A 455547-nucleotide genomic window follows, 5' to 3' on the forward strand; every position below is an offset into this window, starting at 1 on the left:
TGTACTTCTGCCACCAGAAATTCATGACCATCGACCTGCGCGCCGACAAGCCCGACACTTGAGCCCAAGGTGTTACCCATGTCCTGGCACACCCGTTACCCATGTGTCCGGTCTGAACACGCGACAAGAAAGGACCTCGCCGGCCGGGCGAGACCGGCGGGCTGTCACGAAAAATGGGCGACACACCGCAAATCGGAAACTCCGCCGCATCAGTGTTGGTGATGCCCCCCGGGCTTGCGGATCTGCACCTCGGTAGCTGCCGCTCCCGTAGTTCCAGCTCCAGCTGGTGAAGCAGCGCCAGCCGGCGCCGCCGGCGCCTCCGGCAACGCCCCCGTCCACTCATACGCCCGCGTGCCAGAAGGCGCTTCGTACCAGCCGGGATCGCTGTAGTCCCCCGCCTTCTGCCCCCGCCGCACCTTCAGCACGCTGAACATGCCCCCCATGCCCACGGCGCCGAACGGCCCGGTGCCGGTCATCATCGGTGCGGTGTTCTCGGGCAGCGGCATCTCCATCTCGGCCATCTCGTGCATGCCGTGCTCGCCCATGGCCATGTAGTCGGGGATCAGCTTGCCCAGGCGCTGGGCCAGGTCGCGCTGGTTCACGCCGATCATCGTCGGCACGTTGTGGCCCATGGCGTTCATCGTGTGGTGGCTCTTGTGGCAGTGGAAGGCCCAGTCGCCCTCGGCATCGGCCACGAAGTCCATCTGCCGCATCTGGCCCACGCCGATGTCCACCGTCACCTCGGGCCAGCGCGCGGTGCGCGGCACCGGGCCGCCGTCGGTGCCGGTCACCATGAACTCGTGGCCGTGCAGGTGGATCGGGTGGTTGGTCATCGTCAGGTTGCCCACGCGCAGGCGCACGCGGTCGCCCAGGCGCACGTTCAGGCTGTCGATGCCGGGAAACACGCGGCTGTTCCAGGCCCACAGGTTGAAGTCCAGCATGGTCATCACCTTGGGCGTGGCGCTGCCGGGCTCGATGTCGAAGGCGTTCAGCAGGAAGCAGAAGTCGCGGTCCACCGGGTCGATCAGCGGGTGCCTGCCCTTGGGATGCGTGATCCACAGGCCGTGCAGGCCCATGGCCATCTGCACCATCTCGTCGGCATGCGGGTGGTACATGAAGGTGCCGGGCCGCTGCGCCACGAACTCGTAGACGAAGGTCTTGCCCGGCGGGATGGCCGGCTGCGTGAGGCCGGCCACGCCGTCCATGCCATTGGGCAGGCGCTGGCCATGCCAGTGCACCGCCGTCACCTCGGGCAGGCGGTTGGTGACGAAGATGCGCACGCGGTCGCCCTCCACCACCTCGATGGTGGGGCCGGGGCTCTGGCCGTTGTAGCCCCACAGCCGGGCGGTGAAGCCGGGCGCCATCTCGCGCTTGACCGGTTCGGCCACCAGGTGGAACTCCTTGACGCCGTGGTTCATGCGCCAGGGCAGGGTCCAGCCGTTGAGCGTGACCACCGGGTTGTAGGGGCGCCCGTCAGGCGGCAGCAGCGGCGGCTGCGTGGCCGCGCTGGGCTGGTGATGGGCTTCGGGCAGCGCGGCCAGGGCCACGCGGCTGACGGCGGCGGCGCTGACGGCAGCGGTGGCCGCTGTGGCGCGGCCGAGAAAGAGGCGTCGGGAGACCATGGGGGACTCGCTTCGATGAAAGGGGTGGAGGCGTGGGCGACGGACGGGCCGGCTCAATGGCCGCCGTTGTCGGGCGTGGCGTTGGCCGCGGCAGCGCCTGTGGTGCCGAGCGGCGCCAGCGCCGGCCGGCCCACGCGGGCCGCGTCCAGGTCGGCATCGGCCAGCCAGAAGTCGCGCTGGGCGTCGAGTGCGGCGCTCACGCCGGCGATCTGCGCGCGCGCGTCGGCCAGCAGCTCGAACACGCCCACCAGCATGCCGTTGTAGCGCAGCAGCATCTCCTGGCCGATGCGCGTCTTCAGCGGCACCAGCGCGTCGCGGTGGTGGCGGGCGATGTCCCAGGCGCTGCGGTAGCTGGTCCAGGCTTCGCGCAGCTCGCTCTGCGCGTCCTGCGCCGTGGCGGCCACGCGCAGCAGGGCCTGGCGGTGGCGGTGCTCGGCGGCGGCCAGGCGGGCGTCGCCACTGTCGAAGATCGGCAGCTCCAGCCGCAGCTCCAGGCCGCGCTGCGTGGGCGCCTCGTTGCTGCTGTTGCGCAGCACGCCCAGCTCCAGCACGTTGACCCAGCGCGTGGCCTGGGTCAGGCCTTGTTCCTGCGCCGTGGTCCTGGCGGCGGCGCGCGCGGCCTGGATGTCCAGCCGGTCGTCCAGCGCGGCCTGGGCGATGTCGGGCAGCGTGCGCGCCTGGGCCGGCAGCGGGGGCAGGCGCTCGGGCAGCTTCAGCACGTCGCGCTGCGTGGCGTCGAGTGCCAGCAGGCGCACCAGGCGCTCGCGGCTGGCGTCGCGCTGCTGCTGTGCGCGCGCCAGGCCCAGCTGGGCGTCGGCGTGGAAGGCCTGCTCGCGCGCCTGCTGCAGCGCCGACCAGTTGCCGGCCGCGCGCATGCGGCGCGCCAGCTCGGCACCGGCGTCGGCGGCGTCCAGCACCTGGCTGGCGTAGCGCAGCTGCTCCTCGGCGGCCACCGCGCGCACCCAGGCGCGGCGGGTGTCGGCGGCGTGCGCCAGCAGGTCGGCCGCCACCTGGGCCTGCAGCTCGGCCTGGCGCTGGCGGCCGGCCTCGCGCAGCCAGGGCTGGGTGAGCCAGCGCGCCAGGTCCACGTGCAGGCCGCGCTCGAACTCGCGCTCGTCGCCACGCACCAGGCGCGCAAAGCCGAAGCCCGGGTTGGGCAGGCGGCCGGCCTGCACCGCCTGGGCGTCGGCGATGGCCAGGTCGTGCAGGCGGGCGCGCAGGCCGCGGTGCTGAACCAGGGCCAGCTGCACCGCGGCGTCGGGGGTCAGCGGCTGGGACAGCAGGGCCTGGGCGCGGCGCGCGATGTCGGCGTCGCTGGCGTCCAGCGCGGGCAGCTCGGTGCCGGCGTGTCGGCGCACGGCGCCGGCCACCGGGCCCAGGCCGGCATCGGGCGCCAGGGTGGTGCAGCCGCCGAGCAGCAGGACGGCGAGGCCCAGCGCGGGCAAGGCGCGGGCGGCAGGGTAGGGTGGGCGCATCAAGGCCTCCGGAAATTCACGGGCGGATCGCAGCGCGGGCGGCTGCGGCCGTACGGCAGGGGCTGGCGGACCGGGCGGGCGGAGCGGGCGGACCGGGCGGAAGGGGCCGCGGATCGGGCCGCGCCGGCCACAGGTGCCAGCGGGTGTCAGCCGCGCGGCGGCCGCTCGATGCCCTCAGCCGTCCAGGGTGCGATGCGCGGTGCGGCGACCGCCGCCGGGGCATCGGCCACCGCGGCCGGCGGCGGCGCCACGGACCACAGGGCGGGCGGCGCGCTGCCATGGCCGCAGCAGCTGGCACAGGCGCTGCAGCCCGCATGCGGGGCCGGGCTGGCGTTTTCGGGCGCCGGGGTCGTGGTCGTGTCGGCCGTGCTGGCCATGGCCTGGTCGGCTGCCGGCGCGTGGCCGTGGCACGGCGGCATGGCGTCGTCTGCATCAGGCAAGGTCGCCTGGGCCATCGGGCCATGCCCGGGCGAGCCGTGCAGCCACGCCACCGCCGCCAGGCCCTGCAGGGGCAGGGCCAGCACCAGCAGGCACAGGCAGCACAGACGCAGCAGACGGCGCGACATGGCGGCCACTCTAGCGCAGGCCGGCCGCGCCGGCTTGGCTGCCGTCAAACCGCGCCCAGGCGACAGGGATGGCGCCGGGCGCCATCCACAATCGCACGATGCCCGACACCCCCGACGACGCGTTGCGCCTGAGCGGCGCCAGCAACTTCCGCGACCTGGCAGCCTCGCCCGGCACCGTGGGCCACGGCGGCCGGCCGCTGCGCCGCGGCCAGGTCTTCCGCTCCGACCACCTGGCCGGCCTGACCGAGGCCGACCGCGCCGCCATCGCCGCGCTGGGCCTGGGCCGCGCGCTCGACTTCCGCGGCGTGGCCGAGCGCGCCGCCGCCGCCTACGACCTGCCCGGCGTGACCCAGCATGCGCTGAGCATCGAGCCCACCGTGGTGCAGCACATGCAGGCCCTGGTGGCCTCGGGCCAGGCGCTCACGGTGCCCACCGTCACGGGGCTGATGCACGACCTGTACCGCGGCCTGGTGAACGACCAGTCGCACCGCTTCGCCGAGCTGTTCGCGCACCTGCTGGACGAGGCCGACACGCGGCCGCTGGTGTTCCACTGCACCGCCGGCAAGGACCGCACCGGCCTGGCCGCCGCGCTGATCCTGCTGGCGCTGGGCGTGCCGCGCGATGCCGTGCTGCACGATTACCTGCTGACCAACGAGCGCTACAGCTTCATGCCCGGCGAGCACCCCGAGATCCCGCGCGACGCGCTGATGGTGCTGTGGCGCGTGCAGCAGGGCTTTCTGGACGAGGCGCTGCTGGCCATCGACCGCGACCACGGCGGCCTCGACCGCTACCTGCCGCAGCGCCTGGGCCTCACGCCTGCGGCGCTACAGGCCCTGGCGGCGCGCTACCTCGCCGAAGGCTGACGCGCGGCCGTTCAGTCCCAGGCGCGCGGGTCCACGCCGTACAGACCGGCCAGCTCGCGGTAGGCCGCCGGCGCCTCGTGGGCCAGCGCCAGCGGCTGCTCGAAGAACAGCTCGGTCAGCACGGCAAACAACTCGGCCATGTCGCTGGCGGCATAGCTGCCGATCAGCGCCGAGGGCTGCACCTGCAGCCGCGCGAACAGCCCGCCCATCACCGCGTCCCAACGTTCGCGTGCGGCGCTGCCTGGCCGCCACGGCCGGCCGTCGGCGCCGCCGTGGTGCTGGTCGATCTGGTGCGCGAACTCGTGCAGCACCACGTTGCGGCCGTCGTCGGGCAGCGCCGCGCCGTCGCGCACGTCGGCCCAGCTGAGGATCACCTGGCCCTGCTGCCAGCTCTCGCCGGCCAGCACCTGGCGCTGGTCCTGCACCACGCCGCCAGGGGCCGGGCGCACGCGGTCGACGACGAAGGCGCCGGGGTACACCAGCACCTGGCGCAGCGCCGGAAAGCAGGCCGGCTGCGCCTCGCCCAGCAGCAGCAGGCAGGCCTGGGCGGCGATGGTCACGCGCACCTCGTCGTCCACCGGCTGGCCCTGGCTGCCGATGAAGGCCTTGTCGGCCACGAAGACCTGGATGTGCCCTTCCAGCCGCCGCCGCAGTGGCCACGGCAGCCGCGCCACCGCCGGCACGCGCCGGCGCAGGATGCGCCGCCACGCCGCCGGAAACGGCGCGGCGCGCAGCCGCGCTTGGCGCCGCGCCGCCCAGCGCGGCGGCAGCAGCACGGCGGCGCCGGCCACCCCGCCCAGCGCCAGCAGGGTGGCCAGGGAGAACATCAGGGCTGTGTCCATGCGCGGCAGATGCGGCATGCCGCGCCGGCTTCAATCCCCCCAGAACAGGGCCGGCCGGCTGCGGCGCTGGCTAAGATGCGCCCGCCATGCGCCACCCCGTCCGCCTCGTCCGTCTCCTGCTGGTGCCCACCGCCGCCGCGCTGCTGGCGGCCTGTGCCGCGCCGCCCATGCTGAGCCCGGCGCCACCGCCGCCCACCTTCGCCAGCGAGCGCTTCGACAGCAGCGCGCCCTATGCGCGCCGCTTTGCCGCCCAGCCCGAGGCGCTGTGCGAGGCCGCGCGCCGTGCGCTGCTGAGCCAGGGCTACATGATCACCGGCCATGAGCGCCTGGGCCTGAGCGGGCGCAAGTTCTTCCAGCCGCAGCGCGAGGCGCATGTGCAGCTGGCGATCAGCGTCTCGTGCGCCGACGATGCCGGCGATGCGCAGCGCGGCACGGTCTATGTCACCGCCTGGCAGGACCAGTTCGTCATCAAGCGCAACCCCAGCAATGCCAGCGTGGGCGTCAGCGCCTTCGGCTCGATCTCGCTGCCGCTGTCGTCCAGCGAGGATTCGCTGGTCAAGGTGGGCATCGAGACGATCAGCGACGCGGCGTTCTACGAGCGCTTCTACGGCCTGCTGGGCGCGGTGCTGGCCCAACCGGCCCCGCGCTGAACCGGGCGCGGCCAGCGCGCCACGGCCTCACTTCGCGGCCACCAGCCCCGGCCGCATCAAATCCAGCGACTGCATCGTCAGCCGCAGCGCCTGCGGCTGGGCCTCGGCACCCAGGCCGGCGGCGGCGGCGGCCAGGTCGCCCACCACCACGGCGCGCAGGCGCTCGGGCGTCCAGTGCGTGCGGGCGAAGGCGGCCACCTGCTCGGGCGTGACGGCCAGGATCTCGGGCACGGTGCGCTGCAGGTCGGCCAGCGGCCGGCCCTGGCTCCACTGCGCGGCGGCCAGCGCGGCCAGGCCGCCGGTGGTGTCCAGCCGCCGCGCGAAGCCGCCCACCAGCGTGGCCTGGCGCGCCACCAGCTCGACCGGCGTGGGCGGCTCGGCGGCCAGGCGGGTGATCTCGCCGCGCAGCAGGGCCAGGGCCTCGGCGGCGGTCTTGTGGTCGGTCTGGGTGCGTGCGGCGAACATGCCGCCGCCGGGCTGGGTCTCGCCATCGGCGAAGGCGCCGTAGCTCAGGCCGCGCTTGATGCGCACCTCCTGGTTCAGCCGTGCCGAGTAGCCGCCGCCCAGCACCGCGCTGGCCACCTGGGCGGCACGGCGGTCGGTGGCGCCATTCGCCACGAAGGGCGCGGCCACGGCCACGCCGCTCTGGCCGGCGCCGGGCATGTCCAGCAGCACCAGCGGCGCGGCCAGCGGCTGCGGCGCGGCGGCGGCCGGCAGTGGCGGCGCCGCATGGTCGGCGGCCCGCCAGTCGCCCAGCAGGCGCTGGGCCAGCGCGCGCGCTTCGTCGGGCGACACATCGCCGGCCAGCACCAGCGCGGCCTGCTCGGGCCGGTACCAGCGGGTGTGGAAGGCGCGCACGGCGTCCAGCTTCAGTTGCTGCAGCGCCGCCGGGGCGGTGACGGCGCCATAGGGCGAATCGCCCCACCAGGCGCGCCGCAGCAGCAGGCCCGACAGCGCGGCGGGGTCCTTGAAGGTGACGCGCAGGCCGTCGAGCGCCTGGGCGCGGGCGCGCTCCAGTTCGTCGGCGGCCAGCAGCGGGTGGCGCAGCGCATCGGCCATCAGCGCCAGCGCGGCGTCGAGCTTGGGCCGCATCACGGTCATCGCCAGGCTGCTGCTGCGCCAGCCGCTGGCGGTGTCGAGCGCGCTGCCCAGCGATTCGGCCTGCCGCGCCAGCGCGGTGGCATCCACCGGCTTGCCCCCGCGGCGAGCGCCCTTGGCCAGCAGCGTGGCGGTCATGGCGGCCACGCCGGGCTGGCCGGGGGCATCGGCCTCGGCGCCCACGCGCAGCAGCAGCAGCGCGCTGACCACCGGCAGCTCGTGCAGCGGCGCGGTGATGACGGTCAGCCCATTGGCCAGCTGCGCCTGGTGCAGCGGCGGCACCACCACCGGGCGCGGCGGCAGCGGCTCGGGCGGGGCGTCCACGCCCGGCATGGCGGCACGGGCGCCCAGCGGCAGCCACAGGCCGGCACACAGGCCCGCATTGCCCAGGGCCAGCGGCAGGCCCAAGCCCGCGCGCAGCAGCGCGCGGCGGGTGTTCGTCGGAGACTGGCGGCCGTTCACTGGGCGGCTCCCTGCACATAGTCGATGGTCACACGCCGCTGGCTGAGCACATGCTGACGCAGCACGCGCTGCACATCGGCGGCGCCCACGGCCTGCAGTCGGGCCAGCGTGCGGTCGGCCTCGCGCGCATCGCCGCGCAGCATCACGGCCTGGCCGATGGCGCCGGCCAGGCCCTGCGGCGTCTGCCGACCCAGCAGCGCGCCGGTGACCAACTGGGTGCGCACCTTGTCCAGCTCGGCCGGCGCAATGGGGCCGCTGGCCAGCCGCTGGATCTGCGCCAGCAGTGCCTTCTCCAGCGTGCGCAGCGATTGCCCGCTGGCCGCAATGGCATAGGCCGCCAGCAGGCCGGCATCGGCATGCAGCTCGGCGGCGAAGCCGGCCGCCTGTGCCGATTGCGCGCGGTACACCAGGGCCTCGTTCAGCCGCGACGAATCGCCGGCCGACAGCAGGGCCGAGGCGATCTCCAGCGCCGCGGCGTCGGGATGGTCGGCGCGCGGGCCCTTCCACAGCAGGGCCACGGCGGGCAGCGGCACGTTGGGGGCAGTGACCGTCACGCGCGCATCGCGCTGGCGCGGCGGCTCCTGCGCGGCCACGCGCGGCACCGGCATGGCCGGCGCGGTCAGCGGGCCGAAGTACTTGTCGATCCAGGCATCCAGCTGCGGCGCGTCGAAGTCGCCGGCCACGATCAGCAGCGCGTTGTCGGGCCGGTAGTAGGTGGCGTGGAAGCGGCGCACGTCGTCCAGCGTGGCGGCGTTCAGGTCGGCCTCGCTGCCGATGACCGGGCGCTTGTACGGGTGCTGCTCGTAGGCGTAGGCCGGCAGCGCGTTGAACAGCCGGCCGTAGGGATCGGCCAGCACGCGCTGGCGCAGCTCCTCGATCACCACCTTGCGCTCGCTGTCGAAGTTGGCCTGGTCGACGTTGAGGTGAGCCATGCGCTCGGCCTCGGCCCACAGCAGGCGTTCGAGGTGGTTGCTGGGCACCTCGCTCTGGTAGGCCGTCATGTCCTCGGCGGTGAAGGCGTTGTTCTGGCCGCCCACGTCCTCGGTCAGGCGGTCGAACATCTCGTTGGGCATGTGGCGCGTGCTCTTGAACATCATGTGCTCGAAGAGGTGCGCGAAGCCCGAGCGGCCGGCCGGATCGTCCTTGCCACCCACGCGGTACCAGACCTGCACGCTGACCACCGCGCCGGCGTGCGGCACGCTCACCACCTGCAGGCCGTTGGCCAGGCGGCGCTGGCGCAGCGGCAGCGGGGGCAAGGTGATCGGTTCCGGGGCGGCGGGGGCCGCGGCCCACAGCGGCGTGGCGGGTAGGGCGCCCAGCGTGAGCAGTGCGGTGCTGCGGGCCAGCCAGTGGCGGCGGGTGGTGCCGGCGGGATCGGGGGTCGGGACAGGCATGCGCAGATCATCGCCGATTGCCCCAGGCCTTGGCCGCCTTGCGGGCTCGGCGTCAGCGCCTGTGCAACTTCTGCACCGCCGCCCAGTAGGCCGAGAACGAGCGCTGCGGCTTCGCCGGTTCGGGCAGCCAGGCCGGTGGCGTGCGGCGCCAGCCCAGGGCCTCGGGCAGCGGCCAGGGCGTGCCCGGTGTGGCCGCGCATTCGGCCAGGTGCGGATCGTCCCAGCCGGCGATTTCGGCGGGCCAGTCGGCGAGGGCCTGCGCCAGCGTGTGCGCATCGTCCACCGCCACCACCGCCTCGGCCACCGCCGCGAAGCGCTGGCCGACGAAGCCGATGCGGCGTGCGCTCCAGGGCCAGCGGCGCAGGAACGCGCCGGGCCACAGGCCCAGCACGCACCAGGCGCGACCATCGGCGCGCGGCGGCGGTGCGGCCAGGGCCCAGGGGTGCATCAGCCACAGCGGGCGCAGGGCGGCGCGGGCGGCCTGCAGCACGGCTTGCGCATCGGCGTCGGACGACAGCGCGGCCTCGGCCGGCAGCGTGTGTCGCAGCGCCGGCTCGGCCACACCCGCCATGGCCGGTGCCGATGGCGCCGGCCATGGCGCGCGGCCATGGGCCCAGTCGCCCAGCAGTTCGTAGGCGGTGTCGATCACCGAGCCTTCGCTGCGCCAGGCGGCCAGCGCCGGCACGCCGGCCGTGTGGCGGGCGATGTTCTCGGCGTTGGCCAGGTAGGGCTGGTGGCTGCCGGTGCCGGCCACCCATTGCCATGAGAGGTGGTTGCTGGCCAGGTCACCATCCAGCAGGTGGCCGTACAGCCAGTCGGCGCCGGCGCGCCAGTGCACGCCGCGCACATGCACCACGTAGCTGGCCAGCCACAGCCGCGCATGGTTGTGCAGCCAGCCGGTGGCATGCAGCTGGCGCACGGCCTGGTCGATGGCGGGCACGCCGCTGCGGGCCTCGCGCACATCGGCCGGCAGGGTGGCGGCGTAGTCGCTGTCGGGCCGCGGTCCGGCGTGCAGCGATTCGAAGATCGCCGCGCCCAGGTGCTGCCAGCGGTGGTGGAAGAATGCACGCCAGCCCAGCTCCATGCGCAGCTTGTGGTTCGCCGGCAGCGCGAAGCGGGCCTGCAGATCGTCAGCCACCTGGGGCGGTGTCAGCAGGCCGTGGGTGAGGTAGGGCGAGAGCCGTGTGACGGCGCCCGCCAGGTGGTTGCGCGTGCGTGCGTAGGCCGACGGGCGCACCGCCGTCAGCCGGGCCTGCGCGGCGGCGGGTGTGGGCTCGAAGAACGTGTCGTCGGGGTGCAGGTCCAGGCCATCGTCCGGGCCGGTGTCGAACAGGTCGCGGCTCATCGCGGCGCCCCGCTCACAACACCTGCCCGGCGCGGATGGCGTCGGCGCGGGCGCGCACCGCGGTGCGCTCGGCCTCGCTGCGCCGCGCCAGGTTCTTCACCTGCAGCGCCATGCGCGGGTTGGCGGCCAGCGCGGCCTCGTGGCGTTCCAGAAAATCCCAGTACAGCGTGGTGAACGGGCAGGCGTCGTCACCGCTGGCGCGGTCGGGGCGGAAGCGGCAGTCCTGGCAGTGGTTGCCCATGCGCTGGAGGTACTTGCCGGTGGCCGCATAGGGCTTGCTGGCCATCAGGCCCTGGCCCAGGGCCAGGCCGCCGTCCGGGCCGCCATCGGCAAACTGGCTCATGCCCAGGGTGTTGGGCAGTTCCACCCATTCCACGGCATCCACGTACACGCCCAGGTACCAGGCATGCACGGCCTGCGGCCGCACGCCCAGCAGCAGCGCGAACAGGCCGGTGACCATCAGGCGCTGGATGTGGTGGGCATAGCCCAGGCGCAGCGTCTGGCCGATGGCGTCGCGCAGGCAGGCGGCGGGGGTGTCGCCGGTCCAGTAGAAGGCGGGCAGCGGCTGCTCGGCGCCCAGCGCGTTGCGGTCGAGGTAGCCGGGCATCTGCGTCCAGTAGATGCCGCGCACGTACTCGCGCCAGCCCAGGATCTGGCGCACGAAGCCTTCCACGCCGGCCAGCGGCGCCTGGCCCGCGTGGTACGCGGCCACGGCGGCATCCACCACCTCGCGCGGGTTCAGCAGCTTGAGGTTCAGCGCGGCTGACAGGTGGGCATGGAACAGCCAGGGCTCGCCGGCCCACAGCGCGTCCTGCCAGCGGCCGAAGTGCGGCAAGCGGTGGGCGATGAAGTCCTGCAGCGCGGCCAGCGCATCGGCGCGCGTCACCGGCCAGCCGAAGGGCTCGGCCTGGCCGGGATGGTGGCCGAAGCGCTGCTGCACCAGCGCGATCACCTCGCGCGTGACGGCGTCGGGTTCGAAGCGCAACGGCGCACGCAGCTCGGGCGGCGGGCCTTGCGTGCCGAAGGATTCCCGGTTCTCGGCGTCGAAGTTCCAGCGGCCGCCTTCGGGCTGGCCGTCGGCATCCAGCAGCACGCCGTGGCGCTGGCGCATCTCGCGGTAGAACCATTCCATGCGCAGCGCCTTGCGCTTGGCGGCATGGGCGGCGAAGTCGCGCACGGTGGCGTAGAAGTGGCGGTCGTCGCGCAGGTCCAGCGCCAGGCCGTGGGTGCGCGCCACGGCGCGCAGCGCCTGCAGCACGCGCCAGTCGCCCGGCGCGGTCATCACCAGGGCCTGAGGCTGCCACTGCGCGATGGCGCGAGCCAGCTCGCCGGCCAGCGTGCCGGTGTTGGCCGCATCGTCCAGCGTGGCGTAGTGCAGCGGCAGGCCTTCGCTGCGCAGCGCCTGGGCGAAATGGCGCATCGCCGCCAGGAACAGCACCGTGCGCTGCTGGGCCGAGACCACGTGCGTGGATTCCTCGGCCGCCTCGGCCATCCACACGCGGTCGTGTGCGGGGTCGAAGCCGTCGAAGGCGCTGGCGGCGCGGTCGAGCTGGTCGCCCAGCACCAGCACCAGGTGGCGTGTCGGCTGCGCTGGCCGCGTCGGCTGCGACGGGGCGGCGGGGCTCATGGCGTGGCCCCGCCCGTGCCCGCCGGCTTGCGCTGGCGCCGGCAGGCGTCGGAGCAGTGCTTCACCTCGTCCCAGCAGCGCGCCCAGACGCGGCGCCAGGCCATCGGCCGGCCGCAGGTGGCACACGGCTTGGTGGGCAGGTGCTGCTTGAAGCCCTTGGCGCCCTTGGCCAGTCGCGTGGGCGCGCCCGGCGTGGCGTCGGAACGGAGCGGTGTGGGGCGGCGCGGCATGGCGCGGATTGTCATCAAGCCTCCCGGCTGCTGACGCCATGCTGTCAGCAGCACCCCGGCAGCATCCGGGTCATGCCGCGGCGCCTGCCATCGCGCCGGCCTGCGGCACCCGGCCCGGTGGCGCGTAGCATGGCTGCCACCGGCGCCACCACCCACACCCACCGGGAGCCCCGCATGCAATTCGGCTACACCATCGTCTACGTGCGCGACGTCAACGCGTCGCTCAGCTTCTTCGAGCAGGCCTTCGGGCTGCAGCGCGGCTTCGTGTCGGAGGGCGGCGAGTTCGGCACACTGGCCACCGGGGCCACGGCACTGTCGTTCTGCCGGCATGACGTGGCGCGCGACAGCGTGGGCCACGATTACGTGGCGGCCGAGGATTCGGCCCGCCCACTGGGCATGGAGGTGGGCCTGGTGACGGCCGACGTGCCAGCCGCCTGCGAGCGCGCCGTGGCCGCCGGCGCCACGCTGCTGAACCCGCCCCAGACCAAGCCCTGGGGCCAGACCGTGGCCTATGTGCGCTGCCCCGACGGCACGCTGGTGGAACTGTGCACGCCGATGGCCTGAAGACGCCCCCGCGTCGCTGACCGGCATGCGCCGCGCCGACCGTCTCTTCGCCCTGGTGCAGCTGATCCGTGGCCGGCGCCTGTCCACTGCCGCGTGGCTGGCGCAGCGCCTGGAGGTGTCGCTGCGCACGGTGTACCGCGATGTGGCCGACCTGCAGCACCAGGGCGTGCCCATCGACGGCGAGGCCGGCGTGGGCTATCGCATGCGCGCCGGCTTCGACCTGCCGCCGCTGATGTTCAGCACCGACGAGGCCCGCGCCCTGGTGGCCGCCGTGCGCCTGGCCCAGCCGCGGCTGGACGCCGAACTGGGCGCGGCCGCCGACACCGCGCTCAGCAAGATCCTGGGCGTGCTGCCCGCCGCCACGCGCGCGGCCGCCGAGGCGCTGGCGCTGTACGCGCCCGACCTGGCGCCCGACGACGGCACGCGCGCCCGGCTCACCGTGCTGCGCGGCGCCATCGAGGGCCGGCACCTGCTGCGCCTGGCCTACCGCGACCTGAAGGAGGTGGACAGCCAGCGCACCGTGCGCCCGCTGGGCTGCTTCTTCTGGGGCGAGGTGTGGACGCTGGCCGCCTGGTGCGAGACGCGGCAGGACTTCCGCAGCTTCCGCGTCGACCGCATCGGCGAGCTCACCGTGATGGCGGAACGCTTCCGCGACGAGCCCGGCCGCAGCCTGGCCGACCTGCAGCGGCGCTACGCCGCCGACGCGGCCTGAGCCCCACGCCGCCCGGCGGGAGCCCGTCACGCCGGGGCGTTATGCTGGCCCGACCCGCACATGCGACGAGGGCAGGGAGGCCCGGGATGAAGCACCGCCACATCGGCCGGCACGCCGGTCGTCATTTCGGCCGTCACCTGGGCTGGCGCGCGCGTGGGGCAGCCACGGCGCTGGGGCTGGCGCTGGCCTGGGGCGCCGCCCTGGCGCAAGGCAACCCCGCTGCGGTGGGCGCAACATCCGCAGCGTCTGCGGCATCTGCGGCATCTGCGGCAGCGCTGGGGTCGGCGGCCCGGGCGCTGCCGGCCGAGCGCTTCTTCCTGCCGTTGGCGATCGGCTCGGCGCGCCTGTCGCCGTCGGGGCGGCAACTGGCCTTCACGCGTGCGGTCGGTGACGACGCGGTGCAGCTGCAGGTGATGGACCTGGCTGGCGACGAGCCGCCGCGGCGCGTGGCCGGCTACCGCGACGCCGACATCACCCACGTGGTCTGGGCCAGCGACGACCGGCTGCTCTACAGCGTGGTGGACCTGCGCTCGGGCAGCGGGCTGGACCAGCGTGTCGGCCATGGCCTGTTCTCGGTGCGGGCGGACGGGCGCGACACCCAGATGCTGATCCGCCGCCAGGCCGGCCCGGTGTCCAGCCTGGCCGACGTGCGCCGCGCCCGCGCGCTGTCACCCGACCACCGGCTGCTGTGGGTGCCGGCCGTCCAGCCCGAGGCGGGCCGCACCCAGGTGGTGGTGGGCAGCGTCGAGCGCGGGGACGAGGGCCTCTACACCTGGGTGCCGCAGTGGCTGGACGTGCGCTCGGGGCACACGACCGACATGGACCTGGGCGGCGCCCCGAAGGCGGTGCTGCGTTGGTGGTTCGACCGGCGCGGCACGCCCCGCGCGGCCGTCACCGAGGCACGCGGGCTGCGCACGCTGCACTGGCGCGGGCCCGGCGATGCGGCCTGGCAGGCGCTGGTCACGGCGCCGGCGCTGCGCATGCCGTTCGAGCCGGTGGCCGTGGCCGACGATGGCACGCTGTACGTGCGCCATGCCGCAGGTCCGGTGGGCGAAGAGGTGCTGTCCCGCCTCGACGTCGCGCGCGGCCAGCCGGCCACGCCGCCGCTGCTGCAGTTTCCCGGCTTCGATGTCCGGGCCCAGGTGCTCACCGACCTGCACAGCGGTGAGGTGATCGGTGTGCGGGGCGAGGCCGAGCGCGAGCGCACGCAATGGTTCGCACCGGCCGCGCAGCAGCTGCAGCAGGCCATCGACGCGCTGCTGCCGGACCGCGTCAACCGCGTCGACTGCCGCCGCTGCACCGACGACGACGCCATCGCCCTGGTCACCAGCCACAGCGACCGAGATCCCGGCCAGCTGTACGCCTACCACGGTGCCACGCGGCAGCTGCAGCGCCTGGGCGCCGTGCACCCCGACCTCGACCCGGCCACCATGGCGCGGGTGCAGTTGCGCCGCATCCGCGCCCGCGACGGCCTGTCGCTGCCGGTGTGGCTGACCGTGCCGGCCGGCGCCGTGCCCGGCCAGCCGCTGCCGGCCGTGGTGCTGGCGCATGGCGGGCCCTGGCTGCGCGGCAGCCACTGGCGGTGGGAGCCGATGGCGCAGTTCCTGGCCTCGCGCGGCTGGCTGGTGATCAGCCCCGAGTTCCGCGGCTCCGCCGGCTATGGCGACGCGCACCTGCGCGCCGGCTTCCGCCAATGGGGCCTGGCCATGCAGGACGACCTGGCCGACGCGCTGCGCTGGGCCCAGCACCAGGGCCTGGCCGGCGAGCGCGCCTGCATCGCCGGTGGCAGCTACGGCGGCTATGCGGCGCTGATGGGCCTGGTGCGCGCGCCCGGGCTCTACCACTGTGCGGCCGCCTGGTCGGCGGTCACCGACCCGATGCTGCTGCTGCAAAGCCCCTGGTGGCTGGCCGACGACGGCATCGAGGCCGTGCGCCGCCACCGCCTGCCCGAGATGATCGGCGACCCCGACCAGGACGCCGACAGGCTGGCCGACGCCACGCCGTGGCGGCAGGTGCATCGCATGCGCGCGCCCGTGCTGCTGGTGCATGGCGGCATGGACCGCCGCGTGCCGCCCCTCCATGCCGACCGCCTGCGCGACGCGCTGACCGCCGCCGGCCGGCCGCCGGAGTGGGTGTACTACGGCGACGAGGGCCATGCCTTTCGCCGGCTGGACCACCGCGTGGACTTCGCGCAGCGGCTCGAGGCCTTCCTGCGCCGGCACCTGGACGGTGCCGCGCCGTGAGGGCGCGGCCTCAGCCCGCCGCCTGCGGGTGCTTGGCCACGCGGAAGTGCCACCACGGCAGCGCCTGCGTCAGCGACAGCACCTCGCCGCCGTGCCAGGGGGCGTAGCCGGGCAGGGTGCTCAGCGTGTCGTGCCAGGCGCGGCTGGCCAGGGTCTCGCGCAGCTTCAGCACGGCGGGATGGTCCAGCGCATCCTTCAGGCACACGAGGAAGTAGTCCTCCTCGACCAGTGGCACGAAGTCCAGCCCGAACTGCCGCGCCGCGGCGGCCAGGCCGGGGCCCACGTCGGCCTGACCGCTGGCCACGGCGGCGGCCACGGCCACATGGCTGTCTTCCGGTGCGTCGTTCCAGCCCCGGATGCTGCCGGCCTCGATGCCGGCCTCGTCCACCAGGTGATCGAGCAGCAGCCGCGTGCCCGAGCCCGGTTGGCGGTTGACGAAGCGCGCCGTGCTGCCGCTGATGTCGGCCAGGCCGCGCAGGCCCAGCGGGTTGCCCGGCGCCACCATCAGGCCCTGCATGCGGCGCACGCAGCCGATCAGCTTGTGCACGCCGGGCTGCAGCAGCGGCTTCATGACCTTGGCGAACACCGGCGAGCCGGCCGGCAGTGGCGGCACGTGGAAGCCGGCCACCAGGCAGCGGCCCTGGGCCAGCGCGGTGAGGGCGTCCACGCTGCCGGCGAAGCGCAGCTCGATGTGCAGGCGCTCGGCGCTGCTGGCCCGGTCGCGCAGCAGTGGCAGCGCCAGGTCATGGCTGGCCAGGATGGGCAGCACATGCTGGTCGCCATCGAGCGCCTCGTCGAGCACGCGTTCCAGCTCGGCGCGCAGTGCCTCGATGTGCGGCGTCAGCCGGGTGCGGGCGCGCGTCTCGGCCCACAGCAGGCGGTCGGCAAAGGGCGTCAGCCGCGCCGGCTGGCCCTGCACCCAGGTCAGCAGCGGCTCGCCCAGCGTCTCCTCCCAGCGCTTGAGCGCGCCCCACACATGGCGGTAGCTGGCGCCCAGGGCCTTGGCGGCATGCTGGATGGAGCCATGCTCGCGCACCGCGCTGAGCAGGTCGAACAAGGGGTTGTGCAGCACCGCGCCACGCTGGTCGGTGGCCTCGAAGCTGTATTGCAGGTGGACGCCGCGGGTCTTCATCGGCGGTCATTGTTGCAGCCGGCGCCGCACCAGCTGGATGTGGCTGCGCAGCGCGTACAGCGCGTCGGTGTGCGACAGCGGCACGGTCACGTCGCTGACGCGGCGCTCGATCTCGTCCAGCTCGGCCAGCAGCTCGGCGGCCGGGCGCCGGCCCTGGGCCGCCTCCACCGCGCGCAGCCGCGCATACCAGCGGAACACGCGCGAGCGGATGCGGAAGTCGTACAGCGGCGGCAGCACGCGCGACAGCGGGATCAGCACCGCCACGATGGCCAGCACCACCACCCACATGCGGTCGGCCAGGTTGGCCAGCCAGAACGGCAGCCAGCGCTGCAGCCAGGGCGGGCCGCTGCGGTAGAAGCGCTGGGCCTCGGGCGCCAGCGGGCGCTCGGTGTCGCCGGCGTTCGGGAACTCGCCCTTGCGCTGGAACCAGCCGGCGCCGCCGTGCACCTGCTGCGCCGCCTGCATGAACAGCTGCACCAGCGCCGGGTGCAGGCCCTCGCGCGCCACCAGCGACGCGGTGGGCGCCACCAGGTGCGCATCGGCGGCCGGCAGGTCGGCGGCCAGGTCGGCCACGCCGCGCGGCAGCACCACCGGGCTCAGGAAGGGCAGGCGCCGCGCATGGGCCTCGCTGTGCGCCAGGCTCATCAGCCCGATGCCCGGCGTGCGCAGCAGCATCTGCACCATCGGTGATTCGGGCGCCGAGGCCAGCGCCAGCGCGTCGAGCCGGCCTTCCAGCAGCTCCACCACGGCCGGTGTGGTGGGCAGGTTCGACAGCGTCAGCGCCGCGGGCGCCACGCCGTTGAGCGCCAGCAGCCGCGCCATCAGTGGCGGCACGCCGCTGCCGGGCGCGCCCACGTTGAGCTTCCAGCCGGCCAGCTGCGACAGGCGGTCGAAGGCCGGCGGCGCGCCGGCGGGCGCGGCCGGCTGGCGGGGTGGCGGAGCCAGCAGGCGCCGGGCGCTGTCGTGGCGGTAGAACAGCCACACCGGCTCGTAGAACATGCGGCCCAGCGACAGCAGGCCGTCGCCGTCCTCGTCGCCGGTGCTGCCGGGGGACACACGCTGCGCCGCCAGCTCGTCGGCGCCGCCCTGCACGAAGGCGATGTCCACGCCCGAGCCGGGCTCGCGCAGCAGGGCCAGGTTCTCGGCCGCGCCCTGGGTGGCGCGCAGCTCGACCCGGATGCCGTGGCGCGCCAGCTGCTCGGCGTAGCGCTTGCCGAACTCGGCATACGCGCCCTGCGCGATGCCGGTGGCCAGCACCACACGGCGCGGTGGCGAGGGGTCCAGCCAGCGGTAGGCCAGCGCCAGCAGCAGCAGCCCGGCCAGCAGGAAGGGCCCGGCGGTCAGCGCCAGGCCGCGCAGCGCCGACAGCGTGGTGGGCATGCGCACCACGCTGTCGGCGCGGGGGCGGGGTAAGGTCATGCGGCCATGCTAGCCGCGGATGTGGCGCGAGCGAGCCGCGGTGGCCGCGGCCGACGATTCGGCCGCCGCCGCGATGGCCTGCTGGCCGATCACCGCCGGCACCGGCCAGACGCGCTGAGCCACGGTGTCGAAGGGTGAGCGGTGGCGTGCCTCGGCTTGCCACTCGGCGCGGGTGATGCCGAACTCCTCCAGCATCACCTTGTGGCCGGCCTCGTGGTCGCGCAGCACCAGGTCCAGCGGGCGCAGGCCGCACAGGCGCATCAGCTGGCACGAGGGCTTGTTCTCGGGGGCGGCGGCGCCCACCAGCATGTCCACGTTGCTCAGCGCGAAGGCCGCCGACACGCACAGCCGCCCCAGCTCCAGGCTGTAGCGGCCGTGCCAGAAGCGGTCATGGGTCCAGATGCCCATCTCCACCGCGCCGGGGCGGGTGGCATGCGGCAGGAAACGGAACAGCGAGATCCAGTCTCCAGTTTCCTTGACCACGGCCGATATGCCTGCAAGGCGACCCTTGCGGGCCGCCTCGACGATCACGGACATGCGATCCAGCACATCGTGCTCGGCCTCGGGCCGGGACCACAGCAGATGCTGGTTGAACAGGGGGTTGCGGCTGGCCTGGTAGAGGGGCCAGGCATCGCTCAGGGCCACAGGCCGCAGGGCGATGCGACGGCTGTGGGCGCGCTCGAGCTCGAGCGTCAGCTGGTGGAAGTCGAAGTTCATGGGCCGGCTTGTTTCGTTCAGCGGCGGGGCGCGAAGCCCCGCGTGAAGGAATGGCCGGCAGCAGTTGGGTCATCACGAAGTAGGTACTGCATGCGTCGCGACGAGATGGGTTTGATGTTGGAATCTGTCGACGCCATGGCGCTTGACCACCTGATCGGACAGGCTGGCGAGGCGGTGATCCATGTCGATGACCAGTGGATCGTAAGGTTCTGTAACCGCGTCTATCTCGAAAATATCGGGCTGCAACGCCACGAAGTTCTCGGACGGACGCCGTTCGAATACCAGCCGGGGTTTGAACGTTCGATCTTTTTCAGCTGCATCGAGACCTGCCGGCGCGAACGCAAGCCCGCAGCGCGCATCGGCTACTCGACGATCCTCAAGCGCTGGCTGATGGTGCGGGTGTTCCCCTGCGACGGCGGCACCATGATGCTGGCCAACGACGCCTCCGAGGGTGTGGTGCGCCAGTACCAGCTGGCCCAGCGCGCCGCCCAGGACGAGCTGACCGGCCTGCCCAACAAGCTGCAGCTGCTGGAGGTGCTGGAGTCGCGCCCGCCCGAGGCCGCGCCGCTGCGCCTGGCCGTGCTGGGGCTCGACCGCTTCCGCCAGGTGATCGACGCGCGAGGCTATGCCGGCGGCGACATGGCCATCCTGGAGATCGCCTCGCGCCTGCAGTCGGCCACGCTGCCCGACGAGCAGCTGTTCCGGCTGACCGGTGACGAGTTCGCGCTGCTGCTTCCCGACGGCGCTGCGGCCGACGAGCGGCTGGACGTGCTGGTGGCGCGCTGCAGCCTGCCGGTGGTGCTGGAGGGCACGATGTTCGTGCTGGGCGCCACCGCCGGCTGTGTGCCGGCGGTGGCCGGCGCGGGGGTGTCGGCCGAGCAGCTGATCAAGCAGGCCGCGCTGGCGCTGCGCCATGCCAAGAAGGTGCGGCGCGGCGGCACGCTGGCCTACCAGCCGGCGCTGGAGGTGGCCTCGCAGCAGCGCGCCGGACTCGAGTCGCAGCTGCGCGCGGCCATCGAGCAGCAGCAGTTCACGCTGGTGCTGCAGCCCAAGGGCCGGCTTGACAGCGGCCATGTGGTGGGCGCCGAGGCCCTGATCCGCTGGCAGCATCCCGAGCGCGGCATGGTGTCGCCGGCCGAGTTTCTGCCGCTGGCCGAGGAATGCGGACTGATGCTGCGCATCGACCAGCTGGTGCTGGAGATGGCGGTGCAGCAGGTGGCGGCGCTGCGTGCACTGGACCTGGCCATGCCGGTGAGCATCAACCTGGGTGTGGACTCGCTGGCCGACCCCACGCTGGCCAGCCGCGTGCAGACCGCGCTGGACGCCGCGGGCGTGCCGCCGGTGCTGCTGGAGGTGGAGGTGCCCGAGGGCGCGGTGATGAAGGACGTGGACACCAGCGCCCAGGTGCTGGCGGCACTCGGCGCCATGGGCGTGGCCATCAGCATCGACGACTTCGGTACCGGCTACTCCTCGTTCGCGTACCTGGCGCGCTTTCCGGTGCATGCGCTGAAGATCGACCGCTCCTTCGTGGCCGACATGCAGCGCAACGGCGCCAGCCTGAAGATCGTGCGCGCCATGGTGCGCCTGGCGCACTCGCTGCAGATGCAGGTGGTGGCCGAGGGCGCCGAGACCGAGTCCGAGATCGAGCAGTTGCGCCGCATGCGCTGCGACCAGGTGCAGGGCTACGGCTACGGCCGGCCGATGCCGCTGGACCGCTTCATCGACTTTGCGCGGGGCCACCGGCCGCAGGCGCTGGCGCCGGCGATGCCCGATCCGATGATCGTCTGAGCCGGACCGGTCAGGCCGCCGTGGCCAGCGGCCGCGGCGCCGGGGCCCAGCGCGGCAGCAGCCAGGCCACGGCCAGCGCCAGCGCCGCGAACAGCGCATGGCTGGCGGCGCCGGCGCGTGCCAGGTCGGCCGCGGCCGGCTCGCCGTGCGTGGCCGTCAGCGTGAAGTACAGCGTGCCCACCGCGGCCACGCCCAGCGCATTGCCGAACCACTGCACGCTGCCCACCAGGCCGGCGGCCAGGCTCAGCTGACCGGCGGGCGCGGCGGCCACCGCACGGGCGATCAGCGGGCCCATCACCAGACCCATGCCCAGGCCGGTGAGCACCATCGGCGCCAGCAGCAGGCCCAGGGGCTTCTGCGTGGCCAGTGCCAGCGCCAGCAGGCCATGGCCGCTGGCCAGCACCAGCGCGCCGGCGGCCAGCAGGTCGCCCCGCCAGCGCGCGGCCAGTGGCCGCGCCCCGAAGTTGGTGGCCAGGAAGCCCGCCACCATGGCGCTGAACACCACGCCGGCCCAGTGCGGCGGCAGCTGGTAGAGGCTTTGCAGCGTCAGCGAGAAGATCAGCATGAACGAGGCCACGCTGGCGTAGAAGGCCAGCACCGTGCCCAGCGCGCCGACGAAGCGTGGCTCGAACACCGCCAGCGCCACCAGCGGCGCCTGGCCCGAGGCGGCCAGTGCCTGCTGGCGCCGGCCGAACAGCGCCAGCCCCAGCACGCCCAGCAGGGCCGGCAGCAGCAGCCAGGCCGGCCAGTGCAGGCGGCGGCCCTCGATCAGCGGCAGCATCAGTGCCACCACCGAGCCGGCCAGCAGCAGCACGCTGGCCAGGTCGATGCGGCGCGGCAATCCGTCCGGGCCGCGGTGCCGCCGCAGGCGCCAGGCCACCGTGGCGGCAAAGCCGGCGCTCAGCAGGAACTCGGCCCGCCAGCCCAGGCGGGCGGGGTTCAGTGCAATCAGCGCGCCGCCCACCAGCTGGCCCAGGCCCGAGCCCAGGCCCAGTGCCGCGCCATAGCCGGCGAAGGCGCGCTCGCGCGCGGGGGCGTCGGGCAAGCGGCCGATCAGCGCCAGCACCTGCGGCGACAGCAGCGCCGCGCCCAGGCCCTGCAGCGCACGCGCCGCGATCAGCTGCCAGGGGGCCTGCGCCGCGGCGCAGCCCAGCGCGGCCAGACCGAACAACGCCATGCCGGCGCGGAAGCCGCGCAGCGGCCCCAGCCGCTCGCCGAGGCGGGCCCCGGCCACCAGCGTGGCGCCGAACATCAGGCCGAACACCGCCACGCACCATTGCAGTTCGCTGGGGCTGGCCTGCAGCGCCGCGCGGATCGACGGCAGGGCGACGCTGATCGCGAAGAAGTCGAACGTGATCAGAAAGGTTCCGGCTAGCAGCAGGGCGGTCATCGGCGGTACGGCTCAGGTGCAGATGCCAGCCGCAGCGGCCGGGCGCCGGGGCAGTGTAGCGGCCGGGGCCGGCTGTCGCCGGGGCGCACAGCCCGCCCTTGCCCCTACGCGCAAGACCGCATGGTGGGCATGGCAAGCTTGTGTTTTGATGACGCATTGCCCGGTCGATCCGCGCCCGGGCCCCGTCAGACGCAGGAACCATGGACAACGTCGATCTCAACGTGCTGCGCCAGATCACCCAGTGGGTGGCGGCCGGCCACCGCGTGGTGCTGGGCACCATCACCCGCACCTGGGGCTCCGCCCCGCGGCCGCCCGGCTCCACCGTGGCGGTGCGCGATGACGGCCTGATCGCCGGCAGCGTGTCGGGCGGCTGCATCGAGGACGACCTGATCGACAAGGCGCGCGGCGGCGTGCTGGCGGCCGGCGTGCCCAAGGTCATCCGCTACGGCATCGATGCCGATGCCGCGCACCGCTTCGGCCTGCCCTGCGGCGGCCTGATCGAGCTGGTGCTCGAGCCCGTGCTGCCGCGCACCCGGCTCGACGAGCTGCTGGCCCGCCTGGCCGACGGCCAGCGCGTGCGCCGCGTGCTGACGCTGGCCACCGGCGAGGTGAGCCTGCAGCCCGCCACCGATACCGACGAGCTCGCGCTCAGCGACACCACGCTCACCACCCACCACGGCCCGCACTGGCGGCTGCTGCTGATCGGCGCCGGCCAGATGACGCAGTACCTGGCGCAGATGGGCACGGCGCTCGGCTACCAGGTGATCGTGTGCGACCCGCGCGAGGAATACGCCGAGGGCTTTGCCATCGAGGGTGCCACGCTGCTGCGCACCATGCCCGACGACACCGTGCGCGACCTGCGCGTGGACGGGCACACCGCGGTGATCGCCCTCACGCACGACCCGAAGCTGGACGACCTGGCGCTGATGGAGGCGCTGACCAGCGAGGCCTTCTACGTCGGCGCCATCGGCTCGCGTGCCAACCAGGCCAAGCGGCGCGAGCGGCTGAAGGAGCACTTCGGCATCACCGACGCCCAGCTCGACCGCCTGCACGGCCCGGTGGGACTGAAGAACGGCGCGCGCACGCCGCCCGAGATCGCGGTGAGCATCCTGGCCGAGGTGACGGCCGTGCGCTACGGCTTCCGCGTGCCCGAGCCGGTGGCGGTCAAGGCGCAGGCCGCGGTGGAAGCCGGCTGCGTGACCTGATCACCCGGCCGCCGGCGGCATCACGACCGAGGCCGTCAGCGGCAGCACCTCGTCCAGCGGCTCGCCGCTGGCGATCAGCACGGCGCGGCCCTGCGGGTCATCCGCCAGATCGGCCAGCGCCTCGAACAGGTGATCCACCGAGGCCGCGTCCAGCCCCGCCGTGGGTTCGTCCAGCAGCGTCAGCGGGCATCGCGCGGCCAGCGCCGCCGCCAGCCACAGCTTGTGCCGCGTGCCGGTGGACAGCGCCAGCAGCGGCTTGCCCAGGTGCTCGGCCAGCGCGAAGGCCTGCACATGGCGGGTGAACGTGGCCTCGTCCCAGCGCGCATGGCGCTGGCGCAGCGCGGCCACCAGGTCGGGTGCCGGCATCGGGTCGTCGCGGCCGGCGCGGTGGTCGAACGCGAAGACGGCGGTGCGCCAGGTGGCCGAGCCCGGCGCGCCGTGCACACCGTGCAGCGTGATGCGGCCGCGCTGCGGCGTCAGCGCACCGGCCACCAGGGCCAGCAGCGTGGTCTTGCCGCAGCCCATGTCGCCCCCCAGCGCCGTGACGCCGGCCGGCACCGCGGCGCTGAAGCCGCGCAGCAGGGCGGGCTGGCCGGGGTAGGCAAAGTGCAGGTCGTCCAGGTGCAACAGCGCTGCGGGCGGGGGGCGGTGATCGGCGTGCATGGGGCGGCATTCTGGCCGGCGATGCGGCCCGCCTGCCGGCCCCGCGACAATCCGCGGCGATGAGCCAAGACGACTACCAGATCCCCATCCCGCCCTCGTTCGAGGCGGTGTACCGCGACCCGCGCGGCCGCCTCACCGTGCCGCTGGCCGAGTTCCGCGCCCGCTACGAGCTGTGCGAGGACATGGCCCAGCTGCTGGTCGAGCGCAGCCAGGAGGTGCACCACGGCCAGGGCGTGTCGGAGGACATCATCCTGCAGCGCACCGAGGACGGCCTGGCCAGCGACGGCGCCGGTTTCAGCGCCGCCGAGGCGCGCTGGGTGGTCACGCGCCTAGCCGAACTGCTGAACTGGCCGTGGGCCCACCGGCCGATGCCCGAAGACGCGGCGCCGGAGTCGACCGACGAGGACCGGGAACACCGGCGTCATCCCCGGTTCTGAGCACGCTGCTCGGGCAGCCGCGATGGCTTAGCATGCGGCCATCCCTCCATTGACCCCCCTTTCGCGGGAGCCCTCGCCATGATGCAGCCCCAGCTCGCCACCAAGAACGACAAGACCGCCGACGCCGAACGTGCCGGCGGCGACCGCCTGGAAGACCAGCTCAGCTTCAAGAGCCGCTTCGTGCTGGTGTTCGGCGAGATCAACGACAAGCTGGCGCAAGCCACCTGCCGCCGCCTGCTGGCCCTGGCCGCCGACAGCGACGCACCGATCACCATGCTGATCAGCAGCCCCGGCGGCCATGTGGAATCGGGCGACGCCATCCACGACATGATCCGCTTCGTCAAGGCGCCGGTCACCACGGTGGGCACCGGCTGGGTGGCCAGCGCCGGCGTGCACATCTTCCTGTCGCCCCCCAAGGAGCGCCGGCTGTGCCTGCCCAACACGCGCTTCATGATCCACCAGCCGGCCGGCGGCGCCGGCGGTCAGGCCAGCGACATCGCCATCCAGGCCCGCGAGATCCTGCGCACCCGCGAGCGCATCGCCAAGGTCATCGCCACGCAGACCGGCAAGCCGCTGGACACCGTGCGCGCCGACATGGAGCGCGACTTCTGGATGAGCGCCGACGAGGCGATCAGCTACGGCATCGTGTCCAAGGTCATCGAGCGTCAAGACCAGCTTTGAGCCGGTGATGTGAACGCCCGCCGCGCGGCCTCCACCCGCGCGCGGGTGATGCAGCCCTCGGCGTGGTCGTTCACCAGGCCCATGGCCTGCATGAAGGCATAGACCGTGGTCGGGCCCACAAAGGCCCAGCCGCGTTTCTTCAGCGCCTTGCTCAGCGCCACCGATTCCGGCGAGGTCGCCGCACCCACATCGGGTGACGGCCGCTCGGGCGGCGGCCGGTGGCGCCACACGAAGGCGGCCAGCGAGCCGGCCTCCTGCACCAGCGCCTGCGCGCACTGCGCGTTGTGGATCACCGCCTCGATCTTGCCGCGGTGGCGCACGATGCCGGCATCGGCCAGCAGCCGCGCCACATCCTGCTCGCCAAAGCGCGCCACGCGATCGAACTCGAAGTTGGCGAAGGCCGCGCGGAAGTTCTCGCGCTTGGCCAGGATGGTGCGCCAGCTCAGACCCGACTGGAACGCCTCCAGACTCAGCTTCTCGAACAGCCGCCGGTCATCGGCCACCGGGTAGCCCCATTCCTCGTCGTGATAGGCCAGGTACTCGGGCGTGGCCAGGCACCAGCGGCAACGCGGCTGGCCGTCGGGGGCGGGGAGGGTGAAGGTCATGACTGCAAGCCTTGTTGGACGGGGGTATCACCGGCGCGGGCTACACATCGCGCAGCACGCTGAACTCCTGAAACAGGTGGACCGGCAGGGCCGTAGCGAGTTTCCAGGTGATGCTCATGGGCCGCTCGCCTTCACTTCTGACCAGGGTGACTGGACCGCAGGCGCGATAGGGCATGGACCGGCTCGCCCGGACAAAGAGCTGGAAGCGCCAGCCGTTGCCCGGGCTGCCCAGATAGCGTCGGCCGGCCACGGTTTGCGGACCTGCCGTGTTCTGGCTCTGCCAGTGAAACAGGTCGGGACTGATGGCGTAGTCCTGATAGGCGATGCCGTCGTGATAACCCTCGCGCTTGTCGAGGGTGACGAATAGCAGCTCTGTCTTGCGCTGCTGCAGGGCCAGCACGCCCGCCTGGAAGGGGGCACGCGCCGTTGCAGTCAACCAGCCCACGGCCGTCAGCACCTCGCGCACCTGGTAGGCAGCATGCAGGCACAGCGGCGTGTCTTCCAGGCCTGAAACTGGTTGGTGCAACACTGTGCTGCGCGCCTGCAGCACGTCGGCCAACTCGCCCAGTTCTTCGGTGACCGGCCGATGGGCGGCCAGGCGCGCCAGAAAGGCAGCTGCGTCGCCGACCTGACCGTGCAGACCATCTACCTGATAGGCCAGCATCTGCAACAGCTGGACCGCCTGGGTCTCGCGGACCGGGGCGGCGGCCGAGGCACCGATGCGGGCCATCAAGCCCAGGCGCAAGGGATCGTCCACATGCCGCAGTGCCGCCATGCGGCGGCCGAAATAGGCCTCTTCCGGTCCGGGCTCGCTGGCGAGCAGGCCGGCATCGCGGCGCAGCAGGGTCCAACTGCTGCGGCCCGCATCACGATAGATCTCGTCCAACGACACCAGTTGGTCATGCATGAACTCGGCCAGCGCGGGCGTACGGCCGCCGCGCAGCGCCGAACTGGCCAGCAACTCCGCGCGCAGCCGCGACCAACTCTGCTGGGTGAGCGTGCGCAGACTGCGCAGCACCTGGTCGCGGGTCTGGCGCTGAAGGTGGATGTGACAGCCCGGTGGCAGGTGCCCGAAGCCCTGCTCCACGTTGGCCAGAAGCTCCCTGCGTGACTGGCCGGTCAATCCCGATAGCAACCGATCGAAGCGGAAGTCGCTGCGGTGTTGGCCCACGAAGTCGAGCACCAGGCAGGCCGCTTTGCCCGCATCCAGCCGCAGCCCGCGGCCAACCTGCTGCTGAAAGACCACGGGGCTTTGCGTCGGGCGCAGCAGCAGCAGCGTGTCCACGAAGGGCAGGTCCACACCCTCGTTGTACAGGTCGACCGTGACCAGGGCGCACAGTTCGCCCGACGCCAGCCGCTGTGGTGCACGCCGACGCTCGTCGTCGGGGGTCTCGCTTGTAATGCAGGCGGCAGGCAGGCCGGCCCGATTGAACTGTTCCGCCATGAACCGGGCGTGCGCCATCGACACGCAGAACACCAGAGCCCGGCATTGCCGCGCATCGCTGGCCAAGCGCTGCCACTCGCGCAACACCAGCCGTGCCCGCAGTTGGTTGGCATCCACCACCTGGGCGATGGCATGCTGCTCACTGGCCCCGCGGCCCCACGGCACGGCCGAAAAGTCGGTGTCGTCGTCGCAGGCGTAGTACTCGAAGGGCGCCAGAAGTTGCAGATCCAGCGCACGCCACAGCCGCAGTTCCACGGCTGGGCGCCCATCGGGGCGCATGTCGAAGAATTGCGTGATGGGCAGGCCGTCGCCGCGCTCGGGTGTGGCGGTGAGGCCGAGCAGCAACGCCGGCTGGATGGCGCTGGCCAGGTCCGTGAAGCGATGCGCTGCGATGCGGTGGCATTCGTCGATCACCACGCTGTGCCAGTAGCCGGAACCGACACTGGCCACGACGCCACGGCTTGCCAGGCTGTCGATCGTGGCAAACAGGTGATCGTGCTGCGCAGGCTGCCGCCCACCGGCCAGCATTTCCCCGAACGTGCCATCGCGCAGCACCTCGCGGTAAGTGCGCAAGGCCTGGCGCAGGATCTCCTCGCGGTGCGCCACAAACAGCAGACGTGGCCGGCCGCCCTGCTGTTGACATGTGCGGCGGTAGTCGAGTGCCGCGACCACAGTCTTGCCGGTGCCAGTGGCGGCCACCAGCAGGTTGCGATGCCGACCATGAGCGCGCTCGGTCGCCAGTTGTTCCAGCATGTCCTGCTGATGCGGCGCCGGAACAATGTCGAAAAAGCCAGTGATCAGCGATGCGTCGGGCCGCGCATCGTCGCTCGCGCTACCGCTTCCAAACGCCTGGCGTGCGCGGCGCAAGGCTTCGTCCAGTGCCGCGCGGTGGGTCGGGACACCCGGCAGGTAGCGCTGGAACTCCGCGTCGTGCCACAGCGTCTCGAACGTGGCCTCAGCGCGTTGGAAGAGCGCCGCCTGCGCGCGCTGCGTCAGCTTGACCGTCCACTCTAGGCCACCGGTCAGCGCCGCGCCAGACAGGTTGGCGCTGCCGACATAGGCCGAGCCGAAGCCGCTGTTGCGATGGAAGACCCAGGCCTTGGCATGCAGCCGGGTGCGACGGCCGTCGAGCGAGACCTTCAGTTCGCAACCGGGCAACCCGGCCAGCATGTCGAGCGCTTCGGCCTGGGTGGCGCCGGTGTAGGTGGTGGTCAGCACGCGCAGGCGCACACGGGGCTGACCCTCTGCATTCAGCGCCGTGATCTGCTGCAGCACATCGGCCAGCTTGCGCACGCCCTCCTTGCGAATGAAGCTCACCAGGATGTCAACCCGATCGGCAGAGGCCAGTTCGTGCCGCAACTCCTGCAGCAGCGAGGGCGTGCCCTTCCCGGCGGTAAAGAGCCATGGCGCCGCCAGGCCGAGGCTTGGCGGCGCTGGAAACTGTCGGTCGCCGCGCCACGCCGTCAGCTGGCGCGGCGGCGCGGCAATCATGTCCACGATGTCCGCCAGATCCTGACCGCGTTGCAGTGCGCTGGCGCGCCGCCGCAGCTCGGCCAACAGCCCGTTGACCAGCGTTAGTTGGCGCTCCCGGCGCTCTTCGCCTTCACCGCCGACCTCTTCGAGGATCAGCGTCAGTTGCCGCGCCAGTGCCTCGGCCAGGGTCTGTGGCAGGTCGTCGACCAACGCCTCGGTGCGTGTGATGCCGGCCGGCAGCGTAGCGGCCAGCCGCTCAGTGACCAGCAACTCATAGAGCCCATCGGGCCAGCTTCTGGGGAGGTCAGCGCGCGACGCCATGCCGCGTATTCTGGCCGATGGGTCGCCTCACCCTCCCCCCCGCTGCATGTACAGATCGAAGTAGCGCATGAAGGCCTCGCGATCAGCCTCGGGTGTGGCGGGCGCGAAGCGGTAGTGGATCTGCATGCGCGGCATGCGGATCAGCGCGATCTGGCGCGGCGGCAGGGTCTGCCAGTCGATCGTCAGCGGGCCGCCAGGCAGGTCAACCGTGGCCTGGCCGGGGGCGCTCAGGCGCCAGGCCTGGTCGCGCACGGCGCCGGGCAGCCAGCCCAGCCATTCGGCCTCGGTGCAGCCTTGTTCGCGGCTGAACTCGGCGGCGTAGTGCGCTTGCATGGTGGGGCGGCGGGTCAGCGGGCCTGCACGGCGCGGCAGCCGGGGCCGGGCGGGATCAGCCGCCGGCCACCGGCGGCCAGATGGCCAGCACGTCGCCGTCGACCAGCGCACGCGTGGCGCGCTCCTCGGGCGGCACGAAGACGCCATTGATCAGCACCAGGTGCACCAGCTTCATCGGCAGGCCATAGGGCTCGATCAGCTGGAGGATGGTGCTGCCCTCGGGCACGGTGTCGAGTTGCAGCACATTGCCCTGGCGGCGGTCGGCGGGCAGGTACTCGGACAGGCTGGCGTAGAGCTTGAAGGTGATGCGCATGGTGGGCGGGGGCCAGCGGTCGGGTGAGGTGGGCGGGATCGGGCCGCGATGCTGCCCGATCCGGCCATCACTTCGCGTGCGCGGGGTCTTGCTGGGCCTGCGCGCTGGCCAGGTAGGCGGCCATCAGCTGCGTGGGGTCTTCCAGCAGGCGGGTCTTCCACTCGGGCTTCAGGCGCACGCCGCCTTCCACCAGGCCGCGCATCACGCCCACATGCTCGATGAAGCCGATGGCGTTGCAGCCGACCAGGTAGTCGTCCTTGAACTGCAGGCTGATGTGCTTGTCGGCGGCGCGGTCGGTCAGCTCGACATGCTGGCCGCCTTGCACGCCCTGCCAGTTGCCGAAGCTGCACGAGATCAGGCCCAGCGTGTCCAGCACGTTGATCTGGGTGACGCCCTTCAGTTCGGCCTTCTGGCCCACCATGTTCAGCGCGGCCACGCGCGCCTGCTCGGCGGCATTGGGCTGGATGGCGCTGACGATGGTGGTGCCGCTGACCTTGTCGAAGGCCTCGGCGCAGTCGCCCGCGGCGTAGATGCCTTCCACGTTGGTCTGCAGGTGCTCGTCGGTCAGCACGCCCACCAGGCAGCGGATGCCCGAGTGCTCGAGGAAGCCGATGTTGGGCTTGACGCCGGTGGCGCTGATGACCAGGTCGGCCTCGAGGCGCTGGCCGGTGGACAGGCGCACGGTCATCGGTGCGGCGGCCTTGGCGGGGGCGGCCGCAGCCGGGGCAGCGGCCGGCGCCGGGGCCGGCGCAGGCGCGGGCGCAAGGCCCACGGCCTGGGCCAGGCGGCTCAGCAGGCCGGGCTGGGGCGTGTGGCTGGGTGGTGGCACCAGGGCGGCGGCAGGCTCGTGCGCGGGCAGCGGGCGCTCGATGGCCTCGACGCGGGCGCCGGTGTAGACGGCCACGCCCTTCTTCTCGCACCAGTCCTTGATCATGCCGCCGGCGGTGGGGCCCATCATGCGCGGCACCATGCGGTCGCCCATCTCGACGACGCTGAGCTGCACGCCGCGCTGCTGCAGCGCTTCCATGATGATGCAGCCGATGAAGCCGGCGCCCATCTGCAGCACGCGGGCGCCGGGCTTGGCCAGCGCGGCGATGGCGCGTGCATCCTTCAGCGTCCAGCAGGTGTGCACGCCGGGGCCATGGATGCCGGGCACCGGCGGGCTGGCCGGGCTGGAGCCGGTGGCGATCAGCAGCTTGTCGAAGGATTCGGTGCTGCCGTCGCTGAGCGTCACGCTGCGCGCGGCGGCGTCGACCTTCGTGGCCTTGACGCCGCGGCGCAGCGTGATGCGCAGATCCTGGTAGTGGCTGACGCCGTGGCGCAGGTGCGTGCCGTCCTCACCCACCTTGCCGATCAGCAGGTAGGGAATGGCCATGCGCGAATAGGGCGCCTCGGGCTCGTCGCCGATGATGACGATCTCGTCGCGCGGGGCGTGCTTGCGGATGGTTTCGGCGGCGATCACGCCGGCCGGGCCAGCGCCCAGGATCACGTGTTTCATGTGAGGGACTTTCCAACGAAAAAGGGCGCGGGGCAGGCCCGCGCCCTGTGTGGTCTGCAAGCCGTGGCGGCCGATCAGAGGCCCAGACGCTCGCGGGTCTCGGGCTTGAGCGTGCCGTCGGCGTTCCAGCCGCGGGCGGCGTAGTACTTCGGCAGCATCTCGGGCAGCTTGTTCACCAGGCCCTTGGCCGGGCCGGTCTTGGCCGGCTCTTCCAGCAGGCGCTTGGGCAGCGTGTCGTCGGCGGCGGTGAAGCCGGCGGCGTTGTTGAATTCACGCTCCATGTTCCAGATGCGCTCACCGATCTTGGCCATGTTCTCAAGCGTGAACTCGGGGCCGCAAGCGGCAGCCACCTGCGGCGCCACGTCGGCCAGGCCCCAGGCGAAGCTGGTGAAGATGCAGATGCCGGCCGAGTCGAAGGCGGCGGTGGCGTCCTGGAAGGCGATGACCAGTTCGGGCTTGCCTTCGGCGGTCAGCGGATCGGTCTTGACCGGGATGCCCAGCACTTCCGATGCCACGGTGTAGCTGCGCAGGTGGCAGGCGCCGCGGTTGCTGGTGGCGTAGGTCAGGCCCATGCCCTGGATGCCGCGCGAGTCGTAGGCCGGGAATTCCTGGCCCTTGACGCTCATGCTCAACTCGGGGTGGCCGTACTTCTTGCACAGGCGTGCCGAGCCCTCGCCGATCTCCTTGCCGAAGCCTTCGCCCTTGGCGGTCATGTCGGCCAGCTGGCACAGCGCCTGGGCGCTGCCGAACGGGGCCTCGATGCCCAGCACTTCCTTGGTGATGACGCCCATCTCGTAGAGCTCCATCACCGCACCGATGGTGGCGCCGAAGGAGATCGGGTCCATGCCCTGCTCGTTGCAGATCAGGTTGGCGTACTGCAGCGCTTCCAGGTCGTTGACGCCGTTGGCGGCGCCCAGGGCCCAGGCCGCTTCGTATTCCAGGCCGCCCGAGGCACCCCAGTACTGCGGCTTGTTCTGCACGCTGAAGTGGTTCTGGTCGATCTTGGAGATGCGGCCGCAGGCGATGGTGCAGCCGAAGCAGGCCTGGTTGGTCACCAGGTGCTTCTTGCCGTCGGTGGCGCGCGGCGTGGCCATGGCTTCAGCCGAGATGTCCTTGGCGCCTTCGAACTGGATGTCGCGGTGGTTGCGGGTGGGCAGCGCACCGATCTCGTTGATGACGTTCATCAGCACCTGGGTGCCGTAGGTCGGCAGGCCCTGGCCGGTGACGGCGTTCTCGGCGAGGATCTTCTTCTTCTCGAAGGTGACCTGCATGAACTCCTTGGGGTTGGCCACGTTGCCCACGCCCTTGGTGCCGCGCGCGGCGATCGCCTTGAGGTTCTTGCTGCCCATCACGGCGCCCACGCCCGAGCGGCCGGCCGCTCGGTGCAGGTCGTTCACGACGGCGGCGTAAAGCACCTTGTTCTCACCGGCCAGGCCGATGCTGGACACGCGGGTCAGCGGGTCCTGGTGCTGCTTCTTGATGATCTCTTCGGTTTCCCAGACGCTCTTGCCCCACAGGTGCGAGGCGTCGCGCAGCTCGGCCTTGTCGTCCTCGATGGCCAGGTACACGGGCTTCGGGCTCGCGCCTTCGAAGATCACCATGTCCCAGCCGGCCATCTTCAGCTCGGCGCCGAAGTAGCCGCCCGAGTTGGAGCAGGCGATGGCGCCGGTCAGCGGGCCCTTGGTGACGACGGTGTAGCGGCCGCCGGTGGAGGCCATGGTGCCGGTCAGCGGGCCGGTGGCCCAGATGATCTTGTTGGCGGCGGACAGCGGGTCGACCTTGGGGTCGATCTCCTCGACCAGGTACTTGCTGGCCAGGCCGCGCGAACCGAGGTAGGCCTTCGCCCACTCCATGTTCAGCGGTTCGCTGGCCACCGTGCCGGTGGTGAGGTTGACGCGGAGGATTTTTCCAGCCCAGGACATGTGTCGGTGCTCCGGTGGGGGTCGGGGAATCAGGCGGCGGGCTGGTTGCCCAGCTTGTCGGCCCAGGCTTGCATCTTGTTGATGCCGGTCCAGTTGGCGTCGATGTAGGTGATGGCGCCGGTGGGGCAGGCGGTGGCGCAGGCCGGGTCGCCGCCGCACAGGTCGCACTTCTGCACCTTGCCGGTTTCCTGCACGTAGTTCACGGTGCCGAACGGGCAGCTGATCGTGCAGACCTTGCAGCCGACGCAGGTGGTCTCGTTGACGACCTTGGCGCCGGTGGCCTTGTCGACGGTGATGGCCTCCACCGGGCAGGCGTGCAGGCACCAGGCCTCATCGCACTGCGTGCAGGTGTAGGGCACCTTGCGGCCGGTGTGGTGGAAGTCGAACACCTTGATGCGCGACTTGGCCGTGGCGTAGGTGCCGTAGTTCTCGAACGAGCAGGCCATTTCGCATTGCAGGCACCCGGTGCACTTGTCCGGGTTGATGTGCAGGCTCTTCTGCATGGTGTTCTCTTCTCCGCGTTGGATCTTCGAAGGGGGGGAGCCGTGCCCGGTGCAAGCCTATGCACCAACGGTCCTATGCAATGATCTGCATAGCCGGTGACGGCGAGAACCTAGGCTTAACCCTGAAAACGTCCCGGTTTCGTGCGTGCCTGTTCCAGGCTGTGACGTTTGCCGGAGGTGGCGTCGATGCCGTTGCGAACGACTCGCATTCACCTGCGTGAGCAGGTGTCGGACGGGTTCAGCGCCAGGGCAGTTCGGCGTGCAGAAACTGCACCGCTTCGGCCGGCAGGCCGGCACCGTCGGCGCGGAAGAACTCGGCCACCGGGCGGTCGGCCAGCAGCCGGCCCTGGTCGAGGAACAGCACACGATCGGCCAGACGCTTGACCTGCCCCAGGTTGTGGCTGCTCATCACCAGTGCCATGCCGGCAGCGCCGAAGTCCTCGATCAGCTGCTCCACCTCGCGCTTGGCCGAGGGATCGAGGCTCGCGGTGGGTTCGTCGAGGAACAGGATATCGGGCCGCACGGCCCAGGCCCGCGCCAGCGCCAGGCGCTGCTGCTGGCCGCCCGACAGCGCACGTGCCGGCTGCGCGGCCAGGGCCTGCAGGCCCACGCGGGCCAGGGCCTCGCCGCAGCGGCCGGGGCGCTCGGCGGCCGGCACGCCGGCCAGCCACAGCGCCAGCGCCAGGTTGCGGCGCACCGACAGGTGCAGCAGAAAGGGCCGCTGGAAAAGCATCGCCGTGACCGGCCGGTGCTGCGTGGAGGCGCCTTCGGGTGAGAGCACGCGCTCACCTCGGTGGGGTGCCAGCAGGCCGTTGAGCAGGCGCAGCAGCGTGGTCTTGCCGGCGCCGTTGGCGCCCACCAGGGCGATGCGCTCGCCCTGCCGGATGTCCAGCGACAGGCCGTGCAGCGCCGGCGTGGCGCCGAACTGCACCGAGGCCTCGTGCAGGCGGATGAGCACAGGCGCCGGGCCCGTCGACACCCGCGGCCGGGCCTGCGACGGTGCGGCGCCGGCCATCGGCGCGCCAAGTTCGGCGGCGCTCATGCGGCTCCCGCCACGGCCAGCCCGGTGCCGGCCGTGCCGCGCCGGCTCAGGCCCACGGCCAGGTTCAGCAGGCCCACCACGCCCAGCAGCACCAGGCCCAGCGCCAGGGCCAGTGGCAGGTCGCCCTTGCTGGTCTCCAGCGCGATGGCGGTGGTCATCACGCGCGTGACGCCCTGGATGTTGCCGCCGACGATCATCACCGCGCCCACCTCGGCGATGGCACGGCCGAAGGCGGTGAGCAGCACGGTGGCCACGGCCCGCCGCGCGTGCAGCAGCAGCAGCGCGGCGCTGAGCAGGCGGCCGGCGCCCATGGCCTGCAGCTCGTCGCCGCCCTCGCGCAGCGCGTCCACCACCAGCTGGCGCGCCAGTGCGGCGATCAGCGGCACCACCAGCACCGTTTGCGCCACCACCATGGCCGCGGGCGTGAACAGGATGCCCCACGACCCCAGCGGGCCCGAGCGCGACAGCAGCAGGTAGACCACCAGGCCCACCACCACCGAGGGCAGGGCCAGCAGCGTGTTGAGCAGGCCGACCAGCAGCGCATGCCCCGGAAAGCGCGCCACCGCCAGCCACGCGCCCAGCAGCAGGCCCAGGCCGGCGCCCAGCGCCACCGCCGTGGCGCTGACGCGCAGCGACAGGCCCACCACCTGCCACAGTGCCGCATCGCCCGCGGCAATCAGCGCCAGCGCCAGCTGCACGCTCTCGGCCATTGATCCCATCGACTCGTTCGTTCCAGTTCGTCTGCAGGTCGGCCGGCGGGCGGCCGCCACGGGGCGCGATTCTCGTCGTCATGCCGGCCGGCCGCGATATGCACCGGCGTGCATAGCCCGCCACGCAGCGGCCATCCGGCATCATGGCCCCCCCTGCCTGTTCCCCCCCGCACCCGACGGACGCCGCGATGCTCGAACTGCACTACTACCCCAGCAATGCCAGCCTGGCGCCGCACCTGGTGCTGCTGGAGCTCGGCCTGCCTTTCACCAAGGTGCTGGTCGACCGCACGGTGCAGGCGCACAAGGCGCCCGCCTACCTGGCGCTGAACCCCAACGGCCTGATCCCGGTGCTGCGCGATGGCGAGCTGGTGCTGTTTGAGGCCGCGGCGATCTGCCTGCACCTGGTCGACCGGCCCGGCGCGCCCGACTCGGCGCCGCCGCTGATGCCGCCGCCGGGCACGGCCGAACGCGCGCAGGCCACCAAGTGGCTGGTCTGGCTGACCAACACGCTGCAGGCCAACCTGATCGTCTACTTCTACCCCGAGCGCCTGGTGGACGAGGGCAACACCGAGGGCGCGGCGCAGGTCAAGGCCCATGCCCAGGCCATGGTGGGCCGGCAGCTCGACATCCTGGTGGCCGAGTTCGAGCGCCACGGCGGCCCCTGGCTGCTGGGCGGGCAGTACAGCCTGTGCGACGCCTATGCCTTCATGTTGTGCCGCTGGACGCGCGGCTTCAGCGGGCCGGCCTCGGCGCCGGCGCGCGAGCGGCCGGTGCTGGCGGCCTGGCTGCAGCGCATGCTGGCGCGCCCGGCCGTGCAGCGTTTGATCGCCGACGAAGGCCTGGTGCCGCCGCTGGTGTGAAATCCGCGCCATGACCGTGCTGCCCGACCCCGCGCGCCTGCGCGCCCACCTCGACCGCCTGAACCAGGGCCTGCTGGAACGCGAAACCGCCGTGCGCCTGGCGCTGCTGGCGGCGCTGGCCGGCGAGCATGTGCTGCTGATCGGCCCGCCCGGCACGGCCAAGAGCGAGCTGGCGCGGCGCCTGCACCGCGCCTTCGACGGCGCGCGCTACTTCGAGCGCCTGCTGACGCGCTTTTCCACGCCCGAGGAGCTGTTCGGCCCGCTGTCGCTGCAGGCGCTGGAGGCCGACCGCTACGAGCGCCTGGTCGACGGCTACCTGCCCACCGCCGGCATCGCCTTCCTCGACGAGGTGTTCAAGGCCAACTCGGCCATCCTGAACGCGCTGCTGACCCTGCTCAACGAGCGCCAGTTCGACAACGGCGCACAGCGCCTGGCGGTGCCGCTGGTCAGCGTGATCGGGGCGTCCAACGAGCCGCCGGCCGATGAATCGCTGCAGGCCTTCCACGACCGCTTCCTGCTGCGCGTGCCGGTGGCGCCGGTCAGCGATGCGGGCTTCGCGGCGCTGCTGCAGCTGGACGCCGCGCCCGCCGACGAGGCCGCGCCACCGCCACCCATCACCACCGATGAGCGGGCGGCCGTGCGCGCCGCCGCTGCCCGAGTGACGCTGGGCGACGAGGCCCTGGCCGCACTGGCTGCGCTGCGCACGCAGGCCGCGGCGCTGTCGCTGCCGGTGTCCGACCGCCGCTGGCGCCAGCTGCTGGGCCTGATGCGCTGCGCCGCCGCCACCGAGGGCCGCGACACGCTGGACGCCATCGACCTGTGGCTGGCGCCCTATGCCGTGGCGCATGACGCCGACAGCGTGCCGCGCCTGCAGCAGTGGGTGGACGACGCCCTGCTGCGCCTGCCGCCGCCGGCCGATGCGCAGGACGGCCCGCTGCCCTGGCTGGGCCATGCGGTCACGGCCTTCGAGAAGCAGCTGGAACTGGAGCAGCGCATGCCCGCCGAGGGCGAGGACGATGCCGCCGGCAAGCTGGCGCTGGCGCGCTCGCTGGGCGGGCAGGACGGCGGCGAGGGCATGCACCGCATCGTCTCGGCCACGCTGGAGGCCCGGCTGGCGCGGCGCTGGAGTCCGGTGCACGTGGCCGCGCGCGTGGCCCAGGTGGACGAACTGCAGGCCCAGGTGCAGGCCGCGCAGGCCGAGCTGCAGGCCGCGCACGACGGCCTGGCCGCGCGCCTGGCCGGCCGGCTGTGGCTGCCGCCGGGCCTGGCCGCGCGCTGGCTGGGCCGCCACGGCGCCCACCTGCAGGCGCTGGCCGGCTATGCCGCCCGGCTGGCCGCCACGCGCGCGGGCTTCGCCGCCCAGCCGCAGGACGCCGGCCTGCCGGCCACCCCGCCCGAGCCGGTGGACCTGACACCGGCGCCGGCGCTGGCATGAACCCGTCGCAGCGCGCGGCGGTGGCCGAGGCGCTGGCGGCCCCGGACGGTCCCGCCACGCCCCGCACCCCCGCTGCGCCCTGCGAGGCGCCGTTCGACCGCCTGGCCGTGCTGCCCCGCACGCTGTGGCTGCCCACGCTGACCACCAGCGCCGGCCACAGCGCCGCGCGCCTGGCCGACGTGGCCACCTGGCGCGCCGCGCTGCTGGCCGGCGAGATGCCGCCGGTGGCGGCCGACTTCGGCGATGCCCAGGCCACGGCGCCACTGCGCCAGGCGGTGGGCGAACTGGGTCTGGCCGGTCTGGCGCAAGGCGCCGAGCCGCTGGCCGAGCAGGTACTGCGTACGCTGCTGTGGCACCTGGACCGCATCGCCGACCTGCAACCGCGCCTGAGCCGCGACGACGCCATCGCCAGCGTGGCGCGCGACTTCACCGAGGCCTGGACGCTCGAGCGCGCCGGCTGGGAGGAGTTGCTGACGCTGATGCAGGGCCTGGGCGACCTGGCGCGCCTGCGCTGGGACGAGATGACCGGCCTGCTGGCGCGCCGCGAGTGGCAGGAGGCGCTGCGCATTGCCGAGACGCTCAAGCATCTGCCCGAGCTGGCCGCGCTGATCCGCCGCCTGGGCCGCGCCGAGCGCGCCACCCAGCCGCTGCTGCCGCCGCCGTCACCACCGCCCACGCCCAGCGAGCGCGCGCGCCGCCTGCTGGGCCTGCGCGTGGTGCACACCACGCTGCCCGATGCGCCAGGCGAGCTGCGCGGCATCCGCCACACCGGGCGCATCGCGCAGATGCTGCCGGCCGAGGCGGCGATGCTGCGCCATCCGGTGCTGCACAAGCTGTGGCATGCGCGCTTTGCCGAGGCGCGGCTGCTGGGCTACGACAGCCAAGCCGTGCTGCACGACCTGCGGCCCGACCCGTCCCAGCGCCCGCGTGCCGACCTGGCACCGCCGCAGCCCGAGCCGCTGGAGCGCGGCCCGCTGATCCTGTGCCTGGACACCTCGGGCTCGATGCACGGCGCGCCCGAGGCCATCGCCAAGGCGGTGGCGCTGCAGGCCTTGCGCACCGCGCACGCCGAGCGCCGCGGCTGCGTGGTGATCGCCTTCGGCGGCCCGGGCGAGCTGCTGGAGCGCGAGCTGGCCCACACGCCGGCCGGCCTGGCGGCGCTGCTCGACCTGATGGGCCAGGGCTTCGACGGCGGCACCGACGTGCAGGCGCCGATCGAGCGCGCCATCGAGCGCGTGCACCAGGCGCGCTGGTCCAGCGCCGACCTGCTGATCGTCAGCGACGGCGAGTTCGGCTGCACGCCGGCCACGCTGGCGCGCGTGGATGAGGCGCGCGAGCGCCTGGGCCTGCGCGTGCAGGGCGTGCTGGTGGGCGACCGCGAGACGCTGGGCCTGATGGAGGTGGCCGACGACATCTTCTGGGTGCGCGACTGGCGCCGCCATGGCCCGGTGGACGCCACGCGCGGCGGCGGCACCGCCTTCAGCCCGGTGCACAGCAAGAGCCTGACCGCGCTGTACTTTCCCAACGCGCTGTCGCAGCGCGCGGCGCGCCACAAGCCGACCTAGCGGCGCGGGGCGCCGCCGGCGGGTGCCGTCACTTCTGCAGCACGGTCAGCAGCTCGGCGCGGCCCGGCTGCGTGCGCCGCACCCAGTCGTCGAACTGCTGGCGCGCCTGCTCGCCGTAGCGGCGGTGCACCCACAGCCCCACGGCGGCCACCAGGCCGATGACGAACAGCGTGCGCAGCGCCTTGGCCCAGGCCACCAGCACCGCGATGCCCATGCCCAGGGCCACCCACTTCACCCACCAGTGGCCGGGCGAGGTCAGGGCGTTGATCGCGAAGCACAGGCCCACCACGAACAGCGCCTTGAACGGCAGCAGCACCGCGCGGGCCAGGTCACGGACCGGACTGAACAGGTGGCGGAAGAGGCGCATGGCAGGCTCCGGGCAGCGGGGGTGTCGATGCCGCCAATCTAGGCCCGGGCCGGGCGGTCGGCCAGCGCGGCGCGACGAAACGGCCGCAGGCGGCGCGGAACGCCACGGGGCGGCGACGGCCTGCCGCTCAGCCCGGCAGCGGGGCCGGGGTCTTCAGGGCCTCGGCCAGGCCGTCGAGCACCTCGTGCAGCGCGGCCTCGAAGGCCGGCAGGGCCGTCGGGCGCGTGCTGGCGGGGCTGTGCCCGGCAGCCATGGCGGCCAGCTCGGCCTCCAGCGCCGCGGCGGTGGTGAACAGCGTGCGCGCGCCCAGCGTGCCCGCTTCGCCCTTGACCATGTGCACCAGCTTGGCCATCGCGGCATGGCCGCCCTCGGCCAGGCCCTGCTGCAGCGTGTCGCGCGTGTCGGCGCGGCTGCGCACGAACAGCTGCAGCATGCGCAGGTACAGCGCCGGCTTGCCGTCGCAATGGCGCAGCCCTTCCGCGAGCGTGAGGCCGGGCACGTGGCGCGGCAGGGCGCCGGGCAGCGCGGCAGGCGCTGCGTTCGGTGCTGCGTTCGGTGCTGCGGTCGGCGCTGTGGCGGCGGCGGACACGGCCGTCGGCGTGCCGGTGCTGCGGCCCGGCGGCGCCCAGCGCGCCAGCGTGGCGCACAGGTCGGCCGGGTCGAAGGGCTTGCTGATGAAGTCGTTCATGCCGGCGGCCATGCACTGCTCGCGGTCGCGGGCCATGGCATGGGCGGTGATGGCGATCACCGGCAGGCTGCGCCATTCGGCGCGGGCGCGGATGCAGCGGGTGGCCTCCAGCCCGTCCATGCCGGGCATCTGCACGTCCATCAGCACCAGCTCGAACGGGGCGTCGGCCGGCTGCTCGTCGAGCCGGCGCAGCGCCTCCAGGCCGTTGTCGGCGCAGGTCAGGCGCACGCCCATCTCGGCCAGCAGGGCCACGGCCACCTCGCGGTTGATCGGGTTGTCCTCGGCCAGCAGCACGCGCAGGCCGTCGAGCTGGCGCAGGTTGCCGGGTGGCAGCGGCACCGGCGCACTGACCGGCCGTGTGCCGCGGCGCAGCGGCACGAAGCCGCGGCCGGCGAACTGCTCGCACAGCAGCGCCAGCAGCGTGGCGGCGGTGACCGGCCGGCTGAGCACGCCGTCGAAGGCCGCGCGCGCGGCCGGCGGGATCAGCGCCTCCTGGCCGGCAGGCACCAGCACCACCACGCGCGGTGGCTGGCGCAGCGGCAGGCCGCGCACGCGGCGCGCGGCGGCATAGGCGGCGTCCAGCGTGGCCGCCTGCGCGGCGTCGCCGCTGCCTGCATCCAGCAGCAGCAGGTCGACCGGGGCGTCGGCCGCGGCGCTGCGCAACCGGGCGCAGGCCTCGTCCAGCGTGGCGGCCTGGGCGCTGCGGCAACCCAGCGCGTCGGCCGTGGCGCACACCACGGCCGCGGCGCGTGCGCGGCTGTCGAGCACCAGCACCTGCGGCACCAGGCGTGGGGTGGCGGGCGGGCCGGCGTCCGGCAGCGGCGGTGGCGGCAGGGCCGTCGGCGCATCGGGCAGGGTGTCGGCCGCCGCCGGTGCAAAGCGCGCGGTGAAGCTGAACTCGCTGCCCTCGCCCGGGGCGCTGTCCACCGCGATGTCGCCGCCCATCAGCTGCACCAGCTGGCGGCTGATCGCCAGGCCCAGGCCGGTGCCGCCGTGGCGCCGGCTGCTGGAGGCATCCACCTGCGTGAAGGGGCGGAACAGCTGGGCCGTCTGCGCCGCCGACATGCCGATGCCGCTGTCGATGATGGCGAAGCGCAGCGTCACGCGGTCGTCCAGCGGCAGGGTGTCGTCCGGGCGCGCGGGGCCCGGGCGCACCAGGCGCGTGGCCACCACCACCTCGCCTCGGTCGGTGAACTTGACCGCGTTGTTGCACAGGTTGGTGAGCACCTGGGCCAGGCGCAGCGCATCGCCCACCAGGCGCGGCGGCACGTCGGGCGCGGTGTCGACCAGGAAGGCCAGGCCCTTGGCCTGGGCCTGCAGCGCCACCAGCGACGTGACCTGCTCCAGCACGTCGTCCACCGCGAACTCGGCCTGCGCCAGCTCGAGCTTGCCGGCCTCGATCTTGGAGAAGTCGAGGATGTCGTTGATCAGCGCCAGCAGCGATCGTGCGGCGGCGTGGATCTTGTGCAGGTAGTCGCGCTGCTGCGGCGACAGCGCCGTGCGCAGCGACAGGTGCAGCATGCCCAGGATGGCGTTCATGGGCGTGCGGATCTCGTGGCTCATGTTGGCCAGGAACTCGCTCTTGGCGCGCGTGGCGGCCAGCGCGGCCTCGCGCGCGGCGATCAGGTTGCGCTCGGTCTCCAGGCGCACGCTGACGTCGCGCAGCACCAGCTGGATGCGCTGCGGCCGGCCCTCGGCGCCGCGCTCCACCACCGAGAAGCTGGCCTCCACCGGCACCTCGCGGCCATCGGCCCGGCGCACGCCGATGGTGGTGACGGCCTGCGCCTCGCGGCCCTGCAGCAGCGCCAGCAGGTGGTTCCAGCCCGGCCGCGCCAGCCAGCGCGTGGCGGGCCAGCCTTCCAGTGCCTCGCCCTCGGCCAGGCCCATGATGCGGCCCCAGGCCGGGTTGGCCACGGTGATCGTGCCCAGCGCGTCGACCACGCCAGCGCCGTCGGCCATGTGCAGCAGCACCTCGTCGAGCTGGCGCGTCTGGCGCGCGATCAGCGCATTGAGCTGGTCGCGCCGCTGCTGCAGCGCCTGGGCGTTGGCGTCGCGGTGGGCCAGCTGGTCACGCAGCGCGGCCTGCAGGCGGGCGATGCCCTCGGCCAGCGCATGCACCTCGTGCGGCGGGCCGCGGCCGGGCCGGGGCACCGGCACATCCAGGCGGTCGAAGCGTCCGGCGGTCAGGCCGCTGACATGCCGCGACAGCTCGGTGAGCGGCTGCGACACGGTGCGCAGCACGATCCCGTACAGCAGCGCGCTCAGCAGCAGCAGCTCGGCCGCGGTGGCCGCGACGAAGGCCGCGACGTCGCGCCACACCTGGCGCGTCAGCAGTTCGCGGTCCAGGCGCAGCAGCAGGAAGGCCGCCACCTGGTGGCCGTCGGCCGCCAGCAGCGGGTGGCTGGTGGCCTCGCCGGGCTGGTCGAGGTTGGCGCCCAGCTTGGCATAGCGGTGGTGCAGCTGCGGCCCCACCAGTTCGGCCGTCAGCACCGCTGGAAAGTGGGTCAGCCCCGACATCTGCAGGCGCAGCGATTCGTCGTCGCGCTGCGACACCGCGCGGGCCAGGCCCGGGCTGTAGGCCACCAGCGCGGCCTGCAACTGGTCTTGCTGGCGCTGCTGTTCGGTGTTCCAGCTGAGCCAGGCGTTGAGCAGCGAGGCCGCCAGCGTGACCAGCAGGCTGAAACCCACCACGCGCAGCAGCAGCTGGCGCGACAACGGCACCTGGCGCTGCGGGCGGGCGTTCATGCGGGCGCTTCTCCTTGCCGACGCTGGCCCTGGCGTCGGGCCCGGGCGATCACGTGGGTGACACGGCCCGGGACAGCGGCCTCCGCTCGCGACCGGGTGGCCCCGTGCCGCACTGTTGGTTTTGCCACCGAGCAGACCACAGCAGCGGCCGGCCCGTCAAGCCGGAGACCTTGCTGGAGCAGCGTCGCAGGCCCCCCGGAGGTGCGGGGCCCGTCGCGGGCCTAACCCGGCTGGCCGCTGGCGCGCATGCGCGCCACGGTGTCGCGGATCAGGTGGCCGGCGATGGACAGCGGCTGCGGGATGGTGGGCAGCGCGTCCAGCGGGAACCAGCGCGCGTCGGCGATCTCGCCTTCCTGCGGCACGATGTCGCCGCCCGTCCAGCGGGCGGTGTAGGCCACCATCAGGCTGTGCGGGAAGGGCCAGCTCTGGCTGCCGAAGTAGCGCAGGTCGGTGACGGTGACGCCCACCTCCTCGGCCACCTCGCGGTGCAGGCAGTCTTCCAGCGATTCGCCGGCCTCGACGAAGCCGGCCAGCGCGCTGTACATGTTGCCCTGATAGTGCGGGGCGCGCGCCAGCAGCAGCCCGCCCGGGCGCCACACCAGGGCCATCATGGCCGGGCTCAGGCGCGGGTAGGCCGTGTGGCCGCAGGCCGGGCAGCGGCGCGCGCGCTCGCCCGGTTGCAACTCGGTGGGCGTAGCGCACACGCCGCAGAAGCGGTGGCTGCGGTCCCATTCCAGCAGCTGCGCGGCGCGACCGGCCAGCGCGGCCAGCGGCGCGCGCTCGTTGGCGCCCAGGGCCACCAGCGCGGCGCGCAGCGGCGTGGCACGCCAGCCGGGCGGCGCCTCGGGCAGGGCCAGCACCCAGGCGTCACGCCCGCCCAGCCGGCCCAGGTAATGCCGGGCCTGCGCGGCGCCCTGCAGTGCGCGCAGCAGAAAGCCGCCGGTGGGCGCCAGCGCATCCTCGTCGGGCAGCAGCAGGTCGCGCTGCACGAAGGCGAAGCACCAGGCCTCGGGGGTCTCGTCGCCGGGGTGGGCGATGCCGGGGATGTAGTCCATCTGTCTGCCTCGGGGTGTGCGGCGGGTTCAGGCCATCGGCCAGGCCGGCATGGGCGGGCGCAGGCGCTCCAGCTGCGCGGCCAGGCGCAGCACGCCCAGGTCGTCGTGGCGGTGGCCGGCGATCTGCACGCCGAGGGGCAAGCCACCGGCGGTGAAGCCCCAGTTCACGCTGACGGCCGGCTGCTCGCTCATGTTGTAGGGCACGGTGAAGGCGATGTGCTCGAAGGGCCGCGCCGGGTCGTTGATCGGGCTGGCCCATTCGGCCGGGAAGCTGGGCACCGGGCTGGTGGGCGAGACGATGAAGTCCAGGCCCTGGATGGCGGCCACCGCGGCCTCGCGGAAGGCGGCGATCTGGCTGTAGCCGTGGAACACGTCGGCGCCGCTCATGCCCGCGCCCGATTCGATCCAGCGCACGATGTAGGGCAGCACCTTGGCGCGGCGCTCGGGCGGCAGTGCGCTGTAATCCAGCCAGCTGCGGGTGCGCCAGAAGCGGTCGAGCCCGTCGATCATCTCGCGCGTGCTGAAGGCCGGCACCTCGACCACGCTGGCGCCGGCGGCGGCCAGTGCATGGGCCGCGGCGGTGAGGGCGGCGCGGGTCTCGGGCTCGACATCCAGGCCCCAGCCGGCGTCCAGCTGCAAACCGATGCGCAGGCCCTTCAGCACCTCGGACGGGTCACGGTCGTCATGCAGGTCCAGCCAGTCGATGTCGGCCGGCGGCAGGGCCGTGGTGTCGCGCCAGTCGGGGCGGGCCAGCAAGTGCATCAGCCAGGCGCAGTCGCGCACGGTGCGTGTCATCGGCCCCGCCACGCGGCCGGCATAGGGCGGCTTGATCGGCAGGCGGCCGTTGCTGGGCTTCAGGCCCACCAGGCCGCACCAGCCGGCCGGCAGGCGCACCGAGCCGCCGATGTCGGTGCCCAGGTGCAGCGGGCCGTAGCCGGCGGCGGCTGCCGTGCCCGCACCGGCGCTGCTGCCGCCGGGGTTGAAGCGGGTGTCCCAGGGGTTGCGCGCGAGCTTGTGGAAACTGGACAGGCCCGAGGACAGCATGCCCCAGTCGGGCATGGTGGTCTTGCCCAGCAGCACCAGGCCGGCTTCCTGCCAGCGCGCGGCGGGCGGGGCGTCCCAGTCCAGCGGCTTCAGTTCCGTGGCGGCGCAGCCCGAGGGCATGGCGCAGCCGCGGGTGGCGATGTTCTCCTTCAGCGTGCCGGGCACGCCGTCCAGCGGGCTGAGCGGCGCCCCGGCCTGCCAGCGCGCGGTGCTGGCGCGGGCCTGGGCCCGCGCGGCCTCGGGATCGAAGGCGTACAGCGCGTTGAGCTGCGGCTCGCGCCGGCCGATCTGCGCCAGCACGGCCTCGGTGGCCTCCAGCGGCGAGAAGGCACCGCTGGCGTAGCCGTCGGCCAGTTGCTGGGCGGAGAGAGTGTGCAGCGCGCTCATGCAGCGCCGCCGATCAAGAGGTTCCCTCGTCGGCGCCTGCCGCCTCGGTGCCTTGATGGAACACCATCAGCCAGCGGCCATCGCGCTTTTGCCAGACCGAACTGCGCAACGTCTCGCGGCCATCGCTGCGCGTGACGCGGCAGGTGGTCAGCGCCATGTCGGGGCCCAGGGCGCGCAGGCGGAACTGGCGCATGCGCCGGGTCAGCGGCGTGCCCTCGGCGGCCAGCACGGCCACCGCGGCGGCGCGGTCGAGCACCGTGCCCGAGGCGCCGAACTCGACGAACTCGGGGGCCAGCAGCGGTGCCACGCGGTCGGGGTTGGCCCGCACCTTGTGGTCCATCAGCGTCTCTTCCAGCGCCTTCAGCTCGGCGGTCAGTTCGGGGTGCAGGTCGTTCATGTGGCGCGCTCCATCAAGTGGACCGGGGGCTCACTGCCAGCTCAGCAGCGACAGGTCGTTGGCGAAGATCGGCGAGTTCAGCCACAGGCCCTTCAGGCCCTTGCGCGCGACGGTGACTTGCGCGGGGTTGAAGATCCAGGCGTTCACCGCGTCGTGCGTCAGCAGGCGCTGGATGTCGCCGTACAGCTGGTTCTGCGGCCGGCCGCGCGGGGCCTCGGCGCGCTTTTTCACCAGCTCGTCGAAGGCCTTGTTCTTGTAGCCCCAGTAGTAGTCGGGGTTGGCGTACTGCACGTAATCGAGCGGCTCGACGTGGTTGATGATCGTCAGGTCGAAGTTGCCCTTGAACGCGCCGCTGAGCCATTGCGCCCATTCCACGTTCTCGATCTTGGCGTTGATGCCCACCTTGGCCAGCATCGCGGCGATCACCTCGCCGCCCTTGCGCGCGTAGCTGGGCGGCGGCAGCGTCAGCGTCAGGTTCAGCGGCGTGGTCACGCCGGCTTCCTTCAGCAGCGCCTTGGCCTTGTCCACGCTGTACGGGTAGGCGCCGGTCAGGTCGACATAGCCCACGTCGGTGGGTGCGGCATGGCTGCCGATGGGCTTGCCCAGGCCCTGCAGCACGCCGTCGATGAAGGCCTGGCGGTCGATGGCGTGGGCGATGGCGCGGCGCACGCGCACGTCGTCCAGCGGCTTGCGCTTGTTGTTCAGCGCCAGCAGGCCCTTGCCGGCGGTGGTGCCCACCTCCACCGTGAAGCGCTTGTCGGCCTTGAACTGCGCCAGCGCGTCCACCGCGCCGAAGCGCGGCATGCCGTCGATGTCGCCGGCCATCAGCGCGGCCACCTGCGCGGCGTTGTCGTTGATGAAGCGGAAGGTGGCGCGCTTGATCTTGATCGCGCCGGGGTCGCGGTAGCCGTCCCAGGCGGTGAGCGTGACGGCCGTGCCCTTCTGCCAGTTCTCCAGCTTGTAGGGGCCGGTGCCCACCGGGTTGGTGGCGGTGGTGGCGGCGCTCTTGGGGCTGAGGATCACGGCCGTGTTCTCGCCCAGGCGGAACGGCAGGTTGGGATCGGCGTTGTTCAGCGTCAGGATCACCGTCTGCGCGTCGGGCGTGGCGATCGACGAGATGTTGTCGAACACCGCCTTCTTGGCCTTGTTGGTGCTGCCCTCGGCCTTGGCGCGCTCGAAGCTGAACTTCACCGCCGCCGAATCGAACGGCGTGCCGTCCTGGAACTTGATGCCGCTGCGCAGCTTGAAGCTGTAGACCTTGCCGTCGGGGTCGCTGCTCCAGTCCTGCGCCAGCAGCGGCGTGATGCTGCCGCTGGGGCCCACCTTGGTCAGGCCTTCGAGGATGTTGTAGTGCACGATCTCGCCGATGGCGGCGGCCGGGGCGGTGGTGGGGTCGAGGCCGGGCGGCTCGAGCACCATGCCCAGCACCACGGCGTCCTTGCGACGCTGGGCCAGGGCCTCGTGGGCGGACAGCGGCAGCGCCAGCAGGGCGGCGGCCTGGGCCAGGGTGCGGCGGCGAAGGGTCATGTGCAGGCTCCTGAAGGATCGTCGGTGACGGGGCGTCAGCGAGGGGGCAGCGAGAGGATCAACTGGATTCGGATGCTACGGCCTCGGCCAGCACCGCCTCGGCCTGGTGGCAGGCGGCCTGGTGCGCCAGGCCGTCGCCCACCGGGCGCAGCAGCGGCTGGCGGCTCAGGCAGTCGGGCTGGCGGTGGCGGCAGCGGGGCGCGAAGGCGCAGCCGGCGCCGGTGGCACCGGCCGGCAAAGGTGGCAAGGGCGGCACGGGCGCCAGCGGCACACGGCGCCGGCCCGGCTGCAGCCGCGGCACGGCGGCCATCAGCGCGCGGGTGTAGGGGTGGGCGGCGGCGCTGAACAGCCGGTCGGGGCTGCCCTGCTCGACGGCGCGGCCCTGGTACAGCACGATGACCTCGTCGCACACCAGATCCACCACCGCCAGGTCGTGGCTGATGAACAGGTAGGTGACGCCCAGGCGGTCCTGCAGGTCCTGCATCAGGTTCAGCACCTGGGCCTGCACGCTGACGTCCAGCGCACTGACCGGCTCGTCGGCGACGATCAGCTTCGGGTGCGTGACCAGCGCGCGGGCGATGGCGATGCGCTGGCGTTGGCCGCCGGAGAACTCGTGCGGGTACTTGTCCACGTCGCTGGCGCGCAGGCCCACGGCGTCCAGCATGGCCTGGGCACGGCTGCGCTGCTCGGCGCGGTCGGTGCCGCCCTGGGCCACCAGCGGCTCGGCCACGATGCGTCCCACCGCCTGGCGCGGATCGAGCGAGCCGAACGGGTCCTGGAACACCATCTGGAAACCGGCGCGCGCGCGGCGCAGCGCGGCGGCGTCCAGCGCGTTCAGGTCCTGGCCGTCGAAGACCACCTGGCCGCTGCTGGGGGCTTCCAGCGCCATCACCTGGCGCGCCAGCGTGCTCTTGCCCGAGCCCGATTCGCCCACCACGCCCAGGCTGCGCCCGGCCTGCAGCGTGAAGCTGACGCCGCGCAGCGCCTGCACCACCGGCGGCGCGGCCAGCAGGCGCTCGCGCGGCAGGGTGTAGTGCTTGACGAGGTCCTTCACCTCCAGCAGTGGCGCGGTCATGCCGTGGCCTCCTGCCAGCGCAGACAGCGCACGGCGTGGCCCGGCGACACGGCGTCCAGCGGCGGTGGCGCGGCGCGGCAGGCGTCCTGCGCCAGCGCGCAGCGCTCGGCAAAGCCGCAGCCGGCGGGCAGGTCGGCCAGCTCGGGCACACGGCCGGGGATGGTGGCCAGGCGGTGGCCGCGCCGGCCGTTCAGGGCGGCGCTTGCAGCCCGCAGGCCCAGCCGCGGCCGCGCCGCGAACAGGCCGCGCGTGTAGGGGTGGGCCAGGCGCTCGAACACCTCGGCGGTGGCGCCGCTTTCCACCACCTGCCCGCCATACATCACCAGCATGCGCTGCACCGCCTCGGCCATCACGCCCAGATCATGGCTGATCAGCAGCAGGGCCATGCCGTCCTCAGCCACCAGCTGGCCGATCAGGTCGAGCACCTCGCGCTGGATGGTGACGTCGAGCGCGGTGGTGGGCTCGTCGGCCACCAGCAGATCCGGTCCGCAGGCCAGCGCGATGGCGATCACCACGCGCTGGCGCTGGCCGCCCGACAGCTGGTGCGGGTAGGCATCGAGCCGGCGGGCGGCGTCGGGCAGCTGCACCCGCTCCAGCAGGCGCAGCGCCTCGGCGCGCGCGGCGGTGCCGGTCAGACCCTTGTGCAGGCGCAGCGATTCGCCGATCTGCCGGCCGATGGGATGCAGCGGGTTCAGCGCCGTCATCGGCTCCTGGAACACCATGGCCACGCGGTTGCCGCGCAGCGTGCACCAGTCGGCCTCGGGCAGGCCCACCAACTGCTGGCCGTGCAGCTGCATCGAGCCGCGCACCTGTGCGCCTTCGGGCAGCAGGCCCATCAGCGCCAGCGCGGTGAGGCTCTTGCCGCAGCCCGATTCACCGATCAGGCCCACGGTGTCGCCGCGGTCGAGGTCGAAGTTCAGGCCGCGCAGCGCCTCGGCCGGGCCGCGCGGGGTGTTGAGCGTGACGCGCAGGTCGCGCACCGACAGCAGCGGCGCGCCGGTGGCCTGGGAACTCATGCGGCGGAGGGGGCGGCGGCGGTGGCGCGCAGCAGGTCGAGGTAGGCACCGCTGACCAGGGCCTCGGGGCCCACGCCCAGGCTGGCCATCAGCGCGCGGGCCTCGGCCTGGCCGTCGGCCTCGCTCTGGCCGGGCTGCAGCACCACCTCGATCTCGAGGAACTCGCCCAGGCCTTCCACCCGGTCGAGGTGGATGCGGGTGGCCCCCACCAGCACCAGCAGCCGGTGCTTGCGCACCCGGCCCAGCAGGCCACAAGAGCGCGTCAGCACCTCGCGCAGGCTCTCGGGCTCGGAAACCGGCGAGATCTCGTAGTCCGAGACCTTGGGCCCCTCGGCATCGGGCCGCTGGTAGGCAATCAGCTCGCCCGAACCGTCCCCGAAGACACGCAGCTTCAGCCGGCCGTGCGGCACGCTGAAGAAGGTGTCGTCCTGGTGGATCAGCTGCGGGTGCTCGTCGTCGCCCAGGGCCGTGGCCAGGGGCAGCAACGCGTCGACACTGGGGATACGGGCCTTGATCTCGACATTGGCGGGCATGGCTTGATTGTGGGGGATTCCTGCCGGCTCAAACCAGGCTGCGGCAACTGGAGGTGGCCAGTCAGTCGGATCACGAAGCCAACTGGGTGGCAGCCGGCGGGGCTGCCGGATCCTGAAGGAGCCAGAGGATGCGCAGTCCCGACCACATGGCGGCTGCCACGAGCGCTGCGCCAGACCCCGCGCGCAGAGCGGCAACCACCTCATGCAGGCGGATCGATCGGTCCCGTGCAGCGCGCCCGACGATGCCCAGGACTAGGTAGCCCGCGAAAGCAAACGCAATGCAGAACATCGTCTTGCCAAGAAACAAGAAAATGCAATGCATGGCGAGCCACAGGCCTGCCACTGCGCCATGTCGCCCCACGGAAAGAACGAGCAAGGCAAAGCGCTGATTCAAAAAGCGAACAAACCGCTGTACCTGCCTTGCGAGCAACCACGACAGGCCCAACGCCAACAGCAATACCGCGATCAACAACAGCAGCCGAGCCATGATCACCGCTTGGTCGATAGAAACGCTGAAGCGGTCATGTCACTTCCGGAGCAGTGCATCAGTGAATTTGCGCAGGAGTGCCGAGCCGCCAGGGATTGGCAACTTGCCGCCCAGCTCGGCCATCACATCGGGAAGATGCGCGACCATCATTTCCATCACCTTTCGTGGCACCCCAATGCGCTGCATCAGATCCCAGGCCGACTCATTGACCTGGCTGCGCCATTTGGCTGGTAGGCCGAAAACGTCAACAGCATCGTTCCATAGCCGGAACAAGACGGACTTCATGGTGGAGGCGGAAGACTGACCGTACAGGAGGTACGGGGCAGGAAGCGCGACCGCTGCGATCGCGCCCAGCAGGTCGCTGCGGCTTGCCGACCGCAGCGCGGCGTAGTGCGATTCGAGCGCACCGCCCGACGCGAAGCATGTAGGCACCTTGGCTTGGTAGCCGAACCGGGCAAACGCTGAGCCGTGCCGATCAAGCCACGATGACATAGGGTCGTCGTTCTCGCAGCCCGTGATCGCCAGGATGACGGGCACCTGCCGCTGAGTCAGCTTCTCTACGAAAAACGTGTGATCCTGGTCGTGGTGCTCGGTGATTCGCCCAGCCTTTGTGACATGAATGAGGACGTTGTAGCCGTCCTTCGACTTGCAAAGCAGATCCAGCAACTGCTGCATAGCTTGCTCCGGAGGGATCGTGCCGTGAACGCTTTCATGCAGTCCGACGGTGTCGATCAGTTCGATCGAGTGACTGCCATGCTGGAATGGCCGATACAGATGTGCCTTGCTGGTCACCCCCAACGGGCCGTTGTCGGCCGGACGAGCATTTGACCCCGTGAGCACGTTGCAAAGGCTGGTCTTTCCTGTGCCGGTGGTTCCGAATACAAGCGCTCGAATCCTCACTGCGAGCCTCCCCGTTGTCTACTTCAGCGAATCATCGCACCCCGGCGAGCCGTGGTCTGTCGTCAGCCTTGCACCCATCCGCCACAGACAGGGAAAACCTGGCCAACAAAGCATGCCGCTGCCGGGCTGCACAGGTAGGCGGCAAACAGCGCGTCCTCGTGCGGCGCCACCAGGCGGCCCAGCGGCACCTCGCGCTTCAGGCGCTCCTGGAAGCGCGGGTTGGCCTGCACCTCGGGGCCGAAGTAGGTGGGGTTGTCGACGAAGTTCTGCGCGATGGCGTTCACCCGCACGCCCAGCGGCGCCAGCTCCAGCCCCACCGAGCGCACCCAGGCCAGTTGCGCGCCCCGCGCCGCGCTGTAGCTGGCGGTGCGCTTCTGGCCACGCAGCGCACCGGCGCTGCCGATCACCAGCACGTTTCCTGATCCACGCTCGCGCATCTGCGGCAGCACGGCGGCCAGCAGGCGCGGCATCGGGTCGACCATGGCCGCGAACACGGCGCGCCATTCGTCGTCGGTCACATCACCCGCCAGCGTGGACGGCGCCGGCAGCGCCAGGTGGATCACCAGCGCATCCACGTGGCCGGCCTCGGCCACCATCGCGGCCGGGGCTTGCGGGTCATCGGCCAGCGCACGCGTGTCGGCGATCACCTCGGCGCCGCAGGCGGCAAAGCCCTCGCAGAAGGCTGGGCCCATGAATGTGTCGGCCTGCGTGATCAGCACGCGGTGGCCGTCGAGGCGGGTGGCGGTGTGCAGCTTGCTCATGCGGGCCTCACTTGGGCAGCGCCGCCAGGCGGCGGCCGAACCACGCGGCCTGGTTCTCCACCAGCCGCTCGGTGATGTCGTCGAAGCTTTGCCATTCGGACGCGTCGATGATCGACACGTTGGAGTAGGCCTCGGGCAGCTTGCCCATCAGGTAGGGCAGGCGGAACTGGGGCTGGCTCTGGTCGCGCACGAAGAAGCGGCAGGGCAGGCCGCGCGCCAGGGCGAAGCCGGCCTCGAACAGCGCGCTGGTGGCCAGGCGCTCGGGGTAGATCAGCACCAGGTTGGCGCTGTCGGCCAGGGCCGCCAGGTCCTGTTGCGCCGCCGTGCCGCCGGTCTCGAACTTCTGGGTGCTGGCGATCTTCTCCAGCGCGCAATAGACGCGCAGGCCGCAGCGCTGGCGCAGGCCTTCCACCACCCTCAGTGCATCGGTGCGGAACGCCTGGTACTGGGCGTCGCTGGCAAAGGCGGCCATCGGCACCGACAGGAACACGTCGTACTTCGGCTCGGCGCGCAGCGCCGTGTCCACGGCCTTCTTCAGCGTCTTCCACTGCTTGCGCAGCAGCTCGCGCACGGCTTCGTCGGTGAGCGGCGAGCCGACATGCAGGTTGATCGATTCGAACAGCCGGCGCATGCCGGCCTCGTTGAAGGCCGTGCCGTTGAAGCGCTTGAGCGGGTCGACCAGGTCGTTGGTGTCGCCTTCCAGCAGCACTGGCACCACCTTGGCCTTGTCGCGGAAGGTGCCGGCCACCGCGCCGGTCTCGAACATCACCCAGCCCGAGATCAGGTTGCGCCGCGTCAGGCACACGATGGCAAAGCGCGATTCGGCCAGCGCGCCGGTGAGCTTGCCGAACCATTCCTCGCCGAGCTTGATGTCCTCGCTGGACACCCAGGCCTCGACGCCATTGAACACCGCCTCGATGGCCTTCTTCAGCGCCTTGGCCGCCCCTTCGCTGGACGGGCCCGACCAGCTGACGAAGACCTTGGGCTTGGCGGGTGCGCTCGGTGCGGCGGATGTCCTGCGCGTGGCCATGGCGTCCTCCTGTTCTGTGGCTCGGCGTGCCGGCCGATTGTGCGTGCCTGGCCAGGACCCTGACCTCAGGTCTGCCCCAGGGCGACGCCGAAGGCGCCGGCGGTATCGAGCAGGCGGCCGGCGCCGCGCGCCGATGCCAGCGCCGTGGCCTCGGGCCTTGCCTGCAGTGCCGCATCGGTCCGCGCGCGCACGCGCAGCTCGGCGGGCTCCTCGGCGTCGACGCCGCTGGCGCGCCGGGCCGACTCTCCATAACCCATCAGCCGGGCGGCGCTGAACCAGCGCTGCTCGGCCGCGGCCAGTCCGGCGGCGGTGGCGGCGTAGCGGAAGCCCAGGTCGTAGCGCACGATCAGCGGCGCGGCGCGCGCCAGTGCCGCGCGCGCGGCGGCGGTGTCGCCGCGCAGCAGCAGGGCCGTGGCCAGGCTGCCCAGCGCGAAGGCCAGGAAGATGCCGCGCACCGGCTGCGCGTCCAGTCGGTCGGCGGTCTGGCGCAGCGTGTCGACGGCGAAGTCCAGGTCGTCCAGCGTCATCGCGATGCCGGCCATGGTCCAGGCCAGCACGCCGGCCCATTGCACGGCGCCGCAGCCGTCCAGCAGTTCACGCGCCTGGCCGTACAGCTGCAGGGCTTCGTCATAGCGACCCGCGCCCATGGCCAGGCGCGCGCTGGCGCTGAGCAGCTGCACGCGCACGCGAGGCGCGGCCTGCGGGCTGTGCAGGCGCTGCAGCTCGGCCAGCGCCGCCTCCTGCGTGGCATCGGGCCGGGTGGTGCCGGGGATCAGCAGCAGCAGCGTCATGCCCAGCGTGGCGGTGTCGGGCGTGCCACGCAGCAGCTCGGCGGCGCGCAGCGCGACGCTGCGTGCGCGCCGCTGCTGCGACCAGATCAGCATCCAGGCCTGGGTGTGCAGCAGGCGGCCATGGTCCAGCGCCGGCGTGTCGGCTCGCACGCAGGCCAGGGCCGCCTCGCAATAACGCGCGCCCTCGGGTTGCTGCGACAGGGCTTCGCGCCACAGCGGGCCGGCGTCGCCCACCAGGCGTACGGCCAGGGCCGGGTCGTGCGCGAGCGCCCACGCGATGGCCACATGCAGGTTGTCGTGGTCGGGCTCGCAGCGCGCGCGCATCTCGGCATCGCCGATCGCCCAGTAGTCCTGGGCCATTGCCGCCACCTGGGCGGCGATGGCCTGGGCATGGCGGGCCTGCACGGCGGCGGTCTCGCCGGCCTCGGCCAGGCAGTGCAAGGCATGGGCGCGGGTGGTCTCCAGCAGGCGAAGGCGGGGTGTGTCGCCCGGCGCCAGCAGCAGCATGGACTTGTCGACCAGCGCGGCCAGGTGGTCCAGCACGGCCCAGGCGTCGACCTGCGCATCGGCCGCCACGGCCTGGGCGGCGGCGGAGGAGAAGCTGCCGGCGAACACGCCCAGTCGCCGGTACACGGCCTGCTCGTCGGGCGAGAGCAGGCCGTGGCTGAAGGCCAGCGCCGCCTGCAGTGTGTCGTGGCGGCTGAGACCGCGGCGGCCATGGCCGCGCAGCAGCTGCAGGCGCTGGTCGAGCCGTTCGGCCAGGCCGCCCAGGCCCAGCAGCGGCACGCGCGCGGCCGCCAGCTCCAGCGCCAGCGGGATGCCGTCCAGCCGCCGGCACAGCTGGGCCACGGCCGCGGCATTGCCGGCGTCCAGCGCGAAGCCGGGCTGCAGCGCCTGCACGCGCTGCACGAACAGCTGGACGGCGGTGCTGCGCGCCACGAGTGGCAGCGCGTCACCGTGCGGCAGCGGCAGGGTGTCCAGGCGGTAGACCCACTCGTCGGCAGTCTTCAGCGCTTGCTGGCTGGTGATCAGCAGGCGCAGCCGCGGTGCGGCGGCGCGCACCTGCTCGACCAGTCGCACCACGGCGGGCAGCAGGTGCTCGCAGTTGTCGAGCAGCAGCAGGCCGTCCTGGTCGCGCAGGGCGTCGGCCACCGTCTGCTCCGGGGTGTGGCCGGCGGCCTCCTGCACGCCCAGCGCGCGCGCCAGGGTGGGGGCTACCAGCGCCGGATGGCGCAGTGCGGCCAGGTCCACCCACCACACGGCGCGCTCGCCGCTGCGCCACTGTGCCGCCACGGCCCGCGCCAGGTGCGTCTTGCCCACGCCGCCGGTGGCAACGATGGACACCGTGACCTGCGCCTGCAGTGCCTGCGCCAGCATCCGCTGTTCGGCCTCGCGGCCAATGATGGGGGGCAGTGCCGCCGGCAAATTGCCAGGTGCAGCGCGCTGCGCAGGCAGCCCTGCGGGCGTCGGCGGGGCGGTCGCCGCGTCCGTGAGTGGCAGCGTGAAGCGGTAGCCGCGTCGCGGGATGGTGGCGATGGCGCGCTCGCCCAGCAGCTTGCGCAGTGTGCTGATCTGCACCTGCAGGTTGTTCTCCTCGACCACCGCGCCGGGCCACACGCGGTCCAGCAGTTCCGCCTTGGTGACCACGCGGTCGGCGTGGCTCAGCAGCACCAGCAGCACGTCGAAGGCCCTGGCCCCCAGATGCAGCGGCTGGCCATCCCGCCGCAGTTCGCGGCGCGGCTCCAGCAGTTCGTAGCGGTCGAATCGGTAATGCATCGGCGGCAGTTCGACGGTCCCGCGATTGAGGGGGCGCCGCTTCAGGAATTTTCAGGCTTCTCAAGGACGCCCCGGACGCTGCGCCGCGAGCATGTGGACCCAGTGCGGCGCCCGCACGGGGCGTGGCCGATTGTGTGGTGACTGGGAGAGGTGCGAGATGAAGTGCGTGAATGGAATGCGCGCGGCCGCTGCCGTGGCGGCGGCGCTGGTGGTGTCGACGGCGGCGCAGGCCTCGCTGATCGGCGACAGCGTGAACGGCAGACTGAACTCGCCGATCTGGGGCGATGTGCCGCAGGCCTTCAGCCCGGCGGCGGTGACCGTGGGCGCGGGCGTCGAGTTCAATGGTCGGTGGCGCTTTGCCCCCTGGGCCGCCTCCACCGAGACCTGGGACATCTCGGTCGACATCGGCGCCTCGTCGGTGCGCGTCTCGGCCTACGAGAACACGCCGGCCACGAACAATGTCTACGCCTACAACACGGTGCTGTTCCAGATCGTCCTGAGCGGCCTGGACCTGGGCCAGCCAATCAGCGCGGTGCAGCTGAGTTCCGGCATCGGCCATGTCGGCGATCCGAACGCCGGATGGAGCACGGTCGACTGGGCCTTCACGGCCGACAGCCTCACGCTGTCGTTTTACAACCTGCCGTTCGGCTCGGCCAACAACCCACCCAATGGCGGTGAGTGGGTGTTCGACCTGAACCCGCAGACGCAGGGCGGTGGCACGGGTTCGACGCCCACCACCGGCCAGGTGCCCGAGCCGGCGGCGTTGTCGCTGGCCGTGCTGGCACTGGCCGGAGCGGGCTTGGCCGGCGCACGTCGGCGCCGCGGCTGACGCGCCGGCAGGCAGGCCGGCCGGCCGACGGGCGCGCCGGGCCCTGTCAAGCCGCCGTGGTCTGCCGCACCGCCTGCTCCCACTGCGCCATGCGCTCGGCCGCGCGCTCGCGCGACAGCGTGGGGTGGAAGCGGCGTTCGGCCTGCCACAGCGCGGCCAGCTCGTCGGTGTTGCGCCACACGCCGGTGGCCAAGCCGGCCAGGTACGCGGCACCGAGTGCCGTGGTCTCGATGACCTGCGGTCGCACCACCGGGATGCCCAGCAGGTCGGCCTGGAACTGCATCAGCAGGTCGTTGACGCAGGCGCCGCCGTCCACGCGCAGCTCGCTCACGGCGGCACCGCCGGCGGCCACCGCGTCCTTGCTCATGGCCTGCAGCAGCGCGGCGCTCTGGAACGCGATGCTCTCCAGCGCGGCGCGGGCGATGTGGGCCACGGTGCTGCCGCGCGTCAGGCCGACGATGGCGCCGCGGCAGTTGGCGTCCCAGTAGGGCGCACCCAGGCCGGTGAAGGCGGGCACGAACATCACGCCGCCGGCGTCGGGCACGCTCTCGGCCAGGGCCTGCACCTCGCCACTGCCCTGGATGGCCTTGAGCCCGTCGCGCAGCCACTGCACCACGGCACCGCCGATGAACACGCTGCCTTCCAGCGCGTATTGAGCGGTCGTGTTCGGCTGGGCGGCGCTGGTGGTGATCAGGCCGTTGGCCGACAGCTGGAACTTCGGGCCGGTGTGCATCAACATGAAGCAGCCGGTGCCGTAGGTGTTCTTGGCCAGTCCGGCCGAGAAGCAGGCCTGGCCGAACAGCGCGCTCTGCTGGTCGCCGGCCATGCCGGCAATCGGGATGGCGGCGCCCAGCAGGCCGGGCAGGCTCTCGCCGAACACATGCGACGACGGATGCACCTGCGGCAGCAGGCTGTCGGGCACGTGCAGCAGCTTCAGCAGCTCGTGGTCCCAGGTGTTGTGGCGCACGTCGAACAGCATGGTGCGCGCGGCGTTGCTGACGTCGGTGGCGTGCACATGGCCGCCGGTCAGCTTCCACAGCAGCCAGCTGTCGATGGTGCCGAAGGCCAGGTCGCCGTGTGCGGCGTCGATGTGGGCCGTGGGCACATGGTCCAGGATCCAGCGGATCTTGCTGGCCGAGAAGTAGGCGTCCACCACCAGGCCGGTGCTGGCGCGGATGGCCTCGGCATGGCCGTGCTCGCGCAGTTGCGCGCACAGCGGCTCGCCGCGGCGGTCCTGCCAGACGATGGCGTTGTGGATGGCCTGGCCGGTGCGGCGGTTCCACACCACGGTGGTCTCGCGCTGGTTGGTGATGCCTATTGCCGCGATGTCGGCGGCGGTCAGCCCGGCCTTGGCCAGCGCCTCGCGCGCGGTGTCGAGCTGGCTCTGCCAGATCTCCTCGGGGTCGTGCTCCACCCAGCCGGGCTGCGGGTAGATCTGGCGGAACTCGCGCTGCGCCATGGCCACGATGCGGCCCTGGCCGTCGAACACGATGCTGCGCGAGCTGCTGGTGCCCTGGTCGAGGGCGAGCACATGGGTCTTCGTCGTCATGGGTTGTCTCCTGCCACGGTGCACTGCACGTCGGCTTCGGCCAGCAGGGCCTCGAAGGGCGGCGGCGGCGGGGCGTCGGTGAACAGCTGGTCCACCTGGTCCAGCCGGCCCACCTCCACCATCGCCGGGCGGTTGAACTTGCTGTGGTCGGCGGCCAGCCACACCTGGCGGCTGGCGCGGATGATGGCCTGCGCCACCTTCACCTCGCGGTAGTCGTAGTCGCGCAGCGTGCCGTCGGCCTCGATGCCCGAGATGCCGATCAGGCCGATGTCGACACGGAACTGGCCGATGAACTCCACCGTGGCCTCGCCGACGATGCCGCGGTCGCGGTGGCGCACCACGCCGCCGGCCACGATCACCTCGCAGTCGGGGTTGTCGCTCAGGATGGCCGCCACGTTCAGGTTGTTGGTGATGACGCGCAGGCCACGCCGGCCCACCAGCTCGCGCGCGATGGCCTCGGTGGTGGTGCCGATGTTCAGGATCAGGCTGCAGCCGTCGGGCACCTGGGCCGCGATGGCGCGCGCGATGCGCTGCTTGCCCTCGTCGTGCAGGGCCTGGCGCTGGCGGTAGGCGATGTTCTCGGTGGTGCTGCTGGGCAGGCGCACGCCGCCGTGGAAGCGCGCCACCAGGCCGGCATCGGCCAGCAGCTTCACATCGCGGCGCACGGTCTGCAGCGTGACGCCGAAGCGCTCGGCCAGGGCCTCCACGCTGGCGGTGCCGAGTTCGCGCACGGCGGCCAGCATGGCTTCCTGACGAGGGTGATTCAGCATCGACGACAGCAGGGGGATGGAGGGGATGGGGCAGCGTGGCGGCACCACCGTCCGCCAGCGGCAGCGAGCGTAAGCGATCTTCGCTTCGGGTTCTCCCGGGGCGAACCCGCTTGCATTCGATCATCCGATCGGCTAAAAAAGAAAAAGAACGAACACAAACGAATGCGCGTTTGGGGTTCGAACGAACACAAGACCGAGCCCACCGAGCCCACCGAGGCATCACACCGCGCTGTCCCTGCCCGCGGATCCGAGGAGACCCGATTGACCGAGCCCCAGGCCGGCGCCATGGCGCCGGATTCGCCGCGAGCGTCTGCCGGCGCCCTGCCCACGCACTGCGATGTGCTGGTGGTGGGCGGCGGCATCAACGGCGCCGGCATCGCGCGTGACCTGGCCGGCCGTGGCCTGAAGGTGCTGCTGGCCGAGCGCGACGACCTGGCGCGCCACACCTCGTCGTCGAGCACCAAGCTGATCCACGGCGGCCTGCGCTACCTCGAGTACTACGAGTTCAACCTGGTGCGCAAGGCGCTGGCCGAGCGCGAGGTGCTGCTGAAAAGCGCGCCGCACATCATGTGGCCGCTGCGCTTCGTGATGCCGCACGACCCCTCGATGCGGCCGGTGTGGATGATCCGCGCCGGCCTGTTCCTGTACGACCACCTGGCCAAGCGCGAGTGGCTGCCCGGCAGCACCACGGTGAACCTGCACCGCCATGCCGCCGGTGCGCCGCTGAAGCCCGGCTTCACGCGCGGCTTCGTGTACAGCGACGGCTGGGTGGACGACGCCCGCCTGGTGGTGCTGAACGCCATCGACGCCGTCGAGCGCGGCGCCACGGTGCTGACCCGCTGCACGGTGGTGGATGCGCAGCGCAGCGGCACCGGCTGGCGCGCCACGCTGCAGCCCGCCGGCGGTGCGCCGGTGCAGGTGCAGGCGCGGGCCCTGGTGAATGCCGCCGGGCCGTGGGCCGGCGAGTTCCTGCGTGACCGGGCGCGCCAGGCCAGCGCGCGCTCGCTGCGTCTGGTCAAGGGCAGCCACATCGTGGTGCCGAAGATGTTCGACCACGACCACGCCTACATCTTCCAGAACCCCGACCGCCGCATCATCTTCGCCATCCCCTACGAGGGCAACTTCACGCTGATCGGCACCACCGACGTCGAGATCCAGGGCGACCCTGGCACCGCGCAGATCGACGGCAACGAGACCGCCTACCTGTGCGAGCAGGCCAGCCGCTACTTCGCCAAGCCGGTGCGCCCGGCCGACGTGGTGTGGACCTATGCCGGCGTGCGCCCGCTGCTCGACGACGAATCGGGCGATGCCTCGGCCGTCACGCGCGACTACCTGCTGGAGTTCGACGGCGAGGGCGCCAGCGGCCCGCTGCTCACCGTGTGGGGCGGCAAGATCACCACCTTCCGCAAGCTGGCCGAGGAGGCCGCCGACGAACTGGTGCGCCGCCTGGGTGGGCCCGCGACGGCCCGGCTGGCCTGGACGCGCGGCGCGTCGCTGCCCGGCGGCGACCTGCGCGGCTGGATCGGTGCCGCGCAGCGGCCCGATGCCGACATCGCCCGCTTCATCGAGGTGATGGCGCAGCGCCATCCGCTGCTGCCGGCCGCGGTGCGTGCGCGCTGGGCGCGGGCCTATGGCAGCCGCGTCGATCGCGTGCTGGCACTGGGCGCCGCGCCGGGTGCCGAGGTGGCGCCGGGCCTGTACGAATGCGAGCTGCGCTACCTGCAGCAGCACGAGTGGGCGCGCAGCGCCGACGACGTGCTGTGGCGGCGCAGCAAGCTCGGGTTGCACCTGAGTGCGCCGCAGCGCGAGGCGGTGGCGCAATGGTGGGCCACGCATTTCCCTGAAGAAGACAGCAAGGCCACCGGCCAGGAGACTCCGTGCAACTGACGTTAGACGGCATCGAACACCGCGTCGATGCCGCCACCCATCTCTACCGACTGAACCTGGCGCTGCAGCCCGGCACGGTGACCGTGCTGCTGGGCGCCACCCAGGCCGGCAAGACCACGCTGATGCGCCTGATGGCCGGGCTGGACGTGCCCACCGAGGGCCAGGTGCGGGTCGATGGCCGCGATGTCACCGGCATGCCGGTGCGCGACCGCAACGTGGCCATGGTGTACCAGCAGTTCATCAACTACCCGTCGATGACGGTGGCCGACAACATCGCCTCGCCGCTCAAGCTGCGCGGGGGCATGGACAAGGCGGCCATCGCGGCCCGCGTGCAGGCCCTGGCCGCGCAGCTGCACATCGAGCCCTTCCTGAAGCGCCTGCCGGCCGAGCTGTCGGGCGGCCAGCAGCAGCGCGTGGCCCTGGCCCGCGCGCTGGCCAAGAACGCACCGCTGATGCTGCTGGACGAGCCGCTGGTCAACCTGGACTACAAGCTGCGCGAGGAACTGCGCGACGAGCTCTCGGCGCTGTTTGCCGCCGGTGATTCCACCGTGGTGTACGCCACCACCGAGCCCACCGAGGCGCTGCTGCTGGGCGGCTACACCGCCGTGATGGATGCCGGCGAGCTGCTGCAGTACGGCCCCACGGCCGAGGTCTTCCACCGCCCGGCCAGCCTGCGCGTGGCGCGCGCCTTCAGCGATCCGCCGATGAACCTGATCACCGGCGGCGCGCAGGCCCTGGGTCCGCACCTGTCCGACAGCCTGGCCGCGGCCACCCCCGACACCACGCTGGGCGTGCGTGCCGGCGCGCTGCGCGTGCAGCAGCGCCCGGGCGACATCGCACTGCCCGGCACGGTGGAGCTGGCCGAGATCTCGGGCTCCGACACCTTCGTGCATGCCGACACGCCCGCCGGCGAGCTGGTGGTGCAGCTGACCGGCGTGCACTACTTCGAGCTGGGCGCGCGCATCACGCTGTACCTGGATCCGCAGCAGGTCTACGTGTTCGCGGCCGACGGTGCGCTCAAGCGCGCCCCGGCGATCGAGCGGCTGATGGCGGGGGTGAACTGACATGGCCCGCATCGACCTCGACCTGGCGCACAGCTACAAGCCCGATCCGCAGCAGGACAGCGACTACGCGCTGCTGCCGCTGAAGATGACGTTCGACGACGGTGGCGCCTATGCGCTGCTGGGCCCCTCGGGCTGCGGCAAAACCACCATGCTGAACATCATCTCCGGCCTGGTGCAGCCCTCGCACGGCACGGTGCGCTTCGGCAGCGACGACGTCACGCGCAAGTCGCCGCAGCAGCGCAACATCGCCCAGGTGTTCCAGTTCCCGGTGATCTACGACACCATGACGGTGGCCGAGAACCTGGCCTTCCCGTTGAAGAACCGCGGCGTCGCGCCCGAGCGCATCAAGGCCCGCGTGGGCCAGATCGCCGAGATGCTGGAGCTCTCGGGCCAGCTGAACACCCGCGCCGCGGGCCTGGCCGCCGATGCCAAGCAGAAGATCAGCCTGGGCCGCGGCCTGGTGCGCGAGGATGTCTCGGCCGTGCTGTTCGACGAGCCGCTGACCGTGATCGACCCGCACCTGAAGTGGCAGCTGCGGCGCAAGCTCAAGCAGATCCACCATGAGCTCAAGCTCACGCTGATCTACGTCACGCACGACCAGGTGGAGGCGCTGACCTTCGCCGACCAGGTGGTGGTGATGACGCGGGGCCGCGCGGTGCAGGTGGGCACGCCCGATGCGTTGTTCGAGCGCCCGGCACACCGCTTCGTGGGCCACTTCATCGGCTCGCCGGGCATGAACTTCCTGCCCGCCACGCTGCTGGCCGGCGCCCAGGCGCCGGCCGGTGCGCAGACGCTGGGCGTGCGCCCCGAGTACGTGACGCTGGCCGCGGCCGGCGCCGCCGGCGCGCTGCCGGCCACGGTGGAGCGTGTGCAGGACATCGGCACCTATCGCCTGCTCACCGCCCGGGTCGGTGCCAACGGCGAGCACGCGGTGCGCGCCCGCCTGGCGCCCGAGCTGAGCGTGCCCACCGTCGGCAGCACCGCCTGGCTGGGCCTGCTGGGCACGCACAGCTGCTGGTACGGCGCCGACGAGCGGCTGCTCGACACCCAACCCAACACGATGGAGGCGGGCGCATGAAGCCGGTCAACCAGAAGGCCTGGTGGCTGGTGCTGCCGGTCTTTCTCTGTGTGGCCTTCTCGGCCATCCTGCCGCTGATGACGGTGGTGAACTACTCGGTGCAGGACATCATCAGCCCCGAGCGCCGCGTGTTCGTGGGCACCGAATGGTTCGCCCAGGTGATGCGCGACCCCGATCTGCACGAGGCCCTGCTGCGCCAGATCGGCTTCTCGCTGGCGGTGCTGGCGGTGGAGATTCCGCTGGGCATCGCGCTGGCGCTCAGCATGCCGGCCAGTGGCTGGAAGAGCAGCGCGGTGCTGGTGGTGGTGGCGCTGAGCCTGCTGATCCCCTGGAACGTGGTCGGTACCATCTGGCAGATCTTCGGCCGCGCCGACATCGGCCTGCTGGGCGCCGCGCTGCAGAAGCTGGGCATCGAGTACAGCTACACCGGCAATTCCACCCATGCCTGGCTGACGGTGCTGATCATGGACGTGTGGCACTGGACGCCGCTGGTGGCGCTGCTGTGCTTCGCGGGCCTGCGCAGCATTCCCGACGCCTACTACCAGGCCGCGCGCATCGACGGCGCCAGCAAGCTGGCGGTGTTCCGCTACATCCAGCTGCCCAAGATGCGCGGCGTGCTGATGATCGCGGTGCTGCTGCGCTTCATGGACAGCTTCATGATCTACACCGAGCCCTTCGTGCTCACCGGTGGCGGCCCCGGCAATGCCACCACCTTCCTCAGCCAGTACCTCACGCAGAAGGCGGTCGGCCAGTTCGACCTGGGACCGGCCGCGGCCTTCTCGCTGATCTACTTCCTCATCATCCTGCTGCTGTGCTTCATCCTCTACAACTGGATGCAGCGCGTGGGCACCACCGCCACGGAAGGAGCCGGCCATGAGTGAACCGCGCTCGCCGCTGCGCAGCCTGGTGCTGGCGCTGTACCTCGTGTTCGCCGTGCTCCCCATCTACTGGATGGTGAACATGAGCTTCAAGACCAACGAGGAGATCCTGGCCAGCTTCTCGCTGTTTCCGCAGCACTTCACCTGGGCCAACTACCAGACCATCTTCACCGATGCCAGCTGGTACTCGGGCTACATCAACAGCCTGATCTACGTGGCCATCAACACGGTGATCTCGCTCACCGTGGCGCTGCCGGCGGCCTACGCCTTCAGCCGCTACAGCTTCCTGGGCGACAAGCATGTGTTCTTCTGGCTGCTGACCAACCGCATGACGCCGCCGGCGGTGTTCCTGCTGCCGTTCTTCCAGCTCTACACCACGGTGGGGCTGATGGACACGCACATCGCCGTGGCGCTGGCGCACCTGCTGTTCAACGTGCCGCTGGCGGTGTGGATCCTGGAAGGCTTCATGAGCGGCATCCCGCGCGAGATCGACGAGACCGCCTACATCGATGGCTACAGCTTCCCGCGCTTCTTCCTCACCGTGTTCATCCCGCTGATCAAGGCCGGCATCGGCGTGGCCGCGTTCTTCTGCTTCATGTTCAGCTGGGTGGAGCTGCTGCTGGCGCGCACGCTGACCAGCGTGAACGCCAAGCCCATCGTGGCCACGATGACGCGCACGGTCAGTGCCAGCGGCATGGACTGGGCCACGCTGGCCGCGGCCGGCACGCTGACCATCGTGCCCGGCGCGATCGTGATCTGGTTTGTCCGCCACTACATCGCAAAAGGCTTTGCGATGGGCCGCGTCTGAGGAGCCGCCGAGATGTTCGACTGGATGGTTTGGACGACGCCGATCGCGGTGTTCTTCAGCTGCATCGTGCTGATGCTGATCGGCATGACGGTGTGGCAGGTCAAGTCGCCCACGGTGATGCGCAAGGGCTTCCTGCCCATCGCCACCACGCGCGGCGACCGTCTGTTCATCGGCCTGCTCACGGCCGCCTACATCAACCTGGCCTTCGTGGGCCTGGCGGGCAAGTTCGCTGCCATGTTCTCGCTGGAGAACGAGCCCAGCGTGTGGATCAGCTTCGTGCTGAGCATGGCCGTGCTGGCGCTGGTGATGAAGAAGGGCTGAACAGCGTTCTGGCGTATCCGGCCCGGCGTCTCCCCGGGGCCGTGGTGAGCCTTCACTGCAACGCGGGGAGACATTTTTGTTTGACACCCACAGAGGAGAGAGAGACATGAAGCTGCGCTACACCGCGCTGGGCCTGGCCGCCATGCTGGCGGTGGTGAGCCCGTCCTGGGCCGACGAGGCCGCCGCCAAGAAGTGGATCGACAGTGAGTTCCAGCCCAGCACGCTGAACAAGGACCAGCAGCTGGCCGAGATGAAGTGGTTCATCGACGCCGCCGCCAAGCTCAAGGCCAAGGGCGTGAAGGAGATCTCGGTGGTGTCCGAGACCATCACCACGCACGAGTACGAGGCCAAGACCCTGGCCAAGGCCTTCACCGAGATCACCGGCATCACCGTCAAGCACGACCTGATCCAGGAAGGCGACGTGGTCGAGAAGCTGCAAACCTCGATGCAGAGCGGCAAGTCGATCTACGACGGCTGGATCTCGGATTCGGACCTGATCGGCACGCACTACCGCTACGGCAAGATCATGAACCTGTCCGACTACATGTCGGGCGCCGGCAAGGAGTTCACCAACCCCGGCCTGGACCTGAAGGACTTCATCGGCACCAGCTTCACCACCGCGCCCGATGGCAAGCTGTACCAGCTGCCCGACCAGCAGTTCGCCAACCTGTACTGGTTCCGTGCCGACCTGTTCGCGCGCAAGGACCTGAAGGACAAGTTCAAGGCCAAGTACGGCTACGACCTGGGCGTGCCGCTGAACTGGAGCGCCTACGAGGACATCGCCGAGTTCTTCACCAACGACGTGAAGAACATCGACGGCAAGCCCATCTACGGCCACATGGACTACGGCAAGAAGGACCCCAGCCTGGGCTGGCGCTTCACCGACGCCTGGCTGTCGATGGCCGGCACCGCCGACAAGGGCATCCCGAACGGCATGCCGGTCGATGAGTGGGGCATCCGCGTGGCCGACGACAAGTGCACCCCGGTGGGCGCCAGCGTCTCGCGCGGCGGTGCCACCAACTCGCCGGCCGCCGTCTACGCGCTGACCAAGTACGTCGACTGGATGAAGAAGTACGCTCCGAAGGAAGCCACCGGCATGACCTTCGGCGAAGCCGGCCCGGTGCCCGCCCAGGGCCAGATCGCGCAGCAGATTTTCTGGTACACGGCCTTCACCGCCGACATGACCAAGAAGGGCCTGCCGGTGGTCAACGACGACGGCACGCCGAAGTGGCGCATGGCCCCCGGCCCCAACGGCCCGTACTGGAAGCAGGGCATGCAGAACGGCTACCAGGACGTGGGCTCGTGGACCTTCTTCAAGGACCATGACGCCAACAAGACCGCCGCGGCCTGGCTGTACGCCCAGTTCGTCACCGCCAAGACCACCAGCCTGAAGAAGACCATCGTCGGCCTGACGCCGATCCGCGAGTCGGACATCCAGAGCAAGGCCATGACCGACATGGCGCCCAAGCTGGGTGGCCTGGTGGAGTTCTACCGCAGCCCGGCCCGCGTGGCCTGGACGCCCACCGGCACCAACGTGCCCGACTACCCGAAGCTGGCCCAGCTGTGGTGGAAGAACGTGGCCCAGGCCGTGACCGGCGAGAAGACCCCGCAAGGCGCGATGGACAACCTGGCCGAGGAGATGGACCAGGTGCTGGGCCGCCTGGAGCGTGCCGGCATGGCCAAGTGCGCACCCAAGCTGAACAAGAAGGAAGACGCCAAGAAGTGGCTGAGCGACAAGGGCGCGCCGTGGGCCAAGCTGGCGAACGAGAAGCCCAAGGGTGAAACCATCGCCTACGACACCCTGCTGAACGCCTGGAAGGCCGGCAAGGTCCGCTGACTGTCAGCCCCCAGCCGCGCCGCGGCTCGCCCCCCACGGGGGCTGGCCCAGCCGCCTTGGGGCGGCCCGGCGCCGGCTGGGCTCGCTTCGATCCTGTCCCCCATGGCCGGCATCTGCCGGCCTGTCTCCAGGAGTTCGCCGCCGCTGCGCGTTCGTCGCGCCGGCGGCGCTTTTTCTGGCGCGGCGGCGGGCGGGGTTCAGGCGGCCGGGCGGGTGCGCTCGGCGGCGGTCCAGTCGGCGATCTGCGTGCTCAGCACGTCCAGCGGCAGCGCGCCCTGGTCGATCACCGCGTTGTTGAAGCGGCGCAGGTCGAAGCCAGCGCCCAGCGCCTGGCGCGCCTGGTCGCGCAGCGCCAGGATGTGCAGCTGGCCCACCATGTAGGCCAGGGCCTGGCCGGGCTGCGACAGGTAGCGGTCGACCTCGGCGGTCATGAACACCGGGCTCTCGCCCACGTGGTCCACCATGTAGGCGATGGCCTGCTCGCGGCTCCAGCCGAAGGCGTGCAGGCCGGTGTCCACCACCAGGCGCGCGGCACGGAAGGCCTGGGCCTGCAGAAAGCCCCAGCGCTGCTGCGGCGTGGTGTAGAAGCCCGTCTCGTCCATCAGGCGCTCGGCATACAGGCCCCAGCCCTCGACGAAAGCGGTGTAGCCGCCCTGGCGGCGAAAGGCCGGCAGGCCGTCCAGCTCACGCGCGCGGGCCACCTGCAGGTGGTGGCCGGGCACGGTCTCGTGCGCCACCAGCGTGGGCAGGGCCCAGCGCGGCCGGCGGGCGAAGGCCAGCACGTTGGCGTTGTACCAGCCGGGGCCGCTGCCATCGGCCGGCGGGCCGGTGTAGTTGTCGGCCGCACCGGGGCCCAGGTGATCGGGCATGGCGCGGATGCCGTAGGGCGTGCGCGGCAGCTCGGCAAACAGGCGCGGCATCTCCGGGTCCAGCCGCTTGGCCACGGCGCGGTAGCCCTCCAGCATGGCCTCGGGGCTGGCGAAGAACTGGTCCGGCGCGTTCAGCGCCGCCACGGCCTCGGCAAAGCTGCCCTTCAGGTCCATCTGGGCCATCAGTTGGCGGAACTGCGCGTGCAGCCGCGCCATCTCGGCCAGGCCGGTGTCGTGGATCTGCTGCGGTGTCAGCGCGGTGGTGGTGGCCTGGCGCACCAGATCGGCATACACCGGCGCGCCGCCGGCCTGGCGTGCCAGCCCGCCCGCGGCGGGCGCGGCGGCCAGGTAGGGCCCGGCCACGAAGTCGCGCAGCCGGCGCATGGCCGGCAGCACATGGGCGGTGATGGCCACCTCGCCGGCCGCCTGGAAGACCTGGGCCTGGCCCTCCGACAGCACCGGCGTGCGGCGCGAGAAGGGCTCGAAGAACGGGCCCTGGCGCAGCGGCGTGCCGATCTGGCGGTCCAGCTGGGCCAGCACACGCTCCAGCACCGGCCGCGGCGACACCCAGCCCAGCGCGATGCCGCGCTCCAGCCGGGCGATCTCCTGCGCCATGCGCTGCGGCCAGGCCGCCAGCCGCGCCAGCAGCTGCGCGCGCTGCTCGGGCGTGTCGATGGGCATCTGCTGCAGCACCGAGGCCAGCAGCTGCTGCAGGCCGAACAGCGCGCCCAGCGACAGCGTGCGCCAGCCCTCGAAGGCGGCGATGCGCTGCTGCGCCTCGAGGTTGTGGATGAACATCGCCCGCGACGTGCGGTCGGTGGCGCTCAGCGCCTCGGGCGCGATGGCCCGGGCCTCGGCCAGCCAGGCGGCGTTGCGGGCCTGGCGGGCGGCGTCGGCCGCGGGCGACACATCGGCCCAGCGGTCGTTGAAGCGGTGGTCACCGCGGTAGGTGGCCGACTCGGGAGACTGGCGCGCGGTCTCGTCCCAATGCCGCGCGAACAGGGTGTGAAGGGCCTGCGCACCGGGGGTGGCGCGGGTGGCGCCGCCGGTGGCAGGAAGGGCGGCCTGGGCCTGTGTGAGGCCCGGGGCCAGCGCCGGCAGGGTGCCCAGCGCCAGCGCATCGGCCAGCCAATGACGTCGGGTCAACTTCATTGGGGCGCGATGCTAGGGGCAGCCGGTACCGCAGCGAACCGCGCCGACCCGGCGATGCGCCGAACGGCGGATTGCGGGGGCTGAACGGCGGCCCTGCGCCCCGGTGGCGGCCCTCAGCCCAGCGCCGCCTGCGCCGCCGCCAGCCGCGCGATCGGCACGCGGAAGGGCGAGCAGCTCACGTAGTCCAGCCCGGCGCGGTGGAAGAAGGCCACCGAGGCCGGGTCGCCGCCATGCTCGCCGCACACGCCGGTGGCGATGCCGGGGCGCACGCTGCGGCCCTTGGCCACGGCCATCTGCACCAGCTGGCCCACGCCCTTCTGGTCGATGCTGCGGAAGGGGTCGTGCTCGTACATCCCCTGCGCCAGGTAGGTGGGCAGGAAGCGGCCGGCGTCGTCGCGGCTGAAGCCCAGTGTCATCTGCGTCAGGTCGTTCGTGCCGAACGAGAAGAACTCGGCCTGGGCGCCGATGCTCTCGGCCACCAGGGCCGCGCGCGGCGTCTCGATCATCGTGCCGATCTGGTAGGCGATGCGCGCGCCGCGCTCGGCGAACACGGCCTCGGCGGTGCGGCGGATCACCGCGGCCTGGGCGTTGAACTCGCGCACCGTGCCCACCAGCGGCACCATGATCTCGGGGTGCACGGCGATGCCGCGCGCCTGGGCGTTGAGCGCCGCCTCGAACACCGCGCGCGCCTGCATCTCGGTGATCTCGGGGTGGCTGATGCCCAGCCGGCAGCCGCGGTGGCCCATCATCGGGTTGGCCTCGTGCAAGGCTTCCACGCGCGCCTGGATGCGCGCCAGGCTGACGCCGGTCTCGCGTGCCAGCGCGCGCTGGCCGGCCTCGTCGTGCGGCACGAACTCGTGCAGCGGCGGATCGAGCAGGCGGATCGTGACCGGCAGGCCGCTCATCTCGCGGAACAGGCCCTCGAAGTCGCTGCGCTGCATCGGCAGCAGCTTGGCCAGCGCGGCCTGGCGGCCGGCGCGGCTGTCGGCCAGGATCATCTCGCGCATGGCCACGATGCGCTGGCCCTCGAAGAACATGTGCTCGGTGCGGCACAGGCCGATGCCGGTGGCGCCGAAACGGCGGGCGATGGCCGCCTCTTCGGGCGTGTCGGCGTTGGTGCGCACCTCCAGGCGCTTGTGGGCATCGGCCAGCGCCATCAGGCGGCCGAAGTCGCCCGACAGTTCGGCCTCGCGCGTGGCCAGGCGGCCGGCAAACACCTCGCCGGTGGAGCCGTTCAGCGACAGCCAGTCGCCCTCGTGGAAGGTGGCGTCGCCCACGGTCATGGTGCGGGCGTGCATGTCCACGCGCACCGCGCCGGCGCCCGACACGCAGCACTTGCCCATGCCGCGCGCCACCACGGCGGCGTGGCTGGTCATGCCGCCGCGCGCAGTGAGGATGCCTTGCGCCACGCTCATGCCGCGCAGATCCTCCGGCGAGGTTTCCTGGCGCACCAGGATCACCGCCTGGCCCTGCCTGGCCAGCGCGTCGGCCTCGTCGGCGAAGAACACGATCTGCCCGCTGGCCGCGCCGGGCGAGGCGGGCAGGCCGCGCGCGATGACCTGGGCGCCGGCCAGGGCCTGGCGGTCGAACACCGGGTGCAGCAGCTCGTTCAGGCGCTCGGGGTCCACGCGCTTGAGCGCCGTGGCCTCGTCGATCAGGCCCTGGTCCAGCATCTCGATGGCGATGCGCACCATGGCCGCGCCGGTGCGCTTGCCGTTGCGCGTCTGCAGCATCCACAGCCGGCCCTGCTGGATCGTGAACTCCAGGTCCTGCATGTCCTTGAAGTGGTTCTCCAGCGTGGTCTCGGCCTGCAGCAGCTGGCGGTACAGATCCGGCATCAGCTCTTCCAGCGACGGGTACCTGGCGCGCCGCGTGTCCTCGTCGACACAGGCCAGCGCGGCCCAGCGGCGCGAGCCTTCCAAAGTGACCTGCTGCGGCGTGCGGATGCCGGCCACCACGTCCTCGCCCTGGGCGTTGACCAGGAACTCGCCGTTGAACAGGTCTTCGCCGGTGCCGGCATCGCGCGTGAAGGCCACGCCGGTGGCGCTGCTGTCGCCCAGGTTGCCGAAGACCATGGCCTGCACGTTCACCGCCGTGCCCCAGCTGGCGGGAATGTCGTTGAGCTCACGGTAAACGCGGGCGCGCTCGTTGTTCCAGCTCTCGAACACGGCCACCACGGCGCCCCACAGCTGCTCCCACGGGTCAGTGGGAAAGTCGTGTCCGATGCGCGCGCGGATCAGCGCCTTGAAGCGCGCCACCAGCTCCTGCAGATCGGCGGCATCGAGCTCGGTGTCCAGCGTGACGCCCTTCTTCTCCTTGACCATGTCGATGATCACCTCGAAGGGGTCGTGGTCCTCCTTGCGCGCGGGCTTCAGGCCCATCACCACGTCGCCGTACATCTGGATGAAGCGGCGGTAGCTGTCCCAGGCGAAGCGCGGGTTGCCGCTGCGCGCGGCCAGGCCCTGCACGGCCTCGTCGTTCAGGCCCAGGTTCAGGATGGTGTCCATCATGCCGGGCATCGATGCGCGCGCGCCCGAGCGCACCGACAGCAGCAACGGGTCGGCCGCGTTGCCGAAGCGCTTGCCCATCTCCTGCTCGACGAAGGCCACGCCTTCGAGCACCTCGCCGCGTATCAGCGCCAGCACGGCCTCGCGGCCCTGCTCGGTGTAGGCGGTGCAGGCCTCGGTGCTGATCGTGAAGCCGCCGGGCACCGGAATGCCCAGCCGGCACATCTCGGCCAGGTTGGCGCCCTTGCCGCCGAGCAGGTTCTTCATCGAGGCATCGCCCTCGGTGCGGGCGCTGCCGAAGCGGTAGACGTACGGACGACGGGGGTTGCTGGCCATGGATCCACTCCCTGCCCGGCGACGCGCCGGTGTGCAAACGCGTAGCGTCGGTCTGCGGCGGGGCGCCGTGTTTGACGCGGCGCAAGCGTTACCCTCGCGCCCCATGTGGATCGGAACCCTGTTTGCGCTGGCCGCCGGCCTGATGTGGGGCCTGGTGTTTGCCGGGCCGCAGCTGCTGCCCGACTACCCGGCGGCGATGCAGTCCTTCGGGCGCTACATCGCCTTCGGCCTGATCGCGATGCCGCTGGCCTGGATCGACCGCGCCCGCATGCGCGAGCTGACGCGCGCCGACTGGATCGAGGCCGCCAAGCTGGGCCTGGTGGGCAACATCGTGTACTACCTGTTCCTGGCCAGCGCCATCCAGCGCGCCGGCGGGCCGCTGCCCACGATGATCATCGGCACGCTGCCGGTGGTCATCGCCATCACCAGCAACCTGCGCGATGCGGCGCGTGACGGCCGCCTGCCCTGGCTGAAGCTGCTGCCCTCGCTGGGGCTCATCGCCACCGGCATCGGCTGCGTCAACCAGGTGGAGTTGCAGGCCCTGCGCGCCGACCCGGCGGCCGATTTCGGTGCCTATGCGCTGGGTGGCGCGCTGGCCGTGGGCGCGGTGGCCTGCTGGACCTGGTACCCGATCCGCAATGCCGACTGGCTGCGCGCCCATGCCGACCGCTCGCCGCGCGCCTGGGCCACGGCGCAGGGCCTGGCCACGCTGCCGCTGGCGGCGCTGGGCTTCGCGCTGTTCTGGGCCTGGAGCGCGGCCAGCGGCAGCGCCTTCGCCATGCCCTTCGGCCCGCGGCCGGGCCTGTACATCGGGCTGATGCTGGCCATCGGCCTGCTGGCCTCGTGGGCCGGCACGCTGTGCTGGAACGAGGCCAGCCAGCGCCTGCCCACCACGCTGGTGGGCCAGCTGATCGTGTTCGAGACGCTCAGTGCGCTGGCCTATGCCTTCGTGCTGCGCGGGCGCGCACCCGATGCGCTGACGCTGACCGGCGTGGCCCTGCTGGTGGCCGGCGTGATGTGGGCGCTGCGCGTGCGGCCCGAGCCGGTGGCCGAGGCCACCGTGCACGGTGCCTGAGCGGGTTCAGCCCACGCGCGCGCCGGCCGCGTCGGCCGCGAACAGGTGCACCCGGTCGGGCCGCCAGCCCAGGCCCACGGCCTCGCCGTCGGCCACCGCCACCTTGCCGGGCACGCGCGCGGTCAGCACGCCCAGCGGCGTGCTGATCTTCAGGTAGGTCTCGGGGCCGGTGGGCTCGCGCATCAGCACCTGGCCGCGCAGCAGGGCTTGGGGGCCGTCGGGGGCTTGCAATTGCAGGTCTTCGGGGCGCAGGCCGTAGTGCCAGGCGCTGCCGGGCGCCGTGCCCTGCATGGACCCGGCGGCCAGTGCGGCCTGGGTGGCCGGCGGCAGCGGCATGGCCAGGCCGGCGGTCTGCACCGTGCCGGCGGCGCTTGCGGTCTGCACGTCCAGCAGGTTCATCGGTGGCGAGCCGATGAACTCGGCCACGAAGCGCGTGGCCGGCCGGTCGTAGATGTCGTCGGGCGTGCCCCACTGCTGCACGGCGCCGTCCTTCATCACCGCGATGCGGTCGCCCAGGGTCATGGCCTCCACCTGGTCGTGCGTGACATAGACCGTGGTGGTGCGCGTGCGCTGGTGCAGCAGCTTGATCTCGGCGCGCATCTCCACGCGCAGCTTGGCGTCCAGGTTGCTGAGCGGCTCGTCGAACAGGAACAGCCGCGGCTCGCGCGCCAGCGCCCGGCCCATGGCCACGCGCTGGCGCTGGCCGCCCGACAGCTGGCCCGGCTTGCGCTGCAGCAGGTGGCCGATCTGCAGCATCTCGGCCACGCGCTGCACGGCGGCCTGTCGCGCAGCGCGCGGCACGCCGCGCATCTCCAGCGCGAAGGCGATGTTGTCGGTCACGTTCATGTTTGGGTAGAGCGCATAGCTCTGGAACACCATGGCGATGTCGCGGTCCTTGGCCGGGGCGCGGGTGATGTCGCGCCCGCCCAGGCGCAGCGTGCCGGCGCTGGGCGCCTCCAGCCCGGCAATGATGTTGAGCAGCGTGCTCTTGCCGCAGCCCGAGGGGCCCACCAGGATCAGGAAGCCGCCGGGCGGCACGTCCAGGTCGATGCCCTTCAGGATCTCGTGGCCGCCGAAGGTCTTGCGCACGCCCTCGATGGCCAGCGCGGCCTGCGGGCTGGCCGGCGCGGCCGCGGTGGGGGCGTGGGGGGCATGCGGTGCGGCAGCCATCGCGGCGCTCATCCTTTCACGGCGCCGGCGGTCAGCCCGCGCACGAAGTGGCGGCCGGCCAGCAGGTACACGGCCAGCGTGGGCAGCGCGGCGATCAGCGCGGCAGCCATGTCCACGTTGTATTCCTTCACCGTGCTGCTGGTGTTGGCCAGGTTGTTCAGGCCCACGGTGACCGGCTTGCTGTCGGCGCCCGAGAACACCACGCCGTACAGGAAGTCGTTCCAGATGTTGGTGAACTGCCAGATCAGCGTGACCACGACGATGGGCGCCGACAGCGGCAGCACCACGCGCCGGAAGATCTGCCAGAACGAGGCGCCGTCCAGCGTGGCGGCCTTGATCAGCTCGTCGGGCAGGCCGACGAAGTAGTTGCGGAAGAACAGCGTGGTGCTGGGGATGCCGGCGATCACGTGCACCGCCACCAGGCCGCCCAGCGAGCTGGCCAAACCCAGCCAGCCCAGCACCTGGCTCATCGGCAGCAGCACCACCTGCATGGGCATGAACACGCCGAACAGCATCAGCGCGAACAGCGTCTCGCTGCCCGGAAAGCGCCACTTGGACAGCACATAGCCGTTGACCGCGCCGATGGCGGTGGACAGGGCCACCGCCGGCACCACCATGGCCACCGAGTTCAGGAAGTAGGGGCGCAGGCCGCTGCAGTCGGCCCCGGTGCAGGCCGTGCCCCAGGCCTTGGCCCAGGCCGCCAGCGTGGGCGCGGCCGGCAGGCTCAGCAGCGTGCCGCTGCGCAGCTCGTCGGGGCTTTTCAGCGAGGTGAGCAGCATCACCACCAGCGGCGCCAGGAAGAACAGCGCCGCCACGCCCAGGCCGCACCACAGCGCCACCCGTGCCAGGGTGACGGGCGGGCGTTCGCCGCTGCTGCCGCCGCCGCTCATCGCCGCGGCCCCCGCAGCTCGCTGTACAGGAAGGGCACCACGATGGCCGCCACGGTGGCCAGCATCACCATCGCGCTGGCCGCGCCCAGGCCGATCTGCCCGCGCGTGAAGGCCATGGTGTACATGAAGGTGGCCGGCACATCGGTGGCATAGCCGGGGCCGCCGCCGGTCAGCGCCATCACCAGGTCGAAGCTCTTGATCGCCAGGTGGCTGACCACCATCAGCGTGCTGAACACCACCGGCCGCAGGCTGGGGATGACGATGCGCCAGTAGATGCGTGGCAGGCTGGCGCCGTCGACCTGGGCGGCGCGCAGGATGGCGTCGTCGATGCCGCGCAGCCCCGCCAGGAACAGCGCCATCACGAAGCCCGCGCTCTGCCAGATGCCGGCGATGGCCACGCAGTAGAGGGCCCGCTCGGGCTGCACCAGCCAGTCGAAGCTGAAGCCGCTGAAGCCCCACTGGTGCATCAGGTGTTCCAGCCCCAGGCCGGGGTTGAGCATCCACTTCCAGGCCGTGCCGGTGACGATGAAGCTCAGCGCCATCGGGTACAGGAAGACCGTGCGCAGCACGCCCTCGGCGCGCAGCTTCTGGTCCAGCGCGATGGCCAGCAGCAGGCCCAGCGCCATGCTGCCGCCGACGAACAGGCCGCCGAACACGGCCAGGTTGCGCAGCGCCACGCCCCAGCGCTCGCTCTCCCACAGCGCCTCGTACTGGGCCAGGCCGGCCCACTCGTAGTTGGGCAGCAGGCGCGATTCGCTCAGCGACAGCCAGCCGTTCCAGGCCATCAGGCCGTAGATGAACAGCAGCGACACCGCGAACGACGGCGCCACCACCAGCCGCGGCAGCCAGCCGGCGTGGGGCAGGGCGGGGGCGGCCACGCGCGCCGGACCGGGGGCGGCTCAGCGCGCCTTGGCGGCGGCCACCAGGCGGTCCATGGCCTGCGCCGGCGTCATCGCGTCGGTGTTCCAGAACTGGCTCACCACGTCCTTGATGGCGCCCTCGGCCGCCGCTGGCACGGCCATGCCGTGGGCGATGCTGGGCACCAGCGTGCCGGCCTTGGCGGTGGCCACGAAGTCGGCGCTGCTCTGCCTGGCGCAGGCGTCGAACTTGTCCATCGGCAGGTTCAGCCGCACCGGGATCGAGCCCTTGTTCAGGCTGAAGGTCTCCTGGAAGGCCGGCGACAGGATGGCCGAGGCGAGGTCCTTCTGCGCCTTCACGCCGGCCTCGTTCTTCAGCTTGAACATCGCGAACGAGTCGACGTTGAAGGTGAAGGCCTTGGCCGTGTCGGGCGCCGGGGCGCAGGCGAAGTCCTTGCCCGGCTGCTTGCCGGCGGCGACGAACTCGCCCTTGGCCCAGTCGCCCATGATCTGCATGCCGGCCTCGCCCTTGATGACCATGGCGGTGGCCAGGTTCCAGTCGCGGCCGGCCGCGTTCTTGTCGGTGTAGGGCTTCAGGCGCTTGAAGGTGGCCAGCACCTTGTCCATCGTCGGGCCCTTCAGCGCCGCCGGGTCCAGCTGCACCAGGGCCTTGCGGTAGAACTCGGCCCCGCCCACGCCCAGGGCCACGGCCTCGAAGGTGGTGAAGTCCTGCCAGGGCTGGCCGCCGTGGGCCAGCGGCACGACGCCGGCCTTCTTCAGCGCCTCGGCGGCGGTGAAGAACTCGTCCCAGGTGCCGGGCAGCTTGGCGCCGGCCTTCTTCAGCACCTCGGTGTTGGCCCACAGCCAGTTCACGCGGTGCACGTTGACCGGCACGGCGATGTAGCTGCCCTTGTACTTCATGATGTCGCTCACCGCCTTGGGCAGCAGCGCATCCCATTGCTCGGCCTTGGCCACATCGTCCACCGGGGCCAGCACGCCCTCGCGCGCCCAGTCCTGCAGCGAGGGGCCCTTGATCTGCGCGGCGGCCGGGGCGTTGCCCGAGACCACGCGGCTCTTCAGCACGGTCATCGCGGCGTCGCCGCCGCCGCCGGCCACGGCGAAGTCCTTCCACTGGTGGCCCTTGGCCTGCAGCGAGGCCTTCAGCGCCTGGGCGGCCTTGGCCTCGCCACCGCTGGTCCACCAGTGCAGCACCTCGATCTCGCCGGCCTGGGCGGCGGTGGGCGCCAGCAGCGGCATGGCCAGCGCCAGGGCGGTCAGCGCCAGGCGTTGCCGGCGGCAGGGCAGGGGCAGGGCGGCGGGCATGCGGTGGTCTCCGTGGCAAGGGTGGCCGCGGAGTATTAAAGAAAAATTAACAGTCGCCGGGCGGGACTAACCCTCGGCCGCCGGCAGCGTCACCCGCGCCAGCAGGCCGTGCGGGCGGGCCGGCAGCAGCTGCACGCGGCCGTCGTGGCGCTGCACGATCTCGCGCACGATGGCCAGACCCAGGCCGCAGCCGGCGCCGTCGTGCGTGGCGCGCACGAAGCGCTCGAACACGCGCTCGCGGTCGGCCTCGGGCAGGCCGGGGCCGTTGTCCTCCACCTCCAGCAGCACGCTGGCGCCGTCGCGGCGCACGCGCACCGTGGCCGCCGCGCCGCGGCCGGCGTAGTGCGTGGCGTTGTCGACCAGGTTCACCAGCGCCTCGCGCAGCAGCAGCGCGATGCCGTTCACCACGGCCGGCGGCGCGCCGGCGGTGGCCGGGCTGCCGGGCGCGTCCTCGGGCGCCGCGTCGGGGGCCTCGAAGCCCAGGTCCACGCCGGCGGCCAGCGCCCGCGGCACCAGCTCGGCCGTCACCTCCTGGGCCAGGCGCTGCAGGTCCACGCGGCTGCGTGGCTGCTGGCGCGCCGATTCGGGCTCGGCACGGGCCAGCGTCAGCAGCTGCGCCACCAGGTGGGCGCTGCGCGTGGCGCTCTCGTGCACGCGCTGCAGGCGCGCGCGCAGCGCGGCATCGGCGCCGGCCTCGCGCAGCGCCAGCTCGGTCTGGCTCTTCAGGCCGGCCAGCGGCGTGCGCAGCTGGTGCGCGGCGTCGCTGATGAAGCGCTTTTGCACCTGCACCTGCTGGCCCACCTCGCCCAGCAGGGTGTTGATGGCCTGGGCCAGCGCGCGCACCTCGGGCGGCGCGGCGTCCAGGCGGATCGGCGCCAGCGAGTTGGCGGCGCGCCCCTCCACCTGGCGCTGCAGCAGGGCCAGCGGCTGCAGGCCGGCGCGGATGCCGGCCCACACGATCAGCGTCATCAGCACCATCACCCCCGACAGCGGCAGCGCGGTGTCCAGCACGATGCGCCGCGCCAGCAGCTCGCGGTTGGCGCGCGAGCGGGCCACCTGCACCAGCATCGTGCCGCTGGTGGCGCCCTCGTCGGCCAGGCGCAGGTACAGCGCCACCACGCGCACCGGCTCCGGCCCGCCGGGCCGGCCGTCGGCCTGCGGTTCGCGCAGCTGGCTGTCGTAGAAGTGCGGCTCGCCCAGCACCGGCGCCTGCGCCACGGCCGGCGGCGGGGCCGGCAGGTGGCGGTGCCCCAGGATCAGCTGGCCCGGCGGCATGCTGACGGTGTAGAGCACGCGGTCGGTGGGGTCGCTCTCCAGGATGTCCTGGGCCGAGCGCGGGAAGTCGATGTACAGGCCGCTGGAGATCGGCTTGACCTGCCGCGCCAGCGCCCGGCTGGCCTGCAGCAGGCTGGCGTCGATGGCCTCGTTGGCGTAACGCTGCGCCAGCTGGTAGGTGAAGATGGCCGCGGCGATCCACAGCACGCCCTGCGGCAGCAGCAGCCACAGCAGCAGCTGGCGGTGCAGCGAGCGGGCACTGCCTGTGGACGGGGGGCTCACGCTTCCAGTTCGAGCAGGTAGCCCAGGCCGCGCACGGTGCGGATCACCAGGCCCGACTGTTCCAGCTTGCGCCGCAGGCGGTGGATGTAGACCTCGATCGAGCCGCCGGCCACGGCCTCGCCGCCGTCCAGCGCCCAGGCCTGGCCGATCTGGTCCTTGGTGACGACGCGGTCGCGCTGGCCGAGCAGCAGGTCCAGCAGCTGCCATTCGCGCGGGCTTAGCTCCAGCGGCTCACCGCGCACCGTGGCGCGGCGGGTGTCGCGGTCGAACACCAGCCGGCCCAGCGTGGTGGCCGCGCCCGGGCCGCCCGCCGCGCCGGCCGTGGCGCCGCCCGCACCGGCGCGGCTGCGCCGCAGCAGCGCGTGCAGACGCGCCTCCAGCTCCGGAAAGTCGAAGGGCTTGGTCAGGTAGTCGTCGGCGCCGGCGTTCAGCGTGGCCACGCGGTCGTCCAGGCTGTCTAGCGCGGTGAGCACCAGCACCGGCATCGTTCGGCCGGCCGCGCGCACGCGCTTGAGCACGGTGAGCCCGTCCACCATCGGCAGGCCCAGGTCCAGCACCACCAGGTCGAAGCCGTGCTTGAGCAGCAGGTACTCGGCCACCGCGCCGTTGGGCGCGTGCTCCACCGCGAAGCCGGCGGTGCGCAGCTCGGCCGACAGGGCATCGGCCAGCAGGGCGTCGTCTTCGGCCAGCAGCAGGTTCATGCGTCCGGACTGTAGCGCCGGCCCGCTGTGCCGGCGGCACCACACCAAGGGTTAACAAGGTGTTAATAAATTAATGCCGACGTTAATGTTTCGTTCGACACGCACCGAGGGTGCCCAGACACCCACCGTGCGCCCGGCCCGTCCGGATCACGCCCACCGACCCGAGGAGACAGCCCATGACCCCCCGCCGCACCGCTGCGCCTGCGCCGCGCGCACCCGCCCTGCACCCCGTGGCCGCCGCCTGCGGCGCGCTGCTGGCCCTGATCGCCGCCGCGCCGCTGCAGGCGCTGGCCCAGGCCGCCAGCAGCGACAACACGGTGGTCATCACCGGCATCCGCCGCGGCATCGAGAGCTCGCTGGCCACCAAGCGCAACAGCGACAGCATCGTCGAGGCGGTGTCGGCCGAGGACATCGGCAAGCTGCCCGACATCAGCATCGCCGAGTCGCTGGCGCGCCTGCCCGGCCTGGCCGCGCAGCGCGTGGACGGCCGCGCCCAGGCCATCCAGATCCGCGGCCTGTCGGGCAACTACGCCGGCACGCTGCTCAACGGCCGCGAGATCGTCAGCACCAGCGACAACCGCGCTGCCGAGTTCGACCAGTTCCCCAGCGAGCTGCTGGGCAGTGTGGTGGTCTACAAGACGCCCGACGCCGCCGTGGTGGCCGCCGGCCTGTCGGGCACGGCCGACATGCGCACCGTGCGCCCGCTGGACTTCCGCGGCCGGCAGCTGGCCTTCAACCTGCGTGGTGAGCACAACGGCAACGGCCAGGTGACCGACGGCGCCAGCGCCAACGGCAAGCGCTTCTCGGTGAGCTACATCGACCAGTTCGCCAACAACACCGTGGGCGTGGCCCTCGGCCTGGCGCACCTCGATCTGCCCGGCCAGGAAAGGGCCTACAAGAGCTGGTGGTGGGCCAACACCGGCAACTGGGGCCGCCCGGTGGCCGGCGCGCCGGCCGGCGCCATCACGCTCAACGGCTTCGAGGCCCTGGCCACGGCCAGCACGCAAAAGCGCACCGGCCTGATGGGCGTGTTCGAGTACAAGCCCCACAAGGACCTGCACAGCACGCTGGACCTGTACTACTCCAAGTTCGACCAGCGCCGCACCATGCGCGGCATCATGACCAACCTGGGCCCGACCTGGAACGACGCCACCGAGCCCACGGTGAGCGATGCGCGCGTCACCACGGTCAACGGCGATCCCATCCTCACCCACGCCGTGGTGGGCAACCTGAAGCCCGTGGTGCGCAACGACTACAACACGCGCGACGACACCATCGCCGCCATCGGCTGGAACACCGAGGTCAAGGCCGCCGGCTGGACGGCCGTGGCCGACCTCAGCTACTCGCGCGCCAAGCGCAACGAGCAGATCCTGGAGGTGTACGCCGGCCCCGCCACGCCCAGCAGCCTGACCATCGACGTTGCCACCGGCAGCGGCGTGTCGCAGATCACCCCGGCGCTGAACTACAGCAGCCCCACGCAGATGCTGCTGAGCGACCCGGCGGGCTGGGGCCACGACGGCCTGATCAAGTACCCGCATGTCACCGACGAGGTGAAGTCGCTGCGACTGTCGGCCAAGCGTGACCTGGGCGGCCTGGCCGGGCTGCTGAGCACGGTCGAGACCGGGCTGAACTACACCCAGCGCACCAAGGACGTGAACAAGACCGAGGTCAACCTGAACCTCAAGAACGGCCGCACGCCCGTGGCCGTGGGCAGCGACCTGCTGCGCCCGGCCACCGACCTGGGTTTTGCCGGCATGCCCGGCGGCACGCTGTCCTACGACATCATGCCCAGCATCGGCCGCTACTACGACAGCAGCCCCACGGCACTCGATCAGGTGTCGGCCCGCCACTACGACGTGAAGGAGGACGTCACCACGCTGTACGGCCGCCTGGGCCTGGACACCACGGTGATGAGCGTGCCGGTGCGCGGCAACCTGGGCCTGCAGGTGGTGCATGCCTCGCAGCATTCCAACGGCTTCATGTGGACCGGCGCCACGGCCGTGCCGGTGGCAGGCGGCACCAGCTACACCGACATCCTGCCCAGCCTGAACCTGGTGGCCGAGCTGAGCGGCAACCGCTACCTGCGCTCCGGCCTGGCGCGCACCGTGGCCCGCCCGCGCATGGAGGACATGCGCGCCGGCATCACCGGCGTGGGCGTCAGCAACACCACCTTCCTGTGGAGCGGCAGCGGCGGCAATGCCAAGCTGGAGCCCTGGCGCGCCGACTCGCTGGACCTGGCCTTCGAGCAGTACATCGGCAAGCGCAGCTATGTGTCGGCCGCCACCTTCTACAAGAAGCTGCGCAGCTTCATCTACAACAAGGACATCGTCTACGACTTCAGCGGCATCCCCAACCCCACCGCCAACACGCCGATCAGCAACATCGGCGTCATCAACGCGCCGGCCAACGGCCAGGGCGGCATGGTGGCGGGCTTCGAGCTGGCGGCGTCGGTGGATCTGGGCGTGTGGAGCAAGGCGCTGGACGGCATCGGCTTCACCGCCAGCTATGCCGACACGCGCAGCAACCTGCACGAGGGCAATGACGTGAGCAAGCCGCTCGACGGCCTGTCGGGCCGCGTCAACAGCCTGGGCGCCTACTACGAGCGCGACGGCTTCTCGGCGCGCGTGTCGCAGCGCTACCGCTCGGCCTTCGTCACCACCACGCGCGGCGTGTTCCTGGATGGCGTGACCAGCCGCATCGAGCCCGAGCAGCAGGTCGACATCCAGCTGGGCTATGCCTTCGAGCAGGGGCCGTACAAGGGCTTGTCGCTGCTGCTGCAGGTGAACAACCTGACCAACGAGCCCTACCGCACCCGCAAGGGCATCGACAGCGGCAGCGCCACCGCCGGCGCCACGCTGCCCGAGCGCTACACCACCTGGGGCCGCCAGGTGCTGTTCGGCGTGAACTACAAGATGTGAGCGGCCCGGCCCGCCTGATCTGCCGATGACGCGACCGCAGCGTTTGCCATCCGCCGCCCGCACGCTGGCCGTGCTGGGGGTGGTGCTGGCCTGCGCCGCTTCGGGCCTGGCGCAGCCAGTGGCGCCTGCCGCACTCGCCACCGGCCCGGCCCTGCCCGAGGCGCCGTGGGCGCGGCCGCTGAGCCCGTTCTCGCCCGTCACGCCGCAGCAGCAGGCCGACGAGGCGCGCATCGAACGCATCCTGGCCAGCATGACGCTGGCGCAGAAGGTCGGGCAGATGACCCAGCCCGACATCCGCCATGTCACGCCGGCCCAGGTGCGGCAGTACGCCATCGGCTCGGTGCTCAACGGCGGCGGCGCCTGGCCGGGCGATGCCAAGCATGCGGCGGTGGGCGACTGGCTGGCGCTGGCGCGCGCCTATCACGATGCATCGATGGCCACCGGCCTGCCCGATCCGGTGCCGGTGGTGTGGGGCACCGATGCCGTGCACGGCCATGGCAACGTGTTCGGCGCCACGCTGTTCCCGCACCACATCGGCCAGGGCGCGGCAGGGGACGAACAGCTGGTGCACGACATCGCCCGCGCCACCGCGCAGCAGGTGCGGGCGACCGGCATTCGCTGGGTGTTCGCGCCCACGCTGGCCGTGGCGCAGGACGACCGCTGGGGCCGCACCTATGAAAGCTTCTCCGAAGATCCGGCCATCGTGCGCCGCCTGGGCGCCGCCGCCGTGCGCGGCTACCAGGGCGACACGCCGGCCGATCTGCGCCAGCGCGACGACACGGTGATCGCCAATGCCAAACACTACCTGGGCGACGGCGGCACGCACGAGGGCGCCGACCAGGGCCTGAACCGCGCCAGCGCGGCCGAGCTGCAGCGCATCCACGCCGCGGGGCACGAGTCGGCCCTGGACGCTGGCGTGCAGACCGTGATGGCCTCGTTCCACAGCTGGCAGCTGCCGGATGGGGCCGATGGCACGCCGGGCACCGACTTCGGCAAGGTGCATGGCAGCCATGCGCTGCTGACCCAGTTGTTGAAGCAGCGCATGGGCTTCGACGGCCTGGTGGTGTCGGACTGGAACGGCATCGGCCAGGTGCGTGGCTGCCAGGATGACCGCTGCGCCCAGGCCATCAACGCCGGCATTGACCTGGTGATGGTGCCGGAGGACTGGCCAAGCTTCATCGCCAACACCATCGCCCAGGTGCAAGCCGGCGAGATTCCCATGGCGCGCATCGACGACGCGGTGCGCCGGATCCTGCGTGTGAAGCTGCGCGCGGGTGTGTTCGAGCGCCCACCCGGCGCCGGCCGGCATGACGGCGATGCCCAGGCCCTGGTGCACCGCGATCTGGCGCGGCGCGCGGTGCGGCAATCGCTGGTGCTGCTGAAGAACAAGGCGCAGGTGCTGCCGCTGGCGCGCGGCCAGCGCGTGCTGGTGGTGGGGCGTGGCGCCGACAGCGTGGCGATGCAGGCCGGCGGCTGGTCACTCACCTGGCAGGGCACCGGCAACACCGCGGCCGACTTTCCCAACGGCCAGAGTGTGCTGGGCGCGCTGCGCGAGGCGCTGGGCACAGAGCGCGTGCTGCACAGCGCCGATGGCCGCGGTGTGGACCCGGCCGCCTACGACGCGGTGATCGCGGTGGTGGGCGAGCAGCCTTATGCCGAAGGCAACGGCGACATCCCGCCCAGCGGCACGCTGCACCATGCCACGCGCCATCCCGAAGACCTGGCCGCGCTGCAGGCCGTGGCCGGGCGCGGCAAGCCGGTGGTGACGGTGCTGCTGTCGGGCCGGCCGCTGTACGTGAACGACCTGATCAACCTCAGCGACGCCTTCGTCGCCGCCTGGCTGCCCGGCACCGAGGGCGGCGGCATCGTCGATGTGCTGCTGCGCGACGCCCAGGGCGGCATCGCCCACCCACCCGGCGGCCGCCTGCCTTTCAGCTGGCCGCGCAGCGCCTGCCAGACGCCGCTGAACGTTGGCGACGGCCAGCAGCCGCTGTTTGCGCTGGGCCACGGCCTGCGCTACGGCCAGCCGGGCGATGTGCCGATGCTGGATGCGCCCGTGCCCAGCGGCGGCTGCGGCGCCAGCCAGGTGCTGCCGATCTTCCGCGCCGGCCAGGCCCAGGGCCGCCACGGGCTGGAGCTGATGGGCCTGGTGCCGGCGCTGCAGCGCACGCGGCCGATGGCGCTGGCCGACGACCCGAATGCCGTGCAGCAACTGCGCGACCCCGCCCGCCCGGCCGATGCCGAGCCGCTGCTGACCGCGCGCACCACGCAGCTGCTCACCCAGCACGATGCGCGCGAGCTGCGCTGGCGCGGCCCGGCCGCCTTCCTGGCCTGGGCGCCGCAGCCGATGGCGCTGGGCGTGTACCCCGAGGCGGCGCTGGTGTTCGCGCTGCGCGTGACCGAGCCGCCCGCCGCGCCGGTGCGCCTGGGCATGCGCTGCGGCAGCGATTGCGGTGCCGACGTGGACCTGGCGCCCTGGCTGCGCCGCCAGCCGGTGGGCGAGCGCCTGCGCGTGGTGCTGCCGCTGGCCTGCCTGGCCGCGCGCGGGCTGGACCTGGGCCGCGTGAGCCTGCCCTTCCACCTGGCCACCGAGGGCACGTTCACCGCCACCGTGGCCGACATCCGCATCGAGGCCGGCGCCGCGCGCTGGCCCGAGGCCCTGGCCTGCGACACACTGCCGCGCTGAGAAGTCCCGCCTCGCGTTTCAACCGATTCTGAAACCGCTTTCAAACGTGCATCATCCGGTGATGAACTTCTCCATCGACCCCTCTTTGCCCACCGTGCGCCGCGGCGACTTTCCGGCCGACTTCCGCTGGGGCTGCGCCACGGCCTCGTTCCAGATCGAAGGCGGCGCGCACGAAGGCGGCCGCGGCGAATCGATCTGGGACCGCTTCAGCCACACGCCCGGCAAGGTGAAGAACGGCGACAACGGCGACGTGGCCTGCGACCACTACCACCGCTGGCCGCAGGACCTGGATCTGCTGCAAAGCCTGGGCGCCAACGCCTACCGCTTCTCGATCGCCTGGCCGCGCATCCAGCCCACGGGCCGCGGCGCGGCGGTGCAGGCGGGGCTCGATTTCTACTCGCGCCTGGTGGACGGCCTGCTGGAACGCGGCCTGCAGCCCTGGGTGACGCTGTACCACTGGGACCTGCCGCAGGCCCTGCAAGATGAAGGCGGCTGGATGTCGCGCGACAGCGTGGCGCGCTTTGCCGACTACACCGACATCGTCACCCGCGCGCTGGGCGACCGGGTGAAGCACTGGATCACCCACAACGAGCCCTTCTGCACCGCCTTTCTGGGCCACCAGCATGGCGTGCACGCGCCGGGCGTGAAGGACCTGGGCCTGGCCATGCAGGTGCACCACCACCTGCTGCTGAGCCACGGCCGCGCGCTGCCGGTGATCCGCGCCAACGTGCCCGGCGCCCAGGCCGGCATCACGCTGAGCCTGCACCCGATCAGCCCGGCCAGCGACAGCCCGGCCGACGTGGCCGCCGCGCACCGCCACGACGGCGGACGCAACCGCCTGTTCCTCGACCCGCTGCATGGCCGCGGCTACCCGGCCGACGTCATCGAGCGCCTGGGCCCGTTCGCGCCGCGCGTGGTGGCCGGCGACCTGGACGAGATCGCACGGCCTTGCGACTTCCTGGGCATCAACTACTACTTCCCCGAGGTGGTGGCCGATGCCACGCACGACGCGGGGCATGACCCGCTGAAGGACCCGCTGGCCACCCGCGTGGTGGAGGTGCATGGCGTGGAGCGCACGGCTTTCGGCTGGCCGGTGGTGCCCGAGGGCCTGACCGCGCTGCTGACCCGCGTGGCCCGCGACTACGCACCGCCGCCGATCTACATCACCGAGAACGGCTCCACCTTCGACGACGTGATGCTGCCCGACGGCACGGTGAACGACAGCCAGCGCCTGAGCTACCTGATCCGGCACCTGGCCGCCGCGCGCGATGCGCTGGCTGCCGGCGTGCCACTGAAGGGCTACTTCGCCTGGAGCCTGCTCGACAACTTCGAGTGGGCCGAGGGCTACCTGCGCCGCTTCGGCATCACGTACGTCGACTTCCAGACCCAGCAGCGCACGCTGAAGGCCAGCGGCCACTGGTACCGCCAGTTCTGCCAAGACACCCTGCCGCCCCAGGCCTGAGCGCCGTGCCCGAGACCCGCCCCATGCCCTTGCGCCAATCCGCCCTGTATCCATCGTTCCTTCGCCGCGCGCTGTGCGTGCCCGTGCTGCTGGCCGCCTGCGCCACGGCGGCCCAGGCCCAGGGCACCAAGCCGGCCGCCGCGGCCACCGCTGCCAGCCCGGCCAAGCCCGGCCCGCGTGCCGAGGTCATCCACTGGTGGACCTCGGGCGGTGAATCGGCGGCTGTGCGCACGCTGGCCGAGGCGTACCGCGCCGCCGGCGGCACCTGGGTGGACATGGCGGTGGCGCTGGGCGAGCAGGCGCGCTCGGTGGCCATCAACCGCATCGCCGGCGGCAACCCGCCCACGGCCGCGCAGTTCAACACCACGCGGCAGTTCTTCGACATCATCGACCAGGGCCTGCTGAACCCGATGGACGAGGTGGCCCAGCGCGACGGCTGGAAGCAGTTTCTGCCCGAGACGGTGCAGGGTGTGATCCAGCGCAACGGCCACACCTGGGCCGTGCCGGTGAGCATCCACATGCCCACCTGGATCTTCTATTCCAAGGCCGCGTTCAAGCAGGCCGGCATCGCCGCCGAGCCGAAGAACGTGGATGAACTGTTCGCCGCGCTCGACAAGCTCAAGGCCGCCGGCCTGGTGCCGCTGGCCCATGGCGGCCAGGCCTGGCAGGAGAGCATCGTGTTCACCGCCATGCTCACCAACGTGGGTGGCCGCGAGCTGTATTTGAAGGTGCTGCGCGACCGCGACCCGGCGGCCATCCAGGGCGAGGCGATGAAGAAGGTGCTGCTGGCCTTCAAGCGCCTGCAGGGCTATGTGGACAAGGGTTCGCCCGGCCGGAACTGGAACGACGCCACGGCCATGCTGATCAGCGGCCGCGCCGGCGTGCAGTTCATGGGCGATTGGGCCAAGGGCGAGTTCGCGATGGCCGGCCAGCAGGCCGGGCGCGACTTCGGCTGCATCCCCGGCTTCGGCCCGGCCGCGCCCTACATCATCCAGGGCGATGTGCTGGTGTTCCCGAAGACGGCGCAGCCCGATGCCTTGAAGGCGCAGCAGCTGCTGGCGACCGTGATCACGCAGCCGGCGACGCAGGTGGCGTTCGCGATCCGCAAGGGCTCGATCCCGATCCGTACCGACGTGGACGCCAGCCGCATGGACATCTGCGCTCAGCAGGGCCTGGCCATCATGAAGGACAAGAGCCGCCATCTGGCCAATGGCGAGGTGTACCTGACGCCGGATCAGAACGGGGCGCTGAACGACATCCTGACGGCGTACTGGAACCGCAATATTGCGGTGGAGAAGGTGCAGAAGGACATGGCTTCGGCGTTGAAGTGAGTGGCTTTGCTGTGTTTGCCGACTTGCCTGTTGTCTTCGTTGCTCGTGGCACCGCGCCGGGAGTTCGCCCCGGCGGGCGACCCCCTTTCTTTTTCGCGAAAAAGAAAGGGGGGAAAGAAAAGCGCTTCCAAACTTTCCGACAACGCACAGCTGCTCTTCAAGCATCGAGGCGGGCGCCTCGCCCGCCCGGCGGGCTCGAACAGGCTGCCGGACGAGGGCTTGGCTCGGGATGCATTGCCGCCGATGGCATGGCCGTCGCATGGTGGGGCTCTGGCAGCTTCGTGCGCTGCGGCGGTCCTGACGCAAGTCTTGACCGGGGGGGCTTGGCCGTGGAGTGGCCCATTCCGTTTCCGGCTGGCTATGTTCGAGCCCGCCGGGCGGGCGAGGCGCCCGCCTCGATGCACCGAGCAGGATGCTCGGTGGTGTCGGAAAGTTTGGAAGGCGCTTCTCTTTGCCTACTTTCTCTTTCGCCGGAAAGAGAAAGTAGGTCGCCCGCCGGGGCGAAATCCCGGCGCGCTGCTGCAAGCCCAACAGGCCTTTGGAGAAGCGGGACATGACCGCGCCCACGGCACGAAAGCCCCGCCTGCGCACCATGGCCGCGTGGCTCGCCCTCATCCCCATGGCCGCCACCGTGCTGGTCGCCTACCTCGGCAGCACCCTCTGGACATTGCGCATGTCCGTCTCCGGCTCGCGCACTTTCCCGCAACAAGACTTCGTCGGCCTGGCGCAATACGAGCGCCTGTTCGACAACGCCCGCTGGCAACACGCCGCCGACAACCTGGTGCTCTACGGCCTGCTGTTCACGGCAACCGTCATCGCACTCGGCACGCTGCTGGCCATCGCCATCGACCAGCGCGTGCGCGCCGAGAGTCTGTGGCGCACGGTGTTCCTCTACCCGTACGCGCTGAGCTTCGTGGCCACCGGCCTGGTGTGGCAGTGGGTGCTGAACCCCGGTGACGGCCTGCAACGCGCCTTGCAGGAAGCCGGCTGGAAGAGCTTCAGCTTCGACTGGATCACCGACCCCGATCGCGTCATCTACTGCGTGGTGATCGCCGGCGTGTGGCAGGCCTCGGGCCTGGTGATGGCGCTGGTGCTGGCGGGGCTGCGGGGCATCGACGAAGACCAGTGGAAGGCCGCGCGGCTGGATGGCATTCCGGCCTGGCGGGTGTATGCGTCCATCGTGCTGCCGCAGCTGACGCCCACGCTGGCCACCGTGGGCGTGCTGCTGTCCACCACGGTGATCAAGCTGTTCGACACCGTGGTGGCCATGACCCAGGGCGGCCCCGGCACGGCCAGCGACGTGCCGGCCAAATTCATCATGGACCACCTGTTCGGCCGCGCCAACCTGGCCCTGGCCTCGGCCGGCGCCATCGTGCTGCTGCTCACCGTGCTGGCCATCGTGGCGCCGCTGCTGTACTGGCGTGCCCGTGGCCAGCGTCTGGCGGCGGGGGGGCATGCATGAGCGCCGTGATGGCCACGCCAAGACCAAGCCAAGTCAACGCGGGCAAGTGGGCGTCCTACGCCTTCCTGGCCAGCTGCGCGCTGTTCTTCGCGATGCCGCTGTACGTGATGCTGGTGACCTCGTTCAAGACCATGGACGAGATCCGGCTGGGCCAGCTGTTCGCCTGGCCCGCGGCACCCACGCTGCAGGCCTGGGCCGATGCCTGGGGAACGGTGTGCACCGGCCTGGCCTGCGAAGGCGTGCGCGCGGGCTTCTGGAACTCGGTGGCAATCACCGTGCCGGGCACGGTGATCCCCATCCTGCTGGGCGCGTTGAACGGTTATGCGCTGGCCTTCTGGCGGCCGCGCGGCGGGCAGTTCCTGTTCGGGCTGCTGATGCTGGGCGCCTTCATCCCGGTGCAGGTGATGGTGTGGCCGCTGGTCAAGATCGTCTCGGCGCTGGGCCTGTTCGGCTCGCTGCCGGGGCTGCTGCTGGTGCACACCGTGTTCGCCATGCCGGTGATGACGCTGCTGTTCCGCAACTACTACGCCGGCGTGCCGGTGGAGCTGTTCAAGGCCGCGCGCATCGATGGCGGCGGCTTCTGGCGCATCTTCGTGCAGCTGATGCTGCCGATGTCCACGCCGATGCTGATCGTGGCCGCCATCATGCAGATCACCGGCGTGTGGAACGACTACCTGCTGGGCCTGGTGTTCGGCGGGCGTGACCTGCTGCCGATGACGGTGCAGCTCAACAACGTGATCAACACCACCACCGGCGAGCGGCTCTACAACGTGAACATGGCCGCCACGCTGCTGACCTCGGCGGTGCCGCTGCTGGTCTATCTGGTGTCGGGGCGCTGGTTCGTGCGCGGCATCGCCGCCGGTGCGGTGAAGGGTTAGGTCTTGCAGATGTCTTCCGTCTCCTCTTCCACCACCTCGGCCGGCGTCAGCGTGCGTGGCCTGCGCATCCGCTTCGGCGCCAACGAGGTCATCCCCGGCCTCGACCTCGAGATCGAACCGGGTGAGTTCCTGGTGCTGCTGGGCCCCTCGGGCTGCGGCAAGAGCACGCTGCTGCACGCCATCGCCGGGCTGCAGGAGGTGGCCGACGGCCAACTGCTGATCGGCGGGCGCGACATGACCTGGGCCGACCCCAAGGACCGCGGCGTGGGCATGGTGTTCCAGAGCTATGCGCTCTATCCCACGATGAGCGTGGAGCGCAACATGAGCTTCGGCCTGCGCGTGGCCGGCCTGCCCAAGGCCGAGATCGAGCGCCGCGTGCAGCGCGCCGCGCAGATGCTGCAGCTGGGCCCGCTGCTGGCGCGCAAGCCGGCGCAGCTGTCGGGCGGCCAGCGCCAGCGCGTGGCCATCGGCCGGGCGCTGGTGCGCGAGGCCGGGGTGTTCCTTTTCGACGAGCCGCTGTCCAACCTCGATGCCCAGCTGCGCACCGAGCTGCGCCGCGAGCTGAAGTTGCTGCACCGCACGCTGGGCTCGACCATGGTCTACGTCACGCACGACCAGGTGGAGGCCATGACCCTGGCCGACCGCATCGTGGTGATGCGCGGCGGCCGCATCCAGCAGGTGGGCGCGCCGGGCGAGGTGTACGAGCGCCCGGCCAACCGCTTCGTCGCCGGCTTCCTGGGCGCGCCGGGCATGAACTTCGTGCCCGGCGTGTTCAATGCCAGCGCGCCGGGTGCGCAGTTCGAGGCGCCGGGCTGGCGCGTGGACCTGCAGGGCTACCGCTTTGCCGCCGCCGCACCGGGCGCCGGCGCGCCGATGGTGATGGGCGTGCGGCCCGAGCAGCTGCGCATCGCGGCCGACGGGCCGGTGGCGGGCAAGGTGCAGCTGATCGAGCCCATGGGCAACCACCAGGTGGTGTGGGTGGACGTGGCCGGCCAGGCCGTGGCCGTGCTGGACCACGCCGCGCTGCCGCTGGCCACCGACCAGCCGCTGCGCCTGGCGCTGGCGGCCGATCGCCTGAGCCTGTTCGATCCCGACACGGGGGCACGGCTGTGAACGGCGCGCCGATCCAATCCATCGTCATCGTCGGCGGCGGCACGGCCGGCTGGATGGCCGCCGCCGCGCTGGCCCAGGTGCTGCTGCGCGGGCGCGATGCCACGCTGCCGCCGCTGGGCATCCGCGTGGTCGAGTCCGATGAAATCGGCACCATCGGCGTCGGCGAGGCCACGATCCCGCACCTGCGCACCTTCAACCAGGCGCTGGGCATCGACGAGGACGCCTTCCTGCGCGCCACGCAGGGCACGTTCAAGCTGGGCATCGAGTTCGTCGACTGGGGCGGCCTGGGCCAGCGCTACATCCACGGCTTCGGCAAGGTGGGGCGCGACGAGGCCGTGGCCTTCCACCACCACTGGCTGCGCGCCCGTGCGCTGGGCCAGGCCGGGCCGTTGGGCGACTACTCGATCAACACCGCGGCGGCGCCGGCCGGGCGCTTTCTGCGGGCGCGGCCCGATCTGCCCGATTCACCGCTGGCCGACATCGCCCACGCCTTCCACTTCGACGCCGGGCTGTACGCGCGCTTCCTGCGCCAGCGGGCAGAAGGCCTGGGTGTGCAACGCACCGAAGGTCGCATCGTGCAGGTGCTGCAGCGTGCCGGCGGCGGCGTGGAAGAGGGCTTCATCGAGGCGCTGCAACTGGCCAGCGGCGAGCGCGTGGCCGGCGACCTGTTCATCGATTGCTCGGGCCTGCGCGGCCTGCTGATCGCCCAGACCCTGGGCGTGGGCTTCGACGACTGGGCACACTGGCTGCCCTGCGACCGCGCCGTGGCCGTGCCCAGTGCGCACCCGGCGGATGCGCCCCTGCTGCCGATGACGCGCTCGACGGCCCAGGCAGCAGGCTGGCAATGGCGCATCCCGCTGCAGCACCGCGTGGGCAACGGCCATGTCTACAGCAGCGCGCATGTCAGTGACGACGAAGCCGCCGCGCAGTTGCTGGCTGGGCTGGACGGCCCGGCGCTGGCCGAGCCCCGTTTCATCCGCTTTGCCGCCGGCAAGCGCCAGGCCGGCTGGACGCACAACGTGGTGGCGCTGGGCCTGGCCAGCGGCTTTCTCGAGCCGCTGGAATCCACCAGCATCCACCTGATCCAGACCGGCATCACGCGGCTGCTGAGCCTGTTTCCCGACCGCGGCTTCGAGCCGGCCGACGTGGCCGAGTTCAACGCCCAGATGGCGGCCGAGTACGAAGGCATCCGCGACTTCCTGATCCTGCACTACCACCTGACCCAGCGCGACGACAGCGCCTTCTGGCGCCATTGCCGCACGATGGACGTGCCGGCCAGCCTGCGCCGCAAGATGGCGCTGTTTGCCGGCCATGGCCGGCTGCAACGCGATGGGCAGGAGCTGTTCGCCGAGCTGAGCTGGCTGCAGGTGATGGTGGGCCAGGGCCTGCTGCCGCGCGGCCACCACCCGCTGGCCGACACGCTGCCGGCCGCCGAGAGCGTGGCCCTGGTGCAGGACACCGCGGCCGTGATCCGCAAGTGCGTGGCGGTGATGCCCACGCAGGCCGACTTCATCGCCGCGCACTGCGCGGCGCCCCGGGCCGATGCGGCGATGGCCGCGAAGCCCCTGCTGCAGGACATCCGATGACGCTGGCTTCTTGGCGCACCGTGGCGCTGTGCACCCCCGTGGCGCTGGTCGCCGCCCTGGCCGGCTGCGCGGCCACGCCGCCGGCCGTCACGCCCACCGCTGCGGTGTGGATCACCACCGGCGACAAGACCCAGCTGCTGGCGCGCAACGCCGATGTGCCGATCCGACGCGACGGTGTGGCCGATGCGGCCGATGCGGCGGGAACGCTGCAGATCAGCGTGGACGCCACGCAGCGCCACCAGCGCATGGCCGGCTTCGGCGCGTCGATGACCGATGCCTCGGCCTGGCTGATCCAGCACCGCATGAGCGCACCGCAGCGCGAGGCCCTGCTGCGCGAACTGTTCGGCCGCGCAGACAGCCGCGCAGACAGCGGCGCGGGCCAGCCCGGCGTGGGCTTCGACCTCACCCGCCTGACCATCGGCGCGTCCGACTTCTCGCGCCACCACTACAGCCTGAACGATCTGCCGCCGGGCGTGTCGAGCGACCCCGGGCTGACCCATTTCTCGCTGGCCCCCAACCGCGACGATGTGCTGCCGGTGATGCGCCAGGCGCTGGCCATCAACCCGGCCCTGCAGGTGATGGCCTCGCCCTGGAGCGCGCCGGCCTGGATGAAGACCAGCGGCAGCCTGATCAAGGGCACGCTGCGCGACGACGCCTACGGCCCCTTTGCCCGCTACCTGCTGAAGTACGTGGACGCCATGCGCGCCGAGGGCGTGCCGATCTTCGCGCTGACCGTGCAGAACGAGCCGCACTTCGAGCCCGACGACTACCCCGGCATGCGCTTGATGCCGCCGCAGCGCATCCGCCTGCTGGCCGATCAACTGGGCCCGCTGCTGAAGGCGCGCACTGAGGCACGCGTCGTCTCCCCGCAGATCATCGACTGGGACCACAACTGGGACGAGCCGCAATCGCCGCGCGCGGTACTCAGCGACCCCGCCGCGCGTGCCGTGGTCAGCGGCATCGGCTGGCACTGCTATGCCGGCGACGTGGCGGTGCAGGCCCAGTTGCAGGCCGAGTTCCCCGACAAGGACGGCTGGTTCACCGAATGCTCGGGCGGCGAGTGGAAGCCGCACTGGCCCGAAACCCTGCCCTGGCTGGCGCGCCATCTGGTGGTGGGCGCGGTGCGCGGCGGCGCCCGCGGCGTGCTGATGTGGAACCTGGCGCTCGACGAGCAGTTCGGCCCGCACAAAGGCGGCTGCAAGGACTGCCGCGGCGTGGTCACGATCGACAGCCGCAGCGGCGCCGTCACGCGCAACATGGAGTACTACGTGCTGGCCCATGCCAGCCGCTTCGTGCGGCCGGGCGCGCAGCGCATCGCCTCCACCGATGCCGCCGGCCCGGTGGATGCGGCCAGCGGCCCGGCGCTGCGCAGTGTGGCCTTCCGCAACGCCGACGACGGCTCGCGCGTGCTGGTACTCGTCAACTCGTCCGCTCAGGCCCAGGCCGTGGCGGTGCGCGATGAGGCCGGCCGGCGCTTCACCCAGGCCGTGCCACCGGCCAGCCTGGTGACGCTGACCTGGGCCGGCGAATAGCCGGCGCCTGGTCAACGCCGGCGCGGCGGGGTCAGGCCATGCGGCGCTGGCGCAGCGCGCGGCGCGCCGCCAGCAGCAGGCCGCCGCCGGCCAGCAGCAGCGCGCTGGCGGGCTCGGGCACCGGGGCCGTGGCGCGCAGTTCCAGGCGGGTGGCGTTCTCGCCGTTGAAGGCCAGGACGCTGCCCAGGCCGGTGAAGCTCGGGCTCAGCAAGGCACCGCTGGCGTCCGCGAAGTTGTAGCTGCCCGAGATCAGGCTGCCGCCCGGCGTACCGTGCGCCAGCGACAGCACCAGCTGCGCGGCGTTGGCCACCGGCGCGAGCGCGACCGTGGCGATGGGGGTGATGCTGCCCAGCGCGAAGTCCTGCTTGCGCAGTTGCAGCCAGGTGCCCTGGCCGTCGCGGAACACCGACAGCTCGGCATAGTCGTTGTTGTTCGAGAAGCCGTCGGTGAAGCGCAGGCCGAAGCTCTGGCCCACACCCGGCAGGCTGTCCAGCGACAGCCGGATCGACGCCGCGAAGCTGCGCGACTGCACGAAACCCTGCTGCCACTCGGCGTTGCTGGTGCCCAGCACCAGGCGCACCGAACGGCCCTGCTGGCCCAGCGCGTTGGTGGACAGCGCGGCGTGCGTCGCGTCCAGGTGCAGGGCGCTGTCGGCCTCCCAGGCCAGCGTCGCCGGGTCGATGCCCGCATCGGTGCCGCGCAACTGGTACAGCGCCGCGGTGGTGGTGCCGGTGTAGGCCGGGCCCACCAGGGCGTTGCCGTTGTCGAAGCCGTCGGCCAGCCAGCGGCTGTTGCCCAGCAGCCAGTCGGCGGACGTGCCGTCACGGTAGACGTTGAGCTGGGTGACGGTCATCACTGGCGTGGCCGCGGTGGCGGCGCTGCCGGCCAGCAGGCTGGTGGCCAGGGTCGCGGCCTGCACGGCGCGCGACAGCAGGTGCCGCGGCATGGCGCGGCCCGAACGAATGCACATGGTGCCTCCCTCTTGTGGAACAACACCGCGGCACTCCCCTGCCGCGGCGGGCGGATGCTACGCAGACTTGGCAGGCTCGCCGTAACCAGCCGTGTCCCCGCTTCAGGGGGCATGGCGCGTGACGGGCAGCCGGGGTGCCCTGTCGCAGGTCCGCCATCCGCGTGGATTCCCTCAGCCCGGGCCGTGCGGCGGGCCGCTACGCTGCGCCACTGCCCCGTCACGCTGGAGTCCTGACATGCCCGATGACATCGCCTTCCCGACGCCGCGCCGCACCTGGCTGGCCACCGGCGCCGCCGCCGCCAGCGGCGCGCTGCTGGGCTGCGCCACGCCGGTCACCGGCCAAGACCGGCCGGCCATGCCCTTCCAGGTGGCGCAGCCGGTGCTGCCCATCGTGGGCAGCGCGATGGTGTTTCCGGTGCGGCGCATCTACTGCATCGGCCGCAACTACGCCGCCCATGCGCGCGAGATGGGCAGCGACCCCACGCGCGAGCCGCCGTTCTTCTTCCAGAAGCCGTCCGACGCGATCCAGCTGCTGGTGCCCGGCACGGTGGCCGATCACCCCTATCCGTCGCTGACCAAGAACTACCACTACGAGGTGGAGCTGGTGGTGGCGCTCGGCAAGGGCGGGCGCAACATCCCGGCGGCCAGCGCGCTGGAGCATGTGTTCGGCTACAGCCTGGGCCTGGACATGACCCGGCGTGACCTGCAGCGCGCCATGGGCGACGAGAAGAAACCGTGGGAGATCGGCAAGAGCTTCGACCGCTCGGCGCCCATCGGCGCCATCCACCCGGTGGCCCAGGTGGGGCACTACACCGATGGCGCGATCTGGCTCAGGGTCAACGGCGTGACCAAGCAGAACGCCACGCTGCGCCACATGATCTGGAGCGTGGCCGAGCAGATCGCCAAGCTGTCCGAGGCCAACGAGCTGTTCCCCGGCGACATCATCTACTCGGGCACGCCCGAGAACGTGGGCCCGGTGGTGCGCGGCGACCTGATCGAGATCCACATCGATCGCCTGCCCGGACTGAGCATGCGCATCACCTGAGGACCGGCCGCCCGGTATGCTGGCCGGGATGCCTGAACCCTTTTCCGGCCCGGCCACCGATCCGGCCGGCCTGTGCACCGACGAGGCCGTGCGCCGCCTGGCCACCCAAGGCCCCAACGAGCTGCCGGCGCCACCGCGCCGCGGGGCTGCCGGCTTGCTGCGCGAGGTGCTGCTGGAGCCGATGTTCCTGCTGCTGGCGGCCTGCGGCGCGATCTACCTGGCGCTGGGCGACCGCCACGAGGCGCTGATGCTGCTGGGCTTCGTGGCCGTGGTGGTGGGCATCACGGTGGTGCAGAAGCGGCGCAGCGAGCGCTCGCTGGAGGTGCTGCGCGAGCTGTCCAGCCCGCGCGCGCTGGTGCTGCGCGACGGCCGGCCGCAGCGCGTGGCCGCACGCGAGCTGGTCACCGGCGACCTGGTGCTGCTGGCCGAGGGCGACCGCGTGCCGGCCGACCTGCGCCTGCGCGCGGCCTCGAACCTGGCCATCGACGAATCGCTGCTCACCGGCGAGAGCCTGCCGGTGGCCAAGCCAGTGGCGGGCGCCACGGCGCCGGTGCTGGCCTTTGCCGGCACCCTGGTCACGCAGGGCAGCGGGCAGGGCGAGGTGTGCGCCACCGGTCCGCGCAGCGCGCTGGGGCGCATCGGCGCCTCGCTGCGCGCCCAGCCGGCCGAGCCCACGCCGGTGCAGCGCGAGACGCAGCGCATCGTCACCTGGGTGGCCGCCGGGGGCCTGGCACTGGCGGCCGCGCTGGCCGGTGCCTGGGGCCTGACCCGCGGCGACTGGCTGCACGGCCTGCTGGCCGGGCTGACGCTGGCCATGGCCATCCTGCCCGAGGAACTGCCGGTGGTGCTGACCATCTTCCTCGGCCTGGGCGCCTGGCGCCTGGCGCGCGAGCAGGTGCTGGCCCGCCGCATGCCGGCGGTGGAGTTGCTGGGCGCCACCACCGTGCTGTGCGTGGACAAGACCGGCACGCTGACGCGCAACCACATGGCCGTGCGCCAGCTGTGGGCCGACGGCGCCGCTCGGCCCCAGGCCGCCGATGGCCCGCCCGGCCTGCCCGAGGCGGTGCATGCGCTGCTGGAGTACGCCGTGCTGGCCAGCCACCGCCGTGCCTTCGACCCGATGGAGCAGGCCATCGGCGAGGCCGGGCAGCACCACCTGGCCCGCACCGAGCACCTGCATGCCGACTGGACCCTGGTGGACGACTACGCGCTGTCGCCGCAGCTGCTGGCCATGTCGCGCGTGTGGCGCTCGCCCGACCGGCAGGACCTGCTGGTGGCGGCCAAGGGCGCGCCCGAGGCCATCGTCGACCTGTGCCACCTGCCGGATGCGCAGCGCGCCCACATCGCTGCCCAGGTGGCGCGCCTGGCCGCCGAGGGCCTGCGCGTGCTGGGCGTGGCGCGGGCCATCGCCCGGGCGGGCGCGCTGCCGCCGGGCCAGCACGACTTCGACTTCGCCTTCGTCGGCCTGGTGGGCCTGGCCGACCCGCTGCGCCCCGAGGTGCCGGCGGCCATTGCCGAGTGCCGGGCCGCCGGCATTCGCGTGGTGATGATCACCGGCGACCACCCGCACACCGCGCTGGCCATTGCGCGCCAGGCCGGACTGGACGGCGGCGCGCCACCGCTCACCGGCCCCGAGCTCGACCGCCTGGACGATGCCGCGCTGGCCGCGCGCCTGGCCGATACCTGCGTGTTCTGCCGCGTGCAGCCCGAGCAGAAGCTGCGGCTGGTGCAGGCCTTCCGCGCCCGCGGCGACACCGTGGCGATGACCGGCGACGGGGTCAACGACGCGCCGGCCCTGCAGGCGGCCCACATCGGCGTGGCCATGGGCGCGCGCGGCACCGATGTGGCGCGCGAGGCCGCCGCGCTGGTGCTGCTGGCCGACGACTTCGGCGCGCTGCTCACCGCGGTGCGGCATGGCCGGCGCGTGTTCGCCAACCTGCGCAAGGCCATCGCCTTCGTGCTGGCGGTGCATGTGCCCATCGTCGGGCTGTCGGTGGTGCCGCTGCTGCTGGGCTGGCCGATGGTGCTGATGCCGGTGCACATCCTCAGCCTGCAGCTGATCATCGACCCGGCCTGCGCCATCGTCTTCGAGGCCGAGCCGCTGGAGCCCGCGGCCATGCGCGCGCCGCCGCGCCCCGCCGAGGCCCGGCTGTTCGATGCGGCGCTGCTGTGGCGCGGGGGCGTGCAGGGCGCGGGCCTGCTGGGCCTGGTGCTGCTGGCCTACCTGCACGGCCGCACGGCCACCGGGCAGGACGAGGTGGCCCGTGCGCTGGCCTTCACGGTGCTGGTGCTGGGCAACCTGGCGCTGATCCAGGCCAACCGGCGCTGGGCGCCGGGCGGCGGCGCGGGCCAGCCCTGGAACCGCGCCTTCGGCTGGATCAGCGCCGGCACCGCGCTGCTGCTGGCCGTGGTGCTGTGCGTGCCGGCGGTGGGCCGGCTGTTCGCGTTCAGCACGCCGCCGTGGCCGCTGCTGCTGGCCGGCGCCGGCTATGCGCTGGCGGCGCTGGGCTGGTTCGCGATCAGCGGCCGCTGGGCGGCCCGCCGGGCGCTCAGGCCAGCGCCTCGTCCAGCCATTCCACCCAGTGCTTGACCGGCGTGGCCGTGCCGCTTTGCAGGTGCTGGATGCAGCCGATGTTGCCGCTGAGGATCACCGCCGGCTTCAGCTCGGCCAGGTGGCCCAGCTTGTCGTCGCGCAGCTGGTGGCTCAGCTCGGGCTGCAGCACGCTGTAGGTGCCGGCCGAGCCGCAGCACAGGTGGCTGTCCTGTGTGGTGGCGATGTTCAGGCCCAGGTCGCGGAAGGCGGCCTCCACGCCGCCCTTGAGCTTCTGCCCGTGCTGCAGCGTGCACGGGGGGTGGTAGCCCAGCGTGACGCCCTGGGCGGCGCTGACGCGCCGTTGCCCCAGCTTGCTCTTCAGCGTGGGCAGCAGGTCGGGCAGCAGCTCGCTCACATCGCGCGTCAGGGCGCTGATCCGCGCGGCCTTGTCGGCATAGTCGGGGTCGTGGGCCAGCGCGTGGCCGTAGTCCTTGACCGTCACGCCGCAGCCGCTGGCGTTCATCACGATGGCTTCCACGGCGCCGTGGCCGCTCAGGCCGGCCACATGCGGCCACCAGGCGTCGATGTTGCGCTTCATGTCGGCCAGGCCGCCGGCATGGTCGTTCAGGTGCTCGCGGATGGCGCCGCAGCAGCCGGCCTCGTCGGCCACCAGGGTCTGGATGCCGCAGGCGTCCAGCACGCGGGCGGTGGCCGAGTTGATGTTCGGCAGCATGGCCGGCTGCACGCAGCCCATCAGCATCAGCACCTTGCGCGGGTGCTCGCGCTGCGGCCACTGGCTGGCGCGCGGGTGCTTGGCGCCGGGCACCTTGTCCTTCAGCGTGCCGGGCAGCAGCGGGCGCACGGCGCGGCCCAGCGCCATGGCGGTGCCGAACAGCGGCGAGTTCAGGCCTTCCTTCAGCAGCCAGCGCACGGCGCGTTCCTTGGCCGGGCGCTCGACCTTCTCTTCCACGATGCGCCGGCCGATGTCGACCAGGTGGCCGTACTGCACGCCGCTGGGGCAGGTGCTCTCGCAGTTGCGGCAGGTCAGGCAGCGGTCCAGGTGCTGCTGGGTGGCGCGCGTGGGCGTGGCGCCTTCAAGCACCTGCTTGATCAGGTAGATGCGTCCACGCGGGCCGTCGAGCTCGTCGCCCAGCAGCTGGTAGGTGGGGCAGGTGGCGGTGCAGAAGCCGCAGTGCACGCACTTGCGCAGGATGGCCTCGGCGGCCTGCCCGTCGGGGCTGGCCTGGAATTCGGCGGCGAGATGGGTTTGCATGGGCTCAGGCCAGGGTGTAGGCCAGGATCCAGTAGTGGGTGTGGGCGATCCACTGCGCGTCGCGCGCACGCGGGCCCAACTGGGCGATGGCCTCGTCGGCGCTCGGGAAGTTCTTCAGCACCTCGTGCACCGAGCCATCGTCGAGCGTGCGGTCCTGGTAGGTGTTGCCCTCGGCATCGCGGCGGCTGATCGGCGTGCTGCTGGTCTGCACGTAGCTGTTGTCGAGGAACACCACGCGCGCGCCGGGCTTGAGCCGGGCGTGCAGGGCTTCGAGCCAGCCGCCCAGGCGCTCCAGCGGCACGTGGCTCCACCAGCAGCCGGCGAAGGCGCCGTCGAAGGTCTGGCCCTCGACCTGGGCGAAGCTGTAGGCATCCACCTCGGCGAACTGCACACTGGCCGGCAGGGCCTTGCTGCGTGCCACGGCCATGGTCTCGGGGTTCAGGTCGGTGGCCAGCCACAGCGCGGCGTCGCGCGCGCCGTGCGGCGTCCACCAGCCAGTGCCGCAGGCGATCTCCAGCACGCTGCGGCCGGCGAACTGCGTGGGCAGCCAGGCCTCCATCGCACGCAGGTCGTCCTGGCGTTCGGGCTTGAAGTACACGCGTTCGTAGTACGCCGCCCGCTCGCGGTAATACGTCGCCATGTCCAGCGTGATGTCGCGCATTGGGCGTGTCACTCCTCGGCGAACAGCCGGCCGCGGTTGAACAGCCGGTCGGGATCGAAGGCGTCCTTCAGGCGGCGGTGGATGGCCGCTACGGCCGGTGCCAGCGGCGTGAAGGCGCCGGCCGACTTGTCGCCCCCGGCAAAGGCCGTGGCATGGCCGCCCACGCGGGCTGCCGCCTCGTGCATCTTGGCCGCCGGCGTGGTGGTGGCCACCCAGCGCTGGGCGCCGCCCCATTCCACCAGGTGCTCGCCCGAGAACGGGATCACCGGCGCGGTCTGCGGCACCGACAGCCGCCACAGCGTGGCGCCGCCGGCCACGGCCTTGTGCGCGCCGACGAAGAACTCGTCCGCCTGGTCGCGCAAGCCCTGCCAGAACGGCGCGGCCAGGGCCTCGTCCACCACCTCGCCGCCCAGGCGTTGGCGGGCCGACTGCACGGCCGCCGCGGCACCACTCAGGCGCAGCACCAGCATGCCGCTCCACCAGGCGCTGGCGTTGATCGGCAGCGGCTGGCCGCCCCATTCATTGAGCTTCTTCAGCGCCGTGGCCTCGTCCCACTCGAAGCGCAGCGTGATGCTGGCCGGCAGCACCGGCAGCACCTTCAGGCTGACCTCGCAGATCACGCCCAGCGTGCCCATCGAGCCGGCCAGCAGCCGGCTGACGTCGTAGCCGGCCACGTTCTTCATCACCTGGCCGCCGAAGCTCATCAACTCGCCGCGGCCGTTCAGCAGCGTGGCACCCAGCACGTAGTCGCGCACGCTGCCCACGGCGGCACGGCTGGGGCCGGCCAGGCCGGCGGCGACCATGCCGCCCACGGTGCCCTGTGTGGCGCCGGACACCGTGAAGCGCGGCGGCTCGAAGGGCAGGCACTGGCCACGCTCGGCCAGCGCGGCCTCCAGCTCGGCCAGCGGCGTGCCGGCGCGTGCGGTGACCACCAGCTCGCTGGGCTCGTAGGCGCTGATGCCGGCCAGCGGTTTGACGTCCAGCGCCATGCCGCTCACCGGCCCGCCGTAGAAAGCCTTGGTGTTGCCGCCGGTGATGTTGAGCGCCAGGCGGTCGCTGCGCGCGCCGCGCACCTGGTCGATCAGGCGGTTCAGCGCCTTGTCGCGCTGCGCTTGCTCACTCATCAGAACCGCTCCAGTTCAGGGAAGGGCAGCAGGCCCTTCTTCACGTGCATCTTTCCGTACTCGGCACAGCGGTGCAGCGTGGGGATCACCTTGCCGGGGTTCAGCGTGCCGGCGGGATCGAAGGCGGCTTTCAGCGCCAGCATCTGCCCGCGTTCCTCGGGGCTGAACTGCACGCACATGCTGGCCAGCTTCTCCACGCCCACGCCGTGCTCACCCGTCACCGTGCCGCCCATGGCCACGCTGGTCTCCAGGATGTCGGCACCGAACAGCTCGCAGCGGTGCATCTGGTCGGGGTCGTTGGCATCGAACAGGATCAGCGGGTGCAGGTTGCCGTCGCCTGCATGGAACACGTTGCAGCAGCGCAGCTGGTACTTCTTCTCCATCTCGGCAATGGCGATCAGGATGTCGGCCAGGCGCTTGCGCGGGATGGTGCTGTCCATGCACATGTAGTCGGGGCTGATGCGGCCGCTGGCGGGGAAGGCGTTCTTGCGCCCGCTCCAGAACCGCATGCGCTGGGCCTCGTTCTCGCTGACGGTCAGCTGCGTGGCGCCGCAGCCTTTCAGCACCGCCAGCATGCGGCCGATCTCTTCTTCCACCTCTTCGGGCGTGCCGTCGCTCTCGCACAGCAGGATGGCCTCGGCCGTCAGGTCGTAGCCGGCGTGGACGAAGTCTTCCACCGCGGCGGTCATCGGCTTGTCCATCATCTCCAGACCGGCCGGGATGATGCCGGCGGCGATCACCGCGGCCACCGCGTCGCCGGCTTTGCGGATGTCGTCGAAGCTGGCCATGATGCAGCGCGCCACCTGCGGCTTGGGCGTGAGCTTGACCGTGACCTCGGTGATCACCGCCAGCATGCCCTCGCTGCCCACCACCACGGCCAGCAGGTCGAGGCCGGGTGCGTCCAGCGCATCGCCGCCGAACTCGATGGCCTCGCCCTCGACCGTGTAGCCGCGCACCTTCAGCACGTTGTGCACCGTGAGGCCGTACTTCAGGCAGTGCACGCCGCCGGAGTTCTCGGCCACGTTGCCGCCGATGGTGCAGGCGATCTGGCTGCTGGGGTCGGGCGCGTAGTACAGGCCGTAGCGCGCGGCCGCCTCGCTGATGGCCAGGTTGCGCACGCCGCACTGCACCACGGCCGTGCGGCTGACGGGGTCGACCTGGACGATCTTGTTGAACTTGGCGAGCGCCAGCGTCACGCCCAGCGCGTGCGGCATGGCGCCGCCCGAGAGACCCGTGCCGGCGCCGCGCGCCACCACCGGCACCTGCAGTGCGTGGCAGGCCTTCAGCACCGCGGCCACCTGGTCTTCGGTCTCGGGCAGGGCCACCACCAGCGGCCGCTCGCGGTAGGCGGTGAGGCCGTCGCACTCGTAGGGCACGGTGTCCTCGCTCTGCCACAGCAGGGCGTGGGTCGGCAGGTGCTTCGACAGGGCGGCCACCACCTCGCGTTGACGTTCTGCACGCGCGGCGCGGTCGACGGGTGCGGTGTCGGCGGCGGTCGCGGGCGTCAGGGCCGTGGCGGGCGTCGGGGCGTTCATCTCGGGTCTCCAGGGGTCAGGCGGGGGTGGCCTGACGGGTGGCGCAACTGTACGCACGGATTGCGGCCGTGTTGGCCGCCTGGGTGCAAAGCGGTTTTGCCTTTGGTGTGGGCAATGGGGTTCGTTGGCGCTGCGCGGCTTGGCTTTCCCATTTCTCGGTGCAGCCCGCCGGTCTCGCCCGGCTGGCGAGGTCCTTTCTTGTCGCGACAAGAAAGGACCCAAAGAAACGCTTCCAAACTTTCCGGCCACGCCCTGCTGCCCGTCCACCACCGAGGCGGGCGCCTCGCCCGCCCGGCGGGCTCGAACAGGCTGCCGGACAAGGGCTTGAACGAGGATGCGCGGCCGCCGATGGCAAGGCCGTCGGATCGCACCGCTCTGGCAGCCCCCGTGCCCTGCGGCGTTCCGCGCGCAAGTCTTGACCGGGGGGGCTTGGCCTGGGAATGGCCCAATTCGCTTCCGGCTGGCTATGTTCGAGCCCGCCGGGCGGGCGAGGCGCCCGCCTCGATGCCCGAAGAACAGCAGTGCGGTGTCGGAAAGTTTGGAGAGCGCTTTCTTTGCCCACTTTCTTTTCGCGAAAAGAAAGTGGGTCGCCCGCCGGGGCGAAATCCCGGCGCGCTGCAAGGAGCCATGGGAAGACCAGACCAGCGAAGCAGCACGCTCAAGACATCATGAAGGTCAGTGGATCACCATCAACGTGAACGGCCACACATACGCCTGCAGCGTCACGAACAAGCCCACCAGACAGGCCAGCGCGATCGAGTGGAAGAACACATAGCGCAGGATGTCGCCTTCATGGTTGAACCAGCGCGTGGCGGTGGAGGCCACCACGATCGACTGCGCATCGATCATCTTGCCCATCACACCGCCCGACGAGTTGGCCGCCCCCATCAGGTTGCCGCTCAAGCCCAGTTGCTCGGCCGCCACCTTCTGCATGCCCCCGAACAGCACGTTCGACGCCGTGTCCGAGCCGGTCATCGCCACCCCGATCCAGCCCATCAGCGTGCCGAAGAACGGATACAGCACGCCGGTGCCGGCAAAGGCCAGGCCCAGCGTGGTGTCGGTGCCCGAGAAGCGCGTGAGCGTGCCGAGTGCCAGCATCAGCACGATGGTCAGCAGCGAGGTGCGCACCAGCCACAGCGTGCGGAAGAAGGTGCGCACGATCTCCACCAGGCTGTAGCCCATCACCAGCGCGCCGACGATGGCCGACAGCAGGATGCCGGTGCCGGTGGCCGACAGGCCGTTCAGCACGTACACCGCGGCTTCCTTGTGCGGCTTGGTCACCACCGGCGGCACCTTCTCGATCAGGTTGTGCAGGCCGCCGATCGGGAACTTGGGCGCCCAGAGGTCGTTGAGCGCCGTCTTCACCGCCGGCAGGCCCCACACGAACACCGCCACGGTCAGGATCAGCCAGGGCGTCCAGGCGCGCAGCAGGGCCTGCGGGCTGTGCTTGACGATCACCGTGGCCGGCTTGGCCGTGCCGCCATCGGTCTCGTGGCCCTTCAGGCTGGGCGAGGTCCAGATCTTCTTGGGCTGCCAGAACTTCAGGAAGCCCACCAGGCACACCATGCTGACCAGGGCCGCGATGATGTCCACCAACTCGGGGCCGATGAAGTTGCTGACCAGGTACTGCGGGATCGCGAAGGAGAGGCCCGTCACCAGGATGGCCGGCCAGATCTCCCACATCGCCTTGCGGCCGGCAAAGGCCCAGATCAGCCAGAACGGCACCAGCAGGCTGAAGAAGGGCAGCTGGCGGCCGATCATGGCCGTCACCGCCATCAGGTCGTAGCCATGCACCTTGGCCAGCGTGATCACCGGCGTGCCGAGCGCGCCGAAGGCCACCGGCGCGGTGTTGGCGATGAGTGACAGGCCCGAGGCCGCCAGCGGGCTGAAGCCCAGGCCGATCAGGATGCCGGCGGTCACTGCCACCGGCGTGCCGAAGCCCGCCGCGCCCTCGAAGAACGCGCCAAAGCAGAAGGCGATCAGCAGCAGCTGCAGGCGGCGGTCTTCGGTGATGCCCGACAGCGAGTCCTGCAGGATCTTGAAGCTGCCGTTGCCTTCGGCCAGCTGCTGCAGGAAGATGATGTTCAGCACGATCCAGCCGATCGGCAGCAGGCCGGTCAGGCCGCCGAAGAAGGCCGCGTTGCCCGCCAGGCCCACCGGCATGCCGTAGCCGAACACCGCCACGCCGAAGGCCGCCACCAGGCCCAGGCCCGCGGCGATGTGCGCCTTGATATGCAGAAAGCCCAGCGCCACCAGCATCACCACCACGGGGATGGCCGCCAGCGCGGTCGAGATCCACATGTTGTGGAAGGGGTCGTACACCTGCTGCCAGATCATGGCCGTGTCTCCTCGCAAATCGGTTGGAATGGAGCGAGACGACACACCACCACGGCCGGCCCGCGGCGCACCGTGGTGCCCGCCCTGCCCGTGCGGCAGGGGGGCGGGGTCAAATCCGGCCGCGCCGGGGCGAGATGGTGCGTGGCAGCCCCATGTCGGGGCGTGAAATCTGGGCCGGTGCGGCGTGAAGCTTTTTCACGCGTTCAGCCGCTGTTCAGCTGCCGGCCAGCGCCCGTGTCAGCCAGTCGGCAAAGGCCTGGCACTCCCAGCGCGCCAGCGTGCCGGGCTTCCAGCACAGCCAGTGGTGGAAGGGCGAGTCCACCGCCCGGGGCGACAGGCGCACCAGGCGGCCGCTGTCCAGCCAGTCGGCGGCCAGTTTCAGGCGCGTCAGCGCCACGCCGAAGCCGGCGGCCGCGGCGTCCAGCATCAGGCCCACGTCGTTGAACTGCGCGCCTTCGCGCGGCTCGGGCAGCGCGATGCCGCAGGCCTGGAACCACGGGCCCCAGGGCACCAGCGGGCTGCGGATCAGGCGCACGCGCGCCACATCGTCGGCGGTCTCGAAGTGGCCGTCGAACGGGCCCACCTCGGCCTCGTAGGCCGGGCTGCACACGGGCGTGACCTGGTCGCTGAGGATGCGCACCTGCTCCACGCCGCTGTAGGGCCCGGTGCCGAAGCGGATCTCCAGGTCGGCCTCCTCGGCCTTCATGTCGGCCAGCGGAATGGCCACCTGCATCACCAGGTCCACCTCGGGGTAGGCATGGCGGAAGGCGGCCAGGCGCGGCAGCAGGATCTGGCGCGAGAAGGTGGGCGTCACCGCCAGGCGCAGCCGCGCCACCGCCGGGGCCGGCGCCTCGCGGCCGGGCAATTGGGCCAGCGCCTGCAGGCCCACGCGCACCTGGGCCAGGTAGGCCGCGCCGTCGGGGCTGAGGCTGTAGTCGCTGCGCGCGAACAGCCGCCGGCCCAGCTGCGATTCGAGCTGGCGGATGCGGTGGCTCACCGCGCTGGGCGTCACCGCCAGCTCGTCGGCCGCGCCGCTCACGCTGCGCAGCCGCGCCACGGCCTCGAAGGCCTGCAGGTTGGCGATGGGCGGGATGCGCGGGGCGGGCATGGCCGCACTGTAGCGGCAGCCGCATGCTGCCCTGCTGCCCCACGAACGGGGGGCCGGCACCGCCGCCTTTGAGACGGTGGGGAGACGGCGGCTGGCCAGCATGGTGGCATTCCAATCCCACGGCCTGAACGGCCCTCACGGCATGCGCCCCAACTCAACCGGCTTCCGCAGCCCCGCCCTGCTCACCGCTGCCCTGGCCATGGCGGCCGCCACCTCTGCCCAGGCGGCCGCACCGGTGTTCTTCGGCCCTACGGCCTACCTCTCGGCGGCCGACGTCCCGGCCGGCTTCTACGCCGGTGGGGTCGCCACCCTGCTGGAGACGCTGGAAGACCGCAGCCTCGATGCCAGCCTGGCCGCCAGCCGCGGCCTGCTGCTGGACGTTGGCTTTGCCGGCGCGCGCGATGCCGTGGATGCCGATGACGGCGTCATCGACGGCACCTGCGGGCCGCAGACCGCCGGCCGTTGCGTCAGCTGGTTCGATGGCGCCGGCAGCTTCGGCCTCACCTTCACCTACCAGGGCGCCGGCCCGCTGCCCACGGCCTTCGGCCTGGTGTGGACCGATGGCGGCGGCACCATCACCTTCAGCGCCGTGGGTGCCGATGGCCAGAGCCTGGGCAGCATCTCGGCCACGGGCATCGCGGACAACTCCTTCGGCGCCACCACGGGCGAAGACCGCTTCTTCGGCGTGCAGTTCGACGGCGGCATCCGCTCGATCCGCATCGCCAACAGCTCGGGTGGCATCGAGGTCGATCACATCCAGTACGGCACGGCGGCCGCCGTGCCCGAGCCCGGCAGCTGGGCGCTGATGCTGGGTGGCGGCCTGCTGCTGGCGCGCCGCCTGGCCCGGCGCGGGCGCTGAGCGGCCTGTCGCGCACGCCGGCGGCCGGCTCCGGGCTTGGGCGACACTGCGGCCCCATGCTGCGCCTGCTGCACGACGACCCCGCCTGGCTGGTGCCGGGCCAGCCCGCCCGGCCGCTGCCGCTGACGCTGCCGGCCGCGCTGCTGCTGGTGCTGGCCACGCAGCCCGGCTGGATGTCGCGCGAGCGCCTGGCCCTGGTGTTCTGGCCCGACGCCGCGCCGGCCGATGCGCTGCACCACCTGCGCATCAACCTGCACCGCGCCAAGCGCCTGCTGGCCGACTGGGGCCAGGACAGCGCCTTGCAGACCGAGCGCGCGCGCCTGCGGCTCGACCTGCCCACCGATCTGGACCCGCTGCGCCAGGCCCAGCAGCAGGGTGATGCGGCCGCGCTGGCCCGGCTGCAGCCCGAGCGCTGGCTGCCGCTGTGGCGCCTGCCGGGCTATGGCGGCTTCGGCCAGTGGTGCGACGAGCAGGCTGCGCAGTTGCAGGCTGACTGGCTGGCCGCCAGCGCCAAGGCCCGCCCGGTGGCGCCCGGCAGCCCGGCCGTTGCGGCCAGCGCCGCCGCCCCCCAGGCCGCCCCCCAGGCCGATGCCAGCCTGCCCGGCCGCGCCGCGCAACTGCACCGCCTGCGTGCCAGCCCCAGCCCGGCGCTGCTGCTGCTGGGCGAGCCCGGCGTGGGCAAGACCACGCTGCTGCGCCAGGTGTGGCCGCAGGCGCCCTGTCTGCAGGGGCTGGAAGGCCTGCAGGCCATGCCGTACCGGCCGCTGCTGGACGCGCTGCGCCCGCACATCCCGCTGCTGGAGCGTGCGCTGCGCCAGGGCAGCCACCCGCTGCGCCCGTACCGGCTCGACCTGGCCCGCGTGCTGCCCGAGCTGGCGCCCGACGAGGCCCTGCCGCCGCTGGACGCGCTGACCGCCCAGACCCGCCTGGCCGAGGCGCTGATCCGTGCCTTCGAGGCCATCACGCCGCTGCTGCTGGTCGACGACCTGCAGTGGTGCGACGCCGCCACCGTCGACTGGCTGCTGATGCTGGCCCACGGCGGCCGCCTGCGCTGGCGTGCCGCGGCGCGGCCGCACGAGATCGGCCCCTCGCTGGCCCAGGCGCTGGATGGCCTGCGTGCCGCCGTGCGGCTGGAAGACCTGGCCGTGCCGCCACTGGCGCCCGAGGCCCTGGCCGAGGCCTGCCGCGGCCGCTGGGACGCCGGCGCGCTGGACGCCGGGCAGCTGGCCCGGCTGCATGCGCTGAGTGGCGGCAACCCCTTCCTGGCCGGCCAGCTGGTGGCGGCCGGGCTGCCCTTGGCGGATGCAGCGGATGCAGCGGATGCGGCCGACGCGGCCGCGGCCACCGATGTCCTCGCCACCGCCTTGCCCGAGCGCGTGCACCAGGTGCTGCAGCACCAGCTGCGCCGCCTGGCGCCTGCGGCGCGCCACCTGGTGGAAGCCGCTGCCGTGGCCGTGCAGCCGCTGCCGCTGGCGGCGCTGCGCCCGCCGGCCACGGCCGCGCAGCGGGGCGCCGATGGCCGCTGCGATCCGGCCTGGGCCGCCGCCTGGGACCAGGCCGCGCGCCAGGCCGTGGACGCCGGCCTGCTGCGCCGCGACGGCGACGCGCTGGCCTGCCGGCACGACCTGATCCGCCAGTCGGTGGCGGCGCACCTGGACGACGCGCCGCGCGCCGCGCTGCACCGCCAGGCCGCGCTGTGGCTGGCCGAGCAGCCCGAGGCCGATGCGCTGACCATCGCGCTGCACTGGCAGGCCGCTGGCGAGCCGCAGACGGCGCTGGCCTGGCGCCACCGCGGCGCCGAGCAGCTGAAGGCGCGCGGCGGCTTCGAGGCCGCGCGTGCGCTGTGGCAGCAGGTGGCCGACGACTCGGTGGACGCCGCCCAGGCCCTGCGCGCGCGGCTGGAGCTGGCGGCGCTGGACCTGTTCGACGACCTGGCCAAGGGCCACCGCGCGCTGCAGGCCCTGCTGGCCCAGCTGCCGGCGGTGGCCGATGCCGCGCAGCGCCTGCAGATCGAAGGCCGCGTGCGCTCGGCGCTGGTGGACAACCGCGTCTTCTCGGGCGACCTGCCCGGCGCGCGCGAGCAGGCCCGCGTGCTGCGCGGCCTGCTGCCCACGCTGCCGGTGCGCGAGCGCATCGATGCGGTGGAGGTGCTGATCGAGCTGGCCATGCGCGAGCCCGACATCCCCGGCGCCTGGGCCCTGCTGGCGCGGCTGCGCGAGGACGCGCCGCGCCGTCCGGCGCTGCTGAGCTGGGAGGGCCAGATCCACTGGTTCGGCGGTCAGGCCCAGGCCGCGCACGACGCGCTGGCCCGCCTGCTCGACCGCCACCCCGAGTACTGCCGCGGCCTGACCATCGAGAACGACCTGGCCGTGATGCTGCAGGCCCTGGGCCGGCTGGACGAGGCCGAGGCCATGGTGCGCCGCAGCCTGGACAGCTGGCGCGGCGTGCCGCACACCGAGGCCCTGTCGCTGCTGGTGCTGGGCAGCATCCACACCAGCGCCGGCCGCCATGCCGCGGCGCGCCAGGCGCTGCAGCAGTCGCTGGCGCTGGCCCGCGCCCAGGCCAGCGCCGCCTTCGAGGCCGAGGCCCTGGTGCGCCTGGCGCGCAGCCTGCTGCGCGAGGCCGACCCGGCCGGCGCCCTCAGCGCGGCCGATGCGCTGGCCGCGGCCGCGCCGCTGGTGGCGCATGGCGCCGAGCCGATGCGCGTGTCGCAGCTCGTGCTGCTGCGGGTGCTGCTGCAACTGCGGCCAGGCGCGCCCGCCACCGATCTGGCCGCCGATCTGGCCGCCGACCTGCAAGGCCTGGACGCGGCCGTGGCGCGCAGCCCGCATCCGCTGGTGCACACCCGCGCCTGGCGCGTGCGCGGCGAGCTGGCGCTGGCCGGGGGGGATGCAGCCGCGGCCGAGGCCGCCGCCCTGCGCCAGGCCGAGCTGGCCAGCGAGGCCGGCCTGCCCGAGCCGCGCGTGGAGGCCTGGCTGCTGCTGCTGCGCGCCCGCCAGGCGCAGGGGGCCGACGCCACGGCGCTGTGGGCGCTGGCCCGCCAGGCCGAGGCCCTGGCGCGTGCGCATGGCCTGGTCGATCTGGCCGCCGATGCGGCCGCCTGGCTGGGCGAGGCCTGATCCGGGCGGCGGTCAGTCGGCGGTGAACACCGTCAGCACGCCGGTGTAGCCGTAGACATGGTGGCGGGCGATCTCGCCGCCGGCGAAGAAGCCCACCAGCGGCACATCGCCCAGCGCGTGCTGCACGATCTGCGCCTCGGCCGAAGGCCCGCCGAAATGCGGCCCGCCGCGGCCCGAGCACGACACGTAGACCGCCGCGGCTATGCGGCGTCCGGGCGCCTCACCCTGCGGTGTGGCGGGGGCTGCACCGGGCAGGGCCGGCACCGGCGCGTCGGCCTCCAGCTCGTCGCGGATCTCGGCGCAGATGCGCACCAGGTCGCGCCGCGCGGCGGCCACGTCGCGGCGGCAGAAGGCCAGCTGCTGGCCGGGCTGCACCACATCGGCGATGGCCACGCCCTGGCGCGCCGGGTCGATGCCGATCAGGTGGCGCACGCGGGTGTCGGCGCCGAACTGGCCGCCGCGCGACAGCATCGCGTCGTCGGCATCGCTGAGGCCGGCCAGCGTGGCGCGCAGCGCGGCCATGGCCTGCTGCGGATGTTCGAGGTCGACGCCCAGGTCGGCCAGCAGCAGCGGCAGCGCCGGCTGGCCGTCCAGCGCCAGCACCAGGTTGCGCTCGGCCGCGGTGACGCGCCGCGTCGGCCCGGCCGGCTGGCAGCCCTGGGTGACGCGCGACAGCAGCGGCACCCCGGCGGCAAAGGCCACGCCCGACAGCCCGCCCTCGAACACGCCGTCGGCGATGTGCAGGTTGCGCGAGCGTGACGCGGCCAGGCCGCCGAACAGGTAGCCGGCGCCGGTGCGCTCGGCCAGCTCGGTGATCAGCTCCTCCAGCTCGGGGGTGGCCGGATCGGCATGCACCAGGGCCGTGTCGGCGCGGGCCGCATCGAGTGGCTGGCGGCCGTTGAACAGGCTGAACTGCGCGGCCGGCAGGTCCAGCAGCATCAGCACCAGGGCCGGCTCGTCGAAGTACTCCACGCCGCTGGCCATCACGCCCACGCCCACGCCGCCGGCCCAGTGCACGCCGGGCCAGCGCCCGCGGGCATCGTCGAGCAGGGCCTCGGCCTGTGCGGCGTAGCGGTCGCTCAGGTACAGCAGGCCCAGCGTGGGCGTGAAGCCGCCAGGCCGCGCGGCGCGCTGCGCATCGGCCTGCGCGGCGGCCAGCGCCAGGGCCATGCGCGCGTCAGGGTGCGTGGCGTGGGCGGTGATGGCGGCTTGCATGGCGCGGGCCGGGGTGAGCCGGGTGGTTGGGGTGGCTGTGGCGGCGGCCTCAGCGCGGGCTGCGCTTGGTGGCGGCCTGGCGGGGTGCAGCCGCCTTCTTGGCCGCCGTGGGCTTGGCGCGGGGGGCCGCGGCGCTCTGGCGCACGGCCTTGGCCGGGGCCGTGGCGGCGCCGGCCACCGTGCCGGCCACCGAGGCCGCCTTCTGCGCCACGCTGGCGGCGGTCTTGACCATGGTGCCGGGCATGGCGGCGGCCTTCTTCAGCGTCTCGCCAGCGGCGTCGAAGCTTTGCTTGACCATCGCGCCGGCCAGGTTCTTGGCGGCATCGGTGGCGGTCTCGTTCATGGCCGAGGCGGCCAGGTCGGTGAACTGCTTGGTCAGCGCGCCCCACCACTGCATCGGGTCGATCACGCCGGGCGGCACCGCCGGCGCCGCGGCGGGCGCCTCGGCTTCGGCCTGCGGTTCGGGCTCGGGGGCCGGCGCGGCGGCGCGCGGGCGGGGGGCCGGGGCGGGGGGCGCCGCCGCGGTGTCGGGCGTGCGGATCTTCAGCGATTCGGTCAGGTCGCCCAGCGAGACGTTCATCGTCTTCAGCGTCGACAGCGTCATGCGCTGCACCTCCAGCGCCTGGATGGTGGCGCCCAGCATGCGCGCGTTCTGCTCCAGCCAGAACTGCACGGTGCGCAGTTCCTCGATGCGCTTTTCCAGCTCCTCGGGGTCGAGCGTGGGCGCGATCCAGTGGCCCACATTGGGCAGGGCGGCGCCGGCGTTCTTCACCAGGCCCTGCAGGAAGTCGAAGCCGGGAACCATCTTGGTGAACGACAGGGGATCGGTCATGCGCGTCTCCGTGGCTGGGGTTTGGGTGCATGGTAGCCCGGCGGATGGACCGCGGGCTTGCGCGCCGGCATCCCGGCGGTGGCCGCAGCGGCGAGGTCGTGGGGGCGCGGTGTGCTCAGGGGCGTGACAGCCGCAGCACGCCGTCGGTCTGCGTGAAGTGCAGCTTGGACAGCACGTCCATGCCCAGCAGCGGCGCGCCCAGCTGCGGCAGCACGGTGACCGGCAGGCGCTCGGCGCGCACGCCGCCGTCCAGCACCAGGTCGGCGCGGGTCTGCCAGCCCTGCACCACGCCCCCGGCGGTGGCGCTGCTCACGCGCGCCTCGGGCTGCAGGCCCAGGCGCTCGGCCAGCGCCAGCGGCAGCGCGGTGCGCGTGGCGCCGGTGTCGACCAGGAACTGCACCGCCTGGCCGTTGACCGAGCCGGTCCAGTGGAAGTGGCCGTCCGCGCCGCGCCGCAGCTCGATGCTGCGGCCATCGATGCGCACCTGGCTGGCCTGCTGCTGCGCCTGCCAGGCCTGCACGCCGAGGAACACCGCCGTGCCCAGCACCAGCCAGACGGTGACGTGCTTCAGGGAGCGGGGGAATTCGGTCATCGGCAACAGAGGGGAATCCGGGGGCCAACGATGCCACAGCCTGCCCGGTGGCGCGTCCGGTGGCGCGCCCGGCCTCGGGCATCATCCCCGCCCATCACACAAGGGCGGCGCCAGGCCCGGCCAGGCAGGCCGGCGCGGCAGCCGGTCAGGGAGGTCTGCCAGGATGTCGAATGCCGTTGCGTGCCCCGCGCGCGCCACACCTGCCGCGGGCATTGCGCGGCGGGCCGGCTGGCTGCTGGCGGCCTGTCTGGCCCTGCACGGCGGGGGCTTGCGTGCCCAGCCGGCGGCCACCACAGCCACCACCACCGCCAATGCCGCGGCGCCGCTGCCGGTGGAGGTGTTCTACCGCCATGCCGAGCTGGGCGACGTGGCGCTGTCGCCCTCGGGCCGCCGGCTCGGCGCCATCGTCAACGTGCAGGGCCGGCGTGCGCTGGCGGTGCTGCCGGTGGATGGCCAGGGCGCCCCCACCGTGGTGGCCGCGCTGTCCGATGCCGATGTGCGCAACTTCCACTGGCTGGGCGACGAGCGCCTGGTCTACCAGCTGATCGACCTGAACCGCGGCTCGGGCGCGCAGGGCGGCTGGGAAGGCCTGTTCAGCGTGCAGGCCGATGGCCAGGACACGCGCATGCTGGTGCGCACCCGCTGGGACTTCCTGGTGGCCCGCCCGGCGATGGGGCGGCAGCCGCTGGAGCCGTACCACGAGCTGCTGGCCGTGCCGCACGGCAGCACGGACGAGGTGGTCGTCGGCCGCATGGTCTGGGATGGCCACGGCGAGCTGCGCGAGGTGGTGCCGCTGCGCCTGAACGTGGCCACGCAGACCACGCGCTCGCTCGCCCAGGGCATGCCGGACCGCGTGACCGACTGGGTCTTCGATCCCCGCGGCGAGCCGCGCGTCGGCCTGTCGGCGCAGGGCGGCCAGTCCATCGTGCACTGGCGCGGGCCGGGCGACACGGCCTGGCGCGAGATTGCGCGCCGGCCCAGCACGCGCGTGGGCTGGCGGCCACATTCGGTGGACGGGCAGGGCGTGCTGTACGTCACCGTGCCGGGCGGCGCCGACGGCAGCGTGGCCCTGCACCGCTTCGACTTCGCTGCCGGCAGGCCGGAGCCCGAGGCGCTGGTGCGCGCGCCCGGCTTCGATTTCGACGGCCGGCTGATCACCGCGGCCGACAGCGGCACCGTGCTGGGCGTGCGCACCGAGACCGACGCCGAGGTCACGCGCTGGTTCCATGCCGGCCTGGCTTCCTGGCAGATCGAGGCCGACGAGTTGCTGCGCGGCCGCGTCAACCGGCTGCAATGCCGGCGCTGCGACAGCGACGACCCGGTGGTGCTGGTGCGGTCCTGGTCCGACCAGCACCCGGGCGAGCTGTGGCTGCTGCGTCCGCGCCGCAGCGAGGGGCGCTGGCAACCGCTGGGGCCGGTGCGCAAGGACGTCGATCCGCGCCGCATGGCCACCCTGGACTTCCACCGTGTGCCCACCCGCGACGGACTGCAGATGCCGCTGTGGCTGACGCTGCCCGCCGGCGCGGCCCGGGATCGGCGGCCGCGGCCGGCCGTGGTGTGGGTGCATGGCGGGCCCTGGGTGCGTGGCGGACGCTGGGCCTGGGACGAGGATGCGCAATTCCTCGCGTCGCGCGGCTACGTGGTGCTGGCACCCGAGTACCGCGGCAGCACCGGCTACGGTGCGCGCTGGTTCGAGGCCGGGCGCAAGCAGTGGGGCCGTGCCATGCAGGACGACCTGGTCGACGCGCTGAACTGGGCGGTGGGCCAGGGCCATGTCGACCCGAAGCGCGTGTGCATCGCTGGCGCCAGCTACGGCGGTTATGCCGCGCTGATGGCGCCGCTGCGGCATCCCGGCGTGTTCCGCTGCAGCGTCTCATGGGTTGGCGTGACCGACCCGCGCGCGCTGATGAACCGCTGGGACGCCTGGCAGGACTTCAGCGACGAGGTGCGCCGCTACAACTGGCCACAACTGGTGGGCGACCCGGTGGCCGATGCGGCCCTGCTCGACGAGGCCACGCCGGTGCTGCACGCCGCGCGCTGGCAGATCCCGCTGCTGATGGCCTACGGCGCGAAGGACCACCGCGTGCCGCTGGCCCAGGGCGAGGCCTTCGTCGACGCGCTGCGCCGCGCCGGCAAGCCCGAGCCCGAGTGGATCGTCTACCCCGACGAGGGCCACGGCTGGCTCAAGCCCGAGAACCGCTACGACTTCGCGCGGCGCATGGCAGCGTTCCTGGCGCGGCACCTCGACTGACCGGGCCCCCGGGCCAGGGGGGGCGCGACGGCGAAGCGTGGGATGGCGGGCCGCGCTGGGCGTGGCGCTGCCGGCTGCAGCCACCATCGTCAGTGGCACGGTGATCACCGGCGGCGCAGGCGCCACGTTCGTGAAGCTGTCCGTGCCGTTCACCACGTCGTCGCCGATCAACACCGTGGGCAACGACACCTTCCAGACGCCGAACCTCTACGGTTTCGACGAAGACCAGAACATCGTGCTGTCCGCGCCACTGACCGTGGATACGGTGGCCTCGGGCTCGACCACACTCGTCGCGGGCACCACGGTGGCCAGCCACTACATCTTCTTCGATCCGCGCCAGGGCAGCATCAAAGGCACGGTCGACTTCGACAGCGATGTGGTGGCCATCATCTTCGGCACCGCCAACCTGCAGGCCAGCGACTTCCTGGCCAACACGGGCGTCAACTACCTCAACCCCGCCCTGCGCGGGTTGGAGGCCGGTGACTCGGTGACGATCAGCGGCGCGCGCCAGATCCTGTTCGACACCACCGCCAGCACACCCGGCGACTATGTGCGCGTGCTCACCGCCTACTCGCCGGGCGCCGTGCCCGAGCCCGGCGCGCTGGGCCTGGTGGCCGCCGCGCTCGGCGGGCTGATGCTCAGCCGCCGTCGCGCGCGGGGCTGACGGTTCAGGCGTCGGCGCCCGGGGCTGAGTCGGTCGACGGGACGCCGGCTGGGGCGGCGTCGCCAGCCTCGACGGAGTCGGTGCCAGCATCGGCGTCGCGCTCCTCGGCGGCCATGCCCGGCCCGGTCACGCGCTGGGCCAGCGGGCCGAACACGGTCTCGCCGTCGCGGCCCTTCATCTCCAGCTTCACGGTGTCGCCCAGCTGCAGCCAGGGGCTGCGCGGCTCGCCGTGCTGGGTGGCTTCCAGCGCGCGCTTCTCGGCCAGGCAGGCCACGCCGTGGCGGGTGTCGGGGTCGCTCAGCGGGCCGGCGCCCAGCACGCAGCCGGCGCGCAGGTTGCGCGTCTTGGCGGCCTGGGCGATCAGCTGGCCGAAGTGCCAGGCCATGCCGGCGCCGGCCTCGCACACACCCAGCTTGCGCCCGGCCGCGGTGACCGACAGCGGCAGCTGCACCCGGCCGCCGGCCCAGGCCTCGCCCAGTTCATCGGGCGTCACGGCCACCGGGGCGAAGGCTGCGGCCGGCAGCGCATGGGCCAGCGGCGCCAGGCCGCGCAGCCGCCACAGGTTGGCCAGCATCAGCAGGCGCACGCCGTCCAGGCCCTGCTCGGCGCTGGCGCCCATGCCCACGTCGCCGGTGATGGCCGCCAGGCCGGCGCCGAAGTCGATCTGCCAGGCGGCCGAGCCGAACCAGGCGTCGTCGCAGGGGCCCAGGAAGTCGTCGCTGGCACCCTGCAGCAGCACGGGCTCGGCCGGCGCCTCGGCGCCCTGCACCCGCTGCGCCAGCGTGGGCCAGGCCTCGGCCTGCAGCCAGCCGTAGGCGCGCGGCAGCGGCGCCATGCACTTGGCCGGCTCGAACGCGAAGGCGTGGCGCGCCTTGCCCTGGTTCAGCGTGGTGTACAGGTCCTGCAGCTGTGGCGACAGGAAGTTCCAGTCGTCCAGCACCAGCTGCAGCCGGCCGGCGATGCCGTTGGCGAAGTGCGCGGTGCTCAGGTCGCGCGAGACGACGACCAGCTGGCCGTCGCGCGAGCCGTCCTTGTAGGTGGCGAGTTTCATCGTGGGGGCTGTCGGGGGAACGGCGGCCGCGGGCGCGGCCCGCCGGTCCCTGGGAATTTGGCACCATTGTCCGATGTCCCGGCCTTCGCCATCGCCCATGCGCCACGCCGCCGCACCCCAGCCCGGGCGGCGGTTGGCGGGCCTGGCCGTCGCGGTGCTGGCGGTGCATGCGCTGCTGATCGCGTGGTGGGCGCCCGGTGCACGCCAGGTCGGCAGCGGGCATGGCCCGTCGCCGCGGCCGATGCTGCTGGTGCCACCGCCGGCCGTGGCCCCCGGCGCGCCGGGCCAGCCCCCGGCGCCTGCCACGCCGACCCTGCCCGCCGAACCCGCCGCACCGGCCGTGGCCACCGCGCAGCCAGTGCCCGCACCGCAGCCCCTGGGTGATGCCCCCGGCGCCGCGCCGGCCGACACCGCCGTGCCGGGCGAGGCGGTGGCCGCCACGCTGCCGCTGCGCCCGGCGGCGCCCGCCTCGCAAGCGGCCGCCGATGTGGATCCCGAGGCCGAACTGGGCGCGCCGCCTCCGCCGGCCGAGGGCGCGCCGCCGCCGGTGTACGCCACGCGCATCCCGCTGCCGGCGCTGCTGCGCTACCGTGTGCTCAGCACGCCGGGCGGCGCGGCGGCCTCTCTGGCGCCCCCATCGCCGCAGGTGGGCGAGGCGCGCCTGCTGCTGCGCCACGACGGCCAGCGCTACACGCTGGCGCTGGACGCCCAGGCCGGCGGCCGGCCGCTGATCGAGCAACTGAGCACCGGCGGCTTCGACAGCGCCGGCTTCGCGCCCGATCGCTTCACCGACCGGCGCCGCGGTCGCGGCTGGCGCGCCGCCAACTTCCGCCGCGACACCGGGCGCATCGGCTTCTCGGGCCCGCGCATCGACTACCCGCTGCTGCCGGGCACGCAGGACCGGCTGAGCGCCGTGGCCCAGCTGGCGGCCATCGTCGCGGCGGCGCCCGACACCGCGGCCGCCGGCGAGTTGCGCGTGTTCGTGGCCGATGCGCGCGGTTGGGCCGAGCTGTGGCGCTGGCGGGCCGAGGGCAGCGAGACGGTGGACACGCCGCTGGGCCCGCTGGCGCTGGCGCGCTGGCGCCGCGAGCCCGAACGCCCCGAGGGCCTGCGCGTGGAGGCCTGGCTGGACCCGGCGCGCGGCCACTGGCCGGCGCGGCTGCGCTACACGCTGCTGCGCAACGGCCAGGTGCTGGACCTGCTGCTGGCCGCCGAGCCGTCCCCGCCGCCGTGATGTCCTGCCGCGGCGCGGCGCCTGCGGGGGGTGCCCCCCCGGTTCAGGCGGGTGGCGCGGGCCGGGCGCTGGCTTGAAAGTGGGGCCAACGGCGCCATGTGCGCAGCAAAGGAGTTCCACACCATGCAGATGCTCTACAACTCGGATCATTTCGTCGTCGTGGCCTTCGACCTGACCGCCGGCACGCAGCTGACGATCGGCAACGACGCGGCCGAGGCAGCCGCGCCGGCCGGCGCCGAAGCCGAGGCCAGCCCGCCGGTGGTCGAGCAGGCCAAGGTGCCGGCCGCGCCGCGCCTGGGCGGCTACGAGATCGTCGACAAGCAGGCGCGCAAGGAGATCTTCATCCAGGGTGCCGTGGCCGCGTCGTTCCAGCAGGGCGTGCAGGCCCTGGTCGAGGCCGGCCCCGACGCCGAGGCGCTGGACGCCTACATCGGCAGCTTCACCACGCTGGCCCAGCATCCGGTGGTGGTGCACTGAGCGGCTGACACGCCGGGCCCCGGCTTGCCCTCGGCGCCGGCCTGGGCCAAGATGCCCCCGCCCGGTGCCGCTTGGCGCCGTGTTGCGGCGGGGCGCACGGCACACACCTCCCCGGTCTGGCCGGGAGATGGATGTGGCCCGAGGGCACGGTGCATCGTCGCAGTGGATCCTGTCGCCCGGCATGGCGGAATCGCCGGTGCTCGACCGGCTGTGCGCGCATTTCGTGTTGGCGCTCACCGTGCGCCATGGCGGCCAGTTCAACCTGCGGCGCGACGGCGCCAGCCTGCTCACGCTGGTGGGCCGCCACCTGGCCTGGCCGCCGGCGGTGCTGGGCCGGCTGCGCGCCTACCTGGCGCGGCGCTGCGAGGGCCATGCGCTGTGGCGCGGCCACCAGGCGCTCGATGACGCCGCCTTCATCCGCCGCCACGGCCCCTGGCGCGGGCCGTACGAGGAAGGCACGCTGTTCTTCTACCTCGACGAGTACCTGAAGGACGCACCGAAGGACTTTGCCGCCGTGCTGGCCGCCAGCTGCGATTGGCTGGCGCGTGACCTGAAGAAGCAGCACACCCAGGTGCAGCGCAACATCGACGCACTGGCGCAGCTGCTGCAGCTCAACGCCGCCGAGCGCGCGGTGCTGCTGTACGGCACGCTGGCGCGCTACCAGCGTGAACTGCGCGGCCTGCTGGTGGAGTTCAAGGTCAGCAATGCGCACGAGGCCTATGCGGCCATCGCCGCGGTGGCGGGGGTCGATCAGCGCGAGGTGGCCGAGGCGCTGCGCGCCGGCAGCCGGCTCGAGCGCATCGGCATGGTCGAGAACCTGATCTCCGAGCACAACATCACCGACCTGGCCGACCTGATGAAGGTCAGCGACCAGCTGCCACCGGTGCTGATGCGCGAGTACCAGGGCCCCGAGGAACTGATGGCGGTGTTCACCCGCCCGGCCACGCGCAGCACGCTGACGCCGGCCGACTTCGCCTACGTGGCCGACGATGTGCAGGTGCTCACCCGGCTGCTGGCCAATGCCGCGGCCCAGGGCGTGGCCGGCGTCAACGTGCTGATGTACGGCCCGCCCGGCACCGGCAAGACCGAACTGGCCAAGGTGGCCGCCCAGGCTGCCGGCCTGGCGCTGTACGAGGTGGAGTACGCCGACCGCGACGGCCATGCGCTGAGCGGCCGCGACCGCTACCGCTCGCTGCAGGTCAGCCAGGTGGTGCTGGCCGGCGACCGGCGCGGCGCCGAATCTGCCCTGCGCGATGGCAGCCCCGGCGTGGCCCTGCTGTTCGACGAGGTGGAGGACGTGTTCCCGCCGCTGGCCGCCGATGCCGCGCAGTTCATGGCCCGCTTCGACGCCAGTGGCGGCTTTGGCGGCGAGGGGCCGTCGGCCAGCGTGTCGGGCAAGGCCTGGGTCAACCAGGTGCTCGAGACCAACCCGGTGCCGGTGATCTGGATCACCAACCGCATCGAGCAGATCGACCCGGCCTTCCGCCGCCGCTTCCAGTACCACCTGGAGCTCAAGAGCCCGCCGCCCGGCGCGCGCGATGCGCTGGTGCGCCGTGCGCTGGATGGCGCGCGGGTCAGCGACGCGCTGGTGGCGCGCCTGACCGAACGCCGCGCGCTCACCCCCGCGCAGATCCGCACCGCCGTGCGCTTTGCCCGGCTGGCGGCGCTGGACGAGGCTGCGGGCGGCGCCCCTGGGCAGGGCCTGGAAGCCCTGATCGAGCGCCAGCTGGCCCAGGCCGACCGCGCGCTGGGCATCGACGCCGCGCGCCGCGCACGGCCGGTGGTGACGCGCTATGACCTGTCGCTGCTGAACCTGGAATGCCGCTACGAGGTGGCGCGCATCGTCGACGCCCTGCGCCTGCGCGGCCACGGCACGCTGTGCCTGCATGGCGCACCCGGCACCGGCAAGACGGCGCTGGCCGAGCACATCGCCGAGCGCCTGGGCCGCCCGCTGATGGTGCGCCTGGCGTCCGACCTGATGAGCAAGTTCGTCGGCGAGACTGAAGCAGCCATGGCCCGCATGTTCGCCGAGGCCGAAGCCGAGCAGGCCGTGCTGCTGCTGGACGAGGCCGACAGCTTCCTGCGCAGCCGCCAGCGCGCCGAGCGCAGCTACGAAGTCACCGAGGTCAACCAGATGCTGGCCGGCATGGAGCGCTTTGCCGGCATCTTCATCGCCACCACCAACCTGTTCGACCAGCTCGACGAGGCGGCGCTGCGGCGCTTCAGCTTCAAGATCCGCTTCCTGCCGCTGGACGCGGCGCAGCGCGAGCGCATGTTCGTGGCCGAGGCGCTGGGGGGCGAGGCCACGGCGCTGAGCGGCGACCAGCGCGCCCGGCTGGCGGCGCTGGAGGTTCTGACGCCGGGCGACTTCGCCGCCGTGCGCCGCCAGGCCGAGGTGCTGGCCGCCACGCTGGACGCCGACGAGTTCCTGTCCCAGCTGGAGGCCGAGCACCGGGTCAAGCCCGAGGTGCGGCAGCGGCGCGGCATCGGCTTCACACGGCCCTGATCGGCGTGGCCCGAGCAAGGGCCAGGGCCGGCTTCCTACAATCGGGCCCATGAGCTTCGTTCCCCGCCCCTACACCCGCGCCGCCGCGCTGCCCGAAACGCTGAAGCAGCGCATCGTCATCATCGACGGCGCCATGGGCACCATGATCCAGCGCTACAAGCTGGGCGAGGCCGATTTCCGCGGCGAGCGCTTTGCCGACCACGCCAAGGACCTGAAGGGCAACAACGACCTGCTGGTGCTGACCCGCCCGGACGTGATCGCCGAGATCCACGAGCAGTACCTGGCCGCCGGTGCCGACCTGATCGAGACCAACACCTTCGGCACCACGAGCATCGCCCAGGAAGACTACGGCCTGGGCCACCTGGCGCGCGAGATGAACGTGGCCGCCGCCCGCCTGGCGCGCGCCGCCTGCGACAAGCACAGCACCCCGGACAAGCCGCGCTACGTGGCCGGCGCGCTGGGCCCCACGCCGCGCACCGCCAGCATCAGCCCCGATGTCAACGACCCCGGCGCGCGCAACGTCAGCTTCGACGAGTTGCGCGCCGCCTACCGCGAGCAGGCCGAGGGGCTGCTGGAAGGCGGCTGCGACCTGTTCCTGGTGGAAACCATCTTCGACACGCTGAACGCCAAGGCCGCGCTGTTCGCGCTGGACGAGCTGATGGACGAGACCGGCGAGCGCCTGCCGGTGATCATCAGCGGCACGGTGACGGACGCCTCGGGCCGCATCCTCAGCGGCCAGACCGTGCCGGCCTTCTGGCACAGCGTGCGCCACGCCCGCCCGCTGGCCGTGGGCCTGAACTGCGCGCTGGGCGCCGCCGTGATGCGGCCCTATATCGAGGAGCTGAGCAAGGTGGCCGGTGACACCTTCATCAGCTGCTACCCGAACGCCGGCCTGCCCAACCCGATGAGCGACACCGGCTTTGACGAGACGCCGACCGTCACCGCCGGCATGCTGGCCGAGTTCGCCCAGGCCGGTTTCGTCAACATCGTTGGCGGCTGCTGCGGCACCACGCCCGAGCACATCGCGGCCATCGCGCAGAAGGTGTCCAGCTACCGGCCGCGCAGCAAGGCCGATCCGCTGTTCAGCGGCCTGCTGGCCGCCTGACGCGCGGCCGCCGCGCCGCGATGGCTGTGCCCCCGCCCCCCGGGCCGGACCTGTTCGGCGGCTCGGGCCAGATGACGGCCGACGCCGCCGCCGCGATCGACCGCGCCACCGTGCTCGACGCGCTGTGCCTGGCCGGTGCGCCGCGCGGCAAGACCTGGCTGATGCAGTTCCTGCGCGCGATGGAGTGGCGCCATGCCGGCGGCAGCCGCGCGATGTCGCCCGACGACGTCACGCAGGCCTGCCAGCAGCTCACCGCGCGGGGCGAGGCCCATGTGGTGGACGGCATCGGCTGGCGCGCGGACCCGGTGGCGCGCCAGCAGCGCTGGCCGGCGCTGTGGCGCCATCCCCAGGCCGCGCAGTTCTGGCTGGCCTGGGCCTGGGCCACCGGCGGCGGCATCGGCACGCTGGGGCGCGAGCCTGCCTGGGTGACGCTGCGCACGCCGGACGATGGCGAGGCCGTCACGCGCCTGGCGCTGCTGGCGCGGCCCGGCCCCGATGAGTTCAACCGCCTGCTGCACGGCCCGCTGAACCGTGCCATCACGCCCGAGGCCTTGCTGCTGGCGCTGGCCGAGCCCTTCGACGCCGAGTTCCTGGCCGCGCTGCCGGCTGCGCTGCTGTGGGGCCTGATCGAGCGCCTGGTCGTGCAGCTGCCTGGCGCGATGGCGGCCTTTCCGGCGCTGCGCGACTGGGTGGATGCGCAGCTGGTCGAATCCGGCGCGCCGCTGGACCCTGTGCCGCCGGGCCTGTGGCTGCACCTGGCCGAACAGCGCCTGCTGGCCTTGCAGCCCGGGGGCTGCCGCGACGCGCTGAATCATCTGGCCGAAGGCACCCCGGTGCGCGCCCTGTTCGATGCGCTGATGGCCGTGCAGGCGGGGCGTTGGGCGGACGGCACGGCCGCGGCCACCGAGCAGCTCAAAGCCCTGGCCAAGCTGGTGGGCAAGCGCAACCGCCTGGTGCCGGACCGGCTGCTGCGCTGGGTGGCACTGGCCTGGCTGGCCCAGGGCCAGGTGGAGGCCTGGACGGCGGCACGCAAGCTGGCGCTGGCCGAATCGGGCAGCCGCACGCCGGCGCCGGTGGAGGGCTGGGGCCGCATCGCCCATGCCGCGGCCGTGCGCCTGGGCGACGAGCGCATCAGCCCGCTGGCCTTCGATGCGCCCAACCCGCGCTGGGGCGGCCGCCTGGTGGCCGACGACGACGCCATGCGCCTGGTGCTGGCCGCCTGGCTGGGCCACACGCCGGAAGGCTGGGATGCGGCGCGCGTGCAGGCCGTCAGCAGCAGCCTGCAGCGCCAGGGCGAGTGGTGGCTGGCCGATCTGCTGGGCCAGGCCTGCACGCGCCTGGGCTGGCCGGTGCCGGCGCGCGATGCCGCGCCGGCCGGCAGCACTGCGCCCGCCGCCTGGACGGTGCCGTTCTACCCGCCGCCGGTGGAGCCCTGGCGCGAGGCGCTTGCGGCGATTGCCGCGCTCGACATGCCGGCCGACGCCACCGCCACCGGCGTGGCCGCGCCGCTGCACTGGCGGATCACGCTGGATGCCGTGGGCCGTCCGCACGACCTGCAGGCCTTCGAGCGCACGGCCGGCAAGGGCGCGCGCGGCGCCGCCGCCAAACCCAAGGCCGTGTCGCTCAGCGCGCTGAAGAAGTCCACCCGGCTCGACCCGCGCGATGCCGCCGTGGCGCGCTGCCTGCGCGTGGCCGACTGGAACCGCCGCGTGCAGTGGCTGGACCTGTCGTCCGCCGTCGTGGCCCTGGTGGGCCACCCCGACGTGGCCTTGGCCGATGTGCCCGAGCAGCCGGTGCAGCTGGAAGAGGGCCGGCCGACCGTGGAGATGCGCCGCGAGCGCGCCGCCGATGGCAGCGAGGCCTACCGTCTGCAGGTGCTGGAGATCGGCGGCGGCGCGGGCGTGGCCGAGGAGCCGCCGCATCTCGAACACCACTGGGAAGGCCTGAAGGACGACGAGGAGATGGCGCGCCGCGACGCCGTGCGCATCGTGCGCGACGGCCCCGACCGCGCGCGCCTGCTGCGCCTGAGCGCCGCGCACCGCCGCGTGCTGGAACTCTCGCGCCAGCCCTGGGCCGCGCCGGCCACGGCCCAGGCCGAGTTGACGGCCGCGCTGCGTGCGCTGGCCGGCCACTTCACCGTGCACAGCGAGGCCACGGCCGGCCAGGCGGTGGCGGCCGAGCCGCGTCTGATCGCCCAGCTGACGCCGCGCGGCGGCACGCTGCAGGTGCGGCTGGCGGTGCGGCCCTTCCATGCCCTGGGTGACGACGTGGGCCCGCTGCTGCCGCCGGGCGACGGCCGGCTGCGCTGGGTGGCCCAGCACGGCGGTGAGACATACGCCGCCACGCGCGACCTGGTGGCCGAAAGCGCCCACCTGGCCGCGCTGGCCGAGGCGCTGCCCTTCCTCGACGACCCGCAGGCCACGCCCGGCCTGGTGGGTTGGGCCATCGACGATCCGCAGCAGGCGCTGCAGGCCATCGAGACGCTGGGCCGCCATGTGAGCGTGGTGGCGCTGGAATGGCCGCAGGGCCAGCCGCTGCGCGTCATCGCGCCGGCCGAGCCCCAGTTGCAGGCGGTGGTGAAGACCGGCGGGCGCGATTGGCTGGGCCTGGACGCCACGCTGAAGGTGGACGACCGCACCGTGCTCAACCTGCGCCAGCTGCTGACGCTGGTGAACGAATCGCGCGGCAGCCGCTACCTGCCGCTGGCCGAGAACGCCTGGCTGGCACTGACCGACCGCCTGCGCCAGCAGCTGGCCGACCTGGCGGCGCTGGCCGATGCGGCGCCGGCTGCCAAGACGGGCAAGGGCCGCAAGGGCGATGACGACGGTGGCGTGCAACTGCCCGCCGCCGCCGCCGGCTGGCTGGCCGATGCGCTGGCCGCCGACGACGGCAGCGCGCCGGCGGGCGACCGCGCCTGGCAGCAGCGCGTGCAGGCACTCAACGCTGCCGCCGCGCTGACGCCCGCGGTGCCGCCGGCGCTGCATGCGTCGCTGCGGCCCTACCAGGCCGATGGCTTCACCTGGCTGGTGCGGCGCACGGCGGCGGGCTTTGGCGTGGTGCTGGCCGACGACATGGGCCTGGGCAAGACGCTGCAGACGCTGGCGCTGCTGCTGCACCGTCTCGATGAAGGTCCGGCGCTGGTGGTGGCGCCCACCTCGGTGGTGGCCAACTGGGCCGCCGAGGCCGCGCGCTTCGCGCCCGGCCTGCGCGTGCGCGACCACGCCACCGAGCGCGAGGCGGCGCTCACCGATCTGGCGCCCGGCGACGTGGTGCTCACCAGCTACGGCCTGCTGCTGCGCGACATCGAGGCCTTCACGCCCACCGCCTGGGGCACGCTGGTGCTCGATGAAGCCCAGGCGCTGAAGAACGCCGCCACCCAACGCGCGAAAGCCGTGGCCGAGCTGCAGGCCGGCGCGCGCCTGGCACTCAGCGGCACGCCGGTGGAGAACCGCCTGGCCGACCTGTGGTCGCTGATGAACCTGCTGAACCCGGGCCTGCTGGGCACGGCGCAGCGTTTCACCGAGCGCTTTGCCAACCTGATCGAGCGCCAGCGCGATGCCGCGGCCCAGGCGCGCCTGAAGCGCCTGGTGGCGCCCTTCATCCTGCGCCGCACCAAGGCGCAGGTACTCGACGACCTGCCGCCGCGCACCGAGATCGTCCACCGCATCGAGGCCGGCGATGCCGAGCGCGCGCTCACCGAGGCGCTGCGGCGCGACGCGGTGGACCGCGTCAGCCAGGCCGCCAAGAGTGCCGGCCACGCCGCCGTGCAGGTGCTGGCCGAACTCACCCGCCTGCGCCGCGCCGCGTGCGATCCGCGCCTGGTGCTGCCCGAGCTGGCGGACGAAGGCCTGCAGCAGGGCGGCGCCAAGCTGCAGGCCATCGAATCGCTGGTGCTGGAGCTGGTGGAGGGCCGCCACCAGGCCCTGCTGTTCAGCCAGTTCACCGATTTTCTCGACCGCATCGGCGAGCGCCTGACCGCCGCCGGCGTGCCCTTCCAGCGCCTGGATGGCAGCACCCCGGCGCCGCAGCGGGCACAGCGTGTGGCCGCCTTCCAGCGCGGCGAGGGTGCGGTGTTCCTGATCAGCCTGAAGGCCGGCGGCTTCGGCCTGAACCTGACCGCGGCCGACTACGTGATCATTGCCGACCCGTGGTGGAACCCGGCCGCCGAAGACCAGGCCACCGGCCGCGCCCACCGCATGGGCCAGCAGCGGCCGGTCACGGTGTACCGCCTGGTGCTGGCCGGCTCGGTGGAAGAGCGCATCGTGGCCCTGCACCACGACAAGCGCGCACTGGCCGACGGCCTGCTGGAAGGCAACGACGATGTGGGCGCCGTGATCGATGCGCAGGCGATGATGGACCTGCTGCGCGGCTGAGTCGCGCTGGCGCGTCACACCAACCGGAGGACGAGCATGTGGAACGAACGCTTCGCAGGTGACGGCTACTACTACGGCACCGAGCCGAATGACTTTCTGGTGAGCCAGGCCGCGCGCTGGCAGCCGGGCCAGCGCGTGCTGTGCCTGGCCGAGGGCGAGGGCCGCAACGCCGTGTGGCTGGCCCAGCGCGGGCTGGCCGTGACGGCGGTGGATTTGTCGGACGTGGGCCTGGACAAGACGCGGCGGCTGGCCGCAGCGCGTGGTGTGAGCGTGGCCACCGTGCATGCCGACCTCGACCACTTCGACATGGGCCGCGACGCCTGGGACGGCATCGTGGCCATCTTCGCGCACCTGCCGTCGGAGCTGCGCGGGCGCGTGTGGCCGCGCATCGCGCCGGCGCTGCGGCCGGGCGGCTGCTTCGTGGCCGAGTCGTATGCGCCGGGCCAGCAGCTGCGCAGCACCGGCGGCCCGCGCGACGTGGACATGCTGCCCTCGGCCGACACCATGACTGCCGCCTTCGGCCAGGTGCTGGTCACCGAGCACCTGTGGAGCGGCGAGCGCGATGTGCGCGAAGGCCAGGGCCACCGCGGCCTGGCGCTGGTGACGCAGTACGTGGGGCGGCGCGGCGGCTGAGGCCGCATCGGCGCCGGCCGCTCCGGCGGTCAGTCCCTCAGTTCGGCGCCGCCTGTGCCGCCCGCACGGGCGGTGCGCGCAGCTCGAAGCGCACCTCGTCCAGCAGCGCGCCATTGGCGTCCAGCAGTTGCAGCCGGTGGTGACCGGCGGGCAGCGTGGCCAGCGGCACGCGGGCGCGCACGCCGCTGTCGGGCAAGGCCTGGTCGTCCAGCCGCCACAGCCAGCCCTGCGCCGCGTCGGGCGTGCCGGTCAGGCCATCGGCCACGGCCAGCAGACCGTGCAGGGCGGGCGGGATGTCGGGGTCCCAGGCGATCAGGCTGCCATCGGGCGGCTGGGTGATGCGCGGGCGGCCCGGCGGCGGCGCGAGCGTGACCGTGATCGCAGCACCCGCCGCGCCCGTGGCGGCCGGCGGCACGGTGCCGGGCAGGAACCACTCGGTGCGCCCGGCCTCGGCCACGCCGGCCTCGAACACCACGCGCCGCGCCACCAGGCCCGCGGGTGGCGCCGGCTGGCGACTGGGCAGGGTGCGGTGCAGGCCGCGCAGGATCTCGGCCCAGGCCGGTGCCGCGCCGGACACGCCCGACACCGCGCGCATCGGCGTGCCGGCGGCATTGCCCACCCACACGCCCACGGTGTAGCGCTGGCTGAAGCCGATGCACCAGTTGTCGCGCATGTCCTTGCTGGTGCCGGTCTTCACCGCGGCCCACACCGGCGTGGCCAGCACGCTGTCGTGGCCGAAGGTGGCGGCACGGGCGCGGTTGTCGGACAGGATGTCGGCCACCAGCCAGGCGCTGGACGCGTCGATCACGCGTTGGGACTGGACCGTGGCGCCGGCCGGGTGGGCGGTGTCGGGCGGCGACCAGCGCACCGGGCTGGCCAGGCCGCCGTTGGCCAGCGTGCGGTAGGCGTTGGTCAGCTGCAGCAGCGTGACATCGGCCGCACCCAGCGCCAGCGCCGGGCCGTAGCGCTCGGACGGGCCGTCCAGCGTGTCCAGGCCCAGGCGGCGCAACCGCTGCAGCAGATCGGGCACGCCGGTGAGCAGCACGGTGCGCACGGCCGGCACGTTCATCGAGCTGGCCAGTGCGCGCCGCGCGCTCACCGGCCCGGCATGCTGCAGGTCGTAGTTGCGCGGGGTGTACAGGCCGGCGTCGGTGGCCAGCGCCAGTGGGCTGTCGTCCAGCAGCGTGGCGGCGGTCAGGTGCTGCTGCTCGAAAGCCAGCGCGTACAGAAACGGCTTCAGCGTGGAGCCGGCCTGGCGCGGCGCCGATGCGGCATCCACCAGCGCCGCGCGGCTGAAGGCCGGGCCGCTGCTGCCCACATAGGCCAGCACCTCGCCGCTGGCGTTGTCCAGCACCACGGCGGCGGCGTCCTCGGCGCCCTGGCCGGCCAGCGTGGCCAGCTGGGCGCTCAGCGCGTCGCGCGCCAGGCGCTGCACATCGGCGTCCAGGCTGCTGTGCACGCGCGGCGCGGCATCGGCCGTGAGCAGGCGCTGCGCGGCGTGCGGGGCCAGCGCGGGCACGGGCGCGCGCGCGGCGGGTTGCTGCAGCGCCAGCGTCAAGCCATCGGCATCGCAGTGGCCGGTGTCGGGCAGGCGGGCGGCCAGCGCGCAGGCGCGGCGGGCGGCCAGCGCCGGTGCGGCGTTGGGCTGGCGGATCAGCACGGCCAGCAATGCGGCCTCGAAACGGTCCAGCCCGCTGGGCGCCTTGCCGAAGAGGCCCCAGCTGGCCGCGCCAATGCCCTGCAGCTCGCCGCGGAAGCCCACCCGGTTGAGGTAGGCCTCCAGCATCTGCGGCGCGCTCCAGCGCGCGGCCAGGGCCTGGGCGGCCTGCATCTGCCGCCACTTGGCCGCCACGCTGCGCGGGCCGCCGTCGCGCGCCAGATCGGGCTGCAGCAGGGCGGCCAGCTGCATCGGGATGGAGCTGGCGCCGCGCACCGGGCCGGCGCTCGCCAGTGACGGCGCCACGGCGCGCAGACCGGCCTGTGCGGCGGCGCCGGCGGCGGACAGCCAGTCGACGCCGCCGTGCGAGAAGAAGCGCTGGTCTTCGGCGGCCAGCACGGCGCTCACCAGCGCCGGCGACACCTCGTCCAGCGCCACCCAGTCCAGGCGCCGGCCCTGCGCATCCAGCCGGCGCATGGCCAGCACGCGGCCCTGGCGGTCGAGCAGCGTGGCGTCGCTGGGGCGCCAGGCGGCACGCACCTGGGTGAAGGTGGGCAGCGCGGCGGCATCGCCCGATGCGGCGGGGTGGGCTGCCGATGCAGATGCCGCCGGTGCAACGGCTGCCGCCGGGGCACGCGAGGCGCCCTGGCCCGCGCCGGCCTGCGCCGCGCACGCGCCGGCCAGCAGCAGCGCGGCCGGCCAGCGGCGCGGCGGCCAGCGGCTCACTTCACCTCCAGCGGCGGCTGCGGCAGCACGGCGCGCTGGTCGGGCTCGTACATGGCCTCGAAGCGCGTGGGTGGCAGCGCGAACTGGCCGGCGTTGTTCAGCCGCAGCTGGTAGCGCAGCGTGCCGGCCTCGCCCCACAGATAGCGGTAGTAGGCGCGCAGGTGGCTGCTGCCGCGCTCCAGGTAGGCCGGCGGGATCTGCCAGCTGCCGTCGGGCAGTTGCCAGCCGCGCTGGGCATCGCGCGTCAGGTTCAGCTCGGCCTGGCCGCCCAGGCCGCTGCCCAGCACGGTGGCGCCGGGTGGGATGGCATCGCTCAGCACCAGCCAGCCGCTTTGGCGCGGCGCGGTGAAGCGCAGCGTGACCTCGGCCACGTCGCCCGCCGTCCACTGGCCTGGCACGGCCTGCTTCACCGGCGCCACGCTGCGCGTGACCGTCACGCCGCGCGCCTGCGGCTGCGTGACCGGCACCAGGGCCAGGCCGGCGGCGCTGGCCACGGGCTGGCCGCGTCCTTCGTGCGTCAGGCGCAGGGCGGGCAGCGCGGCGCTGGCGGACGAGGCGGCGGGGGGCACGGCCGGGGCCGCGCCGGGCGCAGCATCCTTGGGCGTGGCGGGCACCGCCAGCCGCAGCGTCGCGCCCTGCGGCTGGGCCTGCCAGTCGTGCGTGAGGGTCTGCGTGCCCCATTGCACGCGGGTGGTGCCGGCGATGCGGCCGACCGCCTGCGCGGCGCGCTGGTCCAGCAGCAGGCTGCCCCAGACATTGGCCTGGGTGGTGGCCCAGTGGCCGCCGCCGGCCTGCAGGTGCTCGGCGCCCAGCGCCAGCGCGTCGGTACGCTCGGCCAGGGCCGGCCAGCGCAGCGCCAGCGCGGCCAGGCGCACCTGGGCCACGTCGGCGCTGTACATCCACCACCAGCGCTGGTCGTCGTCGCGCGCGCGCAGGCGCAGGCCGCCGCGGCCGTCGTCCACCAGGCGGCGGTTCAGCTCGGCCAGCGCGGGCTGCTGGCGTGCGTCGCGCTGCGGCCAGTGGCTGGCGCGCTGCAGCAGGTCCAGCCATTGAACCAATGCGCGGTGGCCCAGGCGCGGCAGCGTGTCGGCATCGAGCTTCAGGCTGTCGGCCAGGGTGGCCGGGGGCTGGCCGTGGCGGGCCAGGGCTTCCAGCGCCAGCAGCTTGCGCTCGGTGAGCGCCAGCGCGTCGGCCGGTGCCCAGGGCTCGTCGGCCGCCAGCTTGCCCTCGGCGAACTGGCGCAGCGCCTGCAGCATGCGCTGGCGCGGCGCATCGGGCAGGGTGTAGCCGGCCTCGTGCGCGGCCGACAGCACGAAGGCGGTGAGCACCAGGCTGCCGTCCTCGCGCGCATCGCCCTGCGGGTAGTAGGCGGCCAGGCCGCGGCTGTCGAGGTACTGGTCCAGGCTGTCGGTGATGCGGCGCCACAGCGCCGGGTCCTTCAGCGCCACGGCCTTGCTGGTGCGCTGCTCCAGGCAGACGAACGGGTAGTCGCGCATGTAGGCGCGCACCGGGCCGGGGTCGGCCACCACGGTGGGGGCCAGGCTCAGCAGCAGCTCACCGCGGCCGGGCACGGCGCCGGCCGGCGGCTGCACCGGCAGGCTCAGGCCCGCCGTGCCCAGGCGCTGCGCGGTGGCCACGGTGTAGGCCACCTTGTCCAGCGGCGTGTCCACCGGCACCTGCACGGCCAGCGCATCGCGGCGCGGGCCGGCCGGCGTGTCGGCGCTGGCCTCCACCTGCCAGGCCTGGGTGCGTGCGCCGGCGGCCACCGGCACGCGCCACACCACGCGCTGGCTGGCCTGCGGCGCCAGGCTCAGGCGCTGCGGCGGCAGTGGCTGGCCATCCACGCGGGCCGTCACGCTGGCCTGCAGCGGCGCGTCGGTGGCATTGCGCAGCGTGAAGCCGGCGGCGAAGCTGTCGCCCTCGCGCAGCAGCAGCGGCAGGCCCGAGCTCAGCTGCAGGTCGCGCGTGACCGTGAAGCTGGCGCTGCCGGTGCCGAAGCGGTCACCCCCGGCCTCGGCCACCGCCACCACGCGAAAGCGCGTCAGGCTGTCATTGATCGGCACCTTCAATTCCGCGCGGCCCTGGGCATCGAGCGCCACGCTGCCGTGCCAGGCCAGCAGGGTGTCGAACAGTTCGCGCGTGGGGCTGCGGCCGCCGCCGCCGCCGGGCGGCAGGGCCTTGCGGCCGTAGTGGCGGCGGCCGATCACCTGCATGGCGGCGCTGGCGGTCTCGAAACCGTAGCCGTGGCGGCGCAGCATGCTGGGCAGCAGGGCCCAGCTGTCGTTGGGCAGCAACTCGAGCAGGGCCTCGTCGATGACGAACACGGTGGCCGAGCGCCCGGCGGGCAGCGGGCCGTCGGGCGCCGCCACCTGCAGGCGCACGGTGGCGGTGTCGCGGGTCTGGTAGCGCGGCCGGTCGGTGGCCACGCTCACGGCCAGCGCCTGGGCGCTGCTGTCCACGTCCAGGTGCGCCAGGCCCAGCTTGTAGGCCGGGCGGGCCAGGTCCACCAGCGCGGTGGCGGGTGGCTCGGCCACGCGGCCGCGCACCGCCAGCACGTTGACGAAGACGTTGGGCGCATACGCCGGCTTGATCGGCAGCGCGATCGTCGGCTGGCTGCCGTGCATCGGCAGCACCAGGGTGTCGATGACGCGGCCGGCGCGCATCAGGTTGACCCAGGCGCGGCCCTCGCGGAACGGCGAGCGCACCTGCAGCGTGGCCACTTCGCCGGGGCGCCAGCGCTTGGCCTCCACCAGCACATCCATGCGGTCGTGGTCGGACTGGGCGGTCCAGACCTCGCCGCCGTTGTAGAGCCACAGCGTGCTGCCCGCGCGGCTGGCGCGGCCGGCGCGGTCGCTGGCCTCGGCCTCGACGCGGAACTCGCCGCTGTCGATCTCGGCCGCCGCCGCGGGCAGGGCGCAGACGAAGCGGCCATCGGCACCGCTGCGGCCCTCGCACAGCGGCTTCATCTCGCCGCTCATGCGCTCGCTGACCCAGCTGTAGAGCCCGCCGATGGCGCGGCGGCGGTGCACCAGCCAGCCGTCGAAGCCGCCCTTCACGCGCAGCGGCACGCCGGCTTGCGGCTGGCCCTGGGGATCGAGCGCCAGCAGTTCCACCTGGCGCACCGGGCCGTCCTGCCAGCCGGGCGTCTTGATCCCCAGTACCACGGCGCTGGGCCAAACCACGCTGCGCCCCTGGGCGCGGTAGGTCTCGCCATTGGGGTCGCGGTACTCCATCTCGGTGACCAGCCACTGCGGTCCGGGCAGTGCGGCGGGCAGCGGCGTGTCGATGCGCGCCGTGCCATCGGCGGCGATGCGCAGGGTCTGCTCGGGCGAGGGGGCGGGCAGGCTGTCCTGCGCGTCGGCCAGGCCGAACTGCCAGCCGGGCCAGGCCTCGAACTGCGGCACATGGCGCTGCAGGCTTTGCGACACGCGCACGCTCTCGCCGGCCGCCGGGCCGCCCGACAGGTAGTCGAGCCGCAGGCCCACAGGGGCCTGGCTGCCGGCCGCATCCACCATCAGGGGTCCGGGCGGCGACAGCACCTGCGCCTTCAGCACCGGCAGGCGGAACTCCTCGACCCGGAACTGGCCGCCGGTGACCGACGGCCCGGCCTCGATCTGCCAGGCGCCGCGCTTGAAGCCCTCGGGCAGCGGCCACACGATCTCGGCCGTGCCGCGGGCGTCCCAGCGCAGCGGCAGGCTGCGCCGCTCGCCGCTGCCCAGGTGCACCAGCGAGGCCTGGGCCGGCAGCACGCCGGCCGGCGGCAGGGCCAGTGCGCCGCGCGCGTCGAGCTGGCGCCAGAACAGGCGCGCATGCAGCGTCTCGCCCGGGCGCAGCAGGTTGCGCGCCAGCACCGCGTGCACGCGCGCGCTGCCGCCGTCGCCCCACATCAGCGAGGCCAGCTGCTCGAAGCGCCAGCTCTCGATGCCGCGCTGCCAGCGGCTGCTGGCCAGGCCCAGGTCGTCGCCCTCGCGGGCAAAGGCGTACAGCGGACAGCTCCAGTCCTCGGCATCGGCGTTGGGCAGGTTCAGCGTGACCCAGCCATCGGCGTTGCTGCGGCCCTGGGCCTGCACCTGGCCGCGGCAGTTGCGCAGCGTGATCGCGGCATCGGTCACCACGCGTGCGTTGGTCAGCCGCGTGACCCACACCGCCACCTGGCGCGGGCCGGCGTGCTCGCCGCGCTGACCGAGATGCAGGTGCACGGCCAGATCCGTCACCAAAGCGCCGGCACGCACCTGCATCGGCTGCGCGCCGTCGAGCAGGCCGCGGCCGAGCAGGCGGCTTTCCACTTCCAGCAGGTGCAGGCCCGGCTGGCCCAGCGGAATGCCCAGCACCTCGAACTGCGCCGCGCCCTCGCGCCGCGGCAGCGGTTGCTGGCGGTGGCCGGGCAACTGGCGCAGCCAGGACACGGCGCGGGTGTCGATGGCGCTGCCGTCGGCACCGTCGCGCGGCTGGGGCAGCTTGAACGGGAAGCGTGCCGGGGCCGTGCGCGGGCTGGCGTCGGCAGCAGGGGCGGCGTCGCCCTCGAACTCGCCATTCATCTGCGCGTGGCTGTCGTCGGCCTGCTGCAGGCGGCCCAGCGTCTGCAGCGCCTCGACGATGGCCGCCTCGTCGGCGATGCGCAGCGTGCGCAGCAGCACCTGGCTGCCTTGCGGCTTGCCTTCCACGCCGCGCACCGTGATGGGCACCACGCCGCCCAGTGCGCGCTCGGCGATGCCGAAGTCGGCGCCGAACTTGGCCAGCGGCGGCAGCGGGCCCATCTGCACGGCCAGCACATCAGCGGGGCGGCTGCGCACGCCGGCCAGCAGGTCGTCGCCCTGGCCGCCGCGCAGCCGCGCCGGCCACTGCACGGTGTAGCGCTGGTTGGCCTTCAGGTCGGGGAACTCGATCTGGTCCAGCACCTCGGCGGCCAGCGCGTCGTTGCCGGCGGGCGTCAACGTGGGGCGCACCGTGCGTCCGTCAGCGCCGCGCAGCCGCAGGCCGGCCAGATCGCCACGCTGCACCGGCTGGGTGAACTGCAGGCGCACCGGCTCCAGCGGGTTGCAGCCGCTGGCGGCGTTGCTGCGGTTGCACAGCACGGCCAGCGGCCAGCGCCCGCGCACCGTGTAGTCGAAGCGCTGGCCCTGCCAGGTGTCGATGCCCGGCGTGGGCAGCTCGGGTGTGCGCACGGGGTTCAGCCAGCGCAGCGATGCGGCGGTGCCGTCGGGCAGGCGCGTCTGGCAGCGCAGCGTGATCCAGCCTTCGGCATCGCCCTGGGCGATGCCCAGGCTGCGCAAGGCCTCACGCCGCTCGGCGCCGGTGACCACCTGCACCGGCACTTCCGAGCGCACGCCCCAGACATCGCACACCGCGCGCGGCGGGCCGGACAGCGCAGCGGCCGGCCGCAGCGCGAACACCGGCCGCTCGCCCACCGCTGTGTCCGCAAAGGGGCGGACTTCGGCGATGCGTGGCTGGCGCGCGGGGGCGGCCTGGGCGGGCGCCACGCACAGCATGGACAGCGCGCCCAGCCATGCCAGTCCCAGCCCCAGCCGCACCCGCAGATGGCCCGGCGCCTGCCGATGCACTGGTGTGGCAAGCCTGCTCATGCGTTCCCTCTCGTGTGCTGTGGCATCCGCTCGTGCCCCGGCCCGGCAGCCGCCGGACGCGGCCATTGTGCGCAAAGGCGATGACGCACCGACGGCGGCCGGGCCGGTCACCCGCTTGCAACGGGAGGCGAGTGCAGGCCGCCCGAGGACTGCGGCCCGGTCAGGGGGGGGCTCAGGGCGGCGGCGGGGCGGCAGGCGCGGCGGCCGGCTCCAGATCGGCCCACATCGCCTCGGGTGGCACGGTGAGATCGACGCTGGCCAGGTGCACGGCCTGGCCGGCCTCGCTGGGATGCAGCACCCACAGGCCATCGGCGCCCTTGCGGAACAGGTCGCAGCGCAGGCGGTCCACATCCACCAGCAGGTACTCGCGCAGGCTGGGCAGCTGGCGGTAGGCGGCGAACTTGTCGCCGCGGTCGAAGGCGCCGGTGGAGGGGGAGAGCACTTCGGCCACCAGCACCGGCTCGCGCTTGATCAGGCGGTCGGACAGATCAGACGCGCTGCAGGTGACCATCAGGTCGGGGTAGAAGAAGCAGTCGGCGGCCTCGACGCGCAGCTTCAGGTCATGGGCATAGACGCGGCAAGGGCTGCCCGCGAGGTGCTGACGCAGCGCCATCACCAGGTTCAGCGCGACGGTGTTGTTGCGGTCTTCACCTCCCGCCATCGCGAACACCTCACCCGCGATGAACTCGGTCTTTTCCGTCTGGCCGGCATCCCAGGCGAGGTATTCCTCGGCCGTCATGCGCGGCTTTTGCAAGGCGTATCCCACGGCGCGCTCCGATGCGATGAGGCTCATGCGGGGCACTTTACTAGCCCACACTCTAGAATGCGACCCCTCCCGAGGAGCGTTGCGACGGCGGTTCTGTGCACCAGATACCCGCCGCCAGGCTCGGGACCGCGGACCGCTTGAGCGTCCGCGACGGCAACGGCGCTCACCCCACGCTGTATCCATCAGGCGTCCCGGGTGAGCCGGGCGCTACTCCTGTTGCCCGAGCCCGCTGCCATGACGACCGCTTCTTCCAACACCACTGTCGCCCCGATGCGCCTCTCAGGCCTGGAGCCGGTCTCCATCGGCCAGGGCACGCTGTTCCTCAACATCGGCGAGCGCACCAACGTCACCGGCAGCCGCGTGTTCGCGAAGATGATCCTCGAAGGCCGCTTCGAGGATGCGCTGAGCGTGGCGCGCCAGCAGGTGGAGAACGGCGCCCAGGTCATCGACATCAACATGGACGAGGCCATGCTGGACAGCCAGGCGGCGATGGTGCGCTTCCTGAACCTGATCGCCAGCGAGCCCGAGATCGCGCGCGTGCCGATCATGATCGACAGCTCGAAGTGGAGCGTGATCGAGGCCGGCCTGAAGTGCATCCAGGGCAAGGGCATCGTCAACTCGATCAGCCTGAAGGAGGGCGAGGCCGAGTTCAAGCGCCAGGCCACGCTGGTGCGCCGCTACGGCGCCGCCACCGTGGTGATGGCCTTCGACGAGCAGGGCCAGGCCGACACCTACCAGCGCAAGATCGAGATCTGCCGGCGCGCGTACACGATCCTGGTCGACGAGGTGGGCTTCCCGCCCGAGGACATCATCTTCGACCCCAACATCTTCGCGATCGCCACCGGCATCGAGGAGCATGCCAACTACGCGGTCGACTTCATCGAGGCCACGCGCTGGATCAAGGCCAACCTGCCGGGCGCCAAGGTGTCGGGCGGTGTGTCGAACGTGAGCTTCAGCTTCCGCGGCAATGAGCCGGTGCGCGAGGCCATCCACACCGTGTTCCTGTACCACGCCATCCAGGCGGGCATGGACATGGGCATCGTCAATGCCGGCATGGTGGGCGTGTACGACGACATCCCGGCCGATCTGCGCGAGCGCGTGGAAGACGTGGTGCTGAATCGCCGCGAAGACGCCACCGAACGTTTGCTGGAAGTGGCCGAGAGCGTGAAGGGCGCGGCCAAGGACGACACGGCCAAGCTGGCCTGGCGCGCGGGTGACGTGAACGCGCGCCTGAGCCACGCGCTGGTGCACGGCATCACCGACTTCATCACCACCGACACCGAGGAATGCTGGCAGGCCATCCGCGCCGGCGGCGGCCGCCCGCTGCATGTGATCGAAGGCCCGCTGATGGCCGGCATGAACGTGGTGGGCGACCTGTTCGGCCAGGGCAAGATGTTCCTGCCCCAGGTGGTCAAGAGCGCCCGCGTGATGAAGCAGGCCGTGGCCCACCTGCTGCCCTACATCGAGGAAGAAAAGCGCCAGCTCGAAGCCGCCGGCGGCGATGTGAAGGCCAAGGGCAAGGTGGTGATCGCCACCGTAAAGGGCGACGTGCACGACATCGGCAAGAACATCGTCACGGTGGTCCTGCAGTGCAACAACTTCGAGGTGGTCAACATGGGCGTGATGGTCCCGTGCCAGGACATCCTCGCCAAGGCCAAGGTGGAAGGCGCCGACATCATCGGCCTCTCCGGCCTGATCACGCCCAGCCTGGAAGAGATGCAGCACGTGGCGGCCGAGATGCAGCGCGACGACTACTTCCGCGTCAAGAAGATCCCGCTGCTGATCGGCGGCGCCACCTGCAGCCGCGTGCACACCGCCGTGAAGATCGCGCCGAACTACGAGGGCCCGGTGGTCTATGTGCCCGATGCCAGCCGCTCGGTGGGCGTGTGCTCGGATCTGCTGAGCGACGAGCGCGCCACCAAGTTCATCGACGAACTGAAGGCCGACTACGACAAGGTGCGTGAGCTGCACGCCGGCAAGAAGGCCACGCCGCTGGTGACGCTGGCCCAGGCCCGCGCCAACAAGACGAAGATCGACTGGGCGGCCTACACGCCGCCGGCGCCCAAGTTCATCGGCCGCCGCCAGTTCAAGAATTACGACCTGGCCGAGCTGGCCACCTGCATCGACTGGGCGCCGTTCTTCCAGACCTGGGACCTGGCGGGCAAGTTCCCCGAGATCCTGAAGGACGAGGTCGTCGGCGACGAGGCCGTGCGCGTGTTCAGCGACGGCAAGCGCCTGCTGCAGCGCGCCATCGACGGCCGCTGGCTGCAGGCCAACGGCGTGGTGGGCTTCTGGCCCGCCAACACGGTGGACGACGACACCATCGCGATCTACACCGACGAATCACGCAGCGAGGTGCTGATGCACTGGCGCCCGCTGCGCCTGCAGACCGAGCGCCCGGTGGTGGACGGCGTGGCGCGACCGAACCGCAGCCTGGCCGACTACATCGCGCCGCGCGCCGATGCCGGCGGCAAGCACGACTACATCGGCCTGTTCGCCGTCACCGCCGGCCTGGGCGCCGACAAGAAGACGGCGCAGTTCGAGGCCGACCACGACGACTACTCGGCCATCATGTTGAAGGCCATCGCCGACCGCCTGGCCGAAGCCTTTGCCGAGCGCCTGCACCAGCGCGTGCGCACCGAGCTGTGGGGCTATGCGCCCGACGAGGCGCTGAGCAACGAGCAGCTCATTGCCGAGCGGTACCGCGGCATCCGCCCGGCACCCGGTTACCCGGCCTGCCCCGACCACCATGTCAAGCGTGCGATGTTCCAGGCCCTGAACGCCGAGGACATCGGCATGGGCCTGACCGAAAGCCTGGCGATGACGCCGGCGGCCTCGGTCAGCGGCTTCTACCTGGCCCACCCCGAGGCGGCGTACTTCAACGTGGGCCGCATCGGCGACGACCAGCTGGCCGCCTGGGCCGCCGGTGAGGCGCTGGACGAGGCCGCCGCGCGGCGCCTGCTGGCGCCGGTGCTGGGCTGAAGCCGTTCAAGCGGTCAAGCGCCCGGCAACGCTCTCCGGTACTGCAGCGCCTCGGCCACCTGCGGCACGCCGATCTCGGCCGCGCCGGCCAGGTCGGCAATCGTGCGGGCCACCTTGATCACCCGGTGCAGGCCGCGGCCTGACCAGCCCAGGCGCGTGGCCGCCTGCTGCAGGAACTGCGCGGCGGCCGGCGCCAGGTCGGCCAGCGCGTCCAGTTCGGCGGCTTCCAGCAGCGCGTTGGCCTTGCCCTGGCGCGCCGTCTGGCGCTCGGCGGCGCGGGCCACGCGCTCGGCCACGGTGGCGCTGGGCTCGCCCTCAGCGTGGGCCAGCAATTCGGCCGGTGCCACGGCGGCCACCTCCACCTGCAGGTCGATGCGGTCGAGCAGCGGGCCCGACAGCCGGCCCTGGTAGCGGCTGATCTGCTCGGGCGTGCAGCGGCAGCTGCGCCCGGCCACCTGGGCGCCCAGCCAGCCGCAGGGGCAGGGGTTCATCGCCGCCACCAGCTGGAAGGCGGCCGGAAACTGCGCCTGCCGCGCCGCGCGCGAGATCGTGATGCGCCGCGTTTCCAGCGGCTCGCGCAGGGCCTCGAGCGCGCTGCGGGGAAATTCGGGCAGTTCATCCAGGAACAGGATGCCCCCATGCGCCAGCGAGATCTCGCCCGGCCGCGGCGGTGAGCCGCCACCCACCAGGGCCACGGCGCTGGCGGAATGGTGCGGCGCCCGGTGTGGCCGCTCGCGCCAGCGCGCGGCGTCGAAGCCTGCGGCGGCCAGGCCCTGCAGCGCGGCGCTGTCCAGCGCTTCGTCGTCGCTCATGGGCGGCAGCAGGCCGCCCAGGCGCTGGGCCAGCATCGATTTGCCGCTGCCAGGCGGGCCCACCATCAGGAGCGAATGCCGGCCGGCCGCGGCGATCTCGAGTGCGCGCTTGGCGGCGGCCTGTCCGCGCACGTCGCGCAGATCCGGCGGGCTGGCAGCCGGCGGGGCGGGCGGCGGCGGGATGACGACCGGCAGTGCTTCAGCGGGAGCCTCGTCGCTGTCGGGGCGCATCGCGCGCACCACGTCCATCAGGTGGCTGGCGCCGCACACCTGCACGCCGCCGGCGCGGGCGGCGGCCTCGGCGCTGGCCTGCGGCAGCACCAGGGTGCGGTTGGCGCCGGTGCGCCGCAAGGCCAGCGCCAAGGCCAGGGCGCCGCGCACCGGGCGCAGTTCGCCGGCCAGGCTCAGCTCGCCGGCAAATTCGGCCTGCGCCAGCTTGGCGGCATCGAGCTGGCCGTCGGCGGCCAGGATGCCGAGCGCGATCGGCAGGTCGAAGCGGCCGCTTTCCTTGGGCAGATCGGCGGGCGCCAGGTTGACCGTGATGCGCTTGTTGTGGGGAAAAGTGAAGCCCGAGGTGGTGAGCGCGGCGCGCACGCGCTCGCGCGCCTCCTTCACCTCGGTGTCGGCCAGGCCCACCAGCGTGAAGCTGGGCAGGCCGTTGGCCAGGTGCACTTCCACCTGCACCGGGGGCGCGTCCAGCCCGTCCAGGGCCCGGCTGGTGATCACGGCCAGCGACATCGTGGTGCCTCCTCCCGATGCGTTGTGGGTGTGCGCCGATTGTGTGCACGGGCTCGGGGCGGGTGGCAAGCCCTGCTTTATGCACCGCAGTGGTGCGTTTTGTGGGCTCGCGCCGTTGCGGTGCGCATTTGCGCCGCATCTCGGCGCAGGCTCACCGCTCTGGGGCGTGTTGCGCTGGCGTGAACGTGGCGATCGGGCGGCTGGGTGCCGAATCGGTGGTGGCACGGAAGCTGCAGAAGTTGCACAGCCAACGACCTTCCACCACGACACACCGGAGCATCCATGAAGAAGACCTCGATCATCCTGAGCGCAGCCCTCGCCGCCGCCGCCGCCGCCGCCGTGCCCAGCCTGGCGTTCGCCGACGACGGCCTGGCCTACAACATCGGTGCGGTGTCCGACTACCGCTACCGCGGCATCTCGCAGACCCGCCTGAAGCCCGCGCTGCAGGGTGGCGTCGACTACACCAAGGGCGCCTTCTACCTGGGTGCCTGGGCCTCCACGATCAAGTGGATCAAGGACGCGTCGGGCGACGCCGGTCTCGAGGTCGACCTGTACGGCGGCTACAAGGGCGAGATCAGCAAGGACTTCACCTACGACGTCGGCGTGCTGAACTACTGGTACCCCAGCGCCGTGACGCCGGCCTGGTCGGCCGCCTACCGCAACCCGAACACCACCGAGCTGTACGGCGCGCTGACCTACGGCCCGGTGACGGCCAAGTACTCGCACGGCTTCACCAACCTGTTCGGCAACGTCGACAGCAAGAACAGCTACTACCTGGACCTGTCGGCCACGTTCGAGGTCGCCGGTCTGTCGGTGGTGCCGCACGTGGGCTACCAGAAGGTCAAGAACACGGCCAACGCCTCGTACACCGACTACTCGATCACCGTGTCGAAGGACTTCGGCGGCATCGTGCCCAGCGTCGCGCTGGTGGGCACCGACGCCGACAAGGGCTTCTACGTGCCGGGCGCTGCCGCCAACAGCAGCAAGTTCCTGGGCAAGGCGGCGCTGGTTGTCGGCGTCAAGTACAACTTCTGAACTCCCTGGAGCAAAGCCATGAAGATGGTGACCGCCATCGTCAAGCCGTTCAAGCTGGACGAAGTTCGTGAGGCCCTCAGCGCCATCGGCGTGCAAGGCATCACCGTGACCGAGGTCAAGGGCTTCGGCCGGCAGAAGGGCCACACGGAGCTGTACCGCGGCGCCGAGTACGTGGTCGACTTCCTGCCCAAGGTGAAGATCGAGGCCGCCGTGGACGACGCCATCGTCGACCGCGTGATCGAGGCCATCGAGGGCTCGGCCCGCACCGGAAAGATCGGCGACGGAAAGATCTTCGTCTCGCCGCTCGAGCAGGTGGTGCGCATCCGCACCGGCGAGACCGGCAAGGACGCGCTGTAAGCCGCATCCCATCCGGCAAGAAGAGAACCTCCACGAAAGACACGCGATCATGAGAAAGCTGTTTGCTTCCCTCGCCCTGGGCCTCGCGGTCCTGGGCTTTGCGGGCACGTCGTTGGCGCAGGACGGCGCGGCCTCGGCCCCGGCGGCCACCGCCTCGGCCGCGGCCGACACCGCGTCGACCCCGGCTGCCGCTGCACCGGCGGCGCCGGCTGCTGCCGCATCGGCGGCCGCCGAGCCGGCCTCCGCGGCCGCCTCCACCCCCGTGGCCAACAAGGGCGACAACGCCTGGATGCTGGTCTCCACCCTGCTGGTCATCATGATGACCGTGCCGGGCCTGGCGCTGTTCTACGGCGGCCTGGTGCGCAGCAAGAACATCCTGTCGGTGCTGATGCAGGTGCTGGTCACGTTCTCGCTGATCGTCGTGCTGTGGGCCCTGTACGGCTACAGCCTGGCGTTCACCGAGGGCAATGCCTACATCGGCGGCTTCGACCGGCTGTTCCTGAAGGGCGTGTTCGACGCGGCCAAGGGTGAGTTCGCGATGGCGGCCACCTTCAGCAAGGGCGTCTACATCCCCGAACTGCTGTTCGCGGCCTTCCAGGCCACGTTCGCCGGCATCACCTGCTGCCTGATCGTCGGCGCCTTCGCCGAGCGCATCAAGTTCTCGGCCGTGCTGCTGTTCTCGGCGCTGTGGTTCACCTTCAGCTACGCCCCGATCGCCCACATGGTCTGGTACTGGATGGGCCCGGACGCCTACGCCAGCAAGGACGTGGTCGACGCGATGAACGCCAAGGCCGGCCTGATCTGGCAGTGGGGTGCGCTGGACTTCGCTGGCGGCACCGTGGTGCACATCAACGCCGCCGTGGCCGGCCTGGTCGGTGCCTTCATGATCGGCAAGCGCGTGGGTTATGGCCGTGAAGCCATGGCGCCGCACAGCCTGCCGCTGACGATGGTGGGTGCCTCGCTGCTGTGGGTGGGCTGGTTCGGCTTCAACGCCGGTTCGGCCCTGGAAGCCGGCAACTCCGCCGTGCTGGCCTTCATGAACACCTTCACCGCCACGGCCGCCGCCGTGCTGGCCTGGAGCCTGGGTGAAGCCATGATCCGCGGCAAGGCCTCGATGCTGGGTGCCGCCTCGGGTGCCGTGGCCGGTCTGGTGGCCATCACCCCGGCCGCCGGCAACGTCGGCCTGATGGGCGCCATCATCATCGGCTTCATCGCCGGCTTCGCCTGCCTGTGGGGCGTGCACAGCCTGAAGAAGATCCTCGGCGCGGACGACTCGCTGGACGTCTTCGGCGTGCACGGCGTGGGCGGCATCGTGGGTGCCCTGCTGACCGGCGTGTTCAACACGCAGGACCTCGGCGGCCCCGGCCTGGTGACCGACTGGGTCACGGCCACCGTCGGCTCCAACGGCATCGGTGCCCAGGTGTGGATCCAGGCCAAGGGCGTGCTGCTGACCATCGTGTGGTCGGCGGTGGTGGCCGCGGTCTCGTTCAAGATCGTCGACCTGGTCATCGGCCTGCGCGTCACCGAAGAGGAAGAGCGCGAGGGTCTGGACATCAGCTCGCACGGCGAGACGGCCTACAGCAAGTAAGCCGCATCCCTGGCGCGCCAGCCGCGCCAGCATCGGGTCAAGGGCTGCCTTCGGGCAGCCCTTTGTCGTTTGCGCCGGCGCACAGCCGCATGGCGCGGCGCGCGGCGGTGGCGCTGGTACCCTGCCGGCCCATGCAGAGTTCCGTTGTTCCGTCCCGCCGCCCCTGGTGGGCCGATGTGTCGCTGTCGGCCGCCGTGGCCGGCTTCGTGGCGGTGCTGGTGGGCTACACCAGCTCGGTGGCCATCGTGTTCCAGGCTGCGCAGGCGCTGGGCGCCACCCCCGCGCAGACGGCCAGCTGGATGTGGGCGCTGGGCCTGGCCATGGGCATCAGCTGCGTGGGTTTGAGCCTGCGCTGGCGCATGCCGGTGCTCACCGCGTGGTGCACGCCGGGCGCCGCGCTGCTGGCGGCCACGCATGGCGTCACGCTGCCCGAGGCCACGGGGGCCTTCATCGTCTGCGCCGTGCTGATCATCCTGTCGGGCGTCAGCGGCCTGTTCGAGCGCGTGATGGACAAGGTGCCGATGGCCGTGGCCGCCGCGCTGCTGGCCGGCGTGCTCACGCGCTTCGGGCTGGATGCGGTGCTGGCGGTGCGCTCGTCACCGGTGCTGGTGCTGGTGATGGCCGGCGCCTTCCTGGCCGGGCGGCGCTGGTGGCCGCGCTATGCCGTGCCGGGCGTGCTGCTGGCCGGCATCGCGGTGGCTGGGCTGCAGGGCCGGCTGGACCTGGCGGCGCTGGGCCGGCTGGGCGACCAGGCGCTGGCGCGGCCCGAGTGGGTGACGCCGCAGTTCAGCCTGGCCACCGTGGTGGGCGTGGCGCTGCCGCTGTTCATCGTCACGATGGCCTCGCAGAACCTGCCCGGCGTGGCGGCGCAGCGCGCGGCCGGCTACGCGGTGCCGGTGTCGCCGGTCACCACGGCCACCGGCGTGGTCACGCTGCTGCTGGCGCCGTTCGGCTGCTTCGCCATCAACCTGGCGGCCATCACCGCGGCCATCTGCATGAGCCCGGAGGCCCATGCCGATGCGAGCAAGCGCTACACCGCGCCGGTGATGGCCGGCATCTTCTACACGCTGCTGGGCCTCGCCGGCGGCGCGGTGGCGGGGCTGTTCGCGGCCTTTCCGCGCGAGCTGGTGGCGGCGGTGGCCGGGCTGGCGCTGCTGGGCACCATCGCCGGCGGCCTGGCCGCGGCGCTGAAGGACGAGCGCCACCGTGACGCCGCTGCCATGACTTTCCTCGTCACGTTGTCGGGCGTCAGCATGGCCGGCATTGGCGCGGCCTTTTGGGGGGTGGTGGCCGGCGTCGTCACGATGGCCGTGCGAAAGTAGACCCCCCGAAGCGCCTGCAGGCGCCTCCCCCCAGGGGGCGCCGCCGGTGGCCCGGCTGAGCCGGTTCCACGGCGGCAGCTTGGTCAGACCACGAACCCGAGACACTCATCGCCATGAAACTGCTGTTCGTCGCCGACCCGCTGGAAACCTTCAAGACCTACAAGGACACCACCTTCGCGATGATGCGCGAGGCCGCGCGCCGCGGCCACCAGATCTGGGCCTGCGAGACGGCCGACCTGGTGTGGGTGAAGGGCGCCCGTGTGGTGGCCCGTGGCGCCCGCTGCATCACGCTGAAGGGCGAGGCCACCACCGCGCCGGTGACCCAGGCCGTGCACAGCGACGACTGGTTCGAGGTGGCCACCCAGGCCGAGCTGGCCCTGGCCGACACCGACGCCGTGGTGATGCGCAAGGACCCGCCCTTCGACAGCGAGTTCTTCTACGCCACCCACCTGCTCAGCCAGGCCGAGCGCGAGGGCGCGCGCGTGTTCAACCGCCCGGCGGCGCTGCGCGACCACCCCGAGAAGCTGGCGATCCTGGAGTTTCCGCAGCACATCGCGCCCACGCTGGTGACGCGCAGCGCGGCGGCGATCAAGGCCTTCCACGCCGAGCACCAGGACATCATCCTGAAGCCGCTGGACGGCATGGGCGGCATGGGCATCTTCCGCGTCGGCGCCGACGGCATGAACCTGGGCAGCATCACCGAGACGCTGAACCGCGACGGCGCGCAGAGCGTGATGGTGCAGAAGTACCTGCCGGCCATCGTGCACGGCGACAAGCGCGTGTTGCTGATCGGCGGCGAGCCGGTGCCCTACAGCCTGGCGCGCATCCCGCAGGGCAGCGAGATCCGCGGCAACCTGGCCGCCGGTGGCAAGGGCGTCGCCCAGCCGCTCTCCGAGCGCGACCGCGAGATCGCCACCGCGCTGGGCCCCATCCTGGCCGCGCGCGGCCTGCTGCTGGTGGGCCTGGACATCATTGGCGACTGCCTCACCGAGATCAACGTCACCAGCCCCACCTGCTTCCAGGAGATCACGCAGCAGACCGGCTTTGACGTGGCGGCGATGTTCATCACCGCGCTCGAATCACAACTCAAGCACTGAAGCACACAGGGAAGAACGAGACCATGCCCATCCAGACCCGAGCCGCCGTTGCGTGGAAGGCCGGCGCCCCGCTGACCATCGAGACCGTGGACCTGCAGGGCCCGAAGGACAACGAGGTGCTGGTGGAGGTGAAGGCCACCGGCATCTGCCACACCGACTACTACACGCTCAGCGGCGCCGACCCCGAGGGCCTGTTCCCGGCCATCCTGGGCCATGAGGGCGCGGGCGTGGTGATGGAGGTGGGCAAGGATGTCACCTGGCTGAAGCCCGGTGACCACGTGATCCCGCTCTACACGCCCGAGTGCCGCAACTGCAAGTTCTGCCTGAGCCAGAAGACCAACCTCTGCCAGGCCATCCGCAGCACCCAGGGCAAGGGTCTGATGCCCGACGGCACCAGCCGCTTCAGCCTGAACGGCCAGCCGCTGCTGCACTACATGGGTACCAGCACCTTCGCCAACCACATCGTGGTGCCGGGCATCGCGCTGGCCAAGATCCGGCCCGACGCGCCCTTCGACAAGGTCTGCTACATCGGCTGCGGTGTCACCACCGGCGTGGGGGCGGTGCTGTTCACCGCCCAGGTGGAGGCGGGCGCCAACGTGGTGGTGTTCGGCCTGGGCGGCATCGGCCTGAACGTGATCCAGGCGGCCAGGATGGTGGGCGCCGACAAGATCATCGGCGTCGACATCAACCCGGGCCGCGAGGCCATGGCGCGCCGCTTCGGCATGACGCACTTCATCAACCCCAAGGACGTGCCGAACGTGGTGGATGCCATCGTGCAGCTCACCGATGGTGGCGCCGACTACAGCTTCGAGTGCATCGGCAACACGCAGGTGATGCGCCAGGCGTTGGAGTGCACGCACAAGGGCTGGGGCCGCAGCATCATCATCGGCGTGGCCGAGGCGGGTGCCGAGATCAGCACGCGGCCGTTCCAGCTGGTCACCGGCCGCAAATGGGAAGGCTCGGCCTTCGGCGGCGCGCGCGGCCGCACCGACGTGCCCAAGATCGTCGACTGGTACATGGACGGCAAGCTCAACATCGACGACCTGATCACCCACAAGCTCAAGCTCGAGGACATCAACGAGGGCTTCGCGCTGATGAAGCGTGGCGAGTCGATCCGCTCCGTCGTCGAGTTCTGACCATGGCGCTCGATCGACTCGAACTGCTCAGCCAGCACGGCGGCTTTGGCGGCCAGCAGCGCTTCTACAAGCACATGTCGGCCGAGATCGGTCTGCCGATGCGCTTTGGCGTGTACCTGCCGCCGGCGGCGCTGGCGGGCCAGCGCGTGCCGGTCGTCGTGTGTCTGGCCGGTCTGACCTGCACCGAAGAGACGTTTGCGATGAAGGCCGGCGCGCAGCGCATGGCCGCCCAGCTGGGTCTGGCCCTGCTGATGCCCGACACCAGCCCGCGTGGTGCCGGCGTGGTGGGCGAGGACCAGCACTGGGACTTCGGCGTCGGCGCCGGTTTCTACCTCGACGCCACGCAGGCGCCCTGGTCGGGCCACTGGCGCATGGAGAGCTATCTGCTCAAGGAGCTGCTGCCGGCCGCGGCGGCCGAGTTCAAGCTCGATGGCGAGCGCGTCGGCATCCTGGGCCACTCGATGGGCGGCCACGGGGCATTGACCCTCGCGCTGCGCCACCCGGGCCGGTTCCGCAGCGTGTCGGCGCTGGCGCCGATCTGCGCGCCCACGCAATGCCCCTGGGGCCATACCGCCTTCAACGGCTACCTGGGTCAGGACGCGGGCCACCATGCCGAGTGGGCCGCGCACGATGCCAGCCAGCTGATGGCCGCCCAGGCCACGCCGCCGTACCCGGCCGGCATCCTGGTCGACCAGGGACTGGACGACAAGTTCCTGGCCGAGCAACTGCACCCCGAGGCGCTGGAGCAGGCCTGCGCCAGCGTGGGCCAGCCGCTCACGCTGCGCCGGCATGCTGGCTACGACCACGGCTACTACTTCATCGCCTCGTTCATCGACGAGCACTTGGCGCACCACGCGCGCCAGCTGGGCTGAGGCGCAGGCTCGACTGCCTGGCGGCAGCCGCGACAATCCCCCCATGGCCCTGATCACCCTTGCCGACGCGCAGCTCGCGTTCGGCCACGTCGCCCTGCTGCACCACACCGCCTTCGCGCTTGAAACCAACGAGCGCGTGGCCCTGATCGGCCGCAATGGCTCGGGCAAGAGCAGCCTGCTGAAGATCCTGGCCGGGCTGGAGAAGCTGGACGACGGCACCGTGCAGCAGCAGCAGGGCCTGCGCCGCTTCTACGTGCCGCAGGAGCCCGAGTTCAAGCCTGGCGCCACGGTGTTCGACGCCGTGGGCGAGGGTGTGGCCGAGGCGCGCGAGCTGCGTGCGCGCTACGAGGCCCATGCCGATGGCGAGGACCTGGATGCCTTGCAGACTCGCATCGAGGCGCTGGACGGCTGGACCTGGGAGAACCGCGTCACCGAGGCGCTGCAGCGCCTGGATCTGGATGGCGAGCTGCTGGTCGAGCGCCTGTCGGGCGGGCAGAAGAAACGCGTGGCCCTGGCCCAGGCCCTGGTGGCCCGGCCCGACGTGCTGCTGCTCGACGAGCCGACCAACCACCTGGACATGGACGCCATCGACTGGCTGCAGGGCCTGTTGAACCAGTGGACCGGCTCGCTGGTGGTGATCAGCCACGACCGCGCCTTCATCGACGCCGTGGCCACGCGCATCGTCGAGCTGGATCGCGGCATCCTGCGCAGCTACCCCGGCAGCTTCGCCGCCTACGAGAAGGTCAAGGAAGACGAGCTCAACAGCGAGGCCCTGGCCAACGCCCGCTTCGACAAGCTGCTGGCGCAGGAGGAGGTGTGGATCCGCAAGGGCGTGGAGGCGCGCCGCACCCGCAGCGTGGGCCGCGTGGCGCGGCTGCAGCGCCTGCGCAGCGAGCGCGCGGCGCGGCGCGAGCAGGTGGGCCAGGTGCGGCTGGAACTGGACGCCGGCCTGCCCAGCGGCAAGATCGTGGCCGAGCTGTCCGACGTGACCAAGGCCTTCGGTGACAAGCGCATCGTCACCGACTTCAGCACCACCATCCTGCGCGGTGACAAGATCGGCCTGGTCGGCCCCAACGGCGTGGGCAAGACCACGCTGCTCAAGCTGATCCTGGGCGAACTGGAGCCCGATGCCGGCGGCGTGCGCCGCGGCACCAACCTGCAGGTGGCCTACTTCGACCAGATGCGCGCGGGCCTGAACCTCGACGCCACGCTGGCCGACACCATCAGCCCGGGCAGCGAGTGGGTGGAGATCGGCGGCCAGCGCAAGCACATCAAGAGCTACCTGGGCGATTTCCTGTTCTCGCCGGCGCGCAGCGACAGCCCCGTGCGCACGCTGTCGGGCGGTGAGCGCAACCGCCTGCTGCTGGCGCGGCTGTTCGCCCTGCCGGCCAATGTGCTGGTGCTGGACGAGCCCACCAACGACCTCGACATCGAGACGCTGGAGCTGCTGGAGGAACTGCTGCAGGGCTATGCCGGCACGGTGTTCCTGGTCAGCCACGACCGGCGCTTTCTCGACAACGTGGTGACCAGCCTGCTGGCCTGGGAAGGCGATCTGCAGCCCGGCAAGTGGCGCGAGTACGAAGGCGGCATCGCCGACTGGCGTGCGCAGCGTGCGCGCATGCTGACGGCCCAGGCGGCTGCGGCACCGCCTGCCCCGGTGGCTGCGGCACCCAAGGCGGCGGCGCCGGCCCCGGCCAGCGCGCCCGCTGCGGCGCCGGCCAAGGCGCGCAAGCTCAGCTACAAGGAGCAGCGCGAGCTGGACGAACTGCCCGCCCGCATCGAGGCGCTGGAAGCCGAGCAGAAGACCATCGACGCCGCGCTGGCCGACGGCAGCCTGTACGGCACCGATGCGCCCCGCGCCGCCGCGCTGGCACAGCGCCACGCGGCGATCGAGGACGAACTGCTGGTGGCGCTGGAGCGCTGGGAACTGCTGAGCGGTTGAGCACCGCCGCCGGCGGACCGAGGGGGCGGCCCACCTAGCGCTGGTAGCCTTCCCAACCCTCGTTGGTGGCCGCCGGGTGCGAGCGGCTGACGATCAGCGCCGATTGCAGGTACAGCGCGTTCAGCAGGCGCATCGCGCCCTCGCGGCTGAGGCCGGGCCAGTCGGCGATCTCGCGCAGGTTGCTGGTCTGGCGGCGCAGGCGCTGCACGCAGGCGGCCAGCACGCGCGGCATCGGCAGGCCGCCCAGGTTGACGCCCGGCGCCACGCGGTAGGCCGCCTGGCCGGCCAGCTCGGGCAGCAGGGCCGAGCGTGCGCCAGTCAGGGCCACGGCCCACAACACCGGGCCCAGAGGGGCATAGCCCAGCGTCTGGCCCATGCGCGCCAGCAGCGCGGCGTCGCGCGGCGGGCGGCTGAGCGCCGGCTGCACGTGCAGCACCTGCACGCGCGACAGGTCGCTGCCGAGGAACTCGGCCACCGGTTGCTGGCTGTGCACCAGACCGTCGCTGGGGTAGACCGACAAGGTCATTTCCTGCCCCGGCGCCTCCAGGCGGATGGCCAGTGGCTGGGTGTGGCGCATGCCGGCGGCCAGCACCTCCAGCAGCTCGCGCCGGTCGCCGTCGCGCTTCTCGAAGCGCATCAGGTCCTGCAGCATCGACGGGCTCAGCGAGCTCAGGTGGGTGGCGCTGGCGTCGGCTGCGTCGCCACGCCCGCCGGCCGCCATGGCGGCGCGCAGGCCCCGGGGGTCGGACGCGGGCTGCAGGGGCTGGGTCGAGGGAAACATGGCGCAGACAGATAACGTCTGCATGGTACGCGCCGGTTGACGCCCACCCACCGCCGGGCTTGGGGGCCCCGCATTCGTGGTGGGGAGTTCGTGTCTGTGGCGCCGCGCCGTGCCGGGGCTGCTAGAGACGGGCCTTGTCGAAGGCCTGCCAGAACGCGCGGTCCTGCGCCGAGGCGAAGTTCAGCCGCATCAGCGGCGTGGGCCGCGGCATGGCGTGGAACAGGCTGCCGGGCGCCAGCAGCCAGCCGGCGTCGGCCATGCGCGTGGCCAGGGCATCGGTGTCCACGCCGGTGTCCACCCAGCCGAACAGGCCCTGCGGCGGCGTCACGAAGCGGCAGCCGCTGGCCTCTGCCAGGCGCACCACGCGCTGGCGCGCGGCGTCCAGCTGCTGGCGCACGCGCTCGGCATGGCGGCGCAGCAGGCCCTGGTCCAGGCACCAGGCCACGGCGCGTTCCATCAGCGAGGGCGTGGTCAGCGTGGTCAGCAGCTTGGTGTCGATCAGGCGCTCGGTGAGCGCCGGCGCGGCGGCCACGTAACCCACGCGCCAGTTGGGCGCCAGGATCTTGGAGAAGCCCGAGACGTACACGGTGCGCTGCAGGCCGTCCAGCGCCGACAGCCGCGGCGCATGGTTGGGCGCCAGCCAGGCGTAGGTGTCGTCCTCCACGATGGTCAGGTCGTGCGCGTCGGCCAGCTTCAGGATGCGGTGCGCGTGGGCCAGCGACAGCGTGTGGCCGGTGGGGTTGTGCAGCACGCTCACCGTGACGTATAGCCTTGGCCGGTGTGCGATCAGCAGGCGCTCCATCTCGGCCAGGTCGGGGCCGTCGGCGCCGTCCTTGCAGCGCGGCACCGGCAGCAGGCGCATGCCCAGGCGCGTGAGGCGGGCGAACTCCACGGCCCAGCCGGGCTCGTCCACCAGCACCGCGTCGCCGGGGCGCAGCAGCGTGCGCGCCACCAGGTCCAGCGCATGCGTGGCGCCGGTGGTGGTGACGATCTGCGCCGGCGTGGCGGCCAGGCCCAGATCGCCCGTGAGCCGCCGCGCCAGGGCCTGGCGCAGGCCGCTGTCGCCAGCCGGCTCGCCGTAGCGCAGGGCCTCCTGCGCATCGGGCAGGGCGCGGCGCAGTGCGCGGGTCAGGAGTTCGGGGTCGAGCCAGGCTTCGGGCAGCGTGCCCTGGCCCGGGCCGGGGCCGATCAGGCGCGACGCGGTGGCCGTGGCGGTGGCCTGGGCACCGGTGATCGGCTGGCCGCTGGCGCGCTGGAACATGCCGCGGATCAGCGCCGTGGCGTCCACCGGCGGCACCAGGGCCGCGCCGCCGCTCAGCAGTGCCGGCGCCGCGTCGGGCGGGATCAGCGCGCCGGCCGGCGCCAGGCCGCGGGTGACGCCACCGGCTGCCGCGCCCGGCGAGCCGATCGGCCCGCGCACGAAGAAGCCGCGCTGTCGCCGCGCCTCCACCAGGCCCTGGGCCTGCAACTGGTCGTAGGCCAGCACCACGGTGCTGGGGCTCACGCGGTGCTGGCGCGCGCATTCGCGTACCGAGGGCAGCCGGGCGCCCGGCATCAGTGCGCGGTGGCGGATGCGCTCGGCGAAATGCGCGGCCAGTTGCGTGCCCAGCGTGCCGGCCGCGGCCGGGCGCGGCGAGGGCGGTGGTGCCTCGATGGCGAGCGTGGCGCCGCTGGGGCGGCCGGGATCGTGCAGGGACATGGCGCGGTGTGGTGTGCTGTATCGAGCGGATGACCAATACAGATGAACTGTCTGTACTGATGACTGTGCTGCTTCTGTGCTGATGGTGCCCCTAGACTGGGCCGCATGTCCAGCCCCCATCCCCTTGCCCCTGCCGCGCCGATGGCGCCTGCCGCCGCGGCCGCGGCCGCGCCCGCCGGCCTGTCGCCCGCCACGCGCGGCTGGCTGCTGGGTGCGCTGGGCGTGGCGCTGTTCGCGCTGACCATCCCGATGACCCGTCTGGCCTCGGGCAGCCTGGCGGCGCCGCAGTTGTCGGCCGAGTTCGTGGCCATCGGCCGCGCCGCGCTGGCCGGGCTGCTGGCCGTTGTGTGGTTGCGGGCAGTGCGCGCGGCCTGGCCCACGCCGGCGCAGTGGCGCGGGCTGATGCTCACCGCCAGCGGCGTGGTGTTCGGCTTCCCGATGTTCATGGGCTGGGCCGTGCAGCGCGTGGACGCGGCGCATGCGTCGGTGGTCAACGGCCTGCTGCCGATGGCCACCGCGGTGATCGGCGCCGTGCTGCTGCGCCAGCGCGCCAGCGCGGCGTTCTGGGGCTGTGCCGCACTCGGCATGGGCCTGGTGCTGGGCTTCGCGCTGTGGAAAGGCGGCGCCCGCCTGCAACTGGCCGACACGTTGTTGCTGATGGCGGTGCTGCTGGGCGGCTTCGGCTATGTGATGGGCGCGCGCATGTCCACGTCCGGCCCCGGCCGGCCGGCGATGGCGCCCGAGCAGGTCATCAGCTGGGTGCTGGTGGGCTGCCTGCCCGTCACGCTGCCGCTGGCGCTGTGGACCGCGCCGGCCGACTGGGCCGCCATCCGGCCCGCAGCTTGGGGCGGCTTCGTCTACGTCAGCCTGATCTCGATGTGGCTGGGCTTCTTCGCCTGGTACCGCGGCCTGGCGCTGGGCGGCATGCTGCGCGTCAGCCAGGTGCAGCTGGTGCAGCCCTTTTTGTCGATGTGGCTGGCGGTGCCGGTGCTGGGCGAGACGCTGGACGCCGTGACCGTGGCCTTCTCGCTGGCGGTGATGGCCACCGTGGCGCTGGCGCGCCGTCTGCCGGTGAAGGTGGCCGTTGCCCCTGAAGCCGCGCGATGATGCCGTCCTTGGAGACATCCCCGAATGAGTGAGCCCACCATGAGCCTCTGGAACCAGGCCCGCCGCAGCGCGCGGCTGAACCCGTCGATCATCCGCGAGATCCTGAAGGTGACCGAGAAGCCCGGCGTGCTGTCGATGGCCGGCGGTCTGCCCTCGGCCGACACCTTCCCGGTCGAGGCCATCCGCGCTGCCTGCGATCGCGTGCTGACCGACGCGCCGCAGCAGGCGCTGCAGTACTCGTCCAGCGAGGGCTTCGCGCCGCTGCGCGAGTGGGTGGCCGCGCACCTGGCGGCCCAGGGCATGACGCTGACGCCGGACCAGGTGCTGATCACCACCGGCTCGCAGCAGGGCCTCGATCTGGTGGCCAAGGTGATGGTCGACCCCGGTGCGCCGGTGGCGGTGGAAACGCCCACCTACCTGGGCGCGCTGCAGGCCTTCAACCCCTTCGAGCCGATCTACGCCAGCCTGGCCGGTGACGGCGAGGGCCCGCTGCCCGAATCCATCACCGCGTTGCCGCACGACGCGCCGGGCACGCGCTTCGCCTACCTGCTGCCCAACTTCCAGAATCCCACTGGCCGTGTGATTGGCGCGGCGCGGCGCGATGCCCTGGTGGCCGCAGCCCAGGCCGCGCGCGTGCCGCTGATCGAGGACAACCCCTACGGCGACCTGTGGTTCGACACGCCGCCGCCGGCACCGCTGGCCAGCCGCTGGCCCGAGGGCGTGATCTACCTGGGCAGCTTCAGCAAGGTGCTGACGCCGGGCTTCCGCCTGGGCTACCTGGTGGCGCCGCCCGCGCTGTATCCCAAGCTGCTGCAGGCCAAGCAGGCGGCCGACCTTCACACGCCGGGCTTCAACCAGCGCGTGGTGCACGAGGTGATCAAGAACGGCTTCCTCGACCATCATGTGCCCACCATCCGCGCGCGCTACCAGCGCCAGTGCCAGGCCATGGCCCAGGCGCTGCAGCGCCACATGCCTGAGGGCACCGAGTGGCAGATGCCGCAGGGCGGCATGTTCTTCTGGTTGCGCCTGCCGGCCGGCTGCGATGCGCTGGCCCTGCTGCCCAAAGCGGTGGATGCCGGCATCGCCTACGTGCCCGGCTCGGCCTTCTTTGCGCCGCAACCGGGCCACGGGCCCGGCGGCGGTGCCGATGCACGCACGCTGCGCCTGAGCTTCGTGACGCTGACGCCCGAGGACATCGCCGAGGGTGTGGCGCAGCTGGGCCGCGTGCTGCGCGAGCACCTGGCCACGCAGGCCGAGGCCGCGCCGTGAGCTTGCCTGGCCTGCCCGAACTGCGCGCCGCCCAGGCGCTGGTGCGCGCCGCCGTGCCGCCCACACCGCAACACCGTTGGCCCTTGCTGGAGCAGGCGCTGGCCGCCGCGCCGGGCGACGGCACGGCGCTCTGGGTCAAGCACGAGAACCACACGCCGGTAGGCGCCTTCAAGGTGCGCGGCGGCGTGGTCTACCTGCACCACCTGATGCAGGCGGCGCAGGCGCCGGCCGGCCTGGTGAGTGCCACGCGCGGCAACCACGGCCAGTCCATCGCCCGCGCGGCGGCGGCCTACGGCCTGCCGGTGACCATCGTCGTGCCGCGCGGCAACAGCCGTGAGAAGAACGCCGCGATGCGCGCACTGGGCGCCGAGCTGATCGAGCATGGCGAGGACTTCCAGGCCGCGCGTGAACACGCCCAGGCCCTGGCCGCAGCGCGCGGCTGGGTGATGGTGCCGTCGTTCCATCAGCACCTGGTGGCCGGCGTGGCCAGCTATGCGCTGGAGCTGTTCGATGCCGTGCCCGGCCTTCAGCGCGTGTATGTGCCGATCGGCCTGGGCTCCGGCGCGGCGGGGCTGATCGCCGCACGCGATGCGCTGGGCCTGGACTGCGAGATCGTCGGCGTGGTGTCCACCGGCGCGCCGGCCTATGCGCTGTCGCTGGCGGCGGGGCAGCCGGTGTCGCATGCGGTCAGCACCGTGCTGGCCGACGGCATGGCCTGCCGCACGCCCGAGCCCGCAGCGCTGCCGCTGCTGGCGGCCGGGCTCGCGCGCATCGTGCAGGTGAGTGACGCGAAGGTGGCGGAGGCCATGCGCCAGCTGTTCGAGGCCACGCACCAGGTGGCCGAGGGCGCCGGTGCCGCGGCCTGGGCCGCGGCCCTGGCTGAGCGCGAGCAACTCGCCGGCCGGTGCACCGCGGTGATCCTGTCGGGCGGCAACGTCGACCGCGAGGTCTACCAGGCCGTGCTGGCCTGCCAGACCCCGTCAAGCTGAAGACCGCCGCGCCACCGCCTTCCACGCCCCTCCTTTCCATCTGGCCACCATGAGCACCTTGCGCCGCTTCACCCAACTCGATGTCTTCACCGCGCAGCCGCTGCGCGGCAACCCGCTGGCCGTGGTGCACGACGCCGACGGCCTTGGCGATGCCGAGATGGCCGCCTTTGCGCGCTGGACCAATCTGTCGGAAACCACCTTCCTGCTGCCGCCGACCGACGCCGGTGCCGACTACCGCGTGCGCATCTTCACCCCCGGTGGCGAACTGCCGTTTGCCGGCCATCCCACGCTGGGCAGCTGTGCCGCCTGGCTGGCGGCTGGCGGCCAGCCGCGCACGCCCGGCGTGGTGGTGCAGCAGTGCGGCGTGGGCTTGGTGCGGGTGAAGCAGGATGGCACGCGCCTGGCCTTTGCCGCGCCGCCGCTGCGCCGCACCGGCGAGGTGGAGGCCGGCCTGCGCCGCCTGGTGGCCACCGCGCTGCGCGTACCCGACGACCTGATCCAGCGCCTGGTGTGGGTGGACAACGGCCCCGGCTGGATGGCCGCGCTGCTGCCGGATGCCGCCAGCGTGCTGGCGCTGCAGCCTGACTTCGCGGCCATGCAGTCGCTCAAGCTGGGCGTGGTGGGGCCGCACCCGGCCGGCAGCGAATGCGCCTTCGAGGTGCGCGCCTTCGTGCCGGCGCTGGCGGTGCCCGAAGACCCGGTCACCGGCAGCCTGAACGCCGGCCTGGCGCAGTGGCTGATCGGCGAAGGCCTGGCGCCCGAGCGCTATGTGGCCGCGCAGGGCGCCGCACTGGGCCGTGCCGGGCGCGTGCATGTGGCGCGCGCGGGCGGCGACATCTGGATCGGCGGCGACGTGGTGACGGTGGTGCAGGGGCAGGTCGCGCTCTGATCTAGCGGGGTGTCTGCGGTACAACCGTGGCATGAACTGCGATCTCGACCACCTGGCGGTGCTGGCCGCCACGCTGGAGGAAGGCGCCGCCTGGTGCGAAGCCACGCTGGGTGTGGCGCCCGGCCCCGGCGGCCGCCACGCGCTGATGGGCACGCACAACCGGCTGCTGCGCATCGACGGCGAGGGCTTCCCGCAGGCCTATCTGGAAATCATCGCCATCGACCCCGACGCGCTGCCGCCCGGCCGCGCGCGCTGGTTCGGCCTGGACGATGCGGCCGAGCAGGCCCGCCTGCGCCGCGACGGCCCGCGCCTGGCGCATGCCGTGCTGCGCGCGTCCGACGTGGATGTGATGCGCCAGGGTCTGATCGAGCTGGCCTGCCAGCCGGGGCCGATGCTGAGCCTGTCGCGCGAGACGCCGGCCGGCACGCTGAGCTGGCGCATCCTGGTGCGCGACGACGGCGCCATCGACCTGGCCGGCCACCTGCCCACGCTGATCCAGTGGCAGGGCGCGCATCCCACCGAGGCGATGCCGGCCAGCCCGCTGCGCCTGCGCGCGGCCACGCTGGGCGGCCTGCCAGCGCGCGTGCGCCAGCTGTTGCGCCTGCGCGGCGTGAAGGGCACGGACGACGGCCCGGCGGTGAGCGTGACGCTGGACACCCCACTCGGCGAGGTCACGCTGCGCAGCGACCCTTGATCGATCGACCCAGCGAACGAGATCGACGCCCATGACCACCGAAGAACTGTTCCGCGAAGACGCCACGCTGGCGCACTGCGAGGCGCTGATCACCGCCGTCAGCGAGGCCGGCGTCGCGCTCGACCGCACCGTGTTCTACCCGCAGGGCGGCGGCCAGGCCGGCGACGCCGGCACGCTCACCGGTGCCGACGGTCGGGTGCTGGTGATCGCCGACACGCGCAAGGGCGCCGAGCCGGGCCAGGTCCTGCACGTGCCGGCGCCGGGCAGCGACCTATCGGCCTGGCAGCCGGGCCAGCGCGTGCAGGCCGCCATCGACATGGACCGGCGCAACGCGCACCGGCGCTTCCACACCGCCACGCACCTGCTGTGCGCGCTGGTGCCGCATCCGGTGGATGGCTGCTCGATCACCGCGACCTATGCGCGGCTGGACTTCCACATGACCGAGCCGCTGGACAAGGACGCGCTGACCGCCGGCATCGCCCGCCTGGTGGCCGAGGCGCGCCCGGTGACGCAGCGCTGGATCAGCGAAACGGAACTGGATGCCAACCCGGGCCTGGTGCGCAGCATGAGCGTGCAGCCGCCAAGATCGGCCAATGGCCAGGGCCGCGTGCGCCTGATCGAGATCGACGGCACCGACCTGCAGCCGTGCGGCGGCACCCATGTGGCCAACACCGCCGAGATCGGCGCCGTGGTGGTCACCAAGATCGAGAAGAAGAGCGCGAAGACCCGCCGCGTGGTGCTGGGCTTCGCCGATCAGCGCTGATCGCTCTCGAAGCGGGGCGGGGCCAGCGCCGGGCCGCCCCAAGCGACCGGCCCCGCCAACCCCTTGGGGGTGGTTGGCTGTACCCAGCCAACCGGGGTCGTCAGTTCGAATACTTCTCAGCGCGGAAGTCGTCGTGGCAGGCCTTGCAGCTCTGGCCCACGCCACCCACGGCGGCCTTGATGGCGTCCAGGTTGCCGGTCTTGGCGGCGGCGTCCAGCTTGCCGATCTCGGCCACCATCTTGTCGCCGGCGGACTTGAACTTGGCGGCTTCCTTCCAGATCTCCGGCTTGGCGCGGTTGGGCAGGCCCTTGTCGGTGCCCTCGCCGAAGGCCGTGAAGGGCAGGGCGGCCAGGTCATTGACGATGTTGGCATTGAACGCAGCGGCCTTGGCGTCGAACGGCACCTTGCCCTGGGCCATCGCCGCGATGCGCCCGAAGTGGCTGGCCATCACGGTGAAGGCGCCCTGGCGGTACTTGATCGCGTCCTCGGGCTTCTGGAACTGGGCGGCAGCCGGCAGGCTGGTCAGCAGGGCGAGGGCGGCGACGGGCGCCAGCAGCAGGTGTTTCATGCGGGTTTCTCCAACGGGATGACACGGTGTTGCGCGCCGGGCGAGGCCAGGGCGACGGGCAGTTTACGGTGCGGGCCGGCGTTTATTCCCGCGTCGGAACCTGGGACCTGCCCGCATGCCGGCGCGCCTGGTGGCCGGGATGACGATGGGCTATCGTCGCGGCTCGTCCAGCCTGTTGTGCCGCGCTGCCGGCCCGCAAGTCCATGAGCCTCGAATCCGAAGTCCGCCCGGTGCGGGTGTGGGACCTGCCCACCCGACTGTTCCACTGGCTGCTGGTGGCCGGTGTGGTGGCGCTGGTCATCACCGGCCATGTCGGCGGCAACGCGATGGTGTGGCACATGCGGCTGGGGCCGGCGGTCGGTGCGCTGCTGCTGTTTCGCGTGCTGTGGGGCGTGGTGGGCGGGCGCTGGTCGCGCTTTGCCAGCTTCGTGCGTGGTCCAGGCACGGTGCTGCGCTACCTGCGCGGGCAGACCGACCCGTCCGAGCATCTGCACGTCGGCCACAACCCGCTGGGTGCGGGCTCGGTGCTGGCCATGCTGGCGCTGCTGATCGCACAGGTGGCCACCGGCCTGGTGGCCGACGACGAGATCGCCACCACCGGCCCGCTGAACCGCTTCGTCGACAGCGCCACGGCGCTGAAGGCCACGGCCTGGCACACCGATGCCGGACAGTGGCTGCTGATCGCGCTGGTGGCGCTGCATGTGCTGGCCATCGTGCTGTACGCCCGTCGCGGCCAGCGCCTGGTGCCGCCGATGATCAGCGGCGACAAGGTGCTGCCGGCCGACACCCCGCCCAGCGCCGACACGCCGGCCACCCGCGTGCTGGCCCTGGTGCTGGCGGCCGGCTGCGCCGGCGCCGCCTGGTGGGTGGTGCGGCTGGGCGGGTAGACTGCGCTGCCGCCTGTTCCCGCGTCCACCCGTTCCGATCCCAGCCCGATGCCGCAAGCCGACATCCGCCTGCAGCCCGCCGACACGCCCGAGCGGCTCGACGCCGCCCGCGAGCTGTTCCGCGAGTACGCGCAGCAACTCGGCATCGACCTGTGCTTCCAGAATTTCGATGCCGAGCTGGCCGCGTTACCCGGGGCCTATGCGCCGCCGCAGGGCGGGTTGCTGCTGGCCTATGTGGATGGCGAACTGGCGGCCTGCGGCGCCTTCCGCCCGATCACCGACGTCGATTACGCCAACGCCTGCGAGATGAAGCGGCTGTACGTGCGCCGCGCCTTCCGCCGCTTCGGCCTGGGCCGGCTGATGGCCCAGGCGCTGATCGACCGCGCCACCGAGTCCGGCTACTCGTGCATGCTGCTCGACACGCTGGACGACATGGAAGCCGCGCGCGGCCTGTACGAGACCCTGGGTTTCACCGAGGTACCACCGTACTATTTCAACCCGATTCCCGGGGCGCATTACCTGAAGGTCGAGCTCGGCTGAGGCCGGCCTGTGGCAGCACCCCTGTGCGGGGCCTGGCCCCGCTGCATTCAACCCGGCCCTGCCATGACCGTACTCGACCCCGCGGGCATCACCGCATTGCCCGTGCCGCCCGCGCTGCTGGGCGAATCGCCGCTGTGGCATCCCGACGAGCAGGTGCTGTACTGGGTGGACATCCCTGGCCGCGTGCTGCACCGCTTCGATCCCGCGCGCGGCGAGCACCGCGCCTGGCCGCAGCCGTCCGATCCGGCCTGCTGCGTGCCGCTGCTGGGCGGTGGCCTGCTGCTGGCCATGCGCGACGGCCTGTGGCGCTTCGATCCGCAGCGTGGTGAGCGGCACCTGGTCGCCAAGCCCCCCTACGACCCGGACCGCCAGCGCTTCAACGACGGCAAGGCCGATGCACTGGGCCGCTTCTGGATCGGCACGCTGGACGACGCCCGCGAGCCGAACGCCGCGCTGTACTGCCACACGCCGGGCCGGGGCCTGAAGCGCGTGGCCGAAGGCATCACGGTCAGCAACGGCCTGGCCTTCGGTGTCGATGGTCGCACCCTGCTGTGGGCCGACACCAAGGCCCACGCCATCACCGCCTTCGACGTCGACGCCAGCGACGGCAGCCTGTCGCGGCGCCGCACATGGCGGCAGTTTGCAGCGCGCGATGCCGCGCAGCCGCTCACCGCCTACGGCGGACGGCCGGACGGCGCGGCGATGGACAGCGAAGGCGGCTACTGGGTGGCCATGTTCGAAGGCCAGCGCCTGCTGCGCCTGGATGCCGAGGGCCGCACGCTGGCCGAACTGCCGCTGCCAGTGCGCTGCCCCACGATGCCGTGCTTCGGCGGCGCCGACTTGCGCACGCTCTACATCACCACCGCGCGCGAGAAGCGGCCGGCCGACGAACTGGCTGCCCAGCCGCTGGCAGGTTGCGTGCTGCAGATTCGCGTGGCGGTGCCTGGTCTGCCTGCGAACCTGGCGCGGTTGTAGGCCGCGGCCGGCGGGGTCGGCCGTTACCCGGCCGTAACCCAGACCGGCCGCCGTCGGCGCAAATCCTACGGCCCTGAGGGGAGAGGTCGACGGATATGGGTTTCCACGTATACTCCCGCGGTTTGCCGCAACCCCACACGAGACCCCCGATGCCAGAACGGCGCGACGCTTCCGCAAGCCGCCGTGGCGCTTGGGACGACTCAGAAGATGAGGTGGCAGAACAGGCTTTCAAGAGGCTCAGCCGCGAAGAGGCGGAGGCTCTGCGGGCCCGCGAACCGTCGGTGTCACCCTGGCGGGTCATCGCCCTACAGGCGGTGGTGGGTGTGGTGGTGGCCCTGATCGGGCGGCTGCTGACCGGGAGGTCCGAGGTGGCGTGGTCGCTGCTCTATGGCGCGGCCACGGTGGTGGTGCCGGGTGCCTTGATGGCGCGTGGCATGACCAGCCGGCTTTCCAGCGTGAACGCGGGTGCTTCGGCAGTCAGCTTCATGTTGTGGGAGTTTGTGAAGATCGGCGTTTCGGTCGCGATGCTTGCCGTCGCGGGCCGGATCGTGCAGCCACTGGTCTGGCCGGCATTGCTGCTGGGCCTGGTGGTGGGCATCAAGGTGTATTGGGTGGCGCTGCTCTGGCGGCGACGCCCGGGTTGAAGTCAACGAGGACGAAGCATAGACATGGCAGCCGAAGGTCACGCCGCCGCCGGGCACGGCCCCAGCGCTGGTGAATACATCATTCACCACCTCACGCACAACCAGAACCACAAGCAGTCGGCCATCGTCGATTTCTCGGTGTTCAATCTGGACAGCATCTTCTTTGCCGTCCTGCTGGGCATCGTGGGTTCTTTCCTGCTGTGGAAGGCCGCTTCCAAGGCCACGTCGGGCGTGCCCGGCCGCTTCCAGGCTGCCGTCGAGCTGCTGGTCGAGATGGTCGACAGTCAGGCCAAGGGCATCGTGCACAACGCCACCAGCCGCAAGCTGGTCGCCCCGCTGGCCCTGACCGTGTTCGTCTGGATCTTCCTGATGAACAGCATGGACTTCCTGCCGGTCGACCTGCTGCCGCTGATCTTCCAGAAGATCACCGGTCATGAGCACGCCTACCTGCGCGTGGTGCCCACCGCCGATCTGTCGGTGACCATGGGCCTGTCGGTGTCGGTGCTGCTCATCTGCCTGTTCTACAACGTCAAGATCAAGGGTCTGGGCGGCTGGATTCACGAGCTGTTTGCCGCCCCGTTCGGCGACAAGGTGTTTCTGTACCCGATCAACTTCCTGATGCAGATGATCGAGTTCGTGGCCAAGACCGTTTCGCACGGCATGCGGCTGTTCGGCAACATGTACGCCGGCGAACTGATCTTCATGCTGATCGCCCTGATGGGCGGTGCCGTGGCTGCCGGTGGTCTCACCGGTCCGGCGCTGTTCCTGGGCCATATTGTTGCCGGCACCGTGTGGGCGATCTTCCACATCCTGATCGTCGCTCTGCAGGCCTTCGTGTTCATGATGCTGACCCTGGTCTACCTGGGTCAGGCCCATGACGCCCACTGATCTCCGGCACGGGTTCAGTAGCTTTCTCTCCCTTCCTTTCCCTTTCCCTCTTTTTACTCACTAGGAGTCATCATGGAAGTCATCAGCTTTGTTGCCCTCGCCGCCGGCCTGATCATCGGTCTGGGTGCCATCGGCGCCTGCATCGGCATCGGCATCATGGGCAGCAAGTACCTCGAGTCGGCCGCGCGCCAGCCCGAGCTGATGGGCGAACTGCAAACCAAGATGTTCCTGCTGGCCGGTCTGATCGACGCCGCGTTCATCATCGGTACCGGTATCGCCCTGTGGTTCGCCACCGCCAACCCGTTCCTGGGCCAGATCGCCAACCTGCCGAAGTAATCACGCAGGCAGTCACGTCGGCCACCGTCCAACCCAGCGGTCGCCGCGGATCCGGCTCTGCCGGGCCGCAGGCGGCGCCCCCTCGAGGGGGAGGCGACGCAGTCGCTTCGGGGGTGGTCTTTTCTCTACCGTGATTGAGGCATCAAAGTGAGCATCAACGGTACCCTCATCGCCCAGATGATCGTGTTCCTGATCCTGGTCTGGTTCACGATGAAGTTTGTCTGGCCGCCGATCACGGCCGCGCTCGACGAACGCGCCAAGAAGATCGCCGACGGCCTGTCGGCCGCCGACAAGGCCAAGGCCGATCTGGCCGCCGCCAACACCCGTGTCGAGCAGCAGCTGGCTGCCGCCCGTGACGACGCTGCCAAGCGCCTGGCCGACGCCGAGCGTCTGGCCCAGCAGCTGGTGGAAGAAGCTAAGTCGCGTGCCAACGAGGAAGGCGCCAAGATCGTCGCCGCCGCCCGTGCCGAAGCCGAACAGGAGTCGGTGAAGGCGCGTGAAGCGCTGCGCGACCAGGTCGCTGCTCTGGCCGTCAAGGGCGCCGAGGCGATCCTCCGCAAGGAAGTGAACGCCGGCGTCCACGCCGAGCTGCTGGGCCGTCTGAAGGCGGAACTCTGACCATGGCTGAGCTCGCCACCATCGCCCGCCCGTACGCCGAGGCCTTGTTCAAGGCCGTGGCCGGTGGCAATGGCCCGTTCCTGTCCGAGCAGGTCAGCCTGCTGGGCCAGGTGGCGGCCGACGAGGCCCTGCGCCAGTTCGCAGACAACCCCAAGGCCACCGCCGATCAGGTCTTCGACCTGGTCAATGGCGTGGCCGGCATCGTGCTGGATGCCAAGGTGGTCAACCTGCTGAAGCTGGTGATCGAGAACGGCCGCCTGTCGGCCCTGCCCGAGATCGCCGCGCAGTTCAAGGCCCTGGTCAACGCCCAGTCGGGCTCGTCCGACGCCATCGTGCACAGCGCCTTCGCCATCGACGATGCCGCGCTGTCCGAGGTGGTCGCCTCGCTGGAAAAGCGCTTCGGCCGCAAGCTCAACGCCCGCGTGGTGATCGAGCCCGAGCTGATCGGCGGCATCCGCGTGGTGGTCGGCGACGAAGTGCTCGACACCTCGGTGAAGGCCCGTCTCGAACAAATGAAGGTCGCCCTGACGGCGTGACGCGCTGAAAGCGCCCTACGCAGTCGCAGGAGAAAGCAATGCAATTGAATCCCGCAGAGATTTCCGAGCTGATCAAGAGCCGCATCGAAGGCCTCGGTACCTCGGCAGACATCAAGAACCAGGGTACCGTCGTCTCGGTGACCGACGGCATCGTGCGCATCCACGGCCTGTCGGACGTGATGGCCGGTGAAATGCTGGAGTTCCCGGCCACCGCCGCTGGCGTGGCCACCTTTGGCCTGGCCCTGAACCTCGAGCGCGACTCCGTCGGCGCGGTGATTCTGGGTGAGTACGAGCACATCTCCGAAGGCGACACCGTCAAGTGCACGGGCCGCATCCTGGAAGTGCCGGTGGGCCCCGAGCTGGTGGGCCGCGTCGTCAACGCGCTGGGTCAGCCGATCGACGGCAAGGGCCCGATCAACGCCAAGATGACGGACGTGATCGAGAAGGTCGCTCCCGGCGTGATCGCCCGTAAGTCGGTGGACCAGCCGGTGCAGACCGGTCTGAAGTGCATTGACTCGATGGTGCCGATCGGCCGTGGCCAGCGCGAGCTGATCATCGGCGACCGCCAGACCGGCAAGACCGCCGTGGCGATCGACGCGATCATCAACCAGAAGGGTCAGAACATGACCTGCGTCTACGTCGCGATCGGCCAGAAGGCTTCGTCGATCAAGAACGTGGTGCGCGCGCTCGAACAGCACGGCGCGATGGAGTACACCATCGTCGTGGCCGCCTCGGCGTCTGAATCGGCTGCCATGCAGTACGTGTCGGCCTACTCGGGCTGCACGATGGGCGAGTACTTCCGCGACCGCGGTCAAGACGCCCTGATCATTTACGACGATCTGTCCAAGCAGGCCGTGGCCTACCGTCAGGTGTCGCTGCTGCTGCGCCGCCCGCCGGGCCGCGAAGCCTTCCCTGGCGACGTGTTCTATCTCCACAGCCGTCTGCTCGAGCGCGCCGCCCGCGTGAACGCCGACTACGTGGAAGCCTTCACCAAGGGTGAGGTCAAGGGCAAGACCGGTTCGCTGACCGCCCTGCCGGTGATCGAAACCCAAGCCGGTGACGTGTCGGCCTTCGTGCCCACGAACGTGATCTCGATCACCGACGGCCAGATCTTCCTGGAAACCTCGCTGTTCAACAGCGGCATCCGCCCCGCCATCAACGCCGGTATCTCGGTGTCGCGCGTGGGTGGTGCAGCCCAGACCAAGCTGATCAAGAGCCTGTCCGGCGGTATCCGTACCGACCTGGCCCAGTACCGTGAACTGGCTGCCTTCGCGCAGTTCGCTTCCGACCTGGACGCTTCGACCAAGAAGCAGCTGGACCGCGGTGCCCGCGTGACCGAACTGCTCAAGCAGATCCAGTACGCGCCGCTGCCGATCAGCCTGATGGGTGCCTCGCTGTACGCGGTGAACAAGGGCTACTTCGACGACATCGAAGTGAAGAAGGTTCTGGCCTTCGAACACGGCCTGCACCAGCACCTGAAGAGCAGCCACGCCGCCCTGCTGGCCAAGCTCGAGGCCGAGAAGGCCATGGACAAGGCCGCCGAGGAAGAGCTGACCAACGCGATCGTCGCGTTCAAGAAGTCCTTCGCCTGAAGCCCGCCTGACGACGCAATACCGAAAGGAGCACCGTCATGGCGGTCGGAAAAGAGATCCGGGGCAAGATCAAGAGCTTCGAGAACACGAAGAAGATCACCAAGGCCATGGAAATGGTCTCGGCCTCGAAGATGCGCAAGGCGCAGGACCGCATGCGTGCGGCCCGTCCGTACGCTGACAAGATCCGCAACATCACGGCCAACCTGTCTCAGGCGAACCCCGAGTACAGCAGCCCGTACATGCGCAAGGGCAACCAGTCGAAGGTGACCGGCTTCATCGTCGTCACCACCGACAAGGGCCTGTGCGGCGGCTTGAACACCAACGTGCTGCGTGCCGTCACGAACAAGATCCGTGACGTGCAGACGGCCGGTGGCAAGAGCCAAGCGGTGGCCATCGGCAACAAGGGCTTCGGCTTCCTGAACCGTGTCGGTGTGCCCGTCGTCAGCCATGCCACCCAGCTGGGTGACACGCCGGTGCTCGAGAAGCTGATCGGTCCGGTGAAGGTCATGCTCGACGCCTTCGTCGAAGGCAAGGTGGATGCGGTGTATCTCTGCTACACCAAGTTCATCAACACGATGAAGCAGGAGCCGATGGTCGAGCAGCTGCTGCCGCTGACCGCCGAGCGCCTGGAGCAGACCGCCGCCGAGAAGGCGCAGCACGGCTGGGACTACATCTACGAGCCGGACGCACCGTCGGTCATCGACGACCTGCTGACGCGCTACATCGAGGCGCTGGTCTATCAGGCCGTGGCCGAGAACATGGCCTCGGAGCAGTCGGCGCGCATGGTGGCCATGAAGGCCGCCACCGAGAACGCCGGCACGCTGATCGCCGACCTGAAGCTGGTCTACAACAAGACCCGCCAGGCAGCCATCACCACCGAGCTGTCCGAGATCGTCAGCGGCGCGGCCGCCATCAGCGGCTGATCGGCCGCACGCAACGAATCCAGATTGAAGGAATACCAAATGGCTAACACCCAAGCACAAGGCAAGATCGTCCAGTGCATCGGCGCCGTGGTGGACGTGGAGTTCCCGCGCGACAGCATGCCCAAGGTGTACGACGCGCTGAAGCTCGAAGGCTCGGCGCTGACGCTGGAAGTGCAGCAGCAGCTGGGCGACGGCATCGTGCGCACCATCGCGCTGGGCTCGTCCGACGGCCTGCGCCGCGGTCTGATGGTCAGCAACACCGGCGCGGCCATCACCGTGCCGGTGGGCAAGGCCACGCTGGGCCGCATCATGGACGTGCTGGGCAACCCGATCGACGAGCGCGGTCCGGTCAGCATGGAACTGTCCGCCCAGATCCACCGCAAGGCCCCCAGCTACGACGAGCTGAGCCCCTCGCAGGAACTGCTCGAAACCGGCATCAAGGTGATCGACCTGATCTGCCCGTTCGCCAAGGGCGGCAAGGTGGGTCTGTTCGGTGGCGCCGGCGTGGGCAAGACCGTGAACATGATGGAACTCATCAACAACATCGCCAAGGCCCACTCGGGTCTGTCGGTGTTCGCTGGTGTGGGCGAGCGCACCCGTGAGGGCAACGACTTCTATCACGAGATGGCCGATTCGGGCGTCGTGAACTTGGAGTCGCTGGGCGACTCGAAGGTGTCGATGGTCTACGGCCAGATGAACGAGCCTCCGGGCAACCGTCTGCGCGTGGCCCTGACCGGCCTGACCATCGCCGAGTCGTTCCGCGACGAAGGCCGTGACGTGCTGTTCTTCGTGGACAACATCTACCGCTACACGCTGGCCGGTACCGAAGTGTCCGCGCTGCTGGGCCGCATGCCTTCCGCCGTGGGCTACCAGCCGACGCTGGCCGAGGAAATGGGCCGTCTGCAAGAGCGGATCACGTCGACCAAGGTCGGCTCGATCACCTCGATCCAGGCCGTGTACGTGCCCGCGGATGACCTGACCGACCCGTCGCCCGCCACCACCTTCGCCCACCTGGACGCCACCGTGGTGCTGTCGCGTGATATCGCCGCGCTGGGCATCTACCCCGCCGTGGACCCGCTGGACAGCACCTCGCGTCAGGTGGACCCGAACGTCGTGGGCGAAGAGCACTACAGCACCACCCGCGCCGTGCAGGGCACGCTGCAGCGCTACAAGGAACTGCGCGACATCATCGCCATCCTGGGCATGGACGAGCTGTCGCCGGAAGACAAGCTGGCCGTGGCCCGCGCCCGCAAGATCCAGCGCTTCCTGTCGCAGCCCTTCCACGTGGCCGAAGTGTTCACCGGCTCGCCCGGCAAGTACGTGCCGCTGAAGGAAACCATCCGTGGTTTCAAGATGATCGTGGCCGGCGAGTGCGATCACCTGCCGGAGCAGGCGTTCTACATGGTGGGCACCATCGACGAGGCATTCGAAAAGGCCAAGAAGATGCAGTGAGCGGCGCAATGAGCGGCGCATTCGGCCGCCCAGCGTCGTTGCGCTCCTCGCCGTACGGGTGTACGGCTGCGGGGCGCGCCTAGCCGGACGACCGACTGCTTGCTCCTTGCCCCACTCACACGCCTTTTTGACGCTTTTAAGGAAACCCCATGGCAACCATTCACGTCGACGTGGTCAGCGCTGAAGAGAGCATCTTCAGCGGCGAGGCCAAGTTCGTCGCGCTGCCGGGCGAGAACGGCGAGCTGGGCATCCTGCCCCGCCACACGCCGCTGATCACGCGCATCAAGCCGGGCGCCGTGCGCATCGAGCGTGCCGACAACGGTCAGGAAGAGTTCGTCTTCGTGGCCGGCGGCATCCTCGAGGTGCAGCCGCACTGCGTCACGGTGCTGGCCGACACCGCCATCCGTGGCCATGACCTCGACGAGGCCAAGGCCCTGGAAGCCAAGAAGAAGGCCGAAGAGGCGATCAAGAACGCCAAGAGCGACATCGACCTGGCGCGTGCCCAGAGCGAGTTCGCGATGATGGCCGCCCAGATCGCCGCCATCGCCAAGCTGCGCAAGAAGTGATCGCTGCGGCCCGCGTGCCGCGCATCGCCTCCTGAAGACCCGCCGGGTGTGTACCCTGCGGGTCTTCGTCGTTTCTGGAGGGCGTGCGATGGGTGGCAAGAAGAAGTCCGAGGGCAAGACGGCGGACAAGTCCGGCAGGCTGTCCAAGTCCGACTACCTGACGCAGCTGGAGCCGCTGCAGGAGCAGCTGAACAACCTGGCGCGCTGGCTGGCCCACACCGGGCAGCGGCTGGCGGTGGTGTTCGAGGGACGCGACACGGCAGGCAAGGGCGGCGTCATCGAGGCCATCGCACAGACGCTGAACCCGCGCCAGTGCCGCGTGGTGGCGCTGGGGGCGCCCAGCGACCGCGAGAAGACCCAGTGGTACTTCCAGCGCTACGTGCCGCACCTGCCGGCCGCCGGTGAGATCGTGCTGTTCGACCGCAGCTGGTACAACCGCGCCGGCGTCGAGCGGGTGATGGGCTTTTGCACCGAGCCGCAGGCGCGGGCCTTCCTGAAGCAGGCGCCGGTGTTCGAGCGCCTGCTCGTCGACGACGGCCTGATCCTGCTGAAGTACTGGCTGACGGTGGACCAGGCCGAGCAGGAGCGGCGCTTCGCCGAGCGGCTGAGTGACCCGCTCAAGCGCTGGAAGCTCTCACCCGTCGATCTGAAGGCGCGCAGCCACTACGCCGACTACGGCCACATGCGCGACCTGATGCTGGAGGCCACGCACACCAAGCACGCACCCTGGGCGCTGGTGGATTTCAACGACCAGCGCCGTGGCCGGCTCACGCTGATCCGCCACCTGCTGGGCCGCATTCCCGACACCACGGTGCCGCCGCAGCCCCTGCACCTGCCGCCGCTGGACCATGGGCCGCTGCGCGAACAGTTCGGCACCGCGCTGCGGCCGATCTGAGGGCCTGGCTCACAGCACGGTGGGCGCGTCGGGCAGTTCGTTCGGGTTGGCCTCGCCCTCGGCCAGCGGGAAGTGCTGGCGCAGCAGCGCATCCAGCCGGTCCACGGTGGTCAGCAGGCCCGGCTCGAAGCGGCCGGCGCGGAAGGCCTCGCGCATGGCCGCCACCAGCGCCTCGAACTCGGCGGCAGGCACGCGCCGCACCAGGCCCCGGTCGGCCACGATCTCGATGGCGCGCTCGGCCAGCAGCAGGTAGACCAGCACGCCGTTGTTGTGCTCGGTGTCCCACACGCGCAGCTTTCCGAACAGCGTCACCGCGCGCTGGCGGGCGCTCAGGCGCTGCCACAGGTAGGACATCGGCAAGCCGGCCTCGACCACCACGCGGATCTCGCCGCTGTGGTGGCGCTCGCTGGCGCTCACCCGGGCCTGCACGCGCGCCAGGGCCTCGGCCGGCAGCGCGCGGCGCACGTCGGCGTCGTCCCACCAGCGATGGCGCAGCAGGCGCAGCCAGCGGGGGGTGGTGGCATGGGCTTGGGGCATGTCGTTCACCATCGGTGGCCGGGGCTCACCAGTCGCCGGAGGCGCCGCCGCCCCCGAAATCACCACCACCGCCGGAGCTGAAGCCACCCCCGCCCCCACCGCCGGAGCCGCCGAAGCCGCCGCCGTGGCCGCCTCCGCCACCCCAGATGACGGGCGGTCCGCCCGAGCCGCCGCCGCGGCGGCCGCCCGAGCCCAGGCCGATCACGCCCACCAGCACCAGGGCCACGGCACCGGCCACGGCGCCCAGCACCAGGCTGGCGGTCAGCCACCAGGCCAGCGTGCCGGTGCCGGCCGCGGTGGCCAGCGCGCCCAGCTTGCGGCCGAACAGGCTGCTGAACACCGCCCCGGCCACCGGCACCGCGACGAAGAAGAACAGGCCCAGCTGTTCCAGGTCGAAGCCGTCGTCGCCCTTCAGCACGCCCGGGCCCTGGCCGCGCGGGGCGGGCGCCGGCAGGTGCTCGCCCTGGATGCGCGCGATCAGCGCGTCCACACCGGCGTCCAGCCCGGCCGCGTAGTCGCCGCGCTTGAAGGCCGGGCCGATCTGGCGGTCGATGATCTGGCGCGCGGCCAGGTCGGGCACGGCGCCCTCCAGGGCCTTGGCCACCTCGATGCGGATGCGCCGGTCGTCCCGCGCCACCACGACCAGCAGGCCGTCGCCCACGTCGCGGCGGCCGATCTTCCAGCTGTCGGCCACGCGCTGCGCATAGGCCGCGATGTCCTCGGGGGCGGTGCGCGCCACCAGCAGCAGCACGATCTGCGGGCCCGAGCGCGCCTCGAAGTCGGCCAGCTTGGCCTCCAGTGCGCCGCGTTCGGTGGGCGGCAGCAGGCCCACGGTGTCGATCACCCGGCCACTCAGCGCGGGCACGGGCTGCACGTCCTGCGCCCAGCCCAGCGTGGGCAGTGCCAGCAGTGCCAGCACCGCCGCCAGGCACAGCAGCAGGGCCATGCGCAGTGCCGGCAAGCCGCGTACGGCGATAGTTGGGTGCATCGCTTCGCCCGTCAGTCCGACGTCGGCTGCGGCGTGGGCGCGGCCGGCCTCACTTGCTGGCCGGCTTGGGGGCGTCGAAGTTCACCGAAGGCGGTGCACTGATCGCCGCCTCGTTGGCCACCGTGAAGCTGGGCTTGGTCTTGTAGCTGAAGACCATGGCCGTCAGGTTGGTGGGGAAGCTGCGCGCCAGCACGTTGTAGGCCTGCACGTCCTTGATGTAGCGGTTGCGCGCCACGGTGATGCGGTTCTCGGTGCCCTCCAGCTGCACGCGCAGGTCCTGGAAGGCGGCATTGGCCTTCAGGTTGGGGTACTGCTCGCTGACCACCATCAGGCGGCTCAGCGCGCCGGTCAGCTCGCCCTGGGCGGCCTGGAATTTCTTGAACGCCTCGGGGTCGTTCACCAGCGCCGGCGTGGCCTGGATGCTGGTGGCACGCGAGCGGGCCTCGATCACCTTGCTCAGCGTCTCCTGCTCGAAGTTGGCTTCGCCCTTGACCGTGGCCACGATGTTGGGGATCAGGTCGGCGCGGCGCTGGTACTGGTTCAGCACCTCGGCCCAGCCGGCGTTGGTCTGCTCGTCGAGCTTCTGGAACTCGTTGTAGCCGCAGCCCTGCAGCGACAGCGTGCCGGCCACCAGGGCCGTGCCCAGCAGCACACGGGTGAGACGACGGGCCATGCGGATCCTCCTCCAGTAACGCGCCAACGGTGGCGGCAGCATAGCTGAGGGGCCGGGCGCGCAATTCAAGCCCTCACCGTGGCCGGCGGCGGTGGCGGCCGGCTACAGTGCCGCGTCATGACCCTGCTTCAGCACGCGCTGCAAGGTGGTTTGGCGCCCACCCGGCCCGACGGCCCGGCGGCTGCCGCACGCCGCGTGCTGGTGCTGGGCGCAGGCGGGCCGCTGGGCTCGGCCGTGATGGAGCAGTTGCTGGGCAGCAGCAGCTGGGCCGGCGTGGCCACGCTGGTGACGCAGCCGATGGCCGTGGCCCTGCGCGGGATGGAGGCCTGGCCGGTGGCCGAGGGCTTCCTCGATGCCACGCCGCAGCTGCCGTGGGCCCCCGACAGCGCGGTGCTGGTGTTCGACCGCGAGCGCGGCGCGCACCTGGCCGTGGCTGCCCGGGCCGGCGCCGCACGCCGGGGCCGGCCGGCCCGCCCGGCGCGCGAGGCCGCGCTGTGGCGGCCCGACCCGGCCACGCTCACCGCGCTGGGCCGCTGGTTGCGCGCGGCCGGCGTGCGCCAGCTGCTGGTGGTGCTGCCGCACGCGCCGGGGCTGCTGCCGCAGGCCCTGCGCGCCGGCCTGGCCACGCTGGACGAGGCGGCGCTGGCCGCGCTGGGCTTCGAGCACCTGGTGTTCGTGCGGCCGGCGCGCGATGGCGGCAGCACGGCCGCGGCCGGCAGCGCGCTGCAGCGCCTGGGGCAGAACCTGCTGCGCCAGATGCAGTGGATGGTGCCGCAGCGCCAGCAGGCGCTGCGCCCGGCGCGGGTGGCGGCGTTCGTGGCAGCGCTGGCGCGGGCCCTGCCGCAGGTGCCACCGGGCACGCGCGTGGTGGCGCCCGAGCTGTTGTGGGACTGGGCCCAGCCCGGCGGCGGGGCGCCCGTGCTCGATGCCTGGCTGCACGGCCGCACGCTGCCGCCGGTGGCGGCCGGCGCACGGCGCTGGTGATGGCTCTGGTGACGGTGTGCTGGCCGGTGCGCCCGGGCCGCGCGCCCCCGCCCGTCAGGCCGCCGCAGGGCCTGCCGCGATAATCCCGGGATGACCTCGCAGCCCACCCCGCACCTCGACAACGACACCTTTCTGCGCGCCTGCCTGCGCCAGCCCACCGAGTACACGCCGCTGTGGCTGATGCGCCAGGCCGGCCGCTACCTGCCGGAGTACAACGCCACGCGTGCCCGGGCCGGCAGCTTCATGGGGCTGGCGACCAACCCCGACTACGCCTGCGAGGTCACGCTGCAGCCGCTGGCGCGCTATGCGCTGGATGCGGCCATCCTGTTCTCCGACATCCTCACCGTGCCCGATGCCATGGGCCTGGGCCTGAGCTTCGCGGCTGGCGAGGGCCCGCGCTTCGCCCATCCGGTGCGTGACGAGGCGGCGGTGGCCAAGCTGGCGGTGCCCGATCCGGACAAGCTGCGCTATGTGTTCGATGCCGTGCGCACCATCCGCAAGGCGCTGAACGGCCGCGTGCCGCTGATCGGCTTCTCGGGCAGCCCCTGGACCCTGGCCTGCTACATGGTGGAGGGCAGCGGCTCGGACGACTACCGTCTGGTCAAGACCATGGCCTATGCGCGGCCCGACCTGATGCACCGCATCCTGAGCGTCACCGCCGATGCCGTGGCCCAGTACCTCAACGCGCAGATCGACGCCGGCGCGCAGGCCGTGATGGTGTTCGACAGCTGGGGCGGCGTGCTCGAGCACCGCGCTTTCGAGCAGTTCAGCCTGGCCTACACGCGCCGCGTGGTCAGCCAGATCAAACGCCAGGCCGAGGGCCGCCAGGTGCCGGTGATCGTGTTCACCAAGGGCGGTGGCCAGTGGCTGGAGCAGATCGCTGCCTGCGGTGCCGACGTGGTGGGCCTGGACTGGACCACCGACCTGGGCGCGGCGCGCCGCCGCGTCGACGACCGCGTGGCCCTGCAGGGCAACATCGATCCGATGGTGCTGTTCGCCCCGCCCGAGGCGGTGGCCGCCGAGGCGCGTGCCGTGCTGGACGCCTTCGGCAACCCGGCGCGGGCCGACGGGCGCTTCGGCGGGCATGTGTTCAACCTCGGCCACGGCATCAACCAGCACACGCCGCCCGAGCATGTCCAGGCCTTGGTTGAGACCGTTCACACACATTCGCGCAGCCTGCGTCGGCCGGCTTGATGCCGCTGCGCCACACACCGAAAAAAGTTGGTGAGTGAACGCTCAGGGCTTGACTTATCCCCAAATCGGGCTCTCCGACGCCTGGACGCGTTTCGCGGTGCGCTGCAGCATGGAATATGCAGCAAATGCGTGCCAAGTCATTGATTCATATAGAGAAACTTTGACTGCTCACGAATTGGGCAATCCAAGCCGAAGCCCGTTGGATCAAGCACTTAGCGCGTCCGTGAGCAGCTTTCCCACAAAGTTATCCACAGAAAACGGGGACAGTGGAAAAAGTCGTTCCCAATCATCAACTTATCCCCAGGTGTTGATGTGAATACGCAGCTTCCGGCTCCGCCCGATGCGGCCGAGCCGGGGCCCGGCCTGATCACCGTCAAGGTGGCGGTGGAGACACCGCAACACAGCGGCCTGGTGGGGGCGCTGGACTATGCGAGCGAGCGCTCACTGGAACCCGGCACGCTGGTGCGCGTGCCGCTGGGCCGGCGCGAGCTGCTGGGCATCGTGTGGCACGGCGGACCACCGCCTGCGGCGGCCGAATCCGCCGACGCTGACGACGCCGCCGCTCCGGCGGCCGGCCATGCGCTGCGGCCGGTGACGGCGGTGCTGGACGCCCTGCCGCCCATGCAGCCGGTGTGGCTGGCGCTGGTGGAATTTGCCGCCGGCTATTACCAGCGCAGCGTGGGCGAACTGGCGCTGGCCGTGCTGCCGCCCGAGTTGCGCAAGGTCGATCCCACCCAGCTGGCGCGGCGCCTGAAGCGCCTGGCCAAGACCCTGGCCAAGCCGCCGGCCGCCGTGCCCGAGCCGCCGCTGCCGGAACTGGCCCCTGAACAGCAGGCCGCGCTGGCCGCCGTGACCGAGCAGGCGGCGCAAGCCCGCCCGCAAGCGCTGTTGCTGCACGGCGTGACCGGCAGCGGCAAGACCGAGGTCTACCTGCGCGCCACCGCGCTGGCGCTGGCGCAGGGCCGCCAGGCCCTGGTGCTGGTGCCCGAGATCAACCTGACGCCGCAGCTGGAGGCGCGCTTTGCCGCGCGCTTCCCGAACCACCGCCTGGTGGCCCTGCACAGCGGCCTGACGCCGGCCCAGCGCCTGCAGCACTGGCTGGCCGCGCACCTGGGCGGCGCCGACATCGTGCTGGGCACGCGCATGGCGGTGTTTGCCCCGCTGCCGCGCCTGGGCCTGGTGGTGGTGGACGAGGAGCACGACCCCTCCTACAAGCAGCAGGAAGGTGCACGCTACTCGGCGCGTGATCTGGCCGTCTACCGCGGCCACCTGAGCCATGTGCCGGTGATCCTGGGCTCGGCCACACCGTCACTGGAAACCTGGCACAACGCGCAGGAGGGGCGTTACCGCCTGCAGACCATGGCCGCACGCATCGGCGGCGGCACGCTGCCGCGGGTGCGCCTCTTTGACATGGGCGTGCTGCCGCGCGAGAAGGGCCGCGGCGGCGTCACGCCGCTGTTCGCGCCGGCCGTGCTGGCCTCGTTGCAGGAGCGGCTGGACCGCGGCGAGCAGAGCCTGGTGTTCCTGAACCGCCGCGGCTATGCGCCGGTGCTGCACTGCCCCGATTGCGGCTGGAAGAGCGGCTGCCCGCACTGCAGCGCCTGGCGCGTGTTCCACAAGGGCGAGCGCACGCTGCGCTGCCACCACTGCGGCTTCACCGAACGCGTGCCGCGCGCCTGCCCGGAGTGCGGCAACCTCGACATCGCGCCGCTGGGCCGTGGCACCGAAAAGCTGGAGGAGCAGATCGCCGCGCTGCTGCCCACGGCGCGCATCGGCCGCATCGACGCCGACACCGCGCGCGGCAAGGGCGAGCTGGAAAGCCGCCTGGCCGAGGTGCATGCCGGCGACGTGGACATCCTGGTCGGCACGCAGATGGTGACCAAGGGCCACGACTTCCGCCGCATGACGCTGGTGGTGGCCGTCAACCCCGACAGCGCGCTGTTCGCCAGCGACTTCCGCGCGCCCGAGCGGCTGTTCGCGCTGCTGATGCAGGCCGCCGGCCGCGCCGGGCGCGATGCCGAGGCCGCCGCCCGCAGCGAGATGTGGGTGCAGACCTGGCACCCCATGCATCCGCTGTACGCGGCGCTGAAGAAGCACGACTACGCCGCCTTCGCCACCACGCAGCTGTCCGAGCGCGCGTCGGCCGGCCTGCCGCCCTTCGCCCACCTGGCCCTGCTGCGCGCCGAGGCCCGCGACGTGGCCGTGGCCCAGGCCTTCCTCGACGAGGCGGCGCAGATCGCGCAGAGCCTGCCCGGCGCCGAGCACACGATGGTCTACCCGCCGGTGCCGCCGCCGGTCAGCAAGGTGGCCGGCGTCGAGCGCCTGCAGATGCTGGTGGAAGCCTCGTCACGCGGCCGCCTGCAGCGCCTGCTGTCCGACTGGGTGCCGCAGCTGCACTGGCTGCGCCAGCAGCAGCACAAGCGCCTGGCGCGCTGGGCCATCGACGTCGATCCGCTGGGGATCTGAGCCCGGACCGACCGGCGCGGGCTGCGCGGCCGGGCGCCGGCCGTGCCTGCTCAGTGGCCGGGCCGTCGCCGCGCCAGCCACAGCACGGTCATCAGGCCGGCGGCCAGCAGGGCGTAGCTGGCGGGCTCGGGCACGGCCGCGGCCTGGCTCACGCCGGACAGGTGCAGCTGCCAGAAGCCGCCCTTCTGGTCGCCGGCGTTGATGTCGCTGCTGGGCTGGGTCCAGTCGGTCAGCGCGATCGGTGCCTCGGTGCCCAGGCTGAAGCCCTGCGCCAGGCTGGCGCCCACCGGGTCGTTGCCGGCGGCGCTGAGCACCAGGCGGTAGTGCCCATCGGCCAGATGGAGCGACAGACCGGCGTCGTAGTAGCCCTGGCCACTGGCGACGGTGTCGTCATCGTCGTTGGCGGCCACGCGCAAGCCATCGCGCCACAGCGAGAGCTGCGGGTCGACGTTCAGGCCGCCCAACCAGGAGTCGGTCCACAGCTGGACGCTGGCAGGAGCCGCGAGCGCGAAGTCGATCTGCACCAGGTCGTTGTGGAAGCGGATGTGGCCCGAGAAGGCGTAGTCCGCGGCGTGCGCGGTGGGGGCGGCCAGGCAGGCGCCGGCCAGGATGCCGGTGGCGAGGACGCGGTGCAGGTGCGTGGAGATCATGGTGTGCGGATGGATGGGCGTGGTGGCGGCCAGTCGGCCGGTGCAGCGGCAGTCGTTCAGGGGGCCAGGGCCGGTGGGTTGGCCTTGGGCGGGGTCTGGGCCGAGGGCTGCAGCCGGTTCATGCCATGGGCCACCTCGAAGGCGGTGGCGAATTCCTGCACGTTGCTGCGGCTGGCCACGGTGTCGACGAACCACCATTCGCACACCACGCGGGCCGGCGTGACGTCCAGCAGCATGTAGCCGCGGCGGTGCAGGTTGATGTACTTGAAGTGCGGGTTGATGGCGCGCAGCGTGCCGGCGATCTGGCCGCTGGTGTCGCTGTCCACGCCCGGCGAGCTGACCGAGGTGCCGACGAACTCCACCGCGCTGGCGCCCTGGCCGCTGACGGGGTCGTAGCCACCGCTGGCCAGGTCGCGGTTGTGCGGGTCCTGCGACAGGTCGGCCGCCCACGCGCTGTGGATGTCGCCGGTGAGCATGACCACGTTGTTCACCGCCGGCAGGCCGTTGCCGCCCTTGATCATCGCGTACACGCGGTCGCGCGCGGGCTGGTAGCCGTCCCACTGGTCGCTGTTCAGGAACACGCCGCCGCCCTGGGCGTTCGGCGCGCCCTGCACCTTCAGCTGCGCGAACATCACGCCCTGGCCGATCAGCTTCCAGCGGGCGCTGCTGCCGCGCAGGCGGCTGGCCAGCCAGGCTTCCTGCTCGGCGCCCAGCAGCGTGCGGCCGGGATCGGCGAAGTCGCCGCTCTGCACGAAGCCCTTGCCGAAGGGCGTGGCGATGGTTGCGGCCAGCTGCTTGGAGCGCGCGCCCAGGCGCTCTTCCAGCATGCTCAGTTCGACCAGGTTGCCCAGCGCGAAGCCGCGCCAGTCCTTGCGCAGGTTGGTGGTGTCGGGCACGCGCACCGGCATCCACTCGAAGTAGGCCTGCAGGCCGGCCGCCACGCGTGCGGCCCAGTCGCCCTCGGTCGCCGGGTTGTGGTTCTCGGCGCCGTTCTTCCAGCCGTCGTTGGCGATCTCGTGGTCGTCCCAGATCGCCACCATCGGATGCTGGCGGTGCATGGCCTGCGCATCGATGTCGCGCTTGTACTGCGCATGGCGCTGGCGGTAGTCGGCCAGCGTCAGCATCTCGGTGGCCGGCTCGGGCGTGCGCACGCTGCCGTACTGGCCGGCGCCGTATTCGTACAGGTAGTCGCCCAGGTGCAGCACCAGGTCGAGGTCGGCGCGCTCGGCGATGCGGGCATAGGCATTGAAGTAGCCGTAGGCATGGTTGCTGCAGCTCACCACCGCGATGCGCAGGCGGTCGACCTCGCCCACCGGCAGCGTGCGGGTGCGACCGACCGGGCTGTCGACGCCTTCGGCGCTGAAGCGGTAGTAGCAGGTGCTGCCAGGCGGCAGGCCGATGGCATCCACCTTCACGGTGTAGTCGCGCGCCGGATTGGTCTTGGTCGTGCCGCGCAGCAGCACGCGGGAGAAGGCCGGATCGGCTGCCACCACCCAGTTCACCACCACGGCCGGGCGCAGCACCGGCGGCGTGACGCGGGTCCACAGGATGACGCGGTCACTCAGCGGATCGCCGCTGGCCACGCCGTGCTGGAACACGCCGGTTCCGGCCGCGCCGGCCAGCGGCGACAGCGGCAGCGTGGCGGCAGCGGCCACCGTGGCGGCGCCGGAGCGCTTGAAGAACTCGCGCCGGCTGGGGCCGGGGAGGAGGGGTTGGACGAGGTGGGGACGGCCCATGGTGGCGTGCTCTCGGGTTGGCATGGCCGCGGCGAGGCGGCCGCCACGGCGAGGCGCCCAGTGTGCGAGCCCGATTTGTCAGCGCGCCGAAGCCCTGGGTGCGGGCCATGGGCCGAACGGACTGCGCGACGGGTCAGCCGGCTGTGTCGAGCGCCTGCCAGAGCAGCGGCAGCGGCTGCTCGTGCACCCACAGCAGGCGCAGTGCCGGCGTGCCGCCTGCCGCTGGCAGCGGTGGTGGCGGCATGGTGTTGGCGGGGGCATCGCCGGGGGCGGTGGCCAGCAGCAGCGTGGGCCGGCGCGGCTGCCACTGGGGCAGGCGGGCCAGCGCGGTGGCGGGGTCGATCAGCCAGCCGGCGTCCCAGCAGTCGCTGCGGCGTGGGGCGCGGCCCAGGGCCAGCGCCAGGTCGTCCAGCTTCACGCCCAGGCGCAGGGCCAGCCGGGCGGCCGTGCCGTGGCAGGCCTGCAGGCGCAGGCTGCCGTCCAGGTGCAGGGCCAGGGCCTCGGCCAGCGCCCGTGCGCCCTGGCCTTGCAGCCGCGCGCTGCGCAGGCCGGGGGCCGGGGCATGGCACCAGTCCAGCAGCGCGGGGCCGGGGGCGTGGCGCGTGGCGTCTGGCAGCGCGGCGCCGTCGCCGCGGCCGCCGTGGGGGGCGCTGCCAGGCAGGGCTGGCGGGCGCATCAGCGTGCCGTCGTAGCGCGCCAGCAGGCCCGCCAGCCGGGTGGCCAGCCCGGCCGCCCGCGGTGGCGTTGCGGCCTCAGCCATGTGGCTGCACGCCGAACAGCCAGGCCAGGCCGGTGAAGCTGCCGAAGGCCAGCGCGGTGCTGGCCAGGATGATGCGGGCGATGCGGCCGGTGTCGGCACCGAAGCGCTCGGCCAGCAGCGCCACGTTGCTGGCGCTGGGCAAGGCGGCGGCCAGCGTCAGCGCGGTGGTCTGGTAGGTCGTCAGTGGCGCGCCCAGCTGCACCGCCAGCGTGCAGGCGCCCCACACCAGCAGCGGGTGCAGCAGCAGCTTGATCAGCGCCACCGGCAGGTAGCGCGCCACCGGCGTGCGGGTGTGTGCGTGCTGGCCGGCGCGCCACAGCACCGCGCCGATGGTGAACAGCGCCACCGGTGTGGCCGAATCGGCCAGCATGCCGACGATGCGCGCCACCGGTGCCGGCAGCGCCAGGCCCACGGCCGAGGCCGCGCCGCCCAGCAGGATGGCCCAGCCCAGCGGGTTGGACAGCGTGCCGCGCAAGGCCCGCAGTGCGGCGGTGCGCGCGCCATGCTCGCCGGCGCCCTGCAGCTGCGACAGCGCGATGCACAGCGAGCTGGTGAACACCATGTCCACCAGCACCGTGGCGATCACCGGCCCGGCGGCGGGTGCGCCCATCAGCGCCGCCAGCAGCGGCACGCCCATGAAGCCCGAATTCGGAAAGGCGGCCACCAGCGCGCCGAAGGATGCATCGCGCAGGCCCACCTGCGCATCGCGCGTGGCCGCCACCGTGATGCCCACCACCACCACCGCCACCGGCAGCCACACGGCCATCACGAAGGGGTTGAACAACTGCCCCACCGGCAGCCCGGCGCCGAAGCGGAACAGCAGGCAGGGCAGCGCGAAGTACAGCACGTAGGCGTTCAGCCCCGGCACCGCCGATTCGGGCAGCAGCCGCACGCGCGCGGCCAGCCACCCGGCCAGCACCAGGGCGAAGAACGGCAGCGTGACGGCAAGAATGGCCTGCATGGGGCCGGCAGTATCCCAGCCCGCCCGGCGACCACGGCAACGCGAAGGCGCCGGTCCGGCATGCGGGGATGCAGGTCCGCCAGTTCAGGCGCGCTGCACGCCCGGCTGCCGCGCATCCACCGCGAAGCGCGCCTGCACGTCCACCGGGCTCAGCGCGTCGGCGCTGTCGCGCACGGCCATCAGCTCGGCCTGCAGGTGGCGGCTGTCCAGCGTCAGCGCGGTGTAGCCGCGCTGGTCGCTGCGGCCATGGCGGATGTGCGGGTTGGCGGCCAGCAGGCGGTTGGTCCACAGCTGCGGCTGGCCGTTGCTGCTGATCGAGGTGCAGGTGAACTCGCTGGCCACGGTGGGCGCGCGCTCGTCGCGGAAGTCGGTCTTCAAGTCGGCGGCGTAGTGGCAGTGCACGTCGCCGCCCAGCACCACCGGGCCGGGCACGCGGCGCTGCACCAGGCTGTCGAGCAGGCGCTGGCGCGCGGCGGGGTAGCCGTCCCAGCCGTCGGTCCAGGCCTTGCCGGGGCTGTCGGGCGCGACCGGTGCGCTGGAGGCGCGGGCCATCAGCGTGCTCTGCACCAGCAGGTTCCAGGGGCGGGCGTGGTCCCAGCCTTCGTGCAGCCAACGCTCCTGGGCGGTGCCCAGGAAGCTGCGCGCAGGATCGGCCAGCGCCGCGCAGTCGGCCACGTTGACGGTGCCCGCGCCGGTGGTGGCGGTGATCGGCAGGCAGGCCTGCACGTCGCGGTGCTGGCGGCTGTCCACCAGGTGCAGCATGGCCAGCGGGCCCCAGGCGGCGCGCTCGAACAGCGGCAACGCGCCGTTCACCGGGCGCTGGGCCTGGCGCAGCGGCTGGTGCTCCCAGTAGGCCTGGTAGGCGGCAGCGCGCTGCGCCGCGAAGGCGGCATCGCCCACCTGCACGGCGTGCAGGCCGGCGTAGTCGTTGACCACCTCGTGGTCGTCCCAGATCAGCCACCAGGGCAGGGCCGCGTGGGCGGCCTGCAGCGCGGGATCGCTCTTGTGCAGGGCGTAGCGCTCGCGGTATTGGGCCAGCGTGCGGGCCTGCGGCAGATCGTGCGGGCGCACGCTGCTGGGCGCGGCGGCGTACTCGTAGATGTAGTCGCCGACGAAGAGCACCAGGTCCAGCTCGCGCTGCGCCACATGCGCCCAGGCGGCGTAGCGGCCATGCTCCCAGCGCTGGCAGCTGGCCAGCGCGGCGCGCAGCCGGGTGCCGGCCAGCGGGGCATCGTCGGCCGGCGCGGTGCGGGTGCGGCCCACCGGGCTGCGCTGGCCCAGCGCGGTGAAGCGGTAGAAGTACCAGCGGTCGGGTTCCAGGCCGGCCGGCTCGGCGTGCACGCTGTGCGCCCAGGCGGCCTCGGCGGTCTCGGTGCCGCGCGCGGCGATCTGCGTGAAGGCCTCGTCGCGGGCGATCTCCCACTGCACCGGCACCTGCGGCGGCAGGTCGATGCCCATCAGCCGGGTCCACAGCACCAGGCGGGTGGCGCGCGGCTGGCCCGAGGCCACGCCGAGGGTGAAGCGCGGCACATCGGCAGCCAGCGCGTGGCGCACGAACAGCGGGGCGGCCAGGCCGGCGGACAGAACGGTGCGGCGGCGCAGGGCGGCAGGGCTCATCGGTGACGTTGCAAGGCGTGGAATGGTGCGCCGCTATCATCCGCGGCCGCCGTGACAGGCCTCCGATCATCCCAGCAACCGATGGCCTCTTCTCCCCCTTCGCTCAATCCCGCGCAGCTGCAGGCGGTGCACCACCTCTCGGGCCCCTGCCTGGTGCTGGCCGGCGCCGGCTCGGGCAAGACGCGGGTGATCACGCACAAGATCGCGCGCCTGCTGCAGGCCGGGCTGGAGCCCAAGCAGATCGCCGCCATCACCTTCACCAACAAGGCGGCGCAGGAAATGCGCGAGCGCGCCAAGGAACTGGTGGGCGCCAAGGCCGCGCGCGACCTGGTGGTGAGCACCTTCCACAGCCTGGGCGTGCGCCTGCTGCGCGAGGACGGCGAGCGTCTGGGCCTGAAGCAGCAGTTCTCGATCCTGGACAGCGACGACGTGCTGGGCGTGCTGCGCGACGCCGGCGCCACCACCGACGCCAAGCTGGCGCGCAGCTGGCAGTGGCAGATCAGCCTGTGGAAGAACATGGGCCTGGACGCCGGCAGCGCCTACGCCCAGGCCAAGACCGCCGACGAGCAGCAGTGCGCGCAGCTGATGCGCCACTACGAGGAGCGCCTGCAGGCCTACCAGGCGGTGGACTTCGACGATCTGATCGGCCTGCCGCTGAAGCTGCTGCAAAACGATGCCGAGGCCCGCGCCAAGTGGCAGGCCACCTTCCGCCATGTGCTGGTGGACGAGTACCAGGACACCAACGCCGTGCAGTACGAACTGCTCAAGGCCCTGGTGAGCACCGACAACCCGCGCACCCGCGGCCAGTTCACCGCGGTGGGCGACGACGACCAGAGCATCTACGGCTGGCGCGGCGCCACGATCGAGAACCTCAAGCGCCTGCCGCAGGACTGGCCCGAGCTGACGGTGATCCCGCTGGAGCAGAACTACCGCTCCACCGGCTCGATCCTGCGTGCGGCCAACAACGTCATCGCCGCCAACCCCAAGATCTTCGAGAAGAAGCTGTGGAGCGAGTTCGGTGACGGCGAGCCGGTGCGCCTGGCCGAGTGCGACGGCGAGGAGCACGAGGCCGAGCGCGCGGTGGCCTTCATCCAGGCCCAGCGCGCGCGCGGCGGCCAGGTGAACTGGAGCGACTTCGCCATCCTCTACCGCGCCAACCACCAGGCCCGCGTGTTCGAGCAGAAGCTGCGCAGCGCGCAGATCCCGTACAAGGTGTCGGGCGGCCAGAGCTTCTTCGACCGCGCCGAGATCAAGGACCTGTGCGCCTGGCTGCGCCTGCTGGTGAACCAGGACGACGACCCCGCCTTCCTGCGCGCCATCACCACGCCCAAGCGCGGCATCGGCCACGCCACCCTGGGCAAGCTGGGCGAGTTCTCGGGCAAGTGGAAGATCAGCCTGTTCGAGAGCCTGTTCAAGGAGAGCCTGGGCGCCCAGCTGAGCCAGAAGGCGCTGGACGGCCTGCACGAGTTCGGGCGCTACATCAACGACATGGAGCACCGCGCCGCACGCACCCGTGGCGCCGAAGACGCCAAGGCGATGCTGCTGGAGTGGCTGAAGGACATTGGCTACGAGCAGCACCTCTACGACAACGAGGAGAGCGAGAAGGCCGCCGCGTCACGCTGGAGCAACGTGATGGACTTCGTCGACTGGGTGGCCAAGCGCTGCGGCGGCGAGCTGGCCGAGGACGGCAGCACCCAGATCCGCGAGCAGCAGACGGTGCTCGACGTCGCCCAGACCATCAGCGTGATCATCAGCCTGGCCGAGCGCGGCGACGAGCAGGACCAGGTGGTGCTGTCCACGCTGCACGCCAGCAAGGGCCTGGAGTGGCCGCATGTGGTGCTGGCCGGCATCAACGAGGGCCTGCTGCCCTTCAAGGCCGATGCCGAGGAGATGACGCCGCAGCGCCTGGAAGAAGAGCGCCGCCTGATGTACGTGGGCATCACCCGCGCGCGCAGCACGCTGCTGGTGAGCACGCTGCGCCGGCGCAAGAAGGGCCGCGAGACCGTGGCCGGCATCCCCAGCCGCTTCATCGCCGAGATGAAGCTGCACGAAAGCAGCACCAAGGAAGACCCGCGCGAGCGCCTGAAGCGCCTGCGCGCCGAGCTGTCGGCCAAGGTGGCGGCGGCGCCCGATCCCGGCAAGGCCTGACGCGGCACCGGGCCGCCCCCGATGGCGCGCCCGCCCACCCGCCGCGACACTGCGCGGCGACCGGGCGGTGCTGTCTGCCGCCTGGCACTGGTCGTTGGTGATGGGTTCGTCATGCCCTTGCTGTTTCCTGCCTTCCTGGTCAGCGCGGCGCTGGCCATCGCCAGCGCCAGCGGTGCGCTGGCGGTGCCCTGGCTGCTGTGGGTGGCCAAGCCCCTGACCACGGTGCTGGTCATCGCCCATGCCGCGCAGCGCGGCCTGCAGGACGGGCGCAGCAGCCTGGCCATGCGCCGTGCGGTGCTGGCCGGGCTGGTGCTCTCGCTGCTGGGCGACGTGGCCCTGCTGTGGCCGCGCGAGGGCTTCGTGCCCGGCCTGGTGGCCTTTCTGCTGGCACACCTGGCCTATCTGGTGGCGTTCACGCGCGGCGGCGTGGCGCTGGCGGTGCGGCGCGGGCCGTTCATCGTCTATGCGCTGGTGGCCGGTGCGGTGCTGTGGCGCCTGTGGCCCGGCGTGCCCGAGGCGCTGCGCCCGCCGGTGATCGCCTATGTGCTGTGCCTGGCGGCCATGGCCGCGCAGGCCGCCGCGCGCTGGCTGGTGCTGGCCGAGGGCAGCACGGTGCAGGAGCGCCTGGCCCGGCGGGCCGCGCTGGGCGGCGCGCTGTTCCTGCTGTCGGATGCGCTGCTGGCCACCAACAAGTTCGCCGGCCCGGTGCCGCTGTCGGCGCTGTGGGTGCTGGCCAGCTACTGGGCCGCGCAGTGGTTGATCGCCAGCGCGCTGCCGCCGCGGCGCGGCTGAGCCGGGCCGTCCTCAGCCGCTGGCCTGAACGGCCTGAGCGGCCAGCACCGCCCGGGTGGCCGCCTGGGCCCACACCGGCGCGATGCCGCCATCGGGCGCCGGCCAGCGCCGGCCCAGCTGCCCGCAGGCATGCACCAGCTTGGCGGTGTGGTCGTCGCTGGCGGCGATGGCTGCGGTGTGCAGCGCCGGCCAGTCCAGCGGCGCCGGCGGTGGCGGGTGATCGGCGGGGCTGAAGCGCGTGAGCCGGGCCGCATGCAGCGCGGCGCCGAGCGCCAGCGCGAAGTCGCGCATCGCCTGGGTGCGCAGCGCGGGCTCGGGCAGCCAGGGCATCAGCACGGCCAGTGCGCGGCAGGCGGTCACGGCATGCAGCACGGTGAAGTTGCCGGTGGCGGCATACAGCGCCGCCGCGTGGCCGGCCAGCGCGCGCAGCGTGGCCGGGTCCACGATCAACGCGCTGGCCGCGGCATCGAAGCCCGGCGTGGCGGCCACGGCCTGCAGGCGCAGCGTGATGCGCGGCTGCGGCAGCGGCCCGGCGGGCGGCACGGCCTGCACGGCCGCCAGCCAGTCGGGCAGGGCCAGGGTCATGGCCGGCCAGACGGCCTGCGGATCGCGCAGCGGCAGCCACGCGGCGGCCCAGTAGGCCAGGCCGGCGGCCAGCTCGCCGTCGTGCCCGGCCTCCAGCGCATGGGCCGTGCGGATCAGGCCGTGGAAGGCGCCGGCACCCACGCCGGGCATCAAGCGCGGCAGCGCCTGGGCCAGCGTGGCCTCGCGGCCCTGCTGCGCCAGCGCGGCGGCAAAGTGCGCGGCCAGCGGCTCGAAAGCGTCCATCTGGCCGCACAGCGCGGGCCAGCCGGGCAGCAGCGCGGGCGTCAGCCGCGTGCCACGGGGCTCAAGCCGCACGGCATAGCCGGCGGCGTAGTCCGCCAGCCGCGCTGGTGCGGCGCCCAGCTGCTGCAGCGCGTGCAGCACCATCGGCAGGTGGTTGGACAGCCCCGAGTCGTATTCGGGCGCATGGGCGGCCAGGCCCTGGTCGAGCAGGGCGTGCAGGGTGTCGCGGTGGACATCGGTGCGGGCATGGGTGTTCATGCCGCTAAGATAGAAGTTAAAGTGAACTTGAAGTCAAGGGGGCGTGATGGCCAAGAGCACCGAACCCGTGTGGATCCGCATCGGCGAGCTGGCGCGCCGCGCCGGCGTGGCCGCCAGCGCGCTGCGCTTCTACGAAGACCAGGGCCTGATCGCCGGCAGCCGCAGTGCCGGTGGCCACCGCCAGTACCCGCGCCATGTGCTGCGGCGCGTGGGCTTCATCCGCGCGGCGCAGACGGTGGGCCTGGGGCTGGACGAGATCCGCGCCGCGCTGGCCAGCCTGCCCGAGGGCCGCACGCCCACCCAGGCCGACTGGCAGCGCCTGGCGCGTGGCTGGGCGCCGCTGATCGATGCGCGCATCGCCGCGCTGCAGCGCCTGCGCGGCCAGCTCGATGCCTGCATCGGCTGCGGCTGCCTGAGCCTGAAGGCCTGCGCGCTGTACAACCCGCAGGATGCCGCGGCGCGGCGCGGCAGCGGGCCGCGCTACCTGATGGGCGACCGCGCGTCGGAGGTGCTGGCCGACGTCCAGCAGGACGCCTGAGCGAGCTCACATCCCCTTGAACAGGTGCGTGTAGCTGCGGCTGACTTCCAGCTTTTCGCCATGGCCCTTGATGGCCACGATCTGGCGGCCGCGGAAGTCGCGGCTGATGCCGGCGATGGCTTTCACGTTGACCAGGGTGCTGCGGTGGATCTGCCAGAACACGGCCGGGTCCAGCTCGTCCACCAGTTCCTTGATCGGCTTGCGGATCAGCGCCTCGACCGTGGGCGTCTGCACCCGGGTGTACTTCTCGTCGCTGATGAAGAACAGCACCTCGGCCACCGGGATCATCTGGATGCTCTGGCCCACGGTGGCCTGGATCCACTCCAGGTAGCGCGGCGTGGCGTTGGGGTTCAGCCGCGCCGACAGCGCATGCAGCAGCTGCTGCACCGGCGGCTGGGCATCGGCCTCGGGCGTGCCGCGGCGGGCCAGCCGCGCGCGGATGCGCGCCACCGTGAGCTGCAGCCGCTCGCGCTCGGCCGGCTTGAGCACGTAGTCGGCCACGCCCTGCTCGAAGGCCTGCACCGCGTACTCGTCGTAGGCGGTGATGAACACGATCTCGGGCAGGTGCTCGTCGTCGCCGATGTCCAGTTGGGCGATCTGGCGCGCCGCGTCCACGCCGGTCAGGCCGGGCATGCGGATGTCCAGGAACACCAGGTCGGGCCGGTGCTGCTGCACCAGGTCCACGGCCTCCAGGCCGTTCTTGGCCTCGGCCACGATCTGCAGCTCGGGCCACACCTCGGCCAGGCGGGCGCGCAGCTGCTCGCGCATCAGGCGCTCGTCGTCGGCGATCACCGCGCGGGGGGCGGCGGTGGCATCCAGCGGGGCGGGGGTGGTGGCGGTCATGCGCCGGCTCCTTCGACGGGTTTGTAGGGCACGCTGATGGTCACGCGCGTGCCGCCGCCGGGATTCTCGGCGATGGTCAGCGCGGCCTTGGGGCCATAGAGCAGCTGCAGCCGCTCACGGATGTTGGCCAGGCCCACGCCGGTGCCGGCGGTGGCGGCGCGGCCGAAGCCCAGGCCGGTGTCGGCCACGGTCACGGCCAGCTTGCCGTGCAGGATCTCGGCCTTCACGCCCAGGTGCCCGCCCTCGGGCTTGGGCTCCAGGCCGTGCTTGATGGCGTTCTCCACCAGGGTCTGCACCATCATCGCCGGGAACTCGGCCGACAGCAGGCCGTCGGGCACGTCAAGGGTGGTGGACAGGCGCTCTTCCATGCGCACCTTCAGGATCTCGAGGTAGGGGCGGATGACGGCCAGCTCGCGGCCCAGGTCGCGCGGCGGGCTGCCGTCTGCGCCGCCCACGCCGGCGGTCTCGCGCATGGTCGGCATGCTGGCGCGTAGCAGCGCGATCAGGTTCTTCTGCATCTGGCTGGCGCGCTGCGGGTCCACCTCGATCAGGTGGTCGATGCTGGCCAGCGTGTTGAAGAGGAAGTGCGGCTCGATCTGCGCCTGCATGGCCGCCATGCGCGCCTCCACCACCTGGCGCTTGAGCGATTCGGCCTCGGCCGTCTCCACCGCCTGCGCGGCCGTGGCCTCGGCGCGGATCTGCTGCTTGTAGGTGATCTTCAGGATCACCGAGGCCACGATCCACAGCATCGCCAGGCTGGGCAGGAACTCGCCCAGGCTGACCTCGTGCACCTCGTGCTTGGGTAGGGCGCGGCGCGCTTCCTCGATGGCGCGGGCGGCGTCGCGCGCGGCTTCGGCGGCGGCCTTCTGGCCGGAGATGCGCGCGGCCTCGGCCTCGGCGCGGGCGGCCTCGGCTTCCTCGCGCGCCTCGCGCACCGCGTCCTCGATGCTCTGGCGGGCCTCTTCCACGGCCTGGCGCACCGCGTCACCGGTGGCGCCGGGCGGGATGCGGATGTCGACCAGCGGCACCTGGCTGGCCCCGACGCGGGCGGCTTCGGCGGCCGTGGCCGACGCCGATGCGGACGCCGGCGCCGCGGCGCGGGTCTTGGGCACGATGCGCACGCCGTGGTCGTCGATGGTGATCTCCACGCCGTCGGTCTTGCTGCCCTTGGGCGGCTTCTCGATGTGGATGCCGGGCCGCACCTTGGGCGTCGAGGCCGCTGGCGTTGCCGGCGGCGCCGGCGGCACGGGGGCCTCGGGCACGCTGATCTTCGGCACCTCGGGCAGCTTGGGCAGTTCGGGCGCCAGCGTGACGATGCGGGTCCAGTGCCAGCTGAAGGGCGGGATGTTCTGCAGCAGGCCCGAGACGATCATCAGCAGCACCGACAGCACGATGAAGCGCCGCCAGGTGATGCCCACCAGCCAGCTGCCGTAGGCGTGGTAGCCGCGCACACAGGCGGCAGAGAAGCGCTGCCAGCGGGCGGGCCAGGGATTGGCCGGTGCGGGTGTCATGGTGGGTGGCTTGGCGATTCTGGGGATGGACGCGACTGTACGCAGGGCCCAGGCCGCCGGTGGCGCGATTGCGACGCGCCGGCACTTTCGCCGACGGAGTGCAGCGATCGGCGACGGGCGGGCGGCGCGGGGCGCCGCGCACGGCGCCTGCCGTTCCGTGCTCAGTTTGCCGACTGGCGCACCGCCTCCACCTGCACGCGCAGGCGCACCCGGTCGGCCACGAAGGGCAGGCCGTAGGTGATGCCCCAGGCGCTGCGCTCGATCTCGGCCGTGAAGTCGCCGCCGCACACCTCGCGGCGCAGCAGCGGGTGCGTGTAGCAGCGGAAGCGCTCGGCCACCAGCGTCAGCGGCCGGCCCTGGCCGCGCAGCGTGAACTCGCCGCGCACCGCGCGCACGGCGCCGCCGTCATCGATGTCGAAGCCCTGGGCCACGAAGAAGGCCTGCGGGTGGCCGTCGGCATCCAGCAGGTCGGGGCCACGCAGCCGGGCATCGAGCACCGGCAGGCCGCTGCTGACCTGGGCCACGTCCACCACCACCTGCACACGGCCGCGCCGGGCGCTGCGGTCCAGTTCCACCTCACCCTGCAGCGGGCCGAAGCGCCCGCGCAGCGTGGCGGTGTCGAAGTGCAGCACCTCGAAGTGCACGAAGCTGTGGGTGGGGTCGAGCTGGTAGCTGACCGGCTCGGCGCGGGCGGCGTGGCCTGCAGCCAGCGCCAAGACGAAGGGCAGACAGCGCATGGACAGATTCATGCGCTGCATGCTGGCAGAAAACGACAAAGCCCCGCCGAGGCGGGGCTTGCAGCGGGTGCCGAGGGCCAGCGGGCCGAGCGCGCGGCCGCTCCGGAGCCGGCCCGCGACCCGCCCGGCGGGTGGCGCCGCGTACCCGCGGCGCCGGGTGCCCCATTTATTGCTTGACGGCTTCGACCTGGATCACGACCTTCACGGCGTCCGAGAAGCCGTAGTTCAGGCCCCAGGTCATGCCGTACTGGCTGCGCACGATGCTGGTCTCGAAGTCGCCGCCGCACACTTCACGCTTGAGCATCGGGCTCTCGTAGCAGGCGAAGTTGGTGGCCTTCAGCGTCACCGGGTTGGTCTTGCCCAGCAGCGTCAGCGTGCCGCTGACCTCGGCCACCTTGTCGCCGTTGAAGGTGAACTTGTCGCCGACGAACTTGGCGGTGGGGAATTCAGCGGCGTTGAAGAAGTCCTTGCTGGCCAGGTGCTTGTCGAAGGCGGCAGTGCCGCTGTTGATCGAGCCGGTTTCCAGCGTGATCTCGACCTTGCCGCTCTTGCCGGCCTTGTCCAGCGTCACGGTGCCGGTCTTCTTGTCGAAGCGGCCGCGGTTGGTGCTGGCGCCGAAGTGCGAGATCTCGAACGTGGCGAAGGTGTGCGTCGGGTCGATCGCGTAGGTGGCGGTCTGGGCCTGGGCGCCCAGGGCAACGGTGGCCAGCGCGGCGGCGGCGAGGGTGGTGCGGATCATCGTGGGCTTCCTCTGGAGTGAACGGGTTGGAAAGGGAGAGAGAACTGCGATCTGCGGGCTCACAGCGGGCCGAGGCCGGTGAGCGCGAGCTTGAACTTGACCTGCACCTCGTCGGCCACCATCGAGGTGTCGGCCCATTCGCCTTCGCCGATCTTGAATTCGAGGCGCTTGATCGCGAAGGCACCGCTGGCGGTGCTGACCGGGCCGGCCTGGGTGATGGTGACCGGCACGGTGACGTCGCGCGTGCTGCCCTTGATGGCCAGCTTGCCGGCCACCTCGAACTTGCCGGCGCCCAGCGGCTTGATGGCCGTGCTGGTGAACGTGGCCTGCGGGAACTTGGGCACGTTGAACCAGGCGGCCTTGACCACCTCGGCATCGGTCTCGGCGGCGCCGAAGCTGGCCGAGCCGGTCTCGATCGTGAAGCTCACCTTGCCGGCGGCGGCCTTCTTGGGGTCGAAGGCGATCTGTGCCGACCACTTCTTGAACTTGCCCTCGACGGGCACGCCCATCTGCTTGCTGACGAAGCCGATCTCGCTCTTGGCGGCATCGACCTGCTGGGCCTGGCTGGCAAGGCTGGCCGACAGGGCCAGGGCGGCGGTGAACGCGGGCAGGAAACGCATCAGGGTCTCGGGTAGAAGGACGGAGGGGGTGCGCGAGGCGGGCGTGGGATCAGCCACGGCCGCCAGAGGTTCCGCCGAAGCGCATGCGGTCGATCAGACCGTCGCGGTCGACGAAGTGGTGCTTTAGTGCGCCGGCCACGTGCAGTGCCACCAGCAGGGCCATCAGCCAGGCGGTGCGCTCATGCCAGGGCTTGATGGCCTCGGCCAGCGCCTTGTCCACCGGCACGAAGTCGGGCAGCGGCAGCACGCCGAACCACACGATGGGGTAGCCCGCGGCCGAGCTGTAGGCCCAGCCCACCAGCGGCACGGCGAAGAACAGAAAGTACAGGCCGATGTGCGTGGCGTGCGCGACGGTGGCCTGCCAGCCGGGCATCGGCACATCGGCCGGCGGGCGGTGCGTCAGGCGCCACAGCAGGCGCAGCGCCGACAGCGCCAGGATCGTCACGCCGGCCCACTTGTGCCAGTTGTAGAGCTTGAGCCGCGTGGGCGAGACCGGCAGCTCGTGCATGTACAGGCCCACGCCGAAGGCCCCCACGATGCCCAGCGCCAGCAGCCAGTGCAAGGCGATGGCCACGCCGGTGTAGCGGGCGGGGGAGGTCGGCAGGGATGTGGCGGTCGTCATGGGCGGCAGTGTCACCGCCGCCCCGGCGCCCCGGTTTCAGGCCCCTTGACCCGCCGATTCAGATTGATTGAACGCAAGGCCGGCGCAGATGCGGCCGGATTCAACGTGCCAGCGAGGCCGGGCCATGGGCCAGGCTGTCCAGCAGGGCGGCGCAGCGGGCGGCATCGGCGCCGGCCAGCAGGCCGTGGCGCAGCGCGAAGTCCAGCGTGGCCAGCGTGGCATCGGTGGTCATCTCGCCGGCGGCGGCGCGGGCCAGGGCCTCGTCCACCGGCCAGCAGTGCAGGGCCTGCACCTCGCCGTCCTGGTTGCACGGCTGCAGCCCCGGCGGCAGGGCCAGGTCGTACACGCTCAGCCATTCGAGCTGGAAGCCCTCGGGGATGTCGCGGCCCAGGCGCAGGATGCTGCCCGGGCGGATGCCGGCCATCTGCGCGGGCGTCAGGCCGGCTTCCTCCCAGCCCTCACGGATCACGGTGTCGGCCGGCGTCTGGCCATGCGGCACGCCGCCGCCCACCAGGTTGTCCAGCAGGCCGGGATCGGTGGGCTTGGTGTCGCTGCGTCGGGCGATCCACAGGTGCGTGGGCCGGCCGTTGGCCTCGCCGGTGTCGGTCACGTAGCCGTTGCAGTGCGCGCCAAACGTGGCCGTGCCCCAGAAGCGCGAGGCCGCGCGCTCGAAGGTGGCCAGCAGGTCGGCCTGCGGGTCGGGCGAGCGGCCATCGGCCGGCAGCGCCAGCACCGGGTAGGTCTCGTCGCGCCAGGCCACGATCAGGCCCTGCGCATGCAGCGCGGCGTTGGCCTCGGCGAAGAAGGCCTGGCGCCCGGCCGGCGCCACGGCCAGCGTCACCGCATCGCCCGTCACGCGCAGTGCCTGCGGCCAGGCGGCCAGCGCGTCGAGGTGCGCCACCGCCACCGAGCCGGCGGTGCGCGGCCGGCCAAGGTCGTCGAGCATGTCGAAACGCAGGCGCGGCACCACGCGGTGCTGCGCGGCAGCGAGGGCGGGCCAGGGCAGGGGGGCGGACAGCGGCATGGCGTGGGCTCGGGCAAGGTGGACGCGGTGCGGGCCACCATTGTGGGCGCGGCCACGGCCACCGGCTCAGCGCCGCTTCTCCCGCGCCCGCTGGTGGCCGGCCTTGCCGATCGCCTTCCACTTGCTGCGCAGCGCGATGCGCTGCAGCGGCGTCATCTCGCCACGCTGGGCATCGCGCAGCAGCTTGCGGTAGTTGTCGAGCCGGTCGGCGTCGACCCGCGCCTGCACCGCGCAGCCGGGCTCGCCGTCGTGCCGGCAGTCGCGGAAGCGGCATTGCCCCGCCAGCGCCTGCACGTCGTCGAAGCTGGCCGCCAGCGTTTCGGCGTCCGCATCGGGCCGGAAGGTGCGCAGGCCCGGCGTGTCGATGATGCAGGCGCCCTGCGCGCAGCGGTGCAGCGTGCGTGCGGTGGTGGTGTGGCGGCCGCGGCCATCGCTGCTGCGCACGCCGCCGGTGCGCTGCCCGGCATCGGCCAGCGTGTTGATCAGCGTCGACTTGCCCACGCCCGACGAGCCCAGCAGCACCAGGGTCTGCCCCTCGTGCAGCCAGGGCGCGAGGGCCTGGCCGGCCTGGGCCGACAGGCCGTTGACCGGCAGCAGCGGCACATGGGCCGGCAGGCGGCGCTGCATCTCGTCCACCCGCTGCAGCGCCTGCGGCGCGATGTCGAGCTTGGTCAGCACCACCACCGGTGCCACGGCGCTGGCATGCACCATCGCGATGGTGCGCTCCATGCGGCGGGCGTTGAAGTCGGCGTCCAGGCCCATCACCAGCAGGGCCGTGTCCACATTGCTGGCCAGCGGCTGGCGGCGCCCGTCGTTGGCGCGGCGGGCGATCTGCGTGACCGGTGCGAGGCACTCGATCACCCAGGTGGCGCCATGGGCGTCATGCTGCAGGCCGACCCAGTCGCCGATGGTCAGCGGCCGGGCGTCGGCCAGCAGCCGCTGCAGCAGGCGGGGCTGCACGCGGGCCGCGTGTTCGGTGTGGCCGTCGTGCACGGTGACGCTGTCGCGCTGCACCTCGGTCACACGGGCGAGTTGGGTGCCGGGGGGCACGTCGCATGCCGTGGCGTGTTGAAGGATGGCGGGCGTCAGGCCGAGGGGGCGCAGCGCCGCGAAATCGAAGTCGATCATGGGTGTCTGTGGAGGCTGGCTGGGGTCCGCGCAGCGGCGGACACGCTCGCACGCAGGGGCGTGCGAGAACGCAGGCAGAACGGCCGGCCGCGGCTGGCGCGGCGATCAACAGGCACCCGGCATGCCGCGGGCCCGACGCGCGGTCGGGCTCAGCAGCGGTGCGGGATTCAGGGGCGCCGCCGGAAGGGCTTCCGGGGGCTCAGACCTGGGCGCGTGGCGCTCGCAGGACGCTCAGGCAGCCGGCACGAGGAAGGCGGCAAGATCAATCGGTGCCATGGTCGTCTCCTTCGCGGCTGGGTGGATGGGAACTGAGAGTCTGCACGCCCGGCCAGGCAGCGTCAACCGGCGCTGTGGCGGGCACGCGTGCCGTGTCGCGCGGACAGGACGCTCACTTCGGCGGCTTGCCGGTGCGCAATGCACGCAGCCGGGCCTCGAGCTCGGCCGCCAGCTGGCGCATGGCGCCCGCGTCATCGGCCACGGCCGCAGCGCGGCCGCGGGCTGCCTTGGGGGCCGGTGTCGGCGGCATCCTCTGCAGCAGGTCTTCCAGCCGCAGCACGGGGTCGATCCGCGTGTTCTGGCCCGGCGTCACCCGGACGCTGATGTTCTTGCCGCTCTTGGCCATGCTAGCTCACCTTCATTTCCGGCACGGCGATGCGCTCGATGCCGATCTGCGACAGGCTCAGGTCCAGCAGCTCGAAGGGCAGCTCGACGTTCTTCAGCGACACCTCGGCCACCGAGGCCGAGGCCTGGATGCCGTCGAGCCGCAACTCGTCGACGTCGAAGCGCGCCGTCGTCGTGACGGTGAGCTGGGCCCGGAGCACGCCGACATCGGCCTCGGGCAGCGGCGTGACCAGCGGCTCGGAGGTGCTGCCGAACTTCTGGCAGGTCACGCTGGGCACCTGGACCTGCGGGAACGCCAGGCCGGGCACGGTGAGCTTGGCCAGCGGCACGCTGCCGCCCGACACACGGGCGATGCTGACCTTGTCCAGCGACGCGCTGTCCACGGTGGCGCCCTGGACGCTGGCACCGACCAGTCCCAGGCCGTCGAGCTGGAAGCCCTGGGTCGGCGTCACCAGGCCTTGCGCCTTCACGCGTTCGGCCAGCACGGCCCCCAGCTTCAGCTTCTTCAGCGCACCGACGACGACCTCCAGATCGGCGACCGAGAAGTCCGCCATGTCCAGCTTCAGGTCGGCCAGCCCGGGCAGGTCCACATGGCCCAGGCCGACGCCGAGCTCCAGCTTGCCCAGGTCCATGGTGCCTGACTGCGTCAGATCGATCTGGCCCAGCGAACCGGCGTCGATCACCAGGCCAGCCGTCCACTTGAGCGAGAACGTGAGCGTGAGTGCGACGCGCACATTGCGCAGCTGCGCGGCGCCCATGCGGGCGCGCAACTGGGTGCCGCGCAGGCTGAGTTTGCCGATGCGCGCCGGCCCCAGCTTCACCTGGCCGACGTCGACCTGCTGCACGGCGGCGTTGCCGATCGTGGTGTCAGGGAGCGTGATCTTCATGCCGCCACCGTAGCGCCGGCATCACCGCCCCCGCTTGCGCCAGCGCAAGCCCCGTCGCGCTCAGGCCGCCCGGCTGCCGGTGCTACCGGTGCCCTCGCCGCGCCAGCGCGCCATCAGCGCCGCCCACTTGGCGCGCGCGGCCACCAGGTGCCGGTGCTTGACATGGCCGTAGCCGCGGATGTCCTCGGGGATTCGGGCGATGTCGACGGCCAGCGGCAGGCGGCCGGCGTCCAGCGTGCGCAGCAGCTCTTCCACGGTGTCGCGGTACTCGCCGATCAGCGCGCGCTCGGTGCGGCGCTCCTCGGTCTTGCCGAAGACGTCGAGCGCGGTGCCGCGCAGGCCCTTCATCTTCGCCAGCCAGCCGAAGGCGCTGCGCATCCAGGGGCCATAGGCCTGCTTGACCATCTCGCCCCGGTCGTTGGTCTTGGCCAGCAGCGGCGGGGCCAGGTGGTGCACCAGCTTGTAGTCGCCCTCGAACTGCGCGGCGATCTTGGCGGTGAAGGCCGGGTCGGTGTGCAGGCGCGCCACCTCGTACTCGTCCTTGTAGGCCATCAGCTTGAACAGGTACCGGGCCACGGCCTCGGCCAGGCGGGTGCTGGCCGGGGCCACGGCGGCCTCGGCGCTGCGCACGCGCTCGACGAAGGCCGCGTACTGCTGCGCATAGGCGGCGTTCTGGTAGCCGGTGAGGTACTCGACGCGGCGCGCCACGATGTCCTCCAGCTTCGGTCGCTTGACCAGTTGGATCACCTGGGCGGCGGTGGCCGCGGCGGCGCCGCTGGCCTGGGCCACCAGCGCCTGCACGGCGGTCAGGTCATGGGCGCAGCGGCGGCCCCACTCGAAGGCCGCCTTGTTGTTGTCGACCTGGGTGCCGTTCAGCTCGATGGCGCGCATCAGCGCCGCATGACCCAGCGGCACGCGGCCCTGCTGCCACGCATAGCCCAGCAGCAGCGGGTTGGTGTAGATGCTGTCGCCCAGCAGCTGCACGGCCACCTGCTCGGCGTCGAAGGCGCCCAGGCCGGCACGGCCCACGGCACCGGCCAGCGCGCTTTCGCAATGGCCCTCGGGGTGCTGCCAGTCGGGGTTCTTCACGAAGGCGGCGGTGGGCGTGGCGTGGGTGTTCAGCGCCACATAGGTCTTGTCTTCGCGCATCAGCGCCAGCGTGCCCTTGCCGGCGGCCACGATGGCATCGCAGGCGATCACCAGGTCGGCCTTGGCGGTGTCGACCTTGGTGGTGAAGATGGCCTCGGGCCGGCGCGCGATCTGGATGTGGCTCCAGGTGGCGCCGCCCTTCTGCGCCAGGCCGGCCGAGTCCTGCGTGATCACGCCCTGGCCTTCCAGGTGCGCGGCCATGCCCAGCAGCTGGCCGATGGTGATGACGCCGGTGCCGCCCACGCCAGCCACCACGATGCCCCAGGCCGCCTCGGCGATGGGCACCACCGGCTGCGGGATGGCCGGCAGCGTGGCGGGGTCGATGCGGCCCTGCTTCTTCGGCTTCTTCAGCTGCCCGCCTTCCACGGTGACGAAGCTGGGGCAGAAGCCCTTGGTGCAGCTGAAGTCCTTGTTGCAGGTGCTCTGGTTGATGCGGCGCTTGCGGCCGAACTCGGTCTCCACCGGCTCCACGGAGAGGCAGTTGCTCTGCACCGAGCAGTCGCCGCAGCCCTCGCACACCAGCTCGTTGATGACCACGCGCTGGGCCGGGTCGACCATCGTGCCGCGCTTGCGGCGGCGGCGCTTCTCGGTGGCGCAGGTCTGGTCGTAGATGATGGCGGTGACGCCGGGGATCTCGCGGAACGCGCGCTGCAGGCGGTCGAGCTCGTCGCGGTGGTGCACGGTGACGCCGGCCTCCAGGGTCACGCCCTGGTACTTGGCCGGGTCGTCGCTGACGATCACCAGCTTGGCCACGCCCTCGGCCACCAGGCTCTTCATGATCTGCAGCACGCTGTGGCCTTCGGGGCGTTCACCCACGCGCTGGCCGCCGGTCATGGCCACGGCGTCGTTGTAGAGCAACTTGTAGGTGATGTTCACGCCCGCGGCGATGCTCTGCCGGATGGCCAGGATGCCGCTGTGGAAGTAGGTGCCGTCGCCCAGGTTGGCGAACAGGTGGCCCTCCTTGGTGAACGGCGCCTGGCCCACCCAGGTGACGCCCTCGCCGCCCATCTGCGTGAAGGTGGCGGTGCTGCGGTCCATCCAGTTGGCCATGTAGTGGCAGCCGATGCCGGCCACCGCGCGGCTGCCCTCGGGCACGCGCGTGCTGGTGTTGTGCGGGCAGCCCGAGCAGAACCAGGGCAGGCGGTCGCCGCTGTCGGTCTTGAGTTCCAGCACCGCGCGCTCGCGCGCCTCCAGCACCTGCAGATGCTGGTCCATGCGGGCGACCACGTGCTCGGGCACGCCCAGCTTCTTCAGGCGCCGGGCGATGGCCTTGGCGATGATCGCCGGCGTCAGGTCGGCCTTGGCGCGCAGCAGCCAGTTGCCGCTGGGGTTGGGGCGGCTCCACTCGCCGCCGTCGTGCGTGCCGTCGGCCTCGTCGAACTTGCCCACCACGTCGGGGCGCACGTCGGGCCGCCAGCCGTACAGCTCTTCCTTGAGCTGGTACTCGATGACCTGGCGCTTTTCCTCCACCACCAGGATTTCCTTCAGCCCGGTGGCGAACTCGCGCGTGGTCTGCGCCTCCAGCGGCCACACCACGTTCACCTTGTGCAGGCGGATGCCCAGGGCACGGCAGGTGGCGTCGTCCAGGCCCAGGTCGTTCAGCGCCTGGCGGGTGTCGTTGTAGGCCTTGCCGCTGGCGATGATGCCGAAGCGGTCGTTCGGCGTGCTGATGACGTCGTGGTTCAGCCGGTTGGCGCGGATGTAGGCCAGCGCGGCGTACCACTTGGTGTCCATCAGCCGCGCTTCCTGCTCCAGCGCGGTGTCGGGCCAGCGCATGTGCACGCCGCCGGGCGGCATCGTGAAGTCTTCGGGCAGCACGATCTGCACGCGGTCGGGGTCCACCGACACGCTGGCCGCGCTCTCCACCACCTCCTGGATGGTCTTCATGCCGGCCCACACGCCGGAGAAGCGGCTCATCGCGATGGCGTGCAGGCCCATGTCGAGGATGCCCTGCACATCGGACGGGAAGAACACCGGCAGGCCGCAGGCCTTGAAGATGTGGTCGCTCTGGTGCGCGGCGGTGCTGCTCTTGGCCACATGGTCGTCACCGGCGATGGCGATCACGCCGCCGTGCCGGCTGGTGCCGGCCATGTTGGCGTGCTTGAACACGTCGCTGCAGCGGTCGACGCCCGGGCCCTTGCCGTACCAGATGCCGAACACGCCGTCGTACTTCTTCTGCTCGGGCCACAGGTCGAGCTGCTGCGTGCCCCACACGGCGGTGGCGGCCAGTTCCTCGTTGACGCCGGGCTGGAACACCACGTTGTGCTGGGCCAGGTGCTGCTTGGCCGCCCACAGCGCCTGGTCGTAGCCGCCCAGCGGGCTGCCGCGGTAGCCGCTGACGAAGCCGGCCGTGTTCAGCCCCGCGGCCGCGTCACGTTGCTGTTGCAGCATCGGCAGCCGCACCAGGGCCTGCACGCCGCTCATGAAGGCGCGGCCGCGCGCCAGCGTGTACTTGTCGTCCAGCGAGATCGATTCGAGCGCGCGGCGGACGGCGTCGGGCAGCGGGGCGTTCATGGCGTGGGCTCCGTCAATGGAAAGTCAGGCGGCAGGGGCGTGACAGTTCGGGGCAGTGTAGAAAAAGCGCGCCGTGAAGTCTTTTCTTTCGTTGCCCGATTGGCGATGATTCAGGAAACAGGATTGCCCGAAACATGCCCATAAAAGAAACAAAGTCATCGCCGGCCCGCAAGCAAGGGAAAACCCGCGCCGCACCGGTGCCGCCGCGCGACGACGCGGGCGACGAGCCGCACGGTCCCGGCCTGGACCGCTACGACATCGCCATCCTCGATGAACTGCAGCGCGATGCGCGGCTGTCCAACGCCGAGCTGGCGTCGCGCATCGGCCTGTCGGCCGCGCCCACCTGGCGGCGTGTGAAGTGGCTGGAGCAGCAGGGCTACATCACCGGCTACCGCGCCGAGATCGACCGCCGCCGCATCGGCCTGGGCGTGCTGGCCTTCGTGCGCGTGGACGCCGAGCGCAACAACGCCGACGCGACGCTGGTGCTGGAGAACGCCATCCGAGCGCTGCCCGAGGTGGTGAGCTGCCACTACATCAGCGGCGCCGGCACCTTCGAGCTGCAGGTGCTGGCCACCGACCTGGACGCCTATTCGCGCTGGGCGCATGACACGCTGTTCAAGCTGCCCAACGTGAAGGACCTGCACACCAGCTTCTCGCTGGGCGAGGTGAAGGCCGGCGCGGCCTGGCCGCTGGGGCACCTGCGGCGCCAGCGCGGCTGAAGGCTGGTGCCCCGCACGATGCGCGACCCGCAGCCCTTCGACGAGGCCGCCGCGCTGCGCGCGCACGCGGCCCGGGTGCATGCGCTCAGCCGGCCTGGCGCGGTGGCGCCCGGCGTGACGCTGGCGCCGGCCGGGCGGCCGCCGCAGCGCATCGAGACCCACCTGTCCACGCTGCTGCTGTGGCCCGAGCGCGTACTGAAGCTGAAGAAGCCGCTGTGCCGGTCCTTTGTCGACTTCTCCACCGCCGCGCTGCGCGAGGCCGCCTGCCGGCACGAACTGCGGCTGAACCGCCGCACCGCACCCCAGGACTATCTGGACGTGCTGCCGGTCGTGCAGACACCCGACGGGCCGCGCATCACCGGTGCCAGCCTGGCGAACAGTGACCCACCGCTGGACTGGGCCGTGCTGATGCGCCGCTTCGATCCGCAGCAGGGCTTCGACCACCTGGCCGCGACCGGCCGGCTGCACACCGGCCACATCGACGCGCTGGCGCAGCAGATCGCGCAGTTCCACCAGGCGCTGCCGCCGGCGCCGGCCGGCTGGGGCGACACCGAGACCACGCGCCACTGGCCGCGCGACAACCTGCGCGAGCTGGCGGCGCTGCTGCCGGCGCACGACATGGCGGCCCAGGCCGACCTGGCCCGCCTGGCGGCGTGGACCGAGGCGCGTGGCGCCGCGCTGGCACCGCTGATCGGGCAGCGCCGCGCCGCTGGCCGCGTGCGCGAGTGCCATGGCGACCTGCACCTGGGCAACGTCGTCTGGAGCGAGGACGCGCCGCTGATCTTCGACGCGCTGGAGTTCAACGAGGCGCTGCGCCAGATCGACACCGTGGGTGAGCTGGCCTTCGCGTTCATGGACCTGCACGCCCACGGCCTGCCGCGCCTGGCCTGGCGCCTGGCCAGCGCGGTGCTGGAGGCCGAGGACGACATCGCCGCGCTGCCGCTGCTGGGCTGGTGGGCGGCCTACCGCGCGGCGGTGCGCGCCAAGGTGGCGCTGCTGGCCGATGGCGGCCCCGAGGGCCAGGCCCGCGCGCGGCAGCTGCTGGCCCTGGCGCTGCGGCTGGCGGACCTGGCGCCCGCGCCGGCACCGCCGCGCCTGGTGCTGATGATGGGCCTGTCGGGCAGCGGCAAGAGCCGTGTGGCGGCGGCGCTGGCCGAAGGCCTGGGCGGCGTGCGCCTGCGCTCGGACGTCGAGCGCAAGCGCCTGTTCGGCCTGTCGCCGCAGGCGCGCGGCGGCGCGGCGCTGGGCCTGTACGCACCCGAGGCCGGGCAGCGCACCTATGCGCGCCTGCAGGCCCTGGCCGAGGCGGCGCTGGCGGCCGGCGTGCCGGTGGTGGTGGACGCCGCCAGCCTGCGCCGCGCCGAACGCGACGCGATGCGCGCGCTGGCCGCGCGCCTGGGCCGGCCGTTCACGCTGCTGCTGTGCCATGCGCCCGAGGCCGTGCTGCGCCAGCGCCTGGCCGAGCGCCAGGCCCGCGGCGACGATGCCTCGGATGCCGGCCCCGACCTGCTGGCCACGCAGGCCGGCTGGGCCGAGTGGCCCGGCGCCGACGAGGCGGCCGACACCTGGCGCCTGGACACCGCGACCGACACCGTGCCGTGGCCCCAGGCGCTCGAGGCCTGGCTGGCGCAGGCGGCGGCACCTTAGAGCGGTAACTTCGTCCGGCGCGTGGGTCCCGGCACGGCGGCTCAAGTTGCCGGCGCGCGGGCCGACAACGAGGACAGTTCAATGTCTGCGCCTGCCTCCTCCGTGTCCCTGTCCCGCCTCGTGCTGGGCGAGTCGCCGCACCAGCGCGTGCGCGCCTCGCAAACCCTGCTGGCCATCGGCATCTTCGTGCTGGGGGCCGTGGCGCAGGGCATCGGCGCGGCGGCGGGCTTCATCGATCCGGTGGCGCTGGCCTGGCTGGTGGCCTACACGCTGCTGGGCTCGCTGGGCTTCTATGCGCTGGTGCGCAGCGGCTTGAACCTGCACCTGGGCACCGACCCGTCGCTGACCCTGCCGCAGGCGCTGTTCGCGATCTCGTCGGTCAGCGCCTCGTACGCCATCGCCGGGCCGCTGCGCGGCGCGCTGCTGGCGCTGCTGCTGCTGGTCATCCTGTTCGGCATCTTCAGCCTGCGGCCGGCGCAGGCGCGGCTGCTGGCCGCGGCCGGCTTCGCGGGCCTGGCGGCCGCGGTGGCCTGGCGCACGCTGGGCCCGGGGCCGCGCTACCCGCTGCTGATGGAGGGCCTGCACCTGCTGCTGGCGGCCACCGTGCTGTCGGCCACCTCGGTGCTGGCCATCCGCCTGGGCCGCATGCGTGCGCGGCTGTCGGCGCAGAAGGCCGACCTGACCGAGGCGCTGCAGCTCAACCGCGAGCTGGCCACGCGCGACATGCTCACCGGGCTGCTGAACCGCCGCGCGATGACCGAGCTGCTGGCCCAGGTGGCGCAGCGCCCGCCGCGCAGCGCCGGGCCGCTGGTGCTGGCGCTGCTGGACATCGACCACTTCAAGCGCATCAACGACCGCCATGGCCACCAGGTGGGCGATGCGGTGCTGCAGCGCTTTGCCGACCTGGCGCGCGCCGAGCTGCGCACCAGCGATGCGCTGGCGCGCTGGGGTGGCGAGGAGTTCCTGCTGCTGCTACCCGGCACGCCGCTGGCGGCGGCCGAGACGGTGCTGGCGCGGCTGCGCGAGCGCATTGCCGGGGCCGACTTCGGCGCCATCGTGCCGGGGCTCACGGTCAGCTTTTCGGCCGGCGTGTCGCTGTGCGCGGCCGGCGAGGATGGCGACCGCGCCATCGAGCGCGCCGACCAGGCGCTCTACCGCGCCAAGCACGCGGGCCGCAACCGCGTGGAACTGGCGGCGGCCTGAGGCCGTTCAGGCCGCGTCCAGCGGATAGACCGGCCGCTGCACGCGCGAGAACGGGTACAGGCTGTAGTCGGAACTGGTCACGCCGGCACTGTCGAATTCCACCAGCGCCGCGCTGAGCGGGCCGAACACCGGCCGGCAGTACATGCGCGACTTCAGCAGCAGGAAGCGCGGGCCGGGCTGGGCCGTCACGTCCAGGCCCACACAGGTGAACACGCCCAGGTCGAAGGGCTCCTGCGTCTGCTCGGTGACGACGATCTGCGCCGCGCCGATGTCGAACAGCACCGTGCGGCCCATCTGGCAGCGCTGGCCGGTGTAGATGGGGCCGGTGACGGTGTAGCCACCGTCGGACAGGCGGCGCACCGTGCCGGTGAGCACCGGCGGCGTCTTGGTCAGACCCAGTGCCAGCATCGGCCGCTTGTTGCCCAGCGCCAGCGTGACCTGCGCGCCTTCACCCGCGGCCCACAGCGTGGCCACAGCCTCGGGGTCGCACAGCGGGCCCATGGCGATGCCGCTCAGGCCCGCGGCCAGCGCGGCCTGCAGCACGTCCATCGTGTCGCAGGTGCCGCCGCTCATCACGTTGTCGCCGTGGTCCAGCAGCAGCACCGGTCGGGCCGTATCGGCATGTTGCCCCTCGGCCAGCGCGGCGGCGCGGGCCAGCGACTGCGCCAGCGGCTCGCTGCGGTAGACGAAGCCCTCGCGCTGCGCCCAGATCTGGCCGGCCAGGGCATCGGCCGTGCGCTGCGCGCGGGCATGGCCGGCGGTGTCGTCGGTGTCGGTCACCACCACGCTGACGCAGGGTGCCGGGATGTCGGCCAGCGCGAAGCCGGCGAACACCGTGACGGCCGGCACGCCCTGGCCCTCGGCCTCGCGCGCACCGGCCACCGCGGCGGCCATCGCGCCTTCCAGCGTGGAGCTGCGCAGCGTGTGGCTCATCAGCGCCAGGCGGTGCCAGCGCACGGCGTAGCGCGCCTGGCCGTCGGCCATGGCCAGCAGCAGGCGCGCGGCGTGTTCGCCGGTTTCGTACATGTCCACGTGCGGGTAGGTCTTGAAGCCCACCATCACGTCGGCATGGCTCACCATGCGCGGCGTGATGTTGCCGTGCAGGTCCAGCGCCACGCCGATGGGCACGCCCGGCGCGGCCGCACGCAGGCGCGCCAGCAACTCGCCCTCGCCGTCGTCGAGGTGGGTGGTGACCATGGCGCCGTGCAGGTCCAGCAGCATGGCGTCGCATCCGGGGGCACAGGCCACGATGTGGTTCACCATCTGCTCGTAGGCCGCCTCGTCCACGCGGCCGCTGGGATTGGCGGTGGCGGCCACCGGCGTCACCACCGTGTCGCCGCGGCGCGCGGCGGCGTCCAGAAAGGCCGCCATCGCGGTGCGCATGCCGGTCTGGCTGCGGCGCGCGTCGTCGCCCCATTGCGGATCGAACGCGGCCAGCGGCGTGGGCACGGGCGAGAAGGTGTTGGTCTCGTGGTTCAGGCGGGCGATGAGCAGCTTCATGCCCCGCAGCGTAGCAAGGGCCAAGCCTGATCCGATGTCAGCTCGGTGGCAGCGACCCCTTCGGCCACAGCGCCCACACGCGCAGCGGCTGCTTCATGCGGCCGGCCTGCTGCTCGGCCAGCTCGCCGGCGCCCCAGAACAGGTCGATGCGCACCGCGCCGACGATCGCGCCGCCGGTGTCCTGCGCCATCACCAGGCGCTGCAGTGGCGTGGCGGCCAGCGGCTCGGTGGTGTCCAGCCACAGCGGCGTGCCGTAGGGCACGGCCTGCGGGTCCACCGCCACCGAGCGGCCGGCGGTCAGCGGCACGCCCTGGGCGCCGCGCGGGCCGGGCGGCGGGCCGGCCACGGCCTCGTCGGGCAGCGCCTCCTCGCGGAAGAACACCATGCGCGGGTTGCTCCACAGCATCTCGTTGAGCCGCGCCGGGCTGGCGCGCTCGCCCCAGGCGCGGATGGCGGGCCAGTTGGCGCCGTCGGCACGCATCTCGCCCTGCTCGATGAGCCAGCGGCCCACGGATTTGTAGGGCTGGTCGTTGTGACCGCCGAAGGCCAGGCGCACCTGCCGGCTGCGGCCGTCGGCCTCGGTGAAGCGCAGCCGGCCCGAGCCCTGGATCTGCAGGATCAGCGCGTCCAGCGGGCTGGCCACCCAGGCGATCTCCAGCCCGGCCAGCGCAGCGCGCGCGGCGGGCAGGGTGTCGAGCTGCTGGCGCGACCAGTACGGGCGGCGCGAGGCCAGGTCGGCCGGCGCGCGGTACAGCGGCACCTTGAACTGCGCCGTGGGCCGGCGGCTGGCGGCCACCAGTGGCTCGAAGTAGCCGGTGGCCAGACCCTGGGTCTCGCCGTCGTGGCTTTCCACGCGCCAGGGCTGCAGTTCACGCTGCAGGAACTCGCGCGCGAAGCCGTCGTCGGGCGGGTTGAAGGCCTGCGCCCGGGCGCACACCGCGGCCCAGGCCGCCAGCGGCCGGGCGCAGCCGGCACGCAGCGCGGGCCACAGCTCGGCCGCGCGGTCGGCCTGCCAGCCCGGCAGGGCGGCCCAGTCCACCGGCACCCAGCGGGCGCGCGCGCGCAGCCAGGGGGCTGGCTCGGCCGCCGGGCCGGAGGGGGCGACAACGGCTGGCGTGGCTGGGGTCGGGGTGGCCTGCGCCACCGGCGCCGGGCGCTCGGCGGGCGGCGTGCTGGCGCAGCCGGCCAGCACCAGCGCGGCCGCCACCAGGGCCAGCGCAGGCCCGCGCCGGGCGGGGCGTGGCAGAGCCGGTCGGGATAATGAGGCCATGCTCATGATTCTGCTGGAAGCCCTGGGCGCGCTGGCGCTGCTGCTGTTCATCGTGTGGTGGACCATGTTCTCCGGGCGCAAGAACGGCGAGCGGCGCGAGGACGACGACCGCCGCTGAGCGCCGTCGCGCGCGCCGGCGCCGGCCCGCTTCTAGGCCCGCTTCTGGAAATCGCGGAAGGCCGCGAACAGCCACGAGCGCATGCCGATCACCAGCGAGTAGGGCCGCTTCTGCGCGTCGGGCAGGCGCTGGTCGGCCAGGTGCTGTTGCGCGAAGTCCTGCGCCAGGCGTTGCAGGCGTTCGTTGAACAGCGCGGCCAGGCTGCGGCCGATCTCGCCGTGCACCAGCATCAGCAGCTCGCCCTCGCCGTCGAAGCCGCCGGCGAAATAGTCCTGCAGCGCGTGCTCGCGGAAGAAGTTCATCACCGGCCCGTGCGGCCGCCAGCGGAAGGTCTTGGCCACCTTCAGCCGGTAGCGGTTCATCGGCCGCAGCTCGACGATGCCCAGCCGGTCGAGCTGGGCCAGGGCGCGCACGATGGCGGCCTCGGTCAGGCGGTAGCTGGCCAGCATCTGCTCCACCGTCCACTGGCTCAGGCAGCAGATGGCCACCAGCAGCAGCTGGCGGTCGGCCACCACCGCGCGCTCCTGCTCCAGCGTCAGCTCGCGCAGCGGCGGCTGGGCGTCGGCCACGCCGCGGGCCAGTTCGGCGAAGTCGATCTTCAGCACGCGGCAGATCGCGTCCACGCGCGCCAGGGTCATCTCGCCACGGCTGAACATGCGCTTGACGCTGCTCTCGGCCAGCCCCAACTGGCCGGCCAGCCGCGCATAGGTCAGGCCGCTGGCCTTCAGCTGCCGCTTGAGTTCATCGACCAGCGCCTGGGTGGTGGACATCGCATCGCCCCGAAAGTATCGAATCACGATACCACTGGCGGCGTGAACGGGAACCCAGGCATGGATTGCGCTACTGGCGGGCGGTGTTGGCGCAGCATGGGGGCCATGTTCCAACCGCGATGCATCGCACCGGAGTTCACGATGAAGACCCCTTGCCTGAACCTGTTGCTGGCGGCCGTGCTGGCCGCCGCCCCGGTGGTCAGCCCGCGCGCGCAGGGCGGCGCGTCGGAGGCCAGCAGCGCGCTGTCGCTGCTGCCGGTGGCGGTGGTGGTGGCCGCCCCGTCGGCGGTGCTGTCGGGCGGCGCGGTGCTGACCGTGGTGGCAGTGACGGCCTCGGCCGAGGGCACGGTGTGGGTGCTGGAGCGCGCGTCCGACGGCGTGCGGCTGACGCTGCGCCTGGCCGGCGGCGCGCTGGTGGCCAGCGGTGCGGTGGTCACGGTCAGCGCGCTGGCCTCGGGCTGGCTGCTGTCGCAGGCCGGCCGCGCGCTGTGCTTCATCCCCAACGAGGCGGGCCGGGCCCTGCTGCACCACGAGCGGGTGTCGCGATGAGCCGCCGGTGGCCTCTGCTGACCCTGGCGCTGACCCTGCTGCTGTTGGCCGGGGCACGTACCGCCGCAGCCGGCCAGGCCTGCGACGAGACGCCGCCCGGCACCGAGGCCGTGACGCGTGGCCTGGCGCTGGCCGAATCGGTGCGCCAGCGCCTGGAGGCCAGCGGCGCCGAGGTGGTGCTGCTGGCCCGCGCCGGGCAGGACCTGTCGCGCCACGGCCTGCGCTGGTCGCACGTGGGCCTGGCCTACCGCCAGCCGGAAGACGGTTCCGGAGGCCGGGCGGTCTGGCGCGTGCTGCACAAGCTCAACCACTGCGGCACGGCCGAGTCGGCCGTCTACCGCCAGGGCCTGGGCCAGTTCTTCCTCGACCGGCCGCACCGCTACGAGGCGGCCTTCGCACCGCTGTCGCCCGCGCTGCAGGCGCAGCTGCTGCCCCGGCTGCGCGACGACGCCCAGGCGGTGCGCCTGCACGAGGTGCGCTACAGCATGGTGTCCTACGCCTGGGGCCAGCGCTACCAGCAGAGCAACCAGTGGGCGCTGGAGATGCTGGCGGCCGATGCCGCCGCCGGCACGCGCGATGCGGCCCAGGCCTGGCTGCAGCAGCGCGGCTTCGTGCCGCCGGTGATCCAGCTCGACACCTTCACGCGGTTGGGGGCGCGCCTGGCCATGGCCCATGTGGCCTTCGACGACCACCCCACCGGCGAGCGCCTGGCCGGCCGCATCGGCACGGTGACGGCGGACGCCATGTTCCGCTGGCTGCGCGACGAGGGCCTCGCGGGCGCCGTCACAGTCGTGCGATAAACAGCCCCGCCCAGACAGAGGAGGAGCACCGGCCGTGCACCAAGACCCGCAACCCAACCAGTTCGCGCTGCTGCGCCAGCGCCGCTTCGCGCCCTTCTTCTGGACGCAGTTCCTGGGCGCGGCGAATGACAACGTCTTCAAGTTCGCGTTCACGATGCTGGTCACCTACCGCGTCCACGTGGACTGGCTGCCGCCGGCCATGGCCGGGCTGGTGATCGGTGCGGTGTTCATCCTGCCCTTCCTGCTGTTCTCGGCCACCTCGGGCCAGATCGCCGACAAGTTCGACAAGGCGCGCCTGACGCGGCTGGTCAAGAGCCTGGAGCTGGCCATCATGGCGCTGGGCACGGCGGGCCTGTTCCTGAAGCTGGTGCCGGTGCTGCTGGCCTGCATCTTCCTGCTGGGCCTGCACAGCACGCTGTTCGGCCCGGTGAAGTACGCCTACCTGCCGCAGCACCTGAGCGAGCGCGAGCTCACCGGCGGCAACGGCATGATCGAGATGGGCACCTTCGTGGCCATCCTGCTGGGCAATGTGGTGGGCGGCGTGCTGATCGCCCTGCCCGACGACGCCTGGCTGCCCGCGGCCGAGGCCGTGGCGCTGACCTGCCTGGCGCTGGCGGCGCTGGGCCGGCTCACGGCCCAGTTCGTGCCGGTCACGCCCAGCACCGAGCCGGGGCTGGCGATCAACTGGAACCCGGTGTCCGAGACCTGGCACAACCTGAGGCTGGCGCACGGCAACATCGTGGTCTACCGCTCGCTGCTGGGCATCAGCTGGATGTGGTTCTTCGGCGCGGTGTTCCTGGCGCAGTTCCCGTCCTTCGCCAAGGAGGTGCTGCACGGCAACGAGCATGTGGCCTCTGCGCTGCTGGTGGTGTTCTCTCTGGGCATCGGCGTGGGCAGCCTGCTGTGCGAGACCTTCAGCCACCGCCATGTCGAGATCGGCCTGGTGCCGCTGGGGGCGATCGGCATGAGCGTGTTCGCCGGCGATCTGTACCTGGCCTCGCGCGCGCTGCCGCCGTCTGAACTGATGACGCTGGGCGCCTTCCTGACCCAGCCGGCGCACTGGCGGGTGCTGGCCGACCTGTTCGCGCTGTCGCTGTTCGCGGGCCTGTACAGCGTGCCGATGTATGCGCTGATCCAGCTGCGCTCGCCGCCCAGCCACCGCGCGCGCATCATCGCGGCCAACAACATCCTCAACGCCATCTTCATGATCGTCAGCAGCCTGCTGGTGGGCGCGCTGCTGTCGGCCGGCTTCACGGTGCCGCAGGTGTTCGGCCTCACGGCGCTGGCCAACGCGGTGGTGGGCCTGTACATCTTCCTGCTGGTGCCCGAGTACCTGCTGCGCTTCGTGGCCTTCATCCTCTCGCGCTGTGTGTACCGCTTCCGCGTGACGGGCGACGAGCACATCCCGGTCAGCGGCGCGGCGGTGATCGCCTGCAACCATGTGAGCTATGTCGATGCCGTGCTGCTGATGGCCGCCAGCCCGCGGCCGATCCGCTTCCTGATGGACCACCGCATCTTCGCGGTGCCGGTGCTGGGCTGGCTGTTCCGCCTGGCCAAGGCCATTCCCATCGCGCCGCGCAGCGAAGACCCGGCCGCCTACGAGGCCGCGCTGGCCGCGGCCGACCAGGTGCTGGCCGAGGGCGACCTGCTGGGCATCTTTCCCGAAGGCGCGATCACCCGCGACGGCCAGCTCGGCGAGTTCAAGGGCGGCGTGATGAAGATCCTGGAGCGCCGCCCGGTGCCGGTGGTGCCGGTGGCCTTGAGCAATCTGTGGGGCTCGTTCTTCTCGCGCATCGACGGCGGCCGCGCGATGGTCAGCCCGTTCCGCCGCGGCCTGTTCAGCCCGGTGGGCCTGGCGGCCGGCGCGCCGCTGGCGCCGGACGAGGTGACGTTGCCGGTGCTGCGGGCACGCGTGCAGGGACTGCTGGCCTGACAGGCTGGGGCCGGGAGGGATGCACAACAGCTGTTTATGCAAATCTTTGAATAGTTATCGAATGAAGATAACTTTCAAAAGATTCATATAATCTGTTGCCATGGACTCGATCAGAAATCCGTTTGCACCGGGCGCGGGCACGCCGCCACCGGAACTGGCTGGCCGCGACGAGTTGCGGGAGTCATTGCGGATCGCCCTGGAACGGGCGCGCATCGGGCGACCAGCCAAAAGCGCCATGCTGGTCGGCCTGCGGGGCGTCGGCAAGACGGTTCTGCTTGACCGGGTGCGCGCCGACGCCGAGGCTGCAGGGATTCAGACCGTGCGCATCGAGGCTCGAGAAGGGCAGTCGCTTCCGGCCTTGCTGGCGCCCCAACTGCGCCAGGCCTTGTTGCGACTGAGTCATCTGCAGGCGGCCAAGGACTATGCGGTTCGCGGTTTGCGTGCGTTGGCGGGCTTTGCTGGCAAGCTCAAGGTGACGTACAACGACATCGAGGTGGGTTTCGACTACGAGCCCGAGCCCGGCTTGGCCGACAACGGGGATCTGGAGCACGATCTGCAGGCCCTGTTCGAACAAGTCGGGCGGGCGGCCAAGGCCGCCAAGACGGCGCTTGGCATCTTCATCGACGAACTGCAGTATGTCGAAGAGGTGCAACTGGCCGCGCTGATCACGGCGATGCACCGTACCGAGCAGCAGCAACTGCCGGTGGTTCTGGTGGGGGCGGGCTTGCCGCAATTGCGGGGGCGCATGGGCAACGCCAAGTCGTATGCCGAGCGCTTGTTCAATTTCCCCGAAATCGGTCCGCTGCCCATGCCCGCCGCCGAACTGGCCATCTGCCGCCCGCTGCAGGCCGAGGGCGTGGCCATTCAACCCGATGCGATGCAGGCCCTGATCCAGGTGACCGAGGGCTATGCCTACTTCCTGCAGCAATGGGGCTACTTCACGTGGGAGGTGGCTGCCAGTTCTCCGATCACGGCCTCCGACGTACAGCGCGCCTCACCCGAGGCGGTGGCGGCACTGGACGAAAGCTTTTTTCGCGTCCGCTTCGACCGGTCGACGCCCAAGGAAAAGCGCTATCTGCGCGCCATGGCCGAGCTTGGCCCCGGACCGCATCGGTCGGGTGACATTGCTGCGTGCTATGGATCCAAAGTCACCGAGTTGGCACCCACGCGCAGTTCCCTGATCGCCAAGGGCATGATCTGGAGTCCGAACCATGGCGACACGGCGTTCACCGTGCCGATGTTCGACCAGTTCATGAAGCGCATCGTGCCGGGCCAGGACTGGCGCCAGGCCTGACGCCCCGCGTCAATCGCAGCGCAGCCCCTGCGCTGCCAGCAGCGTGCGCACGCGCTCGCGCAGGCCGCGCGGCACCTTGCCGCTGACGGCCAGCGCCGGGCCGGCGGCCAGCATGCGCTGGAACAGCGCGCGCACGCGTTCGCCGTCCACCGCGGCGATGGTGTCGCGCCACTCGGCCAGGCTGCGCGCGCGGCCGTGGATGAACAGGTCCAGCGCCGCGCTCTCCAGCCGGCGCGCGGGTTCCTCCAGCGCGCGCAGCCGGCGCACCAGCAGCTGGTTGTGGGCGCGCTCCAGGTCCACCGGCGTGATGCGCTCGGCCTGCAGCGCCAGCTGGCGCGCCAGCTCGGTCAGGCATTCGTCCAGCTGCGCCGGCGCGGTGCTGGCCTCGACGACGAACTGGCCGGCCGCATCCAGCACATCGGCCGAGGCCGCGGCGTAGTAGACCAGGCCGCGCTTCTCGCGCAGCTCGCCCAGAAGCGGCGAGCTCATGCCCTCGCCGAACAGCGCGGCGGCCACGGCCGCCGTGGCATCGCCGGCCTGCTGGCCGGGCACGGCGAAGCCCATCACCAGGTGGCTCTGGCTGCTGCCGGGCATGGCCTTGCTGCGGATGCCGCCGCCGAAGGTGGGCGTGGTGATGGTGTTGGGGGCCAGCGCGGGCGCGGCACCGAAGGCGGCCTCGACATCGCGTGTCAGCGTGTCGACATCCGCCGGCCCCGCCACGGCCACCACGATGTTGGGGCCACCGTACTGGCGCTGCACATGGTTGACCAGGTCGGCGCGGCTGAAGCGCTCGATGTTGCGCCGCGTGCCGATCACCGGCTGGGCCAGCGGATGCGCGCCCCAGCTGGCGTGGTCGAACAGCTTGAAGGCGGTGGAGACCGGGTCGTCCTCGTCCTCGGTGAACTCGTGCAGCAGCACCTGGCGCTCGCGCTCGAACTCGTCCTCGGGGAAGCTGGGCGCCAGCACGATGTCGCCCAGCATCGCGATGAAGCCGCTCACATCGCGCGCCAGGCCGCGCATGTGGAAAGCGGTGTGGTCCTTGTCGGTGTGGGCATTGACCTCGGCGCCCAGGCGTTCGGCATCGAGGTTGATGCGCTCGGCGCTGCGCGTGGCCGTGCCCTTGAACACCATGTGCTCGACCACATGGCTCAGGCCGCTGGTGAGCTTGCTCTCGTGGCCGCTGCCGGCGCGCACGAACACGCTGACGCTGGCGGTCTCGGCCTGCGGCACATGAACGCAGGCCAGGCGCACGCCGTTGGCCAGCGTGGCGATGCGGGGTTCGTGGCCGGCGGCGGTGGTGACGGTGGCGGGGGGGCGGGCGGCAGGCGCCGGGGCGATGGCAGGCATCGCCCGATCTTAGGCGCCGGCCGGTGCGCTGCGCAGTGCGCCCGCCGGCGCATGTGCTGCGGCGCCACGCTGCTTGCGCGCGTAGTCGGCCATCGTGGGCGACTGCATCAGGGCGGCGCGTCGCACAGCCGCGACCTGGCGCAGCGCGGCGTCGCTGCGGTCCGGGGCGATGTGCGCACCCTGTGCGGCGCCGGCCAGCGGCAGCTGGTGCATGCCGGCCAGGATGTAGAAGTAGTTGTTGGCGCTGAACAGCGACATGCGGCGGTTGATGTCGGTGGCCTGCGGCACCTTCTCCTGCCACAGCGCCAGCAGATCGGCCAGGGCCGGGCTGATGCGGGCCGCGTCGGTGGCCTCGCGCCAGAAGGGCGTGTCGCGGCGCTGCGACAGCACGTAGTGCATCACGATGAAGTCCCGCAGCTCGTCGTACAGGTCACCGATCAGGCGGTTGTAGGTGGCCTGGCGCCGGCTGTTGTTGCCAGCCCCGGGCAGGTAGTCGACGAACTGCATCAGCGCATGCTCGATCAGGTAGATGCCGGTGGATTCCAGCGGCTCGATGAAGCCCGAGGCCAGACCCAGTGACAGGCAGTTCTTCTCCCACACGCGGGCGCGATGGCCGATGCGCATGCGCAGCAGCCGGGGGTCGGCCAGGCGCGTGCGGCTGCCGTGGCTGCGCAGCAGCGTGGCCACGGCCTCGTCGTCGCTGCAATGGGCCGACGCGTAGACGTAGCCCGTGCCGCGGCGCGACTGCAGGTCGATCTCCCAGCGCCAGCCAGCGGCCTCGGCGGTGGCCGTGGTGTAGGGGCGCAGCGCCGGCGCCTCGTCTTCATGGGCCACCGGGCAGGCCACAGCGCGGTCGCACAGCAGGTGGTCGGCGTACGAAAGCCATGGAACGCCCAGGGCGCGGTCGATCAGCAGGCCGGCAAAGCCGGTGCAGTCCACGTACAGGTCGGCCTGCAGCGGGCGCCCGTCGGCCAGGATCAGGCCGCTGATGCCCTCCGGTCCGGTGTGCACCGCGCTCACCGTGCCGGGCGTGTGGATCACGCCACGCGCCACGGCGGTCTCGCGCAGCAGGTCGGCCAGCAGGCCGGCATCGATGTGGTAGCCGTAGGGCACCGGTGCCAGGTAGCCCGCCGAGTCCATCAGCTTGGGGCTGCGCAGGCCTTCCATCAGCGCGGTCTGCACCGAGCAGCAGTCACCCATCGGTGCGCGCAACAGGCCGCGCTGGGTGAGGTTCAGCCAATGCACCAGGCTGGAGTAGCCCTCATGCATCATCGGCACATCGAAGGGATGGTCGAAGCGGTCGCTGGCGGCGTCGCCACCCTGGCGCCAGCCGATGAAGCGCACGCCGTTCTTCAGCGTGGCTTCGGTCCGCGCGAACAGCAGCGGCTCGGGAATGCCCAGCGCGTGCAAGGTGGCGGCCAGCGTGGGCACCGTGGCCTCGCCCACGCCGATGGTGGGCACCTCGGGCGATTCCACCAGCCGGATGGACACCGGCGCCGCGGGGTCGCCGCACAGCGTGCGCTGCAGGTAGGTGGCGGCCAGCCAGCCGGCAGTGCCGCCGCCGACGATGAGGATGGAGCGGATGGCTTGGGTCATGCGGTGGGCCCGGCGCGCCGGGGCGGGGCCTACGCGCGGTCGGCCCGGTGGACGAAGAAGCGCTGCGTTAGCCGCGCCGAGTTCATCGAGAGGTTACGCGCCACATCGGTCATCGCGATCGAGTGAAAAGCGGTGCCGGGGTACATCACCAGCCGGTTGAAGCGCCCTTGCGTGGTGTGCAGGTGTTCCCAGGTGTGGTCGTCGGCCACGGCGTAGGAGCTGGGCTGGGTGGCGTCGCCATGGGCGTCCAGCCAGCGGTGGTAGGCCTCGCCTTCGGCCTCGTCGCGCACGAAGGCCAGCCCGGTGGGCCGGTGGCGGAAGAAGCTGGTGCCGACCTCGTAGTCGGGGTTCAGGTAGCACACGCCGGCCAGCGGGGTGCCATCCACATGCGGGTGCTTCTGCAGCGCCAGCATCTCGCTGGCGGGCGTGGTGACGATGGAGAAGTCGGTGGCGATGTCGGCCGGTGTGCAGCGCGCACTGCCCAGCACGGCCAGCAGTTGCACCAGCGGCGGCAGCAGCGCGGCGCGCTCGGTCTCGTCCAGCGCGGCGTGCAGGCCAGGGTAGTAGGCGGTGGAGTTGTCGAAGCGGCCGGCCAGCGCACGCTCGCGTACCGCCATCGGGTCGGCGTAGACATCGTCGATGACCAGCACCGGGCAACCGCTGGACAGCGTCTGCACCTGCACGCGGGCTTGCGGGTTCAGCGCGAAGCGCCGGGCGGCGCTGTCCGTGCTCATCGGCCAGCGGGGGTGCCGTGGCGGGTGGCGAGCGCGGTCACGCCATCGCCGTCGCCATCGTCGTCGGCCACGGCACCCGGCGGCGTGGTGGCGGCGCTGCGGCCGCGCTGGCGCACGCGACGGCCGCCGGCCGCCAGGGCCGCGGCCAATGCCACGCCGGTGAGGGCCACGCCGGCCGGCTCGGGCACCGAGCCACCGGTCGTGCCGGACAGCGGTGCGCTCACCGGCAGCAGCATGGGCTCGTTGAGCAGCAGGCTGAAGCTGACCGAACGCAACCCGAACTGGCCTACCGGTGCGGCGATGTTCAGGCCCAGCACGCCGTCGCCCTGCAGGTCCGCCAGTGCCACCGGATCCAGCGACGCGGTCAGCGCCAGCTCGCCGCCGATGGCGCTGTAGACGTTGCGCTCACGGTGGTACAGCGAGGTGCGCGAGCACTCGGTGGTGTAGCAGCCTTCGAAGCCGTCGTAGAGGTAGGCGCCGAAGTTGCCGGCCCCCTGCGTGCGCGTGTCGGCGGTGTCGGTGAGCACCGTGCCGCCGACGGTCAGGCGCATCTGGTCGGCCACCGCATCGACCTGGTAGATGTCACGGTCGGCATAGCGGGCGTAGTCGGGGATGTTCTGGGTGGCGTAGGCGTAGTACCAGCCGCCGCCGTAGCAGGTGCGCTTGTTCAACCACGAGCCGCAGGTGTAGCTGTAGCTGTAGTAGGCGCGGTAGCTGTAGGTGTGCAGATGCGAGCCGGCGCCCACCGTCTGCACGTTGTAGTCGGCGGACACACCGCCCGGCGCATAGCTGGCATCCGAGAAGCCGAAGACCGAGACCTCGCCGCCCACCACCTCGCTGGCGCTGTGGCCCTGGGCGGTGAGGAAGGCATTGATGTCGAAGCTGAGGTTGGCCGACTGGCCTTGCTGCAGCAGGGTCGACAGCGTCACGCTGTGCGACAGCGTGATCGGGGCAGCCTGCGCGGGCGCGACGGCCAGTGCGCCGGCGCTCGCGGCCAGCGCCGCGGAAAGTCCGGAAATCTTGTTCATGGTGTGCGGGTTCCAACGACGTGGATCGCACTCTAGAAGTCCACCTGCCGGGCCGACAGGGGGCTTGGGCACGCCGGCGTGGTGGGCGTTGATTCCTGCCGTGAGGAGCGTCACGCTGGCCGGCGCAGCGCGCTGCCGTCCCGCGTTCGCGGGAGTGGTCAGCGCGGCGGCAGCACGAAGCTGCGCGGCGCCTGCCGCAGGCGCCGGAAGATGGCGCCCACGATGCGGCGGCGGTCCAGCCCGGCGATGCCGCGCGAGCGCAGCGCCACGGCCAGCGCCAGGCCGAAGCTCACGCCCAGGTTCAGCACGCCGGTGACCGCCAGCCCCGCCGCGCACCACCAGAAGGCGGGCTGCTGCAGCGTGTCCCAGCCCAGCGTGCTGGCGGCGGCGGCCAGCTGGCCGGTGGACAGCGTGACATGGCGCACCTCGATCGGCAGGCCCAGGAAGGCCAGCACCACCGGCACCACGCCCAGCATCAGGCCCAGGCTGACATTGGCCGCCAGACCCGAGATGTTGGCGCGCCACCAGCCGGCCCAGCGTGCGGCGCGCGGCGCGCCCAGCCGCGCCACGATGGCCGGGTGCCAGGCCAGCGCGCTGTGCAGCCGGTGGTAGACGAACCAGTTCTCGACCCAGCCGGCCACCAGGCTGCTGGCGAACAGCAGCACGCCGGTGAACGCGGCATACAAGGCCGTGGGGCCCAGCAGCGTGATGGCGTGCAGCACATAGGCCGCGTCCTTGGCGCCCACCAGCGGCCGGCCGGCGGCCTGCCAGGCCAGCCATTGCGCCAGCAGCACCAGCGGTGTCACGGCGGCCAGGTTGCCGGCGATGCCGGCGATCTGCGAGCGCACCAGGTGCGTGACCTCGTCGACGAAGGACTCGATGGCCGCCTCGTCGTGGCCGTCGCCCTTCACGGCGGCCAGCTTGTCGGCCATGGCCGGCGCGGTCATCGCCGGCTGCTTGGTGGCCACCGTCCAGTGCAGCAGGTGCACGATGACGAAGCTTAGTGCGTAGTTCAGGCCGGCGGCAAACCCGCCCCAGAACGGCGCCAGGCCCAGCGCCATCAGCGCGAACTTGGCGAAGGTGGTGCCGGCGATCACCGCGCCACCGCCGAGCGCGGCGCGCAGCATGTCGCGGTACTCGGCCGCGGTGCGGGTGATGTAGTGCTCGCCGGTTTCGGCATGGCGCTCGGCCACCTTGCGCGCCAGCAGCGAGTACTGCCGGCCCAGCAGTGCGCGCAGGCTGCGCCGCTGCTGCGACAGCGTCACCAGGTCCACCACCAGTTGCTGCAGCAGCGGCGCGGGCGCGGTCGAGAGCAGCAGGTCGAGCACCGCTTCGAGCCGCAGCGTGCGTTCGCGCAGCTGGTCCAGCTCGAACAGGATGTTCACCGAGATGCCGTGCGCCTCCAGGTGGGCGTGCACGCTGTCGGCGGCCTCGCGCCCGCGCTGCAGCAGCGCGCGCAGCAGGTTGGCCTCCTGCGCGGTGCGCTGCACATCGCCGGCCAGCAGCGCATCGGCCAGGGCTTCGGCGCGGCGCACCAGCTGCTCGAAGGGCTGATCCACCAGCAGCTCGGCCGACATGCGCTGGCGCAGCGTCGGCGTGAACGAAGCCGCGCGGATGCTGCTGACCAGCCAGGTCATGGCCCGCAGCAGCGGCGTGCGCCAGTCGGCGGCGCTGGCATCGGCGGCACCCTCGGCCCGCGCGGCCGAGAACAGCGCCGCCAGCCGGCCCAGCGTGGTGGCGTCGATGGCGGCCAGCCAGCGTGCATCGCCCGCCTGCGGAAACAGCAGGCCGAACAGCGCCGCCAGGTCATCGGTGTCGGGCGTGGCCGGCAGCAGGCGCAGGCGCAGCCGCTCGGCGATCTCGCCGCCCAGATCGCGCCGGGCGGTGAAGCCGAAGTCGGCGAACAGCGCCGCCACATCGCTCTCGCGCCACAGCCGGCCCAGCAGCGCCACCACGCGCTCGCGTGGCGCGGGGTTGCGCTCCAGCATGTTGAGCAGGTGCTTCAGGCGCAGCACCGGGCGCGGCGTGGCGTCGCCATCGGCGCCCGGCTCGTCACGGCCGTGGCGCAGCCACTCGGTCAGGCGGATCAGCCACAGGTGCCGCTCGGGGCGCGGCGCGGCCGGATCGGCCGCATTCACCAGGGCGGTGAGGTCCCAGGCGGCAGCCGTCGTCAATGCAGCATGGCCGCGTCGGCCAGCATGAACTCGGGCACGGCCGAGTTGAACCACTGGGCGTCCTCGGTGATGCCGATGAACTCGCCGCGCATCGAGCCCTGCGGCGTGGCGATCTGCGCCCAGCTGGTGTACTCGAACTGCTCGCCCGGCTGCAGCAGCGGCTGGTGGCCCACCACGCCCAGGCCGCGCACTTCCTGCGTTTGGCCGCGGTGGTCGGTGATGACCCAGTGCCGCGCGATCAGCTGCGCGGGCACGGTGCCGGTGTTGGTGATGGTGATCGTGTACGCGAAACCCCAGCGCTCCTCGGCGGGATCGGTCTGCTCGGGCAGCGGGCGAACCGCGACGGTGCTGGTGAATTCAGGTCGTGCCATGCGGCTGATTCTAGGAAGGCTGCGAAAATCGCGTGCCGGAGACCGAGGGATTCCCGACCGGCGTCCCGAGTTCCCCACCGTTGCCACTGTTTTCAGCCGCCGCGCCATGACCCGCCCCTACCGCATCGCCCCCAGCATCCTCTCGGCCGACTTCGCCCAGCTCGGCGCCGAGGTGCGCAACGTCATCGCCGCCGGCGCCGACTGGATCCACTTCGACGTGATGGACAACCATTACGTGCCCAACCTGACCTTCGGGCCGATGGTGTGCGAGGCGCTGCGCAAGCACGCGGTCAAGCCCGACGGCACGCCGGTGCCCATCGACGTGCACCTGATGGTGCAGCCGGTGGACGCGCTGGCCCAGGCCTTCGCCAAGGCCGGCGCCGACCTGATCAGCTTCCACCCCGACGCCAGCACGCACGTGGACCGCACCATCCAGCTGATCAAGGCCGCGGGCTGCCAGGCCGGCCTGGTGTTCAACCCGGCGCTGCCGATCGACGTGCTGGAGTGGACGATCGAGCAACTGGATCTGATCCTGGTGATGAGCGTGAACCCCGGCTTCGGCGGCCAGAGCTTCATCCCGTCGGCGCTGCGCAAGGTGGAGCAGATCCGCCGCCTGATCGAGGCCTCGGGCCGCGACATCCGGCTGGAGGTGGACGGAGGCATCAAGGTCGACAACATCCGCCAGGTGGCCGATGCCGGCGCCGACACCTTCGTGGCCGGCAGCGCCATCTTCGGCCAGGCCGACTACAAGGCCGTGATCGACGCGATGCGCGCCAAGCTGGCCTGACGCGCCGGCCGGGCCGCAAGGCGACGCTCACGGCGACCCACAACCCCGGCGCATCGGCGTAAGCTTGCCGGCGCGGCCCGATGGCCGCGGGAGTGCTGCGATGACACGGCGCCTGATCACCCGCTGGGCACACACCGCCACCGCGCTGGCCCTGGCCGGCGCGCTGCTCGCCCTGGGGGGCTGTGCGCCGATGACCGTGACGGGCGCCGCGCCGGCCGATCCCCCGTGGGCCGATGCGCTGTTCGCCGCCCCGGCGCGGCCGCCGCAGGCCGCCGAGGCGCTGGCGCTCAGCCCGGCCATGCGCGCCTACCTGCCCCAGCTGCGGGCCGCGGGCTTCGACGGCACCGGCCCGGCGCGTGCGCTGGTCGATGCCCTGGCCACGCGCAGCGGGCTGCGGCTGGAGTACGAGGCCCAGACCACCCGCACCGCCGCCCAGGCCTTCGACGACCGGGCCGGCAACTGCCTGTCGCTGGTGCTGATGACGGCGGCCTTCGCCCGCGAGCTGGGCGTCTCGGTGGTGTTCAACGAGGCCCTGGTCGAAGCGCAATGGCGGCGTGAGGGCGGGCTGGTGCTGCGCAGCGGCCATGTCAACCTGACCCTGGGCACGCCGGTGCGCCGCGCGGGCTGGCGCGTGGGCACCGACGAAAGCCTGATGGTTGACTTTCTGCCGGGCGTGGACCTGCGGGGCCTGCGCACCCGGCCGATCGACGAGCGCCGGGTGCTGGCCATGTACCTGAACAACCGCGCCGCCGAGACCCTGGCCACCGGCGACGTGGCGGGTGCCTACTGGTGGGTGCGCGAGGCGCTGCGCCAGGACGGCGGCTACCTGGCCGCGCGCAACACCCTGGGCGTGGTCTACCAGCGGGCGGGCCAGGTGGCGCTGGCGGGCGAGGTGTTCGAGCAGCTGCTGGCGCTGCAGCCCGACGACGGCAGCGCGCTGGGCAATCTGGCCCTGGTGCGCGAGGCGCAGGGGCGGCTGGCCGATGCGGCCCAGCTGCGCGCCCGGCGCGATGCGCTGGAACCGCTGGCGGCGCAGGCGCTGCGCGAGCTGTCGCCCGCCAAGCTGGCCTGGCTGAAGGCGCGCAAGGGCACGGCCCCGGTCGTGCCCTGAGCCGGCCTCGGCCGGCGCCCGCGGCGCGGCCCGGGTTTTCCGCAGCGCGGTGCGTCCCGTGCTGGACACGGCCAGCGCCGGGGCTGCGGCACACTGCCCGCCAGCCCCCGCCGCGACCGCGGCCGCCCCCTGTTCTGGAGAGAGACGCCCCATGGCAAACGGACCCCTGGCTGGATTGCGCGTGATCGAACTGGCCAGCATCGGCCCCGGCCCGATGTGCGCCATGCTGCTGGCCGACCTGGGCGCCGATGTCATCCGCATCGACCGCACCGAGCCCAGCGGCCTGGGCGTGCCGATGCCCACGCAATTCGACGTGGCCGGCCGCAGCCGCCGCTCGGTGGCACTCGACTTCAAGCAGGCCGCCGGCCGCGACGCCGCGCTGCGCCTGATCGACCGCGCCGATGTGCTGATCGAGGGCTGGCGCCCCGGCGTGGCCGAGCGCCTGGGCCTAGGCCCCGAGGTGTGCCTGGCGCGCAACCCCGGCCTGGTGTTCGGCCGCATGACCGGCTTCGGGCAGACCGGGCCGCTGGCCCAGGCCGCCGGGCACGACCTGAACTACATCGCGCTGACCGGCGCGCTGCACGCCATCGGCGGCGCCGACAAGCCGGTGCCGCCGCTGAACCTGGTGGGCGACTACGGCGGCGGCGGCATGCTGCTGGCCTTCGGCCTGGTGGCCGCGCTGTTCGAACGCAGCCGTTCGGGCCAGGGCCAGGTGGTGGACGCGGCGATGGTGGACGGCGCCTCGGCGCTGATGGGCATCTTCCACGGCCTGGCCGCGGGCGGGCAATGGAACACGCAAGCGCGTGCGGCCAACCTGCTGGACGGCGGCGCGCCCTTCTACGACACCTATGCCACGGCCGACGGCAAATGGGTCAGCATCGGCGCGCTGGAGCCCAAGTTCTTTGCCGAGCTGGTGCAGCGCATCGGCCTGGACGAGGGCTTCGTCAAACGCCAGTACGACCGCCGCTGCTGGCCCGAGCTGCGTGCAGCCATCGCCGCCGCCATCGCGGCCAAGACCCGCGACGAATGGAGCACGCTGCTCGAAGGCACCGATGTGTGCTTCGCGCCGGTGCTCACCTTGCAGGAGGCGCAGCAGCATGGCCACGCCGCGGCGCGTGGCGGCTTCGTCGATGTGGCCGGCGTGGTGCAGCCGGCGCCGGCGCCGCGCTTCAGCCGCAGCCAGCCCGATGCGCCGCGCCCACCGGTGGCCGCCGGCACACACAGCAGCGCGGTGCTGACCGAGGCCGGATTCAGTGGGGATGAAATCGCCGCGCTGCGTGCCAGCGGTGCCGTGGTTGGAGAATGATCGGCATGGCCACGCTTCCTGATCTGCCCATCCCCACCGAAGAACCCAAGCCGCGCGCGGCCGCCTCGCTGATCGTGCTGCGCGATGACGCGCAGGCCGGCCTGCAGGTGCTGATGCTCAAGCGCGCCGAGCGCCCGGGCGACCAGAACAGCGGCGCGGCGGTGTTCCCCGGCGGCCTGCTGGACGCCAGCGACCGCGGCCACTACGCGCGCTGCCGCGGCATCGACGACGCCACCGCCAGCGCCCGCATGGGCCTGGAACGCGACGGCCTGCACTACTGGGTGGCGGCGGTGCGTGAATGCTTCGAGGAAGCCGGCCTGCTGTTCGCCAACGACGACGAGGGCGGCCTGGTCGATCTGCACCGGCTGAACCCCGACGAGGTGGTGGCCATGCGCCGCGCGCTGCATGCCAACGAGATCGGCATGGAGGCCGTGTGCGAGCGCTTTGGCGTCCAGCTGGCCACCGACCGGCTGGCCTATCACAGCCACTGGATCACGCCGAAAGGCATGCCCAAGATCTTCGACACGCGCTTCTTCATCACCGAGGCGCCGGCCGGCCAGACCGCCGTGGCCGATGCCACCGAGACCGCCGAGCTGATGTGGCTGACGCCGAAGGAGGCGTTGTCGCGCGGCTTCAAGCTGCTCAACGTCACCGAGATCACGCTGAAGGCCCTGGGCGCGTTCAGCACCGCGGCCGAGGCCATCGCCTGGGCCCGTGCGCAGCCGCAGGTGCCCACCATCCGGCCGCGCATCGGCCGCGCCGCCAAGGGCCGCAAGCCGGTCAACCCCGGTGACTGGCCGTTCGCCGAGCTGGGCCGCGTCGACCCCGAGGGCCGCGGCACCGGCCTGGTGGAGCTGATCCCCGGCGAGCCGCTGTGGCTGAGCCCGCGCGTGCTGCGCGTGGTGGCCCCCAACGGCAGCCTGATGACCGGGCCGGGCACCAATGCCTACTTCATCGGCTCGCCCGACGGCGACGGGTGGGCGCTGCTGGACCCCGGCCCCGACGACGCCACCCATGTGCGTGCGCTGCTCGATGCCGCGCCGGGCCGCATCACGCGCATCCTGGTCACGCACACCCACAAGGACCACTCGCCGGCCGTGGCCGCGATCCGCGAGGCCACCGGCGCGCCCACCTACGGCCTGGTGGCCGCGCACCCCGAGTGGCAGGACACCGGCTTCAAGCCCACGCACACGCTGCGCGGCGGCGAGGTGCTGAACCTGGGCCCTGGCGTCACGCTGCGCGTGATCCACACGCCCGGCCATGCCAGCAACCACCTGTGCTACCTGCTGGAAGAGGAAAAGCTGCTGTTCACCGGCGACCACCTGATGCAGGGCAGCACCGTGGTCATCAACCCGCCCGATGGCGACATGGCGGTGTACCTGCGCTCGCTGGAACAACTGCTCGATGTCGACCTCGACTGGCTGGCGCCGGGCCACGGCTTCCTGATCGAGCAGCCGCATGCGGTGATCCGCAAGACCATCGCCCACCGCCTGGGCCGCGAGGCCAAGGTGCTGGCCGCACTCACCGCCGCGCCACAGGCCGAGAGCGTGCTGCTGGCCACCGTGTATGCCGACACGCCGGCGGCGCTGCATGCGGTGGCGCTGCGCTCGCTGCGCGCCCACCTGCTGAAGCTGCAGGGCGATGGCCGTGCGCAGGGCGCCGTGGCTGGCGACTGGAGTCTGGCGGCATGAGCCGCTTCGCCGACGCCCACGCGGTGCTGCGCGCCGAGATCAAGCACGAGCGCCTGGCCGGTGCCAGCGCGGCGGTGATGGTGGACGGCGCGCTGGTCGACGAATTCGTCGCCGGCCAGGCCGACCGTGAAGCGGGCACGCCGCTGCGGCTGGACACCATCCACCGCGCCTTCTCGAACAGCAAGCTGGCCACCTCGGTGCTGGTGCTGATGCTGCACGACGAGGGCCGCTTCGGCCTCGACGACCCGATCGCCGAGTGGCTGCCGGCGCTGCGCGACCTGCGCGTGATGCGCCCTGGCGCCAGCATGCTGGACGACACCGAGGCCCTGGCCCGGCCGGTCACCATCCGCCACCTGCTGACGCACCAGGCCGGCTTCAGCCACGGCGTGTTCGAACCCGGCACGCCGCTGCACGAGGCCTATGTGGCGCGCGGCCTGCGCAGCCACGAGACGGCGCTGGCCGAACTGGTGCCGCGCCTGGCCACGCTGCCGCTGCAGTTCCAGCCCGGCGAGGGCTGGGACTATGCGCTGGGCTGCGACGTGCTGGGCCGGCTGGTGGAGGTGGTCACCGGTCAGACCTTCGGCGACGCGCTGCAGCAGCGCCTGTTCGGCCCGCTGGGCATGGTGGACACCGGCTTCGTGCTGCGCCCCGATCAGGCGCCGCGCCTGGCCGCGCTGTACGCCGGCGACATGGCCAATGTGCTGGCCAGCGGCCTGCGCCGGCTGAACGACACGCCCTGGCCCGAGGCCTACCTGAAGCCGGTGCCGCGCCAGTCGGGCGCCGGCGGCCTGTTCAGCACCCAGGCCGACATGCTGGCCCTGCTGCGTGCCTTGCTGCCGGCCAAGACAGACGACGACGGCGCGGAGCGGGCCGAGCGCCGGGCCGCCCCAAGCCGGCCCGCACCCGCCCGGCGGGTGGCCGACGTACCCGGCGGCCGGGTGCCCCAGCTACTCAAGCCGGCCACGCTGGCGGCGATGTACACCGACCAGCTGCCGGCCGAGCGCTGTGTGCGCTTCGCGATGATGGGCACCATCCCGACGCTGGGCTTCGGCCTGGCCGGCGCGGTGACGCGCAGCGCCTCGGCGCTGGCGCCCGAGGCCGCCGTGGGCGAGCTGCAATGGGGCGGCCTGGCCGGCACGCACTGGTTCATCCACCCGCAGCGCCGCGTCATCGGCGTGGTGATGGCCCAGCGCTTCATGGGCTTCTGGAACCCGTTCTGGTTCCTGTGGCGGCGGCGGGTGTACGAGGCGCTGGGCTGAGCCTGCGGCTCAGTTCAGCTTGAGGCTCAACTCCACCTCGTCGCCGAACGGCACCGACAGGTAGCCCTGGGCCGCATCGCGCACGCGTGCCAGGTAGGTTGGGCTGTGGTCGGCGTTGTCGGCCACGATCAAGGCGCCGGGCCGCAGCCGCGTTGCCACCAGCGCCAGCACATCGGGGTAGAGCGCCTTGGCGCCGTCCAGCAGCAGCAGGTCCACGCGTTCGGGCAGGTCGGCTGCCAGGGTCTGCAGCGCATCGCCGACGCGGATCTCCACCAGATCGTCCAGGCCGGCGGCCTGCAGGTGGGCGCGGGCGCGCTCGGCCTTGGCCGGCTCGAACTCGGTGGTGATCAGCCGGCCGCCGCCGTTGTCGCGCAACGCAGCCGCCAGGTGCAGCGTCGACAGGCCGAACGAGGTGCCGAACTCGACGATGTGCCGCGCGCCGCAGGCCCGCGCCAGCTGGTACAGCAGCCGCCCGGTCTCGCGCGAGACCGGCAGCGCAAAGTCCTTCAGCTGGCCGTAGACGGTCTGCCAGTCGTCGCGGCTGCGCAGCAGGCGCAGTTGCTCGGGCGCCGGCAGGTCGGCCATCAGGGCGTCGAGCCGCGGGCGCTGGGCATCGGCCTGGGTGAACAGGCGCTCCAGCAGCGGGGCCACGGGGGCAGAGGTGAGGGTGCTCATGGCGGGTCCTTGGAATGCAGTGGATCGAGGATGTCGATAATGTGACGAATCCGTCAGGTTCGAAAGTCGCATTCCGCCTCGCATCCCATGGCCAGCCGTTCCACCCCCTCGCTCTCCTCGCGCAAGCTGCCCCAGCAGGCCCGTTCCAGCCAGCTGGTGGCGGCCATTCTTCAGGCCGCTGTTCAGGTTCTGGCCCGGGAAGGCGCGCAACGCTTCACCACCGCGCGCGTGGCCGAGCGCGCCGGCGTCAGCGTGGGCTCGATCTACCAGTACTTCCCGAACAAGGCGGCCATCCTGTTCCGCCTGCAGCAAGACGAGTGGCAGGCCACCAGCACGCAGCTGCGCCTGATCCTGTCGGATGGGTCGCAGCCGCCGCTGCGCCGCCTGCGCACGCTGATCCACGCCTTCATCCGCTCGGAGTGCGAGGAGGCGGCGATGCGCACCGCGCTGCACGATGCCGCGCCGCTGTACCGCGACGCGCCCGAGGCCGCGGCGGGCAAGGCGGCTGGCGAGCGCGAGTTCAAGGCCTTCGTGCGCGCGCTGCTACCGCAGGCGAGCGCCACCCAGCGACGCGAGGCCGCCGCCCTGCTGATGGACATGCTGGGCGCCGTGGGCCAGCAGTTCTCGGCCCAGCCGCGCAGCGCGGCGCAGATCCGCGCCCGCGCCGACGCCATGGCCGACATGGTCAGCGCCTACCTGCGCAGTCTGGGCTACGCAGGGCCGGACTGAGCCTGGGCCCGGCTGGCCGCTCAGCTGGCCTGCTTGAGCAGCTCGGCCACCTCGGCCTGGCGCGGGTAGTCCTTGCCCAGCTTGACCAGCTTGTCGAGCTCGGCGCGTGCGGCGGGCTTGTCGCCCTTCTGCAGCAGCAGCCGGGCCAGTTGCAGGCGGAAGTTGTGCGCCTCGGGCGCGGCGGCCACGGCCTTGGCCTGCACTTCCAGCGCCCTGGGCAGCTGGCCTTCGGCGGCCAGTGCGAAGGCCAGCGTGTCCAGCATCGCCGGCGCGTCGGGTGCCAGCTTCAGCGCCTGCTCGACCAGGGCCACGCCGCCGGGCTTCTTCTGCGCGGCCAGCACATAGGCCAGGTTGTTCAGTGCCACCACGTTGCGCGGCTGCTTGTCGGCCACGCTGCGGTAGAGCTGTTCGGCCTTGGGCAGCTCGTTGCTGCCCATCGCCACGTCGCCCAGGTAGAGCACGAAGCCCAGGTCTTCGGGATGCTGTTGGCGCCAGTCGGCGGCCACCTTCTCGGCGTCGGCCTTCTTGCCGGCCGCGGTGAGCGCGACGTGCAGGCGCTGGGCCGCGTCGGCCGGCTGCTTGCGGCTCAGGCCCTTGCGGTAGGCGGCGATCGCGGTGTCGAACTGCTTGGCGCGCAGCGCGACGTCGCCTTCGGCGATGAAGCCGGCTGCGTCGTCGGGGCGCTGGGCCTGCACCTTGCGCGCCACGGCGATGGCCTGGTCCGGCTTGCCCTCGTTGAGCGCCAGCGTCATCAGCGCCTGCTGCACCTGCGGCGCGTCGGGTGCGATCTCCTGCGCCTTGCGCACCGCCACCGCGGCGGCCGCGGGGTTCTTCGCCGCCATGTGGGCATCGGCCAGTCGCAGCTGCGGCAGCGGCGACTGTGGCTGCAGCTGGGCCAGTTTGCCGAAGGTGGCCACGGCCTGCTGCGCGTCGTTGGCCTGCAGCTGCACCCGGCCCAGTCGATCCAGCAGCTCGGGCTGGTCGGGCAGGGCGCTCACCGCCGCCTGGGCGGCGGCCAGTGCCTGCTTGGTGTCGCGCTGAGCCAGATGGTGGTCGACCAGCAGGCCGCGCGCACGGGTGTCGGCGGGGTCGGCCTTCACGGCATCGTCCAGCCACTTCTGGGTGTCGGCCGGCTTGCCACCGGCACGCAGGTTGATCTCGGCCAGCGCCAGCATCGCGCCCACGTGCTTGGGGTTGGCCTCCAGCAGCTTGGTGAAGCGGGCGCGGGCGGCGTCGGGCTGCTTGTCGGCCAGGTCCAGCATGGCCAGGCCCGACACGGCGGGCAGGTAGTCGGCCTGCTTGGCCAGTGCGGCCTCGAAGTGCTTGCGTGCGCCGGCGGTGTCCTTGCCCTGCAGCGCGATGCGCCCGCGCAGCTGGTCGGCCAGCGGCTCCTTGGGGGTCTTGGCGGCCAGGGCGTCCACGGCCTTCAGCGCGCCGGCCAGGTCGTTGCGGCGCATGCGGGCGCTGATCAGCGTCAGGTCGCCGGTGGTGCCCTTGTCCTTGGCGGCGATGTCCTCCAGGGCCTGGAAGCCGGCGGCGTCCTTGCCCTTGGACAGCTGGGCCACGGCCAGTGCCGTCTGCAGGCGGGTGTCGTCGGGCTTGAGCTTGCTGGCGCGGGCGAACTCGGCCTCGGCCGCCTGGCTGTCGCCCTTCATCAGATGGGCCTGGGCCGCCAGCGCCAGCGCGTCGGCATCGGGCGTGGCGCCGTCGAGCAGGGACTTCAGCGTGGCCAGGGCCTTGTCGGCCTGGCCGCCGCGCAGCTGGGCGGTGGCCAGCAGGCGGCGCGGGGCCGCGGCCTTGGGCGCGGCGGTGACGGCCTTGCCCAGCAGGGCCTCGGCCTGCGCCGGGGCGCCCAGCTTCAGCTCGGCCTGGCCAGCCAGCAGCAGCACGCGCGGGTTGTTGGGGGCGCCGCGCAGCAGCAGCTGGGTGATCTCGCGCACGCGCTTGCTGTCGCCCTTCTGGTCGGCCAGAACGGCCTCGAGGAACAGCGTTTGCGGCTGGTTGTGCGCCACCTTGTCCATCGCCGCCCACTGCTGCGTGGCCGCGTCGATGTTGCGCTGGGTCAGCAGCAGGTTGATCAGTGCGGCATGCGCCGGCACCAGCTTGGGGTCGACGGCCAGCGCCTTGCGGAAGGCCTCGATGGCCGGGGCGATGTCGCCGCCGACACCGGCCTGCTGCAGCAGCAGATCGCCCTGCAGCACCCAGGCCTGGGCGTTGTCGGCCTGCGCGGCCGCCAGGGCCTGGGCCTGCTTCAGCGCGCCGGGCAGGTCGCCGCGGGCGGCGGTCAGCCGGGCCTGCAGCAGGCGGGCGGCCGGCAGCTCGGGGGCGCGGCGCAGGGCCTGGGCCAGCGCGTCCTCGGCGGCGCCGAGGTCGCCGTCGCCGGCCTCGGCCTGGGCGATGGCGGTCTTCAGTTCGGCGTCGGCCAGCGCCTCGGGCAGCTCGGTCTTGCCGAACTGCAGCACCAGCAGCTTGCCCTTGCCCTGGGCCAGCATGGCCTGGGCCAGCACCGGCAGCACGGCCACGTCGGGGTGGCCGGCTTCCAGTGCGCGGCGCAGCTCGGCCTCGGCGCCGGCCGGATCGCCGGTCTCCTGCAGCAGCTTGCCCAGCAGGAAGCGGCCCTCGGGCGATTGCGGGTGCTCCTGCAGCAGCGACTTCAGCTGCACCTTGGCCGACTCGGGCGACTTCTGCGTGATCAGCTCGCGCGCCTTGGCCAGTTGCGAGGCCTCGGTGGCCAGCAGGCGGGGGGCCAGCAGCGCCGCACCGGCGATCATCGCCGCGCCCAGCGTGCCGCCGATGGCGATCTTGGCGGTCTTGCCCAGCAGCGGCTTCTTGGCCGCGCCGCTGCCGCGGGACGAACGGGACGACGACGGGCGGGAGCTGGGCAAGGAGGGCATGCGGCGGATCACCCCGGGCCACGGGGCGCACAGACTGAGGCGGCGGGCAGTATCGCGCAGCGGCCTGTGCCCATGCGTGGGGGATGGCGCCGGGCGTGAACTCCGTCCGTGTCGCGCGCCGCGACCGGCCTGCGTGGCTCAGTCCATCTCGCCCAGCCCGGCCAGCAGCGCGGCATTGCCGCCGGCGGCTGCGGTGTTGATGGTCAGCGTCTGCTCGGCGCAAAAGCGCGGCAGGTAGTTCGGCCCGCCGGCCTTGGGGCCGGTGCCCGAGCGGCCCTCGCCGCCGAAGGGCTGCACGCCGACCACCGCGCCGATCATGTTGCGGTTGACGTAGACGTTGCCCACCTGGGCCAGGCGGGCGATGCGCTCGGCGCGGCTGTCGATGCGCGTCTGCACGCCCAGCGTCAGGCCGTAGCCCAGCGCATTGATGCGCGCCACCAGCGCCTCCACCGGGCCCTTCCAGCGCACCACGTGCAGCACCGGGCCGAAGATCTCCTCGCGCAGATCCTCCAGCGCGGCCAGCTCGAAGGCCACCGGGGCGATGTGCGTGGCCGCGTGCGCAGCCGGCAGCGGGCTGCGGGCGATCAGCCGCGCCTCACGCTCCAGTCGCGCCACATGGCGCGACAGGTGGGCGTGTGCCTCGGCATCGATCACTGGGCCCACATCGGTGGCCAGCTCGCCGGGCGCGCCCAGGCGCAGCTCGGCCATGGCGCCGGCCAGCATCTCGATCACGCCGTCGGACACGGCCTCGTGCACGCACAGCAGGCGCAGCGCCGAGCAGCGCTGGCCGGCCGAGTGGAAGGCGCTGCGCACCACGGCATCGATCACCTGCTCGGGCAGCGCGCTGCTGTCGACCACCATGGCGTTCAGGCCGCCGGTCTCGGCGATCAGCGGCACGATGGGGCCGTCACCGGCAGCCAGCGTGCGCTGGATGATCTTGGCCACCTGCGTGCTGCCGGTGAAGGCCACGCCGGCGCACAGCGGATGGGCCACCAGGGCCGCGCCCACCGTCTCGCCGGGGCCGTGCAGCAGGGCCAGGGCATCGGCCGGCACGCCGGCTTCCACCAGCAGTGCGGTGAAGGCGGCGGCCACGGCCGGCGTCTGCTCGGCCGGCTTGGCGGCCACGGCATTGCCGGCCACCAGCGCGGCCACCACCTGGCCGGCAAAGATGGCCAGCGGGAAGTTCCACGGCGAGATGCACACGAACACGCCACGGCCGTGCAGGCGCAGTGTGTTGCGCTCGCCGGTGGGGCCGGGCAGGGTGATCTCGGCCAGGCGCTCGTCGGCCTGGGCGGCGTAGTAGCGGCAGAAGTCCACCGCCTCGCGCAGCTCGGCCACGGCATCGGGCAGGGTCTTGCCGGCTTCCACGGCCAGCAGCGCACAGTAGGCGGCGCTGCGGGCTTCCAGCAGGTCGGCGGCGCGGCGCAGCACGGCGGCGCGCTGGCCCACCGGCTGCTCGCTCCAGGCGTGCTGGGCGGCGGCCAGCGTGGCCATCGCGGCGGCGGCCTGGGCGGCTGCGGCTTCGTGCACGGCGGGCACGCCGGTCGCCCGCAGTGCGGCCACGGCGGCCAGCAGCGGCGCGCGCTGCTCGGGCACGGCCAGGTCCAGCCCGGCCGAGTTGCGCCGGCTGTTGCCGTACAGCGCGGCCGGCGCCGGCAGGCCGGCATGCTGGGCCGGCTGCAGCGGCGAGCGCAGCAACTGCTCCACCGGCACATGGTCGTCGGCCAGCTGGTGCACGAAGGACGAATTGGCGCCGTTCTCCAGCAGGCGGCGCACGAGGTAGGCCAGCAGGTCGCGGTGCTCGCCCACCGGCGCGTAGATGCGCAACGGCAGGCCCGGCACGCGGGCCAGCACCTCGCGGTACACGGCCTCGCCCATGCCGTGCAGCCTTTGCATCTCGAAGCCGGGGCCATCGGCATCGTGCAGGTGCTGCTCAGCTTGAGCCATCTGCAGGATGGCCGCGATGGTGCCGGCGTTGTGCGTGGCGAACTGCGGCAGGATCAGCCCGCGGTGGCCCAGCAGCGCGCGGGCGCAGGCGAGATACGCGATGTCGGTGTGGTGCTTGTGCGTGAACACCGGGTAGCCGGCCAGGCCCAGCTCCTGTGCGCGCTTGGCCTCGCCGTCCCAGTAGGCGCCCTTCACCAGCCGCACCATGAAGCGCAGGCCACGGGTGCGGGCAATCGCCGCCACCGCGTCGATCATCTCGCGGCTGCGCGTCTGGTAGGCCTGGATGGCCAGGCCGAAGCCGCGCCACTGCGGGTGCAGGCGTTGCACCTGGGCGGCCAGCGCATCGAACACGGCCAGCGACAGCTCCAGCCGGTCGCTCTCTTCCGCGTCGATGGTCAGGTTGATGTCGGCGGCGGCGGCGGCATCGATCAGCCCGGCCACGCGCGGCACCAGCTCGGCCATCACGCGGTCGATCTGGGCCTCCTCGTAGCGCGGGTGCAGGGCCGACAGCTTGATCGAGATGCCATCGCGCTGCGCCGGGCCGGCACCGCGCGCGGCCTGGCCGATGGTGGCGATGGCGTGTGCATAGGCCGCCAGGTACCGCTCGGCATCGTGCGCGGTGCGCGCGCCCTCGCCCAGCATGTCGAACGAGAAGGTCAGCTGCGCCTGTTGCTTGCGCTGCGAAGCGGCCTCGCCCAGCGCCTCGGCGATGTGGCGGCCCAGCACGAACTGCTTGCCCAGCAGCTGGATGGCGCGCACCGTGGCGGCCACCACGGTCTGTGCGCCCAGGCGGTCGATCAGGCCGGGCTTGGCGTCCTGCCCCTGACCGCTGTGGCCGGGCAGCATGCGCTTGGCCAGGCCGATGGCGCTGGCCGAGATGCCGGCCAGCAATTTGTGCGGAGAGCCTTCACTCTGCGCCTGGCTGAAGTCGGCCTTGCCCAGCTGGTCGGCGGTGAGCGCGATGGCGGTCTCGGCATCGGGCACGCGCAGCAGGGCCTCGGCCAGGCGCATCAGGGCCAGGCCCTCGGCGCTGCTGATCGGGTACTCGCGCAGCAGCGATTCCATGGCCCAGAACGGTGCCGGCGTGTCGCGCACCGCCTGCACCCAGGGCCGGGCGCGGTCGACCACGGCCGACCAGTCCAGCCCGCCGGCGGCGCGCAGGCCGGCCAGCAGTTGCTGCACCACGGCCACCTCGTCACGGCAGGGCGGGGGCAGTTGCGAGGCTGTGGGCAGCGGCGTCGGATTCGGGGCGGTGGCGTGGTCGAGCATGGCGGGCCTTTCGATGCGGACGCGCCGGCATCGTGGGCCGCCGGCGAACAATGCGCAAGCGTAGGTCGCATCGCCCTTGGCTGACTCGCTGAAATGGCCGCCTGCCGCCGAAGAAAATCCAGCCGCCGTTGGCGGGGCGGCGGGCCGGCCGGGTGTCCGCCGGCCGCCGCGGGCCTAGCGGCGCGGCAGCACCGCCGCCTGCTCGCCCACCTGCCACAGCAGCGCGGTGGTCATCGCCAGGCCCTCGCGCAGCACGACGGGCAGCACATGCTCGTTGGGGGCGTGCTGGCTGCAGGCCGGGTAGCTGTGCGGGATCCACACCGTGGGCAGGCCCAGGATGTCGGCGAACACGTCGTTGGGCAGGCTGCCGCCCAGGTTGGGCAGCAGCGCCGGCTTCTGGCCGGTGGCTTGTTCCAGCGTGTCCAGCGCCAGGCGCACCCAGGCGTTGTCGGGGTCCAGGCGGGTGGCGTTCATCACCACCGGGTGGCTCAGCTCGATGTCGCCGAAGCCGTGCGCGGCCAGGTGGGCCTGCAGGTGATCACGCAGGTGCGCGGCGTCGGTGCCCACCACGAAGCGCAGCTGCAGCGTGGCGCGCGCGCTGGCCGGGATGGCGTTGACCGGCGCCGCCGGGTTGCCGCAGCCGAAGGCCAGCACCTCCAGCGTGTTCCAGCCGAACACGCGCTCGGTGGGCGTCAGGCCCGGCTCGCCCCAGGTGGCATCCACGGCAGGATCGCCCGGGCCGCCGCCCACCTGGATGTCGGCCAGCGCCGCGCGCACATTGGCCGGAATGGGCGGCGGGCGCAGGCCCTGCACGCGCAACACGCCGCGGCCATCCACCAGGCAGGCGATGGCATTGGCCAGCACGGTGCCGGGGTTGCGCAACAGGCCGCCCCAGTTGCCGCTGTGGTGGCCGCCCTCGCGGCAATGCAGCGTGAGGTCGATGTTGGCCACGCCGCGCGAGCCCAGGAACACGGTGGGCCGGTCGGCACGCAGGCGCGGGCCGTCGCTGGCGATCAGCACGTCGGCGGCCAGTCGCGCGCGCTCGGCGGTGCAGAAGGCGGCCAGGCCCGGCGAGCCGGTCTCCTCGCCCATCTCCACCAGCCACTTGGCGTTGAAACCCAGGCGGCCGCCGCGGGCCTGGCGCACGGCATCGAGCGCGGCGAGGTTGATGCTGTGCTGGGCCTTGTTGTCGGCGGCGCCGCGGCCGTACCAGCGGTCATTCGGCCAGCGATCGGTGCCGGCGGCCGGCGTCAGCGTCCAGGGGTCGCGCCCCTCGGCCCACTGGCCTTCGTGACCGCGCACCACGTCGCCATGGCCGTAGAACAGCACCGTGGGCAGGGCCGGATCCTCGATGCGCTCGGCGGTCAGCAGCGGCGGCGCGCCGGCCTCGGGGTTCGCATGCAGCGTCACGGTGAAGCCTTGCGCTTCAAGCACCGGCTTCAGTTCGTCGGCCAGGTAGGCCTGCAGTTCGGGCGCGCGCTCGGGGTTCTGGCTCTCGGTGCGGCGCGCCACACGGCGGGCCAGGGTGTCGAAGAAGGCGCCGCTGTCGAACAGCGCCTGGGCGTGGTCTACAGCGGCGGCCTGGGACATCACTGCCCCTGGCCGAGCAGTTCGAAATGCTCCACCACCGGCGGCGCGGCGAAGAACGGGCCGACGATGGCGCGCCATTGCGGGAACAGCGGGCCGCCGCGGAAATGCACGGTGTGGTCCTCCAGCGTCTCCCACAGGATTTGCAGGATGTAGCGCTCGGGCGACTCGACCCCCTTGTTCACCTTCCAGCCCTTGAAGCCCTGGGCCTGGCTGATCACGGTGGTCAGGCCGCGCTGGATGGCTTCGTCGAAGGCGGCCTGCTGGCCGGGCTGGATGCGGATGTCGGCAAGTTCGAGGATCATCGAGGGGGTCTCCAAGGCAGGGCGGCCAGTATGCCGCCGGCCTGCCGTCCGATCGATGCCCGCTTTTGCAGCGCGCATCTGCAGTCCGTCATTGCAGAGGTTTCCCATGCCGCACCGCCACCACCTGCTGATCATTGATGCGCAGAACGACTTCTGCGATCTGCCCGCCGACTGGTGCCCGACCGACCCGGTCAGCGGCGCCAAGCTGGCGCCGGCCTTGCCGGTGGCCGGCGCCCATGCCGACCTGCAGCGCGTGGCCGGCCTCATCGCCGGCAGCGCCAGCGCGCTGGACGCCATCACCGTCACGCTGGACAGCCACCACCGTGTCGACATCGCCCACCCGCCGTTCTGGCGCACCGACGACGGCGCCCCGGTGCCGCCGTTCACCGAGATCACGGCCGACGACGTGATGGCCGGCCGCTACCACCCGGCCGACGAGACGAACGCGCCGCGCGCGCTGGCCTACCTGGAGGCGCTGGAAGCGCGTGGCCGCTACACGCTGATGGTGTGGCCGGTGCACTGCCAGATGGGCAGCTGGGGCCAGTGCCTGCATGCCGGCGTGCTGGCCGCCTGCAGCGCCTGGGAGGAGCGCCTGGGCCGCCAGGTGAGCGTGCTGCACAAGGGCGACAACCCCTGGACCGAGCACTACAGCGCGCTGCAGGCCGAGGTGCCCGACGAGCACGATCCGGCCACCGGCCTGAACCACACGCTGCTGGCGCGGCTGGACCGCGCGGCCAATCTGTTCATCGCCGGCCAGGCCGCCAGCCACTGCGTGCGCGCCACGGTGGAGCATCTGGTGGCCCACCTGCCGGCGCACCGGCCCGAGCGCCTGGTGCTGCTGACCGACGGCATGAGCCCGGTGGCCGGCTTCGAAGCGCAGGCGGCCGAGTTCATCGCCGCGATGCGCGCCCGCGGCGTGCGCACGATGACGGTGGCCGAGGCCGGCCGCGTGCTGCAGGCTTGATCCAGCGCAGGCCGCGGCGCGGCCGCGCTTGCGGCAGACCGGTCGTGCGGCGGCGCCCCATCGGTTACGCTGCGCGCATCAGACACTGCTCCTGGGAGGGAGACCCATGATCCGTACGAGCGCCGCGCTGGCGATCGCCGTCGTGCTGACCGGCTGCGCATCCATCGTCAACGACACCACGCAGCCGGTGAAGCTGGAGACCCGCACCGCCGAGGGCGGCATGGTCGAAGGCGCCGACTGCAAGCTGGGCAACGACTATGGCGTGGTCTCGGCCAAGTCGGGCGACACCGTGCAGGTGCGCCGCAGCGGCAAGGACCTGGACATCACCTGCCGGCACCCGAGCAACCCCGACGCCGTGGGGCGGGCCATCTCGCGCGCCAACGCCGGCCTGGCCGGCAACATCCTGATCGGCGGGGGCATCGGCGCCATCATCGACCACAGCAAGGGCACGGCCTACACCTACCCCACCTGGGTGCAGCTGGTGTTCGGCAAGACCCTGGTGTTCGATCGCTCGGCCGAGAAGGACGGCCAGCCGGTGCCGGGCACCGAGCCGACGGCCAACACCAAGTAAGGCCACCGCCACCGCCGTCGCGCCGGGCCGCGCCGCAACGTGGCGGCGGCGCGCTCAGACGCCCAGCAGCTGGTGCAGCGCCTCGGTGTCCTCGGCCAGTTGTGCCGAGGGGCCGGCCAGCACGATGCGGCCCTTTTCCATCACCACCGCCTGGTCAGTGTGGGCCAGCACCTGGCGCGCATTGCGGTCGACGATCAGCGTGCTGATGCCGCTGTCGCGGATCAGCGCGATGACGCGCCAGATCTCGGCCACCACCAGCGGCGCGAGGCCCTCGGTGGCTTCGTCCAGGATCATCAGCAGTGGGTTGGTCATCAGCGCGCGGCCGATGGACAGCATCTGCTGCTCGCCGCCGCTGAGCTGCTGGCCGCCATGGTCCAGCCGCTCGGCCAGACGTGGAAAGGTCTCGAGCACGCGCTCGTAGGTCCAGTCGCGCTGGCCGTTGACGCCGGCGCGCGCGCTCATCACCAGGTTCTCGCGCACGCTCAGGTTCGGGAAGATGCCACGGCCCTCGGGCACATAGCCGATGCCGCGCCGCGCCATGCGCTCGGGCGCCTGGCCCGTGCACTCGGCACCCTGCCAGCGCACCGTGCCGGCGCGCGGCTTCACATAGCCCATCACGCTGCGGATCAGCGTGGTCTTGCCCATGCCGTTGCGGCCCATCAGGCCCAGCGCGGTGCCGGCGGGCAGCGACACGTCCACGCCGCGCAGGATGTGGCTGTCGCCGAGGTAGGTGTTCAGGCCTTCGACCTGCAGCAGGGGGGCGCTCAATGCTGGTCCCCCAGGTAGGCGATCTGCACCTGACGATCGGTGCGGATGGCGTCGGGTGATCCGGTGGCGATGACCTGGCCGTTGACCATCACCGTGATGCGCTCGGCGATGCGGAACACCGCGTCCATGTCGTGCTCCACCAGCGCGATGGCGTGGCCGGGCTTCAGGCGCTCCAACAGGGCCAGCATGCGGTCGGTCTCTTCGGCGCCCATGCCGGCCAGCGGTTCGTCGAGCAGCAGCACGCGCGGGCGGGTGGCCAGGCACATGGCGATTTCCAGCTGGCGCTTGGCGCCGTGGCTCAGCGTGCAGGCCGGGCGCTGGGCGGCATCAGCCAGGCCGGCGGCTTCGAGGGCTTCGTGCGCGATGGTGCCGGTGTCAGCGCAGGCGGATGCCGATTGCCACAGCGCCCAGGGTCGCGCAAAGGCCGCTTGGGCGCACAGGCGCGCGTTCTCGAACACCGTGAACTCCGGGAAGATGGTGGTGCGCTGGTAGCTGCGGCCCACGCCGGCGCGCGCGCGCTTCGGTTGCGGCATGGCGGTGATGTCGGCGCCCTGCAGTTCGATGCGGCCGGCGCTGGCCGGCATCTCGCCCGACAGCATGTTGATCAGCGTGCTCTTGCCGGCGCCGTTGGTGCCGATCACCGCATGCACCTCGCCGATGCGGAAGTCCAGCGACACGTCGTTGACGGCGGCCAGGCCGCCGAAGCGGCGCGTGAGGCCCTGGCATTGGAGCAAGACCTCGCTCATGATCCGGCTCCCTTGCGCTGCGCCAGGCCGATCAGGCCCTTGGGCATCAAGGCCACGCAGGCCATCACGGCCAGGCCCAGCGTCAGCTGCCAGCGCTCGGCCAGCAGGTTGCCCACCAGGGCCGGCGTGGACAGCGCTTCCTTCAGCAGCACGAAGCTGACGGCACCGATGACCGCGCCGCGCAGGTGGCCCAGACCGCCCAGGATGATGACCAGCAGCACCGCGCCGCTCTCGTGCCAGCTCAGCATCTCGGGGTTCACGAAGCCGTCCTTCGCGGCCACCAGAAAGCCCGCCAGCCCGGCCAGCATGCCGGCCACGACGAAGGCAGCCCACTTGTAGAGCGTGGTGGCAAAGCCCGCTGCGCGCATGCGCTGCTCGTTGACGCGGATGCCGGCCAGCGCATGGCCGAAGCGCGCGCGGCGGATCAGCGCCAGCGCGGCATAGGTCAGCACCAGCGCGGCCAGCGCCAGCCAGTACATGCTGCGCTTGTCGTCGAGGTTGATGAACTCATGCCCGCCCAGCGCGAGCACCGGCCGCAGGTTCAGGTAGATGCCATCGGTGCCGCCGCCGAACTTGGTGTCGTGCACGACGAAGTAGGCCATCTGCGCGAAGGCCAGCGTCACCATGATGAAGTACACGCCCTTGGTGCGCAGGCTCAAGGCGCCCACGGCGGCTGCATACACGCCGGCCGCGGCCATGGCCGCCGGCACCAGGATCAGCAGGTTGCCGGGCTCCGACTCGGGCGACAGCTTCACGGTGGCGTAGGCGCCGATGCCGTAGAACGCGGCATGGCCCAGGCTCACCAGGCCGGTGGTGCCGACCAGCAACTCCAGGCTCAGCGCGAACACGGCCAGCACCATGATGCGCAGCACCAGGTCTTGCAGGTACGAACTCAGCACGGTGGGCAGGGCGGCCAGCAGCAGGGCCGCAATCAAGGGCAGCCAGCGGTTCAGCGCGGTCATCTCAATAGCCTCGCTTCATCAGGCCTTCCGGGCGCCACACCAGGATCACCGCCATCAGCAGGTACACGCCGATGCCGCTCAGCTCGGCGAAGAACACCTTGCCGAAGGTGTCGACAAAGCCCACCAGCAGCGCCGCGATCAGCGCGCCGGGGATCGAACCGATGCCGCCGATCACCACCACCACGAAGCACACGATCAGCACATGGCCGCCCATGCCGGGGTACACGCTGCTCATCGGCGCGGCGATCATGCCGGCCAGCGCGGCCAGCGCCACGCCGCCGGCGAACACGGTGCGATAGAGCCGCGTGATGGGGATGCCCAGGCCACGCACCATGTCGCGGTTGCTGGCGCCGGCGCGGATCATCATGCCCAGCCGCGTGCGGTTGACCGTGAACCACAGCGCCGCGCCGATCAGCAGGCAGGCGGCCGACGCGAACAGGCGGTAGACCGGGTAGGTCATCAGCTCGCCCAGCGCCACGGTGCCGGCCAGCCATTCGGGCGGCTTGACGCCGTGCACGTCGTTGCCCACCAGCATCGAGCGCAGCTCTTCAAAGACGAGGATCAGCGCCCAGGTCATCAGCACCTGCTGCAGGTGATCCCGCTGGTACAGGTAGCTGAAGAAGGCCCATTCCAGCAGGTAGCCGAACAGCGCTGCCAGCAGCGTGCCGCACACCAGCATGGTGACGAAGTGCGGGCCGAACAGCGGCGACAGGCTGAACGCCAGGTAGGCGCCCAGCATGTAGAAGCTGCCATGCGCCAGGTTGATGATGCCCATGATGCCGAAGATCAACGTCAGCCCCGAGGCGACGAGGAACAGCAGCAGGCCGTACTGCACGGCGTTCAGGCACTGGACGGCGAAGGTGGCGAGGTCCACAAGGTCTCTCGGTCAGGCAAGGGAAGCCGGCGCCACCGCCGGAGCGGGGCGCCCGTAGCGCTTCGGAGAGATCAGAGCTTGCAGCCGCGGCCGGGGTCGGCCAGCGCCTTGACCGCGATACCGCTGGTCACGTTGTACTCACCCTTGACCTCGCGCACATAGAAGTCCTGCGTCGGGTTGCGCTGCGGGCTCAGCGTGAACTTGCCGCGCGGGCTGTCGATGGTGGCCTTGTTCATGGCCGCCTGCAACTCGGCCTTCTTGCTGGCGTCGCCCTTCACGGCGGCCAGGCCGGCGGCCAGCAGCTGCGCCGCGTCGTAGCCCTGCACGGCATAGACGTCGGGGTTGGCCTTGTAGGTCACGGCGTACTTGTTGCGGAAGGCGTTGTTGCGCGGCGTCTCGATGCCGTCGGCGTAGTGCAGGCTGGTGATCAGGCCTTGCGCCGCCGCGCCTTGGGCCTGCAGCGTGCCGTCGGTCAGGAAGCCCGAGCCCATCAGCGGCACGGTCTTGCGCAGGCCGGCGGCGTCGTAGTCCTTGACGAACTTCACCGCCCCGCCACCGGCGAAGAAGGCGAACACCACATCGGGCTTCTGCGCCGCGATCTCGGTCAGCAGGGCCTGGAACTCCACATTGGGGAAGGGCAGGCTCAGGTCCTTGACCACCTTGCCGCCGCCCTTCTCGAAGGCCTCGGTGAAGCCCTTCACCGTCTCGGTGCCGGCGGCGTAGTTCCAGGTGATGGTCATCGCCTTCTTGTAGCCCTTCTGGGCGGCGATCACGCCGGTGGCATAGCCCGGCTGCCAGTTGCTGAAGCTGGTGCGGAAGATGTTGGGCGCGCACAGCGGGCCGGTGATGGCGTCGGCGCCGGCGTTGGGCACGATCAGCAGCGTGTTGCTTTCCTTGGCGGCGCGGGCCATGGCCAGGGCCACGCCCGAGTGCACCGTGCCGACGATCACGTCCACCTGGTCGCGCTTGATCAGCTTGTTGACGTTGTCGGTGGCCTTGCTCGGCTCGCTCTCGTCGTCGACCTTGAAGTACTGGATGGCGCGGCCGCCCAGCTTGCCGCCCTGTTCATCGACATGCAGCTTGAAGCCCTTCTCGATGGCATCACCCAGCGCCGCGAAGGTGCCGGTGTAGGGCAGCATGAAGCCCACCTTCAGCGGCGCCTGCTGCGCCACCGAGGCGGTGGTGGTGGCCAGGCTCAGGGTGGCTGCGACGGTGGCCAGGGCCAGCTTCGAGAACGGGAAATGCATCGTGGTCGTCTCCGTGCGGGCCCGCCATGCGGGCCGTCCTTGCGCGCTCGCCCAGGCTGTTTGGGCTTGGGCGGCAAGGTAACGGCCGGCCCCGTTGAAGTCAAGCAATATAGTGCATGCTCGGTGTTTCTACCGAGGCATGGTTTGCAGCATATTGCGCCGCCGTGGCGACACCCAGGCGCCGCCGCCCCTCCTACACTGGGCCGACGATGGCCGATGCCTCTTCCGCCCACTCCCACGTTGCCGAGGCCGAGCCGGCCGGGGCCTGGGTGGTGGTGTGGGCCTGCTTCGTGGCGCTGGCGGTCATCTTCGGCGTCTCGTACTCGTTCGCCGCGTTCTTCGAGCCCTTCGCCCAGGCCTTTGGGGCGCCGCGCGCGCAGGTGTCGCTGGTGTTCGGGCTGTGCGGCCTGATCTATTTCGTCGGCGGCGCCGGCGGCGGCCTGCTGGCCGACCGCTTCGGCCCGCGCCTCGTCTGCAGCGCCGGCATGCTGTGCATCGCGGCCGGCCTGCTGGGGGCCAGCCTGGCGACCAGCATCACCGCCGTGTACCTGGCCTACGGTGGGGGCGTGGGCGTGGGCATTGCGCTGGTCTACACGCCGTCGATCGCCTGCGTGCAGCCCTGGTTCACGCGCCGGCGCGGGCTGGCCGCGGGCATCGCCAGTGCGGGCATCGGGGCCGGCACGGTGGCGGTACCCTTGCTGGCCACGGCCGCCATCGCCGCGCTGCACTGGCGTGGCGCACTGCAGGCGCTGGCCGCTGGCGTGCTGGTGCTGGGCGTGGGCGCCACGTGGCTGCTGCGCCGCGCACCGGCCGCCACCGCGCGCAGCGGCGGCGCTGTGGCCGGCCACACGCTGGGCGAGGCCGTGCGCAGCGCGCCGTTTCGTCGCATGTACCTGGCCACCATCGTCGCCGGGCCGGTGATGTTCGTGCCCTTCGCCCATGTGTCGGCCGCCGCGCGCGACCTGGGTGTGCCCGATGCCCAGGCCGTGGGCCTGGTGGGGCTGATCGGCATCGGCAGTCTGGTGGGACGTTTTGCCATCGGCGCGGCGGCCGACCGCTTCGGCCGGCCGCTGACGCTGGCGCTGGCCCAGGCGTCGCTGGGCCTGTCGTACCTGGTGTGGTGGGCGGCCGATGGCTATGCGGCCATGGCGGTGTTCGCGCTGTGGCTGGGCCTCAGCTACGGCGGCATGGTGTCGCTGATGCCGGCGCTGGTGATGGACCTGTTCGGTCCGCGGGCGGTCTCGGCCATCCTGGGCACGCTGTACAGCGGCGCGGCGCTGGGCAACCTGGCCGGCCCGTGGCTGGCCGGTGCGGCCTTCGACGCCTGGCACAGCTACACGCCGGTGATCTGGGTCTGCCTGGCGCTGGCCGCGGTGGGCACCGTGCTGTATGCCAGCCTGGTGCCGCGGCGATGAAGCAGTTGTCCTGCGGCATCCTGGTACTGAACGACCGGGCCGAACTGCTGATGTGCCATGTCACCGGTGCCTGGCACTGGGACATCCCCAAGGGCGGCATCGAGCCGGGCGAGCCGCCAGAGGCCGCGGCCCTGCGCGAGACGCGCGAGGAATGCGGGCTGGACCTGGCCGATGAGCCCCTGCTCGACCTGGGCCGCCTGGCCTACCAGCGCAGCAAGGACCTGCACCTGTACGCCGTGCGGGTGCCGGCCTTCGATGTCGGCCTGTGCCATTGCAGCAGCCGGTACACCGATGCCTGGGGCCGGCAGCGGCAGGAGATGGACGGCTTCGAATGGACGCCATTCGACCGCGTGCTGCGGCGCAGTGCCCGCCACCTGGGGCTCCTGCTGACCCAGACGCTGTCGCTGCCGGGCCTGCTGGCCCGTTTGCAGGCCGCGCCGCACCCGCCGGCCGCGCCCCGCTGGCTGCCCCGAGCGCCGGTTTGAGCTGGCGCAAGGCCGGGCCGCTCGGCATTACAGCTGGTTACTGAAGTGACACTCTTCGCCCTGAATCCGTCTTCGCCGCGGCCGTAGTTACCGACAGGCGTGCACAGGCGATCGCAGCGCGATCGCCCGGACCCGCCGCCCCCACGGACACCGAGCAAGCCCATGAAGCGGACCCTGATCTCCCGTGTGCGCAAATCGGCACACGACACCCTGCGCGACGGACTGGCACTGCTGCCCCAGGCGTGGCGCTTCGCCTTCTACCGCGCGATGGTGCGCTGCGACCCGGCGCCCGATCCGCGGCTGGAACTGAAGATCGCCGAGACCCAGGATGAACTGGAAGACTGTTTCCGCATCCTGCACGACTCGTACGTGAACGCCGGCTTCATGAAGCCCGACCCCTCGGGGCTGCGTGTCACGGTCTACCACGCGCTGCCCACCACCACCACGCTGTGCGCCAAGTGGGACGGCAAGGTCGTCGGCACGATCAGCATCATCCGCGAGGGGGTGTTCGGCTTCCCGCTGCAGTCGGTGTTCGACCTGACCGCGGTGCGCGCCAAGGGCGGCAACATCACCGAGGTGTCGTCGCTGGCGGTCGATCCGCGCTACCGCGGCATTGGCGGCCAGGTGCTGTTCCCGCTGATGAAGTTCATGCGCGAGTACGCGCGCGACTATTTCGACACCCGCCACCTGGTGATCGCGGTGAACCCCAACCGCATCGAGATGTACGAGGGCCTGCTGGCCTTCACCCGGCTGCAGGCCTGCGAGGTGGACAACTACGACTTCGCCAACGGCGCACCGGCCGTGGGGGCCACACTGGATCTGCAGCAGTCGCCCGAGCAGACCCGGCTGCTCTACCGCGACCGGCCCGCTCACCGCAACCTCCACCGTTACCTGTACGTGGATCCGCTGCCCAACATCCGCTGGCCCGAGCGGCGCTTTCACACCACCAACGACCCGGTGCTGACGCCGGCGATGATGGATTACTTCTTCAACCAGCGCACCCAGGTGTTCGAGACGCTGGACGACCGCAAGCGCCTGCTGCTGCGCTCGATCTACGACCTGGACGACTACGCCGGTGTGCTGCCGATGCCGCGCGCCGGCGCCTCGCTGGGGGCGACCCTGCGCCGGCACCAGCGCTTCTCGCTGCGCTGCCCGGCGCAGCTGGAGGTGGCGTCGTACGGGGCGTCGATCGCCTACCCGTTGCAGGTCATCGAGCTGTCGCGCCACGGCTTCCTGGCCGAATGCCCCACGCCGCTGCCCGAGGGCACGACGGGCCTGCTCACCGTCGACCTGGGCACGGCCGACACCGCCGTGGTCGAGGCGCGCGCGGTGCGCTGCCATGTCAGCCAGGGCGTCACGTACCACGGCTTCCAGGTGGCAAACCCGGACGCCGCCTGGCAGCGCTGCGTGGATGCCCTGCACAGTGGCCGCACCCACCGTGACCTGAGCGTGGCCGAGCCGGCGGCCGTGCCTGACACGCCCGCCGCAGCCCCTGCCGCGCCTTCGGCCACGGTGCCTGACCGGCCAGGCGTGCGGCCACATGCGGTGGCGAAGCACCGCGAACCGCTGGCCGAACCGGCCTGACCCACCCTGATCGAGGGGTGTGAACCCTGCACGCGCAGGGGCTGCAGCGGCGTTGCATCAATGGCGGCCGGGTGCCACGGTGTAAGAATCTCCGACTGCCGTGACATCCGTCGCGCGGGCCATTCGCAGTGCCAGATGCCGGACTGCGGGGCTGCGTACAGTGGAACGGTGGAAGTGCCGAAGGGCAGGGATTGGGGTGGCGCATGTCGTGCCGCCCGCTTGCCGGCAGCCTGCGACAGGGCCCTTGTGCGGGGCCCGACGCGTTTCTGAACGGGCGCCGCGACGTCCGCAGGGAGGCTGTGCGGCAGCGCGCAGTGGGAGTGTTCGGTGGTCAGGCTCTTCAATCACTATTTCCACACCTGGACGGTGCAGCGCATCGCCTTCGACTTCCTGCTGTCGCTGCTGGCGCTGGCCGGCGTGGTGCTGGTCCAGGCCGACAACGTGGTGCGGGCCCTGCCCAGCGCCGGGCCCCAGGTGCTGGCCCTGGCAGCCGGCCTGTTCATGATCAACGGACTGTCGGGCCTGTACCAGCGGGTGCAGGAGTGGTCGTTCGCCCAGTCGATGCTGCGCATGGGCGTGGCACTGGGGCTGGCCGTGCTGCTGACCTACCAGATCTTCAGCCTGCTGCCGGTGGGTTTCGGCGACTCGGTGGCCATCCGCACCTCGGCGATGCTGGTCATCGTGGCCCTGATCCTGCGCCGTGTGGTGATGGGCTACTGGGCCACCCAATCGCGCGCCGGCTCGCGCGTGCTGGTGTTCGGCGCCGGTCCGGCTGCGCAGATGGTGGGCGCCACCTTGCGCGCCGCCGATCCGCTGGCCACCATCGTGGGCTATTACCCCGGCCCCAACGAGAAGCAGCCGGCCGTGCCCGAGGCCGAGCGCCTGCCGACGACGCAATCGCTGATCCAGTCGGCCCGGCGCCTGGGGGTGGACGAGATCATCGTGGCGCTGACCGAGCGCCGCGCCGGCAGCATGCCGTTGCGCGAGCTGCTCGACTGCAAGCTGTCGGGGGTGCGGGTGTTCGACCTGACCACCTACTTCGAGCGCATGCTGGGCCAGATCCGCATCGACTTCGTCAATGCCGGCTGGCTGGTGTTCGGTGACGGCTTTAACCAGGGCTTCTACCGCACCGCGGTCAAGCGCGCCTTCGACATCTTCTTCTCGTCGCTGCTGATCCTGCTGGCCTCGCCGATCATGCTGCTGGCCGCCATCGCCGTGGTGCTGGAGAGCAAGGGCCCCGTCTTCTACAAGCAGGAGCGTGTGGGCGCCAACAACCGGGTGTTCAAGGTGGTGAAGTTCCGCAGCATGCGCACCGATGCCGAGAAGGACGGCAAGCCGCGCTGGGCCACCAAGAACGACAGCCGCATCACCCGCGTGGGCCTGTTCATCCGCAAGACCCGCATCGATGAGCTGCCGCAGCTGTTCAACGTGCTGGGCGGTGACATGAGCCTGGTGGGGCCGCGCCCCGAGCGGCCGTTCTTCGTCGAGCAGCTGACCAACGAGATCCCGTACTACGCGGTGCGCCACAGCCTCAAGCCGGGGGTGACCGGCTGGGCCCAGGTGCGCTACCAGTACGGGTCGTCGGTGGAAGACTCGCAGGAGAAGCTGCAGTACGACCTGTACTACGTGAAGAACCACAGCCTGCTGCTCGACCTGGTGATCCTGTTCGAGACCGTGGGCGTGGTGCTCACCGGCAAGGGCGCGCAATGAAGCTGCTTCGCGCGGCCCGCGGCTGAGCGCAGGCCTCGCGGCGCCCTCGTCACCGATGTTCGACACCTCCGACGGCCTGCTGAGGCTGGGCTACGGCGCGGCAACGGCCGCCTACACCCTGTATGCCCTGTGGCTGTGGCGCCTGGGGCTGCTGCGCGCCAACCGCGGCCCGTCGTCGCGCTGGTACCTGGGCGCGGTGCTGGCCTCGGCGGCCTGGGCCGCCAGCGCGTGGATCGACCTGGATTCGAGCAAGCGCGTCACCTGGCATCTGGCCCTGCTGCTCGACAACGCACGCTACGCCGCGTGGCTGGCGTTCCTGCTCAGCCTGTTGCCGGCGCACGGCCGCGTCTCCGGGACGGACCGGGCCGCGTCGCGTCGCGGCTGGGGCTGGTGGCTGCTGGGCCTGCTGGTCCTGGGCGGCCTGGCGCTGAACGCCTGGCTGGCCACGCATGACGAGGGCGCGGTCGACATCTCACGCGCCACGGCCTCGCTGCTGCTGGCCTGGGCGGTGGCCGGCTTGCTGCTGGTCGAGCAGGTGTTCCGCAACCAGTCCGAGCAGTCGACCTGGTCGGCCAAGCCGCTGTGCCTGGGCCTGGCCGGTCTGTTCGTCTACGACCTGTACCTCTATTCGCAGTCGATGCTGTTCGGACGGCTCGACCTGGACGTGGCCGACGCGCGGGGGCTGGCGCATGCGCTGATGGTCGGGTTGCTGGTGGTGGCCTCGCGCCGCCATGCACGCTGGCTGACCAAGATCGAGATCTCGCAGGCGGCGGCGTTCTACTCGGCCTCGCTGCTGATGATCGGTGGCTACCTGCTGGTCATGGCCGGCGCCGGCTACTACGTGCGCGTGGTGGGCGGCAGCTGGGGCGGTGCCCTGCAGGCCGCGCTGCTGTTCGCGGCGCTGGTGCTGCTGGGGGTGGTGCTGGCCTCGGCGTCGATGCGGGCGCGGCTGCGGGTGTTCCTGGGCAAGCACTTCTTCCGCTACCGCTACGACTACCGCAACGAGTGGCTGCGCTTCACCGCCAAGCTCAGCAGCAGCGACGATCCGCAGCAGGTGGGCACCACCGTCGTGCGCGGCCTGGCCGACATGGTCGAGGCCCAGGGCGGGGGCCTGTGGCTGAAGGTGATCGGCGAGGACCGCTGCGTGCTCGCCGCAGCCTGGAACCTGCCTGCGGTGGATGGCCGCGAGCCGCTCGATTCGCCGTTCTGCACCCTGATGCGCGAGCGTGAGTGGCTGTTCAACCTGGCGGCCGACCGCCATGCCCCCACCGAGCGCGATGCCCTGGCCGTGCTGCCCGACTGGCTGCGCGCGCTGCCCCAGGCCTGGGTGGTGGTGCCGCTGATCGTCGCGGACGAGCTCAACGGCTTCGTCGTGCTGACCCGCCCGCGCGCGCCGGTCGAGCTGAACTGGGAAGTGCGCGACCTGCTGAAGACCGCGGCCCGCCAGGCGGCCGCCTTCCTGGCCCAGATGCACGCCACCGAGGCCTTGCTGGAGGCGCGCAAGTTCGAGGCCTTCAACCGCATGTCGGCCTTCGTGGTGCACGACCTGAAGAACATCGTCACGCAGCTGGCGCTGATGCTGAAGAACGCCGAGCGCCACCGCGACAACCCCGAATTCCAGGCCGACATGCTGGAGACGGTGCAGAACTCGGTCGAGAAGATGCGCCAGCTGATGCTGCAACTGCGCGAAGGCCAGCGGCCCACGGGCACCCAGGCCGGCGTCGATCTGGCCGCCATCGCCCAGCGCCTGCAGACCACGGCCCAGCAGCGCGGCCGCGAGCTGGTGCTGGACCTGGCCGACCGCGTGGCCACCCGCGGCCAGCCCGAGCGCGTGGAGCGGGTCATCGGCCATGTCGTGCAGAATGCCTTGGAGGCCACGCCGGCCTCTGGCAAGGTGTGGCTGCGGCTGTCGCAATCGGCCGGCCGGGCCGTCGTCGAAGTGGGCGACACCGGTGCCGGCATGAGCCCCGAGTTCATCCAGAACCGCCTGTTCCGGCCCTTCAACACCACCAAGACCAGCGGCATGGGCATCGGCACCTTCGAGAGCTTCCAGTACGTCAAGGAGCTCGGTGGCCAGATCGACGTCAAGAGCGAGCTCGGTGTGGGTACGCTCGTCACCATGCTGCTGCCCCTGTTCGATCTGCGCACCGGCAGCGATCTCCACGTCCCCACCTCTCCCGCCAAGCTATGAGCCAAGACAATGACCGTCCGTTGCTGGTGGTCGAGGACGACCTTGCGCTGCAAAAGCAGATCAAGTGGTCGCTCGACCGCTTCGACGTGGTCACCGCCAGCGACCGCGAATCGGCCCTGGCCGCCTACCGCCGGCACCGCCCGGCCGTGGTCACGATGGACCTGGGCCTGCCGCCCGACCCTGACAGCACCGGCGAGGGCTTTCGCCTGCTCAGCCAGTTGCTGGAGCTTGATGGCGACCTGAAGATCATCGTGCTCACCGGCCAGAACGACCGCGCCAATGCGCTGCGCGCGATCTCGCTGGGCGCCTACGACTTCTTCGCCAAGCCCTTCGAGCCCGAGCTGCTGGCGCTGACGATCGAGCGCGCCTACCGCCTGTTCGAGCTGCAGAGCGAGAACCGCCGCCTGCAGGCCGTGCAGCCCAGCGAGACCCTGGGTGGCCTGATCACGCGCGACCCCGACATGCTGCGCGTGGGCCGCATGATCGAGAAGGTGGCGCCCAGCGACGCCACCGTGATGTTGCTGGGCGAGAGCGGCACCGGCAAGGAAGTGCTGGCCACCGGCCTGCACAACGCCAGCAAGCGCAAGGGCAAGTTCGTGGCCATCAACTGCGCGGCCATCCCCGAGAACCTGCTGGAAAGCGAACTCTTCGGCTACGAGCGTGGCGCCTTCACCGGCGCCACCAAGACCACCGTCGGCAAGATCGAGACCGCCAACGGCGGCACGCTGATGCTCGACGAGATCGGCGACTTGCCGATGCCGCTGCAGGCCAAGCTGCTGCGCTTCTTGCAGGAGCGCAAGATCGAGCGCCTGGGCGGACGCCAGGAGATCCCGGTGGATGTGCGCGTGGTCTGCGCCACGCACCAGAACCTCAAGGGCCAGATTGCCGACGGCCGCTTCCGCGAAGACCTGTACTACCGCCTGGCCGAGATCGTGGTCGACATCCCGCCGCTGCGCGCGCGCAGCGGTGATGCCGTGCTGCTGGCGCATGCGTTCCTGCGCCGTTTCGCGCAGGAGAACAAGCGCGGCGCGATGAGCCTGGGCGAGGACGCCGCCCGCGCCATCGAGGCCCATGCCTGGCCGGGCAACGTGCGCGAACTGCTCAGCGCCATGCGCCGCGCGGCGATCATGGCCGATGGCAACCGAGTGACGGCACAGGACATGGGCCTGAGCGCGCCGGCCGCTGCGCCGCAGGCCGAGGACCAGATCACCGCGCCGATGCTGAACGGCGACCTGGACCTGCGCGCCATCCGCGAGGCCGCCGAGCGCCAGGCCGTGCTGGCCGCGCTGGCGCGCACCGACAGCAACATCGCCAAGGCCGCCGAACTGCTGGGGGTGAGCCGGCCGACGCTGTACGATCTGATGAACCGTCTGGCCATCACGACCAAGTAGCCATCGCCCCCCCAACGCCCGGACCGTGCGGGCCGGGTCAGCGGGCGGCATTGGCTCCGGTCTCGCAACATGACCTCCCGCCGCCTGAAGCTGCTGATGTTCGCCGAGGGCGTGACCCTCGCCCATGTGGCGCGGCCGGTGGCGCTGGCACGCTTGCTCGACCCGACGCGCTACGAGATCGTGCTGGCCTGCACGCCACGCTATGCAAATTTCGCCACCGATCCGCGCTGGCGCCGTGTCGATCTGGACAGCGTGGCGCCGGTCGACTTCAATGACCGGTTGGCACGTGGCGCGCCGGTCTATTCGTACGAGACACTGGCCCGCTATGCCGAGGAAGACGCGGCCCTGATCGCCGCTGAGCGGCCGGATGCCGTGGTCGGCGACTTCCGCCTGACTCTGTCGGTGAGCGCACGGCGCGCCGGCGTGCCCTACCTGGCCATCGCAAACGCCTACTGGACGCCACTGGCGCCGCCACGCTATCCCATGCCGGTGCTGCCGTTGTCACGCGCCCTGCCGCTGCCGCTGGCCCGGACGCTGTTCGCCGTGGGCCGGCCGATCGCGTTCTTCCAGCATTGCGGCCCGATGAACCGGCTGCGTCGTGCGTATGGCATGCCGGGCTTCGGCAACGACCTGCGCCGCGCCTATTCCGACAGTGACCACCTGCTGCTGCCCGACGTGCCGGCCCTGTTTCCCGAGGTGCAGCCCGACGGTCAGGCCAGCTGGGTCGGGTCACTGGCCTGGGTGCCGCCCATGGCGCTGCCCGACTGGTGGGCGGAAACGGCCACACCGGGGTTGCCGTGGGTGTATGTCACGCTGGGCAGTTCCGGCCCGCCCCAGGCCCTGCAGGTGCTGCTGGACACGCTGGCCGATGCGCCGGTGCGGGTGATGGCCTCCACCGCCGGTGGGGCACCGCCGGCCAGGGTACCCCCGAATGCCCGCATCGCACCCTACCTGCCCGGCGACGAGGCCGCCGAGCGCTCGGCCTGGATGGTCTGCAATGGCGGCAGCATGGGCACCCAGCAGGCGCTGGCGGCGGGCGTGCCGGTGCTGGGCCTGGCCACCAACATGGACCAGTTCCTGAACATGGCGCCGCTGGTGGCGGCTGGTGCAGCGGTGGTGCTGCGTACCGACCGCCTGAACCCCGGGGCGCTGCGCACAGCACTGGACACCGTGCGTGCCGAGCCGGCCCGTCTGGCCGCTCGGCGTCTCCAGGCCGGCCTGGCGCCATCGCCGTTGGCCGCCGGGGCACTGGCGCAGGCCCTGGGCCGGCTGGGCGTCACGGGCTGAAGCACATCGCCACCGCGGGGCGCGGCCGTGCGTCGTTCAGCGCGGCACCGAGTTCGAGAACGTCTGCAGCACGATCACACCGCCCAGGATCAGGCCGATGCCCAGGCGTGCCGGGCGGTCCATGGTCTGGCGGAAGAACACCTGGCTGACCAGCGTGATCAGCACCAGGCCCGAACCCGTCCAGGTGGCGTACACGATGCCCACGGGGATGGTGTCCAGCGTGAGGCTCATCAGGTACAGCGAGGAGGCGAAGCACAGCGCCATGACCACCGCCCAGGGCCAAATCTTCTTGAAGCCGTCGGTCAGCTTCATCGCCGTGATGGCCATCACCTCGGCCACGATAGCGGCGAACAGGATCAACCAGTCAAGCATGAGTGGACTCCGAGAAGCCCTGGATCACGATCACCCCGGCGGTGATCATGCCGATACCCAGCAGCGCGGCCGCATCCAGGTGCTGGCCTAGCCAGGCCCAGGCCACGACGGTGACCATGGCCACCCCCACGCCACCCCAGGTGGCATAGACCACCGGCATGGCAATGCGGCGCGTCACCACCGTCAGCAGGATGAACGACAGCTCGTAGAACGCGATGACTACCACCGACGGCCACAGCCGCGTGAACCCCTCGGTGAACTTCAGCAGGCTGGTGGCGGCCACTTCGCTGACGATGGCCACGGCCAGCAGCACCCAGTACAGCATGGGCACGGTGTGGGTGTCCGCCTGGGTTGCCGGTGCGCCCGGCGCTGCGGTGTCGGGGGGCGGGGGCGACGGCGCGTCCATGGGGCCTCAGGCGAATCGGTTCGGGAACCAGTTGAGCAGCGGATTGACCAGCTTGGTGAGCGTGCGCAGCGGCACCAGTCTCGCGCCCATCTGCTGCTTCACGGCGTAGCTGCCCGGCCCCAGCAGGCAGCGCTTCTTGCCGTGGCGGATGCACCAGTCGATGTTGCTCAGAAGGCCGATGAAGTAGAGGTTCAGCTCGCGCGAGACCGTGTAATCCATGCCGGTGTACTTGGCCAGCAGGCGGTCTTCGTAGTGCAGGCAGAAGTCCATGCCCACCAGCCGCCGTCCCTGGCCGTCACCCTTGGTCCAGTACAGGAAGTACACGGTGTTGTCGGGTATGTGGCGGCAGAAGTTCAGGAAGTAGGCCGGCGTCAGCACCTCGAAGCTCATCACGCCCTGGTCGTGCACACCCTTGTAGAGTCGGTACACCTCATCGACGATGTCGTCGATGCGGGTGACCGTCTCGACCTCGAGTTCCTGCGTCGACTGCCGCAGCTTTCGCCGCAGTTCCTTACGCGTACGTGGCCCCAGCTGGGCCAGGTACTCGTCCAGGCTGCTGAATGGCGTGTCCAGAACGGCGGTGTCCATGCTGTCGCCACCGAACCAGCCCAGGCGCTTCATCGGCGCGAAGCGTTCGGCATCGGTATCGAGCAGATCCTTGAACACCACCATGAACACGCGGCGCTGGCGTGCCATGTCCATCAGCGCACGGTCCAGGGCCGCATAGAGCGCCGGGTCCTGGCGGAAGTCGTCGGCGACGCCCACCACGTTGCATTCACCGGTGGGCGAGCCGCAGAACAGGGTCTTGAACACCAGGAAGCCCGGCCACCGCGCCTGCACCTTCTCGAGCCGGGCGCGCCAGGTCTCGTCCATGGCCAGGCCCATGTTGAAGGGCGCGGTGAACATGGGGGCGAACAGCACCGGCCGGTCGCCCGCATACAGGCCCAGGTAGAAGAACTCGAAGTTCTCGATGCCGGCTTCCTCCTGGCATCGGTAGAAGTCATAGCCTTCGGCCTGGGGCGGCCAGAGGCTGTCCCACTGCGCACGTGGAATGTCGAGAACCGATGTCAGCCAGCGGGCTTGAAGGTTGGCCATGCGCTCAATGGAAAAGCGTCACGATCACCTGGAGCGACTGTCGGTTAGGAATGACGCCGTACTCGGAGCGACCGTTGCCGCTGGCCTGCCACCATTGCAGCGCGCCATCGATGCGGTCCCAGTGGTAGCGCAGTTCGGCCCAGGTGAAGCGGCTGCGGTCATCGGCGTTGACCCGCACGAAGCCGTTCAGATCCAGGTTCTTGGTGCCCAGGCTCTTCTGGCTGACATAGACCAGCCAGGCGCCGCGCGAGGCGTTGTCCTGGCGCTGCTGGGCATCCAGCAGGTAGGCGCCCAGCACGTCGGTGCCCTGGGCGGCCGCCGCATCCCAGACCGCGCGGCTTGGCGCAGCACCGTCGTGCGCGTACTCGAGCGTGATGGCGGTGCGCGTGGGGGCGGTGTAGGTCAGGCCGCCCGTCCAGCGGCTGCGCACCGACGACGGCGCGGCCTCGCCCAGCAGGGCGGCCAGGCGGTCGTGCTCGCGTCCGCGCGAGTACTCGCCATGGGCCACCACCGCGTCAGAGAGCAGGGCGGTGCCGTTGGCGCCCCATTGCGGGCCACGCCCTTGCTCGGCATAGCCCAGCAGCTGCCAGCCGAGCCTGTCGCCACTCTTGCCGCTCCAGGTGAGCAGGCCGCGGCGCTGGCCGTTGGTGGCGCCCAGGTCCAGGCTGAAGGGGGCGTCGCTGCGGTGATCGGCCAGCTTCGGTGCCAGGGCCAGGGTCAGGCCGCCATCGGCCCACAGCCGCTGGGCCCGCAGCATCACCGTGCCCAGCCGGTTCTCACGCAGGGCCAGCGGATCGGCCGTGGCGATGGCACGCAGGCTGTTGGTGCGGAAGTAGTCGGTCGGGTTGGTGCCGTAGGCCGGCCCATTGCGCAGGTTGATGCGCCCGAACTCGACCACGGTCTGCCCGCCCTCGTCCTGCCAGCTGGCGAAGGCTTCGCGCAGGCTGTTGGTGGTGGCCCGTTCGCCGGCATCCACCGGGTGCATGTCGTCCAGGCGGTTGGACAGCACGATTCGCCAGCCCGGCGCCGGGCGGAAGGTCTGGCTGTAGTCGATCGAGGCGCGCCGGCTGTCCAAATGGCCCAGGCCGCCGCGACGCCAGAGCTGGCCGGTGGCCAGTTCGCCATACAGCCGCATCGCGGGAGCGGTGGTCTCGGCGCGTGCGGCTGGGGCGGCATCGGTCGGTGCCTCCAGCGCCAGGGCGTCGTCGTCGGCGGCCCGGGCCGGCGAGCAGGCTGCCCAGGCCGCCAGGGCCATGGCCGCAGCGGCGGCGATGAAGGGTGTTGACGGGCGTCCGGCGGCGATGCGCATGTTGTTCAATCTCCCTGAAAGCGCGGCAGGTAGTCGCGCTGGAACCATGACGTGGGCAGGTTGCGCGCCGCGTAATCCGAGAACCGGACGATGGTGACCGACTGCGGGTTGATGCCGTCGATGATGACCGTCTCGGTGGGGCGGTCGGCGCCCAGTTGCGGCTGGAACTTGCGGTAGTAGGCGGTCTTAAGCAGCCGGCCTGAATCGGCCATGAAGCGCGCCTTGAGCGGAGCGCGCGACTCAGCGTCGATCCACAGCTCGATGGCTGCGTAGGTGGAGTCCTCGCTGGCGGCCGTCAGCATCAGCTTGACGCTCTTGCGCTGCTTGCGTTCGCCGTCGGCGATGGTTTCCTCGGCGGCCACCGCGGCCTTGTAGTCGCGGGCGAAGTTCACCGTCACCACATCGCCGTTCGAGGCGTCGCCCAGCAGGCGCTGCTGGGGCGAGATGCGCACGCTGGCCTTGGTGCCGGGGTCGTAGAACCACAGGTCACCGCCGTTCTTCAGCAGCAGCTTGCCGGTGTCGCGTGCCGGCTGCACGAAGCGCAGCAGGCTGGCGAACTGCCCGTTCGACTGTTCCATGGTGCGTGAGTAGCTCACCAGCTGGCTGGTGTCGACCTGCTGGCCCTTCTCGAACTCGGTGAGGGTGACGGTCACGCGAAACGGCTGGCCCGGGTTGCGGATGGCGTCGCTGGCGACCAGCAGGGCCTGGGCGTCGCCGGCAGCGTGCAGCGGCCGGGCCAGCGTCAGTGCCCCCACAGACAGCAGCGCCCGGCGCGAAAGCTTCGAACGGATCGACATCAGATGTGCCTCAGTGCGTCGACGATCTTCAACTGCGCGGCGCGCCGCGCCGGCCACCAGGCCGACAGGGCGGCCACTACCACCAGGCCGATGGCGGTGACCGCCAGCATGCCGAACTGACCCCAGACCCGCACCGTGAGCGGCAGGGGCTCCGAGCCGCCGGGCGGCAGCCAGGTGAGGTGCAGGCTGTTCACCACGGCCGAGATCACGAGCGCACTGGCCACACCGGCTACCGCACCGGCCACCCCCAGCAGCAGGCCCTCGGTGAGGAACAGCTGGCGGATGCCTGCCTGGCGCAGTCCCACCGCGCGCAGGGTGCCCACCTCGGTGGTGCGTTCCACCACGGCCGCATTCATCGTGTTCGTCACGGTGAACAGCACGATGCCGCCGATCAGGGTGAAGATGAAGCCGAAAATGGTGTCGAAGAGTTGCACCGTCTGGGTGTAGAAGGGGTTCAGCTCGATAAAGTCGAGGATGGCCAACGGTTCGCCGGGGGCCACCCGCTGCAGCAGGGCCTGCAGGCGCTGGCGCACATCGGCCATGTCGGCCGTGTGCACCAACTGCACCATGATGGCGGTGGCCCGCGGCTCCGTCCGGCCGAAGACCAGCTGCTGCGCCTGCTTGAACTGCAGCACGATGGCGATGTCGTCCAGTTCCTTGGTGCCCTGGTTCTCGGCCGCCACCACGTTCAGTGCCGCCACATTGGGCGAGCCACGGCCATGGCCCGACAACAGCTCGATCTTCGCATTGGGCACGGCGGCCACCGGCGTCGCCTCGGACTTGGCCGGGGTGCCGGGCCTGGCCTTGTCACGGCCCTTGGCGGGTGCCTTGGGCTGCGGCTTGCTTTCCATCTCGGCCAGGGCGGCGATGTCCGCATCCAGCGCCGGGCCCTTGGCCACCTTCTCGACCTCGGGCTTCGGGCAATTGGCAATCTTCAGCGGCTCGCACAGCAGCAGCACGCGCGCGACACCGGTGCCGACGATGGCGGCGTCCGCGGCGGCGCCGTCCAGCAGGTAGGTCGGGCTGACTTGCGCACTGCCGAACTCGTTCCACTGGCGCATGCGCGTCACATCGCCGGCCACCAGGCCGGTGCCGATGACGGTGCGCGACACGCCGGCGTCGTAGTTGCCGGCTACCCCGCCGAACTGCAGCATGGGCGACACCACGCTGATCTGGCTCTTGAGCGCTGGATCATCGGCAATGGCCTGTTCAATCGCGCGGTGCTGGCGGATGGCATAGGCCGTCGGATTGCCGCTGCCGTACAGGAAGTAGTCACGGTGCTGGATCTGCAGGTGGCCACCGTTGCGGACGTACTCGGTCAGCATGGCCAGACGGATGTCGGCCGTGTAGCCGCCAAACAGCAGCAGCGATGCCGCTCCGATCGCCAGCGCCAGCAGGGTGGCCAGCGAGCGGCGCCGGTTGCGCAGCAGGTTGCGCAGGGCCAGCGATACGGTCTGGTTCATTCGTCGTCCTCGACGACGATGGCATCGCCCTCGGCTGCCATCGGGCGCGTGGCCGGCGCGTCAACCGGTGCGGGATCGGCCTTGCGGATGATCTTCTGGATGACTCCGTCACGCAGCATGATCAGGTCGTCGGCGGCCTCGATCAGGCTTCGGTCGTGCGAGGCGAAGATGAACGAGATGCGATAGCGCTCCTGCATGTGCCGCATCAGCTGGATGACCGCGGCCCCGGTCTGGCTGTCGAGGTTGGCCGTCGGTTCGTCGGCGATCACCAGCTTGGGCTTGCGTGCCAGCGCGCGGGCGATGGCCACACGCTGCCGCTGGCCCCCCGACAACTGTCCGGGCAGGTTGCGCGCGCGGTCGCCCAGGCCCACCAGATCGAGCAGCTTCTTCACGCGGCGCTGCCGTCGTTCCGGGGGCATGCCCGCCAGTACCAGCGGGTACTCCACGTTCTCGAAGGTGCTCAGCACCGGAATGAGGTTGAAGCTCTGGAACACGAAGCCGATGTTCGCCGCACGGAAGTCGGCGAGCTGGTCGTCCGTCAGCGACTGGATGTCGGTGCCGGCCACCGTCACGCTGCCGGCGTCGGGGCGGTCGATGCAGCCGAGCATGTTCAGCAGCGTGGACTTGCCACTGCCTGAGGGCCCCAGCAGCACGGTGAAGTGTGCCGGCCGCACCAGCAGGTCGATGCCCTTGAGCACGGGCACCTCAACCTCGTCCATCTGGTAGGTCTTGTGGATTCCGGAGAGAAGGGCAACAGGTTCAGTCACGGCAAGCTGTATCGGCAGAACCTGGGTGGGAGTGCAACACCGTGCAGCGCCGGTGGCAGTGGGCAGGTGCCGTCCGTGTATTCTGACCGTTTGTCCGGCTGCCGGCGGCAGGTGCCGTCCGGTTCTGCAAGGGGGATGCACACGATGAAGGCCACTGCACTCGACTATCTGCTGTCCACGCTGGTGATCACGGCCCTGGTGCTGGTGGCGCTGGCGGTACCGGTGCTGGCGCATGCCCATCTGGTGGCGGCGCTGCAGCCCTACCACGTGCTGCTGGAGCCGGTGCTGTTCCTGCTGGGCTACGGTCTGGCCTCGGCCCTGGCCGTACGCCTGCTGCTGCACTGGCGGCCCCTGCCGGCGGGCACCTACGACCAGGACGCACCTGAGTTCACCCACTGGAAGCTGGTCACGGTCACGTACCGGATGGGGCAGGGTGCGCTGCGGCCCTTCATCCCGGTGTTCCTGCAGCCGGTGCTCGAAACGCTGTTCGGCGCCCGGGTAGGCCGCGACGTGGCCCTAGGTGGGGCCATCGACGACCCCTATGCCGTCACCATCGGCGATGGCAGCGTGCTGGGCAATGCGTCCCTGGTGTCGGCCAACTACATCGCTGGCGGCAAACTGGTGTGCGGCCCGGTGCGCATTGGTCGCGACGTGACGGTGGGAGCCAATTCAGTTGTCTTCCCGAACACGTTGATCAATGACGGCGCGACCCTTGTCGTCGGATCAGTTCTGATGTCTGGCTCGGTGGTCGGCCCGAATGAGGTCTGGCGAGGTAATCCGGCACGGAGGTGGACAGCAGGGCCGTGACGATGCGTCCCGGCGAGGGGGGCATCCGCCTCGCCGATGCACCCATGCACCGCTCCCGATTGGGTGGACAGCCAAAGCGACGCCGCCACGCCGCCACGCCGCCACGCCGCCACGCCGCCACGCCGCCACGCCGCCACGCCGATCACGAAGCGGCCAACCTCTTCAACTCATTGATTTCTTCCACCAGGGCAGGCGCTGGCCGCCGCTTTTCAGCCTCGACAAGCGAAGCCTTGCCAGCGACTTTGTCCCCTGATTTCAACTGGAGGCGTGCAAGAGTAACGTAGTAAGAGGGCACATCCGGCGCCTTGGAAACCGCTAATTGGGCATTCTTGATGGCCTTGTCAATTTGGCCCTCTGCGGCGAGGGCGAGAGCCAGCGTGTCAAGTACCGCGGCGAAGTCTGGGGCTTCAGTAAGTGCGCGTTCCGCCAGAGCGACAGCGCCCTGTTTTCCCTCTCGCACCCGAATCCATGCGAGATTGTTCAGTGCCGCAACATGTTTAGGATAGGCCTCAACGATCTCAGAGAACAGCTTTTCGGCATTGGGCAAGCGGGATGCTTCCAGCTCGATGTTACCTACAAAGAACTTGAATCCGATATCTTGGGGGTTTTTTTGGAGCCACTCGCCCGAGAATTTGCTTGCTGGCACATCTCCCTTCAATTCCTTTGTCAGCAGATATACCCTCGATGGAAGGTTGAGTGGATACTTTCGCGAAAGTCCCGCTCTGTATGTTTCCAAGGCCTCAGCTTGACGTCGCAGCCGCAGCAATATGTCACCCGCAAGCAAGTGGCCAAGTCCGTCGTTTGGCCTGTCGCGTTGAATAGCTTTGGCAGCATCAAGAGAAAGTTCTGGCCGCTTGTTGTTCAACCCTAGCGCAATGAGTCCTCGCGACGCCTGCATGTTCGTCGGATCTAACTCCAGCGCTCGCTTGAAACTCTTTTCCGCACGCACGGATTGCCCGGCGATCACCTCGGCCTGTGCCAGTTGCGCATAAGCCTTGGAACTCGAAGGCGCCTTATTGACAAGCTTCTGTCCGGTGGCCACAGCTTGATTGACGTCGCCAGTCAATAACTGTGCAGTCCCCAACATCGAGAGTACGGAAAGATCTTCTGGTATCGCTGCGGCGGCTGACTGTGCCGCATCAAGCAGCCCCTTGCTGTCGTTGCGTTTGAGTAGGTACCCCATATATGCCAAGCGCGCGCTCGAATCGCTTGGGTTCGCGGCAATCGCCTCGCTGTAGGTCTTCAGGATAACGCCATGGCTTGCGCCTCGGCGCTCCTGACTACTAGCGACGGCCAAGCGAGCGCTGATTGCTCTGGGATTCTTTCCAATGAACTCATTGAGCCGCACTTCGGCCTTCTCCGAACTGCCTTCAAGTTGGTCAAGCGACGAAAGTGCAAGCGCAGCCGCGGCGTTGGTGCCGTCGATCCCGAGAGCTTGCTCGAAGCTGGATCTGGCGCCCTTGAAATCCCGCTTCATCATCGCCAATTGCCCAAGAAGCATCGCGGGTTGGGCGCTCTTGGTGTCCTTGGATTGAAGCAGGTCGATTGACTTCTTTGCGCCGTCAAAGTCGCGCTTCTGGAGTTGGGCGGCAATCAGCGCCATATCGGCGATGGTGTCGGCGGAATTGGCGGCTGTGTCCTGGAGCAATGACAACGCCTGGCTCGGGTCTGACCGCATCTTGATCATTGCGATCTGGGTCTTCACGTTGGTGTCATCCGGAGTCTTCGCCAGTGCCTTCGAATAGAAGGTCTCGGCTTGAGACGGGCGGTTCGCCGCCAAATGGGCGCCGCCGGCAATGACGAAGAGCTCCGTGTCCTGGGTATTGGATTGAATCAATGGGGCCAACACCTCAAGGGCTTTGTCGGGTGCGCCTTCGCGCACCCACGCTCGCGCCAAGGTCTTCCGCGGCTGTGCAGTCTGTGGCGAGATAAAAATGGCGCGTTGCAACTGTGTGATCGCGTTGGCCGTGTTACCAAGCTCTAGTTCGATGCTGCCAGACAGCGCGAGAACGTCGGCATTTGCAGAAGCAACTTTCAATAATGGCTGTAGCAGTTCACGAGCGCGTTGATAATCTTTCTTGTGCAATGCCAAAATGCTCGCCGTGAATACGCTCATCGGATGTTTGGGCAGCGCCACTATCATCGCCTTCAGGGCGGCGTCGGCTTTGCTGATATCTTTTTTCAACAAATGCAGTTGCACAAGACTTGCATGAGCTGAAGCGGTTCGAGGCTGAGCTTCGACGGCTTTTTGATATGCGCTCTTGGCGCCGTCTATATCACGCTTGCCATAGAGCAGCAAATCGGCGCGCGCCAGCCAGATCTCAGCGCTTTCGCCGTCTTTAATGCTTTTTGCTGCCGCATCAAGAACCGCAAAGGCCTTATCGAGGCGCCCGGCGTTGGCATGGAGGCGTGCCGCCAGCGCGGCAGCCCGCGCTTGGCCAGGGGATGAGGCTAGGACCTCATCGACCATTTGAAGTGCCTTCTCAGGGCCGCCCAACCTCAATTGAGCAATAGCCATCAACGTCTTCAGTTCGGCTTGAGCTGCCTCCTTTTTCAGGGCGATGCTGCTATATTCATCCAGTGCGACTTGATATTTTTTTCTTTCAACAAGGGCGCGCGCGAGAAGCGGGATGACATCGTCATCTCGAGCGCCTGCCTTTCGAGCTTTTCCGAGTTCGATGGACGCATTTTCGTATTCGCCTTGCTCAAGCAAGACGCTCGCGAGTTGGACTCGCGCATCGGCGCTTTCTGGATGCTGTTCCAGTTCGCGCCGCAGAATGCTCGCCGACAAATCAAGATTCCCCTGCTGAGCCGCTTGCCGCGCTTGGGCAGGCGCGGAGTCGGCGCTCAAGCGATCTCCGCAGGCGGCCGTGAGGATTGCGAGCGCCCCAACGGCAGCAAGAGTCAGGCCGCGCCTATTTTGGCCGGGCCACGCGCTTTCATGATGACGGGTCATGTCGTATGCGGTCTTCGTTCGAAGAGAAGTTGCGAGCTGAGCATAGGCGATCCGCCTCAATGCGTGATCCCTCAAGGCCGAATGCGCAACGGGAACTGCTGATGTCAAGGCGACTTTCATCCCAATCGCATCGCGACAAGAACTTCAATCGCAGGGGGGGCGTTGCTCCAGTTTATGCGGGCGCTACTGCATAAGATGCACACTGCATTGGTGGTGTACCTCGCAACCGACGAGGTGTGGCTTACTCCACGAGGTCGGCCGGTGGGTGGGTGTGTCTGTCAACGGATCAAGTCTCTCCCGCACGACGCAAACGGCAGCATACGTTCGGTTGCCACGTCGGCGTTCAGGCGCCTGAGCAGGCGCCTCGGCGGCGAGGCGACGGCTCAAGTACACAGAACAGCGGCGTAACGCCGGGCCTAACTTCTGTCGAAATTGCTTACATGGCGTCGCTATGACTGACCGTAGTCTTGCGTAAGTTGTTGACGGAGCATCGAAATTTCACACTGGCACGGATGTCGCTTGCAGCATTTCAGGCGGCTGCTCAGTCACGACGTCTTCAGGTGGGCTGTAGGGCTGGCTACTTTTTTGACTCCGGGAAGGAATGTTATGTCCAAGCTTTCAAAGTTCGCGGCGGCGGTGCTGGCGCTCGGCGCCGTGGCTGCTCAAGCCAGCGTGGTGATCGATCTTTTCGATCAACCGAGTACTGTCGACCTTGACGATGCGTCGGATCCAAATTTTAAGTACGTCGCCAAGGACAAGACCGTTAACTCGAAATTCACGTGGGCGACCCAGTATGGCCCCACTGGAGGGGCCATCGGTTCCTATCGTGATTTGGGTGTTAGCAAGACTAACGGTACGCAAAGTTCGAAATTGTTCGTGGCTGATGGCTACCTGCAGTTTGCAAATAATCCTCTCCAGTCATCGACGGGTGTGGTTCGCTGGGATGGTGCGGGTACGGGTGCCGGCACGACCGGTGACATGACCGGCGTGACGGACACGGGCAATGCCTATACAGGGCTAAACTACACCGGGCTGGGTGGTGTGAATTTGGCGGCGCAGGCTGATCAGTTTCAGTTCACCGTGCTGAGCTCTGATTTGGGGTTCACGTTCGCTCTCGAGGTGTACACGGATAGCACCCATTGGAGCCGGATCGTGTTTGAGTCGCAGGCTCATAGTTTCCTGTCACCTTCTGGAACCCCGATTCCTTTTACCGCTTTCGGCGCCTGTGGTTACAGCGACCCCTCTGACAGTGACAATGATGACGTGCTGTCGGTGACTTGTGGCTCTGGTGGGGCGGTGGACTTCACCAGCGTCGGCGCGATTCAGGGCATTATCGATTACGCCGGCTTGACCAATGCGGCCAACGGCAAGTTGGATCTAGATCTGACTATCGACAAGCTGGATTCTTCTAAAGTGCCTGAGCCCGGTTCAGTCGCCCTGGTCGGTCTTGCGCTGGCGGGTGCTGGTGTGGCGGCGCGCCGTCGCCGCAACTAAAGCCAAAGCGTTTGATTGCAAATTATACTTAACCCGGTTGGGTTTGGTGTAATTTGGACCGGTCTTATCTGGCGCGCAGACAGGCTGGCAGCGGAGCCCCTTGGTGGGGCTCCATTTTCTTTTGAGCCAGAGTTTTCTTGATCTGTAGCAGTTAATGCTCTTATGTCTTGGCGGGTGAATGCCTGTCTGGCGTGGGGCGCTCGTTGTATCGCCTAATTGCTTCGCTGGCTGCCCGAAAGAACAGCGGCTGCGTCAGATTTGCGCTGGCGCGACGTTGAAGATCAAGTGGAGGTGTCAAATCGGTTATGAGTGACGCTGCACCATTTGCGACACGGCCCGACGCACGGAGCGGGCGCTTGCCGGTGTTCCTGCGCCAAGCCGACCAAGCCAAGCCACCCGTGCGCTGGGCAGCTCCAGGCTGGCATCGGTCAGTTGGGCCAACTTCGCGCCCAACTGCCTGAGGAAGGGCTCGCGTGTGAACTCACGCTCTTCATGCACATACCGGCAGAAGATAAGTGGTGTCAGTTCAGGCTGGTGCTGCAGGTTCAGCGACGTAGCCGTCAGCCAGAAGCGCTGGACGGCCCGTCCCGCGGCCACATAGTCGTCCACATTGGAAAGAGGTGACGCGGCCACGAGGGCGACATGCGCGGCGCAGCGAAGGGAGGGTATGAAATCCATTTGCAGCCGCGGCATCACCGTGCCGGCTAGCCATTGGTTCAGGAAGTGGACGCGCTTCCAGTCGGCCAGGGCCCAGCGCATCAGCTTAAGGGTCATGGCGTCCAGACCCAGCGCGGCGTCGGGGACCCGGTCTGCACTGAAGCGTGCGTCCCAGTCGATGACCGAACGATGCACCTCGTAGGCTTCCTGCATCGTCAGCCGGAGCTTGGCATTCGCGAACATCAGCCGCGCCAACTGCCAGCGTTGGGCGGCGCTGGCATACCAGCGCAGGCTGTAGCCGGCCGGCAGGCTGCTCTCCAGCGTGTGGATCTCGGTGGCGGTCAGCGGCCGGGTGCTGTAGGCACTGCGGTTCACGCTGCGCCTTGGGATGGCGGATAGCAAGGGGTCGGGCCGTCGGCCTTCGGCAGTTGAGAGCCGCACATCGAAGGTCGGTATGGTGTCCGGCGCGTCGCGGCGGCGGGAGACGTCAAGTTGCAGCGACTGTTCGCTCGCTGCGATGTGAAGCGTCTCGATCAGCGCGCCGATGGCGATCTGGCTGGGGTGGCCATCCAGGTCGTACACGCAATGTGTGCGGGTGTCGAAGCCATGGATGACGAAATTATCCGGGGCGATGACCTCAAATCGCCAAGGCTGGGTGTTATCGCCACTGGGGGCCCAGCGGCCCAGTTCGATGAGCCGAGGGATGGCGTCGGGAGAAATGCTCATGCTGCCTTGTCCGCTTTCGGCCGGGACATCAGTTGCCGCCGGCCGATGGCCAGGGCCAGGCGCTGGATGGGGTTGCGGTGCCCGCCCGGGCGCCAGGTGCGCGCCACTCGGCCGGTGTAGGCGTCGAACTGGGTACCGTGCGGCGCGAGCCGCACCGGGCCGCGCTTCAGTAGCAGTTTCAAGGCCTCGGTGCCGGCCACGCCAGCGCAGATCTGGCAAGCCATCGAGGTGGACGGGCCGCGTCGCCGGGCCAGGTCGACGGCCCGGGCGTCCACCAGATAGCCACGGTGCAGCATGGCGGGCGCCAGGCCGATGGCGAAGCGCAGGGCCTTTTCCACATCGGGCAGGTCACCCCAGCCGAAGTAGTCGTCGAAACTCATGCCGCCAGGGGCGAACACCAGCAGGGCGGCGCCCATGCCGATCGGCCCCGCCGTGATGGCGGGAATGCCCTTGGCCGCGCAGGCCGCGAACACGGCGCGCCGGGCATCAAAGGCGAAGAAGTCCAGGCCGTCGATGTACAGGTCAACTCCGTCCAGGAACTCGTCTAGGTTCTGCTGGCCGATACCCTGAGGAAACTGCCGCAGGCGGATGCCGGGGTTGATGTCGAGCGCCTGCTCGGCCATAACCTCGATCTTGGGGCGGCCCACGGTGGACATCATGGCCCCGGCCTGGCGGTTGAAGTTCGGCAGGTCGAAGCTGTCGAAGTCGGCGATGTTGAAGGCGCCGATGCCCAGCCGCGCCAGCGTGACCAGATGGACGCCACCCACCCCGCCCATGCCGGCAATGGCCACGCGCTTCAGCCGCAGGATTTCCTGCTCATGCTCGGCCACCCATCCAATGTTCCGGGAGAAAGCGGCCTGGTAGGAGAAGGGGCGTGACATGTAAGGTGATTGCAGCGTGTAAGGCCGGGGGGGGCGTGATCGGGTGAATCGGCCGCGGGCGGCGCGGCTGCACCTGAGCGGCTGCCGGGGGCCTGCGTAGCGTGAACTATGCGTCCTAGACGCCGCGCTGCGCGGCGTTCACCCCCCAGTCCGCAATAGATGTGCCGAAAAGCTATGACATCATTGCCGCCTTGGCAGGACGCTCCGGACAGGGCAGGCATCCACACCGCCGATGTCGGAGTCTGTGATCATTCCGGGTGACTGGCCCGTCGCGGGCTCACCGACCTCCACAACGGAAACTACAACGTGCGCATGTCGTTCAACACACGGATTCATCGCTCCTGGCTCGCTGCAGTGGCAGTGTTCTCTGCCCTGCTGGCGGGTTGCGCCAACCAGCCGGTCTACCCGCCGGCTCCTGCCAGCGCCAACGTACAAGACTATACCTACATCATCGGCGCGGGCGACGGCGTGAACATCATCGTCTGGCGCAATCCGGAACTGTCGATGTCGGTGCCGGTGCGGCCCGACGGCAAGATCGCCGCGCCGCTGGTTGATGAACTTCCGGCCCAAGGCAAGACCTCGTCCGAACTTGCCCGAGACATCGAGAAGCAACTGGGCAAATATGTTCGCGATCCCGTGGTCACGGTGCTGGTGAACAGCTTCGTGGGGCCGTACAGCGAGCAGATCCGGGTGGTGGGCGAAGCTGCCAAGCCGCAGTTCCTCAATTACAAGAAAAACATGACGCTGCTGGATGTGATGATCGCCGTGGGCGGCATCACCGATTTCGCCGACGGCAACAAGGCCTCGATTCTCCGCACGAGCGAGGGTAACAAGCAGTACTCGGTGCGTCTGAAGGATCTACTCAAGCGCGGTGATGTGTCGGCGAATGTCGAGGTGAAGCCGGGCGACATCCTGATCGTGCCCCAGGGCTTGTTCTGACCTGTGGTTTGCTCATGTCCAACTCATTGCAGTCTTGAAGTCGGGCGACGATGGAAGAACTCATCAGACAGCTTTCCACCGTTTCGCGCGGAATGTGGAAGCATCGCTGGCCGGGCCTCATCTTGGCTTGGGTCGTTGCCATCATCGGTACGGTGGTGGTGTTTCGCATTCCTGACAGTTATGAGGCGTCGGCGCGAATCTTCGTCGATACCCAGTCGATCCTAAAGCCGCTGATGTCCGGCTTGGCGGTCCAGCCCAACATTGATCAGCAGGTGTCCATGCTCAGCCGTACGCTGATCAGCCGGCCGAACATCGAGAAATTGGTACGGATGGCTGATCTGGACCTTAAATCGGCCACCAAGGCGCAGCAGGAGCAGTTGATCGAAAGCCTGATGAAGTCGGTGCAGATCCGCAGCACCGGGCGCGACAACCTTTACACCCTGAGCTATGCCGAGGCTGACAAAGACCGTGCCAAGCGCGTGATCCAGTCGATGGTGTCGATTTTCGTCGAATCTAGTTTGGGCGCGAGTCGCAAAGACACCGATTCGGCCAAGGTCTTCCTAGACGAGCAAATTAAGGGCTATGAGGCCAAACTGGAAGAGTCCGAGGCGCGGTTGAAGGAGTTTCGGATCCGCAACATCGACCTGCAGACTGGTGACGGCAAAGACTCCGCGTCCCGCTTGGCTGGCATTTCTCAGCAGCTTGAGACAGCCAAGTTGGAGTTGCGCGAGGCAGAGAATGCGCGCGATGCAGCGCGCAAGCAACTGGAGGCAGAACGTAATCCGGCTGGCGCGACCAACGTGACGCAGAGCCTGCTCGAAGAATCAAAGCTCAGTGTTTCGACGCCCGAAATCGATGCGCGCCTGGAGGCGCAGCGGCGTTCGCTGGATGCGATGTTGCAGCGCTACACAGAGCAGCATCCAGATGTGGTGAACGTGCGCCGGCTGATCAAGGATCTTGAAGAGCAGAAGCGGCGTGAGGTGGCTGAACTGCGCAAGGCGGCAGCAGCGACGCCGGCAATTGCGGGAGGTGCCAACGCGTCGCTGGCCCAGCAAGAGTTGTCGCGGGTGATGGCCACATCGGAGGTGCAGGTGGCCGCGTTGAAGGCTCGGGTGGCTGAGTACCAGTCGCGATATGCGGCGGCAAAGTCGTCGAGCAAAGTGGCTCCGGCCATCGAGGCGGAGGCAGCGCAACTCAATCGTGACTACGCGATCATCAAGAAGAATTACGAGGATCTGGTGGCCCGGCGTCAGTCGGCCGCGATGTCCGGCGAACTGGAAATGGCGTCGGGCGTGGTCGATTTCCGTCTGATTGACCCTCCGCGCGTTTCGCCCCGCCCGGTGTCGCCGAACCGCATGCTGCTGCTGCCCGCCGCCTTGGTAGCGGCATTGGTCGCCGGTTTGGGCACTGCATTGGCTGGCAGCCAGTTGCGGCCAGTCTTCTACGATGCGCAGGATTTGCGCGAGCGGACAGGCTTGCCGCTGCTGGGGGTGGTGTCGATTATCCTGTCCGATGTGGATCGGCGTCGCGAACGCATGCTGAACCTGCGGTTTTATGCCGGCGTCGGGGGCTTGTTCTCGGTGTTCTTGGTGGCCATGGTCACGGTTTCGATTCTTGCCACGCGGCAAGCGGGTTGACGTCAATGAGCAGCTTGATCGAGCAGGCGGCGCAACGCCTGGCCCAGATCCGCGAGGCCGGGATCACGGTGCCTGAAGTCGAGGCGTCCGCGGATGGACATGAGGCGCAGAGCTCTGCCGTCCTGGAGCCGAGCGACTTCACCGCGGCACAAGGCCTAACAGCAGCAAACTACGTGTCGCGGCAGATCGAACTGGATCTGAAGCGTCTTGCCGGCGAGGACTTCCTGGTTCCCCATGCGCCGCGCAGCCATCTTGCCGATCAGTACAGGGTGATCAAGCGACCGTTGATCGCCAACGCAATGGGCAAAAGCTCGACGCCGATCAAGCATGGCAACCTGATCATGTTGACCAGTGCACTGCCTGGTGAGGGCAAGAGCTTCACCGCGATCAACCTCGCAATGAGCATTGCCGCCGAGTTGGATCACACAGTGATGTTGGTGGACGCCGATGTGGCGCGGCCCTCGGTGCTGAACAAGTTGCACCTGCCAGAAGCGCCGGGCCTGCTGGACTTGCTGGAAGGCAAGGCCGAGATGCAGGACGTGCTGCTGCGCACCAACATCGAGAAGTTCACGCTGTTGCCCAGTGGCCGGCCGCACCCCAAGGCTACTGAACTGCTTGCCAGTGACGCCATGCGCCAACTGCTTGAGGGCATGGCGAGTCGATACCCCGACCGGATCATCATCTTCGACTCTCCCCCGCTGTTGCTCACGACCGAATCTCGTGTGTTGGCCACGCAGATGGGCCAAATCGTGATGGTGGTGCATGCCGGGCGTACGTTGCAGGCCGATGTTCAGCATGCACTATCCATGATCGAGAGTTGCCCCGTGCGCATGATGTTGCTCAACAAGGCTCGCACATCCTCGGGTAGTTACGGGGGCAGCTACGGCTATGGCTATGGCTATGGCTATGGCTATGGCTATGGCTATGGTTCGGAGGGCGCAGCTGCGCAGGGCGGACACGGACAAGCTGGCGATGTGGGAGTACGCTGACCGATCGCGGGGCTGCAGTGGGGCATGGGCGCCTGTGGTCTGCTTCCTGATGGGCCTGACGTCCGGCACGAACGCGCAAAGCGGCGGGCCTCTTCAGGCCAGTGCTTCGGCGACCGTAACCGCCACCGACAACATGAATCCGGGGCAGGCGTCCAAGTCCGCTGATGTGATCACACGCCTGACGGCTGGGTTGGCGTACGCCAGTGCGGCAGGTGCGGTGCAGGGGCATGCCAAGTATGACGTCACCGAATTTTTGTATGCCCGGCACGGTGATCGCAACGCACTGCGCCACTCGCTGTTGGCTGATCTGGCGGCCGAACTGGTACAGGGTCGTGCGTATGTCGATCTGCGCGCCAGTGTCGCGCAGTCCGCCGTCTCGGCATTCGGCCCCCAGGTCACCGATGACGGGCGCAACGCCAGCAATGCGGCAGAAGTGGCCACCCTGGCGCTCTCGCCGCGTTTGAACGGCGTACTCCTAGGGCAGTTGGCCTACGCAGCATCGGGTACGTTTCAGGCCAACGATGCCGCGGGGACGTCTCGTGGCGATGGCACATCGAGACTGGCAAACTTGAGCCTTTCACCGGTGTCTGCCGGGCGCCTGAGCTGGAATCTGGCGGTGAGCCACCAAGTCAGCTCGATCAAGCTTGGCCTGAGTACGGAAACTGACAGGGTCACACTCGGTACTCGGTGGCTGGTTCCCGAGGCCGATCTGAGCCTGAGTGCATCTGCGGGGCGCGAATACGGCGACTTGGTGGCGCGCACTGGCGGCGCGCATGACATCTGGTCGGCGGGGTTGGTGTGGACGCCGTCGCCGCTCACGGCGCTGGATTTGTCGGCCGGGCGGCGTCCCACGGGCGGCCTCTACCAGGCGGGTCTCACATTTCGGACACCGCTGACCATCTGGCGAGCCTCATTCAGTCGGAACGTTGTGGATTCCAGCGTGCAGTCCACCGTCAGCCAGGGCACCAACTACGACCTGTTCTTTGCGCAGTTCGCATCGGTTGAACCCGACCCGGTCAAGCGCGACGCCCTCGTGACCGCATTCCTCAGCCGCAGCGGTCTATCGCCCGACGGTGTGGTGAAGAGCAGCTTTCTGACCTCGGCCCAGACAATCGATCAGCGCGTCGATCTGTCGGTGGCCTGGCGCGATAACCGATCCACCGCCGTTGTGAACTATCTTCGAGGCGTCTCGCGACGCGCCGACAATGCGACGGTGGCCGTGGACGACCTGGCTGATACCAGCCGTGTGCGAAACGCGAGTTGGTCCGTGAGTCTGTCGCACCAGCTCACTCCGGCGCTTTCATCGAGCATGAGCCTGAGCGATCTTCACAACCGGGGTGACCGTGCGGAACAGAGCAGCAAGACGCGCCGAGCCTATCTGAGCCTGGTTGGCACCGTGACCAGCCGGGAGTCGTGGACGCTGTCCCTCCGCCGCAGCCTCAACGAGTCGGCCCTCAAAACCTACTCCGAGAGCGCCATCTCCGGCGCCTACAGCCTGCAGTTCTGAGCCATGTACGAACAGTTTTACGGGCTCACGAACAAGCCCTTCCAACTCAACCCCGATCCGAGCTTCTACTTCGGCAGCAAGCAGCATCGTCGCGCCAAGGCGTATCTGGATTACGGTGTCTCGCGCAACGAAGGATTCATCGTCATCACGGGTGAGATCGGCGCTGGCAAGACCACGCTGCTGCGCACGCTGATCGACAGCCTGCATGGCAGCAACGTGGTGGTGGGGCACCTGGTCACCACCCAGCTTGGTGCGGAAGACACCTTGCGCATGGTCGGAGCGTCCTTCGGCTTCAAGGTCAAGGACGTGCCCAAGAGCGAGTTGTTGATCACGCTCGAGGCCTTCCTGATCAGCCAGACCAGCAAGGGCAAGCGTTGCCTGCTGATCGTCGACGAGGCGCAGAACCTGACGCCGCGCGCGGTGGAGGAACTGCGCATGCTGTCGAACTTCCAGTTCGGCAATCAGGCGCTGATGCAGAGTTTCCTGGTCGGTCAGCCCGAGTTCCGCGAGATCCTGCAGCGGCCCGAGATGGAGCAGTTCCGCCAGCGTGTGGCGGCCACTTGCCACATCGGGCCAATGGACCAGGAGGAGACCCAGCACTACATCGAGCACCGGCTCAAGTGCGCGGGGTCGACCGGCAAGCCCAGCTTCGCGCCGGCCGCCTACGAGGCGGTCTACAAGGCGTCGGGCGGGATTCCTCGCCGCATCAACTCCTTGTGCGACCGCTTGCTGCTGGCAGGCTTCCTCGGCGGCAAAACCCACTTCGAGGGGCCGGATGTCGACGAGGTGGTGAAGGAGTTTGCGCAGGAGGCCGAAGTGCCATCGCGCCCGATGGCCGTGCAGCCTGGCGGTTCGGGTGATTCCGGCCTGGGCGACATCAGCACGCCGATGCCCAACACCACCGCAGCGGCCACGCTGGATGTCGACCTGAGCAAGTTGCAGCTCGATCCGGCTGCTGCCGACACCATGTCGCGCCAGATCGGGCGCTTGGCCGGTGAGAGCCGAGGCGACCAGTTGCAGCGCATCGAACGCGGACTGCTGCGCCTGGAGCGGACCAACATCCAGTTGCTGGCATTGATGCAGCAACTGGTGGCAGCGGTCAAGAAGCCGACCGGAGAGGGGCCCAAGTAGGCTCTGGCCGTGACGTGCGGCGCAGGCCGGGCGCCTGTCCGTACACCATCCGTCATGCCGAGGCGCTAGGCTTCGGCTTGCTCCGACATTCGGACCCGTTTGATGCTGTCCACCCCGATCACCAATGCGCTGACGATTGACGTCGAAGACTATTTCCAGGTCTCGGCCATGGCGCCCTACATCCCGCGCAGCGAATGGGACTCGCGCGAGTGCCGGGTCGAGGCCAATGTCGAGCGCATCCTGGCGCTGCTGGCGCAGCATGGCGTGCGCGCCACCTTCTTCACGCTGGGCTGGATCGCCGAGCGCTACCCGCGGCTCGTGCGGCAGATCGTCGACGGTGGGCATGAGCTGGCCAGCCATGGCTATGGGCATGAGCGGGCCAGCGACCTGAGCCGGGCGCAGTTCAGCGACGACATCACCCGCGCCCGTGCTTTGCTGGAGGACATTGGTGGTGTGGCCGTCACAGGCTATCGCGCGCCCAGTTTCTCGATCGGCCAGGGCAATCTCTGGGCCTTCGACTGCCTGCGCGAGGCGGGCTATCGCTACAGCTCGAGTCTGTTTCCGATCCGGCATGACCATTACGGCATGCCCGACGCGCCGCGCTTTGCGCACCCCGTGCGCGACGGTCTGCTGGAGGTGCCGGCGACCACGGTGTATCTGGCCGGCCGCAATCTGCCGTGCAGCGGTGGCGGCTGGTTCCGGCTGATGCCCTATGCGCTGTCGCGCTGGATGATCCGCCGTGTCAACACCGTGGACGGGCAGGCGGCGGTGTTCTACATGCACCCCTGGGAGGTCGATCCTGGGCAGCCGCGTGTGCCGGGCATTGATGCGCGCACGCGGTTTCGTCACTATGTGAATCTGGACAAGGTCCACGCGCGCCTGGATGCGCTGTTGCGCGACTTCCGCTGGGGCCGCATGGATGACATTTTCCTGGCGTCCCAGGATGGTGGTGCCCCGGCGCTCCGCAGCGGTGGCCATCTCTCGCAGGCGTTGGCCGCATGACGGTGCACGCAACAGGCGGTGGGTTGCAGGTGCGCAGCCTGGCCCTTGACGATTCGGCGTCTGCACGGCGCTGGGATGCCTTCGTGCAGCAGTGCCCGCAGGCCACCTTCTTTCACCGCGCAGGTTGGCAGCGGGTGATCGCCCGCGTGTTCGGGCACGAGACGCACTTTCTCTACGCCGAGCGGGACGGCCGCATCGAAGCGGTGCTGCCACTGGCGCGCGTCAAGAGCCTGCTGTTCGGCCATGCGCTGACCAGTCTGCCCTTCGCCGTCTATGGGGGTGTGGCCGCAGACAACGACGATGCCGCCGCTGTGCTGGAGGAGCGCGCCCAGGCCATTGCCCAGCATGCCGGTGTCGAGCACCTTGAGTTGCGCCATGTCCAACGCCGCCATGACGACTGGCCGCTGCAGGATCTGTACGTCACATTCCGCAAGCCCATCCTGCCCGACGAGGAAGCCAACATGCTGGCCATCCCGCGCAAGCAGCGGGCCATGGTGCGCAAGGGCATCAAGAACGAGTTGCGCAGCGAGATCGACGCTGGCGTCGACCGCTTCTTCGCGCTGTATGCCGACAATGTGCACCGCCACGGCACGCCGGCCATGCCCAAGCGCTGGTTCCAGGCGCTGCGCGACGAGTTCGGCGACGACTGCGAGTGCCTCACCGTGGTGGCATCCGACGGCCGGCCGCTGTCGGTGGTGATGAGCTTTTACTTCCGCAACGAGGTGCTGCCGTACTACGCGGGTGACCATGTCGATGCGCGCGACCTGGCGGCCAACGACTTCAAGTACTGGGAGCTGATGCGTCGGGCCTGCGCACGCGGGCTGGAAGTCTTCGACTATGGCCGCAGCAAGCAGGGCACCGGCCCCTACGCGTTCAAGAAGAACTGGGGTTTCGAGCCCACGCCGCTGCATTACGAGTACCGGCTGTACAAGCGCGACAGCGTGCCTCAGAACAACCCCAACAACGCCAAGTACAAGCTGTTGATCGAGACCTGGCGCAAGCTGCCGATCGGCGTGGCGAACTGGCTGGGCCCGTTCATCGTGCGCAGCCTGGGCTGAAGCGCAGGCCGATCCGCTCGCCATGGCCAAGCTGCTGTACCTGGTGCACCGCATGCCGTACCCGCCCAACAAGGGCGACAAGGTGCGCTCGTATCACTTGCTGCGGCACCTGGTGAGGCAAGGGCATGAGGTGCACCTGGGCACCTTTGTCGACGATCCCGATGATGCCCGGCACCTTCCGGCGTTGCAGGATCTGTGCGCTGGCCTGTGCGCCGTGCCGCTGAATCCGCGCTGGGCCAAGCTCCGCAGCCTGGCCGGGTTGCTGAGCGGTCGCGCGCTGACGCTGCACTACTACGACAGCCCGCGCCTGCGTGCCTGGGTGCGTGACACAGCCTTGCGTGAGGCCATCGACACTGTGGTGGTGTTTTCCTCTGCAATGGCGCCATACGCTGACCTTCTTCCCGGGCGACCGCGACTGCTTGACTTGGTGGACGTGGATTCCGCCAAATGGACCGAGTACGCACCTCAGCATGCCTGGCCGATGTCATGGATCTACCGCCGCGAGGGCGCGCGGTTGCTGGCCTTCGAGCGAGCGGCAGTGCAGGCTGCCAGCCGATCCTTCCTGGTCACGGACAAAGAGGTGGCGCTGTTCGAGCGATTGGCGCCCGACTGCGCAGGCCGTGTGCTGGCAGTGGGCAACGGCGTGGACGCCGACAGCTTTTCGCCTCAGCCTGGCCGGCCTTCGCCGTTCCAAGCAGATGAACTGCCGCTCGTGTTCACTGGCGCGATGGATTACTGGCCCAATGTCGACGCCGTGACCTGGTTCGTACGGGAGATGCTGCCCGCATTGTCCGCAAGTTGGCCTCGGCTGCGCTTTCACATCGTTGGTCGAGCACCTGCACCTGCGGTTCGCGCTCTGGCTGGCCCGGGGGTCTGCGTGACGGGTACGGTGCCCGATGTGCAACCCTACCTCCAGCACGCCGCTGCTGTCATCGCCCCGCTTCGGCTTGCCCGTGGTGTTCAGAACAAGGTGCTTGAAGCGATGGCCATGGCTCGCCCTGTCGTCTGTGCAGCCTCTTGCGCCGAGGCCATCGATGCGCGGTCCGGCGAGCATCTGCTGGCGGCGAACGTGGCCGGAGATTATGTCCAGCAGGTCAATTCGCTGCTGTCATCGCCTGGTCGCGACCGAATCCTCGGTGAATCGGCGCGACGCTTTGTGTTGGACCACTACAGTTGGGCAGCTCGGCTTGCACCGCTGGATCGATACCTGGGTTCTGCCCAGTCGCCCGGGTTTGGGCCGGAGGCGATGGGCACATGAATACTGATCCCACGGGCATGCCGCGCATCCCGGCGGCTTGGCGATTGCCTGCCGTGGCCTTGGTGGCTTATGTGCTGGTGGTCTTGCTGGCCTATCGCGACACCGCGACCGCCATGGTGGCCATCTGGTCGCGTTCGGAAACGTACACGCACGCGTTTGTCGTACCGCCCATTGCCTTGTGGTTGATATGGCGGCAGCGAGCGGCGCTGGTGAAACTGCAACCGAAGCCGCAGCCCTGGGCTCTTCTGCCGATGATGCTGGTGGCGGCCTTGTGGTGGGTGGCAGATCGTGTCGCCGTAAATGCTGGCACGCATTTCGCGCTGGTTGGTCTGCTGGTGCTGGGTGTTCCTGCCCTGCTGGGCTGGACGGTCACGCGCCGCATTCTGTTCCCGTTGGGTTTTCTGTTCTTCTCAGTTCCGTTTGGCGAGTTTCTGACGCCGATCATGATGCAGTACACCGCTGACTTCACCGTTGCGGCACTGCGCCTGACGGGGATTCCGGTTTATCGCGAAGGACAGCAATTCATCATTCCGACTGGGCACTGGTCGGTGGTTGAGGCCTGCAGTGGCGTACGCTATTTGGTGGCTTCTTTCATGGTGGGCACCCTCTTTGCCTATCTCAATTACTGCAGTGTTTGGCGTCGCATCGTCTTCATGGCCGTGTCCTTGGCCGTGCCGGTGATTGCCAATTGGCTCCGGGCCTACATGATCGTGATGCTTGGCCATCTGTCGAACAACGCGATCGCCACGGGCGTAGACCACATCGTCTATGGGTGGGTGTTCTTCGGTGTGGTGATCACTTTGATGTTCTTCGTTGGCGCACGCTGGGCAGAGCCGCCCCGGAGTGAGACCACGGAACAGGTGGCCAGTTCGAGGCCCTGGGAGACAGTCCCTGTCGGGTGGGTGGTGGCCATTGGCGCTCTCGCGACGATGGCCATGGGCTGGCCCCATGTGGCGACGAGGGCTCCCGCCAGTGCGGTGCGGGCGGCGCCAGTGTGGCAATGGCCTGCAGCAATGTCGGTGAACTGGTCTCGCCAGGACATCGACGCCGTGCGTTGGCGCCCCAGTTTTCGCGGTGCATCCGGCGAGTGGGCTGCCGCATACCGTGCAGGTGCGGCGAACGTGACCGTGGACATCTTCTATTACCGCGATCTCAGCCCCGACCGTAAGTTGGTCAGTTCCGTCAATACCCTCGGCGAAGGGCACGGTGCTGACTGGAATGTGGTTTCCCGATCGGTGCATCAGATCGACGGGCCTGATGTACCGGCGCGATGGGGCAGTGCCGATATCGCAGCCTCCGCAGGCATGGGTGCATCCCTCACCGGAGGGCGGGCACGCTTGAAAGTGCGCCAGATCTATTGGGTGGGTGGGCACTGGACAGAGAGCGATGCTCATGCCAAGTTGTGGCAAGCCTGGGCAGAGATTCGCCGCTTGCCAGACGATGCGGCTGCCGTGTTCATCTCGACGCCTGATGCGGGCGATGGCGCCGCCGACCGTGCGCTTGACGCGTTCATCGTGGCTAATTTCGCTCAGTTGCAGCAACTCCTGCTGCAGGCGCGTGGCCATTAGGCGTCCCGTGCGGACACAATCCTGGACAAGCTTTTTCTATTGAGGGAAGAAGGACATGACGACGACGTTGGCCGTGATCGGCCTGGGCTATGTGGGCTTGCCCCTGGTTGTCGAGTTCGGCAAGCAGATGCGCACCATCGGCTTCGACATCCACGACGGCAAGGTGGCTGCCTGCCAGCGGGGCACCGACCCCTCGCGCGAACTCACCGACGCCCAGATGGCCGAGGCCAAGCACGCCGTCTACACCAGTGATGGCGCCATGCTCGCCGAGGCCGACATCATCATCGTGGCTGTGCCCACGCCGGTGGACGACGCGCACATCCCCGACTTCAAGCCGCTGATCGGCGCCAGCCACAGCGCTGGCAAGAACCTGAAGAAGGGCGCCATCGTCGTCTACGAGAGCACCGTTTACCCCGGCGCCACCGAGGAGGTGTGCATCCCGGTGCTGGAAAAGGCGTCGGGCCTGAAGTGGAAGCAAGACTTCTTCGTCGGCTACAGCCCCGAGCGCATCAACCCGGGCGACCGTGAGCACACGCTCACCAAGATCCTGAAGATCGTCTCCGGCGACACGCCCGACACGCTGGACAAGGTGGCCAAGCTCTACGAGCGCATCGTGATCCCCGGCGTGCACCGCGCCAGCAGCATCAAGGCCGCCGAAGCCGCCAAGGTGATCGAGAACACCCAGCGCGACCTGAACATCGCGCTGATGAATGAGTTGGCCATCATCTTCGACAAGATCGGCCTGGACACCACCGAGGTGCTGGAAGCCGCCGGCACCAAGTGGAACTTCCTGAAGTTCAAGCCGGGCCTGGTGGGTGGCCACTGCATCGGCGTGGACCCGTACTACCTGACGCACAAGGCCGACATGCTGGGTTACCACCCGCAGGTGATCCTGGCCGGCCGGCGCATCAACGACGGCATGGGCAAGTTCGTGGCCGAGCAGACGATCAAGAACATGATCGCCAGCGGCAGCTACATCAAGGGTGCGCGCGTCAACGTGCTGGGCCTCACGTTCAAGGAAAACTGCGGTGACCTGCGCAACAGCAAGGTCATCGACATCATCCGCGAGTTGGAGAGCTACGGCGTGGACGTGTTCGTGGCCGATCCGCAGGCCGAGGCCGAGGAGGCCATGCACGAATACGGCGTGCGCTTGACCCCTTATGACGACCTGCCCCGCGCCGATGCGATCGTGGCCGCGGTGTCGCACCAGGAGTTCGCCTCGCTCTCCGCCGAAGACATCGGCAAGAAGTTGGTCAAGGGCGGCGCCTTCATCGACGTGAAAGCCGCATTCAAGCCCGAGATGATCACCGGTGCCGGCTTCCGCCTCTGGCGCCTGTGACCCAGGCCGGTCCGGCCGTCCGCTGCTGATGGGTACCTCGATCGCGCCAGGGCAAGCGCCGCTGGTCGTGCATGTGGTCTACCGCTTCGACACCGGCGGCCTGGAGAACGGCGTCGTCAACCTGATCAACCACATGCCTGCCGGCGCCTACCGCCATGCGGTGGTGGCGCTCACCGAGGTCGCCGAGGGCTTCGCTCGCCGGGTACGACGCAGTGACGTCGAGTTCGTGTCGCTGCACAAGCCTCCGGGGCATGGTGCCAAGCTGTACCCGCGCCTGGTGCGGCTGCTGCGGCAGATGCGGCCGGCCGTGCTGCACACACGCAACCTGGCGGCGTTGGAGTGCCAGGTGCCGGGCACCTGGGTGGGGGTGCCGGCCCGCGTGCATGGCGAGCATGGCCGCGATGTCGAGGATCTGGATGGCAGCAGCCGCCGCCACCAGTGGATGCGGCGGATCTACAGCCCCTTCGTGCACCAGTACGTCGCGCTGTCGCAGGACCTGACCGCTTACCTGACCGACAAGGTGCGCATCGCGCCGGGTCGAGTGAATCAGGTCTACAACGGCGTCGACATTTCCCGCTTTGCACCTGCGGGAGCGGGGACTCCGCGGGCGCTGGGCTGCCCGTTCGGTGGCGATGACTTGTTCGTGTTGGGCACCGTGGGCCGCATGCAGACCGTGAAGGCCCAGACCGATCTGGCCCGGGCCTTCGTGCGCGCCCTCGAACTCCAGCCCGCGGCACGTGACCGGCTGCGCCTGGTGATGGTGGGCGAGGGGCCGCTGCGCGCCGAGGCCCAATCGGTGCTGGACCAGGCCGGCGTGGCCAACCTGGCATGGCTTCCGGGTGAGCGCGCCGACGTGCCGGATGTCATGCGCGCCCTCGATTGTTTTGTGCTGCCGTCCCTGGCCGAGGGCATCTCGAATACCATCCTTGAGGCGATGGCATGCCGCCTTCCCGTGGTGGCTACGGCCGTGGGCGGCAACGCCGAACTGGTGCAGCATGAGCGCACGGGCTTGGTGGTGCCGGCGGGCGATGTGGACGCGATGGCCCGGGCCATGTTGACTCTGGCAGCAGACCGCCGGCGTGCCAGCGGCTGGGGTCTCGCTGGCCGCGAACGTGTCGAGCGCGAATTCAGCCTGCAGGCCATGGTGGTGGCCTACCAGGCGCTGTATGACCGGCTGCTGGCGCGGCAGACCACCCACGCATGACGGAAGTGATTTAGCAAGATGTGCGGCATCACCGGACTTGTCGACACCCGTGGCACCCGTCCGGTGGACCGGGCCGTGCTGCAGCGCATGAACGACTCGCAGCACCACCGCGGGCCGGATGAGGGCAGCCTGCACCTCGAGCCTGGCGTGGGCTTCGGCCACCGCCGCCTGTCGATCATCGACGTGGCCACCGGGCAGCAGCCGCTGTTCAACGAGGACGGCTCGGTGGTCATCGTCTTCAACGGCGAGATCTACAACTACCAGTCGCTGATCCCCGAGTTGCAGGCGCTGGGCCACCGCTTCCACACCAAGAGCGACACCGAGGTCATCGTCCATGCCTGGGAGCAGTGGGGCGAGGACTGCGTGCAGCGCCTGCGCGGCATGTTCGCCTTCGTGATCTGGGACCGCAACCGCCAGACCGTGTTCATGGCGCGCGACCGTCTGGGCGTCAAGCCGCTGTACTACGCGCTGCTGGACGACGGCACGCTGCTGTTCGGCTCGGAGCTGAAGTCGCTGATGGCCTACCGCGGCCCCAATGGCAGCGGCCTGAAACGCGACATCGACCCGCTGGCAGTGGAGGAGTACTTCGCGCTGGGCTACGTGGCCGAGCCGCGCACCGTGTTCCGCCAGGCCCTGAAGCTGCCGCCGGCGCACTCGCTGCTGATCCGGCGCGGCCAGCCTGTCGGTCAGCCGCGCCCGTACTGGGACGTGCGCTTCACGCTCGACCGCCAGATCGGTGTCGACGAGGCCTGTGCCGAGCTGCGCCAGCGCCTGGAGGAATCGGTGCGGCTGCGCATGATCGCCGAGGTGCCGCTGGGAGCCTTCCTGTCGGGTGGGGTCGATTCCAGTGCCGTGGTCGCCACGATGGCCGGCCTGAGCGACGGGCCGGTCAACACCTGCTCGATCGCGTTCGACGATCCGAAGTTCAACGAGAGCGAATTCGCCGCCATGGTGGCCACGCGTTATGGCACCAACCACCGCGTCGAGACCGTGCTGTCGGACGATTTCGACCTCATCGACACCCTGGCCAACCTGTACGACGAGCCCTACGCCGACAGCTCGGCCATCCCCACCTACCGCGTGTGCCAGCTCGCGCGCAAGCATGTCACGGTGGCACTGTCGGGCGACGGTGGTGACGAGAGCTTCGGCGGCTACCGCCGCTACCGCCTGCACCTGATGGAAGAGCGCATGCGCTCGGCGCTGCCGGCCGGCCTGCGCCAGCCGCTGTTCGGCTTCCTGGGCAAGGTGTACCCGAAGGCCGACTGGGCGCCGCGCATGTTCCGCGCCAAGACCACCTTCGAAGGCATGGCACGCAGTGCGGTTCAGGCCTACTTCCACTCGGTGTCCATCCTGCGCGGGCCGATGCGTGAACAACTGTTCAGTGCCGAGCTCAAGCGCGTGCTGGGCGGCTACCAGGCGCAGTCGGTCTTCGACGGGCATGCCGCGCGCGCCGGCACCGACGATCCGCTGGCGCTGATCCAGTACCTGGATCTCAAGACCTACCTGGTGGGTGACATCAACACCAAGGTCGACCGCGCCAGCATGGCCCACAGCCTGGAGGTGCGCGAGCCGCTGATGGACCACGAACTGATCGAGTGGCTGGCCACGCTGCCGAGCGACCTGAAGATCCGTGGCCAGGAAGGCAAGTTCCTGCTCAAGAAGGCCATGGAGCCGGCCCTGCCCAACGATGTGCTGTACCGGCCGAAGATGGGCTTCTCGGTGCCGCTGGCGCGCTGGTTCCGCGGCCCGCTGCGCCAGCGTGTGCGCGACGCCGTGCTGGGTGAGCGCTTGGCAGCCACCGGCTGGTTCAACCCGCAATACCTGAAGCACCTGGTCGAGGCGCACCAGGCCGGCACCAGCGACTACAGCGCGCCGCTGTGGACGCTGCTGATGTTCGAGGCCTTCCTGCGCAACGTGGTCGACGACGGCGGCGCCGGCGCACCGGCGGCGCGCGTGCCCACGACGGCGGGGGTGGCGGCATGAGCCTTCGCGTGCTCCATGTGCTGGATCACTCGATCCCGCTGCACAGCGGCTACACCTTCCGCACCGCTGCGCTGCTGCGCGAGCAGCGGCGACTGGGATGGCAGACCTTCCACCTCACCAGCCCCAAGCATGGTCTGGCGGCTGGCGCCGATGCGCCCCGGGATGAGCAGACCGTCGACGGGCTGCACTTCTACCGTACCCCAGCGTCGCGATCGGTGTTGGCGCGCTGGCCTGTGGTGGATCAGTGGGCATTGATGCAGGCCACTGAGCAACGCCTGCTTCAGGTGGCGCAGCAGGTGCGGCCCCAGGTGCTGCACGCCCACTCGCCGGTCCTCAATGCCCTGCCGGCGATCAACGTGGGCCGGCGTCTGGGTATCCCGGTGGTTTACGAGGTGCGGGCCTTCTGGGAGGACGCCGCCGTGGACCATGGCAGCACCACCGAAGGCAGTCTGCGCTACCGCCTCACCCGGGCGCTGGAAACCCGCGCGCTGCAGCGCGCCGACCATGTCTTCACCATCTGCGAGGGCCTCCGCCGCGACATCGTGGCGCGCGGCCTTCCGGCCAGCAAGGTAACGGTGATCCCGAATGCGGTGGACATCGAGGCCTTCGACGTCGGCAGCCAACCGGATGCGGCGCTGAAGGCCGAACTGGGACTGGCCGATGCCACCGTGGTCGGCTTCATTGGCAGCTTCTACGCGTACGAGGGTCTTGACCTGCTGCTCGATGCCCTGCCTGCGCTGCTGCAACGCCGTCCCGAGGTGCGTGTGCTGCTGGTAGGCGGCGGCCCGCAGGATGCCGCGCTGAAGGCTCAGGCGCAGCGCTTGGGCGTGGCCGACAAGGTGGTGTTCACCGGCCGCGTGCCGCATGCCCAGGTACAGCGCTACTACGACCTGGTGGATGTGTTGGCCTATCCGCGCCACAGCATGCGCCTGACCGAACTGGTCACCCCGCTCAAGCCGCTGGAAGCCATGGCCCAGGGCCGGCTGTTGGTGGCCAGTGATGTGGGAGGCCACCAGGAGCTCATCCGCCATGGCGAGACCGGCATGCTGTTCCAGGCGGGCAGCGCCACGGGCCTGACCGAAGCGGTCGATGAACTGTTGCGACAGCGCGAGCGCTGGCCGATGCTGCGCGCGGCCGGTCGCCGCTTTGTCGAGCAGGAGCGCAACTGGACTGCCTCAGCGAGGCACTACCAGTCGGTGTTCGAGCGTCTTGCGCAAGCCCGTCAGCCACTGGCGGCCTGAAAGTCCATGGCGTCTGGCCCGCACATCGTCGTATTGAGCAGCCTGTTCCCGAGCGCGGTGCAGCCTGGCGCAGGCCTGTTCATCCGCGAGCGCATGTTCCGTGTGGGACGCCAACTGCCCCTGCAGGTGGTGGCGCCCACGCCGTGGTTTCCCCTGCAGGGGCTGCTGCGCCGCTGGAAGCCGGGCTTCCGGCCCGGTGCACCGGGCCATGAGCAGCAGGCTGGGCACGAGGTGTGGTTTCCGCGCTTCCTGTCGGTGCCGGGCGTGCTCAAGCAGTTGGATGGCCTGGCCATGGCGCTGGCCGCCTGGCCGCGGTTGCGCGCGTTGCGCCGCGCTGGACAACTGGACCTGATCGACGCGCATTTCGCCTATCCGGATGGCTACGCCGCAACCTTGCTGGGACGCTGGCTGGGCGTGCCGGTGACGATCACGCTGCGCGGTACCGAATCGCGTCTGGCGCGCGATCCGTTGCTGGCACCGCACATGGTGCGGGCCCTGCACGCTGCCACACGGGTGTTTGCGGTGTCGGATTCGCTGCGCCAGGTGGCTATTGGCCTCGGTCTACCGCCCGACAAGGTGCAGGTGGTGGGCAATGGCGTGGATCTGGCGCGCTTTCGTCCCATGCCCCAGGCCGAGGCGCGGCGCGCGCTGGGTCTGGCCGAGCATGCGCCGGTGTTGATCAGCGTCGGCGGCCTGGTCGAGCGCAAGGGCTTTCATCGCGTGATCGAACTGCTGCCGGCGCTGCTGCAGCGCCATCCCGGCCTGCGCTACCTGGTGGTGGGCGGCCCCAGCCCCGAGGGCGACATGGGCGAGGCGCTGCGTGCGCAGGTGGCGCAGGCGGGCTTGGGCGAGGTGGTGCGCTTTCTCGGCCCGCTGCCACCCGACGCGCTGCGTGGGCCCCTGTCGGCGGCCGATGTGTTTGTGCTGTCCACACGCAACGAGGGCTGGGCCAATGTGTTTCTTGAGGCCATGGCCTGCGGCCTGCCGGTGGTGACCACGGCCGTGGGCGGCAATGCCGAGGTGGTGTGCCGGCCCGAGCTGGGCAGCGTGGTGCCGTTCGGCGATGCCGCGCAGTTGGAAGCCGCCATCGACCAGGCACTGCGTCACGACTGGAACCGTGCCGCGATCCGTGTCTATGCCGAAGATAATACCTGGGATCGCCGGGTCGAGACGCTGGTTGGCGTGTTCCAGCGGCTGCACCGTCAGTGCAATGCCGGCTCCTCCGCGCCACTGTCGGCGCCCACGCACTGAATGCACATGACCGGGCTGTACACCGCCATCACCTCGGGCCTCGTGTTCCCCTTGCACGAGCGCCTGAAGCGCCACGCCACCGTGGCCGTGCGCCGCGGGCTGGAGCAAAGCCAGTGGTGGCCGGCCGAGCGCCTGCAGGCCCTGCAGGTGGAGCGGCTGCGCGCGCTGCTCACCGATGTGGGCGTGCAGGTACCCTACTACCGCGAGCTGTTCGCCGCGCGCGGTTTCGACCCGCAGGCCGTGCGCAGCCTGACTGACCTGCAGCAGCTGCCGCTGCTGACCAAGCCGCTGATCCGCGCCAACACCGAGCGGCTGAAGCATGCCCAGCCCGCCGGCCTGGCGCGCTTCAACACCGGCGGCAGTTCGGGCGAGCCGCTGATCTTCTTCATCGGGCGCGAGCGCGTCAGCCACGACGTGGCGGCCAAGTGGCGCGCCACGCGCTGGTGGGGCGTGGACATCGGCGACCCCGAGATGGTGGTGTGGGGCTCGCCCATCGAGCTGGGCGCGCAGGACCGCGTGCGCGCGCTGCGCGACAAGCTGCTGCGCACCGAGCTGCTGCCGGCCTTCGAGATGAGCGAGGCCAAGCTCGACGGCTTTGTCGCCGCCATCCGACGCCAACGACCGCGCATGCTGTTCGGCTACCCCTCGGCGCTGACCCACATCGCCCGCCACGCCCAGCAGCGCGGCCAGCGCATGGACGACTTGGGCATCCGCGTGGCCTTCGTCACCAGCGAGCGGCTCTACGACGACCAACGCGCCGCCATCTCCGGCGTGTTCGGCTGCAAGGTGGCCAATGGCTATGGCGGCCGCGATGCCGGCTTCATCGCGCATGAGTGCCCCGAAGGCGGCATGCACCTGACGGCCGAGGACATCATTGTCGAGATCGTCGACCGCGACGGCCGCGTCCTGCCGCCGGGTGAGGCGGGCGAGGTGGTGGTCACTCACCTGGCAACGCGCGACTTTCCGTTCGTGCGCTACGCCACCGGCGATGTGGCCGTGTTGGGCACCCAGCCCTGCGCCTGCGGCCGCGGCCTGCCCTGCCTGGAGCGTATTGAAGGTCGCACCACCGATTTCGTGATGGCCGCCGATGGCACCGTGATGCACGGCTTGGCTCTAGTCTACGTACTGCGCGATCTGCCGGGTGTGCGCCAGTTCAAGATCGTCCAGGAAACCCTGCAGCGCACGCGTGTGCTGGCCGTGGTGGACGACAGCGTCGGCCCTGGCTTCGAGCCGCATGTGATCAGCCGCTTCCAGCGGCGCCTGGGCGAGGGCGTGCAGGTTCAGGTCGAACGTGTTGCTGCCATCGCGCCGGAGAAGTCCGGCAAGTTCCGGTATGTGGTAAGTCTGATCTCGACCGGCGCTGAACAGACACTCAATCGCTAAGGGCCCGCAAAGTGCGCGACTTGCTCATTGTTGGCCTCGTCTTGCTTTCTTGTGTTGCCGCGTTACGGCGACCCTGGCTGGGTGCCTTGGCGTGGGCGTGGCTTAGTTTGATGAGCCCTCACCGCTATACCTATGGTTTTGCTCAATCTTTCCCGGTAACTGCATTGGTGGCGGTGGCCACTTTGCTTGGAATGCTTGCTACGCGAGATCGATGGAGTCCGCTTCGTGGTGGGGTTGTGTGGATCTTTGTGGCCTTTAATTGTTGGTTAACCATTTCATGGTTGGCTGGCCCTGACATCGAGGGGCAGTACGATCAATGGTCAAAGATCATGAAGATCAACCTCATGGTACTTGTCTCAATGTCGATAATCCGAAGCAGGTTTCAAATTAACTGCTTTGTCACGGTTTGCGCGCTGTCTCTCGGAATCTTGGGAGCCAAAGGGGGGCTGTTCACCTTGATGACGGGAGGCAACTATCGCGTGTGGGGGCCTCCGGGTACGTTCGCTGGCGGCAATAATGAATTTGCGTTGGCTCTGGTTACTGTGATTCCATTAATTCGCTACATGCAGCTACAGATGGATAGCCGATGGCAGCGCCATGTGATGTTATTGCTGATGCTGTTGTGTGGCGCCGCAGCGCTCGGGTCTCACTCCCGTGGCGCGCTACTGGCCGGCGCCACCATGGGCCTGATGCTTTGGTGGCGCGGTAGCCGCAACCGCCTGACCAGTGGCTTGGCAATGGCGGTGCTCGTCATGGCCGCCTTGTCCTTCATGCCAGCGCATTGGTTCGAGCGCATGGAGACCATCGAAACCTATGACGAGGACCGATCGGCGATGGGACGGTTTGCCGCGTGGTCGCTGGCATGGAACTCAGCCTTCCATAACTTCACCGGACTAGGTTTGAATGCGGCCGTGTCCGACTATTTCGTCAAGTACTCGGCCTATGGCTTGGAGTACGGCACCCCCGTGGCTCACAGCATCTACTTCCAGGTACTGGGCCACCACGGCTTCATCGGTTTGGCGCTGTGGTTAAGCATATGGGTTGGCGCGTGGCGCTATGCAGCGGTGCTGCGGCGGATTGGTAGGGCCGAGCCGCGTGCGGCCTGGAGTGCCGATCTCGGCGCCCTCGTCCAGACCTCGCTGGCTGGCTTTCTGGTCGGTGGGGCCTTCCTCAGCCTAGCCTACTACGATTTGATCTACAACGTGCTGGCCATCGTTGTGCTTGCGCGCTGGTGGGTTGATCGCCAGGCCTGGAAAACCGAGCCTGAACCACCGCCCCTGAGTTGGGACATGTGGCGACGCCCGAGACCAGCTTCCGTCAAGACCTGACCATGCTACAAAGCTTGATTCGCTGGCGTTCGCCAGCTGGCCCGAGGGCGCGCCTGAGCACGCTGATTTTTCACCGCGTGCTGAGCCAAGCCGATCCCCTGTTTCCGCACGAGGTTCACGCTCAGCGGTTCGACCAGATCTGCGGCTGGATCGCTCGCTGGTTCAATGTGCTACCGCTAGACCAAGCAGCGCGACGCCTGGCTGAGGGTAGCTTGCCCGAGCGCGCTGCCGCCATCACCTTCGACGACGGGTATGCAGACAACGCAGAGGTGGCTCTGCCCATACTGCAGCGCCACGGTCTGTGCGCCACCTTCTTTGTTGCTACGGGCTTTCTGAACGGCGGCCGCATGTGGAACGATTCGCTGATCGAGTCGGTGCGTCGGTGCCCAGGCGACGGCTTGGATCTGGGCGACACGCCCGCACAGGCTTTGGGTCGGTTGCCGCTGACCACCATCGCACAGCGGCGTGAAGCCGCCTTGCGCCTGATTGGTGCGGCAAAGTACCTGTCGCAGCCCGAACGAGCGCAGTGGGTCGAGGCCGTGGCCCGGCGCAGCGGCGCCACCCTTCCCGATGACCTGATGATGCGCGACGACCAGTTGCTGCGCCTGCGTGACGCCGGAATGCAGATCGGCGGGCATACAGTTACCCATCCAATCTTGGCACGCCTGCAGTTGGACGAGGTACGGCGCGAGATCGCACAGGGACGCGATGATCTACAACGCCTCCTGGGCCAGCCTGTGAGGCTGTTTGCCTATCCCAACGGCAAACCGTCGGAGGATTATCAGACGCAGGCCGTCGACATCGTTCGAGAACTGGGTTTTGACGCAGCGGTCACCACAGCATGGGGTGCGGCCGGAACAGGATCTGACTTGTTTCAATTACCTAGATTTACGCCTTGGGATCGAGCGCGCGTCCGTTTTGGACTCCGCTTGGCATGGCAATTGACGAAATAGGCGGATCCGACGCGTTTGCATTGAAATGCAACCCGTTGACCACTTTAAAAAGGGGCTCTGATGAGTTGTACCGTCGCTGTTGTTTTGATTAACTGGAAGAGGCCGGATGAGGTCTCAAAAACTATAACCCGGCTGCGGGCTCAGGCGCACCAAGATATCGTCATATACATAGTTAATAATGGAGATGTTGTCGCGCTTCATGCGGAACTTCCCAAAACCGCTGAATTTCGAATTAGAATAATTGAAGCCGGAGGGAATTCTGGCTTCTCAGGTGCCTGCAATCTCGGGTTGGCGGCGGCACGTGAAGAGGGGATTGGTTACCTGTGGTTTTTGAACACGGATACGCGAATAGAGTCCGACTGCTTGACCGAACTTTTGAACGAAGTCGAGAGCCATCCAGACTGTGGATTGTTTAGTCCTGTGATTTTTAATGACGACGTCGACTATCCTGTCTGGGTGGCTGGCGGAATTGTTGATTCGCAGAGCCTGAATTTTAATTGGGTTAGGTCATTGGCCGAGGCTGCCAAATTTCAACAAGAGAATCCTGAGTGTCTTGTCCTTCCTGGGACTGCGTTATTGGTGCGTCGGGAGGCCTTTGAGGCAATTGGCCCAATGGATGAGGAGTTGTTCGCCTATCACGAAGATGTTGACTTCTGTCTGCGGGCTGAACAAAGAAATATTGGGCGCAGGCTTGTTTTTGGTGCTCGAATTTATCACTGCCATAAATTGGGTGAGCCCATTGCGCCGCATGTTGGTTATTACACCGTACGGAATTCACTGTTATTGATGAAAAAATACGGTCTGATAATCGCCTTCCTTCGTCGTGCGGTGTGGGAGGCGCACGGAATACGACGCAACGGGCAAGTGGGATCCGATCTGAAAACTGCCCGGGCGCTTGGGTTGGTTCACGGCCTTCTTGGTCGCACGGGTGAATTACCTTCGGCCAGTCGTTTGCCATTCTGGATTAAGTTTTTCTTTCGTATATGAATTCGACAAGTCCTTGACTTGTCGGCATCATCGCTTCCGGAAAGCAGACTCGGCTACGCGAGTATTCCGGCCCGTCATAGTAGTTGTCTTATTTTTCTGAGGCTTCGCGCAATGACTAACGAGGCCATCTCCATCTCTGGATATGGAGCGAGGGCCAAGAGTTCGCTGCGCATTTTTTTATAGCCGGTAATATAGACTTTCGCGGCTCCAAAGCTTCGCATTGTCGATCTCAAAATGCTTTCTAGAAACTCTTCTCTGGCGATCCTGATTTGGCTCGGGTTGGGTGACAGGTTTTCTATAATATTGCGAATGACACGCGCTCGTTCAAGATCGTGAAGCCATGCCTTCGACATCTTATTTCTGACTGTGCCTGCCGAGAATCTAAAATTATTGAGCGCATCTGCGATGTAAGCTACATCACTGACGGCGAGTATTCGGGTGTAGGTTGAATAGTCGCCGCAAAAGCGCATGCTTTCATCTGCAAAGCCAATACCCCGTAGGATATCTAATCTGATGAGGCTGCTGCTTACGTTTGGAATGATGCAGCGTCTTGTCCAGTACTGTGTGCATTCTTCCCTGCCGTTGGCGACATGGTCGGAATCCCATTTGGATTGATGTAGCGAAGCGGTCCAGTCGGCGGTGCTGCCAAAAACTCTAGATGCTTCGTCCACCTTATTTGATCTGCAGTAGGCAATACCTGCTGTTGGATTTTTTTCTAATACGCCGACCATTCGCTCGAGAAACGTCGTGGCGGCAAAATCGTCCGATTCAGCAATCCAAAGATATCGGCCGCTGGAAAGGCTTGCACCTCGATTCCATTGAATGTAGGGGCTTCCCGCATTCCTCGCATTTTCAACGATAGTCTTTACCTTTGGGTGATTTCTATATCGCCGAAGAATCTTTGTGCTTTCATCGGTGGAGGCATCGTCCAATAAAATCAATTCAAAATCAAAAAAAGTTTGATTTAGAATGCTTTCTATCCGCTGCTCGAGATATTTTTCGTGGTTGAAATTTGGCACTATCACCGAAACGGTGGGTGATTTATCAAGATTTTGATTGGAATTTTGCTTAGAACTCGAATTCATGGTGTTTCGATGATCAAACTCGCCAAGAGGGGCGGTGCTGCTGAAACCATTGCTCCAACATCATCAAGATCCAGACCATTTCGCCGTAATAGCCTGGGTGCTCGGCCAGGTGCTGGCTCAGCAAGTTGTTGATGAAGGTTGGGCGCACCATGCCGCGCGTGCCCAAGCTGAGTAATGAGTCGGTGGCCAATGCGCGCAGGCCCGCGTGGCGCAAGAGCCAGGGGCCGAACGGTAGTCCGAAGCCGTGTTTGGGCTTGTTGATGATCTCGTCGGGTAGAAAGCCACGCAGGGCTTCCTTGAAGAACCAGCGCAACTTCAGGCCATTGAGCTTGTAGTCGTCGGGTAGATGCAGCGAAAACTCCAGCAGCGCCGGATCCAGCATTGGGTACGCGACCTCTACGCCGGCCAGCGTTGTGGCACCCCGCACCTTGGGAATATCGCTCTCGGCAAGGGTATAGCGCCAGTCGTAAGCCAAGGTGCGGTTGAGTTCGCTGGGCGGCGTGGCCATAGCGCCTGAGCCGGCCCAAGCCCAGACCTCACGTTGGTGCTGAGTCGGCCCCTGTACATCAACCTGATGCAGAAACCCTGGCTCCAGTACCTCGTCGATGCCCAGACGCAGCAGCAGGTTGTACATCTGCAGACGGTCGGGCATGGGTACGCGGGCCTGTTCCACGTAGCTGGCGGCTTTCTTCAAAATCGGTACGCGGGAGATCCCGGGCTGCAGCAGCAAAGGCTCAAGCATGCTACGCAGCGGGGCCGGCACGCTTTGGTAGTGGCCGAACACGCGTTGTTTGGCATAACGCGCGTTGCCGCCATAGAGCTCGTCGCCGCCGTCTCCGGCCAGCAGGCGCGACACCCCCGCTTGGCGGGCCTGGAAGGCGCAGTAGTAGGCCGGCAGCACTGACGAATTGCCAAAGGGCTGGTCGTATGACCCGGCAACTTCGGGAATGCTTCGCACCAGATCGTCGGGTGTGATGTAGTAAGCGTGATGCTCGCAGCCGAAGTGGCGCGCAGCCAAGCGCGCATATTCCATCTCGTCGTAGCCGTCCGCTTCGAACCCGATGGAAAAAGCCAATGCACCACTGCCGCTGGCCTCGCGGATCATTCCGGCAACGGTAGAACTGTCGGTGCCACCGCTGAGAAAGCATGCCGCTGGACCGTCACCTGCGATGGCGCGCTGCACCGAGGCCTTGAGCAGGGTGCGGAACTCTTCGCGCAACGCCTCGAACGACACCTTCTCCGCCGGGCGAAAGCGCGGCGCCCAGGCCACCTCAAGGCTTGGTTGGGCGCCCTGGAAGTTCAGACGGTGCCCCGCGGGTACCCGCGATACGCCCGCAAACACTGTCCGTGGCGACGGGATGCAGTGGAAATACAGGTATTCGAACAGGGCCTGTGCATCCAGCGGCGTATGCCGGTCGGCAAGGGAATCTGCGCGCGCGGCTTGGTGCACCGTGCCGTCAGCATCACGGCGCCAGCATCGTGACTGCAGACCGAAGGGATCGGCGTCGGCCAAGTCGACCAGTTCACCAGAGGGGGTGGGGTGACGATTCATCGGGCAGTGCCCAGTAGGCTGTTTCTCATGGACTTCCAAGCATGACGGGCGTGGCCGCGCAAACGCTGAATCAGGCCTGGCTCGGGCAGGTGGGTCGGGGTCTGAGCGATGCGCTGGTAGTGCTGCAGATACAGCCCGCGCAGCACCTGCAGATCGTAGTGCTCGCGCACCACCTGTAGGCCCCGGCGGCCCAGGGCTTGCCAGTGCTCGGCTGGCGTGTCGCGCAACACCCGTGTGAGTTCGCCGGAGCGCTTCATGTCAATGAACACGCCTTGTTTGACGATCAGGCGCTGGTTAGGGTGCTGCGTGCAGATCACCGGCAATCCCATGGCCATGGCCTCGATGTAGGCGATGCCAAATGTTTCGAACAGTGAGCCCAGAACGAATACGTTCGCTGCCGCCAGGGCTTGGGGCAGATCGGCATGGGCCACCTTTGTGAATGTGACGCGCGGCCCCAGCAACTGGGCACCCAGGGCCTTGATCTGCGCGGTTTCACCACTCTCCTGGCCAACAATGACAAGGTGGATGTGAGGCAGCGGCGCCACCTCGCGGATCACATGGTCCATGCGCTTATGGTTGACGCCGATGGTGCCCACGCTGATGACCACAAGGGCATCGGCCGAAATGCCGTGGCGCGCCCGGAAGTCGCTGCCAACGTCGGGATGGAAGCGCGTCAGGTCCACGCCATGCGGGATCATGAAGGCGCGCCGCCTGTCGCTGTAATGCAGGTTGTGTTCTGTGTGCTCCTGCACAAAGTCGCAGGGCGGCAGGTCGGGGCCGGGAATGGCTCCACCGTTGGCAAACACAATCTTGGGCGTGCGCCGGAACAGGTGGCGGTTGGCGTGCAGTACGGTGCACACCTCCTGCTCCAGGCAATGCACCACATCGAAGTCGCCGGCCAGCAGTGGGCCGATGGCGGCATAGGCAAAGCCTTCGTGTTCGATGCGCTGGCGCTCCTGCTCGCGGATCGAGGTCGCCCAGCGCGAAGCCTGTGGCACGTGGATGTGATCCAGCAGCGGCGAGTTGCGAGGCACATTTGGAATCACCCACTCACGAGGCGAAGCCGCCCCGCCGCCCTTGAGCAGTGTGATGTCCAAGCTGTCGCGGAGCAAATCAAACAGGCCCTGGGCAAAGACCTCATGGCCGCGAGCCACATGGCCTAGCCCCGAGCACAGTAAAGCGACCTTCAAGCCTGAACCTCCCAGCATGGCAGCGACGGATGCATCGCCTCTGATTGTGGGCCCAGCGGCGGCCCCGAAAGGCAGCTCGGCCCGCTTGGGGAGCTTGAAACTGCGCATTAATAAGCCGCTGCTGCGTTGTGCCGACGCTGGCGCAGCCAACGGCGGCGAGGCAGGGTGCCAGAATGCGCGGCGGCGCAATTGTCGCCACCGCCGACATGTCCACCCTGCCTGCCATCTCCGTCGTCATACCGGCTTACAACGCCTCAAGCTTCCTGCCCACCACGCTGCGGTCCGTGTTGTCTCAGGAGGGCTTTGAACTAGATGTCATCGTGGTCGATGATGGCTCTAGTGACGATACCGCGGCCAGCATACGGAAGGGCTATCCGCAGGTGCGGCTGCTGCAACAGTCAAATGCGGGTGTTGCTGCAGCCCGCAATCACGGCCTGGCTCAGGCCCAGCACGAGTGGGTGGCCTTTGTTGATGCCGATGATGTCTGGCTGCCAGGCAAGCTGCAGGCGCAATGGGCGCAGTTGCAGCGGCAGCCCGAAGCGCAGATGGGTTACACCGCTTGGCGCGTGTGGCACACCGATGACATCGAGCCCGCGGCGGATTTGCTATTGGATGTGGTGCAGGCCGGTCTGGCGGGCGACGCAGCCCAGCACTTTGCCGGCGCCAGCGGGTGGATCTACCCCGAACTTTTGGCAGATTGCGTGGTCTGGACCAGCACGGTGCTTGCCCGGCGCTCGCTATTGTTGGATTTGGGTGGCTTCGACGCCGGCCTGCGCATCGGTGAGGACTACGACCTGTGGTTGCGGGCCTCGCGCCTGACCCCCATCCTGCGCGTGCCGCGGCCATTGGCGCTGTACCGCCACCACGGAAGCAACATCACTCATCGCGTCCCGGAGCGCAACTTCAAGGGTGAGGTGGTGGGGCGGGCGCTGGCCCGCTGGGGCTACACCGGGCCCGATGGCCGGCAGGCTGATCGCCGCCTAGTCGATGCTGGCTTGGCCCGTAGCTGGGCTGACTTTGCCGGCGCCCGTTTGATAGAGGGACAGACCCAGGCTGCGCGTCGAGCAGCATGGCAGGCCCTGTTGCTGGATCGTCGTCAGTGGTTGGCCTGGAGTGTGCTGGCCAAGTCCTGCCTCACCCCGGGGCGAACTGCTTGATGCGCGTGCGGACCCGGCCCCAACAAAGCTTTGCGCGCCGCCATCTGGCCGTGGGCCACAAGGTGGCCGTGGGCGCCGGCTTCCAATTTTTGGGCATAGGCTTTCGGACGGCCGTCACCCTGCTGTCGACCGCCGCTCTTGCCCGCTTGCTGAGCCCAACCGAATTTGGCTTGGTGGCCATGGCAACGGTGGTTACCGAGTTCGCGGCCCTGCTGGGTGCTTTCGGCTTTGGCAATGTGCTGGTGCAGCAGCCGGTGATCAACCGATTAAAACTCGACACCACTTTTTGGGCTTCTTTGGCCGCGGGGGCCGCCCTGGCCGTGGTGGTGGGGTTAGTTTCGTTGATTGCAGGTCGGTTCTTCGCCGATGCCGATGTGGGGCGACTGCTCAGGCTGATGAGCTTCAACTTCGTTCTGAACAGCCTGTCCGCCGTGCCAGCGGCGGTTTTGGCGCGGCTAATGCTTTATCGGCTGGACTTCCTCATCCAGATCAGCGTGGTGCTTGTGCGCGCCGGCGTGGCCGTGACTGCGGCATGGGGTGGTCTGGGTATGTGGAGTTTGGTGATTGCGGCTTTGGTCGGAAGCGGTCTACAGGCAAGCCTAAGTCTGCGAGCGGCGCGGTACTGGCCGCGCCTGCGCTTCCATAGTCAGGCGCTCACCAGACACTGGCGCACTAACGGTGGATACCTGGGTAATGGCTTGTTGCATTACGTGAACACCAACCTCGATCTGCTGCTCATCGGGCGGGCGTTGGGTGCCACCTCGCTGGGCTTCTACCAGAATGCGCGCTCGCTCACTGATGAGATACGCGGTCGCATCGCGATGCCGCTGCAGCAGGTTCTGTTTCCGGCGTTTTCGGCACTGCAGGCCGACCGGGTAGCATTTCAGGCTCTGGTCATGCGGGCTGGGCGCCTGCTGGTCGCGGTGGTGATCCCGGTGGGATTTGGCGTGTCGGCCAATGCCGAGTTGCTGGTACGTGCTCTGTATGGTACGCGCTGGCTGCCCATGGTGGATGTCATGAGCTTGTTCGGCCTGGCCGCTGCGGTGCGTGCCGCCGCTGCGCTGTCGATCCCCCTGTTTAATGCCACCGACCGGGTTGGATTGGCCCTGCGCTACAACGTTGTTGGCACGGCATTGCTGATAGGGGCCGTGCTGGTGGGAATGCCGTGGGGGGTGGAGGCAGTAGCGGCCGGTGTGGCGTTGGCGTCACTCTACCCGTTGGTCAGTCTGCGGGCCGCGCTGGCACAAATCGGCCTTGGTACGCGTGACTTCATGAGACTGTTGGTGCCACCGCTGCTGGCCGCATCCGGCATGTGGCTGGCGGGTCTGGCGCTCAACGACATGGATCCGCCTCAGCGGGTCAGTAGTAGCGTCCAAGCATTGGCCTCTCTGGCCGCCCACGTTGGCGTATGTGCCGCTATTTATTTGCTCCTGCTGGCGCTGTTGGCGCCGGCTTTACGTTCCGAGTTATTGGTTCTGTGGCGCAAGCTGGGTATTCGGCTTGCGCGGTAGGCCTGAACTCCAGCCTAGCAGGTGTTTGGCGATGAAGCTCTTCTATTTCAAAGATCCCGCGGGTAACTTTGGCGATGACCTCAATCCCTGGATGTGGCCTCAGCTGGTTCCCGAATTGCAGGCTGTCTCAGGGCGGGATGGCTGGCTGGTGGGCATTGGCACCTTGCTGAACCATCGACTACCTGCCGATGTACCGCTGCATGTGATGGGCAGCGGCGTTGGCTACGGTGACCGCATGCGGCAGGATGCACAGGTTCACTTCCACGCCGTGCGCGGGCACAAGTCGGCCGCAGCACTTGGGTTGCCTGCCGATACTGCGATCACCGATGCGGCGGTGCTGCTGCGCACGCTGTCGGTGCCGGCCTCGCGCCTGCCGCGCGAGCGCGTGGGGGTGATGTTCACCGGGCGCAGCCTTTACAACTACGACTGGGAACCATTGTGCCAACGTCTGGGCTACGCGTTCATCAGTTGCCACTGGAGCGTTGAGCGTGTCTTCCATGAAATGCAGCGATGCGACGTGCTGCTCACCGAGGCCATGCACGGTGCTATCGTGGCCGATGCCTTGCGTGTGCCCTGGGTGCCTATCACCTGCAGCGAGGGCGTGCTGGCGTTCAAATGGGAGGATTGGCTGTCCACAGTGGATCTAGCCTATGAGCCCAGCGTGTTGACGCCCCTTTACGACTTGCAGCGTCACTGGGACTGGCGTGTCCATGCTAAGCACCACTTGCGGCGCGGTCTGGCACCGCTGGGTCTGGTGGCACGCAGCGAGGTGCAACCGCCCAGCGACCAAGCGCAGGTGGAAATGGCATTGCGACAGTTGCAGGACGCAGCAGGCCGGCCGGGGATGCTGAGCTGTGAGTCGGTGCTGGACAACCATGTGGCGCGTTTTGAAAGACGCATTGCGGTCTTGCGCGAGCGGCTGAACCGGCAGGCCTGACAGTTATCGCCGGTGGCGACCGACCCGTTTGGCTATCTCCTGCAAAGTCGTTGAACGGCGGTCGGCGTACTGTCGGGGCGGCCAAGTGGTTGTGTCCAGCACCTGCCTCAGATGCAAAGCAAGGGCATCCGTCCGGCCAACTCGCCTGGACGGATTTGCAATCCATTGATTCGCCGCTTTGCTACTGGGGTGCAGCGTGACGGGCCAGCGATACGGCAGCAATTCTTCGGCCCGACTGGCCGGGGCGTAGGCAACCGATCCAGCGCATCCTTGAAGTTCGCGCAAGGCTCCCATGTCCGCCCAGCAAGGTCACTGTGCCGCCGAACCTTGCGTCGCAATTGCTTCTGCAGTCGCAGGGGCGGCCCCGGCAGCTTGCAGGCGTTGGACCAGTGTCACGTCCCTGTCTCCCAACTCGGCCGCGCGCTCGGCTGCCTGGCGCGCGAGTTGGAGTTCACCTAGTTCCAAGGCCAGCAAGGCGACGTTGCGTTGGGTCATCGCACTGTCGGGGGCGAGTTTCTGCACATGCCGCACATGGGCCAAGGCCAGACTGTTGTGCTTTGTGGATATCAGGTACTGCGCATAAAGCATGCGGGCCACGTTGTCATCGGGTCGGAATGTCAGCGCCCGCTCGAAATAGCAGTTCACCGAGTAGCGCGCACTCGGCGGTTGGTCGGTCTGGCGTTGCTGCGCCAGTCGCGCCATGGCCGCCAGAGCGCGGTGATGGTTGGGAAAAACGTGTAGCGTATAGGTTATGTCGCCAGCGATGTGGGTCAGCGTGGTGGTATTGGGCTTGGACAGAGACTCTATACCGGGCGTGAAATGAACCCGTTCCACCATATGCAGGTCGGAGTGTTTGGCGCTACGGTAGTCGAACGGCCCGAAGTGGTTCTGGAATGGGTTGCCACAGGCGCCCGACTGCGCCCAGGTTGTAGCGCCGCTGAACAGCCACAGCCAACCCAGTGCATACTTTTTCCAAGATGCCATAGTCAAAAACTCCATAACACAACGGACCGCAGGCGACGCCCTACAGCGTGGATCGCGGGACGCCAGTCGCTGCTGTGCAGGTACGAGAACACCTGTCGATGGTTAAGCGGGCGTAGGCATCTGTTGTTCAGTGCCAGCCGGGGATAGGCGGTGGGGTCACGCTCACTGTCGTACCAAGTACATCCCTCGGTGCGAGTCGGCATCGTCACCGGCTGACCCGTGGCGAGCTGAAATTCCATCAGTGGCTGGTTGAAACCGGCGCCAATGCAAAGCCCGACCCAGAAGTCGGTACGGCCCACCGTGGGTTCAATCACCCAGAAGCTGCCATCGGGTGCCCGCTTGAGTTCCAGCGACACCGGGCCGCTGAGTCGCAGGCCTGCAAAGAACTGCTGAGTCAGCTGCAGCACTTGCGGTTCATCAACCGTTTCGGCTACTGTGGTTTGACCGCGGGACGGTGGGTACGAAGCCAGTTTGCGCCCGGTCATTCCAAACAAGAGTCGTCCTCGCTCCAGCAACAGGGCGCCGAAGTAGATGGCGCGGTCATCGCCGGCAATGAACTCCTGGCCCAGGATGGGCAGATCGGCTTGGTAGCGCTGCAGCCAGCGATCCAAATCGGCCGGGTTGGCTGCCATCTGCGTCTTAAACGACGACAGTGGACGCACCGGCTTGATGATCATCGGAAAACGCATGCTCATCGCCAGGTTGGCATCGCCAGGGGAGTCGAATTGCACGGTGCGCGGGTAGTTCAGGCCGTGCTGCCTGCTATGGGTTTCCAACTCATTCTTGCGTTGCAGGCGCAAGATGGTGTCGGCTTGGTCTATCCAGGCCACGCGATAGTCGGCCGTCACGGCTGCCTGGTGCCTCCCGATCACCTCAACCTGGCGGTCGTTCATGGCCATCAGCGCCACTTCATCGTAGGCAGACAACTGCTGGCGCACCTGTCGAAGGACGGGCAGCAGATCGGCGGCCTCAAAGCTGGGCGTCGAAAACAGCCGGCGGAACTGATTGCTACGAGCGCCGGGCAGCGAGGTGTCCTTGTCCAGCGCGTAGGTGGGTACGCCGGCTTGGTTGAGCGCCCGAACAGCCGCCAGACCGTGGCTATCTACGCCCAGTACCAGGGCGGCAAAGCGAGCATTAATGGGGGGCGTGGTCAATCGATGCTTTCCGGATAAGCCGCGTCGCGGTTCACGTAGGGGCTGAGCCGCTGTTGGGGCCAGATGCCATGCAACCAGGCCGCGGTGAGTTGAGCCACGCGTTGGGCGCTGCCGGGCCACGAGAAAGTGTGATCCGCGGCCACGACGGTCTGCTGCGTGACCGTGGGGCGCGACAGCGCCTCGTTCCAACTGGCCCGTGCCCGGGTGTAGTTGGCAAACTCCTGGGCGGTGTAGTCGTGTTCGCTGAGCAGCACCTGCACCGGGCCAGAGTAGCGCTGCAGCCCGCGCAACATGCGCTCTTGAAAGCTGCTGGCACCGGGGGGGGCACTGGAGCCTCGACCCCACGCCTGCCGCAGATTGGCCAGCAACCCACCCAATGCGCCTAGGCCCACCCCGCCGCGTAACAGCTTGTGCCAGAATGCGCCCGATGCCAACCGCTGGAAATAGTAGTGCTTGATCTGGGTTTGGGCCAGGCTCTGGGTTGAGCGCACCCAGGGGTTGACCAGACACAGGCCTCCAACTCGGGGATCCTTGTGCTGCGCCGCGTGAATGGCCGCAGCCGAAGCGCCATCACACAGGCCCCACAGCACTGCGGATTGAAGCCCGGGCTGGTGAGTCCATAGCGCATCCAGAGCGGCTTGCACATCGTCGCTTAACCGGTCAAACGGACGTGGATCCCCGCTGCTGTCGCCCATGCCGCGCACATCAAAACGCAGCACCGCATGGCCTGCCTCGGCCAGGTGGCGCGCCAGATGGATGAACTGGCGGTGGCTGCCCAGACGGGTTTGTGGCCCGCCGACGATGACCACCACTGCCAGGCCTGTGGCATCGGATCCGCGGGGCGTGTGCAGTACCCCCAACAGGCGGTCCGCTCCCAAGCTGAATGGCAGCCAGCGCTCATGCCAAGTCGGCGTGGGCAGGGTAATCGCGGGTACGGGGGGGGGTGAAGCGGCTGCCGGATCGCCGGCGCGAAATGGCTGGTGCAGTTGGGCCACCGTGGCCTCGATCAGGGCTGGCGCGGCCTCCATTTCTACCGTCTGCCAGAACGCAGGCCCATCCACTACCTGGACCGTCACGTGCCAGCCTGCCGCCGCCCAGTCGCAGGCGGCTTGCTGCGAGGCCAGGCTGGCTGGCCGTGGCGCGGACGTCGCGCCCGAAGCCTGCTCTGCTGCTGGCGGGGGCTGGCATTCCAGCCACACTAGGCGCCGCTGGTTCTGTGGCAGCATGGCGGGCACCGCGGCGAGGCGGGCGGCCTCCAGGCCTTGACCAATGGCCTGGTGCAATGGGTAGCCGGCAATGTCTAACGTCTGTCCGGCCTCGAGTTGCTGTCGCAGATGGGTGGCGCTGCTGCGTTCTGTGCCTTGCGTTGCGGAGGCCAATGACTTCAAACGCAGGAACTGCTGCAAAGCACCGCGACCTTGAACAACAGGTTGCCACAGCATCAGATGAACCGCATCGCCGCCCATTCCGGCGAGGGCCTCGGCCGCCAACAGGGCGCCAACCCGCAGGCCCCACAGCCACATGGGGGCATTTGTCGGACAGGCCGTGCGCAACCAGTGGGCTGCATGCACAACGTCCTGGCGCCATTGAGCCCAGCTGGCCTCTGACCAATCGCCGGGACTGTCGCCGCAGCCCATCAGGTCGACCTGCAGCACTACGTAGCCAGCGGCTGCTAGCGCACGTGCGGCTTCGGTGGTCATGCGCCGACACTTGTTCAGTTCCTCCGCAAAGGGCGGTACATGCAGCACCAGTCCGCGACAGATGGCGCCCTCCTGCGCTGGCTCGTGTAGCAGGGCGGCCCTCAACCCAGAAGGCGAGTCCGTCACCGGCAACCAAAACGGCCGGCTGCGGGTGGCGAAGCTCATTTCGGCAAGTAGGTAGAAACCATGGCCACGAGGGTGCCAACGGTTTCAAACGTGCCGCCGTCGATGTCATCGTCCTCGATCGCGATGGCAAAGCGATCTTCGAGGGCAGTGATGAGGCTGACCACGGCCATCGAGTCCAATTCAGGGATGGCTCCCAGCAAGCGAGTGTCGGTTGAAAATACAAGCCCACGGCCGCCCAGGCTCAATACTTCGTCCAGAAGTCTGCAAACATCGCGTTCAAGTTCCATGGTGATTGTGCTCATTGAGACCCGTCGATTCTCCGCGATGCCGCCCACTCCGTTTGGAGGCCGGGCTTGCAGAAATTCACGCCCCGACAATTGTTCGGCGTACAGCCTCGCGCAGCAGCTGCGCGGGCTGGCACAGTTCGCACATGGTGGGTAGTGGCAGGCTCCTGGGATGGGCCAGAGGCTAGATGAGGCTTGAGGAACTTGATTCAATCTGGGGCGCCCGCAAGGCTCGCGGCTGGGCATGAATCCATTTAGCAGTGCGCAGTGGCACGGGCTGTACGCGCAGCACATTGTTCGCGATCAAGCGCGCAAGGTCTGCCCGCCGCCGCTGTGCGGACAGGAGCGGCCATGGGTGCTTCTTCAGGAAGGCCGTCGAGGTACTTGGCGCGCTGCGGCCAACTATTACACCTCGCTGGTCGGTCCGGCCGATGATGACCCCCGCCTTCAAGCGGACGTCCAAGCTTTGCTAGGTTGGTTCGACGTTCGGGGTGAGTCTGCAGAGGTGGCGGTACTTGACCTGGCGCCGCTGGCATTGCCGGTCGCGCAGAACCTTGGCACAGGGCTTCGGCAGAGGGGCTGGTATGTGAGGCACCGGGCCTGCTTCGGCAACTGGTATTTGCTATCCGATGGTAGGAGCTTTGAGGACTTCATGGCTCAACGTCCCAGTCAGCTGCAAAGTACTTGGCGGCGCAAGGCGCGGCGGTTTCAATCTGGGTCTCGGGGCGCTGCAATAGAAATCATCGTCGACCCTGAGCGTGTGGCGGCCGGTATGGATGCGTTCGAGGCGATTTATGCCAAGAGCTGGAAGCGGCCCGAGCCCTACCCTGCGTTCATTCGCGCCTGGGCGCACGCTTGCGCCGAGCAGGGCTGGTTGCGCTTGGGGGTGGCTTGGGTCGACAGTGTGCCCGTGGCGGCGCAAATCTGGTTCACGGTCGCCGGCAAGGCTCACATCTTCAAACTCGCTTACGACGAGGCCTATGCCCAGCTTTCTCCAGGCACTGTGCTTTCGGGGTATCTATTTCGCCAGGCTCTGGATGTGGATCGGGTCCACGAGATTGACTACCTGAGCGGTGACGACGTCTACAAGCGAAGTTGGATGAGTCATCGACGCGAGCGGTTCAGGCTTTTGGCTTGTGACACCCGCCACCCCTTTGGGTTGGCGCGGGCCGCGGTCGAGCGTGCGCGGGAATGGCGCCTGATGGTCAAATCGGCATTCGGTCAATAGTCGGTGCCGCGTGCGCCCAGCTTAGTCCCGGCAAGGCCGGTTTGTTCAGCTACATAGCGCCGTCTCCCATGAACGACTCCAGCCTACTGCATCACCTTCCCTTGCTTGGCGCTCAGCGTCACGGAGACGCCAAAGCCCTGGTCGACGGTGCCCGCCAGATGGGTTACGGGGATCTGGCCCTCCAGGTGGATGCCCTGGCCGGTGGTCTGCGGGCGCTGGGTCTGCCCCGCATGGGCCGCGTCGGTATCTGGCTGGACAAGCGGCTGGAAGCCGTGGTTGCCAGCTTCGCGGCACCGGCCGCGGGCGGCGTGATGGTGCCGATGAACGCATTACTCAAGCCCGAGCAGGTAGCCTATATTGCGCGCGACTGCAATGTGGCGGTGCTAATCACCTCGCCGGAGCGCTGGGCCTTGCTGGCGCCGGTGCTAGCGCGGTGCCCTGATCTGCTCCATGTTGTGCTGACCGAGCCCTCGCCGTTGGCGGCGCCGACTGGCGTTGCTCTGCATGTCTGGGCCGAACTGCTGGTGGCGCCGGTGACGGCTGGCCACCGCGTCATCGACACCGATGTCTGCGCCATCCTCTATACCAGTGGCTCTACTGGCCGGCCGAAAGGCGTTGTGCTGAGTCATCGCAACATGGTGACCGGCGCCAAGAGTGTGGCCTCCTACCTGGGCAACCACCGTGACGATACGCTGCTGGCAGCACTTCCGCTGAGCTTCGATGCCGGCTTCAGCCAGTTGACCACGGCCTTTCATGTTGGCGCGCGTGTGGTACTGCTCAACTACCTGCTGCCTCGCGACGTGCTCAAGGCGCTGGCGCGAGATAAGGTCACAGGTTTGACGGCCGTGCCGCCGCTGTACATCCAATTGACCCAGATTGCCGACTGGCCGGCCGAGATCCAGGAACACCTGCGCTACTTCGCCAATACCGGCGGCCGCATGCCGCGCGACACGTTGGATCAACTGCGTGCCAAGCTGCCTCGGGCCAGACCGTTCCTGATGTATGGGCTGACGGAGGCGTTCCGCTCCACTTACCTGCCGCCCGAGGAAGTGGATCGACGGCCCGATTCGATCGGCAAGGCCATTCCGAACGCCGAGATCCTGGTGCTGCGAGAGGATGGCAGTGAATGCGGGCCCGACGAGCCGGGCGAACTGGTTCATCGGGGCGCCCTGGTGGGCCAGGGATACTGGAACGACGCCGAGAAGACCGCAGAGCGCTACAAGCCATTGCCTGCTGGTGTGGGCGGGCGCGAGGCTGGCTTGATGCTGCCTGAGATCGCAGTCTATTCGGGCGACACTGTGCGCCGCGATGCCGAGGGTTTTTTGTATTTCATCGGTCGTCGAGACGAGATGATGAAGACATCGGGCTACCGCGTCAGTCCTACTGAGGTCGAGGAAGTGCTGTATGCCACCCAGCGGGTGGGTGAATGCGCGGCCTTCGGTGTCGATCACCCCTCGCTGGGTCAGGCTATCCAGATTATTGCCACGCCGCCGGCTGGTGCGGCCGATGTGGATGTGGCCGCGTTGCTGGCCGACTGCAAGCAGCGCATGCCGGCCTACATGGTGCCGCACGGCGTCGAAGTGGTGTCGGGGCCGCTTCCCCGCAACCCCAACGGCAAGATCGACCGCAAGGCTTTGTCCACCCAATGGTCTGAGCGGCACTCCCCAGTTTGAGCGAGGCTGGCGCCTGCGCCTGCCGGCTCCGATGGGCGTGGCCCCTCAAACTTTGAAGTAATCGCGGTACCAGGCAACAAACCGTCCCACGCCCTCATCGATCGAGGTGCCGGGGTAAAAGCCGGTCCAGCGCTCCAGTTCGGACACATCGGCGAAGGTGGCTGGCACGTCGCCCGGCTGGATGTCGCGAAGCTCCTTGATCGCCTTCTTGCCGGTGTGGCGCTCGATCGCGGCGATGAAGTCCAGCAGTTGCACCGGGTCGTGGTTGCCGATGTTGAACACGCGGTATGGCGCCCAACTGCTGGCCGTATCGGCGTGTGCCTTGTCAAAGGCGGCGTCAGCTTCCGGCGGTCGGTCGAGCGTATGCACCACGCCCTTGGCGATGTCGTCCACGAAAGTGAAGTCGCGCACCATCTTGCCGTGGTTGAACACCTGGATCGGCTCACCTGCCAGGATGGCCTTGGTGAACAGGAACAGCGCCATGTCGGGTCGCCCCCAGGGGCCGTACACGGTGAAGAAGCGCAGGCCTGTGGTGGGAAGGGCGAACAGGTGGCTGTAGGTGTGGGCCATCAGCTCGTTGGCCTTCTTGGTGGCCGCGTACAGGCTCACCGGGTGGTCGACGCCATGGTGCTCGGAGAACGGCATCTGGGTGTTGCCGCCGTAGACGCTGGAGCTCGACGCGTACACGAGGTGCTGCACGCCGGTGTGGCGGCAGCCTTCCAAGATGTTGGTGAAACCGACGACGTTGCTGTCGATGTAGGCGTGCGGATCGACCAGCGAGTGGCGCACGCCGGCCTGCGCGGCCAGGTGGATGACCCGGTCGAAACGCTCACGCTGGAACAACGCCGGCATGCCGTCGCGGTCGGCCACGTCCATTTTGACGAAGCTGAAGCCGGTGTCGCCGGTGAGGCGAGCGAGACGGTCGTGCTTGAGCTGCGGGTCGTAGTAGGCGTTCAGGTTGTCGAGTCCGACGACCTGATCCCCGCGGTCGAGCAGGATTCGAGCGACGTGCGAGCCGATGAAGCCGGCGGCGCCGGTGAGCAGGATTTTCATTTTGAACAGGCCATGGTGCGCGACCGATTGTCGATGATGTGCCAAGTCTCGTACTCGCGCTTTTGTGGCAGGCGCCACGCTGTCGGACAGGCCGTGCTTGTGTGTCATCGGCCTGCATGCAGAATCCGGAGCATCGAGCACCGGAAATGCGCGATGCAAGGGAACACGAAATGAAGATCACCGTTGTCGGTGCGGGTTATGTGGGCTTGGTGACCGGCGCCTGCCTGTCCGAGATGGGCAACCACGTGGTGTGCGTGGACGTCGATCCACGCAAGATCGAGATGCTCAACCGCGGCGAGGTGCCGATCCACGAGCCGGGTCTGGACGCCATCATCCGCCGCAACGCAGCGGCCGGACGGCTGCAGTTCACCACCGACGTGGCGGCTGCGGTGGCGCACGGCACCATCCAGTTCATCGGCGTGGGCACGCCGCCCGACGAAGACGGCTCGGCTGACCTGCAGTACGTGCTGGCCGCCGCCCGCAACATCGGCCGCCACATGACCGACTACAAGGTCATCGTCGACAAGAGCACGGTGCCGGTGGGCACGGCCGACAAGGTGCGGGCTGCCATTGCCGAGGTTCTGGCCGAGCGGGGGGTGGACCTCGAATTCGCGGTGGTCAGCAACCCCGAATTCCTCAAGGAAGGCGCGGCCATCGATGACTTCATGAAGCCCGATCGCATCGTGGTGGGCAGCGACAACGAACGCGCCACGCTGCTGATGCGCGCGGTGTACGCGCCGTTCATGCGCAACAACGACCGCCTGGTGGTGATGGACGTGCGCAGCGCCGAGTTCACCAAGTATGCGGCCAACGCCATGCTGGCCACGCGCATCAGCTTCATGAACGAGCTGGCGTTGCTGGCCGACCGGGTGGGGGCAGACATCGAGTGGGTGCGCCGCGGCATCGGCAGCGACCCGCGCATCGGCACGCACTTTCTGTACGCCGGTACCGGCTACGGCGGCAGTTGCTTCCCGAAGGACGTGAAGGCGCTGATCCGCACGGGTGAACAGAACGGCATGACGCTGGGCGTGCTGACGGCGGTGGAAGAGGCCAACGAGCGGCAGAAGCTGGTGCTGGTGCAGCGCGTGGTCGAGCGATTCGGCGAGGACCTGCGCGAGCGCACCTTCGCGCTGTGGGGCCTGGCGTTCAAGCCCAACACCGACGACATGCGCGAGGCACCCAGCCGGGTGATCGTGGCCGAGCTGGCACGGCGCGGTGCGCGCATCCAGGCCTATGACCCGGTGGCCATGCCCGAGGCGCAGCGGGTGCTGGGCGATGTGCCGGGGTTCAGCGTCGTGCCCAGCCAGTCGGCGGCGCTGGAAGGCGCGGACGCGCTGCTGTTGGTGACCGAGTGGAAGGAGTTCCGCAACCCCGACTTCGACGCCATCAAGGCCGCGCTGAAGCAGCCGGTGATCTTCGACGGGCGCAACCTGTATGACCCGGCGCTGATGCAAGCCTTTGGGATCGAGTACCGCGGGATCGGGCGCAATCAGCGTCCACAACTGCCTGCCTGACACATCGGCCTGACATGAGCAATCCAGTGACCCTGCCGCCCGTTGCCCCGCTGCGCACCCCACCGGTTCATGCGCCGATGAACCAGTTCAGTACACGCGATGGCGAGTTGGTACTGGGCGGTGAGCGGCTGAGCACCGTGGCGGCGCGTGTCGGCAGCACGCCCTTTTACGCCTACGACCGCAACCTGATCCGCCAACGCGTGGCCGAACTGCGGGCGGCCCTCCCGGCCTCGGTGAAATTGCACTACGCCATGAAGGCCAACCCGATGCCGGCGGTGGTGGGTTTGTTGGCGGGCCTGGTCGATGGCATTGACGTGGCCTCGGCCGGTGAGCTGAAAGTCGCGCTCGATGCCGGGGCCGATCCGGCCGAGGTGAGTTTCGCCGGCCCCGGAAAGCGCGACACCGAATTGCGCCAAGCGGTGGCGGCGCGCGTGCTGGTCAATGTCGAGTCGGCGCGTGAGCTCGATGTGCTGGCTCGGGCCTCGCGAGAACTGGGCTTGCCGGCCCGCGTCGCCGTGCGCGTGAACCCGGATTACGAGCTCAAGGGCTCGGGCATGAAGATGGGCGGTGGGCCCAAGCAGTTCGGCATCGACGCCGAGGCCGTTCCGGCCGTGCTGGCCCGCATCGGTGAGCTGGGTCTGGCGTTCGAGGGCTTCCACCTGTTTGCCGGCTCTCAGAACCTGCGCGCCGAGGCGATCTGCGAGGCGCAGTGCAAGAGCTATGAGTTGGCGCTGCGACTGGCGGCCTCGGCGCCGTCGCCAGTCCGCTTCCTGAATTTGGGCGGTGGATTTGGCATTCCGTACTTTCCGGGCGAACAGCGCCTGGATCTGGCGCCGATCGGTGCCAACCTGGCAGCCTTGGCCGAACGTGCATCGCATGAACTGCCAGAGGCCGCCCTGGTGATCGAACTGGGGCGCTATTTCGTCGGCGAGGCGGGGGTCTACGTGACCCAGGTGGTCGACCGCAAGGTGTCGCGCGGACAGGTGTTCCTGGTGTGCGACGGCGGCATGCACCACCACCTCGCGGTGTCTGGGAACTTCGGCCAGGTGGTGCGCAAGAACTACCCGGTGGCCATCGGCCATCGCGCGGACCAGGCGGCGGAGGAGTCTGTCACCGCTGTCGGGCCGCTGTGCACGCCTCTGGACATCCTGGCCGAACGCATGGACCTGCCACGCGCCGAGGTGGGCGATCACCTGGTGGTGTTCCAGTCGGGGGCGTACGGGCGATCCGCCAGTCCGCAGGCCTTCCTCGGGCATCCGGCGTGTGAGGAAGTGCTGGTCGGCTGAACCAGCCTTCGGCCAGACCCCCGGGTTGGGGCATCCTTTGGCTTGGCGTGACCTGCACGGTGATCGCAAAATCACCCGAAATCGAAAAAAGGTGCAAGTCGTGAATGGGGTCGAGTGTGGGTTGCCGTGGTGGGGTACCGCTTCGGGTGTCTGGCGAATTCTGTTCGTCGCGTCGATGTTTCTGGCCCAGGAGGCGCTACGGGCGGCGCCCGTGTCCGGTGGGGGCGTGTCAGAGGCCGATGCCTCGCCAGTTGGCACGGCCCAGATCAGCACGGGCAATCGCAACCTGGACAAACTGCTGGAAGCCGCGCCTGCCGGAGCTACCGGCACTGCTGTCGCAGCGTCTGGCTCTGGCGCCAAGGGCCGCGAACCCAGCCAGGCTTCGTCGGCTCCCGGGCTGCGGGAGGCCAGTCTGCAGCAGGCCATTCGGGCCGAAGCAGCCGCTCAGGCAGAGGCGAAGTCGCCCAAGCGAGGCGACAACCGGGGCGTGTTGCTGGGCATGGGCGAGAACGAGATGCGCAGCGATGCGGCCGAGGTCGATCCGACCACGCGTCGGCGATGGGACGGCCCGCCTTCATCCGAAGGCAGTTCGCGACAAAAGTCAGGTCCCTCGACGGAGTCGATGGCAATCGAGGCACTGCGCGAAGTGGCAGACTACCTGCGCACACACCGCCTCGAACTGTTGTCAATATTGGGACTGCTTGCGGCACTCGGCGTGATAGTCAAACTCTACATTCGCCGCACCTGAAGCGTTCCTGAACGGGTCACGCCGCCCGCAAACACCCCACGATCTCCATCCGCGCTGCCCGCCAGGCGGGGATGAAGCCGCCCACCACGCCCATGGCCAGCGCGAACAGCAGGCTTTGCGCGGCGATGCGCGGCGTCAGCACGAAGCGGAAGGCCAGTTCGGAGAAGGTCTGGAAGTTGGTGGTCGAGATGTCCACCGCCTGCATGGCGCTGGCCGCTGCCAAGCCGGCCACGCCGCCGAGTGCGGCCAGCAGCAGGGATTCGGCCAGAAAGGCCGTCAGCACCGCGCTGCGGCGAAAGCCCAGCGCACGCAGCGTGCCGATCTCGCCAGTGCGCTGGGCCACGGCGGCGAACATGGTGATCATCGCGCCGACCACCGCGCCGATCGAGAAGATGATGGCCAGCGCCAGGCCCAGGATGCGGATGAAGGTGGCCAGCGCCTCGCTCTGCTCGGCATAGAACTGCACCTCGGGCTTGGCCTCCACGGTCAGGCGCGGGTCGGCCTCGATGCGCGCCCTGGCCGCCTCGAACAGGCCGGCGTCGGCCAAGCGCAGCAGCACCACCGAGAACGCGCCACGGCGGAAGGCCTGCAGCATCTGCTCGGCATCGCCCCACACCTCGGAATCGAAGCCCGATCCGCCGGCCTCGAAGCGGCCCACCACCTGCCACTCGCGCCCGGCAAAGCGCAGCTGCTGGCCGATCTCCACGCCGCGAAAGCCCTGGGCCGTGGCCTGGCCGACCACGATCTCCGAGGTGCCGGGGCGGAACATGCGGCCTTCGACGATCTTCACCGTGGGCCGCAATTGCAGGCCGATGTCGGAGGTGCCGCGCACCGTCACATTGCTGGGCTTGCCGTTGCTGCGCTTGGGGAGGCTGATCAAGACCACCGGCTCGGCGCTCAGCAGCGCGCGGCCCTGGGCATCGGTGGCGATGCCGGGCAGCGTGGCCAGGATGGCCGCCTCGCCGCGCGCGATGCCGCTGTTGATCTCGGCACCGGCGCCCTTGCGCAGTAGCATCAGGTTGTCGGGCTGGCCGGTGGCCACCAGGGTGGCGCGGATGCCCTCGCTCATCATCAGCACGGTGGCGAACACGTACACCACCAGGGCCATGCCGCCGGCGGTGAGCAGCGTGGTGACGCGCCGCACCCACAGGTTGCGGGCGATGTAGGCCAGGGGCAGCTGGGCCATGCCGGTCTCGTGCCTCGCTCAGCCCACGTGCCGCAGGCCGTCGACGATGTCGATGCGGCTCATGCGCCAGGCCGGCCAGGCGGCGGCCACCGCGCCCACGCCCAGCGCGGCCGCCAGCTGCAGCGCCATGGTCAGTGTGGACACCTGGAACACCGGGAACAGCGTGCCCACCGCGGCGCGGAAGGCCGCCGCCAGCGGCAATGTGAGCAGCAGGCCGGCCAGGCCGCCGAGCGCCGCGATCAGCAGACTCTCGCCGAACAGCAGGCGCACCACGAAGCCGGGCGGGAAGCCCAGCGCCTTCAGCGTGGCGTATTCGGCCAGGCGTTCGCGCGCCGTCATGGCCATGGTGTTGGCCATCACCGCCATGATGATGACCACGATGATCAGGCTGACCGCCTGCACCGCCACCAGGATGGCCTCGCTCATGGCCACGAAGCCGAGCTGGAAGGCTGCCTCGGTCTCGGTGAGTGTCTCGGCCAGCGAGTTGGCGAACAGCGCATCCACGCGCTGGCTCACCAGCGCTGCGTTGTCGGGCGCGTCGATGCCCAGGATGAACACGCCAACCTGGTCGGCGCGGCGGGCGGTCTTCTGGCGCAGGCTCTCGTTCAGGTACTGCCAGTGGAACAGCAGCTGGCTCTCGTCGGTGCGGGCCTCGGCGCCGTCCCAGATGCCGCGCAGCGTGAAGGTCCAGGTGCCGGGGAAGATGGTGCCGCGCAGGGGGATCGCGTCGCCGACCTTCCAGCCGAACTTGTCGGCCAGCTTGCGGCCGACGATGGCGCCCTGGCGGTCGCGCAAGAAGGCCAGGCGCTCGGCGTCGCTCAGCCGGTACTCGGGGTACAGCGGCAGGTAGGTGGCGGCATCCACCGCGAACTGCGGGAAGAAGTTGCGCTCGGTGATGTAGACGCCGCCGAACCAGTTGCTCCAGCTCACCTGGCGCACGCCGTCCACCGCGCGCAGGCGCTCGCCATGGCCCAGTGGCAGCGGGAAGGTCAGCGAGGTGCTGTTGCGCACCACCAGCCGCGTGCTGGAACTGCCCTCCACGCCGGCGTACCAGGCGTCGACGATGGTGCGCAGCAGGCCGAAGGCGCAGATCGCCACCACCAGACCCACCATCGTCAGCAGCGTGCGCAGCCGGTGGCGGAAGGCGTTCTTCAGCAGCAGCTTCAAGACAAACATGTCAGCCACCGGCCTCGTCGACGAGCACACCCTTTTCCAGGTGCACCATGCGGTGCGCCCGCGCTGCGGCCTTGGGGTCGTGCGTGACCATCACGATGGTCTTGCCCAGCTGCGACACCATTTCGTCCAGCAGGCCCAGCACCTCCTCGCCGGTGGTGCGGTCCAGGTCGCCGGTGGGCTCGTCGGCCACGATCAGCGCCGGGTCGGTCACCAGCGCGCGGGCGATGGCCACGCGCTGCTGCTGGCCGCCCGACAACTCGTTGGGGTAGTGGTCGGCGCGGTCGCTCAGGCGCACCAGGTCCAGCGCGGCGGCCACGCGTTCCTGGCGCTGGCGGGCGTTCAGGCCGGTCAGCAGCAGCGGCAGCGCCACGTTGTCGAAGGCGCTGAGCACCGGCATCAGGTTGTAGAACTGGAAGATGAAGCCCACGTTGGCGGCGCGCCAGTCGGCCAGCGCGCCCTCGCCCAGCGTGGCGATGTCCACGCCGCCGATCTCGATCGTGCCGGCACTCGGCTGGTCGATGCCGGCGATCAGGTTCAGCAGCGTGCTCTTGCCCGAGCCGCTGGGCCCCATCAGCGCCACGAACTCGCCGCGCGCCACGTCGAGGTTGATATCCAGCAGCACCGGGATGTCCTGGCCGCCGCGGCGGTAGGCCTTGCCCAGGTGGCGCACGCGGATCAGCGGTGGCTCGGCAGGGAGCGGCATGCTCACTTGGCGGCCACCGTCACGCGGGCGCCGGCCTTGAGTGCCTCGGGCGGGCTCAGCACCACGCGCTCGCCGCTTTTCAGCGCCGGATTCAGCAGCTCCTGCACCTCGCCCAGCAGGCGGCCGGGCGTCACCGGCACGGCCTCGGCGGTGCCGGCGGCGCTGACGCGGAACACCAGCTTCTGCCCGTCGCGCGTGGTGATGGCCTTGGGGTTCACCGCGGTCACGGCCTGCTGGTCGGCGGCCGTGGCCGGGCGCGACAGAAAGCTCACCTTGGCGCTCATCTCGGGCAGGATGCGCGCGTCCAGCGCGTCGAAGCGGATCTTGGTCATCACCGTGGCCTTGGCGCGGTCCACCGTGGGCACGATGCGCGCCACGCGGCCGGCAAAGCGCGCGTCGGGGATGGCGTCCAGCGTGATCTCCACCGGCTGCTCGGGCTTGACCTTGGCCACGTTGCTTTCGGAGACATCGGCCTCCACCTCCAGCGTGCCCATGTCGGCCATCGTGACCACCGCGCCCGAGGTGCCGGTGGCCGAGGAGAAGGGCGTGATCATGTCGCCCACGTTGGCGTTCTTCACCAGCACCACGCCGTCGAACGGCGCGCGGATCTCGGTGTTGGCGCGGTTGACCTGCTGCACCTGCACCTGGCTGCGCGCGGTCTGCACGGCGCTTTGCGCCGCCGCCACCGCGGCCTGCTGCGTGGCCAGGGCCGAGCGCGCCACGGCCAGGCGGCGCTCGGCGCCGTCCACCGCCTGCGGCGACACGAAGCCCTGGGCGCGCAGTTCCTGTTGGCGGCGCAGCTCCACCTCGGCATTGGCCAGCTCGGCCTGGGCCTGGCCCACGGCGGCCCGCGCCTGGGCGGTGGCGGCCTCGGCCTGCTGCACGCCGGCCTGCACGGCGGCCAGCGCGGCCTGCACGTCGCTGTCGTCCAGCCGGCCGATCAATTCGCCGGCCTTCAGCACGCTGCCCTCGCGCACGCGCAGTTCCACCAGCCGGCCCGTGCCCTTGCTGGCCACCGCGGCGCGGCGCTGCGCCACCACGTAGCCCGATGCGGTGAGCTGCGCCCACTGCTGCGAGGGGTAGGCGGCCAGCACCGAGCTCACCTGCACCTCGGTGCTGCGTGGCGCCAGCGCGGCGGCCCCGGCGGCCAGCAGCACCAGGGCGCCCAGCACCCAGGGCCAGCGGCGGCGCCGGCGCTTCAATGCCGGGGCGCCACGGTCGATGCGCAGGCCGGCCAGTGAGCGTGGCGTGCCACCGGCGGCAGGGGGCGGGGCGGGCTCAGGGGCGTGGTCCATGGGCGGTGGTGCGGCGCGCCGGAACGCGCGAAAAATGATGCGGCGAGCATGCCATGTGGCCGAAACCCGTTCCGGCGTGGGCCGACCTGGCTCAGGGGGTGGCGGCCAGGCCCGGCCAGGCTGCGGGTGTCCAGACGAACTTGCGCGCGCTGGCGCCCCAGGGCGCCCCCTGGGCCAGCGCCGCCACGAAGCCGTCGCGGTCGGTGATCCAGCTGCCGCCCACCGCGGTGACACCGCGCGCGAACAGCGCGTCGGGCAGCAGCCCGGCGCCGGGGCCGATCATCGCGATGGCGCGTGCGCCGGCGCAATGCGCCAGCACATCGTCCAGCGTGTGGTTCAGCAGCACGGTGCTGGTCATCAGCACCTGCGTGCAGCCGCGCAGCGCCGCCGGGTCCAGCGTCACGGTGTAGCCGGGGTGGTTGCCGGCCAGGTCGGCGCGCAGCTCCAGCACGGTCAGCTGGGCGCCCAGCGCCGTCACCTGCTTCACCAGTGGTGGAAAGAAGCCCACCATGCCAATGGGTTCGCCCGCCTGCGGCGCCAGCCCGCCGATCGAATCGGGCGCGTCGGGCGGGGCCAGGCCGGCGGCGTCCTGCAGGTGGCGGCTCAGCGCGTTCACCGCGGCAAAGCCCAGCGCGCGGTCGGCCGGTGTGTCGCCATCGGCCCAGCGGCGGGCCAGGGCCAGGGCGTCCTGGCCGGCCAGGGCCTGCTGCGCGGCCTCGGGCCGGCGGGCCAGTTCGGCCAGCGTGCCGCCCAGCAGCAGGTAGCTCAGGCCCAGTGCGCCGCTGTCGAGCTCGATGGCGCCGAATTCACCGTCCTTGGTGCCGGTCCACAGCGCCGGCGGCAGGTGCAGCGCACGCACGCGCGGGATCGGGCCACCCGACAGGGCGCGGGTCAGCTGCTGGAGGATGTCGTCGGCGATGCGCATGGGCCCCATGATGCCGTGTCGCGGCCGGGTCTTGAAACCGGCGCCAGGGCCCCAAAATCCCGCACCGCGCGCCGGGTTTGGCGAACCGAGCCTGGCGCATCGTGAGCCAACGCCTTCCGATCCGAACAAGACACACCATGACCAAGCAGACCCACGCCTTCCAGGCCGAGGTGAAGCAGATCCTGCACCTCGTCACGCATTCGCTGTATTCGAATAAGGAGATCTTCCTGCGCGAGCTGGTCTCCAACGCCTCGGACGCCTGCGACAAGCTGCGCTTCGAGGCGCTGGACAACGCCGCGCTCTATGAAGACCAGCCGAATCTCGAAGTGCGCGTGTTCTTCGACACCGCCGCCAAGACCCTGACCATCCGCGACAACGGCATCGGCATGAGCGCCGACGAGGCCGCCGCCCACCTGGGCACCATCGCCAAGAGCGGCACGCGCGAGTTCATGGCCAAGCTCGAAGGCGAGCAGAAGAAGGACGCCAACCTGATCGGCCAGTTCGGCGTGGGCTTCTACTCGGGCTTCATCGTCGCCGACCGCATCACGGTGGAAAGCCGCCGCGCCGGCGTGCCGGCCGACCAGGCCGTGCGCTGGAGCAGCGAGGGCACCGGCGAGTACGAGCTGGAGACCATCACGCGCGCCGAGCGCGGCACCGACGTCATCCTGCACCTGCGCGATGAAGAGGCCGACGAGTTCCTGAAGACCTGGCGCGTCAAGAGCACCATCGCCAAGTACAGCGACCACATTTCGCTGCCCATCCTGATGAAGAAGGAGACCTGGGACGCCGAGAAGGGCGAGCAGGTCGTGACGGATGAGTGGGAGACGGTGAACAAGGCCGCCGCGCTGTGGACGCGCAGCAAGAGCGACGTCACCGACGCCGAGTACCAGGACTTCTACAAGCAGATCAGCTACGACAGCCAGGCGCCGCTGGCCTACACGCACAACCGTGTGGAAGGCCGCAGCGAGTACACCCAGCTGCTGTACGTGCCGGCCAAGGCGCCGTTCGACCTGTGGAACCGCGACAAGCGCGGCGGCGTGAAGCTGTACGTCAAGCGCGTGTTCATCATGGACGACGCCGAGGCGCTGATGCCGGTGTACCTGCGCTTCGTCAAGGGCGTGATCGACTCGGCCGACCTGCCGCTGAACGTCAGCCGCGAGCTGCTGCAGGAGAGCCGCGACGTCAAGGCCATCCGCGAGGGCAGCACCAAGCGCGTGCTGGGCATGCTGGAAAGCCTGGCCGACAGCGACAACGCCGACGACAAGGCCAAGTACCTGGCCTTCTGGAAGGAGTTCGGCGCGGTGCTCAAGGAAGGCCTGGGCGAGGACTTCGCCAACCGCGAGCGCCTGGCCAAGCTGCTGCGCTTCGCCTCCACGCACGCCGATGAGGGCGTGAGCCTGGCCGACTACGTGTCGCGCATGAAGGAAGGCCAGGACGCGATCTACGTCATCACCGCCGACACGCTCGCCGCCGCCAAGAGCAGCCCGCAGCTCGAGATCTTCAAGAAGAAGGGCATCGAGGTGCTGCTGCTGACCGATCGCGTGGACGAGTGGATGCTCAGCCACCTGCACGAGTTCGAGGGGCACACGCTGCAAAGCGTGGCCAAGGGCGCCGTGGACCTGGGCAAGCTGCAGGACGAGGCCGAGAAGAAGGCCGCCGAAGAGGCCGCCGAAAGCTTCAAGCCCACGCTGGACAAGCTGAAGGAAGCGCTGAAGGACCGCGCCAAGGACGTGCGCGTCACCACCCGCCTGGTCGACTCACCGGCCTGCCTGGTGGTGGAAGAGGGCGACATGAGCGGCCACCTGGCGCGCCTGCTCAAGCAGGCCGGCCAGGCCGCGCCGGCCAGCCAGCCGATCCTGGAAGTCAACGCCGAGCACGCCCTGGTCAAGCGACTGGGCACGGATGGCGCACCTTTCGACGACCTGGCCAACATCCTGTTCGACCAGGCCCTGCTGGCCGAGGGCGGGCAACTGGAGGATCCGGCGGCTTACGTCGCCCGGGTCAACAAGCTGCTGACCGCATAAATCTTCAGTCGAAGAAATCCAGCGCAAACGGATCGAGCGGCGGCTGCGCCATCGCCTCGATCTGCTCGCGTAGCTGCTGCGCCTGCTGGCCCCAGTAGCCGGCGGTGCCGAACCACGGAAACGCCGCCGGGAAGGCCGGATCGCTCCAGCGTTCGGCCAGCCAGGCGCTGTGGTGCAGCATGCGCAGCGTGCGCAGCGGCTCGATCAGCGCCAGCTCGCGCGTGTCGAAGCGGCGGAACTGCCGGTAGCCCTGCAGCACCGCGGCCAGCTGCGCCGACATGGCCTCGGGCTCGCCCGACAGCAGCATCCACAGGTCCTGCACCGCAGGGCCCATCACCGCGTCGTCCAGGTCCACCAGGTGCGGACCATGGCCACCCGCGTCCGGGTCGCGCCACAGGATGTTGCCGGGGTGGCAGTCGCCGTGGATGCGCAGCGTCTGCGCCGGGCAGGCGGCGAAGGCCGCGTCCACTTGGGCCAGGGCGCGCTCGGCGGCGTCGCGCCAGGCCGGCAGCTGGGCCGGTGGCACGGCGTCCAGGTCGATCAGGCGCTGCACCGCGCCGTGGCCAAAGGTGGCGGCGTCCAGCGTGCGCCGTGCGCTGAACGGCCGCTGCTCGCCCACGGCATGCAGCCGACCGATGAAGCGGCCCAGCCAGCGCAGCGTGGCGGCGTCGTCCAGTTCAGGCCCGTGGCCGGCGCGGCGCGGGTAGGCGGCCACACGGAAGGGCTCGCCGTCGATTTGCACCGTGGCCAGCGTGCACCCGGCCGGCAAACCCGGCGCGGCCAGCACCAGCGGCGCCACCACCGGCACCTCGGCGGCGGCCAGGTCGGCGGCGAAGGTGTGTTCCTCGGCGATCTGCGCGTCGCTCCAGCGGCCGAGGCGGTAGAACTTGGCCACCACCACCGTGCCGCTTTCCAGGAACACCTGGAACACGCGGTTCTCGTAGCTGTTGAGCTGCAGCAGCCGGCCGTCGCCACGCAGGCCGCAGCCGTCCAGTGCGTCGAGCACGGCTTGCGGCGTCAGCCGGTCGAACGGGTGCGGGGTGGTCTCGGGCATGCGGAGGAAAGGCGGCGGCAACAGGCCCGAGTGTCGCTGCGCGCGGCACCGCTGAGACCGGGGGCGGCGGGTGCGGCGCAGAAAGCGCTGCACCTGCAGGCGCTCAGGAGCCTACCGCGTGGCCGCCGCCGTAGGTGCCGGTGGCCAGGTGCATGCCATGGCCCTCGGCCGTGCCGGACGGGCTGCCGGCGTCGGTGGCCGGGCCTGCATCGGCGTGGACGTTGTGGGCCACCAGCGACAGCGGCGGCGGCGCGGGCTCGCCCGCCGGCAGCGCGCCCGGCGGCAGCGCCGCGGCCAGCACATCGGCCTGCTCGTCCTCGGGGTCGCTGTCGCCCAGGCCCAACGCCTCGAAGCGGCGCTCGGGCATGAAGAACGAGTCGGTGAAGGGCAGCGAGTCCTGCCACAGCGTGGTGCGCTCGCGCCGGCGCGAGCCGCTGGTGGCTCGGACGTCGTTGGCCGCGCCCACCGCACCGGCACGGGCACCGGCCTCGTCGGACGAAGGGGCGCTGGCCGGCTGCGGGCCGCGGTTGGCGCTGGCGCTCTGCGGCACCAGCAGCTGCAGTTCGGCCACGCTGGGCAGGTGGTCGGCCGGACAGCGCAGGTAGCGCACGCGGCAGGCACCCAGCGCCGACTGCTTGATGCGCGTGGCCCGCGCCGGCGGGCCGCCACGGTCGTAATGCAGGTCGATGGCCGCCAGCACCCGGCCTTGCTGGCTGCACACGGCAAAACTCACCTGGATGGCGCCCAGCAGCTGGTACCAGTAGCGCACCTTGTCGGGGTCGGCCGGCTGGCAGAAGCGCACCAGCGGCAGCTTGGCCAGCACCACGTGGTGCGGCAGCGCCTCGCGCAGCTGGCGGTACATGCGGCGTTCGTCGGGCGTGAACACCGGGCGCGGCAGCAGGTCCCAGTCGACCGGCAGCGGCGCCGGGCCGGGCGCCGGGCGCGACGCGCGCCACCGCCAGACCAGCACCGCCAGCAGCGCGGTCAGGGCGATCACGGCAAGAATCCAGGGGAGGGTCGACTGCATCGGTTCTCGCGGCGCGTGATCTGGCCCGGACACCGCGGATGCCACCGCCGGCCAAATCTGAAAAACTCGCTTGAACCGATATTACAGCGTGACAACCTGTTTCCGTTCCGGCGTGGCGGGCTGTTTCGCGCCCAGCCGGCCCGTTCAAGCCGGGGGGTCAGTCGCGCGCGGCCTGGCCTGGGCGTGCCACGCCCGACTTCACTTCGCCGATGGCTTCGATCAGCGAGCCCACGCGGCGCGTCTGGCGCTTGATCTGGTAGTCGATGGCGGCGGCGCCTTCGCCCACCCACTGCTCCACCTGCGAGGCCAGCGTTTCGGGCGGCAGGCGCAGGTAGGCGTCCGACTCGCTGCCCGAGCGCTGCACGATGGCACCGGCCTTGCGGGCGATGCGCAGCATCACGGTGTTCTCCGACAGCGCATGGATGTAGAGCGTGTCCACATGACCATTGCGTGCGTGCAGCATGGCATGCTCGAACAAGCGCGCGCCGTAGCCGCGGCCGCGTGCATGCGGCAGCACCGAGCCACCGAATTCGGCACCGGGGCCGCCCGGGCCGCCGTCGCCGGCGAAGGCCAGGTGCGCCAGCGCGATCAGCTGGATGTGGCGGTTGTAGATGCCGAACACTTCGTCGCGCTCGAAGTTCAGCGCCTCGACATAGCGCGTGATCTGCCCGTCGGTGGCCGGGTAGCCGAAGCGCAGGTAGCGGTCACGCTCGGGCAGGGCCAGCAGATGGGCGAGGATGCGGTGGCGGTGCTTGGGCGCCAGCGAGCGGATCGGCACCCAGGACGGGTGAGGGACCTCGTCGCGCGGTTGTCCGGGCGTGGCCGTGGGCAGGGCGGCGTGCAGTGCGGCATGGCGATCCGCCAGCGCGGGATCGTGCGGCGCGTGCTGGGTTTGAATCGTGTGCATGGCGCGTTTCCTAGTGTTAACCCTTAGTTTACCGGTGTCACTCCGATCGCGCTCGACCCGAAACGGGGTGGGGCGTCGCACAGTTCACGCCTGGAAGCGGTGTTGTGGCTATAATCGCGGGTTCCCCGAAGTTGGCGGGGGTGGAGTGCTGCCTGCGCGGCGCCTTGGTTTTCCAGGGTGTTCACAGGTTGCCGGCGTGGGTTTCGAGAGGCTGCGGGTTCAAGCAGCGCCGAGGGGCCTGAAAGGCATCGCGAGATGCCGTGACGCCGCAGCGCACCGAACAGCCAGCGTTAGTGCCGGTTGCCCAAAGTGGGTGATCGGCTTGAAAGACCTCTCATGAAGACCTTCAGCGCCAAGCCGGCCGAGGTTGTGCACGAGTGGTTTGTGCTTGATGCCACCGACAAGGTGCTCGGACGTGTCGCCAGCGAAGTGGCACTCCGTCTGCGCGGCAAGCACAAGGCCATCTACACGCCTCACGTCGATACCGGTGATTTCATCATCGTCGTCAACGCCGACAAGATCCGCGTCACCGGCAACAAGGCCGAAGACAAGGTGTACTACCGCCACTCGGGCCACCCGGGCGGCATCTACGGCACCAAGTTCAAGGACATGCAAGCCAAGCATCCGGGCCGCGCCCTGGAGAAGGCCGTCAAGGGCATGCTGCCCAAGGGCCCGCTCGGCTACGCGATGATCAAGAAGCTGAAGGTGTACGCCGGTGACTCGCACCCGCACACTGCCCAGCAGCCCAAGGCGCTGGAAATCTAAGGAGCGGCGATGATCGGCAATTGGAATTACGGCACCGGCCGTCGCAAGTCGTCGGTGGCCCGCGTGTTCATCCAGAAGGGTGACGGCCAGATCGTGGTCAACGGCAAGCCCGTCGACCAGTACTTCGGTCGCCAGACCTCGATCATGATCGTCAAGCAGCCCCTGCTGCTGACGAACCATGAAGGCACGTTCAACATCAAGGTCAACGTGCACGGCGGCGGCGAAAGCGGCCAGGCCGGTGCGGTGCGCCACGGCATCACCCGCGCGCTGATCGACTACGACGCGACGCTGAAGAGCGAACTGAGCCACGCCGGCTTCGTGACGCGCGATGCGCGTGAAGTCGAGCGTAAGAAGGTCGGTCTGCACGGCGCCCGTCGCCGCAAGCAGTTCAGCAAGCGCTGATCGAACTTGCCGGTGGTGGCCTGCGGGCCGCCGCTGTTGCGCCAAAGCCGCCTGCGGGCGGCTTTTTCACATCCAAAGTCCCCGGACGCGGTGCGGTCAAGGCCTGCATGGTGCCGTCCGTCGGACAATTCGCTTGTTGCGCGGTCGCGGATGACCTGCGCCTTTCCTCTGGAGCCCCGTTGATGAACGCCGTTGCCGAAACCCTTGCCGCCGACACCGCCGAGATGCCCGCGCCGCTGGTCTTCACCGACAGCGCCGCCGCCAAGGTGGCCGATCTGGTGGCCGAAGAGGGCAATCCCGACCTGAAGCTGCGCGTGTTCGTGCAGGGTGGTGGCTGCTCGGGCTTCCAGTATGGCTTCACCTTCGATGAAGTGGTCAACGACGACGACACCGAGATGAAGAAGAACGGCGTCACGCTGCTGATCGACGCGATGAGCCTGCAGTACCTGGTGGGCGCCGAGATCGACTACAAGGAAGACCTGCAGGGTGCGCAGTTCGTGATCAAGAACCCGAACGCCACCACCACCTGCGGCTGCGGCTCGAGCTTCTCGGTCTGATCGACCCATCACCCGCCGAACGACGGCCGCCGCAGGGCGGCCGTTGTGCTTTCAGCGCGCGGGATGCAGGCAGCCCAGCACACGCGGGCCGGCGGCGCCGGTGACGGCCGGCCGGTTGCCGGGCCGGCGCTGCGTGAAGGCCCAGGCCAGCCAGGCGAAGGCTGCGGCCTCCACCTGCAGTGGCGGCAGGCCGGCGCTGGCGGTGGACTGCACGGCGGTGCCGGGCAGTTGCGCAGCCAGGCGCGCCATCAGGTGGTCGTTGAGGGCGCCGCCGCCGCACACCAGCAGGCGCGTCGGGCTGGGCAGATGGCGCAGCAGCGCGTCGGTGGCCGCGCGCACGGTGAACTCGGCCAGCGTGGCCTGCACGTCCACCGGCGTCAGTGCGTCAAAGGCCGCCAGCCGCGCATCGAGCCATTCGGCATGGAACAGGTCGCGGCCGGTGCTCTTGGGCGGTGCGCGGTGCAGGAAGGGCTCGTCGAGCAGTGTGGCCAGCAGCGCTGCATCGACCCGACCCTGCGCGGCCCACGCCCCGCCCGCGTCGAAGGGTGTGCGGCGGTGGCGTTCGCACCACAGATCGAGCAGCACATTGCCGGGGCCGCAGTCGAAGCCGCTGACCGCACCGTCGGCGCCCAGCAGCGTGAGGTTGCCGATGCCGCCCCAGTTCAGCACCGCCTGCGCCATGCCCGGCTGGCCGAACAGCGCGGCATGGAAGGCCGGCACCAGCGGCGCGCCCTGGCCACCGGCGGCCACGTCGCGGCTGCGCAAGTCGGCCACCACGTCGATGCCGCAGCGCTCGGCCAGCAGTGCGCCGTTGAGCAGTTGCACGGTGTAGCCGGTGCCGTCGAACTCGCCGGGCCGGTGGCGCACCGTCTGGCCATGCGCGCCGACGGCTGCAATCTGATCGGCCGTAGCGCCCGTGGCGGCCAGCAGCGCGGCCACGGCCTGGGCATAGGCTTCGGCCACGCCGTTGCTGGCCAGTGCGGCGCGGTGCAACTCGTCGGCACCGGGTCGATTCAGGGCCAGCAGGTCGGCGCGCAGTGCGTCGGGGAAGGGCCGGTGGACGTGGCCTTGCACGGCGATGCCGCCCTGGGGGTCGAAGCGCGCCAGCACGGCATCGACACCATCGAGCGAGGTGCCCGACATCAGGCCGATGAAGAGGTCGCGCATGTCCGTGACGGTGACAGCGGCAGGTGAGCTGGTGGCGGCGGCTGGCGGGCCGCGGTAGCCCGCTGTCAGTCGCTTATTCCGCGTCGCCGCGGAAGCCGCCCACGGTGGTGACGGCGGCTGCCAGCTGGCTGCGCGCAGTGCTGGCCAGCTGCATGAACTGCGGCCTGGCGGCGGCGTCGATGGTCACGGTCTCGGCGGCGCGGGCCACCTTCAGCGGATCCTGGAAGGCGCCGTTGACGCGGTACTCGAAGTGCAGGTGCGGGCCGGTGGCCCAGCCGCTGGCGCCCACGGCGCCGATGCGCTGGCCTTGCTCGATCTTCTGGCCCTTGCGCACGTCGATGCGGCTGAGGTGTGCGTAGACGGTGGTCTTGTCGGCGCCGTGCTTGATCTGCACCACGTTGCCATAGCCGCCTTGCTGGCCGGCGAAATCAACCACGCCATCGCCCACGGCCTTGACCGGCGTGCCGGTGGGCGCGCCGTAGTCGACGCCGTTGTGGGCGCGCCAGCTCTGCAGGATGGGGTGGAAGCGCATCGCGAAGCCGGAGGTCACGCGCGAGAACGCCAGCGGGCTGGCCAGGAAGGCGCGGCGGCGGCTCTTGCCGTCCAGGCCGAACCAGCTGCCCTTGCCGGTGCGCGCATCGGCAAACCACAGCGCCTGGTGCGTCTTGCCGTTGTTGGTGAACTCGGCGGCCAGCACATGGCCGGTGGCGTCGTTCCAGGTGATGGGCTGGTCGTCGGCGGTGAGCGCTTCGAACACCACGCTGAAGCTGTCGCCCTTGCGCAGCTGGCGGTGGAAGTCGATGTCGCCCGAGAAGGCCTCGATCATCTGGCTGGCGATGGCGTCGGGCAGACGGGCGTCGTCGGTGGCCGCGAACAGCGAGGTGCGCACCGTGCCGCTGCCCAGGCGCACCTGGCGCTGCAGCGGCGCGGTCTCGAGCTGGCTGGTGATGCGCGCGCCGTCGCGACGCAGCGTCAGCCGGGTGAAGTGCGTGCCGGCTTGCGACTCGCTGAGGGCCGGGAAGCGCGCGATCAGCTCGGTCAGCGTGCCATCGGCGGCGGTGCGCACCTGCACCATCTTGCCGCCGCGGCCGTCGATCAGGCGTCGGGCGTCGGCGTCATGCCGCAGCACGGCGGCGGCCAGCGGATCGGCCACGCCCAGGCGGCGCAGCAGGGTGTCGGCGGTGTCGCTGGCACGGGTGACGTCGCTGTGCGAGAGCTCGAGCGGCTGCGCGGCCAGTGCATCCACCTGGGCGTCCAGGCCGGCGATCTGCAGCTCCTGCGTGACGACGCGCTGCGGCAGCGTGGCGGCGTCGGGCACCAGCGGCGCGATGCCGAAGGCGGTGGCGCCAAAGCCGGCCAGCACCGCGACCACACCCGTCGTCAGGCGCCGCGGGTGGCGGCGCAGCGTGGCATTGCACGTGGACAGCAGATCGAGCGCAGCGGATTTCGCGGAGAGCAGGTTCAAACCTCGGATTCCCAACGGGCCCGCAACGGGCGGTGACAGCAGATGCGGGCACGCGAGAAGGGCGCGCTCCCTCGACAACTCGGTCTGCTGGACTCGGCCAGCGCGTCAACGGGCGTCTCGTAGAATGCAGCGCCTGCGCGGCCTGTGGCGGGGTGTGACATGTTCACGCCCACCGATGGCAGAACGAACGCGCAGTATACCTTGGCCCCCTCAGCGGGCGATCCGGGTCAGACCGGAGGCCGCGCCGGGAGCCACCATGCCAGCCGATGGCCCCGATGCTTGCCTGGCCCCGCCGCGGGCCCCCGTCATGACCCACGCCCAACCGACCGCCGCCGCGGCCGCCGCCCACCCCGTGACCGACCGCACCCGCGAGGCGCTGGCCGTCAGCCTGCGCGGCTGCGACGAGTTGATCCCCGAGGCCGACTGGCTGAAGAAGCTGGCGCGCAGCGAGGCCAATGGCGTGCCGTTGCGCATCAAGCTGGGCCTGGACCCCACCGCGCCCGACCTGCACCTGGGCCACACCGTGGTGCTGAACAAGATGCGCGCGCTGCAGAACCTGGGCCACCAGGTGATCTTTCTGGTGGGCGACTTCACCAGCATGATCGGCGACCCCTCGGGCCGCAACACCACGCGCCCGCCGCTGACGCGCGAGCAGATCGAGGCCAACGCCAAGACCTATTACGCCCAGGCCAGCCTGGTGCTGGACCCCGAGAAGACCGAGATCCGCTACAACAGCGAGTGGAGCGATCCGCTGGGTGCGCGCGGCATGATCCAGCTGGCCGCCAAGTACACCGTGGCGCGCATGATGGAGCGCAACGACTTCCACGACCGCTTCCACGCCGGCACCAGCATCAGCGTGCACGAGTTCCTGTACCCGCTGATGCAGGGCTACGACTCGGTGGCGCTGAAGAGCGATCTGGAGCTGGGCGGCACCGACCAGAAATTCAACCTGCTGATGGGTCGCCACCTGCAGCAGGAATATGGCCAGGAGCCGCAGTGCATCCTGACCATGCCGCTGCTCGAAGGCCTGGACGGCATCGAGAAGATGTCCAAGAGCAAGAACAACTACATCGGCATCACCGAAGACCCGGCCACCATGTTCGCCAAGGTGCTGTCGATCAGCGATGTGCTGATGTGGCGCTGGTACACGCTGCTGAGCTTCCGCGCCGAGGCCGAGATCGCGGCGCTGAAGGCCGAGGTCGAGGCCGGCGCCAACCCCAAGCACGCCAAGGTGGCGCTGGCGCGCGAAATCGTCACGCGCTTCCACAACGCTGCGGCGGCCGATGCGGCCGAGGCCGACTTCAACAACCGCGCCAAGGGCGGCATCCCCGACGACATCCCCGAGGTGACGCTGGCCGGTGCGCCGCTGGGTCTGGGCGCGCTGCTGAAGGCCGCCGGCCTGGTGCCGTCGAGCAGCGAGGCCATGCGCATGGTGGAGCAGGGCGGCGTGCGCATCGATGGCGCCGTGGTCTCCGACAAGGGCCTGAAGATCGAGGCCGGCACGGTGGTGGTGCAGGTGGGCAAGCGCAAGTTCGCGCGTGTCACGCTCACGGCCTGAGCTGGCACCGGTTGCCCACACGATGCAGGTCGCCTCGTACCTGAAGCTGTCGGTCGCGGTGGCCGTGGCCACCATCGCGCTGAAGACCGGCGCCTGGTGGCTCACCGATTCGGTCAGTCTGCTGTCCGACGCGATGGAGTCGCTGGTCAACCTGGCCGGCGCGATGTTCGCGCTGGTGATGGTGACCGTGGCCCAGGCGCCGCCCGATGCCGATCACCCGTACGGCCACCACAAGGCCGAGTACTTCAGCAGCGGCTTCGAGGGCGTGCTGATCCTGGTGGCGGCGCTCGGCATCATCTGGGCCTCTGGCCAGCGCCTGCTGCACCCGCAGCCGCTGGAGGCGCTGGGCTGGGGCGTGGTGCTGTCGGTGGTGAGTTCGGCGATGAACGGCGCGCTGGCCTGGGCCATGCTGCGCAAGGCGCGCGAGCACCGCTCGATGGCGCTGGAGGCCGATGCCCGGCACCTGTTCACCGATGTCTGGACCTCGGCCGGCGTGGTGCTGGGCCTGGGCGCCGTGCACGCCACCGGCTGGCTGTGGCTGGACCCGGTGATCGCCATCGGCGTGGCGCTGAACATCGTGCGCGAGGGCGTGCACCTGATCGCGCGCTCGGCCGACGGGCTGATGGACCGCGCCATCGACGCCGAGGGCCGCGAGGCCATCCAGCGCGTGCTCGATGACTTTGCCCACCACACCATCCGCTTCGACCATGTGGTCACGCGCCGTGCCGGCCAGCGCCAGTTCGTCGATCTGCACATGCACATGCCGGCCGACTGGTCGCTGGGCCGCGCGGCGGCGGTGCGTGCGTCGGTGGAGCAGGCGCTGATGGCTGCGGTGCCGGGCCTGCGCGCCACGTTGCAGCTGTTGCCGATGGACGTGGAAGCGCACTTCGACGATCCCAGGGATCCGCTGTGATCGGGCTCATCCAGCGCGTGCGCGAAGCCAGCGTCACCGTGGCCGGCCAGCGCATCGGTGAAATCGGCCCAGGGCTGCTGGTGCTGGTGTGCGCCGAGCCCACGGATGGCGAGGCCCAGGCGCGCAAGTTCGTCGACAAGCTGCTGAAGCTGCGCATCTTCTCGGACGAGGCCGGCAAGATGAACCGCAGCGTGGCCGATGTGGGCGGCGGCCTGCTGATCGTCAGCCAGTTCACGCTGGCGGCCGACTGCTCGGGCGGCAACCGCCCCAGCTTCACCGGCGCCGCGTCACCCGCGCTGGGCCTGGCGCTCTATGAACGCGTGCTGCAACTGGCGCGCCAGCGCCACCCGGTGGTGGCCTGCGGCGAGTTCGGCGCCGACATGCAGGTGGCCCTGGTCAACGACGGGCCGGTGACGATCCCGCTGCGCATCGCCTGAAGCCCGCACCTGATGCGCTGAAGGCACGAAAAAGGGGCCCAAGGCCCCTCGTGCATCACACGCCGCGGCGTGTGATCAATCGGCGTACTGGCCGGCGGCCTTGATGACCGGGCCCCACTTGGCGATCTCGGCCTCGACGAACTTCTTGTGCTCGGCGCCGCCGACGCGCGCGTCGGTGACGATCACCGCGCCCAGGGCTTCCTGGCGCTTGTGGAAGTCGGCGTCGGCCAGCGCCTTGCGCAGCGCGGCGTTGATCTTGTCGGTCACCGCCTTGGGCGTGCCCTTGGGGGCGTACAGGCCGTGCCAGATGGTCACGTTGAAGCCCTTCAGGCCGGCCTCGTCCAGCGTCGGCAGCTTGGCCAGCGAGGGCGTGGCCAGGCGCTTGGTGGTGGTGACCGCGAAGGCCTTGACCTTGCCGGTCTCGATCTGCTGCGTGGTGTTGGTGGTCTGGTCGCACATGATGTCGACCTGGCCGCCGAGCAGGTCGGTCATGGCTGGGGCGGTGCCCTTGTAGGGCACGGTGGTCATGTCCACGGCCAGTGCCTGCTGGAACAACAGGCCGCACAGGTGCGAGGCGGCGCCCAGGCCGGCGTTGGCCAGGTTGATCTTGCCCTTGTTGGCGTTGATCCAGGTGCGCAGGCTGGCGAAATCGGTGGCCGGCAGGGTGCTGCGGCCGATCAGCGTCATCGGCACCTCGTTGACCAGGCCCAGGTACTCGAAGTCGGTCAGCGTCTCGTAGGGCAGCTTGCGGTACAGCGCCGGCGAGGTGGCCATGCCGATGTGGTGCAGCAGCAGCGTGTAGCCGTCGGGGCTGCTCTTGGCCACCTTGGCGGCGCCCAGCGTGCCGCCGGCGCCGCCGACGTTCTCGATCACCACGCTCTGGTTGTTGAGCTGCTTGCGCAGGGTTTCGGCCAGGTCACGGGCCACCTTGTCGGTGGGGCCGCCGGCTGCGAAGGGCACGACGATGGTGACCGGCTTTTCCGGGTAGTCGGCCAGCGCGGCGGTGGCGGTGGCTGCGAGCAGCAGGGCTGTGAACAGCTTCTTCATCTGGGGCTCTCCGTGCGGACGGGCGGTGGGGGAAAGGAAACGGACCAAGATGTTAGGCGCGCACGGCGCGCTGCAACCGCCGGGAAATACGTAGGCCCCGCAGGCCGCAAGCCTTTGCCTGCCCGGTGGCCGCTACCGGTAGCTGCGGGCGTCCTCGATCACCTTGCCGTCGTTGGGCAGGCTGCCGGGGGCCACGGCCACGATGTCGGCGCGCAGCTTGGTGATGTCGCGCACGCTGTCGGCCACCGCGGCGGACAGGCCGGCGGGCAGCGCATCGGGCGCGCCGGGCACCTCGATCTTCAGCGTCATGCGGTCACTGGCCATCTCGCCTTCCACCACCAGGCGGGCGCGTGCCACCTCGGCATGGCGGCGCACCACCTCGGCCACCTGGCCGGGGTGCACGAACATGCCCCGCACCTTGGTGGTCTGGTCGGCACGGCCCATCCAGCCCTTGATGCGGGTGTTGCTGCGGCCGCTGGGGCAGGGGCCCGCCAGCACGGCCGACAGGTCGCCGGTGCCGAAGCGGATCAGCGGGTAGTCGGCGTTGAGCACCGTGACCACGATCTCGCCCACCTCGCCGTCGGGCACGGGGTCGCCGGTGCCGGGGCGCACGATCTCGAGCACGATGCCCTCGTCGAGCACCAGGCCCTCGCGGGCCGGGGTCTCGTAGGCGATCAGGCCGGCATCGGCGGTGGCGTAGCTCTGGTAGGCGGTGATGCCGCGCTCGGCCAGCCAGTCGCGCAAGGACGGCGGGAAGGCCTCGCCCGAGACCATGGCCTTGGTGATTGAGGCCACGCTCAGGCCGGTCTCGGCCGACTTCTCGACCAGGATCTTCAGGAAGCTGGGTGTGCCGGCATAGGCCTGGGGCTTCAGGTCGGCGATGGCCTGCAGTTGCTGCTCGGTGTTGCCCACGCCGCCGGGGATGACGGTGCAGCCCAGGGCCTGGGCGCCGCTCTCCATGATCCAGGCGCCAGGCGTGAGGTGGTAGCTGAAGCAGTTGTGCACCAGGTCGCCGGCGCGAAAGCCCGCGGCGTGCATGGCCCGCGCCACGCGCCAGTAGTCGGCGGCATGGCCCTCGGGTTCGTAGATCGGGCCGGGCGACTGGTAGACGCGGCGCGCGCCGGCCATGGGCTGGCCGCCACGCAGCAGCGCACGCCAGCCGATGGCGGCAAAGCCGCCGAAGGGGTCGCCGCCGGCAGCGCGGCTGGCCTGCTGGCGCGCCAGCAGCTCGTGCTTGCGCGTCACCGGCAGCGTGGCGAGTGCGGCGCGGCTGGTGATGGTGGCGGCGTCCACGCCCTGCAGCAGCGCGGCACCGGCGGCGGTGGCGGCTTGCGCCTGGGCGATGTGGCGCGGCAGCGCGGCCATCAGCGCGGCCTCGCGTTCGGCCGGGTCACGCTGTTCCAGCGCGTCGTAGAACTCAGTCATCGGAGTCGCTCCACTGCGCCAGCTGGCGCTTCAAGTCGGCCACGAAGTCGCGCAACTCGGCGCTGTTCTTCGCGGTCTTCTCGATCCATTCCGGGCTGCTGCGCGACGGGCGCTTCACCCGCGCCAGCTTCAGCGTGGCGCCGTCCACGGCGGCGCGCGCCAGCACCGTGCCGCGGCGCTCGAAGCGGCCCTCGCGCTCGGTGAGGCCGGCGTCGCGCAGCTCGCGCTTCAGGCGCTGCAGGGCCTCGTCGGGCTTGAACGCCGGCAGCGCGAACGCGAAATCGTCGTCAGCGCTCATGCCAGCCAACGCTTGCGGCGTTTGTAGGACTTCACGTCCTTGAAGCTCTTGCGGTCGCCGCCGCCCATGCCGAGGTAGAACTCCTTGACGTCCTCGTTCTCGCGCAGGGCCTTGGCCTCGCCGTCCATCACGATGCGGCCGTTCTCGAGGATGTAGCCGTAGTCGGCGTAGCGCAGCGCGATGTTGGTGTTCTGCTCGGCCAGCAGGAAGGTCACGCGTTCCTTGGTGTTCAGGTCCTTGACGATCTCGAACACCTCTTCGACGATCTGCGGCGCCAGGCCCATGCTGGGCTCGTCCAGCAGCACCATCTTCGGGTTGCACATCAGCGCGCGGCCGATGGCGCACATCTGCTGCTCGCCGCCCGAGGTGTAGGCCGCCTGGCTGGTGCGGCGGGTCTTCAGCCGCGGGAAGTAGGTGTAGACCTTCTCCAGCGTGGCGTCGATCGCGCCCTTGCCGTCGCGGCGCGTGTAGGCGCCGGTGAGCAGGTTCTCCTCGATCGTGAGGTGGGCGAAGCAGTGCCGGCCTTCCATCACCTGCACCACGCCGCGCTCGACCATCTGCGCCGGGCTGAGCTTCTCGATGCGCTCGCCGCGCAGCTCGATCGAGCCCTTGGTCACGTCACCGCGCTCGCCGGCCAGCAGGTTGCTCACCGCGCGCAGCGTGGTCGTCTTGCCGGCCCCGTTGCCGCCCAGCAAGGCCACCACGCGGCCCTCGGGCACCTGCAGGCTGACGCCCTTGAGCACCAGGATCACGTGGTTGTAGATGACCTCGATGCCGTTGACGTTGAGAAGGATGTTGGACATGCCAGAGTCTCACTAAAACCCCCTCCGCTCGGCGGAGGGGGCAGGGGGAGGTGCCCCAGGGAAGGCCGGAGGCGGTTGTCGATCCATCAGGATTGACAATCCGCTGGCGTGCGCCGCTCGATCTTCTTCTCGGCCGCGTACTTGTCGGCCGCGCCCTTGACCAGCGGCTTCAGGATCGACTCGTCGGCCTGCAGCCAGTCGGAGCTGAACTGCCACTTCGCGCCGTCCCAGGTGTGCACGCGGGCCCAGTTGGCGCCCATGTGGTCGGCGCAGCTGGTGCTGATGGGGCGCAGCACGCCGGCAAAGCCCAGCGCATCCAGCTTCTTCTGGTCCAGCGCCAGGTTCTCGTAGCCCCAGCGGGCCTGCTCGCCGGTGACCACCTTGCCCTTGCCGAAGCGCTCTTGTGCGCGCTTGACGCCTTCGATGGCGAACATCGCGCTCATCAGGCCGCGCATGTACAGCACCTGGCCCACTTCCTCCTTCGGGCCGGTGCCCTGGCCCTTGCCGTGCAGTTCCTTCAACACGTCCTGGGCGATCTTGGAGTTCACCTCGTAGCCGTGCTGCATGGTCACGGCGTTGTAGCCCTTGGCGCCGGCACCCACGTCCTTCACGTCGGGCTCGGCACCGGCCCACCACACGCCGTACATCTTCTCGCGCGGGTAGCCGGTGGCCACGGCCTCCTTCAGCGCGGTGGAGTTCATCACGCCCCAGCCCCACAGCAGCACGTAGTCGGGCCGGCTCTGGCGCACCTGCAGCCAGGTGCTCTTCTGCTCCACGCCCGGCGCGGTGACGGGCAGCAGCTGCAGGTCGAAGCCGTGCAGCTTGCTGCGCTCGGTCAGCAGCGGGATCGGCTCCTTGCCGAAGGGGCTGTCGTGGTAGACCAGCGCGATCTTCTTGCCCTTGAGCTTGTCCAGGCCACCTTCCTTCTTGGCGATCTGCTGGATCAGCGCATCAGCGGCCACCCAGTAGGTGCCGGCGATCGGGAAGTTCCACTTGAACACCATGCCGTCCTGGCTTTCGCTGCGGCCGTAACCGGCGGTGATCAGCGGGATCTTGTCGACCGGGGCCTTCTCGGTCAGCGCGAAGGTGATGCCGGTGGACAGCGGCTGGAACACCGTGGCGCCCTTGCCCTTCAGGCGCTCGTAGCACTCCACGCCCTTGTCGGTGGCGTAGCCGGTCTCGCATTCCTCGTACGAGATCTTCACGCCGTTGATGCCGCCGCGGGCGTTCACCAGTTTCAGGTAGTCGACATAGCCGTTGGCGAACGGCACGCCGTTCGGGGCGTAGGGGCCGGTGCGGTACACCAGCACCGGGAAGAACTGCTCCTTGGCCTGCGCCAGCGCCGGCGTGGAGAAGGTGGCGCCGATGAGCGCAGCCGCCGCAGCGGTACCAACGACGAGGGTCTTCAGCTTCATGCTTGTCTCCAGTGAACAGGGGTGGGCGGGGGGAACGACTTCAGTGAGGGAAGGGCCACAGGCGCAGCTTTTCCTTGCCGATGGACCACAGGCGCGCCAGGCCATGCGGCTCGACGATCAGGAAGAACACGATCAGTGCGCCGAACACCATGAAGGTGAGGTGCGAGGCCAGCGCGGTGGAGAAGCCCAGCGCGACGGTGAGGTTGTCCAGCACGATGGGCATTACCACGATGAAGGCCGCGCCGAAGAAGCTGCCCATGATCGAGCCCAGGCCGCCGATGATGACCATGAACAGCAGCTGGAACGAGCGGTCGATCGAGAAGGCCGCCGGCTCCCACGAGCCCAGGTGCACGAAGCCCCACAGCGCGCCGGCCACGCCGACGAAGAACGAGCTGACCGCAAACGCCGTGAGCTTGGCGTACACCGGGCGGATGCCGATCACCGATGCGGCCACGTCCATGTCGCGCATGGCCATCCACTCGCGGCCGATGTGGCTGCGTACCAGGTTCTTGGCCACCAGCGCGAACACCACCACGAAGGCCAGGCAGAACAGGTACTTCTCGGCCGGGGTGTCGATGGTCCAGCCCAGCACGTTCAGGCCGGCCACGCTGACCGAGCCCGAGGCCGAGTCGTTGGTGAACCACTTGATGCGCAGGAAGGCCCAGTCGGTGAAGAACTGCGCCGCCAGCGTGGCCACGGCGAGGTACAGGCCCTTGATCCGCAGCGAGGGGATGCCGAACAGCACGCCCACCACCATGGCGCACGCGCCGCCCAGCAGGATGGCCGCGATGACCGGCATGCCGTCCACACGCACCAGGAAGTTGTAGGCCGCGTAGGCCCCCACGGCCATGAAGCCGCCGGTGCCCAGCGAGATCTGGCCGCAGTAACCCACCAGCACGTTCAGGCCCAGGGCGGCCAGCGACAGGATCAGGAACGGGATCAGCACGGCGCGGAACAGGTACTCGCTGGCCAGGCCCGGCACGACCACGAATGCCGCCAGCACCAGCGCCAGGATCAGGTAGCGGTCCTGCGCGATCGGGAAGATCTGCTGGTCGGCGGCGTAGCTCGTCTTGAACTGGCCGTTCTCACGGTAGAGCATGGAGTTCTCCTTGTGGGGGCTCGGCGTTCAGACGCGGTCGATGATCTTCTCGCCGAAGAGTCCTTGCGGACGCACCAGCAGGAACACCAGCGCCAGCACGTAGGCGAACCAGATCTCGATGCCACCGCCCAGCATGGGGCCGATGAACACCTCGGACAGCTTCTCGCCCACGCCGATGATCAGGCCGCCCAGGATGGCGCCTGGCACCGAGGTCAGGCCGCCCAGGATCACCACCGGCAGGGCCTTCAGCGCCACCAGCGAGAGCGAGAACTGCACGCCCAGCTTGCTGCCCCAGATGATGCCGGCCACCAGGGCCACGAAGCCGGCCACGCTCCAGACGATGACCCAGATGCGGTTGAGCGGGATGCCGATGGACTGCGCGGCCTGGTGGTCGTCGGCCACCGCGCGCAGCGCACGGCCGGTGCCGGTGTACTGGAAGAACGCGGCCAGCACCGCCACCAGCGCGGCGGCCACGAGGGCGGCCACCAGGTCTTCCTGGTTCACCAGGATGCCGCCCTGGAACACGCTTTCCAGCAGGAACAGCGGGTCCTTGGGCATGCCGACATCGATCTTGTAGATGTCGGAGCCGAACACCGTCTGGCCGAAGCCGTCGAGGAAGTAGGTGATGCCCAGCGTGGCCATCAGCAGCGTGATGCCCTCCTGGTTGACCAGGCGGCCGAGCACCAGGCGCTCGATCAGCCAGCTCACGCCCACCATCACCACCATGGCGCCGGTGAAGGCCACCACGTTGATGACCAGCTTGTTGTCGATGTGCAGCAGGCCGGGCAGCCATTCGGCGAAGCGCGCCATGGCCAGCGCCGCGAACAGCACCATCGCGCCCTGCGCGAAATTGAACACGCCCGAGGCCTTGAAAATCAGCACGAAGCCCAGCGCCACCAGGGCGTAGAGCATGCCGGTCATCAGGCCGCCGATCGTGGCTTCCAGGAAGAATTGCATCGTCGTCTCTCCGGTGGCGGCCGCGTTCAGTGGCTGGTGCCGAGGTACGCGCGGATCACGTCCTCGTTGTTGCGCACCTCGTCGGGGGTGCCGTCGCCGATCTTCTTGCCGTAGTCGAGCACCACCACGCGGTCGGAGATGTCCATCACCACGCCCATGTCGTGCTCGATCAGCACGATGGTGGTGCCGAACTCGTCGTTGACGTCGAGGATGAAGCGGCACATGTCCTGTTTCTCCTCCACGTTCATGCCGGCCATCGGCTCGTCGAGCAGCAGCACCTGCGGCTCCATGGCCAGTGCGCGGCCCAGGTCCACGCGCTTTTGCAGGCCGTAGGGCAGGCGGCCCACGGGCGTCTTGCGGTGGGCCTGGATCTCGAGGAAGTCGATGATGCGCTCGACGAAGGCGCGGTGTTCCATCTCCTCGCGCTGGGCCGCACCCAGGCGCAGGGCCTGCTGGAAGATGTTGGTCTTCATCTTCAGGTTGCGGCCGGACATGATGTTGTCGATGACGTTCATGCCCTTGAACAGCGCCAGGTTCTGGAAGGTGCGGGCCACGCCCATCTCGGCCACCTGGCGGCTGTTCATGTGCGCGAAGCGCTGGCCGCGGAAGGTGATCTGCCCCTCCTGCGGCGTGTAGACGCCGTTGATGCAGTTCAGCATCGAGCTCTTGCCCGCGCCGTTGGGGCCGATGATGGCGCGGATCTCGTGCTCGCGCACATTGAAGCTGATGTCGGTCAGCGCCTTCACGCCGCCGAAGCGCAGGCTGATGTTCTGGACGTCGAGGATGACGTCGCCGATGGTCTTGTCGTCCGATGCCATCTCAGGCCGCCTTCTGGGTCATCGCGGGAAAGGTCTTCACGTCCATCAGCTTCAGCGTGGCCGAGACGCTGCCGGTGCGGCCGTCCTCGAACTTCACGGCCGTCTCGATGAACTGCTCGCTCTTGCCGGCATACAGCGCGTCCACCAGCACCTGGTAGCGATCGCTGATGAAGCCGCGCTTGACCTTGCGGGTGCGGGTCATCTCGCCATCGTCGGCATCCAGCTCCTTGTGCAGCACCAGGAAGCGGCTGATCTGGCTGCCGGCCAGCAGCGCGTCGCGCGCCAGGTCGGCGTTGACCTTCTCCACGCAGTCGCGGATCAGCTCGTACACCTCGGGCTTGGCCGCCAGATCGGTGTAGCCGGCGTAGGGCAGGTTGCGCTTCTCGGCCCAGTTGCCCACGGCCTCGACGTCGATGTTGATGAAGGCGCAGACCTTGTCGCGCTTGTCGCCGAAGGCCACCGCCTCCTTGATGAACGGGAAGAACTTGAGCTTGTTCTCCACGTACTTGGGCGCGAACATGTCGCCCGCCGCGGTGCGGCCCACGTCCTTGGCACGGTCGATGATCTTCAGGTGGCCGTCGGCATCCAGGAAGCCGGCGTCGCCGGTGCGGTACCAGCCGGTGTCGGTGAGCACCTCGGCGGTGGCCGCGTCGTTCTTGTAGTAGCCCTTGAGCAGGCCCGGGCTGCGCACCAGGATCTCGCCGCTGTCGGCCACCTGGATCTCCACACCCGCGGCCGGCACGCCCACGGTGTCGGCCTTGGCCTCGTGGTCGGGCTGCAGGCACACGAACACCGCGGTCTCGGTGCTGCCGTACAGCTGCTTGAGGTTGATGCCGATCGAGCGGTAGAAGGTGAACAGGTCGGGCCCGATGGCCTCGCCCGCGGTGTAGGCCACGCGCACGCGGCTGAAGCCCAGCGTGTTGCGCAGCGGGCCGAAGATGGTCTTGTCGCCCAGCCACCAGGCCAGGCGGTCCATCAGGGCCACCGGCTTGCCGTCCATGCGGTCGGGGCCCACGCGCTTGGCCACCGCCATGAAGTGCTGGAACAGCCACTTCTTGAAGGCGCCGGCGTCCTCCATGCGGATCATCACGCTGGTGAGCAGGCCTTCGAAGATGCGCGGCGGCGCGAAGTAGTAGGTGGGGCCGATCTCCTTCAGGTCGATGGTCACCGTGGCCGCCGACTCGGGGCAGTTCACCACGTAGCCGCAGCTCAGCCACTGCGCGTAGCTGAAGATGTTCTGGCCGATCCAGGCCAGCGGCATGTAGGCCAGCACTTCCTCGCTCTCGGTGAGCTTGTCGAAGTCGGCGCCGGCCTTGGCGCGATCGAGCAGCGAGAAGTGCGTGTGCACCACACCCTTCGGGTTGCCCGTGGTGCCCGAGGTGAAGAACATGGCCGCCACGTCGTGCGCCTCGCCGGTGGCCACCTGGGCGTCGAAGAACTTGGGGTCGCGCTGCTGGCGGCCGCGGCCGGCCTCGATCAGCCCGTCCAGCGACTGCAGGCCCGGCTCGTCGTACTTGCGCAGGCCGCGCGGGTCGTCGAACCAGATGTGCGCCAGCTGCGGGCACTGGGCGCGGATCTCGAGCAGCTTGTCCACCTGCTCCTGGTCCTCCACCACGGCGAACGCCACCTCGGCGTTGTTGATCGGGTAGACCATCTCGGTAGCCACCGCGTCCTGGTACAGCGGCACCGGGATGGCGCCCAGGCTCTGCGCCGCCAGCATGCTGGCATAGAGACGCGGCCGGTTGTCGCCGATGACCACCAGGTGCTGGCCGCGCTGCAGGCCGGCCTCGGCCATGCCGCAGGCCAGCAGCCGCACCTCGTCGGCCAGCTGGCGCCAGGTGGTGGTTTGCCAGATGCCGAGGTCCTTCTCGCGCAGCGCCGCCGCGTTCGGGCGCAGCTTGGCGTGTTCGAGCATCAGCCGGGGAAAGGTGGTTTGCACCGCAAGCACTCCTGCAGGGGTCTGCCGCAGCCGGGGATCCGGCAGCAGCTGGCGCATCGTAAGAACATGTTTGACGCCAAGTTGTCGGTACGACGACAATTTGCGGGTCAGTCCCGAGCGGACATACCCGAGGCCTTGATGTCAGGCAACCCGCGGCTTCGCGAACGCGCCCGCGCGCCCACCAGCGACGAGCTGCAGGGCGTGCCCTGGCTCTGGCAGCTGGACGAGGCCGACCGGCGCGAGGCGCTGGCGCACCTGTCGGTGGGCGAGGCCTTGCCGGGCGAGCGCATCTGCCGCACCGGCGCACCGTCGAACTACTGGTTCGGCGTGATCGATGGCCTGCTGAAGATGAGCAACGACACCCGCGAGGGCGGCCAGATCACCTACACCGGCGTGCCGCCGGGCGCCTGGTTTGGCGAGGGCACGCTGCTCAAGGGCGAGGTGTACCGCTACAACATCGAGGCGCTGCGGGCCAGCCGCGTGGCCGGCCTGCCCAGCGAGGTGTTCAAGCGCCTGCTGGACCGCAGCATCCCGTTCAACCGCTTCGTGATGAATCAGCTGAACGAGCGGCTGGGCCAGTTCATCGCGGCGCGCGAGATCGACCGCGACAACCAGCCCGACGTGCGCGTGGCGCGCAGCCTGGCCTCGCTGTTCCACCCGGTGCTGTACCCGGGCGTGGGCCAGGTGCTGCGCATCACGCAGCAGGAGCTGGCCTACCTGATCGGCCTGTCACGCCAGCGCGTGAACCAGGCCCTCAATGCCCTGCAGGACGCGCGCCTGATCCGCGTGGAGTACGGCGGCGTGCGTGTGCTGGACCTGGACGGTCTGCGCCGGCACCGCGTGGACTGAGGTGCCGGGCAGGCCGCAGGCGGCGCTCAGCCGCGACGGCGGCGGGCCATGAAGCCGACCGCGCCCAGGCCGGCCAACAGCATGGCGTAGGTGCCGGGCTCGGGGACGGCCGGGGTCACGTCGGTGAGCGTGTAAGTGCCGAAGCCCAGCAGCGGTCCACCGCTGGCGTTCGCCAGGTAGTAGCTGAAGCCGGTGAAGGTGGTCTCGATCGGCGTAAACGATTCGGCCATGAAAGAGATGGCTGGTGCACCACTTGCAACCGGGGCAGCCGAGAGCTCCAGACCCATGGCTTGCCCCTGGCTGTAGATGGCGAAGGCGTTCGGTGCCAGATCGGCCAGCGTCCAGGTGTAGCCCGCGAAGTTCAGCGTGAACTCGGTGAGCGACAACCGGTCGCCCGCCTGGGTGGCAGAACCAGCGAATGAGAAGGTGCCGCTGAAACCAGTGCCTTTCAGCGGCGATTCTTTGGGAACTGGGTCAGTGCTGCCGGTGAAGGTGAAGTCGGCGGCCGAAGCGCTCAGGTTGGCCACGGCCAGGGTGGCGGCCACGGCGGCCGCGCGCAGGGGGAGGTGGAGGTTCATGGGGACGGTCCCGACAATCATTGGATGAAGCTGGCGGCGCCGATGGCGCTGCACGACACGTTCTTCAGCAGCACCATGCCGCGCGCCACGGCGGCGCCGGCGGCACCATCGGGGTCGACCGTGATCACCGCGTCGCTGGTGCCCGACTTCAGGCAACCCAGGTAGCCGGCGGCCCACGGATCGGGCACGCTGACGCGCAGCGCCTGCAGCACCGAGCGGAAGTTCAGCTGGTCCTGGCCGGGGGTGAAGTCGGTGATCGTGACGCCACCGCTGAAGTCGCCAGCGAAGGCGAACTGGTCACGGCCCGTGCCACCGGCCAGCGTGCGGCGGCCGGCCGGCACGGCGATGAAGTCGTCGCCGGCGGTGCCGCTGAACGTGGTGCCCGAGGCGATCAGGTAGCTGTTGTACAGGTTCAGGCCCATCACCACCGGGTCGTGGTCCGACGAGCGGTAGGGGCTGGCCGTGTAGGGATCGGGCGCACAGGCCGCGCAGGCCGGCTGCTTGAACTCCAGGTTGTAGTCGTGCGCCAGCGACTCGTCGGCGTTGATGTGCCAGTGCGTGGCCATGTTCACCTTGGGCGACATCGTGCCGCTGGCGATGGCATGGTCGAGGCGGCCGGCCGCACCATCGAACACGTACGAGTAGCCGAGGCTGTTGAAGCGGCCGATCTGGTCGACGAAGCCGCTGTCGGTCAGCGTGGTGATCGGGGTTTCCATGCCGTAGGCGTTGAAGTCGCCCACCAGCACCACGTCGTAGGCGCCCGTGCTGGCCTGCAGCTGGCCGACGAAGCTGCGCAGGCGGGTGGCCTGCGCCGTGCGCGTGGCCGTCCAGCAGCCCTGGCCGTCGCCCTGGTCGGCATCGGCGCTGCTGCTGCTGCTGGGGCAGCTGCCCTTGCTCTTCAGGTGGTTCACCACCAGCGAGAAGCGCTCGCCGTTGGCCAGCGCGAAGGTCTGCGCCAGCGTCGGGCGGTTGTTCACCGGGTCGGTGTCGGCCACCGAGTTGCCGGCCGGCATCAGCTTGGCCGGCTTGTAGATGATGGTGGTCTTGATCGCGTCGGTGCCCACCACGCCGCTGGCGGCCCCCGGTGCCACGGCGTAGGTGCCGGCACCCATCGTGGCGTTCAGCGCCGCCACCAGGTTCTGTGCGGCCAGGGTGTTGTTCTGGATCTCCATCAGGCCCAGTGCGTCGGCATTGACGGCGCTGATGGCCGACACGATCTTGGTCTGCTGGCGCTGGAACTCGGCCAGGTTGTTGGCACCGCGGCAGCCGTTGCCAGCCGTCGTGCTGCCGTCGCAGCTCTGTCCACTCTGACCGTCGGCCGTGGCGCCGTTGGTGAAGGTGGTGAAGTAGTTCAGCACGTTGAAGCTGGCCAGCTTCACGTTGCCGCCGACGCCGGGCACCGTGGTGGGGCGCGGGTGCGTGGCGCTGATGGCCACGCTGCTGTTGACCAGCGGGATGATGCGCCAGTCACCGGCGCCGTTGGCGTCGCTGGTGGACGGGCCCCAGTCGAGCACGCCGACGATCGGGCCGTTGATCGTGTCGCCACCGCGCGGCACGCCGTTGGCGCCGATGAAGGCCGTGGGGTTGGTGTTCTGCAGCGACGAGCCGTCCTCCAGCACGATGCGGCGAGCGGCATTGCTGGACGCCAGCGCCGTGGCTTCCGCCGAGCCCGGACGGTAGCGGTTGGTCGGCGTCTCGAGCCGGCCACCGGCCGACAGCGTGAGCTGGCCGTAGCGGGCCTGGAAGTAGTTCTGGTTGATGGTCAGCGGGCCCGACAGCGACACCACCATGCCCTCGTAGCGTTCGAGGCCGCCGGTCGCCGGCAGCGTGATCGGCACGGGCGTGACCGTGAAGCCGCTGCTCTGTACCGTGACGGTGGGGCCGGTGATCTCGGTGACGGTGCTGCCGGCGGCGGGGAACTCGGTGACCGTGCCGCTCACCTGCACCAGCTTGCCAGGGGTGACATCGGCTGCCGGCGCGCTGCCGATGTAGACCAGGATGCCGTCGGACGTGGCGTCGTTGCCGTCGCCCTGCGCCGATTGCATGAAGAAGCCGTAGTTGGTGACGCGCGTGACCACGCCGGTGGTCTGCACCGGCTGGTTCGCGAACGGGCTGGTGGCGCCGCTGCCTTGGATCTCGGCAATGCTGCGCGAAGGCGCCGGCGCGGGGGCGGGTGCCGGCGCGGGCGCACTGGCGCAGGGGGCCAGCGTGCTGGCGGTGTTGCGGGGGGCCGGGGCGGCGCTGGTCACGGTGGTGGCGCAGCCGCCCTGGTCGCGCAGCGCGGCGGTGCTGTTGCCCAAGCCGCTGTAGGCCAGCAGGTCGGTGGCGCCGGACGGTGTTGCGCCGCTCAGCGCGGCGGTGCTGCTGGCCAGTGCAACCTTGCCAGCGGAGCCCGACATCGCGATGGTGCCGGTGGCATCCGGCGTGGGCAGGGACGCCGCAGCCGTGTTGGCGCCGAAGGCCTCCTTCACCAGCAGGTACTGGCCGGGCTGCAGGGTCACGGCCGGCAGCGTGGTCACCTGCCACGAGGTGCCGGTGCTGGACGCGTACTGCACCGACCAGCCGGCCAGACTGACCGCGTCGGAGCCGTTGTTGAAGAGCTCGATGAAGTCGCTGTTGTAGGGCGCGCCGGAGTTGCCGCCGCCGCCATAGACCTGGCTGATCACCACGCCGGCGTGTGCAGGCACGGCCAGCAGGCAGGCCAGGGGAAGGGCGGCGGACAGCACGCCCAGCAGGCGCCGGGGGCGGGAGGGGAGTTTGACGTGGGTGGTCATGGAAATTCGGTGAAGGTGAAGGGCGGTGCGGCGTGCCTTGGCACTCAGGCGCGCGTGCCGCGGCGGCGGGCCAGCAGACCCACGGCGCCCAGGCCGGCCAGCAGCAGGGCCTGGGTCGCGGGCTCGGGCACCGGTGCCAGCGTGACCGTCAGCTGGAAGTTGTCGATGGCCAGGCCGTCATCGGCACCGATGGCGTTGAAATCGGTCCAGCGGATCCAGAACGTGGCACCGCTGGCCAAGGAGGTGTTGAAGCTGCCCGACAGGGCCGCTTGGTTGGCGTTGCTGTTGCCGTTGAGCGCGCCCGTGGTCGGGCCCTGGTTGGGCGCCACGAAGTTCAGGCTGGTCACCGCGGTCCAGGTTCCGGTGCTCAGCGATGTGGCATCGAGGCTGTACTCGAAGTTGAGTGCATCGGTGCGCGTGACCGTGCCCAGTCGCCATTGCTCGCCGACATACTGGATGTTCACCGCGGTGATGGTGCGGGTGGCGTCATTGCGGAACGAGGCGCCGAAACTCGGCGTCAGCGGTGACGATTGCAGACCTCCGAGTGCGCGCTCCGTGCTTCCGGCGGCGCCGAAGCTGTAGGTGTTGCCGGTATTGCTGCTGCCGGTGCCGACGCCATAGGTGGTGTTGGCGTTGGTGCCGGCCTCGCTGAACACCCAATCCGCAGGCAGCACCGAGCCCGTGGTGCCGCTGCTGGCCAGCGTGTCGAAGTCCTGCGTGTAGACGGTTCTGGAATCGGTGATCGACACCGCCGCACCGGCGTGGATGGCTGTGGCGAGCAGGGCGGCAACGGTCAGGGACTTCTTCATGCAATGCACTCCAGTGGTGTGTGAAAGGTCGATGCGGTGGCGGCCGGAGCGCCTTCGTGGGGCACCCGTCAACCGTCCACCGCATCGTCGCCTCCGGCATGCAGAAGCTGCGCCACGCAGGCCCCGTGAACTCGGGGCGTGCAAGCCCGAAATTGACCGTTTGGTCAGGCTAGAGTAGAGCGGTTTGCCCTCGATTCAGCCGCGACGGCGGCGCGTCAGAAAGCCCAGGCCCGCCAGGCCGGCCAGCATCAGCGCGTAGCTCTCGGGCTCGGGCACGCTGCTGACCGTGAAGGCGGTGGTGTTGGGCACCGTGGCGCTGTAGGTGCCGTTGCTGGTGTCCACGGTCCAGTGGCTCAGGTCGGCCAACGTGGTCTTGTAGGCGGCAAAGCTCGCCAGGCCGCTGCGCGGGCCGGTGTACTCGGCGTAGTCGGGCGTGGCCGTGGTGGCCAGCGCATTCAGGCGGATGGCGTTGCTGCTGCCTTCGGTCAGGCCGGTGTTGGTCAGGCCGCCATCGACCGCGAAGCTGCCGTTGGTGATGGCCGCCAGGAAGGTGGTGGGGGCCGTGGCGCTGCTGCCCAGGTAGGCATAGACGGTTTCGTTGCTGGAGGCGATGCCCCAGTTGCTGCTGCCGCTCACCGTCACGCGCGACAGCGTGCCCACCGAGGCGCTCAGCGTGGTCTTGTCGAAGGCCGACAGGCGCACCACGGTGCCGGCGGCCACGGTGGCGCTGCCCGAGGTCCAGCGCGTGTAGCTCTCGCCGGTGTTGAACGCGCTGCCGGTCCACTCGTTGTCGCTGAAGTAGACGGTGGTGTTGGCGTCGATGTCGGCCAGCGTCACGAAGGACAGGCCGTCCTCGTCGGCATTGAACGCCGTGAAGGCGATGTCGCCGGTGTTCAGTGCGGCCTGGGCCGGCAGGGCCAGGGCGGCGGCGGTGGCAGCAGCCAGCACCAGGGTCAGCGGGTTCGGGGTCATGGGGGGTTCCGTGCAGGGGTGTCGATGGCGGGCGCGGTGCGCACCCGGCTGTCCGGCACGGTAGGGCGGCCCCATGAAGGCGGCGTGACACGGCCGCCTGTGGGCGCCGGTTGGGGGTGGCGCTCCCCGCGAATGCAGGGGCGCAGGCGCGGAACAGTGAAGCAGCGAAGGGGCTCAAGTCCGGCGCGTGGCGGCCGATAGTCCACGGGATCCCTCCACTTCGCCCGCCCAGGCTGTCACGGGCTGCCCACGCATGTTCCCGTCTTCGCCGCATGTCGCCGTCGCCTGCCGCCGGCCGCCGGCCCGTCCTGCGGGTGGCGGCGCACTGGCCTGGCGCCTGCTTCGGCGCGGCTGGGCGCTGGTGTTGTTGGCCCTGCTGCTGATCCACGTGCCCACGCCGGTGCGGGCGGCCGATGGCGACGCCCTGCCGGTGCGCGACAGCGCGTGGACGCTGCAACTCGACGATCGCCAGCCCGATGTGCTGGCCTGGCGCGCGGTGCGCGTGCTGTCCGACCCCGGCCACCGCCTGGGCCGCGACGAGGTGCTGGCGCGCCGCCACGAGTTCCGCCCGCCCGGTGGCCCCGAGGGCAACCTGGGCGTGCGCCGCGACACGGTGTGGCTGTTGCTGCCGCTGCAGGTGACGCAGGGCGACGGGCAGTGGATGTTCAGCATCGACTACCCGCCGCTGAACGATCTGCGCGTGACCCTGCTGCGCGACGGCCGGCCGGTGCTCGAGCGTCAGCTGGGCAACACGCTGCCCTTTGCCGAGCGGCCGGTGCGCGCACGGCCGCACGCCCTGGGCCTGACGCTGGAGCCCGGCGTGCGCTACGAGCTGCTGCTGCGCGTGCAGACCACCAGCTCGATGGTGCTGCCGATCTCGCTGCAGAAGCCCGACGTCTTCCAGGACGCCGAGTACGCCTCGCAGCTGCAGCAGGGCCTGCTGATCGGCGTGGCGGCGGCGCTGCTGCTGTACAGCCTGTCGCACTGGGTCAGCCTGCGCGAGGCGCTGTTCCTGCAGTACGCCCTGCTGCTGGTGGGGGTGACCACCTTCTTCGTCGCCTACTTCGGCATCGGCCAGCAGCACCTGTGGAGCGAGCAGTCGGGGCCGCTGGACAAGATCGCGCCCCAGGCCATCCTGCTGGCCCTGGCCGGCGGCGGCCTGTTCGTGGCCGGCGCGCTGCGCACCGCCGGGCGCAACCCCTGGACGCACCGCGGCCTGATGGCCGTGGCGCTGCTGTCGTCCCTGGGGCTGGTGGCCTCGCTGGCCGGCGCGCTGGACTACCGCGCCACCCAGGCCACGGCCACGGTGCTGGGGCCGATGCCGATGCTGATCGCCATCCCGGCCGCGTTCAACCACGCGCGCGCCGGTGACCGGGTGGCGCTGTTCCTGCTGATGGGCTGGAGCGCCTACATGGTGGGCGCGCTGTGCATCGCCGGCCTGCTGCGCGGCGTGCTGCCGGCCAACTACTGGACGCAGCACCTGTTCCAGCTGGCCTCGGTGGCCGAGATGGCGCTGTGGACGCGCATCCTGTCGCTGCGCATCGAGGCGGTGCGCCGCGATGCCGAGCGCACCGAGGTGGAGAAGCGCACCCTGGAATCGCTGGCCTACAGCGACGCACTGACCGGCCTGCCCAACCGCCGCGGCCTGAACCAGGCGCTGGAGGCGGCGCTGGCCGACTGCCGCGCCGGGGCCGGCGAGCATGCGCTGGCGGTGTTCCTGCTGGACCTGGACGGCTTCAAGCCGGTGAACGACCGGCTCGGCCACGAGGCCGGCGACGAACTGCTGGTGCAGGTGGGCCAGCGCCTGAAGCGCCAGGTGCGCCACAGCGACGTGGTGGCCCGCCTGGGCGGCGACGAGTTCGTCATCGTGGCCCAGGGCCTGGGCGGCGAGGTCGAGGCGCTGACCATCGGCCGCAAGCTGCTCGATGCCTTCCGCGAGCCCTTCCACGTGGTGGGCGAGTCGTGCAAGGTGGGCCTGACCATCGGCTTCGCGCTGGCGCCGCACGACGGCCACCTGGCCGCCGACCTGCTCAAGCGCGCCGATGCCGCCATGTACGCCGGCAAGCAGGCCGGGCGCCACACGGTGCGCCGCGGCGCGGCCTCACACGGCCTGGCCTAGTTCAGGAAGCCCAGCGCGCCGCGCTTGCCGCCACCGGCGTGGGGCAGGTCGGCGGCCAGGATCTCGTCGCGCCCGGCCAGGCGGGCATTGCCGAAGGCCGTCATCCAGGCGCGGCGCATCTCGCGCGGGGCCAGCTCGGCCAGCTTGTCGAGCACCTCGTCGGCCGGGTCGGGGTCGAAGCGGCGACCCCAGTCGTGCTCGCCGCGGATGCCGCGGTACAAGCGCAGCGCAATGGCCCGCGCCGCCTCGCGGCCCGGCATCTCGATCTGGTAGACGTTGACGCGGTTGAGGATGGGCTCGGGGATGGCGCGCTCATCGTTAGCCGTGGCCACCCAGATCACCTGGCTGGCATCCACCGGCACCTCGGCGAACTCGTCGATGAAGGCGCCCGCGGTGTCGTGCTCCAGCAGGCTGTACAGCGCGCCCATCGGGTCGTAGGCATGCTCGCCGCGGGCCTTGTCGATCTCGTCGACCACCATCACCGGGTTGGCGTACTGGCCGTCCACCAGGGTCTCGAACACCTTGCCCGGGCGTGCGCCCTTCCACTGGCTGCTGGCGCCGCTGAGCACCCAGCCGGCGGTCAGCGAGCTCATCGACACGAAGCCCATGCCGGTGCCCAGCAGCTGCGCCACCTCGCGCGCGAAGTGCGTCTTGCCCACGCCGGGCGGGCCCAGCAGCAGCATCGGCGTGATCTCCAGCGCGTCGCGGCTGTCGTGGCACAGCGCCAGCTGGCGGCGGATGTCGTCGAGCACCTCGTGGAAGTTGGGCAGCTCGTCGTACAGGTGCTGCATCGCCGGCAGGCCGCTGGGCTTGACCTGGAAGCGCTCGGCCCCTTTCTCGAGCATGCGCTCGTAGGTGCTGCGCAGGTTCTCGTGCTCCTTGGGCGGCAGCTTGTGCAGCCGCTTCTCCACATCGGCACAGCGGTACACCGGGCGCATCTGGGCGATCGGGATGCCGGGTTGCGACGCGATCGCGATCAACTCGGTCGATGACGACGACATGCTGCGGGCCATGCACACCTCCGTACACGTTGATTGCACCTTGCCAGCACCGCCGCCCGGTCGATCGCCCCATCAACCCGACTTCAGCCCGGCAATTGACTCAACGCAAGCGTAGCAAGACCCGCGCCGCCCTGCACAGCACAGCCCCGTCCCCAGGGGGACAGGCCGCCAAGCGGCCAGGGGAACGCGGTGCAGGTCGAAGGGCCGAAGCCGATCCGGGTTACCCGGTCGGCTTCGGTAGCCCCCTCGGGGGGCGGCCGCCCGGCGGCCGGGGGCCAACTACTTCACCCAGGTATTCAACTGGATGATCGGCAGCATCACGGCCAGCACGATCAGCATCACGATGCCGCCCATGGCCACGATCAGCAGCGGCTCCAGCAGCGTGGCCAGGGCCATGGCGCGGCGCTGCACCTCGCCGGCCAGTTGGCGCGCGGCGCGGTCCAGCATCTGCGGCAGCTGGCCGGTCTGCTCGCCCAGGCGGGCGAACATGGCCAGCAGGCCCGGAAAGCGCTTCTTGGCGGCCAGCGCCGAGGCCAGCGGCGCGCCTTCGCGCACCTGGGCCAGCGCATCCATCGCATCAGCGCGCAACGCGCGGTTGCCCAGGGTCTCGGCCGCCGCCTGCAAGGCCTTCAGGATGGGCACGCCGGCATTCGCCAGCATGGCCAGCGTGCCGGCAAAGCGCGCTGCGTTGTAGCCGCGTGCCAGCCGGCCCAGCAGCGGCAGGCGCAGCCAGGCGGCGTCGAAGCGCAGGCGGAAGGCCTCGGCACGCAGGGCCAGGGCCAGCGCCACGCCGCCGGCCACGGCAGCCAACGCCATCAACCAGCCCCAGCCGCGCACGAAGGCGCTGATGGCCAGCATGGCCACCGTGAGCGTGGGCAGGGCCTGCTTGGTGCTGGTCAACACGCCCGCCACCTGCGGCACCACATAGGTCACCAGGATGATCACGATGCCCAGCGCCACCACCGACACGATGGCCGGGTACAGCGCCGCGCCCAGCAGCTTGGCGCCCAGGGCCTGGCGCTCCTCCAGGTCGTCGGCCAGGCGTTCGAGCACGGCGCCCAACGCGCCGCTCTGCTCGCCGGCGGCCACCACGGCGCGGTAGACCTCATCAAATTCCCGCGGCGAGCCGCCGAGTGCACGGGCGAAGGACGAGCCGGCATTCACCTCGGCGCGCAGATGCGCCACCAGCTCGCGCTGCGCCGGCTGCTCGGCCTCGTCGGACAGGGCGGTGAGGGCGCGCTCCAGCGGCAGGCCGGCCGCCACCAGGCCGGCCAGCTGGCGCGTCCACACCGCCAGGCCGGTGCGGTTGAACACCCTGCGCTGGAACAGTGCGCGTGAGGCGCCCTCGCCACGTTGCGCGGCCTGGCCGGCGGCCACCGGGGCCACGCCCATCGGCACCAGGCCCTGGCCGCGCAGCTGGCCGCGCGCGGCCTTGGCGTTCTCGGCCTCGACGATGCCCTTGCGGGACTTGCCGTCGGCATCGAGCGCTTCGTAGGTGTAGGCGGGCATGCGGCTGGGGAATCAGTCGCGGGTCACGCGGATCACTTCTTCGGCCGAGGTGATGCCCTCGGCCACCAGGCGCTCACCGTCCTCGCGCATCGTCACGTAGCCATTGGCGCGCGCGGCGGCGGCCACGTCGGCATCGGCGGCGCGGTTGTGGATCAGCTCGCGCAGCGCGTCGTCCACCACCATCAGCTCGTACACGCCGGTGCGGCCCTTGTAGCCGCTGTGGCCGCAGGCCGGGCAGCCCACCGGGTGCCAGCGGCCGTGTCCATCCTGGCGCTTGCAGGCGCCGCACAGCTTGCGCACCAGGCGCTGCGCCTGGGCGCCCAGCAGGCTGCTGGACAGCAGGTAGGGTTCCACGCCCATGTCGATCAGGCGCGTGACGGCACTCGGCGCATCGTTGGTGTGCAGCGTGGCCAGCACCAGGTGGCCGGTGAGGCTGGCCTGGATGGCGATCTGCGCGGTCTCGAAGTCGCGGATCTCGCCGATCATGATCACGTCGGGGTCTTGCCGCAGGATGGCGCGCAGGGCCTTGGCGAAGGTCAGGTCGATCTTGGCGTTGACCTGGGTCTGGCCGATGTTCGGCAGCTCGTACTCCACCGGGTCTTCCACGGTCAGCACATTGGTGCTGCCGGTGTCGATGCGGCCCAGGCTGGCGTACAGCGTGGTGGTCTTGCCCGAGCCGGTGGGGCCGGTGACCAGCACGATGCCGTGCGGCTGGTGCACCAGGCGGTCGAAGGCGCCCAGCACCTCGCCGCTCATGCCCAGGCCCTCGAGCGTGAACTTGGATTCGGTCTTGTCCAGCAGGCGCAGCACCGCCCGCTCACCATGCGCGCTGGGCAGCGTGGACACGCGCACATCGATGGCGCGGCCGCCGATGCGCAGGCTGATGCGCCCGTCCTGCGGCAGGCGCTTCTCGGCGATGTCGAGCTCGGCCATGATCTTCAGCCGGCTGATCAGCGCGGCGTGCAGCGCGCGGTTGAGCTGCACCACCTCGCGCAGCGTGCCGTCCACCCGGAAGCGCACCGCGCTGCTGCGCTCGTAGGCCTCGATGTGGATGTCGCTGGCGCCGTCCTTCGCGGCCTGCGTCAGCAGCGCGTTGAGCATGCGGATGATGGGCGCGTCGTCGGCGGCCTCCAGCAGGTCTTCCACCGCCGGCAGGTCCTGCAGCAGGCGGCTGAGGTCGACGGCGCTCTCCACCTCGCCCACCACGGCGGCGGCGCTGCCCTCGCCACCGGCATAGGCGGCGGCGATGCGCTCGGCCAGGCGCGCGGCGTCCTCGTGCTCGACGCGGTGCACGGCCTGGGTGCGCAGCACCTCGGCCAGGGCGCTGGCCGCGCGGGCGGGGCTGGCGTCGGCGGCCCACAGCACGCGCTCGTGGCCGTCGTCTTCCAGCAGCAGGGTGTGGGCCTTGGCAAAGGCGTAGGGCAGGGGGTGGCGGGTGGCCATCGGGGGCGTGCTCGCGGGCTGCGGGGGGTCAGCGGGTGGCTTCGCCGGCCGGCTTGGCCGGCACCGACCGGGTGGCCTGCTCGGGCAGCACCGGCGCGTCGCCGATCGGCAGCGCCGGCGTGGCCTGGGGCTGGGCCTCGACCTGGCGCGCGCGGATGGCGTCGTAGCGGTCCATGCTCAGCTGCGCGGCGCTGGCCGCATCGCGCATCACCACCGGGCGCAGGAACACCAGCAGCATGGTCTTGTTGCGCGTGCGGCTCTCGCTGCGGAACAGGCTGCCCACATACGGCAGGTCGCCCAGCAGTGGCACTTTGTTCTGGCTGCTGGAGTAGTTCTCCTTCATCTGGCCGCCCAGCACCATGATGGCGCCGTCGTCCACCACCACGGTGGTTTCCAGCGCGTTCTTGTTGGTGGTGGGGCCGTTCGATGCGGTGGCGGTGGTGCCCACCACGCTGGAGTTCTCCTGGTACACGTTCATGCGGATCGTGCCGCCCTCGCCGATCTGCGGCTTGATCTTCAGCGTCAGGCCCACGTCCTTGCGCTCGACCGTCTGGAACGGGTTGGACGTGGTGGTGGAGGTGGTGGTGTAGGTGCCGGTCACGAAGGGCACGTTCTGGCCCACGACGATCTTGGCCTCCTCGTTGTCCAGCGCCACGAGGTTGGGCGTGGACAGGATGTTGGTGCCGTCCACTGTCTCCAGGAAGCGCGCCACCGCGCCCAGCGTGTAGACGCCGTTGACCTTCTGGATCAGGCCCAGGTTCAGGCCGTTGGTGGCGGTGGTGGCCGCCACCGAGCTGGCGCTGGCCAGGCTGGACAGGTTGATGATGTTGTTGGCGCTGGTGCCGAAGTTGGTGCCGGCCACCAGGCCGTAGCGGTCGCCGCTCTTGCCCAGCAGGCCCTGCCACTGGAAGCCGAACTCGGCGGCCTTGGTGGCGTCCATCTCGACGATCATCGATTCGACGAAGACCTGCGCGCGGCGGCCGTCGAGCTGCTCGATCACCGCCCGGATCTGCCGGAACAGCGGCTCGGCGGCGGTGATCACCAGCGAGTTGGTGGCCGGGTCGGCCTGGATGAAGCCGCCGGTGGACGGCTGGGCCGACGCGGCCAGCGGCGTGTTGGCCACGGTGCTGCTGGCCGCGCCGCCCTGGCCGCTGGTGTTCAGGCTGCCGCTCGCCATGCCGCTGCCAGCGGTGCCCTGGCCGCCGAGCGAGCCGCCGGTGCTGCCGCCGCCGCCCGAGCCGCTGCCGAACGCGGCGCGCAGCACCGTGGCCAGCTTGCCGGCGTCGGCGTTCTTCAGGTAGACGACATGGATCTGGCCGGCCGCGCCGCCGGCACCGGGCGTGTCCAGCCGCTCGATCAGCGCGCGCAGCGCGGCCAGGCGGGCCGGGTTGGCGGCGCGCACGATCAGCGCGTTGCTGCGCACATCGGCCGTCACCGACATGCCGCCCGCGCTGGCGGGCGCGCCGGGCACCGCCACCGTGCCGGCGTCGCCCAGCTTCTGCACCAGCGCGGCCAGGTCGGCGGCCACGGCGTGCTTGAGCGGCACCACCTCCACGTCGGTGCCGGCCGGCTGGTCCAGCGCCGCGATGATCTTGCCCAGCCGCGTCAGGTTGTCGGCGTAGTCGGTGATCACCAGCGTGTTGTTGCCGGGGTTGGCGTTGATGGTGTTGTTGGGGCTGATCAGCGGCCGCAGCACGGCCACCAGGTTGTTCGGGTTCTCGTAGTTCAGGCGGAACACCTGGGTGATGACCTGGTCGCCCTTGGCCGCCGGCCCCGCCGCGGTGCCGGCGCTGCCCACGCTCACCGTGCCGGTCTGCAGCTTGGCGTCGGCCTCGGGCACCACCTTCAGCAGGCCGGCGCTGTCCACCACCGCGAAGCCCAAGCCGCGCAGCGCGGCCAGGAACTGGCGCCAGCCCTCGGCCACCGACACCGGCTGCTCGCTGTACACCGTGACCACGCCCTTGACGCGCGGGTCGACCAGGATCTGCCGGTCGGTCATCACCGCCATCGCGCGGCTGACGGCCTCGATGTCGGCGTTGACGAAGTTCAGCGTCACCGGCGCGCTGCGGCCGGCGCGGCGGGCCGGGCTGGCGGCGGCCGGCGTGTCGATGCCGGGGGCCGGCTGCGGCGCCTGGGCGGCGGCGGTCAGCGGCTGCAGGCTGGTGCAGGCCAGGGCCAGCAGCGTGGGCAACAGCACGGCGTCGTGCGGGCGGCGGGCTCGCAGTTTCATGGTCATCCGATCGAAATGACGGACAGCGCCCCCTGGCGCCGGCCGATGATGTTGAGCAGGTTGGCCAGTGGCCCGTCCTGGCCGGCGGCCGCCTCGGCCTGGCCGCGAAAGCGCAGCCGCGCGCCGCTCCACTGGCCGTTGCCGCTCAGGCGCAGCGGGCTGATCTGGCCGGCGCTGTCCAGCGTGTCGAGTTGCAGCCGGGCGCCGTCGCCGGTGCCGGCACCGGGCTGGCCGGGTGGCAGGCCGTCGATGCGCAGCCGGTAGCTGCCCAGCACCGGCAGCGGTGACAGGCGCGACTGCGTGTCGCGCAACTCCAGCATCAGCGCGCCGGCCACCTGCAGACGGCCTTGCGCCGACTGCAGCGTGAGGCCCGGCGTGGCCACCTGCAGCAGGCCACCCAGCTGCAGCGTGTTGAACGGCGTGCCCAGGCCGGCCAGCCAGGCGGCCGGCCAGCTGGCCAGCGGCTGGCCGTCGGGCCGGCCGTCGAGCTGCAGCGTCCAGCCGCCCCAGCGTGGCGACAGGCGCGCCTGCAGCGCGCCGCTCAGGCAGCAGGCCTGGGTGGCGTGCAGGGTCAGGCCGCTCCAGCCGGGGCGCAGCTGCCAGTGCAGGCGACCGGGCAGGGCCGAGGCGTCGCGGCTGCCGGGCCCGCCGGTCAGCACCGGAACGGCGCTGCCCTGCCACACGCTGCCCTCGGCCTGGGCCAGCAGCACGCGGCCGCCGGTGGCCTGCTGCAGCGCATCGGCCAGCCACTGCGCCGGGGCCTGCGTGGCCACGCCCAGCAGCGCGCCCAGGGCCAGGCCCCAGGCGCCCCAGCGCCGGCCCGCGCGCTGTGCGCGGCGCCAGCGCCCGACCTCGGCCGACGGCGCCGACAGCGCAGGGCGTGCGGACGCGCCGCCGCGGCGCAGCGTCACGGCGCGCCTCCGATGGCCAGCACCAGGCTGCCGTCGAAGCTGCCGGGGCCGGTCTGGTTGAGCGTGGCTTCCAGCACGCGGGCGCGCGCACCGGCCCGCGCCTCGCCCAGGAAGGCCGCCAGCTGTGCGCTGCTGGCGCCTTGCAGCGTCAGCACCATGCGCTGCGGGCCCTGCGGTGTCAGCCGGCCCTGCGCGCCCAGGCGCTGGGCGGCGGCGTTCAGCGCGGTGGTGGCCTGCTCGGTCGGCACCGGCGGCACGGCGCGCAGCGCCTGGGCCTCGGTGGCCAGGCCCTGCATCTGCTGCAGCTGCGACTCCAGCGCCTCGCGCTGGGCCGGCAGCTCGCGCAGCGTGCGCCAGGCCGGGGCGATGGCCACGAACCACAGCAGGGCCACGCCCAGCAGCGCAGCGGCCACGGCCACGCCGCGGCGCTCGCGCGGGGCCAGGCCTTGCCACTGGGCCAGCAGGGCGGCCCGGGCAGGCGCCAGGGCCTGGCCCAGCGGGCCGGGACGGGTGACGCGGCTCATGGGCGCGCTCCTGCGGTGGGGGCCGGCGCCGGCCGGCCGCGTTGCACCACCAGGCGGCCGTCGCTCTGCTCGAGCGACCAGCCGGCCACCTGCAGGCGCTGGCGGAACTGCGCCAGCTGCGGTGGCGCCCAGGCGGGCGGGGTGAGGCTCAGCCGGCCGGGCTCGAAGCGCAGCTGCGTGGCCGGTGCGGCGCCATCGGGCCAGGCCGCGGCGGCGGCGGCGAGCAGGCTTTCCAGGTCGCCGTCACCGGCCACGCCGGCGCGCTCGCGCAGCAGCTCGGTCTCGCGGCGCATCTGGGCCGGTGCATCGAGGATGGCGCGCACCTGCGGATGGGCGCTGCGCAGCAGGGCCTCGGCGGCGCTGCGCTGGCTGGCCAGCGCGCTGCGCTGCTGCCAGGCCCAGGCGTTCAGGCCGATCAGCTGCACGCCCAGCAGCGCGGCCAGGCCGATGCGCGCGGGGCGCCAGGCCGGGCTGCGCCACAGGCCCAGCAACTGGCCGGCGGCGCGCAGGCCGCGGTGCTGCGGCGCCAGGTCGAACTGCAGCAGCTGCCAGCCCGAGCGCAGCGCGGCCAGCGCCTGCTCGGCCTCGCTGACCACGGCCACCGCAGCGGCACCGCCGCCGCCGGCCTGGGCCAGCGCGCGCTCGGCCAGCGTGGCGGCGGCCGGCGTGGCGCTCAGGCGCAGGCCGCGTTCGCGGGCGCGCGCCAGCCAGGCGGTGGCCAGGCCGCCGGCCAGCGGCAGGCACAGCGGCGCGGCGCCGTCGATGCCGGCCAGCCAGGCCTGCGGGGCGGCCGAGGCGTCGGCCGGCGTGTCGGCGATGAACACATGGGCCTGCGGCGGCTGGGCATCGGCCGCGCGCGTGCCGTCCGGCGCCGGATCGGCGGTGGCCGGGTCGGGCGGCTGCAGGGCGGGCACCACGCGCTCGACATGCCGGCCACCGGCCGCCAGCGCGGCCAGCTGGGCCTGCAGCCAGGGCTTGTTCAGGGCCGCCACCCAGGCCGGGGCGCCGGCGGTGGCGCCGGGCGCCACGGCCAGATGCACGGCCTCGTCGTCGTCGAGCAGCTGATCCTCGAGCAGTCCGCCCAGCGCAGCCCGCAGCCGCGCGGCCGGGGCCTTGGGCAGCTGCGGGTGGTGCCAGGCGACATCGGCGGCGCCGATCACGGCCACCACCGTGTCGGCCTCGGGCATCTGCGCGGGCGTGTCGCGGCCCTGGCGGGTGAGGGTCAGGCCGTCGGTGGTGAGCGCCCAGGCCCATGCGGCGGGCGGTGCGGCCGGGGTGTCGGGCGTGGCGCTCTCGCGCGGCCGCGCCGGCAGCAGGATCACGAGTTGCGGCATCTCAGAGGGGGTTCGACTTCGGTACGACGGCCTGGCGCCCGCCACGGACGGCGCGCCCGGGTGGGTCGCCTGCGCCGCGGCTGGCGGGGCATTGTGTCGCAGCACTGTTGCTGCTCATCAGCGGAATTCATCGGCGAAGCGGGCCTTGCGCTCGCGTTGCAGCACGGCCACGTCCAGGCCGTTGCGGCGCACCAGCGAGGTCTCCTCCAGCACGCGCTGGTCCAGGCGCATGCGTCCGGTCACCTCGAAGTACTGCGATTTCACGTCCACGTCGCCGGCGGGCAGCGTGATCTGGCCGCCGAGCTGCTGGGCGGCCTCGCCCACATCGGCGAAGGCCTTGCGCTGGCGCGCCTGCACCAGGCGGTCGGCGCCGCCCAGGTCGAGGCCGGGCACCACCGCGGCCAGCACCTCGCGCGGCGCGGTGTTCAGGTTGACGGCGGTGGCCTCGGGCAGCAGCGTCAGCAGCGGGGCCAGCCGGCGCAGCGAGGCCGCGTCCACGCCCAGCCAGGCCAGGTCGGCCACGCTCTGCGGGGCCAGCGGGGCGTCGGCCACGGTGCTGGCCGTGCCGCCGCTGGCGGCGGCCTGCACACCCACCGACCAGGCCGCCTGCAGGCCGCTGGCCAGCACCGAGGCCACGCTGGGCGAGAGCCCGGCGTTGGCGCACAGGCGCTCCAGCACCTGCTGTTGCGCCGGCACCAGCTTGCCCTGGGCATCGACCAGCTTGCGCAGGTTGTAGCGCGACTGCGCGTCGACGATGCTGCCGGCCAGGAAGGCCTCGATGTCGTTGTCGTCGTTGCGGTTGGCGTCGGCCGACAGGAAGGTGGACAGCCGCGCCTCGGCCAGCGGCGTGGCCCAGGGTTCGTGCAGGCTGGTGGGGCGGCCCGAGCGGGCGTCCTCGCGCAGGATCAGCCGCGCCCAGTCGAGTGCGCCGTGCAGGATCCATGCGCTTTGCGTGCGGCTGCGTTCGGCGGCCTCGACCTGCACCGCCTTCCACTGCAGCCACACCATGCCCGAGGCCAGCGTGGCCACCACGGTCAGCAGCACCATGGCCACCAGCAGCGCGGCGCCACCCGCCGGCCGAGCGCGTCGAACGGGCCGGCGTGGCGCCTGGTGCGGGCGATGCGGTCGCGGCGTCATGGCTGTTGCGGGGCGAGTTGCACGTCGCGCGTCAGGCTGCCCTCGGGCAGGGTGAGCTGCAGCCGCACCGCGCGCGGCAGGCGGGTGCGGGCGGTGGTGCCGGCCGTGCTGGCCGTGCCCGTGGTGCCGGTGGCCGTGACGGGCGGCGGCGCCACGCTCAGGTTGCCGGTGGACTGGGCATTGCTCCAGCCCTGGTCGTGCCAGAAGTAGACCTGCCAGCCGCCCACGCCCTCCAGCAGGCGCAGCTGGCCGGGCTCGGGGCCCTGCAGCTGGAAGCTGGCCAGCCAGGCCTGCTGCAGCGCGTCGGCGCGGCGTGTCACAGGGCCGGCCCAGCGGCGCCAGGTGTCGCCACGCAGCGTCCAGGCCACCACCTGCACGCCGTCGTCGCCAGGGCCACCCTCACCGACGCGCCGCACCAGGCGCAGCGTGGCGCCGTCAAAGGCCACGCCGGGCACCTGCGGGCCGTCGTAGATGGCCTGCAGGTCGTGCTCCCACTGGCCCATCAGGGCCGACAGGCGCAGCGTGCGCTCGCTGGCCGTGGCCGCCACCTCGCGCGAGCGGGCCATGGTGGCGATGCCCTGCCAGCCCATCGCGGCGATCACGGCCATGATGAACAGCGCCACCAGCACCTCGACCAGCGTGAAGCCCTGCAGCCGGCGTGCGTGCGGCGTCATCAGTAGCGGCCCAGCACGGTGGACAGGCTCAGCAGCACCCGGCCGCCGTCGTCCAGCACCACCGCGTCGACGCGGCGGAAGTTGGGGTTCGGCGTGCCCTGGGTGCGCAGCACGCCACGGTAGTCGCGGCCCAGCTGCTGGCACTGGAACTCGGATTCGCCGACCCCCGGAAACTGCCGCGACAGGCGCAGGCCGGTCAGCGCGTTGTCGGCGCACCACTGTGCGGCGGTGACGTCGGCCAGGCGCTGCGCATTGCCGGTCAGCGCGCCCGAGGCCCGCAGCCCCGCGCCCAGCGCGATGGCCATGATGGCCAGCGCCACCAGCACCTCCACCAGCGTGAAGCCGGCACGCCGCGGCGTGCTCATGGCGGGGCGTCCGCGCCGCCGTCCTGCAGCGCGAACGGGGACAGGCCGTCGGTGGCCAGCACGCGCTGCCGGTCGCCCAGGCTCAGCACGATGCGCCGCGCGCCGATCAGCGGCTCGGGGCCCAGCGCCACCACGGGCGGGCTGGCCCCGCTGCCGCCGGCGAGCGCCGCGGCGGGGTTCTCGATGCGTGCCACTACGCCGCTGTCGAGCCAGCCCTCGGGCGGGCGCAGGCGCTCGGGCAGGCCGGCGAAGGCGAAGCCGCCGTCGCGCAGTTCGAAGCGCACCGCCACGCCGCTGGCGCGGGCCTCGGCACGGGCGGCTTCGAGCAGCGCGGCCAGGCGGGTGGCCTCGCGGTCCAGGCGGGCCGACTCGCCGTCGCGCAGCGCGAGGGCGGCCGTGCCGGCGACGATGGCCACCAGCACCATCACCACCAGCAGTTCCACCAGCGTGAAGCCGTGCGCCGAGGGGGCGGCGCCGGCGTGGCAGCGTGCGGCCCCGCAGGGCCGCCCGTCACTGCCAGGAGCCGATGTCGGCGTTCTTGCCATCGCCACCCGGCTGGCCGTCTGCGCCCTGGCTGAACACATCCACCTCGCCCTTCACGCCGGGGTTCACGTACTGGTACGGCCGGCCCCAGGGGTCGGCCGGCAGCTTGTCGAGGTAGGCACGCCAGTTCGGCGGCACGCTGCCGGTGCTGGGCTTCTTGACCAGGGCCTCCAGGCCCTGCTCGGCGCTGGGGAAGCGCTGGTTGTCCAGCTTGTACAGCTTGAGCGCCTGCATCAGGTTGTTGACGTCGGTGCGCGCCGCGGTGACGCGGGCGTCGTCGGCCCGGTCGAGCACATTGGGCACGATCAGCGCGGCCAGCACGCCGATGATCACCAGCACCACCAGCAGTTCGATCAGCGTGAAGCCGCGGCGGACGGCGTGCAGCGGGCGGCGCAGGGAGATGGACGGCATGGGGCGAGTGTGCGTCGGCGGCGGATCAGCCGGGGCGCATTGCTGCGGGGCTGCGACGTCGCTGTTGGAGGCATTGGAGAAACAGTCGCCGATCATAATCGGCGCATGGTTACGCGATTGTTGTCGCTGCTGGTCTGGGCTGCCGTGGGGGTCAGCGCCCTGGCCTGGGGCTTGAAGTTCTGGGCGCGGGGCACGCCGGTGCCGCCGGGCGCCAGCCTGGCCCAGCCCGCGGCGCCGGCGGGCATGGACCTCAGCCGCGTGCTCGGCGTGCCCGCGCCCAAGCCGGTGGCCGAGGCCGCGCCGGTGGCGGCGGACAGCCGCTTCCGGCTGCTGGGTCTCGCCGCGCCGGGCGCTGGCCAGTCGGGTGGTCTGGCCCTGATCGCCGTGGACGGCAAGCCGGCGCGCACCTGGCGCGTGGGCAGCGAGGTCGAGCCCGGCCTGCGCCTGCTGTCGGTGAGCCACCGCCGCGCCGAGCTGGGCGCTGCCGGCGCCGCGCCAAGCCTGACCCTGGAGTTGCCGCCGCTGGCGGCCGCGCAGCGCGGCCGGCCGGCCGATGCCCTGGGCGTGGCCGTGCCACAGCCGGGCCTGCCGCCGGTGGCGGGCCTGCCGGGCCAGCCAGGTGCGCCGGCCGGGCTGCCGGTGGTGCCGATGGGCGCGTCGCCCGGCGGCATGCCGGGCACGCCCAATGCCCAGGCGCGCGCTGCCGCTGCGGCCGCGGCCGGCGGGCAGCTGGCGGTGCCGGGCGCACCGGTGGCCGGTGGCGAGGCGCCGATGAGCGCACCGCCGGACGGCGAGAACGTCAACCCGCAACAGCGCTGAACGGCGCCGGCCGACGTCGGGCAGACATCGGAGGGACGCCGGGCGACCGACCGTTGCCGTCAGCGCCCGTGCAGGCCCGGGATGTCCGGATGCGCCGGGTCGTACAGGCTGTGCACCTGGGGCGCCTCGAAGCCGGCCGGACGCGAGGGCAGTTCCTCGGCGTCGATCACTTCCGACAGCAGGGCCGCGGCACTGCGCACCAGTGGCCAGGACAGGCAGGCGCCGGTGCCGTCCAGCGTGTCCAGGCCCAGCTCGAGCAGTGCGCTGGCCTGGAACAGCGACAGCGCCTTGTCCAGCCCGTGGTGGTTGCGGCTGCGGCAGAACACGCAGTAGTCGGTGACCGCCGGCGCGATGCGCGAGGCCACCAGCAGCGCCGCGCAGGCCGCCAGGCCGTCGACCATGATCAGGTGGCGCTTGCTGGCGGCGACCAGCATCACGCCGACCATCATCGCCACCTCGAAGCCACCGAAGGCGGCCAGCACCTCCACCGGGTCGGCCACGTCGCGGTGCCGGCCCTGTGCGCCCTGCACGATGATCATCACCTGGGCCAGGGTCTCGGGCGACATCGACGGCCCGGCGTTCACCAGCTCGCGCGCCGGCGTGTCGGTCAGCCGGGCCAGCACCAGCGCCGCGCTTTCCAGCGAGCCCACGCCCAGGCCGGCGCAGGCCACCAGGTTGCCCGGCAGCGTGTCGCCGATCTCCATGCCAGCACGGATGGCGGCATGCGCCTGGTCGACCGTCATGGCCTGGCCGACGCGGGTGTTGCGGGTGCCGTGGGCGATCTTGCGCTGCAGCAGCCGTTCATGGGCCGGCAACTGGCTGGCCAGGCCGCAGTCGACCACCGACAGCGCCAGCCCCATCTGGCGGGCGAAGGCGGCCAGCGGCTGCTGGCCGTCGAGGATCTGCAGCGCCATCTCGTCGGTCTGCTTGCCCGCCGAGGGGTGCAGGCCGTCGACCGCCAGGCCGTGGTCGGCCGCGAAGACCACCAGCTGCGGCTCGCGAAAGCGCGGCTTCAGCGAGTGCTGCAGCAGGCCCAAGCGCACGGCCACCGGCTCCAGTTCACCCAGGCTGCCCGGGCCTTCGCCGCGGCGCAGCAGCTTGTCGAGCAGGGCGCGCTCGAGCAGGGGGTTGGCGGTTTCGGCGATCAGCGACATGCCGCCGAGTGTAGGGACAGCCGCTTTAACGCAGGAACAACTGATACACCGGGTTGCTGGTTTCCTCGACGCAGGGGTAGGCCAGCGTCTGCAGGAAGGCCTTGAAGGCCTTGCGGTCGGCGGCCGTGTCGGGCACCTGCAGACCGACCAGGATGCGGCCGTAGTCGGCGCCCTGGTTGCGGTAGTGGAACAGGCTGATGTTCCAGTCGGGCGCCATGCTGGAGAGGAACTTCATCAGCGCGCCCGGCCGCTCGGGGAAGATGAAGCGGAACAGCCGCTCGCTGGCGGCCAGCGCCGAACGGCCGCCGACCATGTGGCGCACATGCTCCTTGGCCAGTTCGTCGTCGGTGAGGTTGACGGTGGCGAAGCCCTGCTTGACGAAGCTGCGCGCGATCTTGTCGGCCTCGTCGCGCTTGCCAATCGCCAGGCCGACGAACACATGGGCCACGTTCTCGTGCGAGATGCGGTAGTTGAACTCCGTCACCGCGCGCGGGCCCACCAGTTCGCAGAAGCGCTTGAACGAGCCGCGCTCCTCGGGGATGGTGACGGCGAACAGGGCCTCGCGCTGCTCGCCGAACTCGGCCCGCTCGGCGACGAAGCGCAGGCGGTCGAAGTTCATGTTCGCGCCGCAGGTCACGGCGACGAAGGTCTGGCCCTTGAGCTTGTGCTTGGCCACGTACTGCTTGACCGCGGCCACGCCCATCGCGCCCGAAGGTTCGAGGATGCTGCGCGTGTCCTGGAACACGTCCTTGATCGCGGCGCAGACCTCGTCGGTGTCGACCACCACGAAGTCGTCGACCAGCTCGCGCGTGATGCGGAAGGTCTCCTCGCCCACCAGCTTGACGGCCGTACCGTCGGCGAACAGGCCCACGTCGGGCAGCGTGACGCGCTTGCCGGCCTGCACCGAGCGCAGCATGGCGTCGGAATCGGTGGTCTGCACGCCGATGACCTTGATCTCCGGGCGCACGGCCTTGATGTAGCTGGCCACGCCCGAGATCAGGCCGCCGCCGCCGATGGCCACGAACACCGCGTCGATCGGCCCCTGCTGGTGCTGGCGCAGGATCTCCATCGCGATCGTGCCCTGGCCGGCGATGACGTCGGGGTCGTCGAAGGGGTGGACGAAGGTCAGGCCCTGCGCCTTCTGCAGTTCCACCGCATGGCCGTAGGCATCGGAGTAGCTGTCGCCGAACAGCACCACCTCGCCGCCCATCGCGGTCACGGCGTCGATCTTCAGGCGCGGCGTGGTCACCGGCATCACGATCACCGCACGGCAGCCCATGCGCTTGGCACTGAGCGCCACGCCCTGCGCGTGGTTGCCGGCCGAGGCGCAGATCACGCCGCGCTGCAACTGCTCGGCCGACAGGTGTGCCATCTTGTTGTAGGCGCCGCGCAGCTTGAAGCTGAACACCGGTTGCTGGTCCTCGCGCTTGAGCAGCACCTGGTTGCCCAGGCGGCGCGACAGGGTCTTGGCCACGTCCAGCGGTGACTCGATGGCCACGTCGTAGACCCGCGCGGTGAGGATCTTTTGCAGGTAGTCGGGGGCGGTCCGGGTCGTCGTCGACGCGGCGCCGGTCTTGGCGCGGGGCATGCGGAAATCTCCTGCGGGCGGGCTCGTTGTGCAGCGCGGCATGATAGCCGCCGCCCTCTGGCCGCTTGCCTGGCGTGCCTGACCCACCAAGAAAAGCGGCCCAGGGCTTGCGCCCTGGGCCGTAACCACCAATGGAGGAGGTGGAGGAGACAACCGGTGGGGTTCAGCAGGCCTGGGTGAAAACCCTGATTTGCGAACCCGATGGGCCTAGTCTAGCTGCTGGAATGTTGCGCCGCAATATCATCCGCGGACGGCTGTTAGAGCGAAGGCTCGAATGTGCAGTGCATGCATGCACAGCCACGGTGCGCGAGGCGCACCAAGACACCTCACCAGACCTGCGAGCGAGATCGACGATGGACTGCACGATTCACTGGGTGCCCAGCAGCGGCATGGGTTTCATGGCCGAGACGGGCAGCGGCCATGTGCTGACCATGGATGGTGCCCCCGATGGCGGCGGCCGCAATCTGGCGCCGCGTCCGATGGAAACCCTGCTGGCCGGCGCCGGCGGCTGCACCGCCTACGACGTGGTGCTGATCCTCAAGCGCGGCCGCCACGCGGTCAGCGGCTGCCAGGTGAAGATGAGCGCCGAGCGTGCCGAGACCGATCCCAAGGTGTTCACCAAGATCCACCTGCACTTCACCGTCACCGGCAAGAACCTGCCCGAGCCGGCAGTGGCCCGCGCGATCGCGCTGTCGCACGAGAAGTACTGCTCGGCCACCATCATGCTGAGCAAGACCGCCGAGGTGACGACCAGCCACGAGGTGGTCGAGGGCTGAGTGGCCACGCTGGCCACCGGGTGGCGGCGCGCTCAGCGCCGGTCAGACGCGGTGCGCGGTGGTGGTCATGACCTTGGCGGCCGCGCGCATCAGCCAGCGCACCGGTGCGGGCAGGGGGGCTGCGCCGGTGGTCTGCGCGTCGTCGGCGTGACGGGCCTCGTCGTCGCGCATCTGCGCGACGATGGCGCGCGACGCTGCGTCCTCGGCCGGCAGGCGATCCAGGTGGCCGGCCAGATGGGCCTCCACCTGGCGCTCGGTTTCGGCCAGGAAGCCCAGGCTCACGCGGTCGCCCATCGCGCCGGCCACCAGGCCGATCGAGAACGCGCCGGCGTACCACAGCGGGTTCAGCAGGCTGGGGCGGTCGCCCAGTTCGGTCAGGCGCTGGGCGGTCCAGGCCAGGTGATCGGTCTCCTCGCGCCCTGCGGCCAGCATCTGCGCACGCACCGCCGCGTCGCGCGCCACCAGCGCCTGCGCGGCATACAGCGCCTGGGCGCAGACCTCGCCGACATGGTTCACGCGCATCAACGCACCGGCTTCACGGCGCAGTTCGGGCGGCAGTGAGGTGTCAGGCGCCGGGCTGCCGGACCGGTCGGGGCGGGGTATCGGCCGGCCGGCGCGGGCGCCGCCGGACAGTGTGCGCAGCGCGAGATCGGCGCTGGCGATCAGGGCATCGGACGTGGGCATGGGCCGTCGAGGATAGCGCAGCGCCCGCAGGTGCCGGGGCGGCCTCGGGGTGCCGACGGTGCGTTGTTGGCAGACAACAGGCCTCGCGCTTTTTGGCGGCAAATCTTTGCAAGGCCTGCGGGGGTCTGGTGCAATAACCGCAACTTCCGATGAGGAGGTTGGCCTGACCGGCCCCCACCGTTCCCGGTGAGAGGGTTCTCTACGGGATCGGGACCTCTTGTTCAACCTAGGAGATAGTCGCAATGAAAAAGTCTCTGCTGGCTCTGGCCGTCCTCGGCGCTTTCGCCGGTGCCGCTTCGGCCCAATCCTCGCTGACCGTGTTCGGCATCGTTGACCTGAGCGTCAACAGCGTGAAGAACGGTTCGATCACCCAGAAGTCCATGGGTTCGAACCAACTGAACAGCAACCGCCTCGGCTTCCGCGGCACGGAAGATCTGGGCGGCGGCATGTCGGCCGGCTTCTGGATCGAAGGCGGCATGAGCAACGACGACGGCACCCCCGGTGGCCTGAACTTCCAGCGTCGTTCGACCGTCAGCCTGCTGGGCAGCTTCGGTGAAGTCCGTCTGGGTCGTGACTACACCAACACCTTCACGAACGTGGCCTCGTTCGACGCCTACGGCGCCAACGGCTTCGGCAACTTCTCGAACATCTACGCCTCGACCCCGGCGGGTCTGGGTTCGGGTGCCACGACCGCCGTGCGCGCCAACAACATGGTCGGCTACTTCACCCCGGGCAACCTGGGCGGCTTGTATGGCTCTGCCCAGATCGCTGCTGGTGAAGGCACCAAGGGTAACAAGTACACCGGCTTCCGCCTCGGCTACGCCGCTGGCCCGGTGGACGTGGCTGTGGCCATGTCGCAGACTGACCTCGGCACGGCTGACAAGTACAAGGTGTTCAACGTTGGCGCTTCGTACAACCTGGGCGTGGCCAAGCTGCTGGCCCAGTACGACCAGCGCAAGTACGGTGCTCTGAAGTACACCAGCTACCAATTCAGCACCAGCGTGCCGCTGGGCCAGGGTGAGTTCCGCGCCTCGTACGCCAAGGGCAATGCCGAAGGTGGCACCACCAGCGCCAACGACGCCAGCCTGCTGGGCTTCGAGTACATCTACAACCTGTCCAAGCGCACCGCCCTGTACACCCAGTACGGTCGCCTGAGCAACAAGGGTGCCTCGGCCATCGCCCTGGGCGGCGTGTCCACCGGCAGCGGCTTCACCTCCACCGGCTACGGTGCTGGCGTTCGCCACATCTTCTGATCCAGACGTCACCGTCTGAATCCGAGAAGCCGCCCTTCGGGGCGGCTTTTTTCATGGGCAAACGCGTAGCGGGCACGGTGCTTGCGCAGGGCACAATGCGCCTCTTGACTGCGCTTTCCTGAATGCTTGCCTTCATCCTCCGCCGCGTGTTCCAGGCCTTGATCGTGATGTTCACGGTCGCGTTCATCGCCTTCATGCTGTTCCAGTTCGTCGGTGATCCGGTCACCAACCTGCTGGGGCAGGACGCCACCGCCGAACAGCGTGCGCAGCTGCGCAGCGACCTTGGCCTCGATCAGCCCTTCGTGGTGCAGTTCGCCCGCTTTGTCGGCAATGCGGCGCAGGGCGAGTTCGGCATCAGCCTGCGCCAGGGGCGCAAGGTGTCGACGCTGATTGCCGAGCGCTTTCCGGCCACGCTGGAGTTGGCCGTGCTGGCCGCGCTGATCGGCCTGGCGCTGGGCATCCCGGCCGGCGTCTATGCGGCGCTGCGCCGTGGCAAGGCCGGCGCACAACTGGTGATGACCGGATCGCTGCTGGGCGTGTCGCTGCCCAACTTCCTGATCGGCATCCTGCTGATCCTGATCTTCGCGGTGATCCTGAACTGGCTGCCCAGCTTCGGCCGCGGCGAGGTGGTGGCCATCGGGCCGTTCACCACCGGGCTGCTGACGGGCGATGGCCTCAAGCATCTGCTGCTGCCGGCCTTCACGCTGAGCCTGTTCCCGATGGCGCTGGTGCTGCGCCTGGTGCGATCGGAGATGCTGGAGGTGCTGCGCACCGACTACATCAAGTTCGCCCGTGCACGGGGCCTGCCGGATCGGCTGGTGTACTTCCGCCATGCGCTGAAGAACACGCTGGTGCCGGTGATCACCGTGGCCGGCCTGCAACTGGGCAACATCATCGCGTTCGCCATCGTCACCGAGACGGTGTTCCAGTGGCCCGGCATGGGCCTGCTGTTCATCCAGGCCGTGCAGTTCGCCGACATCCCGGTGATGGCGGCCTACCTGTGCCTGATCGCGCTGGTCTTCGTCAGCATCAACCTCGCGGTCGATCTGCTGTACGTGGCGGTTGATCCGCGCCTGCGCGTCGAGCGCGCAGCCGGCGGCCACTGATCCGGGCTCACGCTTCCAAGATGTCCTCCACCCCCATTGTTCCGACTGGCGCCGCCCCGGCGCAGGCGCCCGGCTGGCTGGCCCGCCTGCGTGACAGCGACGTCTGGTACGCCTTCTGCCATTCACCGGTGGCCATCTCGTCCACCGTCATCGCGCTGGCCTTCCTGGTCTGCGCGCTGTTCACACCCTGGCTGGCGCCGCACAACCCGCAGGACCTGGCCTCGCTGGACCTGATGGACGCCCGCCTGCCGCCGGCCTGGATGCCCGAGGGCAAGGCCACCTATTGGCTGGGCACCGACGACCAGGGCCGCGACATCGTCTCGTCGCTGATGTACGGCCTGCGCATCTCGCTGTTCGTGGGCTTTGCGTCGGTGCTGCTGTCACTGGTGATCGGCGTGGGCCTGGGCCTGCTGGCCGGCTTCGTCGGTGGCCGGGTGGATGCCTTCATCATGCGCGTGTGCGACGTGATGCTGTCCTTCCCCGCCATCCTGGTGGCGCTGCTGATCGACGGCGTGGGCCGGGCGATGTTCCCCAACGCCCACGAGACGCTGGCCTTCTCGGTGCTGATCCTGGCCATCTCGCTGACCGGCTGGGTGCAGTACGCACGCACGGTGCGCGGCAGCACCATGGTCGAGCGCCAGAAGGAGTACGTGCAGGCGGCGCGGGTGATCGGCGTCTCGCCACTTCGCATCATGCGCCGGCATGTGCTGCCCAATGTGCTGGGGCCGGTGTTCATCCTGGCCACCATCCAGGTCGCGTCGGCCATCATCACCGAGGCCACGCTGTCCTTCCTGGGGGTGGGCGTGCCGCCCACCTCACCGTCGCTGGGCACGCTGATCCGCATCGGCCAGGACTTCCTGTTCTCGGGCGAATGGTGGATCACCATCTTCCCCGGCCTGGTGCTGATCCTGGTGGCCCTGAGCGTGAACCTGCTGGGCGACTGGTTGCGCGATGCGCTGAACCCGCGCCTGCGCTGATGTTGGATTCGATGACCCAATCCCTGCTCGACGTTCGCCACCTGCGGGTGGAATTTCCCACCCGGCGCGGCACGCTGCGCGCCCTCGACGACATCTCCTTCACCATCGCACCGGGTGAGATCCTGGGCGTGGTGGGCGAATCGGGTGCCGGCAAGTCGCTCACCGGTGCCGCCATCATCGGCCTGCTGGAGCCGCCCGGCCGGGTGGCCGGCGGCGAGATCCACTTCGACGGCCAGCGCATTGATCAGTTGCCGCCCGAGGCCATGCGCCGCATCCGTGGTCGCCAGATTGGCGCCATCTTCCAGGACCCGCTGACCTCGCTGAACCCGCTGTTCACGGTGGGCCAGCAGATCATCGAGACGGTGCAGGTGCACCTGGGGCTGGATGCCGCCGCGGCACGCCAGCGCGCCATCCAGTTGCTGCAGGACACCGGCATCCCGGCGGCCGAGCAGCGCGTGGACCACTACCCGCACCAGTTCTCCGGCGGCATGCGCCAGCGCGTGGTGATCGCGCTGGCCCTGGCCGCCGAGCCGCGGCTGATCGTGGCCGACGAGCCGACCACTGCGCTCGATGTGTCCATCCAGGCCCAGATCATCGGCCTGCTCAAGAAGTTGACGAAGGAGCATGGCGCCGCCGTGATGCTGGTGACCCACGACATGGGCGTGATCGCCGAGGCCTGCGACCGCGTGGCCGTGATGTACGCCGGCCGCATCGCCGAGATCGGCCCGGTGGCCGAGGTCATCCACCGCCCGGCGCATCCGTACACCGTCGGCCTGATGGGCTCGATCCCGGCGATGGACCAGGAGAAGGAGCGCCTGGCGCAGATCGACGGCGCGATGCCGCGGCTGAACGCCATTCCCACCGGTTGCGCTTTCAATCCGCGTTGCCCGCAGGTGCATGAGCGCTGTCGCAGCGAGCGGCCCGACCTGATGGAGGCCGGTGCCACCCGTGCCGCGTGCTGGCTGCATGCCGGGGGCCAGGCATGACCGCGCCGCTCGTTCAGGTCGACGGCTTGGCCAAGATCTTCGACGTCTCGGCGCCCTGGCTCAACCGTGTCATCGAGCGCAAGCCACGGCAGTTCGTGCATGCGGTCGATGGCGTCAGCTTCGAGATCGCGCGCGGCACCACGCTGGCGCTGGTGGGCGAGTCGGGCTGCGGCAAGAGCACGGTGGCGCGGCTGCTGGTGGGCCTGTACCCGCCCAGCCGGGGCGCGGTGCGCTTCGACGGCGCCGACACGCGCGAGACCCTGGCCGGCAGCGGCGCGCGCGCACTGCGCCGGCGAATGCAGATGATCTTCCAGGACCCGTACGCCAGCTTGAACCCGCGCTGGACGGTACGCCAGATCATCGCCGAGCCGCTGCAGGAGCATGGCCTGGTGACCGAGGCGCGCGCGCTCGACGAGCGCGTGGCCGCGCTGCTGGCCCAGGTGGGTCTGTCGGCGGCCGACATGGTGAAGTTTCCGCACCAGTTCTCGGGCGGGCAGCGCCAGCGCATCTCGATCGCGCGCGCGCTGGCCACCGAGCCCGAATTCCTGATCTGCGACGAGCCCACCTCGGCGCTGGACGTCTCGGTGCAGGCCCAGGTGCTGAACATCATGAAGGACCTGCAGCGCCGGCAGGGCCTGACCTATCTGTTCATCTCGCACAACCTGGCGGTGGTGCGGCATGTGGCCGATCAGGTGGGCGTGATGTACCTCGGCCGCCTGGTCGAACTGGCCGACCGCGGCACGCTGTTCACCGCGCCGCGGCACCCGTACACGCGCATGCTGCTGGATGCGATTCCGGACATCGCGATGACCGGACGCCAGCGCACGCCGGTGCAGGGCGAGGTGCCCAACCCGCTGAACCCGCCCAGCGGCTGCGCCTTCCACCCGCGCTGCCCGCACGCCAATGCGCGCTGCAGCAGCGAGCGGCCCGAACTGGCCGAGTTCAAGGGCATCCGCGTGGCCTGCCACGCGGTGACCGAAGGGCGGATCTGAGGCACCCGGCGCCGCGGGTACGCGGCGCCACCCGCCGAGCGGGTCGCCGGCCGGCTCCGGAGCGGCCGAGCGCTCGGCCGGCTTGCTAGACCTCGTCGCGGAACAGGTCCTGCACCTGTTCGCGGCGGCGGATCAGCGTCGCCTGCCCCTGGTCCAGCATCACCTCGGCCGCACGCGGCCGGGTGTTGTAGTTGCTGGCCATGGTCATGCCGTAGGCGCCGGCCGACAGCAAGGCCAGCACATCGCCCTCGCGCACGGCCAGCGTGCGCTCGCGGCCCAGCCAGTCGCCCGATTCGCACACCGGCCCCACCACGTCCCAGGCCTGCGCCGGCGTGTCACCGCGGGTCTGGCAGGGCTCGATGGCCATCCAGGCTTCGTACATGGCCGGGCGCACCATGTCGTTCATCGCTGCATCGACGATGCAGAAGTTCTTGCTGCCTTCGCTGCCGTCGCCGGGCTTGAGCACCAACACCTCGGCCAGCAGCACGCCGGCATTGCCCACCAGGGAGCGGCCCGGCTCGAACAGCACCTCGCGGTGGCCGTGGCCGCGCGCGTCGATGCGCGCCAGCAGCGCGCCCACCAGCGCATCGGCGGCCGGCGGCTGCTCGTCGCTGTAGGTGATGCCCAGGCCACCGCCCAGATCCAGGTGGTGGATGGGCACGCCGTCGGCCTCGATCTGCTCGATCAGGTCGAGCAGGCGGTCCAGCGCGTCGAGGTAGGGGCTGGCGTCGGTGATCTGCGAGCCGATGTGGCAGTCGATGCCCACCACCTTCAGCCCCGGCAGGCGCGCGGCCTGGGCGTAGACCGCGCGGGCGCGCTCGTGCGCGATGCCGAACTTGTTGCCCTTCAGGCCGGTGGAGATGTACGGATGCGTGCCGGCGTCCACGTCGGGGTTCACGCGCAGGCTCACCGGTGCGGTGGTGCCCAGGCTGATGGCCACCTCGGACAGCGTGCGCAGCTCCGACTCGCTCTCGACGTTGAAGCACTTAACCCCAGCCTGCAGCGCGGCACGCATCTCGTCGCGCCGCTTGCCAACGCCCGAGAACACCACCTTGGCCGGATCGCCGCCGGCGGCGATCACGCGCGCCAGTTCGCCGGCCGAGACGATGTCGAAGCCGCAGCCCAGTTGCGCGAAGGTGCGCAGCACGGCCAGGCTGCTGTTGGCCTTCATCGCGTAGCACAGCAGGTGCGGCCGCCCGGCCAGCGCGCGCTGGTAGGCGCTGGCCGCGCTGACCATGGCGTTGCGCGAGTACGCGTACAGCGGCGTGCCGTGCTCGCGCGCCAGCTGCTGCAGGTTCACGCCGTCGAGCCACAGCGCGCCATCGGCGCGGCGTTCGAGGAAGGGGGCGCCAGGCAAGGTGCTCATCGTGCGGCTCCCGGGGCCGAGGCGGTGGTGGCTGCGGGCGCAGCGCCGGCCGGCAGCGTCAGCGGACCCTTCTGGCCGCAGGCTCCCAGCAGGGCCACCGCGGCCAGCAGGCCGGTGCGGCATCCGAGGCGCTGCAGGCGCTTGCCCGACGGCCGACAGGGGGCAGGGGCCCTCGCTACACTCGATCGCAATGTCATCTGCGGGATTTTACCGACCATGAGCACCGCCGCCCCTGCCGCCACGCCGCTGTCCGACGCCGAGTTCCACCGCCTCACCGGCGCGGTGCTGGCGCGCATCGAGGCCACCACCGACCGCTGGCTCGAGGACGATGTCATCGACATCGACGTGCACCGCACCGGCGGCCTGCTGGAGCTGAGCTTTCCGGGCGGCAGCAAGATCGTCATCAACACCCAGCCGCCGCTGCATGAACTGTGGATGGCCTCGCGCGCGGCGGGTCAGCACTTCAAGCACGTGGATGGCCGCTGGCTGGACACCCGTGAGGGCGGCGAGTTCTTCGCCGAGCTGTCGAAGCAGGCCAGCGCGCAGGGCGGCAAGCCGCTGAGCTTCACGCCGGATTGACCGGCGCGCCCAGCGGGCCAGGCGCCGGGCCGCCCCAAGCTGGCCCGCAACCCGCCCGGCGGGTGGCCCCGCGTACCCGCGGGGCCGGGTGCCCCAGCTATCTTTTGAAGAGATCGAGGATGCCCTTCTTCTCGTCCTCGCTGGCGGGCTGAGGCAGCTTGTCGTCCAGGCCCACGCTGCTGACGCCACCGCCGCTGCCGAACTCCTCGAACACCCAGTCGCCACCGCGCTGCATCAGGCCATCGGGCACGGGGGGCTGCTGTTCGGGCAGCTTCTTCAGTGCGTGCTGCATGAATTCGATCCACACCGGCAGCGCCAGGCCGCCGCCGGTTTCGCGGTCGCCCAGCTTGCGCGGCGTGTCATAGCCGATCCACACCACGGCCACCAGGTTGGGCTGGAAGCCGGCGAACCAGGCGTCCATCGAGTCGTTGGTCGTGCCGGTCTTGCCGTACAGGTCCAGGCGCTTGAAGGTCTGGTAGACCTTGGCGGCGGTGCCGGCACGCGTCACCTCGCCCATCAGCTGGGTCATCACGTAGGCGTTGCGGGCGTCGATGGCGCGGGCCGATTCGTCGGCCGCGGCCATCGGCGCCTGCAGCAGCACGCGGCCCTTGGCGTCGGCGATGCGGGTGATCAGCGCCGGCTGGCTGCGCAGGCCGCCGGTGGCGAACACGCCGTAGGCGCTGGCCATCTGCAGCGGCGTGACCGAGCCGGCGCCCAGCGCCATGGTCAGGTAGGCCGGGTGCTTGTCGGCCTCGAAGCCGAAGCGCGTCACCCAGTCCTGCGCGAACTTCACGCCGGTGGACTGCAGCACGCGGATGGAGACCATGTTCTTGGACTTGGCCAGCGCGGTCTTCAGCGGCATCGGGCCTTCGAACTTGCCGTCGTAGTTCTTCGGCTCCCAGGGCTGGCTGCCGGTGGTGCCGGCGTCGAAGAACAGCGGCGCGTCGTTGACCACGGTCATCGGCGTGAAGCCTTTTTCCAGCGCCGCCGAGTAGATGAAGGGCTTGAAGCTCGAGCCCGGCTGGCGCCAGGCCTGGGTGACGTGGTTGAACTTGTTCTTGCCGAAGTCGAAGCCGCCCACCAGCGCGCGGATGGCGCCGGTGCGCGGGTCCAGCGCCACGAAGGCGCCCTCCACCTCGGGCAGCTGGGTCAGCGTCCACTCGCCCTTGGCGCCGCTGCGGGTGGCGCGCACCACGGCGCCGCGGCGGATCTGCTTCTGCGGCTCGGCCTTGTCGGCCAGGCCCGAGGCCACCGGCTTCAGGCCGTCGCCGGTGACGGTGATCTGCTCGCCGCTCTGCAGCACGGCCACCACCTTGCGGGCCGAGGCCTCCAGCACCACGGCAGCCTTCAGCTCGTCGTTGTCGGGGTGTTCGGCCAGGGCCTCGGCGATGCGGGTGTCCAGCGCTGCGGCGTCCTTGGGCAGTTCGACGAAGTCTTCCGGCCCGCGGTAGTGCTGGCGGCGTTCGTAGTCCAGCAGGCCGCGGCGCAGCGCGCGGTAGGCGGCGGCCTGGTCGGTGGAATCGATGGTGATCGTGACGTTCAACCCGCGCGTGGTGGTGTCGGCGCCGTACTGGCTGGCCACCAGCTGGCGCACCGTCTCGGTCACGAACTCGGCATGCACCGCGGCCTCGGTGGGGGCGCGCAGCTTCGGGGTCTCGGCGCGGGCGCGCTCGGCCTGCTCCTCGGTGATGAAGCCGTTGGCCTCCATCCGGTCGATGATGTACTGCTGGCGCCGCTTGGCGCGCTGCGGGTTGCTCACCGGGTTGTAGGCCGACGGCGCCTGCGGCAGCCCGGCCAGCATGGCCGCCTCGGCCACGCTCAGGTCCTTCAGCGCCTTGCCGTAGTAGATCTCGGCGGCGGCCGCGAAGCCGTAGGCGCGCTGGCCCAGGAAGATCTGGTTCATGTACAGCTCGAGGATCTGGTCCTTGCTGAGCTGCCGCTCGATCTTCAGCGCCAGCAGGATCTCGTAGATCTTGCGGGTGAAGGTCTTCTCGGTGCTGAGGTAGAAATTGCGCGCCACCTGCATGGTGATGGTGCTGGCGCCCTGGCTCTTGGCCTTGTTGAACTGGGCCAGGCCGGCACGCAGCACGCCCAGGTAGTCCACGCCGCCATGGCGGTAGAAGCGGGCGTCCTCGATGGCCAGCACCGCGTCGCGCATCACCTTGGGAATCTGCGCGATCGGCGTGTAGGTGCGTCGCTCCTCGCCGAATTCGCCCAGCAGCACGCCGTCGGACGAATACACCCGCAGCGGCAGCTTGGGCCGGTAGTCGGCCAGGCCGTCGATCTCGGGCAGGTTGGGGTAGGCCACGGCCAGCGCCACGGCGATCAGCAAGGCGCCGGCCAGGCCCAGCGCCAGTGCCGTGCCGGCCAACCAGGCCAGCAGGCGCCACCACCAGCGGCGGCCGGGCGCGGCACGCGCCGGGGAGGGGGAGGGTGCCGCGGGCGGCTCGGTCGAACTCATGTGGGCGCCGAGTGTATAGAAAGGCCGCGGCGCCCCCCGGCTGCCGCCAGACCCCCGCCGACGCGGCGGGAATGGGTCTTGCGGCTTGTTTCAAATGACGCCGCGCACGTCGGCGAGGCGCAACGTCGCCGCGGGGCCGAAACGGTAAATATCTTTGGGCTACAAAGGCTTTACTGCTAGCATTGAAGTAACTTCTTAAGTGTTGCCACCCCCTTGAACCTGCCGTGCGCGGCGACCGGGAGACGTCACCCGTGAGCTTTCTGGACCTGCTGTTGGGTCGCAAGCATCCGCCGATGATCGGGCTGGACATCAGCTCGTCCAGCGCCAAGCTGGTCGAGCTGGGTCGCTCGGCCAGCGGCGAGTACGTGCTGGAGCGGCTGGCGTCCGAGCCTTTCGAGAAGGGCTGGATCACCGACGGGCAGATCGAGAAGTTCGACGAGGTGGCCGCCGCGGTGCGCAAGCTGCTCGACAAGAGCAGCACCAAGACCCGGCAGGTGGCGATGGCCATGCCGCAGTCGGCGGTGATCACCAAGCGCATCATGCTGCCGGCCGGCCTCAGCGAGGACGAGCTGGAGCTGCAGGTCGAGTCCGAGGCCAACCAGTACATCCCGTTCTCGCTGGAAGAGGTGAGCCTGGACTTCTGCGTCATCGGCCCCAGCGCCACGTCCAGCGGCGATGTCGAGGTGCTGATCGCCGCCTCGCGCAAGGAGCGTGTGCAGGACCGCCAGGGCCTGGCCGAGGCCGCAGGCCTCAAGCCCATGGTGCTGGACATCGAAAGCCACGCCTCGCTGCTGGCCATGAGCCGGTTGGTCGAGTCGCTGCCGCAGGGCGGACGCGATGCGCTGGTCGCGCTGTTCGAGATCGGCGCCGACACCACCAGCCTGAAGGTGCTGCGCGAGGGCGAGATGCTCTACGACCGCGACCAGGCCTTCGGTGGCTCGCAGCTCACCACGCTGATCTCGCGCCAGTACGGCTTCTCCTTCGAGGAGGCCGAGCAGAAGAAGCTGGCCGGCGACCTGCCCGAGGACTACGAGGCGTCCATCCTGGTGCCCTTCGTCGACAGCCTGTCGCAGGAAATCGGCCGCGCGCTGCAGTACTTCTTCACCAGCACGCCGCACCACAAGGTGCACTACGTGATGCTGGCCGGCGGCACCGCCGGTCTGCCGGGCCTGAAGGACCGCGTCACCGAGCTCACCGGCTTCGCGTCGATGGTGGTGAACCCCTTCGAGGGCATGAAGATCGGCTCGGGCGTGCGCGAGGCCAAGGTGCGCAAGGATGCGCCGTCCTACCTCACCGCCTGTGGCCTGGCGATGCGCAGGTTCCTCGCATGATCCTCATCAACCTGCTGCCGCACCGCGAGGAGCGGCGTCGCCAGCGCAAGCGCAACTTCTTCGTCGGTCTGGGCGTGTCCGCCTTGGTGGGCGCGCTGGCGGCGGGCGCCTGGACGGTCGCCGTGCAGCAGCTCACCCAGCAGCAGGAAGAGCGCAACACCTTCCTGCGCGGCGAGATCGGCAAGCTCGAGGCGCAGATCAAGGACATCGCCACGCTCAAGGGCGACATCGAGGGCCTGAAGGCCCGCCAGGCCGCGGTGGAAGACCTGCAGCTCAACCGCAACGTGCCGGTGCACCTGCTCGACGAACTGGTGCGCCAGACGCCCGAGGGCGTCTACCTGAGCAGCCTGCGCCAGACCGATGCCGTGGTGCAGGTCAGCGGCGTGGCGCAGACCAACGAGCGCGTGTCCGAATTCCTGCGCAACACGCAGAACAACTCGCAATGGCTCAGCCGCGTGGAACTGGTCGAGATCAAGGCCGTGACGCTGCCACCGGTGGCCGGCTCGCGTGATGCGCGGCGGCTGTTCGAGTTCTCGATGCGCATGACCGTCAAGCTGCCGGGCACGCCGGCGGCCGGTGCGTCCGCGCCAGCGCCCGCGGCCGCCGCGTCGGCCCGGGCCGCCTGAGGAACCCCGCGATGGCCACTCGCAGCACCCAACCCGCCGCCCTGGACGTCGCCGTGCTGGCCAGCAAGGCCAGCGCCCAGTTCCGCGACCTGAACCCGCGCGAGCCCGGCCAGTGGCCCCTGCTGCCCAAGCTGTGCGCCTGGCTGGGCGCCGCCGCTCTGGCCCTGGGCCTGGGCTGGGTGCTGGCTGTCTCAGGCGCCGCCGACGCGCTGGAAGCCGCACGCAATGTCGAGCCGGGCCTGAAAACCGACTACCGTGCCAAGCTGGGCCAGGCCGTCAACCTGTCCGAACTGCGCAAGCAGAAGCAGCAGGTGCAGGAGTACGTCACCCAGCTCGAGCGCCAGCTGCCCGGCAAGGCCGAGATGGACGCACTGCTGTCCGACATCAACCAGGCCGGCATCGGCCGTGGCCTGCAGTTCGACCTGTTCCGCCCCGGCCAGAGCGAGGTCAAGGACTACTACGCGGTGCTGCCGATCACGCTGCGCGTGACCGGCCGGTACCACGACATCGGCGCCTTCGCGGCCGACGTGTCCAACCTGTCGCGCATCGTCACGCTGCACAACCTGGCCATTGCGCCGGTGGCCAAGGACACGGCCGGCAACCTCACGATGGATGCCGTGGCCCGCACCTACCGCTACCTGGACGTGGCCGAGCTGGCCGAGGTGCGCAAGGCCAAGGCCGCCGCCGACGCCGCCAAGGCCAAGGGAGCGCGCAAGTGATCCGCCGCCCGAGCCCCCGCGCCGCCTGGCGTCTGCGTGCGCTGCCCGCCCTGGCGCTGGCCGCCGCCGCGCTGCTGAGCGCCTGCGACGCCGACCAGCAGGAGTTGCAAGGCTGGATGGACCAGCAGCGCCGCGAGGTCAAGCCCAGCGTGCAGCCGCTGGCCGCGCCGAAGAAGTTCGACCCCGCGCCCTACGAGGTGGCGCAGTCGGTCGACCCGTTCAGCAACCAGAAGCTGGCGGTGGCCGTCAAGCAGGAGGCGCGGCAGCCCAACTCGGCCTTTGCCGCCGAGTTCAACCGCCGCAAGGAGCCGCTGGAGGCCTATCCGCTGGACGCCATGGCCATGGTGGGCAGCGTGACCAAGGCGGGCGTGCCCTTTGCCCTGCTGAAGGTGGACAACCTGCTCTACCAGGTGAAGGCGGGCGACCACATCGGCCAGAACTACGGCCGCATCACGCGCATCAGCGAGACCGAGGTGACGCTGCGCGAGATCGTGCAGGACGCCACCGGCGAGTGGACCGAACGTGCCGGCACGCTCCAGCTGCAGGAGAAGGCGCGATGAGATTTGTGCAGGAGAACACCATGGGGAAGTGGCGCGCCAGGCTTGCCGCCCGACTGTTGGCGACGGGGCTGGCTCTGGCTGCACCGCTTGCCGCGCTGGCCGAGAACGCCATCCGGTCCATCACCAGCACTCAGCAGGCCGGGGCCGACGTGGTGCGCATCGAACTGGCCGAACCGCTGGCCGCCGTGCCCACCGGCTTCTCGGTGCAGGCGCCGCCGCGCGTCGCGCTCGATCTGCCGCCGCTGGCCAATGCCATCGGCCGCAACCTGGTGGACATCAACCAGGGCAACCTGCGCTCGGTGGCCGTGGCCCAGACCGGCGAGCGCACGCGCCTGGTGCTGAACCTGCGCCAGAGCGCCGGCTACCGCGCCGAGCTGCAGGGCAAGGTGCTGGTGGTGGTGCTGGAAGGCAACAGCGCTGCGCCGGCCGCCACCGCCTCCACCGGCGAGGCCACGCATTTCGCCAAGCCCGAGAACGCCGAAGCCCTGCCGCTGCGCGACATCGACTTCCGCCGCGGTGCCGACGGCGCCGGCCGTGTGGTGGTGGCCCTGGCCAGCACCCAGGTGGGCGTGGACATCCGCCAGCAGGGCCAGAGCCTGGTGGTCGAGTTCCTGCGCTCCAGCCTGCCGGCCACGCTGCGCCGCCGCCTGGACGTCACCGACTTCGGCACCCCGGTGCAGAGCGTGGCCGCGTTCCAGAGCGGTGACCGCGTGCGCATGCTGATCGAGCCCAAGGGGGCCTGGGAGCACAGCGCCTACCAGAGCGACAACCAGTTCGTGCTGGAGGTGCGGCCGGTCAAGATCGACCCGAACAAGCTCACGCAAGGCCCCGGTTTCGGTGGCCAGAAGCTGAGCCTGAACTTCCAGAACATCGAGATCCGCGCGCTGCTGCAGGTCATCGCCGACTTCACCGACTTCAACGTCGTGACCAGCGACACCGTCACCGGCAATGTCACGCTGCGCCTGAAGGACGTGCCCTGGGACCAGGCGCTGGACATCATCCTGCAGAGCAAGGGCCTGGGGGTGAAGAAGAGCGGCAACGTGCTGTGGATCGCCCCCAAGGACGAGCTGGCGGCCAAGGAGCAGATCGAGCTCGAGGCGAAGAAGAAGCTGGCCGACCTGGAGCCGCTGCGCACGCAGGCCTTCCAGCTCAACTACGCCAAGGCCGATGACTTGGTGAAGACGCTGCTCGGCCAGTCGGGCTCGGGCAGCTCGGCCGGTGCGGCCGCAGCCGCGACCGCCGGCTCGGCGGCCCGCATCCTGACCAGCCGTGGCGTGGCCTCGTCGGACACGCGCACCAACCAGATCTTCGTCAACGACATCCCCAGCAAGCTGGAGGAAGTGTCCCAGCTGATCGCCAAGATCGACATCCCGGTGCGCCAGGTGCTGATCGAGGCGCGCATCGTCGAGGCCGATGACAAGTTCGGCCGCGCGCTGGGTGCCCGTCTGGGGGCCACCGACCTGCGCGGCCTGAACGGCGGCGTGCCGGGCTACAGCGTGGGCGGCGGCAACTATGTGCAGATCGGCAGCACCTACACCAATGCGCTGAACCAGCTGGGCGTGACCGGGGCCACCTCGGCCACCACCTCGGCGGCCTCGCAGATGGTGAACCTGCCGGCCTCCACCAGCGCGCTGGGCAGCGCGTCGGCCGCCACGCTGGCGCTGTCGCTGTTCAGCCCCTCGGCCAACCGCATCCTGAATCTGGAGCTCTCGGCGCTGGAAGCCGACGGCAAGGGCAAGATCGTGTCCAGCCCGCGCGTCATCACCGCCGACCAGGGCAAGGCCATCATCGAGCAGGGCGAGGAAATCCCCTACCAGGTGGCCAGCTCCAGCGGCGCCACCAGCATCCAGTTCAAGAAGGCCAGCCTGAAGCTGGAGGTGACGCCGCAGATCACCCCCGAGGGCAGCGTGATCATGGACCTCGACGTGGCCAAGGACAGCCGCGGCGAGAGCACCACGGCCGGCCCGGCCATCAACACCAAGCATGCCAAGACGCAGGTGCTGGTGGAGAACGGCGGCACGGTGGTCATCGGTGGCATCTTCACGCAGGACGAGCGCACCGACGTCAACAAGGTGCCCTTCCTCGGCGACGTGCCGGTGGTCGGCAACCTGTTCAAGAACACCACCAAGTACAACAACAAGACCGAACTGCTGATCTTCATCACGCCGAAGATCGTGACCGAACGCGCCCAGGTGCGCTGAGTTCGGAATCGCAGGTCAGCACAACGCCCGAGCGGGAGCGCTTCGATGAGTTTCGTGAAGATCAAGTCATGGCTGACCGCGATGGTCACCGTGGCCACCGTGGCGCTTGTGGGCTGCGGCGGTGGTGGCAGTTCCGGCACGCCCTTCGTGGGCGGCGGCACCAGCGGCAGCTCGACGGCGGCCAAGGTCGACGTGACCACCAGCAATGCCACGCTGGGTGACGGCAGCAGCACGGTCACGATCACCGCGGTGGTCAAGGACGCCAACAACGTGGCCATGCCCAGCACGGCCATCACCTGGTCGTCGAGCGCCGGCTCGCTGACCGGCGCGGCCACCACCACCGATGCCAACGGCACTGCGGTGGCCACCTTCTCGGCCACCGACGCCGACCGCGCGGCCGCCACGGCGGCCACGATCACCGCCACCTCGGGATCGGCCAAGGGCAGCACCAGCGTGGCCCTGCAGGGCGCGCGCACCGTCGTGGTCAGCTCCAGCGCCGCGGCCGTCGGCACCGATGGCAGCACGCTCACCATCACCGCGGTGGTCAAGGACAGCGCCAACGTGGCCATCAGCGGCGCCGCCGTCGCCTGGCAGACCTCGGCCGGCAGCCTGAGCGGCCAGTCCTCGGTGACCAACGCCAGCGGCGTGGCCACCGCCATCTACACGCCCACCGGCGTCAACCCCAGCACCACCAGCACCGCCACGATCAGCGCCACCTCGGGCACCGGATCGGCGGCCCAGACCAGCTCGGTGCAGGTGGGCATCAGCCCGACCACCACGTCGATCGAGCTGATCGCCTCGCAGTCGAGCATCGGCACCGGCGGTGAGCAGGTGACGATCAGCGCCTTCGTCAAGGACGGCAACAACCTGGCCAAGGTGAGTGCGCCGGTGAGCTGGAGCGTCGACAAGGGCCGCATCAGCAACCAGGTGACCAGCACCAACAGCAACGGCATCGCCACCGCCGCCCTGGACGCCGGCAGCGACAAGAGCAACCGCACGGCCGTGGTCACGGTGGTGTCGGGCGCGGCGCGGCAGACGCTGAACGTGCCGATCGTGAACACCAAGCTGGCCGTGTCGGGCGCCACCACGGTGAACATCGGCTCGACCATGCAGCTGACCTTCACCGCCACCGATTCCAAGGGCGTGGTGATTCCCGGGGTCACGCTGGGCCTGAGCAGCACGCTGGGCAACGGCCTGCCGGCCACCGCCACCACCGATTCGGCCGGCCAGGCCATCGTCACCTACACGGCCACCAAGTCGGGGGCGGACACCGTGTCGGTCAGCGGCGCCGGCGCCACCGTGTCGACGGCCATCACCGTCAGCGGCAGCGACGAGGACCTCGCCTTCATCACCCCCGCGGCCAGCACCAAGGTGGTGGTGGGCCAGAGCAAGACGCTGACGCTGCGCTACCGCAAGGCCGGTGTCGTGCAGGCCAATGCCGCCGTCAACCTGGCGGCCACGATCGGCGTGCTCAGTGCCAACAGCGTGGTCACCGATGCCACGGGCCAGGCCTCGGTCACCATCGTCTCGGGCTTCGCGGGCAGCGCCACGGTCAGCGCCACGCTGGCCGGCGGCTCGGCGGTGCAGGCCACGCTGCCGCTGAGCTTCGTGGCCACCACGCCGGCCACGCTGGTGCTGCAGATCTCGCCCACCGCGCTGGCGCCCAACGCCACGGGCAGCACCACCAACCAGGCCACGCTGGTGGCCAAGGTCACCGATGCCAACAGCAACCCGGTGGCCGACGCGACGGTCAACTTCAGCCAGGTGGCCGACCCCAGCGGCGGCCGGCTGCAGCAGGCCTCGGCCGTCACCGACCTGAACGGCGTGGCCACGGTGCAGTACGTGTCGGGCGCCGAGAGCACGGCCAGCGGTGCGGTGCAGCTCAAGGCCACGGTGGCCAGCAACGTGGCCGTCAGCGGCACGGCGAAGCTGACCGTGAACCAGAGCGCGCTGTTCATCGCGCTGGGCACCGGCAACACGATCAGCAACTACGACACGCAGACCTACGAGAAGAACTGGACGGTGTACGTCACCGACGCCAACGGCGTGCGCGTGACCAACGTGCCGGTGACGATCAAGGTGATCCCGAACTACTACGCCAAGGGCCAGCTGGTGTGGAGCGACACCGCGTCGATGTGGGTCTACGCCAGCTACCTGGAGTGCCTGAACGAGGACCGCAACAACTACAACGGCCGCCTCGACGCCGGTGAGGACACCAACGGCGACGGCGTGCTGACGCCGGGCAACCTGGTGGCGCTGCTGAACTCCACCGTGACCACCGACGCCAACGGCGTGGCCACGATCACGATGCGCTATGCCGAGAGCATCGCCTCGTGGATGGGCGTGCGCCTGACCGCCACGGCGGTGGTGGCCGGCACCGAGTCGAGCACCTACAAGGACTTCCCGCTCGACAAGCTGGGTTCGGACTACAGCGTCAAGACCGTGGCGCCGGCCGGCTCCGTGAGTCCGTTCGGCAAAGACGTGGCCACGTGCACCAACCCGAACTGACCATCGCCCTGGTGGGCATGCCGGGTTCCGGCAAGTCCACCGTGGGCCGTCAGCTCGCGCGCCACCTCGGCTGGCGGTTCGTCGACAGCGATCAGGTCATCGAGCAGCAGATCGGCTGCCCGATCCGCCTGTACTTCGAGCAGCAGGGCGAGGCGGCCTTCCGCGACCTGGAGCAGCGCGTGGTGGCCGAGCTGGCCCGGCAGCCCGGCATGGTGCTGGCCACCGGCGGCGGCACGGTGCTGCGCGAGGCCAACCGCCAGGCGCTGCAGCAGCACTGCGTGGTGATCTACCTGCGCTCCACGCCGGAGGAACTGTTCCGCCGGCTGCGGCACGACACGCAGCGCCCGCTGCTGCAGGTGGCCGATCCGCTCAAGCGCCTGCGTGACCTGTTCCGCGAGCGCGACCCGCTGTACCGCGAGGCAGCGCGCTACGTCATCGAGACCGGCCGGCCATCGGTGCCCACGCTGGTGAACATGATCCTGATGCAGCTGGAACTGGTGGGTGTGCTCGACCCGGCGCGCCCGCCCGTGGCGGCGGCCCGCGGCAGCGCCGAGCACTGAGAGGGCGCACCCGCGCCGACCGGGCCGCGGTGCCGGGTCGCAGTGCCGGGCCGAGCTTGGGGGCCGCATACACTGGCCACCATGAGCAACCCCTCCACGCTGCGCGTGCCCATCGACCTGGGCGACCGCAGCTACGACATCCTGATCGGCAGCGGTCTGCTGGCCGACGCGGCCGCCTTCGACGGTTTGCCCACCTCGGCCGATGCGCTGATCGTCAGCAACACCGTCGTCGCCCCGCTGTATGCGCAGCGTCTGGCCGAGCGCCTGGCCACCCGCCACCGCCGCGTGCTGCAGGTGGTGCTGCCCGACGGCGAGGCGCACAAGGACTGGCAGACGCTGAACCAGGTGTTCGATGCGCTGCTGGGCGCCGGCTGCGACCGCAAGACCGTGCTGTACGCGCTGGGTGGCGGCGTGGTGGGCGACATGACCGGCTTTGCCGCCGCCTGCTACATGCGCGGCGTGCCCTTCGTGCAGGTGCCCTCCACGCTGCTGGCGCAGGTGGATTCGTCGGTGGGCGGCAAGACGGCCGTCAACCACCCGCTGGGCAAGAACATGATCGGCGCGTTCTACCAGCCGCAGCGGGTGCTGTGCGATCTGGACATGCTGGACACGCTGCCCGACCGCGAGCTGTCGGCCGGCCTGGCCGAGGTGATCAAGTACGGGCCGATCGCCGACATGGCCTTCCTCGACTGGATCGAGGCCCACCTGCCGGCGCTGATGGCGCGCGACAAGGCGGCGCTGGCCCACGCCATCCGCCGCAGCTGCGAGATCAAGGCCTGGGTGGTGGGTCTGGACGAGCGCGAGGGCGGCCTGCGCGCCATCCTGAACTTCGGCCACACCTTCGGCCACGCCATCGAGGCCGGCATGGGCTACGGCGCCTGGCTGCACGGCGAGGGCGTGGCCTGCGGCATGGTGCTGGCGGCCGACCTGTCGGCGCGGCTGGGCTTGGTGGACGCGGCCTTCGTCGCGCGCATCGAGCGCCTGGTGGCCGCCGCCGGCCTGCCGGTGCAGGCGCCGGCGATGCCCATCGAGCGCTGGTTCGAGTTGATGCGGGTGGACAAGAAGGCCGAGGGCGGCGAGATCCGCTTCGTCGTCATCGACGGCCCCGGCAAGGCGGCCATGCGCCCCGCGCCCGATGCGCTGGTGGCCGAGGTCATCGCCGCCCATACGGCCCGCTGAACCGCAAGCCGAGCCACTCCGCCCGCAGCCACCCCGCCACCGCGCGCCGCACCGGATCATGCAAGACGCCCCCGCCCTGTCCATCGATCCGCTGACCCGCCTGGCGCCCTGGGGCAGCGATCCGGCCGCCAGTCGCGGCCGGCGCCACCCGGTGGTGGCCACGCGCGACCGCAACGACTTCCAGCGCGACCGCGATCGCATCGTCCACAGCACCGCCTTCCGGCGCCTGGTCTACAAGACCCAGGTGTTCCTGAACCACGAGGGCGACCTGTTCCGCACGCGGCTCACGCACTCGCTGGAGGTGGCGCAGCTGGGCCGCGCCATCGCCCGCACGCTGGGGCTCAACGAAGACCTGGTGGAGGCCATCGCACTGGCGCATGACCTGGGCCACACGCCCTTCGGCCACGCCGGCCAGGACGCGCTGCACGCCTGCATGGCCGAGCACGGTGGCTTCGAGCACAACCTGCAGAGCCTGCGCGTGGTGGATGTGCTGGAGGCGCGCTACGCCGCCTTCGACGGCCTGAACCTCACGTTCGAGACCCGCGAGGGCATCCTCAAGCACTGCAGCCGGCGCGATGCCGAGGTGCTGGAGGCGGACGAGCCCGGCGGCGTGGCGCGGCGCTTCATCGATGGCACGCGGCCCGGGCTGGAGGCGCAGCTCACCGACCTGGCCGACGCCATCGCCTACAACGCGCACGACATCGACGACGGCGTGCGCTCGGGCCTGATCACGCTGGACCAGGTGTGCGAGCTGCCGCTGGTGCGCCGCCACCGCGACGCCGCGCTGGCCGAGCACCCGGCGCTGGCCGCCGACGCCGGCCGGCGCCTGCTGTACGAGACCATCCGCCGCATGCTCTCGGCCCAGGTGCATGACGTGATCGACGCCTCGGCGGCGCGGCTGCGCGAGGCGGCGCCCGGCAGCGCCGACGCGGCGCGCACGCTGCCGCGGCTGATCGGCTTCTCGGATGCCATGCGCGAGGAGGGCACTGCGCTCAAGCGCCTGCTGTTCCAGGCGCTGTACCGGCATCCGCAGGTCAACCGCACCACCGAGCTGGCGCGCCAGGTGGTGCGCGAGCTGTTCGCCGCCTATGTGGCGGCGCCGCAGGAGATGCGGCCCGGCTTCGCCGCGCGCGACGACCGCCACCGCGCGGTGGCGGATTTCATCGCCGGCATGACCGACCGCTTCGCCCTCGGCGAGCACCGCCGGCTGACCGGCCGCGACCTGTTCGCCGAACTGGCGGCGAGCACTGCGGCCGCGGACACGGCCGGCGCCGACGGCGGGCGCTGAATGGCCCGGCTGCCGCGCCTGGCCGTGCCCGGCCTGGCCCATCTGGTCACGCTGGCCGGGCACAACCAGCAGCCGGTGTTCGTGGACGACGAGGACCGTCGCGCCTTCCTGGCCGCGCTGCGCGAGGCCGCCGTGCCGCGCCGCGTGGCAGTGCTGGGCTGGGCGCTGGCCGACGCGCATGTGCACCTGCTGCTGCGGCCCGAGGCCGCGGCCGATCTGAGCGGCGCGATGCAGGCGCTGGGCCGTCGCTACGTGGCCGGCTTCAACCACCGCCACGGCCGCAGCGGCACGCTGTGGGCGGGCCGCTACCGCGCCGCCGTGGTGCAGCCTGGCGAGCCGCTGCTGGAGGCCATGCTCTTCCTCGACACCCATGCGCTGCGCGCTGGCAGCGTGGCGGCACCCGAGGACGATGTCTGGAGCAGCGTGCGCGCCCACCTGGGCCTGGCCCGCGACGCGCTGCTGACCGAAGGCCCCGACTGGTGGGCCCTGGGCAACACCCCGTTCGAGCGCGAGGCGGCCTGGCGCCGCCGCATCGACGAGGGCCTGAGCCTGGCCCGCGCCGTGGCGCTGGGCACGGCCAGCCGTGGCGGCTGGGCGCTGGGCGATGCCGCCTTCCTGGCCGCCCTGGCCGAGCAGGGCGACCGCCCGCTGCAGCCACGCCGCCGCGGCCGGCCGGCGCGCCCGCCAGTGCCCTGAGGCCGGGAACGGCACTTGCTCCAGCCGAGCGGTGCTGATGGTTTGACTCTGTCCCTATTTATTGCGCACCGACTATGTGCGAAATCAATAATTGAGTCTGACCCCATTTAATAGCGCTTGAGGTCCTTGCTGCACCGCAGTAAATTCCGCATCCCCTCGTTGAAGCCAGGAAGGAGTGCGCCATGTCCGCGTCCACCCCCGCCACCCCGATGAATGACACCCCCGCCAGCGCCGCTGAGATCGCCGCCCTGGCCGACAGCGGCCTGTACAACCCGGCCAACGAGAAGGACGCCTGCGGCGTGGGCTTCGTCGCCCACATCAAGGGCCAGCGCGCGCACCACATCGTGCAGCAGGGCCTGAAGATCCTCGAGAACCTCGACCACCGCGGCGCCGTGGGCGCCGACAAGCTGATGGGCGACGGCGCGGGCATCCTGATCCAGATCCCCGACGAGTACTACCGCGCCGAGATGGCGGCCCAGGGCATCACGCTGCCGCCCCCGGGCGAGTACGGCGTGGGCATGATCTTCCTGCCCAAGGAGCACGCCAGCCGCCTGGCCTGCGAGCAGGAGATGGAGCGCGCCATCAAGGCCGAGGGCCAGGTGCTGCTGGGCTGGCGCGACGTGCCGGTGAACCTCGAGATGCCCATGAGCCCCATGGTGCGCGAGAAGGAGCCGGTGATCCGCCAGGTGTTCATCGGCCGCGGCGCCGACGTCATCGTGCCCGACGCGCTGGAGCGCAAGCTGTACGTGATCCGCAAGACCGCCTCGGCCGCCATCCAGCGCCTGAAGCTCACGCACAGCCGCGAGTACTACGTGCCCAGCATGTCGTGCCGCACCATCATCTACAAGGGCCTGCTGCTGGCCGACCAGGTGGGCGTGTACTACAAGGACCTGGCCGACGAGCGCGTGGTCTCGGCCCTGGCCCTGGTGCACCAGCGCTTCTCCACCAACACCTTCCCCGAGTGGCCGCTGGCCCACCCGTACCGCATGGTGGCCCACAACGGTGAGATCAACACCGTCAAGGGCAACTTCAACTGGATGCGCGCCCGCGAAGGCGTGATGAAGAGCCCGGTGCTGGGCGATGACCTGAAGAAGCTGTACCCGATCAGCTTCGAGGGCCAGAGCGACACCGCCACCTTCGACAACGCGCTGGAGCTGCTCACGATGAGCGGCTACCCGCTGGCCCACGCGGCCATGATGATGATCCCCGAGGCCTGGGAGAACCACGAGCTGATGGATGCCCGTCGCCGCGCGTTCTACGAGTACCACGCCGCGATGATCGAGCCCTGGGACGGCCCCGCCGCCATGGTGTTCACCGACGGCAAGCAGATCGGCGCCACGCTCGACCGCAACGGCCTGCGTCCGGCGCGCTACATCGTCACCAACGACGACCTGGTGGTGATGGCCTCTGAGAGCGGCGTGCTGCCCATCCCCGAGAACAAGATCGTCAAGAAGTGGCGCCTGCAGCCGGGCAAGATGTTCCTGATCGATCTGGAGCAGGGCCGCATCGTCGACGACGAGGAACTGAAGGCCCAGTACGCCAGCGCACGCCCCTACCGCCAGTGGATCGACCAGGTGCGCATCCGCCTGGATTCGCTGGACGTCAGCGCCGGCGCGGCCGCGTTCAGCGAATCGCTGCTCGACCGCCAGCAGGCCTTCGGCTACACGCAGGAAGACATCAAGTTCCTGCTGGCGCCCATGGCCGCGGCCGGCGAGGAAGCCATCGGCTCGATGGGCAATGACAGCCCGCTGGCCGTGTTGAGCGACAAGAACAAGCCGCTCTACAACTACTTCAAGCAGCTGTTCGCCCAGGTCACGAACCCGCCGATCGACCCGATCCGCGAGGCCATCGTGATGAGCCTGAACAGCTTCATCGGCCCGCGCCCCAACCTGCTGGACATCAACGCGGTGAACCCGCCGATGCGCCTGGAGGTGACGCAGCCGGTGCTGGACTTCGACGACATGGCGCGCCTGCGCGGCATCGACGCGCAGACCGGTGGCAAGTTCAAGAGCTACGAGCTGGACATCACCTACCCGCTGGCCTGGGGCCGCGAGGGTGTGGAAGCCAAGCTGGCCAGCCTGTGCGCCGAGGCCGTGGACGCGCTCAAGAGCGGCCACAACATCATCATCATCACCGACCGCCGCATGGGCCGCACCCAGGTGGCGATCCCCGCGCTGCTGGCGCTCTCCGCCGTGCACCACCATCTGGTGCGCGAGGGCCTGCGCACCACCGTGGGCCTGGTGGTCGAGACCGGCTCGGCGCGCGAGGTGCACCACTTCGCCGTGCTGGCCGGCTATGGCGCCGAGGCCGTGCACCCCTACCTGGCGATGGAGACGCTGGCGTCCATGCACGCCGAACTGCCGGGCGCGCTGAGTGCCGAGAAGGCCATCTACAACTACGTCAAGGCGATCGGCAAGGGCCTGTCGAAGATCATGTCTAAGATGGGCGTGAGCACGTACATGAGCTACTGCGGCGCCCAGCTGTTCGAGGCCATCGGCCTGCAGAAGGACTTCGTCGAGAAGTTCTTCCGCGGCACGGCCTCGCAGGTGGCCGGCATCGGCGTGTTCGAGGTGGCCGAGGAAGCCTTGCGCACGCACCGCGCGGCCTTTGGCGACGATCCCGTGCTGGCCACGATGCTGGACGCCGGCGGCGAGTACGCCTGGCGCGCCCGCGGCGAGGAGCACATGTGGTCGCCCGATGCCATCGCCAAGCTGCAGCACAGCACGCGCTCGGGCAAGTTCGACACCTACAAGGAATACGCCCAGCTCATCAACGACCAAAGCAAGCGCCACATGACGCTGCGCGGTCTGTTCGAGTTCAAGCTCGACCCGAGCAAGGCCATCGCTCTGGAAGAGGTGGAGCCCGCCGCCGAGATCGTCAAGCGCTTCGCCACCGGCGCCATGTCGCTGGGCTCGATCTCGACCGAGGCGCACAGCACGCTGGCCATCGCGATGAACCGCATCGGCGGCAAGAGCAACACCGGTGAGGGCGGCGAAGACCCGGCCCGCTACCGCAACGAGCTCAAGGGCATCAAGATCGTCAAGGGCACCAAGGTGTCCGACGTCATCGGCAGCAAGGTCATCGAGGCCGACTACGAGATGCAGGACGGCGACAGCCTGCGCTCGAAGATCAAGCAGGTGGCCTCGGGCCGCTTCGGCGTGACCACCGAGTACCTGGTCTCGGCCGATCAGATCCAGATCAAGATGGCCCAGGGCGCCAAGCCGGGCGAGGGCGGCCAGCTGCCTGGCGGCAAGGTGAGCGAGTACATCGGCTTCCTGCGCTACAGCGTGCCGGGCGTGGGCCTCATCAGCCCGCCGCCGCACCACGATATCTACTCGATCGAGGATCTGGCCCAGCTGATCCATGACCTGAAGAACGCCAACCCGCGCGCCAGCATCAGCACCAAGCTGGTGTCGGAAGTGGGCGTGGGCACCATCGCCGCGGGCGTGGCCAAGTGCAAGAGCGACCACATCGTGATCGCCGGCCATGACGGTGGCACTGGCGCCTCGCCGTGGAGCTCGATCAAGCACTGCGGCACGCCCTGGGAGCTGGGCCTGGCCGAGACGCAGCAGACCCTGGTGCTGAACCGCCTGCGGGCCCGCGTGCGGGTGCAGGCCGACGGCCAGATGAAGACCGGCCGCGACGTGGTCATCGGCGCGCTGCTGGGGGCCGATGAATTCGGCTTCGCCACCGCGCCGCTGGTGGTCGAGGGCTGCATCATGATGCGCAAGTGCCACCTGAACACCTGCCCGGTGGGCGTGGCCACGCAAGACCCGGTGCTGCGCGCCAAGTTCTCGGGCAAGCCCGAGCACGTGGTGAACTACTTCTTCTTCGTCGCCGAGGAAGCGCGCCAGATCATGGCCCAGCTGGGCATCCGCAAGTTCGACGACCTGATCGGTCGTGCCGACCTGCTGGACACCAAGAAGGCCATCCAGCACTGGAAGGCCAAGGGCCTGGATTTCAGCAAGGTGTTCCACGTGCCGGCCGTGCCGGCCGACGTGCCGCGCTACCACGTGGCCGACCAGGACCACGGCCTGGAGCGCGCGCTCGACGTGCAGCTGATCGAGAAGTGCCAACCCGCCATCCAGCGTGGCGAGAAGGTGCAGTTCATGCAGGACGTGAAGAACCTGAACCGCAGCGTGGGCGCCATGCTGTCGGGTGAGCTGATCAAGCACCGTCCGGAAGGCCTGCCCGACCACACCATCTTCATGCAGATGGAAGGCACGGGTGGCCAGAGCTTCGGCGCCTTCCTGGCCAAGGGCATCACGCAGTACCTGATCGGTGATGCCAACGACTACGCCGGCAAGGGCCTGAGCGGTGGCCGCATCGTGGTGCGCCCGTCGATCGACTTCCGCGGCGATGCCGCGAAGAACATCATCATCGGCAACACCGCGCTGTTCGGCGCCACCAGCGGCGAGGCCTTCTTCCGCGGCGTGGCCGGCGAGCGCTTCGCGGTGCGTCTGTCGGGCGCCACCACGGTGGTGGAAGGCACCGGCGACCACGGCTGCGAGTACATGACCGGCGGCACGGCCGTGGTGCTGGGCAAGACCGGCCGCAACTTCGCCGCCGGCATGAGCGGCGGCATCGCCTACGTCTACGACGAGGACGGCCAGTTCGCCAAGCGCTGCAACACCGCCCAGGTGGCGCTGGACAAGGTGCTGCCCAAGGCAGAGCAGGAGGCCAGCATCGACCGCGCCGTGTGGCACCGCGACCAGGCCGACGAGGACCTGCTGAAGGCGCTGATCGAGCAGCACCACAGCTGGACCGGCAGCCTGCGCGCCCGCGACATCCTGGACGACTGGGAAACCAGCCGCGCCAAGTTCGTCAAGGTGTTCCCGCACGAGTACAAGCGCGCGCTGGGCGAGATCCACGCCGCCAAGGCCAAGGACGAGACCATCGCCAAGGCCAAGGGTGAGACGAAGGCCGGCAAGGCCGCCAAGACCACCCCCGCCAAGTAAGCAGATTCAGGAGCCAGCATCATGGGAAAAGTCACCGGCTTTCTGGAGTTCGAACGTCTGGAAGAGGGCTATGAGCCCGTCGCCAAGCGGGTCAAGAACTACAAGGAATTCGTCATCGGCCTGAACGACGAGCAGGCCAAGGTGCAGGGTGCGCGCTGCATGGACTGCGGCACGCCGTTCTGCAACAACGGCTGCCCGGTCAACAACATCATTCCGGACTTCAACGACCTGGTGTACCGGGGCGACTGGGCGAACGCGATCACGGTGCTGCACAGCACCAACAACTTCCCCGAGTTCACCGGCCGCATCTGCCCGGCGCCCTGCGAGGCCGCCTGCGTGCTGAACGTCAACGACGACGCGGTGGGCATCAAGTCGATCGAGCACGCCATCATCGACCGCGCCTGGGCCGAAGGCTGGGTGCAGCCGCAGCCGGCCAAGGTCAAGACCGGCAAGAAGGTGGCCGTGGTGGGCTCCGGCCCCGCCGGCCTGGCTGCGGCCCAGCAGCTGGCCCGCGCCGGTCACGACGTGACGGTGTTCGAGAAGAACAGCCGCATCGGTGGCCTGCTGCGCTACGGCATCCCCGACTTCAAGATGGAGAAGTCGCACATCGACCGCCGCGTGGCGCAGATGCAGGCCGAGGGCGTGGTGTTCAAGACCGGCACGCTGATCGGCGCCATGCCCGCCGAGGGCGCCGGCGCCAAGGTGACCAACGACGCCACCACCACGATCAGCGCCGATGAGCTGAAGGCCCAGTTCGACGCCGTGCTGCTGGCCGGCGGCAGCGAGCAGAGCCGCGACCTGCCGGTGCCCGGCCGTGACCTGGACGGCGTGCACTTCGCGATGGAGTTCCTGCCGCAGCAGAACAAGGTCAACGCCGGCGACAAGCTCAAGGCCCAGCTGCGCGCCGATGGCAAGCATGTCATCGTCATCGGCGGTGGCGACACCGGCAGCGACTGCGTGGGCACCAGCAACCGCCATGGCGCGGTCAGCGTCACACAGTTCGAGGTGATGCCCCAGCCGCCCGAGCAGGAGAACAAGCCGCTGGTCTGGCCGTACTGGCCGCTGAAGCTGCGCACCAGCTCCAGCCACGACGAAGGCTGTGTGCGCGAGTTCGCCATCTCCACCAAGGAGTTCGTCGGCGCCAAGGGCAAGGTCACCGGCCTGAAGACCGTGGGCGTGAAGTTCGAAGGCGGCAAGCTGGTCGAGATTCCCGGCACCGAGAAGGAATACAAGGCCGATCTGGTGCTGCTGGCGATGGGCTTCACCAACCCGCTGGCCAGCGTGCTGAACGCCTTCGGCGTGGCCATCGACGGCCGCGGCAATGCCAAGGCCGGCACCGACGACGCCACCGGCTACAAGACCGACGCCGACAAGGTGTTCGTGGCCGGTGACATGCGCCGCGGCCAGAGCCTGGTGGTGTGGGCCATCCGCGAAGGCCGCCAGGCCGCGCGCGAGGTCGACCGCTTCCTGATGGGCGAGACCACGCTGCCGCGCTGAGCGCGCGCCCGGTCGGCGGTGCCTGGTGCCCCGCCGACCGTCGCATCCTTACCACAGGCCACCGCGCATCCGCCCGGCGGCCTGATGCTTTTGGGGATCCGGCAACACGTCTTTGCCGCCCAGCATCGGTGCAATCCCGAAGGGTTTTGGACACGCATGCGAGAATTTGGGCATTCCCATCCCGCAAGCGCCGGCGCGGGTGCCGGCCCCGGGGCCGGCCCGTTGGCCGGTGTCCGCCGCCCCTTGAGCGCCTCCGACACCCTGATCGAGATCGACCACGTCACGTTCGGCTACGACGCGAGCCGCACGATCCTGAACGACGTGAGCCTGCGCTTTGCGCGCGGCAAGGTCACGGCCGTGCTCGGCAACTCGGGCTGCGGCAAGACCACGCTGCTGCGCCTGATCGGTGGTGTGCATGGCGCCACCAGTGGTCGCGTGGTGTTCGATGGCGAGGTGGTCGACGTGCATGACCGCGCCCAGCTTTACCGCCTGCGCCGCCGCCTGGGCATGTTGTTCCAGTTCGGGGCGCTGTTCACTGACCTGACGGTCTATGACAACGTGGCCTTCCCGCTGCGCGAGATGACCGACCTGCCCGAGGCGCTGATCCACGACATCGTGCTGATGAAGCTCAACGCCGTGGGCCTGCGCGGCGCGGCCGGGCTGAAGATCAGCGAGGTGTCGGGCGGCATGGCCCGGCGCATCGCGCTGGCCCGGGCGATCGCGCTCGATCCGGAACTGATCATGTACGACGAGCCCTTTGCCGGCCTGGACCTGATCAGCATGGGCGTGGCCGCCAAGCTGATCCGCACGCTCAACGACGTGACCGGCGCCACCACCATCCTGATCTCGCACGACGTGCCCGAGTGCATGGCCATCAGCGACCATGTGGTGCTGATGGCCGGCGGCGGCCGCATCGTGGCCCAGGGCACGCCGGCCGAGCTGATGGGCTCCACCGATCCCGAGGTGCGCCAGTTCGTGCGCGGCGAGCCCGACGGGCCGGTGAAGTTCCATTACCCGGCGCGCGACATCGCCGACGACTTCGGCCTGGGCGCCGCCGCAGGGGGCCGCGCATGAACCTGCTGGCCAGCATCGGTGCCCGCACGCTGGGCATGCTGCGCGGCTGGGGCCGCGCGGCGCTGTTCTTCCTCGACCTGCTGGCGGCGCTGCCTGCGGCGCTCAAACGCCCGGGGCTGATCGTCGAGCAGGTGCACGCCATCGGCAACCGCTCGCTGCTGATCATCCTGGCCTCCGGGGCGGCGGTGGGCTTCGTGCTGGCGCTGCAGATGTACTACGCGCTGGTCACCTACGGCGCGGCCGAGAGCCTGGGCCTGGTGGTCAACCTGAGCCTGGTGCGCGAGTTGGGGCCGGTGGTCACCGCGCTGCTGTTCGCCGGCCGCGCGGGCACCTCGCTGACCGCCGAGATCGGCCTGATGAAGGCCGGTGAGCAGATCGCCGCGCTGGAGCTGATGGCGCTCGATCCGCGCCAGCGCGTGCTGGCCCCGCGCTTCCTGGCCGGCGTGCTGGCGATGCCGCTGCTGGCGATCCTGTTCTCGGCCATCGGCATCATCGGCGCCTGGCTGGTGGCCGTGGGGCTGATCGGCATCGATCCGGGCAACTTCTGGTCCATCCAGCAGAACGGCGTGGACGTGTGGCGCGACGTGGGCAACGGCGTGGTCAAGAGCTTCGTGTTCGGCATCATCTGCACCGCGGTGGCGCTGTACCAGGGCTACGAAACCGAGGCCACCCCCGAAGGCGTGGCCTACGCCACCACGCGCACCGTGGTGATCGCGTCGCTCACCGTGCTGGGCATGGACTTCATCCTCACGGCGCTGATGTTCTCTACGCCCCGCTGACCTTCCTCCGGATACCCCATGGCAAAACGAAACCTCGAAATCCTGGTCGGCCTGTTCGTGCTGCTGGGCGCTGCGGCGCTGCTGTTCGTGGCGCTGAAGGCCGCCAACCTGGCCAGCTTCTCGGGTGGCGACACCTACACGCTGACCGCGCGCTTCGACAACATCGGTGGCCTGAAGGCGCGTGCGCCGGTGCGCTCGGCCGGCGTGGTGGTGGGCCGCGTCACCTCGATCAGCCTGGACGCCAAGACCTACCAAGGCGTGGTGACGCTGGCGGTCAACCGCGGTGTCGAGTTCCCCAAGGACAGCTCGGCCAAGATCCTCACCGCCGGCCTGCTGGGCGACCAGTACATCGGCCTCGAGGCCGGCGGCGACACGGCCAACCTGAAGGAAGGCGACGTCATCAAGCAGACGCAGTCGGCCGTGGTGCTGGAGAACCTGATCGGCCAGTTCCTGTTCAACAAGGCGGCCGACGCCGGCTCGGGCGCCGACGGGGGCAAGAAGTGAGCGCCGCCGCCGGCCTGGTGCGCCGCGCAGGCGCAGCCCTGCTGCTGGGCGCCGCGCTGGTGCTGGGCGGCTGCGCCACGCTGCCGCCCGCGTCCGACGGCCCCGGCCTGCTGACGCAGAAAGACCCGTTCGAGCGCTTCAACCGTCACATGTTCGCCTTCAACGAGGGCGTGGACACCGTGGCGATCAAGCCCGCGGCACTGATCTACCAGAACGTGGTGCCGCAGGTGCTGCGCACCGGCGTCGACAACTTCCTGGGCAACCTGGGTGACGCCTGGACCACGGTGAACCTGTTCCTGCAGGCCAAGCCCGCGCAGGGCCTGAACATGGGCTTGCGCACCGCGGTGAACACGGTGTTCGGCTTCGGAGGCCTGCTCGACATCGCCGACGAGGCCGGCCTGGAGCGCACCAGCGTGGAAGACCTGGGCCAGACGCTCGGCCGCTGGGGCGTGAAGAGCGGCCCGTACCTGGTGCTGCCCTTCCTGGGCCCGTCGACGCTGCGCGATGGCGCCGGCCTGGTGCTGGACATCCGCGATTCCGGCCCGGCCCTGGTGTTCAAGGAGCCGCAGGACCGCTATGGCGCCACCGGCATCCAGCTGCTGAACACCCGCGTCAAGCTGCTCAACGCCGGCCGCGTGCTGGACGACATCGCGCTCGACAAGTACGTGCTGATGCGCGACGCCTACCTGGCGCGCCGCCGCAGCCTGATCTACGACGGCGATCCCCCCGAGGACGAGAACCCCCCGTCGGACAAATAGACCGGCCCGCGCAGCGCGAAGCCGGCCCGCGGTGAACCGCCGGCCCGTCTCGCGCGTTGAGGTCTCTGGGCGCCGTCGCGGTGCCCGCATCGAAAGGACACGAACACCATGTTGCGACGCACCTGGATCTCCGCCCTCGGCCTGGCCGCAGCGGCCCTGGTCACCGCGCCCGCCCTGCGCGCCGAGCCCGTCGGCGCCGAGGCCTTCGTCAAGCAGCTGTCGGCCGAGGTGATGGACACCGCCAAGAGCGACAAGTCGATCCAGAACGGCGACATCGGCAAGATCCGCTCGCTGGTCGACGGCAAGGTCATGCCGCACGTCAACTTCGAGCGCATGACCGCCATGTCGGTCGGCCCGCAGTGGCGCGGCGCCACGCCCGAGCAGAAGAAACGCATGCTCGAGGAGTTCAAGACCCTGATGATCAACACCTATTCGGGTGCGCTGACGCAGGTGAAGGACCAGACCGTGGTGGTCAAGCCGCTGCGTGCCGCCGCCGATGCCACCGAGTTGGTGGTCAAGAGCGAGGTGCGCGGCAAGGGCGACCCGATCCAGCTCGACTACCGCCTGGAGAAGGCTGGCGACGGCTGGAAGATCTACGACGTCAACGTCGGCGGCTTCTGGCTGGTGGAGGCCTACAAGGGCCAGTTCGCCAAGGACCTGTCGGCTGGCGGCATGGACGCGCTGATCACGCGCCTGAGCGACAAGAACAAGTCGCTCGCGAAATGACCCACCCCCTACGCGCTTTGCGCGCCCCCTCCAGGGGGCAACGCCAGCGGCCCGGCCAAGCCGGTTCCGCGGCGTTCGCTGGCTTGGGGCAGCGCTGTGCTGCCAGCGTCACGTCATGCGTGGCTGGGTTGAAGGCATGAGCGCCGCGATCGCCCTGCCGGCCTCGCTGACCATGGCCGATGCGCGTGGCACGCTGGAGCGCCTGGCGCCCCAGCTGGCCAGCGCCGAGCAGCCGGTGCTGGACGCATCGGCGCTGCAGCAGCTGGACTCGGCCGCCGTGTCGGTGCTGCTGGAATGCCGCCGCCAGGCCGCCGCGCGCGGGCGCACGCTGCGCGTGAGCGGCGCGCCGCCCAAGCTGGCGCAGCTGGCGCAGCTGTATGGCGTGGCGGAGTTGCTGGCGCTGTAGCGCCGGGTCAGTCCAGGGCCGGATCGGCCCGCGCCGGCACGGGCTGCGCATAGCGCCGCGCGCGCAGGTTGCGCTTGATTTCCTGCAGGTGGTTGCGCGGGGCCGGGCCCAGGCGCAGTGCCACGCCAGTGGTCAGCACGTCGATGATCAGCAGGTGCAGCAGGCGCGACACCATCGGGCTGTAGCGGTCGGCGTCCTCGGGGTGGTCGGCCAGGATCAGGATCTGGTGGTGGCTCAGCGTCCACTGCGCCAGCAGTGAGCCGCTGGCGGTGATGACGATGACGCTGGCGCCGCGCCGGCGTGCGATGTCGGCGGCGTCGATCAGGTCGCGGCTGCGCCCCGAGTTGCTGATCACCACCGCGCAATCGCCGGGGCCCAGCATGGTGGCGCTCATCACCTGCACATGGCCGTCGCTGCTGGCGATGGTGTGCACGCCCAGGCGGAAGAACTTGTGCTGCGCATCCTGCGCCACGATGCCCGAGTTGCCGACGCCGTAGAACTCGATGCGCTTGCCGGCCAGCCCGGCGGCGGCCAGCGCGCCGATGGCCTGCTCGAAGGCGTGGCTGGCGGCGTCGTTGCGGAACTTCAGCATCGCCGCGACGGCGTTGTCGATGACCTTGACGATCAGGTCGCCGGGCTTGTCGTCCTCGTCCACCGCGCGGTGCACGAAGGGCACGCCTTCGTTGACCGTGCCGGCCAGCTTCAGCTTGAAATCGGCCAGGCCGTCGTAGCCCACGCTGCGGCAAAAGCGCACCACCGTGGGCTTGCTGACATGCGAGCGTTCGGCCAATTCGCCCACAGGCAGCGTGGCGAAGCTGCGCGGATCGGACAACAGCAGCTTGGCCACCCGTTGCTCAGCAGGCGGTAGGGCAGGGATGCAGGCTTTGATTCGATCAAGCATGCTGGTCATTCTGGACCGAAGCGGCGGGCCGACGCGCCGGGCCGCCCCAAGCAAGGCCCGATCCCCCCGGGGGATCGACCGGCGTACCCGCCGGGCGAGGGGGGGTCACTGCTCTTCATCCCAGGTGCAGCCATCGCGCGCGACCATGGCGCTGGCGGCGGGCGGGCCCCAGCTGCCGGCGGCATAGGTGCGCGGGCCGTTGGGGTCGGCCGCCCAGGCGTCGAGGATGGGCATCACCCAGCGCCAGGCCTGCTCCTGCTCGTCGCTGCGCACGAACAGGTTCAGCCGGCCGGCGATGGCGTCGAGCAGCAGGCGCTCGTAGGCGCCCACGCGCTCGTGGGCGAAGGCCTTGTCGAAGTCGAGGTCCAGGCTCACCGGGGCCAGCTGCTCGCCGCCGCTGCCGCCACCCGCGCCGCCCTTGGCGGCCAGCAGGTGCAGCTCCAGGCCATCTTCGGGCTGCAGCTTGATCACCAGCTTGTTGGCGCGCGCCGAGCCCGGAAAGATCGGGTGCGGCACCTCGCGGAAGTTGACGACGATCTGCGCATCGCGCGCGGCCATGCGCTTGCCGGTGCGCAGGTAGAAGGGCACGCCGGCCCAACGCCAGTTCTGCACCTCGGTGCGCAGGGCCACGAAGGTTTCGCAGTGGCTGCCGGCCGGCACCTTCACCTCGTCGAGGTAGCCCTTGACCGCCTGGCCGTCCACGCTGCCGGCCTTGTACTGGCCGCGCACCACGTCGCGCGCCACGGTCTCGGGCGTGAAGGGCTTCAGGCTCTTGAGCACCTTGAGCTTCTCGTCGCGGATGGCGTCGGCGTCGTTGGTCGACGGCGGCTCCATCGCGATCATGGTCAGCAGCTGCAGCGCATGGTTCTGGATCATGTCGCGTAAAGCGCCGGTGGTGTCGTAGTAGTCGCCACGCGTGCCCACGCCCAGGCTCTCGGCCAGCGTGATCTGGATGTTGGCGATGCTCTCGCGGCGCCACAGCGGCTCGAACAGCGCATTGCCGAAGCGCAGCGCCATCAGGTTCTGCACCGCGGGCTTGCCCAGGTAATGGTCGATGCGGAAGGCCTGGCTCTCGTGGAACACCGAGCGCACCACGCGGTTGATCTGCTGCGCGCTGGCCAGGTCATGGCCCAGCGGCTTCTCCAGCACCACGCGCACCCGCGGGCCGTTCAGGCCCACGGCGCCCAGTTGTTCGCACACCACCGGGAACAGGTAGGGGCTGATGGCCAGGTACAACACCGCGGTGTCGGCGCCGCGCTCGTCGATCCAGGCCTTCAGGCCAGCGTAGTGCGCGGGCTGCGACAGGTCCATGCGCCGGTAGTGCAGCAGCTCGGCGAAGCGCGCGAATTCGTCGTCGCTGGGGCGCTTGGCGCTGTCCACCTCGACAAAGCGCTCCTTGATGAAGGCGCGGTACTCGTCGTCGCTGCGCTCGTCGCGCGCCACCGCCAGGATGCGCCCGCCCGGCGGCAGCTTGCCGTGGCGGAAGGCCTGGAACAGCGCCGGCATCAGCTTGCGCCAGGTGAGGTCGCCGGTACCGCCGAAGAACACGAGGTCGAAGGACATGGGGGGCTCGCCGAAACTTTGCTGGGGGCCGTCAAGCGGCATGTAACTTGGTTACATCCGTGATGATGATGCAGTTTCTTGGTGGCGTCAATCGTGGCGCGCGGCGCCTGGCCGCCGGCGCGCCGACCGGGCCCGCGTCATTCGGCCGGCAGTGGCCCGGCGGCGTCATCGCGGCTGTCGGCGCCGGCGCCCAGCTCGGGTGTGCCACCGCCCAGCCAGCGGTTGCCCTGGCTGCGCACCGGGGTGGCCGGCGGCAGGCGCTCCACCCACACCCGCACCGGCACGCCGGTGGCGGCGCCCAGGCGGTTGACAAAGCGGTTGTCCAGCATCTGCAGCCCGCTGCGCGGCCAGGGCTGGCCCTCGGCGCCGAAGGACAGCATCACCGGATTGTGCGTGGCCGCGCTCTGGCCGATGGTGTTGCGCGCCACGCGCGCCAGGCCGCCGTTGGGCAGGTCGATCTCGTACGAGGCCTGGCCGCCCGGGCCGTCGTCGATCCAGTTGTCTTCGATCACCGTCTCGGCGGCGCGGCTCTTGATCAGGTGGCCGTCGAAGCCCCGGCTGAAGCGGCTGCCGCGGATGCTGGCGCGCGCGATGCGGCCCACGTACAGCAGGTGCGGCAGGCCCTCGGCCTGGGTCTGGTGCGGCGCGTCGCGGAACTCGCTGTCCTCGATGACCAACTCGGCACTGTTGTCGTTGCTGGTCAGCAGGCCCATCTGGTTGTCGGCGAACAGGCAGCGGCGCAGCGTGAGCCGGCCGCGCTCGAAGCGGATGCCCGCCCCGTTGCGCGAGGGCACGCGCGTGCCCTGGAAGGCGATGTTCTCGATGCGGATGTCGCCGCCACGCACCACCCAGATGGCCTTGCCCTCGGCATGGGCGCCATCGGCCAGCAGCAGCGGGCGCTCGCCCAGGCCCACGATGGTCAGCGCGCGCTGGGTGATCACCGCGACGTCGCCGCGGTAGGTGCCCGGCGCCACGGTGATGGTGTCGCCATCGCCGGCCAGGCGCAGGGCGTCGGCCACGCGGGGCAGCGGTCCGCCCGGCTGCACGGCCCACACCGCGGCCGTGGCGGGCTGGCCCAGGCCGATCAGCGCCAGCAGGGACAGAACCGGCCACATGGGCCGCACAGGCTGCATCCATCGCATGGCCCGCATTCTGCAAGCCCCTGTAACCTGCTCGGAACCCGCCGTCACGCCAAGCGGTTCTAATCCTGCACGTTTCCTGTCCGAAACCTGACCCGGCGCGCCTCGAGGGCCGCCCCTCCACATGAACCAGCTCGATCAGCTCAAGCAGCACACCACCGTGGTGGCCGACACCGGCAACTTCAAGCAATTGGCCCAGTTTGCGCCGCGCGACGCCACCACCAACCCCAGCCTGATCCTCAAGGCCGTGCAGTCGGCCGACTACGCACCGCTGCTGGCCGACACCGTGGCCGCCCACCGCGGCCAGCCGCTGGATGCCATCGTCGACCAGGTGCTGGTGCGCTTCGGTCTGGAGATCCTGAAGGTGGTGCCCGGCCGCGTCAGCACCGAGGTGGATGCACGCCTGAGCTTCGACACCGCCGCCACGCTGGCCCGCGCGCGCCGCCTGATGGCGCTGTACGAGGCCGCCGGCATCGGCCGCGAGCGCGTGCTGATCAAGATCGCCGCCACCTGGGAGGGCATCCAGGCCGCCAAGGTGCTGGAGGCCGAGGGCATCCACTGCAACCTGACGCTGCTGTTCGCGTTCTGCCAGGCCGTGGCCTGCGGAGACGCCGGCGTGCAGCTGATCAGCCCCTTCGTCGGCCGCATCTACGACTGGTACAAGAAGAGCGCCGGCGCCGCCTGGGACGAGACTGCCAAGGCCGGCCCCAACGACCCCGGCGTGCAGTCGGTGGAAGCCATCTACAAGCACTTCAAGCGCCACGGCATCGCCACCGAGGTGATGGGCGCCAGCTTCCGCAACGTGGGCCAGATCACCGCGCTGGCCGGTTGCGACCTGCTGACCATCAGCCCCGATCTGCTGGCGCAACTGCAGGCGTCGGACGCCCCGCTGGCGAAGCGTCTGGACGCCGACGCAGCCAAGGCCCTGGACCTGCCCGAAGTGCACTTCGACGAGAAGGCCTTCCGCTGGGCGCTCAACGAGGACGCCATGGCCACCGAAAAGCTGGCCGAGGGCATCCGCGCCTTCGCGGTCGATGCCGGCAAGCTCGACAAGATGATCCAGGAGCTCTGAGCATGGACTTCCAGCGCTGCGATCAGACCGTCGCCTGGACGGCCCTGCAGGGCCATTACCAGGCCCATGGCCGGGACCTGGACCTGCGCGAGGCCTTCGCACGCGACCCGCAGCGCTTCGAGTCCTTCGCGCTGCAGGCGCCCGAGGTGTTCGCCGACCTCAGCAAGAACCGCTGGGATCTGGTGACGCGCAGGCTGCTCACCGAGCTCGCCCGCGAGGTGGGCCTGGAGGCGCGCCGCGACGCGATGCTGGCCGGCGAGCCAGTCAACACCACCGAGGGCCGCGCCGTGCTGCACACGGCGCTGCGTGCGCCGCGCGGCGAGGGCCTGTTCAGCAGCGAGGTGCACGAGGTGCTGGACCGCATGCTGGCCTTCGCCGAGAGCGTGCGCGACACCGGCGCCAGCGGCATCCGCCATGTGGTGAACATCGGCATCGGCGGCTCCGACCTGGGGCCGGCGATGGCCGCGCGCGCGCTGCAGCCCTTCGCCCATCCGGGCCTGACGATGCACTTCGTCAGCAATGTCGATGGCCATGACATTGCGCCGGTGCTGCAGCGCCTGCGGCCCGAGGAAACGCTGTTCATCATCGCCAGCAAGACCTTCACCACGCAGGAGACCATGGCCAACGCGCAGGTGGCGCGGCAGTGGTTCCTGGCCGAGGCCGGCAGCGAGGCGGCGATCGCCCGCCACTTCGTCGGCACCACCACCAACTTGAGCGCGGCGGCCGCGTTCGGCATCCACACCACCTTCGGTTTCTGGGACTGGGTGGGCGGCCGCTACTCGCTGTGGAGCGCCATCGGCCTGCCGCTGGCCATCGCCATCGGGGCCGAGCACTTCCGCGCGCTGCTGGCCGGCGCGCACGCCATGGACCGGCACTTCGCCACCGCGCCGCTGGAGACCAACCTGCCGGTGCAGCTGGGCCTGCTGGACGTGTGGTACCGCAATTTCCACGGCTTCAGCAGCCGCTCGGTGGCGCCGTATCACCAGGGCCTGGCGCGCCTGCCGGCCTACCTGCAGCAGCTGGAGATGGAGAGCAACGGCAAGCAGGTGGATCTGGACGGCCAGCCGCTGCCCTACGGCACCAGCCCGGTGGTGTGGGGCGAGCCGGGCACCAACGGCCAGCACGCCTACTTCCAGCAGCTGCACCAGGGCACCGACGTGGTGCCGGTCGAGTTCATCCTGGTCAAGACACCCACCCACGGCCATGCCGACCTGCACACCAAGCTGCTGGCCAACGGCCTGGCGCAAAGCGCCGCGCTGATGCTGGGCAAGACCACCGAGGCCGCGCTGACCGAGAAGGCGCCCACCGCCTCGGCCACGCTGGGCAAGCTGACCGTGGCGCGTCACCGCACCTTCCCCGGCAACCGGCCCAGCAGCACGCTGCTGCTGGATCGGCTGACGCCACGCGCACTTGGCGCGCTGGTGGCGCTGTACGAGCACCGCGTGTTCACCAGCGGCGCCATCTGGGGCATCAACCCGTACGACCAGTGGGGCGTGGAACTGGGCAAGGCCTTGTGCAACGACCTGCTGCCGCGCCTGGCCTCGGGCGATGCCACGGGCCTGGATGGCTCCACCGCCGGACTGCTGGGCCGATTGACCCCATGAACTTCGTCTTCGACTTCGGCCGCGTGCTGTTCCGCTGGCGGCCCGAGACCTTGCTGCGCCAGGCGCTGCCGCAGCGCGTCACCGACGAGGCCAGCGCGCGCCACTGGGTGGGCCAGGTGTTCCAGGCCTATGGCGGCGACTGGGGTGACTTCGACCGCGGCACCGTGCAGCCGCCCGAGCTGGCGCAGCGCATCGCCGCGCGCACCGGCCTGACGCCCGACGAGGTCACGGCCGTGATCCAGGCCGTGCCGGGCGAGTTGCAGCCGCTGCCCGATTCGCTGGCCCTGCTGCAGCGCCTGCGCGCCGCCGGCCACCGCACCTTCTACCTGTCGAACATGCCCGCGCCCTATGCCGACCACTTGGAGGCCACGCACGACTTCGTGCGCGGCTTCGAGGCCGGCATCTTCTCGGCGCGGGTGGGCTTCAACAAGCCCGAGCCCGAGATCTACGCGCTGGCGCAGCAGCGCTTCGGCGTGCCGGCCGAGAGCCTGCTGTTCTTCGACGACCATGCGCCCAACGTGCAGGCCGCGCGGCAGGCTGGCTGGCAGGCGCTGGTGTTCACCGACGCCGCGCAGGCCGAGCGCGACCTGCGCACCGCCGGCTGCTGGCCGGATTGACTTCGGACAAGCCCGGCGCGGGGCATGACCCAGGCCGGTGCGCGGGCCCGCACCGGGCCGTGCACCACATCGGGTAGATCCCGAGCCGAAAGTGCGGCCGGCCGATGGCACGGAACTGGCTTTCGTGGCGACAATCAGCTGACCGTTTGGTCAGGATTTCGCCAGTGAGCGTGTCAGGGGTGCGATGACAGTTTCCGAGCAGCCAGCCGTCGAGGTGCGACGCGCCAGCGTGATCTACCCGGCAGCCGATGCCCCGGTGCATGCGCTGTCCGAGGTCGATCTCACCATCGCCCAGGGCGAGTTCGTGTCGCTGATCGGCCCGTCGGGCTGCGGCAAGACCACGCTGCTGCGCGTGATCGCCGACCTGGAGCCCATCACCTCGGGCGAGGTGCGCGTCAACGGCCTCACGCCGCACCAGGCGCGCCTGGCCCGCGCCTACGGCTATGTGTTCCAGGCACCGGCGCTGTTTCCGTGGCGCACGGTGCTGGCCAATGTGATGCTGCCGCTGCAGATCCAGGGCCGCGCCAAGGCCGAAGCCGAATCGGTCGCCCGCCAGCACCTGGCCCAGGTGGGCCTGGCCGGCTTCGAGGGCAAGTACCCCTGGCAGTTGTCGGGCGGCATGCAGCAACGCGTGTCGATCGCCCGCGCGCTGGGCTTCGAGCCCAAGATCTTGATGATGGACGAGCCCTTCGGCGCGCTCGACGAGATCACCCGCGACCGGCTCAACGAGCAGCTGCAGCAGCTGTGGCTGCGCGAGCGGCGCACGGTGGTCTTCGTCACGCACTCGATCGCCGAGGCCGTCTACCTGTCCACCAAGATCGTCGTGATGAGCCCGCGGCCGGGCCGAATCCTGAAGGTCATCGAATCGCCGCTGCCGGCCGAGCGTACGCTGGACATCCGCGACACGCCGGAATTCATGGCGCTGGCGCACGAGGTGCGCGAGGGCCTGGCCCACGGGCACGCCGCCGATGAGTAAGCCCGCCGCCCCGTTCAGCCAGCGCGCGCTGCCGGTGGCGGTGGTGCTGCTGGCCGTGCTGCTGCTGTGGTACGGCGGCGCCGTGGGGCTGAACGCCCAGGGCGCGATCGAGCGCGTGCTGACGCCCAAGTTCGGATCCAGCCCCTACACCTGGCAGCAACTGGTGGCCACCACCTGGAGCATGGAGCGCCCGGTGCTGCCGGCGCCGCACCAGGTGCTGGCCGATCTGCGCGAGAGCCTGTTCGACTTTCCGGTCGATTCGCCGCGCAACCTGCTGTACCACGCCGCGGTCACGGCGCAGTCCACGCTGGTGGGCTTCGTGCTGGGCACGCTGCTGGGCATGGTGCTGGCGGCGGCCATCGTGCACAGCCGCACGCTCGACCGCGCGCTGCTGCCCTGGATCGTGGCCAGCCAGACCGTGCCGGTGCTGGCCATCGCGCCCATCGTGCTGGTGATCCTGGGCACGCTGGGCTTCAGCGGCCTGGCGCCCAAGGCGGCCATTGCCATGTACCTGTGCTTCTTTCCGGTGACGGTGGCCATGGTGCAGGGCCTGCGCGCGCCGCAGCGCATCGAAACCGAGTTGATGCACACCTATGCCGCCAGCCGGCTGCAGGCCTTCTGGCTGCTGAGGCTGCCGTCGGCGCTGCCCTACCTCTTTCCCAGCCTGCGTGTGGCCATTGCCGCCGGCCTGGTGGGCGCCATGGTGGCCGAACTGCCCACCGGCGCGCAGGCTGGCCTGGGCGCCAAGCTGCTGACCGGCAGCTACTACGGCAACACCGTGGGCATCTGGAGCGCGCTGGTGATGAGCGCCTTGCTGGGCCTGGCGCTGACGGCGGCGGTGGCCGGCGTCGAGCGCCTGGTGCTGGCGCGTGGGAGGCAGGCATGAGCACGACGGCAACCCGTGGCGCGCCGTGGTGGCTGGCGCTGGCCCTCGCGCTGACTGCGGCCGCCGGTCTGGGGTGGCTGATGCCCGAGGCCGGCAGCTTCGACGACGGTGTGGTGCCCTGGGGCTGGCGGCTGGCCTTGCTGGCCGTGCTGGGGCTGGCCGGCTGGAGCGTGCGGCGCGTGGCCGCGCTCGATGGCCGGCGCTGGTACGGCACGGCCACGGCCGCACTGGCCGGGCTGTGGGTGCTGTACTTCTGGCAGGTGGGCGTGACGCTGTTCGACGTGCCCAAGGTGCTGCTGCCCGCGCCCAGCTGGATCGGCGGCATGCTGATGGACCGCTGGGACACGCTGGCCGGCGACTTCGTGCAGACGGTGCTGAAGTCGGTGCTGATCGGCTGGGCGCTGGGCTCGGGCCTGGGCTTCGCGGTGGGCGTGGCGATCGACCGCGCGCCCTTCCTGCAGCGCGGCCTGCTGCCGCTGGCCAGTCTCACCAGCACCATCCCGCTGGTGGCCGTGGCGCCCATCATGGTGATGTGGTTCGGCTTCGAGTGGCCCAGCAAGGCCGCGGTGGTGGTGCTGATGACCTTCTTCCCGATGCTGGTCAGCACGCTGGCCGGGCTGCAGGCGGCCGGCAAGCTGGAACGCGAGCTGATGCACAGCTACGCCGCCAGCTACTTCCGCACGCTGCGCGACCTGCGACTGCCGATGGCCATGCCCTTCATCTTCAGCGCGCTGAAGGTCAACGCCACGCTGGCGCTGATCGGCGCCATCGTGGCCGAGTTCTTCGGCTCGCCCACGGTGGGCCTGGGCTTTCGCATCAGCACCGAGGCGGCGCGCATGAACATGGGCCTGGTGTGGGCCGCGATCGTGGTGGCCGCGGTCACCGGCTCGCTGGCCTACGCCTTGCTCGTGCAACTGGAACGCAAGATCGCGTTCTGGCACCCTTCGGTGCGATCCCGGTAGAAGATTCCGTTTCCCGTCCGACAACCAACCCCAGGAGTGAGAGCGATGGCAGGTTCGATGATCAAGGGCGTGGCGCTGGCCGTCACGCTGGCCGCCGCGGGCTTTGGCGCCCAGGCGCAAGAGAAGGTCACGGTGCAGCTGAAGTGGGTGCCGCAGGCCCAGTTCGCCGGCTACTACATGGCCGCCGCCAAGGGCTACTACAAGGCCGAGGGCCTGGACGTCACCATCAAGCCGGGCGGCCCCGACATCAGCCCGGTGCAGGTGATCGCCGGCAACCAGGCCGACGTGGTGGTGAACTGGATGCCCGACGCGCTGGCCGCGCGCGAGGCCGGCGTGCCGCTGGTCAACATCGCCCAGGTGTTCGACAAGTCGGGCCTGATGCTCACCTGCCGCAAGGACAGCGGCGTGGCCACGTCCAAGGACTTCAAGGGCAAGACCCTGGGCGTCTGGTTCGGCGGCAACGAGTACCCGTTCCTGAACTGGATGGGCAAGCTGGGACTGAAGCCCGATGTGGACGTCAAGGTGCTCAAGCAGGGCTTCAATGTCGATCCGCTGCTGCAGAAGCAGGCCGCCTGCATCAGCACCATGATCTACAACGAGTACTGGCAGGTGGTGGACGCCGGCATCAAGGAAAGCGACCTGGTCACGTTCTTCTACGAGAAGGAAGGCGCGGCCTCGCTGGAAGACGGCCTGTACGTGCTGGAAAGCAAGCTCAAGGACAAGGCCTTCGTCGCCAAGATGGCCAAGTTCCTGAAGGCCACCTTCAAGGGCTGGAACGACGCGGTGAAGAACCCCGAGGAAGCCGCCAAGGTGGTGGTGGCCGCGGATCCGTCGGGCAGTGCCAAGCTGGCGGTGCAGAAGCGCCAGATGGAGAACGTGGCCAAGCTGATCAGCAACGCCGGCACGCCCAAGGTCGGCTACCTGGAGCCGGCCGCCTACGAGCGCACGGTGAAGGTGCTGCTGTCGGGCGGCTCGCAGCCGGTGATCAAGAAGGATCCGGGCAAGGCGGGCTACTCACATGCCGTGTGGGAGGCAGCCTCCAAGTGAGTCGCCCCCGCGCCACGCCGGCCGCGGCGGAGGAGGACGCCCGCAAGGGCGCCATCCGCCAGGCCAACGAGGCGCGCATCCTCGGTGCGGGCGAGCGCGTGTTCGCCCGCACCGGCTTCAATGGCGCCACCATGGCCGCCATCGCCGACGAGGCGGGCCTGCCCAAGGCCAACCTGCACTACTACTTCGGCAACAAGGCCGAGCTGTACCGCGCCGTGCTGGCGCGCACGCTGCACGACTGGCTGGTGCCGATGGACGGGCTGACGCCCGAGGCCGACCCGCGCCAGGCGCTGGCGGCCTACATCCGCGCCAAGATGGCCATGGGCTTCGAGCGCCCCGATGCCAGCCGCGTGTTCGCCAACGAGCTGCTGCATGGCGCCGCCGAACTGGGCGAGCTGCTGCGCACCGAACTGCGCGACATGGTGCGCGCCAAGGCCCGCGTGCTCGATGCCTGGGTGGCCGCGGGCCGCATGGCGCCGGTGGACACCACGCACCTGTTCTTCACCATCTGGGCCGCCACCCAGACCTATGCCGACTTCGACCTGCAGGTGCGCGCCGTGCTGGGCCGCGAGACGCTCACCGCCCGTGATCAGACCCGTGCCACCGAGCACGTGGTGAGCCTGATCCTGCGCGGCTGCGGTCTCGATTGACGGCGCTTGTCAGGGGTTCCTGAACAGGTCGCCCAGGTGACGACACCGCCCTGGGCCGCGGCCTATCCTGCGCGCCATCGACACGGCCCTGAGCGTCTCCATGAGCCACTACACCACCCTCGACTGGCAGATCACCGACCGCGTGCTCACGCTCACGCTGAACCGGCCGGCCCAGCTCAACGCCTTCACCACCGAGATGGCGGAGGAACTGATCGACGCCTACACCCGCGCCAGCGATGACGACGCGGTGGGCGCGGTGGTGGTCACCGGCGCCGGCCGGGCCTTCTGCGCCGGCATGGACCTGTCGGTGGGCGGCAATGTGTTCGGGCTGGACGAGAACCTGGACCCCAGCCTGGCCGAACTGGACGCGCGCTGGGACGACGAAGACATCAAGCACCGCGTGCGCGACACAGGCGGCCGCGTGTCGCTGGCGGTGTACGAGTGCAAGAAGCCGGTGATCGCCGCGATCAACGGCGCGGCCGTGGGCATCGGCGCCACGATGACGCTGCCGATGGACATCCGCCTGGCGTCCGACAAGGCCCGCATCGGCTTCGTGTTCGGCCGCATCGGCATCGTGCCCGAGGCCTGCAGCACCTGGTTCCTGCCGCGCCTGGTGGGCCTGCAGCAGGCGCTCGACTGGGTCTACTCGGCCGACATCCTGACGCCCGAGCAGGCGCTGCAAGGTCGCCTGCTCAAGGCCGTGGTGCCGCACGAGCAGTTGCTGGACGAGGCGCACCGCCTGGCCCACCGCTTCATCGACGGGCGCAGCCCGGTGTCCATCGCGCTGATGCGCCAGATGCTGATGCGCAACCCGGCGCTGCCGCACCCGCGCGACGCCCATGCCATCGAGAGCCTGGCCATGCTGCACACCAGCCGCCACGACGGCAAGGAAGGCGTGGCCTCGTTCAACGAGAAGCGCGCGCCGCAGTACACGCAGAAGGCCTCGGCCGACATGCCGAAGATCTACCCCTGGTGGTGAGGGAGCCAGCCATGTCCGATTCGATTTCCCAACGCAAGGTGTGCGTGGTCACCGGCTCGTCGTCGGGCATCGGCGCCGCCACCGCGCGGCTGTATGCCGAGCGCGGCTGGAACGTGGTGATCAACTACTCGCGCGATGCGGCCACCGCCGAGGCCGTGGCCGAGGACTGCGCCGCGCTCGGTGCCGATGTGCTGGTGCAGCCCGCCAACGTGGCTGTGGACGCCGACTGCCGCGCGCTGGCCGCGGCCGTCGAGGCGCGCTGGGGCCGCTGCGATGTGCTGGTGAACAACGCCGGCACCACCAAGTTCATGCATGCGCGCAAGCTGGACGGGCTGGACGCCGAGGACTTCCAGCGCATCTACGCCGTCAACGTGGTCGGCGCGTTCCAGATGGTGCGCGCCTTGGAGCCGCTGCTGCGCGCCAGCGCGCCGCATGCCGCGGTGGTGAACATGTCGTCGATCGCCGGCCTGACCGGCATGGGATCGAGCATTGCCTATGCCGCCAGCAAGGGCGCGCTGAACACGCTGACCATCGCGCTGGCCCGCGCGCTGGGGCCCGATGTGCGCGTCAACGCCATCGCGCCCGGCTTCGTCGAGACGCCGTGGCTGAAGCAGGGCCTGGGCGAAGGCCCCGACGGCCGCTACGACGCCAGCGTCAAGGCCTACCAGGGCCGCGCCACGCTGGCCGCCGTGATGAGCCCGGAAGACGTGGCGCGCACCGCCTGGTACCTGGGCGTCGACGCGGTGAAGACCACCGGCGAGGTGATCAGCGTCGACGCCGGCGCCAAGCTGCTGCCGGTTTGATCAGGCGCTGAGCTTCGCGATGCGGGCGCCGAAGGCCTTGGCCGTGGCCAGGTCGCCCGACACCATCTCGTCGGTCGAGGCATCGGCCGGGGTGCTGGCCAGCAGGCCGCCCGAGCCGCCCAGGTTGTTCACGTCGGCGCGGGTGGCGGCCTTGCTGTTGGCGGGGGCCAGGCCCAGGCTGATCCACAGCATGCCGTGCTGGTTGGCCAGGGTCTGCAGGTAGGCCAGCGTGCTGGCCTTGTCGCCGTTCAGCGAGGCCGAGTTGGTGAAGCCGGCGGCCTTCTTGTCCTGCCAGGCGCGGGTGAACCAGGCCTTGCTGGAGGCGTCGGCGAACTTCTTGAACTGCCAGCTCACGTTGCCCATGTAGGTGGGCGAGCCGAAGACGATGGTCTTGGCGGCGTTCAGCGTGTCCCAGGCGCCGTCGGGCAGGTTGCCCTCGGCGTCGATGGCGATCAGCGTGGCGCCGGCACCGGCGCCTTCCGCGACCGCCTGGGCGATCTTGGCGGTGTGGCCGTAGCCGGAGTGGTAGACGATGGCGATGCTGCTCATGGCGGTGTCCTTTGCGGGGTCAAGGGGCCGGCGCCAGAGGGAGGCGACGCCGGGTACATGCTCCGCATTCTGGGCACCGCCCGCGGCGCGGGCGCTCTGCCGCTTTGCCGCCAGCGTTCAAGCGCGGTGAATGCCGGCGCGCGGCTCAGCCCTGCGGCCGGGCCGGGGCGCTGGCCGGATGGCCGGGCATGCCGCGGTGCTCGCCGTGGTGTCCACCGTGGTGTCCGTGGCCCATGCCACGGCCATCGCCGGCGCGCATGCCGTGGCGCAGCTTCTGGTCGGCCAGGGTCTTCTGCTCGGGCGTCAGCGTCGCGTACAGCGCGTCGCGGGCCTTCTGGCGGGCGCTGCGCTCGGTCTCGAACTGCTGACGCATGGCGTCGCGCTCCTTGTCGTCGGGGCGGGTGCCGGCCTGGCGGCGCTCGGCCATCTGGGCGTGCAGCTTCTCGTGTGCGGCGGCCTGGGCGCGCACGGTGTCCTCGTACTGTTTCCAGGCGCCTTCCTGTGCGGCGCTGATCTTCAGCTCGCCCTTCAGGCTGGTCAGGCGCTCGCCCACCTGGGCGGCGGTGGGCGGCGTGCGGCCGGGGCCGCCATCGCCACGGTGGGCAAAGGCCTGGCCGGCCGCGGCCAGGGCGAGGGTGGCACAGGCCAGGGCCACGGTGCGCAACGCGGTCTTCGTCATGGGGTGTCTTTCGATCAGGTCAGGGGATCGCGGCGGTGTGGGTTGCGGCCCGCCGCCGCCGGCCGCGGCAAGGGCGCCGCGACAGGTGCCATTGAACGCCGGCGCGGTTTGCCGCGTGTGTCGTGGGCGGGGCCTTTTTGTCGCGTGGCGTGTCAGGCCGCTGGCGTGACATGCTGTGATACGTTTTGCTGCCATCGCCGCCCGCCGAACGCGGTGCAATCCCTGTCCATCATGCCCACCGCACCCGAGCGCAGCGACCACATCCTGATCGTCGACGACGACGCCGAGATCCGCCTGCTGCTGGGCCGCTACCTCGAGAAGAACGGCTTGCGCAGCACCGCGGTGGCCGATGGTCGCGCCATGTGGCGCGCGCTCGACGACGGCGCCTTCGACCTGGTCGTGCTGGACCTGATGCTGCCCGGCGACGACGGCCTGACGCTGTGCCGCGACCTGCGCGCGCGCCGTGGCGACATCCCGGTGCTGATGCTCACCGCGCGCGGCGAGGAGACCGACCGCATCGTGGGCCTGGAGATGGGCGCCGACGACTACATGGCCAAGCCCTTCAGCCCGCGCGAGCTGCTGGCGCGCGTCAAGGCCATCCTGCGCCGCGCGCGCAGCCTGCCGCCCAACCTGCGGCCTGCGGCCGGTGAGGCCCAGGGGGCGCGTCTGCGCTTCGGCGGCTGGCTGTTCGATACGGTGCAGCGCCACCTGGTGTCGCCCGCGGGCGAGGTCACGCCGCTGGGCGGGGTGGAATTCAAGCTGCTGCAGGTGCTGGTGAGCCACCCCAACCGGGTGCTCAGCCGCGACCAGCTGCTTGACCTGACCCAGGGCCGCGAGGCCGACCCGCTGGACCGCAGCATCGACGTGCAGATCAGCCGCCTGCGCCAGCGCCTGGGCGACGACCCCAAGCAGCCGGCGCTGATCAAGACCGTGCGCGGCGAGGGCTATGTGCTGAGCGCCGCGGTCACGCCGGAGGCACCGTGACCACGCCGGCCAGCGCACCTGCACCCGCGCCCGGTGCCGCACCGCCGCGCCGCTGGCGCTGGTGGCCCGACTCGCTGTTCGGCCGCCTGCTGCTGGTGCTCACCGCCGGCCTGGTGCTGGCCCAGCTGCTGGGCGCGGCGATCAACGTGGCCGAGCGTGACCAGCTGCTCAACCGCGGCTACGGCCTGGCCGCGGCGCAGCGCATCGCCGACGTGGTGGACCTGCTCGACGGCCTGCCGGAGACCGAGCGGGCGCGCGTGGTGCAGGTGTTCCGCCAGCCGCCGCTGGTGCTGTCGCTGCAGCCGCAGGCCTCGATCGCGGCCGATGCAGCGCTGGACCGCCGTGGCCTGATGTTCGCCGCCCGCCTGCGCATGGCGCTGGGCGACCCGCGCGCGGTGCGCGTGATGGCCTGGGCCCCGCCGCTGGACGAGGCGGCAGAGTACGCGCGCCGCGCCGCGCCCGACGAGCGCTGGATGATCGGCCGCGGCGAGATGCGCGGCGAGATGCGCGGCGAGATGCGTGGTGACATGCGCGAGGAGCGCCGCGCCCGTCGCGGCCTGGGCGCGGGCCCGGTGTGGCGCACCGAGGTGCAGCTGCGCGATGGTCGCTGGGCGCGCTTCGACGCGGCGCTGCCGGCGCAGGATGAGCGCCTGCCCTGGCGGCTGGCCGCCTCGCTGGGCGTGCTGCTGCTGGCCACGCTGCTGCTGGGCTGGTGGGCGGTGCGCAGCCTGGTGCGGCCGCTGCACCGCCTGGCCGGTGCAGCCCAGGCCCTGGGCGAGAACCTGCGCCAGCCGCCGCTGCCCGAGACCGGCCCGCGCGAGGTGCGCCAGGCGGCGCAGGCCTTCAACACCATGCAGCGCCGCCTGGCCGAGCAGGTGGACGAGCGCACGCGGCTGCTGGCCGCGCTGTCGCACGACCTGAAGACACCGCTGACCCGCATGCGCCTGCGCGCCGAACTGCTGGACGACGAGGCCGCGCGCGAGCGCTTCGAGGCCGACCTGCGCGAGATGGAGGCCATGGTGGCCGAGACGCTGGACTTCCTGCGTGGCCTGGGCGGTCACGAGGTGCGCGCCCCGGTGGACGTGAACGCGCTGCTGGCACGGCTGCAGGCCGACCAGCAGGCCATGGGCCGCGAGGTGCAGGTGCTGGGTCAGGCCGTGGCGCCGCTGCCGGCCGTGGCCTCGCTGCTGCGCCGGGCGCTGGGCAACCTGGTGGACAACGCCGTGCTCTACGGCGGCCGCGCCACGGTGCGCGTGGACGACGACGGCCACAGCCTGCTGCTGCGCGTGCAGGACGAGGGGCCGGGCATCCCGCCGGCCGATCTGGAGCGGGTGTTCGAGCCCTTCGTGCGCCTGGAGGCCTCGCGCAACCGCGCCACCGGCGGCACCGGCCTGGGCCTGGGCATCGCGCGCAACATCACCCAGGTGCTGGGCGGCACGCTCACGCTGCACAACCGGCCCGAGGGTGGGCTGGAAGCGCGGCTGGCGCTGCCGCGCCTGCCGGGCTGAGCGGCGTTCAGCCCGCCGCCACGCCGGCCCGCTCGAGCATGGCGTGCAGCAGCACGTTGCAGCCGGCCTCGATGTCGGCCGGTGCGGCGTCCTCGATCTCGTTGTGGCTGATGCCGTCCTTGCAGGGGATGAAGATCATGCCGGCCGGCGCCAGGCGGACCATGTACACCGCGTCATGCCCGGCGCCGCTGACGGCCGGCATGTTCGAGTAGCCCAGGCGTTCGGCGGCGGCCTGCACGGCGTTCACGCACTCGGCATGGAAGGGTTGCGCGGGGTACGACGACACCGGCGTGATCTCGATGCTCAGGCCCGATTCGGCACTGAGCTGCGCGGCCACGGCGCGGATGTCGGCGTCCATCGCGTCGCACAGCGCGTCGCTGGAATTGCGCAGGTCGATGCTGAACTTCACCCGGCCCGGGATCACGTTGCGGCTGTTCGGGAACACCTGCACCATGCCCACCGTGCCGCGGCCATGGTTGCTGCCGTCGGCCTGCGGGTGGCGGTGGGCGCAGGCCACCACTTCCTGCATCAGCTTCGTGGCCACCTGCAGCGCATCCTTGCGCAGCGCCATCGGCGTGGGGCCGGCGTGGGCTTCCATGCCGGTCACCACGCAGTCGTACCAGCGGATGCCCAGCACGCCGGTGACCACGCCAATGGTCTTCTTGTTGTCCTCCAGCACCGGGCCCTGTTCGATGTGGGTCTCGAAGTAGCAGCCGATCGGGTGGTCGCCCGGCTCCTGCTCGCCGATGTAGCCGATGCGTGCCAGCTCGTCCTTCACGCTCTTGCCGTCCACGTCTTTCGCGGCATAGGCGGTCTCCAGCGTGAAGGCCTTGGCGAACACGCCCGAGCCCATCATCACCGGCACGAAGCGCGAGCCTTCCTCGTTCGTCCACCAGGCCACCTCGATGGGCGCCTCGGTCTCGATGCCGGCGTCGTTCAGCGTGCGCACCACCTCCAGGCCGGCCAGCACGCCGTAGTTGCCGTCGAACTTGCCGCCGGTGGGCTGGGTGTCGATGTGGCTGCCGGTCATCACCGGCGGCAGCGCGTTGTTGCGGCCCGGCCGGCGCAGGAAGCCGTTGCCGATCTTGTCGATGGTGATGGTCATGCCGGCTTCCTTCGCCCAGCGGCTGATCAGGTCACGGCCCTGCTTGTCCAGGTCGGTCAGCGTCAGGCGGCAGACGCCGCCTTTCTCGGTGGCGCCGATCTGCGCCAGTTCCATCAGGCTGTCCCACAGGCGGGCGCCGTTGACGCGCAGGCCTTGCAGCTTCTCGGGCAGAGGGGTGGCTTTCATGTCCATGGTGGGGCTCCTTGATTCGGGTGGGCCGGCGCTCAGCGCGCCACCGGCACGGGTTGTTCCAGTTCGGCCTTGCGCGCCAGCGGCGCGAACTGCGGCGCGAAGGGCGCGCGCTTGAGGTACTGGCCGGCGCCGCGCACGGCGCGCAGGTCGCCATCGGCCCAGGCCAGGTGGCCGCGGGTCAACGTGTGGGTGGCCTTGCCCTGCACCGTCATGCCTTCGAAGATGTTGTAGTCGCCCAGGCTGTGCTGGGTCTTGACCGACAGCGTCTGCGTGGCGGCTGGATCCCACAGCACGAGGTCGGCATCGGCGCCGGCGGCGATCAGGCCCTTCTTCGGGTACAGGTTGAACAGCCTGGCCGCGTTGGCCGAGGTCACGGCCACGAACTCGCTGGGCGTCAACTTGCCGCCGTTCACGCCCTCGTGCCACAGCACGGCCATGCGCTCTTCCACCCCGCCGCAGCCGTTGGGGATCTTGCTGAAGTCGTCCTTGCCCGCTGCCTTCTGCTCGGCGCAGAAGGTGCAGTGGTCGGTGGCCGTGGTGTGCAGGCTGCCCGACTGCAGGCCACGCCACAGCATCTGGCCATGGCCCTTGGCGCGGAACGGGGGGCTCATCACATGCGCCGCGGCCTTCACGAAGTCGGGGTCGCGGTAGACGCTGTCGTCGATCACCAGGTGGCCGGCCAGCACCTCGCCGTACACGCGCTGGCCGCGCGCCCGGGCTCGGGCGATGGCTTCGGCGCTCTCGGCGCTGGACACGTGCACGATGTAGATCGGCACGTTCAGCACATCGGCAATCGCGATGGCGCGCTGCGCGGCCTCGGCCTCCACGGCGGGCGGACGGCTCAAGGGGTGGCCCTCGGGGCCCAGGATGCCCTTGGCCTTCATCTCGGCCTGCAGCAGGAACACCAGCTCGCCGTTCTCGGCGTGCACGGTGGGCATGGCGCCCAGCTCCAGGCTGCGGCGGAAGCTGTTCACCAGCGTCTCGTCGTCGCACATGATGGCGTTCTTGTAGGCCATGAAGTGCTTGAAGCTGTTCACGCCTTCCTCGTTCACCAGCGTGCCCATGTCGCGGTGCACGCTGTCGCCCCACCAGGTGATGGCGACGTGGAAGGCGTAGTCACTGGCCGCCTTCTCGGCCCAGCCGCGCCATTTGCGGTAGGCGTCCATCAGCGGCTCCTGCGGATCGGGGATCACGAAGTCGATGATGCTGGTGGTGCCGCCGGCCAGCGCCGCGGCCGTGCCGCTGAAGAAATCGTCGCGCGTCACCGTGCCCATGAAGGGCAGCTGCATGTGGGTGTGCGGGTCGATGCCGCCGGGCATCAGGTAGCGGCCGCTGCCGTCGAGCTTGTCAGCGCCGGCGGGCGCTTCGAGATCGGGGCCCACGGCGGCGATCTGGCCGTCCACGCACAGCACGTCGGCCTTGAACTCGCGGTCGGCATTGACCACGGTGGCGCCTTGGATCAGCAGGGGTTTGGTCATGCGTGTCTCTCCGTCGTGTGTGTGGGGTGGAACAGGGCGAACCGGGTCAGCGCTCGCCGGGGATGTAGGGCTTCATCAAGGCTTGTGGCGCGCTGGCGCGGCGGCTGGCGATCACCAGCGCGGCAATCGCCAGCGCATAGGGCAGCATCAGGTACAGCTGGTAGGGCAGGCCGCCGGCATCGGCCTGCTGCAGGCGCAACTGCATCGCGTCGAACACCGCGAACAGCAGCGCGCCCAGCAGCGCCTTGCCCGGCCGCCAGCCGGCAAACACCACCAGCGCCACGCACACCCAGCCGCGGCCGTTGACCATGTTGAAGAAGAAGGCGTCGAAGGCCGACAGCGTGAGGAAGGCGCCGGCCACGCCCATCAGCGCCGAGCCGGCCACCACCGCGGCCGTGCGCACCCGCGCCACCGAAATGCCCTGCGCCTCCACCGCCGCCGGGCTTTCACCCGCCATGCGCAGCGCCAGGCCGGCGGGCGTGCGGTACAGCGCCCAGCCGATCAGCGGCACCAGGGCCAGGGCCAGCAGGGTCAGCGGCGTCTGCTGCTGCAGCACGGGAATCGGCAGCCAGTCCATCGTGGCGAAGGGGCGGATGGTGGGCGGCGTGTTCACCTTCGGGAAGGCCACGCGGTAGGCAAAGTAGCTCAGCGCCGTGGCCAGCAGCGTGAGGCCCAGCCCGGCCACATGCTGCGACAAGGCCAGCAGCACCGTGAAGCCAGCATGCAGCAACCCGAAGGCCGCGCCCACGCCGGCGGCCACCGCCACACCGCCCCACAGCGGCAGGCCCAGGTACACGGCCAGCCAGCCCGAGAAGGCGCCGGCCACCATCAGGCCTTCGATGCCCAGGTTCAGCACGCCGGCACGCTCGCACAGCAGCACGCCCAGCGTGCCCAGGATCAGCGGCGTGGCCACGCGCAGCACGGCCACCCAGAAGGGCAGCGTGGCCATCATCTCGAGGATCGAACCCAAGGTGTCCATGTGATCGACCTCAGGCGGCCCGCGGCCCGTCGAAGCGCAGGCGGTAGCGCGTCAGCATGCTGGCGGCCAGCACGGCCAGCAGCGTGGCCGCCACCACCACGTCGGCCAGCACGCTGGGCACGCCGAGGGCGCGGCCCATGCTGTCGGCGCCCACGATGATGGCCGCCACGCCCACCGCGCTGGCCACCACGGCCAGCGGGTGCAGGCCGGCCAGCATGGCGATCACCACGCCCGAATAGCCGTAGCCCGGCGACATGTCCAGCGTGACATAGCTGGTGCGCCCGGCCACCTCCACCGCGCCGGCCAGGCCGGCCAGGCCGCCCGACAGCAGGGCCACCAGCACCACGGTGCGCGTGACCGGCACGCCGACGAAGGCCGCGGCCCGCGCATTGGCGCCCAGCGCCCGCACCTGGAAGCCGGCCGTGGTGAAGCGCAGCAGCGCCCACAGCGCCACGGCGCAGGCCAGGGCCAGCAGCAGGCCGGTGTGCACGCGGGTCTGCGGCAGCAGCTTGTCCAGTTCCAGTTCACTCGCCAACGCCACGCTCTGCGGCCAGCCCATCGCGCCGGGGTCCTTCATCGGCCCGTCGAGCAGGGCGCCCACGCCCAGCAGCACGATGAAGTTCAGCAGCAGCGTGCACACCACCTCGTCCACGCCCCACCACTGGCGGGCCAGCGCCGGGCCCAGCAAGAGCAGCGCACCGGTCAGCGCCGCGGCGAGAAACATCACCGCCTGTCCCAGCACCGGCGTGGCGCTGAACAGCTCGCCGTAGACACCGCCCACGGCCACGGCGGCCATCGCGCCGGCATACAGCTGGCCCTCGGCGCCGATGTTGAACAGCCGCGCGCGGAAGGCTGCGGTGGCGGCCAGGCCGGTGAGCATCAGCGGCACGGCGCGGGTGAAGGTTTCGCTCAGCGCGAACACCGAGCCGAAGGCGCCGCCAGCCAGCAGCGCCAGGCTGCGGCCCACCGGCGCGCCGGCCACGGTCAGCAAGGCCGCCACCAGGGCCAGCACGGCCAGCAGCGCGCCGGCCGCAGCGGCCAGCGCATGGCGGGGGCGCACCTCGGCGCGGGCTTCAAGCCGCATGGGGCAGTTCCTGGCCGGGGTGGGCGGTGCCGGCCATCGCCAAGCCCAGCGCCTCGCGCGTCCAGTCGGTGGCCGGCCGTGCCGGCGTGAGGCGGCCATGGCAGATCACCGCGATGCGGTCGGCCAGCAGTTCGATCTCGTCCAGGTCGTCGCTGATCAGCAGCACGGCCGCGCCGGCGGCGCAGGCCGCGCGCAGCTGGCGGTGCACGAAGCCCACCGCACCGATGTCCAGGCCCCAGGTGGGCTGGTGGGCGACGATGAGCTGCGGCGTCTGGCCGTCGGCGCGCTGCAGCACGCGCGCCAGGATGAGCTTTTGCATGTTGCCGCCCGACAGCGCACGGGTGCGGCGCTGCGGCGTGGCGCCACGCACATCAAAGGCCTGCAGGCTGCGCTGCGCATAGGCCAGTGCAGCGGCACGGCGGATCCAGCCCCAGCGGCTGAAGGCGGGCGTGGACAGCGCCTCGGCGGCCAGGTTCTCCCACACCGGCAGGTCGCCCACCACGCCCACCGATTGCCGGTCTTCGGGCACGCGTGCCACGCGCTGGGCCACCACGCCGCGCGCATCGCGCGCCAGCGGCGCACCATCCAGCGTGATGCGGCCGGCGGCCGGCGCCACCACGCCGCCCAGCACGCGCGCCAGCAAGCCCTGGCCGTTGCCGGAGACGCCGGCAATGCCCAGCACCTCGCCGGGCGCGATGTCGAGGTTCACATCCGCCAGCGCCACGCGGTCGTGCGCATGGCGGGCGTGCAGGCCCTGCACCACCAGGCGCGGCGCCTGGCCGGCCGGGCGCGGGCGCGGCGGCTGGCGCTCCAGCCCCTGCACCGACGCGCCCACCATGTGCCGCGCCAGCTCGGCGGCACTGCTGTCGGCCACGGTCACCTCGGCCACCTTGCGGCCGGCGCGCAGCACCACGGCGCGCTGCGCCACGGCCATCACCTCGTCGAGCTTGTGGCTGATGAAGATGACCGCCAGGCCGCCCGCCACCAGCTGGCGCAGCGTGGCGAACAGCGATTGCGCCTCCTGCGGCGTGAGCACGGCCGTGGGTTCGTCCAACACCAGCACGCGGGCGCCGCGCACCAGGGCCTTCAGGATCTCGACCCGCTGGCGCTCGCCCACCGACAGCGTGGCCACGCGCGCCTCGGGGTCCACGGCCAGGCCGCAGCGCTGCGCGGTGGCCAGCAGCTGCGCGCGGGCCGCATCGCGCCGCGTGCGCAGGCGGGTGAGCGGCTCGGTGCCCAGCATCACGTTGTCGAGCACGCTGAGGTTCTCGGCCAGCGTGAAGTGCTGGTGCACCATGCCGATGCCCGCGGCCAGTGCGGCGCGCGTGTCACCGGGCGGCAACGGCCGGCCGTCCAGCGTGATGTGCCCGGCATCGGCCACGTAATGGCCGAACAGGATGGACATCAGCGTGGACTTGCCGGCGCCGTTCTCGCCCAGCAGGGCCAGCACCTCGCCTGCCGCCAGCTCGAGCGACACGTCGTCGTTGGCCACCAGGCTGCCGAAGCGCTTGGTGATGCCGACGAGTCGCAGCAGGGCCATGTCAGCGGATTACTTGAAAGCCGCCTTCGGCTGGCTGTCGTCCACCTTCACCGTGAACGAGCCGCCCAGGATCGCCTTCTCCTTGGCCTGCACCTTGGTCACGATGTCGGCCGGCACCTTCTTCTCGAAGGTGCCCAGCGGCGCCAGCGACGAGCCCTTGTGCTTCATCATCGAGTAGGGGCCGTAGTCCTCGGCCGTGAACTTGCCGTCCTTGGCCAGCTTGATGGCGCGGTCGATCGACGGCTCCATGTGCCACAGCGCGCTGGCCACCACGGTGTCGGGGTACTTGTCCTGGGTGTTGATCACGTTGCCCACGGCCAGCACCTTGCGTTCCTTGGCCGCGTCGCTGACGCCAAAGCGCTCGGCATACATCACGTCAGCACCCTTGTCGATCATCGCGAAGGCGGCTTCCTTGGCCTTGGGCGGGTCGAACCAGCTGTTGATGAAGGTGACCGAGAACTCGACTTTGGGGTTCACTTCCTTGGCGCCGGCCATGAAGGCGTGCATCAGGCGGTTCACCTCGGGGATCGGGAAGCCGCCGACCATGCCGATCTTGTTGCTCTTGGTCATGCCGCCGGCCACCATGCCAGCCAGGTAGCTGGGCTCCTGGATGTAGTTGTCGAAGACGGCGAAGTTGGGCGCCTGCGGCTTGCCCGAGCTGCCCATCAGGAAGCTGGTCTTCGGGAAGTCCTTGGCCACCTTGCGGGCGGCGGCTTCCACCGCGAAGGCCTCGCCGACGATCAGCTGCGCGCCGCCGGTGGCGTACTCGCGCATCACGCGCTCGTAGTCGGCGTTGGCGATGTTCTCGCTGGCCTTGTATTCGATCTCGCCACGCGCCTCGGCGGCCTTCAGCGCGATGTGCAGGCGGCTGACCCATTGCTGCTCGAACGGCACGGTGTAGACCGCCGCCACCTTCAGTTTGGCCGCCTGGGCGAAGGCGCCGGGCGCGAACGAGGCAAGGGCGGCCGCAGCGGCCACGGTGGAGAGCAGGAGGGAGCGGCGCAGGGTCATGGTGCAGTCCTTCGTTGGGTGTGGGGATGGGCACCTGCCAGCAAGGGTGGTGCCAGCGGGCCGCCGGCCAGTATCAGGCCGGCTCCGGCGCCTTGCGCATGGGGTTATTGGGGTGGGCGGTCCAGTTGCGGGCCTGGGCCGGCACCGGCTGGCCGGTGCGCTGGTCCAGTTCACCGGGGGCCAGCGTGCGCAGCGTGATGCACTCGGGCACCGGGCACACGGTGACGCACAGGTTGCAGCCCACGCATTCCTCTTCCTTCACCTCGAAGTGGCGCTGGCCGTCCTTCACCGCGGTGATGGCCTGGTGCGAGGTGTCTTCGCAGGCGATGTGGCAGCGGCCGCACTCGATGCACTTGTCGGGGTCGATCACCGCCTTGCTGGTGGCGTTGAGGTTCAGGTACTGCCAGTCGGTGACGGTGGGCAGCGCGCGGCCGCGGAAGTCTTCCGTGGTCTGGAAGCCCATCTCGTCCATGTAGTTCGACAGGCCGTCGATCATCTCCTGCACGATCTTGAAGCCGTAGACCATGGCCGCGGTGCACACCTGCACATTGCCGGCGCCGAGCGCGATGTAGTCCAGCGCGTCGCGCCAGCTGCCCACGCCGCCGATGCCGCTGATCGGGATGCCGGCCGTCTCAGGCGAGCGGCCGATCTCGGCCACCATGTTCAGCGCGATGGGCTTGACGGCCGGGCCGCAGTAGCCGCCGTGCGAGCCCATGCCGGCGGTGCTGGGGCTCATGGTCAGCGTGGCCGGGTCCACGCCCATGATGGAGTTGATGGTGTTGATCAGGCTCACCGCGTCGGCGCCGCCGTTCTTGGCGGCCAGGGCCGGCTTGCGGATGTCGGTGATGTTGGGCGTGAGCTTCACGATCACCGGCAGCTTGCTGTACTGCTTGCACCAGGCCGTGACCATCTGGATGTACTCGGGCACCTGGCCCACGGCCGCGCCCATGCCGCGCTCGCTCATGCCATGCGGGCAGCCGAAGTTCAGCTCGATGCCGTCGCAACCGGTGTCTTCCACCATCGGCAGGATGGCCTTCCAGGCGCTCTCGGTGCAGGGCACCATGATGCTGGCCACCAGCGCGCGGTCGGGCCACAGGCGCTTGATCTCGCGCATCTCGGCCAGGTTGACGGCCAGCGGCCGGTCGGTGATCAGCTCGATGTTGTTGAAGCCCAGCATGCGGCGGTCGGGCGTCAGCAGCGCGCCGTAGCGCGGGCCGCTCACGTTCACCACCGGCGGGCCTTCCTCGCCCAGCGTCTTCCAGACCACGCCGCCCCAGCCGGCCTCGAAGGCGCGATGGACGTTGTAGGCCTTGTCGGTGGGCGGCGCGCTGGCCAGCCAGAAGGGGTTGGGGCTCTTGATGCCGGCGAAGTGGTTGGTCAGATCGGCCATGGTGATGCTCCCGGCTCAGGCGGTCAGTTGGGCATGGATGGCGGCGGCGGCGCGCTTGCCGTCTTCCACCGCCTCGACGGTCAGGTCACGGCCGCCGGCACGGCAGTCGCCGCCGGCAAAGAGGCCCGGCACGCCGGTGCGGCCGTCGTCGTCGGCGGCGATGCGGCCTTGCTGGATCGTCAGCCCGCAGCCCTGCCACAGCGCCACGTCCAGCTTCTGGCCGATGGCCTTGAACACCATGTCGGCCTCGAAGGCGCGGTGCTCGCCGGTGGGCTTCAGGTGCCCGCCCACCAGGTCCTGCACCGCGAAGCGCACGCCGGTGACATGGCCGGCCTCGCCCAGGATGGCCTCGGGCGCCAGCCAGTGGTGCAGGGTGACGCCATGCGTCTGTGCCCACTGCTGCTCGGCGTCCGACGCGCCCATCTGCTCGGGCCCGCGGCGGTAGACCATGTGCACGCTCTCGGCACCCAGCAGCTTGCTTTGCACTGCGGCGTCCACGGCCGTCATGCCACCGCCGATCACCACCACGCGGCGGCCGATGGGCACGGCCTGCAGCCGGCCGGCCGAGGTGGCCTCGCGCAGCTCGGCGATGAAGTCCACCGCATCGCGCACGCCGGCCAGGCCTTCGCCGGCAATCCCCAGGCCGTGCGTGTGCGCCAGGCCCACGCCCAGGAACACGGCCGCGTACTCGCGTTGCAGGGCCTGCAGCTGCGCGGCCGTCTCCAGGCGCCAGCCGTTCTTGACGGTGATGCCGCCGATGCCGAACAGCCAGTCGATCTCGCGCTGCGCGAAGTCGTCGGCCATCTTGTAGGTGGCCAGGCCGTACTCGTTCAGGCCGCCGGCCTTGGGCCGGGCGTCGTGCATCACCACGTCGTGGCCGCGGCGGGCCAGCTCCACCGCGCAGGCCAGGCCGGCCGGGCCGGCGCCCACCACGGCCACGGTCTTGCCGGTGGCGGCTGCGCGCGGGAACAGCGCGCTGTAGGGGCGGTCCATCACCGCATCGGTGGCGTAGCGCTGCAGCTGGCCGATGACCACCGGCTTGCCTTGCTGGGTGCTGCGCACGCAGACCTGCTCGCACAGCTCTTCGGTGGGGCACACGCGGGCGCAGGTGCCGCCCAGCGGGTTGGCGCTGAGGATGGCGCGGGCCGCGCCGCGCAGGTTGTCCTCGGCGATGCGGCGGATGAAGCTGGGGATGTCGATGCCGGTGGGGCAGGCCGTGGCGCAGGGCGCGTCATGGCAGTAGAGACAGCGCTCGGCCTCCACCAGGGCCTGGGTGCGCGTGAGGCGCGGCGCCGCGTCGGCGAAACGCTGGGCCAGCTGGTCGTGACCCAGGCGGTTCGGCCGGATGTCGGCGTCGACCGCGGTGATCGAGGCGTGGGCAGATGACACGGGTGAGGGCTCCTCGCACCGGGCAGCGGGTGGCCCGGATTCACCTTGAAGCTGACCGTTTGGTCAGGATTTCAGGCAATCCTACGCAACCGGCGTGCCAGGTGGCGAGCCCGGACAAACCCCCGTGGCACGCGGCCCGCGGCCGCCCAGGCGATCGATTCAGGGGCTGTGCCGGCCGGTGGCGCCCCGCAGCGGGGCGCTGCGCACGCTCAGGGTGCGTGCTGGGTGCGGCCGCGCGCGCGGCGCCATTGCCGGTCGTTGCGGAAGCCGGCAAACGCGGCGGCCTGGGGCGCGCTGGCCCCGCGCGCCAGGGCCTGGCGGGCCAGCGAGGCGCGCACATGCTCCACATAGTCGCGCGGGCTCAGGCCGGTGTGCTGGCGGAACAGCCGCGCCAGGTGCCGTGGCGTGACATGGGCCACCGCGGCCAGGGCGTCGGCGCTCCAGGTCTCGGCGGGGCGCTCGGCCACCGCCTCCTGCACGCGGTGCACGGCCGGGTGCAGGTGGTCGCGGAAGGCCAGCAGCGGCGACAGTTGCGGCGCCGCGGCGGTGCGCCGCGTGGCCGTCACCATCACCTGGGCCACGCTGGCGGCCAGCGCGTCGCCGCACTCGCGGGCGATGCAGTGCAGCGCCAGGTCGATGCCGGCGGTGATGCCGGCGCTGGTGAACAGCGCGCCGTCTTCCACCCACACCTGGTTGGCCTGCACCAGCGCCGTGGGCGCGATCTGCGCCAGGTCGTCCAGCAGTTCGTGGTGGGTGGTGCAGCGCCGGCCGGCCAGCAGGCCGGCGTCGGCCGCCAGCAGGGCGCCCACGCACACGGTCATCAGCCGGTGCGCCGAGCCGTCGTCGGCCAGCACCGGCGCCACCTGCCGCACCAGCCACTGCCGCGTGGCCAGCCAGGCGCGCTGGCGCTGCAGCACGCGCGGCGCCTCGCCGGGGCGGCCCAGCAGCACCGCCCAGGTGGGGCGGTTGAAGGATTCGGGCAGCGGCTCCAGTTCGGCCAGCATCAGGCCCACCGACGAGCGCGCCTGCGGGGCCGGGCCGGCATAGCGCAGGCGGAACGCGGCCGGCCGCCCGCGCCGCGCCAGCGCCTGGTTGGCCAGGCGGAAGGCCTCGGCCGGGCCGGCCAGGTCGAGCAGCAGGGTGTCGGGCAGGACGACGAAGAGGACGTCGATCATGCGGCCATCATGCCGCGCGCGACAGCGCCTCGTCCACGCCGACCAGCGTGGCGAAGCGCCCGGCCAGCACGGTGGCGGTGCGCTCGCGGATCTGCGCGGCCGTCAGCGGCTGGCCGGCCGGCGTGCGCATGTCGAAGGTCAGCGTGGCCTCGGTGACGAAGTCCACCGTCCAGCCCTCGTCGCTGGCGTGGCGCGCGGTGGTCTCGCAGCACTGCTCGGTGCGGATGCCGGCCACCATCAGCCGGCGGATGCCCTGCTGGTGCAGCCACACGGCCAGCCCGGTGCCCACCAGCGCGCTGTGGCGGTGCTTTTCCACCGTCAGCGCAGCGTCGAAGGGCAGCAGGCCGTCCAGCGGGCGGACCAGGCCGCTCTCCAGCGCGAAGGGGTTGTCGGCGCTGCGCGGCCCGTCGGTGTGGAAGATGCGCACGATGGGCACGCCGCGCGCCATGCAGCCGGCCAGCAGCGCGGCGGTGGCGGCCAGGTAGGCCGGCAGGTCGGCCTCGGACCAGTACGGTCGGTGCTTGAACGACTGCTGCACGTCGATCAGCAGCAGGGCGGTCGTGGCGGGGTGGGCCGGGAGGGCGGAAGATGCGGACATGGTGGGCTCCTGGTGTCGGGAGCCGCCATGGTCACGCGCGACGGCGGTGCGCGCAGCACCGCGGCCGGACCGTCTGCGGTCAGTTCAGGACATCAGGCGCCGCCCAGCCCTGCCACCGCCTGGTGCGCGGCCTCGCGCCCCTGGGCCACGATCTGCCGCTTCCACACATCGGTGTCGGTGTAGAACGCGTCGCGCAGCCGCTGCTTGATGGCGGCACGCCGGGCCGGATCCAGCGTGTCGGCTTCGGGGTGGTTCTCCAGCCACTGGTCGGCACGCAGCGCGTCCAGCACTTCCTCGACCGGCACGGTGCCGTATTCCAGCGCGATGCCGGTGTACTCGGCCTGCGGGCAGGCCTCGTAGGCCACGGTCCACATCAGGCCGGTCAGCAGCGCCGAGGTGGAACTGCCGTCGTAGATCGACGTGATGCCCGGCCCCCACCAGGCGCGGGCGCGGGCCAGGGCCACCGCGTCGTCGCGGCAGGCGAAGATGCGTTCGCCCACGCCGCTGGGGCCGAGCCCGGTGTGGAAGTCGATCCAACCCAGGCGGGTGCAGCGCTGGCCGTGCTCGCGCAGCGCATGGCGCACCGCCATCTGGCTCCAGGTGGGCCCGTGGCCGCCGAAGAACAGGCCTTCGGGGTACTGGTACTGGCCCGAGGTCACGGCGGTCTGCCAGGCCTTCAGGCCGTGTCGGGCGATGTAGGCGTCGACCGCCTGCTGCACGCCGGGCGCGGGCGGCCAGTCCTGCGGCACCACCAGGTGGGCGATCTCGGCATAGGCCTGGTTCACCGGCAGCGGTTGGTGGAAGTTCTGGAAGTTGCGGTTCAGGTCGACGTTCTCGTGCGTGGTGCGGCGCCACCACGAGAAGCCGTAGGGGTTCAGCGCATGCAGGTACAGCACTGCCACGCCGGCGGCATGGGCGGCGGCGCGAAAGCCCGCATCGCCCAGCAGCGCCACCTGCACGCCCGAGCCGCAGTAGCCCTCCACGCCATGGCAGGCCGAGCTGAGGATCAGCACTGCGCGCGCATCGGCCGGGCCGTCGCGCACGATGTCGAGCGCCAGCGGCTCGCCGTCGCGGCCCAGCAGCGGGTGTGGCTCAGAGTGCACATCCAGGTTCGCGGCTTCGGCCGCGGCCAGGAACTTGCCACGCGCCTCGGCGTAGCTTTGCGAGAAGTACGTCGGGGCGTCGGGCGTCATCGCAGCCTCAGCGGGGCGTGTTGAGCCACTGCTCGGCGATGCGCACCCAGGCGGTGGCGCCCAGCGGGATCAGGTCGTCGTTGAAGTCGTAGCTGGGGTTGTGCAGCATGCACGGCCCCAGGCCGTGGCCGCCCTCGCGGTGCGCGCCGTCGCCGTTGCCGATCATGAAGTAGCAGCCGGGAATCTTCTGCAGGTAGTAGCTGAAGTCCTCGGCGCCCATCGTCGGCTCGAACTCCTGCACGTTCTCGGGGCCCACCACCTCGCCCAGCACGCGGCGGGCGAAGGCGGTCTCGGCCTCATGGTTGATGGTGGGCGGGTAGTTGCGCTTGAAGCGGAACTCGGCCGTGCAGCCATAGGCCAGCGCGGTGGCCTCGGCCATGGCCTGCATGCGCTGCTCGATCAGGTCGAGCACGTCCATCGTGAAGGTGCGCACCGTGCCTTCGATGGTGCAGGCCTCGGGAATGACGTTGGTGGCCTCGCCGGTGTGGATCATGGTCACCGAGATCACGCCGGTGTCGATCGGCCGCTTGTTGCGGCTGATGATGGTCTGGAAGCCCTGCACCATGGCGCAGGCGGCCGGCACCGGGTCGATGCCCAGATGCGGCATCGCGCCATGCGCGCCCTTGCCGCGGATGACGATCTCGAACTCGTTGCTCGACGCGTAGCAGGGGCCCGACTTCAACGCGAACTGGCCCACCTGCATGCCCGGCCAGTTGTGCGCGCCGAACATCGCCTCCATCGGGAACTTGTCGAACAGGCCGTCCTGGATCATCTCGCGCGCACCGCCGCCGCCTTCCTCGGCTGGCTGGAACACCAGGTACACGGTGCCGTCGAAGTTGCGGTGCTTGGCCAGGTGCTTGGCGGCGGCCAGCAGCATGGCGGTGTGGCCGTCGTGGCCGCAGGCGTGCATCTTGCCGGCGTGGCGGCTGGCATGGGCGAAGGTGTTGCCTTCCTGGATCGGCAGCGCATCGATGTCGGCGCGCAGGCCCACGGCGCGCGCACTGCTGCCGTTCTTCACGATGCCCACCACGCCGGTGGTGCCCAGCCCGCGGTGCACCGGGATGCCCCAGTCGGTCAGGGCCTTGGCGATCAGGTCCGAGGTGCGCTCTTCCTTGAAGCACAGCTCGGGGTGGGCGTGGATGTCTCGGCGCAGCGTGGTGATGCTGGCGGCGTCGGCCAGGATGGATTCGATCAGGCGCATGGGGTGCGGCTCCTCGGTGTCGGGTCTGGCAAGGCAGGAAACGGGCCAGTTTATGCCGGGTGGCGATGGCCCCAGAACCGTGCGGGCTGTGCGCTGGCGCTCAGCGACGCACTTTGCCGTCCTCGGTCAGCAGCGTCAGTTCGACGAAGCTGGAGCCCACGTGCTGGCGCGGGCCGAAGGCGACCGTGAAGCCACCGAAGTCCAGGCGCAGGTTCTCCAGCGCGCTGACCAGGGCTTCGCGGTTCAGCGTCTTGGCACTGGCGGCGGCCCGGCGCAGGCCCTCCACCAGCACGCGCGCGCCGACAAAGCCCTCCATGCCCGAGTAGTTGGGCTGGTGCTTGCCGCCGGCCTGGCGGATGGCCTCCAGGTACTCGCGCGAGGCGCCGTTGGTGGTGGAGAAGGGCGAGGGCATCACCTGGCTCACCTGCACGCCGCGCGCCTCCTTGCCCAGCTCGTCGATCAGCGCCTGGGTGCCGACGAAGGACACGTTGTAGAACAGCCCGCCGTAGCCCGCCGCGCGCGCCGCGCGGATGAAGGCGGCGCAGCTCTTGTAGGCGCTGATCAGCACCACGGCCTCGGGCTGCCGGGCCACGATGGCCTGCACCGCGGCAGCCACGTTCACGCTGTTGCGCTCCACCGTGCCCACGGCCAGCGGTTCGCGGCCGATGGCGGCCAGCGCGCGCTGCACGCCGTCCAGGCCGGCCTGGCCGTAGCTGTCGTTCTGGCGGAACACCGCGATCTTGTGCAGCCGCAGGCCGGCCAGGTGGCGCACGATCAGCGCCGTCTCGTCGAAGTACGACGCGCGCACATGGAACACGTTGCGGTTGAACGGCTCGCGTAGCGCCTGCGCCCCGGTGAAGGGCGCGATGAACGGCACCTGCGCCGCCGTCACCGCGGGCAGCGCGGCCAGCGCCGTGGGCGTGCCCACGTAGCCGAACAGCGCGAACACCTCGTCCTGGATGAACTTGTCGGTGTTGGCCTTGCAGCGCTCGGGCTCGTAGCCATCGTCCACCAGGCGCAGCTCGACCGGCCGGCCGTTGATGCCGCCGGCGGCGTTCACCGCATCGAACACCAGGCGCGCGCCCTGGTGCATCTGCAGGCCCAGCTGCGCGGCCGGGCCGGTGATGGCGGCCGACTGGCCCAGCACGATGGGGCGCTCGGGCTGGCCGAAGGCCGGCGCGGCGGCCAGGGCGCCCAGGCCACCCAGGCGCTGCAGCGCCTGGCGGCGGGAGGGGAACGACAGGGAACGCATGGCTCGGGGCGATTGGATCGGCGTGACGACGGCGACGCCAGGGAGCGCGAGCCTAACGCGAGATTCGTGCCCCGCTGGCGCGTGCCAACCCGAACAGGGGCTGTGCCATCATCGCCGGATGAGCCTGATCGCGACCTCCTCCGACACCGCCGCCGAGGCCGGCGACCGCCTGGTGCGCGGCGCCTGCCCGCACGATTGCCCCGACACCTGCGCGCTGCAGGTCACGGTGCGCGGCGGCCGGGTGATCCGGGTGGCCGGCGACCCGGCGCACCCGCCCACCCATGGCGCGCTGTGCACCAAGGTGTCGCGCTATGCCGAGCGCAGCTACCACCCCGAGCGGGTGCTCACGCCGCTCAAGCGGGTGGGGCCCAAGGGCAGCGGGCAGTTCCAGCCGGTGGGCTGGGACGAGGCGCTCGACGACATCGCGCAGCGCCTGCGCACCATCGCCGCACGTGATCCGCAAGCCATCCTGCCCTACAGCTACGCCGGCACCATGGGCATGGTGCAGGGCGAGAGCATGGCCGCGCGCTTCTTCCACAAGCTGGGCGCGTCGCTGCTCGACCGCACCATCTGCGCCTCGGCCGGCAGCGAGGCCCTGGCTGCCACCTACGGCGGCAAGCTGGGCATGCACCTGGAGGACTACGCCCACGCCAAGCTGATCCTGATCTGGGGCAGCAACTCGATCGCCAGCAACCTGCACTTCTGGACCTTTGCCCAGCAGGCCAAGCGCAACGGCGCCAAGCTGATCGCCATCGACCCGCGCCGCACCGAGACGGCCGACAAGTGCCACCAGCACATCGCCCTGCGGCCGGGCACCGACGGCGCGCTGGCGCTGGCGCTGATGCACGAGCTGATCGCCCATGACCGGCTGGACCACGACTACATCGCCCGCCATGTCGACGGCTTCGACGCGCTGAAGGCCGAGGCGCTGCAGTGGCCGCCCGAGCGTGCGGCCGAGGTCTGCGGCATCGACGTCGCGGTGATTCGCCAGCTGGCACACGACTACGCCAGCACGCGGCCCGCCGCCATCCGCCTGAACTACGGCATGCAGCGCGTGCACGGCGGCGGCAATGCGGTGCGCCTGATCGCGCTGCTGCCCTGCCTGACCGGGGCGTGGCGCCAGCGCGGTGGCGGCCTGCTGCTGTCCTCGTCCAGCTGGATCGCCCGCGTGCGCGACGACCGTGCGCTGCAGCGGCCCGACCTGCTGGCCGGCCGCACGCCGCGCACCATCAACATGAGCACCATCGGCGATGCGCTGCTGCACCCGGGTGACGGGCCTCAGGGGGGCGCTTTCGGCCCGAAGATCGAGGCCGTGGTGGTCTACAACAGCAACCCGGTGGCGGTGGCGCCCGAGTCGGCCAAGGTGGCCGCGGGCTTCGCGCGCGAGGACCTGTTCACCGTGGTGCTGGAGCACTTCCTCACCGACACCGCCGACCATGCCGACTACGTGCTGCCGGCCACCACGCAGCTCGAGCACTGGGACATCCACGGCAGCTACGGCCACAGCTATGCGCTGCTGAACCAGCCGGCCATCGCACCGGTGGGCGAGGCCCGGCCCAACACCGAGGTGTTCCGCCAGCTGGCCGCGCGCCTGGGCTTCACCGAGCCCTGCTTCGCCGACAGCGACGAGGCCATCTGTCGCCAGGCCCTGCCCAGCCTCGACTTCGAAGCGCTGCTGCGCGACGGCTGGGTGCGCCTGCCGGTGCCCGAGCTGCCGTTTGCCGATGGTGGCTTCGCCACGCCCGGCGGCAAGGCACGCGTGGTGGTGCCCGGCCTGGGCGTGCCGCGCCATGTGCCGCCGCATGAAAGCCCGGCCAGTGCGCCGGACCTGGCCGCGCGCTACCCGCTGGCGATGATCTCGCCGCCGGCGCGGCACTTCCTGAATTCCACCTTCGTCAACGTCACCAGCCTGCGCAGCATCGAAGGCCGGCCGCTGCTGGAGATCCACCCCGACGATGCCGCGCCGCGCGGCATCGCCGATGGCAGCGTGGTGCGCGTGTTCAACGCACGCGGCAGCTACCGCTGCCATGCGGCGGTGAGCACGCGGGCGCGGTCCGGCGTGGTCAACGGCCTGGGCATCTGGTGGCGCAAGCTGGGCCTGGACGGCACCAACGTCAACCAGCTCACCAGCCAGCGGCTCACCGACATCGGCCGTGCGCCCACCTTCTACGACTGCCTGGTGGAGGTGGAAGCCGACCGCACCGCGACCGACGCGGCCCCGGTCGTGGCCCCGGCCACCACGACCTGATGCAGGCCGACGGCGCACCGCGGCGCCGCCGCCGCACGGCCACGCTGGTGGCGGGGGCGGTGCTGGCCGCCGCCGCGGCGCTGGGCAGCAGCGGCTGCAGCTCGGTGGGCTATTACGCGCAGTCCATCGGCGGCCATGTGGCCCTGCTGCGCCAGGCGCGGCCGGTCGACGACTGGCTGGCCGACCCGGCCACGCCGCCAGCGTTGCGCGAGCGCCTGCAACTGGCGCAGCAGATCCGCGCCTATGCCGTCAGCGCGCTGGCCCTGCCCGACAACGCCAGCTACCGCCGCTATGCCGATCTGGGCCGCAACGCCGCGGTGTGGAACGTGGTGGCCGCGCCCGAGCTGTCGCTGACGCTCAAGACCTGGTGCTACCCGGTGATGGGCTGCGCCGGCTACCGCGGCTACTTCGACCGCGCGGCCGCCGAGCAGGAGGCCCAGGCCCTGCGGCGCGAGGGTTGGGAAGCCTGGGTCTACGGCGTGCCGGCCTATTCCACGTTGGGCTGGACCAACTGGCTGGGTGGTGATCCGCTGCTCAACACCTTCGTGCGCGGCAGCGAGGCCGAACTGGCGCGCCTGGTGTTCCACGAGCTGGCGCACCAGGTCGCCTATGCGCCGGGCGACACCGAGTTCAACGAGAGCTACGCCACCGCGGTGGAGCAGCTGGGCCTGGCGCGCTGGCAGCGCGAGGCCCGGCGTCCGCCGGAAGACCCGGCCATCGCCCAGCGCCGCGCCGATTTCCGGGCCCTGACGCGCCGCGCCCGTGCCGAGTTGCGCACGCTGTACGCCAGCGGCCGGCCCGAGGCCGAGCAGCGCGCCGCCAAGGCCGCCATCCTGGCGGCGCTGCGCAGCGCCCATGAGCAGCTCAAGCAGGGCGGTCATCCGGCCTGGGCCGGCTTCACCGGCTACGACACCTGGTTCGCCCAGGCCAACAATGCCACGCTGGCGCTGCAGGCCAGCTACGACGGCCTGGTGCCGGCCTTCGAGCGCCTGTTCGAGCGCGAGGGCCGCGACTTCGCGCGCTTCCACGCCGCGGTGCAGGGCCTGGCCGCCTTGCCGCGCGACGAGCGGCACGCGACACTGCGCGCCCTCGTCCCTTGACGCATCCTCAGCCCCGAACGGAGACCCGTCCCATGCCCGACATCCACATCCACCGCGACCATGCCCTCGGCCTGCCCAAGGCGCGCGAGGTCGCCTGGTCCTGGGCCGAGGAGGTGGAGCAGAAGTTCGACATGGAATGCACCGTGCTGGAGGGCGAGACCAGCGACACGGTGGAGTTCACGCGCAGCGGCGTGAAGGGCCGGCTGATCGTGGCCGCCGACCACTTTGATCTGGAAGCCAAGCTGGGCTTCCTGCTGGGGGCCTTCGCCAAGACCATCGAGGCCGAGATCGAGAAGAACCTCGACACGCTGCTCGGCGCGGCCAGCAAGGCGGCCAAGGGCCGCAAGGCGAAGTAGCCCCGAGGCGCCGTTCACCCGGCGCCGCTGGCGGTGCTACCGCTGTGGCAGCGGCCTGGGCCGCCACAGGCGGGGTTACTTCAGGCTTTCGATCAGGTCGATGTACTGCTGCATCGCCGCCTTGGCGTCGGTGCCCTTCAGCGCATCCCAGGCGTCGAACTTGGCGCGGCCCACCATGTCGGTGAAGCCCGGGCGCTTGCCTTCCACGTCGCCCGCAGTGGCCTGCTTGTACAGCGCGTAGATCTTGAGCAGGGTCATGTTGTCGGGCTTTTCCGGCAAGGTCTTGCTTTCGGCCACGGCCTGCTCGAATTTGGCCTTGATGTCGGGCATGGTGCTTGTCTCCAACGGGTGAAAATCGGGCTTGACGCTGTGGATCTTACCCAGCAAGGTGAACGGCGGGCAGGCCGATCTCTAGACCGGCGCCCCCACTGCAGTCCACGCCAAGAACACCAGGAGACGCCCGTGCCCGACACCACCGCCCACCGCATGTCCCGTGTCGACACGGCGTGGCTGCGCATGGACAACGACGTCAACCAGATGATGATCGTGGGCGTCTGGCTGCTCGACCGCGCCATCACGCTGGACACCGTGCGCGAGCGCATCGCCTCGCGGCTGCTGAAGTACGAACGCTTCGGCCAGCGCGTGGAGCATGACGCGCTGGGCGCCAACTGGGTGACCGACCCGCACTTCGACATCCGCCGCCACGTGGTGCCCGAGGTGCTGCCGCGCCGCGCCGGGCAGAGCGAGCGCCAGGCACTGCAGCAGCGCTGCGGCGAGCTGGCGATGACGCCGCTCGATCCCAACCGGCCGCTGTGGCAGTTCCACCTGGTCGAGGACTACGAGGGTGGCTGCGCGCTGATCATCCGGGTGCACCACTGCATCGCCGACGGCATCGCGCTGATCGCGGTCACCAACTCGATCACCGACGGCGGCGACGCACCGCCCAGCCGGCGCAAGCGCGGCGCGGCGCACGATCCCGCGCACGAGGCCGACTGGCTCTCCGACACCCTGGTCAAGCCGCTCACCGACCTGACCGTCAAGCTCATCGGCATGGGCGGCACCGGCATGGCCAAGTCGATCGACCTGCTGGCCAATCCGCAGGCGCCGATCACCGACACGCTGGCCGGCACCATGGACCTGGCCCGCGTGGGCGTGCAGGTGCTCAGCGACACCGCAGCGCTGGCGCTGATGGCCGACGACTCGCCCACCTCGCTGAAGGGCCACCCGATGGGCCGCAAGGTGGTGGCCTGGAACGAGCCGATGCCGCTGGACGTGGTCAAGGCCATCGGCCATGGCCTGAACTGCTCGGTGAACGACGTGCTGCTGGCCTGCGTGTCGGGCGCCATCGGCGGCTACCTGCGCGCCAAGGGCGAAGACCCGGCGGGTCAGGAGATCCGCGCGATGGTGCCGGTGAACCTGCGCCCGCTGGAGCAGGCCTGGCAGCTGGGCAACCGCTTCGGCCTGGTGCCCCTGGTGCTGCCCATCGGCATCGAGAACCCGATCGAGCGCGTGTACGCGGTGCGCGCCCGCATGCGCGCGCTCAAGGGCAGCTACCAGCCGCTGCTGGCCTTCGGCGTGCTGGCGGCCAGCGGCCTGCTGGTCAAGAGCGCGCAGGACATGGTGCTGAACCTGTTCGCCAAGAAGGCCACCGCGGTGATGACCAACGTGCCCGGCCCGCGCCAGCACCTGACGTTCTGCGGCGCCACGCTGCGCCAGACGCTGTTCTGGGTGCCGGCCTCCGGCAACATCGGCGTGGGCGTGTCCATCCTCAGCTACGGCGGCGGCGTGCAGTTCGGGCTGATCACCGACGAGCGGCTGTGCCCGGATCCGCAGGCCATCATCGACCGCTTCGAGCCCGAGTTCCAGAAGCTGCTGATGGTGACGCTGATGCTGCCTTGGAACGAAGCCGGCGCCTGAGGCGCCAGGCCTGCGCCACCGGACGAGGTCTGGTCAGCCGACGGTCAGCTGCCGTTGAGCCGGCGCTGGGCTTCGGTGCCCGCGTCGTCGCCCAGGGGGTCATGCCGCGCGTCGGCGTGCGCAGGCCGGGCCGGCGCGTCGTCGAAGGCCGCGGCGCCGGTCATGACCGGCTCGTCGGGCGCCAGCAGCGGGTTCGGCGACCCATCGTGCACTGCGTCCAGCGGGGTGGGGGCGCTCTGCGGCCCCTCGCCGTCATGGCGACCGTCGTGGTGGCCGTCGTGGCGCCAGCCGTCCTCGTGCGGACGCGGCCGCATGCCGGTGCGCAGATAGCGGTTGTGGTGGTTCACACGCGGCAGAAAGCGCGCCAGTTCGCTGAGCGCCATCTGGTACACGTCGCGCTTGAACTCGATCACCAGGTCCAGCGGCACCCAGTACTCGTTCCAGCGCCAGGCGTCGAACTCGGGGTGGTCGGTGGCGCGCAGGTCCAGATCGCTGTCGCGCCCCATCAGGCGCAGCAGGAACCAGATCTGCTTCTGGCCGCGGTAATGGCCCCGCGCATCCTTGCGGATGAAGTGATCCGGCACCTCGTAGCGCAGCCAGTCACGCGTGCGGGCAATGATGCGCACATGGTCGGGCCGCAAGCCCACTTCTTCGTGGAGCTCGCGGAACATCGCCTGCTCCGGCGTCTCGCCGTACTTGATGCCACCCTGCGGAAACTGCCACGAGTGGGTGCGCAGACGCTTGCCCCAGAACACCTGGTTGCGCGCGTTGAGCAGGATGATGCCGACGTTGGGCCTGAAGCCTTCCCTGTCGAGCATAATCAAACCCCGATATCTGAATTGATTTCATTATTGCACCGGCGTTGCAGGGCGAGCGAACCCTCGCTAACCCGCATGGGTTGCCCGGCCGGTTGCAACGCCGCAGGTGGCAGCCTCGCCACCGTCCGGCGCCTCCCTCGGCCCGGCCACGGGCCCTCCATCACGGCCCCAAGACCGCGCCCATGAAAGCCTCCCAGTTCTTCATCGCCACCCTGAAGGAAGCCCCCGCCGACGCCGAAGTGGTGAGCCACCAGCTCATGATGCGCGCGGGCATGATCAAGCGCCTGGGCGCCGGCATCTACAACTACATGCCGATGGGCCTGCGCGTGATCCGCAAGGTGGAAAGCATCATCCGCGACGAGATGGTGCGCGCTGGCGCGGTGGAACTGCTGATGCCCGTGGTGCAGCCCGCCGAGCTGTGGCAGGAGACCGGCCGCTTCGACAAGATGGGCCCCGAGCTGATGCGCGTGAAGGACCGGCACGACCGCGACTTCATCATCCAGCCCACCAGCGAAGAGGTGGTGACGGACATCGCCCGCCAGGAACTGCGCAGCTACAAGCAGCTGCCGAAGAACTTCTTCCACATCCAGACCAAGTTCCGCGACGAGCGCCGCCCCCGCTTCGGCATCATGCGCGGCCGCGAGTTCACGATGAAGGACGCCTACTCCTTCGACCGTGACGCCACCGCCGCCGGCAAGAGCTACGAGGTGATGTTCGCGGCCTACAAGCGCATCTTCGACCGCTTCGGCCTGACCTACCGTGCCGTGGCGGCCGACACCGGCGCCATCGGCGGCGACCTGAGCCACGAGTTCCAGGTCATCGCCAAGACCGGCGAAGACGCCATCATCTACTGCCCCACCAGCGACTACGCGGCCAACATCGAGTTGGCCGAAGCCGTGGCGCCCGCCACGCCGCGCGGCGCCGCCACGCAGGCCCTGACCAAGACGCCCACGCCCGGCAAGAGCACCTGCGCCGATGTGGCCGCGCTGCTGTCGCTGGACCTGAAGCAGACCGTGAAGAGCCTGGTGCTGGCCACCGACGAGCTCAACGAGGCTGGCGAAGTGGTCAAGTCCACCGTCTGGCTGCTGCTGCTGCGTGGCGACCACGACATGAACGAGGTCAAGGTCGGCAAGGTGGAAGGGCTGAAGAACGGCTTCCGCTTCGCCAACCTGGCCGAGATCGACGAGCACTTCGGCTCCAAGCCCGGCTACCTGGGCCCGGTGGGCCTAAAGAAGCCGGTGAAGGTGATCGCCGACCGCAGCGTGGCCGTGATGGCCGATTGGGTGTGCGGCGCCAACGAGCCCGACTTCCACTACACCGGCGTGAACTGGGGGCGTGACCTGCCCGAGCCCGACCTGGTGGCCGACATCCGCAATGTCGTCGAGGGCGATCCCTCGCCCGACGGCCAGGGCGTGCTGGCCATCGAGCGCGGCATCGAGGTGGGCCATGTGTTCTATCTCGGCACCAAGTACTCGAAGGCGATGAACGCCACCTTCCTGGACGAGACCGGCAAGCCGGCGCTGTTCGAGATGGGCTGCTACGGCATCGGCGTCACGCGCATCCTGGGCGCCGCCATCGAGCAGAACCACGACGAGCGCGGCATCATCTGGCCGGCCGCCATCGCGCCCTTCCAGGCCGTGATCTGCCCGATCGGCATGGACCGCTCGGCCGAGGTCAAGGCCGCGGCCGAGGCGCTGTACGCCGAGCTGCAAGCCGCCGGCGTCGATGTGCTGCTGGACGACCGCGGCGAGCGCCCCGGCGCGATGTTCGCCGACTGGGAGCTGATCGGCGTGCCGCAGCGCGTGGTGATCTCCGACCGCGGCCTGAAGGCTGGCACGGTGGAAGTGCAGGGCCGCCGCGAGGCCGCCGCCACGCCGACGCCGGTGGCCGAGGCCGCCGCGCTGGTGAAGGCCCGTCTGAGCGCATGATCGCGCGGCGGGCGCTGCTCGCCACCACGGCCGGTGCGGCCTGTGCCGCCTGGCTGGCCACGGCGCAGGCCGGCGCGCAGCGCGAGGAGCCGCTGGCCGACGCCGTGCGCACGGCGCTCAGCGCCGCCATCGCCGCTGCAGCGCCGCCACGGCCGGCGTTCGAGCGCACCGACGACCGCCTGGCCTACCTGCGCTGGCTGAGCGCGGCCAGCGAGCGCCTGAAGCGCTTCAAGGCCGAGGGCCACGTGCGCGTGGAATTCCTCGAAACGCTCTGGTACGAGGCCACCCGCGCCGGCTTGGAGCCGGCCCTGGTGCTGGGCCTGGTGCAGGTGGAAAGCGGCTTTCGCAAGTACGCCATCAGCAGCGCCGGTGCGCGCGGCTACATGCAGGTGATGCCCTTCTGGGCCCGGCTGATCGGCGATGGCGACCCGGCGCGCCTGTTCCACATGCAGACCAACCTGCGCTTCGGCTGCGTGATCCTGCGCCACTACCTCGACACCGAGCGCGGCGACCTGTTCATGGCCCTGGGCCGCTACAACGGCAGCCGCGGTCAGGCGCCGTACCCGAACGCGGTGCTGGCCAACCGCGACCGCTGGCGGGTCTGAGGCGATTCGGCTACTTGCGCAGGCCTTGCCAGGCGCGCGGCGCGGCATCGCGCACGCCGGCCAACTGCAGCACGCGCTCGACCGTATCGTCCACCATCTCGTCGATGCTGGCGGGTTTGTTGTAGAAGGCCGGCAGCGGCGGGAACACGATGCCGCCCATCTCGGTGACGGCGGTCATGTTGCGCAGGTGGGCCAGGTTGAACGGCGTCTCGCGCACCAGCAGGATCAGCCGGCGGCGCTCCTTCAGCGTGACGTCGGCGGCGCGGGTGAGCAGGTTGTCGCCGAAGCCGTGGGCGATGGCGGCCAGCGTCTTCATCGAGCAGGGCGCCACCACCATCGCGGCGGTGTCGAAGCTGCCCGAGGCCACGCAGGCACCCACGTCGCCGGGGGCGTGGTGGTGGTCGGCCAGGGCTTCGAGCGCGGCGCGGTCCAGGCCCAGCTCGTGGTGGGCGCTCAACACGCCCGAGGGCGTGACGACCAGGTGGGTTTCCAGGTCGAGATCGCGCGCGCGCTGCAGCAGGCGCACGCCGTAGGCTGCACCGCTCGCACCGGTGATGCCGACGACGAGCCTCGGCGAGCGGATGATCACGGCGCGTGCGCCGTGGATCAGGCGAGCAACTGCTTCAGCTCACCCGACTCGTACATCTCCATCATGATGTCCGAGCCGCCGACGAATTCGCCCTTGATGTAGAGCTGCGGGATGGTGGGCCAGTCGGCGTATTCCTTGATGCCCTGGCGGATGGCCTCGTCTTCCAGCACGTTGACGGTGACCAGGTCGGTCACGCCGCAGGCCTTGAGCACCTGCACGGCGCGGCCCGAGAAGCCGCACATCGGGAACTGGGCGGTGCCCTTCATGAACAGCACCACGCGGTTGCCCTTCACCAGGCCGTCGATCTTTTGTTGCACGTCGCTCATGGGAGTGTGGCCCGGGGCACCGGGCGCGGATTCATTGCGGATGCGGGTTTATACGGCAAAGCGGGGCCGTGGCGCGCGGCGCGCCGGCTTTGCCCCTGAGCGGTGCTGGCCGACGCAGGCGGATCAGAACGCCATGTTCACGCCCAGCCGGATCATCGGCTGCAGGCGGATGTCACGGCCCGCGGCTTCCAGCGTGAAGCCGGCGTTGCCGCTGCGGCCCAGCGGGGCGTTGCCGAAGCCCTGGGCGGCCAGGCCCAGGTCGGCGCTGAAGCCCCAGCCGCCGTCGGCCCGGGCGCTGCCGCTGGCATAGCCCACGCCGGCATAGCCGGTGCCCGACACGGCCTGCCCGGCCGTGGCGTCGGTGGCCCCGCCCAGGTTGCCGGCCAGGCTGGCCGGGCGCAGGTTGATCAGCAGGCCGCCGGTCACGCGCAGGCCACCGGTGTCGCCCAGGCGCAGGGTGCTGAACTGGTAGTCGCCCAGCAGGCGCAGGGTTTGCGCGTTGCCGCCGCCCATCGAGGCCACCGACAGCGGCTGCGTGGCGCGCAGCATCCACAGCGCGGGCTGGTCCAGTTCGAGGCGGGCCTGCAGGCGGGGGCCGCCCAGCGCGTCGGCCGGTGCGGTGAGACCACGTTCCTGCGCTGCCAGCGGGGCAGCCAGGCCCAGGGTGCAGATCAGGCAGAGGGCGGTGCGCATGCGGCTCTCCTTGGGTGGCGTGTGCAGTCGATGCTACGCCTGCACGGCCGCCGGTGGGAGATTTCGAAAGCCGCCGACTGGCCGTTGTTCCGGGCGCTTTTCTCGGCTTTGCGGCCGCTCAGGCCGGCCAGCGGCCGCCGGTGCAGCGTGGGCGCTGCGCGATGTCGCAGCGGGTGGCGATGTCGGTGAAGCCAGCCTCGCGCAGCAGCGCGGCCACGGCCTCGGCCTGGTCGAACCCATGCTCGAACAGCAGCCAGCCGCCCGGCACCAGGTGGGCCGGCGCGCCGGCCACGATGGCGCGGTAGGCGTCCAGCCCGTCGCCGCCGGGGGTGAGTGCCAGCGTGGGCTCGTGGCGCAGCGCGGGCAGGTGCGGATCGCCGCCGGCGATGTAGGGCGGGTTGCTGAGCACCAGGGTGTAGGTCGCCGTGGCGGGGACGGCCTGCCACCAGGCGCCTTCGGCGAAGGCCACGGCCAGGCCCAGGCGCTGCGCATTGGCACGCGCCACGGCCAGCGCGGCGGCGCTCAGGTCGGTGGCCTGCACCTGGGCGGCGGCGTGGCGGTGGGCCACGGCCAGCGCGATGGCGCCGCTGCCGGTGCCCAGGTCCAGCACGCGCGGTGCGGCGCCCAGGCCGGGCAGCAGTTCGAGCGCCCAGTCGACCAGGGTCTCGGTGTCGGGGCGGGGCACCAGCACGTCGGGCGTCACCCGCAGCACCAGGCCGTGGAACTCGCGCTCGCCCAGCAGGTAGGCCACCGGCACGCCATCGGCGCGCTGGCGGCAGGCGCCGTCGAAGGCGGCGGCGGCCTCGGGCGGCAGCGGGTCGGTGTCGTGGGCGATCAGCCAGGCGCGCGGCTTGCCGCCCAGCGCGTGGCCCAGCAGCGCCTGGGCGTCCACGCGGTCCAGGCCCAGTGCGGCGGCGGCGGCCAGCGCCTCGCGCACGGTTGGCGAGTGCGCCGCATCACTCATGCCGCGCCCTCCAGCGCCGCCAGCTGGTCGGCGGCCTGGGCCGTCTGCAGCGCGGTGATCACGTCGCCCAGGTCGCCTTCCATGATCTGGCCCAGCTTGTACAGCGTGAGGTTGATGCGGTGGTCGGTGAGCCGGCCCTGCGGGAAGTTGTAGGTGCGGATGCGGTCGCTGCGGTCGCCGGTGCCCACCAGGCTCTTGCGCGTGGCGGCCTCCTTGGCCTCGCGCTCGGCGCGCTCGCGGTCGCGCAACCGGGCCTGAAGCACGGCCAGGGCCTTGGCCTTGTTGCGGTGCTGGCTGCGGTCGTCCTGGCACTCGGCCACCAGGCCGGTGGGCAGGTGGGTGACGCGGATCGCCGAATCGGTCTTGTTGACGTGCTGGCCGCCGGCGCCACTGGCGCGGAAGGTGTCGATGCGCAGGTCGGCCGGGTTCAGCGTGATCTCGGTGGCCTCGTCGGGCTCGGGCATCACGGCCACGGTGCAGGCGCTGGTGTGGATGCGGCCCTGCGATTCGGTGGCCGGCACGCGTTGCACGCGGTGGCCGCCGCTCTCGAACTTGAGCTGGCCGTAGACGTTGTCGCCCTCCACGCGCAGCACCAGTTCCTTGTAGCCACCCAGGTCCGACGCGTTCTCGCTCATCACCTCCACGCGCCAGCCGCGCGCATCGCAGAAGCGGGTGTACATGCGCGCCAGGTCGCCGGCGAATAGGGCCGACTCGTCGCCACCGGTGCCGGCGCGGATTTCCACGAAGGCGTTGCGCGCGTCGTCGGGGTCTTTCGGCAACAGCAGGGTCTTGAGCTCGCCGTCCAGGCGGGCGATGGCGGCTTCGGCAGCCGCGATCTCGTCGCGCGCCATCTCGGCCATGTCGGCGGCCTCGGGATCGGCCAGCAGCTCGCGCGCGGTGGCCAGGTCGGCCTCGGCCTGCTGGAAGGCGTTCCAGCGGCCCACCAGCTCGGCGGCCTCGGCCTGCTCGCGCGCCACGGCGCGATAGCGGGCGATGTCCTGGCCCAGGGCGGGGTCGGCCAGGTGGGCGTCGAGCTCGGCCAGGCGCATGGTCAATCGTTCGAGCTGCTGGCGCAGGGCGGGGGTCATGTCGGGTCCCTCGGGTCAGGCAAAGAACGCGTCGCGGGCGGTCTTCAGGATCAGCGCGCTGACCACCACCACGAACACGCCACGCACGAAGCCGGCGCCGTGCTTCAAGGCCAGGCGGCTGCCCATGAAGCTGCCGGCCACGTTGGCCACGGCCATCGGCAGGCCCAGGTGCCACCAGACATGGCCCTTGGCGGTGAACAGCGCCAGCGCCGCGGCATTGGTGGCCAGGTTCAGCAGCTTGGCGGCGGCCGAGGCGTGCAGGAAGTCGTAGCCCAGCACGCGCACGAACAGGAAGATGAAGAAGCTGCCGGTGCCGGGGCCGAAGAAGCCGTCGTACGCGCCCACCACGGCGCCGATGCCGCAGGCCCACAGCCGCTCGTGCGTCGCGCTGACCAGCGGCCGGTGCTCGCGCCCCAGGTGCTTGTTGGCCAGCGTGTAGGCCAGCACCGCGCCCAGCACGAAGGGCAAGCTCTTGCGCAGGAAGCCGGGGTCGACCACGCTGACCGCCCAGGCGCCGCCCAGGCCACCGGCCAGTGCCGCGGCCATCGCCGGTGCCCAGGTGCGCCAGCGCAGCTGCACGCGCTGCAGGTACTGGCGCGTGGCCATCAGCGTGCCCCACACCGAGGCCGACTTGTTGGTGCCCAGCAGCGTGGCCGGTGGTGCGGTGGGAAAGGTGGCGAACAGCGCCGGCACCAGGATCAGGCCACCGCCGCCAACGATGGCATCGATGGCGCCGGCCAGCAGCGAGGCGAGCGAGACGAGCAGCAGGTCCATGGGAGGGGGCGCCGCGGGTGCGGCGCCGGGGCGCAAACGGGGGAAGGGCAGGGGCGGGTCAGGCGGCCGGGCGCAAGGCGCGCCGGGCACGAAGCGGCAGCGCGAGCGCCGCTAACGCTGGCTGCCGTCGCTGCCCGCCGGGTTGCGCGGCGTGTTGCGCAGGAACAGGCGCGAGACGGTCTGCGCCACCTGCTGGCGGGCGTCACCGTCGCTGCCGTGCAGTTCGGCCATGGCGCCGTGCAGCAGCTTTTGCGTGAGGCCGCGTGACAGGGCTTCGAGCACGGTGTCGATGTCGGCGCCCTTGGCTAGCAGCTTGCGTGCGCGGGCGATCTCGCCAGCGCGCCAGTCATCGGCCTGGGCTTGCAGCGCCTGGATCAGCGGCACCGTGGCGCGCTGCTCCAGCCAGTGGGTGAAGCTCTGCACGCCGGCATCGATGATGGCCTCGGCCTGGGCCACGGCGGCCTGGCGGCGCTCGCCGGCCGACTGCACCAGCGCCGACAGGTCGTCCACGGTGTACAGGTACACGTCGGACAGCGTGGCCACCTCGGGCTCGATGTCGCGCGGCACGGCCAGATCCACCATGAACATCGGGCGGTGGCGGCGCGCCTTCAGCGCGCTTTTCACCGCGCCCATGCCGATGATCGGCAGCGTGCTGGCGGTGCAGGAGACGATGGCGTCGTACTCGTGCAGGCGCTGCGGCAGGTCGGCCAGGCGCAGCGCCTCGGCGCCGAAGCGGCTGGCCAGCTTCTCGCCGCGCTCGAGCGTGCGGTTGGCGATCGCCAGGCCCTTGGGCGCACGCGCCGCGAAGTGCGTGGCCACCAGCTCGATCATCTCGCCGGCGCCGACGAACAGCACCTTGATGTCGCGCAGGTCTTCGAACAGCTGCGCTGCCAGCCGCACCGAGGCCGCCGCCATGCTGATGCTGTGGCTGCCGATCTCGGTGCTGGTGCGCACGTCCTTGGCCACCGAGAAGCTGCGCTGGAACAGCTGGTGCAGCGTGGTGCCCAGCGTGCCGGCGGCATCGGCCTCGCGCACCGCCTGCTTCATCTGCCCCAGGATCTGCGGCTCGCCCAGCACCATCGAATCCAGGCCCGCGGCCACGCGGAAGGCATGGCGCGCGGCGTCGCGGTGCTCGCGCACATAGGTGTGGTGGCGCAGTTGCTCGGGTGTGACCTGGCCATGGCCGGCCAGCCATTCGATCGTGGGCGCCACCAGCTGCGGCACCTCGGCGGCATCGGCGGCCACATACAGCTCGGTGCGGTTGCAGGTGGACAGCAGGGCCACCTCGGGCGTCTGGCGCACCAGGCGCTGGCGCAGGGCCTGCAGCGCCGGCGGCAGCTGGTCAGGCGCGAACGCAAACCGGCCGCGCAGATCCAGCGGCGCGGTGGTGTGGTTCAGGCCGACCGTGAAAACGCTCATGGGGCGCGATTCTAGAATCCCGGGCTTTGCCGCGGGGCCCCGATGGGCGGGGTGTGGGCGGCACTGGCTTGATGTGAGTCAAGCAAGGCGCCCGGTTCTGACCCGGGCCCTTGCGGGCACTTTCGAGCTTATCGGCCACCGGCCAGAAAACTGCATGGGACCGATCGACGCCTTCTGGCACCTGCTCAACCTGTTCGGCCCGGCCATCGGCCTGGGCCTGATCGCGCCCAGCCTGGCCAAGCTGCTGTGGCGCCGCGAGCTGGCCGCCGTGCCCTGGCGCGTGCTGGCGCAGTGGGTGTCCGGTGCCGGTGCGGGGGTGACGCTGGCCGGACTGGCCGTGTTTGGCCGCGATGGCCGCATGGCCACCTACGCGGCGCTGGTGCTGGCCACCGCCGCCGCGCTGTGGTGGCGGGGTTTCTTCAGGCGCTGACCCTGTGCGGCTGCGTCACCACCTCGGCGCGCAGCGAATGCGGCCGCGCCTCGGTGATGGTCACGTCGATCAGCTGGCCCACCAGGCGCGCGCTGTGCGGGCCGCCGTCGAAGTTGACGATGCGGTTGCACTCGGTACGGCCCATCAGCTCGGCAGCGTTCTTGCGGCTGGGGCCTTCCACCAGGATGTTCTGCACCGTGCCCACGCGGCTGGCGCTGATGCGCTGCACGTTCGTTTCCAGTAACGCCTGCAGCTGCTGCAGGCGGGCCAGCTTCAGCTCTTGCGGCGTGTCGTCGTGCAGGTTGGCGGCCGGCGTGCCGGGGCGCGGGCTGAACACGAAGCTGAAGCTCGCGTCGTAGCCGATGTCCTCGATCAGCTTCAAGCTCTTGGCATGGTCGTCCTCGGTCTCGCCGGGGTAGCCCACGATGAAGTCAGTGCTCAGGCTGATGTCGGGCCGCACCGCGCGCAGCCTGCGGATGATGCTCTTGTACTCCAGCACCGTGTAGCCGCGCTTCATGGCCATCAGGATGCGGTCGGAGCCATGCTGCACCGGCAGGTGCAGGTGGTTCACCAGCTTGGGCAGGCGGCCGTAGGCATCCACCAGGCGCTGCGTGAATTCATTCGGGTGGCTGGTGGTGTAGCGGATGCGCTCGATGCCGGGGATCTCGTGCACGTACTCCAGCAGCAACGCGAAATCGGCGATCTCGCTGGTGTCACCCATGCGGCCGCGGTAGGCGTTGACGTTCTGGCCCAGCAGCGTCACTTCCTTCACGCCCTGGTCGGCCAGGCCGGCCACTTCCACCAGCACATCGTCGAAGGGGCGGTGGATTTCCTCGCCGCGGGTGTAGGGCACCACGCAGTAGCTGCAGTACTTGCTGCAGCCTTCCATGATCGACACGAAGGCCGACGAGCCCTCCACCCGGGCCGGCGGCAGGTGATCGAACTTCTCGATCTCGGGGAAGCTGATGTCCACCTGCGGCCGCGCGGCATCGCGCCGGCGCTGCAGCAGCTCGGGCAGGCGGTGCAGGGTCTGCGGGCCGAACACCACATCCACGTAGGGCGCACGTTCGATGATGGCCGCGCCTTCCTGGCTGGCCACGCAGCCGCCCACGCCGATCATCACGCCCTTGGCCTTCAGGTGCTTGACGCGGCCGAGGTCGGAGAACACCTTCTCCTGTGCCTTCTCGCGGATCGAGCAGGTGTTGAACAGGATCAGGTCGGCCTGCTCGGGATCGCTGGTGGGCTCGTAGCCTTCGGCCGCGCGCATCACGTCGACCATCTTGTCGGCGTCGTATTCGTTCATCTGGCAGCCGAAGCTGCGGATGTAGACCTTCTTACCTGTCTGCCCCTCGTTCGACGGGGTCGTCGACCGATCCCCCACGGGGATGGCGGGCCGGCTTGGGAGCGGCCCGGCGCTCGGCCCACCCGCGTCTGCGTCTGTTGTGGTCATGGTTTTGTCCAGATTTGAGCCAGCGGGTCGAAGGTCCACTTGGCGGCTTCGGCGGCGGTGGTGGGCCAGGGCTTCTTGGCGGCCTCGTCGGCGCGCAGGATCCACACATCCTTCACCAGGCCGGTGCCGGGCTCGAGCGTGTAGTTCACCGTCAGCGTCTCGCCGGCAAAACGGCCCGAGACATGCTGCATGTTCTGCATGTCGCGGATGCGGGCGCCGGGTGCCAGGCGTGCGCTCTGGCCGTTCAGCAGGGCTTCGGGTGGCTGCGTGATCTGCAGCGTGCCGCGCAGCGCGGTGGCGGGGAAGTTGCGGGCCATCTGCGCACCGGCCGGGGTGGCCGCGAGCAGGGTGCACAGCGTCAGGGCGGCGCAGGCCGCCACCGACGCGTGGCGCCGGTTGACACAGCAGGGCATGGTGTAGATCCAGGGGCTGTGGGGGAGGGCGGCATTCTACCGGTGCCGCTCCAGCGCCACGGCCCGGTGGGTGCTCAGGACGCCGCGCGCAGCTCGGCGATGTCGCGCATCGGCGGCGCGCCGAACAGCCGGCTGTACTCGCGGCTGAACTGCGACGGGCTCTCGTAACCCACGCGGTACGCGGCGGTGGCGGCCTCCACCCGGTCGGCCAGCATCAGGCGGCGGGCCTCGGTCAGGCGCAGCTGCTTCTGGTACTGCAGCGGGCTCATCGCCGTGAGCGCCTTGAAGTGGTGATGGAAGGTGGACACGCTCATGCGCGCCTCGCGCGCCAGGTCGTCCACGCGCAGCGGCTCGTGGAAGCGCTCGCGCAGCACGCGCACGGCGCGCGCCACCGGGTGCGTCTGTGCGCCGCGGTGAACCAGCTGGCGCAGGCGCCAGCCCTGCTCGCCGGTGAGCAGCAGGATGTGGATCTCGCGCCGCACCAGCGGCTCCAGCAGCGGCATGGCCTCGGGGCGCTGCGGCAGCTCCAGCAGGCGGCAGAAGGCGTCGAGCAGGGCAGCGTCGATGCGGCCGGTGGCCATCGCACGGCCCTCGCGGATGTCGCTGTCCGCCGCCGCAGCCGGCGTGCCGGCGGTGGGCGCACCCTCGACCATCAGCGCCGCCATCTCGCGCAGGTCCAGCCGCAGCGCCAGCGACACATACGGGCTGGCCGCGCTGGCATCGACGATGGTCGAGGTGGCCGGCAGGTCCATCGTCGACAGCAGGTAGCGCGAGGGGTCGTATTCCAGCGTCTCGTCGCCCAGCATCACGCGCTTGCGGCCCTGCAGGATGACGGCCACGCTGGGCTCGTAGATGCCGCACAGCAGGCCGCCGGGCTGGTGCGCGGTGAACAGCATCACGCCATCGAGCTGCGGATGCGGGTACAGGCCCGGCCCCGGCGCGGTGGCCTGCAGCGCATCGCCCAGGCGTTGGCGCAGCGGCTGTAGCGCATCGGCGGCGACCGGCCGAGCGGTCGAGCCGGCGACAGGCGGTGGCGTGACGCGGGCGGGGCTGGCGAGGCGGGCGGCGGGCATGGCGCGATGCTAGGGCCGCGCGCGCGATCCTGCCCAGCGCCGCTTGCCCGAAGGGGTTGCGCGCCGGAGCTTCAGGCAAGCATCGCGCAGTTTTTGGCCACCCGGCGCGTGGTGGCGTGGCGACACTGCCGGCCTGTCCCCGCCGGCCTGCCGCCGCCGCGGGCCCCCATGTCTGCCTGCTTGCCCGAAACCCGCCATGCCAGTCCTGAACGTCAACGGCCGCGCCACGCCGGTCGACATCGACCCTGCCACCCCGATCCTGTGGGCCCTGCGTGACACGCTGGGCCTGCAGGGCACCAAGTTCGGCTGCGGCGCCGCGCAGTGCGGCGCCTGCACCGTGCACCTGAACGGCCAGGCCATCCGCTCCTGCGTGACGCCGATCGCCGCCGCCGAAGGCCAGGCCATCACCACCATCGAGGCCGTCACCGCCGGCGACGACCGTGTCGGCGCCGCCGTGCGCGACGCCTGGGTGAAGCACGACGTGGCCCAGTGCGGCTACTGCCAGAGCGGCCAGATCATGAGCGCCACGGCCTTTCTGAAGTCGCTGCCCAAGGGCCAGCAGCCCACCGTCGCCGAGATCGACGCCGCGATGGCCGGCAACCTGTGCCGCTGCGGCACCTATGCACGCATCCGCGCCGCCGTGGCCGACGCCGCGCGCGCCCTGGCCTGAACCTGGAGGCGACACGATGATTCCCGGAACCGATTTCGACCAACTGCCCGACGCGCTGCGTGGTGAACTGCCCGCGGGCCTGCGCCGCCTGCTGGACCGAGGCACCGCCGCCGACGCGGGCGATGCCGTGCTGCCCCCGCTGCCGCGCCGCAGCTTCCTGAAGCTGACCGGTGCCGGCGGCCTGGCGCTGGGCGTGCTGCCGCTGGGCGCCGCGGCCCAGGGCGCGGGCCCGGCGGCTGGGCTCAAGCCCACCGATCAGCCCTCGGCCTTCGTGCAGATCGCGCCCGACGGAACGGTCACGGTCACCATCAACCGGCTGGACTTCGGCCAGGGCGTGCAGACCGCGTTGCCCATGGTGCTGGCCGAGGAACTGGATGCCGACTGGGCGCGCGTGAGCAGCCGCCACGGCAGCAACCACCCGGCCTATGCCGACCCGCGCTTCGGCATGCACATCACCGGCGGCTCCACGGCCATCAAGCACAGCTTCCAGCAGTACCGTGAGCTGGGTGCCCGGGCGCGCGCCATGCTGCTGGCCGCCGCCGCCCAGCGCTGGCAGGTGGATGCGGCCACGCTGCGCACCGAACCCGGCGTGGTGATCGCCCGCGACGGCCGGCGTGCCGGCTATGGCGAACTGGCCGCGGATGCCGCACGCCAACCCGTGCCCGAGAAGGTGGTGCTGAAGGACGCCAAGCAGTTCCGCCTGATCGGCCAGCCCACCACGCGGCTGGATGCGCGCGCCAAGAGCAGCGGCCAGCAGGCCTACGGCATCGACACGCGCCTGCCCGGCCAACTGACCGCGGTGGTGGCGCGCCCGCCGGTGTTCGGTGCCAAGGTGGCGCGGCTGGACGACGCGGCCGCGCGCCAGGTGAAGGGCGTGAAGGCCGTGCTGCGCGTGCCGCTGGACCGCGGCGCCGAAGGCGTGGCGGTGATTGCCGACGGCTACTGGCCTGCCACCCAGGGCCGCGCCGCGCTGAAGATCGACTGGGCGACCGACGGTGTCGAGAAGGTCGACAGCGCCAGGCAGCTGGCGCAATACCGCGCGCTGGCGGCCCAGCCGGGCCCGCGCCACTTCGACGCCGACATGGCGCCGCTGGCCGGCGCGGCCCACACCATCGAGGCCGAGTTCCAGTTCCCGTACCTGGCGCATGCGCCGATGGAGCCGCTGAACTGCACCGTGCAACTGGCGGACGACGGCGCCCAGCTGTGGGTGGGCAGCCAGATGCCCGGACTGGATGGCATGGCGGCGTCCAAGGTGCTGGGCCTGAAGCCCGAGCAGGTGCGCGTGCATGTGCAGATGGCTGGTGGCGGCTTCGGCCGGCGCGCCATCCCGACCAGCGAGTACGTGGTCGAGGCCTGCGGCATCGCCCGCGCAGCGCGCAGCGCCGGTCTGGCCGGCCCGGTGCGCACCGTGTGGAGCCGCGAGGACGACATCGCCGGCGGCTATTACCGTCCGATGCACCTGCACCGCGCCCGCATCGGCATCGACGCCCAGGGCAAGGTGCTGGCCTGGGACCATGTGCTGGTGGGTCAGTCGATCCTGAAGGGCACTTTTTTCGAGGCCATGCTGGTGAAGAACGGCATCGACGGCACGGCCGTGGAGGGCCTGCGTGAGCCCTATGACATCCCGATGCGCCTGACCGTGCACCACCCGCAGGTGAACGTGCCGGTGCTGTGGTGGCGCAGCGTGGGCAGCACCCACACGGCCTACGTGATGGAGACGCTGATCGACGAGATCGCCCGCCGGACCAAGCAGGACCCGGTGGCCTACCGCCTGGCCCAGTTCGGCGCCAGGCACCCACGCCACCGCGATGCGCTGCAGCTGGCGGTGGACCAGAGCGGCTATGGCAAGCGCAGCCTGCCCGCCGGCCGCGCCTGGGGCGTGGCGGTGCATGAATCCTTCGAAACCGTGGTGGCCTATGTGGTCGAGGCCTCGCTGAAGGACGGCAAGCCGGTGCTGCACAGCGTGACGGCCGGCGTGCATTGCAATCTGGTGGTGAACCCGCGCACCGTGGAGACGCAGGTGCAGGGTGCCGCGCTGATGGGCCTGGCCATGTGCCTGCCCGGCCACGCGGTGACGTTGAAGGACGGCGTGGTGGATCAGCACAACTTCCACGAGTTCATGCTGCCGCGCATCACCGAGATGCCGCAGGTGGCGGTGCACGTGGTGCCCAGCGCCGATCCGCCCACCGGCATGGGCGAGCCCGGCTTGCCGCCGCTGGCGCCGGCCTTCGCCAACGCCATCGCTGCGCTGACCGGCCAGGCGCCGCGGCAGCTGCCGTTCCCGACGGCGTGATGGTGGACCCTGTGGCGGCTGCGGTCGCCTCGGGTCGCCTGGTCAGCGCCGAGGCGGTCAACCAGCCCCACAAAGCAAAAAGCCCGCTGCGTTGGCAGCGGGCTTTTTTTTGTTTTGGTGGCGCTTCAGGGACTCGAACCCCGGACCTGCGGATTATGATTCCGTCGCTCTAACCGACTGAGCTAAAGCGCCAAGAGCCCGCGATTCTAGCCAGAGGTTTGGCCTGTTGACAAGCCCCGGCGCAAATTTCCATCTTCATGTTCAGCTTCTTCAAGAAAAAGCCCGCGCCGGCCCCGGCCGAGGCGCCCACCGCTGCACCGGCCGCGGCCCCTGAGGCGCCGACGGCCGCGCCTGCCGTACCCGCTGCGCCTGCCGAGGGCGGTGGCTCGTGGTGGAAGCAGGCGGTGGGCAAGCTCACCGGCCGCAGCGGCGAGCCCGAGGCGGCGCCGGTGGCCGCCCCCCAGGCCACCCCGGTAGCCGCCGAGTTGCCGGCAGCCACGCCGGCCACCGGCTTGGCGCCAGAGGTTGCGCCGGCCATCACGCCCGTGGCCGCACCGGCGCCTGCTGCCGAGCCGCCGGCCCACGTGGTGCCCGCCGGCGCCGGGTTGCCTGACGCGCCGCCACCAGCGCCGCCTCCGCCAGCGCCAGCGCCGGTGGCCGCGCCGCCAGTGGCGCCCGCGCCGGTCGCACCGGTCGTATCCGCGTTGTCCCCAGCGCCCGCACCGCAACCAGCGCCGCAACCAGCGCCGACGATGGTCGCCCAGCCCGCACCGCCGCCGCCCGCGCCGGTGCCCGCCCCCGTGCCGGCGCCAGCGCCAGCCGCGGTGGCCGAGCCCCCGGCGCCCTCGCGCCAGAGCTGGCTGGACAAGCTGCGCAACGGCCTGCGCAAGACCGGCTCGTCGATCGCCCAGGTGTTCACCGGCACGCAGATCGACGAGGCGCTGTACGAGGAGCTGGAGGCCGCGCTGCTGATGGCCGACACCGGCGTCAAGGCCACCGAATTCCTGCTGGCCGACCTGAAGCGCCGCGTCAAGGAGGCCAAGGCCACCGATCCGGCGCGCGTCAAGGGTCTGCTAGCCGATGCCGTGGCCGACCTGCTGGCGCCGTTGGAAAAGGGCCTGGAAGTGGGCCGCTACGAGCCCACCGTGATGATGGTGGTGGGCGTCAACGGCGCCGGCAAGACCACCAGCATCGGCAAGCTCACCAAGCACCTGGCCGATGCCGACCAGCGCGTGCTGCTGGCCGCAGCCGACACCTTCCGCGCTGCCGCGCGCGAGCAGCTGGGGGTCTGGGCCGACCGCAACAAGGTCGAGATCGTCAGCCAGGAGGGCGCCGACCCTGCGGCGGTGAGCTTCGATGCTGTGTCAGCCGCCAAGGCCCGCGGCCGCGACGTGGTGATCGTCGACACCGCCGGCCGCCTGCCCACGCAGCTGCACCTGATGGAGGAGCTGAAGAAGATCAAGCGCGTGATCGCCAAGGCCGACGCCACGGCGCCGCACGAGGTGCTGCTGGTGGTGGACGGCAACACCGGCCAGAACGCGCTGACCCAGGTCAAGGCCTTCGACGATGCGCTGCAACTCACCGGCCTGATCGTCACCAAGCTCGACGGCACGGCCAAGGGCGGCGTGCTGGCGGCCATCGCGCGCGAACGGCCGGTGCCGGTCTACTTCATCGGCGTGGGCGAGAAGCTGGAAGACCTGCAGACCTTCAGCGCGCGCGAGTTCGCGAAGGCGCTGCTGGAATAGGGCGTCAGCCCATTCCAGGAGGCATGAGACCTTTCATGCCGCCCAGCCGCTTCATCATCTTCATCAGGCCGCCGCCCTTCATCTTCTTCATCATCCCCTGCATCTGGTCGAACTGGTTCAGCAGGCGGTTGACTTCCTGGATCTGCACGCCGGCACCGGCGGCGATGCGGCGCTTGCGGCTGGCCTTGCTCTTGCCGTCCATCAGCAGGGCGGGGTGGGCGCGTTCCTTGGCCGTCATGGCGTTCAGGATGCCCTCCATGCGGCGCATGTCCTTCTCGGCCTTGTCCATGTCGGCCTGACCGGCCTTGGCGGCCATCTGCGCCGGCAACTTGTCCATCAGGCTGCCCAGACCGCCCATCTTTTTCATCTGGCTCAGCTGGGCCAGGAAGTCGTTGAGGTCGAAGCCGTCGCCCGACTTGACCTTCTCGGCCAGCTTCTGCGCCGCCGCCAGGTCCACGCCCTTGGTCACTTCCTCGACCAGGGCCACGATGTCGCCCATGCCCAGCACGCGGCCGGCATGGCGCTCGGCGTCGAAGGCCTCCAGGCCGTCGATCTTCTCGGACACGCCGGCGAACTTGATCGGCGCGCCGGTGATCTGCCGCACGCTCAGCGCCGCACCGCCGCGCGAGTCGCCGTCCATCTTGGTCAGCACGATGCCGGTCAGCGGCAGCGCTTCCTTGAAGGCCTTGGCGGTGTTGATCGCGTCCTGGCCCTGCATGGCGTCGACGACGAACAGCGTCTCCACCGGCTTGAGCGTGGCGTGCAGGTCGCGGATCTCGGCCATCAGCGCCTCGTCGATCGCCAGGCGGCCGGCGGTGTCGACGATCAGCACATCGAAGTAGTGGCGCCGGGCGTGGTCGATGGCGGCCAGCGCGATGTCGTGCGGCTTCTGGTCGGGCGCGGACGGGAACCACTCGCCACCGGCCTGCTTCGTCACCGTCTTGAGCTGCTCGATGGCAGCGGGGCGGTAGACGTCGGCCGAGACGGTGAGCACCTTCTTCTTGCGGCGCTCGATCAGGTGCTTGGTCAGCTTGCCGGTGGTGGTGGTCTTGCCGGCGCCCTGCAGGCCGGCCATCAGGATGATGGCGGGCGGCTGCGTGGCCAGGTTGATGTCGGACACGCCGTCGCCCATGGTGGCGGCGAGTTCCTTGTGTACCACGCCCACCAGCGCCTGGCCGGGGTTCAGCGAGCCCACCACCTCCTGGCCGAGCGCCTTCTCCTTCACGCGGGCGATGAAGTCGCGCACCACGGGCAGCGCCACGTCGGCCTCGAGCAGGGCCATGCGCACCTCGCGCAGCATGTCCTGCACGTTGGACTCGGTGATGCGGGCCTGGCCGCGCATCGTCTTGACGAGGCGCGACAGGCGATCGGAAAGGGTGGAGGCCATCTTCAATGCGGCCCAGGCTTGACGCCCCGGGTGCCCTGCGCAATGTGAAGCGGCCGTGGGAGCACGGCCGCGAAAGTACACTCGTTGCGATGATTCTACCGTTCGCCCCCACGGCCAGCCTGGGCGTGGCGCCACTGGCGCTGGCGCTGGTGGCCGTGTTCGCCTATGCCGTGGCGGCGCTGCCCGCACCGGTGGCGGGTGGCACCGCGCGGCTGCCGGCCCCCGCCCTGGTGGCTGGCTGGCTGCTGCACGCGGTGCTGCTGGTGCTCGATGTGGGCGGCTGGGGCCGCGAGACGCCGGGCGCGCGCCTGGGCTTCGGGCCGGTGCTGTCGCTCAGCGTGTGGCTGGTGCTGGCCGTGCATGCGGTGGAAAGCCGCCTCGTGCCGCTGCCCGCGGTGCGCCGCGCGCTGGCCGTGGTGGGTGCTGCCGCGGTGCTGCTGGCCTGGGCCTTTCCGGGCGAGGTGCATGTGCTGGCCAGCCCGTGGGCGCCGCTGCACTGGGTGCTGGGCGTGGCCTCGTACGGCCTGTTCGGCGCGGCGGTGCTGCACGCCACGATGCTGGATTCGGCCGAGCGTGCGATGCGTTCGCGTGCCGGTCTGCTGGCCACCGCCTCGGGCCAGGTCGGTCTGCCGGGCCGGGCGGCCGGCGCGGGCCCGATGGGCATGCCGCTGCTGCGGCTCGAGCGCCTGACGTTCCGCTTCGTCGAGGCGGGGTTCGTGGTGCTCACCGCCGCGCTGGTGCTGGGCGTGATGACGGCGGCGCCGTTCCGCTTCAACCACAAGACGGTGTTCTCGCTGCTGGGCTGGGCGGTGGTGGCGGCGCTGCTGATCGGCCGGCATCGCCAGGGATGGCGCGGGCGGCGTGCCACGCGCTGGCTGTACGTGGGGGCAGCGCTGCTGCTGCTGGCCTACGTGGGCTCGCGCTTCGTATTCGAAGTGGTGCTGGGCCGCGCGGCGGCCTGATGCGGGCTGGATCGTGAAATACCTGTTGCTGCTGTTGGTGCTGGGCCTGGTGCTGTGGAAGCTGCTGGGCCGCGCACGCGGGTCGGGTGCGGCCGAGGGGCGCCAGGCGCCGACGCGCCGCGCCGGCGCGGCTGCACCCGAGGCCATGGTGGCCTGCGCGCACTGCGGCCTGCACCTGCCGGCGGCCGATGCCGTGCTGGACGGCTCGCACATCTACTGCAGTCCGGCGCACCGCGCGCTGGGGCCGCGCGCGCCGCACGCGTGATGGCCGGTCCGCGCGGCACCGAGCGCCGCCGCCAGGGCGATCGCCGGCAGGGTGATCGGCGCCGCACGCCGCGCTCGTCGGTGGGCGACAGCTGGCTGAGCCTGTGGGGCGACACGCGCAGCGGCGCTGCCGCCGGCGGTCGGCGCGACGGCGACGAGGACAGCGGGCCGCCCGGCGCGCGCAGCGCGGCCGCCCGCCGCCTGGCCGACGAGGGCGCGGCGCTGCCCCGCATCCTGCGCACCTATGTGCTGGCGCGTGCCGCGCTGGGCGCCGCGCTGGTGCTGGCGCCCTGGGTGGCCGGGCTGCTGGGCAGCCGCCCGCCGCTGCTGATGATGGTGGTGGCGCTGTGCTACGCCAGCCAGGCCGTGTCGCTGTGGGTGCTGCGGGGCGTGCAGGACGGCCCGCCGGCCCAACGCCTGCAGCCGCGGCAATGGCTGTGGACCATCGGTGTCGATTTGCTGGCCTTCACGGCGCTGCGCCTGCTCGATTCGGCCGGCCAGCTGAACTACGGCGCGCTGCTGGTGCTGCCGGTGCTGATGGCCGGCGTGCTCACCCGTCGAGTGCTGGCGCTGGGCACCGCGGCCGCGGTCACGCTGGTGCTGCTGGGCACCGCGTGGTGGGGCGATCACCCGGCGGGCGACCTGTGGCTGGTGCTGTCGCAGGCCGGGCTGTCGGGCGCCGGCCTGTTCCTGATCGCGCTGCTGTCGGCTGAGTTGGCGCAGCGCCTGGCGCGCGAGGAGCGCAGTGCGCGCACCAGCCTGGAGCTGGCGCGCCAGCAGACCCAGCTGAACCGCGTGGTCATCGAGGAGATGAGCGAGGGCGTGCTGGTGATCGACCGCGCCGGCACGCTGCGCGCGATCAACCCCGCCGCGCGGCAGCTGCTGGGTGCGGCCGGCCAGCGCCTGGCGCTGCCCTGCCCGATGTCGGGCGAGCCGGCGCTGGTGGGGCTGTGTCTGGCCCTGCAGCAGGCCTATGTGCAGGGCAGCTGGCCCGAGGCATCGCGCGAGCTGGTGCTGCCGCAGGCCGAGGGCGAGGGCCGTGCGGTGCAGGTGCGGGCGCGCTTCACGCGGCGCAGCGGCATCGCCGCCGACGACACGCCGCCCGAGGACATCTGCGTGCTGTTCATCGAGGACCTGCGCCTGTTGCGCGGCCGCCAGCGCCAGGAGAAGCTGGCGGCCATGGGGCGCATGTCGGCCGGCATCGCGCACGAGATCCGCAACCCGCTGGCGGCCATCGCCCAGGCCAATGCGCTGCTGCTGGAGGACGACCTGCCACCGCAGCAGCAGCGGCTCACGCGCATCGTGGCCGACAACGTCGACCGGCTCAAGCGCATCGTCGACGATGTGATGGCCGTGGCGCCGGGTGCCGCGCCGTCCAGCGCCGAGATCGACGCCCGCGCCGAGGTGGCCCTGGTGGTGGCCGACTGGCGGCGCAGCGCCCCCGGCTCGTGGCGGGCCGACGAACGCCTGGCCGTGCACCTGCCCGACGAGGTGCTGACCGTGCGCTTCGATGCCGACCACCTGCGCCGCGTGCTGGTCAACCTGCTCGACAACGCGGCGCGCCATGCCGGCGACCAGCCTGGCGCGATGGTGCTGACGCTGCGCCCGCTGACCGGCGGCCGCGCCGTGCTGTTGAGCGTGGCCAGCGATGGCGAGCCGATCCCGCCCGAGGTGGAGCGCCACCTGTTCGAACCCTTCTTCTCCACGCGCAGCCGGGGCGGCGGACTCGGCCTGTATATTTGCCGCGAGCTGTGCGAGCGCTATGGCGCCAGCATCGAGTTCCGCCTGGCTGCGGCCCACCAGCGGCATCGCAACGTGTTCAGCGTGGTGATGCGCCTGGCCGCTGCCGGTTGACATCCTCCGACCCCACCGCCACGAACCCCGAACGATGACCGCGCCCTACAGCCTGCTGGTGGTGGATGACGAACCCGACCTGCGCACGCTGTACGAGCTGACGCTGATCCGCGAGGGCTACGACGTCGACAGCGCCGGCACGGTCGAGGAAGCCTGGACGCGCCTGGGCGAGCGCCGTTACAACGCGGTGATCACCGACATGAAGCTGCCCGACGGCAACGGGCTCGACCTGCTGCGCCGCATCGAGGCCCAGGGCCGGCCCGAGAAGACGCTGGTGATCACCGCCTACGGCTCGGCCGAGAACGCGGTCGAGGCCCTCAAGGCCGGCGCCTTCGACTACCTGACCAAGCCCGTGGACCTGCGCCAGTTCCGCAGCGTGGTGGCCTCGGCGCTGGGGCGCAGCGTGCTGCCGTCGGCCCAGGGGCCGACGCCCGTGGCGCCGGCCGAAGCGGCGGCGGTGGCGGGACCGGGCGATGCCCTGGCCGAGGCCGGCCACCCGGCGCTGCGCCGGCTGGTGGGGCGCTCGGCGGCCATGCAGCAGGTGCGGGCCCTGATCGAGCGCGTGGCGCGCGGCATGGCGCCGGTGCTGGTGCAGGGCGAATCGGGCACCGGCAAGGAACTGGTGGCGCGGGCCATCCATGACGTGAGCAGCCGCGCAGCCATGCCCTTCGTCGCGGTGAACTGCGGCGCCATCCCCGAGCAGCTGCTGGAGGCCGAGTTCTTCGGCTACCGCAAGGGCGCCTTCACCGGCGCGCAGGAAGACCGCGCCGGCTTCTTCCAGGCGGCCCAGGGCGGCACGCTGTTCCTCGACGAGATCGGCGACCTGCCGCTGGCCATGCAGAGCAAGCTGCTGCGGGCGATCCAGGAGCGCTCGGTGCGACCGATCGGCGCGGTGGCCGAGGCGCCGGTGAACGTGCGCATCGTCAGCGCCACGCACAAGGACCTGGCGGTCGAGGTGCACGAGGGCCGCTTCCGGCAGGACCTGTTCTACCGCCTGAACGTCATCCAGATCCGCATGCCGCCGCTGCGCGAGCGGGTGGACGACCTGGCCGACATCGCGGCGGCCGTGCTGGCGCGCATCGCCACCGATGCCGGCGTGTCACCGGCCCCCCGGCTGAGCCCGGCCGCCGCCGCGCTGCTGGCACGCCACGGCTTTCCCGGCAATGTGCGCGAGCTGGAGAACCTGCTGCACCGTGCGGTCACGCTGACCGGCGGCGACCTGATCCAGCCGCAGGACCTGGGCCTGCCCGACGACGAAGGCGCCGAGGCCGAGGCCGACGAGGCGCCCGACCTGGCGCCGCCGCGCCCGGTGGCGCCGGTCGCCAGCCCGGCGGTGCCGGCCGAACTGCCGGCGGATCTGGTCGTCTACCTCGACCAGGTGGAGCGTGATGTGCTGGTGCGTGCATTGGAGAAGCACCGCTTCAACCGCACGGCGGCCGGGGCCAGCCTGGGCCTGTCGCTGCGCCAGATGCGCTACCGCATGGCGCGGCTGGGCATCCAGGTGGCCGAGCATGGCGGCGACTGAGGGCGGCGCCGGGCACGCGGCATCGGCGCAGGCGCTCACCCAGGGCGGCAGGCAGGACGGCTGGCAGGACGGCTGGTGGCGCCCGGCCGCCCGCTGTCCGTCGCCGAATTTCGGTCCGCGACCGTCCGGCGCGGCGGTGGAACTGGTGGTGCTGCACTCGATCAGCCTGCCGCCCGGCGAGTACGGGGGCGACGCCATCGAGCGCCTGTTCACCAACCGGCTCGACTGGGAGGCGCACCCGTACTACGGCCAGATCCGCGGCCTGCAGGTGTCGGCGCACTTCCTGGTGCGGCGCGATGGTGCGGTGCTGCAGTTCGTCTCCTGCGATCAGCGCGCCTGGCATGCCGGCGTGTCGCAATGGCGTGGCCGCGACAACTGCAACGACTGGTCGATCGGCATCGAGCTCGAGGGCCTGGAAGGCGAGTGCTTCGAGCCGGCGCAGTACCAGGTGCTGGGCGGCTTGCTCGCCGCCATTGCGCAGGCCTACCCGGTGCGTGACGTGGCCGGCCATGAGCATGTGGCGCCGTTGCGCAAGCGCGACCCCGGGCCGGGATTCGACTGGGCCCGGCTGCTGGCCGATGCGCGATGGCCGGCGCATTGGTGCGCCGCGGCCGGACCGGCCGCCGCGGGTGCGGCGGCGCCACAGCCGCCGATGCGCCGCGATGGTGCTGACGCGCCCGGCGCGGGGCCAGCCGTGGTGCGGTCTGGCGGGCCGAACCCGGCGGTTTGACCTGCATTGGCGCGGCCTGCGGGGCCGGGCGCCCGCAGCCATGCGGCAGGGCGCGGCATGCGCCAAATCGGGGCGCTCCGCCGTGGGGCGGGTGTCTCGTCGTCAAGCAGGGTAAGCACGCTACCGGTAGTGCTTGAGAGCTGTGCGCACCCCCAGATATAGTGTCCCTTCATGCTATGCTGCGCGCCCTGAACACAACGCCCTGACCCACTTCGCGCGGCGGCTGTTCCTCCCTCCACACCAGCAGTTTTGGACGTGGTGCCTGCGGGCACCCGGGCCGCCGGTGTGGGTGGATGCAGCCCCGGGCCCGGTCAGGGCGGCACGTCCGGTGCGTGAGGGCGCACCGTCATGTCGTACCGAACATCCAGCGGCCCCCAGCCGCGATTCACGCAAGGGGAATCCATGCAAGCACTCGTCACCAGCAGCCCGTCCGTCGGAATCGCGCCGCATGTCGCGGCCAGCAGCGAGGGCCCCACGTCGGCCTACGCGGGCTACCAGATCATTCGGCGCAATGGCTCGGTGGTGGCTTTCGAGCCCAACAAGATCGCCGTTGCGCTGATGAAGGCCTTCCTGGCGGTGCATGGCACCCAGGGCGCGGCTTCGGCCAGCGTGCGCGAGACGGTGGACGCGCTGACCGAATCGGTGGTGCGCGCGCTGATGCGCAGCCGCCCGGGCGGTGGCACCTTCCACATCGAGGACGTGCAGGACCAGGTCGAGCTGGGCCTGATGCGCGGCAGCCACCATGAAGTGGCCCGCGCCTACGTGCTGTACCGCGAGCGCCGCGCGCAGGAGCGTGCCCGCCAGGTGGAGCAGGCCGCCCCGCCGGTGCCGGCGCTGGAAGTGACCGACAAGGGCCGCCGCGTGCCGCTGGACCTGGCCGCGCTGAACACGCTGATTGAGTCGGCCTGCGCCGGCCTGGGTGCCGACGTGAAGCCCGAGCCCATCCTGGCCGAGACGCGCCGCAACCTGTACGACGGCGTGCCCATCGACGAGGTCTACAAGGCCGCCATCCTGGCCGCCCGCACCCAGATCGAGAAGGACCCCGGCTACAGCCGTGCCACCGCGCGCCTGCTGTGCCACACCATCCGCCGCGAGATCCTGGGTGAAGAGGTCACGCAGGCCCAGATGGCCGAGCGCTATGCCGAGTACTTCCCGCAGTTCATCAAGAAGGGCGTGCAGCACGAACTGCTGGACAGCAAGCTGCAGCAGTTCGACCTGGCCCGCCTGGGCGCGGCGCTGAAGCCTGAGCGCGACCTGCAGTTCGACTACCTGGGCCTGCAGACCCTGTTCGACCGCTACTTCCTGCATGTGGAGGACGTGCGCATCGAGATGCCGCAGGCCTTCTTCATGCGCGTGGCCATGGGCCTGGCGCTCAACGAGATCGACCGCGAGGCGCGCGCCATCGAGTTCTACGACGTGCTGTCGTCGTTCGACTTCATGAGCAGCACGCCCACGCTGTTCAACAGCGGCTCGCTGCGTTCGCAGCTGTCCAGCTGCTACCTCACCACTGTGGCCGACGATCTGGACGGCATCTACGAGGCGCTGAAGGAGAACGCGCTGCTCTCCAAGTTCGCCGGCGGTCTGGGCAACGACTGGACCCGCGTGCGCGCGCTGGGCAGCTACATCAAGGGCACCAATGGCAAGAGCCAGGGCGTGGTGCCGTTCCTGAAGGTGGTGAACGACACGGCGGTGGCCGTCAACCAGGGTGGCAAGCGCAAGGGCGCGGTCTGCGCCTACCTGGAGACCTGGCACCTGGACATCGAGGAGTTCCTCGAGCTGCGCAAGAACACCGGTGACGACCGTCGGCGCACGCACGACATGAACACCGCCAACTGGATCCCCGACCTGTTCATGCGCCGCGTGATCGAGGGCGGCGAGTGGACGCTGTTCAGCCCCAGCACCTGCCCCGACCTGCACGACAAGTTCGGTGCCGACTTCGAGGCCGCCTACACGGCCTACGAGGCCAAGGCCGACCGCGGCGAGCTCAAGCTGTTCAAGCGCATGCCGGCCAAGGACCTGTGGCGCAAGATGCTGACCATGCTGTTCGAGACCGGGCATCCCTGGATCACGTTCAAGGATGCCTGCAACGTGCGCAGCCCGCAGCAGCACGTGGGCGTGGTGCACAGCAGCAACCTGTGCACCGAGATCACGCTGAACACCAGCGACACCGAGATCGCCGTGTGCAACCTCGGCTCGATCAACCTGGCCCAGCATCTGAAGGACGGCCAGATCGACCAGGCCAAGCTGAAGCGCACCGTGTCCATCGCGATGCGCATGCTCGACAACGTCATCGACATCAACTACTACGCGGTGAAGAAGGCGCGCGACAGCAACCTGCGCCACCGCCCGGTGGGCCTGGGCCTGATGGGCTTCCAGGATGCGCTGTACCAGCTGCGCGTGCCCTACGGCAGCGTGGCCGCGGTGGAGTTCGCCGACCGCTCGATGGAAGCCATCTGCTACCACGCCTACTGGGCCAGCACCGAGCTGGCCGAGGAGCGCGGCCGCTACAGCAGCTACCGCGGCAGCCTGTGGGACCGCGGCATCCTGCCGCAGGACAGCCTGGAACTGCTGGCCCAGGCCCGCGGTGAGCAGTACGTGCAGGTCGACCGCAGCAGCACGATGGAATGGGACGCGCTGCGCGCGCGCATCGCGGCCCACGGCATGCGCAACAGCAACTGCGTGGCCATCGCGCCCACGGCCACCATCAGCAACATCATCGGCGTGGACGCCTCGATCGAGCCCTGCTTCGGCAACCTCTCGGTCAAGAGCAACCTGTCGGGCGAGTTCACCGTCATCAACGAGTACCTGGTGCGTGACCTCAAGCGCCTGGGCCTGTGGGACGACGTGATGGTGATGGACCTCAAGCACTTCGACGGCAGCCTGCGCC

The 455547-nt window shown here is 70.6% G+C and carries 383 protein-coding genes, 1 tRNA gene and 1 riboswitch (1 of these 385 only partly in view); of the genes, 189 read left to right on the forward strand and 195 right to left on the reverse strand.

The window, feature by feature from the left end; translation table 11 throughout:
- Positions 1 to 209: 209 nt before the first annotated feature.
- The 3 genes from AACH10_RS22845 to AACH10_RS22855 form a co-directional block, all read right to left on the reverse strand.
- The gene (locus tag AACH10_RS22845; RefSeq protein ID WP_341412857.1) at positions 210 to 1622 is read right to left on the reverse strand and encodes a multicopper oxidase family protein; all 1413 of its coding nucleotides are present in this window, start codon (positions 1620 to 1622) and stop codon (positions 210 to 212) included.
- A gap of 53 nt (positions 1623 to 1675) precedes the next feature.
- The gene (locus AACH10_RS22850) at positions 1676 to 3097 is read right to left on the reverse strand and encodes a TolC family protein (RefSeq protein ID WP_341412858.1); all 1422 of its coding nucleotides are present in this window, start codon (positions 3095 to 3097) and stop codon (positions 1676 to 1678) included.
- Positions 3098 to 3243: 146 nt separating this feature from the next.
- Positions 3244 to 3663 carry a hypothetical protein gene (locus tag AACH10_RS22855; RefSeq protein WP_341412859.1) on the reverse strand — a complete coding sequence of 140 codons (420 nt, stop codon included), beginning with the start codon at positions 3661 to 3663 and terminating at the stop codon, positions 3244 to 3246.
- Positions 3664 to 3761: 98 nt separating this feature from the next.
- Between AACH10_RS22855 and AACH10_RS22860 the strand changes: the two genes are divergently transcribed.
- Positions 3762 to 4526: a tyrosine-protein phosphatase gene (locus tag AACH10_RS22860; RefSeq protein ID WP_341412860.1), complete on the forward strand. Its 765-nt coding sequence runs from the start codon at positions 3762 to 3764 to the stop codon at positions 4524 to 4526.
- 11 nt (positions 4527 to 4537) lie between these two features.
- On the opposite strand, the gene AACH10_RS22865 is transcribed toward AACH10_RS22860, so the two are convergent.
- Positions 4538 to 5368, reverse strand: a complete 831-nt coding sequence (locus AACH10_RS22865; protein ID WP_341412861.1) for a M90 family metallopeptidase — start codon at positions 5366 to 5368, stop codon at positions 4538 to 4540.
- Between the two features lie 86 nt (positions 5369 to 5454).
- Here AACH10_RS22865 and AACH10_RS22870 point away from each other — a divergent pair, with 86 nt between their 5' ends.
- Positions 5455 to 6018 carry a DUF2242 domain-containing protein gene (locus AACH10_RS22870; RefSeq protein ID WP_341412862.1) on the forward strand — a complete coding sequence of 188 codons (564 nt, stop codon included), beginning with the start codon at positions 5455 to 5457 and terminating at the stop codon, positions 6016 to 6018.
- A 27-nt stretch (positions 6019 to 6045) separates the two neighbouring features.
- Here AACH10_RS22870 and AACH10_RS22875 read toward each other — a convergent pair whose 3' ends face one another.
- From AACH10_RS22875 to AACH10_RS22895, 5 genes are read right to left on the reverse strand one after another with little or no spacing between them, the layout of a single operon-like run.
- Positions 6046 to 7578, reverse strand: coding sequence for a M16 family metallopeptidase (locus AACH10_RS22875; protein WP_341412863.1), 1533 nt, complete (start codon positions 7576 to 7578; stop codon positions 6046 to 6048).
- A complete protein-coding gene (locus tag AACH10_RS22880; protein WP_341412864.1) occupies positions 7575 to 8972 on the reverse strand; it encodes a M16 family metallopeptidase in 1398 nt (465 codons plus the stop codon). The genes AACH10_RS22875 and AACH10_RS22880 overlap by 4 nt, the downstream gene beginning before the upstream one ends.
- 52 nt (positions 8973 to 9024) lie before the next feature.
- Positions 9025 to 10317: an FAD-binding domain-containing protein gene (locus tag AACH10_RS22885; RefSeq protein WP_341412865.1), complete on the reverse strand. Its 1293-nt coding sequence runs from the start codon at positions 10315 to 10317 to the stop codon at positions 9025 to 9027.
- Positions 10318 to 10330: 13 nt separating this feature from the next.
- A complete protein-coding gene (locus AACH10_RS22890) occupies positions 10331 to 11944 on the reverse strand; it encodes a cryptochrome/photolyase family protein (protein WP_341412866.1) in 1614 nt (537 codons plus the stop codon).
- Positions 11941 to 12174, reverse strand: coding sequence for a DUF2256 domain-containing protein (locus AACH10_RS22895; RefSeq protein ID WP_423228650.1), 234 nt, complete (start codon positions 12172 to 12174; stop codon positions 11941 to 11943). The genes AACH10_RS22890 and AACH10_RS22895 overlap by 4 nt, the downstream gene beginning before the upstream one ends.
- Positions 12175 to 12348: 174 nt before the next feature.
- Between AACH10_RS22895 and AACH10_RS22900 the strand changes: the two genes are divergently transcribed.
- From AACH10_RS22900 to AACH10_RS22910, 3 genes are all read left to right on the forward strand, one after another.
- Entirely contained in the window at positions 12349 to 12738 is a 390-nt protein-coding gene (locus tag AACH10_RS22900; RefSeq protein ID WP_341412867.1) for a VOC family protein, read from the forward strand.
- Between the two features lie 25 nt (positions 12739 to 12763).
- Positions 12764 to 13450, forward strand: coding sequence for a helix-turn-helix transcriptional regulator (locus AACH10_RS22905; RefSeq protein ID WP_341412868.1), 687 nt, complete (start codon positions 12764 to 12766; stop codon positions 13448 to 13450).
- Between the two features lie 86 nt (positions 13451 to 13536).
- Positions 13537 to 15693, forward strand: coding sequence for a prolyl oligopeptidase family serine peptidase (locus AACH10_RS22910; RefSeq protein ID WP_341412869.1), 2157 nt, complete (start codon positions 13537 to 13539; stop codon positions 15691 to 15693).
- A gap of 10 nt (positions 15694 to 15703) precedes the next feature.
- On the opposite strand, the gene AACH10_RS22915 is transcribed toward AACH10_RS22910, so the two are convergent.
- The 3 genes from AACH10_RS22915 to AACH10_RS22925 are packed head-to-tail and all read right to left on the reverse strand — an operon-like array spanning position 15704 to position 18961.
- Positions 15704 to 16825 (reverse strand): substrate-binding domain-containing protein, encoded by a 1122-nt coding sequence (locus AACH10_RS22915; RefSeq protein WP_341412870.1) that lies wholly within the window; start codon positions 16823 to 16825, stop codon positions 15704 to 15706.
- A 6-nt stretch (positions 16826 to 16831) separates the two neighbouring features.
- The gene (locus AACH10_RS22920; protein WP_341412871.1) at positions 16832 to 18244 is read right to left on the reverse strand and encodes a TAXI family TRAP transporter solute-binding subunit; all 1413 of its coding nucleotides are present in this window, start codon (positions 18242 to 18244) and stop codon (positions 16832 to 16834) included.
- 9 nt (positions 18245 to 18253) lie between these two features.
- Complete coding sequence (locus tag AACH10_RS22925; RefSeq protein WP_341412872.1) at positions 18254 to 18961, reverse strand: GNAT family N-acetyltransferase; 708 nt, start codon at positions 18959 to 18961, stop codon at positions 18254 to 18256.
- A 114-nt stretch (positions 18962 to 19075) separates the two neighbouring features.
- On the opposite strand from AACH10_RS22925, the gene AACH10_RS22930 reads away from it, so the two are divergent.
- A complete protein-coding gene (locus AACH10_RS22930; RefSeq protein ID WP_341412873.1) occupies positions 19076 to 20749 on the forward strand; it encodes a putative bifunctional diguanylate cyclase/phosphodiesterase in 1674 nt (557 codons plus the stop codon).
- A 10-nt stretch (positions 20750 to 20759) separates the two neighbouring features.
- Here AACH10_RS22930 and AACH10_RS22935 read toward each other — a convergent pair whose 3' ends face one another.
- Positions 20760 to 22139, reverse strand: a complete 1380-nt coding sequence (locus AACH10_RS22935) for an MFS transporter (RefSeq protein WP_341412874.1) — start codon at positions 22137 to 22139, stop codon at positions 20760 to 20762.
- Positions 22140 to 22339: 200 nt separating this feature from the next.
- On the opposite strand from AACH10_RS22935, the gene AACH10_RS22940 reads away from it, so the two are divergent.
- Positions 22340 to 23344 carry an XdhC family protein gene (locus tag AACH10_RS22940; protein ID WP_341412875.1) on the forward strand — a complete coding sequence of 335 codons (1005 nt, stop codon included), beginning with the start codon at positions 22340 to 22342 and terminating at the stop codon, positions 23342 to 23344.
- On the opposite strand, the gene AACH10_RS22945 is transcribed toward AACH10_RS22940, so the two are convergent.
- Positions 23345 to 24007 carry an ABC transporter ATP-binding protein gene (locus AACH10_RS22945; RefSeq protein ID WP_341412876.1) on the reverse strand — a complete coding sequence of 221 codons (663 nt, stop codon included), beginning with the start codon at positions 24005 to 24007 and terminating at the stop codon, positions 23345 to 23347.
- 59 nt (positions 24008 to 24066) lie between these two features.
- Between AACH10_RS22945 and AACH10_RS22950 the strand changes: the two genes are divergently transcribed.
- Entirely contained in the window at positions 24067 to 24444 is a 378-nt protein-coding gene (locus AACH10_RS22950) for a hypothetical protein (RefSeq protein ID WP_341412877.1), read from the forward strand.
- A 78-nt stretch (positions 24445 to 24522) separates the two neighbouring features.
- Positions 24523 to 25125 (forward strand): ATP-dependent Clp protease proteolytic subunit, encoded by a 603-nt coding sequence (locus AACH10_RS22955; RefSeq protein WP_341412878.1) that lies wholly within the window; start codon positions 24523 to 24525, stop codon positions 25123 to 25125.
- On the opposite strand, the gene AACH10_RS22960 is transcribed toward AACH10_RS22955, so the two are convergent.
- The 9 genes from AACH10_RS22960 to AACH10_RS23000 all read right to left on the reverse strand — a co-directional run bounded on the left by AACH10_RS22960 (position 25110) and on the right by AACH10_RS23000 (position 35298).
- Complete coding sequence (locus AACH10_RS22960) at positions 25110 to 25730, reverse strand: DNA-3-methyladenine glycosylase I (RefSeq protein WP_341412879.1); 621 nt, start codon at positions 25728 to 25730, stop codon at positions 25110 to 25112. The two genes, AACH10_RS22955 and AACH10_RS22960, sit on opposite strands and share 16 nt — an antisense overlap.
- A gap of 40 nt (positions 25731 to 25770) precedes the next feature.
- A complete protein-coding gene (locus AACH10_RS22965) occupies positions 25771 to 28968 on the reverse strand; it encodes a DEAD/DEAH box helicase (protein ID WP_341412880.1) in 3198 nt (1065 codons plus the stop codon).
- Between the two features lie 27 nt (positions 28969 to 28995).
- Positions 28996 to 29301, reverse strand: a complete 306-nt coding sequence (locus tag AACH10_RS22970) for a hypothetical protein (protein ID WP_341412881.1) — start codon at positions 29299 to 29301, stop codon at positions 28996 to 28998.
- A gap of 55 nt (positions 29302 to 29356) precedes the next feature.
- On the reverse strand, positions 29357 to 29614 hold the full coding sequence (thiS, locus tag AACH10_RS22975) for a sulfur carrier protein ThiS (RefSeq protein ID WP_341412882.1): 258 nt from the start codon (positions 29612 to 29614) through the stop codon (positions 29357 to 29359).
- 67 nt (positions 29615 to 29681) lie between these two features.
- Positions 29682 to 31112 (reverse strand): NAD(P)/FAD-dependent oxidoreductase, encoded by a 1431-nt coding sequence (locus AACH10_RS22980; RefSeq protein ID WP_341412883.1) that lies wholly within the window; start codon positions 31110 to 31112, stop codon positions 29682 to 29684.
- Between the two features lie 74 nt (positions 31113 to 31186).
- Positions 31187 to 33034 carry an aldehyde ferredoxin oxidoreductase family protein gene (locus tag AACH10_RS22985; protein WP_341412884.1) on the reverse strand — a complete coding sequence of 616 codons (1848 nt, stop codon included), beginning with the start codon at positions 33032 to 33034 and terminating at the stop codon, positions 31187 to 31189.
- 29 nt (positions 33035 to 33063) lie between these two features.
- Positions 33064 to 33537 (reverse strand): 4Fe-4S dicluster domain-containing protein, encoded by a 474-nt coding sequence (locus tag AACH10_RS22990; RefSeq protein ID WP_341412885.1) that lies wholly within the window; start codon positions 33535 to 33537, stop codon positions 33064 to 33066.
- 238 nt (positions 33538 to 33775) lie between these two features.
- A complete protein-coding gene (locus AACH10_RS22995) occupies positions 33776 to 34579 on the reverse strand; it encodes an ABC transporter ATP-binding protein (protein WP_341412886.1) in 804 nt (267 codons plus the stop codon).
- Complete coding sequence (locus tag AACH10_RS23000; protein ID WP_341412887.1) at positions 34576 to 35298, reverse strand: ABC transporter permease; 723 nt, start codon at positions 35296 to 35298, stop codon at positions 34576 to 34578. Before AACH10_RS23000 ends, AACH10_RS22995 begins: the two co-directional genes overlap by 4 nt.
- Positions 35299 to 35477: 179 nt before the next feature.
- On the opposite strand from AACH10_RS23000, the gene AACH10_RS23005 reads away from it, so the two are divergent.
- The 3 genes from AACH10_RS23005 to AACH10_RS23015 are packed head-to-tail and all read left to right on the forward strand — an operon-like array spanning position 35478 to position 39149.
- Entirely contained in the window at positions 35478 to 36149 is a 672-nt protein-coding gene (locus AACH10_RS23005; protein WP_341412888.1) for a glutathione S-transferase family protein, read from the forward strand.
- A gap of 10 nt (positions 36150 to 36159) precedes the next feature.
- The gene (locus tag AACH10_RS23010) at positions 36160 to 37584 is read left to right on the forward strand and encodes an AAA family ATPase (protein WP_341412889.1); all 1425 of its coding nucleotides are present in this window, start codon (positions 36160 to 36162) and stop codon (positions 37582 to 37584) included.
- Positions 37581 to 39149, forward strand: a complete 1569-nt coding sequence (locus tag AACH10_RS23015; protein WP_341412890.1) for a VWA domain-containing protein — start codon at positions 37581 to 37583, stop codon at positions 39147 to 39149. The genes AACH10_RS23010 and AACH10_RS23015 overlap by 4 nt, the downstream gene beginning before the upstream one ends.
- 28 nt (positions 39150 to 39177) lie before the next feature.
- Here the strand turns inward: AACH10_RS23015 and AACH10_RS23020 are convergent, their stop codons facing one another.
- The 14 genes from AACH10_RS23020 to AACH10_RS23085 all read right to left on the reverse strand — a co-directional run bounded on the left by AACH10_RS23020 (position 39178) and on the right by AACH10_RS23085 (position 55728).
- A complete protein-coding gene (locus tag AACH10_RS23020; protein WP_341412891.1) occupies positions 39178 to 39516 on the reverse strand; it encodes a 2TM domain-containing protein in 339 nt (112 codons plus the stop codon).
- Between the two features lie 127 nt (positions 39517 to 39643).
- A complete protein-coding gene (locus AACH10_RS23025) occupies positions 39644 to 42949 on the reverse strand; it encodes a hybrid sensor histidine kinase/response regulator (protein ID WP_341412892.1) in 3306 nt (1101 codons plus the stop codon).
- A 221-nt stretch (positions 42950 to 43170) separates the two neighbouring features.
- Positions 43171 to 44004: an NAD(+) diphosphatase gene (gene nudC / locus AACH10_RS23030; RefSeq protein WP_341412893.1), complete on the reverse strand. Its 834-nt coding sequence runs from the start codon at positions 44002 to 44004 to the stop codon at positions 43171 to 43173.
- 27 nt (positions 44005 to 44031) lie between these two features.
- Positions 44032 to 45435 carry an amidase gene (locus tag AACH10_RS23035; RefSeq protein WP_341412894.1) on the reverse strand — a complete coding sequence of 468 codons (1404 nt, stop codon included), beginning with the start codon at positions 45433 to 45435 and terminating at the stop codon, positions 44032 to 44034.
- A gap of 13 nt (positions 45436 to 45448) precedes the next feature.
- Positions 45449 to 45832 (reverse strand): nuclear transport factor 2 family protein, encoded by a 384-nt coding sequence (locus AACH10_RS23040; protein WP_341412895.1) that lies wholly within the window; start codon positions 45830 to 45832, stop codon positions 45449 to 45451.
- A 30-nt stretch (positions 45833 to 45862) separates the two neighbouring features.
- The gene (locus AACH10_RS23045) at positions 45863 to 47359 is read right to left on the reverse strand and encodes an ABC transporter substrate-binding protein (RefSeq protein WP_341412896.1); all 1497 of its coding nucleotides are present in this window, start codon (positions 47357 to 47359) and stop codon (positions 45863 to 45865) included.
- 58 nt (positions 47360 to 47417) lie between these two features.
- Positions 47418 to 48434 carry an ABC transporter ATP-binding protein gene (locus AACH10_RS23050; RefSeq protein ID WP_341412897.1) on the reverse strand — a complete coding sequence of 339 codons (1017 nt, stop codon included), beginning with the start codon at positions 48432 to 48434 and terminating at the stop codon, positions 47418 to 47420.
- The gene (locus AACH10_RS23055) at positions 48431 to 49450 is read right to left on the reverse strand and encodes an ABC transporter ATP-binding protein (RefSeq protein WP_341412898.1); all 1020 of its coding nucleotides are present in this window, start codon (positions 49448 to 49450) and stop codon (positions 48431 to 48433) included. The genes AACH10_RS23050 and AACH10_RS23055 overlap by 4 nt, the downstream gene beginning before the upstream one ends.
- On the reverse strand, positions 49447 to 49983 hold the full coding sequence (locus tag AACH10_RS23060) for a class IV adenylate cyclase (RefSeq protein WP_341412899.1): 537 nt from the start codon (positions 49981 to 49983) through the stop codon (positions 49447 to 49449). The genes AACH10_RS23055 and AACH10_RS23060 overlap by 4 nt, the downstream gene beginning before the upstream one ends.
- Positions 49984 to 50053: 70 nt before the next feature.
- Positions 50054 to 50470: a hypothetical protein gene (locus AACH10_RS23065; RefSeq protein ID WP_341412900.1), complete on the reverse strand. Its 417-nt coding sequence runs from the start codon at positions 50468 to 50470 to the stop codon at positions 50054 to 50056.
- A 39-nt stretch (positions 50471 to 50509) separates the two neighbouring features.
- Positions 50510 to 51370, reverse strand: a complete 861-nt coding sequence (locus AACH10_RS23070; protein ID WP_341412901.1) for a GTPase — start codon at positions 51368 to 51370, stop codon at positions 50510 to 50512.
- Between the two features lie 62 nt (positions 51371 to 51432).
- Positions 51433 to 52131, reverse strand: coding sequence for an SDR family NAD(P)-dependent oxidoreductase (locus AACH10_RS23075; RefSeq protein ID WP_341412902.1), 699 nt, complete (start codon positions 52129 to 52131; stop codon positions 51433 to 51435).
- Positions 52132 to 52138: 7 nt separating this feature from the next.
- A complete protein-coding gene (locus AACH10_RS23080) occupies positions 52139 to 53161 on the reverse strand; it encodes a toll/interleukin-1 receptor domain-containing protein (protein WP_341412903.1) in 1023 nt (340 codons plus the stop codon).
- A gap of 65 nt (positions 53162 to 53226) precedes the next feature.
- Positions 53227 to 55728 carry an ATP-binding protein gene (locus AACH10_RS23085; protein WP_341412904.1) on the reverse strand — a complete coding sequence of 834 codons (2502 nt, stop codon included), beginning with the start codon at positions 55726 to 55728 and terminating at the stop codon, positions 53227 to 53229.
- Between the two features lie 157 nt (positions 55729 to 55885).
- Here AACH10_RS23085 and AACH10_RS23090 point away from each other — a divergent pair, with 157 nt between their 5' ends.
- On the forward strand, positions 55886 to 56557 hold the full coding sequence (locus AACH10_RS23090) for a PEP-CTERM sorting domain-containing protein (RefSeq protein WP_341412905.1): 672 nt from the start codon (positions 55886 to 55888) through the stop codon (positions 56555 to 56557).
- Between the two features lie 46 nt (positions 56558 to 56603).
- On the opposite strand, the gene glpK is transcribed toward AACH10_RS23090, so the two are convergent.
- Both glpK and AACH10_RS23100 read right to left on the reverse strand, forming a co-directional pair.
- Complete coding sequence (glpK, locus tag AACH10_RS23095; RefSeq protein WP_341412906.1) at positions 56604 to 58106, reverse strand: glycerol kinase GlpK; 1503 nt, start codon at positions 58104 to 58106, stop codon at positions 56604 to 56606.
- Positions 58103 to 58888, reverse strand: a complete 786-nt coding sequence (locus AACH10_RS23100; protein ID WP_479725280.1) for a DeoR/GlpR family DNA-binding transcription regulator — start codon at positions 58886 to 58888, stop codon at positions 58103 to 58105. The genes glpK and AACH10_RS23100 overlap by 4 nt, the downstream gene beginning before the upstream one ends.
- A gap of 273 nt (positions 58889 to 59161) precedes the next feature.
- On the opposite strand from AACH10_RS23100, the gene glpD reads away from it, so the two are divergent.
- From glpD to AACH10_RS23135, 7 genes are all read left to right on the forward strand, one after another.
- Entirely contained in the window at positions 59162 to 60763 is a 1602-nt protein-coding gene (glpD, locus tag AACH10_RS23105) for a glycerol-3-phosphate dehydrogenase (protein WP_341413282.1), read from the forward strand.
- On the forward strand, positions 60754 to 61827 hold the full coding sequence (locus AACH10_RS23110) for an ABC transporter ATP-binding protein (RefSeq protein WP_341412908.1): 1074 nt from the start codon (positions 60754 to 60756) through the stop codon (positions 61825 to 61827). Before glpD ends, AACH10_RS23110 begins: the two co-directional genes overlap by 10 nt.
- Position 61828: 1 nt before the next feature.
- A complete protein-coding gene (locus AACH10_RS23115) occupies positions 61829 to 62905 on the forward strand; it encodes an ABC transporter ATP-binding protein (protein WP_341412909.1) in 1077 nt (358 codons plus the stop codon).
- Positions 62902 to 63786 (forward strand): carbohydrate ABC transporter permease, encoded by an 885-nt coding sequence (locus tag AACH10_RS23120; RefSeq protein ID WP_341412910.1) that lies wholly within the window; start codon positions 62902 to 62904, stop codon positions 63784 to 63786. The genes AACH10_RS23115 and AACH10_RS23120 overlap by 4 nt, the downstream gene beginning before the upstream one ends.
- The gene (locus AACH10_RS23125; RefSeq protein ID WP_341412911.1) at positions 63779 to 64591 is read left to right on the forward strand and encodes a carbohydrate ABC transporter permease; all 813 of its coding nucleotides are present in this window, start codon (positions 63779 to 63781) and stop codon (positions 64589 to 64591) included. Before AACH10_RS23120 ends, AACH10_RS23125 begins: the two co-directional genes overlap by 8 nt.
- 12 nt (positions 64592 to 64603) lie before the next feature.
- On the forward strand, positions 64604 to 64912 hold the full coding sequence (locus AACH10_RS23130; protein ID WP_341412912.1) for a DUF2160 domain-containing protein: 309 nt from the start codon (positions 64604 to 64606) through the stop codon (positions 64910 to 64912).
- A 106-nt stretch (positions 64913 to 65018) separates the two neighbouring features.
- On the forward strand, positions 65019 to 66749 hold the full coding sequence (locus tag AACH10_RS23135) for an ABC transporter substrate-binding protein (protein ID WP_341412913.1): 1731 nt from the start codon (positions 65019 to 65021) through the stop codon (positions 66747 to 66749).
- 197 nt (positions 66750 to 66946) lie between these two features.
- On the opposite strand, the gene AACH10_RS23140 is transcribed toward AACH10_RS23135, so the two are convergent.
- Both AACH10_RS23140 and ppdK read right to left on the reverse strand, forming a co-directional pair.
- Positions 66947 to 68770 carry a DUF885 domain-containing protein gene (locus AACH10_RS23140; protein ID WP_341412914.1) on the reverse strand — a complete coding sequence of 608 codons (1824 nt, stop codon included), beginning with the start codon at positions 68768 to 68770 and terminating at the stop codon, positions 66947 to 66949.
- 113 nt (positions 68771 to 68883) lie between these two features.
- Positions 68884 to 71613 carry a pyruvate, phosphate dikinase gene (gene ppdK / locus AACH10_RS23145; RefSeq protein ID WP_341412915.1) on the reverse strand — a complete coding sequence of 910 codons (2730 nt, stop codon included), beginning with the start codon at positions 71611 to 71613 and terminating at the stop codon, positions 68884 to 68886.
- Between the two features lie 103 nt (positions 71614 to 71716).
- Between ppdK and AACH10_RS23150 the strand changes: the two genes are divergently transcribed.
- Positions 71717 to 72688, forward strand: coding sequence for a DMT family transporter (locus tag AACH10_RS23150; protein ID WP_341412916.1), 972 nt, complete (start codon positions 71717 to 71719; stop codon positions 72686 to 72688).
- A gap of 6 nt (positions 72689 to 72694) precedes the next feature.
- Here AACH10_RS23150 and AACH10_RS23155 read toward each other — a convergent pair whose 3' ends face one another.
- From AACH10_RS23155 to AACH10_RS23180, 6 genes are all read right to left on the reverse strand, one after another.
- Entirely contained in the window at positions 72695 to 73858 is a 1164-nt protein-coding gene (locus AACH10_RS23155) for an ABC transporter ATP-binding protein (protein ID WP_341412917.1), read from the reverse strand.
- Between the two features lie 8 nt (positions 73859 to 73866).
- A complete protein-coding gene (locus AACH10_RS23160; protein WP_341412918.1) occupies positions 73867 to 74748 on the reverse strand; it encodes a carbohydrate ABC transporter permease in 882 nt (293 codons plus the stop codon).
- Positions 74745 to 75626 carry a carbohydrate ABC transporter permease gene (locus tag AACH10_RS23165; RefSeq protein WP_341412919.1) on the reverse strand — a complete coding sequence of 294 codons (882 nt, stop codon included), beginning with the start codon at positions 75624 to 75626 and terminating at the stop codon, positions 74745 to 74747. The genes AACH10_RS23160 and AACH10_RS23165 overlap by 4 nt, the downstream gene beginning before the upstream one ends.
- Before the next feature lie 21 nt (positions 75627 to 75647).
- Positions 75648 to 76928, reverse strand: a complete 1281-nt coding sequence (locus tag AACH10_RS23170; RefSeq protein ID WP_423228651.1) for an ABC transporter substrate-binding protein — start codon at positions 76926 to 76928, stop codon at positions 75648 to 75650.
- Positions 76929 to 76994: 66 nt separating this feature from the next.
- A complete protein-coding gene (locus AACH10_RS23175; RefSeq protein ID WP_341412920.1) occupies positions 76995 to 78485 on the reverse strand; it encodes a sensor histidine kinase in 1491 nt (496 codons plus the stop codon).
- Entirely contained in the window at positions 78482 to 79186 is a 705-nt protein-coding gene (locus AACH10_RS23180; protein WP_341412921.1) for a response regulator transcription factor, read from the reverse strand. The genes AACH10_RS23175 and AACH10_RS23180 overlap by 4 nt, the downstream gene beginning before the upstream one ends.
- Before the next feature lie 176 nt (positions 79187 to 79362).
- On the opposite strand from AACH10_RS23180, the gene AACH10_RS23185 reads away from it, so the two are divergent.
- The 9 genes from AACH10_RS23185 to AACH10_RS23225 all read left to right on the forward strand — a co-directional run bounded on the left by AACH10_RS23185 (position 79363) and on the right by AACH10_RS23225 (position 94154).
- Positions 79363 to 82104: a TonB-dependent receptor gene (locus AACH10_RS23185; RefSeq protein WP_341412922.1), complete on the forward strand. Its 2742-nt coding sequence runs from the start codon at positions 79363 to 79365 to the stop codon at positions 82102 to 82104.
- Positions 82105 to 82129: 25 nt separating this feature from the next.
- The gene (locus AACH10_RS23190; protein ID WP_341412923.1) at positions 82130 to 84790 is read left to right on the forward strand and encodes a glycoside hydrolase family 3 protein; all 2661 of its coding nucleotides are present in this window, start codon (positions 82130 to 82132) and stop codon (positions 84788 to 84790) included.
- A 61-nt stretch (positions 84791 to 84851) separates the two neighbouring features.
- Positions 84852 to 86252 (forward strand): GH1 family beta-glucosidase, encoded by a 1401-nt coding sequence (locus AACH10_RS23195; RefSeq protein WP_341412924.1) that lies wholly within the window; start codon positions 84852 to 84854, stop codon positions 86250 to 86252.
- A 23-nt stretch (positions 86253 to 86275) separates the two neighbouring features.
- Positions 86276 to 87583, forward strand: a complete 1308-nt coding sequence (locus AACH10_RS23200; RefSeq protein WP_341412925.1) for an ABC transporter substrate-binding protein — start codon at positions 86276 to 86278, stop codon at positions 87581 to 87583.
- A gap of 553 nt (positions 87584 to 88136) precedes the next feature.
- Complete coding sequence (locus AACH10_RS23205; protein WP_341412926.1) at positions 88137 to 89045, forward strand: carbohydrate ABC transporter permease; 909 nt, start codon at positions 88137 to 88139, stop codon at positions 89043 to 89045.
- Positions 89042 to 89923 carry a carbohydrate ABC transporter permease gene (locus tag AACH10_RS23210; protein ID WP_341412927.1) on the forward strand — a complete coding sequence of 294 codons (882 nt, stop codon included), beginning with the start codon at positions 89042 to 89044 and terminating at the stop codon, positions 89921 to 89923. Before AACH10_RS23205 ends, AACH10_RS23210 begins: the two co-directional genes overlap by 4 nt.
- A gap of 9 nt (positions 89924 to 89932) precedes the next feature.
- Entirely contained in the window at positions 89933 to 91036 is a 1104-nt protein-coding gene (locus tag AACH10_RS23215; protein ID WP_341412928.1) for an ABC transporter ATP-binding protein, read from the forward strand.
- Positions 91033 to 92622, forward strand: a complete 1590-nt coding sequence (locus AACH10_RS23220) for a tryptophan halogenase family protein (RefSeq protein WP_341412929.1) — start codon at positions 91033 to 91035, stop codon at positions 92620 to 92622. The genes AACH10_RS23215 and AACH10_RS23220 overlap by 4 nt, the downstream gene beginning before the upstream one ends.
- Positions 92619 to 94154: a glycoside hydrolase family 30 protein gene (locus AACH10_RS23225; protein WP_341412930.1), complete on the forward strand. Its 1536-nt coding sequence runs from the start codon at positions 92619 to 92621 to the stop codon at positions 94152 to 94154. Before AACH10_RS23220 ends, AACH10_RS23225 begins: the two co-directional genes overlap by 4 nt.
- Positions 94155 to 94185: 31 nt before the next feature.
- Here the strand turns inward: AACH10_RS23225 and AACH10_RS23230 are convergent, their stop codons facing one another.
- Positions 94186 to 95124, reverse strand: coding sequence for a PEP-CTERM sorting domain-containing protein (locus AACH10_RS23230; protein WP_341412931.1), 939 nt, complete (start codon positions 95122 to 95124; stop codon positions 94186 to 94188).
- A 235-nt stretch (positions 95125 to 95359) separates the two neighbouring features.
- Here AACH10_RS23230 and AACH10_RS23235 point away from each other — a divergent pair, with 235 nt between their 5' ends.
- Together AACH10_RS23235 and AACH10_RS23240 are read left to right on the forward strand one after the other, a co-directional pair.
- Positions 95360 to 96169 carry a fumarylacetoacetate hydrolase family protein gene (locus AACH10_RS23235; RefSeq protein ID WP_341412932.1) on the forward strand — a complete coding sequence of 270 codons (810 nt, stop codon included), beginning with the start codon at positions 95360 to 95362 and terminating at the stop codon, positions 96167 to 96169.
- Positions 96170 to 96197: 28 nt separating this feature from the next.
- A complete protein-coding gene (locus AACH10_RS23240; RefSeq protein ID WP_341412933.1) occupies positions 96198 to 98759 on the forward strand; it encodes a cation-translocating P-type ATPase in 2562 nt (853 codons plus the stop codon).
- On the opposite strand, the gene glcF is transcribed toward AACH10_RS23240, so the two are convergent.
- The 6 genes from glcF to AACH10_RS23270 all read right to left on the reverse strand — a co-directional run bounded on the left by glcF (position 98719) and on the right by AACH10_RS23270 (position 106740).
- Positions 98719 to 99975 carry a glycolate oxidase subunit GlcF gene (glcF, locus tag AACH10_RS23245; protein ID WP_341412934.1) on the reverse strand — a complete coding sequence of 419 codons (1257 nt, stop codon included), beginning with the start codon at positions 99973 to 99975 and terminating at the stop codon, positions 98719 to 98721. The genes AACH10_RS23240 and glcF overlap by 41 nt on opposite strands.
- Positions 99976 to 99979: 4 nt before the next feature.
- Positions 99980 to 100636, reverse strand: a complete 657-nt coding sequence (locus tag AACH10_RS23250) for a class I SAM-dependent methyltransferase (RefSeq protein WP_341412935.1) — start codon at positions 100634 to 100636, stop codon at positions 99980 to 99982.
- Positions 100637 to 100644: 8 nt separating this feature from the next.
- A complete protein-coding gene (glcE, locus tag AACH10_RS23255) occupies positions 100645 to 101760 on the reverse strand; it encodes a glycolate oxidase subunit GlcE (protein ID WP_341412936.1) in 1116 nt (371 codons plus the stop codon).
- The gene (locus AACH10_RS23260; protein WP_341412937.1) at positions 101760 to 103295 is read right to left on the reverse strand and encodes an FAD-linked oxidase C-terminal domain-containing protein; all 1536 of its coding nucleotides are present in this window, start codon (positions 103293 to 103295) and stop codon (positions 101760 to 101762) included. Before AACH10_RS23260 ends, glcE begins: the two co-directional genes overlap by 1 nt.
- Before the next feature lie 675 nt (positions 103296 to 103970).
- On the reverse strand, positions 103971 to 105632 hold the full coding sequence (locus AACH10_RS23265) for an L-lactate permease (RefSeq protein ID WP_341412938.1): 1662 nt from the start codon (positions 105630 to 105632) through the stop codon (positions 103971 to 103973).
- 214 nt (positions 105633 to 105846) lie between these two features.
- A complete protein-coding gene (locus AACH10_RS23270) occupies positions 105847 to 106740 on the reverse strand; it encodes a LysR substrate-binding domain-containing protein (protein ID WP_341412939.1) in 894 nt (297 codons plus the stop codon).
- A 142-nt stretch (positions 106741 to 106882) separates the two neighbouring features.
- Here AACH10_RS23270 and AACH10_RS23275 point away from each other — a divergent pair, with 142 nt between their 5' ends.
- Together AACH10_RS23275 and AACH10_RS23280 are read left to right on the forward strand one after the other, a co-directional pair.
- Positions 106883 to 107599, forward strand: a complete 717-nt coding sequence (locus AACH10_RS23275; protein ID WP_341412940.1) for a PEP-CTERM sorting domain-containing protein — start codon at positions 106883 to 106885, stop codon at positions 107597 to 107599.
- Positions 107600 to 107655: 56 nt separating this feature from the next.
- Positions 107656 to 110718 carry an AAA family ATPase gene (locus tag AACH10_RS23280; RefSeq protein ID WP_341412941.1) on the forward strand — a complete coding sequence of 1021 codons (3063 nt, stop codon included), beginning with the start codon at positions 107656 to 107658 and terminating at the stop codon, positions 110716 to 110718.
- Between the two features lie 12 nt (positions 110719 to 110730).
- Here the strand turns inward: AACH10_RS23280 and AACH10_RS23285 are convergent, their stop codons facing one another.
- The 3 genes from AACH10_RS23285 to AACH10_RS23295 all read right to left on the reverse strand — a co-directional run bounded on the left by AACH10_RS23285 (position 110731) and on the right by AACH10_RS23295 (position 113357).
- Positions 110731 to 111933 (reverse strand): FIST signal transduction protein, encoded by a 1203-nt coding sequence (locus AACH10_RS23285; protein WP_341412942.1) that lies wholly within the window; start codon positions 111931 to 111933, stop codon positions 110731 to 110733.
- 49 nt (positions 111934 to 111982) lie between these two features.
- Entirely contained in the window at positions 111983 to 112765 is a 783-nt protein-coding gene (locus AACH10_RS23290; protein WP_341412943.1) for a PhaM family polyhydroxyalkanoate granule multifunctional regulatory protein, read from the reverse strand.
- 115 nt (positions 112766 to 112880) lie between these two features.
- On the reverse strand, positions 112881 to 113357 hold the full coding sequence (locus AACH10_RS23295; protein WP_341412944.1) for a retropepsin-like aspartic protease family protein: 477 nt from the start codon (positions 113355 to 113357) through the stop codon (positions 112881 to 112883).
- 163 nt (positions 113358 to 113520) lie between these two features.
- Here AACH10_RS23295 and AACH10_RS23300 point away from each other — a divergent pair, with 163 nt between their 5' ends.
- Positions 113521 to 115608, forward strand: coding sequence for a S9 family peptidase (locus AACH10_RS23300; protein ID WP_341412945.1), 2088 nt, complete (start codon positions 113521 to 113523; stop codon positions 115606 to 115608).
- A 37-nt stretch (positions 115609 to 115645) separates the two neighbouring features.
- Positions 115646 to 116272, forward strand: a complete 627-nt coding sequence (locus AACH10_RS23305) for a PEP-CTERM sorting domain-containing protein (RefSeq protein WP_341412946.1) — start codon at positions 115646 to 115648, stop codon at positions 116270 to 116272.
- Positions 116273 to 116276: 4 nt separating this feature from the next.
- On the opposite strand, the gene AACH10_RS23310 is transcribed toward AACH10_RS23305, so the two are convergent.
- Positions 116277 to 117323, reverse strand: a complete 1047-nt coding sequence (locus AACH10_RS23310) for a fumarylacetoacetate hydrolase family protein (protein WP_341412947.1) — start codon at positions 117321 to 117323, stop codon at positions 116277 to 116279.
- A 97-nt stretch (positions 117324 to 117420) separates the two neighbouring features.
- Between AACH10_RS23310 and AACH10_RS23315 the strand changes: the two genes are divergently transcribed.
- The 6 genes from AACH10_RS23315 to AACH10_RS23340 all read left to right on the forward strand — a co-directional run bounded on the left by AACH10_RS23315 (position 117421) and on the right by AACH10_RS23340 (position 127651).
- Complete coding sequence (locus tag AACH10_RS23315) at positions 117421 to 118557, forward strand: DUF3108 domain-containing protein (RefSeq protein WP_341412948.1); 1137 nt, start codon at positions 117421 to 117423, stop codon at positions 118555 to 118557.
- 123 nt (positions 118558 to 118680) lie between these two features.
- Positions 118681 to 119034: a BTH_I0359 family protein gene (locus AACH10_RS23320; RefSeq protein ID WP_341412949.1), complete on the forward strand. Its 354-nt coding sequence runs from the start codon at positions 118681 to 118683 to the stop codon at positions 119032 to 119034.
- Positions 119035 to 119161: 127 nt separating this feature from the next.
- On the forward strand, positions 119162 to 121540 hold the full coding sequence (locus AACH10_RS23325; protein ID WP_341412950.1) for an AAA family ATPase: 2379 nt from the start codon (positions 119162 to 119164) through the stop codon (positions 121538 to 121540).
- Positions 121541 to 121589: 49 nt separating this feature from the next.
- On the forward strand, positions 121590 to 122645 hold the full coding sequence (locus AACH10_RS23330) for a homocysteine S-methyltransferase family protein (protein WP_341412951.1): 1056 nt from the start codon (positions 121590 to 121592) through the stop codon (positions 122643 to 122645).
- A gap of 20 nt (positions 122646 to 122665) precedes the next feature.
- Positions 122666 to 127018: a DEAD/DEAH box helicase gene (locus AACH10_RS23335; RefSeq protein ID WP_341412952.1), complete on the forward strand. Its 4353-nt coding sequence runs from the start codon at positions 122666 to 122668 to the stop codon at positions 127016 to 127018.
- A 36-nt stretch (positions 127019 to 127054) separates the two neighbouring features.
- Positions 127055 to 127651 carry an SAM-dependent methyltransferase gene (locus AACH10_RS23340; protein ID WP_341412953.1) on the forward strand — a complete coding sequence of 199 codons (597 nt, stop codon included), beginning with the start codon at positions 127055 to 127057 and terminating at the stop codon, positions 127649 to 127651.
- A gap of 37 nt (positions 127652 to 127688) precedes the next feature.
- Here the strand turns inward: AACH10_RS23340 and pbpC are convergent, their stop codons facing one another.
- The 3 genes from pbpC to AACH10_RS23355 all read right to left on the reverse strand — a co-directional run bounded on the left by pbpC (position 127689) and on the right by AACH10_RS23355 (position 136409).
- Positions 127689 to 130034, reverse strand: coding sequence for a penicillin-binding protein 1C (gene pbpC / locus AACH10_RS23345; RefSeq protein ID WP_341412954.1), 2346 nt, complete (start codon positions 130032 to 130034; stop codon positions 127689 to 127691).
- Positions 130031 to 135616 (reverse strand): alpha-2-macroglobulin family protein, encoded by a 5586-nt coding sequence (locus tag AACH10_RS23350; protein WP_341412955.1) that lies wholly within the window; start codon positions 135614 to 135616, stop codon positions 130031 to 130033. The genes pbpC and AACH10_RS23350 overlap by 4 nt, the downstream gene beginning before the upstream one ends.
- Positions 135617 to 135788: 172 nt before the next feature.
- Positions 135789 to 136409 carry a Uma2 family endonuclease gene (locus AACH10_RS23355; protein ID WP_341412956.1) on the reverse strand — a complete coding sequence of 207 codons (621 nt, stop codon included), beginning with the start codon at positions 136407 to 136409 and terminating at the stop codon, positions 135789 to 135791.
- Positions 136410 to 136447: 38 nt separating this feature from the next.
- Positions 136448 to 136554, forward strand: a riboswitch (S-adenosyl-L-homocysteine riboswitch).
- Between the two features lie 62 nt (positions 136555 to 136616).
- Here AACH10_RS23355 and metH point away from each other — a divergent pair.
- Positions 136617 to 139364 (forward strand): methionine synthase, encoded by a 2748-nt coding sequence (gene metH / locus AACH10_RS23360; protein WP_341412957.1) that lies wholly within the window; start codon positions 136617 to 136619, stop codon positions 139362 to 139364.
- A 14-nt stretch (positions 139365 to 139378) separates the two neighbouring features.
- Here metH and AACH10_RS23365 read toward each other — a convergent pair whose 3' ends face one another.
- Positions 139379 to 140914, reverse strand: a complete 1536-nt coding sequence (locus AACH10_RS23365) for a YifB family Mg chelatase-like AAA ATPase (RefSeq protein WP_341412958.1) — start codon at positions 140912 to 140914, stop codon at positions 139379 to 139381.
- A 282-nt stretch (positions 140915 to 141196) separates the two neighbouring features.
- Between AACH10_RS23365 and AACH10_RS23370 the strand changes: the two genes are divergently transcribed.
- From AACH10_RS23370 to AACH10_RS23405, 8 genes are all read left to right on the forward strand, one after another.
- Positions 141197 to 141949: a TorF family putative porin gene (locus AACH10_RS23370; protein WP_341412959.1), complete on the forward strand. Its 753-nt coding sequence runs from the start codon at positions 141197 to 141199 to the stop codon at positions 141947 to 141949.
- A gap of 18 nt (positions 141950 to 141967) precedes the next feature.
- Positions 141968 to 142306, forward strand: a complete 339-nt coding sequence (locus AACH10_RS23375) for a P-II family nitrogen regulator (protein WP_260786823.1) — start codon at positions 141968 to 141970, stop codon at positions 142304 to 142306.
- Positions 142307 to 142355: 49 nt separating this feature from the next.
- Positions 142356 to 143894, forward strand: coding sequence for an ammonium transporter (locus AACH10_RS23380; protein WP_341412960.1), 1539 nt, complete (start codon positions 142356 to 142358; stop codon positions 143892 to 143894).
- A 131-nt stretch (positions 143895 to 144025) separates the two neighbouring features.
- Positions 144026 to 145216, forward strand: coding sequence for a benzoate/H(+) symporter BenE family transporter (locus tag AACH10_RS23385; protein ID WP_341412961.1), 1191 nt, complete (start codon positions 144026 to 144028; stop codon positions 145214 to 145216).
- Positions 145217 to 145329: 113 nt separating this feature from the next.
- Entirely contained in the window at positions 145330 to 146313 is a 984-nt protein-coding gene (gene gshB, locus AACH10_RS23390; RefSeq protein ID WP_341412962.1) for a glutathione synthase, read from the forward strand.
- Between the two features lie 29 nt (positions 146314 to 146342).
- Positions 146343 to 147449 (forward strand): S-(hydroxymethyl)glutathione dehydrogenase/class III alcohol dehydrogenase, encoded by a 1107-nt coding sequence (locus AACH10_RS23395; protein ID WP_341413284.1) that lies wholly within the window; start codon positions 146343 to 146345, stop codon positions 147447 to 147449.
- 2 nt (positions 147450 to 147451) lie between these two features.
- Positions 147452 to 148321 (forward strand): S-formylglutathione hydrolase, encoded by an 870-nt coding sequence (fghA, locus tag AACH10_RS23400; protein ID WP_341412963.1) that lies wholly within the window; start codon positions 147452 to 147454, stop codon positions 148319 to 148321.
- 43 nt (positions 148322 to 148364) lie between these two features.
- Complete coding sequence (locus AACH10_RS23405; protein ID WP_341412964.1) at positions 148365 to 150263, forward strand: ATP-binding cassette domain-containing protein; 1899 nt, start codon at positions 148365 to 148367, stop codon at positions 150261 to 150263.
- Between the two features lie 34 nt (positions 150264 to 150297).
- Here the strand turns inward: AACH10_RS23405 and AACH10_RS23410 are convergent, their stop codons facing one another.
- Both AACH10_RS23410 and AACH10_RS23415 read right to left on the reverse strand, forming a co-directional pair.
- Positions 150298 to 151044, reverse strand: a complete 747-nt coding sequence (locus AACH10_RS23410) for a hypothetical protein (protein ID WP_341412965.1) — start codon at positions 151042 to 151044, stop codon at positions 150298 to 150300.
- Positions 151045 to 151165: 121 nt separating this feature from the next.
- Positions 151166 to 152743: an aminotransferase-like domain-containing protein gene (locus AACH10_RS23415; protein WP_341412966.1), complete on the reverse strand. Its 1578-nt coding sequence runs from the start codon at positions 152741 to 152743 to the stop codon at positions 151166 to 151168.
- A 141-nt stretch (positions 152744 to 152884) separates the two neighbouring features.
- Between AACH10_RS23415 and AACH10_RS23420 the strand changes: the two genes are divergently transcribed.
- Genes AACH10_RS23420 through AACH10_RS23445 form a run of 6 tightly spaced genes read left to right on the forward strand, consistent with a single transcriptional unit; the run spans position 152885 to position 158454 of the window.
- Entirely contained in the window at positions 152885 to 153850 is a 966-nt protein-coding gene (locus tag AACH10_RS23420) for a DMT family transporter (RefSeq protein WP_341412967.1), read from the forward strand.
- A 39-nt stretch (positions 153851 to 153889) separates the two neighbouring features.
- Positions 153890 to 155119: an aminotransferase-like domain-containing protein gene (locus AACH10_RS23425; protein WP_341412968.1), complete on the forward strand. Its 1230-nt coding sequence runs from the start codon at positions 153890 to 153892 to the stop codon at positions 155117 to 155119.
- Complete coding sequence (locus AACH10_RS23430) at positions 155116 to 156108, forward strand: threonine dehydratase (protein ID WP_341412969.1); 993 nt, start codon at positions 155116 to 155118, stop codon at positions 156106 to 156108. Before AACH10_RS23425 ends, AACH10_RS23430 begins: the two co-directional genes overlap by 4 nt.
- Positions 156109 to 156157: 49 nt before the next feature.
- Positions 156158 to 156997 (forward strand): PhzF family phenazine biosynthesis protein, encoded by an 840-nt coding sequence (locus AACH10_RS23435; protein ID WP_341412970.1) that lies wholly within the window; start codon positions 156158 to 156160, stop codon positions 156995 to 156997.
- Positions 156998 to 157028: 31 nt separating this feature from the next.
- The gene (locus AACH10_RS23440; RefSeq protein WP_341412971.1) at positions 157029 to 157691 is read left to right on the forward strand and encodes a VOC family protein; all 663 of its coding nucleotides are present in this window, start codon (positions 157029 to 157031) and stop codon (positions 157689 to 157691) included.
- A 31-nt stretch (positions 157692 to 157722) separates the two neighbouring features.
- The gene (locus AACH10_RS23445) at positions 157723 to 158454 is read left to right on the forward strand and encodes an alanyl-tRNA editing protein (RefSeq protein ID WP_341412972.1); all 732 of its coding nucleotides are present in this window, start codon (positions 157723 to 157725) and stop codon (positions 158452 to 158454) included.
- Between the two features lie 100 nt (positions 158455 to 158554).
- Here the strand turns inward: AACH10_RS23445 and AACH10_RS23450 are convergent, their stop codons facing one another.
- Positions 158555 to 159022 (reverse strand): c-type cytochrome, encoded by a 468-nt coding sequence (locus AACH10_RS23450; RefSeq protein WP_341412973.1) that lies wholly within the window; start codon positions 159020 to 159022, stop codon positions 158555 to 158557.
- Between the two features lie 203 nt (positions 159023 to 159225).
- On the opposite strand from AACH10_RS23450, the gene AACH10_RS23455 reads away from it, so the two are divergent.
- The 13 genes from AACH10_RS23455 to ppk2 all read left to right on the forward strand — a co-directional run bounded on the left by AACH10_RS23455 (position 159226) and on the right by ppk2 (position 169874).
- Entirely contained in the window at positions 159226 to 159909 is a 684-nt protein-coding gene (locus tag AACH10_RS23455) for a cytochrome b/b6 domain-containing protein (protein ID WP_341412974.1), read from the forward strand.
- 48 nt (positions 159910 to 159957) lie between these two features.
- Positions 159958 to 160449 carry a GNAT family N-acetyltransferase gene (locus tag AACH10_RS23460; protein ID WP_341412975.1) on the forward strand — a complete coding sequence of 164 codons (492 nt, stop codon included), beginning with the start codon at positions 159958 to 159960 and terminating at the stop codon, positions 160447 to 160449.
- A 63-nt stretch (positions 160450 to 160512) separates the two neighbouring features.
- Positions 160513 to 161424, forward strand: coding sequence for an SMP-30/gluconolactonase/LRE family protein (locus AACH10_RS23465; RefSeq protein ID WP_341412976.1), 912 nt, complete (start codon positions 160513 to 160515; stop codon positions 161422 to 161424).
- Between the two features lie 149 nt (positions 161425 to 161573).
- A complete protein-coding gene (locus tag AACH10_RS23470) occupies positions 161574 to 162068 on the forward strand; it encodes an ATP synthase subunit I (RefSeq protein WP_341412977.1) in 495 nt (164 codons plus the stop codon).
- Positions 162069 to 162092: 24 nt separating this feature from the next.
- Positions 162093 to 162956 (forward strand): F0F1 ATP synthase subunit A, encoded by an 864-nt coding sequence (atpB, locus tag AACH10_RS23475; RefSeq protein WP_341412978.1) that lies wholly within the window; start codon positions 162093 to 162095, stop codon positions 162954 to 162956.
- A 72-nt stretch (positions 162957 to 163028) separates the two neighbouring features.
- Positions 163029 to 163292 (forward strand): F0F1 ATP synthase subunit C, encoded by a 264-nt coding sequence (gene atpE, locus AACH10_RS23480; protein ID WP_128198652.1) that lies wholly within the window; start codon positions 163029 to 163031, stop codon positions 163290 to 163292.
- Between the two features lie 147 nt (positions 163293 to 163439).
- The gene (locus AACH10_RS23485; protein ID WP_341412979.1) at positions 163440 to 163910 is read left to right on the forward strand and encodes a F0F1 ATP synthase subunit B; all 471 of its coding nucleotides are present in this window, start codon (positions 163440 to 163442) and stop codon (positions 163908 to 163910) included.
- Positions 163911 to 163912: 2 nt separating this feature from the next.
- Positions 163913 to 164446 carry a F0F1 ATP synthase subunit delta gene (locus tag AACH10_RS23490; RefSeq protein WP_341412980.1) on the forward strand — a complete coding sequence of 178 codons (534 nt, stop codon included), beginning with the start codon at positions 163913 to 163915 and terminating at the stop codon, positions 164444 to 164446.
- Positions 164447 to 164484: 38 nt separating this feature from the next.
- Positions 164485 to 166038, forward strand: a complete 1554-nt coding sequence (gene atpA / locus AACH10_RS23495; RefSeq protein WP_341412981.1) for a F0F1 ATP synthase subunit alpha — start codon at positions 164485 to 164487, stop codon at positions 166036 to 166038.
- A 38-nt stretch (positions 166039 to 166076) separates the two neighbouring features.
- The gene (gene atpG, locus AACH10_RS23500; protein ID WP_341412982.1) at positions 166077 to 166961 is read left to right on the forward strand and encodes a F0F1 ATP synthase subunit gamma; all 885 of its coding nucleotides are present in this window, start codon (positions 166077 to 166079) and stop codon (positions 166959 to 166961) included.
- A gap of 39 nt (positions 166962 to 167000) precedes the next feature.
- Positions 167001 to 168413: a F0F1 ATP synthase subunit beta gene (atpD, locus tag AACH10_RS23505; protein WP_341412983.1), complete on the forward strand. Its 1413-nt coding sequence runs from the start codon at positions 167001 to 167003 to the stop codon at positions 168411 to 168413.
- A gap of 149 nt (positions 168414 to 168562) precedes the next feature.
- Entirely contained in the window at positions 168563 to 168979 is a 417-nt protein-coding gene (locus AACH10_RS23510; RefSeq protein ID WP_341412984.1) for a F0F1 ATP synthase subunit epsilon, read from the forward strand.
- Positions 168980 to 169067: 88 nt separating this feature from the next.
- The gene (gene ppk2 / locus AACH10_RS23515; RefSeq protein ID WP_341412985.1) at positions 169068 to 169874 is read left to right on the forward strand and encodes a polyphosphate kinase 2; all 807 of its coding nucleotides are present in this window, start codon (positions 169068 to 169070) and stop codon (positions 169872 to 169874) included.
- 9 nt (positions 169875 to 169883) lie between these two features.
- On the opposite strand, the gene AACH10_RS23520 is transcribed toward ppk2, so the two are convergent.
- The 3 genes from AACH10_RS23520 to AACH10_RS23530 form a co-directional block, all read right to left on the reverse strand.
- Entirely contained in the window at positions 169884 to 170411 is a 528-nt protein-coding gene (locus tag AACH10_RS23520; protein WP_341412986.1) for a TPM domain-containing protein, read from the reverse strand.
- A gap of 25 nt (positions 170412 to 170436) precedes the next feature.
- Entirely contained in the window at positions 170437 to 171357 is a 921-nt protein-coding gene (locus tag AACH10_RS23525; RefSeq protein WP_341412987.1) for a TPM domain-containing protein, read from the reverse strand.
- Positions 171358 to 171448: 91 nt separating this feature from the next.
- The gene (locus AACH10_RS23530; protein WP_341412988.1) at positions 171449 to 172072 is read right to left on the reverse strand and encodes a LemA family protein; all 624 of its coding nucleotides are present in this window, start codon (positions 172070 to 172072) and stop codon (positions 171449 to 171451) included.
- A 117-nt stretch (positions 172073 to 172189) separates the two neighbouring features.
- On the opposite strand from AACH10_RS23530, the gene AACH10_RS23535 reads away from it, so the two are divergent.
- The 3 genes from AACH10_RS23535 to AACH10_RS23545 all read left to right on the forward strand — a co-directional run bounded on the left by AACH10_RS23535 (position 172190) and on the right by AACH10_RS23545 (position 176716).
- On the forward strand, positions 172190 to 173056 hold the full coding sequence (locus tag AACH10_RS23535; RefSeq protein ID WP_341412989.1) for a hypothetical protein: 867 nt from the start codon (positions 172190 to 172192) through the stop codon (positions 173054 to 173056).
- A 90-nt stretch (positions 173057 to 173146) separates the two neighbouring features.
- The gene (gene hemE / locus AACH10_RS23540) at positions 173147 to 174250 is read left to right on the forward strand and encodes a uroporphyrinogen decarboxylase (protein WP_341412990.1); all 1104 of its coding nucleotides are present in this window, start codon (positions 173147 to 173149) and stop codon (positions 174248 to 174250) included.
- Between the two features lie 312 nt (positions 174251 to 174562).
- The gene (locus tag AACH10_RS23545; protein WP_341412991.1) at positions 174563 to 176716 is read left to right on the forward strand and encodes a primosomal protein N'; all 2154 of its coding nucleotides are present in this window, start codon (positions 174563 to 174565) and stop codon (positions 176714 to 176716) included.
- A 50-nt stretch (positions 176717 to 176766) separates the two neighbouring features.
- Here AACH10_RS23545 and AACH10_RS23550 read toward each other — a convergent pair whose 3' ends face one another.
- From AACH10_RS23550 to AACH10_RS23570, 5 genes are all read right to left on the reverse strand, one after another.
- Complete coding sequence (locus AACH10_RS23550) at positions 176767 to 177366, reverse strand: DVUA0089 family protein (protein WP_341412992.1); 600 nt, start codon at positions 177364 to 177366, stop codon at positions 176767 to 176769.
- A 56-nt stretch (positions 177367 to 177422) separates the two neighbouring features.
- Complete coding sequence (locus tag AACH10_RS23555) at positions 177423 to 179102, reverse strand: alkaline phosphatase D family protein (protein WP_341412993.1); 1680 nt, start codon at positions 179100 to 179102, stop codon at positions 177423 to 177425.
- A 133-nt stretch (positions 179103 to 179235) separates the two neighbouring features.
- Entirely contained in the window at positions 179236 to 179862 is a 627-nt protein-coding gene (locus AACH10_RS23560) for a hypothetical protein (RefSeq protein WP_341412994.1), read from the reverse strand.
- On the reverse strand, positions 179855 to 180823 hold the full coding sequence (locus tag AACH10_RS23565) for an AEC family transporter (protein ID WP_341412995.1): 969 nt from the start codon (positions 180821 to 180823) through the stop codon (positions 179855 to 179857). The genes AACH10_RS23560 and AACH10_RS23565 overlap by 8 nt, the downstream gene beginning before the upstream one ends.
- A gap of 84 nt (positions 180824 to 180907) precedes the next feature.
- Entirely contained in the window at positions 180908 to 182440 is a 1533-nt protein-coding gene (locus tag AACH10_RS23570; RefSeq protein WP_341412996.1) for an alkaline phosphatase D family protein, read from the reverse strand.
- A gap of 81 nt (positions 182441 to 182521) precedes the next feature.
- Here AACH10_RS23570 and AACH10_RS23575 point away from each other — a divergent pair, with 81 nt between their 5' ends.
- The gene (locus AACH10_RS23575; RefSeq protein ID WP_341412997.1) at positions 182522 to 184588 is read left to right on the forward strand and encodes an ATP-dependent helicase; all 2067 of its coding nucleotides are present in this window, start codon (positions 182522 to 182524) and stop codon (positions 184586 to 184588) included.
- A gap of 111 nt (positions 184589 to 184699) precedes the next feature.
- Positions 184700 to 185380, forward strand: coding sequence for a lysoplasmalogenase (locus AACH10_RS23580; RefSeq protein WP_341412998.1), 681 nt, complete (start codon positions 184700 to 184702; stop codon positions 185378 to 185380).
- Between the two features lie 12 nt (positions 185381 to 185392).
- Here the strand turns inward: AACH10_RS23580 and AACH10_RS23585 are convergent, their stop codons facing one another.
- Positions 185393 to 186466, reverse strand: coding sequence for a questin oxidase family protein (locus AACH10_RS23585; RefSeq protein WP_341412999.1), 1074 nt, complete (start codon positions 186464 to 186466; stop codon positions 185393 to 185395).
- Between the two features lie 46 nt (positions 186467 to 186512).
- Here AACH10_RS23585 and soxR point away from each other — a divergent pair, with 46 nt between their 5' ends.
- Positions 186513 to 187004, forward strand: a complete 492-nt coding sequence (gene soxR / locus AACH10_RS23590) for a redox-sensitive transcriptional activator SoxR (RefSeq protein WP_341413000.1) — start codon at positions 186513 to 186515, stop codon at positions 187002 to 187004.
- A 6-nt stretch (positions 187005 to 187010) separates the two neighbouring features.
- Here soxR and AACH10_RS23595 read toward each other — a convergent pair whose 3' ends face one another.
- The 11 genes from AACH10_RS23595 to AACH10_RS23645 all read right to left on the reverse strand — a co-directional run bounded on the left by AACH10_RS23595 (position 187011) and on the right by AACH10_RS23645 (position 199399).
- A complete protein-coding gene (locus AACH10_RS23595; RefSeq protein ID WP_341413001.1) occupies positions 187011 to 187847 on the reverse strand; it encodes a LytR/AlgR family response regulator transcription factor in 837 nt (278 codons plus the stop codon).
- Entirely contained in the window at positions 187844 to 189358 is a 1515-nt protein-coding gene (locus AACH10_RS23600) for a sensor histidine kinase (protein ID WP_341413002.1), read from the reverse strand. Before AACH10_RS23600 ends, AACH10_RS23595 begins: the two co-directional genes overlap by 4 nt.
- A 161-nt stretch (positions 189359 to 189519) precedes the next feature.
- Positions 189520 to 190107, reverse strand: a complete 588-nt coding sequence (locus AACH10_RS23605) for a YceI family protein (protein ID WP_341413003.1) — start codon at positions 190105 to 190107, stop codon at positions 189520 to 189522.
- A gap of 154 nt (positions 190108 to 190261) precedes the next feature.
- The gene (locus AACH10_RS23610) at positions 190262 to 190834 is read right to left on the reverse strand and encodes a YceI family protein (protein WP_341413004.1); all 573 of its coding nucleotides are present in this window, start codon (positions 190832 to 190834) and stop codon (positions 190262 to 190264) included.
- Between the two features lie 59 nt (positions 190835 to 190893).
- Positions 190894 to 191454, reverse strand: coding sequence for a YceI family protein (locus tag AACH10_RS23615; RefSeq protein WP_341413005.1), 561 nt, complete (start codon positions 191452 to 191454; stop codon positions 190894 to 190896).
- A gap of 49 nt (positions 191455 to 191503) precedes the next feature.
- Positions 191504 to 192076: a cytochrome b gene (locus AACH10_RS23620; RefSeq protein WP_341413006.1), complete on the reverse strand. Its 573-nt coding sequence runs from the start codon at positions 192074 to 192076 to the stop codon at positions 191504 to 191506.
- 100 nt (positions 192077 to 192176) lie between these two features.
- Entirely contained in the window at positions 192177 to 193100 is a 924-nt protein-coding gene (locus tag AACH10_RS23625) for an NUDIX hydrolase (RefSeq protein ID WP_341413007.1), read from the reverse strand.
- A gap of 66 nt (positions 193101 to 193166) precedes the next feature.
- Positions 193167 to 194228 (reverse strand): ribosome small subunit-dependent GTPase A, encoded by a 1062-nt coding sequence (rsgA, locus tag AACH10_RS23630; RefSeq protein ID WP_341413008.1) that lies wholly within the window; start codon positions 194226 to 194228, stop codon positions 193167 to 193169.
- A gap of 388 nt (positions 194229 to 194616) precedes the next feature.
- The gene (locus tag AACH10_RS23635) at positions 194617 to 194850 is read right to left on the reverse strand and encodes a hypothetical protein (RefSeq protein ID WP_341413009.1); all 234 of its coding nucleotides are present in this window, start codon (positions 194848 to 194850) and stop codon (positions 194617 to 194619) included.
- Between the two features lies 1 nt (position 194851).
- Positions 194852 to 195736, reverse strand: coding sequence for a hypothetical protein (locus tag AACH10_RS23640; RefSeq protein ID WP_341413010.1), 885 nt, complete (start codon positions 195734 to 195736; stop codon positions 194852 to 194854).
- Between the two features lie 60 nt (positions 195737 to 195796).
- Positions 195797 to 199399, reverse strand: a complete 3603-nt coding sequence (locus tag AACH10_RS23645; protein ID WP_341413011.1) for an indolepyruvate ferredoxin oxidoreductase family protein — start codon at positions 199397 to 199399, stop codon at positions 195797 to 195799.
- A 134-nt stretch (positions 199400 to 199533) separates the two neighbouring features.
- Between AACH10_RS23645 and AACH10_RS23650 the strand changes: the two genes are divergently transcribed.
- The 3 genes from AACH10_RS23650 (at position 199534) to AACH10_RS23660 (ending at position 202968) form a co-directional block, all read left to right on the forward strand.
- Positions 199534 to 200118 (forward strand): Lrp/AsnC family transcriptional regulator, encoded by a 585-nt coding sequence (locus tag AACH10_RS23650; protein WP_423228652.1) that lies wholly within the window; start codon positions 199534 to 199536, stop codon positions 200116 to 200118.
- 18 nt (positions 200119 to 200136) lie between these two features.
- On the forward strand, positions 200137 to 201765 hold the full coding sequence (locus AACH10_RS23655) for a bifunctional aminoglycoside phosphotransferase/ATP-binding protein (protein WP_341413013.1): 1629 nt from the start codon (positions 200137 to 200139) through the stop codon (positions 201763 to 201765).
- Positions 201766 to 201867: 102 nt separating this feature from the next.
- Positions 201868 to 202968 carry a diguanylate cyclase gene (locus tag AACH10_RS23660; RefSeq protein WP_341413014.1) on the forward strand — a complete coding sequence of 367 codons (1101 nt, stop codon included), beginning with the start codon at positions 201868 to 201870 and terminating at the stop codon, positions 202966 to 202968.
- 6 nt (positions 202969 to 202974) lie between these two features.
- Here the strand turns inward: AACH10_RS23660 and AACH10_RS23665 are convergent, their stop codons facing one another.
- The 3 genes from AACH10_RS23665 to AACH10_RS23675 form a co-directional block, all read right to left on the reverse strand.
- A complete protein-coding gene (locus AACH10_RS23665; protein WP_341413015.1) occupies positions 202975 to 204468 on the reverse strand; it encodes a M81 family metallopeptidase in 1494 nt (497 codons plus the stop codon).
- A gap of 37 nt (positions 204469 to 204505) precedes the next feature.
- On the reverse strand, positions 204506 to 205744 hold the full coding sequence (gene mltA, locus AACH10_RS23670; protein WP_341413016.1) for a murein transglycosylase A: 1239 nt from the start codon (positions 205742 to 205744) through the stop codon (positions 204506 to 204508).
- A gap of 144 nt (positions 205745 to 205888) precedes the next feature.
- Positions 205889 to 206626: a helix-turn-helix domain-containing protein gene (locus AACH10_RS23675; protein WP_341413017.1), complete on the reverse strand. Its 738-nt coding sequence runs from the start codon at positions 206624 to 206626 to the stop codon at positions 205889 to 205891.
- Between the two features lie 141 nt (positions 206627 to 206767).
- Here AACH10_RS23675 and AACH10_RS23680 point away from each other — a divergent pair, with 141 nt between their 5' ends.
- The 4 genes from AACH10_RS23680 (at position 206768) to AACH10_RS23695 (ending at position 211202) form a co-directional block, all read left to right on the forward strand.
- Complete coding sequence (locus AACH10_RS23680) at positions 206768 to 207175, forward strand: hypothetical protein (protein ID WP_341413018.1); 408 nt, start codon at positions 206768 to 206770, stop codon at positions 207173 to 207175.
- Positions 207172 to 207975: a DUF2145 domain-containing protein gene (locus AACH10_RS23685; RefSeq protein WP_341413019.1), complete on the forward strand. Its 804-nt coding sequence runs from the start codon at positions 207172 to 207174 to the stop codon at positions 207973 to 207975. The genes AACH10_RS23680 and AACH10_RS23685 overlap by 4 nt, the downstream gene beginning before the upstream one ends.
- A 34-nt stretch (positions 207976 to 208009) precedes the next feature.
- Entirely contained in the window at positions 208010 to 209908 is a 1899-nt protein-coding gene (locus AACH10_RS23690) for an MFS transporter (RefSeq protein WP_341413020.1), read from the forward strand.
- 100 nt (positions 209909 to 210008) lie between these two features.
- Complete coding sequence (locus AACH10_RS23695) at positions 210009 to 211202, forward strand: ATP-binding protein (RefSeq protein ID WP_341413021.1); 1194 nt, start codon at positions 210009 to 210011, stop codon at positions 211200 to 211202.
- A 9-nt stretch (positions 211203 to 211211) separates the two neighbouring features.
- Here the strand turns inward: AACH10_RS23695 and AACH10_RS23700 are convergent, their stop codons facing one another.
- The 6 genes from AACH10_RS23700 to apaG form a co-directional block, all read right to left on the reverse strand.
- The gene (locus AACH10_RS23700; RefSeq protein ID WP_341413022.1) at positions 211212 to 212549 is read right to left on the reverse strand and encodes a M16 family metallopeptidase; all 1338 of its coding nucleotides are present in this window, start codon (positions 212547 to 212549) and stop codon (positions 211212 to 211214) included.
- Positions 212550 to 212558: 9 nt separating this feature from the next.
- A complete protein-coding gene (locus AACH10_RS23705) occupies positions 212559 to 214145 on the reverse strand; it encodes a tryptophan halogenase family protein (protein WP_341413023.1) in 1587 nt (528 codons plus the stop codon).
- Positions 214146 to 214174: 29 nt separating this feature from the next.
- Complete coding sequence (locus AACH10_RS23710) at positions 214175 to 214879, reverse strand: DUF6445 family protein (protein WP_341413024.1); 705 nt, start codon at positions 214877 to 214879, stop codon at positions 214175 to 214177.
- Entirely contained in the window at positions 214876 to 215907 is a 1032-nt protein-coding gene (locus AACH10_RS23715; RefSeq protein WP_341413025.1) for a hypothetical protein, read from the reverse strand. Before AACH10_RS23715 ends, AACH10_RS23710 begins: the two co-directional genes overlap by 4 nt.
- A gap of 158 nt (positions 215908 to 216065) precedes the next feature.
- Positions 216066 to 218081: a site-specific recombinase gene (locus AACH10_RS23720; protein ID WP_341413026.1), complete on the reverse strand. Its 2016-nt coding sequence runs from the start codon at positions 218079 to 218081 to the stop codon at positions 216066 to 216068.
- Entirely contained in the window at positions 218078 to 218452 is a 375-nt protein-coding gene (gene apaG, locus AACH10_RS23725; RefSeq protein WP_341413027.1) for a Co2+/Mg2+ efflux protein ApaG, read from the reverse strand. The genes AACH10_RS23720 and apaG overlap by 4 nt, the downstream gene beginning before the upstream one ends.
- 106 nt (positions 218453 to 218558) lie before the next feature.
- On the opposite strand from apaG, the gene rpe reads away from it, so the two are divergent.
- The 5 genes from rpe (at position 218559) to AACH10_RS23750 (ending at position 224606) form a co-directional block, all read left to right on the forward strand.
- Entirely contained in the window at positions 218559 to 219239 is a 681-nt protein-coding gene (gene rpe, locus AACH10_RS23730) for a ribulose-phosphate 3-epimerase (RefSeq protein ID WP_341413028.1), read from the forward strand.
- Positions 219240 to 219339: 100 nt separating this feature from the next.
- A complete protein-coding gene (locus AACH10_RS23735; protein WP_341413029.1) occupies positions 219340 to 220350 on the forward strand; it encodes a hypothetical protein in 1011 nt (336 codons plus the stop codon).
- A 151-nt stretch (positions 220351 to 220501) separates the two neighbouring features.
- Positions 220502 to 221656, forward strand: coding sequence for a CaiB/BaiF CoA transferase family protein (locus tag AACH10_RS23740; protein ID WP_341413030.1), 1155 nt, complete (start codon positions 220502 to 220504; stop codon positions 221654 to 221656).
- Between the two features lie 5 nt (positions 221657 to 221661).
- Positions 221662 to 223347: an MBL fold metallo-hydrolase gene (locus AACH10_RS23745; protein ID WP_341413031.1), complete on the forward strand. Its 1686-nt coding sequence runs from the start codon at positions 221662 to 221664 to the stop codon at positions 223345 to 223347.
- Positions 223344 to 224606 (forward strand): serine hydrolase domain-containing protein, encoded by a 1263-nt coding sequence (locus AACH10_RS23750; protein ID WP_341413032.1) that lies wholly within the window; start codon positions 223344 to 223346, stop codon positions 224604 to 224606. Before AACH10_RS23745 ends, AACH10_RS23750 begins: the two co-directional genes overlap by 4 nt.
- Positions 224607 to 224615: 9 nt before the next feature.
- Here the strand turns inward: AACH10_RS23750 and AACH10_RS23755 are convergent, their stop codons facing one another.
- Positions 224616 to 225281: an O-methyltransferase gene (locus AACH10_RS23755; protein ID WP_341413033.1), complete on the reverse strand. Its 666-nt coding sequence runs from the start codon at positions 225279 to 225281 to the stop codon at positions 224616 to 224618.
- Positions 225282 to 225368: 87 nt separating this feature from the next.
- Between AACH10_RS23755 and AACH10_RS23760 the strand changes: the two genes are divergently transcribed.
- On the forward strand, positions 225369 to 226010 hold the full coding sequence (locus AACH10_RS23760; protein ID WP_341413034.1) for a TetR/AcrR family transcriptional regulator: 642 nt from the start codon (positions 225369 to 225371) through the stop codon (positions 226008 to 226010).
- 20 nt (positions 226011 to 226030) lie between these two features.
- Here AACH10_RS23760 and prsT (AACH10_RS23765) read toward each other — a convergent pair whose 3' ends face one another.
- From prsT (AACH10_RS23765) to AACH10_RS23780, 4 genes are all read right to left on the reverse strand, one after another.
- Entirely contained in the window at positions 226031 to 228895 is a 2865-nt protein-coding gene (gene prsT, locus AACH10_RS23765; protein ID WP_341413035.1) for an XrtA/PEP-CTERM system TPR-repeat protein PrsT, read from the reverse strand.
- A 147-nt stretch (positions 228896 to 229042) separates the two neighbouring features.
- Entirely contained in the window at positions 229043 to 232120 is a 3078-nt protein-coding gene (gene putA, locus AACH10_RS23770; RefSeq protein ID WP_341413036.1) for a bifunctional proline dehydrogenase/L-glutamate gamma-semialdehyde dehydrogenase PutA, read from the reverse strand.
- A 174-nt stretch (positions 232121 to 232294) separates the two neighbouring features.
- Entirely contained in the window at positions 232295 to 233710 is a 1416-nt protein-coding gene (locus tag AACH10_RS23775) for a M20 family metallopeptidase (protein WP_341413037.1), read from the reverse strand.
- Complete coding sequence (locus tag AACH10_RS23780) at positions 233710 to 234012, reverse strand: antibiotic biosynthesis monooxygenase family protein (protein WP_341413038.1); 303 nt, start codon at positions 234010 to 234012, stop codon at positions 233710 to 233712. Before AACH10_RS23780 ends, AACH10_RS23775 begins: the two co-directional genes overlap by 1 nt.
- 106 nt (positions 234013 to 234118) lie before the next feature.
- Between AACH10_RS23780 and AACH10_RS23785 the strand changes: the two genes are divergently transcribed.
- Positions 234119 to 234976 (forward strand): cysteine hydrolase family protein, encoded by an 858-nt coding sequence (locus AACH10_RS23785; RefSeq protein WP_341413039.1) that lies wholly within the window; start codon positions 234119 to 234121, stop codon positions 234974 to 234976.
- 106 nt (positions 234977 to 235082) lie between these two features.
- A complete protein-coding gene (locus AACH10_RS23790) occupies positions 235083 to 235547 on the forward strand; it encodes a hypothetical protein (protein WP_341413040.1) in 465 nt (154 codons plus the stop codon).
- Between the two features lie 54 nt (positions 235548 to 235601).
- Here the strand turns inward: AACH10_RS23790 and AACH10_RS23795 are convergent, their stop codons facing one another.
- The 5 genes from AACH10_RS23795 to AACH10_RS23815 all read right to left on the reverse strand — a co-directional run bounded on the left by AACH10_RS23795 (position 235602) and on the right by AACH10_RS23815 (position 240144).
- Positions 235602 to 236303, reverse strand: coding sequence for an ABC transporter ATP-binding protein (locus tag AACH10_RS23795; RefSeq protein ID WP_341413285.1), 702 nt, complete (start codon positions 236301 to 236303; stop codon positions 235602 to 235604).
- Between the two features lie 8 nt (positions 236304 to 236311).
- On the reverse strand, positions 236312 to 237061 hold the full coding sequence (locus AACH10_RS23800; protein WP_341413041.1) for an ABC transporter ATP-binding protein: 750 nt from the start codon (positions 237059 to 237061) through the stop codon (positions 236312 to 236314).
- The gene (locus AACH10_RS23805) at positions 237058 to 238023 is read right to left on the reverse strand and encodes a branched-chain amino acid ABC transporter permease (RefSeq protein ID WP_341413042.1); all 966 of its coding nucleotides are present in this window, start codon (positions 238021 to 238023) and stop codon (positions 237058 to 237060) included. Before AACH10_RS23805 ends, AACH10_RS23800 begins: the two co-directional genes overlap by 4 nt.
- Position 238024: 1 nt before the next feature.
- Positions 238025 to 238897 carry a branched-chain amino acid ABC transporter permease gene (locus AACH10_RS23810; RefSeq protein WP_341413043.1) on the reverse strand — a complete coding sequence of 291 codons (873 nt, stop codon included), beginning with the start codon at positions 238895 to 238897 and terminating at the stop codon, positions 238025 to 238027.
- Between the two features lie 71 nt (positions 238898 to 238968).
- A complete protein-coding gene (locus AACH10_RS23815) occupies positions 238969 to 240144 on the reverse strand; it encodes an ABC transporter substrate-binding protein (RefSeq protein WP_341413044.1) in 1176 nt (391 codons plus the stop codon).
- Positions 240145 to 240353: 209 nt separating this feature from the next.
- Here AACH10_RS23815 and AACH10_RS23820 point away from each other — a divergent pair, with 209 nt between their 5' ends.
- The 7 genes from AACH10_RS23820 to AACH10_RS23850 all read left to right on the forward strand — a co-directional run bounded on the left by AACH10_RS23820 (position 240354) and on the right by AACH10_RS23850 (position 250207).
- Entirely contained in the window at positions 240354 to 241559 is a 1206-nt protein-coding gene (locus AACH10_RS23820) for an MFS transporter (protein ID WP_341413045.1), read from the forward strand.
- A complete protein-coding gene (locus AACH10_RS23825) occupies positions 241556 to 242044 on the forward strand; it encodes an NUDIX hydrolase (protein ID WP_341413046.1) in 489 nt (162 codons plus the stop codon). The genes AACH10_RS23820 and AACH10_RS23825 overlap by 4 nt, the downstream gene beginning before the upstream one ends.
- 162 nt (positions 242045 to 242206) lie before the next feature.
- Entirely contained in the window at positions 242207 to 243628 is a 1422-nt protein-coding gene (locus tag AACH10_RS23830) for a GNAT family N-acetyltransferase (protein WP_341413047.1), read from the forward strand.
- Positions 243629 to 243955: 327 nt separating this feature from the next.
- On the forward strand, positions 243956 to 245338 hold the full coding sequence (locus AACH10_RS23835; RefSeq protein ID WP_341413048.1) for a TIGR03013 family XrtA/PEP-CTERM system glycosyltransferase: 1383 nt from the start codon (positions 243956 to 243958) through the stop codon (positions 245336 to 245338).
- A 55-nt stretch (positions 245339 to 245393) separates the two neighbouring features.
- Positions 245394 to 247529 (forward strand): XrtA/PEP-CTERM system histidine kinase PrsK, encoded by a 2136-nt coding sequence (gene prsK / locus AACH10_RS23840; RefSeq protein ID WP_341413049.1) that lies wholly within the window; start codon positions 245394 to 245396, stop codon positions 247527 to 247529.
- Positions 247526 to 248920 (forward strand): PEP-CTERM-box response regulator transcription factor, encoded by a 1395-nt coding sequence (gene prsR / locus AACH10_RS23845; protein ID WP_341413050.1) that lies wholly within the window; start codon positions 247526 to 247528, stop codon positions 248918 to 248920. The genes prsK and prsR overlap by 4 nt, the downstream gene beginning before the upstream one ends.
- A gap of 69 nt (positions 248921 to 248989) precedes the next feature.
- Complete coding sequence (locus AACH10_RS23850) at positions 248990 to 250207, forward strand: glycosyltransferase (RefSeq protein ID WP_341413051.1); 1218 nt, start codon at positions 248990 to 248992, stop codon at positions 250205 to 250207.
- Positions 250208 to 250243: 36 nt separating this feature from the next.
- Here AACH10_RS23850 and AACH10_RS23855 read toward each other — a convergent pair whose 3' ends face one another.
- From AACH10_RS23855 to AACH10_RS23885, 7 genes are read right to left on the reverse strand one after another with little or no spacing between them, the layout of a single operon-like run.
- Positions 250244 to 250579, reverse strand: a complete 336-nt coding sequence (locus tag AACH10_RS23855) for a DMT family transporter (protein ID WP_341413052.1) — start codon at positions 250577 to 250579, stop codon at positions 250244 to 250246.
- On the reverse strand, positions 250572 to 250985 hold the full coding sequence (locus tag AACH10_RS23860) for a DMT family transporter (protein ID WP_341413053.1): 414 nt from the start codon (positions 250983 to 250985) through the stop codon (positions 250572 to 250574). Before AACH10_RS23860 ends, AACH10_RS23855 begins: the two co-directional genes overlap by 8 nt.
- A gap of 6 nt (positions 250986 to 250991) precedes the next feature.
- Positions 250992 to 252080 carry a GNAT family N-acetyltransferase gene (locus AACH10_RS23865; RefSeq protein WP_341413054.1) on the reverse strand — a complete coding sequence of 363 codons (1089 nt, stop codon included), beginning with the start codon at positions 252078 to 252080 and terminating at the stop codon, positions 250992 to 250994.
- 4 nt (positions 252081 to 252084) lie between these two features.
- Complete coding sequence (locus AACH10_RS23870) at positions 252085 to 253389, reverse strand: hypothetical protein (protein ID WP_341413055.1); 1305 nt, start codon at positions 253387 to 253389, stop codon at positions 252085 to 252087.
- A 5-nt stretch (positions 253390 to 253394) separates the two neighbouring features.
- Positions 253395 to 254186 (reverse strand): outer membrane lipoprotein-sorting protein, encoded by a 792-nt coding sequence (locus AACH10_RS23875; RefSeq protein ID WP_341413056.1) that lies wholly within the window; start codon positions 254184 to 254186, stop codon positions 253395 to 253397.
- Entirely contained in the window at positions 254186 to 255649 is a 1464-nt protein-coding gene (locus AACH10_RS23880) for an ABC transporter permease (RefSeq protein WP_341413057.1), read from the reverse strand. The genes AACH10_RS23875 and AACH10_RS23880 overlap by 1 nt, the downstream gene beginning before the upstream one ends.
- Positions 255646 to 256368, reverse strand: coding sequence for an ABC transporter ATP-binding protein (locus AACH10_RS23885; protein WP_341413058.1), 723 nt, complete (start codon positions 256366 to 256368; stop codon positions 255646 to 255648). The genes AACH10_RS23880 and AACH10_RS23885 overlap by 4 nt, the downstream gene beginning before the upstream one ends.
- 192 nt (positions 256369 to 256560) lie before the next feature.
- Between AACH10_RS23885 and AACH10_RS23890 the strand changes: the two genes are divergently transcribed.
- Positions 256561 to 257223: a hypothetical protein gene (locus AACH10_RS23890; protein ID WP_341413059.1), complete on the forward strand. Its 663-nt coding sequence runs from the start codon at positions 256561 to 256563 to the stop codon at positions 257221 to 257223.
- A gap of 142 nt (positions 257224 to 257365) precedes the next feature.
- Here the strand turns inward: AACH10_RS23890 and prsT (AACH10_RS23895) are convergent, their stop codons facing one another.
- The gene (gene prsT / locus AACH10_RS23895; protein WP_341413060.1) at positions 257366 to 260299 is read right to left on the reverse strand and encodes an XrtA/PEP-CTERM system TPR-repeat protein PrsT; all 2934 of its coding nucleotides are present in this window, start codon (positions 260297 to 260299) and stop codon (positions 257366 to 257368) included.
- Between the two features lie 486 nt (positions 260300 to 260785).
- Between prsT (AACH10_RS23895) and AACH10_RS23900 the strand changes: the two genes are divergently transcribed.
- Positions 260786 to 261673, forward strand: a complete 888-nt coding sequence (locus AACH10_RS23900) for a PEP-CTERM sorting domain-containing protein (RefSeq protein ID WP_341413061.1) — start codon at positions 260786 to 260788, stop codon at positions 261671 to 261673.
- Positions 261674 to 261976: 303 nt separating this feature from the next.
- On the opposite strand, the gene AACH10_RS23905 is transcribed toward AACH10_RS23900, so the two are convergent.
- The gene (locus tag AACH10_RS23905) at positions 261977 to 263056 is read right to left on the reverse strand and encodes a nitroreductase family protein (RefSeq protein WP_341413062.1); all 1080 of its coding nucleotides are present in this window, start codon (positions 263054 to 263056) and stop codon (positions 261977 to 261979) included.
- Positions 263053 to 263937: a ThiF family adenylyltransferase gene (locus AACH10_RS23910; RefSeq protein WP_341413063.1), complete on the reverse strand. Its 885-nt coding sequence runs from the start codon at positions 263935 to 263937 to the stop codon at positions 263053 to 263055. Before AACH10_RS23910 ends, AACH10_RS23905 begins: the two co-directional genes overlap by 4 nt.
- A gap of 312 nt (positions 263938 to 264249) precedes the next feature.
- On the opposite strand from AACH10_RS23910, the gene AACH10_RS23915 reads away from it, so the two are divergent.
- The 18 genes from AACH10_RS23915 to AACH10_RS24000 all read left to right on the forward strand — a co-directional run bounded on the left by AACH10_RS23915 (position 264250) and on the right by AACH10_RS24000 (position 286695).
- On the forward strand, positions 264250 to 264876 hold the full coding sequence (locus tag AACH10_RS23915) for an XrtA/PEP-CTERM system exopolysaccharide export protein (protein ID WP_341413064.1): 627 nt from the start codon (positions 264250 to 264252) through the stop codon (positions 264874 to 264876).
- Positions 264877 to 264926: 50 nt separating this feature from the next.
- Positions 264927 to 266513 (forward strand): XrtA system polysaccharide chain length determinant, encoded by a 1587-nt coding sequence (locus AACH10_RS23920; RefSeq protein ID WP_341413065.1) that lies wholly within the window; start codon positions 264927 to 264929, stop codon positions 266511 to 266513.
- Positions 266514 to 266518: 5 nt separating this feature from the next.
- Positions 266519 to 267502: an XrtA-associated tyrosine autokinase gene (locus AACH10_RS23925; protein WP_341413067.1), complete on the forward strand. Its 984-nt coding sequence runs from the start codon at positions 266519 to 266521 to the stop codon at positions 267500 to 267502.
- Between the two features lie 49 nt (positions 267503 to 267551).
- Positions 267552 to 269009 carry a TIGR03016 family PEP-CTERM system-associated outer membrane protein gene (locus AACH10_RS23930; RefSeq protein WP_341413068.1) on the forward strand — a complete coding sequence of 486 codons (1458 nt, stop codon included), beginning with the start codon at positions 267552 to 267554 and terminating at the stop codon, positions 269007 to 269009.
- 3 nt (positions 269010 to 269012) lie between these two features.
- Entirely contained in the window at positions 269013 to 270140 is a 1128-nt protein-coding gene (locus tag AACH10_RS23935; RefSeq protein WP_341413069.1) for an XrtA/PEP-CTERM system-associated ATPase, read from the forward strand.
- Positions 270141 to 270242: 102 nt separating this feature from the next.
- Positions 270243 to 271142 carry an XrtA system polysaccharide deacetylase gene (locus AACH10_RS23940; RefSeq protein ID WP_341413070.1) on the forward strand — a complete coding sequence of 300 codons (900 nt, stop codon included), beginning with the start codon at positions 270243 to 270245 and terminating at the stop codon, positions 271140 to 271142.
- On the forward strand, positions 271139 to 272200 hold the full coding sequence (locus AACH10_RS23945) for a FemAB family XrtA/PEP-CTERM system-associated protein (protein ID WP_341413071.1): 1062 nt from the start codon (positions 271139 to 271141) through the stop codon (positions 272198 to 272200). Before AACH10_RS23940 ends, AACH10_RS23945 begins: the two co-directional genes overlap by 4 nt.
- A 22-nt stretch (positions 272201 to 272222) precedes the next feature.
- A complete protein-coding gene (locus AACH10_RS23950; protein ID WP_341413072.1) occupies positions 272223 to 273458 on the forward strand; it encodes a TIGR03087 family PEP-CTERM/XrtA system glycosyltransferase in 1236 nt (411 codons plus the stop codon).
- Positions 273455 to 275026, forward strand: a complete 1572-nt coding sequence (xrtA, locus tag AACH10_RS23955; RefSeq protein ID WP_341413073.1) for an exosortase A — start codon at positions 273455 to 273457, stop codon at positions 275024 to 275026. The genes AACH10_RS23950 and xrtA overlap by 4 nt, the downstream gene beginning before the upstream one ends.
- 55 nt (positions 275027 to 275081) lie before the next feature.
- Entirely contained in the window at positions 275082 to 276365 is a 1284-nt protein-coding gene (locus AACH10_RS23960; RefSeq protein ID WP_341413074.1) for a nucleotide sugar dehydrogenase, read from the forward strand.
- A gap of 28 nt (positions 276366 to 276393) precedes the next feature.
- Positions 276394 to 277569 carry a TIGR03088 family PEP-CTERM/XrtA system glycosyltransferase gene (locus AACH10_RS23965; protein WP_341413075.1) on the forward strand — a complete coding sequence of 392 codons (1176 nt, stop codon included), beginning with the start codon at positions 276394 to 276396 and terminating at the stop codon, positions 277567 to 277569.
- Between the two features lie 18 nt (positions 277570 to 277587).
- Complete coding sequence (locus AACH10_RS23970) at positions 277588 to 279552, forward strand: XrtA/PEP-CTERM system amidotransferase (RefSeq protein ID WP_341413076.1); 1965 nt, start codon at positions 277588 to 277590, stop codon at positions 279550 to 279552.
- Positions 279549 to 280793: a TIGR04063 family PEP-CTERM/XrtA system glycosyltransferase gene (locus AACH10_RS23975; protein ID WP_341413286.1), complete on the forward strand. Its 1245-nt coding sequence runs from the start codon at positions 279549 to 279551 to the stop codon at positions 280791 to 280793. The genes AACH10_RS23970 and AACH10_RS23975 overlap by 4 nt, the downstream gene beginning before the upstream one ends.
- Before the next feature lie 6 nt (positions 280794 to 280799).
- A complete protein-coding gene (locus tag AACH10_RS23980; protein ID WP_341413077.1) occupies positions 280800 to 282044 on the forward strand; it encodes a glycosyltransferase in 1245 nt (414 codons plus the stop codon).
- A gap of 6 nt (positions 282045 to 282050) precedes the next feature.
- Complete coding sequence (locus tag AACH10_RS23985) at positions 282051 to 283427, forward strand: phenylacetate--CoA ligase family protein (protein ID WP_341413078.1); 1377 nt, start codon at positions 282051 to 282053, stop codon at positions 283425 to 283427.
- Positions 283428 to 283438: 11 nt separating this feature from the next.
- A complete protein-coding gene (locus AACH10_RS23990; RefSeq protein WP_341413079.1) occupies positions 283439 to 284755 on the forward strand; it encodes a putative O-glycosylation ligase, exosortase A system-associated in 1317 nt (438 codons plus the stop codon).
- 2 nt (positions 284756 to 284757) lie between these two features.
- Positions 284758 to 285708, forward strand: coding sequence for a polysaccharide deacetylase family protein (locus AACH10_RS23995; protein ID WP_341413080.1), 951 nt, complete (start codon positions 284758 to 284760; stop codon positions 285706 to 285708).
- A gap of 60 nt (positions 285709 to 285768) precedes the next feature.
- Entirely contained in the window at positions 285769 to 286695 is a 927-nt protein-coding gene (locus AACH10_RS24000; RefSeq protein ID WP_341413081.1) for a glycosyltransferase family 2 protein, read from the forward strand.
- A gap of 74 nt (positions 286696 to 286769) precedes the next feature.
- On the opposite strand, the gene AACH10_RS24005 is transcribed toward AACH10_RS24000, so the two are convergent.
- The 3 genes from AACH10_RS24005 to AACH10_RS24015 are packed head-to-tail and all read right to left on the reverse strand — an operon-like array spanning position 286770 to position 290630.
- Complete coding sequence (locus tag AACH10_RS24005; protein WP_341413082.1) at positions 286770 to 287780, reverse strand: glycosyltransferase family 2 protein; 1011 nt, start codon at positions 287778 to 287780, stop codon at positions 286770 to 286772.
- A 13-nt stretch (positions 287781 to 287793) separates the two neighbouring features.
- Entirely contained in the window at positions 287794 to 289332 is a 1539-nt protein-coding gene (locus AACH10_RS24010) for an asparagine synthetase B family protein (RefSeq protein WP_341413083.1), read from the reverse strand.
- Positions 289329 to 290630, reverse strand: coding sequence for a glycosyltransferase family 4 protein (locus tag AACH10_RS24015; RefSeq protein ID WP_341413084.1), 1302 nt, complete (start codon positions 290628 to 290630; stop codon positions 289329 to 289331). The genes AACH10_RS24010 and AACH10_RS24015 overlap by 4 nt, the downstream gene beginning before the upstream one ends.
- Before the next feature lie 98 nt (positions 290631 to 290728).
- Here AACH10_RS24015 and AACH10_RS24020 point away from each other — a divergent pair, with 98 nt between their 5' ends.
- From AACH10_RS24020 to AACH10_RS24030, 3 genes are read left to right on the forward strand one after another with little or no spacing between them, the layout of a single operon-like run.
- Positions 290729 to 291679 (forward strand): glycosyltransferase family 2 protein, encoded by a 951-nt coding sequence (locus AACH10_RS24020; protein ID WP_341413085.1) that lies wholly within the window; start codon positions 290729 to 290731, stop codon positions 291677 to 291679.
- Positions 291679 to 293190, forward strand: coding sequence for a lipopolysaccharide biosynthesis protein (locus tag AACH10_RS24025; RefSeq protein ID WP_341413086.1), 1512 nt, complete (start codon positions 291679 to 291681; stop codon positions 293188 to 293190). Before AACH10_RS24020 ends, AACH10_RS24025 begins: the two co-directional genes overlap by 1 nt.
- 31 nt (positions 293191 to 293221) lie before the next feature.
- The gene (locus AACH10_RS24030; protein WP_341413087.1) at positions 293222 to 294127 is read left to right on the forward strand and encodes a polysaccharide pyruvyl transferase family protein; all 906 of its coding nucleotides are present in this window, start codon (positions 293222 to 293224) and stop codon (positions 294125 to 294127) included.
- A gap of 309 nt (positions 294128 to 294436) precedes the next feature.
- Here AACH10_RS24030 and AACH10_RS24035 read toward each other — a convergent pair whose 3' ends face one another.
- The 4 genes from AACH10_RS24035 to AACH10_RS24050 are packed head-to-tail and all read right to left on the reverse strand — an operon-like array spanning position 294437 to position 298393.
- On the reverse strand, positions 294437 to 295111 hold the full coding sequence (locus AACH10_RS24035; RefSeq protein WP_341413088.1) for an ABC transporter permease: 675 nt from the start codon (positions 295109 to 295111) through the stop codon (positions 294437 to 294439).
- Between the two features lie 2 nt (positions 295112 to 295113).
- Positions 295114 to 296265, reverse strand: coding sequence for a carboxylate--amine ligase (locus tag AACH10_RS24040; protein ID WP_341413089.1), 1152 nt, complete (start codon positions 296263 to 296265; stop codon positions 295114 to 295116).
- Positions 296262 to 298130, reverse strand: coding sequence for a hydrolase 1, exosortase A system-associated (locus AACH10_RS24045; RefSeq protein ID WP_341413090.1), 1869 nt, complete (start codon positions 298128 to 298130; stop codon positions 296262 to 296264). The genes AACH10_RS24040 and AACH10_RS24045 overlap by 4 nt, the downstream gene beginning before the upstream one ends.
- Complete coding sequence (locus AACH10_RS24050; RefSeq protein ID WP_341413091.1) at positions 298127 to 298393, reverse strand: acyl carrier protein; 267 nt, start codon at positions 298391 to 298393, stop codon at positions 298127 to 298129. Before AACH10_RS24050 ends, AACH10_RS24045 begins: the two co-directional genes overlap by 4 nt.
- A gap of 226 nt (positions 298394 to 298619) precedes the next feature.
- On the opposite strand from AACH10_RS24050, the gene AACH10_RS24055 reads away from it, so the two are divergent.
- A complete protein-coding gene (locus tag AACH10_RS24055) occupies positions 298620 to 299603 on the forward strand; it encodes a GNAT family N-acetyltransferase (RefSeq protein ID WP_341413092.1) in 984 nt (327 codons plus the stop codon).
- Between the two features lie 68 nt (positions 299604 to 299671).
- Positions 299672 to 301276, forward strand: coding sequence for an acyl-CoA ligase (AMP-forming), exosortase A system-associated (locus tag AACH10_RS24060; protein ID WP_341413093.1), 1605 nt, complete (start codon positions 299672 to 299674; stop codon positions 301274 to 301276).
- A gap of 45 nt (positions 301277 to 301321) precedes the next feature.
- Here AACH10_RS24060 and AACH10_RS24065 read toward each other — a convergent pair whose 3' ends face one another.
- Complete coding sequence (locus tag AACH10_RS24065; RefSeq protein WP_341413287.1) at positions 301322 to 302329, reverse strand: NAD-dependent epimerase; 1008 nt, start codon at positions 302327 to 302329, stop codon at positions 301322 to 301324.
- 170 nt (positions 302330 to 302499) lie between these two features.
- On the opposite strand from AACH10_RS24065, the gene AACH10_RS24070 reads away from it, so the two are divergent.
- From AACH10_RS24070 to AACH10_RS24080, 3 genes are all read left to right on the forward strand, one after another.
- Positions 302500 to 303843 carry a UDP-glucose dehydrogenase family protein gene (locus AACH10_RS24070; RefSeq protein WP_341413094.1) on the forward strand — a complete coding sequence of 448 codons (1344 nt, stop codon included), beginning with the start codon at positions 302500 to 302502 and terminating at the stop codon, positions 303841 to 303843.
- 14 nt (positions 303844 to 303857) lie between these two features.
- Positions 303858 to 305129: a pyridoxal-dependent decarboxylase, exosortase A system-associated gene (locus AACH10_RS24075; protein ID WP_423228653.1), complete on the forward strand. Its 1272-nt coding sequence runs from the start codon at positions 303858 to 303860 to the stop codon at positions 305127 to 305129.
- 91 nt (positions 305130 to 305220) lie between these two features.
- On the forward strand, positions 305221 to 305877 hold the full coding sequence (locus AACH10_RS24080; protein ID WP_341413095.1) for a hypothetical protein: 657 nt from the start codon (positions 305221 to 305223) through the stop codon (positions 305875 to 305877).
- A gap of 16 nt (positions 305878 to 305893) precedes the next feature.
- On the opposite strand, the gene AACH10_RS24085 is transcribed toward AACH10_RS24080, so the two are convergent.
- From AACH10_RS24085 to AACH10_RS24105, 5 genes are all read right to left on the reverse strand, one after another.
- Complete coding sequence (locus AACH10_RS24085; RefSeq protein WP_341413096.1) at positions 305894 to 307063, reverse strand: ABC transporter permease; 1170 nt, start codon at positions 307061 to 307063, stop codon at positions 305894 to 305896.
- 18 nt (positions 307064 to 307081) lie between these two features.
- Positions 307082 to 308239 (reverse strand): ABC transporter permease, encoded by a 1158-nt coding sequence (locus AACH10_RS24090; protein ID WP_341413097.1) that lies wholly within the window; start codon positions 308237 to 308239, stop codon positions 307082 to 307084.
- 1 nt (position 308240) lies between these two features.
- Positions 308241 to 308942 carry an ABC transporter ATP-binding protein gene (locus tag AACH10_RS24095; RefSeq protein ID WP_341413289.1) on the reverse strand — a complete coding sequence of 234 codons (702 nt, stop codon included), beginning with the start codon at positions 308940 to 308942 and terminating at the stop codon, positions 308241 to 308243.
- 2 nt (positions 308943 to 308944) lie between these two features.
- Complete coding sequence (locus tag AACH10_RS24100; RefSeq protein ID WP_341413098.1) at positions 308945 to 310237, reverse strand: efflux RND transporter periplasmic adaptor subunit; 1293 nt, start codon at positions 310235 to 310237, stop codon at positions 308945 to 308947.
- A 91-nt stretch (positions 310238 to 310328) separates the two neighbouring features.
- The gene (locus AACH10_RS24105; RefSeq protein WP_341413099.1) at positions 310329 to 311162 is read right to left on the reverse strand and encodes a Rossmann-like domain-containing protein; all 834 of its coding nucleotides are present in this window, start codon (positions 311160 to 311162) and stop codon (positions 310329 to 310331) included.
- Positions 311163 to 311299: 137 nt separating this feature from the next.
- Here AACH10_RS24105 and htpG point away from each other — a divergent pair, with 137 nt between their 5' ends.
- Positions 311300 to 313186, forward strand: a complete 1887-nt coding sequence (htpG, locus tag AACH10_RS24110) for a molecular chaperone HtpG (RefSeq protein WP_341413100.1) — start codon at positions 311300 to 311302, stop codon at positions 313184 to 313186.
- Positions 313187 to 313190: 4 nt separating this feature from the next.
- On the opposite strand, the gene AACH10_RS24115 is transcribed toward htpG, so the two are convergent.
- From AACH10_RS24115 to AACH10_RS24125, 3 genes are all read right to left on the reverse strand, one after another.
- Entirely contained in the window at positions 313191 to 314240 is a 1050-nt protein-coding gene (locus AACH10_RS24115; RefSeq protein WP_341413101.1) for a serine/threonine protein kinase, read from the reverse strand.
- 103 nt (positions 314241 to 314343) lie between these two features.
- Positions 314344 to 315267 (reverse strand): DUF2726 domain-containing protein, encoded by a 924-nt coding sequence (locus AACH10_RS24120; protein WP_341413102.1) that lies wholly within the window; start codon positions 315265 to 315267, stop codon positions 314344 to 314346.
- Between the two features lie 157 nt (positions 315268 to 315424).
- Positions 315425 to 316174 carry a GNAT family N-acetyltransferase gene (locus AACH10_RS24125; RefSeq protein ID WP_341413103.1) on the reverse strand — a complete coding sequence of 250 codons (750 nt, stop codon included), beginning with the start codon at positions 316172 to 316174 and terminating at the stop codon, positions 315425 to 315427.
- A gap of 336 nt (positions 316175 to 316510) precedes the next feature.
- Between AACH10_RS24125 and rplM the strand changes: the two genes are divergently transcribed.
- The 3 genes from rplM (at position 316511) to erpA (ending at position 317898) form a co-directional block, all read left to right on the forward strand.
- Positions 316511 to 316939, forward strand: coding sequence for a 50S ribosomal protein L13 (rplM, locus tag AACH10_RS24130; RefSeq protein ID WP_341413104.1), 429 nt, complete (start codon positions 316511 to 316513; stop codon positions 316937 to 316939).
- Positions 316940 to 316948: 9 nt separating this feature from the next.
- Complete coding sequence (gene rpsI / locus AACH10_RS24135; RefSeq protein ID WP_341413105.1) at positions 316949 to 317341, forward strand: 30S ribosomal protein S9; 393 nt, start codon at positions 316949 to 316951, stop codon at positions 317339 to 317341.
- A gap of 182 nt (positions 317342 to 317523) precedes the next feature.
- The gene (gene erpA / locus AACH10_RS24140) at positions 317524 to 317898 is read left to right on the forward strand and encodes an iron-sulfur cluster insertion protein ErpA (protein ID WP_341413106.1); all 375 of its coding nucleotides are present in this window, start codon (positions 317524 to 317526) and stop codon (positions 317896 to 317898) included.
- Between the two features lie 51 nt (positions 317899 to 317949).
- Here the strand turns inward: erpA and AACH10_RS24145 are convergent, their stop codons facing one another.
- Positions 317950 to 319065: an anhydro-N-acetylmuramic acid kinase gene (locus tag AACH10_RS24145; RefSeq protein WP_341413107.1), complete on the reverse strand. Its 1116-nt coding sequence runs from the start codon at positions 319063 to 319065 to the stop codon at positions 317950 to 317952.
- 73 nt (positions 319066 to 319138) lie between these two features.
- A complete protein-coding gene (locus AACH10_RS24150) occupies positions 319139 to 320524 on the reverse strand; it encodes a peptidoglycan DD-metalloendopeptidase family protein (protein WP_423228661.1) in 1386 nt (461 codons plus the stop codon).
- Between the two features lie 313 nt (positions 320525 to 320837).
- Here AACH10_RS24150 and tyrS point away from each other — a divergent pair, with 313 nt between their 5' ends.
- From tyrS to dtd, 3 genes are read left to right on the forward strand one after another with little or no spacing between them, the layout of a single operon-like run.
- Positions 320838 to 322088, forward strand: a complete 1251-nt coding sequence (tyrS, locus tag AACH10_RS24155; protein ID WP_341413109.1) for a tyrosine--tRNA ligase — start codon at positions 320838 to 320840, stop codon at positions 322086 to 322088.
- Between the two features lie 22 nt (positions 322089 to 322110).
- Entirely contained in the window at positions 322111 to 323001 is an 891-nt protein-coding gene (locus AACH10_RS24160) for a cation diffusion facilitator family transporter (RefSeq protein ID WP_341413110.1), read from the forward strand.
- Complete coding sequence (gene dtd, locus AACH10_RS24165) at positions 322998 to 323438, forward strand: D-aminoacyl-tRNA deacylase (protein ID WP_341413111.1); 441 nt, start codon at positions 322998 to 323000, stop codon at positions 323436 to 323438. The genes AACH10_RS24160 and dtd overlap by 4 nt, the downstream gene beginning before the upstream one ends.
- A 75-nt stretch (positions 323439 to 323513) precedes the next feature.
- Here dtd and AACH10_RS24170 read toward each other — a convergent pair whose 3' ends face one another.
- The 9 genes from AACH10_RS24170 to AACH10_RS24210 all read right to left on the reverse strand — a co-directional run bounded on the left by AACH10_RS24170 (position 323514) and on the right by AACH10_RS24210 (position 333239).
- Positions 323514 to 324485, reverse strand: a complete 972-nt coding sequence (locus AACH10_RS24170; protein WP_341413112.1) for a tripartite tricarboxylate transporter substrate-binding protein — start codon at positions 324483 to 324485, stop codon at positions 323514 to 323516.
- Positions 324486 to 324617: 132 nt separating this feature from the next.
- Positions 324618 to 325910 carry a phenylacetate--CoA ligase family protein gene (locus AACH10_RS24175; protein WP_341413113.1) on the reverse strand — a complete coding sequence of 431 codons (1293 nt, stop codon included), beginning with the start codon at positions 325908 to 325910 and terminating at the stop codon, positions 324618 to 324620.
- Positions 325903 to 326208, reverse strand: a complete 306-nt coding sequence (locus tag AACH10_RS24180) for a hypothetical protein (RefSeq protein WP_341413114.1) — start codon at positions 326206 to 326208, stop codon at positions 325903 to 325905. The genes AACH10_RS24175 and AACH10_RS24180 overlap by 8 nt, the downstream gene beginning before the upstream one ends.
- Entirely contained in the window at positions 326205 to 327011 is an 807-nt protein-coding gene (locus tag AACH10_RS24185) for an ABC transporter ATP-binding protein (protein ID WP_341413115.1), read from the reverse strand. The genes AACH10_RS24180 and AACH10_RS24185 overlap by 4 nt, the downstream gene beginning before the upstream one ends.
- A gap of 86 nt (positions 327012 to 327097) precedes the next feature.
- Positions 327098 to 328426, reverse strand: coding sequence for an ABC transporter substrate-binding protein (locus tag AACH10_RS24190; protein ID WP_341413116.1), 1329 nt, complete (start codon positions 328424 to 328426; stop codon positions 327098 to 327100).
- Between the two features lie 40 nt (positions 328427 to 328466).
- A complete protein-coding gene (locus tag AACH10_RS24195; RefSeq protein WP_341413117.1) occupies positions 328467 to 329525 on the reverse strand; it encodes a branched-chain amino acid ABC transporter permease in 1059 nt (352 codons plus the stop codon).
- A gap of 27 nt (positions 329526 to 329552) precedes the next feature.
- Entirely contained in the window at positions 329553 to 330482 is a 930-nt protein-coding gene (locus AACH10_RS24200; protein WP_341413118.1) for a branched-chain amino acid ABC transporter permease, read from the reverse strand.
- A 26-nt stretch (positions 330483 to 330508) separates the two neighbouring features.
- Positions 330509 to 331300, reverse strand: coding sequence for an ABC transporter ATP-binding protein (locus AACH10_RS24205; protein ID WP_341413119.1), 792 nt, complete (start codon positions 331298 to 331300; stop codon positions 330509 to 330511).
- Between the two features lies 1 nt (position 331301).
- Positions 331302 to 333239, reverse strand: a complete 1938-nt coding sequence (locus AACH10_RS24210; protein ID WP_341413120.1) for an AMP-dependent synthetase/ligase — start codon at positions 333237 to 333239, stop codon at positions 331302 to 331304.
- A 138-nt stretch (positions 333240 to 333377) separates the two neighbouring features.
- On the opposite strand from AACH10_RS24210, the gene AACH10_RS24215 reads away from it, so the two are divergent.
- Positions 333378 to 334088, forward strand: a complete 711-nt coding sequence (locus AACH10_RS24215; protein ID WP_341413121.1) for a Crp/Fnr family transcriptional regulator — start codon at positions 333378 to 333380, stop codon at positions 334086 to 334088.
- A gap of 26 nt (positions 334089 to 334114) precedes the next feature.
- On the opposite strand, the gene AACH10_RS24220 is transcribed toward AACH10_RS24215, so the two are convergent.
- The 4 genes from AACH10_RS24220 to AACH10_RS24235 form a co-directional block, all read right to left on the reverse strand.
- A complete protein-coding gene (locus AACH10_RS24220) occupies positions 334115 to 334666 on the reverse strand; it encodes a PEP-CTERM sorting domain-containing protein (protein ID WP_341413122.1) in 552 nt (183 codons plus the stop codon).
- A 17-nt stretch (positions 334667 to 334683) separates the two neighbouring features.
- Positions 334684 to 337440: an ExeM/NucH family extracellular endonuclease gene (locus AACH10_RS24225; protein ID WP_341413123.1), complete on the reverse strand. Its 2757-nt coding sequence runs from the start codon at positions 337438 to 337440 to the stop codon at positions 334684 to 334686.
- Positions 337441 to 337484: 44 nt separating this feature from the next.
- Entirely contained in the window at positions 337485 to 338249 is a 765-nt protein-coding gene (locus AACH10_RS24230) for a PEP-CTERM sorting domain-containing protein (RefSeq protein ID WP_341413124.1), read from the reverse strand.
- A 195-nt stretch (positions 338250 to 338444) separates the two neighbouring features.
- Positions 338445 to 339221 (reverse strand): PEP-CTERM sorting domain-containing protein, encoded by a 777-nt coding sequence (locus AACH10_RS24235; protein ID WP_341413125.1) that lies wholly within the window; start codon positions 339219 to 339221, stop codon positions 338445 to 338447.
- A 253-nt stretch (positions 339222 to 339474) separates the two neighbouring features.
- On the opposite strand from AACH10_RS24235, the gene AACH10_RS24240 reads away from it, so the two are divergent.
- Positions 339475 to 341340 (forward strand): diguanylate cyclase domain-containing protein, encoded by a 1866-nt coding sequence (locus tag AACH10_RS24240; RefSeq protein WP_341413126.1) that lies wholly within the window; start codon positions 339475 to 339477, stop codon positions 341338 to 341340.
- On the opposite strand, the gene AACH10_RS24245 is transcribed toward AACH10_RS24240, so the two are convergent.
- The 12 genes from AACH10_RS24245 to gspG all read right to left on the reverse strand — a co-directional run bounded on the left by AACH10_RS24245 (position 341337) and on the right by gspG (position 353422).
- On the reverse strand, positions 341337 to 342353 hold the full coding sequence (locus AACH10_RS24245; RefSeq protein WP_341413127.1) for an AAA family ATPase: 1017 nt from the start codon (positions 342351 to 342353) through the stop codon (positions 341337 to 341339). The genes AACH10_RS24240 and AACH10_RS24245 overlap by 4 nt on opposite strands.
- Positions 342354 to 342620: 267 nt before the next feature.
- Positions 342621 to 343850, reverse strand: coding sequence for a type II secretion system inner membrane protein GspF (gene gspF, locus AACH10_RS24250; RefSeq protein WP_341413128.1), 1230 nt, complete (start codon positions 343848 to 343850; stop codon positions 342621 to 342623).
- Positions 343851 to 343862: 12 nt separating this feature from the next.
- Positions 343863 to 345293 carry a type II secretion system ATPase GspE gene (gspE, locus tag AACH10_RS24255; protein WP_341413129.1) on the reverse strand — a complete coding sequence of 477 codons (1431 nt, stop codon included), beginning with the start codon at positions 345291 to 345293 and terminating at the stop codon, positions 343863 to 343865.
- 28 nt (positions 345294 to 345321) lie between these two features.
- A complete protein-coding gene (gspD, locus tag AACH10_RS24260) occupies positions 345322 to 347523 on the reverse strand; it encodes a type II secretion system secretin GspD (protein WP_341413130.1) in 2202 nt (733 codons plus the stop codon).
- A 2-nt stretch (positions 347524 to 347525) separates the two neighbouring features.
- Positions 347526 to 348434, reverse strand: a complete 909-nt coding sequence (gspN, locus tag AACH10_RS24265; protein WP_341413131.1) for a type II secretion system protein N — start codon at positions 348432 to 348434, stop codon at positions 347526 to 347528.
- Complete coding sequence (gene gspM / locus AACH10_RS24270; protein ID WP_341413132.1) at positions 348431 to 348958, reverse strand: type II secretion system protein GspM; 528 nt, start codon at positions 348956 to 348958, stop codon at positions 348431 to 348433. The genes gspN and gspM overlap by 4 nt, the downstream gene beginning before the upstream one ends.
- Complete coding sequence (gene gspL, locus AACH10_RS24275) at positions 348955 to 350292, reverse strand: type II secretion system protein GspL (RefSeq protein ID WP_341413133.1); 1338 nt, start codon at positions 350290 to 350292, stop codon at positions 348955 to 348957. Before gspL ends, gspM begins: the two co-directional genes overlap by 4 nt.
- 117 nt (positions 350293 to 350409) lie before the next feature.
- Positions 350410 to 351429: a type II secretion system minor pseudopilin GspK gene (gene gspK / locus AACH10_RS24280; protein ID WP_341413134.1), complete on the reverse strand. Its 1020-nt coding sequence runs from the start codon at positions 351427 to 351429 to the stop codon at positions 350410 to 350412.
- Positions 351426 to 352103, reverse strand: coding sequence for a prepilin-type N-terminal cleavage/methylation domain-containing protein (locus AACH10_RS24285; protein ID WP_341413135.1), 678 nt, complete (start codon positions 352101 to 352103; stop codon positions 351426 to 351428). The genes gspK and AACH10_RS24285 overlap by 4 nt, the downstream gene beginning before the upstream one ends.
- Positions 352103 to 352468 (reverse strand): type II secretion system minor pseudopilin GspI, encoded by a 366-nt coding sequence (gene gspI / locus AACH10_RS24290; RefSeq protein ID WP_341413136.1) that lies wholly within the window; start codon positions 352466 to 352468, stop codon positions 352103 to 352105. The genes AACH10_RS24285 and gspI overlap by 1 nt, the downstream gene beginning before the upstream one ends.
- Entirely contained in the window at positions 352465 to 353052 is a 588-nt protein-coding gene (locus AACH10_RS24295) for a prepilin-type N-terminal cleavage/methylation domain-containing protein (RefSeq protein ID WP_423228654.1), read from the reverse strand. The genes gspI and AACH10_RS24295 overlap by 4 nt, the downstream gene beginning before the upstream one ends.
- Positions 352979 to 353422, reverse strand: coding sequence for a type II secretion system major pseudopilin GspG (gene gspG, locus AACH10_RS24300; RefSeq protein ID WP_341413138.1), 444 nt, complete (start codon positions 353420 to 353422; stop codon positions 352979 to 352981). The genes AACH10_RS24295 and gspG overlap by 74 nt, the downstream gene beginning before the upstream one ends.
- A 105-nt stretch (positions 353423 to 353527) precedes the next feature.
- Between gspG and AACH10_RS24305 the strand changes: the two genes are divergently transcribed.
- Positions 353528 to 354241, forward strand: coding sequence for a type II secretion system protein N (locus AACH10_RS24305; RefSeq protein ID WP_341413139.1), 714 nt, complete (start codon positions 353528 to 353530; stop codon positions 354239 to 354241).
- Between the two features lie 59 nt (positions 354242 to 354300).
- Here the strand turns inward: AACH10_RS24305 and AACH10_RS24310 are convergent, their stop codons facing one another.
- Positions 354301 to 355395, reverse strand: coding sequence for a nicotinate-nucleotide--dimethylbenzimidazole phosphoribosyltransferase (locus tag AACH10_RS24310; protein WP_341413140.1), 1095 nt, complete (start codon positions 355393 to 355395; stop codon positions 354301 to 354303).
- A 25-nt stretch (positions 355396 to 355420) separates the two neighbouring features.
- Positions 355421 to 356983: a threonine ammonia-lyase, biosynthetic gene (gene ilvA / locus AACH10_RS24315; protein ID WP_341413141.1), complete on the reverse strand. Its 1563-nt coding sequence runs from the start codon at positions 356981 to 356983 to the stop codon at positions 355421 to 355423.
- 353 nt (positions 356984 to 357336) lie between these two features.
- On the opposite strand from ilvA, the gene AACH10_RS24320 reads away from it, so the two are divergent.
- Positions 357337 to 357759 (forward strand): OsmC family protein, encoded by a 423-nt coding sequence (locus tag AACH10_RS24320; protein ID WP_341413142.1) that lies wholly within the window; start codon positions 357337 to 357339, stop codon positions 357757 to 357759.
- 42 nt (positions 357760 to 357801) lie between these two features.
- Here the strand turns inward: AACH10_RS24320 and coq7 are convergent, their stop codons facing one another.
- Positions 357802 to 358443: a 2-polyprenyl-3-methyl-6-methoxy-1,4-benzoquinone monooxygenase gene (gene coq7, locus AACH10_RS24325; RefSeq protein ID WP_341413143.1), complete on the reverse strand. Its 642-nt coding sequence runs from the start codon at positions 358441 to 358443 to the stop codon at positions 357802 to 357804.
- Positions 358444 to 358685: 242 nt separating this feature from the next.
- Between coq7 and AACH10_RS24330 the strand changes: the two genes are divergently transcribed.
- The 5 genes from AACH10_RS24330 (at position 358686) to AACH10_RS24350 (ending at position 363757) form a co-directional block, all read left to right on the forward strand.
- A complete protein-coding gene (locus tag AACH10_RS24330; protein WP_341413144.1) occupies positions 358686 to 359696 on the forward strand; it encodes a porin in 1011 nt (336 codons plus the stop codon).
- Between the two features lie 122 nt (positions 359697 to 359818).
- Positions 359819 to 360802, forward strand: coding sequence for an ABC transporter permease (locus AACH10_RS24335; RefSeq protein ID WP_341413145.1), 984 nt, complete (start codon positions 359819 to 359821; stop codon positions 360800 to 360802).
- Between the two features lie 20 nt (positions 360803 to 360822).
- Entirely contained in the window at positions 360823 to 361779 is a 957-nt protein-coding gene (locus AACH10_RS24340) for an ABC transporter permease (protein ID WP_341413146.1), read from the forward strand.
- An 11-nt stretch (positions 361780 to 361790) separates the two neighbouring features.
- Positions 361791 to 362765: an ABC transporter ATP-binding protein gene (locus AACH10_RS24345; RefSeq protein WP_341413147.1), complete on the forward strand. Its 975-nt coding sequence runs from the start codon at positions 361791 to 361793 to the stop codon at positions 362763 to 362765.
- Positions 362762 to 363757 (forward strand): ABC transporter ATP-binding protein, encoded by a 996-nt coding sequence (locus AACH10_RS24350; RefSeq protein WP_341413148.1) that lies wholly within the window; start codon positions 362762 to 362764, stop codon positions 363755 to 363757. Before AACH10_RS24345 ends, AACH10_RS24350 begins: the two co-directional genes overlap by 4 nt.
- A gap of 85 nt (positions 363758 to 363842) precedes the next feature.
- Here the strand turns inward: AACH10_RS24350 and lysA are convergent, their stop codons facing one another.
- Both lysA and lptM read right to left on the reverse strand, forming a co-directional pair.
- Entirely contained in the window at positions 363843 to 365123 is a 1281-nt protein-coding gene (gene lysA, locus AACH10_RS24355; protein ID WP_341413149.1) for a diaminopimelate decarboxylase, read from the reverse strand.
- Positions 365120 to 365458, reverse strand: a complete 339-nt coding sequence (gene lptM, locus AACH10_RS25370) for an LPS translocon maturation chaperone LptM (RefSeq protein ID WP_423228655.1) — start codon at positions 365456 to 365458, stop codon at positions 365120 to 365122. Before lptM ends, lysA begins: the two co-directional genes overlap by 4 nt.
- Here lptM and cyaY point away from each other — a divergent pair.
- Complete coding sequence (gene cyaY / locus AACH10_RS24360; protein WP_341413150.1) at positions 365340 to 365702, forward strand: iron donor protein CyaY; 363 nt, start codon at positions 365340 to 365342, stop codon at positions 365700 to 365702. The genes lptM and cyaY overlap by 119 nt on opposite strands.
- Positions 365703 to 365799: 97 nt before the next feature.
- Here the strand turns inward: cyaY and AACH10_RS24365 are convergent, their stop codons facing one another.
- On the reverse strand, positions 365800 to 368163 hold the full coding sequence (locus tag AACH10_RS24365; protein WP_341413151.1) for a penicillin-binding protein 1A: 2364 nt from the start codon (positions 368161 to 368163) through the stop codon (positions 365800 to 365802).
- Between the two features lie 251 nt (positions 368164 to 368414).
- Here AACH10_RS24365 and AACH10_RS24370 point away from each other — a divergent pair, with 251 nt between their 5' ends.
- The 18 genes from AACH10_RS24370 (at position 368415) to AACH10_RS24455 (ending at position 390533) form a co-directional block, all read left to right on the forward strand.
- The gene (locus tag AACH10_RS24370) at positions 368415 to 369494 is read left to right on the forward strand and encodes a pilus assembly protein PilM (protein WP_341413152.1); all 1080 of its coding nucleotides are present in this window, start codon (positions 368415 to 368417) and stop codon (positions 369492 to 369494) included.
- Positions 369491 to 370120, forward strand: coding sequence for a PilN domain-containing protein (locus AACH10_RS24375; protein ID WP_341413153.1), 630 nt, complete (start codon positions 369491 to 369493; stop codon positions 370118 to 370120). The genes AACH10_RS24370 and AACH10_RS24375 overlap by 4 nt, the downstream gene beginning before the upstream one ends.
- A gap of 11 nt (positions 370121 to 370131) precedes the next feature.
- Positions 370132 to 370839, forward strand: a complete 708-nt coding sequence (locus AACH10_RS24380; RefSeq protein ID WP_341413154.1) for a type IV pilus inner membrane component PilO — start codon at positions 370132 to 370134, stop codon at positions 370837 to 370839.
- Entirely contained in the window at positions 370839 to 371399 is a 561-nt protein-coding gene (locus AACH10_RS24385; protein ID WP_423228662.1) for a pilus assembly protein PilP, read from the forward strand. The genes AACH10_RS24380 and AACH10_RS24385 overlap by 1 nt, the downstream gene beginning before the upstream one ends.
- Positions 371396 to 373600, forward strand: coding sequence for a type IV pilus secretin PilQ (locus tag AACH10_RS24390; RefSeq protein WP_341413155.1), 2205 nt, complete (start codon positions 371396 to 371398; stop codon positions 373598 to 373600). Before AACH10_RS24385 ends, AACH10_RS24390 begins: the two co-directional genes overlap by 4 nt.
- Positions 373601 to 373645: 45 nt before the next feature.
- Entirely contained in the window at positions 373646 to 376108 is a 2463-nt protein-coding gene (locus AACH10_RS24395; protein ID WP_341413156.1) for a beta strand repeat-containing protein, read from the forward strand.
- Positions 376105 to 376668, forward strand: coding sequence for a shikimate kinase (locus AACH10_RS24400; RefSeq protein ID WP_341413291.1), 564 nt, complete (start codon positions 376105 to 376107; stop codon positions 376666 to 376668). The genes AACH10_RS24395 and AACH10_RS24400 overlap by 4 nt, the downstream gene beginning before the upstream one ends.
- Before the next feature lie 81 nt (positions 376669 to 376749).
- A complete protein-coding gene (gene aroB, locus AACH10_RS24405) occupies positions 376750 to 377847 on the forward strand; it encodes a 3-dehydroquinate synthase (protein WP_341413157.1) in 1098 nt (365 codons plus the stop codon).
- A 58-nt stretch (positions 377848 to 377905) separates the two neighbouring features.
- Positions 377906 to 379135, forward strand: coding sequence for a deoxyguanosinetriphosphate triphosphohydrolase (locus AACH10_RS24410; protein WP_341413158.1), 1230 nt, complete (start codon positions 377906 to 377908; stop codon positions 379133 to 379135).
- Positions 379136 to 379831: a transposase gene (locus AACH10_RS24415; RefSeq protein ID WP_341413159.1), complete on the forward strand. Its 696-nt coding sequence runs from the start codon at positions 379136 to 379138 to the stop codon at positions 379829 to 379831.
- 182 nt (positions 379832 to 380013) lie between these two features.
- Positions 380014 to 384789: a glutamate synthase-related protein gene (locus AACH10_RS24420; RefSeq protein WP_423228656.1), complete on the forward strand. Its 4776-nt coding sequence runs from the start codon at positions 380014 to 380016 to the stop codon at positions 384787 to 384789.
- Positions 384790 to 384810: 21 nt separating this feature from the next.
- The gene (locus tag AACH10_RS24425) at positions 384811 to 386286 is read left to right on the forward strand and encodes a glutamate synthase subunit beta (protein ID WP_341413160.1); all 1476 of its coding nucleotides are present in this window, start codon (positions 384811 to 384813) and stop codon (positions 386284 to 386286) included.
- 243 nt (positions 386287 to 386529) lie between these two features.
- Positions 386530 to 387360, forward strand: coding sequence for an ABC transporter ATP-binding protein (locus AACH10_RS24430; RefSeq protein ID WP_341413161.1), 831 nt, complete (start codon positions 386530 to 386532; stop codon positions 387358 to 387360).
- Entirely contained in the window at positions 387357 to 388139 is a 783-nt protein-coding gene (gene mlaE, locus AACH10_RS24435; RefSeq protein ID WP_341413162.1) for a lipid asymmetry maintenance ABC transporter permease subunit MlaE, read from the forward strand. The genes AACH10_RS24430 and mlaE overlap by 4 nt, the downstream gene beginning before the upstream one ends.
- Positions 388140 to 388157: 18 nt before the next feature.
- On the forward strand, positions 388158 to 388643 hold the full coding sequence (gene mlaD / locus AACH10_RS24440) for an outer membrane lipid asymmetry maintenance protein MlaD (protein WP_341413163.1): 486 nt from the start codon (positions 388158 to 388160) through the stop codon (positions 388641 to 388643).
- The gene (locus AACH10_RS24445) at positions 388640 to 389401 is read left to right on the forward strand and encodes an MlaA family lipoprotein (protein WP_341413164.1); all 762 of its coding nucleotides are present in this window, start codon (positions 388640 to 388642) and stop codon (positions 389399 to 389401) included. Before mlaD ends, AACH10_RS24445 begins: the two co-directional genes overlap by 4 nt.
- Positions 389402 to 389509: 108 nt before the next feature.
- The gene (locus tag AACH10_RS24450) at positions 389510 to 390127 is read left to right on the forward strand and encodes an MlaC/ttg2D family ABC transporter substrate-binding protein (protein WP_341413165.1); all 618 of its coding nucleotides are present in this window, start codon (positions 389510 to 389512) and stop codon (positions 390125 to 390127) included.
- Positions 390128 to 390263: 136 nt separating this feature from the next.
- Positions 390264 to 390533 (forward strand): STAS domain-containing protein, encoded by a 270-nt coding sequence (locus AACH10_RS24455; protein ID WP_341413166.1) that lies wholly within the window; start codon positions 390264 to 390266, stop codon positions 390531 to 390533.
- 7 nt (positions 390534 to 390540) lie between these two features.
- Here the strand turns inward: AACH10_RS24455 and AACH10_RS24460 are convergent, their stop codons facing one another.
- From AACH10_RS24460 to AACH10_RS24470, 3 genes are all read right to left on the reverse strand, one after another.
- Positions 390541 to 391434 (reverse strand): MurR/RpiR family transcriptional regulator, encoded by an 894-nt coding sequence (locus AACH10_RS24460; RefSeq protein WP_341413167.1) that lies wholly within the window; start codon positions 391432 to 391434, stop codon positions 390541 to 390543.
- A 105-nt stretch (positions 391435 to 391539) separates the two neighbouring features.
- Entirely contained in the window at positions 391540 to 392997 is a 1458-nt protein-coding gene (gene zwf, locus AACH10_RS24465; RefSeq protein ID WP_341413168.1) for a glucose-6-phosphate dehydrogenase, read from the reverse strand.
- Between the two features lie 137 nt (positions 392998 to 393134).
- On the reverse strand, positions 393135 to 394112 hold the full coding sequence (locus tag AACH10_RS24470; protein ID WP_341413169.1) for a right-handed parallel beta-helix repeat-containing protein: 978 nt from the start codon (positions 394110 to 394112) through the stop codon (positions 393135 to 393137).
- A 148-nt stretch (positions 394113 to 394260) separates the two neighbouring features.
- Here AACH10_RS24470 and tal point away from each other — a divergent pair, with 148 nt between their 5' ends.
- The 10 genes from tal to AACH10_RS24520 all read left to right on the forward strand — a co-directional run bounded on the left by tal (position 394261) and on the right by AACH10_RS24520 (position 403732).
- Positions 394261 to 395208 (forward strand): transaldolase, encoded by a 948-nt coding sequence (tal, locus tag AACH10_RS24475; RefSeq protein WP_341413170.1) that lies wholly within the window; start codon positions 394261 to 394263, stop codon positions 395206 to 395208.
- Positions 395209 to 395210: 2 nt separating this feature from the next.
- The gene (gene pgi, locus AACH10_RS24480; RefSeq protein ID WP_341413171.1) at positions 395211 to 396812 is read left to right on the forward strand and encodes a glucose-6-phosphate isomerase; all 1602 of its coding nucleotides are present in this window, start codon (positions 395211 to 395213) and stop codon (positions 396810 to 396812) included.
- Positions 396809 to 397429 carry an HAD family hydrolase gene (locus AACH10_RS24485; protein WP_341413172.1) on the forward strand — a complete coding sequence of 207 codons (621 nt, stop codon included), beginning with the start codon at positions 396809 to 396811 and terminating at the stop codon, positions 397427 to 397429. Before pgi ends, AACH10_RS24485 begins: the two co-directional genes overlap by 4 nt.
- A 184-nt stretch (positions 397430 to 397613) precedes the next feature.
- The gene (locus AACH10_RS24490; RefSeq protein WP_341413173.1) at positions 397614 to 398405 is read left to right on the forward strand and encodes an ABC transporter ATP-binding protein; all 792 of its coding nucleotides are present in this window, start codon (positions 397614 to 397616) and stop codon (positions 398403 to 398405) included.
- Positions 398398 to 399291, forward strand: a complete 894-nt coding sequence (locus AACH10_RS24495; RefSeq protein ID WP_341413174.1) for an ABC transporter permease — start codon at positions 398398 to 398400, stop codon at positions 399289 to 399291. The genes AACH10_RS24490 and AACH10_RS24495 overlap by 8 nt, the downstream gene beginning before the upstream one ends.
- On the forward strand, positions 399288 to 400253 hold the full coding sequence (locus AACH10_RS24500; protein ID WP_341413175.1) for an ABC transporter permease: 966 nt from the start codon (positions 399288 to 399290) through the stop codon (positions 400251 to 400253). The genes AACH10_RS24495 and AACH10_RS24500 overlap by 4 nt, the downstream gene beginning before the upstream one ends.
- A gap of 45 nt (positions 400254 to 400298) precedes the next feature.
- A complete protein-coding gene (locus AACH10_RS24505) occupies positions 400299 to 401300 on the forward strand; it encodes an ABC transporter substrate-binding protein (protein WP_341413176.1) in 1002 nt (333 codons plus the stop codon).
- Positions 401297 to 401950: a TetR/AcrR family transcriptional regulator gene (locus tag AACH10_RS24510; RefSeq protein WP_341413177.1), complete on the forward strand. Its 654-nt coding sequence runs from the start codon at positions 401297 to 401299 to the stop codon at positions 401948 to 401950. Before AACH10_RS24505 ends, AACH10_RS24510 begins: the two co-directional genes overlap by 4 nt.
- Positions 401951 to 402050: 100 nt before the next feature.
- Positions 402051 to 402929, forward strand: coding sequence for a crotonase/enoyl-CoA hydratase family protein (locus AACH10_RS24515; RefSeq protein WP_341413178.1), 879 nt, complete (start codon positions 402051 to 402053; stop codon positions 402927 to 402929).
- A gap of 11 nt (positions 402930 to 402940) precedes the next feature.
- On the forward strand, positions 402941 to 403732 hold the full coding sequence (locus tag AACH10_RS24520; RefSeq protein WP_341413179.1) for an SDR family NAD(P)-dependent oxidoreductase: 792 nt from the start codon (positions 402941 to 402943) through the stop codon (positions 403730 to 403732).
- Here the strand turns inward: AACH10_RS24520 and AACH10_RS24525 are convergent, their stop codons facing one another.
- Together AACH10_RS24525 and AACH10_RS24530 are read right to left on the reverse strand one after the other, a co-directional pair.
- Positions 403733 to 404281, reverse strand: coding sequence for a flavodoxin family protein (locus tag AACH10_RS24525; RefSeq protein WP_341413180.1), 549 nt, complete (start codon positions 404279 to 404281; stop codon positions 403733 to 403735).
- Positions 404282 to 404426: 145 nt separating this feature from the next.
- Positions 404427 to 404960 carry a Spy/CpxP family protein refolding chaperone gene (locus tag AACH10_RS24530; RefSeq protein WP_341413181.1) on the reverse strand — a complete coding sequence of 178 codons (534 nt, stop codon included), beginning with the start codon at positions 404958 to 404960 and terminating at the stop codon, positions 404427 to 404429.
- 231 nt (positions 404961 to 405191) lie between these two features.
- On the opposite strand from AACH10_RS24530, the gene AACH10_RS24535 reads away from it, so the two are divergent.
- A complete protein-coding gene (locus tag AACH10_RS24535; protein ID WP_341413182.1) occupies positions 405192 to 405944 on the forward strand; it encodes a response regulator in 753 nt (250 codons plus the stop codon).
- Positions 405941 to 407452 (forward strand): ATP-binding protein, encoded by a 1512-nt coding sequence (locus AACH10_RS24540; RefSeq protein WP_341413183.1) that lies wholly within the window; start codon positions 405941 to 405943, stop codon positions 407450 to 407452. The genes AACH10_RS24535 and AACH10_RS24540 overlap by 4 nt, the downstream gene beginning before the upstream one ends.
- A gap of 7 nt (positions 407453 to 407459) precedes the next feature.
- Here the strand turns inward: AACH10_RS24540 and AACH10_RS24545 are convergent, their stop codons facing one another.
- The 13 genes from AACH10_RS24545 to AACH10_RS24605 form a co-directional block, all read right to left on the reverse strand.
- Positions 407460 to 408743 carry a Zn-dependent hydrolase gene (locus tag AACH10_RS24545; protein WP_341413293.1) on the reverse strand — a complete coding sequence of 428 codons (1284 nt, stop codon included), beginning with the start codon at positions 408741 to 408743 and terminating at the stop codon, positions 407460 to 407462.
- Positions 408744 to 408781: 38 nt separating this feature from the next.
- The gene (gene hydA, locus AACH10_RS24550; RefSeq protein WP_341413184.1) at positions 408782 to 410227 is read right to left on the reverse strand and encodes a dihydropyrimidinase; all 1446 of its coding nucleotides are present in this window, start codon (positions 410225 to 410227) and stop codon (positions 408782 to 408784) included.
- Positions 410228 to 410273: 46 nt separating this feature from the next.
- Positions 410274 to 411206 carry an ABC transporter permease gene (locus tag AACH10_RS24555; protein ID WP_423228657.1) on the reverse strand — a complete coding sequence of 311 codons (933 nt, stop codon included), beginning with the start codon at positions 411204 to 411206 and terminating at the stop codon, positions 410274 to 410276.
- Between the two features lie 10 nt (positions 411207 to 411216).
- A complete protein-coding gene (locus AACH10_RS24560) occupies positions 411217 to 412290 on the reverse strand; it encodes an ABC transporter permease (protein ID WP_341413185.1) in 1074 nt (357 codons plus the stop codon).
- Positions 412280 to 413830: an ABC transporter ATP-binding protein gene (locus AACH10_RS24565; protein ID WP_341413186.1), complete on the reverse strand. Its 1551-nt coding sequence runs from the start codon at positions 413828 to 413830 to the stop codon at positions 412280 to 412282. The genes AACH10_RS24560 and AACH10_RS24565 overlap by 11 nt, the downstream gene beginning before the upstream one ends.
- 9 nt (positions 413831 to 413839) lie before the next feature.
- The gene (locus AACH10_RS24570) at positions 413840 to 414841 is read right to left on the reverse strand and encodes a BMP family protein (protein ID WP_341413187.1); all 1002 of its coding nucleotides are present in this window, start codon (positions 414839 to 414841) and stop codon (positions 413840 to 413842) included.
- Positions 414842 to 414914: 73 nt separating this feature from the next.
- Positions 414915 to 416231 (reverse strand): NAD-dependent dihydropyrimidine dehydrogenase subunit PreA, encoded by a 1317-nt coding sequence (gene preA, locus AACH10_RS24575; protein WP_341413188.1) that lies wholly within the window; start codon positions 416229 to 416231, stop codon positions 414915 to 414917.
- A 15-nt stretch (positions 416232 to 416246) separates the two neighbouring features.
- Positions 416247 to 417620: an NAD(P)-dependent oxidoreductase gene (locus AACH10_RS24580; RefSeq protein WP_423228658.1), complete on the reverse strand. Its 1374-nt coding sequence runs from the start codon at positions 417618 to 417620 to the stop codon at positions 416247 to 416249.
- A gap of 209 nt (positions 417621 to 417829) precedes the next feature.
- Entirely contained in the window at positions 417830 to 418795 is a 966-nt protein-coding gene (locus AACH10_RS24585) for a GlxA family transcriptional regulator (RefSeq protein ID WP_341413189.1), read from the reverse strand.
- A 7-nt stretch (positions 418796 to 418802) separates the two neighbouring features.
- The gene (locus AACH10_RS24590; protein WP_341413190.1) at positions 418803 to 419393 is read right to left on the reverse strand and encodes an isochorismatase family protein; all 591 of its coding nucleotides are present in this window, start codon (positions 419391 to 419393) and stop codon (positions 418803 to 418805) included.
- A 92-nt stretch (positions 419394 to 419485) separates the two neighbouring features.
- Positions 419486 to 420586: a M14 family metallopeptidase gene (locus AACH10_RS24595; RefSeq protein ID WP_341413191.1), complete on the reverse strand. Its 1101-nt coding sequence runs from the start codon at positions 420584 to 420586 to the stop codon at positions 419486 to 419488.
- A gap of 7 nt (positions 420587 to 420593) precedes the next feature.
- The gene (locus tag AACH10_RS24600) at positions 420594 to 421787 is read right to left on the reverse strand and encodes a M20 aminoacylase family protein (RefSeq protein WP_341413192.1); all 1194 of its coding nucleotides are present in this window, start codon (positions 421785 to 421787) and stop codon (positions 420594 to 420596) included.
- 100 nt (positions 421788 to 421887) lie between these two features.
- Entirely contained in the window at positions 421888 to 423039 is a 1152-nt protein-coding gene (locus AACH10_RS24605; RefSeq protein WP_341413193.1) for an ABC transporter substrate-binding protein, read from the reverse strand.
- A 118-nt stretch (positions 423040 to 423157) separates the two neighbouring features.
- Here AACH10_RS24605 and AACH10_RS24610 point away from each other — a divergent pair, with 118 nt between their 5' ends.
- Genes AACH10_RS24610 through AACH10_RS24620 form a run of 3 tightly spaced genes read left to right on the forward strand, consistent with a single transcriptional unit; the run spans position 423158 to position 426743 of the window.
- On the forward strand, positions 423158 to 425287 hold the full coding sequence (locus AACH10_RS24610; protein WP_341413194.1) for a molybdopterin-containing oxidoreductase family protein: 2130 nt from the start codon (positions 423158 to 423160) through the stop codon (positions 425285 to 425287).
- Entirely contained in the window at positions 425287 to 426387 is a 1101-nt protein-coding gene (locus AACH10_RS24615; protein ID WP_341413195.1) for an aminopeptidase, read from the forward strand. The genes AACH10_RS24610 and AACH10_RS24615 overlap by 1 nt, the downstream gene beginning before the upstream one ends.
- Before the next feature lie 32 nt (positions 426388 to 426419).
- Positions 426420 to 426743 (forward strand): polyhydroxyalkanoic acid system family protein, encoded by a 324-nt coding sequence (locus tag AACH10_RS24620; RefSeq protein WP_341413196.1) that lies wholly within the window; start codon positions 426420 to 426422, stop codon positions 426741 to 426743.
- A 75-nt stretch (positions 426744 to 426818) separates the two neighbouring features.
- Here the strand turns inward: AACH10_RS24620 and AACH10_RS24625 are convergent, their stop codons facing one another.
- Positions 426819 to 427073, reverse strand: a complete 255-nt coding sequence (locus tag AACH10_RS24625; RefSeq protein WP_341413197.1) for an acyl-CoA-binding protein — start codon at positions 427071 to 427073, stop codon at positions 426819 to 426821.
- 156 nt (positions 427074 to 427229) lie between these two features.
- Between AACH10_RS24625 and AACH10_RS24630 the strand changes: the two genes are divergently transcribed.
- Positions 427230 to 428660: a wax ester/triacylglycerol synthase family O-acyltransferase gene (locus AACH10_RS24630; protein WP_341413296.1), complete on the forward strand. Its 1431-nt coding sequence runs from the start codon at positions 427230 to 427232 to the stop codon at positions 428658 to 428660.
- Between the two features lie 44 nt (positions 428661 to 428704).
- Here AACH10_RS24630 and AACH10_RS24635 read toward each other — a convergent pair whose 3' ends face one another.
- Positions 428705 to 429478, reverse strand: coding sequence for an RNA pyrophosphohydrolase (locus AACH10_RS24635; protein ID WP_423228659.1), 774 nt, complete (start codon positions 429476 to 429478; stop codon positions 428705 to 428707).
- A 182-nt stretch (positions 429479 to 429660) separates the two neighbouring features.
- Between AACH10_RS24635 and AACH10_RS24640 the strand changes: the two genes are divergently transcribed.
- On the forward strand, positions 429661 to 431406 hold the full coding sequence (locus AACH10_RS24640) for a proline--tRNA ligase (protein ID WP_341413198.1): 1746 nt from the start codon (positions 429661 to 429663) through the stop codon (positions 431404 to 431406).
- Positions 431403 to 432011, forward strand: a complete 609-nt coding sequence (locus AACH10_RS24645) for a lytic transglycosylase domain-containing protein (protein ID WP_341413199.1) — start codon at positions 431403 to 431405, stop codon at positions 432009 to 432011. The genes AACH10_RS24640 and AACH10_RS24645 overlap by 4 nt, the downstream gene beginning before the upstream one ends.
- 10 nt (positions 432012 to 432021) lie before the next feature.
- Here AACH10_RS24645 and AACH10_RS24650 read toward each other — a convergent pair whose 3' ends face one another.
- The 7 genes from AACH10_RS24650 to hemA all read right to left on the reverse strand — a co-directional run bounded on the left by AACH10_RS24650 (position 432022) and on the right by hemA (position 437864).
- A complete protein-coding gene (locus tag AACH10_RS24650) occupies positions 432022 to 432594 on the reverse strand; it encodes a UbiX family flavin prenyltransferase (protein WP_341413297.1) in 573 nt (190 codons plus the stop codon).
- A gap of 23 nt (positions 432595 to 432617) precedes the next feature.
- Positions 432618 to 432926 carry a Grx4 family monothiol glutaredoxin gene (gene grxD, locus AACH10_RS24655; RefSeq protein WP_341413200.1) on the reverse strand — a complete coding sequence of 103 codons (309 nt, stop codon included), beginning with the start codon at positions 432924 to 432926 and terminating at the stop codon, positions 432618 to 432620.
- A gap of 123 nt (positions 432927 to 433049) precedes the next feature.
- On the reverse strand, positions 433050 to 433619 hold the full coding sequence (locus AACH10_RS24660) for a hypothetical protein (RefSeq protein ID WP_341413201.1): 570 nt from the start codon (positions 433617 to 433619) through the stop codon (positions 433050 to 433052).
- Positions 433620 to 433737: 118 nt separating this feature from the next.
- Positions 433738 to 434583: a peptide chain release factor N(5)-glutamine methyltransferase gene (gene prmC, locus AACH10_RS24665; RefSeq protein ID WP_341413202.1), complete on the reverse strand. Its 846-nt coding sequence runs from the start codon at positions 434581 to 434583 to the stop codon at positions 433738 to 433740.
- On the reverse strand, positions 434580 to 435671 hold the full coding sequence (gene prfA, locus AACH10_RS24670; protein ID WP_341413203.1) for a peptide chain release factor 1: 1092 nt from the start codon (positions 435669 to 435671) through the stop codon (positions 434580 to 434582). The genes prmC and prfA overlap by 4 nt, the downstream gene beginning before the upstream one ends.
- Positions 435672 to 435686: 15 nt before the next feature.
- The gene (locus AACH10_RS24675; RefSeq protein WP_341413204.1) at positions 435687 to 436445 is read right to left on the reverse strand and encodes a TSUP family transporter; all 759 of its coding nucleotides are present in this window, start codon (positions 436443 to 436445) and stop codon (positions 435687 to 435689) included.
- A 111-nt stretch (positions 436446 to 436556) separates the two neighbouring features.
- Positions 436557 to 437864: a glutamyl-tRNA reductase gene (gene hemA / locus AACH10_RS24680; protein WP_341413205.1), complete on the reverse strand. Its 1308-nt coding sequence runs from the start codon at positions 437862 to 437864 to the stop codon at positions 436557 to 436559.
- Positions 437865 to 438018: 154 nt separating this feature from the next.
- Here hemA and AACH10_RS24685 point away from each other — a divergent pair, with 154 nt between their 5' ends.
- Positions 438019 to 438294, forward strand: a complete 276-nt coding sequence (locus AACH10_RS24685) for a hypothetical protein (RefSeq protein WP_341413206.1) — start codon at positions 438019 to 438021, stop codon at positions 438292 to 438294.
- Here AACH10_RS24685 and miaB read toward each other — a convergent pair.
- The 3 genes from miaB to AACH10_RS24700 form a co-directional block, all read right to left on the reverse strand.
- The gene (miaB, locus tag AACH10_RS24690) at positions 438284 to 439675 is read right to left on the reverse strand and encodes a tRNA (N6-isopentenyl adenosine(37)-C2)-methylthiotransferase MiaB (protein ID WP_341413207.1); all 1392 of its coding nucleotides are present in this window, start codon (positions 439673 to 439675) and stop codon (positions 438284 to 438286) included. The two genes, AACH10_RS24685 and miaB, sit on opposite strands and share 11 nt — an antisense overlap.
- A 65-nt stretch (positions 439676 to 439740) precedes the next feature.
- A complete protein-coding gene (locus AACH10_RS24695; RefSeq protein WP_341413208.1) occupies positions 439741 to 440157 on the reverse strand; it encodes a hypothetical protein in 417 nt (138 codons plus the stop codon).
- A 74-nt stretch (positions 440158 to 440231) separates the two neighbouring features.
- A complete protein-coding gene (locus tag AACH10_RS24700) occupies positions 440232 to 441230 on the reverse strand; it encodes an AraC family transcriptional regulator (RefSeq protein WP_341413209.1) in 999 nt (332 codons plus the stop codon).
- Between the two features lie 196 nt (positions 441231 to 441426).
- Between AACH10_RS24700 and AACH10_RS24705 the strand changes: the two genes are divergently transcribed.
- Both AACH10_RS24705 and AACH10_RS24710 read left to right on the forward strand, forming a co-directional pair.
- The gene (locus AACH10_RS24705) at positions 441427 to 441900 is read left to right on the forward strand and encodes a (2Fe-2S)-binding protein (protein WP_341413210.1); all 474 of its coding nucleotides are present in this window, start codon (positions 441427 to 441429) and stop codon (positions 441898 to 441900) included.
- Between the two features lie 16 nt (positions 441901 to 441916).
- Positions 441917 to 444193, forward strand: a complete 2277-nt coding sequence (locus AACH10_RS24710; RefSeq protein WP_341413211.1) for a xanthine dehydrogenase family protein molybdopterin-binding subunit — start codon at positions 441917 to 441919, stop codon at positions 444191 to 444193.
- Between the two features lie 115 nt (positions 444194 to 444308).
- Here AACH10_RS24710 and AACH10_RS24715 read toward each other — a convergent pair.
- A tRNA-Met gene (locus AACH10_RS24715) sits at positions 444309 to 444385 on the reverse strand.
- Positions 444386 to 444678: 293 nt separating this feature from the next.
- Here AACH10_RS24715 and ftsY point away from each other — a divergent pair.
- The gene (gene ftsY / locus AACH10_RS24720; RefSeq protein ID WP_423228663.1) at positions 444679 to 445938 is read left to right on the forward strand and encodes a signal recognition particle-docking protein FtsY; all 1260 of its coding nucleotides are present in this window, start codon (positions 444679 to 444681) and stop codon (positions 445936 to 445938) included.
- Between the two features lie 4 nt (positions 445939 to 445942).
- Here ftsY and ffh read toward each other — a convergent pair whose 3' ends face one another.
- Positions 445943 to 447325 (reverse strand): signal recognition particle protein, encoded by a 1383-nt coding sequence (gene ffh, locus AACH10_RS24725; RefSeq protein WP_341413212.1) that lies wholly within the window; start codon positions 447323 to 447325, stop codon positions 445943 to 445945.
- An 89-nt stretch (positions 447326 to 447414) separates the two neighbouring features.
- On the opposite strand from ffh, the gene AACH10_RS24730 reads away from it, so the two are divergent.
- The 6 genes from AACH10_RS24730 to AACH10_RS24755 form a co-directional block, all read left to right on the forward strand.
- Positions 447415 to 448287, forward strand: coding sequence for a cytochrome C assembly family protein (locus tag AACH10_RS24730; RefSeq protein WP_341413213.1), 873 nt, complete (start codon positions 447415 to 447417; stop codon positions 448285 to 448287).
- A gap of 13 nt (positions 448288 to 448300) precedes the next feature.
- A complete protein-coding gene (locus AACH10_RS24735) occupies positions 448301 to 448552 on the forward strand; it encodes a PP0621 family protein (RefSeq protein WP_341413214.1) in 252 nt (83 codons plus the stop codon).
- Positions 448552 to 450405, forward strand: coding sequence for a sensor histidine kinase (locus AACH10_RS24740; protein ID WP_341413215.1), 1854 nt, complete (start codon positions 448552 to 448554; stop codon positions 450403 to 450405). The genes AACH10_RS24735 and AACH10_RS24740 overlap by 1 nt, the downstream gene beginning before the upstream one ends.
- A gap of 34 nt (positions 450406 to 450439) precedes the next feature.
- Positions 450440 to 451930 carry a sigma-54-dependent transcriptional regulator gene (locus AACH10_RS24745; RefSeq protein WP_341413216.1) on the forward strand — a complete coding sequence of 497 codons (1491 nt, stop codon included), beginning with the start codon at positions 450440 to 450442 and terminating at the stop codon, positions 451928 to 451930.
- A complete protein-coding gene (gene ampD, locus AACH10_RS24750) occupies positions 451917 to 452660 on the forward strand; it encodes a 1,6-anhydro-N-acetylmuramyl-L-alanine amidase AmpD (RefSeq protein WP_341413217.1) in 744 nt (247 codons plus the stop codon). The genes AACH10_RS24745 and ampD overlap by 14 nt, the downstream gene beginning before the upstream one ends.
- A gap of 402 nt (positions 452661 to 453062) precedes the next feature.
- Positions 453063 to 455547 carry the 5' portion of a ribonucleoside-diphosphate reductase subunit alpha gene (locus tag AACH10_RS24755; protein ID WP_341413218.1) on the forward strand. Its footprint extends 413 nt past the window's final position, so 2485 of the gene's 2898 nt are visible here — the first part of the coding sequence; the start codon lies at positions 453063 to 453065; its stop codon lies beyond the right edge, outside the window.

Source organism: Pseudaquabacterium inlustre, from assembly GCF_038066595.1.
Lineage (GTDB): Bacteria > Pseudomonadota > Gammaproteobacteria > Burkholderiales > Burkholderiaceae_C > Pseudaquabacterium > Pseudaquabacterium inlustre.

Excerpts from the sequence above, each read along its gene's own strand:
- AACH10_RS22845 (WP_341412857.1), bottom strand. The coding sequence starts at position 1,622 with ATGGTCTCCCGACGCCTCTTTCTCGGCCGCGCCACAGCGGCCACCGCT.
- AACH10_RS22850 (WP_341412858.1), bottom strand. The coding sequence starts at position 3,097 with ATGCGCCCACCCTACCCTGCCGCCCGCGCCTTGCCCGCGCTGGGCCTC.
- AACH10_RS22855 (WP_341412859.1), bottom strand. The coding sequence starts at position 3,663 with ATGTCGCGCCGTCTGCTGCGTCTGTGCTGCCTGTGCCTGCTGGTGCTG.
- AACH10_RS22860 (WP_341412860.1), top strand. The coding sequence starts at position 3,762 with ATGCCCGACACCCCCGACGACGCGTTGCGCCTGAGCGGCGCCAGCAAC.
- AACH10_RS22865 (WP_341412861.1), bottom strand. The coding sequence starts at position 5,368 with ATGGACACAGCCCTGATGTTCTCCCTGGCCACCCTGCTGGCGCTGGGC.
- AACH10_RS22870 (WP_341412862.1), top strand. The coding sequence starts at position 5,455 with ATGCGCCACCCCGTCCGCCTCGTCCGTCTCCTGCTGGTGCCCACCGCC.
- AACH10_RS22880 (WP_341412864.1), bottom strand. The coding sequence starts at position 8,972 with ATGCCTGTCCCGACCCCCGATCCCGCCGGCACCACCCGCCGCCACTGG.
- AACH10_RS22885 (WP_341412865.1), bottom strand. The coding sequence starts at position 10,317 with ATGAGCCGCGACCTGTTCGACACCGGCCCGGACGATGGCCTGGACCTG.
- AACH10_RS22890 (WP_341412866.1), bottom strand. The coding sequence starts at position 11,944 with ATGAGCCCCGCCGCCCCGTCGCAGCCGACGCGGCCAGCGCAGCCGACA.
- AACH10_RS22895 (WP_423228650.1), bottom strand. The coding sequence starts at position 12,174 with ATGCCGCGCCGCCCCACACCGCTCCGTTCCGACGCCACGCCGGGCGCG.
- AACH10_RS22900 (WP_341412867.1), top strand. The coding sequence starts at position 12,349 with ATGCAATTCGGCTACACCATCGTCTACGTGCGCGACGTCAACGCGTCG.
- AACH10_RS22905 (WP_341412868.1), top strand. The coding sequence starts at position 12,764 with ATGCGCCGCGCCGACCGTCTCTTCGCCCTGGTGCAGCTGATCCGTGGC.
- AACH10_RS22910 (WP_341412869.1), top strand. The coding sequence starts at position 13,537 with ATGAAGCACCGCCACATCGGCCGGCACGCCGGTCGTCATTTCGGCCGT.
- AACH10_RS22915 (WP_341412870.1), bottom strand. The coding sequence starts at position 16,825 with ATGAAGACCCGCGGCGTCCACCTGCAATACAGCTTCGAGGCCACCGAC.
- AACH10_RS22920 (WP_341412871.1), bottom strand. The coding sequence starts at position 18,244 with ATGACCTTACCCCGCCCCCGCGCCGACAGCGTGGTGCGCATGCCCACC.
- AACH10_RS22925 (WP_341412872.1), bottom strand. The coding sequence starts at position 18,961 with ATGAACTTCGACTTCCACCAGCTGACGCTCGAGCTCGAGCGCGCCCAC.
- AACH10_RS22930 (WP_341412873.1), top strand. The coding sequence starts at position 19,076 with ATGTTGGAATCTGTCGACGCCATGGCGCTTGACCACCTGATCGGACAG.
- AACH10_RS22935 (WP_341412874.1), bottom strand. The coding sequence starts at position 22,139 with ATGACCGCCCTGCTGCTAGCCGGAACCTTTCTGATCACGTTCGACTTC.
- AACH10_RS22940 (WP_341412875.1), top strand. The coding sequence starts at position 22,340 with ATGGACAACGTCGATCTCAACGTGCTGCGCCAGATCACCCAGTGGGTG.
- AACH10_RS22945 (WP_341412876.1), bottom strand. The coding sequence starts at position 24,007 with ATGCACGCCGATCACCGCCCCCCGCCCGCAGCGCTGTTGCACCTGGAC.
- AACH10_RS22950 (WP_341412877.1), top strand. The coding sequence starts at position 24,067 with ATGAGCCAAGACGACTACCAGATCCCCATCCCGCCCTCGTTCGAGGCG.
- AACH10_RS22955 (WP_341412878.1), top strand. The coding sequence starts at position 24,523 with ATGATGCAGCCCCAGCTCGCCACCAAGAACGACAAGACCGCCGACGCC.
- AACH10_RS22960 (WP_341412879.1), bottom strand. The coding sequence starts at position 25,730 with ATGACCTTCACCCTCCCCGCCCCCGACGGCCAGCCGCGTTGCCGCTGG.
- AACH10_RS22965 (WP_341412880.1), bottom strand. The coding sequence starts at position 28,968 with ATGGCGTCGCGCGCTGACCTCCCCAGAAGCTGGCCCGATGGGCTCTAT.
- AACH10_RS22970 (WP_341412881.1), bottom strand. The coding sequence starts at position 29,301 with ATGCAAGCGCACTACGCCGCCGAGTTCAGCCGCGAACAAGGCTGCACC.
- thiS (WP_341412882.1), bottom strand. The coding sequence starts at position 29,614 with ATGCGCATCACCTTCAAGCTCTACGCCAGCCTGTCCGAGTACCTGCCC.
- AACH10_RS22980 (WP_341412883.1), bottom strand. The coding sequence starts at position 31,112 with ATGAAACACGTGATCCTGGGCGCTGGCCCGGCCGGCGTGATCGCCGCC.
- AACH10_RS22985 (WP_341412884.1), bottom strand. The coding sequence starts at position 33,034 with ATGTCCTGGGCTGGAAAAATCCTCCGCGTCAACCTCACCACCGGCACG.
- AACH10_RS22990 (WP_341412885.1), bottom strand. The coding sequence starts at position 33,537 with ATGCAGAAGAGCCTGCACATCAACCCGGACAAGTGCACCGGGTGCCTG.
- AACH10_RS22995 (WP_341412886.1), bottom strand. The coding sequence starts at position 34,579 with ATGAGCGCCGCCGAACTTGGCGCGCCGATGGCCGGCGCCGCACCGTCG.
- AACH10_RS23000 (WP_341412887.1), bottom strand. The coding sequence starts at position 35,298 with ATGGGATCAATGGCCGAGAGCGTGCAGCTGGCGCTGGCGCTGATTGCC.
- AACH10_RS23005 (WP_341412888.1), top strand. The coding sequence starts at position 35,478 with ATGCTCGAACTGCACTACTACCCCAGCAATGCCAGCCTGGCGCCGCAC.
- AACH10_RS23010 (WP_341412889.1), top strand. The coding sequence starts at position 36,160 with ATGACCGTGCTGCCCGACCCCGCGCGCCTGCGCGCCCACCTCGACCGC.
- AACH10_RS23015 (WP_341412890.1), top strand. The coding sequence starts at position 37,581 with ATGAACCCGTCGCAGCGCGCGGCGGTGGCCGAGGCGCTGGCGGCCCCG.
- AACH10_RS23020 (WP_341412891.1), bottom strand. The coding sequence starts at position 39,516 with ATGCGCCTCTTCCGCCACCTGTTCAGTCCGGTCCGTGACCTGGCCCGC.
- AACH10_RS23025 (WP_341412892.1), bottom strand. The coding sequence starts at position 42,949 with ATGAACGCCCGCCCGCAGCGCCAGGTGCCGTTGTCGCGCCAGCTGCTG.
- nudC (WP_341412893.1), bottom strand. The coding sequence starts at position 44,004 with ATGGACTACATCCCCGGCATCGCCCACCCCGGCGACGAGACCCCCGAG.
- AACH10_RS23035 (WP_341412894.1), bottom strand. The coding sequence starts at position 45,435 with ATGAGCGCGCTGCACACTCTCTCCGCCCAGCAACTGGCCGACGGCTAC.
- AACH10_RS23040 (WP_341412895.1), bottom strand. The coding sequence starts at position 45,832 with ATGAACGACCTGCACCCCGAACTGACCGCCGAGCTGAAGGCGCTGGAA.
- AACH10_RS23045 (WP_341412896.1), bottom strand. The coding sequence starts at position 47,359 with ATGACCCTTCGCCGCCGCACCCTGGCCCAGGCCGCCGCCCTGCTGGCG.
- AACH10_RS23050 (WP_341412897.1), bottom strand. The coding sequence starts at position 48,434 with ATGACCGCGCCACTGCTGGAGGTGAAGGACCTCGTCAAGCACTACACC.
- AACH10_RS23055 (WP_341412898.1), bottom strand. The coding sequence starts at position 49,450 with ATGAGTTCCCAGGCCACCGGCGCGCCGCTGCTGTCGGTGCGCGACCTG.
- AACH10_RS23060 (WP_341412899.1), bottom strand. The coding sequence starts at position 49,983 with ATGCCCGCCAATGTCGAGATCAAGGCCCGTATCCCCAGTGTCGACGCG.
- AACH10_RS23065 (WP_341412900.1), bottom strand. The coding sequence starts at position 50,470 with ATGGCTCGGCTGCTGTTGTTGATCGCGGTATTGCTGTTGGCGTTGGGC.
- AACH10_RS23075 (WP_341412902.1), bottom strand. The coding sequence starts at position 52,131 with ATGAGCAAGCTGCACACCGCCACCCGCCTCGACGGCCACCGCGTGCTG.
- AACH10_RS23080 (WP_341412903.1), bottom strand. The coding sequence starts at position 53,161 with ATGGCCACGCGCAGGACATCCGCCGCACCGAGCGCACCCGCCAAGCCC.
- AACH10_RS23085 (WP_341412904.1), bottom strand. The coding sequence starts at position 55,728 with ATGCATTACCGATTCGACCGCTACGAACTGCTGGAGCCGCGCCGCGAA.
- AACH10_RS23090 (WP_341412905.1), top strand. The coding sequence starts at position 55,886 with ATGAAGTGCGTGAATGGAATGCGCGCGGCCGCTGCCGTGGCGGCGGCG.
- glpK (WP_341412906.1), bottom strand. The coding sequence starts at position 58,106 with ATGACGACGAAGACCCATGTGCTCGCCCTCGACCAGGGCACCAGCAGC.
- glpD (WP_341413282.1), top strand. The coding sequence starts at position 59,162 with ATGGCGCCGGATTCGCCGCGAGCGTCTGCCGGCGCCCTGCCCACGCAC.
- AACH10_RS23115 (WP_341412909.1), top strand. The coding sequence starts at position 61,829 with ATGGCCCGCATCGACCTCGACCTGGCGCACAGCTACAAGCCCGATCCG.
- AACH10_RS23120 (WP_341412910.1), top strand. The coding sequence starts at position 62,902 with ATGAAGCCGGTCAACCAGAAGGCCTGGTGGCTGGTGCTGCCGGTCTTT.
- AACH10_RS23125 (WP_341412911.1), top strand. The coding sequence starts at position 63,779 with ATGAGTGAACCGCGCTCGCCGCTGCGCAGCCTGGTGCTGGCGCTGTAC.
- AACH10_RS23130 (WP_341412912.1), top strand. The coding sequence starts at position 64,604 with ATGTTCGACTGGATGGTTTGGACGACGCCGATCGCGGTGTTCTTCAGC.
- AACH10_RS23135 (WP_341412913.1), top strand. The coding sequence starts at position 65,019 with ATGAAGCTGCGCTACACCGCGCTGGGCCTGGCCGCCATGCTGGCGGTG.
- AACH10_RS23140 (WP_341412914.1), bottom strand. The coding sequence starts at position 68,770 with ATGAAGTTGACCCGACGTCATTGGCTGGCCGATGCGCTGGCGCTGGGC.
- ppdK (WP_341412915.1), bottom strand. The coding sequence starts at position 71,613 with ATGGCCAGCAACCCCCGTCGTCCGTACGTCTACCGCTTCGGCAGCGCC.
- AACH10_RS23150 (WP_341412916.1), top strand. The coding sequence starts at position 71,717 with ATGTGGATCGGAACCCTGTTTGCGCTGGCCGCCGGCCTGATGTGGGGC.
- AACH10_RS23155 (WP_341412917.1), bottom strand. The coding sequence starts at position 73,858 with ATGGCTGCCGCACCGCATGCCCCCCACGCCCCCACCGCGGCCGCGCCG.
- AACH10_RS23160 (WP_341412918.1), bottom strand. The coding sequence starts at position 74,748 with ATGAGCGGCGGCGGCAGCAGCGGCGAACGCCCGCCCGTCACCCTGGCA.
- AACH10_RS23170 (WP_423228651.1), bottom strand. The coding sequence starts at position 76,928 with ATGCCCGCCGCCCTGCCCCTGCCCTGCCGCCGGCAACGCCTGGCGCTG.
- AACH10_RS23180 (WP_341412921.1), bottom strand. The coding sequence starts at position 79,186 with ATGAACCTGCTGCTGGCCGAAGACGACGCCCTGCTGGCCGATGCCCTG.
- AACH10_RS23185 (WP_341412922.1), top strand. The coding sequence starts at position 79,363 with ATGACCCCCCGCCGCACCGCTGCGCCTGCGCCGCGCGCACCCGCCCTG.
- AACH10_RS23190 (WP_341412923.1), top strand. The coding sequence starts at position 82,130 with ATGACGCGACCGCAGCGTTTGCCATCCGCCGCCCGCACGCTGGCCGTG.
- AACH10_RS23195 (WP_341412924.1), top strand. The coding sequence starts at position 84,852 with ATGAACTTCTCCATCGACCCCTCTTTGCCCACCGTGCGCCGCGGCGAC.
- AACH10_RS23200 (WP_341412925.1), top strand. The coding sequence starts at position 86,276 with ATGCCCTTGCGCCAATCCGCCCTGTATCCATCGTTCCTTCGCCGCGCG.
- AACH10_RS23205 (WP_341412926.1), top strand. The coding sequence starts at position 88,137 with ATGACCGCGCCCACGGCACGAAAGCCCCGCCTGCGCACCATGGCCGCG.
- AACH10_RS23210 (WP_341412927.1), top strand. The coding sequence starts at position 89,042 with ATGAGCGCCGTGATGGCCACGCCAAGACCAAGCCAAGTCAACGCGGGC.
- AACH10_RS23215 (WP_341412928.1), top strand. The coding sequence starts at position 89,933 with ATGTCTTCCGTCTCCTCTTCCACCACCTCGGCCGGCGTCAGCGTGCGT.
- AACH10_RS23225 (WP_341412930.1), top strand. The coding sequence starts at position 92,619 with ATGACGCTGGCTTCTTGGCGCACCGTGGCGCTGTGCACCCCCGTGGCG.
- AACH10_RS23230 (WP_341412931.1), bottom strand. The coding sequence starts at position 95,124 with ATGTGCATTCGTTCGGGCCGCGCCATGCCGCGGCACCTGCTGTCGCGC.
- AACH10_RS23235 (WP_341412932.1), top strand. The coding sequence starts at position 95,360 with ATGCCCGATGACATCGCCTTCCCGACGCCGCGCCGCACCTGGCTGGCC.
- AACH10_RS23240 (WP_341412933.1), top strand. The coding sequence starts at position 96,198 with ATGCCTGAACCCTTTTCCGGCCCGGCCACCGATCCGGCCGGCCTGTGC.
- glcF (WP_341412934.1), bottom strand. The coding sequence starts at position 99,975 with ATGCAAACCCATCTCGCCGCCGAATTCCAGGCCAGCCCCGACGGGCAG.
- AACH10_RS23250 (WP_341412935.1), bottom strand. The coding sequence starts at position 100,636 with ATGCGCGACATCACGCTGGACATGGCGACGTATTACCGCGAGCGGGCG.
- glcE (WP_341412936.1), bottom strand. The coding sequence starts at position 101,760 with ATGAGTGAGCAAGCGCAGCGCGACAAGGCGCTGAACCGCCTGATCGAC.
- AACH10_RS23260 (WP_341412937.1), bottom strand. The coding sequence starts at position 103,295 with ATGAACGCCCCGACGCCCGCCACGGCCCTGACGCCCGCGACCGCCGCC.
- AACH10_RS23265 (WP_341412938.1), bottom strand. The coding sequence starts at position 105,632 with ATGATCTGGCAGCAGGTGTACGACCCCTTCCACAACATGTGGATCTCG.
- AACH10_RS23270 (WP_341412939.1), bottom strand. The coding sequence starts at position 106,740 with ATGCCCGCCCCGCGCATCCCGCCCATCGCCAACCTGCAGGCCTTCGAG.
- AACH10_RS23275 (WP_341412940.1), top strand. The coding sequence starts at position 106,883 with ATGCGCCCCAACTCAACCGGCTTCCGCAGCCCCGCCCTGCTCACCGCT.
- AACH10_RS23280 (WP_341412941.1), top strand. The coding sequence starts at position 107,656 with ATGCTGCGCCTGCTGCACGACGACCCCGCCTGGCTGGTGCCGGGCCAG.
- AACH10_RS23285 (WP_341412942.1), bottom strand. The coding sequence starts at position 111,933 with ATGCAAGCCGCCATCACCGCCCACGCCACGCACCCTGACGCGCGCATG.
- AACH10_RS23290 (WP_341412943.1), bottom strand. The coding sequence starts at position 112,765 with ATGACCGATCCCCTGTCGTTCACCAAGATGGTTCCCGGCTTCGACTTC.
- AACH10_RS23295 (WP_341412944.1), bottom strand. The coding sequence starts at position 113,357 with ATGACCGAATTCCCCCGCTCCCTGAAGCACGTCACCGTCTGGCTGGTG.
- AACH10_RS23300 (WP_341412945.1), top strand. The coding sequence starts at position 113,521 with ATGTCGAATGCCGTTGCGTGCCCCGCGCGCGCCACACCTGCCGCGGGC.
- AACH10_RS23310 (WP_341412947.1), bottom strand. The coding sequence starts at position 117,323 with ATGAAACTCGCCACCTACAAGGACGGCTCGCGCGACGGCCAGCTGGTC.
- AACH10_RS23315 (WP_341412948.1), top strand. The coding sequence starts at position 117,421 with ATGCGCCACGCCGCCGCACCCCAGCCCGGGCGGCGGTTGGCGGGCCTG.
- AACH10_RS23320 (WP_341412949.1), top strand. The coding sequence starts at position 118,681 with ATGCAGATGCTCTACAACTCGGATCATTTCGTCGTCGTGGCCTTCGAC.
- AACH10_RS23325 (WP_341412950.1), top strand. The coding sequence starts at position 119,162 with ATGGATGTGGCCCGAGGGCACGGTGCATCGTCGCAGTGGATCCTGTCG.
- AACH10_RS23330 (WP_341412951.1), top strand. The coding sequence starts at position 121,590 with ATGAGCTTCGTTCCCCGCCCCTACACCCGCGCCGCCGCGCTGCCCGAA.
- AACH10_RS23335 (WP_341412952.1), top strand. The coding sequence starts at position 122,666 with ATGGCTGTGCCCCCGCCCCCCGGGCCGGACCTGTTCGGCGGCTCGGGC.
- AACH10_RS23340 (WP_341412953.1), top strand. The coding sequence starts at position 127,055 with ATGTGGAACGAACGCTTCGCAGGTGACGGCTACTACTACGGCACCGAG.
- AACH10_RS23350 (WP_341412955.1), bottom strand. The coding sequence starts at position 135,616 with ATGAGCAGGCTTGCCACACCAGTGCATCGGCAGGCGCCGGGCCATCTG.
- AACH10_RS23355 (WP_341412956.1), bottom strand. The coding sequence starts at position 136,409 with ATGAGCCTCATCGCATCGGAGCGCGCCGTGGGATACGCCTTGCAAAAG.
- metH (WP_341412957.1), top strand. The coding sequence starts at position 136,617 with ATGACGACCGCTTCTTCCAACACCACTGTCGCCCCGATGCGCCTCTCA.
- AACH10_RS23365 (WP_341412958.1), bottom strand. The coding sequence starts at position 140,914 with ATGTCGCTGGCCGTGATCACCAGCCGGGCCCTGGACGGGCTGGACGCG.
- AACH10_RS23370 (WP_341412959.1), top strand. The coding sequence starts at position 141,197 with ATGAAGAAGACCTCGATCATCCTGAGCGCAGCCCTCGCCGCCGCCGCC.
- AACH10_RS23375 (WP_260786823.1), top strand. The coding sequence starts at position 141,968 with ATGAAGATGGTGACCGCCATCGTCAAGCCGTTCAAGCTGGACGAAGTT.
- AACH10_RS23380 (WP_341412960.1), top strand. The coding sequence starts at position 142,356 with ATGAGAAAGCTGTTTGCTTCCCTCGCCCTGGGCCTCGCGGTCCTGGGC.
- AACH10_RS23385 (WP_341412961.1), top strand. The coding sequence starts at position 144,026 with ATGCAGAGTTCCGTTGTTCCGTCCCGCCGCCCCTGGTGGGCCGATGTG.
- gshB (WP_341412962.1), top strand. The coding sequence starts at position 145,330 with ATGAAACTGCTGTTCGTCGCCGACCCGCTGGAAACCTTCAAGACCTAC.
- fghA (WP_341412963.1), top strand. The coding sequence starts at position 147,452 with ATGGCGCTCGATCGACTCGAACTGCTCAGCCAGCACGGCGGCTTTGGC.
- AACH10_RS23405 (WP_341412964.1), top strand. The coding sequence starts at position 148,365 with ATGGCCCTGATCACCCTTGCCGACGCGCAGCTCGCGTTCGGCCACGTC.
- AACH10_RS23410 (WP_341412965.1), bottom strand. The coding sequence starts at position 151,044 with ATGTTTCCCTCGACCCAGCCCCTGCAGCCCGCGTCCGACCCCCGGGGC.
- AACH10_RS23415 (WP_341412966.1), bottom strand. The coding sequence starts at position 152,743 with ATGTCCCTGCACGATCCCGGCCGCCCCAGCGGCGCCACGCTCGCCATC.
- AACH10_RS23420 (WP_341412967.1), top strand. The coding sequence starts at position 152,885 with ATGGCGCCTGCCGCCGCGGCCGCGGCCGCGCCCGCCGGCCTGTCGCCC.
- AACH10_RS23425 (WP_341412968.1), top strand. The coding sequence starts at position 153,890 with ATGAGCCTCTGGAACCAGGCCCGCCGCAGCGCGCGGCTGAACCCGTCG.
- AACH10_RS23435 (WP_341412970.1), top strand. The coding sequence starts at position 156,158 with ATGAGCACCTTGCGCCGCTTCACCCAACTCGATGTCTTCACCGCGCAG.
- AACH10_RS23440 (WP_341412971.1), top strand. The coding sequence starts at position 157,029 with ATGAACTGCGATCTCGACCACCTGGCGGTGCTGGCCGCCACGCTGGAG.
- AACH10_RS23445 (WP_341412972.1), top strand. The coding sequence starts at position 157,723 with ATGACCACCGAAGAACTGTTCCGCGAAGACGCCACGCTGGCGCACTGC.
- AACH10_RS23450 (WP_341412973.1), bottom strand. The coding sequence starts at position 159,022 with ATGAAACACCTGCTGCTGGCGCCCGTCGCCGCCCTCGCCCTGCTGACC.
- AACH10_RS23455 (WP_341412974.1), top strand. The coding sequence starts at position 159,226 with ATGAGCCTCGAATCCGAAGTCCGCCCGGTGCGGGTGTGGGACCTGCCC.
- AACH10_RS23460 (WP_341412975.1), top strand. The coding sequence starts at position 159,958 with ATGCCGCAAGCCGACATCCGCCTGCAGCCCGCCGACACGCCCGAGCGG.
- AACH10_RS23465 (WP_341412976.1), top strand. The coding sequence starts at position 160,513 with ATGACCGTACTCGACCCCGCGGGCATCACCGCATTGCCCGTGCCGCCC.
- AACH10_RS23470 (WP_341412977.1), top strand. The coding sequence starts at position 161,574 with ATGCCAGAACGGCGCGACGCTTCCGCAAGCCGCCGTGGCGCTTGGGAC.
- atpB (WP_341412978.1), top strand. The coding sequence starts at position 162,093 with ATGGCAGCCGAAGGTCACGCCGCCGCCGGGCACGGCCCCAGCGCTGGT.
- atpE (WP_128198652.1), top strand. The coding sequence starts at position 163,029 with ATGGAAGTCATCAGCTTTGTTGCCCTCGCCGCCGGCCTGATCATCGGT.
- AACH10_RS23490 (WP_341412980.1), top strand. The coding sequence starts at position 163,913 with ATGGCTGAGCTCGCCACCATCGCCCGCCCGTACGCCGAGGCCTTGTTC.
- atpA (WP_341412981.1), top strand. The coding sequence starts at position 164,485 with ATGCAATTGAATCCCGCAGAGATTTCCGAGCTGATCAAGAGCCGCATC.
- atpG (WP_341412982.1), top strand. The coding sequence starts at position 166,077 with ATGGCGGTCGGAAAAGAGATCCGGGGCAAGATCAAGAGCTTCGAGAAC.
- atpD (WP_341412983.1), top strand. The coding sequence starts at position 167,001 with ATGGCTAACACCCAAGCACAAGGCAAGATCGTCCAGTGCATCGGCGCC.
- AACH10_RS23510 (WP_341412984.1), top strand. The coding sequence starts at position 168,563 with ATGGCAACCATTCACGTCGACGTGGTCAGCGCTGAAGAGAGCATCTTC.
- ppk2 (WP_341412985.1), top strand. The coding sequence starts at position 169,068 with ATGGGTGGCAAGAAGAAGTCCGAGGGCAAGACGGCGGACAAGTCCGGC.
- AACH10_RS23520 (WP_341412986.1), bottom strand. The coding sequence starts at position 170,411 with ATGCCCCAAGCCCATGCCACCACCCCCCGCTGGCTGCGCCTGCTGCGC.
- AACH10_RS23525 (WP_341412987.1), bottom strand. The coding sequence starts at position 171,357 with ATGGCCCTGCTGCTGTGCCTGGCGGCGGTGCTGGCACTGCTGGCACTG.
- AACH10_RS23530 (WP_341412988.1), bottom strand. The coding sequence starts at position 172,072 with ATGGCCCGTCGTCTCACCCGTGTGCTGCTGGGCACGGCCCTGGTGGCC.
- AACH10_RS23535 (WP_341412989.1), top strand. The coding sequence starts at position 172,190 with ATGACCCTGCTTCAGCACGCGCTGCAAGGTGGTTTGGCGCCCACCCGG.
- hemE (WP_341412990.1), top strand. The coding sequence starts at position 173,147 with ATGACCTCGCAGCCCACCCCGCACCTCGACAACGACACCTTTCTGCGC.
- AACH10_RS23550 (WP_341412992.1), bottom strand. The coding sequence starts at position 177,366 with ATGATCTCCACGCACCTGCACCGCGTCCTCGCCACCGGCATCCTGGCC.
- AACH10_RS23555 (WP_341412993.1), bottom strand. The coding sequence starts at position 179,102 with ATGGGCCGTCCCCACCTCGTCCAACCCCTCCTCCCCGGCCCCAGCCGG.
- AACH10_RS23560 (WP_341412994.1), bottom strand. The coding sequence starts at position 179,862 with ATGGCTGAGGCCGCAACGCCACCGCGGGCGGCCGGGCTGGCCACCCGG.
- AACH10_RS23565 (WP_341412995.1), bottom strand. The coding sequence starts at position 180,823 with ATGCAGGCCATTCTTGCCGTCACGCTGCCGTTCTTCGCCCTGGTGCTG.
- AACH10_RS23570 (WP_341412996.1), bottom strand. The coding sequence starts at position 182,440 with ATGAGCCCTGCCGCCCTGCGCCGCCGCACCGTTCTGTCCGCCGGCCTG.
- AACH10_RS23575 (WP_341412997.1), top strand. The coding sequence starts at position 182,522 with ATGGCCTCTTCTCCCCCTTCGCTCAATCCCGCGCAGCTGCAGGCGGTG.
- AACH10_RS23580 (WP_341412998.1), top strand. The coding sequence starts at position 184,700 with ATGCCCTTGCTGTTTCCTGCCTTCCTGGTCAGCGCGGCGCTGGCCATC.
- AACH10_RS23585 (WP_341412999.1), bottom strand. The coding sequence starts at position 186,466 with ATGAACACCCATGCCCGCACCGATGTCCACCGCGACACCCTGCACGCC.
- soxR (WP_341413000.1), top strand. The coding sequence starts at position 186,513 with ATGGCCAAGAGCACCGAACCCGTGTGGATCCGCATCGGCGAGCTGGCG.
- AACH10_RS23595 (WP_341413001.1), bottom strand. The coding sequence starts at position 187,847 with ATGACCGCCACCACCCCCGCCCCGCTGGATGCCACCGCCGCCCCCCGC.
- AACH10_RS23600 (WP_341413002.1), bottom strand. The coding sequence starts at position 189,358 with ATGACACCCGCACCGGCCAATCCCTGGCCCGCCCGCTGGCAGCGCTTC.
- AACH10_RS23605 (WP_341413003.1), bottom strand. The coding sequence starts at position 190,107 with ATGAATCTGTCCATGCGCTGTCTGCCCTTCGTCTTGGCGCTGGCTGCA.
- AACH10_RS23610 (WP_341413004.1), bottom strand. The coding sequence starts at position 190,834 with ATGATCCGCACCACCCTCGCCGCCGCCGCGCTGGCCACCGTTGCCCTG.
- AACH10_RS23615 (WP_341413005.1), bottom strand. The coding sequence starts at position 191,454 with ATGCGTTTCCTGCCCGCGTTCACCGCCGCCCTGGCCCTGTCGGCCAGC.
- AACH10_RS23620 (WP_341413006.1), bottom strand. The coding sequence starts at position 192,076 with ATGACGACCGCCACATCCCTGCCGACCTCCCCCGCCCGCTACACCGGC.
- AACH10_RS23625 (WP_341413007.1), bottom strand. The coding sequence starts at position 193,100 with ATGCCGCTGTCCGCCCCCCTGCCCTGGCCCGCCCTCGCTGCCGCGCAG.
- rsgA (WP_341413008.1), bottom strand. The coding sequence starts at position 194,228 with ATGATCGACTTCGATTTCGCGGCGCTGCGCCCCCTCGGCCTGACGCCC.
- AACH10_RS23635 (WP_341413009.1), bottom strand. The coding sequence starts at position 194,850 with ATGGCCAAGAGCGGCAAGAACATCAGCGTCCGGGTGACGCCGGGCCAG.
- AACH10_RS23640 (WP_341413010.1), bottom strand. The coding sequence starts at position 195,736 with ATGAAGATCACGCTCCCTGACACCACGATCGGCAACGCCGCCGTGCAG.
- AACH10_RS23645 (WP_341413011.1), bottom strand. The coding sequence starts at position 199,399 with ATGAACGCCCCGCTGCCCGACGCCGTCCGCCGCGCGCTCGAATCGATC.
- AACH10_RS23650 (WP_423228652.1), top strand. The coding sequence starts at position 199,534 with ATGCCCATAAAAGAAACAAAGTCATCGCCGGCCCGCAAGCAAGGGAAA.
- AACH10_RS23655 (WP_341413013.1), top strand. The coding sequence starts at position 200,137 with ATGCGCGACCCGCAGCCCTTCGACGAGGCCGCCGCGCTGCGCGCGCAC.
- AACH10_RS23665 (WP_341413015.1), bottom strand. The coding sequence starts at position 204,468 with ATGAAGCTGCTCATCGCCCGCCTGAACCACGAGACCAACACCTTCTCG.
- mltA (WP_341413016.1), bottom strand. The coding sequence starts at position 205,744 with ATGAGCATGGCCTCATTATCCCGACCGGCTCTGCCACGCCCCGCCCGG.
- AACH10_RS23675 (WP_341413017.1), bottom strand. The coding sequence starts at position 206,626 with ATGTCCACCACCCAGGCGCTGGTCGATGAACTCAAGCGGCAGCTGAAG.
- AACH10_RS23680 (WP_341413018.1), top strand. The coding sequence starts at position 206,768 with ATGAAGACCCCTTGCCTGAACCTGTTGCTGGCGGCCGTGCTGGCCGCC.
- AACH10_RS23685 (WP_341413019.1), top strand. The coding sequence starts at position 207,172 with ATGAGCCGCCGGTGGCCTCTGCTGACCCTGGCGCTGACCCTGCTGCTG.
- AACH10_RS23695 (WP_341413021.1), top strand. The coding sequence starts at position 210,009 with ATGGACTCGATCAGAAATCCGTTTGCACCGGGCGCGGGCACGCCGCCA.
- AACH10_RS23700 (WP_341413022.1), bottom strand. The coding sequence starts at position 212,549 with ATGCCTGCCATCGCCCCGGCGCCTGCCGCCCGCCCCCCCGCCACCGTC.
- AACH10_RS23705 (WP_341413023.1), bottom strand. The coding sequence starts at position 214,145 with ATGACCCAAGCCATCCGCTCCATCCTCATCGTCGGCGGCGGCACTGCC.
- AACH10_RS23710 (WP_341413024.1), bottom strand. The coding sequence starts at position 214,879 with ATGAGCACGGACAGCGCCGCCCGGCGCTTCGCGCTGAACCCGCAAGCC.
- AACH10_RS23715 (WP_341413025.1), bottom strand. The coding sequence starts at position 215,907 with ATGAACAAGATTTCCGGACTTTCCGCGGCGCTGGCCGCGAGCGCCGGC.
- apaG (WP_341413027.1), bottom strand. The coding sequence starts at position 218,452 with ATGGCACGACCTGAATTCACCAGCACCGTCGCGGTTCGCCCGCTGCCC.
- rpe (WP_341413028.1), top strand. The coding sequence starts at position 218,559 with ATGACCCGCCCCTACCGCATCGCCCCCAGCATCCTCTCGGCCGACTTC.
- AACH10_RS23735 (WP_341413029.1), top strand. The coding sequence starts at position 219,340 with ATGACACGGCGCCTGATCACCCGCTGGGCACACACCGCCACCGCGCTG.
- AACH10_RS23740 (WP_341413030.1), top strand. The coding sequence starts at position 220,502 with ATGGCAAACGGACCCCTGGCTGGATTGCGCGTGATCGAACTGGCCAGC.
- AACH10_RS23745 (WP_341413031.1), top strand. The coding sequence starts at position 221,662 with ATGGCCACGCTTCCTGATCTGCCCATCCCCACCGAAGAACCCAAGCCG.
- AACH10_RS23750 (WP_341413032.1), top strand. The coding sequence starts at position 223,344 with ATGAGCCGCTTCGCCGACGCCCACGCGGTGCTGCGCGCCGAGATCAAG.
- AACH10_RS23755 (WP_341413033.1), bottom strand. The coding sequence starts at position 225,281 with ATGAGCACCCTCACCTCTGCCCCCGTGGCCCCGCTGCTGGAGCGCCTG.
- AACH10_RS23760 (WP_341413034.1), top strand. The coding sequence starts at position 225,369 with ATGGCCAGCCGTTCCACCCCCTCGCTCTCCTCGCGCAAGCTGCCCCAG.
- putA (WP_341413036.1), bottom strand. The coding sequence starts at position 232,120 with ATGCTCGACCACGCCACCGCCCCGAATCCGACGCCGCTGCCCACAGCC.
- AACH10_RS23775 (WP_341413037.1), bottom strand. The coding sequence starts at position 233,710 with ATGTCCCAGGCCGCCGCTGTAGACCACGCCCAGGCGCTGTTCGACAGC.
- AACH10_RS23780 (WP_341413038.1), bottom strand. The coding sequence starts at position 234,012 with ATGATCCTCGAACTTGCCGACATCCGCATCCAGCCCGGCCAGCAGGCC.
- AACH10_RS23785 (WP_341413039.1), top strand. The coding sequence starts at position 234,119 with ATGCCGCACCGCCACCACCTGCTGATCATTGATGCGCAGAACGACTTC.
- AACH10_RS23790 (WP_341413040.1), top strand. The coding sequence starts at position 235,083 with ATGATCCGTACGAGCGCCGCGCTGGCGATCGCCGTCGTGCTGACCGGC.
- AACH10_RS23800 (WP_341413041.1), bottom strand. The coding sequence starts at position 237,061 with ATGAGCGAGGTCTTGCTCCAATGCCAGGGCCTCACGCGCCGCTTCGGC.
- AACH10_RS23805 (WP_341413042.1), bottom strand. The coding sequence starts at position 238,023 with ATGACCGCGCTGAACCGCTGGCTGCCCTTGATTGCGGCCCTGCTGCTG.
- AACH10_RS23815 (WP_341413044.1), bottom strand. The coding sequence starts at position 240,144 with ATGCATTTCCCGTTCTCGAAGCTGGCCCTGGCCACCGTCGCAGCCACC.
- AACH10_RS23820 (WP_341413045.1), top strand. The coding sequence starts at position 240,354 with ATGGCCGATGCCTCTTCCGCCCACTCCCACGTTGCCGAGGCCGAGCCG.
- AACH10_RS23825 (WP_341413046.1), top strand. The coding sequence starts at position 241,556 with ATGAAGCAGTTGTCCTGCGGCATCCTGGTACTGAACGACCGGGCCGAA.
- AACH10_RS23830 (WP_341413047.1), top strand. The coding sequence starts at position 242,207 with ATGAAGCGGACCCTGATCTCCCGTGTGCGCAAATCGGCACACGACACC.
- prsK (WP_341413049.1), top strand. The coding sequence starts at position 245,394 with ATGTTCGACACCTCCGACGGCCTGCTGAGGCTGGGCTACGGCGCGGCA.
- prsR (WP_341413050.1), top strand. The coding sequence starts at position 247,526 with ATGAGCCAAGACAATGACCGTCCGTTGCTGGTGGTCGAGGACGACCTT.
- AACH10_RS23850 (WP_341413051.1), top strand. The coding sequence starts at position 248,990 with ATGACCTCCCGCCGCCTGAAGCTGCTGATGTTCGCCGAGGGCGTGACC.
- AACH10_RS23855 (WP_341413052.1), bottom strand. The coding sequence starts at position 250,579 with ATGCTTGACTGGTTGATCCTGTTCGCCGCTATCGTGGCCGAGGTGATG.
- AACH10_RS23860 (WP_341413053.1), bottom strand. The coding sequence starts at position 250,985 with ATGGACGCGCCGTCGCCCCCGCCCCCCGACACCGCAGCGCCGGGCGCA.
- AACH10_RS23865 (WP_341413054.1), bottom strand. The coding sequence starts at position 252,080 with ATGGCCAACCTTCAAGCCCGCTGGCTGACATCGGTTCTCGACATTCCA.
- AACH10_RS23870 (WP_341413055.1), bottom strand. The coding sequence starts at position 253,389 with ATGCGCATCGCCGCCGGACGCCCGTCAACACCCTTCATCGCCGCCGCT.
- AACH10_RS23875 (WP_341413056.1), bottom strand. The coding sequence starts at position 254,186 with ATGTCGATCCGTTCGAAGCTTTCGCGCCGGGCGCTGCTGTCTGTGGGG.
- AACH10_RS23880 (WP_341413057.1), bottom strand. The coding sequence starts at position 255,649 with ATGAACCAGACCGTATCGCTGGCCCTGCGCAACCTGCTGCGCAACCGG.
- AACH10_RS23885 (WP_341413058.1), bottom strand. The coding sequence starts at position 256,368 with ATGGACGAGGTTGAGGTGCCCGTGCTCAAGGGCATCGACCTGCTGGTG.
- AACH10_RS23890 (WP_341413059.1), top strand. The coding sequence starts at position 256,561 with ATGAAGGCCACTGCACTCGACTATCTGCTGTCCACGCTGGTGATCACG.
- prsT (WP_341413060.1), bottom strand. The coding sequence starts at position 260,299 with ATGAAAGTCGCCTTGACATCAGCAGTTCCCGTTGCGCATTCGGCCTTG.
- AACH10_RS23900 (WP_341413061.1), top strand. The coding sequence starts at position 260,786 with ATGTCCAAGCTTTCAAAGTTCGCGGCGGCGGTGCTGGCGCTCGGCGCC.
- AACH10_RS23905 (WP_341413062.1), bottom strand. The coding sequence starts at position 263,056 with ATGAGCATTTCTCCCGACGCCATCCCTCGGCTCATCGAACTGGGCCGC.
- AACH10_RS23910 (WP_341413063.1), bottom strand. The coding sequence starts at position 263,937 with ATGTCACGCCCCTTCTCCTACCAGGCCGCTTTCTCCCGGAACATTGGA.
- AACH10_RS23915 (WP_341413064.1), top strand. The coding sequence starts at position 264,250 with ATGTCGTTCAACACACGGATTCATCGCTCCTGGCTCGCTGCAGTGGCA.
- AACH10_RS23920 (WP_341413065.1), top strand. The coding sequence starts at position 264,927 with ATGGAAGAACTCATCAGACAGCTTTCCACCGTTTCGCGCGGAATGTGG.
- AACH10_RS23925 (WP_341413067.1), top strand. The coding sequence starts at position 266,519 with ATGAGCAGCTTGATCGAGCAGGCGGCGCAACGCCTGGCCCAGATCCGC.
- AACH10_RS23930 (WP_341413068.1), top strand. The coding sequence starts at position 267,552 with ATGGGCCTGACGTCCGGCACGAACGCGCAAAGCGGCGGGCCTCTTCAG.
- AACH10_RS23935 (WP_341413069.1), top strand. The coding sequence starts at position 269,013 with ATGTACGAACAGTTTTACGGGCTCACGAACAAGCCCTTCCAACTCAAC.
- AACH10_RS23940 (WP_341413070.1), top strand. The coding sequence starts at position 270,243 with ATGCTGTCCACCCCGATCACCAATGCGCTGACGATTGACGTCGAAGAC.
- AACH10_RS23945 (WP_341413071.1), top strand. The coding sequence starts at position 271,139 with ATGACGGTGCACGCAACAGGCGGTGGGTTGCAGGTGCGCAGCCTGGCC.
- AACH10_RS23950 (WP_341413072.1), top strand. The coding sequence starts at position 272,223 with ATGGCCAAGCTGCTGTACCTGGTGCACCGCATGCCGTACCCGCCCAAC.
- xrtA (WP_341413073.1), top strand. The coding sequence starts at position 273,455 with ATGAATACTGATCCCACGGGCATGCCGCGCATCCCGGCGGCTTGGCGA.
- AACH10_RS23960 (WP_341413074.1), top strand. The coding sequence starts at position 275,082 with ATGACGACGACGTTGGCCGTGATCGGCCTGGGCTATGTGGGCTTGCCC.
- AACH10_RS23965 (WP_341413075.1), top strand. The coding sequence starts at position 276,394 with ATGGGTACCTCGATCGCGCCAGGGCAAGCGCCGCTGGTCGTGCATGTG.
- AACH10_RS23970 (WP_341413076.1), top strand. The coding sequence starts at position 277,588 with ATGTGCGGCATCACCGGACTTGTCGACACCCGTGGCACCCGTCCGGTG.
- AACH10_RS23975 (WP_341413286.1), top strand. The coding sequence starts at position 279,549 with ATGAGCCTTCGCGTGCTCCATGTGCTGGATCACTCGATCCCGCTGCAC.
- AACH10_RS23980 (WP_341413077.1), top strand. The coding sequence starts at position 280,800 with ATGGCGTCTGGCCCGCACATCGTCGTATTGAGCAGCCTGTTCCCGAGC.
- AACH10_RS23985 (WP_341413078.1), top strand. The coding sequence starts at position 282,051 with ATGACCGGGCTGTACACCGCCATCACCTCGGGCCTCGTGTTCCCCTTG.
- AACH10_RS23995 (WP_341413080.1), top strand. The coding sequence starts at position 284,758 with ATGCTACAAAGCTTGATTCGCTGGCGTTCGCCAGCTGGCCCGAGGGCG.
- AACH10_RS24000 (WP_341413081.1), top strand. The coding sequence starts at position 285,769 with ATGAGTTGTACCGTCGCTGTTGTTTTGATTAACTGGAAGAGGCCGGAT.
- AACH10_RS24005 (WP_341413082.1), bottom strand. The coding sequence starts at position 287,780 with ATGAATTCGAGTTCTAAGCAAAATTCCAATCAAAATCTTGATAAATCA.
- AACH10_RS24010 (WP_341413083.1), bottom strand. The coding sequence starts at position 289,332 with ATGAATCGTCACCCCACCCCCTCTGGTGAACTGGTCGACTTGGCCGAC.
- AACH10_RS24015 (WP_341413084.1), bottom strand. The coding sequence starts at position 290,630 with ATGCGCAGTTTCAAGCTCCCCAAGCGGGCCGAGCTGCCTTTCGGGGCC.
- AACH10_RS24020 (WP_341413085.1), top strand. The coding sequence starts at position 290,729 with ATGTCCACCCTGCCTGCCATCTCCGTCGTCATACCGGCTTACAACGCC.
- AACH10_RS24025 (WP_341413086.1), top strand. The coding sequence starts at position 291,679 with ATGCGCGTGCGGACCCGGCCCCAACAAAGCTTTGCGCGCCGCCATCTG.
- AACH10_RS24030 (WP_341413087.1), top strand. The coding sequence starts at position 293,222 with ATGAAGCTCTTCTATTTCAAAGATCCCGCGGGTAACTTTGGCGATGAC.
- AACH10_RS24035 (WP_341413088.1), bottom strand. The coding sequence starts at position 295,111 with ATGGCATCTTGGAAAAAGTATGCACTGGGTTGGCTGTGGCTGTTCAGC.
- AACH10_RS24045 (WP_341413090.1), bottom strand. The coding sequence starts at position 298,130 with ATGAGCTTCGCCACCCGCAGCCGGCCGTTTTGGTTGCCGGTGACGGAC.
- AACH10_RS24050 (WP_341413091.1), bottom strand. The coding sequence starts at position 298,393 with ATGAGCACAATCACCATGGAACTTGAACGCGATGTTTGCAGACTTCTG.
- AACH10_RS24055 (WP_341413092.1), top strand. The coding sequence starts at position 298,620 with ATGAATCCATTTAGCAGTGCGCAGTGGCACGGGCTGTACGCGCAGCAC.
- AACH10_RS24060 (WP_341413093.1), top strand. The coding sequence starts at position 299,672 with ATGAACGACTCCAGCCTACTGCATCACCTTCCCTTGCTTGGCGCTCAG.
- AACH10_RS24065 (WP_341413287.1), bottom strand. The coding sequence starts at position 302,329 with ATGAAAATCCTGCTCACCGGCGCCGCCGGCTTCATCGGCTCGCACGTC.
- AACH10_RS24070 (WP_341413094.1), top strand. The coding sequence starts at position 302,500 with ATGAAGATCACCGTTGTCGGTGCGGGTTATGTGGGCTTGGTGACCGGC.
- AACH10_RS24075 (WP_423228653.1), top strand. The coding sequence starts at position 303,858 with ATGAGCAATCCAGTGACCCTGCCGCCCGTTGCCCCGCTGCGCACCCCA.
- AACH10_RS24085 (WP_341413096.1), bottom strand. The coding sequence starts at position 307,063 with ATGGCCCAGCTGCCCCTGGCCTACATCGCCCGCAACCTGTGGGTGCGG.
- AACH10_RS24090 (WP_341413097.1), bottom strand. The coding sequence starts at position 308,239 with ATGTTTGTCTTGAAGCTGCTGCTGAAGAACGCCTTCCGCCACCGGCTG.
- AACH10_RS24095 (WP_341413289.1), bottom strand. The coding sequence starts at position 308,942 with ATGCCGCTCCCTGCCGAGCCACCGCTGATCCGCGTGCGCCACCTGGGC.
- AACH10_RS24100 (WP_341413098.1), bottom strand. The coding sequence starts at position 310,237 with ATGGACCACGCCCCTGAGCCCGCCCCGCCCCCTGCCGCCGGTGGCACG.
- AACH10_RS24105 (WP_341413099.1), bottom strand. The coding sequence starts at position 311,162 with ATGCGCATCGCCGACGACATCCTCCAGCAGCTGACCCGCGCCCTGTCG.
- htpG (WP_341413100.1), top strand. The coding sequence starts at position 311,300 with ATGACCAAGCAGACCCACGCCTTCCAGGCCGAGGTGAAGCAGATCCTG.
- AACH10_RS24115 (WP_341413101.1), bottom strand. The coding sequence starts at position 314,240 with ATGCCCGAGACCACCCCGCACCCGTTCGACCGGCTGACGCCGCAAGCC.
- AACH10_RS24120 (WP_341413102.1), bottom strand. The coding sequence starts at position 315,267 with ATGCAGTCGACCCTCCCCTGGATTCTTGCCGTGATCGCCCTGACCGCG.
- AACH10_RS24125 (WP_341413103.1), bottom strand. The coding sequence starts at position 316,174 with ATGCACACGATTCAAACCCAGCACGCGCCGCACGATCCCGCGCTGGCG.
- rplM (WP_341413104.1), top strand. The coding sequence starts at position 316,511 with ATGAAGACCTTCAGCGCCAAGCCGGCCGAGGTTGTGCACGAGTGGTTT.
- rpsI (WP_341413105.1), top strand. The coding sequence starts at position 316,949 with ATGATCGGCAATTGGAATTACGGCACCGGCCGTCGCAAGTCGTCGGTG.
- erpA (WP_341413106.1), top strand. The coding sequence starts at position 317,524 with ATGAACGCCGTTGCCGAAACCCTTGCCGCCGACACCGCCGAGATGCCC.
- AACH10_RS24145 (WP_341413107.1), bottom strand. The coding sequence starts at position 319,065 with ATGCGCGACCTCTTCATCGGCCTGATGTCGGGCACCTCGCTCGATGGT.
- tyrS (WP_341413109.1), top strand. The coding sequence starts at position 320,838 with ATGACCCACGCCCAACCGACCGCCGCCGCGGCCGCCGCCCACCCCGTG.
- AACH10_RS24160 (WP_341413110.1), top strand. The coding sequence starts at position 322,111 with ATGCAGGTCGCCTCGTACCTGAAGCTGTCGGTCGCGGTGGCCGTGGCC.
- AACH10_RS24170 (WP_341413112.1), bottom strand. The coding sequence starts at position 324,485 with ATGAAGAAGCTGTTCACAGCCCTGCTGCTCGCAGCCACCGCCACCGCC.
- AACH10_RS24175 (WP_341413113.1), bottom strand. The coding sequence starts at position 325,910 with ATGACTGAGTTCTACGACGCGCTGGAACAGCGTGACCCGGCCGAACGC.
- AACH10_RS24180 (WP_341413114.1), bottom strand. The coding sequence starts at position 326,208 with ATGAGCGCTGACGACGATTTCGCGTTCGCGCTGCCGGCGTTCAAGCCC.
- AACH10_RS24185 (WP_341413115.1), bottom strand. The coding sequence starts at position 327,011 with ATGTCCAACATCCTTCTCAACGTCAACGGCATCGAGGTCATCTACAAC.
- AACH10_RS24190 (WP_341413116.1), bottom strand. The coding sequence starts at position 328,426 with ATGAAGCTGAAGACCCTCGTCGTTGGTACCGCTGCGGCGGCTGCGCTC.
- AACH10_RS24195 (WP_341413117.1), bottom strand. The coding sequence starts at position 329,525 with ATGCTCTACCGTGAGAACGGCCAGTTCAAGACGAGCTACGCCGCCGAC.
- AACH10_RS24200 (WP_341413118.1), bottom strand. The coding sequence starts at position 330,482 with ATGCAATTCTTCCTGGAAGCCACGATCGGCGGCCTGATGACCGGCATG.
- AACH10_RS24205 (WP_341413119.1), bottom strand. The coding sequence starts at position 331,300 with ATGGCATCGGACGACAAGACCATCGGCGACGTCATCCTCGACGTCCAG.
- AACH10_RS24215 (WP_341413121.1), top strand. The coding sequence starts at position 333,378 with ATGTCAGGCAACCCGCGGCTTCGCGAACGCGCCCGCGCGCCCACCAGC.
- AACH10_RS24220 (WP_341413122.1), bottom strand. The coding sequence starts at position 334,666 with ATGAACCTCCACCTCCCCCTGCGCGCGGCCGCCGTGGCCGCCACCCTG.
- AACH10_RS24225 (WP_341413123.1), bottom strand. The coding sequence starts at position 337,440 with ATGACCACCCACGTCAAACTCCCCTCCCGCCCCCGGCGCCTGCTGGGC.
- AACH10_RS24230 (WP_341413124.1), bottom strand. The coding sequence starts at position 338,249 with ATGAAGAAGTCCCTGACCGTTGCCGCCCTGCTCGCCACAGCCATCCAC.
- AACH10_RS24235 (WP_341413125.1), bottom strand. The coding sequence starts at position 339,221 with ATGACCCCGAACCCGCTGACCCTGGTGCTGGCTGCTGCCACCGCCGCC.
- AACH10_RS24240 (WP_341413126.1), top strand. The coding sequence starts at position 339,475 with ATGTTCCCGTCTTCGCCGCATGTCGCCGTCGCCTGCCGCCGGCCGCCG.
- AACH10_RS24245 (WP_341413127.1), bottom strand. The coding sequence starts at position 342,353 with ATGGCCCGCAGCATGTCGTCGTCATCGACCGAGTTGATCGCGATCGCG.
- gspF (WP_341413128.1), bottom strand. The coding sequence starts at position 343,850 with ATGCCCGCCTACACCTACGAAGCGCTCGATGCCGACGGCAAGTCCCGC.
- gspE (WP_341413129.1), bottom strand. The coding sequence starts at position 345,293 with ATGGCCACCCGCCACCCCCTGCCCTACGCCTTTGCCAAGGCCCACACC.
- gspD (WP_341413130.1), bottom strand. The coding sequence starts at position 347,523 with ATGAAACTGCGAGCCCGCCGCCCGCACGACGCCGTGCTGTTGCCCACG.
- gspM (WP_341413132.1), bottom strand. The coding sequence starts at position 348,958 with ATGAGCCGCGTCACCCGTCCCGGCCCGCTGGGCCAGGCCCTGGCGCCT.
- gspL (WP_341413133.1), bottom strand. The coding sequence starts at position 350,292 with ATGCCGCAACTCGTGATCCTGCTGCCGGCGCGGCCGCGCGAGAGCGCC.
- gspK (WP_341413134.1), bottom strand. The coding sequence starts at position 351,429 with ATGACGCCGCGACCGCATCGCCCGCACCAGGCGCCACGCCGGCCCGTT.
- AACH10_RS24285 (WP_341413135.1), bottom strand. The coding sequence starts at position 352,103 with ATGACGCCGCACGCACGCCGGCTGCAGGGCTTCACGCTGGTCGAGGTG.
- gspI (WP_341413136.1), bottom strand. The coding sequence starts at position 352,468 with ATGAGCACGCCGCGGCGTGCCGGCTTCACGCTGGTGGAGGTGCTGGTG.
- AACH10_RS24295 (WP_423228654.1), bottom strand. The coding sequence starts at position 353,052 with ATGTGTTCAGCCAGGGCGCAGACGGCCAGCCGGGTGGCGATGGCAAGA.
- gspG (WP_341413138.1), bottom strand. The coding sequence starts at position 353,422 with ATGCCGTCCATCTCCCTGCGCCGCCCGCTGCACGCCGTCCGCCGCGGC.
- AACH10_RS24305 (WP_341413139.1), top strand. The coding sequence starts at position 353,528 with ATGGTTACGCGATTGTTGTCGCTGCTGGTCTGGGCTGCCGTGGGGGTC.
- AACH10_RS24310 (WP_341413140.1), bottom strand. The coding sequence starts at position 355,395 with ATGTCGCTGATCGCCGAAACCGCCAACCCCCTGCTCGAGCGCGCCCTG.
- ilvA (WP_341413141.1), bottom strand. The coding sequence starts at position 356,983 with ATGCCCCGCGCCAAGACCGGCGCCGCGTCGACGACGACCCGGACCGCC.
- AACH10_RS24320 (WP_341413142.1), top strand. The coding sequence starts at position 357,337 with ATGGACTGCACGATTCACTGGGTGCCCAGCAGCGGCATGGGTTTCATG.
- coq7 (WP_341413143.1), bottom strand. The coding sequence starts at position 358,443 with ATGCCCACGTCCGATGCCCTGATCGCCAGCGCCGATCTCGCGCTGCGC.
- AACH10_RS24330 (WP_341413144.1), top strand. The coding sequence starts at position 358,686 with ATGAAAAAGTCTCTGCTGGCTCTGGCCGTCCTCGGCGCTTTCGCCGGT.
- AACH10_RS24335 (WP_341413145.1), top strand. The coding sequence starts at position 359,819 with ATGCTTGCCTTCATCCTCCGCCGCGTGTTCCAGGCCTTGATCGTGATG.
- AACH10_RS24340 (WP_341413146.1), top strand. The coding sequence starts at position 360,823 with ATGTCCTCCACCCCCATTGTTCCGACTGGCGCCGCCCCGGCGCAGGCG.
- AACH10_RS24345 (WP_341413147.1), top strand. The coding sequence starts at position 361,791 with ATGACCCAATCCCTGCTCGACGTTCGCCACCTGCGGGTGGAATTTCCC.
- AACH10_RS24350 (WP_341413148.1), top strand. The coding sequence starts at position 362,762 with ATGACCGCGCCGCTCGTTCAGGTCGACGGCTTGGCCAAGATCTTCGAC.
- lysA (WP_341413149.1), bottom strand. The coding sequence starts at position 365,123 with ATGAGCACCTTGCCTGGCGCCCCCTTCCTCGAACGCCGCGCCGATGGC.
- cyaY (WP_341413150.1), top strand. The coding sequence starts at position 365,340 with ATGAGCACCGCCGCCCCTGCCGCCACGCCGCTGTCCGACGCCGAGTTC.
- lptM (WP_423228655.1), bottom strand. The coding sequence starts at position 365,458 with ATGACATCGTCCTCGAGCCAGCGGTCGGTGGTGGCCTCGATGCGCGCC.
- AACH10_RS24365 (WP_341413151.1), bottom strand. The coding sequence starts at position 368,163 with ATGAGTTCGACCGAGCCGCCCGCGGCACCCTCCCCCTCCCCGGCGCGT.
- AACH10_RS24375 (WP_341413153.1), top strand. The coding sequence starts at position 369,491 with ATGATCCTCATCAACCTGCTGCCGCACCGCGAGGAGCGGCGTCGCCAG.
- AACH10_RS24380 (WP_341413154.1), top strand. The coding sequence starts at position 370,132 with ATGGCCACTCGCAGCACCCAACCCGCCGCCCTGGACGTCGCCGTGCTG.
- AACH10_RS24390 (WP_341413155.1), top strand. The coding sequence starts at position 371,396 with ATGAGATTTGTGCAGGAGAACACCATGGGGAAGTGGCGCGCCAGGCTT.
- AACH10_RS24395 (WP_341413156.1), top strand. The coding sequence starts at position 373,646 with ATGAGTTTCGTGAAGATCAAGTCATGGCTGACCGCGATGGTCACCGTG.
- aroB (WP_341413157.1), top strand. The coding sequence starts at position 376,750 with ATGAGCAACCCCTCCACGCTGCGCGTGCCCATCGACCTGGGCGACCGC.
- AACH10_RS24410 (WP_341413158.1), top strand. The coding sequence starts at position 377,906 with ATGCAAGACGCCCCCGCCCTGTCCATCGATCCGCTGACCCGCCTGGCG.
- AACH10_RS24415 (WP_341413159.1), top strand. The coding sequence starts at position 379,136 with ATGGCCCGGCTGCCGCGCCTGGCCGTGCCCGGCCTGGCCCATCTGGTC.
- AACH10_RS24420 (WP_423228656.1), top strand. The coding sequence starts at position 380,014 with ATGTCCGCGTCCACCCCCGCCACCCCGATGAATGACACCCCCGCCAGC.
- AACH10_RS24425 (WP_341413160.1), top strand. The coding sequence starts at position 384,811 with ATGGGAAAAGTCACCGGCTTTCTGGAGTTCGAACGTCTGGAAGAGGGC.
- mlaE (WP_341413162.1), top strand. The coding sequence starts at position 387,357 with ATGAACCTGCTGGCCAGCATCGGTGCCCGCACGCTGGGCATGCTGCGC.
- mlaD (WP_341413163.1), top strand. The coding sequence starts at position 388,158 with ATGGCAAAACGAAACCTCGAAATCCTGGTCGGCCTGTTCGTGCTGCTG.
- AACH10_RS24450 (WP_341413165.1), top strand. The coding sequence starts at position 389,510 with ATGTTGCGACGCACCTGGATCTCCGCCCTCGGCCTGGCCGCAGCGGCC.
- AACH10_RS24455 (WP_341413166.1), top strand. The coding sequence starts at position 390,264 with ATGAGCGCCGCGATCGCCCTGCCGGCCTCGCTGACCATGGCCGATGCG.
- AACH10_RS24460 (WP_341413167.1), bottom strand. The coding sequence starts at position 391,434 with ATGCTTGATCGAATCAAAGCCTGCATCCCTGCCCTACCGCCTGCTGAG.
- zwf (WP_341413168.1), bottom strand. The coding sequence starts at position 392,997 with ATGTCCTTCGACCTCGTGTTCTTCGGCGGTACCGGCGACCTCACCTGG.
- AACH10_RS24470 (WP_341413169.1), bottom strand. The coding sequence starts at position 394,112 with ATGTGGCCGGTTCTGTCCCTGCTGGCGCTGATCGGCCTGGGCCAGCCC.
- tal (WP_341413170.1), top strand. The coding sequence starts at position 394,261 with ATGAACCAGCTCGATCAGCTCAAGCAGCACACCACCGTGGTGGCCGAC.
- pgi (WP_341413171.1), top strand. The coding sequence starts at position 395,211 with ATGGACTTCCAGCGCTGCGATCAGACCGTCGCCTGGACGGCCCTGCAG.
- AACH10_RS24485 (WP_341413172.1), top strand. The coding sequence starts at position 396,809 with ATGAACTTCGTCTTCGACTTCGGCCGCGTGCTGTTCCGCTGGCGGCCC.
- AACH10_RS24490 (WP_341413173.1), top strand. The coding sequence starts at position 397,614 with ATGACAGTTTCCGAGCAGCCAGCCGTCGAGGTGCGACGCGCCAGCGTG.
- AACH10_RS24495 (WP_341413174.1), top strand. The coding sequence starts at position 398,398 with ATGAGTAAGCCCGCCGCCCCGTTCAGCCAGCGCGCGCTGCCGGTGGCG.
- AACH10_RS24500 (WP_341413175.1), top strand. The coding sequence starts at position 399,288 with ATGAGCACGACGGCAACCCGTGGCGCGCCGTGGTGGCTGGCGCTGGCC.
- AACH10_RS24505 (WP_341413176.1), top strand. The coding sequence starts at position 400,299 with ATGGCAGGTTCGATGATCAAGGGCGTGGCGCTGGCCGTCACGCTGGCC.
- AACH10_RS24515 (WP_341413178.1), top strand. The coding sequence starts at position 402,051 with ATGAGCCACTACACCACCCTCGACTGGCAGATCACCGACCGCGTGCTC.
- AACH10_RS24520 (WP_341413179.1), top strand. The coding sequence starts at position 402,941 with ATGTCCGATTCGATTTCCCAACGCAAGGTGTGCGTGGTCACCGGCTCG.
- AACH10_RS24525 (WP_341413180.1), bottom strand. The coding sequence starts at position 404,281 with ATGAGCAGCATCGCCATCGTCTACCACTCCGGCTACGGCCACACCGCC.
- AACH10_RS24530 (WP_341413181.1), bottom strand. The coding sequence starts at position 404,960 with ATGACGAAGACCGCGTTGCGCACCGTGGCCCTGGCCTGTGCCACCCTC.
- AACH10_RS24535 (WP_341413182.1), top strand. The coding sequence starts at position 405,192 with ATGCCCACCGCACCCGAGCGCAGCGACCACATCCTGATCGTCGACGAC.
- AACH10_RS24545 (WP_341413293.1), bottom strand. The coding sequence starts at position 408,743 with ATGAAAGCCACCCCTCTGCCCGAGAAGCTGCAAGGCCTGCGCGTCAAC.
- hydA (WP_341413184.1), bottom strand. The coding sequence starts at position 410,227 with ATGACCAAACCCCTGCTGATCCAAGGCGCCACCGTGGTCAATGCCGAC.
- AACH10_RS24555 (WP_423228657.1), bottom strand. The coding sequence starts at position 411,206 with ATGGACACCTTGGGTTCGATCCTCGAGATGATGGCCACGCTGCCCTTC.
- AACH10_RS24560 (WP_341413185.1), bottom strand. The coding sequence starts at position 412,290 with ATGCGGCTTGAAGCCCGCGCCGAGGTGCGCCCCCGCCATGCGCTGGCC.
- AACH10_RS24565 (WP_341413186.1), bottom strand. The coding sequence starts at position 413,830 with ATGGCCCTGCTGCGACTCGTCGGCATCACCAAGCGCTTCGGCAGCCTG.
- AACH10_RS24570 (WP_341413187.1), bottom strand. The coding sequence starts at position 414,841 with ATGACCCTGCGCCGCTCCCTCCTGCTCTCCACCGTGGCCGCTGCGGCC.
- preA (WP_341413188.1), bottom strand. The coding sequence starts at position 416,231 with ATGGCCGATCTGACCAACCACTTCGCCGGCATCAAGAGCCCCAACCCC.
- AACH10_RS24585 (WP_341413189.1), bottom strand. The coding sequence starts at position 418,795 with ATGATCGACGTCCTCTTCGTCGTCCTGCCCGACACCCTGCTGCTCGAC.
- AACH10_RS24590 (WP_341413190.1), bottom strand. The coding sequence starts at position 419,393 with ATGTCCGCATCTTCCGCCCTCCCGGCCCACCCCGCCACGACCGCCCTG.
- AACH10_RS24595 (WP_341413191.1), bottom strand. The coding sequence starts at position 420,586 with ATGACGCCCGACGCCCCGACGTACTTCTCGCAAAGCTACGCCGAGGCG.
- AACH10_RS24600 (WP_341413192.1), bottom strand. The coding sequence starts at position 421,787 with ATGCGCCTGATCGAATCCATCCTGGCCGACGCCGCCAGCATCACCACG.
- AACH10_RS24605 (WP_341413193.1), bottom strand. The coding sequence starts at position 423,039 with ATGCGTTCCCTGTCGTTCCCCTCCCGCCGCCAGGCGCTGCAGCGCCTG.
- AACH10_RS24610 (WP_341413194.1), top strand. The coding sequence starts at position 423,158 with ATGAGCCTGATCGCGACCTCCTCCGACACCGCCGCCGAGGCCGGCGAC.
- AACH10_RS24615 (WP_341413195.1), top strand. The coding sequence starts at position 425,287 with ATGCAGGCCGACGGCGCACCGCGGCGCCGCCGCCGCACGGCCACGCTG.
- AACH10_RS24620 (WP_341413196.1), top strand. The coding sequence starts at position 426,420 with ATGCCCGACATCCACATCCACCGCGACCATGCCCTCGGCCTGCCCAAG.
- AACH10_RS24625 (WP_341413197.1), bottom strand. The coding sequence starts at position 427,073 with ATGCCCGACATCAAGGCCAAATTCGAGCAGGCCGTGGCCGAAAGCAAG.
- AACH10_RS24630 (WP_341413296.1), top strand. The coding sequence starts at position 427,230 with ATGTCCCGTGTCGACACGGCGTGGCTGCGCATGGACAACGACGTCAAC.
- AACH10_RS24635 (WP_423228659.1), bottom strand. The coding sequence starts at position 429,478 with ATGCTCGACAGGGAAGGCTTCAGGCCCAACGTCGGCATCATCCTGCTC.
- AACH10_RS24640 (WP_341413198.1), top strand. The coding sequence starts at position 429,661 with ATGAAAGCCTCCCAGTTCTTCATCGCCACCCTGAAGGAAGCCCCCGCC.
- AACH10_RS24645 (WP_341413199.1), top strand. The coding sequence starts at position 431,403 with ATGATCGCGCGGCGGGCGCTGCTCGCCACCACGGCCGGTGCGGCCTGT.
- grxD (WP_341413200.1), bottom strand. The coding sequence starts at position 432,926 with ATGAGCGACGTGCAACAAAAGATCGACGGCCTGGTGAAGGGCAACCGC.
- AACH10_RS24660 (WP_341413201.1), bottom strand. The coding sequence starts at position 433,619 with ATGCGCACCGCCCTCTGCCTGATCTGCACCCTGGGCCTGGCTGCCCCG.
- prmC (WP_341413202.1), bottom strand. The coding sequence starts at position 434,583 with ATGAGTGATGCGGCGCACTCGCCAACCGTGCGCGAGGCGCTGGCCGCC.
- prfA (WP_341413203.1), bottom strand. The coding sequence starts at position 435,671 with ATGACCCCCGCCCTGCGCCAGCAGCTCGAACGATTGACCATGCGCCTG.
- AACH10_RS24675 (WP_341413204.1), bottom strand. The coding sequence starts at position 436,445 with ATGGACCTGCTGCTCGTCTCGCTCGCCTCGCTGCTGGCCGGCGCCATC.
- hemA (WP_341413205.1), bottom strand. The coding sequence starts at position 437,864 with ATGAGCGTTTTCACGGTCGGCCTGAACCACACCACCGCGCCGCTGGAT.
- AACH10_RS24685 (WP_341413206.1), top strand. The coding sequence starts at position 438,019 with ATGGGACCGATCGACGCCTTCTGGCACCTGCTCAACCTGTTCGGCCCG.
- AACH10_RS24695 (WP_341413208.1), bottom strand. The coding sequence starts at position 440,157 with ATGCCCTGCTGTGTCAACCGGCGCCACGCGTCGGTGGCGGCCTGCGCC.
- AACH10_RS24700 (WP_341413209.1), bottom strand. The coding sequence starts at position 441,230 with ATGCCCGCCGCCCGCCTCGCCAGCCCCGCCCGCGTCACGCCACCGCCT.
- AACH10_RS24705 (WP_341413210.1), top strand. The coding sequence starts at position 441,427 with ATGCCAGTCCTGAACGTCAACGGCCGCGCCACGCCGGTCGACATCGAC.
- AACH10_RS24710 (WP_341413211.1), top strand. The coding sequence starts at position 441,917 with ATGATTCCCGGAACCGATTTCGACCAACTGCCCGACGCGCTGCGTGGT.
- ffh (WP_341413212.1), bottom strand. The coding sequence starts at position 447,325 with ATGGCCTCCACCCTTTCCGATCGCCTGTCGCGCCTCGTCAAGACGATG.
- AACH10_RS24730 (WP_341413213.1), top strand. The coding sequence starts at position 447,415 with ATGATTCTACCGTTCGCCCCCACGGCCAGCCTGGGCGTGGCGCCACTG.
- AACH10_RS24740 (WP_341413215.1), top strand. The coding sequence starts at position 448,552 with ATGGCCGGTCCGCGCGGCACCGAGCGCCGCCGCCAGGGCGATCGCCGG.
- AACH10_RS24745 (WP_341413216.1), top strand. The coding sequence starts at position 450,440 with ATGACCGCGCCCTACAGCCTGCTGGTGGTGGATGACGAACCCGACCTG.
- ampD (WP_341413217.1), top strand. The coding sequence starts at position 451,917 with ATGGCGGCGACTGAGGGCGGCGCCGGGCACGCGGCATCGGCGCAGGCG.